The organism is Alkalimarinus alittae (assembly GCF_026016465.1).
Classification (GTDB): Bacteria; Pseudomonadota; Gammaproteobacteria; order Pseudomonadales; family Oleiphilaceae; genus Alkalimarinus; species Alkalimarinus alittae.
Genome location: NZ_CP100390.1, coordinates 288,358 through 749,730, shown reverse-complemented (window position 1 = coordinate 749,730; position 461,373 = coordinate 288,358). Strand labels below are relative to the sequence as shown.

Here is a 461,373-nt window from a genome sequence, read left to right as displayed (position 1 = left end):
GCATTATCAAACCCATAATGGACGGTAATAACGCCGCCAATCGCCTCTAATGCCAAGAATGAAATTGCACCTAATGCGGTATTGGTCACTCTACCGACAGACCACTTTCTTGCGCTTTTGGCGGTAAAGCGTAAAGCGTAATCTTCTAATGTTTGGTTAGCCACCCACCGGTTATAACGGCGACGATGACCGGATACATGCTGCTCACTCATTCTCGCTGACTCCAAGATACAATCTCTAGCGATGTTTAAGTATGATTTTTAGATAACTATCATTAACTTTTAGATAACCATCAGCAATTTTTATACCTACTTATGAGTAATGACAATATTTAGCTATACGTCATATGACGTAGTCTGATGGTGCAATCACCTAATTCTCGCCAACGCTCGACTTCTTCATACTTTCTTCCGACATCTCCATTGTCTAAAAGCATTTGTTTGACCCTGAAATTATAAAGAGGCTATATCATGAGAAAAACGAACAATTCTCGCCTGCCCAGCATTATGCGCAGACGCTTCGTCAAAGGCTTGATGGCATTGCCAGCAGCCATTCTTCTATCCAATATGAGCCTATCTGCATCGGCGGCAGACGTTAATACCACAGGCCTAGCCGTAACAGACGATACGGTGACCGTGGGGATCTTACACTCACTCACCGGCACCATGGCAATTAGTGAAACCGGCGCACAAGAAGCCGAAAAGCTCGCCATCAAACAAATTAACGAATCAGGTGGCATTTTAGGAAGGCAAATTGAAATCATCCAAGAAGATGGTGCGAGTGACTGGCCTACCTTCGCTGAAAAAAGTAAAAAGTTACTTGTAAAAGATAAAGTTGCCGCTGTTTTTGGCGCATGGACATCGGCATCACGAAAAGCGGTATTGCCTGTATTTGAAAAAGAGAACGGGCTTTTATATTACCCGACCTTTTATGAAGGGTTAGAGCAATCGAAGAACGTTATCTACACCGGCCAAGAAGCCACACAGCAGATTTTAGATGGCCTAAACTGGGTTGCCAAAGAAAAACAGGCAAAAACGTTCTATTTAATCGGCTCCGATTACATCTGGCCTAGAACCGCCATGAAGATCGCCCGTAAGCACATTGAAAACGTGTTAGGCGGTAAGGTCGTAGGCGAAGAGTATAAGCCTTTGGGCAACACTCAATTTGGTTCGGTTATCAATAAAATCCGTCTGAAAAAGCCGGATGTTATTTACGCCGCGGTTGTGGGTGGAAGTAACGTCGCTTGGTTCAAACAGCTAAAAGCGGCGGGCATTACCTCTAAGAAACAAACCCTACTCACTATCTCAGTCACTGAAGATGAAGTACTGGGCATTGGCGGCGAGAACCTTGAAGGTTTCTACTCCATCATGAAGTACTTCCAGAGCCAGGATAACGAAAACAACAAAGCCTTTGTTAAAGCCTTTAAAGACATGTGGGGCGAAGACAGTGTCATCGGTGACGTAACACAAGCGGCATACCTAGGGCCTTGGTTGTGGAAAGCCGCCGTCGAAAAAGCCGGTTCTTTTGATATCGATAAAGTCGTTGCAGCATCTGAAAAGGGGGATATCGAGCTAACCACGGCACCAGAAGGCTACGTAAAACTACACCCTAACCATCACTTATGGAGTAAAGCACGGGTGGGCGAGTGGAAGAAAGACGGTCAGGCGACAGTGGTTTATACCTCTGAGTTAATAGAACCAAACCCATTCCCAGCAGGATATCAGTAGGTTTATCTAGCGTTTCAACCACGCAGCATCGTTAAAAAACAGGCACCTTTAAAACTAAAACCGCGAACAAGGACGTTCGCGCCTGCATCCAAAGATTAACGTAGTTACAAAAGTTAAGTCATGCAACCAACAAACGTATCGGCTTAACTTTTTTATCTTTTGGCGAATTTGGGAGATTAATAATGGACGGTTATACAAGTAGCGAATTGGTATCAATATTTGCCATGCAGGGCTTCGCTGGCATTAGTTTGTTCAGCGTTCTCCTGCTAATGGCGCTAGGTTTAGCAATCATCTTCGGTCAAATGGGCGTCATCAATATGGCGCATGGTGAGTTCATGGCTGTCGGGGCGTACACCACGTATTTCATGGCGACACTCACCGAAACTTACTTCCCGGCATTCATGCCTTACTATTTTGTGTTTGCTATTGTGGTCGCCTTTTTCGTCTCAGGAATACTCGGCTACCTCGCGGAATTTGCACTCATACGGCACCTCTACAAACGACCCCTCGACACATTGCTGGCCACGTGGGGACTAAGCCTCATTATGCAGCAGTCGTTTCGCTCGCTATTTGGTGCCAGAGAAGTAAGCCCGACGCTACCTGAATGGTTACTGGGGTCATATCAACCAACAGACATGATAGACATTCCACTTAACGGCATGTTCGTACTGGGCTTAACGGCCGTCGTAACACTTGCAGTTTATTATCTGATGTTCAAGTCGCGATGGGGGCTTCGCGTTAGGGCTACCACTCAAAACCGCGTAATGAGTGATGCCGTAGGGATCAACACTAAAAAGGTCGATCGTTACACCTTTGCATTAGGTTGCGGTATCGCCGGTATCGCTGGTGCCGCATTCACCACGATTGCATCCACAGGCCCCACAACGGGAACCTTATATATTGTCGATACCTTTATGGTGGTTGTTTTCGGTGGCGCAGCAAGCTTATTCGGCACCATCGCCTCAGCGTTTTCTATCGCCCAGGCACAATCAATTTTGGAGTTCTTTATCAGCGGTTCAATGGCAAAGGTTTATACCCTGCTCGCCTTGGTACTCATTTTAATGTTTAAGCCAGAAGGACTATTTGCCAGTAAAGTTCGCCGTTAAGGCGTTCTTTACTCTCAATGTAAAACACGACAGCAGTAAGTCACATAAATACTGACGTAGACTTTAAATGTGTATTGGAGAGAGTTATGAGCTTCGTATATGAAAAAATAATGGGCGGAAAGAAAGGGCTAATAGGCTTTATCATTCTTGCTGCATTAATACTGGTGATATTTCCGCTATTTCTGGATTCATTCCGTCTTAATTTAGTTGGTAAATATCTCACTTATGCCTTCGCTGCGGTCAGCTTAGTGCTGCTGTGGGGCTACGGCGGAATTCTCAGCCTAGGCCAAGGCATATTTTTCGGCCTAGGCGGATACGCCATGGCGATGTTTTTAAAACTTGAAGCATCATCACCTGAGAATACCGCCATACAGTCTACGCCAGGCATCCCTGATTTTATGGACTGGAACCAACTGACTGAACTACCTTGGTTTTGGGAACCCTTCACCAGTTTCACCTTTACTATTTTAGCGATATTAATAGTACCTGCAGCCTTCGCTTACCTGATTGGTTCTGCCATGTTTAAGCGTCGAGTCGGCGGTGTTTATTTTGCCATCATTACGCAAGTAATAGCGGTGATTCTGACCGTACTCATTGTCGGTCAACAAGGCTTAACGGGCGGTATAAACGGTATTACCGATTTGCGAACGCTGAACGGCTGGGATATCACCTCTGATAGCGCAAAAAATATATTCTACTTTATCAACGCGGCCCTATTACTCATGGTCATCTTGGCCTCTAGGGTTGTTCTCACCAGTAAGTTCGGCCGCATTTTGTTAGCGGTTCGCGACAAAGAAGATCGTGTTAGGTTTTCGGGTTATGACGTTGCTAACTTTAAAATATTTGTCTTCTGCTTTGCCGCCATGATCTCTGCTATCGGGGGGGCCATGTTCACCCTACAAGTGGGCTTCATGTCACCCTCATTTGTTGGCATCGTTCCTTCAATTGAAATGGTGATATTTGCAGCCGTCGGTGGTCGTATGTCACTCATTGGTGCGGTCTACGGAACACTACTCATCAACTTTGGTAAAACAACTTTTTCAGAGTCTTTTCCCGAAATGTGGCTGTTCTTAATAGGCGGCTTATTTATCGCCGTGGTCATGCTGTTCCCTAATGGGTTAGCAGGGTTATGGGATGACTATGGCCATCACATCACCAACAAGCTTCGCTTTATAGCTAAAGGGTTTAGCAAGCTGGTACCTCAATCGATGCTGCGAAAAGTAGAGGATGCAAGATAATGAACATGCTCACAAATACTGATTTTACCTTATCGATAGAAGACTTAACGGTTTCATTCGACGGCTTTAAAGCCGTCGACAAGCTGAACTTTTATCTCGATAAAAACGAACTCCACGTCGTTATCGGCCCCAATGGCGCGGGAAAAACAACGGTACTCGACCTGATTTGCGGCAAAACAAAAGCAACATCAGGGAGCATCAAGTTCTTAAACCATGAGCTAACCGGGTTATCGGAGCACGCCATTGTTAGAGCTGGGGTGGGCCGTAAATTTCAGACACCGTCCATTTATGAAAACCTGACCGTGCTTGAGAACCTCGAAGTGTCGTACCCGCTCGGTCGAGGGGTATTTGGCTCACTAATGTTCAAACGTAGCGAGACGGTACTGACTAAGATCCATGAAATTGCGCGGGAAATCATGCTTGAAGATGCCCTCGACACCGAAGCAGGACTGCTCAGTCACGGCCAAAAGCAATGGTTAGAAATCGGCATGCTGCTCATCCAAGACCCACAACTACTCATGCTCGATGAGCCCGTTGCCGGGATGAGCGTAAAAGAGCGAGAACAAACAGCCGTGCTGCTGAACAAGATTAGCCAAGGGCGCTCTGTATTAGTCATTGAGCATGATATGGAATTTGTCGCACGTATTGCCCACAAAGTGACCGTACTTCACCAAGGAAAAATCCTCGCGACGGGCGATATGGAAACCGTTCAAAACGACCCTAAAGTGATTGAGGTGTACCTTGGCCACTAACTTTAATCGGTTTACACGATAGGCCACAGAACTTGAATACAAGGCCTCAGAACCTGAACACCAGGCCTACATTATTGACAGGTGAATATATGTTAAGCGTTTCTAATCTAAATGTGTGTTACGGGCAGAGTGAAGTCATACATGATTTGAATTTCACCGTCCCCAAAAACGAAACATTGGCCATTATGGGCCGAAATGGCATGGGAAAAACCACGTTATTTAAATCCCTAATCGGCATTTTACCTGCAGCGGGCGGAAAAATTGAAGTCGACGGCGTAGACGTCACTCAATGTGAAAGTTATCAGCGGGTTGAAAACGGCATCGCCTACGTTCCGCAAGGTCGTATGATTTTTCCTAACCTCACGGTCAAAGAAAACATTGAAACCGGTATGGAAGTATCAAAGCTAAAAAAGATACCCGACGATATTTATGCGCTATTTCCAGTTCTGAGAGAAATGCGTAACCGCAAAGGCGGCAACCTTTCTGGTGGCCAGCAACAACAATTGGCGATTGCTAGAGCCTTAGTCACCAACCCAAAAGTATTGCTATTAGATGAGCCCACCGAAGGAATACAGCCTTCGATCATTAAAGATATCGCCAAAATACTGAATGAAATTAAACAACTCAGAGACATTACCATCATTGTTTCAGAACAAGTATTGAGTTTCACCATGGCGATCGCCGATCGCATTATCGTGATTGATAAAGGCGAATTCATTCACGAAGACATGCGAGAGAACGTCGACAGTGACCAAATTAAAAAATACCTATCGGTCTAACAAACCGCATGGGGCGATTAAACAACAAAAACTAAACGATGCACGACCAAATCCAAAAACGATTAAACCCAACAGTATCACCCTCGGCTAAATTAGGAGCCTAAAATGACTGAAACCATTATTAAAGTTGACCTAAAAAAATCAGCCTATGAACACGATAATATTCATAACCGGTGGCACCCAGATATCCCGATGGTTGCGATGGTAAAACCCGGTGATGATTTTAAAATTGAGTGTTTAGACTGGACGGGCGGGCAGATCAAAAATAATGATGATGCCTCTGATGTAAGAGATGTCGACCTAACACAAGTTCACTTTTTATCGGGGCCTGTCGGCGTTGAAGGCGCAGAACCTGGCGATCTGCTCGTAGTAGATATCTTAGATATTGGCACGTTCGATGAGAGTCAATGGGGCTTCAATGGCTTCTTCTCTAAACAAAATGGCGGTGGTTTTCTAGACGAGCACTTCCCTGAAGCACAAAAATCGATTTGGGATTTTAACGGCATGTTCACCAGCTCTCGTCACGTACCCGGTGTTGAGTTTGCGGGCCTCATACACCCAGGCCTGATTGGCTGCCTCCCTTCTAAAGAGATGCTTGAAGAGTGGAACACCCGAGAGAAAGAACTGTATGACACCGAGCCAGATCGAGTACCCGCTCTCGCGGCTCTCCCTTATGCTGAAACCGCTCATATGGGCAGAATGAAACCGGATGATGCGAAAGTTGCTGCAGCAGAAGGGGCTAGAACCGTACCACCAAGAGAGCATGGCGGTAACTGTGATATTAAAGATTTATCGCGTGGTTCTAAAGTCTACTTCCCTGTTTATGTTGAAGGCGGTGGCCTTTCTGTAGGCGATCTTCACTTTAGCCAAGGCGATGGCGAAATCACATTCTGCGGTGCCATTGAAATGGCGGGGTGGATTCATTTAAGGGTCAATTTAATCAAAGGCGGCATGGAAAAATACGCGATTAAAAACCCGATATTCAAGCCTAGCCCGATTACCCCCAAATATGATGACTATCTAATTTTTGAAGGGATCTCGGTTGATGAGCATGGCAAGCAGCATTATCTGGATGTAAACGTGGCTTATCGCCAAGCCTGCTTAAATGCTATTGAATATCTAAAGAAATTTGGTTATTCCGGTGCGCAAGCTTATTCGTTGCTCGGTACCGCACCTGTTCAAGGACATATCAGCGGGGTTGTCGATATACCCAACTCCTGTGCCACACTCTGGCTGCCGACCGATATATTTGAATTTGATATCAAGCCGAATGCCGATGGCCCCACCAAGTTCCTCGATGGCAGCGTAACCATGCCTCTAGCGCCAGATATAAAAAAATAAGGAGATAACCCATGCCTGTTTATGACTATAAATGTGCTGAACATGGTTTGTTTTTTGAGCTAGCGAGCATGGACAACCATGCCGAGCCAGCCCCTTGCCCTAAATGTGATGCAATGTCCGCTCGTGTCATCATTATGTCGCCAGGCATTCTGGATATGGCAAAGGAAAAAAAGCAGGCGATTGATCGTAATGAAGCAGCCAAACATGAACCCCAGCACTCTACTGCGGATACGCGTGCAGAAAATGCTGAAAAACTAAAGCATGGCTGCGGCTGTACACATAAAAAACGTCGCTCAAAGCTCATGTATACCGCTGACGGAAGCAAGATGTTTCCGTCCATGCGGCCTTGGATGATTAGCCACTAACGCCTAGTCTTGCCCCGCAGGAGTGTGGGGCTTTTTTACTCAGGTGAACGCCAAACACCGGCACCTAGCCACACGAGCCTAAGTTTCTTTTCGGTTCGCTCGACAAACTCTTGCCGATAACTCGGCGAGGCTTCAGTCAAATCCAGAATATCAATAGTCGTTTCAGCCACCGTCGCTACAATTAACTCTGAAATCATATCTAAATCGAGACGTCCAACATTAGGTAGCATGGATGATTGGCGAATATCTGAAGCGAGTTCATTAGCAAAAAACTTTAACTCATTACGAATCGCGTTGCGTAGCGGGTGTGTGCCACCGGTTCTACTTTGTGACAAAAAATAGAAATGATTAGGATGCTGGATGACAAAATCGACATACACATCAATTGAACTACGAATAAGCCCATCAACCCCTCCGTTGTTCTGGCGAGTCGATCGCATCAGCTTTCTTAATAGCATACCGAGCTCGTCCACTAGACTGAGGCCAAGCTCTTCCATATCGGTAAAGTGTCGATAGAAAGAGGTAGGTACAACCCCCGCATTTTTTGCGACTTCTCGTAGACTAATACTCGAAAAGTTCCCCCCCTTACCGACCAACATCAGAGCAGCATCCATTAATGATCGTCTCGTTTGGCGCTTTTTATCTTCTCTGCTTAGCATTAATAAATTCCGATAATTGTATTCACAAGCCCTAACACTGTATTTACAAGCCCTAACTAAGTGTCTAACCGTACACTAATAAAAAATAGATACACGATCTTTGGACCCTATATTTACACATACTACATTATTTTAATGCCATATAGGGATTAAAATGCCCCTTATGGCCACATACCACTTCGTCAACCTACCGTTTTATATAGCCTCGTATGCTTAAAGTCTCAGTTTATAGATTTTTTAGTGTACAGGTGTTGACTGAGACAACCTTCTACACTACATTAGTGGACACTTGTACACCTATAAGAATTTTAATCAGGACCGTTCTATGCAAAACCCATTATCTAGCGCCTCACACTATATGACTGCTCTTGCAGCCAGGTTTTGGCAACAAGAAGGGACTCTTCAAACATACTTTGATTTTTTGTTAACTGAAATAGACCCTATGTTCAGCATTAAGCGTAATGCCGCTGAAGTCACCAAAATAGTCAATGAAACGGCCGATACCAAGACGTTTATCCTTCGACCTTCAAGCCGATGGTCGGGTTTTAAAGCAGGCCAGTATATTAATGTTGAAGTAGAGATAAACGGTGTCACATTACGCCGCAATTACTCCCTCTCAAATGCGCCAATGATATTCAAAGAACAGCAATTAGTGAGTATCACCGTTAAAAAAGTCGATGGGGGACGTGTATCAACACACTTGCATGAGCGATTAAAGGTGGGTGACATCCTCACTATTGGCAATGCCGCGGGTGACTTTACGTTAAACCACTCAACCACTGTTAGCCCTACTGCTAACCCTTTATTCATTGCAGCAGGCAGCGGCATTACCCCTGTACTCTCGATGCTTAACGAAATAAAAGAAGAAAACCATCAGCAGCCTATTACGCTCATTTACTATAGCAATAATGTGCCATCATTAATTTTTGAAAAACAACTGCACGCACTGGCGTCTAGCATGCCGAACTTGTCATTCTTCCCTCACTTTACTGAATCTGAAGGCTATATCACGGCACAGCAATTATTACTTGATTGCCCTGATATCTCGGCACGCGCTATTTACCTCTGTGGCCCTCACGAATTTATGGAGTCGGTTAAAACACAGAGCAACGACTTGGGTGTTGCCGCTAAGAATATTCTGCAAGAAAGCTTTGGCGTACCTGTTCTATCGAATATCAAATCATCCACTAAAGGCCAAGTAAGCTTTTTAAATTCAGGTAAAAGCATTGCATCCAATGGTGACAAAACACTATTAGAGCTTGCCGAATCTGCTGGCCTAAAACCCAAGTACGGCTGCCGTAGCGGGATTTGCCACGAGTGTAAATGCACTAAAAATACAGGTCGTGCGCTTAACAAGTTAACAGGCGAACTGATACCCAGCGACCAAACCCATATTCAAGCTTGTATATCGATACCTGTAGGCGACTTATCAATCGATAATTTATAAACCATATTGCCAACACAAGCTTTAGAACACCAGAAAGGACACGCTAATGGACATGAAAACAAGTACACTCAACACCCTGACCCACCAAGAGTTTGAAAACTTTGGGAATGAGATCGAACAACTCCGCCAAGAAGTGCTTGCTGATTTAGGTCAGAGAGATGCCGACCATATTCGCAGCATCATTAAAAAACAACGTTACAGCGAAATAGCGGGGCGCACACTGATACAGTTTGGTCTTAACCCTCTTTCATGGGCGGCAGGTGTAGGCTTGTTATCGGTTTCTAAAATTCTAGAAAATATGGAAATCGGCCATAATGTGATGCATGGACAATATGACTGGATGAACGATCCTGAACTCAACTCTCAAAGCTATGAGTGGGATACCGTCTGTGACTCAGAATCATGGCGTAATACCCATAACTTTGAACACCACACCTACACTAATATTTTAGGTAAAGACCGCGACTATGGTTACGCGGTACTGCGATTAACTGACGATGAACCTTGGAAGCCAAGACATTTATTCCAACTGGTTAATTACGGTGTATTAAGTGCTTTTTTCCAATGGGGTGTTGGTCTTCACGAACTAGAAATAGATAGAATTAAAAGCGGCGAAATCAGCTGGAAAGATAAGATCCCTTTTGTTAAGCGTTTTAGCAAAAAAGCCGCAAAGCAAGTGGCAAAAGACTACTTGTTTTTCCCCGCTCTTGCAGGTCCCGGCGCACCTAAAGTGATTGCAGGTAACCTTCTGGCCAACCTCAACAGAAACTTGTGGACATCAACCATTATCTTCTGTGGTCACTTCACAGGCGATGCTCAAACGTTTAGTGAAGAAGAATGTAAAAATGAAACGCGCGGCCAGTGGTATTATCGTCAGCTATTAGGCTCTAGCAACTTTACCGGTGGTAAGTGGCTGCATATTATGAGCGGACACTTAAGCTACCAAATTGAACACCACATGTTCCCTGATATTCCGTCTCACAGATATCCAGAAATGGCGATCAAAGTACAACAACTATGTAAAAAATATGATATACCGTACAACACGGGGTCATTTGGACGTCAGTACAAGTCTGTACTAGCCAGAATTGCACGCTATTCGCTACCCCCTAAAAAGTCAGCGCCACTGTCTGTCAGTTAGCGCCTGATAGTCGGACCTTTTAAGGAGATTAACATGACAACCCTACTCCAACGCTTAGAATTAGCCAAAGATGTTGCACAAACCGCGATTGATAACACGGTTACCGCCGTTGAAAGCGTTCACACGGTTATTGCAGACACCAGCTATAGCATTCTTAATCAAGGCGCTGTAGACGAGAAGCGACTTAATTCGCTTAAAGAAAAGCACGACCTTTCTGCTAGTAAAGTTTACGATGCAATCCGAGACGTAAATCAAAATATTGGCCAACTGGCTTCCGATTATTTTGCTACGCTTGAGGATAGCGCTCATGCCTCGGAAGTCATGACAAAGAACAATCAAAAAGACAATAACCCGTCTTAGAAACAGTTATCTGGAATCAACTTATGGCTAAAAGCACTCTTTCTCCTGAAGACATCGCAAACAACTTGCTAGAGCTTCACATACAGCATGAACTAGCGGCACTCGATAGCGCCACGTTTATCAGCTGGCTTCAGGATGAAACTGAAACCGTTTTTCAGTGGCTACAAACACTCAAGCTTAATCAGCTTGTGACTCAGCAGTCTATCAACGAGACCATTCACTCAAATGTGGTTGAGCGTGAAATTCCAGGCAGCATTGCCGAAATAGCCGGTGAAGCAGCCACAAAATTATTCACCTCTGAGCAGCATAAAAACACGCGGCTTAACGAAATAATCACTAGCCAAGAAGTTGAAGCGTTTGTCGATAAAGCACTTGAACTTCAGGAGCAGCGCACAGAAGGGCTAAATCGTATTATAGATTTACCCATCTATACCGATCTTATTTCAGGCGTGCTCTATCAAGCCATCGTTAACTATATATACGACAACAACATCCTCAGTAAAAAGGTACCCGGTGTATCGTCGATGCTGAAATTTGGCAGCAGTATGATTAGCAAAACAGTGCCGAAACTCGAAGGGGCTGTTGAAGATAACGTCAAAAGTTATATCAGTAATAACCTGGGTTTAATCATCACTGAAAGTAAGTCGTTTCTTGAAAACAACATGACCGACGAAGAGCTTAAAACATCAGCGATGGACCTGTGGGACTTTGTAGAAGGCAAATCGCTTGGCGAGCTTCAAACAGGGATCGACAGCCTTGATCTATCAGAGTTTGTGGTACTTGGTTATGAGTTCTGGTTGCGTTTTCGCAAGTCAGAATACTTCAAGCAGAGTTATGAGCTAATCGTAGAGTATTTCTTTGATAAGTACGGTGACAATACCCTACAAGTACTGTTTGATGACTTTATGATGACACCCGAGCGAATCAAAGAAGAAACTGAGCGATTTGCACCTCAGGTTTTATCGGAATTAAAAGAAAGCGGTCAGCTCGAAGGTCTTTTAAGACGACGTTTAGCGTCATTCTATACTTCTAGCGCCGCTATTGAGTGTTTAACTAAGGGAAGTAAATAGCGGAGGACAATAATAATCCTACCCACTACCGGCGAGGCGACCGCTTTCCCAATAGCGCGGCAAACAGACCAAATAGTCGTTTATTAAAAACAACCCCGCCTTTGAGCGACAACCAAGCCATCAAATAGGCGGGGATCAAGTACTTAATTCGATGTAACATGTTATAAATCGAGATAGTACTGTTTAGTTTAAACCTGAACCACCGACTTTGAGCGCGAGTTTCTTCGCCATGGTTTAGCAGCGGCCGTCCCACACACTGGCTCAACAGCATTGCTGAACTCATGGCCCAGCTACAGCCAATACCCGTTAACGGGTCTGCTGCGAGAAAGGCATCCCCTACAAATACTAGGCCTTTCGAGTTAGGTGATCGATAAAGCGTTGACGTATCTTTCGCGATAAACAGGTCATCTACCTGATCACCTAATTGAATGCCTTTACGTTCGACAAAGTCTTTAACAAATGAATCATAAAATAGCTGATTATCTTTGATCTCTTTAAATTGATGCTCGGGTATATAACAACTCAACAGCATTTTATCGCTGTTTGGAAAGCAGGCGATATAAGCGCGCCCTTTATCGAGCACCCAAACATTACTCGGCACTCTTCTAGAGACCCCTTTGAAGTACGAAAATAACGCGACCCGATGGTTTTTTACGGTATGATTTTCACACTCATCCAGTCTAGCGACACGGGACGCTCTTCCATCTGCAGCAACCACTAAAGAGCAATAAAACGTGAATATATCACCCGTAGAATCTTCTGCAGTCAGCCCGATAACTTGGCGCTTTTCACGCAACAGACTCTTGATGCGAAGGCCATAATTGATCGTAATATTGGGGTGTTCACCCACTCGCTTTCTAAGCGCCGAATCAAGAAGTCGTCGTTCAATATTCGCTGCTTTCGGTTTTTTACTGAATGGATAAAATAGTCGACCCCCCTGACTTTCAACATCCATATAGGTTGCTTGGGCACCGAGTGCGGTTAAGTCATCCCATACACCAAGGTCAGCTAACACTTTGCGGCCTGAAGGATGGATGATATGACTGCACATTTTCTTATAGTGATCAGATGATGGCTGCTTCTCAATAATGGCTACTTTTATGCCTTGTTTTGCAAGCCTCAATGCAGTGCAACACCCTGCAATGCTAGCACCCACAATAACGGCTTTAACATTCACATTCACATTCACATTCATCATATCAAAGCACGCCAAGGCCAAAAAACAGCGCACTAAACAGCCTCGGCGTACTCAGATCTTTGCTGCAGAGATACCAAGGTGTTTGCACAGGACGATAACGCGTTTTATGATAGGCCAGCCCTTTAAAGGCATAAAGCGCGTTCGCTCGCTGATACATCAGCCTAAGCATCCACCGAACACGAGGGTTATCATTATTCTCTGGCTGAATATTATAAAGCGGAGACAGCCCGAGAGATAACACTTTAACCCCTTCAAGCCTAAACTGTTTAATCGCTTCAAGAATAATATAATCCGAAACGCCTGCGTACTCGGCATCCACTAATGATCTTATAATATTAGCGCAGTACCCTTTGATCTTACCGCTTTCGAAATAGGGCTCAAAATAGACAAACCCTAGAAGCTTATGGCCCTCAAAGCAGTAAAATTTTCTGACCAAAGGTTCATCTTCAAATACTGGAGGTTTAGTTAATAGCTTCAACTCTCGACGACTAACCCCTTTATTCGAGCGCCATTCTTCCGATAACCTTATCACTTGCTTGGTGTCTAGCGCTTGCCAAGATAGTTCATCGACACGACACCTATGCCGTTTTGCAAAGTTAGAGGCATGTCGTAACTGTTTTTTATGCTGGCCAACAACATTAAAGGTGTCTATTTCGATGTGACTTTCTACGCCTACTTGGTTAGATCGATAGCCCACTGACGACAATGCCTCAGCAACCGTTTGATCAACACCGACAAACAATGTGGGCTCAGTTTGACTCGCTAAGAACGCGGACAATAAAGAATTTAGGGTGGAGGGTGCGCATACAGGGTTAGCGAAAACAATGTTGGTAGTCCCTAAGAAGCCTTTTTGCGGCGCGTAGCCAATAACACCCTCTGAGGCTAGGCCAAAGTAATTCACACCGTCTTGAAATAAAAACTGGGCACTAGACTGTGAGCCATATAATTGCACAATTAAGCAAGCCTCGTGCTGCTCTAATGGCCCATAGTCATTCTCAGATAACCGCTGATTAGCCGGTACTCTACATACACCCTGGTGGGTTTCCATAACTTTGTACCGTCTGTACGAAGAATTATCAGCGCCTGCAAGTGTTCAGCGATAACATATACCAAGAATATTACCCCAGATATGAGTGATGTAAAGGCGAATAACACCATTCTGTGAACGCTATCATTTATATGTACAATTGAACAATATTCTTTAAAGCGCATTGATTTTCACAGCACACTCTATTAGTTTAGCTATAATTTATATGCTAACTCTTATAATAAATATTCTTCCGCTAGCACCTTAATCACTGCGGAAGCACTCAACCACAGTACGACAAAGGTTAACAAGCTCCCTAATGCTTTTACTTAATGTTCGAAAAACTGTCGGATTTTTCCTTACAGTTTTTGCATTCTATAGCATAGTTATTGGCTCTTCTCTGGCGCAAGAGAGTAACACGGCACCCAAAAGAGAGCTTATTTCTGGGGGATGGTCATACCACTGGGGAGATTTACCTAAAAACCCAGTAACCGGCCAGTGGCGTGATAGTACAGTATTATGGAAGCCCACCACTTCGCCCAGTGATATACCTGGTCGGACCGATGAGAATATTGTTTGGCTTAAAATAGATTTACCCACTAAGGCGTGGCGCGACCCTTACCTATTTATTAATAGCGTTGACCTTACGTTTCAAGCCTTCCAAAACAATCAACAGATTTACCATTTTGGCGAAATCGATGCTGAAGGTAATAGCCAGTTCGAAGGATGGCCGTGGCATATTATCCGCTTACCCGATGACTACCAAGACCACCCTTTATATCTCCGAATATACTCCGATTACCCTTATATTGGTTTATCTGGGGCGGTCGCTATTGGCGACCGATTTAGCTTATTGAATGAAGTCTATACCCGCGGGATCATGGGGTTATCTTTTATCCTTATTGTTCTATTAGTGGGCATCATTAGCACAATAATGGGCTCAATCAAAAAAGACAGCAGTACCGCTATTAGCACTGGACTACTTTCGTTTAATTTGGCCATCATGATGTTTGCCGAAAATGAGCTAAGCCAGGTTGTTTGGTTCAGCCCCTTAAACTGGCGCTATATTGCTGCATTTTGCTATTTTTTAATCCCTGTTTTTCTATCAGGTATCATCATAGCCTGGCTGAAAGATAAAACCCCCAAAGTAGCCTATGGCGTATTAGTGGCATCTAGCCTTTTTGTGTTGGTCGTTGCTGCTCTTTCTGCCTTTACAGAGTTTAACTTCATCAATGCCTACCCTTACTTTGATGTGTTGTTCATTCTATTGGTGTTGGCGTTAGTTATTGGCTGTTATCAGCAATTTAAGACGCTTGACCTGCCAGGCGTTATCATGATTTTTGGCATACTAACGCTTTTTATCTCGCTACTACTCGACATGCTTAGTGCTCACAACCTTATCACTTGGATAGGCCGCTCAGGCCAATGGGGCTTAATCTCCTTTTCACTGGCCTCGCTGGCCATTTACCTTGTGCAAGATTGGAAGCAACAAATAGCACTCGCAGCACTAACAGAACACCTAGAAGCCGAAGTCGAGCACCGAACCAAAGAGCTACATTCAAGCAAAAAGCAGCTTGAGAAATTGGCGCGAGAGGATTTCTTAACCTCACTTTTAAATAGGCGGTCATTTGCAGAGTTAGCCACCACCGAACTTTCAAAAGCTATTCGTTTTAATCGCCCACTATCACTGCTGTTATTCGACATCGATCATTTTAAAGATATCAATGATCAGTACGGGCACAATGTTGGAGATTTGGTACTAAAGGCCATCGCGTCCACCACCAAAGAGACCTGCCGAGAAGGTGAGCTTATTTGTCGCTATGGAGGGGAAGAGTTTGTTATTTTACTGCATGCGACCGATGCTGAGTACGCACACGTTTTAGCCGATCGATTGCGAAACGCTATCAACAACATTGAGATCAAACACAATGATCTTAAGGTGGCCATTACGGCAAGCTTTGGTTTAGTCTGCCTGGATAAGCCTTCTGGTTTTGAAGAGAACGCAGAGCGGCTTCTTGAGAGACTTTTAGCCTCTGCCGACAAATTAATGTACAAAGTTAAAGTCTCAGGTAGAGATGCCGTAATGGTCAGCGACCTAGCGCCCGATACAACATCAGTACGTTAGGTGAACACGCTAAAATAAGCCAACCTCACTAGTTAGATATTTATAAACCGCTTTTTCGTTTTTCAAGGATTACTATGAGCAACCAACAATTCGATCTAATCATATTTGGCGCAACCAGCTTTGTAGGTCAAATATTATGTCGCTATTTAAACGATCAATACGGTGTAGATAGCGATATAAAATGGGCTGCTGCAGGACGCTCACTAAGCAAACTCAAAACCCTTAAAAGTAGTTTAGGTAATACAGCAGATAACTTAACGCTTTTAACCGCAGATGCAGCCGATGAAACGGCTTTAACCCGCTTATGCGAAAAAACCAAGGTCATAATCTCTACCGTTGGTCCTTATGCATTGTTTGGTGAGCCGTTGGTAAAGGTTTGTGCTGAGACAGGCACAGACTACTGCGACTTAACTGGCGAAGTGCAATGGGTTAAACGAATGATCAGCCAATATGAGAAAAAAGCACAGAAAACAGGCGCGCGTATTGTACATTGCTGCGGATTTGACTCGATCCCTTCTGACATGGGGGTGTTTCACCTTCAGCAGCAGTCGCTTAATCAGCTTGGTGCGCCTTGCACATCAATTAGAATGCGCGTTAAAGCCATGCGAGGGGCGGCCTCTGGCGGCACTATTGCAAGCATGATTAATATCACCAAAGAAGCGGCCAAGAGCAAAGCCTTGCGCAAAGAACTTGCTAACCCCTACTCTATTTGCCCAGATGGCCATCAATTTACCGCACGCCAACACAATGTATCGACACCTGAGCTCGACAGCGAGTCAGGGCAATGGGCAGGCCCATTTATCATGGCAGGAATCAATACCCGCGTAGTGCATCGCAGTAATGCCTTAAGCGGCAACGCTTATGGCTCATCCTTTAAATATGACGAGTCCATGCTCATGGGCAAGGGCACTAAAGGACGTTTAACAGCTAGCGGTTTCGGCGTAGGCCTAGGCTTATTTCTAGTCGGCGCAGCCATCAAGCCCACACGTTGGCTATTGGAAAACTACATACTTCCTAAACCTGGCGAAGGCCCTAGCCCAAGTGATCAGGAAAAAGGCTTTTATGATATTCGTTTTATCGGCAAAACAGATAACGGCGAAACCATAAGAACCAAAGTAACGGGTGACCGTGACCCAGGCTATGGCTCTACCTCTAAAATGTTGGCGCAAGCCGGTATTAGCCTTGTTCAAGATATTAGCAAAGATGAAAAAGCAGGTGGTTTTTGGACCACTGCCACCGTGTTCGATCAACGTTTTATTGACCGTTTAGAGCAAAATGCAGGGCTAACGTTTTCTGTTATCTAACGTTTAATACGCAACACTTAATGTCACCAGTCATGGCGGTGCGTTACAAAAAGCCCGCCGTATCGGCTGCTCAATTTTTGAGCACTTTAACGTTCAATGCACCATTACTAAGCGCCTAGCTGTTTTAAATACTCCCTTGAAAACATCGTGAAAACCCAACCAATAACGTCATCCTATTGATTTTGATGTATTTTATCGACACTTAATCTAATACCTAAAAAGTGGTACAGGTAATGCATTATCTAACATGTAAGAAACATTGGCGTGGGAGCTTTCACTAACCTAGTCGTAATCAAAGCCTCTCCACTCAGTGCTTCTAATTACACGCTTTTCTAAGTAATCAGAAATTTTAAACATCGGAGAGATGATTATGAAACGAGTAAAAGAAGGTAGCCTATTATTCACGCTAACGCATCCTTGTGAAGCAGAATACATGAAAGAAATGGAGGCCTATTTCAGCGCTATGTATTTTGCGAATTAGCCGCATTCAATCAAAAGGAATATACGCTTGAGAGCAATATTTATATTCACCCACCAGCAGCGCCTAGCGCTGCTTTTTTCGTTAGGTTAAGAGCTGAAGTACTAGCCCTCGACTGCTATTCGCTTGTGCCTGTATGGCTATTTGAACCTGATTTTTAATCTGGTTCGCCGCCAAATCAGAGGCTTCTTTGGCAATATCTGCATCAGCAATCCGACTTCTCGCTTCTGCCGTGTTAATACGTGCGTCTTGCAGATTATTGATCGTTGACTCAAACCTGTTAGCGACAGCACCTAGCTCGGCGCTTCTTTCACTGATTGTCGTTAATGAGACGTCCAGTACGCCGATAGCATGTGAAGCAGCATCAGGTGTAGTCAAATCAAGATCAAATAAGTCAGCCTGCTCTAATAGCCCTTGTATATTTTTACCCTCTATTGAAACTACATCAGATACATTAGGCCCTACCTGAAACGGCTGCGTAGTATCGCTATTCAATAACTGCTTACCATTAAAGCTACTGGTTTCAAGTATGTTTTTTGTATCGTCCAATAGTTGGTCGGCTTCTTTCTGTAGTGCCTTTCGATCACTGGCGTTTAACGCACCGTTTCCTGCTTGTACCGAGAGCTCTCTCATTCGCTGAAGATTTGCGTTAACGCTAGTGAGCGCGCCAGTCTCCACTTGCACTAAAGAAATACCATCTCCAGCATTTCGTATAGCCGTATTTAACCCACCTAATTGCGTTGCCATTTTATTAGAAATAGCTAGCCCCGCAGCGTCATCGGCAGCACTGTTAATTCGTTGGCCAGTGCTAATACGGTTATACGGGGTGTTAACATTGCTATTAGATACAGGGTTACTGGTTACGCCCGTAGGACTATTCATTGAAATAGCCATGTTCGCCTCCACACTACATCAACCCTCTTCAATTAGGTGAGAGCCCTACCTATACATACGGTTGCTATCAATTCAGTGCTTTATCCGCAGTTATCTTAAGTGTTGCTCTAAATATAGTTCAACTGATCATTATTTAACCACATCTGTATTTTTTATTCTATCTACGCCTAAACGAACAATCATCACTAAACAGTTGAAAATATGGCGAGCCCCAGATACTATTAACTGATTATTTATACAGTACCGGAGCAAATAATGGCGGTAACCACGTTATATATGTCTGATCGAGATCCTGAAAAGCGCACCTTCACCGACAAAAAAGAAGCTGACGCCTTAGATAAAAAACTCGAGTTCGCTGAAAATCTACGGGTATTCTTAGAGGCTCGCATCGTAGGACTTGATGAAGAAAAGGCCGAACAGATTGGCCTTCTAATCGCAGACTACAAAGATGAAATGATAACAGCCCTCAAAGGTAAACCAGAGATATTGGCAAACATTGATGAAGACAAAGGAAATGTTGAGTCAATTAGCTCGAAAAAGAATACAGCCTAACGCTTTTTTACGTCGATACTGAGAGAAAGCAACTATCCATAGAGTTGCTTTTTCTTACGTTGCACAACCTCATCATCGGTAGCATCCCAATCCTTCATTAATAAGACATTTTCTACGGGTTTAACGTCATCTGATGGCTGATCACCCTTTTCATGGGTATCTTCTTGGGCTTCAAGTAATTGTCTATTTTCACTAATGAGCGCTACACATTCCTGTACGCCCAGCTCAGCTCTCTCAACCCCCGTGTGCTTTTTAAACTCACTCATTTCATTATTGAGATGATGGATGGCTAATCTAAACTCACCTTCATTTGAGGCCTTTTGACTTTGAGCACGATAAAAATCTGTTAAGCATTGCACCGAAAACCAATTAGCTTGGTTTAAAACCTCCATTGCTAGCGCTTTTTCAATTGCGTTAACTCGAAACTGGATTTCAACAAATCGACTAAAATCAGATAAATTGATTTGTGCATCACGCGCTTCAATCGCCGAGTTAATAACCGTTGAGGCTGGTTTGATATAATGTTCTTGTAACGCATCATACATCGTTTGGTTACGTAACAACTTTGTCATTACCAACTGGCTAGTGGGGATCTCTTTTTTTAGCTTATTCAAAAAGAAAATAGCCCGTTCTAACAATAATAATTTAGACTCTCGCGTTAAGTATTGATTCGGTATTTGATGTAAAAAACGCTGGGTAAGACGATAGGCGTGCGTCAGCTGTGCGACTCGACGCATTTTTTCTACTTGTGCATCCTGATAGCGCTTATATAGGTGTAACCCCATAGGCACGATCAGACAAAATAATAATAAGATTCCACCAACACTTAGCGTAGACATATAGTAAACAGCAAGCCTCTATTCGCAGGAACAATGGAGAATAAATGTGCTTACAGCTTAACGTATTTAATTTTCCCATCTACACCAAAACAGCTACAGTTTGTCACTGTTTGTTATTTTGATCGCGCAGCTTTACATGGTCATAAATAGCCGTTACATTTTCAAACCGAAGAATCAGGGTGTGTACCGCATTGGTGTAGGTGTCATGAAGGTGGTACTTGAAACGAGCCTGATTTTCACCTTTAAGGTATTCATCAAACTCTCGACTTAGCGCTCTAACATCGCCACTATCTTCTTTGCTCCATGTCGCGTTAAAGGGGCCCAAAACTGCACCGCCATTAAGGCAAATAGTCACTTCGTGATTGGTAAGCGCATCTTCTGATAGTTGCATAATAGCCTCCTAATCAAACTCACTTATAAATAAGGTACTGATCTAAAGTGTAGTCCAAAGCAAGAGGAGAAATTAATAACCCGGTGTATGTGCATCAATAATTGATGCTATTTCACCTTTTGAACGCATATCTGCGATTTGTCGATTAAAAGTCTTTAATATGTTGCTACCATTTTTATTATATAGGCTCACGGTTATATGAAGCCCTTTTTCGGACAGTGGGTTAGGCAATATTTCTATCTCTTTCAATTTGCTGGGCATATAACTGTGCAGCTCATGCGTGATAACGTTCACATCACCTAACGCAAGATCGGCCCGTCCCTCTAACAAGGTTAGCAATATCTGTATCACATGATTACTTTTAACTTGGTATATGCCAGGGTAAGTCTCAAACTCATCCCCATAGGCGTAGTTATGTACTGTCGCGATCATTAAACCTTCTAAGTCTGCAAGGGATTGGTACGTTATGCCGCTCCCTTTCCGCTTCACAAAGTTAAGTCGATTAGTCATAAACGCATCACTATAGCTATGAAATCGAGCGCGTTCATCAGAGTACCAATATCCCAAAATCACGTCATACACACCCGACTCTACGCCTTCTCTGACATCATCCCAAGAAGCCAGTATCACCACGCTAGTTTCTACACCCGCTTGGCTAAACGCCTGGGTAACGATATCAACCGCCATCCCTTTTTTAGGGAGGTCTTTACCTATGTAAGGCGGCCAACTGGCAGTAGCGAGCTTAAGTGGCTCTGCTGACGCGGCGGGCGTTAACAACAGGCACGCACTGGCTAGAAGCCATGAGCACCATAAACCTGCCCCTCTCTTGGTCACACCTAATCTATTACGTTTGCTTTTGATATTGTTTAGAATCTGCATTTTCACTCCTTATTGAAAAGTCAAAACGGTGACTTTCTATATGATCAACGCAGCGCTGAACAATTCGATCGGGGTTTGGGAATAATTTTGCATCCCCAATCAAGCCAAACTGAACCTGTCCTGCATAACTGATAATACTCAGCCCTAAACCAACACCCCCGGTCTGAGGAACCCAAAACATCTGCTCTTTTATTTTTGCTCCTGCAAAATAACGAGACTCTTTAGCACCCGGAACGTTAGACATTACCGCACTGGTTTTTTTAGCGAAAATATCCATCAGGGGCTTTTGAACTTGCTTCGGCATCAAGCCTGCGGCAAACAATAGCCCAAATGAAACCCCAGGCTGAAACGACTTTTTTAACGCGATCATGTCGTGCTTAAGCTTGTAGACTCTCTCGATAGGGTTTGCTATCCCCACAGGAAGTGGCACAAAAACAGTACCAAAATAGTTGCCTAGTGTATTATGTTCAGAAGCACTTGTTGCTGGGCGAATGTTTACAGGGACGGTAACATGTACGGTATGCCCTTCAACATCATCACCGGACTCCTGCATTTTTTCTCGAAGCGCGCCAGCAACACAAGACATCAACAGGTCATTAATTTTACAACCTAAGCCATTCGCCACATCCTTAATATAATCCAGCGAAACAGGCTCAGACCAAGCACATTTTTTTCTGGCACCCAACGGACCTTTAAGCGATGTTTCAGGGTCAGGCGGTAACAGGGCTAGCTTGCCGACCTCTGATACCATCTTTAAGCAATCATTAGCATATGCCTTTACAACATCAGGATCTCTAAGAAGATGAACACCCTCTTCAGACGCTTTTAGCCCCACTCGGGTATATTTCTCAACCCAATTAACGGCGTTATCAATAAATTGCTGGTAAAGCGGCCACGGATAAATATCGTCGGGGCCCGCTGATTCTTGAGAACGTTCTTGCCCTTCTTGTCCAGTCTCGGTTTCTTTTTGGCTAGAGGCTGTTTGCTTAAACACCTCTTTATCAGATAAAGGAGCTGTATCAGATGCATTAGTACTTTCGCGGCCTAACGTATCCGCACTAGTGACACTCACATCTCCGCCAGTAAAAGGCTTAATATTAGGGCTGCTATCAGTAATTGAGTTAAACACAGAGACTAATGAGATACCGTCAGCGTAGCAATGATGCACTCGCAAAATGGCAGCAACACCATCAATATAGTTTTCAACAAAGTGGATCTGCCATAAAGGCTTTGAAGGATCAAACGCAACGGTTAACTGATCTGCCAAATAAGCTTGTAGTGCGGCTTTATCCGCACGACCGGTTAAAGCCACTTTATGCACATGATTGTCTATGTCAAAATACGGGTCTAACTCCCAGAAATACTGCCCTGCGTGACATACTGGGTGCTTTTTAAATCGGCTAAATGCGAGAAATCGATTTCGTACTGTCGTTTTAAACTCGTCGAAATCAAGTTTATCGATTATCAACATCGAATTAATAATCATTAAATTAGTCGGCGTGTCCATTCTCAACCAAGCAATATCAACGCCGCTTATCGGTTCGCTAGCTTCAGTGCTCATACCGAACTCCTTGTTATTATTCGCTACAAGTATAAACGATTCCCTTGCCAAATATAGGGTTCTAAGTGCAGTTTCATACTTATGGATTGCAATATGAACCTTTACAACTAACAGTTCAACCCTACTCAAGCTGTTTAAATTATGTGCAAGTTTTCAGTAACAAAAAATAACACAACTGTGCAATTTACTGCCCTATAATAATTTCATAGTGTTATGCCGTACTGTTAATGTCTATCCACAAGCACTAAAGCCATTAAAGTGTTACAGCTATCACAAAGTCGTGTTAGAGCCGCTATTCTTATACTAAAGTAATATAAATTAAGGTAGCTTCAATTTAACAGGGCGACTAGAGTATTATGATAATGAGGTATAAATAGTCCTCATTATGGTATAAAACCAACAATAATAAAGAAGTAGCAGATTCGTATTAGCCTAACAGCAAGGGCAAGTAACTACGTTATATGTTGTACAGTCTGTTATCTGAAATTGGGGGAGTAAGCGTATGAAGGCAATTCATGCCCGAAAGCTAATAAAGTCCATAGATCAAACCTATACAGAAATGTTTTCTGGCAAGGTTTACACGGTTGGCAAAGGCGCTGTTTCTATTCGAAACCACAGCGGAAAGGCCGAAAATACCGTTATTGGCGTTCATGGTTTTCTTGAAAACCACTGTTACTTTACCCAATCTTATCAAGATGCAACCACTGAACTCATATTGCTCACCTGCAGTAATTATCACATACCTGTTAGCGGACCATCACCTGAGCCGGCGCCTTGGGAAGTGCCTATAAAGTCACTTGAGGGGACCATCCAGTATGATGCCAAAATTCTGAATCAAGCGATGGAGAACTTACCTACAACTGAAAATGTCAGAGTTCATGGCCATTCACGTGGCGGAGCGGTCGTACTAGAGGCGATTAGACAGCGCCCAGAGCTCTATACTCATGCCGATATCGTATTAGAAGCCTCAGTATTACCACAAGGACAACTACACCCGCTAGTCACAGCACTACTTGAACCTGTGAGTCATGGCATGTGGCCTTGGGTTATACGTTTTATTAACAGTACGCCATCATCCTCATACGGCCAAAGCTTCTTCGGTAAAATGAACGGCCGTAAAAAACAGCTACTTAACAAGCTGTTTACAGCAACCAAAGATCATTTAACCATTGTGCGTAATATTGAAGACATTATGACATGGATGGAAAAAACATCATTTGAGGTTTATGACCATATTACTCATGGCACATTCCTGATTCCGAAAGTAGACAGAATCCTTGACCGTTCTGCGATGCTGTCTAGCGCTGAAAATAGCCCGAACTCGGTTAGGATTATCGAAACAGATGCCTCTAGCCATTTTATTACACTTGATAACCAAAAATGGCTGCCTACGCTTGACGGCTCATCAGAGCCCCGGTTACAAATAGCACAATAACCCTCAAACGCCGACTGGCGGGGCAAATAAAAAGCCCCGCCCGTTTAAATTTGAATAGTTTTACTCTAATTCCTCAAGAAATTTCCTTTATCCACTCTCCTGAATATTCATCAATAGTGTAGAATACGCGCTTCATATTCTAGCCTGCATCTATTAAAGGCTCTGTCTATTCAGGGAACGTCGATGTCTAAGGAAAAGCTAATACACACCAAAGTCAAAAGCGATAATGCTGAAAGACTCAGACAGCTGTTACTCGATTATCATAATTTTCGCTATCGCGACGACCTCTCACTTGACCCCTATATGGCCAAACTCAGCCAGTGGCAAGCCGATCGTTTAAAGGTTACACATCAAGACCTATATCAAGCACCACGCTATCACGAAGGCTTAACGTTTTTACTAAAAGATTTGTACGCACCGAAAGAGTTTACTCAGAGGGATGACGATCTTGAGCGCATATTTCCCGTTGCCGTAAAACTATTGCCCGATAATCTTATTTACACCATCGGTTTACTGGTCGAGCTTAACTTGCTCACACAACAACTCGATATGGCATTAGCAGACGTACTTTTCAACCAACTTAAGGTTAGTGATATTTCTGAAGCATCTTATTGTGAAGCATACCGTCTGTGCAATAACAAATCTCAACGTTTGCACCAAACTCAGCTAATTGCCAACATAGGCAATGACCTCGACGTTTACGTGCGCAGTCGTTTAGTACGCTTCACCCTAAAAATGACTCGATCTCCCGCTGAAATGGCAGGATTAGGCAACCTCCACAGTTTTTTAAGACGAGGTTTTAGTGCATTTCAAGAAATGAATGGGGTTGATGAGCTCCTGACCGTTATCATCAGCAGAGAAAGCGCTATTCTTGAGTCAATCTACAACAATGAAAATACCCCATTCAGTAACCCAACGTCAGAGGCCGTACATCAGGCGAGTACACTCGTTAACAGTCGTCAGGCTTCATAAACAAACAATAACCGATTACAGGATACCCCATGAACGAGCGCGTCACTTTAGAGATTATTGATAACATAGCTGTTGTCACCATGAACCGCCCAGATAAGCTCAATGCTCTTGATATGGCGATGTTTGATGGCCTTGCTAAAACAGCCAAAAAACTCGCAAAGAATCGTGATATTAGAGCGGTTATTTTGCGCGGCGAAGGCAATGCCTTTTGCTCTGGCCTCGATGTCAAAAGCCTCATGAAAAACCCTCTTGGGGCCGCAAAACTGCTCATCAAACCTGGACGTAAAATATCAAACCTTGCCCAAGATGTAGGCTACCTTTGGCGTCAGGTTCCCGTTCCTGTTATTGCCGTTACTCATGGCAAGTGTTGGGGAGGTGGTTTTCAAATTGCACTGGGGGCTGACTTCCGCTACACCACGCCCGATTGTGAATTTTCTATCATGGAAATGAAGTGGGGTCTCATACCCGATATGAGCGGCAGCATTACGTTGAGAGAATTAATCTCGATTGATTTAGCCAAAGAGCTCACCATGACCGCACGTATATTTGAGGGTAACGAAGCAAAAACCATGGGACTGGTAAGCAAAGTGTCTGACACGCCATTTGATGACGCTATCGCCTTCGCTAAAGAGCTCTCTCAACGATCGCCCGATGCCATTGCCAATGCCAAAAAGCTATTTAATAACACTTGGACAGCAACAGAGAAAGTAGCACTTTGGTGGGAAACAAAATTACAGAAGCAACTTTTGGGTCGCTGGAATCAACGAGCAGCCATCAGCCAGAATAACCCAAAAGAAAAAAACCCAATGACCTTTAAAAAGCGCGCGAAGTAATCGCAATTTAAACATTATCTATGGGAGGGTTATCCCTCCCTATTCGTCCGGCTATAGCCAGTTCAGGATGCCGATTTTAAATAGTCCATATTACGACTAACAACCCTTGAACACATTTGGATATAGTCAACCACCACCTCTCGCTCATTGGTGTCGTGCCAGCTGTCAGCAAAATCACTCCCTCGTTCGAAGCTGATCGCTAACGAACGAACGTCATCCTCTTCTCGGTCTAATACTTTTGCGGCAAGTCGATTACCCGTAGAGCTCAAATCAGAACGGCCGACTAAGGTTCCATAAGCATTAAAAAAGCCACCACACTCAGCCAGTAAAATAGTATCTTCCACTGATGCGTATTCCTCAGCAACAACCAAAGAAGACATTCCCAGTAAAGCAACACCTGCTATTAACGCGCTTATACGTTGATTATGTTTCACTCGACACCCCCAACTTGTTCATTACCATGTATTAAATTGACCAAGCGAAAGCATAAGAATGATCATTTCATAGACAAGTTTAGGAACATACGGCCAATAACACCGTTAATAAACGTAAATTTTAGTATCGCGTTAGTAAACAAAGAGACGTAAAAGTATGCTTGGAGGAGAAAACAGTCGTATAACGACCGCTCGCTTGATCAGGAGCGGTCGTTATCATTGGGTCGTGGTTGGGCTGATGCCCATTTACCAGTACGCGTTAGTAGCGGTATTCGCCCGACTCGATATCTTTCTGAATATCGGCGGTTAATGGCACATAAGAGTCAGCTTTTGGTAACCAAACATAAACAGGGTTTTCTTGCTTTGAAAGGTCAAATCCCGCTTCCTTTAATGGTGCTTTTTTATGCTTAAACGTACCCGTGGTTTCCATCCCTTGGCTTAGTCTTAAAAACACAGGCACAGCATAATGAGGTAGCTCTTGCTGTAAATGCTTAAGCAACGACTTAAAGTCAAATTCGGACTCTTCACATTCTAAACGAATGGAAGCCATTCCCGCTCGACCGTTAGTCTCAGGAATTTCCACGCCATAAACCACCGTTTCGCTCACATGGTTACAGCTATCAACAATATGCTCTACCTCTGTGGTAGACACGTTCTCGCCTTTCCATCTAAACGTATCGCCCAAGCGATCTACAAACTGAGCATGTTTAAATCCGAGGTCACGCATTAGATCGCCGGTATTAAACCAAGCATCCCCTTTTTTGAAAACATCCCGTAAAATACACTCTTCTGTTTTCTTTGGGTCTGTATAGCCATGAAAAGGCGTCTTCTCTGTGATTTCACCCACCAACAAGCCTGCTTCACCTTTCTTAACTTTACGCATAAAGCCATTATTATCTCTAACGGGGGCTTCAGCTTCTTTGTCATACTCAACAATGGCATACGGGAAAGGTGAAATACCAACGGTGTTATCGAAATTTAAAACGTTGGTAAAACCAATATTACCTTCACTTGATGCGTAAAGCTCCATCACCCGCTCAATACCGAAGCGCTCTTTAAATGCCTTCCAAATACTCGGACGAAGACCGTTCCCCACGATAACGCGAATATTATTATCAAGATCACTTGCTTTTGCAGGCTGGTCCATCAAGTAACGACATAACTCGCCAACATAACCAAAAGCTGTCGCATCATAACGACGAACGTCATCCCAAAATCGACTAGCACTGAATTTACGCGCAATAATTAGCCCTGACTTACCTGCTAACGTTGACCCCCAGCAAACAGCCATCGCCGTCGCATGATAAAAAGGAAGCGTGACGTAAATGCGGTCAGTCGTATTCAAACGCAGTGCGCCATAACCAAACGCACCGTAAGCCTTCATGAAGCGGCCATGATTAAAAATAACCGCTTTAGGTAAGCCGGTTGTACCGGATGTATAAATATAAAAACAAGGATCTTCACTAAACACCTGCTGTGTTTCTGGCAGGTTGCTCTCAGAAAATCCATGCGTTTCGGTCGCTAGGTTCAACCAACCTTCTGGCGCTGCTCCAGGGTCTTTTAATGTATCTTGGTCAGCAAGGAAGTAATGCCCTTCTGCAGACACCACTAAATCGCTTTTCACCTCATCAAATGCTTCAACCAGCTCTTCACCAACAATGGCAGCTTTAGGTCCAACAAGGTTAATACTATGTGTTAATACTTTTCCTCTCTGAGAGGTGTTAATCAGGGCGTTTATCGCACCAATTTTTGCGCAAGCAGCAACACAAGCAAATAGTTCAGGTCTATTTTCAATCAGGATAGCGACGGTATCGCCTTTTTTAACCCCTTTTTTCAATAGATAGTGTGCAATGCGATTAGCCCAAGCGTTGTACTCACTGTAAGTAATATACGTATCTTGATAAATCAACGCATTACCATGAGGGTTTTCTTTAACCGCCTCTTCAATACAAATCCCCAAGCCAACAGGCTTAGTTTTATCGGTATTATTCCCTAGTTTCACACCCTTAATAGTGCTAGGTAAATTAGCTAGCAAACCCGGTATCCGCGAAAGGAATTGAGGTAGGGTTATTACATCTGAGTGACTCATAACATCTCCGTTCTTTAATTATTATCAGAGGGGTGTAGTCCATCCCTGTTATTCCGATTGAGAATAGTAATTAATCATCGTCATAGCAATGGCTGTTATGACCTGAGTAATCGGTCTCACCGGCAATTTTTTATTTTAAATTACTTACCCTAAACGTTATTTACCTTCTTCTAACATTCCATCCAAATGGCTATGGATCTCTTGCTCAATACGCCCTTTAAAAGGCCGTAGCAAAAACCCTAATTCCATTTTGATATGAATCACTGTCGGCTCTACTGTCAGCTTACCTTTAGCTCCACTGCGCTTGAAAGTCAGCGTATCACCATCCCAAGAATAAGACACATCAAACCGCTCAGATAAACGCTTTGCAAGGTCTTCTGCTGTTGCGATCGCATCGCCGTGATTAAGGGTGTGGTGACGGGTGATATCAATAACAGACATATAGCTCCTTCGATCTAAAACTTTATAATAAGTCTTTATATTAAGTGTTAAGCAAAACATTGCATCAATTTGTAGCCCGAAGCGCCCGCTAGGGTCAGCTACTTGAATGCTATAAAGGCAATACTATACCCAACATAAATAAAATTCTGCGATATTGTATTCCAAAATTGACATAAAAAAAGACATTGCTTGAATGTATCGTTAGAATATACCCCAATTAATAACTTTGATGATGAGAACGCCAACAGAGGCCCTAATGTCTAATACCCCGGTACCTGAAACCCCAGTACTTGATACAACTTCATCTGAATCCCCTGTACCTGAAGCATCTCCATCGACTCAAACTAAGGCTAGTAGCAGTACTCACTTTGGCTATCAGCAGGTAAAAACAGAAGATAAAGTGAACCACGTAGCAGAGGTTTTTCATTCAGTCGCCAGTAAATATGACATGATGAATGACCTTATGTCGATGGGCATTCATCGCCTATGGAAACGCTTTACCATTGAACTCAGTGGCGTTAGAAAAGGCCATAAAGTACTCGATTTAGCCGGAGGTACCGGCGATCTAACAATGAAGTTTTCTGATATCGTTGGCGCTGAAGGTACTGTTGTTTTAGCGGATATTAACGATTCAATGCTCAAAGTTGGCCGTGACCGCCTAATGGATAAAGGCTACTCGTCTAATATCGAAGTGGTTCAGGCTAACGCTGAAGAACTGCCGTTTCCTGACAATTTCTTTAACTGCGTCACTATCGCGTTTGGGTTAAGAAATGTAACCGATAAAGATAAAGCGCTGCGCTCTATCACTCGCGTATTGAAGCCGGGTGGAAAGCTGTTAGTTTTGGAGTTTTCAAAACCTGAAAATCCGCTCTTAACTAAAGCGTATGATCTCTACTCGTTCACCGCCCTCCCGGTAATGGGCAAGCTAATTGCCGGTGACTCTGAGAGCTATAAGTATTTGGCAGAGTCTATCCGTATGCACCCTGACCAAGAAACCCTTAAAGGGATGATGGAAAACGCAGGTTTGGTTAATTGTCGCTACCACAACATGACCGGCGGCATCGTTGCTTTGCACACTGGGGTTAAGCCTTAGCATGCGGATCGACCCTTCACTCGTTACTGCGGCCGTTGCTTCGGCAGAGGTTCTCGTTAATAAAACATTAGCGCTAGACTCTGCTGCCTTACAGAAAGTCGCAGACCTAGAGGGCGCGATTGTTAAGATAGCGCTGACACCTCTTGATTTATCTTTCACGCTTCAAGCTTGCAGCAGTCGCTTAGTGGTATCAGCCAACCCTGAAAAATTCACCGACGAAGAAATCGATGTCACTATCGAAGGCTCACCCTTTTCGTTATCTCGCTTAGTATTCGAAGACGATAAGAATAGCTTGATTCGTTCGGGTGACATTAAACTTTTAGGCGACGCCGAAATAGCGCAGAAGTTTCAATCAATGTTATCAGGATTAAATATAGATTGGGAAAGCGCTCTAGCGGATATTATTGGTGATATACCTGCACATTTTATCGGACAGAAAATTCGCCAAGGCACCTCTTGGAGTAAACAAACTCACCAAAGTTTAACCGCCAATATCGAAGAACATTTGCACGAAGAAAGTCGTTTACTGCCTAACCGCATTGAACTTCAAGAGCAGTTTTCAGAAATTGACCGCCTTCGCCTCTCAACAGAGAGGCTCGCCGCTCGGTTAGCAAAACTGACTTAGCAGCAAACATTATCAACTGACCTGTATCGTCAAACACCAACAAATGAGTAGCCTGTGTCACGCATTCAACGACTAATAAAAATTATCTGGGTTATTGGCAAATATCGGCTTGATGAATTTTTGCCCCTCACGCATTTACCTCTCCCCCTACGACTGCTATTCATGCTCGCCCCATGGCGCTTATTTCCAAAGCCCGAACTACCCCGTGGTGCACGAATTAGATACGCACTCGAAGAGTTAGGCCCAATATTTATTAAGTTCGGACAAATACTATCGACTCGCCGAGACCTATTACCAGACGATATCGCCATCGAATTAAAGTCGTTGCAAGACAATGTTGCCCCCTTCCCCGGTGAGACCGCGCAAATGATCGTTGAGCAAGCGCTAAAGCAATCTACCGACGATATATTTTTATCCTTTGATATCAAGCCGCTGGCATCTGCGTCTATCGCTCAGGTTCATGCCGCACAACTACAAGACGGCACAGAGGTCGTGGTCAAGGTCATTCGTCCCGGCATCACTCGCGTTATTCATCAAGATATCGCCCTCATGTATGTTGTTGCAGGGCTCGCAGAAAAATACTGGGAAGATGGTAAAAGGCTTCACCCTGTCGAGATTGTCAGTGATTATGAAAAAACTATATTTGACGAACTAGATTTGCAGCGAGAAGCCGCGAATGCCTCCCAGTTGCGCCGCAACTTTGAAAATTCCAGCCTGATCTATATGCCAGAGATATTCTGGGATTACACCAATACCGATGTATTGGTTATGGAGAGAGTCTACGGGGTGCCAGTGGCCGATATTGATACACTCAACGCTCACGGCACTAACCTCAAAAAGTTAGCCGAAAAAGGCGTCGATATCTTTTTTACTCAGGTATTTCGCGACAGTTTTTTTCATGCTGACATGCACCCTGGCAATATTTTCGTTAACGTAGACAACCCAGAAGACCCTCAGTATATCGCTATCGACTTTGGCATTGTCGGCAGTTTAACCCCTGACGATCAAAGCTATCTGGCTCGCAACTTATTGGCCTTTTTTAATCGAGACTATAGGCAAGTCGCTGAACTGCATATCTCCTCTGGGTGGGTACCCGAAGACACACCCGTTAACGAGTTTGAATCAGCCATAAGAACCGTGTGCGAACCGATTTTTGAAAAGCCTTTAAAAGACATTTCGTTTGGCCAGGTGTTATTAAGACTATTCCAGACCGCTCGCCGTTTTAATATGGAAGTACAGCCACAGCTTGTGCTACTCCAAAAAACATTGCTCAATATCGAAGGACTAGGCAGGCAGCTTTACCCTGATTTAGATTTATGGACCACCGCGCAGCCCTTTTTAGAAGATTGGATGAAGCAACGCGTGGGTCCACCAGGGCTTTGGAAAAATATCAAGCAGCATATTCCAAGCTGGTTAGAGCAAAGCCCCGAAATCCCTCAGATGGTTTATGATGCTATTAATCAAGTTAAAAACCTTGATAACTTTAGTCATAACCAAGAACGTAGCATCAAAGCACTTAAACAAGAAATGCATAGAAGACAGGGCATCAACAAAGACTATATGTTTGCAGCATTGGCATTTGGCGCTGCGGTATTAAGTCAAAACGCTGAAGCAGTTGATTGGCTACGAGACTTACCAGGACAAAGCTGGTTATTGGCTGGCATTGGATTATATTTCCTAATCAAGCGAAAATAGAAACATGACTGAAAAACAGCTCAACACCTCGACATGGTTAGACAAAATAAAGTGGACCGAAGACGGCTTAGTGCCGGCTATTGCGCAAGATTACAAAACCGGCGAAATATTAATGATGGCTTGGATGAATCGTGATTCACTCAGTCTAACCGTTGCAGAAAAACGTGCGATCTACTGGTCTCGCTCACGGCAGTCACTATGGCGTAAAGGCGAGTCTTCAGGGCATGTTCAGCAACTACATGATATAAGACTCGATTGTGATGCCGATGTTATCTTGCTTAAAGTTGAGCAACTCGGTGATATCGCCTGCCACACAGGTCGCCGCAGTTGTTTTTATCAACAACTTAACGATAACGAATGGCAAGCCGTTGAACCCGTATTGAAAGACCCAGAAGATATTTATAAGCCTTAAAGTAGATAACTCAGCGAAACCACAAGCTACTCAGGCCCGCCCTGAGATACACGACTCTGGATTTTCGGGACTGCATTAACCAAACATCTACAACACTAGCAATTTACGGAATTTAAAGAATGACAGACGTACTGAAAGAACTGGCAAAAGTACTAGAACAGCGCAAACAAGCAGATGCTGATAGTTCTTACGTTTCCAGTCTTCATAAAAAAGGGCTTAATAAAATCCTTGAGAAGGTAGGCGAAGAATGTACCGAAACCATACTCGCGGCTAAAGATGCTGAGCGCTCAGGTGATACAACTGACCTCGTCTATGAAACAGCCGATTTATGGTTTCACAGTTTAGTGATGCTATCTCACCTAGATGTGGGACCAGACGCTATCTTAGCTGAACTTGAACGCAGGTTTGACCTTTCAGGCTTAGAAGAAAAAGCAGCTAGGGGCGATAAGTAACTCACTTTTTTGTCGTATTAGTCGGTACCTAAAGACCTCGCTTGACGGAGGTCATAACGATCCCCTCTTTTCTACGGCAAAATGGCGACGCTTAAGGTACACCAATAACGCTTGAATACTGAACCAGCCGTGATAAAAAAGCTTTTTAGTGAGTCAATTGGTGTACAATAAAACTACTTATAATCCGCGAGAGAAGCGACCTATAGCCTTCAGCGGATCTAGAAAATTGATTGTTTAGGAGAGTAACCTGATGGGCGGCATTAGTATTTGGCAACTGGTAATCGTTTTAGTCATTGTGGTATTACTGTTTGGCACAAAAAAGCTTCGTAATATGGGGTCAGACCTTGGTGGCGCTGTTAAAGGGTTTAAGAAAGCCGTTACTGACGAAGAGAAAAACAAGCCACTTGAAAAAGAGTCTGGCGAAGTGATTGATGCAAAAGCAGAAAAGGTTGAAGAAGAGAAGCCTAAAAGCTAACGCCCATTTTACTCGAGCATCACTATGTTTGATATTGGTTTTCTTGAATTAGTCCTGATAGCCGTACTTGCGCTCCTTGTTTTGGGCCCTGAGCGTTTACCTCATGCCGCCAGAACTGCTGGTAAATGGGTGGGCAAAGCAAAGCGCATGGCGAGCAATTTGACCGAAGAGGTCGATCGGCAACTCAAAGCTGAAGAGCTTCGAGAGCGCATTAAAGACGCCGGTGACGATATCAAGGTTGAAGAAGTTCAAAAAACCATTCGAGAAGCTCTCGATAGAGCTGAAGACTTCAAACACATGGTCAACAAAGACATATCTGCTGAACAGCTCGATATTGCGCCAGTGACAACACCTGTGCAGGCAGCGCCCTCAGATGCTGAAAATACAGGTAAGGCTTCGACCTTAAAAAATTCTTAATTGATTAACTAGAAGACCCTGAAGTAAATGACCAATTCGTCATCTCCTAATACCGGCAAGCAAACACCTCCAAACGAGCCCTCTAACACGGCAAGTGGAACGAACGTGGAGCAACAGCAGCCGCTGATCCAACACTTGATCGAGCTCAGAGATCGTATCCTTCGCTCTGTTCTCGTGGTGCTTGCTGTATTTTTAGGCCTCTATTACTTCGCAAATGATTTTTACCTCGTCATTTCTGAACCACTTCGAGTCTATTTGCCTGAAGGCACCTCGATGATTGCAACTGACGTAGCATCACCTTTTTTAACGCCGTTCAAGCTCACGCTAGTCATGGCCATTTTTCTTTCGATGCCCTTTATCCTGTTTCAATTTTGGCGTTTTGTTGCTCCCGCACTGTATAAACACGAAAAGCAGTTAGCGATCCCCCTGCTTATATCTAGCGTAATGCTGTTTTACATGGGCGTTCTATTTGCCTATTACGTTGTATTCCCTCTGGTGTTCGGTTTCTTTACTAGCGCCGGCCCAGAAGGCGTGACGGTTATGACCGACATTAGTAAATACCTAGACTTTGTCTTAAAGCTATTTTTTGCCTTTGGACTCGCTTTTGAAATCCCTATTGCCACGGTGATTTTAGTGGCAACAGGTGCATCGACCCCCGAAAGTCTCAGCCGAAAACGGCCTTACATCGTGGTGGGCTGCTTTGTGATTGGCATGCTATTAACGCCACCTGACGTGATATCTCAAACACTACTTGCCATCCCCATGTGGCTACTGTTCGAAATTGGCGTGTTTTTTAGCCGAATGGTTGATAAGCGCACACCTCCTGATTACCCAGAAGAGAACGAACAAGGCTAGCCTTTTCGCTAGCCTAACCGCTTCATTATGAATATCGCCCTGCTTTTTGAAGACGACTTTATCGATGACGACACCGCTGTCGTAACCGATCGACGACTCAAGCATTTACAGCAAATTCGAGATATAAAGCTAGGCGACCAGATAGGCGTAGGCCAAGCGGATGGCCTGCTAGGTGATGCGACCGTTGTTGAGCTTGATAGCGAGTCAGCAACATTAAAAATCATCTGGAATAAACAGCCACCCGCCCCACTACCAGTCACCCTCATTATCGCCTTACCTCGCCCTAAAATGGTTAAACGTATCATTCAAACCATTGCCACCATGGGGGTTAAAGAGCTTTATTTTATTAACACTTATAAGGTCGAAAAAAGCTTTTGGCAATCACCTTGGCTAACCGAAGCCAAGTTATTAGAGAATATTATATTAGGCCTCGAGCAAGCCATGGATACGCGGCTACCAAAGATTCACCTCAGAAAACGCTTTAAGCCCTTTGTGGAAGATGAGCTAACGGGCATTTCAAAAGACTCGCTCCGTTTGGTTGCTCACCCGTCTGATAGCCAAGACTGCCCTATTCAGGTAAAACAACAAACAACCCTTGTGATTGGCCCAGAAGGAGGATTTATCCCTTATGAGATCGAAAAACTAGAGGCCTGTGGCTTTACCCCCGTTAGCTTAGGTGATCGTATTCTAAGAACCGAGACTGCAGTCCCTGTTCTTCTTGCTAAACTGTTCTAAACTCCCCCCATGACTATTCGTATCGCCCTAGCCTCAGACTTACACATTGAACTCAGCTATGGCGCTGTTCCCATTCCCGTGCTCCCAACAGATGCTGATGTTATTGTGCTAGCAGGTGATATTACCAATCGCTACCACAAGACCAAGAACCAATTTGACCAGACCTTCGCCGCTTTCAGGCGCCACTTTAAACAACCCATTCTGTTTATACCAGGCAACCATGAGTACTACGGCAGTCACTTTCAAACGCTTAATCAAGAGCTACCTGAAATCTGCGAGCGATATGATATTACATTACTACAAATGGGCTATGCCGACATCAAAGGCGTCCGATTTTTTGGCTGCACGCTATGGAGCGATTTTCTGCTTCATGGCAAAGATGAAATGCCTTGGGCAATACAAGCCGCACAACGGCGGTTAGCAGACTACCGAGCGATCAGTTTCAACGATGAACTCATTCAGTCGGTCGACACTCGGGCACTCTTTAAACAACATTTTAAATGGCTTAATAACGCCCTAAACGAATGCCCACCCACAATGAAAAAAGTGATTTGCACACACTTTGGGCCCGATAAAGAATGTGTCAATCCAGACTATAAGGGAGATGAACTCAACCCTTACTACGTTAATAACCTAAACGACTTTATCACTGAACAACAACCTGACTTATGGCTGTTTGGTCATACACATTTTAATGTCGATTATCTAGTAGGGAAGACCCGCATAGTGTCTAATCAGCTGGGGTATCAGCGTGAACAAACATATTTTAATTCTGAGCTTTGTTTGGAATTAGGGGAATAACGTACGCTGTTATTTTGGATTGACGTATGTAGGCCGTTATAACATTCTGCGGTATTTCGTTTTAAGGCACTTTACCATCAAGCCCCATGGCCTGAGAGACTATCTGGTTCTTCAAGAAACTCCGGCTATTTAGCCAACGCATGCCAGTATTTCTTAATAATCTAACCGCTAATGAGTCTTGCGAGAATAGTTGTTTAAACCCTTCCATTAAGCCCATCATCGCAAGGTTTGGTCCCATTCTTCGGCGCTGGTAGCGCTTTAGCATTAATGAGTCATTTGCAGCTAACCCTTGTACTGAACCTTTGATCAGCTCGTCTGCTAAGACAGCTACATCTTGCAGTCCTAGATTAACCCCCTGCCCTGCTAGCGGGTGAATGGTATGCGCAGCATCACCGACTAAGGCAATATTAGACGTTACGTATTGCTTTGCATGGCGTTGCCGTAATGGGATGCTATACCGTTTAGATACGGCTTCGATGCGTCCTAAGCGATGCTCAAAGCTGCGCCCCAATTCTTGGCAGAATACGTCATCACTTAGCGCCATCAATTCTTTAGCGCGTTCAGGTACAGCTGACCATACAATAGATGAGTAATGAGACGCTGTCGCGTCACAACCTAATGGGTCAGCGGCCAAGGGTAAAAATGCTAATGGCCCTGTATTCATAAAACGTTGCCAAGCCGTTTTTTCGTTATGTTTTTCAGTTTTTACCGTAGCGACAATCGCATGATGCTGGTAATCCCACTCTCTTGTGGGCAACCCTGAAACCTTACGAATAAGCGAGTTAGCGCCATCTGCGGCGACAACCAACGTCGCGCTTATCTGAACGTCACTCTCTAATACTAATACAGGGCGTTCTCCGGTTAATTCAACCTGTCGAATTCGTTCACCCGTCAATAGTGTAATGTTGTCATGGCACTGTAATTGTTCGTATACAGATGTGACGGTAATGCTATTCTCGACAATATGCCCTAATGCCGGTTGATAAAGCTCTGCTGCAGAAAACTCGATACTCGCCGTACCATCGCCGTCCCACACTTTCATTTCTTGATAAGGACTGACGCGCTTTTCAAGCATTCGCGGCCATATTCCCAAGTTATCCAAAAATGTTTGAGATGCGACCGTCAGCGCACTGACTCTTGGGCAGTACTGATCAACGGCTCTTTGTTCAGTCTGCGAGCCAGCTACGTCATTAGGGCTAACACTGCCACCGGCGATTAAACAACCTAATGACTGACCTTCGACCACGGCAACACTATACGCTGTTTTGGCAAGCGCACAGGCCAGAGTAGCGCCGACCATTCCGCCGCCCACAATAACGATATCGTATGAATGCTTTATGCTACTCATGATGAAATTTTTGCCTCTGATCCGCCTAGTCCCATTGCCTGCCTCGCAAATAGTCGCTTGGCCCCCGGCAGTATATCCAACCCTACTAATCCTAAATCTCTAAACAGGCCAATACCTGCGTTCGCATCGCCGAACAATCGCGTAATTTTGTCACTAAACAAGATGGTTTTATCCTGATCAATATGGCGATCATGCTCATATCGTTGCAACATAGATAATGAACCAATATCCTCACCCTTATTAGTCGTCTCTATCACTCGTTCAGCTAGTGCGACAACACCTCTCAACGCAAGGTTATATCCTTGCCCTGCAACAGGGTGCAAGGCATGAGCAGCATTCCCTACAACCACGATACCTGCTCGGACCTGTTCGACTGACTGCGTTAGTTTTAAAGGATAATGAGCCCGTGTCCCCACATGCTCGATCTTGCCTAACCGATAACCAAATCGACTTTGGAGTAGCGCTATAAACTCGACATCAGGCATCGCCATCACGTCAACTATCTGATCTTCAGGTAGAGTCCAAATTAATGCGCAGTCTGAATTAGACCGATTATCAGCGCCCCCTAATGGCAACATCGCAATAGGGCCATCCTCTGTGAAGCGTTCAAAGGCTTCATAATCGTGATGATTTGAAGTGGTTACATTCGTCACTAGCGCATGCTGGCCGTAGGTCTCTGTTCTCATTTCTATACCGAGCTTTTGGCAGGTTTCTGACCGCCCACCATCGGCGATAACCACTAACTTCGCCGTAACAGTTTGCCTTTCTGCTTTGGTATCAAACTGACCCGTCTCTTGGTTTCGTTTGATCAAGGTAATGCAATTAGACATTTCAGTTCGCGCGATATCGTCAACCTTAGCAGGGCAAATAAAGTCGACATTGCTGTTGGCTTTGAGCGCTGCAATAAGCGTTCTACCTATCCACTCATTGGGTGCAACGTAACCTAATGCCTCAACATTATAATCGTTTGCTTTGAGTCGCGTTGCGCCAAAACGCCCTTTGTCTGAAACATGTATTTTCTTGATCGGTGTGACATGCTGAGATAGCGTATCCCAAAGCCCTAACTGCTGATAAATAAGCCTGCTACCCCAAGAAATAGCCGTCGATCTCGAATCATAGCTAGGCTGAAATGATTGACAGCTATCATCATGCTCGACCATTGGAAACGGTTCAATAACAGCAATTTTTAATACTGTATTTCTCAACGCCATTGCCAAGCTTGCGCCAACCATACCGCCACCAATAATCACCACGTCATAATGACTACTCATTAATGCACCCTGCTTTTAGTTCGGTTATTGTTAGGCCCCTTGACCCATCAACGCTTCAATTTCTGCTACTTCTTTTGGTGCGTTTTCAGAAAGTACTCGAGCCCCCTCTTTGGTCACAACAACATCATCTTCAATTCGAATGCCAATGCCGCGCCAGCGAGGCTCTACATCTTCATTACGCGGAGACACGTAGAGGCCAGGTTCAACCGTAATCACCATGCCTGGCTCCAACACTCGCCATTCGCCGCCGACCTTGTATTCACCGACATCGTGCACATCCATCCCTAACCAATGCCCTGTTCGATGCATATAAAAAGGCTTGTAGCTTTCCTCTTCAATTAAGGTGTCTACATCACCTTTTAACAAACCATGTTCGACTAACCCTTCAACCAGGACTCTTACCGCAGCCTCATGAGGGTGGTTCCAATGGCTGCCCGGTTTAACCGCTGCAATAGCCGCTTTTTGAGCATTCAGCACTGTTTCGTAAAGCGCTTGTTGTTCAGCAGAAAAACGACCGTTTACGGGGAATGTACGCGTAATATCAGAGGCATAACAGTCGAGTTCACAGCCTGCATCAATTAATACTAAATCGCCATCTTTAAGGGGTGCGTTGTTTTCAATATAATGCAGAATACAACCATTATCCCCTCCTCCTACAATAGATGGGTAGGCGGCTGAACGGCTTCCCGCATCCATAAAGGTGTGAGTAATTTCGGCTTCAAGTTGGTATTCGTATTTTCCAGGTTGGCAGGTTTGCATCGCACGCTTATGGGCCTCCGCACTAATTTCTGCAGCTTTAGCCATGAGTTTAATTTCAGCTGCACTTTTAAACAATCTCATATCATGTAAATAGTGCTCAAGCGCTACAAATTCACCCGGTGGATGAGCGCCATTTCTGACTTTGCTGCGAATGACGTTAATCCACTCCATTAAGCGTTTATCAAACTGTGCATCAAGCCCCATTGAGTAAAACACTTTTTCAGTACCCTCAATCATACCGGGTAAAATATCGTCTATATCTCCGATGGGAAACGCATCGTCCACACCAAACATCTCGGGTGCGCGCTCTGGGCCCGTAATGACCCCATCCCAAAGCTCTTTTTCGATATCTCTCTCTTTACAGAATAGAACACTTTCACCGTGCTCGCGTCCAGGAATTAAAACCAGCACAGCATCCGGCTCAGGAAACCCCGTTAAGTATTGAAAATCACTATTTTGCCGAAAAATATAATCAACATCTCTATTACGAGATTTCACAGGAGCAGCCGAAAGAATAGCAATGCAATTATCGCCCATCTGCTCTATGAGGTTTTTTCGCCGCTTAGCAAACTCTTTGAGAGAGATACCCATAAATTTGAACACCCTACCGAATAAATTATTTTTAGATTATTTAACGCAATGATTAATGAAGTGTTGTACTTTGCTCAGCCTCAGGATCTTCCTGACCATTAAACTCAGAAAACACAGTGACGACGCCAACTCTGACATACTCAATAATCTCAATGATTTCTTTTTCTGCATCTTCACTATCTTCAGCTTGGTCATCTATTTGAGAAATCGCAACCAGGTCTCTCAAAAGCTCTTGTATATCGGCATCTGCCGTCTTTAACTGCCCTTTTGCTGCCAGAGCCAGCCCTTCAAGAAACCCTCTAACCCACATACCCAAAGCTTCAACTCGCTGGTCGAGCACAAACTCATCATCAGGCAATACCAGACTGAACCCCATGGCCATTTCTTCAAGCTGCTGTAAGTTTGTAGTATATAATTCAATAAGATTAGTAAGCGCACGCTCACTTTTATCGTCTTGCACTAACTGTTCTAGCCCCATGTGCTCAACCACAAGCCTAATCCATTCGTCAGCGTTTAGTCTCTCACCACCCGCTAAACGGCCAATAAGTAAACCATGCAATTCACAAGGATGATTTATAGCGCCCTGGCTTGCGTAGAAATTGGCTAACCAATCAAAGTCAGTCTCTTGCTCAATGTTAAAATCAGTCATAGATAAGTCATTTCCAGTCGAGATGGGTTATCGCTCTATTATACGGGTTGAACAGAATGAAGAAACTAAACTACAGTGATTTGTTTCATTAGAGGTTTTTTTCAACAAAACCGCTATACTCAGACTTAAGTAATTCGGGCATCAAATCAACGTATTGAGCGCTATTTAGAGAAAAAGCGTTAAAAATTAAAAAATATTTGTGGTAAGGCCTCTTGTCGGATTGACCCATGACGAGCGCCAAATTATAGTTTTAACAAACAGGTTTTCGGAAAAGTATTATGGCTGAAGCCAAATTAGAAGTTTTGTCAGATAAAGTAGAACGGCTCATAAAGTATTGTGCGCAATTAGAGAGCGATAACTCTGCCCTTCGGGAATTGCAAGAAGGTTGGCACCAAGAGCGCTCTCAGTTAATGCAGAAGAACGACTTAGCGCGTAATAAAATTGAAGCAATGATTGGCCGTCTTAAAGCGTTGGAGCAACATTAATGTCCGAAAGTAATACCGTAGAAGTTAAAATACTTGATAAAGAGTATTTAATTGCGTGCCCGGATGAAGCTCGTTTACAGCTAGAGCGCGCGGCAAAACATCTGGATAACAAAATGCGTGAAATCCGTAATGGTGGCAAAGTGCATGGCACCGAGCGAATTGCTGTGATGGCTGCACTCAATATCACCCATGACTTGCAACAAGGTTCACAGCTTTCAGAAGATACCAATAAGATCATTCAAGATCTTGATGAGAAACTGGACGCGGCATTATCTAAAGCACAGTAAATAAGCCATTCTTTAGTTTTCTATGTTAAGAATGGTTAATTTTTGCTAAAAATCAAATAACCAGATTTAAACCTTCTCCCGCTTCTATTATACTAAGCATTAGTTTCCTGGTGTGTTAGCGAGTTGGATAAGTCCTCGAGCCGATAAGCGTTTTACCGGTGGCGACTCAGGGTAATGTGTGCAAGTCCCCACGTCTTTTATAGAGGTATTCGTATCTCTTTAAGGATATTAGGGGAAAGCCTAATTTATCACAGCTGCTACCACCTTGAACCATAGGGTTCAAGGCCATATTCGACCGCGGCACATTGGGAAACTTCTATCAACTATGGTCAATCACGTTCCTTCAAAACCCGCTTTCGACAAACCCTCACTTAGACGCCAAATGCGCAAAAAAAGACGATCTCTATCGCCTTTTCAGCAAAAGAACGCCGCACAAAAACTAACGTCTACACTAACCCTAAGCCCTTTTTTTAGCCGAAGTAAGCATGTTGCTATTTACTTAGCCAACGATGGAGAAATAGACCCTTCAGTATTTATAACTAAACTGTGGAAGAGCAACAAGCACTGTTACTTACCTGTTTTGCACCCAACAAAAAAAAATCACCTTTGGTTTTATCGATACAACCAGAAAACACCACTGAAAAAAAATCGATTTGGCATTTTAGAACCTTTGATCAACAATAAATCAAGAATATCGCCGTGGGCACTTAACTTAGTGTTATTCCCGTTGGTCGCTTTTGATAGCCAAGGAGGACGCTTAGGAATGGGCGGAGGTTTTTATGATCGGACGTTTGAATTTACACGAAAGGATAAAGCGAGCGCCTTAGGTAAAAGAACTCAACTTTATGGTTTAGCACATCACTTTCAAGAAGTTGCATCAATTCCACTAGAGCAATGGGATATCCCACTACACGGCATAGCAACCGATAAGCAACTCTTTATCACTCATTGAATAAACAAAGGGCGTTTTACTTAGTCAATAAGAAAGCGCCCGTATTGCTTAAAATTACTTTTCTGCAAGTGTCTGAGTAACCGCCGCCTGACTAAGGCGAGGTTCATCGTCAGACAAAATCGAGGCAAACCCCGTTGCGGCTAATCCTAAGCAAAACAAAAAAACAAGTGCAACCATGCTGTCAGGCTTACGCTTCATAGATCCCCCAAAGATCCATTATTGTTAACGTTTCGTAGATTTGAGGCCGTCCATGCTCTCATTTTTCTTTTTGTGGGCATCCTTGCAGTTAAATACGACTCATAATAAGTGTATTTTGATAATCAATTAGTTGTAGCTGTATTACAAACTGTAACACAGCTAACAACGGTAACCTTAAGATATCCTATATTTCGAATTTGTCCAGTTTTCGAGTAATTTTCGCCCAACTATGGTGCGAATTTATGCTGAACTCCCCAAAAATAGCTTATAAGCAGGGTTATCCGTTTCATCCCAGTATCTAAAACCCACCTTGTCTAGCATTTTATGGAGCTCGGGTAGATCGCTATCATCAACCTGAACACCCATCAGTACACGACTATAAGCTGAGCCATGGTTACGGTAATGAAACATCGATATATTCCAACGCGTACCCAACGACATTAAGAATTTCATTAACGAACCTGGGCGTTCTGGAAACTCAAACCGAAACACCTTTTCGTTATCTGTTGCCGCTGAGTGACCACCGACCATATAACGAATATGTAGCTTTGCCATTTCGTTATCCGTCAAATCAAGCACTGGGTAACCGTCTTCTTTTAGACTCGCCAACAGTTCTTCGCGGTCTTGACCGCCCTGCTGGATTTGAACCCCAACAAACACTTGGGCAGCAGACAAGTCGGAATAGCGATAGTTAAACTCAGTAATGTTACGCTTACTCAACGCTTGTACAAATTGCTTGTAGCTTCCAGGCCGTTCTGGCAACGTCACCGCCAGTATCGCTTCTCGCTTTTCACCTATTTCAGTTCGCTCAGAAATGTAACGTAAGCGATCAAAGTTCACATTGGCACCACTCACGATTGCAGCCAAATTGAGGCCTTCTATGCCTTCGCGATCGACGTATTTCTTTAAGCCTGCAATCGATAAAGCACCCGCAGGCTCAGCAATAGAGCGAGTATCATCAAAGACATCTTTCATCGCTGCACAAATTTCGTCAGCCGTCACTTTAATGACCTCATCAACACAGTCTTTTGCCACTTCAAATGGCAACTTGCCAATCTGCTTAACAGCAACCCCGTCGGCAAAAATACCGACCTCATCAAGGATCACACGTTTATTGGCTTTAAGTGCTTCATATAAACATGCAGACTCATCTGACTCTACACCTATTACCTTTACGTCTGGTCTTACGTACTTAATATACGCTGCCATACCGGCGATCAGTCCGCCACCGCCTACAGGTATAAAAACTGCGTGCAGCGGTGCGGAGTGCTGCCATAACAACTCCATTGCAACCGTTCCTTGCCCGGCAATCACTTCTTCATCGTCGTAAGGAGGGATATACACCATACCCTTTTTCTTGACTAGGTCTTGCGCATAAGCCGACGCTTCATCAAACGCATCACCAATAAGAATCACTTTTGCCCCTCGACTCTTAACCGAATTCACTTTTATTTCAGGGGTTGTTCTCGGCATTACAATAGTCGCTTTTATGCCCAGTTTTTGAGCAGAATACGCTAACCCTTGTGCATGATTTCCGGCAGACGCAGCGATAACACCTTTAGCTTTTTCTTCTTCTGTCAGCTGAAAAACCTTGTTGTATGCGCCCCGAATTTTGAATGAAAAAACCGGCTGCAAGTCTTCTCGCTTAAGCACAATATGGTTTTTAAAACGGGTAGAAAGAAGTCTGGCGTGTGTTAAGGGGGTTTCGATAGCTACGTCATAAACCCGCGCATCGAGTATCTTTTTTATATATCGCTGTGACATGAGATATTTTTCTATCTGTATGAGGGTGGAACGAAGCATTAACGATTTGTTAACGGTACAACGCCTTGAAGAAATTACAGTACTGGATCTTTACTATAACAATATTATCTTATTGATTCGAGATTACTACCCTAACACTGTTTTTTTCGCCACAAAACACGATTAACCTTGAATTAAAAGACGACCGGTCATATATTATGATCATGCCAAGACCTAGACGAAGTGAACAGACGCGCGAAGCGCTAATAGAAAACGGTATCGAACAGCTATCTTTGAATGGCTACCACGGTACTGGAATCAAACAAATACTCGATGCGGTAAACGTACCCAAGGGGTCGTTTTATAATTATTTTGCTAGCAAAGAAGCCTTTGTCGCTGAAATTTTGCGCGAGTATAGCCATCAATATCTGAAGATACTTGATGACTACGTTGCTAACTCTGAAGAGTCCCCCCTCGATAAAATTAAAACCATATATGAATTTATGCTGACTAAATTCTCTAATGAAAACTGCCAACGAGGCTGTTTAGTGGGCAGCATTGCAGCCGAAATAGGTAACCAGAGTGAAGTCTGCCAAGCGGCTATGCTGGAGTCAGTGGCACTATCTAAAGAACGCGTATCCACCCTCATTCAGCAGGCACAAGACAGGCGCGAAATCCGCAATGATTTAACCGCAGACCAAGTGACAAATATTTTTTGGGCAACGTGGGAAGGCAGCCTGCTAAAAATGAAAATGGAAGGAAGTATTGATTCTGCAAAAGACACACTTTACATCATGTTGGATCACCTACTTAAACCCCTAGCCATCAACCAGAATACATAGACGATCCGTCTACCGCACTATTAAAGAGGACAATTTCGTGAATAAAGATATTAACCTGAGCGACTCGTTCACCTTAAAAAACGGCACCGTTATTAAAAATAGGTTATTCAAGTCGGCCATGAGCGAGCAGCTTGGTACTAAAGATCACAACCCAACCAAAGGGCTAGCAACACTTTATAAAACATGGGCCGAAGGAGGCCTAGGGCTGTCTATTACTGGCAATATTATGATAGATCGCACCGCACTGGGCGAACCTAAAAATGTAGTTTTAGATACTCAAAGTGATTTAGAACCATTCAAAAACTGGGCTCAAGCAGGTAGCGTAAACGGTTCTCATATATGGACTCAACTTAACCACCCGGGTAAACAAATACCCAACTTCATTACCAAAGAGCCCGTTGCACCTTCGGCAATCGCTCTTGAAAATGGGCTTGAAAAGGGGTTTAACCAGCCTCGTGCGCTAACAGAAGACGAGATATTCGAGATCATCAACAAGTTCGCCACAGCGGCAGAATTATCGAAGCAAGCAGGCTTCACAGGCGTACAAATTCACGGCGCACACGGCTACCTTGTCAGCCAGTTTTTATCGCCTCGTCACAATCAGCGAGATGATCAGTGGGGCGGCTCTCTTGAAAATAGAATGCGCTTTGTATTGTCGGTCTATCAAGCAATACGTGAAAAAGTAGGCGCCGATTTCCCGATTGGTATAAAACTCAACTCTGCTGATTTTATGCGAGGCGGCTTCACCGAAGAAGATTCGATGGAAGTCGTTAAAGCATTGGCAAACGCGGGGATTGATCTTATTGAAATTTCAGGCGGTACCTACGAAAGCCCGTCAATGGTCGGTCATAAAATGAAACCCACCACGCAAAAACGCGAAGCCTACTTTTTAGAATATGCAGAAAAAGTGCGAAGTCTAATTGATACGCCTCTGGTGGTAACAGGTGGATTCCGGTCTGCTGATGGCATGGTGACAGCCCTTAGAAGCGGCGCAACAGACTTTATTGGTCTTGCTCGCCCACTAGCGGTATATCCAAACTTACCCAACGAGCTCATGGCAAATGCGTCTCACAGCATTGAACTCCGCCCTCTCACCACCGGTGTAAAAATGGTTGACAAGATGGCGATGCTTGATATCACATGGTACGAGTTTCAGCTTGAAAGAATGGCTAAGAAGAAAGCACCAAAGCCTGATATGAGTGAATGGGGTACATTCTTGAAAACGTTACTCGGTGCAGGGGTCTACGCATTTAAGAAACGCCGCGCTTAATCTGTAGCCGCCGATTTTTAATCTTCACAAATTGACCCATTAGAATGGGAGGGCGTCGTCCGCCCATTCTAAATTCAGCCACACTATTAAAGCAATAAACTCCCCGCCTCCCAACACTCTAATAACTCGTCAGCTGGCTTAGGTTTACAATACAGATAACCTTGAGCGAAGTTACACTTCTGATGAAGCAAATAATCTCTATGCGCTATTGTCTCGACCCCCTCAGCTAAGACCGTCAAGCCTAATGATCGCCCCATACCAATAATCGCATTAACAATAGCCTCATCATTGACATCATCCAGAATATCTCGAATAAATGACTGATCAATTTTCAATATATCAATGGGAAAGCGTTTTAAATAGCTCAACGATGAATACCCTGTACCAAAGTCATCAACCGCTAAGGTAATGCCTAACCCCTTTAGACTATGAAGCTGAGCGATCGTGTCTTCTACATCCTCAATAAGAATACTTTCAGTCAATTCAACCGACAAATGCTTAGCCTGCAACCCAGTGGAAGCCAATGAGCTTTTAATCACATCACAAAGATGGTCGCCATGCCTAAACTGGTAAGCCGAGACATTCACTGCCACTTTAACTTCAGGAAACCCTTGCAGTTGTAGTCGTTTATTTTCTTCACAAGCTTTACGAATAACCCAGTCCCCGATCGTACCAATCATCCCCGTTTCTTCTGCTAAAGGGATAAACGTAAGGGGCGATATCATCCCTTGAATGGGGTCAATCCAACGAATCAACGCTTCTAAGCCAATCAACTCCCCGGTTCTTAAATCAACTTGAGGCTGATAATGTAAAACAAAGTGCCCACTTTCAACGGCGTGTCGTAGCTTATTCTCAAGTAGCAACCGCTCTTGAGCCTTCGTGTTCATTTCTTCTTTGTAGAATTGGAAGTTATGCTTCCCTTCTGCTTTAGCATGATACATAGCCATATCAGCATTACGCATCAGTGTATCTCGGTCACTTGCATCTTGCGGGTATACTGAAATACCGATACTAGAACTGATGATGACCTGGTTACCCATTAGCTCAATAGGCTTAGCCAATGTCTCAATAAACTGCGACGCAATATCCGTAATTTTCTCAACACTAGGAATGCCCCTCAAAATAATAGTGAACTCATCTCCACCTAAGCGTGAGACAGTGTCTTCTTCCCGAACCAGCTCCAGAAAACTCTTCGCCACATGTTGTAACAGCATATCGCCGTACTTATGCCCTAATGAGTCATTGATCCGCTTAAAATTATCAAGATCAAACAACATCACCGCCACCATTTGATGGGGGTAGCGTTTAACGCTGGCAATAGCTTGATCTAGCCGATCGGCTAATAGCCTTCGATTTGGAAGATTCGTTAAGGGGTCATAAAAAGCGAGTTTTTTAATCGTCTCCTGAGCCTCATGTAGCTCAGTGTTATCTTCCTGAGTTGAAAGATAATGAGTAACATTGCCCTGCTCATCTTTAATGGGCGAGATGGACTGCAACGACCAATAAAGGCTTCCATCTTTCTTTTTGTTTTGAAGTTCACCATTCCACTCTTCGCCCGCCAATAAGGTTTCCCAGATTTCTTGGCTAATCGCATGAGGGGTGCTTTCGCTTTTAAACACCTTAGGTTTTTTACCGGCAACTTCAGCTAACGTATAACCAGTTAGCTTAATAAATGAACGATTTACATACTCAATATCGCCGTCAGCATTGGTAATAATGATCGCGTTTGCGCTTTGTTCTACCGCCTGCGATAGCTGTCTCAGTTTACCCTCGGCGATTACTCTCTGCTCTTCATGATCAAGGTGCAATATGGCGGCACTAAGATCATCACTCAGAGTGGTCAACAAATTAAACATCTCATGACCAAAAACATTAGGGAGCTCTGAGTAAATTGTAAATATAGCAAACACCTGGCCTTCAGCTTTAAGGGGCACCGCTGCAATAGCCTGAAACCCTCTTGATACCGCGGCATCACGCCAAAGCTCAAAATCTGGATCAATGGTCACGTCATCCACACAATACACTTTTGCGAGTTTTGCCGCTTTTCCTACAGGCCCATTTGACCATTCCGACTGGTCCGCTCTCATTTTCAGGCCTTTTAAATAACCACCTTCATCACCCGCAAATTGGCTCGGCACCACATTGATACCATCGATTAAGCCGACCCATGCCATTTTAAAGCCGCCCTTCTGAATCGTAATATCACAAATACGCTGAAACAAATCCTCTCGATTAGTCGCTAACAAAATCGCCTTATTTGTATGACTCAGTACCGTATAAAGCCGATTTAGGCGGGTAAACTTCTCTTCAGCTTGCTTGCGTAGGGTAATATTTCGCCGCACATGCACCATGCCTGCGAGCTTATTTCTAAAGTGTATGTTTGATAATGAAACTTCGAACCACTGCTCATCGTCTGGATTAAAAAACTCGAAACACCGCAACTGTTTTTGGTTAACAATTGCCTGACATATCTCACACGCCGCCATATCCGTACTTGCCGGGTGGAGTATCTCATGGCAATGAATACCTATAAGATCAGAAGAAGATAGTTGAGTAACGTCTCTGACCGCCTCGTTAACTTGCCTAACCACACCACGACCATCAATCACAACCGTTTCATCAGGGATCGCATCGTAAGTGTTCGCTTCACGCGAAAGGTTTCTAAAAGGTTCCTTTAATGAAGACTCGATTAACGCGACATAAATTGCCCAAAATGAAATTAGCTTGAGTAGGTGTCCGACCATCAACATCACGCCGTCTAGATCACTGTACAGTGTAAAAGAAAGCTCAGCCGCTATTGTGAATATGATTGATGTGTACATTAGACGTAATACGTAAGTATCAATTCTCTTACGCTCACGCCACAACGCAAAGAATGCTAACGCCAGCATAGCAATAATAATATATTCGCTTATGACCTTTATCGCTTGCAGACCGTCACCCGCAAGATACATAACGGGAACCCAATGATTAATAACCGCCCAAAGCCCTAAAACCGCAAACATGGCACAGTAAAAAAATGCCATAAATCGATTGAGTGTCCGGTAAATAAAGATGGGCGCAGCGAGCAGAACAAATGCCTCAAAAAACCTCGAGATAACCCATATTTGTAATGTCGGGTTTGCATCTTCTATCGAAAAGAAAGGTAACCCCAAGAACGTAAGCATATGAAAAAGGTCGAGTGTACCGACCCAAAAATAACCTACGCCCAAAAACATCAAATAGTTATTACGTGAGAGTGCATAGGTATTCCATGCAACAACGAATGTTATCATTGCAATGGTAACGGCAAATAACTCAGACAGCGTATGGAAAAGTAAAGGGCTAAATAAATTCACCGGAATCAACCCGGCCACAAACAAGACCGGCGCCCACCAATTAGAGGCAACGGACTCTAACGTTTTTGCCATACCTGTATTCTTTAGCTGAGTATTAATAAGTCCTCACACATATTTTCTATCAAACGCGTTCTAACGATGTATCGGCAAACTTACTGAATGTCGATGCCAAAAACCTATTGGCTATAGTCTATGCACGGCGGTTTATGCATACTGATATTTAATAATAGAAGATATTCTGAAAACCAACATTAAAATCGAGAAAAAACACATTATTAGCCTGTCCTCTTCCAACAATATATCGCAAGAACAACAACAAATAGCAACGGCACACAAATAACCAGCAAAGCCTGCCAACCCAATGTATATAGCACCCAGCCAGACGACAAAGAAGCAACAGCTTGAAGCCCAAAAACAAAAAACTCATTAAATCCCTGCGCTTTAAATTGCTCCCCTTCACGATAACTTTGTGGCAACAGTGCCGTGCCACCGACAAACAAAAAATTCCAACCTATCCCTAATAATACGAGTGACGCCCAGTAGTTCATCAGCGATTGATCGACAAAACCAATAATAATGCAAAGCACGAAGGTAAAAACGCCCGCCAACATAATATTGCTACTACCAAACCTTCCAACCAGCCAACCGCTAAAAAAAGAAGGTAAAAACATCGCCATAATATGACTCTGAATAACCCACTTGGTATCTTCTAGCGAATGCCCCATTTGAGTGTGCATACTGAGCGGCGTCGCCGTCATAATAAAACTCATAACGGCATACCCAACCGCCGCAGATAGAACGGCAGCCCAGAATAACGGCTGCGCTGCAATAACAGATAATCCGCGTCCTTTGTTTTTGTGTTCAGCCACCGGTATGGGATTAGGCTTATACAATAGAATCAAAGCACTGCCCCCTAAATACAGGACAGCCAAAATCACAAACCCGCCCGCATAAGGCGTGGCGAGAACATCTTTACTCGCGAGCGAAATCTCAGGCCCAACATACGCGGCGATTAACCCACCCAGCAGCACCCTGGCAGCCGCACTCGCCATTTTATTCGGCTCAACACTTTCCATAGCTGCAAAACGATATTGCTGAACAAAAGCTAGACCCGCACCTAAAAAAAAGATGCCGCCACAAAAGCCCCAAAAGCTCTGAGTTGAAATAGAGAACGCCGATAAAAGCGCCCCACAGGTGCTAATAAAACTGCCTAATAAAAACGCACGTTTTCGCCCTATGCGCTGCATAAGAAAAGCAACAGGAATAACCGCAACAGCAGTGCCCACCACCAATATCGCAACAGGCAATGTAGCTAATGAGCTACTAGGTGCTAACGCTGCACCAATAAAACCACCAGTAAAAACCACCATTGGGGCAGCGGTCATGGCTATTGACCCGACAACCATCAATAACCATACGTTAAATGGCAGTGTTTTCATCTAGCACCCTCAATTAGCCCCATTCTTTTAATAAGAAATAAAGGCACACAAAACAATATAGACCATCACCTCTGACAGCTGCTGTGCAGCCCCCAAGCAATCACCGGTATAACCGCCAATTTTACCAACGAGATAACGACTCAAGATTATATGCATCACAAATAAGACCGATAAAAGACTCATCACTGTGATTAGATTGAGTAACATCAGTACAGCAACAACACTCAAACCCGCAAACAACACACCATTGTTCGATAAATGGCTAGCCAACGGCCTCACTTTGCTCTGATCGATATCCTGCACATATTCCAAGCTATGAATAAAAGATATAGAGAAGAGTCGGCTAAGGGGGTGTGCGACCAAAAATGCAACAACAACGGCACTTGAATAGTCGCCATTTAATAACGGCAAGCTTGCTTGTACTCCCGCAGCAGTTGATACAGACACATCAGGCGACATAAGCGCGAGCGTAAGTAACGCCATAAATTTGATCGCTATAACCAAAAATAACCCCACCGAACCATACGTGCCTAGCCGGGAGTCTTTCATGATGTGTAGAATCTGATCTTTTTTCCAGCCGCCCCCAAACCCGTCACACATATCGGCTAAACCATCCTCATGAAATGCTCCGGTCACCCATATAGTCAGAGCCATAGACAATATTATGGCTAGCAGCGGGCCTAACAGTATAGACAAAAGTGCATAGGCTACAGCAGCAATCACGCCGACCACTAACCCAACTAAAGGAAAGTAGCGAGCAGATTCATTGAGGTAGCGTTCTTCAAACTTCACCCACTTAGGAGACGGGATGCGTGTCAAAAACATCAATGCAGTAAAAAATAGGTCTAACTCTTCACGCCAATTTATATTTTTCATAAGGATTTTAATTACAGAAAGTAGATAACAGGACGTTGGCCCGTGATAATGAAAAAAGCGCTACGGAGTGTCTGCGAATCTTGCCTAAACGTCAACAGAAGATAGTGTATAAACCTAATCAGCGCTATAATGGTTGTATCATTTGTACCCCTAGATTATTAACGTACTGACTACACCTGAGACGCACTTACGTTCCAGCAATCATGGAGATATCATGAACCAAGATCAGCTTAAAGAATCGGTAGCAAAAGCAGCCCTAGATTATATTCAACCTAAGCTATCAGAAGACAGCGTCATCGGTGTTGGTACAGGTTCAACCGCCAATTATTTTATTGATGCCCTTGCTACCATTAAAACCTCATTTGACGGGGCTGTCGCAAGCTCTGAAGCGACGGCTGAGCGGCTAAAAGCACACGGTATTCCCGTCTATGAGCTTAACTCGGTTTCATATCTTGAGTTTTATGTAGACGGTGCAGATGAAACCAACGATCAACTTGAGCTCATCAAGGGCGGTGGCGGTGCGCTCACCCGAGAAAAAATTGTAGCGGCGGTTGCCAACGAGTTTGTCTGTATTATCGACGATTCTAAAATGGTGAACATTTTGGGTGAATTTCCGCTACCAATTGAAGTACTGCCAATGGCCCGCAGTTTTGTTGCGAGAGAAATAGTCAAAATCGGCGGAGACCCGGTCTACCGTGAAGGGTTTGTCACCGATAACGGCAATATTATTTTAGATGTTCACAACATGGACCTTTCGGCCCCCATTACTGTTGAGCAGCGCATCAACCAAATTACCGGTGTTGTCACGAACGGCCTTTTTGCCTATCGCCCAGCAGATGTTGTCTTAATGGGGACTGCAGAAGGTGTTAAAACACTCAAGGCTAAATAGTCTTATAAACTAGCACTTAGAAACTCGCGAGTGCCTACCCTCGAACACCGTAATTGTACCTTGTTGTCATCCTCGCATAGGCGGGGATGTCTGTTGTTTCTGGATGGACACTCGTCAGACGGCGACACCTAGCGTGGCTGTCGTTTAATTTAAGTCAGCCGCGTAGCTTTTTAAAACATCCAACGGAATAATCTCAAGTGCTTTTATATGTGTACGAGACAAATGAACTCGTGGCGCCATCCCCTGCTCGTGCGCTTCTAACCATCGAGCCGCACATAAACACCAACGATCACCCGCTTTTAAACCCGGGAAACCATAATCTGGCATCGGGGTCGAAAGATCATTGCCTTTAAAGCGTGAAAATTCCAAAAACGTTTGAGAGGTCTCGATACATACCGTATGAGAGCCTAAGTCCTGATCGTTAGTGTTGCAGCAGCCATCTCTAAAAAAACCGGTTACAGGGTCTTCACTACAGCTAATCAATGGCTCCCCAAATACATTAACGGACTCATCCATCTCAAGCTCACTCATAATACCTCCTTAGATTACGCAACTATGTCATTTAGAAGCGCTTATTATCATCTTTTCTAAATGCCTCAAACGCGGCTAACTCCCATGGTCTCATGGCAATCATGATACTACTACCGAATCGCTCGGTTAGCGGTAACTCTTGATCCTCTTCATTGAACTGGCGAAACTCCTGAGCCAGTCGCTCCATTTTTCGAATCAATATCTCATTTGAGGCGCGCGAAAGCATGCCCGACGCAAATATTCTGGCCTCACCAGGCCCATTAAAGCGCGACTTAAAGAAGTTAGATTGTACCTCTTCATCAAAAAACCGGCTAATTGGGCCGTTTGGGATCCAACTAAAATCGGTCGACATCAGTAGTTTGACCCTATTATTAGGTTGTAACTCAATTAGCTTTAATTTGTCCAGCGCCGCGAGCATCTTAATAAGCTCATGCTCTGTCAATTTATAGGCATTCAGAATATCTTCAAACGTCCACCTATTGGCGACACAAATCGCCACTAACAATGTTTTATGGTCACTCACCAACCAGGCTTCTTGCTCTAATGTCAGCTGACTAATCAAACGCTTTTCCTGATCCATTTTTTGTAACAGCTCAGATATCTCCATATGCATTAGCTGACATATTTGATCAAGCCGCTTTAACGAAAAGTCTTTATCTGCAAACAAACGCTTGACGCTCGACTCAGCAATACCCAATGCTTCGCCAACATCTCGGTAGGTTAACCCATGAGATTTTAACGCTCGCTTTAATGCACTCACTATGCTGCCCGTTTCCGCCAACCTGCTCTCTCCTTTCGGCACATTCAAACTCATAAAGTATCACTATACGATACTTATAGTTCAGTAAACATAGACTTCAAGCATAAAGGTTGTTTATTTAAGCCTTCATCTCTAAATTTCACTCATCAACTGAACACACATACACAGTCCTATCGACATAAGCAGTCGATTAACACAAACAACACGATTCAGGAGAATCAACATGATGATTGATGAAGTGCAAAGTAATAGTCAAAGCTGGTTGTTTTTCGTTAAAGCATCTTTTGCCATCTCACTCCTCGCAATGGCTGTCGGTATTGTCATGATTCCTGCCGACATGATGGTTAAAGGGTATTTAGGAATATGCGCACTATTTGTCGTGAGCTCAACGATCACGATGTCTAAAACGCTTCGAGACAATCACGAAAGCCAGCGACTAATTAACAAGCTATCTGAAGCGAAGACACAACAAATTATTAAAGAATATTCAGATGCTTAAGTCGTTAATAATGAGCAAATTTTAGGAGAGTTAAGATGAACATCATGAGAAAAATTTCGACCGCACTTCGTGGTTCCGTTAGAGAAAGCGCAGAAGTAGTTATTGATGCCAATGCAATTCGTATATTTGAACAGGAAATACTCGATGCAGAACAAGGTATCGCACGATCAAAGCAACAGCTGGCTCATGTAATGGCAGAACGCGTTCAACTAGAGCGCGCTAATACCGCCCTAAAAGAGCAAATAATCAATCGTGAACAACAAGCGGCTAAAGCGTGGAACATAAATGATGAACAACTAGCAACCGAGCTGGCTGAAGATATTTTTGATAAAGAGCAGACCGTAAACGAACAACAATTGGCGGCACAAAACCTCACCACACGAGAAAGGAATCTCACCCGAAAAATTCAAGCAGCAGCACAACAAATAAAAACCTTTCGCCGAGAGCTTAGCATCGCCAAAGCAACCGCCTGCGCACAAAAGGCATCAAATTTGGCAGGCTCACACTCTCAGTCTGTCGATACCCATATCATCGACCTGAATGCATCATTACAGCGTATCAAACAAAAACAGCAACGAGTTGACGATACATCTGAGGCCATCTCGACCATTGAGAGTGAAATTGGTGAGGGCTCGCTAGATAAAAAAGTTGAAGAGGCAGGGCTAGGTACTCGAAAAGCGGATATTCAATCAATTTTAGACCGAGTGAAGAAGGTATAGACCAACACTGAAAACAGGATCGCGGCGGAGAGCAGCGTCTACAATGAGAAAATCATCTATTTATATACGATGACGCCAACATTGTAGAAGCGCCACTTTGCCGCGATATCTTGACCTAATACCATTAAGAACTACCCTAAGAGTCGCCATCCTAAATACATCAGGGAATACACCAGATGAAACTCTTAGACCTAGCCGGTAGCATTTTATTTAACAACACATTGCCCGCAACCCCTTCTAGCCAAAAAAACAAAGTAATACTCAACCCCAAAATCGAGAATTATGATCACCTCGATAAGACATCAAGGGCGTTGATAAAAAAGACTATCGCGTTTTTTGAAGCGCGAGGGAAAGCGACACTTAAAGAAGATGATCATGAGCGCACATGGTATGCAGACTTTTTAGCGTTTCAAAAAAAAGAGAAGCTTTTTGCTACTTTTTTAACACCCGAAGGCTATGGCACTAAAGACCAGCGATGGGATACCGCCAGAAACTGCGCACTTAACGAAGTATTAGGCTTTTATGGCTTAGCCTATTGGTACACCTGGCAGGTGACTATTCTCGGATTAGGCGCCATTTGGATCAGTCAAAACGAAGCCGTTAAAAAACGTGCCGCCAAACTATTAAAAGAAGGTGGTATCTTTGCTTTTGGCTTATCTGAAAAAGAACATGGAGCAGACATCTACTCAAGCGATATGCTTTTAGCCCGCCAAGAAGACGGCACCTATGTGGCTAATGGTAGCAAGTATTATATTGGTAATGGGAACAAAGCCGCGCTGGTATCGACGTTTGGCAAACTCACCGACACCGATGAATACGTTTTCTTTGTGGTCGATTCACAACACGATAACTATGAGCTAGTGCAAAACGTCGTAAATTCGCAAAACTATGTCTCCGAATACACACTTAACAACTACCCCGTTCGCGAAGAAGATATCTTAGCTAAAGGCCGCGATGCTTGGGACATGGCGCTTAACACAGTTAACGTGGGCAAGTTTAACTTAGGTTGGGGGTCCATTGGTATCTGCTCTCATGCGTATTATGAAGCGATTAATCATGCCTCTAGCCGCCGCCTATTTGATCACTATGTAACGGACTTCGTCCATATTCAGCAGCTCTTTACAGAAGCTTACGCACGCCTAACAGCAATGAAACTATTTGCGCTAAGAGGTGCCGATTACATGCGGTTTGCCAGTGCTGAAGACCGTCGCTATCTGTTATTTACTCCAATGGTTAAAATGAAGGTGACGACACAAGGCGAAGAGGTGATAAACCAACTTTGGGACGTCATCGCCGCGAAGGGGTTTGAAAAAAATATGTACTTTGAAATGGCCGTGAGAGACATTCGCGCACTACCTAAGCTTGAAGGCACGGTACATGTCAATATGGCGTTAATTTTGAAGTTTATGGCCAACTACTTTTTCAAACCCGCTAAGTTTCCTGACGTTCCGACAATGAACGAAACCACTAATGATGACTTCTTATTTAATCAGGGGGAAACAAAAGGGTTAGGTAAGACACGATTCCATGATTATCGTAAAGTGTACGACAGCGTTGACCTGCCTAACGTCAACATATTCAAAAAACAAATACGCCTGCTTAAAATGCTACTGGTGGCAGGCAAGCCCAGCAAGGAGCAAAGCAAAGATTTCGATTTCTTGTTGATTCTTGGCGAACTGTTCACCTTAGTTGTCTACGGCCAGTTAATTTTAGAAAACGCCAAAATTAAAGACATTGAAGATGACTTAGTCGATCAGATCTTTGATTTTATCATTCGTGATTTTTCAAAATTTGCACTGCAGCTAAGTCAAAAAGGGTGCTCGACGCTGGTCCAGCAAACCTTCTGTAACCAGATGATCAAACGCCCAAACGTTGATGACGCGCGCCAAATTCGCGTCTGGGAAAATTACGCCTATGACATGAAAAACCAGTACGAGATGACCCCATAAATTAGCCTAGCTAGTAAACATACTGAAACACCGTAACTGTACCTCCTGTCACCCTTGCTAATGCGAGAATGACATTTGTTTTAGGGTAGAGGCTAGCTAATTTATCGTCGAGCAGACGTTAAGTCGAGTCTGCTCGACTCTCTCATTCATTCGTTATAACGTCATTTATCATTGTTTGTCCTAGATTAAACTAAACGCTTATTGATAATCTGTCATTGTCCCTCTATATTCCATCCTCCCGAAACCAAAATCAAAGCCGTTTAACATGACAACTCCCGATCAATCGCTCTTATCTTCACAGCCGTCCCAGCCGGTAACGATTGCTAATAGTTTTAAAATGACGCTCCCTGTTTTATTCGGCTACGTTCCCATGGGAATGGCCTTTGGTTTATTGCTAGCAGACCAAGGATATGCTTGGTACTGGGCAACCATCATGGGGGTGGTTATTTTTGCTGGCGCCGCTCAATTTATGGCCATCGGGTTACTTGCAGCAAGTGCGGGGATGTTTGAAGTCGCCATGACAACGCTATTACTGAACTCTCGCCACGTATTTTATGGCTTGTCACTTATTCACCACCTCAAAGCAACCGGCTGGCGCAAGCTATATATTATTTTTGGACTCACCGATGAGACGTATTCACTACTCACGGCTCACCATGCGCTGAAGCATCAAAGCCATACAGAAAAAACACCGCTCGAAAACCAAGAGGAGGGTAAATTTCAATTTATCATTGCCGCGCTTAATCAAAGCTACTGGGTATTAGGCTGCACCATTGGCGCATTGCTGGGTGGCGCAATAACCTTCGACACAACAGGACTCGACTTTACATTGCCGGCACTATTTATGGTGTTGGTTATCGAGCAATATAAAGCGACACGAAAACTATTCCCCTTTGTGATTGCCTTGATCTGCGCGATCGCCTCGTTAACGCTCTTTGACTCCGATAGCATGCTACTCATATCCATCACGATGACATTGGCACTTCTACTGGGTAAACAACAATTAGACATTCGGGGATTAAATAGTAGAAGGAGCGCGAAGTAATGGATAATATCTTTTATCTTATTAGCTTTATTTTAACCATGAGCCTTGCAACATTTGTCACGCGGGCCGCCCCTTTTATTTTGTTTCACAAACAAGGCGAGCATCCCCTATTAGTCTTTTTAGGCCGCTATTTACCGCCCGCTATTATGCTTTTATTGCTTATCTATTGCGTTAAAGATATCAACTGGTTTGTCGATAAGGGCGGCGTCAATGAGCTAATTGCATTAAGCGTTGTGACGGCTGCTCACCTAATGCTTCGTAACCCATTGATTAGTATTTTGTGCGGGACGGGGCTTTATATGTTCCTACAGCAAAGTGCTTAAGCGTGCTATCTTGCCATCAAGCCATCATCAGCAATAACCTTAGAGGCCTTTAAATTAGCATATGATCGGTTAAACCCGTTCAGGATAGTTTCATAATGAGGGTTTGTACGATTTATCCACGCAACGACAGGGATCGTTTTTAATGGGTAAAAGTAGTAAGGAGACTCTTTATTATCTGAGTATTCGCGGAGCAACGGACCTGTTTCACTAGAGCTCCACAAAAAGTCCCCCCTTCCCTTACCAAACATTTTTAACGTCAAACGAGCCGTTCTTGCCTCAATGACTCTCGTCGCATGATTACTTTCGAGTTCTTTTAGATCTTTGAATACTAAATGAGGAAGTTCAAATCCCAACGGTATAACCAATGAGCGCCCTTTCAAGAGCGATGAGTCTATCTCAGTCTCTATCTTCTCTCTTGAATAAATCCCCCCAACCCATTGATATGACCAGTCACTCACAATGCAGCATTCATTAAAACGAGGAATTTTACCGGTAAGCAGTATATCTATATCACCATCTTCAAGCTGTTTATATGTTCGCGCAGCACTGATCGCAGTAAACTTACAACTGATACCTTGCTGCTGACACATTTTTTTAAACACATCAACAAACTCTCCTTCGACTTGATCGCGTTCATTTAAGTGATACAGCGGAGGATAATCATACCCCGCTATTTTTAACGTCAATGACTCGGCGGCCCATAAATCTAAAGATATCACCGACATTAACAAACAGTTAAAAAGCAGCTTCACTACAATGTTCCTATTAATAATCACTCAACCATACTTGGCGACTAGATAGTTTCAGTATGGATAAATATTCAGATAGCACAAACTTTTACAACATTCTGCGCCTACTATAGCGACTTATTTTTAGCTTAACGGTGTCGCTGCTGGGTAACAAAGCTGCTTTATTTTTGACTTTAAGTGCTCGGGTTTAAACGGTTTTCCAAGGTAATCGTTCATGCCTACCTCGTAAGCTTCTGCAACAAACTCATCAGTTGTGGTAGCCGTTAATGCAATAATGGGCAAAGGCGCTCCTTTCATCAAGCTGCGAATAGCCAACGTAGCCTGAAAACCATCCATCACTGGCATTTGTATATCCATTAAGATCAGGTCGTACTGCTTTTCATTAATTTTCTGTACGGCTTCTTGGCCATTTTTAGCAATATCAAATTCAACGCCCCATTTACTTAACCACTTTTGAATAACCATCACGTTTACGGGGTTATCTTCAGCAACCAAAATAGAAAGACCGTCAAGCCCCACATCGCTCTGCACATGATATCGGCTATTCATGTATTTAGACGGCCTGGATAAAAGTGCTTCGGGCGTTTTTTGCATCGCCAAAATAAAAGAAAAGCGCGTGCCTTTACCTTCTTCACTTTCAACTTGTATCTCAGAACCAAAAGCGTCCAAAAGGCCTTTGGTGATGGAAAGTCCTAACCCACTACCGCCGTAATGTCGGGTGATAGTATTGTCAGCCTGAGAGAACTGCTCAAAAATATACTCTAGCTTATCTTTCGCTATACCAATACCTGAATCCGACACCTTAAACTCAATATCCGCACTATCGTGTTCGTCTTTAATTACGTTCACCTCTAATGATACCTGCCCCTCCTTGGTGAACTTGATAGCGTTACTGGTCAAGTTAAGAAGAATTTGAGTCAAACGTACAGGGTCGCCTTGGTAGTTTTGGGCTAATTGGTCATCTAATTGAACAGAAAACTTGATACCTTTTTCAAACGCTAAATATTTAGAGCTGCTCTTAATGCTGTGAATTAACTCAGCAAGACAAAAAGGAACCGTCTCAAGGGTAATTCGGCCTGCATCAATTTTACTAAAGTCCAGCACATCATTAATAAGCGCTAGCAGGTTTTCACCCGCGAATTTAAGTATATTCAGGCTCTCAATTTGTTCTGGTTTTGGATTATCTTCTAACAGCAATTGAGCCATACCAATCACGCCATTAAGCGGAGTTCGGATCTCATGGCTCATTGTCGCCAAAAAGTTAGACTTCACCTTAGCGGCTTCTTCAGCATTATCTTTAGCTTCTATTAATGCAAGCTCGGTTAGTTTCTGTTGAGTAATATCTTTTGCCGTTGCAGCCACACCAACCGACTGCCCACTTTCATCAGTCACCACAAACTGCGTTAACAGCGCAGTAAATTGGCAACCATTCGATTTCCTAAGCGCGATTTCACCTCGCCAATTCGTTTGCTTAGATTTGGCCTCCTCAATCAAAGGTGGCTTTAATGCGTCACTATCTTGGGTGGTAACATATAAAGACTCTAATTTTCGACCAATAAGCTCGGCCTGATCATACCCATAAAGCTTTTCTGCCGCCTGGTTTGCAAACGTTATCTGGCCATCCATACCACAAAATAAAACCGCATCCAGGTCATTGTTCAGTATTTGCTTGCTGACGACTAGCTGCTCAAATCGTCGTTGTGCAGCGTCACTCTCATGTCGAAAGAAAAGAATAAACACCACAGAGCATGAGAGAGCACCTAACACAGTTGAGATTTGGATACACCCAAGCGCCTCAGCCGACAACAGGTAAACCGCAAGTGGTTCCACATTAAAAACTAAATCAAGCACAATAAAGAACACCGCGGAAGTCAAGCAGATCGCTTGCAAACGATATTCTCGATAACGAAACAGCATAACAGCCGCCGGCAACCCTACAATTAAGTAGAGATAAACAAAGCTTTCTTGCCCCAATAACGCTGAATTAAGAAACCCTAAGCTGTAATTCACCATCACAAATGAAATACGGGTAAAGCGGATATACCCTAGCTTGTTTAGATATGGGATAGAAAAATTGAACAGAACAAGCATCAGAACAGTTGAAAAAACGCGATGAAGCTCGTAATGCCAATAAATAAAGAGGTATGGAACAAGCCCTAAACCTAGGGTGATAGCAGAAGCATTACAAAGCCGTATGCACTTTTTTAAGCTCGAGGCTATATCTGGGATTACCCCCCAATCAATTAACTTTTTTATTGAAATTGCCATTTGCGAATACTACTTTCCATTTAATACCGCTAATCAAACCTAAAGCACTGGATTCGTCTCACTTGATACGTGCCAAGCAATTATTAGTGTACTTTAGCGTTAGCGTTACCCTACATTCCTAAAAGTATACTTAACACTTAGAACTAGTTCTTACTCAGTATTCACATAACGGGCATTAAAACCACATTTAGACATAAATACCTGACAGAAACGGTCACACAAGGGGCTTAACTCAAACACCCCGTCAAGCGGAATATTAATACACTCGAAAATAAACCAAGCGTTTGCTTGGTTTATTGAACTCATTCATACTCAGCCTTACTATAAAAACAATATTTAATAGGTGAGCTCTATGGATAAAAAAGGCAATTACTTTAACGATACCCATAAAATGGTACGTGAAAGCGTCAGTCAATTTGTTTCCCGCCACATATTGCCCAATATTAATAATTGGGAAGAACAAGGCAGCTTTCCCCGAGAACTTTATCAACTGGCAGGAGATGCTGGCATTCTTGGCATCGGATTTTCTGAAGAATTCGGAGGCAACGGACAGAAAGACACCTTTATGCAAGTGGCTGCCAGTGAAGAATTAATGAGATCAACATCCGGCGGTTTAGTTGCCAGTTTGGGGTCGTTAAATATTGCGCTGCCCCCTATTGCGCTCTGGGGTAGTCAGTCTCTCAAAGAAAAAGTCATCCCTCCTGTATTAAGAGGTGAAAAAATTGCAGCACTAGCGATAACAGAGCCCGGTGCAGGCTCAGATGTCGCAGGTATTTCTACAAAAGCCGTCAAAGAAGGAGACCACTACAGGGTTAATGGCAGCAAAATATTTATCACCAGTGGCGTACGTGCCGACTTTTATACCGTCGCCGTTAGAACCGGCGACCAGGGTCACGCAGGTATTAGTATGCTAATGATAGAGAGAGAAACGCCAGGCTTCAGCATAGGGAAAAACCTCAAAAAGATGGGATGGTGGGCCAGCGATACAGCAGAACTGTTTTTTGATGACTGTATGGTGCCCGTTGAACATTTAATTGGCGTCGAGAATAGCGGTTTTATCTGCATTATGACGAACTTTATCAAAGAGCGGCTATCGTTATCGATCATGGCTTACATGACCGCTCAACTAGCACTAGAAGAAAGCCTTAAATACATCAAAGAACGTGAAGCATTTGGCCGCCCTATTGGTAAATTCCAGGTAACCAAGCATAAGTTGGTAGACATGGCGACCCAAGTTGAGATTGCTAGAGAATATACCTATCGCGTCGCGGCACTAATGGACGCTGGCAAAAACCCTATAAAAGAAGTCTCTATGGCCAAAAACTTCTCTACTGAGATTTGCGAAAATGTGACGAATCACGCAGTACAACTATTTGGAGGCATGGGTTACATGCGTGAATCAGTGGTTGAAAGACTATACCGTGATAGCCGAATTCTACCCATTGGAGGGGGGACCACTGAGATAATGAAAGAACTAATTGCGAAGCAGATGGGGCTATAAGTCGACACTAATTGTATGGTTTGTGAACTTTTTAGCCCTAACTGTTGGTTTGGTGAGCAGGAACGATTATAATTCGCGCCTTTATAATTCAGGAAAACGGACAAAGGTACTTCCATGAACTTTGACAATATCCCAGCAGGCGAAAACGCTCCAGAAGACATTTATGTCGCGATTGAAATCCCTGCAAACAGCAGCCCAATCAAATATGAAATTGACAAAGATATGGGCGCACTAATGGTTGACCGCTTTATGGCAACCCCTATGTTCTACCCTGCAAACTACGGCTACATCCCTAATACCCTAGCAGACGATGGCGATGCACTTGACGTGCTAGTGGTTACACCTTACCCAGTCGTACCTGGTTCTGTGATTCGCTGCCGTCCTGTAGGCGTATTAAACATGGAAGACGAAGCTGGTGAAGATGCTAAGTTAATCGCAGTCCCTCACGAAAAAATCACGCGTCTATACGATGATGTTAAAGAAGCGACTGATTTACCACAACTACTTCGCGAGCAGATCAAACACTTCTTCGAGAACTACAAAGATCTTGAAAAAGGTAAATGGGTTAAAGTACAAGGTTGGGGAGACGCAGCTGCTGCAAAACAAGCGATCGTTGACTCTATTGCAGCCTATAACAACGATAAGTAGTGCTAACATGTTAATCTGTTAATCTGTTAATCTGTTAAGCCTATTGTTGTAAAAAAGAGTCGCTTTAAACCGACTCTTTTTTTATGTCCGATATAACAATATATTCCTCTCACCCAATCAAACATCGACCACTTCAGCATCGCTGAATACGCCACTGCGCCTACTCTGTCCGCCTTTCACAACACCACACCTACAATCAAGTTGACCAACATCAATTTTAGTTTTTTGTTTGGGAGTATAGTTGCCTCTTATATGCGACATTGTGTCGCACCTGATTTACGGAGTAAGCATGAGAAAACTGATACATAGCCTTTGTTTTGCGGCTTTTGTCGCATTTGTCTATCTGTCAGCCCCCTCGCTCTCACAGGCTGCGGATAAAACACTGCCTGCTGACTTAACAGAGCGCGTTCTTGATCAATACGAAGGCGCAGACAGCTTAGGTAAATTTGATGAAGCACTTAATGTATGGCCTGTCATGGCGGGAGATACCGTTCTAGGTTATGCCTTTGAAACCGATGACCAAGTCAGCATTCCTGCGTATTCTGGCAAACCCGTCAATGTTTTAGTTTCATTCGATGTAAACGGTATATTTAAAAACTCATGGGTACTTGAACATCACGAGCCTATCTTATTAGTCGGTATTCCAGCACATAAATTATGGGATTTCGCAGCTCAGTATATTGGCAAAGAAATCACCGACAAGATTCGAGTTGGTTTTAGCTCTGACCCTGAGGCGTTAACGGTTGATGCAGTAACAGGTGCTACCGTAACCGTTATAGTGGTTAACGATACCATTATGAAATCAGCTCACAAGGTCGCTGAAAAAATAGGCCTTATTGAACCGACTACGGGCGGTACAATACTACCTGCCACCGTTAAGAAAGATGTATTTAAAGAAGCCGACTGGACAACCCTCACCGGAGACGGCTCCATTCGCCGCTTACACCTTGACCGCGCTCAGGTTGACAAAGCCTTTATTGGTTCAACAGGCGAAGGGATAGAAGAAGCATCGGCAGATGAAAAACAAGATACCTTCATCGACATGTATTACACCTACCTCAACGCACCTACAGTGGGTAAAAACCTATTAGGTGATCGTGAGTATGATTGGTTAATGGGTGAACTTAAAGAAGGCGAACACGCAATCGCAGTGCTCGGCACAGGCCCCTACTCATTTAAGGGGAATGGCTATGTGCGTGGCGGTATATTTGATCGTATGCAACTCAACCAAGGTGACGATACCGTTAGCTTTAGAGATGTAGACCATCACCGTTTAACCGACGTATATACTGCGAATACGCCTGACTTTAAAGAGATGGATATTTTTATTATTCGTCCTCAATTTGAGTTTGACCCTGGCACGCCTTGGGATATAGAACTACTTGTACGTCGCCAGACGGGTCCGCTAGATAGTGTTTTTGTTAGCTTTGTGGGTGGGTACCAAACACCAGAAGCTTACATCGATCGCCCTATCCAACCCGTCGCAGAAGAAGAACTGCCGATATGGGTGACTATATGGCAGCAGAAAGCCTTTTCGATCTCGGTGTTAGTAGTTAGTTTAGTATTCCTAAGTGCTGTTATCTTTATGCAAGATATTTTAGTGCGCTACCCTCGCCTACTGCACAACCTTCGTAGAGGCTTCCTCATCTATACTGTATTATTTATTGGTTGGTACACCCTCGGACAACTGTCCGTCGTCAACGTGCTGACCTTTACACATGCCGTTATGGGAGACTTCCGCTGGGAGCTGTTCTTAATGGACCCCATCATATTCATTTTATGGGGCTTCACGGCTGCATCAATTTTGCTTTGGGGTCGAGGTATATTCTGCGGTTGGCTGTGCCCATTCGGAGCGCTGCAGGAACTTATTAACGAACTATCCAGAAAGCTCAAAATCAAGCAGTTCGAACTCCCTTTTGCCGTCCACGAGCGCCTATGGGCAGTAAAATATATCATCTTGCTAGCACTTTTCGGTATCTCACTAGAGTCAATGTCTACAGCTGAGCGCTTTGCAGAGGTTGAGCCGTTTAAAACAACGATCTTACTGGCATTCCAACGTGAGTGGTGGTTTGTGACTTACGCTGTAACGTTGCTCTTTATCTCTATTTTCACACGCAAAGTTTATTGCCGCTATATATGCCCTCTTGGCGCAGCGTTGGCTATTCCAACCAAACTTAGATTATTTGATTGGTTGAAGCGCCGTAAAGAATGCGGTCAGCCTTGTCAGCTTTGCGCGGTTGAGTGTGAGATTCAAGCGATTCACCCAGACGGCACCATCAATGCGAACGAGTGTCACCACTGCCTTGATTGCCAAATGACATATCACAACGAGAATAAGTGCCCACCTTTGGTGAATAAAGCCAAAAAAGCACGAAAGAATAAACCCGCGCCTAATCTGAAGCCCATTGACGCGATCAATGTCGGATAAGCCGCGCGATAAACGCAACAATTTAAACACAGTTTAAAATTAGTAAACCTAAGATAAACACGGGATATGAGTTAAATGTGTTGTCTCGTACCCCAATAAAACCCGACTAAAGCGGAGTAAAACGATGGAAGACAAGAAGAACGAAAACGAAAATCAGCCATCCATAAGCCGACGTGGCTTTTTGGGCGCATCGGCAGCTGCAAGTGCTGCGGGTGTTGCAGGCGTTGCCGGTTTAGCCGGTACAGTCATGACGCGTGAGTCATTTGCTCAAGCAGCAAAAGATTCAATGTCAAAAGCACAGGTTCACCCTGGCGAACTTGATGAGTACTACGGTTTTTGGAGTGGTGGTCAGTCAGGCGAAGTACGTATCATGGGTCTTCCGTCAATGCGTGAGTTGATGCGTATCCCTGTATTCAATGTTGACTCTGCAACAGGTTGGGGTATCACCAACGAAAGTAAGCTGATTCGTGGCAAGTCTGACAAACACCTATGCGGTGATGCTCACCACCCTCACATGTCTATGACTGACGGCCGATACGATGGTAAATACGTATTTATCAACGACAAACTAAACACACGCGTAGCTCGTATTCGTTGCGACATCATGAAGTGTGACAAAATTCTTGATGTACCTAACGTTCAGGCTGTTCACGGCTTGCGAGTACAAAAAGTACCTCACACTAAATATGTATTCTGTAATGGCGAGTTCCGTATCCCTCAGCCAAATGATGGTCGTGACCTAAACGATCCATCAAAATACTACACCATGTACAACGCCATTGATGCTGAAACAATGGAAATGGCATTCCAGGTTATTGTTGATGGCAACCTTGATAACACAGATGCTGACTACACGGGCCGCTTTGCTGCATCGACCTGTTACAACTCTGAAAATGGTGTAACACTAGCCGAGTCAATGCGTAACGAGCGTGACTGGACAGTTGTATTTGATATTCATGCGGTTGAGAAAGCAGTTAAAGAAGGCAAGTACACAACCATTGGCGACTCTAAAGTGCCAGTAGTTGATGGCCGTAAAGCCGCTAACAGCCCTTTCACGCGCTATATCCCTGTACCAAAGTCACCACACGGCTTAAACACGTCCCCAGATGGTAAATACTTTGTTGCCAACGGTAAGCTATCACCAACGGTTACGATCATAGCTATCGACAAACTACCTGCTTTATTTGATGGTAAGATCGAAGAGCGTGATACTGTTGTAGCAGAGCCAGAATTAGGCTTAGGGCCATTGCACACCGCATTTGATGGTCGCGGTAACGCATACACCACACTATTTATTGATAGCCAAATCGCCAAGTGGAATGTTGAAGATGCAATCAAAGCTTACAATGGTGAAAAGGTTAACTACATCAAGCAAAAGCTAGATGTTCACTACCAGCCTGGTCATAACCATACTTCAATGGGTGAAACCCGTGATGCCGATGGTAAATACTTGGTTTCTCTTTGTAAGTTCTCGAAAGACCGGTTCTTACCTGTTGGACCACTTCGCCCTGAGAACGATCAATTGATCGATATTTCTGGTGAAGAAATGAAGCTTATTCACGATGGCCCTGCATTCGCAGAACCTCATGACTGCATCATTGTTCACCGTTCACAATTAAAGCCTAAGAAGCTTTGGACGCGTGACGATCCGTTCTTCGCAGAAACTGTGGCTCAAGCGAAAAAAGACGGCGTTACTCTTGAATCAGAGAGCAAAGTTATTCGTGATGGCAAGAAGGTTCGTGTTTACATGACCTCTGTTGCGCCTAGCTTTGGCATGACCGACTTCACCGTTAAGCAAGGTGATGAAGTCACCGTAATTGTCACTAACCTTGATACCATTGAAGATGTAACACATGGTTTCTCAATGACAAACCACGGCGTGGCGATGGAGATCGGGCCTCAGGCAACGTCTTCAGTAACATTTACTGCAGACCAACCAGGTGTTTTCTGGTACTACTGTCAGTGGTTCTGTCATGCACTACACATGGAAATGCGTGGTCGCATGTTGGTAGAAAAAGCTTAATAAGCGCTTTAGACACGTGATCGCTTGATAACGTGCCTTAATTAGCTCAGCCTCTACTCGGAGGTTGAGCTAACTCAAGTTATCCCCTTCTTGTTTACCCTAAAATACTTAATCATATTAAATGTAATTTCATTTACAGATTCAGCCCATCAGCCTGCTAATTAGCCTATTATCTGCTGTCTGTTTTTAACGATTTGAATGAGTAGCCGTGATGTCACAAAAACCTTCAGTCCTTCACATTGGTGCCTTAATCACTTACTCCGTATTAACGGTCTTGTTTTCAGCTAACCTTGATGCCAATGAACAGCTTAGTAGTGCAGAAAATAGCGCAGAAATCAGCGACAATACAACGCGCAACATAACCGTTGTAAGCCCCACAAACACGTTACAAAAGCTGATTGATGAGGCTCAGAATGGTGACACACTCCAACTGAGACCCGGCCGCTATATTGGCAGCCTTTTAATCGACAAACCACTAACCCTCAACTGTGAACCCGGCACAAATTTAGACGCTAATAAGACCAAAGATGCCATTCGTATCACCGCCCCCAACGTCACTGTTAAGGGGTGTAATATTCTTAATTGGGGGGATGACCTCACCGCGATGGACGCGGGTATTATTGTTAAGAAGACAGCTGAAAATGCCGTGATCAAAAACAACTATTTAAAGGGCGTTGCGTTTGGCATATTTTTAGATTCAAGCGTCAACACCCAAGTGCTATCAAACCGTGTTGAAGGCTCACTAGAAACCCGCTCTCAAGACCGGGGAAACGGCATCCATCTTTACGGCTCTACAGGTGCAGACGTTGCGTTTAATGAAGTATGGCACACACGAGATGGCATCTATATCGATACTAGCCACAAAAATTCGATCCGCAATAATGAATTTCACCACCTTCGTTATGGCGTGCATTACATGTATTCATATAGCAATTTAGTCGAGAACAACTACACCCATCACACTCGTACCGGCTATGCATTAATGCAGTCCAAGTACCTACAGATTCTTAACAATCGTTCAGAGTGGAATGAGAACTACGGTATTCTACTCAACTATATCACCGACTCCACCATCAAGAATAACCATGTATCTAATACTCGACAAGGTAGCAACTATATCGGTGACAGCTCAGCACAAGGGGCCGAGGGAAAGGCTTTATTTATCTATAATTCTTTTTACAATAAGCTCGTCGGTAACACCTTTAGAGAAGGTGATTTGGGAATCCATATTACGGCAGGTTCAGAAGACAATATCATTATTGGTAATAACTTCATCGGCAATAAACAGCAGGTGAAATATGTATCCACCCGCACGCAGGAATGGTCAAACGAAGGTGCGGGCAATTTTTGGAGTGACTACCTCGGTTGGGATAGAGACAGCAATGGCGTGGGTGATATACCCTACGAACCCAACGATGGTGTCGACAAAATGCTGTGGAAATACCCCTCTGCAAAAGTACTCATGAATAGCCCAGCGGTTGAAACACTGAGATGGATTCAGCGTGAGTTTCCGGTATTAAAGTCTCCCGGTGTAACCGATAGCTATCCACTTATGCGCCCTACTGAAAGTAACAACATCCTCAGCCCTCAACTTTCAAATAAAAACCAAACAACAGGAGCCGCCTCATGAGCGTAGTCCAGCTCAATCAAGTTAAAAAATACTTTGATGGAATTGCGGCAATTAAAGAATTATCGCTCAATATCGAAGAAGGCGAAGTTTTAGGTCTGTTTGGTCACAATGGCGCCGGTAAAACCACCACCATGAAACTAATCCTTGGTTTATTAAAACCAACAGAGGGTACTGTTTCTGTTTTTGGTCATGCACCCACCTCGCCACATTTCAGCGACCATCGATACAGGCTTGGTTTTTTGCCAGAGAACGTCTCGTTCTACCAGCAGTTAACCGGCAAAGAAGTCCTTGCCTATTTTGCAAAGCTAAAAAAGGTCCATAAAAATCGAGTCGAGCAACTACTAGAAGAAGTCGGCTTAAACCACGCGGCCAATCGTAAGGTTAAAACTTATTCAAAAGGCATGAAGCAAAGGCTCGGCCTTGCTCAAGCGTTATTAACAGCGCCTAAACTATTATTACTTGATGAACCCACGGTTGGACTAGACCCCATTGCCACACAAGATTTTTACGCCATGGTTGATCAACTTAAAAAATCGGGCTGCTCTGTGGTGCTTTGCTCACATGTATTACCCGGCGTTGAAAAACATATTGATCGAGCGGCCATTTTGGGTGCCGGTCAACTACAGGCACTTGGTACCTTAACTGAACTCCGAGAGCAAGCCCAGCTACCCACAACCATTCGCGCTTATGGCGAGATCAACCGAGATATTTTACGCTCAGAGCTAGAAGGTCACGCGGTTGATATCAGTACCGCTAGCGATAACGCAATGGAGATTCAAACGTCACACGCTTATAAAACCCAAGTGTTACGAGAAATAATGAAGCACCCTGGCGTATCAGACATTGATCTTCAAACACCCTCGCTAGAGCAAATCTACCGTCATTATGTTGAAGCTAGTGCCAGCCATAATCACGACACCCCACCGCCACATATGACCAATTCAATCACAAAAGACAAAGAGGGGGTTCAATAATGCATGCGATTTGGTGTGTAGCACAAAAAGAACTGAAAGACGGCCTTCGCAATCGTTGGATTATTGCCATCACGCTTGTGTTTGCACTGCTTTCAATCGGAATATCTTGGTTTGGTGCTGCGGCGTCAGGCGTAGTAGGGTTTACCTCTATCCCTAATACCATTATCAGTTTGGCTAGCCTGGCAGTATTTCTTATCCCCTTAATTGCACTTCTGCTTTCCTATGACGCTATTGTCGGGGAAGATGAAGACGGTACCTTACTACTACTTCTCACCTACCCTTTAACAAAAGCACAGCTATTACTGGGCAAATTATTAGGTCACGGTCTGATCATGGGTATTTCGACGGCGCTTGGGTTTGGTTCGTCTGCAGTAATTATTGCGATATTTGCCAGCGGGGTAGACATTCCTGCGCTTTCAATTGCGTTCACTCGCTTTATTATTTCAGCCACGTTACTCGGTGTAATATTTGTCGCCGCCGCCTATTTTATCAGTGCGCTGGTCTCTGAAAAATCAAAAGCAGCGGGTATGGCATTAATTTTTTGGTTTCTGTTTGTACTGGTGTTTGATCTCGCGTTACTGGGACTATTGGTAGCAACTGATGGACAATTTAACCCTGAGCTGTTTCCTTATTTACTATTATTAAACCCCACAGATGTGTTCAGGTTAATAAACCTAGTCGGATTCGAAGGCAGCGGAGGCGGCTTACTAGTGATGGCTAGTGAAGTAGAGTTTGGGTTTATGACATTATTCGCTGTACTGATTGGCTGGCTGCTATTACCTCTCAGTGCCGCTTACTGGGCTTTTTCGCGCAGAAAAATCTAACCCTATACCGATCATTAAATAATCAGGAGTACTGACCATTAACATTCTTAATGCTGACCGATTCAAAATAATAACAGCCGCCATTGCGATGCTTTTTATCACGGCCTGTAGCAATGAAGACACTACACAACACACTAAGAACCTTCCTGTTGCGATTGAATCAGGAGATGAATGCCATTTGTGCGGTATGGTCATTAGCGAATTTCCAGGCCCTAAAGGCGAGCTCTTTGAAGGCCGTCAAAATAGTGTAAGAAAATTCTGCTCTACCCGCGACTTGATGAGTTGGTACTTACAGCCTGAAAACAAGCCTAACAGTAAAGACATCTATGTTCATGATATGAGCCGTAGTGACTGGAACTCTCCCAATGATGAGCACATGATTAACGCTAAAGATGCTTGGTTTGTTGTTGGCTCAAGTATGAAAGGTGCCATGGGGCCTACTTTAGGCTCTTTTGCAGAGAAAGCGGCTGCAGAGGCATTTGTAACGAAACATGGCGGTACTGTGCTGGGGTTCAATGAGATTACGATGGATATATTGAATACGGGTTCTGTAAGTAATATGGGGTCGATGCATCATTAGAATGGATCCCCGCCTGCGCGGGGATGAGGTATTTGTCATCCCCTCGTTTATGTCAGGCGGAGACCCACTGCGATTGGTCTTTTGCTTTATATCTACCCTTGTTGCAGCAAGTTTCTTAATTCAATAATTGCCGCATTAGCACGAGAAATGTAAGACGTCATAGTAATCGAGTGATTTGCAGTCATTCCAAACCCACTACCATTTAGAATCATCGGGCTCCAAACCGTTTCTTGAGTGGCTTCTAACTCAATAATAATCTGTTTTAAGCTCACTAAGGCATTCTTATCTCTAAGCACTTTATCAAAATCCACTTCAATCGCCTTTAAGATGTGTATCAACGCCCAAGTGGTTCCTCTTGCTTCATAGAAAATATTATCAATTTCTAACCAAGGTGTTTTCTTAACAATCAACTTTGTCGTGGCTGTTGACTGCTGAGCTGAAGGGTCGCCTGCTAAGCCCATATCCAACTGGTTACGACCGACGCTTTCGCTCAATCGCTGAGAAAGGCTGCCGAGACGGTTTTCTATGTCAGACAACCAGTTTCTTAAGTTATCAGCACGCGCATAAAATTGAGCGTCTTGCTTATTATCGTCAGATAAACGCCCAAGGTATCGGTTTAATGCCGCAATACCACGACGATATTCTCTCTCTGTAGACGGGATAGCCCAGCTTCGGCTATCAAAGTTAAATTGCGGTTCAGCGATCGCCAAGTCAGGGTCTTCTGTCGACTGACTTTGTACTCGGCTCAAGTCTTTACGCAGGGCTCTTGCTAAATCTCTTACCTGTACCAATACTCCAAACTCCCAACTTGACATATTATCAAGCCAAATTCCTGGGGGAAAAATATCATTATGAATATAGCCGCCAGGCTTATCGAGTATCGTTTCAGCCAAGATAATCAGTGTCGCCGTTGTAGTAGAACCGACAACCACTTTATGGCCTTCTGCACTCGCCCTTACCGCTGCAGCCGGTGCAACGTCAAAGGTTTCAGGCTCGCTACTCCAGAACATACCCAGCACCACAGAGATAATTAAATAGAGCCCGAGCCCACCCATTAGCACTTTGGGTAACAGCCCGCCGCCCATATAATCCTGCAGGTCTTCCCAGCGATCATTTACGAAATCTTTAACCCTTTGAAATGCCATTCTATAACCCTATTTACTTTCTATAATTACGTTATATTATTTTACTTAACGATATCTTATCAATTCGTTTTCGCTTGCCCTATGCTGCCTAGGTATATTTTACTTCAACTACCTTAGGCGTCATCCAATACACGCTACTCAATCTTCGCTTGCGGTCTACAGAGATAATACCCCATCGCGCCATCGATGCCGAGTGGCTCTATAGAATCCCACTCATCTTCAAACTCAACACCCACGGCAATAACCTGAATATCCTGCCCATGAGCAATCTGCAACACTGTCCGCAAGAAAAACTGATTATCACGACTATGTTGTATATCACGAATAAAGCTATGATCAACCTTAATATAATGAATCGACAAATGCTGTAAATAGGCAAATGGAACCGCCGCTACGCCAAACTTATCAATCGATATTTCATACCCTAGCGTTGAGCTTGCCGTTACGATTTTTTCAAGCGCCTCATTTGCTAGTTGCAGGCTATATTCAGAGACTTCAAAAATAAACCATCTAGCCGCATCAGGGTGCTCTGTCATTTTATTCAAAAACCACTCAACAAACATTTCGTCTGTCAGTGAGTGAACCGATAAATTAATGCAGTAACGTCTTGTAACTGTATCGCTCTCTGCCAGCCGGACCATTTTATCCACTACCAAGCGATCAAAGTCCGCCAGCATCGAAAAACGTTCAGCCATCGGAATGAATTTACCCGCTTCGATCAACTCGCCGTTAACCTCGATACGCGATAATACCTGATGATGCAAAATAGTTTTCCGGTCACCGCTATACACGGGTTGAAAGTGAAAAATAATATTCTTTTCCGCCAGCGTATCAACCAGTATTTTCTGCCACTCATTAGCCTGTCTAACCGACTCTCCGGGGGTTGAAAAGTTGCTATCACCAACATAACGCTGCCATCCGTTTGGCCCAATAGCCTGAGCATTACGTAGCGCCATATCCGCTTCAGATAAAAAGACAGGCAGCGGTAAATTAGTCAGCGTAGATGCAATACCAATATGCAAAATATCATTTCGACAGATTTGCTTAACTAAATGCAGTCCCGACAGTTTATGTAGCAAATCATTAGCAAACTTATCGGCCTGCTCATCAATCACGCCGGGCAAAAATATTGAAAAATCTGACCCCGAACGGCGAGCAACAAAAGCGCCAGCAATTGGCACAATGCTCGCTTTAATCGTATTTGCCAGCTCAATCAATAAATCATCACCTGAACGGCGGCCATTTTTTTGGTTATAACTCGCAAAGTCACTTAGCTGAATTAAACACAAACTGCCTACTGCAGTACTTTGCTCAGACTCAAGTTCCGCTTTCAGCCGTCCATCAAATTCAGCACGGTTACCGAGTCCGGTAATAGGGTCATGAAATGACTCTGTACGCAAATGTTCAATAAGTGATAGTTGCTCGCCAAACATCTTTCCAAGCCGATCTGACATGCTATTCATCGCAACCGCAACCCGTTTTAATTCACGCGTCTTCGGCAACGGTGGTCGAAAGCTAAAATCCCTATCTCTAATCGCTTTCGCCTGTTTCTCTATTCTTGTTAACGGAAGCAATATGGTCGTGATAACAAACTGCATGACTAAAAATGCCACTGCAGCAATTAATGTGAACCAAATCAGCTCAACCTTAAGGCTGTCCCATAGTTTGATATAGGCAAACCCAGGATGACTCACCACAGAAACACTGCCCAACTGGCTCCACCCACTCATAACCTGTGCTGTCCCCTCTGGCGCTTGCAAATCTATTTGATCAACAAACCAGCTGGGAACCCCTTCAATTTTCATTGTCGAGTGACGTAATACTTTAGCCTGGCCATCAACATCGTAATAGATAATGTGTCGATAGTAGCCACGATCAAACATGGCATCTATCAGTGATTCAGCACTCACTAAATCATTCGCATCAATTACGGTCGAAAGCAGCAAACCAAGCGACGTAGCCGCGTCCTCTGAGTGAGAGCTTAGTTGTTGTTGCATATACGCTTTAGAGCTACTAACATTTAGTAAGAAATTAATAACCAGTAGCGATGCCATCAGTAGGCCTGTAAACCACAGCAGCACCTGTTTTAACGTAACACTACGAGGTTCTTTATTGTTCATGTTAACTACCTCATGTTAATAAACTCATAATTCAATAGTAATCAATTTCACAGTTTTAATATGATCACAATTTGAATTATTACAAATAGTTACACACTATGACATTAAAGGACTATATTAAACACTATAGTCCGGTACAGAATCTCTACAATAATAGTTATACATTTTAGACAAAAAGCTTAATAAATATAAAAAAGCAGCCAATACCGTGAGCGCTAACCGATAAAGCCGCCACAATTTATAACGGCTTTAGTTACACATTTCGGAAACAACGCTTCACGACCGAAGGAACAGTTAATGTCATCAGAAGATCAGCGGGATAAACTAAAGCAACACTTCTCTAAGCGAGTAACCAGTCAGGCTAGAATCGTGCTTGATAACTGGCAGAAACTTAAAGACTCCGATTGGGCCGACATGCAATGGCTAAATGACCTGAAAGAATCGGCTGAAAAACTAGGCAAATTTGCTTCTCGCTTTGAGATGAACCAACACCTGCTTGTCGCAAAAGATTTAACCAATGTATTAGATTCAATACAGTCAGATGAAACCCAACTGGACGACCTCAAAAAAGAAAAAATAAACAAAGCAATTACCGCGCTAAGCGAATGCACTCAACGCAAAAGCGATTGTGATGCTAGTGCGGCCCCTCGCACGTTTCTTCGAACCCCTATTTATATTGCGATCAATCACAAGGAAAACGCTCAGCGAATTATCAAACAGCTAGAGTTTTTCGGTTTTAGAGCAATCAGTTTTGATACGAGCGATGAACTGATAAAAGCAGCCCAACACAACAAACCCGAAACAATCGTCATTGATGTTGATTTTAACGGTGATAAATTTGCCGGCATCGAAACTATTAAATCAATACAGTCAAACCACGAGACACCAATCCCTATCATTTATACTAGCGAAGATGATGATGGCATCGAGATCCGTTTAATGGCGTCAAGAAGCGGCGGTGAAGAGTTTTTCCATAAAGTGGTGGATCTAGGTCAGCTGATTGAAAAAATAGAAGAGTACACCAATGCAAGCCCACTCGATCCATATAAGGTATTAGTCGTTGACGACTCTCGGGCTCAAGCACGCTATATTGAAAATGTTCTAACAAAAGCAGGCATGACCACCTGTGTTATTACAGACCCCATGCAAGTACTTATCGCGCTTAATGATTTTTCGCCTGAAATTGTCATCATGGATATGTACATGCCGGGATGTACTGGGATGGAGCTCGCACGTGTTATTCGTCAGCAAGACAAATTTCACAGCGTCCCTATTATCTACTTATCTGCAGAAGATGATATCAACAAACAGCTTCATGCGATGAGCCTAGGTGGAGATGACTTTTTAACAAAACCCATCAATCCTAAGCACCTAGCCTCAACCATACATAACCGAGGCCGGCGCGCACGCTCTTTATTAGCGCTCATGATCAGAGACAGCCTTACAGGGCTCTACAATCACACCCATACGCTTTATTTATTAGAAAATGAAATTGCTAAGGCTCACCAGAATGGGACCAAGCTAACATTTGCGATGCTGGACATCGATTTCTTCAAAAAAATCAATGATAGCTACGGCCACCCTATCGGTGACAGAGTATTAAAAAGCCTTTCCCTGTTTTTAAAACAGCGACTAAGAAAAACCGATCATATTGGTCGTTATGGTGGTGAGGAGTTTGCCATCGTGCTGCCTAACACCAGCGAAAACGACGCAAAGATCATACTCAATGAAATTCGCGAGAAATTCGCAGAACTGCAACAACCCGCCGGCAACTCTGAATTCCATGTCACATTCAGTTGTGGCGTTGCCTCAGGAACCCATGAAAATGCACAACTTATTTGCGAGCGTGCAGATAACGCCCTATACGATGCGAAGCGAGCAGGTCGCAACGCAGTTCGCAGTTATCGCGAACCCTCTTCTCAATAGAGAAATTAATTCTAACTAAATACAAGTTTGCCGAATTTTCTTGAAAATATAGGGAAAAGACGGCAAACTTCGTAGAAATCGCAACTAAGTTACCTACACCTCTCTACAATCAACCTCAATATTATCGGGAAAGGACACTCCGCTATGGCGACAATACTTGTTCTTCATGGTCCTAACTTGAATATGCTAGGCAGCCGAGAACCAGAGATTTACGGCTCTGAAACCCTCAGCGATATCAATCATAGGCTTCAAAACTCAGCCACTGAACTCGGTCATCACCTGCAAACACTTCAAAGTAATGCAGAGTATGAATTAATTGACCGCATTCACGATGCAAAACAGGAAGGGGTCGACTTTATCATTATCAACCCTGCGGCTTTTACACATACCAGTGTCGCTCTTAGGGATGCCCTGCTTGCAGTAGAGATACCTTTTATTGAAGTACATTTATCGAATGTACATGCACGGGAAACATTCAGGCATCACTCTTATTTTTCAGATGTGGCTGTCGGAGTTATCTGTGGTCTAGGCAGCCAAGGCTATGACTTAGCCTTACAAGCCGCCATTAAACAATTGAACTAATTAATCAGTGTCAGTCAGCTTAGATTAAACAATGATCAGAACTTAAATATGACTGCACACTAACAAGACCTTAACTACAACCACGCCGAGCGAGTATATATTCAGGCTATTTACGGCGAAAAGAGATATAAACATGGATATTCGTAAAATAAAAAAACTGATTGAGTTAATTGAAGAATCTGATATTGAAGAAATTGAGATTAAAGAAGGTGAAGACGCTGTACGTATTAGTCGACGCAAACAAGTGAGCGCCGCAGCCCCTCAGCCTACTTACGTTGCAGCGGCGCCCTCAGTGTCTACTGAACCGACTGACACCTCATCTGACCAAGCGCCATCAGCACCCGAGCTAAATGGTCACGCGGTTCGCTCTCCGATGGTCGGCACTTTTTATCGTGCAGCCTCTCCTAGTGCACCGTCATTTATTGAAGTAGGTCAAAACATTAAAGCCGGCGATATCATTTGTATTGTTGAAGCAATGAAAATGATGAACCAGATTGAAGCAGATAAAACCGGTACCGTTTCAGAAATCCTCATCGAAAATGGGCAGCCTGTCGAATTCGATCAACCCCTTATTACTATTGTTTGATTGAGTAAGCAGAATGATTGAAAAAGTATTAATCGCCAATCGAGGAGAAATCGCACTCCGTATTTTGCGTGCATGCAAAGCGCTAGGCATTCAAACGGTAGCCGTTCACTCTCGAGTAGATCGAGATCTAATGCACGTTCGGATGGCTGACGAGTCTGTCTGCATAGGCCCCGATAGCCCAACGGATAGCTACCTAAATATACCCGCAATTATCGCAGCGGCAGAAGTCACCGAGGCAGTAGCCATCCACCCAGGGTACGGATTTTTGGCAGAGAATGCCGACTTTGCAGAACAGGTCGAAAAAAGTGGATTTGCTTTTATCGGCCCATCTCATGATGTAATTCGCTTAATGGGCAACAAAGTATCAGCTATTCAAGCGATGGCAAAAGCAGGTGTGCCGACAGTGCCAGGCTCAGACGGACCGGTGACCAACAATGATGATCGCACACTCGCCATCGCACATAAAATTGGCTACCCGATCATGATTAAAGCGGCTTCCGGTGGCGGAGGACGAGGTATGAAGGCTGTTTATTCTGAAGACCAGCTTCTCAGCAGCATTCAACTTACAAAGAGTGAAGCAAAAGCCGCATTTGGGGATGACACCGTTTACCTCGAAAAATTTCTTGATCGACCACGTCATGTCGAAGTCCAAGTGCTCGCAGATGGCCAAGGTCATGCAATCCATCTTGGTGATCGGGACTGCTCGTTACAAAGACGCCACCAAAAAGTAATTGAAGAGGCCCCAGCCCCCAATATTAATGAAGCCGCAAGAGCTGCTGTCTTTAAAGCCTGCACTAAAGCTTGCATCGATATTGGCTATAAAGGCGCGGGAACCTTTGAGTTTCTTTATCAGGATGATCAATTCTACTTTATTGAGATGAACACTCGAATTCAAGTAGAGCACCCTGTTTCTGAAATGATCAGCGGCGTTGATATTGTTAAAGAGCAACTGCGAATTGCCAGCGGCCTACCGCTTTCTGTCTCCCAAGACGATATTGTCTTTAGCGGGCATGCCATAGAGTGCCGCATTAATGCTGAAGACCCTAAAACGTTCATCCCAAGCCCCGGTAAAGTGAATCATTTTCACGCCCCAGGTGGTTATGGTGTCAGAGTCGACTCTCACTTGTTCAGCGGGTACAACGTTCCGCCTTTTTATGACTCACTGATTGGTAAACTCATTACCCATGGTGAAGATAGAGAAAGTGCATTAAATCGCATGTCGGTTGCCCTTAATGAACTCGTCATCGACGGCATAAAAACCAACGTCCCGTTACACCAAAGATTGGTCCAGGATCAAAGCTTCCGCCAAGGCGACTTTACTATCCACTATTTAGAGAAACTGATTAAAAAATAGCACACTTGCTACGCCCGAGTTCTCCAGAAAAAAGCATCATCAACTGTTAAGTTTTTATTATTAAGGTCAAGCCATGCCGTGGATACAAGTTAAAATCGATATACACCCCGCTCAGATTGATAGCATAGAAGAGCTTTTGCTAACGTCTGGCGCTTGCGCGGTGACCATGGAAGATGGCAAAGATCAGCCAATTTATGAGCCAGAACGCGGCACAACACCGCTTTGGAAGCACACCCAACTAACGGGGCTGTTTGATGCTGCGGCTGATATGCAATCAATTATTCCAAAAATTGAAGCGCGTTATCAGGCACTAAGCGGGAGCCCTCTACCCGCTCACAGGGTCGAGATCTTAGAAGATAAAGACTGGGAACGTGCCTGGATGGACAATTTCCACCCCATGCAATTTGGCACCCGACTGTGGATCTGCCCTAGTTGGCGAGAGCCAGAAGACCCAAATGGCATTAACTTAATGCTTGACCCTGGCTTAGCATTCGGTACTGGGACTCACCCAACAACAGCACTCTGCTTGGCTTGGCTTGATGCACAGGACCTCAAAGATAAAGTCGTCGTCGATTATGGCTGTGGTTCAGGAATTTTAGGTATCGCTGCACTATTATTAGGCGCTAAGCGCGTGATAGGCGTCGATAATGACCCTCAAGCACTCGAAGCCTCAAGAGAGAATACTCGCCGCAATAATATAGAAGAAGATCGGTTTGAGATTTACCTCCCTGGTGAGGCGCCAGACATTGAAGCTGATGTCATGATTGCAAATATACTGGCACAACCGCTTATCAGCCTATCGCCCACCTTAGCAAACATGACAAAAAAAGATGGTTTATTAGTTCTGTCAGGCATATTAGAACAGCAAGCCAGCGATGTTAGTGAGTGCTATAGCGAATGGTTTGAAATGAACCCGCCCGAGCAAAAAGAAGAATGGATTAGGCTGAGCGGAAGCAAGCGATAAAACGGTTAGCCAAAATAGGCGGTGGCTAAAAGTCACCGCTATTCAGAACCCATAAAAGTCGCTACACTTAATATCATTATACTAAATACTAAGTCAGATTTTTTTCAAAGGATGCAAAAGGACGCGATGAGTAACACTCACTTAACTCAATGCCCTCACTGTCAAGCGACCTTCAAAGTACAAGACCAGCATCTTAACGCTGCAGGTGGAAAAGTCCGCTGTGGATCTTGCCTAGAAGTATTTAATGCACTAGAAAATCTGACGCAGTCTGCGCAGCCTAAACCCGCTCCGACTAGCCAGCCACAAGCACCTCAAAAACCGCTTACCGAAACCTCTGATACCCATTCACCAGAGACCTCAGAACCACAAAAAACAGCAGATGAAAACGACGACGATGAGTTTGTCTTTGCAGACAACCCCGATGAAGATAGCGAAGATGAAGGCTATACCGGCCCAGGTACATTCTCTTCTGAACTCAGCGACAGTTTTCTCGAATTAGGCGAAGGCGGTTCTAGCCATTTTTCTGACCATAAATTAGACGATGACCTTAACGAAGATCTAACTAATAAAAAAGCAGGTTCTGACGAGAGTTGGGCCGAGAAAATGCTGGAAGATATAGAAACCAATAAAAGCGATCACTCAGCGAAAAAGCCGACGGCCGAAGAATCAGACTCGTTTTCTGCAGAGTTCGCCGCACTCGACCAAGAAAACAGCCAAGAAGAAATAGCCATCCGCGCTCCCCAAGTCGAGCCACCGACTCATGACGACGCTAATGTCACACAAGCAAACCACACACCCCCTATTAAAGCAGAGCAATCACAACGCTACGCCAGTACAGATTTATCACACCAATACCAGAACCTTCAGGTTGACCCTCTCGACCTTCCTAATGCTTCGGGTCGTTCTATTATTGGCACATTTATTTGGTCCACATTAAACATTCTATTACTGGTTACACTCCTGGCACAGTTATCTTGGTTTCATTATGACAAGTTGGCGCAGTTTGAACAATTAAGACCCTTCTATGAAAAAGGCTGCCAACTTGTAGGTTGCCAATTACCCGATCTTGTCGATACCACTAAGATCAAAAGCCAGAATTTAGTAGTGCGGAGCCATCCGACTGCGCGCAAAGCACTTATTATCGATACGGTGATTGTTAATCAAGCACCTTACGATCAGCCTTTTCCAAACCTTGCGCTTTATTTTTCAGACCTGAACAATAACGTGATTGCACAGCGCCTATTTGAGCCATCAGATTACCTCTCAGGTGAAATCAAAAACTGGCCTGCAATGCCGAAAAATACGCCTATTCATATCTCGATAGAAATACTCGACCCAGGAAAAAACGCAGTCAATTATAAGATTGACTTTTTTAAGCACACAGCCCAAAACTAAACTTTATCGCCACTAAAAGCGCTTTTGACTAATAAACTGCAAAAAAGCGCTCAATTGTCAACCAATTTGAATGAAAAATAATCTATTTTTCCTTCAAATGCCTCTTTAATGACAAGCCTCTGACGAGTATCATTACCCCCCCTGATTAGACCGGAAACAGAACATCATTTCGGTTGTCCCCCAATCGTGTCTTATGATTTTTTTGGGGGTGTTATGTGCATGCATTTAATAACCTTTCGATGAGATCAGCTGTGATTCAAATTGGCCCTTACAAATTGAAAAATCAACTGATTCTTGCACCTATGGCAGGTGTAACTGATCGGCCGTTCAGACTTCTTTGTCGAAGAATGGGCGCCGCAATGGCGGTTTCAGAAATGGTGATTGCTGACCCTAAGTTTTGGGGCACACGAAAATCTAAACATCGTCTCGATCACACCGGTGAACCAGACCCGCGCTCAGTTCAAATAGCGGGTGGTGAGCCTGAGATGTTAGCGCTAGCCGCAAAAATGAACCAAGAGCAAGGTGCCCAGATTATTGATATCAATATGGGGTGCCCTGCCAAAAAAGTATGCAATCGCGCCGCAGGCTCTGCGCTACTTAAAGATGAGCCGCTAGTTGCCAGTATTCTCAAAGCTGTAGTCGATGCAGTCGATATTCCGGTCACGCTAAAAATCCGGACGGGCTGGGATACGGATCATAAAAATGCTATTACGATTGCCCGTATGGCAGAAGACCTCGGCATTCAGGCGTTGGCTATTCATGGTCGAACCCGAACCTGCGGATACAGCGGAGACGCTGAATACGACACGATTGCTGAAGTGAAGCAACATATCAGCATCCCCGTTTTTGCTAACGGGGATATTAACACGCCGGAAAAAGCCCAATTTGTCTTAAACCATACCCAAGCGGACGGTTTACTGATTGGGCGAGCGGCTCAAGGTCGCCCCTGGATTTTTCGGGAAATGGATCATTTCCTAAAAACGGGTGAGCACCTTAACCCCCCTAGCGCTTCTGAGGTAGGAGAAATACTGCTTTCTCACCTTCACGAATTGCATCATTTTTATGGTGAGCTTATGGGGACTCGTATTGCCCGCAAGCACGTTGGCTGGTATCTGAAATCACACAAGGATGGCAGTGACTTCCGTCAAAACTTTAATAAGTTAGACTCAGCACAACAACAAATTGCAACTATAACTAAGTATTTTGAGCGTTTAAGTAATGGAGAGGACATCGCCGCATGACAACTGAAGCATTTGCAGAACCCGCCACTGCAATCCCAGTTTCTTTACCTGAAAACCAGACCGAAGTTGGTTTACCCTTTGGTGCCGAAGGTAACGTAACGCTGCGTGATAGCGTTGAGAAGTCGCTAATTAACTATTTTGCACAGTTAGATGGCACACCGGCTACAGAAGTGTATCAACTAGTACTTTCCGAAGTTGAAGCACCGCTGCTAGAGCAGGTAATGAAGTACACTCGTAACAATCAAACCAAAGCGTCTGTTTTATTGGGTTTGAACCGTGGAACTTTACGCAAAAAGCTAAAGCAATACGGTCTGCTATAATATCTACAGCAGTGAACCTGCGACAAGAGAAAGTCAGCATTAGGAGAGATCCTGCGCATGACAGCCTTAAATCCAGGCCATCGGTAAACTACATACTCTGCCCGTAAAAGGCGTAGTTTACCCGCCTCAATTTTTATCAACTTGCTCACGATTATAAACCATGACTGAAATGCAATCAGGTATCCGTATACGCCGCGCTCTAATCAGCGTATCTGACAAAACTGGCATCGTAGAATTTGCTCAAGCCCTCGAAAAAATGGGTGTTGAAATCCTTTCTACTGGTGGCACATTCAAGTTGTTAACTGATAGCGGCGTTGCTGCTGTTGAAGTTTCCGACTATACAGGCTTTCCTGAAATGATGGATGGCCGCGTAAAAACACTTCACCCTAAAATTCATGGCGGTATATTAGGGCGACGGGGTATTGATGACGATGTGATGAATACTCACGACATCAATCCTATCGACATGGTTGTGGTTAATCTATACCCGTTCGAAGCCACTATCGCAAAACCTGATTGTGACTTACCGATGGCGATCGAAAATATCGATATCGGTGGACCCACGATGGTTCGCTCTGCAGCCAAAAACCACAAAGACGTCGCGATTGTCGTTAATGCACCCGACTATGATGCAGTATTAGCTGAAATGAACAGCGCAGAAGGCGCCCTTTCACTTAATACTCGATTCGATCTAGCGGTTAAGGCATTTGAGCACACTGCAGCTTACGACGGCATGATTGCAAACTACTTGGGCACCAAAACAGAAGACAATAACTCTGACTTGTTTCCTCGTACATTCAATACCCAGTTTGTTAAAGCACAAGATATGCGTTATGGCGAGAACCCGCATCAGCAAGCTGCATTTTATGTCGAAAGAAACCCTGCAGAAGCCTGCATTAGTACCGCTAAACAGCTTCAGGGTAAAGCGCTTTCATTTAATAATGTTGCCGACACAGACGCAGCCCTTGAATGTGTTAAGCCATTTGCCGATCCCGCTTGTGTGATTGTAAAGCACGCAAACCCTTGCGGCGTTGCGATTGGTGCTGACATTAAACAAGCGTACGATCTTGCTTATGCAACCGACCCTACATCTGCTTTTGGCGGCATCATTGCGTTCAACAGAGAGTTAGACGAAGTCACTGCAAAAGAGATCATCGACCGTCAATTTGTTGAAGTCATTATTGCGCCAACCGTATCGCAGGGTGCTATTGATGTAGTGTCAGCCAAACAAAACGTTCGCTTATTAGCTTGTGGCGAGTTTGGTGACACACGCGTACCTAGCTTTGACTATAAGCGCGTTAATGGCGGGCTGTTAGTTCAAGATCGCGATTTGGGTATGGTTAATCACGACGAACTCAAGATGGTGACTGAACGTTCTCCGTCTGAGCAAGAGTTGAACGACCTATTGTTTGCTTGGGAAGTCGCCAAGTTTGTTAAATCAAACGCTATTGTTTACGCCAAAAACGGGCGTACCATTGGTGTCGGCGCAGGTCAGATGAGCCGTGTTTATAGCGCAAAAATTGCGGGTATAAAAGCAGCCGACGAAGGCCTTGAAGTGAAAGGTTCAGTGATGTCTTCTGATGCATTTTTCCCATTCAGAGACGGAATCGACGCCGCTGCTAAAGCCGGTATTACAGCGGTCATTCAGCCAGGTGGCTCAATGCGCGATCAAGAAGTTATTGATGCGGCAAACGAGCATGGCATTGCGATGGTCTTTACCGGCATGCGTCACTTTAAACACTAAGCACTGCTTAGAGGTTAGCCTTTTATAGATATCCTCTGATGCCAGATAACCCTAATCGATAGGGCTGTCTGGCAGACAATACAGGACAAACAAAAAATGAAAGTACTCCTTATCGGAAGTGGTGGCCGCGAACATGCGTTGGCATGGAAAGCAGCACAAGCTGACTATGTAGACACCGTTTATGTAGCACCCGGCAATGCCGGTACTGCACTAGAGCCTAAGCTAGAAAACGTCAATATCGATGTCATGGACCTTGAAGGTCTGGCTAAATTTGCAGAAGAGCAGCAAGTAGGTCTGACGATTGTAGGTCCTGAAGCACCGTTAGTTGCCGGGGTTGTAGATCTGTTTAATGAACGTGGCCTGCGTATCTTTGGCCCTTCAGCAGGCGCTGCACAATTAGAAGGTTCAAAAGCCTTCACTAAAGACTTTTTAGCTCGCCATAATATTCCATCAGGTGAATACCAAAACTTCACCGATATGGAACAAGCACTTGGCTACGTACGTGAAAAAGGTGCACCGATTGTTGTTAAGGCTGATGGCCTTGCGGCAGGTAAAGGTGTCATCGTTGCTCTGACCCTTGAAGAAGCAGAAGACGCCATCAAAGATATGCTTGCCGGCAATAAGTTTGGCGATGCAGGTCACCGTGTCGTAATTGAAGAGTTTCTTGAAGGTGAAGAAGCCAGCTTTATCGTGATGGTTGACGGCAAAAATGTATTGCCTATGGCCACCAGTCAAGATCACAAACGTGTAGGTGATGGCGATACAGGGCCTAACACTGGTGGCATGGGTGCATACTCTCCTGCACCCGTCGTAACAGCTGAAATTCACCAGCGCATTATGAATGAAGTTATTTACCCTACCGTTAACGGTATGGCGGCTGAAGGCAATGACTATACGGGCTTTCTTTATGCCGGCTTGATGATTGCTGCAGATGGGACCCCAAAGGTAATTGAGTATAATTGCCGATTTGGAGACCCTGAAACACAGCCAATTATGCTTCGAATGAAATCTGACCTCGTTGACCTTTGCCAGGCAGCCGTTGATGGCAAGCTAAATGAGAAGTGTTCAGACTGGGACGAGCGCGCATCGGTGGGCGTTGTTCTTGCTGCAGGCGGTTACCCTGAAAGCTATAACAAAGGCGATGTTATTTCAGGCATTCCAGATACAGAAGTCAGTGGTGAAAAAGTGTTCCACGCAGGGACTAAAGAAATAGACGGCAACGTCACCACCAATGGTGGTCGGGTACTGTGTGCCAGTGCCTTAGGCGATACCGTTACTGAAGCGCAGCAACGTGCTTATGCCCTAACCAAAAAGATCAGCTGGAAAGGTGCATTCTACCGTAATGATATTGCTTATCGCGCCATTGCACGTGAGACAGGTAATAAGTAGAAGTAAAAAAATCGCGGCTAAGAGCAGCCCCTACACAAGAAACAACTAAGTAGGGGCGCCACTTTGGCGCGAGTTTTTGTTTTCAAGCAGCCACTGCTGCTGTTTTAGTATTAGTGACCTTTAAACCGAGCCTTTCGACTCAACTCTATTACGACCATTTTCTTTCGCTTGATAAAGCGCTTCATCCGCAAAAGTTAAAAATTCATTCCCTTGATCCGCAGATGTAGGCACGGCGGCATATACGCCAACACTAACGCTCGTTTCAAGCTCAATGTCGCCTGCGTTCACCACACAAGCATGTACCTTTTCACACACCCTTTCAGCAACAGTGACAGCCCCTTCTAAGCCAGTTACAGGCAAAACCATACAAAACTCTTCACCGCCATACCGTGCAACAAGGTCCGTCGGCCAACGCATCTGACCACTTATTCGTTTAGCCACTTCTTGCAAGCACTCATCCCCCACTAAATGACCATAAGTATCATTGACGCTTTTAAAGTGGTCAATATCAATCAACAGTACGGCAACACCATGCTTATATCGAGCTCCTCGTGCAATTTCTTTATCAATATATTGATTCAAGTAACGTCTATTTTTCAACCCTGTCAGTTGGTCTGTATCACTCAACGTTTGCAGTTTCTTGTTTGCGTCTTGAAGCTCAATCGTGCGGGCAGCAACACGTTCTTCAAGCTCCTCATTTGCCTGTTTCTGAATTAACAGCGCCTCTTTCTGAGCTGCAAATCGTAACGTTTTTTCTTTACTAATGCGTTCTGCCATAGCAAATGACAATAACAAAACCTCTATTAACGAGCCTATTTGTGCTGCGTAATCGGTATAAATGTTTCGGGGGAAAACATGGAATTTATTTAGCGCTAAAACCACGCCGCCAATTAAAAGCCAAGACCATGCCGCCACATAGATACCTGCAGACTGCCGCCCTTGCCTCCAAGCAATAACGCCTGCAACTAACGCCCAAAAGCAACCGAAGACGGCATAAATAATAATGATGCGTATACCGATGCTGTAAGGAATAACCATAAATACAAAAAACAAAGCGACACAAATGATCACTATTGTTTTAGCGAATACCCACAACGGTCGTGATGATGGGTTAAACGCTAAAAAGCGATGAGTAAACAATAGCCCAAATAAAACAACCAAGTCTAATGACAGCAAAATAACCATGTCATTCCAATCAACACTGTAGGGCCATAAGAACTGGAAAGCCCAACCGTTTAGGCTGGCCATAAAGACCACCATCGACAAGACATAACTTACATAATATAAATAGGTACGCTCTCTTAAAGCGAAATAAATGAGTAAATTATAAATGGCAATTATGATGAGGCCGCCATAGTACAACCCCTGGATAGCGGTATGGCCTATATCGGCAGCGTTAAAAGCACGCTTATTCCAGACAGTAATCGGCACTTGTACCGAGCTACTTGAGACCACTCTAATATATACAGTCACTGACTCTGATTGAGGAATCGTCATCGGCACCGTGAAGTAACGATGCACAATGGGTCTAGCGTTAAATGGCAGTTTGTCACCCATAATACTTTTAGAGACCTGGCCATTGCGATCGACGATAAAAACATCCACATAATCCAAAACCGCATAGGATATTTCTAGAAGCCAATCTGAATTGCTATTTTGATTATCGATGGTGAAATTTAACCACCACGCAGACGTGTTGTAGCCTTTATTGAAGGTTTCGTTTTCATTAATACGCCACTCACCTTTAAGCGAACGAATATCGTCAAGGCTTAAAGATCTTTCTTTATCTTCAATAAAATTGATGCCGCTGAGTAAATAGTTTTGGTCTTGTGAGGTAAGCACTAACGTCGCTGCTTGAGCAGCGACAGATATAAAGAATAGAATGCCTATGAAGCTAAGTAATACGCTAATTTGTCGTATTAGTCTCACTATAAGCCCTTTTTTCTGGAGGGAACTCAGTTAAGCATAGACCATTGCAGCAGAATTAAACGTTTTATCTACCTCCTTTTTATTTCACCTAAAGGGGGAGCAGCGCCCCCTTTATGCCACCCCTTTAGTCATAAATTATCCAGCTGCAAGCATGGCTCCGGTAGCCGCTACTACTCCACCAAATACAACGCCGTAACGCTTGTCCATTTTATGTATAAGCGCACCCAACCCGCGACCGGCAAGGGTGAGCGCTAACGTTGCGACCGTAAACCCAGCAAGGTAAGACATTAATGCTGCACCTGTCGGCATTTCAGCGCCATGAGCAAACCCATGAAACACCATGAATATAGCTACCAGTGAACCACCCACTGCCGTCGGTAAGGTTGTCATCGCAGCGACCAAAACACCCGCAAGTATAACGGATAAAGTAATACCGTTTTCTACTGCTGGAAGGCTAAAGCCACCCCAGGCAATGACAGCGCCGAGAATCATGCCACCCACAACAAACAACGGTGTGCTGTTTTTCAAAGTAGCTGTTTGTCGCACACTCCAAAATCCAATGGCCACCATCGCCAATAGGTGATCCAACCCGAGCATCGGGTGCAATAAGCCGCTCGTAAAGCTATCACTCGCGTCATGACCTGAGTGAGCAGAGGCAGCTGTTGCGCTGATCATCAGACCACCGGCTATTAATAGTCGAGTAATTGTTGTCATGATATTTCTCCTAATATTTTAACGTTCTGTTCGTCGACCTCTAGGCAGTCTCGACAAGTTTATTATTACGCCTTTCTGGCAACATACCTCGCTCCAGAATAAAGCTAATGATCGTTTCCAGTCCTACGCCATCGTAGAGGTTGGTAAAGACAAAAGGCCGCTCACCTCGCATTTTCTTTGAGTCTCGCTCCATCACGTCAAGCGACGCATGAACTTGCTCCGCAATATCGATTTTGTTGATTATCAGCAGGTCAGACTTTGTGATGCCTGGGCCGCCCTTACGAGGAATTTTGTCGCCAGCAGAGACATCAATAACATATAACGTGAGGTCAGACAATTCTGGGCTGAACGTCGCCGATAAATTGTCGCCTCCCGATTCAACCATCACTAGCTCCAAGTTCGGATGGCGACTTTGCAGGTCATCAATAGCCGCTAAATTCATAGATGCATCTTCGCGAATGGCGGTATGAGGGCAGCCCCCCGTTTCGACACCGAGTATTCGATCGGCAGGCAGTGCGTCGTGCTTGAGCAGAAAGTCGGCATCTTCACGAGTGTAAATATCGTTGGTCACAACCGCTATGTCATAGTGATCTTTTAGCGCCTTGCATAACTGCCGCAACAAGGCTGTTTTGCCAGAACCAACCGGCCCGCCGACACCGACTCTCAAACAATGTTTCATGATATATTCTCCTAATTCTGTTTGCTATTTAGCTTCTAAAAAGACGCGAATATTGTGTTTCATGTAAGGCACTCCCGAGGGCTAGACCCGGCAATATTGGGCCCAATTCTTGATCGTCTCTCTGAAGCGCGGCCTCTACTGCTGTTACCAGTCGAGAGCGCATATGCTCAGTGATACGTTGAGCCGCGGTATGACCTAAAGGTAACGCTTTGCAGGCAACCACTAGCTGATTTTCTAACCAAGCCCAGGCAAAGCCGAGTAACGTCTGGCGTACAGGTACATTTCGATGATGAGCCACCCAAGCAAACATCGTGATGTAACCAGGCTCATCGGGGATAAGACGAGCATCGGGCAGCAACTCAAGGCTGCGTAAAAGGGTCACAAGGGCTGCGCCAAGGCGCGCATCTTCGTTACTTAATTCGGACGTTTCACGCGTCGCTTGTAGCCAGCTATTCCATTCTGCAATCAACGCTGTATCTTCAGCGGCCCATGCACTCTGCAAACGTGCGAGTAAAGGCAGTTCGCAGCGACTCAGACCATCCTCAAGAACGCCCTCTAACCACGACTGCAGGCCCGCTTCATTCTCCACCCAACCGAGTTCAAAGGCGCTTTCTAACCCTTGGGACCATGCAAACGCACCAATAGGCAGTCCAGGGCTCACCAACTGCATCAGCCCTAGCAGGGCTAAGTCGCCTGCAGCTGATGATGTTTGAGCGGCTGTAGCTTGGGTATTAATGGGCATGAGCATGATGGTGCCCGTGCTCATGGGTGTGATGACGCTTACCATGGCTATTATCGCGCTGTCCCGCTTGAGCATAAGCACCAGGTTCAGGATCAAAAAGCGCCGCATGATGAATCGTCTTCGCACCTAAGCGCACCGCCAATTCTTCTAACACGTGATCAGGCGGAAAACGCACCCAGCTACCCTGCTCATCTTCACCTATTGCAAGAGAGACATGGCGGTTACCCAGGTGATAGCAAAGACGCGCCAGCGCTAAACCAGCGTTAATCCGCGCAGTTACGACCGGCTCTTCAGCAGCCTTAATTCGAATAATTTCGCCCGTCTTGGCTTGTAGCAAATCGCCATCCCTTAATACTGGCCCCCGATCGAGAAATAACCCCACTTCTTGACCGGTTTCAGTGATCGATCGAAGTCGACCACGAATGCGAAGCTCATAAGGCAGCGTCAAACTATCGTGTATTTCAGAATCTACGTGATTGATGCGTTTAATTAATTCCAACATATAGGTCTCCGGTTTATGGCTCAGAACAAGTGATAGCGCTGGGCCAACGGTAATTCAGAAGCCGGCTCACAGGTCAGCAGTTCGCCATCTGCATGCACTTCATAGGTTTGAGGGTCTACCGTAATATTCGGGCAGACGTCATTCAGTTTCATATCGCGCTTGCGGACTTGTCTTACCCCAGTGCAGGCCGAGAGCGGGCTATCTAGCCCTAATTCTTTGCCAATATCGGCGTCGAGCGCAGCCTTACTAACAAAGGTCAGACGGGTGGCACTGGCGGCTTTACCAAAAGCGCCGAACATCATGCGATAGTGCACCGGCTGAGGTGTGGGTATCGATGCATTAGGGTCTCCCATAGGGGCCGCCGCGATCATACCGCCTTTAATAATGCAGGCAGGCTTCACACCAAAAAATGCTGGATTCCATAGCACCAAGTCAGCCAACTTACCCACCTCTACAGACCCCACATCGTGGGCGATACCATGGGTAATAGCAGAGTTAATGGTATATTTAGCGATGTATCGTTTGGCTCTAAAGTTATCAGCGCCTAAGCTTTCATCTTCGGGTAGCAAGCCGCGCTGAACTTTCATCTTGTGTGCGGTTTGCCAGGTACGGCAAATCACCTCACCCACCCGCCCCATGGCTTGTGAGTCCGATGAAATCATCGAAATCACCCCCATATCGTGCAAAATATCTTCGGCAGCAATCGTTTCTCGGCGAATACGTGAATCAGCAAAGGCGACATCTTCTGGGATATTAGGGTCCAAATGATGGCACACCATCAGCATATCTAAATGCTCATCGACCGTGTTTATCGTATAGGGTCGCGTAGGGTTGGTGGAAGACGGCAACACATAATCTTTAGAGCACGCGGTGATAATATCCGGTGCATGCCCACCTCCAGCGCCCTCAGTATGAAAGGTGTGAATGCATCGCCCCTTGAACGCAGCCAAGGTATCTTCTACAAAGCCAGATTCGTTTAGCGTATCGGTATGGATCGCAACCTGCACATCATATTGATCTGCGACCGTGAGACAGTTATCGATACTCGCTGGCGACGTCCCCCAATCTTCATGTAATTTTAGGCCGATAGCCCCTGCTTTTATCTGCACCTCTAAGGCCTCAGGGAGACTCGCGTTTCCTTTACCTAAAAAACCAATGTTCATCGGCAGTTCATCCACTGCCTGAAGCATTTTACCCATGTGCCAAGCACCCGGTGTGCAGGTCGTTGCATTGGTGCCAGTAGCAGGACCCGTGCCGCCACCCAACATGGTGGTAATACCACTCATCAGGGCTTCTTCCACTTGCTGAGGACAAATAAAGTGGATATGGGGGTCAACGCCACCCGCGGTCAGAATTTTACCTTCCCCTGCGATGATTTCTGTACCCGGGCCAATCACAATGTCTACGTCTGGCTGAATATCTGGATTACCAGATTTGCCAATACCCGCGATACGCCCTTGTTGAATGCCAACGTCCGCTTTTACGATGCCCCACCAATCTAAAATTAAGGCGTTAGTGATGACTGTATCCATAACAGAATCATCCGCGCGCTGACTCTGACCCATCCCATCGCGGATCACTTTACCGCCGCCAAATTTAACCTCATCACCATAGTGAGTCGCATCGCTTTCGACTTCAATCCACAGTTCGGTATCACCGAGTCTTACCCGGTCGCCAGTCGTGGGGCCGTACATATCAGCATAGGCTTGTCTTGAGATTTTCATTCTTTGTCCTCTAGTTTGCCCATTACCTCGCCTCGAAAACCATATATCTCACGATGGCCCACAAAAGGAATTAACGTAATCTGACGAAACTGACCCGGCTCAAAACGAATCGCCGTGCCTGCGGCCACATCGAGTCGATAACCTCTTGCCAGCTCGCGATCAAACGTCAGCGCAGGGTTTGCTTCGGCAAAGTGATAATGCGAGCCTATTTGAATCGGTCGATCGCCAGTATTGCCGACCTCTAACGTAATGCGTTCGCGGCCAACGCAGAGTTCGATATCACCGTCTTTAAGCTGGTACTCTCCGGGAATCATAGCGTGCCCCTCATACTATTGGATTATGAACGGTGACAAGCTTGGTGCCATCCGGAAATGTAGCCTCCACCTGTACTTCGGGGATCATCTCTGCAATACCCTCCATCACATCGTCACGAGTCAGAATTTCTGCCCCGCTGCTCATCAACTCTGCAACGGACCGCCCTTCCCTAGCACCTTCCATCACCTCTGTAGTGATCAGCGCAATGGCTTCTGGATAGTTCAATTTAAGGCCTTTGGCTTTGCGGCGTTCAGCTAATAAACCGGCTGTAAACAGCAGCAACTTGTCTTTGTCTCTCGGTGTTAATTCCACGTTGTTTTACTCCGCTATTCGTATATTTTTCAGGTCAGCCAGATTCGGGGAACACTGGCAGGCTGTCCAATCAGTTGTGGTCTGAGTAGCGCCCAGGCTTGCTGGCAAAGCGCCCAAGCTTCGTTTCTTTCCTGCCCTAAATAGCGCAGTAGCAACACACCTCGGCGGCGGGTGACAGCCCATCGAGAGTTATCTGGCAGGACTTCCCGCAATGCTTCAATAGCGCTACTTTCATCCTCTAGACCGACAACCCAAAGGGTCGCCTGAACCGTTGCGCCACCTTGCCCCCAATGGCCGTTATAACGGGGGTGTGAGGGCTCCATCAGTTGACGCTCAAGCCACAAAGGACGGCCGTCCACCGACAGGCGAAAGCGTTGTTCCAAATGCCCAGAAACAAACGGCAATTTGCTAGCAGGTCGACCGAGGGCAAGAACTTCCCAACCGATACACTTGGCGCCGCTTTCAAGACTGATAGTCGTCGTCTGTTCGCCGCGGGAACCGTCAAAGGCAAGGGTTTCCTGAGGCAAGTATTCGAGAATGCCGTTGCTAGCGACCTGTAGGTCAGTATGCTGCCCCCAAGCAACACCGTGACTATCCGCTTTATAGAGTTTGGCCGCCGCAGGGGTGGTTAGCAGTACATGGGCACCCTCACCGACAGATGCCTCAATACGAAGCTCGTCTCCACTGACTAATCCACCAGGAGGGTGTAACAGATAAACGTGGCAGCAGCCGTGTCGGCCTTCTGGATAAAATGGCCGCTGCACTCTTAGAGGGCCATGATGTTTACGGCGCACCAAACGAGTGACCACGCCCTCATCACCATCGGCTTTTGATTCAAAGCCAAGCGATAACCCAGCAGCCCAACGCCGTTCTAAATCAAACCGGTGGCCTGAGTGCTTAACGAGCATTCGTGAGGGTTTAACGTGCAAGAAGGCCGTCATACCGTCAACAGTTTGATCTGATTTGGGCGCTTAAACACATCAAGACGTCGGTTTAATTTAGAGAGTTTTTTGATGCTCATCTTTCATCCTTTGCATGGGCAGTAGGGCTTATTTTCATCAACATCCCATACAAAGCATGATTCAATCCACCTGCCAAAAAAACACTTATATTTCAGTGAATTAACATTCATTTATGTGCGCAAACAGATATGCGTTAACCTAAGAACTCCCCAAAATAGTTCAAACGAAAGCTGGACGCCTTATTATGGTGCAGAGAGACCAGAAAGGATGGCGCTTATTAGTGCAGTGTGTAATTTAGGTAGGCGACAAATACGCTAAAAGAAGGCGAGAATCCTAATAGAATCCTCTATAAGATTCTCTAATTTCGTTAGACTAGATTAGGGCTTAATAATCAGAATCTATAAACTAACTAGTACAGTCTGTTCGCTCAGAATTAAACTTCTGTGCAAAGCTCGACACGGTCACCCGTCGTACCATCAGGCCTATGGCGGAAAAGAGCGCCTTCAGATTGAGGTCCCGAACCCTTTGTCCACCACTCTAACTCACCGCCAACATAACGAGCCCCACTAGCCGAGACCGCTATTTTCATAGGGTAATCACTCCCCTTGTACTGAACCGTTACAGCGTCGTCGCTCGTATAAGTTGCAACAATCGCAGCACCGCTCTCACACTGAAAACGATGCATTGCGACGGGCGACAGTTTGACCGTATGGGCTTGATTATCTAACTCAACCTGGGGGGAACTTGTACAGGCAGAAATAAACAGAGTAGATGCAAGTGTCAAAGGGGTGATAAATTTCATGTGAGCCTTCGTGCTATTTAAAGTATGCCAATTTTTTATAGCGGGTCTTAACCCGACCCGCCTAATAGTTGTTATTCCTAACTTTCTGGATGGGTAAAACCCGAAAACCTTACGCCAGATAATAATGCCATCTCTCGATGCCACGTAGCTAGATCATCATGATTAAATAAACTTAACGAATCATGTCCACATGCCCTCGCCATCACTTGCATAAGTTCAACAGATGCTACAAAGAAGTTCTTGAGTTGCGTTGCTGATTTATCGACGTTTAGTCGTTGTCGTAAATCCGCTTTTTGAGTCGCAATACCTGCTGGGCAATTATTTGTATTACACATGCGAGCCGCAACACAACCGATTGATTGCATAGCACTATTTGCGACAGCCACACCATCCGCGCCTAATGCTAACGCTTTTACAAAATCGATTGGTGTGCGCAGGCCACCGGTAATAATAAGGGTTACTTGACCGCTCACGCCCTGTTGATCAAGGTAACGACGTGCACGTGCTAACGCAGGTATAGTGGGTACACTTATGTGGTCACGAAACATTTCGGGTGCTGCCCCTGTTCCCCCTCCGCGCCCATCTAGGATGATATAATCTGCACCGGCATCTAATGCAAACTGAATATCTTTTTCGATATGGTTCGCGCTCAATTTAAACCCAATAGGAATACCGCCCGTGACTTCGCGCACACGGTCAGAAAATGCCTTACAATCATCCACTGAGTGTAGGTTTTTAAAGGTAGGGGGTGAAATTGCAGGTTCACCTTCAGGAATACCCCGTACCGCTGAAATTTTACCCACATTTTTATTGCCCGGCAGGTGGCCGCCGGTACCTGTTTTTGCGCCCTGCCCACCTTTAAAGTGGAAAGCCTGAACACCTTTTAGCTTAGTTTCATCGTATCCAAATTGCGCACTCGCTAATTCATAAAAATAGCGAGAATTGGCCATCTGCTCTTCTGGCAGCCCCCCCCCCCCTTCACCAGAACAAATGCCTGTACCGGCCAATTCAGCGCCTTTTGCTAAAGCAAGCTTTGCTTCTTCTGAGAGTGCGCCAAAACTCATATCTGACACAAATAGAGGGATCTTCAATTTCAGCGGCTTATTAGCCTTTGGCCCAATAACAAGCTCGGTACTAACAGCCACATCTTCGAGCAAAGGCTTAGTCGCCATTTGCGCCGTCATAACTTGAATGTCATCCCAAGATGTCGAGGTACCCCCATAGACGTCATAGGGCCGTGATGCCCCATCTTCGATAAGCCATCTCTAGCCAACTGATGTATAAACTCAACGGTAGGTTCTTCTGCCGTAGCGCTAGCAACAGGCGTATTACCTGATCGTGGTTGAATACCCGGCCCTTCTTTTCCTATTGCCCCATCATCAAACTGTTTGTGGCTACCATCGCAATAAGGCAAATTTGCCGAGTGCTTACATTGGCATAAAAAAGCCTCACCCGACTTTTCGGCGGTAAAGGACATTGGTTTAAAATCGGTTCCTACATGAGAACCATCACAAAAAGGCTGGTTATTTGAACGTCCACAAGTACAAAATTAATACGCATCACCCTCAGTTAAATCGACTTTGACGGGCTTATTATTGGCTACTGTCGGCTTCATTTATTGGCTCCATACTTGTGATCTATAATGTTTTAGCTACACACCCGATACCCTCAGATGAAAGCTATACGCATATTAGAGAAATCGGTAGACTTACCCATACTCTAGCTTATGGATTATTCTCATGCCAATGCTTATTGCCGTCACTGTTTTGTGGGCATTTTCGTTTAGTTTGATCGGGGTCTATCTTGCTGGACAGGTAGATGCTTGGTTTTCTGTATTGGTCAGAGTAGCCCTCGCTACGTTGGTGTTTTTACCGTTTTTAAAACCGCGCCAAATCAACCCCAAAATAGCTTTACAGCTGATGATGTGTGGTGCGATTCAACTCGGCATCATGTATGGGTTTTATTACCAATCCTTTTTATACCTTTCTGTGCCCGAGGTATTATTGTTCACCGTTATGACCCCTATTTACATTACGGTGCTTAACGGTCTGCTTGATCGCCGACTAAATATTGGCTTTACCATCAGCGCATTGTTAGCCGTTATCGGCGCCATTACCATTCGCTATCAAGGCGTAGATGAAGGCTTTTTAAAGGGATTATTAATCGTGCAGGGGGCCAATTTTTGTTTCGCGGCAGGACAAGTCGCGTATAAACGCATTATTGCAAAAGAACGAATAGATTTACCTCAGCACACCGTGTTTGGTTGGTTTTTTATGGGCGCATTAGCGGTTGTTATTCCTTGTTTTCTACTCCTCGGCAATCCAGATAAGCTGCCCACCACCACACTACAGTGGTCTATTTTAATTTATCTAGGCGTTGTAGCTTCTGGCATTGGGTATTTTGCATGGAACAATGGGGCCACACAGGTAAGCGTCGGAACCCTGGCGGTCGCCAATAACCTATTAATACCTGCGGGCATATTGGTCAACGTATTGTTCTGGAATCGTGATGCGGATATTTTACGTCTATCAATCGGTGGCGGGATTATTTTATTCGCGCTTATGGTGAATGATAAATTCAATCAAAAAACTTACTAAGCGACACGGCTTACTACTCACTCGCTAAACACATCGTATATAGTAAAACCACAACACTCTATTTATAGGCGCTTTTGGGGACAAAAAAAGCCCCGATTCACATCGAGGCTTTATCGCTATAACCTGTTGGCTATTAAGACTTCTTTCTTCTAGTCAGACCAAGACCCGCAAGTCCAAGACCGAAAAGTGCAAGACTCGCTGGCTCTGGTACTGCTGAAGCAGCGCCTTCATCTGAGATGGTTAGCTTAGAATAATCTAAGGTCCATCCATCTCCGCCATCTCTATATACATCAATAGTCAGTTCATTTGCGCCATCAAGTAACGATGAATAAGACGATAAATCGAATACATCCAACCAAGCATAGTTATACCCAGGGCCAGCATCATCGCCATCCGTTAGGTAGCCTATAAACGTACCATCAATAGACAGAGATGTAAGACCATACAACCCCTGACCGCCCGAGAAAATCTCTAAAGAAGCAGACGTAATAGTGCCAAGCCCTGACACATCATAAGTATGGGAAATAGTCGTATCACCCGTTATCCAGCTATCCGTTCCATCCCCGTCACCAGAAGAGCTAACTGCACTCCAGTCAAACGATGCCCCATGAGTTGCCCCAATACCAAAGCCATCTGCATCACCAATCTGGTCAACAATCACTGTTGCAGAAGCAACGCCTGATATAGATGAAAGCAAAGCGCCTAATAATAAATATTTTTTCATTTTTACTCATTCCTTGATGTAGTCGATCTTTAATCAATAATAGAGAAATAGTTATTAGCAATAATTAATCCATAAAAAAACAACTAACGGCAGAACAAAGCACTAAATTTTTACCCCCCTACTGACGAATAACAATCTGTAAATTATCCCGACGGTATTTTCGGCGCCCCTTAATATTTATAGCTAGACGTTTACTCGATTACGGTTGGCGGTAAATATATTGTGAACTCATTAATGGGTTCAATTAAAACACTATAAGGTAAGAGTTGTTCTGACTCTTGAACAAGGCCAAGGTCTGATAGGAGCTTAAATTTTGCTGACTTCAACTGCGCAGGTTTCACCTCTAGCTTTTTATGCCAAACTCTATAGGTGCCCAATTTTCCATCTCTGCGATGATAAAACCCAGCAAGGGGATGCGTAAGATACACAAGCGCAGACTGTGTATCTGGAAAACCTGGGAAATCAAACACGTCGCGCGATGATTGAACTAGCTCAACAGACGCGTCTGCCCACGTGGATCGAGTGTCCATTATGTACTTATCATACAGCTTTGTAGATTCATTAAAATGACAATCAAAATTAATTTTTCCTGAATGCCAAGGAAGACTCCAACAATATCTGGGGACAACTACAGTCCAAGAGTCGAGCGTTGTACCTAAAAACCATACGCAGCGTTCATTTGTTTCTTTGTCGACAATATATATACGGTAGTTTGTTTGCCCCATTGTAAACTTGGGGAAAGGAAAAACAGCTGAGGTAAAATCCACATCAATAAAGGGTACAACTGAAACAAGGCCCATTGTTTGGCCTTTAACTTCAATAGTGTCTAACTGGAATCGCTCAGGAAATACCCCCTTAAAACGATCAACAGGTACGGCATAAGTAATAATCGCAAAGTGCTTTAAACCACAAAGCACGTCTATGCCCTTTGGCTTTGGACGCACAGTTAGGTAATCTTCTATTTTTCGTAACTCTTGCACGGTTCATCCTTGATAATTTAGCACATCGTAAAAATATGCCTTACTTTAGCAGACACAAAGCGCTACTTATTCCATAATTTTAATCAAACCACTGCTGATGCAGTTTTTCAATCTCGCCATTTTTTATAAGCTTTTTGAGCGCCTTATTCAATACGTTCAATGTTTCAGCATTGCCCTTCTTAACAGCCATGCCAACGGGGCTTCTTTGCTCGAATACATCGATAATATTCACGTCCATATTAAGCGCTTTCGCTAGGTAAATTCCGACCTCTTTCGGTGCAATAACGGCCACCACCTCACCGCTCTTTAGTAGTCTCATAGACTCTTCTTTAGAACCCGTTTGTCTTAAACGAATTAAATTTCCCACGCCTTTAAGCTCTAGACTTTTCTCTAATTCTGAATGTCTATCTCCAGCGACTTTTCTGCCCATTAAGTCAGTTAAGCTTTTGATATGAGTATTAGTAGATAAGACAAAAACAACTGTGTAACGATAATAATACGGAACGGTAAAGTCAAAGTACCTTGCTCTAACCTCCGTTATCTCCATACCAACGGCACAATCTAATTTACGTGTATGAACCAAGTCGCTAACGACGCTATCCCAGTTAGCTTGGTAAAAACTAAATTGATTGCTTTCTGAGTTTGAAATAAGTTTCAAAACATCTGCATCGAAACCATCAACGTCCCCCTGCGCACTTTTAAACTGATAAGGAGGGAATCCATCAGAGATGCCACAAACATATTGATTAACGTCGGCATACGCCAACTTATTAGATATAAGCAATAGTATAAAACTGAGTCGAATTAGTATTTTTGACATACAACTCCTCGTCACCACAATATTAGGATAGACGATAAGTGGCATTTTAAACACCCTAATGCTTAATCGCGAGACATGCATCTAGCACATCCCCCTTCTACAAAGACTACCACCCCCACCAACGCTCAACCTTGAGAATGCCCCGCCAGATACGCCCAAGAATAGATGGAAACAGTTGCGGGAGTAGCAACGCCAATACCGCAAACACAGCAATGCAGCTGATCAAGTAAATACTATCGATAAACCCACCCCAAAATGCGAGCTCTTTGTTGACCCCGAGCCAAATAAAAGCGGCGGTAGGTACCGAGAAAAATAGAGATGCAAACAGGCCCATCAACCTTGATTCAATAGGACCACCTTGGCCACGATTCCTTGCCATTATAATTTACGCCTTGTGTGTAATGCTTTTCGTATAGCATGCTCGAATTTTACCCCCCCCCCTAGAAACCACCGCCCATCATAGGCAGTGCAAGGAAGATTTTTAGAATTAATGCATTTGCGATATCAATAAAGAAAGCACCGACCAATGGAACCACCAAAAATGCTTTTGGTGAGGGACCAAATCGATTGGTGATGGCGTTCATATTACCGATCGCGACTGGGGTAGCGCCTAAGCCTAGACCAGCGAAACCGGACGCCATAACAGCGGCATCATAGTCACGCCCCATCACCCTAAAAACCACCCACATTGTAAACAACGTAATAACGGTTACTTGTGTGCACATGACGATTACCGCTAACAGCACATCATCTGAAAGAGCAGCAAACTGCATGGAGATAAGACTCATCACGAGAAATATCTGTAAACTTACGTTATTAGCCACACTGACAGCCCGTTCGCTAATCTTGAATTTTGCAACATCAGCGCTATTGGTTATGGTGATAGCCATCAACATGGCAGTTAAGAATCCAGGGAGCAGCATGCCAGTATTAAATAAAAAACGGTTTACTAAATCACCTGTTTGAATACAAACCGCAATCACCAAAGTGGTTTTAAGAATATCTTCAAGCGTTGTAGGATGATAGCGCTCTTTGACCTCTGATACGGTGGTTATAATATCAATCTCGCCCTTAGGTTTAAGCCCATTGGCTTTTATTAGCCGCCCTGCAATCGGGCCACCAATAATACCCCCCATAATTAAACCAAACGTAGCAAAAGTGATGCCTAGCGCTTCGGCATCTTCTAAACCAGCCTTTGCCGCTTCTGCACCCCAAGCGATGGCAGTGCCATGCCCGCCAGCTAGAGAGATACTGCCTACAAATAAACCATACGCTGGCTCACTGCCAAAAGAAGTCATGATGAACACGCCTGCGGCATTCTGCAGAATAAGAAACACCATTGATATCGACAGCAAGATAACTAACGCCTTTCCGCCCGCCATTAACAGCCTAAATTTAGCAGTTAAGCCGATGGTGGTAAAAAAGATCAGTAATAAAATATCGCGAAGCCGCATATCAAAGTCGAGAGTCAAATCCCATTGGCTACTCACGACGCCAATAACGATGCTAAATAGCAACCCACCGGTCACAGCTTCGGGTATATTGTTTCTTTTGAGAAGGGGGATAACGCGGTTAATGTAACCACCCGCAAATACAGCGATGATGCTGAGAATCAGAAAATCGGTTCCTTCGACAGCGTAGTTCATGGTTATTCCATTCATGAAAACAAAAAGACGGCACTAGATTACCAGTACCGTCTAACGACAACAAGAATACTCAGATCGTTTATCAGCCTATTGAAGTTAGGCGCCAGGGCCGCAATCTAGGCAACCCTTAATAACATCAGGCCCGATATTAAGGTTACTATTGAGATCTCTCAACGCTGTTCGTACCCCTTCTTCAATAACAGGGTGGTAAAATGGCATATCTAGCATTTCAGATACCGTCATACGTTTCTGTACCGCCCAAGATAAAAGGTGGGCAATATGCTCGGCTGCAGGCCCAAACATTTCAGCCCCTAAAAACAACCCTGTACCTTGCTCGCCATAGACTTTCAAAAGCCCTTTGTTTTTGCCCATTACTCGGCTTCTACCCTGATTCTCAAAAGATACTTTGCCCGTTGCATAACAGGTATGGCAACGCGCTTTAACCTGATCTAGCGTTAAGCCCACCGCTGCAATTTGAGGATCAGTAAATACGACCGCAAGGGGTGCTCGCCTATGGCCTGCTAGGACTCTGGGGTAACCACCTGCATTTCCCCCTGCAATTCGCCCTTCATCTGCGGCTTCGTGCAACAGTGGAATGTCGTTACTGGCATCCCCTGCAATAAAGATATGGCTACTGGTGTGAGCGCCACCTGTATTTTCTAGTTTCGTTTGCAACGTGTAACGATCAAATACAGGCACACCTCTGTCATCAAGTTTCAATGACGTATTTTCTAACCCCAAGTTATCGACATTCGGTTTGCGACCTGTCGCAGCAAGCACATAATCAAAGCACTCGGTAATCTCGCCTTTTTCTCTATGAATATACGTCACTGAAACCTGTGTTTTATCATCGCCGTCAACTCGCTCCATGCCTTTTACTTCGGCATCGGGGTCCAGATAAAACGCTTCGTTAAAAGCGTGTTTAGCATATTCTCTAATTTCAGGGTCACGTGTTGCACCGAGGCCGCCTCCCAAACCAAATACTCGAATATCCACACCTAACCGACTCAAAGACTGCCCTATCTCTAAACCGATAACGCCCGGCCCGAATACAGCAACCGATTCAGGCAAGCTTTCTAGTTCAAAAACCGAGTCGTTAATTAAGAGTCTATCGCCTAAAGCTTCAAAGGTAGGAGGATAAGTCGGACGACTGCCGGTAGCAATCACCACACGCTCAGCATATAGCGCTGTTTCGCCGCCCGCTTCAAGCGAGATGTTTAACCGGTGATCATCTACAAACGTGGCATAACCTCGAATACGCTTTGATTCTGGGATCTCTTCAACAGACTCAACAACAAAGCCGGCAAATCGGTCTCTTTCAGAGCGAACTCGCTGCATAACGGCTTTCCCATCAACGGATACTGGGCCTGCACTTACTCCAAATATAGGCGCTTTCTCTATTGCATGAGCGGCTTCTGCTGCGGCAATTAACAACTTACTCGGCATACACCCCACTCGAGCACAGGTCGTACCATAGGGGCCTCCTTCAATTAATACGACACTATCAGTATGCTTACTAACCTCTCGGTAAGCCCCTAGGCCTGCCGTACCGGCCCCGATAATGACAACATCAACGTTTTGTATTCTATTGTCTAACTGATCTGACTGCATTATTGCCTCTTGCCTCGCATGAATAGAGAGAGCATCCTTACTCAGAATGAACCGGATAACATCGTGCATGAGTCGTGAGCCCTACCGACCGGCAAAGCTCGCGCTCTTTGGACTACTGACCTAAGTAGGCTTCCAACTCATCTGCCCCACCGATCAAAGCACCATCAACAAATACTTGAGGCGTAGTTCCTTTACCGGTAACGGCCTGCAATGAGCTGTAACTAACACCGCCTTGACCCAGTTCGATATCTTCAAATCTAAAGCCTTTCTTATTCAGCAAATCTCTAGCTCTGTGACAGTGTGAGCAACCAGGCTTACTGAATAACGTAATACGTGACGGCAACTTCGCATTCGGGTTGATGTAATTAAGCATCGTATCGGCGTCAGACACTTCAAAAGGGTCGCCTGGCTTTTCTGGCTCAATAAACATCTTCTCGATGACTCCATCTTTTACTAGCATGGAATAACGCCACGAACGCTTACCAAACCCTAAGTCATTTTTATCGACGGCCATTCCCATACCTTCTGAGAAGTCCGCATTTCCATCCGGTAAGAAAGAGATATTCTCGGCCTTTTGGTTTTCTTTCCATGCGTCCATTACAAACGGATCGTTTACAGACAAGCAAATAATGCTATCAACACCATTTTCTTTAAATACACCCGCTAATTCGTTATATCGAGGTAAGTGTGTGCTTGAGCAAGTCGGTGTAAATGCTCCGGGTAATGCAAACAGCACAACAGTCTTACCTGCAAATAGTTCATTCGTGCTGACCTGTTTCCACTCATTATTTTCACGAGTTGGAAAGGTGACCTGTGGTACTGCTTGACCTTCTTTAGATTGCAACATGTACGTCTCCTAGTGCGTAGTGTTTATCTGATAATCATAAGATATCGCAAAGCCTAAAATTAATACAATCAATTGATTCAATCATATTGATAGCTTTTACATATAACTGATGTTTCTTATCTATTATCAGCTCGTCCGTTTATGTTGTTTTAGGCTTAAGACTCTGCGACCATAACCCCCTTAAGTCTAGTCTATCTCAGATGAATCACCGCTAAGTTTCAATACGGTAGGCACTGCACTCTTTTGCTCTTCAACTCATTAGCGCTGATGGCATACCCTTAAGCACGTTCTAAAAAGTAGACAAAAATGACGGTTAAACAAGCGTTACTCTATACCTTTTCACTAGGGGCTATTTGCGTCTTTCTAACTTGGTATTTGGGGCATATATGGGTGTTTATCATGATTGTATCCGCCGCGTTGGTTGGCATTGCGTTCACGGTATCCACTGCATGTCCAAAATCTGATCAAGACCAATCAGAAAATGAAAAAAGATAGCCTCAATTAATCAGCTTCTTTTTTCATCAGCACTTTCAATTAACCAAGCGACTCATACAGCGCGTTAATTGAACGCTCAGTCTGCTCCCAACTCATGCACGCATCAGTGATAGAGACACCGTACTCCATGTCAGCTGAAATATCTTGTCGATGCTCATTTATATGACTTTCAATCATTATGCCCATAATAGCGCTATTACCCGCCTTCACTTGTTCAGCAATGTCTTTCAGTACAAGGGGTTGTTTGAGGTGGTCTTTGCCTGAATTCTCGTGACTGCAGTCAATCATAATGCGCTGATTCAAACCGGCATCTCGAAGTGCATGCTGGCAACGCGCTATATTGAGCGCATCATAATTCGGTTGTCCGTTTCCACCTCTGAGTACGATATGGCCATTAGGGTTTCCGGCGGTACGAACGATTCCTATCTCACCATTCTCAGACACCCCCATAAACACATGAGGATTTGCCGCTGACTTCATGGAATTAATCGCTGCCGTAAAACCTCCATCTGTCGCGTTCTTAAATCCTACGGCAGCAGACAATCCACTCGCCATTTCTCTATGAGGCTGAGATTCAGTTGTTCTTGCACCGATAGCAACCCAGCTAATAAGGTCATCAAAGTAGCTAATGGCTAATGGGCTAAGTGCTTCTGTCGCCAATGGCAGCCCCATACCGGCAAGTTCAAGTAATAGAGTACGAGATAATCTCACGCCCCGTTCCATGTCATCGCTGCCATCTAATAACGGGTCATGTAACAGCCCCTTCCACCCGACGGTTGTTCTTGGTTTTTCAAAGTAGCAACGCATGACTAAGCACAAACGGTCACTCACTTTAGAAGATAAATGCGCAAGGCGTCGCCCGTAATCGATAGCCGATGCGGTGTCATGTATTGAGCAAGGCCCTGTCACCACCATCATGCGAGGATCTGCACCACTGACAATGCGATTAATCATTTGCTGTTGTTGCTGAACCTGCAATCGTAAAGCGCCAGCCGCTTGTAACTGCTGTTTAATCACTAGTGATGAAGGCAAAACATCCACAGAGGTGGAAGATGTCTCAGCTTCAGCCTGATGATCTAAACCTATGCTAGTTGAGTTAGTCATAGATGAATCCTTATATTCCTTACTTAGTTAAAGCCCTAAAACGAAAAAACCCCGATTAGCCAAAGCCTTTCGGGGTTTTATAAAACTTGTCCGGAAGGCTGTTTTGTTAAACTCACCTTCCTGATACATTGTCGTACTTAACGAGTATCCAGGGTTCGCTTAACCGTCTTACTAAAATAGTAAAACCAATACTGCCAACCAGAAAAATTGTTAGATGAAACAACACCGTTATTGCCATTTTTATCGACAGACACGGCAGAACACGGCTTCGTCAACGCGACAAAGAGGTCAAATGCAGTGATGTGTAGGCGTGTGTTTTTCATATTCATGAAAGAATCTTAACCCAATTAAACTCGCTTGCAAACCCACTCAGGCTAAACTTATCAATATTCATTGTTTAGTCTGCCGCATAAAGGTCTAAACTGAAAGGCTGCTACGTTAGCGTTTTAATGCTACATTTTTTGTGTAGGGTGTAACGCTATTTAAACTTATATCTTTGCGCAGATTAAGGATTAAACATGAGATTCAGTTGGGTTTTAACGCCGAGTTTAGCCGCTATTAAAATAAGCATACTGTTCTTACTATTAAGCGTGAGTCAGGCAGTATTTGCACAAAATATTGAGGTAATCTCAGTTCAATACCGAGCAGCAGAAGATATAGCAAGCCAAATAAAAGCACTCTACCCTGAACAGCAAGTGCGAGTGGTCGGAAGGGGTCAGCAATTAACCATTAGGGCTGACGGGTCAACCTTAGAAGAGATCAAACAACTGGTAACCTCTTTAGATGTTGCACCTAACCAGTTCCTGATCAGCGTATCTAGCGATGCCAACGCCCAACAAAACAATAAAGGAATATCAGGCTCGATATCAACATCCACAAACACCATGAACAATGGCAGCATAAACATTCAAGCGCATAAAAAATCGTACAAAACCCGTGGAACAGGCAGTCAAGCCGTTAGAGTATTAGAAGGCCATTCTGCATTCGTTAGCGCAGGCCAAAAACACCCCGTACGTGAGCGACAATTAATAAACGGCCAGTGGGTTAACGGAGTAGATTATATTGATATGACAAGCGGGTTTTATATTGAACCTAGACTAATGGGTAGCGATCAGGTTGAACTAAAAATACGTACCCAGCAAAATCAAGCTAGCAAACGCCAACCCAATACAATCAATACCGCCACGATTGAGTCAGTTCAAGTCGTTAGATTGGGTGAGTGGGCGACGATTGGAGGCACCCGCCAAGATTCTCAACGTAGCACGAGCGGCATTGGCTACTCTACTGAACGACATTCGATTGATAACCAAAGCATGACCATTAAAGTTGACCTTGTAGGCGACTAAACAATGCCCGGTTATGCCATGCTGTGGCTTCATTAATAGCCGTTTAAGCATTCATATTATTTAACAACACGTCTTTCGCAGTATTCACCTGTGCTGCTAAAAAGTTACTTCCACCGCGGTCTGGGTGCAATTTCTGCATCAGTTTTCGGTGTGCATCTAGTATTTCTTTTTTAGTGGCCCCCTCTGTTAACCCCAGAATCTGCAATGCTTGAGACTCGTCCATGTCAGAATGGAAGGTAGGCGCATTCAGTTCATCAAACTGATACCCACACTGTTCAGCTTTTTTACGCCACGCTTGCCCTATATGCCGCTGTAGAAAGGCATCAAAGACAGGAACTGAGTCTGCATATTGTTCGGATGCTAATTGATAGAGTTGATAAAGCTGTGCAGGATTCAACTGCGATAAGCGCTGGCCTTTAAGCTCACCCTGCAAGATTTCACCGTCCATTTTTCCGCTTGTGTGCGTCAGTGACATCGTAAGTAAAGAGGTTTCAACAACCGTGACGCCATCTGGACCAACAGGCGTCGAGCCCCCCACCCATTGCTTTAAATAGCGCACAATGGGTATATATTTCAACAATGCGGGTATTTTTTTAGCAAATGGGATAATCGCTGCGACTATAGCCGCAACAAAGTGAATTCTGCCGGTTATCAGTAGCAATAGTAAAACCGCGCCCGCCAATCCAACGGCCACGATATAAACCAGTTTACGTCGCTGCTTCGGGCTACTATTGATGCCATAGCGAATTAGCGTAAACACGAGTAGAGCGGCTAAAAAACCAATGAGAAGGTGCATAAGTAAACTCTTAACGGTTGATATGTCTTAACCATACGTTAGCTATCTCGATAAAATCAACCTGCAATCGGGTTAAACGCACCTCCCAGCATGATCACACAAGAAAATGCGTCGCTATAAGCCTATTATAGAATATGTTAAATTAGCTATTCGTAATCTTCGCGAGTGACCACAACCCGTTTAAGGAGCAACGATTTGATCGTTTATCAAGGCGTAGAAGGTGCCTATTCTCACCTAGCCTGTCAGCATGTATTCCCTCAACGAGAGGCTTCAGCTTGCGATACTTTTTTAGAGGCTATGCAAGCGGTTGAACAGGGTCGCGCTAACCTTGCGATGATACCTGTCGAAAACTCTACTGCCGGACGAGTCGAAGAGATTTATCGACTGATTCCCAAGATGAGTTTACACATCGTTGGTGAACATTATGAGCCAGTGAACCACTGCTTACTCGGGTTACCAAACGCCTCGCTAGAGACGATTCGAACGGTTGGCTCTCACCCACAAGCACTCGCTCAATGTAATAACCATATCGCCCAGTTGAAGTTAACCGAACTGGCCAAACTCGATACCGCAGGCGCGGCCCGAGAAGTCAGCCAGAGTAATGATCTAAGCAAAGCGGCTATCGCATCCTCTTTAGCCGCAGAACTCTACGGGTTAAAAATACTGAAAGAAAACTTTCAAGACGAACAAGGCAATACCACTCGATTTATTATTTTATCTCATACCGAGCAACTACCTAAGTTTGACCCCCAAAAAGCTTATATTACATCGCTTATTTTTCGCGTTCGAAATATCCCCGCATCGCTATATAAAGCGTTAGGCGGGTTTGCCACTAATGGTGTTAACTTGGTCAAGCTTGAGAGCTATATGCCTGGCGGTCGTTTAAACGCAAGTCAGTTTCATGCTGATATCGAGGGGCACTTAAGTATGCGGTCTATGGCGCTCGCTATTGAGGAATTAAACTTTTTTGCTGAAGAAGTTCGAGTATTAGGGACTTATGAAGCAAACGCATTTCGTACCACTGCGAACTTCCATGAATAGATATTTACATTTCGGTTTTTACGTATCTATAATTTCGAAGAACTGTTTATAATAAATCGGTTACGATACAGCAACAGCTTTATATGACCCATGCCTCACACATTACGATACTAGAATATTCTTCTTATTCACTCGCATTAAGATCGGGTGTTATAACTAATTAAGAAAAAATCTGACGGAGAAACACCCATGCTAAAGCGCATGACTATAATGGTTTTAATTCTCGCTATCATTTTCGGTGGCATGTTTTGGTTTTTGGGGTATTTTAAACCCAAAATGGTCAATCAATACTTTGCTAACTTCCAACCCCCCCCTGCAACTGTTTCGTCAGCAACTGCAACCGTAAACTCACGCATTCCATTTCTTGAATCAACCGGCAGCATTGTGGCGGTACAAGAAGTCGTAGTGACTAGTGAAGTAGCAGGCCCCATTCAATCTATTAACTTTCAATCAGGTCAGGATGTTGAAGCAGGCACCCTACTCGTTAAGCTCGATACCTCCGTCGATCAAGCTGAACTTAAAGGCCTTATTGCGTCAGGAAAACTAGCAGAAGCGAACTTTAAACGAGATAAGCAACTCATAGCACGCAAAGCGGTTAGCTCACTCGATTATGAAACCAGTGTTGCAGGGCTACGCAACGCTGAAGCAAGCATCGAAAGCCAAAAAGCTACTATTAGCAAAAAGTCTATTCGCGCACCGTTTGGTGGCAAACTAGGTATTCGCAAGATTAACCTAGGCGAATACCTACAAGCCGGCACCCCCATTGTCTCATTGCAGGCATTAGATAAGGTATATGTTGATTTTCACTTACCTGAGCAAAACTTTAGCCAAGTCAAAATTGGGCAAACTGCGCTTATTAAAGTAGCCGCATGGCCTGACAGAGAGTTTAGCGGCGAAGTCACTGCGGTTGATGCTCGAATCAGTGAAGCCTCTCGAAACTTCACGGTTCAAGCGACTATCGACAACCCAGACCACGCATTACTACCTGGCATGTTCTCAGAAGTAAGACTTGTAACCGGGCAACCTAGAGAATTAGTCACGGTACCTGAGCAGGCCGTTGAGCGAAAACTGTATGGCACCTCTGTATTCGTCATCTCTGAAACCACCCCAGAATCTTCTGGCGCAGAAGGCGAGAAAGTCGAGAAAGTACTAACCGTCGATCGACGCTATGTGCAAACCGGTCAAAGTATTGGTGGCCACATTGAAATAACCTCTGGCCTAAAAAGCGGAGAGCAAGTCGTCGTTGCTGGGCAATTAAAACTACAAAACGGCTCACGTGTTGTGATTAATAACATCGTCGAACTTAACTAAGGAGTCGGTATGCGCTTTACTGATTTATTTATACGCCGGCCGGTTCTTGCCTCAGTTGTCAGCTTGGTTATTCTGCTGCTCGGTTTAAATGCATTAAAAGAACTGCAGGTCCGCCAGTACCCAGAATTAGAAAACTCAATAATATCAATTGTGACGGCGTACCCTGGTGCGAGTTCCGACTTGGTAGCAGGGTTTATAACAAGCCCCATTCAACAAGCGGTAGCCAGTGCTGAAGGGATTGACTACCTAAAGTCGACGAGTTCTCAGGGGGTTAGCTTAATCGAGGCTCACTTAAAACTTGGCCAAAATGCTAACTCAGCAATGACTGAAGTGTTAGCAAAAGTCTCTGAAGCCCGAAAAGAGCTTCCGGCGGACGCCGAAGAACCCGTGGTCTCCAAATCAACTGGGGGCACGACCTCACTCCTCTATTTGAGTTTTTTCAGTACAGAAATGGAAGAAACTCAAATTACCGACTACCTCAAACGTGTTGTTCAGCCACAACTTGAAACCCTCGACGGCGTTGCAAGTGCAAAAATTCTTGGTGATAAGTCATTTGCGATGCGTGTATGGTTAAACCCTAGCAAGCTAGCCGCTTACGAATTAACACCCCAAGACGTTGCGGCATCCCTCAATAGCAATAGCTTTTTATCGGCGGCGGGACAAACCAAAGGACAATATGTCGCGATCAACGTGACGGTAGACACAGACCTAAAAAGCATTGAAGAATTTCAAGACCTCGTAGTTAAACGTGATGAAGGGGCTTTAGTTAGACTTCGTGATGTAGCGACAGTAGAACTAGGCGCCAAAAATGATGACTCAGCGGTCTACTTTAACGGCAAACGTGCCGTTTTTATTGCAATCGATGCACAACCATCCGCAAACCCACTCACGGTTATTGATGGCGTTTATGCAAAACTTCCAGACATCGAACGTCAACTACCGAGCGCCCTCGAAGCAAAAATAAACTATGACGCAACACGCTTTATTCGTGACTCAATTACAGAAGTTGTGATAACCGTTGGTGAAGCAACCGTCATTGTTATCTTCGTTATCTTCATGTTTTTGGGCAGTGGTCGTGCCGTATTGATTCCAGTCGTCACTATTCCACTTTCGTTGATTGGCGTCTGCTTTTTCATGCTTGCCATGGGCTACTCACTAAACTTACTGACACTTCTTGCAATGGTACTTGCTATCGGTCTGGTGGTAGATGATGCTATCGTCGTAGTAGAAAACATCCACCGGCATATTGATGAGGGCCTATCACCCTTTAAAGCCTCCATTGAAGGTGCGCGCGAGATCGCAGGCCCTGTTATATCAATGACCCTGACCCTTGCAGCCGTATATGCCCCTATTGGATTTATGGGCGGACTCACAGGCGGGTTATTCAAAGAGTTTGCCTTTGCGCTGGCTGGCGCCGTGATTATATCGGGCATTATTGCACTAACGCTTTCCCCGATGATGTGCTCTAAACTACTAACAGAGACCAACAGCCCAATGGCTAAACGTCTCGACAAACTCTTTGATAAAATAAGAGTCAGTTATCAGAACCGGTTACACAATACCTTGAACTATAGACCTGTCACGATGGTGATGGTCGTCACTATGTTGATAAGCTGCGTATTTTTATATCAGTTTTCGAAAAAAGAACTCGCTCGAAGTGAAGACCAAGGCATTATATTCAGCCTTTCAACTGCACCCGAAAGTGCTACCCATGACTATGTTGACGCCTATACCGGTGAGCTGCTGAAAGCCATTGATTCATTTGAAGAAAAAGAAGGTTCATTTGTTGTAGCAGGGATGAACAGCGTCAACTCTGTTTTCTCAGGAATGCTGTTAAAGCCTTTTAGTGAGCGCGAAGCCACTCAAATGGAGCTCGTACCTGTTATGCAGCAAAAGCTAGCGGGCATTGCAGGCTTTAGGTCTGTTTCTTTTAACCTGCCAACATTGCCCGGTGCAAGCGGACTGCCGATTCAATTTGTAATCACTTCAGCGCAAGACCATGAAGTGCTATACGAGTTGGGCCAAGACCTACTGGGTCAGGCCATGCAAAGTGGTAAGTTCATTTTTCTCGATACTGACCTGAAGTTCAATAAACCTAAGGCCGATATCAGCATTGATCGTAGCAAAGCGGCTGAAATGGGTATTAGCATGAAAGACATTGGCTCAGCCCTCAGCACGATGTTAAGTGGAGGCACCGTTAACCGCTTCAATGTTGATGGCAGAAGCTATGACATTATTCCACAAGTGGAGCAAGATTATAGGCGGACCTCTCAACAGCTTGATGATTACTATATTCGAACGGCTGCAGGATCCTTAATTCCACTATCGACCATTGCCAAAATAACCGAAGACGTCGAGCCCAATAAACGGGGCCAATTCCAGCAGCTCAATTCTTTAGTGATTGAAGGCGTCATGAGACCTGGTGTTAGTCTTGGGGATGCACTCAGCTATCTTGAGTCTACCGCGCGTGAGACCTTTCCTAAAGGCGTTGGCATTGATTACGCTGGGCAATCACGCCAATTTATTCAAGAAGGTAGCGCACTAATCTTTACCTTCTTCTTCGCACTCATCATGATTTATTTGGTTCTAGCAGCACAGTTTGAAAGCTTCCGGGACCCCTTCATTATTTTGATCAGTGTCCCTATGTCGTTACTCGGCGCGTTACTACCTATTGCCTTCGGTGTTACCTCGATCAATATATATACTCAAGTGGGTCTAGTAACACTTATTGGCCTTATTAGTAAGCACGGCATATTGATGGTTGAGTTTGCCAACAAACTTCAAGTCGAAGAAGGGCTAGGTAAACGGGAAGCCATAGAAAAAGCAGCAGGTATTCGCCTAAGAGCTATTTTGATGACGACATCCGCTATGGTTGTTGGCGTGTTTCCGTTAATTCTAGCATCTGGAGCAGGCGCAGCAAGCCGGTTTGATATTGGTTTAGTGGTAGCCTCAGGGCTTTCTGTTGGAACTATCTTCACGTTATTCGTAGTACCTGCAGTGTACGTCATAATAGCTAAAGACCGCAGTTCAGAAGGCCAACAGCAAGATCGTGATAACCCTCACAACTTAGGGCAGGCGAACGTAACACCACCGACTACGAGCACTTGAAACACCTACTGCTAACACCTAACTAGCGTCCACCTCCTCCATCCAATACGGGCTAAGTGCCCGTATTGCCTTTTACTTTAAAAGTCCTAGTAGCCGTGATGAAGCGTAGCGGAACCAAGGGGAAAATAGCCACCAATAGACATGAGTGACATCCTGCATGTATGCTATTCAAGCTTATTGATAATATCATCATGGATACCTTATGAAAAAAGTAGCATCCTCAAAATTACTTATCTCACTCCCTTTACTTGCTTCAATAATCTCAGGTTGTAGCTTTGTTCAACTCAAGCCAAACGCAGACACAGTAAAAACGTTAACGGCAGAGCAAGTAGCCAACTGTAAGTCGGTAGGAACAGTCACCACTAAGGTGATTGACGAGGTAATGTTCATATCACGCAATGAAGAAAAAATGGCTTCAGAGCTTGAAGTACTCGCTCGTAACGAAGCAATAAAATCAGACGCTAACGCCATTGTGCCGATTAGCGAGATAGAAGAAGGCCAACGTACTTTCAGAGTATACCTTTGTCCATAAGCTCAGCATAGCGCTGGTCTTAAAACCAAAAAAACCCGATAGTTTTCACTACCGGGTTTTCTCTTAAAGCTAAATTAAGTAATCATTACTTCTTAGCTTTTCTTTCCTTCTCTTCTGCAATAACAACTTCAGCTACTGAGTTTGGACAAGGCATGTAGTGTGAGAACTCCATAGAGAACTGACCACGACCAGAAGTCATTGTACGAAGACTTCCGATATAACCAAACATTTCAGAAAGAGGAACGTCTGCTTTAACACGAACACCAGTAACACCGGCTTCTTGATCTTTGATCATGCCACGACGACGGTTCAAGTCACCAATAACATCACCAACGTGATCTTCAGGCGTGAACACATCAACTTTCATGATAGGTTCAATCAACTGAGGACCCGCTTTTGGAATCGACTGACGGAATGCGCCTTTAGCTGCGATTTCAAACGCGACTGCAGATGAATCCACCGCGTGGAAACCACCATCAAACAATTCAACTTCAACGTCTAATACAGGGAATCCTGCAAGAACACCTTCAGTCATCATTGATTTGAAACCCTTCTCAACAGCTGGGAAGAATTCCTTCGGTACGTTACCACCAACAACCGTTGAAGTGAATACGAAACCAGAACCAGGCTCACCTGGCTTGATGCGGTAATCAATCTTACCAAACTGACCAGAACCACCAGACTGCTTCTTGTGCGTGTAGCTGTCTTCAATTTCTTGAGTGATCGTTTCACGGTATGCAACTTGTGGCTCACCTACCTCAAGCTCAACGCCGTAAGTACGCTTCAAGATATCAACTTTGATATCCAAGTGAAGCTCACCCATCCCTTTCAGGATAGTTTCACCAGAATCTTCGTCAGTCTCAACGCGGAATGATGGATCTTCAGCAACCATTTTACCAATAGCAACACCCATCTTCTCTGATCCACCCTTATCTTTAGGTGCAACAGCGATAGAGATTACTGGCTCTGGGAATACCATCGCTTCAAGTGTACATTCGTGCTTAGGATCACATAGTGTGTGACCCGTCTGTACGTTCTTCATACCTACAACCGCGATGATGTCACCTGCTTGTGCAGAATCGATCTCGTTACGGTCATCAGCCTGCATCTCAACCATTCGGCCGATACGCTCAGTCTTACCCGTGAAGCTGTTAAGAACAGTATCACCTTTGTTTAGCTTACCTGAGTAAACACGGATAAATGTCAGAGCGCCAAAGCGGTCATCCATTATCTTAAATGCTAACGCACGTAATGGCTCGTCTGCAGATACGATCGCTTTCTCGCCTGTTGGGTTACCTTCTTCATCAGTAAGGTCTTGTGGATCTACTTCTGTTGGGCTTGGTAAGTATGCAACAACAGCATCTAGAACCAACTGCATGCCTTTGTTCTTAAACGCAGAACCACAGTACGTTGGGAAGAATGCAAGATCACGAGTACCCTTACGGATACAACGGTTAAGGTCTTCTACAGAAGGCTCTTCGCCATCCATATAAGCCATCATCACGTCATCATCCATTTCAACAGCTGTTTCAATTAGCTGCTCACGGTACATTTCTACGTCATCAACCATATCAGCTGGAACGTCTTGTACAGAATAGTTTTCTGGCAAGCCAGTCTCATCCCATACATATGCTTTACGTGTAATTAGGTCTACAACACCAACAAACTCATCTTCAGTACCGATAGGTAAAACCATCACAAGAGGCTTAGCACCCAAAACTTTAGTGATCTGGTCGGTAACACGGAAGAAATCAGCACCCATACGGTCTAATTTGTTCACGAAGATAATACGAGCAACACCTGACTCGTTAGCGTAACGCCAGTTAGTTTCTGACTGTGGTTCAACACCACCAGAACCACAAAATACACCAATACCACCATCAAGTACTTTTAGTGAACGGTAAACTTCTACTGTGAAGTCAACGTGTCCAGGTGTATCGATAACATTAAAGCGGTGATCTTTCCAGAAACAGCTAACGGCTGCAGACTGGATAGTAATACCTCGCTCGGCTTCCTGCTCCATGAAGTCAGTCGTTGACTCACCTTCATGAGTTTCTCCAAGCTTATGGATCTTACCGGTAAGCTTCAAAATTCGTTCTGTAGTGGTGGTTTTACCCGCATCAACGTGCGCGAAAATACCGATATTTCTATATTTGGATAAATCTGTCATTACGTTACTCGATAAGTCAGGGCGAAAATTGCGCGTAAGTATACAGGATTTCAAAAATATGTTCGAAAAAAACTGTAACTTTACGCATAAAAATCGCACAAATATTCAAATTAAGAAAATTCATTCGATTTTTAGTTTAAATGCTGTCTATAAAATAGGAGGCAATAATAGGCTAAAAAGGGTTCTCCTCGCTACATTTAATTCGATAAGAATAGTTTAATAAGATGAATCACTCAAATTGCTAGCACGTCCAAATAGGCCAAAGAGTGCATCTTTTTCATCTTGATTAACCGATGAGTTGTCGATTTTTTCTTCCACAGGGGCAATACACACCCTGTTTCGGCCGCTTTCTTTGGCCTTATAAAGGTAGCCGTCAGCCCTTTTTACCATTTCTTCAGCACACCCCCTCTCTACCCCAGTAAAAATATCAACGCCAAAGCTAGCGGTTAGCATAATTTCATTTCCATCAAACTCAAGCGGCGTTGACGCAATGAGCTCTCGAGCCCTTTCGGCGACCAATATTGAATGCTGACGGTCTGTAGAGGGTAAAATAATCGCAAATTCTTCTCCTCCATAGCGACAGGGTGCGTCCATTTTTCTAACACTGGCTTTAATAAGACTTGAAGCTAATATAAGCGCCTTATTTCCAACATCATGCCCCCATTCATCATTAACCTTCTTGAAATAGTCTAGGTCTACCATGATCAGACCTGTTGCATGCCCGGTTCTTCGGGTGCGCTCCATCTCTTGCTCTAGCGCCTGCATAAAATAACGAAAATTAGAAAGACCGGTTAACGTGTCGGTGTGAACAAGCTCTGAAAGCTCCGACACTTGCTCTCGTAAACCAACAAGCTCTGTAATAATGTCGCAAGACGCCTCTTGTAAGGGGCATGATGGGGAAATTTGAGGCATAGGAGCAGGTCAATCCAGTGGCTTGAATATAATTATGTATCGATACCTCTTAGTCTAAGCCACTCAACATCGCTGTCAATGCTTCGCTAATTTTTTAAACCCAAACGCTCTATATATTGACGTCTATTGTCTAAGCAGTCAGCCTTTAATGAACGAGTATACTTGAGGATACATTTACATCATCAGACGCGTCACTCGTCAAATTAAACGCCCCCCTTATGCGGCTATATTGATCTGCCAACAGTACAGCCGAATGCTCCAATTCATTTGTTTTGTAATGCGATAACAATGCCATATATGTTCTATTGAGCTCCGACAACGCGACTGACCTTAGCGCCGTTGGGAAACGCCCATCCCGAACGATATCAACCAGCTTCTGGTGGGCCATTTCAAGATAATACGTTTGCGATACACGAACCCCATACCTTGCCCATATATCCGCCAAATTGTGATGTGACACCACGACCATTGAGACCATAGCCAAGCTGTTATCGACTGTTTTAACCTTCTCACAAAGAGGAATGCGAAACAGCTTTAACAACCTATCTGACTCAGTGATCGCCTGACTATAAAAATCTCGAGCATCACTATTGCATCGCCTTTTTAGTGCCTTATTCCCTTCGGTTGTCAGTCTTTTCCATTTATGATTGAACAACACCGTTCTCCCTTTATAGTTTTATAAACAAAATTAGATATTGGCAGCAGGTAAACTTATGACTGCGACCGCAATCAAAGGAATTGCGACCAAAACAGGAGAAATAGCCACCCAGTATTTATCAAGCCATTTTCCAACACTATAACGACGAGCCATTATCATTTTGAAACCGCCTTTGTTTTTGAATGAGGGTTACACTTAAAGCATTAAATGATAATGATTCTCATTTATGTTTTTGTCAAGAAAAATATCTAGGGGGTGAGAATTTAATCGCGAAGAATATTATTAATATCGATAGGCACACAAACTTAAAGACAAAAGTTGCGAGCGATGAAAAAAGAGGTGTAAAGAACGGAGGTGAAAGAAAAAGAAGAATAAACAAGATTGGAGGAAAGGGAAACACTCGTAGTGAACGCATTAAGCGGCTACTCTCCGTAAGCCCCGCCTTCTATATAAACACCCTCACTCATAGCATTCAGATAACCCTGTAGTTCACCAGAGTCTTTGAGCACCTTCAACCCTCGATTAAATATATCAAGGCGTCTTTTGCTCTCTTCGTTATTACGAGGAAATATCAAATGTAGCGACTGCGTATGAATAGGGTTTGGGTTGTGCGTGATCAACTGACGCTCTTCTTCTGGAAACAGACGTCGAATCATTGCATAGCCAACTTCTTTATCCTGAGGAAATACATGAGTACGACCTTTCATCAGAACGACAAAATTAGTTTCATCACTCACAATCCGTTGAACCTTAAATAGGTTGTCTCGCTCCGCTTTTTCGAATTCTTCGCCATAAAAGTATCCCAGCGTCCCCCCCACATTGAGTCCTTTAAGATCATCAATACTGCGCCACTTAAAGGGAAAGTCTTTGCGATGAAAATAAACCAACTGGCCACTGACTATAGGGTCACTGCAATAAAAAAGTTTCTCTCTTTCAGCCGAGCAGTAATAAGGCATTGTGGCATCTACACCACCATCGCTGGACATTTTATAACCCCTAGTCCAAGGAAAATAACCAAACTTCACGCCAATCCCTTCAGCTTGATATATTTTTTCAATGACATGGCCGATCGCCCCGTTATGGCGATAATCCTTAGATACATAGGGAGCCCACTCCCCAGTAGCAATTCGAATCGTCTCAGCCCCGACTGCCACTGACGATGACAATATCAGCAGGATAAAGATGTGTTTTAAATACAAAGTCAACTTTGTCAACGCTATGCAGCCTTACAGTTTGGATTACTAATTATACTAACAGAGAAATTAAGAGTCACAACCTATACGAGTAGACCTTTTGATAAAAATGCCCATTGTTCGTTCCAACCTTCTAGAGGTGCTTGCTTAAACTCTGTCCTTACAAACTGATGAATTCGCCCTTCTACAATCGCAACCAATAGGTTTGATGCCTTGCTGGCTACTAACGCTGAGCGCTTTCCTTCTCTAATTGCAGCCTCGCGAAGTATTCTTTTAATCTGGGATTCGAGCCGCTCAAAAAACTGAGATACACGGGTACGTAAACGCTCTTTTTCGCCTGCCAATGCATCGCCCATTAAAATTCGACAAATACCTGGGTTTTTTTCAGCAAACGTGAGTACGAGAGTGAGAATCGCTTCAATTTTTGCTTCCGCATTAGCGCCTTCTTGCATGACTCGATTAACGCGACTAAAAATACTTTCTTCTACAAACTCAATAAGGCCTTCAAACATCTTACCCTTACTAGGAAAGTGACGATAAAGCGCCGCCTCAGTGACCCCAACTTCTTTTGCTAATTTTGCAGTGGTAATACGAGCACCAGGGCTTTGTTCTAGCATTCTGGCTAATGACTCCAGAATCTGCTGACGACGATTGTTTCGATCTTTTTTCGGTGGAGCAGCCATCGCCATTTCCTACTAGTAATATCTGATATGTTTGATAAAAAGTTGTTCTATGATGGGTAAAAGGTACTTACCTATTTAAAAGAAAGTACCATCAATCGGTGACGAAGCAGATGCATATAACTTTCTTGGCATTCGGCCTGCCAAAAAGGCATCACGACCACACTCTACAGCGCCCTTCATAGCTCGCGCCATCAAGATAGGATTCTGTGCGGCAGCAATAGCTGTATTCATCAGTACGCCATCACACCCTAACTCCATCGCAATGGTCGCATCTGACGCGGTACCTACACCAGCATCAACCAAGATAGGCACCGTCGCATTCTCTAGAATCATACGAATATTGTACGGGTTTCTGATACCTAAACCCGAACCAATTGGGGCACCTAGCGGCATCACAGCAACGCAACCCATTTCTTCTAAACGCTTAGCAATGATAGGGTCATCGGTCGTATACACCATGACTTTAAAGCCATCTTTAATTAGCTCTTCTGCTGCGACCAATGTCTCAGTAATATCAGGGTAAAGCGTCTTCTGATCACCCAATACTTCTAATTTAACGAGGTCATGCCCGCCTAGCAACTCTCTAGCTAATCGACAGGTTCTTACGGCATCTTTAGCCGTATAACAACCAGCGGTATTAGGCAAAATAGTATAGCGGTCTGGCGATATGACATCGAGTAAATTAGGCTCACCAGGGTTTTGCCCTATATTTGTTCGCCTAACTGCAACTGTCACAATCTCAGCGCCACTGGCTGCAATTGCTTCACGGGTTTCATCAAGATTTTTGTATTTACCGGTTCCGACCAACAACCTTGACTGGTATGTTTTTCCGTCAATTATTAAGGGTTTATCAGTAGCGTTGTCCACGGTGTTAGTTGTCATTTTCTTACCTGATTAATAAGTTGTCTTGTGTTGTTTTATTCAAAAGGCTATCCGCCCCCTATTGCATGTACTACCTCAAGGTTGTCGCCCTGCTTTAATACCGTAGAGGCATGCTCACTTCGAGGTACAATTTCCATGTTTAGCTCAACCGCAATTCGCTTGCCTTCAAGCGCAAGAACATGAATCAGGTCTGCAACAGTGGCACCCACTTCAAGCGTTTTCTCGTCGCCATTTACAATAACGTTCAATATCATCTCCCGCTAATACGTATTCAATTTACCGTTTGGCCAGGCTAGTTGAGCACGCACTCAACGCAATCATGAGCCAACCCACAAGAAAGCAGAAACCTCCCACGGGCGTAATCATCCCGAGTTTACTCATCCCTGTAAATGCATATAAATATAAGCTACCCGAAAATAATAAAATACCTAACAAAAAGCTGACGACCGCGACTTTTAGATATTTTTCATTGATCGACAGGGGCAGCGCCAACATTACACCGACTACTAACAATGCGATGCTGTGATAAAACTGATATTCCACTGCAGTCTCATAAACACTAAACAACTTCTCGCTTAGCAGCGGCCTTGCACCATGAGCCCCAAAGGCGCCGGCAGTAACACTGCAAAAAGACAACACCGCCCCCAACGCAATAATAATATGGCGCTGAGGTTTCATATGAATGTTATTGGTCACTGATTATCCTTCGATGCTCGCTCATCAAAATTACAAGCGCAGCTTGTTCTTTCCCACGTTTCAAGGTTTACAGCGGTTAGCTTTCCGCCCCAAACACATCCGGTATCAACAGCCACCATCTGAGGGTTAGACACTCGCCCTTCGAGCGCGGCCCAATGACCAAAAATTATTTTTGAACTGCCATTACGGGTGAATGCGTACCAAGGCTTATAACCTGGCGGTGCGTTCAGAGGCCCAAGCTTGCTATCAAAGTCCAATACGCCGCCTTCATCAATAAAGCGCATGCGAGTGAAATAGTTAGTAATGACTCTTAATCGCTCCATGCCGGCTAACGATTCGCACCACATTTTAGGGGTATTGCCATACATTTCTTTAAGAAACGCATCGCAATCATCACTTTTCAGAACCGTTTCTATTTCCTTGGCATAACGCTTAGCTTGTTTGATTTTCCAGATATGAGGAACACCCGCATGGGTCATGACGATTTTACGTGTTTTGTCTCTAACCATCAGTTTTTGATGTCGTAGCCAGTCCATTAACTCATCGACATCAGGAGCATCAAGAATATCGCCAAAGGTATCCTTCCGTTTACGGCTTTGCGCACCTCGTGCAACCGCTAACAAATGCAAGTCGTGATTCCCTAACACCACTCGAGCAGACTTACCCAATGATTTAATATGGCGTACCGTTTTAAGCGAATCAGGCCCTCGATTAACTAAATCCCCTGCGACCCAAAGTGTATCATTCGATGAATCAAATTTTATTTCATCTAACAGGCAACAGAAGTTTTCATAACACCCCTGAATATCGCCTACTGCATAAATTGCCAAAACAGCCCCCTTTAAGTGCTTAAAACTACTCAGTCTGATCCGTAATGGAATCGCTTATCTTTACATACTCGGCAAGCGATAAGTTCTCAGGGCGAAGCGCACTATTTATACCAAGCGCCTCTAACTGTTCTGGGCTTACCAACGTCGACAATGCATTTCTGAGTGTTTTACGACGCATAGTAAAAGCCGTTCTGACAACCCTTTCCAACGTTTTAATATCCTTGGCAGGATGAGGTAGTTTTTTATGCGGCGTTAGCCTGACGATCGCCGAGTCAACTTTAGGACGAGGGTCAAATGCTTCAGGTGGAACAATAAATAACGGCTGTATTTGGCAGTAATATTGGGCCATGATACCCAACCGCCCATAGTTATTTTCACTTGGTCCTGCCGCTAAACGATCAACCACTTCTTTCTGCAACATAAAGTGCATGTCACGCATATTATCGACATGCTTTAGTAGATGAAAAATAAGCGGTGTTGAAATATTATAAGGTAAGTTTCCGACCATTCTCAGGGGTTGCCCAGGTGAAGCCAGCTGATTAAAGTCAAACTTCAATGCATCGGCTTCATGAATGACAAAGTCAGGATAATTAAAAAACTTCGTTCTAAGAATAGGAATGAGGTCTCGATCCAGCTCAACCACATTTAACTTACCATCAGTTGCAGCCAGCAACTCTTCAGTTATAGCACCAAGACCCGGCCCAATTTCCACCATACACTCTTCAGGCTTAGGGTGAATACTGCGGATAATTTGATCGATTACACCATGATCTTGTAAAAAGTTCTGACCAAATCGTTTTCTAGCCTGATGTCCTATATTGGACGATTGCTTTGCCATCTACTTTTTCTCTATTTTGATGGGGTTTCTTGAATTGAGTACAGCGAGTTACGGGCCTTATGACGTAAAGCTGGCAAGCCCCGCCATCAAAGCCGCTGATTTAATAGCTTGCTGAAGACTGCCAATATCGGCCTTACCTGTACCCACCAGATCCAATGCTGTGCCATGATCTACAGAGGTGCGAATAATAGGCAACCCCAGAGTAATATTCACAGCGGACCCGAAACTTTGATATTTTAACACCGGTAGGCCTTGATCATGATACATCGCTAGTACGGCGTCTGCGCCATCAAGCCAGCGTGGCGTAAACAATGTATCGGCAGGGAGAGGCCCTACAAGATTGACCCCTTTTTCACGAAACTCATCGAGCACCGGTGAAATAACCTCTATTTCTTCCATTCCCATATGCCCGCCTTCTCCTGCGTGTGGGTTAAGCCCTGCAACCAAAATCTTAGGTTGAGCTATACCAAACTTAACCGTTAAGTCATGATTAAGAATATTAATAATCTGTCTTAATAACGGCTTAGTAATGGCGCTTGAAACACTGGCCAGCGGTAAGTGTGTCGTAACCAATGCCACACGCATTTTCTCAGAAGCGAGCATCATCACAACCCGATCAACGCCGCAAAGCGCCTGAAGAAACTCCGTATGGCCGGTGAAATCGATACCCGCATCATTAATGATGCCTTTGTGTACAGGTGCAGTGACCATGCCTGAAAACACACCATTCATACAGCCTTCGGCCGCAACCGTAAGGGTTTTCAATACATAGTGGGCATTCTTAGCAGACAGCACACCCGCATCGACAGAGGCATCAAGTGAAACAGGGTAAACAAACACCTGTCCGGGCTTGCTATCGAGTCTATCGCCAGGCTCCCAAAGATGTACATCTAAAGGCAAACCTAATGCGTCGGCTCGTTCTTTAAGCAGAGTCGGCGCACAGACAATAACAACAGGGTCTGAAAACCCTTTCTGGGCAAGTTGGATGCATAAGTCTGGTCCGATGCCGGCTGGCTCTCCAGCAGTAATTGCAAGTGGTAGCATTTGGCTAGCCTTTTATACAACAGATTGACAATGGCCGCTCCAATTAAACAACCAAAGCGATGATTAACCCAAGTAACGATTAACGCTAGCTAGGACCCGTTTTATTTTTTCAGGTCTTCTGATTGGTCATCTTCAGAGGCAGTACGATCTTTAAATTCAACATACGCTTCTTCACGAATTTCTCGCAGCCATAAGCTTAACTCTTCTTCATATTTTCGGCGATGAATAACCTGCCGCGCTTGATTCGCCTGAATTCGATTACCTAAGTCCTCCATTCGTGTGTCTTGAACTTGCAAAATGTGCCAACCAAAGTCTGATAAAAATGGCTGACTCACCTCACCCACGGTACTATTCTGCATAATATCATCAAAGGCCGGAACCATTTCTCCTGGGCTTACCCAGTCAAGACTACCACCACTAATAGCCGAAATAGGATCTTCAGAGTGAGCCTTTGCAATGGCTGCAAAATCATCGCCGCTAATGATTCGTTCACGCAACTGCTCAATATTCTCTTTCGCTTCACGCTCTGTTTTTACTTCACTAGGCTTAATTAAAATATGACGCACATTATACTGTTTAACGAGCTGCTCTGTTCCCCCGCGCTTATCAAGCACGGCGATAATGTGAAAACCACCCGATGTTCTAAGAAGCTCAGAAGGCTCACCTACCTTCAATGTTTGAACAATATCAGCGGCAATTGATGGCACTTCATTCTCTTTACGCCACCCGATAATGCCGCCTTGCAGTGCATTACGCCCATCCGACTTTGCCACAGCGGTCTGTTTAAAGTCTTCCCCACTTTTAAGCTCTGCAATAATAGCCTCCGCACGCTTTCTTGCTTTTTCGACAACGACAGGGTTGGCAGGGTCTGTAATAGAGACCAAGATATGGCCTAAATAGTACTCAGTCGCCGTTCGGCTTTTACCTTCAGAAGACGCAAGAAACGTTTCGATTTCGTTATCGGTAACCCGAACCTTTCGATCAACTTGCCGCTGTTGAACTCGGCTTAATAACAAGTCTCGACGGATCTGCTCTCGGGCTTCTCGGTATGTGACGCCTTCGGACTTTATCGCTTCCTGAAAGTCATCCAATGTCATGCCGTTTCTTTTGGCAATATTCTGCATGGTTTCGTTAAGCTGGTTATCATCTACTCTTAATCCATTTCGCTCAGCCATCTGTAGCTGTATGCTTTCAAGAATCAACTGATCTAACACTCTCTCTGCCATAAGATCAGCAGGTGGAAGCCCTGTACCCTGGGCTTTTAGTCTGGCCGTGATGGTACGAATACGCGCCTCAAGCTCAGATGCCATAACAATATCGTCATCAACAATGACCAATACATGGTCTAACGGCTTTACCTTTCCATAAACTGTAGAAATAGATAACAAAAGCAATATAGACAATGTTAACAAACGAAACAGAGTGTTCTTCAACAACATAAATCAGCACTACCTAATAATATAAAATTCAAGACTAAGCGCATGGCCAGTCTCTAAACAAATTACGTGTTAGTTATATAAACTTTCTCGCCCCAAATAACCAGGCACCTGTTCATCAAGCTCTTCACCACTTTCACCAAAGCCTGCTAAGCCTTTTAACTCAACTCGAAACATAATCGTGTGAGACAGTTCAGCATCATCTGTCAGGTAGCTGCTCGATAAGACCTGCGCTCGCCAGCAGCAACTACGATACTCTAAACCCGCTAATGTACCCGCCGTACGTTTATCATTAAGGTCATACAACCAACGGCCAAAAACACTCACTTTTTTAGTCACAGGGAATATAGTGGAGATATTAGCTTGCTCTAAGGGAGAGCTGTCATCTTTATAGTAGTGACCTAGGTTCAGCACATATCCATAGTCTTTTGTATGAAGACTTAGCGTGCTGTTACCTTCCACTGTCTCATTCTCACTATCATCCCACAACCCTGTTACTTTCAAATCCATGCCTTGAATCGGGGTTAAAATAAACTCACCCGCATAAGGCGACTCACTTTCAGCATACTCACCGACGCCACTTAGGTTAATGCGTTGATCTTCAAAATAATAGATTTTACCAATGCTAAAAACGGCACTATCGATACCGCTAGAAAGCTGCGTGAAGCGGGAGGTTAAACCTAATGTAACACGATTATTATCACCCACCCTATCACCACCAACAAATCGATCATCCGAAAACAGCTGTGAATAGCTGAATGTTTTTACAGACGTGTCGAAGTCAGGAATATCATCCTGCTTGACCTCTGGTGAATGCACATAAAACACTCGAGGCTCTAGTGTTTGGTTATAATCCTGGGTACCAAACTGAAAAGGACGATCAAAATAAAGACCCGCATCAAGAGTTGCAAACGGTACAGTACGACTAATGTCATCATCCCCTAAGCCGTTATCTTCAAGCGCATAGTTACTTTGGTCAATCTTTAGTGATGGTGTGATATAGCCCCATAGTTGCTCCATGGGTAATGATACCTCTGGCTTTATCCTTAAACGACTACCCTGCACCTTGTCATTACCGGTTAGTAGCTCGTTATCGCGGAAGAAGTAGGTATATTGAGATCCAACAGTCCAGTCAAACACTTCATTATCCCAACTGCCAACCAGATTAAGCTCCGGTAGCCTGGAATAAGGTTTGTTGGCTTCGGTGATATTTGAGTCAACGGTTTGGTAACCATGGACCGCGCCATCAAACTGCCAAACATCACCGACATAGCTGATCTTACCGACCCGATCGATATGTGTATCATTGTTTATGCTAAGCGTCCGCGCTAAGTCTTCAAGATAATCGTCATCGCTAACCACATTATAATCAATGCTGGATGACCAGCCTGCAGCAAGTTTCGATTCATTTTCAAAACTGAGCCCCCAGCGTTCGCCATCGCTCCACGGGTACTCTTCGATGTATTCTTCATCATCATTAATATAGCCGAGGTTTATCTTCGACAGCCCGAAGGTATTTAAATGACGACCTTCTAGCTCCGTATAAATCCCTCTACCATGAACATACTGAGGCGTTAACGTCGCATCATAATCAGGGGCTAAATTAAAATAATACGGAGCTGAAAGCGCCAACCCTCTCCCTACATTGGAGCTTCCAATGGACGGGTACAAGAAACCACTTTTTCGGTCATCATTAATCGGGAACGTCACCCAAGGAAAGTAGAAAATAGGTACATCTTGAACTCTAAAGCGAAAATGCTTGGCATACCCCACACCTTCTTCTTGATCAAGCGTGATTTCACTGGCTGCTATCGACCATGCTTTATCATCAGGGTCGCAACGGGTGATGGTACCCTTTTCAATTACGACCAAGTTTTCTGAGGGTCGCTTTACGGTCGCAGACTGACCACGAAACCCTTGCTCATGTGCAAGGTATGAGGCACCTTCAATATCAAATGCCCCCGTTGAAATATCATAATTAACAGTGTCGCCGGTTAAGAACATCTCAGGGCTTCTTAGTTGTATACCCCCTTTAACCGTCACCTGCTGGGTGCTTTGATTTAATTTAGCTGTGCTACCCGTCAAAAAATAGGGCGACTGGGTAATTTCAACCCCCCCCTCGACATAAGCATTTTGCTCGGCATCAAACGAAGCGCTATCTGCCAAAACGCGCATCGGTGTTTCTGAAGGGTCGCCAGATGAGCTAACACTGCCTTCTGGCAAGTATGAGGGGACCACATAGCCGCCCTTACACACCGCGGATAACTTACTGCGTTCTGCTTCAGTCATCTGGTCAATAGGGCGCCAATCAATTTCTGCTGCCGTTTTAGCCCGGCCAGTCTCTGAATTCAGCTCGTCAGCCAATGATTGAGCGGAACCAATAATCAGCGGCAGCACTAATATATGTGCAAATCGATAAACCGTTTTAGTCATTTTATGCTGACTACTCCGCAAATGGGTGCATGTAAATAGTGACAAATAAACCCGCAATGATAAACGGTTATGGCAATAGTCTCCATAGCTTTAACCCAATCGTCACGTTGAATTAACATGTCAACAGCTTACGGTTCCATCAAAGGCCATTGCGGGGCATAATATTGCGCAACTAACATGAGTAAATAGCGTTATGGATCTAAGACTACAACAACTACACAAGTGGTTGGAGCAACAATTTAAGGGTGACACGTTTACGATCGCCCCAGTTTCTGGCGATGCGAGCTTCCGCCGATACTTTAGAGTTGAGCAACAACAGAAGGGCGCCCCATCGTTAACGCATCAATGGATTGCCATGGATGCGCCGCCAGAAAAAGAAGACAGCCGCCCTTTTGTCGCTATTGCACGCCACTGGGAGTCACTAGCCATTCAAGTGCCTCATATTAAAGCCTTCGATTTAGCTCAAGGCTTTATGCTACTCAGCGATTTTGGCAATACGCTATTATTGGACACCACCATCACAGCGCCCAATAAAACAGAATCACTTTATAGGTCTGCTTTAAATACGTTAACGCACATTCAATCTTGCAGCTCACCTGAAGATCACGCCCTGCCGCCATACGATAGCACGCTACTTGCACGTGAAATGGAACTATTTCGCGAATGGCTCGTATCAAAAAAGCTCGGCATTGAACTAAGCCCAGAAGACCATGATCAACTCAACAAGTCATTTCAGTTTCTGATAGATGAAGCGCTAGCCCAACCGATTGTGTGCGTGCACAGAGACTATCATTCTCGAAACCTAATGGCCTTGAGTGACGGTTCTATTGGCGTTATCGATTTCCAAGATGCCGTCATGGGCCCCATCACCTACGATGCAGTATCTCTATTACGTGACTGTTATATCGTATTACCCGCTTCATTTATTGAACAACAACTGCAAGCATTTCATCAAGCCACCCTTGACGCAGGGTTGCATAACGCAGACTATTCACAGTTTCAGCGTTGGTTTGATCTTATGGGCGTACAACGGCACCTGAAAGCGGCCGGGATTTTTGCAAGGCTATCCCTAAGAGATGGTAAGCACGACTATCTAAACGATATACCGAGAACCGTTAACTATATCGAACGTGTTTCGTCTAACTACACGCAATTAAATGACTTTAATCACTGGTTAAAAGCCGTCGTAATACCCGCAATTAATCACCAGCTACCACCACCGGCAACCCACTCTCAACCAGAAGCCGCGGCCAGCCAAGGGTTGTAGTATAGTGAAAGCAATGATTTTAGCCGCAGGCCTTGGCACTCGAATGCGGCCACTGACCGACCACACCCCCAAACCTCTGCTCAAGGCTGCAGGAAAACCTTTAATTCAATATCATCTGGATAGATTAGCGGCATCCGGCATCAAGGATGTGGTTATCAATACATCATGGTTAGGTCATCAAATTTCAGACTATATCGACAGCATTCTGACCAGCGACACGGCGTCATCTAGCTGCTCGATTCAAGTCATACATGAAGCGTCACCCCTTGAAACCGCAGGCGGCATCATCAATGCACTACCTCTGCTATCTAATAAGGATGAGCCCTTTTTTATTGTGGTCAACGGTGATGTCTGGTCAGACTTTGATTACGCAGAACTGCTTAATATAGCAACCAACCTACCAGACTCAACGCTCGCTCACTTAGTCATGGTAGACAACCCATCCCAACACCCCAGCGGTGACTTTCATCTATTTGAGAATGGAGCAATATCAGAAGATAACTCAGATAACATCAAGCATAGCGAAAAACTCACCTTTAGCGGCATCAGCCTGTTGAGTGCAAAACTTTTTGATCACTGTACACCAGGTAAACACCCTCTCGCGCCATTATTAAAAGACGCGATGAGAAATCAGCAGGTCAGTGGCCACAAAACAAACTGTACTTGGATGGATATTGGCACACCAGAACGCTTAGAACAGCTTAACCAATATATTTTATCAGGTGAACCGTCTAGTTAGTCTTCTTTACCGCTGTCTGCATGCCTGGTGCATTAACCTTAAGCCAACTACGAATCCGTTGCGTTAATGTACTTACCTCCATCGACCCCATATCAGCAATTGGCAATTTAACGAGAGAGTAACCGGTATAGCTATTTCGTTTCGCTTGCCCTGATCGCCTTTTACCTTCAGCAACCCCTGTACGGGAGGATGAATCAACCACATCCAATATTTTTAGCGGAAACGAATCCCCTCCTAACTTGCCAAAATCTAACTGCTGAGTCTCGGTTAACTGAGCATCAACCCAAATAACCGACACCCCCTCTTCAGGTAAAAAACCTTTATTCTTCGATAAGTACGTCAACACACCTTGGGCGCCTTGTTGATAGCCAACTAACACAATATTTTGATAACTTTTTTTGGCAACATAGTCCAGCGCTGACTTGAGCCTCATTTGTACTTTTTCTTCAAAAGGTATGGCCGTAGGAACAACCTCTTTCTCATTGGCGGAAATATCAATAACATCTTCACCTGAATCTTCTGCCGCTAAATCAGCAGCCGTTTCAGTGGGCTCCGCTTCATCATCTACACTGGTTTCAGCACTATTTAAATCATTCTCGCCATCTACATTTTCTGCAGCATCGCCCCCTACCTCTTCACCGCCCTCTTTTTTAGCTATGTCGAACTTGGCGTACCGCCCTGAAAACCGAGGTGCAGTGTCCGATGCCTCAACCGTCTCATTGACTTTTGCCTGCAAATCTCGAGCAGGCACTGAGGCGGAGTCCTTATAAGGCAGCATGATCGATAACGTGTACCACCCATCATCCGTCAATAGCGTTCTGAGTGGTTTGATTACGTTAGGCCAATTGAGATGCTGCTCAGCTCCATGAATAAGAATGACCGCCCCCTGAGACTCCGCTGAATTTTCATAAAGCTCCAGTGCAAGAAAAGCGCTCTCGCCTTCTGAACGCTCTGAGCTTTGAAGCCAAACAATTTGACTCTTAACTGATTCGTCAGCAAGGGCCGCCTGTTTCATAGACTCGGGGGATAAGTGGACTCTTTTTGCCGTCTCAAGTGGTGCAATTTTCCCCTCATCACTCGCGTCACCGCCATCACTAACGCCTGTGGTATTGTTACCTTCATCAGCCGTATTCTCCTCTCCACTGACCGCTAATGGCAAAGACAAACCAAGCACCAAGAACACACAGCCAGCGCGAAAAAAACGAGCTAACGTTAACACTATATTTTTTACGCACAATATTTTTTTTACGGTCATAAAATTATTGATTAGCCACTGTAAAAGGTGCATTGAGGATTACTATTTCGACTCATTCAGTTAGAATATCGCAAATTTCATCGGTAATGGGAAGCAGGCCAACACGACCTGAGTAATTCCTTCATTATTAGTACGTTCAAAATTAGTGCTTTCAACACCACTCAACAAAAGAGACGCTCATGCCTGACTTTAAAATTGCACCTTCTATTTTATCGGCTGATTTTGCAAAACTTGGAGAAGAAGTTGACACCGTACTGAGCTCCGGTGCTGATATCGTTCACTTTGACGTAATGGATAACCATTATGTCCCCAACTTGACGATCGGCCCAATGGTCTGCGAAGCATTAAGAAAGCATGGCGTGACAGCGCCTATCGATGCCCACCTAATGGTTAAACCAGTTGATGACATGATCCGCTCTTTTATTGATGCGGGCGCGACATATATCACGTTTCACCCTGAAGCCTCTGACCATATCGACCGCTCATTACAACTGATTCGTGATGGCGGCTGTAAAGCAGGTTTAGTGTTTAACCCTGCCACCCCGCTGCATTATATGGATTATGTCATGGACAAACTCGACATGGTCCTTCTAATGTCGGTGAACCCAGGCTTTGGCGGTCAAAAGTTCATTCCTGGCACTCTCGACAAGCTTCGTATCGCACGAGAAAAAATCGATCAAAGTGGGCGTGCAATCCGACTTGAAATTGATGGTGGCGTAACCGTTGATAATATTCGTGAAATCGCAGAGGCAGGTGCTGATACTTTTGTCGCCGGCTCCGCCATTTTCAAAACCGATAATTATAAAGAAACGATTGATGCGATGAGAGCACAACTGGCATTGGCCGACAGTACTCAAGCTTAAGATCATCACGAAGCGAGGCGTATCACCGCCTCCGCCATTCTCTCTGTCGCGATAGTGGCGGAGATTATACCTATAAAGGTGAGGCACTCACTAACACTCATCAGGATATATAAATGACCGTACTCGATTCTTTGTTTCCTAATTCATCACCTAAACTGGTTATGTTTGACTTGGATGGAACCTTAGTTGATAGCGTTCCAGACTTAGCAACCGCCATCGACCAAATGCTGCATCACTTAGACCGCCCAGCAGCAGGGGAAGACAAAGTTCGCGTGTGGGTAGGAAACGGTGCAGCGACACTGGTGAAACGAGCCTTGGCAGATAGCATGGGAACCCAAGATCTTGAAAGTATCCCAGCGGATATCTATGAAGAAGGGTTCCGCCACTTCATGATTCAGTATCACAAAGTAAATGGTGATAAAAGCACCCTTTACCCTGGTGTTATCGAGGTCATGAAAAAACTGGCGGCAGATGAGTGCATCTTAGCTATCGTGACCAATAAACCTGGGCGATTCACCGATCAACTACTCTGCAAACTAGGCATTCATTTCAACTATGTTATTAGTGGCGATACGTTGGAAAATAAAAAACCAGCGCCGGATCAGCTAATATACTGTATGCAACAAGCTAACTGTACTGCGGCAGAAACGGTGATGATTGGCGACTCAATTAGCGATGTAACGGCCGCCAAAGCGATAAATGTACCAGTGGTCTGTGTGAGTTATGGCTATAATCATGGTGAAAGTATTCACGATGCCTCACCCGATGCAGTTATTGATTCACTCATTGAGCTACTGTAATCTAGAGACTCTTGGCTAAGTGCCAGATAAAAGACTTAAAAGATCTATTTTTTGGAGTATTCCGACGTGCAGAACACAACAAATAACAACTTTAATTGGCTTGGCGACGAGATTATCGCCCGATGGCGCAGATAACACACCACATTTCAAACGCCAGAACACCGTTAAAGTTCGATATTTAAGCGGCGCAAATAGCCCCGCAGTGACTGTAGAACACGAAAGGATACAACAATGACACCAGAACAGTTTGATCGCCTCGCAGAAGAGGGATTTAATCGCATACCTGTTACTCGAGAAGTCTTAGCCGACCTCGACACCCCCTTAAGCAGCTACATGAAGCTTGCCAGCGGCCCGTACTCGTACCTCCTTGAGTCAGTTCAGGGCGGAGAAAAATGGGGCCGGTATTCTATCATCGGCTTGCCCTGCCGAAAGATACTCAAGGTCAGCGGTCATCAAGTCACCATCACCCAAGATGGGAATATCGTTGAGACTTGCGAAGTTGAAGACCCCCTTGCGTTTATCGAAGTATTTCAAACACGCTATCGTGCTGCGGACTTGCCAGACCTCCCCCGTTTTAATGGCGGGCTGGTCGGTTATTTTGGCTATGACACAGTGCGCTATATTGAGCCCAGACTATCTGGAAAAGCGCCTCAAGACCCGTTGGGAACACCCGACATATTGTTGATGGTCTCAGAAGAAGTCGTAGTGTTTGATAATCTTAGCGGCAAACTTATATTGATTCACCATGCCGACCCTGCTGAGCCCCATGCTTACGGAAATGCGCAAAAAGCGCTCGACCAACTAGTACACAAACTACGTACCGTATCGACCTCGTCGTTTGAAAAGCAAATATCACCAACCGAAGTCACCGAAAGTGACTTTGTTTCTGGTTTCACACAAGAGCGATTTGAAGCCTCTGTCGACAAGATTAAAGAGTACATTCTCTCGGGTGACGTTATGCAAACGGTCATCGCGCAACGAATGTCTATCCCCTTTGAAGCAGAGCCGTTGGATTTATACCGCGCCCTTCGCTGCTTGAATCCTTCGCCGTATATGTACTTTTTAAACCTCGAAGACTTCTATATTGTCGGTTCATCACCCGAAATTTTAGCCCGTGTTGAAGACAACGAAGTCACCGTCAGACCCATCGCAGGGACTCGTAAACGAGGGGCGACAGAAGAACAAGATTTAGCCTTAGAAAAAGAACTATTAGCCGACCCTAAAGAAATTGCAGAACACCTAATGCTCATCGACCTAGGTCGAAACGATGCAGGCCGAGTGAGCAAAATAGGCACGGTAAGGCTCACCGACAAGATGGTTGTAGAGCGTTACTCTCATGTGATGCATATCGTATCAAACGTCAAAGGTCAGCTAAAAGAAGGGGTTTCTCCCATTGATGTACTCAAAGCAACGCTACCTGCCGGAACGCTCAGCGGCGCACCAAAAATCAGAGCGATGGAAATCATCGACGAGCTAGAACCCGTTAAACGGGGGGTATATGGTGGCGCTGTAGGCTATCTATCTTGGAATGGTAATATGGATACCGCGATTGCTATTCGAACGGCGGTCATTAAAGACAAAAAGCTGCATATTCAAGCGGGTGCTGGCGTAGTTGCGGATTCTATACCGAGGCTCGAATGGAAAGAAACCATGAATAAAGGCCGGGCCATTTTTAAAGCCGTTGCCATGGCCACTAAAGGGCTAGACGGCTAACAACTGGGTGGGCAAAACACACCCTAGTTGATTAAAATATGTGCTGTTGATACTTGTTCTATTGAAACTTATTGCTACTGGAGCAATTTATGCTTCTTATGATCGACAATTATGACTCATTCACCTACAACGTCGTCCAGTATTTGGGCGAACTAGGGGCGGATGTGCAGGTTCATCGTAATGATGAAATCACTATCGAACAGATAAAAGCGCTCAACCCAGAGAAAATTGTGATTTCTCCCGGCCCTTGTACACCCAACGAAGCAGGTATTTCCATGAAGGTAATTGAAACCTTCGCCGGCAAACTACCTATATTGGGCATCTGCCTTGGACATCAGAGCATTGGCCAAGTTTTTGGTGCCAAAGTCGTTCGGGCGGGCCAAGTGATGCACGGCAAAACATCGATGATTAAACATGCTGATGCCGGTGTATTTAAGGGGCTCACAAACCCTTTTGAAGCGACCCGTTATCACTCATTAGTCATCTGTAAAAATCATCTTCCAGACTGCCTAGAAGTGACGGCTTGGACAGAAAACCAAGACGGCAGCATGGAAGAAATTATGGGCGTGCGCCATAAAACACTGGATATCGAAGGGGTTCAATTTCACCCTGAGTCGATTCTCACCCAGCACGGCCATGATCTATTGAAAAATTTTTTAGATAAATAATGTCTAAAACAACACAAGAATTAAAAAAAGAATAGATAAAGGAACCTCTATGGATATCAAAGCTGCACTTAAAGCGGTTGTCGATCGCAGAGACCTCTCAACTGAAGAGATGCAGACTGTCATGCGCGAAATCATGACAGGGCAAACAACAGACTCACAAATAGGCGGCTTTTTAGTCGGCCTTCGCATGAAAGGCGAAAGTATCGACGAAATAACCGGCGCAGCTCAAGTCATGAGAGAGCTTGCCACCCAAGTTGATATTAAAGGCGAATACCTTGTTGATACCTGCGGAACAGGCGGGGATGGCTCTAACTTATTTAACGTATCAACCGCTAGTGCCTTTGTTGTTGCGGCCGCCGGCGCGCAAGTCGCTAAACATGGTAACCGCGGCGTTAGCAGCAGCACTGGCAGTGCCGATGTGCTTGAAGCCGCAGGTATTAATCTTAATATTACCGCTGAGCAAGTGGCGCGTTGTGTCGATGAAATTGGACTTGGCTTTATGTTCGCACCCGGCCACCACAGCGCAATGAAGCATGCTATCGGTCCGCGTAAAGAAATGGGTTTAAGAACTATTTTCAATATGCTTGGCCCAATGACAAACCCCGCAGGCGTTAAAAACCAGGTCATTGGCGTGTTTAGTCAAGCGCTTTGCCGCCCTATGGCTGAAGTGCTTAAGCGCTTAGGCAGCGAGCATGTGCTAATTGTTCATTCAGCCGACGGGCTTGATGAAATCAGTATTGCCAATAAAACCTATATAGCCGAACTGAAAAATGGCGACATTACTGAATATACAATTACACCAGAAGACTTTGATATTCAAAGTAAAAGCCTTATTGGATTAACCGTTGAAAACGCGCAAGAGAGCCTCGCGCTAATCAAAGCGGCGTTAGGCAAAGACCATTCAGACAAAGCCAACAATGCGCGTGATATCATCACACTCAATGCGGGTGCAGCCATTTATGTATCAGATCTAGCAGACACGCTAGAAGACGGCATCGCCATGGCGGCAGACGCCATTGGAAGTGGCCTAGCACTGGCAAAAATTAATGACTTAGCAAGTTTCACCACACTGCTAAAAGACTAAAGAGCTTAATTCTGTCATGAACACCACTGATACGATACCCGCCTCTACGCCAACAATTTTGAAAACCATCGTTGAGCGTAAATGGCAAGAAGTTGGAGAACGCCAGAAGATTCTATCACTGGCAAACTGCAAGGCAATGGCGTTTGATCAACCTCCAACACGAGGTTTCGTAGAGGCTATCGCTACCAAAATAAGCGCGGGCAAGCCTGCCGTTATTGCAGAAATAAAAAAAGCCTCACCGAGCAAAGGGGTGATTCGCGAAAATTTCATCCCCGCTGAGATTGCGGTAAGCTATGAGACAGCAGGCGCTGCGTGCTTATCGGTGCTCACCGATCATGATTTTTTTCAGGGGCATGAAGACTACCTCAAGCAAGCGCGCAATGCCTGCTCTCTCCCGGTGATTCGAAAAGACTTTATGGTTGACCCATACCAGATTTTTGAAAGCAGAGTCATTGGCGGTGATTGCATTCTATTAATTGCAGCTTGCCTCAGCACTGGTCAAATGCAAGACCTCGCAGGCCTTGCCAAAGAGGTCGGTCTCGATGTATTAGTTGAAGTGCACAACGCCCAAGAGCTCGAAAGTGCTTTAACCCTCAATACCAAACTACTCGGCATCAATAATCGAGACTTACACTCTTTTGACGTGTCACTGAATACCACGTTCGAATTACTAAAAAGCATCCCAGAAAACCGTATTGTAGTGACAGAAAGCGGCATTAATAGCGCTTTAGATGTTCAACAAATGCAGCAACATCATGTCAACAGTTTTTTAGTAGGCGAGTCATTTATGCGCGCCGATGACCCAGGGCAAAAGCTATCTGAACTTTTCTTCTAGTTTTCGTTCTCTGTTAATTACTTAGACCCTACTGCTACCCGTTTGGTAGTGCTAGGGTTTTTCTTTCAAACCCTACATATTTCCCCTTCAATGTTTGTATTTTGAACTATAGTTATATATAGATAGCGCTCAAAACACCATCACATTCATATAACTTATATGTGGTTTCTCGATTGCCAAAGCACAGGGTAAATAAAAGCTTATCAATAACGCTTAAAATCGTTTTGATGGCTTCTACTATACTTGCGTTAGCTGTCTCATTGTCAGACTGGCTAGTTTACAAAAACGCAAAGGAACTATTACTAAGCTCTACTTTAAGTAAGATGGAGGGCACTTTATCGCTTGAAATTGAGAGAATCACAGGGGAAATAGACCAAGCCCGAGAGCAAGCAGAGCAACTTGCAGACGCTGCAATTGTACAGGGCTTTTTATTCACGCTCGCCCCTCCTAAAGGTAACGATAATCAAGCCACAACAAACACTAAATTAGTCGAAATAGAGGGCTGGAGGCGTTACTTAGAAGAACAGTTCACTCGGTTGATTCAATCCAAAAACTACTTGCAAGTTCGACTTATAAACGCAGAAAACGGCATGGAGCTTGTTAGGGTAAATCGCGATCGCGAAGCGTTTATGCCAGAACGGGTAAGAGGCGATGAACTGCAAAACAAAAGTAATAGAGACTATTTTAAGAAGGGCCGATCTCTAAAAAACGGTGAGATTTATATTTCAGATATCACCTTAAATCGTGAAAATGGTCAAATAGTCACCCCCTACCAACCGACGCAGAGAATCGTATCCCCCGTTTATTTTGATGCCAATAAATTTTCCTCAGGTAGCAATACAGAGGTATTAGAGCTAGCCGAACAATTGCGCCGTTTCGATCAAATCCGAACACTCACCTCGATGCGAATAGCACAGTCAGGCAACCTAGCTTGGCACAACCGCTACAGCCAAACAATCTCAAATTTGAACGACTTCCTCAGCCAAATGGATCAATTCACTGCAGTTGAAGACGCGGTAACCCTTAATGAACTTAAGTTGACGCATACCGATCTACAACAGTCTGAGAGCTTGGTTATTGATTATGTTCGCCGCGGATTACTGATTGACGCAACCCAACGAATTATCAGCAAGCAGTACTGGCAACAAAAAAGGCATTTTAAAAACACGCTTGAAGAACTGATATCAATGCTAGAAAGCAGGCACCAAGCCACAAGCTTTAGACACACACCTAAAGCGTTAATTGTCATCAATACAGATGCCTCAACGTTACTCAGTACATTAAATAATACAGGTTCAGACAAAACCTTACTGGTTAACAGCCAAGGTCAATATATTCATCATCCAGATAAACGTAGACGTTGGGCATTTGAACGCAACCCAGACACTCAAGATGTAAAAATCGATGAGCCTTGGGTTTGGCAAGCCTTATCAGAAACTCAGAAGCCTAAACCCTCATTTGATCAGCACAGTGAACTACACATCACAGGGAAAATTCTTTATGCCAATGATGACCCGCATCGGTTCCTAGGCTTGGTTATTACGCAACCAGAAGAAGCCGTACTAAAACCTATTCAGGCTTTCAAAACCCAATCTATCTATGTGTCGATTCTAGCGATACTGCTATCGGGCCTCGCCATTGCATTATTCACACGCCGCCAACTTAAGCCAATATCTATTCTTACTCGGCAAGCCAAGCTGATTACCGCAGGCTACGACCGCTCAACATTAAAAATACCTAATGCAAAAGGCGAAGTTAAAACCATGGTTGACGCCTTTGAGTCACTCATTGAGAAACTACAACACCAAACTCAAGAAGCAAATGAAAATGCACGTGCAGTATCTCAGCTTGCAGAAACATTAGAGCAACGGGTTAAAAGCCGAACAGCAGAGCTCGCTGAATCGATGTATAAAGCCGAAGCGGCGTCTATCGCTAAAAGTCAGTTTATGGCAACCATGAGTCATGAAATCCGTACACCAATGAATGGTGTTTTAGGTATGGCACAGCTATTAGATAATAGTGAGCTAACCGAACAACAGCGATACTACCTCCGCACTATCAACCAATCAGGTCAGGCGCTACTCGGCATTATTAACGATATTCTCGACTTCTCTAAGATTGAGTCTGGAAAATTGGAGTTAGAGCCCATCGAGTTTGACTTAGAGCATATCGCCCATGATGCATTGCATCTGTTGGTTGCCACCGCAGAGCAAAAAGGGCTGGAGTTAATATTTAACTACGATATTCATTGTCCTCGTCATTTCAAAGGTGACCCAGGGCGTATCCGTCAGGTTTTAATCAATCTAATTGGCAACGCCATAAAGTTCACTGAAGAAGGCTACATTCAACTTAATATTCGCTACGATGATAGCCAGCACCTGCCCCTTAGCATTGAAATAATTGACTCAGGCATTGGTATATCTAAAGAGCAACAAGAAAGTTTGTTTGAGGCGTTCACGCAAGCCGACGCATCAACCACCCGCCGTTATGGCGGAACAGGGTTAGGATTAACCATTAGTAAGCGTATCATAACGTTAATGAACGGCACTATTGGTGTTAATAGCGAAGCAGGTCAAGGCACTACATTTTGGTTTAAGTTACCCCTCCCCCCCAGCCAAAGCCCTTCACAATTTACACGCGCTAATATAGATAATGTTAAGGTATTAATCATTGACGACAACCATATTAATTGCGTGATTCTAGAAGACCTACTTCAATACTGGGGGCTTATTACCGTTACTGCCACCAACCGCCAACAGTCGATAGCCGCATTAGAACACGCCATTAAAATTAAAGACCCCTTTCAGTTAGTGCTGCTTGATTACATGATGCCAGACTGTGATGGATTAACACTCGGCAAAGAAATTAACGATAACTACAAACTCCCCCAAATCATGCTTACGTCAGCAACAGACGAAAACAGCCCAAAGGCGCTACATAAAGCAGGCATTTCAATTTGCCTAAGCAAGCCATACAGCTCAAAAACACTTAAGAACGCACTCGAAATTGCACTTGATAAAAACAACGAAACGTTATTGCTCAAACCCCGTTCGCAATATGAAGTCAATAACCATCGGGGTTGTTCAACTGTTGATATTAAACTCAATGGAAAAGTCCTACTAGTTGAAGATAACCTCGTCAACCAAGAGGTCGCCAAAGGCTTTTTGAATCAACTGGGGCTTGAAGTGGATGTTGCTGAAAATGGTTTAGTTGCCATAGACCGACATAAAACAAGTTTCTATGACTTAATTTTGATGGACTGTTTAATGCCAATCATGGATGGCTTTGAAGCGACGCGAAAAATCAGGTTGCAAGAGACCGGCAACAGGCACACACCTATCATTGCCCTAACAGCCAATGTGATGGCAAGCGATCAACAAAGCTGTAAAGAAGCCGGTATGGATGATTTTGTGGGTAAACCTATTGAACAAGATGAGCTAGTTAGGAAGCTCAGCCACTGGCTAGGCCAAGAAATAGAACCTTCGGAATCGCCCTCCCATTTAACGCCTAAAATCGAGGAAAACACAGTGGAAGATAAAGGCTTAATGGTTTCGGAAGAGCGATTTAATAAGATGCGGGCTCAGCTTAAAACACATTTTCAGTCCATTTTTTCTGCTTATTTGATGGAAAGCGATGCACTAATAGTAGGCTTAAAAGAAGCAGGCGAGAAAGGCGATATAGACACGATGATCATCGCCGTTCACAGCCTTAAGTCGAGTAGTGCCGCATTAGGCGCAGAACAGCTTTCATCTCTTGCAGAATCCCTTGAATCCCTTTACGAAAAAGGTAACACCCAAAACTGGAAAGCTGACGCCGACAACCTCTCTGATATTTTTCAAAAGACCAAGCAAGAGATGGAAACACTTAACGAGGCGAATTTAAAAAATTGAAGTATTTATTGCATCTACGTACCCAAAAAACCGCAGCTAAGAGCAGCGCCTACAATAAAATACCTAGCAGGGTCTGACACGTTAGTGCGATTTTTTATTCAATCACATTCCGTTAAATTTAATTCTGGTTAACGATGGAAGATAATAGTAACGGCCTTAATCATCCTCTCCCTTATCTCGTCGTCCTTCCCCTTTCTTCATGCGTTTTTCCATCATCCGCTGCATTTTCTGTTTTTGCTCATCGGTTAAGATGGCATAAATCTCTTTTCTAACCTCCGCTGACTTCAGTATTTTAGTTTTCAACTGCGCAGCAGCAGCATCGGCATGTTTTTCAGCTTTAGCATGGTATTCTGGGTCATCAGGAGTTATCGACAACATCTCCTGACGCATCCCCCGACGAGCCATCTTATTCGTTTTACCGTCCTCTTTAGCGCGCGTTAAAATCGCCTTCAGTTGGGTTTCCTGCTCGTCCGTCATATCCAGCTTATCTGATAGACGCTCCATTTTTTTCTCATATTTTTCACTGCATTCGTGCTTATCTTTTCCAAACCATCCCGATTCAGCATTTGCAGTGCCTATAGTAAACAAACCCGCCGCGATGATTGTAGGTACAACGAGCGCCATTCGAGTTCTTTTATTGGTCATCAGTGTTTTCATATGTAATTCCTACCTTATTTATCTCTATTGTTTGTCACATGCGAAGCGCTTGTCGCTTCGAACGCTTAACTATGAACACAAGGCGAGTTTACCAAGCAGGATGTAAAGCAACGTTTGGGAGGTGTAAAGAAGATGTAAAGATAGCGAGTAACCACCTTTACAGATTTATCTCTATGCTAGAATCAAGCGTGTGTTTATCCATAAAAGATTAAAAGCATGGCCTCCGTATTCCCGAGGATGACGAGACCAAACAATTATTACGTGATGAAATTATAATGAACTCACCGCACCTATTATTGGTTGAAGATGATTCAGAAATCAGTGAACTATTAGTGACGTTATTATCTAAAGAAGGTTTTAATATCACCTGCGCCTTTGATGGTAATGATGGCTTAGATAAAGCGCAGCTACAGACGTTTGACTTACTGATACTCGATATCATGTTACCTGGGCGAGACGGTCTAGAGGTGCTGCGTGAGCTTCGTAAATCCAAAAACACCCCTGTATTAATGCTGACCGCTAGAGGTGATGATATAGACCGAATTGTGGGGTTTGAAATGGGCGCAGATGACTACCTGCCTAAACCCTTTAACCCGCGTGAATTGATCGCACGTATTAAAGCGATTCTAAGACGTGTAGGGTTAGACCACGAAGCGTCTAAGCATGATACACCCGCCTCATTAACAACCCAAGATATAGAAGTGAAACCTCAGAGTAGACAAGTCTTTCTCAACTCAAAAGAAGTTGAACTCACCAATGCCGAATATAATATCTTAGTTGAACTATTAAGCCATCAAGGTGAGGTTATTGATAAAGCAGCGCTCACTCAACGCGCGCTAGGAAGAAAACTAACCCTGTATGACCGTGCTATTGATATGCATGTTAGTAATCTCAGGAAAAAGCTCGGCGATACACCTGAAGGGCAGCCTCGTATTAAAACCATTCGAGGTGTCGGTTATTTATTCCAGGTTACTGAAAAGGTATCGCGTTAAATGAATAATCACCCCACCAACAGACCCTCAACTAAAAACCGTTATACACTCTTTTTAAAGATTATGGGGGTCTTTTGGGCCACGCTCTTATTAACCACCATTGCCAATATCACCATCACCTCCCAAATTAGCAATATCGAACATAAAGCCGAAAAGGTTCAAAGCAAAATTGAAAGTCTCGCAAACGACGGCGTAACGGTTTACGAAACCTCAGGCGAAAAAGCGCTCAACAAATGGTATAAGCGTATCTATGAGGACGATGAAATAAGGGCTGTGCTTTACCTTGTCAGTAGTGATGATAGAGTACTTAAACGCGAAAAATTAGGCAGACCGGTTGCAAGTAGTCGGCACCGGGACAAAGATGTCAAAGATGTCAAAGATGTCAAAGATGATAATGACCACCAAAAGGATGATCATTACCGCACAAACAAGTACCTTGAAAAACGCGGGGATCGTAAACACTTTGACGTGCCCCTCCTTCCAATCAAGACTCGCATCTCAGTCATATCGCACAATGGAGCGCATTACCAACTAAAGGTATTGCCATCCCCCTATATTCACAAAGAGCTGAGGTCTCCCAAAGAGTACCGCTGGCTACGCCTATTAATCACCCTTGGCATTATTCTTATTGCATCACTGTGGTTAAGTCGGCATGTGGTCAAACCCGTGATTACCCTCAAGCAGGCAAGCCAAAAAATGGCTGCGGGGGAACTATCTACCCGCGTCGGCAGTAGTATCGGCAATCGAAAAGATGAACTTGGCCAGCTCGCTACATCATTTGATGAAATGGCTAAACAATTAGAAAAAACCATCACCGGACAAAAGCAGTTACTTAGAGATATTTCTCATGAAATTAGAACACCCTTAACTCGACAGCGTATCGCCATTGATCTCGTCAGAACGCTTGTGGAAGACAACCCCTCTTCTGCCAGTCTGCTTGATAAAATTGAATCACAAAACAATAAACTTAACGAACTTATTGAGAACCTGCTGACACTTAATCGGTTAAACGACGGAGCAAGTCAGCTATCTATCGAGCCCGTTGATTTAACGCCCTTAATTAGAGAACTACTTGAAGATGCAGAAATCGAAGCCAGCATCAAAAAGATCACGCTAATGCAGCAAGGGCTAGAGTCTGTAGTGGTTAATGGTAACCGGACACTGCTGGCGAGAGCATTTGAGAATATCGTCGGCAACACCCTTAAATACAGCCCCGAAAATGCCATTGTCTCAGTGGATATTTCAACGGCAGACAACGGCGTCATTGTCGAAATTACCGACCAAGGACCAGGGCTTAGTGAAGAAGAAATACGGCAAGTATTTACCCCCTTTTACAGAGCCGATAACTCGCGTACTCAGTCAACCGGAGGTTATGGGCTAGGGCTCTCGATTGTGAAGCAGGTGGTTGATCTACACGATGGTAAAGTGAAGCTTTACTCTCCTGAAGAGGGAGGACTTTGTGTGAGGGTTTATCTTCCCTTGCCAAGTTAAGCGGGAATCCACAATTTTATTGAGAATAATAGCGCCTCGCATACGCGAGGATGACAATAGGTATAGTCACGAAGGCGTCTATAATAAGGGACTTTGGAAAATTAATTACCTAGTGATCAAACACGTACCCGACTGAACGTCTACTTTTAAAATATTCAGGATGTTTAGGATCGTCTTCGAAATATTTACGAAAGCGAGCAACAAAGTTATCGACTGTTCGAGTGGTCAAACTTTTTGAGAAACCCCATGCAATTTCAAGTATCTCGCCACGCGAGAGCACCACACCACGATTGGCAATAAACATTCTGAGCAGCCGTAGCTCTTGCTCAGTTAACGAGACTTCTTGGCCTTTGCAAAAAGCGACCGCATGCTTAAAGTCGATGTTATTACCACCAAAAGTATAGCTATCAAGCGCTTCAACAGACGTAGTAGCTGATTCAGGCTTTAACCAGCTATCTCGCGTTAATAGGCGGTCTATGCGCAATAAGAATTCATCTAGATTAAACGGCTTTGAAAGGTAATCATCAACGCCATTAGCTAACCCTTTAACTCGATCTTCTGCCGAACTTTTTGCAGATAAAATCAGTATTGGCAAACGCTCATCTTCGAGTCGAATGCTCTTCAACACCGAGATACCATCAATACCTGGCAACATAATGTCTAGCACCACTAAGTCAGGCTGCCAGTGCTTCCAATCACTCAACCCCGTAGGGCCCGTCTCGGAAATTTTAACATCATAGCCTTGCAGCTGGAGATTAACCCTAATACCTTCAGCAATGTGTCGTTCGTCTTCAACTACTAAGATACGTTTACGCTGGGCTGGCTTATCCATTATTTTTAACTCTCTCTCGTACTTTACAAGAAGGTAACGTCACCACAAATGTCGACCCCCGCCCTTTGCCTTCACTTCGAGCCTTTATCTTGCCACTATGAGCTGCAACAATATTCTGAACAAGATAAAGCCCTAACCCACTGCCTTTAGCCGACATAAGATTAGAATCGCCTACTTGGTAGAACTTCTTAAAGATTTTCTGGCTTTGTGATCGATCAATACCAATACCGTTATCTGTAAACGTTATAACAATATTTTGTGCATTTCTTTCAAACCGAACACTGAGTGATGGCTCATCAGACTCATTATATTTAAACGCATTGGTCGCCAAATTAATCAGTAGCATTTCAAACAAGGGCGCATTAAGTGCAATGTTATAGCGCCCTTCTTTCGGGGGCTCAACCGCCACAACACCCGTTTGAAATAAGTGGGCATTATGCTCATAAAAAGAAGTAATAAATGAAACCGCGTCATGCTCAACAAACGTGCCCTTAAAATGTTTACTCTCAATACTGCCAAGGTCTAATATATTGGTGATATTCTCAGATAAACGATGAACATCCTGCAACATGTAACGTATATATTTTTGCTGATCCTCTTTACTGAGATCATGCCGTTGAAAAGTTTCCAAGTAGAGTTTCAACGACGTGACGGGGGTTTTCAATTCATGAGTAAAATTATTGATAAAGTTATTTTGCAGACGGTATAACTGCTGCATTTTTTGATTATAAACAAAACTCATCGACAAGCCGGTTAGAATTAAGCCCACCAGCAAAGACAACACCACAATGACTAACGCAGTCTGAGACTCAAAGACTTGCCGAGGATCTATACCGAACTTTAAAACAGCCTCTTCTAACCCACTGCTTATTTCAATATACCAATAAATATAAAGAACAAATGAAGACACCAGTGCGACAATGGAGAATATGAAAATAAAAACCCCATTAGGCATTTGTTTATTTTGCTTCACTGCTGTTTCTTCCCTTCAAATATAACAACTTATGTAAAAGTTTTGTAAAAGCAACGCTAATACAGCACTTGATCAAGTAGTTCTACTGGTATTGAAACACAATAGCACCACAATATAGCTCAACGACAAATAATGCATAACTGAGCTGTTTATAGCTTTTAAACAGTGCAGTGATAATAACACGGGTTACTGGAGAGAGACTTCACAGTGGTAAAATCTCAAGAAGCATTTAATTTTTACTCGCACCTAGCCGGCATGATTGCATCGGTAATCGGTACATTATTTTTACTCAACCTAGCCACCGGCTCTGCGTCGATGGTCGTTACAGCGTTGGTCTACGGGCTTTCGATTACGTTTTTGTTCTCGGCAAGTTCGCTTTATCACATGTTCAAGAAACAAGAGAATGAACTCTCTTTTTGGCGCAAGATGGACCGTTTAGCCATCTTCTTTATGATTGCTGGCTCTTACACGCCTGTTTGTTACTTCTTTTTAGATAATGACTGGCGTCTACCGATGATTGCTATTCAGTGGGGGTTAGTCGCCTTTGGCGTTTGCTCGCAGCTATTTTTCCCTCGCGCGCCTAGAATGATCTATGCAGTCATCTTCTTAATTATGGGTTGGATGCTGGTATTCCCAATGAAACATATTCTGAGTGTCATGACACCGCTACAAGAGACTCTGCTCTTTGCAGGTGGCATTGCCTACACCATCGGCGCGATTGTCTACGCCATTAAAAAGCCTCTGATGATGCCTGGTATATTCAGTTTTCATGAGCTATTTCATGTCATGGTGTTGATTGGTTGGGCTTGTCACTATGCGCTTATCTATACCGCGTTTTTAACCGCCAGCATCGCCTAATGAATAGCCACTTTACTAGCACAGCCAAGGCCAAGTCACTACCACTATTATGCCAACAACGACTGGATGATGAGCGTCAGCTTTTTGCGTCTGATTACCAAAAATACTACCTTGAAGGTGAAACTAAAGCCCAACACATCGGCGAACCTTACCTTCTGCACAACCCTGGCTCAACGCGAGGAGTATTGCTCATACATGGTTTAATGGCCGCCCCCGAAGAAGTAAGAGAGTGGGCGGATTTTTTATTCTCTAAAGGTTTTACCGTTTATGCCCCTAGAATGGCAGGCCACGGAACCTCTGCCGATGATCTCGCACAACGCAAAAGGGGTGAATGGATTGAGTCTGTCAACCGAGGACATGAAATTCTAAAAATGTGCTGTGACCGCATCACGGTAGCAGGTTTTTCAACCGGCGGCGCTATCGCGCTTCATCAAGCCATTAGCAAACCCAACACGTTCGAAGCACTCATTAGCATCAGCGCCCCTCTTAAATTCAAAACGTTTTCAGCGCATTTCGCCCGTCCTGTAAACCTTTGGAATTCAGCGTTACGCACATTCGATAGCCTTATGCCCAGCATCGTTAATACCGCTCTTCTCCGCAAAGAGTTTGCAACCAATCATGCTGATAACCCTCATATCAATTATCTACGCTGCCCCGTCAGTAGTATTGCTGAGATTCAACGGTTGATGAAAGGTGTTGAGAAAAACATAGCCACCTTGTCGATACCTACGCTTATTATCCACGGAACACATGACCCAAAAGTCGATGTGGAAAGTGCGCGAGAGTTGTTTAAAAAATTACCCGATGGGGAGAAGTATTACAAAGAGATCGACTTTCATTTGCATGGAATTATTAGAGGGTATATTGCTCAGACGGTGTTTCGTGAGGTCGATAACTTTTTGAATAGCCCGCGTCAAACTACCAAGCGCGGGTTCAACAGAGAAACCTGACCGTCAAAAAGCTTAGAACCTTCTCATTGAGCCTTCTTCGCCACCAATAAAGCATCTGACTTACTCGTATCGCTTAGCATTTCTTCTGATACAAAAATCTTTTCAACGTCTCGTATTAGCTGGGGCTCGCCAGTTCCTAGTTTATGCTGATAGATGGCATCAAAGGCTAAAACATTTTTCACATATCGTCGAGTTTCATCATAGGGGATCGTTTCGACCCAGACATCAATCGGCAGTCCGGCTGATGATTCTACCCATTTTTTAACTCTATGAGGGCCTGCGTTATATGCAGCGGTGGCTAGTGCTCGGTTATTGTTAAAGCGCTGATACATATCGGCTAAGTAAGCAGAACCTAAGGTAATATTGTATTGCGGGTCATAAAGGGAGTTTTTAGAGGGTTTTAAACCTATTTTTTTAGCCGTTTGTCGTGCTGTTGCGGGCATGAGTTGCATCAAACCTCTAGCACCCGCCCCTGATCGTGCCTTTTCTGAGAATGCGCTTTCTTGCCTTGCAATCGCAAACAACCAAGATGACTCAATGTTAACTTGAGCCGCAGCCGCCATAAATGTTTCTTTATGAGGCGTTGGAAAGCGTATAGAGAGGTCATTCCAGTGATCTGCTGCAATTACCGCGGTAATTGCACGGTTATGCCAGCCCCACTGATAGGCAAGTTTAGCTAATGACATCAAGCCTGCTTGGTTGTCTTTATTACGCGCTAAATATTGCCACTCTCGCATCGCTGTTTTGGTTTGCCCTAGGTTCAGGAATTCTTTTGCACGATCAATCTCAGGCAGACGCTCAAAGGCTTGGTAAGTATCTAATTCAACCGGCAGGGGCATATTGGTTAGCGTGAGCGGCCTCCCCAAAAACTCGGCTGCCATAAAGCCATAATAGCTGCGCGTATCGGCTAATTTTTCAAGCTGTACTTGGTCTAATCGAGGCACATCCATTTTGAGTGCGATATAGGCTTTATGTTTCCAGTAGTGCCACTTTTGTTTCATGCCGTCTGTTTTTTCAAGCACTTGAATCCATTTAAGTACTGAACCCCAGTCGCGATTGCGGAGACTGACACGAATCTGCCATTCAAGTACTTCTCGAGAGTGACTGGCGACTGCAGAACTACCTTCTTCAGGCAGAGAAGCCAAGAGGCTCGATGCTGACTCATCATATTGCCGAGCAAGCCCCAAATAAATTCTTTTTTCTAATGCAACAACGTCAGATGGCGCAAATTCAAATCGGTCGCGATGCGTATTCCAGTACTTTAAGGCTAAGTCAGGGCGGCGTCGAATTCGTCTTTTGATACCGTGCTCAACCACCTCTTTCATGTAAGGGTTGCTCGTTGGAAATAGCTTAACACTAGCAAGAATGTCTGGCTTTTTATGAACCCATATCATGGTCGCAGCCGCTTTATGCTGGTCCCCCTTAAGAAAATTGCTCGCATAACTTGCAAGCGAAGTATGACCTCTATTAAGTGCGAGCTTGACCCTCTCGTATGCATAATCTGGTTTAAAGTAGGCCGATTTGAGCCAGATTCTAAACAATGGGTCGCAGGCTTTTGGCGATGAACCGCTCACCGTCCATGCCTCCGCAGTGCGCTCTAATGCTTTTTGTTTCTCTCCTGAGCGATAAAGGGCTCTAAGGTAGTAACAGTTCAGCGTGCGCGATTGCAGGGTGCCATCATAATTTTCAAGAAAAGCACCCCACTCTCCCCGTTTCGGTAGGCTTAACAACCATTCGTACTTGAGTCGGTTGCTAATAGACTGGTCTGGGTATTGATCTAAAAATAATTTAATCGCCTGAGTATCGTTGTATTTTCCATGTCGGATACGTTCATACTCTAAATAGGGGCTTAACACGTAGTCCGAAATTGATTCACTCAGCGATGTAAACGTGTCGACTTTTCCTTCGCTCAGCGCATCAAGCGCGGCAAGGTAAGTTTGTTGAGTCGTATTGAGCTGTGCCGCTAACTGAAGCGGCAGCAATAGAATCATTATGGTCAGTAAAACACGATATTGGATCATAGCATCCCTAAGGTAGCGTTCGTCCTCTTACTAACCCCATAAAAATATTGTTGAGTGTCTGCACTCAAATAAAATGGGTTCGAGAAATACCGGTTAACGACGAGTAGGACATAAAAAAGTAATATCTAAAGACTACTACTAATTTTTTGAATAACAAGGGGGAAAGCCACTAAAATAGAATATTAACAGAGATGTAATCCAACTAGGCCACACCTGGTGCGGCCTAGTCTCTAAATAGCTACGTTTATCAGAACTACAGCCGATTATGAGGCGCGCTAAAGTCTTCATCTGGCCCTAAAGGAATAACACCTGTTGGGTTGATGGTTTTGTGGCTACCGTAATAGTGTATTTTGGTATATTCCAGATCTATGGTCTCTTTCACGCCAGGCACCTGATACAGTTCTCTTAAATAATGACTAATATTAGAAAACTCATTTAGCTTCTGCCGGTTACACTTAAAGTGGCCGTGGTACACCGCATCAAAGCGGATCAAGGTCGTAAACAAACGCCAATCAGCCTCAGTGATACTATCGCCCACTAAATAACGCTGTTTACTTAACCGCTCTTCAAGCCAATCTAAGCTTTCAAATAGCGCAATATAGGCATCTTCATAGGCTGCTTGCGTGGTGGCAAAACCTGCCCGATAAACGCCATTATTAATGGTTTCATAGATACGCTCATTGATGCTATCTATTTCGCCTCTCATTGCCTCGGGATAATAGTCAACATGGTTACCCGTCATATCATTAAAGGCAGTATTTAAAATCCTGATAATCTCGGCAGACTCATTATTGACGATCGTTTCTGTTTTTTTATCCCAAAGCACTGGCACAGTTACTCGGCCCTGGTAGTCGGGTGCAGCCTTTAAATAGAGCTGATACATAAATTGAAGGCCGTATAATGAATCACCTTGTTCACCAAACTCCCAACCGTTTTCTAGCATTTTTGGCTCTACAATACTGACCGTTATAATGTCTTCGAGTTGTTTAATCTTACGGAAAATAAGGGTGCGGTGAGCCCATGGGCATGCCAATGATACATAAAGGTGGTAGCGCCCTTTTTCTGGTTGGTAAGTCGCACCGTCTTCTGATGATATAGTGTTTCTAAAGCGGCTTTCCTGACGGATAAATTCACCCTCAGTTTCTTCTGTTGGATACCACTCGTCTACCCATTCACCCTTTACAATTAAACCCATAATATCTTCTCCATGTGCTCGTTAGTTTCTTTAAGCTCAACTCGCTTAAAGACATTAACACTATAATACACCAATATTTGTGATCAATTATCCCACTTAGCAAACCAAATCAATCAACTATATAGATAGTTAAGACCTTTCTGCAGTGTTTTACCTTAGTTTAAAAACTAACCTCCGTAAACTTTGCATGAGGCGTGAGCACGCGCATCGACGACAATGCCATGAGTTCAATTTCTTCCGTATTGCCATTCTCACAGTCAAAGATCAATACTTCGTACTTACAGGAGCCCTTCGACTTCGCAATAGTTGTTTGGGGAATGCCGGTGTATTTGCCCCCTGATTTTAAAACGAGTGTCACTCGGTACTGATATAGGCAGGCTATTTCTAAATAATCATGTAAGTCGCAGTTTAAAATATTACTCATATTTATCCCCTCCAAACAGCACTATAGCTAACCTCGTAGAGACCTAACATTTGTACCACAAATAGCTAAGTGTTAAATCACCCGCTGTTGTGATAACCATTTTTTCAACTGCGCCATGGGTACTGCACCCGCTAAACGAGCAACCTCTTTACCTTGGCGAAACAGTATTAACGTGGGTATTGATTGAATCTTCCAACGCCCCGCCAATGGCTGCTGCGCTTCAGTATTAAGCTTTGCCAGCCGTATACGCGGCTCCAACTCTTTTGCGGCTTGTTCAAATACCGGCGCAAAGCTTTTACAGGGGCCACACCAAGGTGCCCAACAGTCGACCAACACGGGGATTTCATTGTGATTGAGAACCGCAGCAACATTGGCGCTCGTTAGCTCCATAGGCCTACCAATAAAGAGTGGTTTTTTACATTTCCCACAGTTCGGTTTATCGGTTAAGCGCTCATTCGGCAATCGATTCGTCGCATTACATTTTGGGCAGGTTACATTTGTTGTAGACATAGGATTGTTTCTTTATAACTGATGAGAATGTGATGGTTATATTGAGGTTAGCAAGCACACATCCCTCATGCAACGCGATTAGAAAGTATAGACAGGTTAAATATGGTTAATATCTTGTCTATGAAGGCTTTAGGGCTTTGTCTGACTTCGTTTACATGCTATTTTGTATTGACTAATATCGATTAATTTATACAGTTAACGGTACCTTCAATGCTTCGATACTTCACTATCCGACAAGCCATTGGCGTTATTTTGGTTTTCGTCTTTTTATTTGCAAGTGCCAGCATTACGGCCTACCTCGTTTACGACCGTTATACGTTCAGCAAGCAACAGCTTAAAAGCCACATCATCCAAACGGTTCGAACGGGTGCTCAACAGCAATTTGCTATTTACTACTCTGATACCGACGTTTTACAACAAAGTCTTGATGAACTCCTTGAGTACCCTACTATTGAGTATGCCGTCGTTTATGACCGTTTGGGGCGCATGATTACCAGTCGAACCCAAGACAAAAATCAACAGCTACCCGCTGATTTTGTACAAAATCGCACCAACGGTTCTACTTTAGATATCACTCAAATTGAGCGAAAAAGCCCTCTTTCAACTAGCACAGTCCTAGAAATTTCAGCACCAGTGTTCTCTTTGGTAAACCCTTACCAAAAAAACATCAGTCGCAAAGCGTTTGGCGAGCAGTTAGCACAAGCACGCAACCAAGGGGCTCAAAATATTCTCGGTTACTACGTTGTAGGTGTAAACCTTAAACAGCTACGGCAGACACTTTACGGCTATAGCGCTAAAGTCGCAGCCACTTGTCTACTGCTATGCCTTATCGCCCTTTACCTAACACTTATGTTGGCCCATCGCATTACCGCCCCACTGGCGAGTTTGGCTCAACTAGCGGATGATATTGCCGATGGGAAACTCGACAACACTTTCCGCACTCAAGGGTCAGGAGAAGCCCGCCGAATCGCAGATATGCTCAACCTCGTACTATCAGACCTAAGCTCTCACAAAGCTAAAATGGATGTAGAAAGTCATCTACTCAACATGAAAGTTGACGAGCGAACAGAGCAGCTCTCGCGCCGCAACCAAGAGCTTAATCAAGCCGTTCAACAGGTAACACAAGCTAAAGATCGTATGCGCCAACTGGCGTATTACGATAGTTTAACGTCATTACCTAACCGCCAGTTGTTTACAGAACAACTGGAGCTTCTGCTTAAAATATCCAGACGGGAACAGTCTAATATCGCGTTACTCTTTTTGGATTTAGATAATTTCAAACGTATCAACGACTCTCTTGGTCATACCGCGGGCGACATGCTGCTACGCGAAGTTGGTGCCCGACTGTCTGACTGCGTAAGAGAAAGTGATCTTATTTCTCAGTGCTTTGACGGCGAATCAAAAATCGATGTTTCAAGGCTCGGCGGCGACGAATTTACCGTCGTTCTCAACAAATTGGACGAAGCCAAGACCGCCGGAATTGTTGCAGAGCGATTACTTGAGTCACTACAAACCCCCATGCTAATTGATGGGCATGAAATCGTGATTACACCAAGTATTGGGATAGCCATCGCACCTCAAGATGCAAACTCGGTAAAAGACCTTCTTAAGCGTGCAGATACAGCGATGTACCATGCGAAAACCACAGGAAAAAACAATTATAGCTTCTACTCGAGCGCAATGAAGGAAACCTCAGTAGGCCGCTTAAAGCTTGAAGCTGACTTGCGTCGCGCCGTAGAGCGTCAAGAAATGACACTTTATTTTCAACCTCAGGTCAACATCAAAACAGGTGAAATCAGCGGGGCTGAAGCCTTAATTCGCTGGAACCACCCTGAGCATGGATTAGTCTCCCCTGCCCGCTTTATACCCTTGGCTGAAGAGATGGGGCTTATTGTTCAGATAGGCGCTTGGACGCTGCTTGAAGCCTGCCGCCAGTGCAAAGCATTTCACGAACAAGGGCTTAAATTACCCAAGGTTGCCGTTAACGTCTCAAGCTTACAATTTAACGCTGCGTTTATAGAGCTGGTTAAGCAAGTACTGATTGAAACCCAACTAGAGCCCAAATTGCTTGAGCTTGAGCTGACTGAAGGGGTTATCATGAGTAATGCTAAGTCTTCAGTACAAGCGTTGCATGAACTTAAAAAGCTTGGCTGCACTCTGTCTGTAGATGATTTCGGAACGGGCTACTCATCGCTCAGCTACCTTAGCCGTTTTCCGCTAGATGAACTTAAAATCGATCGAAGTTTTGTAATCGATTACGACAAAAGTGAGAATAGCGCGAGCTTGGTGAGTGCAATTATCGCGATGGGCAAGAGCCTAAATTTGAGAATGGTCGCAGAAGGGGTGGACGATATAGCGCAGTTTCACTTTTTGCGAAAGCAGGGTATACAGATCATTCAAGGCTATCTTTTCAGCCAGCCTTTACCCAGCGAAGAGTTTGCAATACTTCTCGCTGATTCGCCGTTTGAACAACAAATTGAAGAGATGATTCGGACTTAAACCAAGCGACTTAACGCATTTAAGCCTCCCTGCCAGGCAATCTAATCAGGCAATCCACACTTAGTCTAGCTCATTCAATAGCTCTTTGTGGTAATCGTCTGTGTTAATCGTTAAACCCAAATCAGCTATCTTTCGATCTAATGCTTTAATCTCTAACTTCAGATCACTCAAGGTCAGGTCATTGTCATCCAACTCATAAAGCTGAGCACAAGCCTTTAGATTATAATTCATGATTGTTAACGCTTTTAGATTATTCGTTTCAGCTGCAGCTTTAATTTTAGCTGATTTTCGGTAAATACGATTTAACTCTTGTTTTAACTGCCAAACATACAACACTTCTGTCATATAAGGGTGCATTCTGAAACGGCGCAAAGCCCCACCAACAACAATGGCACCCATGACAACCCCCATTAGGTTAAGTGTAAAATTAGAACCACCAGGCTCACCAAACAACTGAATGAGTAAGGTAGAAACCCCCAACGAAAGCACCATTAATACAATAATAACGGCGGCAATAACTCGGTTTAAGCGTTTTCGATAAAGTGCTTTATCAATTGTTTTTAACTGCATAAAATAAGGGTCTATAGACGAATTAGCGGCCTATTATACTCTCTGCCACGTACTATAACCAACCAAGGACTAAGCCTTTTGTTGATTAACATGCTGTAAAATTAAACCTCGGATAACGCCCAAATTGATAGCTCGCCATATATGACGACCCTGCCCGTAAAGATGAAAACTCATAGCATTTGTGGGGTAAGGTTATTTCAGCATCATAATCGCCTAGAATACACGTTTCAAAAACCTGAATTCGCGTCAGCATCAACACATCATACTGCTCAATAGCGTTAATATTAGGCAGTTGTATAGTCGCTAAATTCGCCTCAAGCATAGAGCTGTTTTCATTAAAGACAGCCGCCCCCATTAGCTTGCCCACCGTTGAAGCCTTCAACGTCAGCAGAGTACCTAGCGGGTATCTCAACCCATACTTAATAAATGCTTCATCCGCTACAAACCCAACGCAATTATACTGCTCTTTTTCATCTTCCCAGTGAGCTAAGCACAGCTGCACTTCTATTTTTTGAGGAATGAAAATACCGTTTTTACAAAGCTGCGGAGCAAGATTAGCGGTAGCCGCTACTTGAGGCTCTTGCTCTAATGCCTTTTGCATAACTTCAGCAATAATAATATGCAAATGCTCGTCATGCTGATAGACGCAGGCATCGCCTTGAATAAGGGTGACCTGATGGTCAAGCAGGTCCAATGTTGTTAGCAACACATTGACACTGTCTAAAGACTGCTGATGTATATCTAAAAGATATATATCGAGCTCTCTCGACTTAACCTTCACCAACAACGGCAGAAGCAAGGTCGCAAAAGGCCCACAGCCGGCATATAAAATCTTTAATCGCGCTGCCGGAAAACGCTTTTTTGCCGCATCAATGGCACTATCAACGCCGCGAATAAACATCACGCTTCGCTGATAGTCCTTAATGCAAAAAGCTGCTGCTTGAGGGTTGATCGCTACGCCGCTTTCTAAAAAGGAGTCATCAGCCCACGCATCAAACGTAGCATCCGGTGTTATCGCGGTAATCTCGCTGCATAATGAGGCAAAGTCATCCAACACAGCATGAAGCGATTCGATTGAGCGATTAGTATCAAGAATTGCATCAGTGATATCAGAGAGTCGGTGTTTATAGTGCTGAGTGGAGAGCATGTTGATCTCGTTTAATAATCAGTTTTTAAAGCCCACACCCCGTATGTTTCCATACACCGAGTGTTAAGCCAACACATCTTATAATTTTAGATTGTTTGACAATCTAAAATTAAGCACTATCTTGATTAATAAGTGTACAAACACCAACCGGTTCTCAGAGCCAATATACCCCTTGGCTGTTGTTGATAACCTATCTAAAATTTTATATGGGAATATAAAAATGAAAGATAAGTACTGGTTAATGGGCCCCATCTACGACGCACTCAGTTACCTATTCGCAGGAAACTCACTTCTTAAATGCAAATGCTCCATGCTCACACCCGACAACCTAAAGCCTGGCGATAAAGTCCTGTTTGCAGGCGTCGGGCATGGTAAAGAAGCCATACTCGCTGCGGAACAGGGAGCCGAGGTCACCGTTGTTGATTTGTCAGAAGCGATGCTAACGAAGTTTAAAGAAGGTGTCGCCAAATCTAAACAAGATCTCAACATCACCATTATTCACAGCGATATTATGGCGTTCGAAAACGTTAATCATTACGACATGGTTGTGGCTAATTTTTTCCTGAATTCATTTGATGAGCCTTTTATGAACGCTGTTTTTAAACACCTGATAAAACAAGGCAAACCAGGCGCTAATATTGTCGTTGGCGATTTCGCATACCCAGAGGGCAATATATTCGCCAGAGTCACAAAACGAGTCTACTGGTATAGCGCAATTATTATATTTTGGCTTACCACCGGCGCAGCGGTTCACCCCGTTTATAATCATGTAGCCCAGATGAAAAAAATGGGCTTAAAATTCATAGATAAAAAACACAGCACCTTGTTAGGCATGAATACGTATACGTCTTATTTAGGGAGGAAGGTGCGATAGTTTAAAAACTCAAGGCAAAAGCATAAAAGCCCAATACTATTCGCGATTAAATAGTGTTGGGCTCATGTTCGCTAGTTAAAACGGGTTATATAAATAGTTAAGAATACTCTCAGATTGAATTTCAATCATTCGAATAACCTGCACTAAATCAATAGATTTACCGGTAAAAATAGCCGCTAAACCACTTGCTCCGAATATCAGTGGAGTTTCACTAAAATCACCCACTGGCTTGAGTTTAACAAAAAAGAATTCACTCGGTTTTAAACTCCTCATGCTTGGCAGTGTTGCTGAAAGCTGTAGCTGTGCTGATGACGTGGCTTGTATCAAGTGTTCTACTTCAGCATTAAACACACGCCCAGGGTACATACTTAAAGCAAAATGCACTTTATCGCCTGTTCGCACCCACTGTGCAGCCCGCTGGTCAATAGCGGCTAGCAAATAGAGCTCTTCGGTGCTTACGAAGCTAGCTACCTGCTGTTTAATGCGAATAAATGCACCTGGCCGTAAAACAAAATCAACTAAGTAGCCGTCTTCTGGTGCCACAACCGTAGCATGCTCTAAGTTATAATTTGCTTCATCGAGCGCAGCTTTTAGCCCACTAAACGTGTTATCCAAGGCTGCAATTTGTGCGGTAACGTCATCGACTGCATCCTGACGTAACGGCAATTCACGAGCAGCCATTACTTTTTTGGCCACCAAGCTTTTAGCCTCTTTTAGCTTTAATCTGGCTTCAGCTAATTTTGCCTCTAGTGATTTCTTTTGATTACCTGCGGCTGACATTGCTGCTTGTGCTTGGTCACGTTTATCTTGCCAAGTTTGCTTGTCCATTGTGAAAAGTGGATCACCTTTCTTAATTGGAACATTCGCGCTTGCATGCACTTCAGTAACTAACCCTCCAAACTCAGGGGCAACCGGAATAACGTAACGCTCGACGACCATTTCTTTAGAGTATGGCGTCGTCTGCCCTAATAAAACCACCTCAGATAACGCTGCACCAATATATATCCCAAATACAACAAATTTCCAGAACAACGAGAAACGTAACCACTCGAACTTAAAAAAGACTATCCATACAAAACAGAAATAGGCGATCGTAACTAATAATTCCATGATTAAGCCTCACCCTGCTCGTTAGTTGATGCTAATATCTGTGAGCTTTCAGCTACAGTGTGTTCTTTTTCTGGTTCTAGTTCTTTAGCTCGAGGAGTAAGCTCGCCATCAACAACGGCAACCGACACTGTAAATGGTTTTAGGTAAGACCAAACAAGCGCAGCCATCCATAACGGAAAAACCAGCAGGCCTAATAATGAGGTTATTTCAATCGCTTTAGCTTGAGGGTTGCCACGCTTTTCAGCAATTTTCCCAGGCATCGTATGCACAAAAACTATAAACAACGTAATAACAATAACGCAGCTTAAGATAAGCCCTAACGAAACCCAGAATAGCGTTGTTGATCCACCTTCCATACCCTTCTCCCTCAAAATTTATAAGAAGAATAGTATACCCGTATCGAAATTCCAAAAAAGCATTAAATTGAGTACAGCGTAAAAAGTAAGACCCTTGTCGCTTATCAGGGGCGTGAGTCGATGTAAAGCAACTAACATTTCTTCTGACTATACTCGTAAACAATAAGACTAAATGATTAGAGAGCCATAACCGAAAAGGCAATATACTTTTTAAATACGTATCAAAATAAGAGTCAGCGAAATTTAACTTATTAGAAATGTGACGCCATCAGGTAAAAAAATGACCCAAAATAACAACATATTCGAACAGTCCCTTGATCAAAATGCTGCAAATTATGCGGCACTTAGCCCTATTTCTTTTTTAGAGCGATCTGCATTTGTTTACCCCCACAAAACAGCAACAGTAAATGGAAACATCCGCAAAAACTGGGCAGAGGTCTATGATCGATGCCGTCAATTAGCCAGTGCATTGAATAAACGCGGAATCACCAAGGGGCAAACTGTATCGATTATTGCGCCAAACATTAGCGAGCACTTTGAAGCTCACTTTGGCATCCCCATGAGTGGCGCGGTTCTTAACTCCATTAATACTCGACTTGATGCTGAGGCCATCTCGTTTATTCTCCAGCACGCTGAAACCAAAGTATTATTGGTCGATAGAGAGTTTTCTGAAGTCGCTGAAAAAGCACTAAAAATGGTACCTAATAAACCATTGATTATTGATATTGACGACCCTAACTATGTTGGTGGACACCTGATAGGCGAGTTAACCTATGATGCATTTCTTGAAGAAGGCGATGCGGACTACACTTGGTCAGTTCCCGATAACGAATGGGATGCCATTTCACTTAACTACACATCAGGTACCACTGGCGATCCAAAAGGGGTGGTATATCATTACCGCGGGGCATATCTTAATGCGGTAAGCAATGTGATGTCTTGGAATATGGTCAACCACCCGGTTTATCTCTGGACACTCCCCATGTTTCACTGCAATGGTTGGTGTTTTCCTTGGACTATTGCAGCGACATCAGGCACCAGTGTTAGCCTTCGCCAAGTGCGACCCGAGCTGATTTATGACCTAATAAAAACTGAGAAAGTGGGCTATTTCTGTGGTGCACCGATCGTTCTCAACATGCTTAATAGCGCCTCTCAAGAACTAAAAGCAGGTATTAACCATGAAGTTAAAGTAATGACTGCCGGCGCAGCACCACCCGCGGCAGTCATACAAGGCATGGAGGAAATGGGTTTTAAAGTTACGCATGTTTATGGCCTCACCGAAACCTACGGCCCATCAGTAGTCTGTGCATGGCACGATAAATGGGATGATGAGAACGAAGCGCAAAAAGCAAAACTAAAATCCCGACAAGGTGTTAGAGCACCAATGCTTGATGAACTAATGATCGCAGATCCCTCGACATTAATACCCGTACCCAAAGATGGAAAAAGCATCGGTGAAATTTTTATGCGAGGAAACCTCATAATGAAAGGCTATTTAAAGAATACCTCCACCACAAACGCTGCATTTAAAGGGGGCTGGTTCCACTCTGGCGATTTAGCAGTCTGGCATGAAGATGGCTACATTGAAATTAAAGACCGCTCAAAAGATGTCATTATTTCGGGGGGCGAAAATATCTCAAGCATCGAGATCGAAGATATTTTATATCGACACCCCAAAATACAAGAAGCAGCCGTGGTTGCTAAACATGATGACAAGTGGGGAGAAACCCCTTGTGCGTTTATCACCTTAGCACCCGATGCAGAGCTTACAGAGCAAGAGGTCATCAACTCTTGCAAAGACAACATGGCAAACTTTAAGGCACCTAAAACGGTGATATTCGGCGAATTGCCAAAAACATCCACCGGAAAAATCCAAAAATTTGTCTTACGTGAACAAGCGAATGATGCTGATCGCCTTTAGCGTTTGCTCCCGCTCATAACGACTAATGGTCGAAACTACTTCGGCCATTAGTCGTTATGAGCATCATTATTTATTGGCGACCTTATTAGCCAACCACATACCCGCTAACATGCTAGGCACAAATAAAAAGCTAGCTACGTTTAATGATGCCAAAGATGAAATCCCCGGCCCTGGGCAGTAGCCATAAAGTCCCCAACCTACACCGAAAATTGCAGCCCCCACGATTAAAGGCTTATCTAAATAGGTTTTGAGCGGCAAACTAAAACGCTCATTAAAAATAGGTTTTTGTCTACGCATAATAAGCCTAAATGCAGGCACAGTAACGATTAACGCACTCCCCATTACAAACATTAATGAGGGGTCCCATTCGCCAAAAAGATCCAAGAAACCAATCACTTTTTCAGGGTCCATCATTCCCGATACAAGTAAGCCAGCACCAAAAATAATACCTGCGATCAATGCAATAAAAATACTCATCTCCCCCTCCAACTACAAAGCATTAACGATAGCGACGGTCAGAATGCCCGCAGCCATAAACGTCACCGTGGCGACAATCGATCGAGAAGAAAACCGTCCAATGCCACAAATACCGTGGCCGCTAGTACAGCCAGAGCCCAACTGAGTACCAGCCCCAACCAATAATCCTGAGACGATAATAAGCCAAACATTATCACTCTGAGGAGCCGGAAACTCCCAACCCAACAAGAAATGAACCAACAATGGGCCAATAATTAGGCCAACAATAAACGCAGGCCGCCAGAGTCTACCCGGCTCAGCACTATCAAACTTAATGCTTTGCCATATAATGCCGCTTATCCCCGTCACTTTGCCTAACAAGCTCATCATAATAATCACAGAGAAGGCAATCATTACGCCACCTATCGTGGCATTTATAAAGTCAGGGTTCATACTACCCTCCAGGTTAAAAATTCAGAGAGAGATTAACATTTTTATGGGCGTTTCGTAGTAAATATTTGGCGAGTCAATAAGCGTTGAACTCACTAATGTCAACGGTAATTTAAAATTGACCCACCCTTAGCGGTTTTGTCGTTAAGTATCAAATCTTATTTTGAGTTGATACCGGCACTATGCCTGCGGCTTTCTTTGCCTTTAAACGATAACTCTCTCCTGATATTTGTTCGATGTGGGCATGATGTAAAAGTCGGTCTAGTAATGCAGCTGTCAGCGTTTGATCATCTGCAAACACTGTTGACCATTGCGAGAAGGGTAAATTGCTCGTCACAATCACACTGTCTTGTTCATAGCGTTTAGCAATGTCATTAAAAATAGATTGGCTTTTTCTCATATCTTAAAGGGGTCATATTAAAGGGGTCAAAGCCCTTTTTGTCTGCTTACTTGGACGGCCACGCCTATCTTGCCCTACTTTCTTTACCAATGTGTTTTCTATGATTTCCCTAAAGTAATCATTACCTAATGGAGTCCCTGTTAACCACGCGTCTGATATTTTTTTCATTGAGTCTTTACCTAAATGGCTCTTGAACAGTGCTTGATATGCTTTAGTACGACTTACCTTATCTACACCTAATAACTCATAAATTGAGTGACTATCAATTAGTTTTATATTTTGACCCCCCGTATTATGACAACAACTAGACCAGCGATAATGCGATGGCGACTCAACCATATTTGCCCTAACCGGGTTCAACTCTATATACACCATCACAGAAAGAAAGTAGGTATCCTCTTGAACTAAGCAGGCCTTATAACGTCCTTCCCAAATTGAACCGCTCTTACCATATTTATGATTGATATAAGGCACATAACGTCGCCCTATATATTGCATAAACAAGCTAACATCCTCGCCGAGCTTTGGTGTGACAAGTAGGTGTACATGGTTCGTCATTAAAACAAAAGCATGTATCGATAAACTGTATTTTTCCGCGGCCTTCTTTAGCCAGTACAAATAGGTTGAATAATCTTGATCTTCAAAGAAAACCGCTGAGCGTGAGTGTCCTCGATGCACTATATGCACAGGGACGTTTGGTAAGTAAAACCTAGGTTTACGTGGCATGAATTTCATCCTTGAAATTAAAATTGCTATACGTCTGCTAAATGTAACCTTGTACCCTCTCTAAATCAAACTTGCCTAAAAGGGCTTTGACCCCTTTAATCCCGAAATCGTTACGACCCTTTAACTTTTAAGTTAAATAATTAGCCCCTTGATGCGGGGCTAATTATTTTATATGGCGATCTTCTTCATTTCGGCACTAGAATAATATTCAACCTTTGAATCAGGTATTTCTGACCTCAGCATTATACAAATATCAAGACCCTCGCTATCTAAGCTGGCAACTTCTGACTCGTCTTCATACTGTGAATAATGCGCATCCTCGTAACAACTCAGCCAATATGTAATCTTATTTTTTAAATCGTCCGATATATTCAATTCTTCCAACTTCAGGTATCCACCCTCAACTGAATCTCGAATACCTGTACCTGAAAACATCCCATCTACTGTTAAATAAATCATAGTTAATTATTCGGCCTAAAGAAACGATGGTCTATTACCCCATCTTTTGTGACACCTATTTCGAAAACTCCCTCTTTAACTTGCTGACTTAGAGCACCAGTTTTCGGATCAGTAATTTAAGGGGTCAAAGCCCTTTTTTGCCTCTAGGATCAGTAATTTAAGGGGTCAAAGCCCTTTTTTGCCTCTAAATCAAACTTATCTATAAGGGCTTTGACCCCTTTAATTTTTGACCCCTTTAATTTGGAATGCCCACTGGACAAAGTCTAGATAATCTTGGCATGGTTGCTTCCTTGTAACCAAATTAGATTGTGGATTTGCTAGCTGTTCATAAAGGGTTAAATGTTACTCTGACCCCAATTATTTACAATTATTTATAGCGCGGGCTTTTACTAATTATCATTCCTTATCCATTAACGACCGGTAAGACTTAAATTGCTCTATTGCAGAAGGATCCTCTTCGACAAGCCTTTCATAGAACGACGAGTCGCTGGCCCATTTATCAAATACTAAAGAAGACTCCTGCACTGACAATCTCCAATGTGATGACAAACACCCATCCGTAGTTTTAAACAACTCAGCCGGATACGCTGTTGGGCTTTCATCATCCTCATCTAAACATAAGTAATACCACGGAGAGTTTTCCCTGAAGACAATGCCGTAAACACAGTACTCTTTATTTTTCTCGAAATTAAGCTGACCATCTGAAAGATGAATATATTTCTTAATTCGGTCAACTACAGAGCTGTCGTTCAGCTCCAAGATATTGTTGATTTCACATACAACTTTCATTCAACTACTTTCCTATAAAGGATCAATTCTTCTCATATCTATGGATATAGTCAGTACAGACTCTCCAATTACTAGCAGGCGCATTAAACCCCACATAGGGATTTTCAAACTTATCGTTATCACTTACATTAATCATCCGGCTACCAAAACTACAACCCGTTAAAAATGTGCAGACCAACATAGTTAAAAAGATGTCTTTTATCATCGAGTTCATCATTAAGGTTCTCCACATTTTGCATTGTAATACTCACTGCAGCCATATGTACTATGCGGTGAGTCCTTTCCGAACAGGTCAACAACCTCTAATAACTGTAATTTTTCATAATATGAATCTTTGACTTGCTCGTTTTCACCTTTGTTACCACCGATACCTTCGCCGACATAGTCCCCATCATGAGTGAACATTCCTTGATACTTAAAACCACTATCTTGTTCTACCATTTTTTTCATAACTTCAGTATTCACGGGCGAACCAAAACCAGCCCATGTAGGGATACCTTCTCCTTGTTTCTCAATACTAGTCTTACTTTCATCAATAAAATAACCCCTCGATTTAAACCCTCCCTCTTCATAATCGCCTTTGCTGTTAATGTAGTCTAACCCTACTCGATTTAAGATATTACCTTGGGAGTGGTTATTAAAATTAGAGCCCTCTTTGCCTCTGGCAGTGGTCACATCACGGATGAAACCACCGGTTTGCTTTGCTATTCCCGTCGTCCAAAAGCCAGAGTTATCTAGCCCAGACTCCAGCGCATCCGATAGAAAACCGTGCGTGGGATTGTAGTTTAATGTAAAGGCAACATCACCTACGACTTCATTGTCTTTGTTCGTTTTACTAGTCTGTTGCATAGCGTTAATAATAGCGAGCCCCTCATCGTTCATCATACCGTTAGTAGCATTCTGATAGGTCGCATTCTCTGCATTAATTCGTACGTCAACTTTGGTAATGTAATAGTTTTTACCTTCAAGTAGTTTTTGTTTATCTTTGGGGAGTTTTAGATAGAGTTCACTGTCTTCAATTGACTGAAAATCATCTTCACGCCCTTTCATGTATTTTGAGCCATCGGTGACAACTTGAATTTGTTTATTATTGATATCACCTTGCCCAATGAGTATTGGCAACTCTGCAAGCAACCCTCCCGTATTTTCGGTTAGGAGGTTTAGGGCGTAGTAAAGTCCGTTGCCCTCATCATTTTCTATTCTAGCTACTTTAACAAAATCACTACCTGTTTCTTGAGTCAATTCTCCGGTCTTATCAAAGTCATTAGCAATGCTTTCATGCCCTTCCTCACTAAACAACCGATGATCAACCGTCACACTCGCATTCAGCCCTCCAATTTCAATATCCTGAGTAACCTCCTGCGCGTTGCTAATATCTCGATTCAGGCCTGCAATATCAGTTTGGGTTTCTCCCCCAGCAGTGATCTTTCCATTACCAACCGTCGCGTAAGTAGTCTGGTTTTTTTCATGCCCGTTATAATGCCCACCGATGGTCGTTTGGCCGGTTTGTGGGCCGGCGCTATCATTGGCGGGTTTGTCTGTATTAGAAGCTTGACCATCAATATTGACACTGACACTGAGGTTAAACCCTTCTGATTTTGCAGTATCGGTGTCATATAGATGATTAGCGGTTAGGGTGTCGGTATTGAGTGTCAGGTTGCCTTGATCGACCCATTGACCCTGTTCATCGTATGTCGCATTGGCGATAAGAGCGCCGGTTAGTGTGGTATCTTTGGCGCTGATAACAACCGATTCGCTGCCGATGATTTGAGTTTGGTCATCGACCCAACGTCGTTCGCTTTCGCTGTCAGACTTTTCTAGGCCTGCATTAATAGAGGTTAAGCCGCTACTACCAAACCCTGCACCGGCATTCGCGCCTCTGGTTTGACTGTTGCTGCGGTCGTAGTTTTGTAGGCTTTCTACCACTAACGTGTCGGTGGCTATATTGATATGGTCTGCCTGTAGCGCTGCGCCTGAAACGGTTAATGTGTCGCTGTGACTGCTTAGATTGGTGGCGACAATTTGGCTATTTCGATAATGCAGGCTTTCGCTGTCTGCGTCGCTATTTTTGAACCCTGCTTGTATATTTCCGCTTAGGCCTTTGGCGCCATAACTCACGCTAATGCTTTGGTTATCTGAGTGAGTTTCGCTTTTGCTTGATGCGGTGCTCTCTCCGGCATTGATGAGGATGTTTTGACTGCTGAGGTCTGCATTGCCGCCAACCCATAGGTCTGACCCCGTCAATGCGAGCTGTTGACCACTCGAGAGGGCTGCATTTCCGCCTGCGATCACCTGGCTGCCATTCCACTCACCGGTTTGGGTTTGTGTAGCGGTTTCTGTTTTTTCTCGTACGGCACTTCCGCTAACATAAAAGCCTGCGGTTGCGGTGGTGCCTGCTGCGGTTGCGCCACTTAAACCTAACGCGATGACGGCCTGACCTAAGTTAGCCGTGGCTGCCGCGAGATTTATTTCATAGTATTTGATGTCTTTTTCTCTTAGCTTGCCGTCTTTAACTTTTTGTTTGGCTTCGCTTAGTGATTTTCGGGCTGTTGACACCCCTTTTTCGGCCTCAGCCACGGCATCAACCGCGAAGCCAACATCAACATAGGCGTTTCGAACAGCGGCGGTAATGGTTTGCGTTTCTTTGCTGTATTTATCGGTAACCGCGTGTTGATTTTGCTTGCCTGTCACCGTGAGATTGTCACCGGCGTTGATATCAAGGTCTTGCTCAGTTGTGATTTGAGATGCGGTAATATCGACATTTCTATCTGCATTCAGGCTGATATTGCCTGCACTGAGTTGGCTTCCCTTCCAAGTGGTGGTGCTAACTAATTGGCTTTCTTTTTCTTTTGCGATCTCAATACCGCCTAGCGATACTTCATCTTTCTTTAACGCCATGCCCAGGCTTTTTATAGACTCTGTCGTTGATGATTGATAGTGCTCACGGGTGTCGGCCACGGCATCAATTTGAATGTCGCCTGAGTTTACGATTAGGTTTTCAGTGACATTGACCTCTGCTCCGGCAAGGCGAGTAAGCCCTTCACTTTCAATAGATAGATTCTCGGCCGCGATGTATGAGCCGTTTTGGATCGTCTGCTGGGTTCTTAATTCTTGGCTACTCGCAACCTCCATTGCAGGTGCATCAACCACGCCCCCCATCATCGCAGCAAAGCCAATAGATGCCACCTTAATAAGCTCTTTAACCGGCCCTTTAAAGCCTTTACTTTTTTCGTGCCATTGCTCATTAGTGAGTTCGATGGTATCTACAATAACGTTCTCTGCTCCGGTGGTAGCGATACTCGCTTGAGATGCTTTTGTAAGGGCGCTGCCCCCGATGATCATATCGCCTTCTGCCTGCAACTCAGAACCTAATAGGTGTATGTTCCCTACGGTGTTTACAGTTAAATCGCCACCACTATTAATGCTCGATGAAATGGCGTTTTGTTGTTGATACCCGTGAGACTCATTACTGTACTTTACGGCGTTTTCTTTTTTCTCCTGATAGGCGTAGTTTTCTTGGTCAACAGCCGCGATCAGCTTAATATTCTCAGCAGCATCGATAGTTACATTACCCACTGCCTGAACCGTTGAGCCATAAGCTAGAAGGTTTTGACCGCTACTCAGTGTTAAGTCAGCACCCGAAATAAGCGCAGTGCTTTGATGATTAACCGCACTAGACTCTGATGACGTGCGTTTATCTGAGCTACCATAACTGCCTTTTCGGCTGTAGCTAAATGACTCATCTCGGGTATTCGCTACGGCCAGTAAATTGATATTGTCAGCCGCATTTACAACTAAGTTATTTGCCGCATTTACAGACGCACCTTGTAGCAGAATATTACCACCAGAGGCGACCGTTAAATCGCCTCCACTTTGCAGTTCGCTAGTTAAATGATCTCGACGATCTAAGGTTTGATAGTGAGACCCTCCACCGAATTGGTAACCGGTAACCTGCTCTTGAGATTCAACCCGTACTTCCTCACCGGCGCTGAGTGTTAATGCGTCCCCTGCAGTGATCAATCCGGCTTTGTCAGTGATATTCTTACCTGCAGTCAACTCAAGTGTCTGCTCTGCACTCAAGCTTGCACGCGCGCCTTGGTGACTAAACGCTAGCTCTTTAATACTGCCTACGTTTTCAATCAGTGTTTCGTTAATAATGCTATCGCCAGCAGCAAGGCTTAATGTCTTACCCTCTATACGCGCACTCAAATTACTGATATTTTTTGCCGCATCTACCTGTAACAAATTACCCGCCACTAAGGTGCCTTGGCGATTAGTAATGCTACCTGTAACACTTGAGACTGACAGCGTGTCTAAGGCTTCAATTACACCTGTATTAACTACATCTGAGTTACCTAAAATCGCGACATTTTTACCGGCAATGAGAGCACCATCTTCTGCTTTTAGCTCTCGATTAGACGAAAGGTAGACCACCGGAACAAGCACTTTTACACCATCTACAATGCGTGTTTCCATCCAGATCATACTGCGAGTGAGTCGATTAACCTGGTCTTTACTCAGTGCAACGCCGACACTGAGGTCTAGGTCTTCCGTTGTTTGAACGGCGTTATCCATTAACTGTTCAAACATCTCTGCACCGGCCAGCCCATCTAGATAACGGCTTCCCGTTTGAGCCTGTAGACTATTTTCGATTAATGTTTGCTCGTAGAAGCCGTCGCCTATTCGACGCAGATATTCATCACCACTCCAGTCCAGACGGTCAAGCAAATAGTCAGAACTGGTAAAGTTGTTGTAGTTGGTAAGTAAAGGGTTAGTCTCTATCAAGTAAGGGTGATCTGGGTTTGTATTAATGGTAAACAAACCATGACTGCCCGGCAGCTTAAACCCTGGAATCAACAATGGATCTAGCACCATTAAGCTATTTCCGGTAACCGTAGAAATCACAACAGTATTCAGAACCGTTCCCAACCCTGCAACACTGCCGGCAGTGTAAAGCGGAGAAAGCGTGTCTGTTTGTGTGGAAGCGCTCGGTGCATCGATTGAACCACCAAGGTTACTAGCAGTCGGAGCCGTTAGTGTCACAGTTCCGCTGCCCTTGACACTATTTTGGTGAGAGGAAACTGTCGTGACCGCGACTGATCGAGTATTTTTGGTAACCGTTCCGTTATTGATCACACTAGAAAAATGTAAGGCGACATTACCAAGAGATTCAATAATTGAAGCGGCAATGGATACAGTACCCACAGTGTTAACGATTACTGCGGCTGATGTTCTACGGTAATTTTTATGGCTTTTCCACTTTTTAGGCCTTTTCTTTATCCACCATGCCGCTTCAGTCACTGTTTTAATATATTCTGCGCCAGTCCCTTCATGGTTATTAAAGGTAGAGCCTGATAATTGAATACTTCCTTTTGCGCCGATGTAACTCACATCGTTGACGAAGGTGTCTGCATGGGCATTTAAAGACCCACCAGAAACAACCATCGCCATTTGTTGATTAATCGCGGTGGGTGTCTCGCGTGTAATCGTTGTTTTAGTGTTTCTCACCCCCTCATCGATATGCCCGATGGTCACATTGAACGCATTCTTCCCATGTGAGTAAACTGGCGCCTCAATGACGATATTTGAAGGACCCGCCTCGTAACTACCCACATTAAAAAAGACTTTGTATTAAATCTTAGATTGCCTTCAGATTGAATCAAACCATGATTGTTAGTGATTTCATGCGACTTATTTAATGCTGAATCTTTTGCCAGAGTCATATCACCGAAAGTAAAAATATCACCCCGGTCATTATATAAACTATTGCTATATATATTCAGACTGCTTTGCCCGAATAGTAACCCTGTATTGTAGAGTGAGCCCACATTAAGCTCGGTAGTTAGCCCACCAAAGTCACCATAGTTATCGAATTTATTGGCTACAACAGGCAATGCTTGATTTGAACTCACTCGGTTATAGTTAGAAAAATTATTACTTATCGCGATATTACCCTGAGACGCACCAGCCAAAATGCCAGAATTACCTACCGTCATATCACGTGCAATTAGCTCATAATTTCTACCTGTGTTTATCTCACCATTCAAGACTAAATGCCCTGCAGCACGCAACGTCAGTTGACCTGCAGTATTCCATAACTGCCCTGCGGCAATGTTAATTTCGTTATGACTAGATACATCGATATACCCAGCATCTATTTGGCCTTGATAGTTGAAATGATCAGCTAAAATACTCAACTGGTTATTTGCCAATATCTGGCCATTTTGGTTTTTTAACGTCGCGAGGTTCGAGATAGATAAGCTAGAAACCGCCTGAACCATGCCTGATAATGTGTTGTCTAGCAGGCGATTGCCCAGTGAGAAAATAAGGCTTATAGAGCCTCCAGCGGCTACCTCACCCTTCTGGTTATTTATTTCTGAGGCGTTTATCGTAAGGTCAGAAACAGACGATACTAGGCCTGACCGATTATCAAGCACGCCCTTCTGGTTCAGCGTTAACATACCATTACTTTTTATTGCGCCGCTGTTATTGTTAGTACCCGCATTGATGCTCGCCATGCCTATGCCATGGTGTGAAATACTTCCTCCCACCGTATTATTAAGCTGAGTCGATTCAATTACCCAGTTGTTTGCATTACTAGCAAGAGAACCTTCTCTATTATCAATTTGGTTAATATCTAGCTTCTGATCAGACGAAGAGAGTGATAACAACGACCCTTTGCGGTTATCCAGTGAAGTAGCATTAACGTCTAACGTCGTGGCAGACTCGATTTTTCCGAGTTGATTTTGGATACCTGCAGCACTTAACCTCTGCGCTTGTTGTGAGGATATTTTACCGCGGTTGTTATTGATAATTGACGCGGTTATATCAAGCAAACCGCCTGATTCAAATAACCCTGAGTTATTCTGAACATCACCCGTTGTAACCAATAGCTGCAGATTTTTAACTGCTGTTATCTGGCCATCATTATTGTTTACACGCCTGTCTTCAGTGATATCAAGCAGGCCGTTGCTACTAATAATACCGTTCTGGTTATTTAATTCAGAACCTCTAATAACCGTACTCTGATCACCAAAGTGGGTTATTTTTCCGCCTGCAGAGTTGTCTAAGTAAGAGACGTCTAAGGTTAAGTGTTTAGCATTCGTTTCAAACTCACCATTTCGGTTATCTAATGTTGTTAATGTCACCTCCTGATCGGCATCTGATAGAACCAATACAGAGCCATTTTGATTTTCTAACTTGTCAGCCGTCAGCTGAAGGGTGCTGCCTGTTTGTAGTTGACCAAATGCATTGATAATCGTATTTGCAACAAGGTTGACCCCGTTGCCGCCGACGAGTACACCTTGGCTGTTATCTAAAACATTACCGATATATGACAACACCGTGCCTGCTTGAAGCTCACCTGCATCATTGGTGAGTGTTGCCGTCTTAAGGGTTAGCGCTTTTTGGCCCACCAACAACCCATTGTCATTCATCAGATGATCTGAGCTTAGCGATATAGATTGGTTGGATGTCATTTCACCGTATTGGTTAATCACATTTTGAGCAATAACATTCAGCGATAGCTCCGCCTCAACCTTGCCATCGCTGTTGTTCACGTCGCCTGATGCAACCGATAACGCTATGCTCTTGATAGCTGATATATCGCCTTTGCTATTATCAATCAGATGACGCTCATTGATATCTATCTGGCCGTTGCTTTGAATATCTCCCAACTGATTGTTAAGGGTATCGCCTAAGAACTGGAGAGTCTGATCCCCATAGTGGCTGATTTTCCCGCCTTCAGAGTTGTCGATACGCTCAACATTGAGCGTTAGGTTACTTGCATTAGTCTCAATAAGACCGCCACGATTATCTAACGTTTTAAGGTTAAGTCGCAGGTCTTCCCCTGCCAACACTAGCAGTTCACCATCGCTGTTTTTTAGATGGTTACTCACTACGCCGAGTATTGCTTCGCTTTGTATTTTTCCTGACTCATTGCTAATGCTATCGGCATTCAGAAAAACCCCCTTTGCAGACCTCATCGAACCGCGACGGTTATCAATTAAGTTACCGGTCACTGAAAGCAGTTCATTGCTTTGAATCGTTCCATCTAAGTTAGTCGTGTCTAAAGCGCTTATATCAACAGCGCCTACACCGACTATTTCCCCTGATGTATTGTTGAGGGTATTTGCGTCAACCGATAGATTTTTTAGACTGTGGATTTTTCCAGCGTCATTTACAATAGTCGCCACATCAATAGAGATACCTTTTTCACCTAAAAGAGTGCCTTGAGTATTATCTAATTGATCTCCATTTAGCTTAACAATTGACTCGCTAATTAATCGCCCATTTTGATTGGTAATGTCTACTGCATCGACCTGTAAGTCACCACGACTCACTACCGTGCCATCGCTATTATCATAATCAGCGGTATTGATCGAAAGTTGCTTTGTGGCCGACAAGGTTCCGCTATTTCGCACAAGGGAATCAGCAATGATGCTTACGTCTCCGTTACCCACTTGAGCGACAGAACCCTCATTTTCAAGCTGCTGTGCTATCACGCTAATATCTTGCGCAACAACGGAGCCATTATTCAGCATTGCACTGGTTTTAATATCTAACTTGCCCTCACCTCTCTGCAACCCAGCATCATCATAGCCTGCCGAAAGCGATCCACTATTTTCAATGATTAACCGATTGCTCGACACAGTCACGGTATCTTGAGCGCCAACTGCGCCGTCGATTTTGATGTCATTCCCTGCGGCTAACGATATTTTTTGCTCGCTAAAATGATCACCTACTAACTCAATACTGCCTGACGTTGAGGTAAGCAATGAGGCGCTCTCAGAGTGAGTGTTTTTGAGTTTTATATCGCCTTCGGCTGTGAGTATTAAGCCTCCCTTAGCTGCCCCTATAACGCCCTCACTATTAACGCCGACCCCTTTCTCCGTTCCAACCATAAAGATACGGTTGGCGTACATTCCACCTAGAGCAGAAACATCCAGTGAAAGTGAAGGCGTGTCTCCTACCCCTTCAATGGTTGTTGTAGAAAGGTCGCTATAATCAACACGATTAGTGCCTGTGATTGCATTGATTTGTTGCCCATGAATGTCTGCATTAACTTCAATGGCGCGAGCTAAAAGATCTAGCTGATTAATATTTGAAGCATTAAGACCCCGCCCATTAACCTGAAGTACGCCTTGGTTTATGCGAATATTATTAACCGCACCTGCACTATCTAATTCAACGGTGCCTGTGGTTAGTACGCCTCGGTTGGTATTGATAAAGCCACAACCATTACAGGTGATGCCCCCTGGGTTTGCGATAATGACATCTGCTTGCTGACCTGCCACTTCGGCATAGCCATTAAGCGCTGACGGCAAACCACCATTAATCTGGTTGACGATTATTCTGGCCCCATTGCTGGTCGCCAAGTTCGAATTACCTTCTATGTAGCCACTCAACTGAGTTTTTATAATTTGTTGGCTATTGTTGAGAATCAACCCGTTATTATTAATATTGAATTGGTTGTATTTATTCAAAGAAACGCCTGATGCTGAGGGCGCCGTAATCTGAACAATGGGCACGCCATTACCTGCCGCATCGATGGTAGGCTGATGAGCCGATGATGCGTTGGCATCGACCGTCAACCCACCGGCCAATGCAAGTGAGCTGTAAAGGGGGGAGAAAACCAATTGGAATATGAGTAAAAGGCTAACCGTTTGACGGGTGCGGCTATTACGATAAGCGTGTTGCATAGTGTACTTCCTTCCTTGGTTTTACAGCCCTATCTCTTTTAGATCAGGGCACTATTTTATCCATACTTACGGCACACGCGATTAAATGCATGTACGTTATTCAACTAATTAAAGCGTGTTATAAGCGAGTTTTAATCCGAATTCAGGGCTGTCTGGCTCACCTATCAGGCTTGACGACGAAGCAATCGTTCTGCCCACCATTAGCTCTAGCGAAAAGCCGTACCCCTGAGCAATAAACGCAAGCTCTGTGGCGGTTGCGTTACCATAATTAAAAGGCTGCAATGAGCTATGAGGCACCCACCCCTTCATCAATGAAACACGACTTCCCAGAACAACAGCAGATGTGTCGGAGCGAAAGAAGTAAGGGCTATTGACGTCAAAACGAAGCCACCCCCCAGTGTTCCCTGTAAGGTTAAGAGGTCCATAACCTGTTATTTGAGATGAACTTGCGACCAATAACTTCTCAGACGAAGGTAATATATCGTCTGTATGTTGGTACTGTCCTGATGCGCCCAGCCGCCAAGCTCCTAGCAGTTCAGAGTGCAGAGGCTTAGAAACGCTAGTAAGAAAACCGTACTTAACAAATTGCGCCTTATCAGGATAAATATTCTGACCGTCATCATCTGCGCCTAAAATATCTAAGCCTGCATCAATACTCAGATTAAAAAAAGCGGTCATATCTTTCCAAAGATATTGTTTATGTTTTGTCTCTAAACGAAAAATTGAAAGGCGACGACTAGACACATCAATACGAGTGTCTTCTATGAAGTTATTAATGTCTTTTGTCGTCAAACTACTCGCCACGTCTAATTTAATACTGCGAGTTCTATAAAGCGTATGGTTTGCTTCCAAACTAAAAACAGTATTGTCACCAGACACTTCAAAAACCTGATTCGCGCCGTTAACAATATTCTCGTATTCAAAACGGTTGCCACTCATTGAGAACAGGCTGTAGTGCCAGGGGAATGAATAGTCAAAACCCAAGCCTTTTGATAGTGAGCGGCTCGATTCAGCTAATGATTGGTTATAGTTAACAATCAGTTGATCATTAATGCCGATGAGATCATCAGCAAAAAAATCTGCGCGAGCACGATAGTCATCACCTTGTTGAATGCTCGTTCCATCAACACCTAGCCGAGCATAAAAGCGGTCATTCTTAATGTTATTTACCTGAATAATAGACTGACCTGGCAAATCACCCGGAATCAATTTAATCGTTGACTGGTTAGAGCCAAGTCGATTAATTTGGTCTAAGCCTTGCTCTATATCACGAAGATTCAGTAACTCATCTGACTCAACAGGAAAAGCCCAAGATAGGTTTCTAGAGGTGAGCGTATTTGATTCAATTGCTTGAACTTTGCCAACAATCACTCGAATAAGCAGTTCACCTTTTTTTAACGACTGCTCAGGTAAAAATGCGCGAGTGGTAACCAACCCGTGGTCTAAAAAATATTGATTGATCTGGCTTACAATTTATGACATTTCTGCCAAGTACAAACACCGACCAACAAACGCTTGAGCCATTTCAGTTATGTCAATAAGTGTACTTTTTGGCAGGCCACTTAGCCCGGCAAACAATACCGTTTCAATAACAAAACACTGCCCGTCAGCGGACTTAATCAAGGGTTCTTTTATACGAGGGGATAGCTGTTTAAAATCATTATCAAGCTCACGCTGTCGCTTTTCTTGCTGTAGCGTTTCCTGCTCTTTTTTAATATCCAACTGCTGCTTTTGGATAGTTTGGCCAATACCTTGAAGGGTTTGGGCGGGAGCAACGGTAGGAAGCAAAGATGCCAGTAGAAATGCAGATAAAATTAAGAAATAGGTCCTACGACCCGTTAGAAATACGTCCATGTCTACTACCTTAAAAACAACAAATTACCGAAGAAAGATATCAGCTGCTAATGAGCTAGAGTCTCAGTTCGTCAATTAATTTCAGGATTCTAACAGCCGCGTTAACGCGACTAAGCCAGCATCGATTTATACTTTTTCCATAAAATAAAACAGCAATCGAGTCTGACACTTTTCAAGCGGGTGAATTATACACAAATAATTGATCAGTTTGTGTAAATAACACTCAAACTGATCAATTTAAAATCATTACGACCCCTTTAGTTGTCTAACCCAAATACTAAAGATTAAACTGATCCAAAATATTGTCCATCGCGACTGAGTTAAATTCATAACCCGTCCACTCGGTAACCGCGCCTATTGGTGTGAATTCGCCTGCTCTGAGGTATCCATCTATCACAGTGAAAAATACTTCTGTTTGTCCGAAATCATACCAACCGTCTAACTTCTTCATTTTGGCGGGAATTTGAATAGCGACAATAGTAATGCCCGGTGATGCGTCTCTTATTTCCCACGTTGAGTTAATAGAAGACGATGAGCTGTTGTTAAGGCTTATTTTTGCAGTGCCGCGCTGGCTGCCGGCATTCTCTCGATTTAGAGTGACCGCATATTTACTGGCGTGAATTTCTTTATCATTAGTATTAGAGAAAAGCGCTTCAAGTGTCAGTAATTCTTCTCGCGGATCACCTGAGGTTACGTTATTACAGTTGGTTGTTTCATCTATCCATGGGATGGTTGTTCCAACACATGAGTCGAAGTCATTATCCAAGCTGACTTGATAAATATCGGCACTAGCCATGACTGAGGATAAGTAAGCTTTAGCTCCTGAACCAAAAGCAGCATTAGAGCCGGCGACTTCTCTAACAATATCTTCTGATATGTTGAGGTTTTTACTACTGGCTAAAAAAGGAACAATTTTTTTATCGGTAATATCCAGTTGGATATATGAGATGACTTCTAGAGGCATAAGTGCGACTTGGTTAGATGCAACCTCGGTTTGCTTTGAGCCAGTCTTTTTAGCGTCATGATAAGCCCACTCACCATCAACCAAGATGTCAGAACGGTCCCAGTGATAGTTAGTTGTTGGTACTGGTGACCACGCACCCGACTGATAAGCCTTTTGAGTGTGCTCCCAGTCATACGTCAGGTCGTCATTGACGCTGAGCGTGATGGTATCGTTCTCATAGGTACAGTCTTTATCACAGTCATACTTATCGATACTAGATAATCCACCCTCCTTTTCAAAAACATTCTTTATGTCAAAGTTTGTGGTTGCCGCGTTAACTTCAGTTTCTTTTTCCAATCGGTTTTTAATGTTAGTGGTATTCAATTCAACGTCTAAAGCAGCCAGTTCGACTTCAGTAAAGGCGCTATTATCCACTTTAGCTGCTGCAATCGCCTTAATGCTCACCAACTGAGAGAATACATGCTGTACCAGTAAATTATGAACAGCCACTGACTGCTCATCAGCATCCAAACCGTCACGCTGAACCGCTTCATTAAATGATTGATGATTTTGCCCCAAAATATAAGCGGCTATTTGTGCGATTTTATGAAGCTGTTGATAAGGTGCTTCATTAGCGGCCTTTATATAATCTTTAAACAAACTAATGTCTGGGCGATCAAAAACCATGTTTTGCTTCACTACCTGTTCGGCGTCACTTTCGGTCGTTTTTAACATGTCCATAGTAGTGTGAACTAAGGTAGAAAGAGGGCTGACGAATGCATATTTACCGGGAGGGCTTGTTAATACATAGCTTTTGCCTACGGCACTACCCGTGTCTTCATCAATGGTCGTGGCGCTAACTTCGACCACCACGCCATGCTTTTCGGCATCTTCAGCATTAACATTTAGCAGCGTATATTGGCCATTATTACCCGAAGTAGCGGTTGGTTCGCCTTGATCACAAAGCTTATTATCGTTCATATCAAGACAAACAGTGGCACCATAAAGGTAGCCGTCAGCGACCGCTCCTGAAATAGAAGCGTCTGATTTGTCTGAGCTTTTTGCAGTCGATGGGGAAGCACTTCCGCCTGAGCCGCCACCACAACCGGTCACTGCTAGACTTAAAATAGAGGAAATTAGAATAGTTTTTGCGTTTACATCCATGTTGGTTCACCATTTACAGCTTAAAAACAGTTGGGCATGAACCTTTCTAATATCGCATCCATGCCTTAGAAATATAAAAGATTTGATGTTTTCAGAGTCATCAAACTTATGGCGCGCACTATACGCTAAATCGTTTTTTAAAACCCGAACAAAATGTCATATTTTGCAACATCTCAGAATATGACTACAATTTTTTTGAAGTCTCGAAGATGCTTTTGAATGCGGTAGAATGAAAAACGGGCCATTAAAGGCCCGTTAATTTTGTTATCAAATCATCTCTATCGAGCGTTTATATATGCCTTCTCTGACACCTCATGATACTGAATAACACTGTCGCGGAATTCCTTGTATGAGTCATACACTTTTGCAATGGCAGGGTCACTATCAGCTATTTCTTTAACGACACTTTCAGAAACCACCTGTAACTTCTCCAATACGTCCTTAGGGAACTTACGAATTTCAACATTGTGCTTAGTTATAAGATCCACCAGAGCTGAGTTGTTGCGGGCAGTATATTCGTCAAGCATATCCTGGTTAGCCACTCGAGCGGCATTTTCAACAATCGCTTGCAAGTCAGCAGGCAGCTTTTCAAACGCTTTTTTGTTGACCGTTATTTCTAACCCTGTGCCTGGCTCATGCCAGCCGGGGAAGTAATAGTATTTAGCGGCTTTGTGGAGTCCAAAGGCTAAATCGTTGTAAGGCCCGACCCATTCAGTTGCATCAATTGTACCGGTTTGTAGTGCCGTAAAAATCTCACCACCAGGCAAGTTAACCGGTGTTCCGCCTGCTCTTTCCAGCACTTCGCCACCTAAGCCTGGAATACGCATTTTCAAACCTTTAAGGTCTTCTAAAGAGTTTATCTCTTTATTAAACCAACCGCCCATTTGCACACCTGTGTTACCACCTGCAAACGGTATAACGCCAAACGGCTCATAAGTTTCACGCCACAGTTCAAGCCCTCCACCGTAGTGAATCCAGCTATTAAACTCTTGAGCATTTAGACCAAACGGGACAGTTGAGAAAAACTGAGCAGCAGGAATTTTGCCTTTCCAATAGTAAGCGGCACTGTGCCCAACTTCTGCAGTGCCTTGGGATACCGCATCAAACACCTCCAATGCAGGCACCAACTCACCACCACCATATACTTTGATCGTTAAACGACCGTTACTCATGCGATCGACTTCTTTTGCAAAACGTTCAGGCGCTTCACCTAACCCTGGAAAATTCTTAGGCCAAGAGGTTACTAGCTTCCACTTAAACGTTTCCTGTGCGTGTGCTGCTTTGGTGTTTTCATGGCTATCGACTGCTTTATCAGAGGGTGTACAAGCCGCCAAAGCCGCCCCCATCACACCTACGCCTATCACTGAAATAAAATGTCGTCTTTTCATGCTTACTCCTATTATTATTTATTATTGTTCCTAATGAATTTTTTCTACCTTAAACCCGTTTAAACCTTACCGCCTACACTTATAACGCTTCCAGTTTGGCATACGATAATACCAACCACTTACTCCCTTCGCTAAGGAAATTCACTTGAATTCTGGCATGAGGACCTTGGCCTTCGTAGTTTAGAACAGTGCCTTCACCAAAGATGGGGTGGCTCACCAGCTGTCCTAACTGGAATGCGGCTTCACTTGATGCCGCAGTCGCCCAACTTTCTTCGTTGGCGCGTTGAAAACTAACGGGTCGTGTGACAGTATTTTTTAATCGCACTTCTTGAATTAAGGAGGCGGGTATTTCTCGGATAAACGGCGATATTGCATGAAACTTTTCTTGGCCGTATAGCCGTCTAGTTTCGGCATGCGTCATCACTAGCTTTTGCATGGCTCGGGTAATGCCCACATAACATAGTCGGCGCTCTTCTTCTATTCGTCCGGGTTCTTCGGCTGATCGACTATGCGGGAACAAGCCCTCTTCCATTCCGACCATAAATACCAATGGATATTCGAGTCCTTTAGCCGAGTGTAGCGTCATCATTTGTACGCTATCTTCATGTTCTTCAGCCTGATTTTCACCTGCATCTAATGCGGCTTGTGCAATAAACGCTGATAACGGCTCCATCTCTTCATCTTCTGCTTCAAAATCACGCGTCGCGTTGATTAGTTCATTCAAGTTCTCGACTCGAGCCTGGCCTTTCTCACCTTTCTCGCTGCCATGAAACTCTTTTAACAGGCTTTCATTTATAACGTTTTCGACCAATGTGTGCAGCGGTAAATCTGTCGCGCCTTCAGCCAAGCCTTCAATTACGTCTATAAATTTTTGTATCGCGTTAGCAGCCCGCCCTTTCAAACTACCCAGTTCGATCATTTCATTGCACGCCTGCCATAATGTGACAGACTGCATTCGAGCATGTTCGCGAATATCTGAAATCGTTTTGTTGCCGATACCTCTTGGGGGGACGTTAATCACTCGCTCTACGGCAGCATCATCATGGCGATAATGAACCAGCCGGATATAGGCAAGGGCATTTCTGATTTCCATGCGATCATAAAACCTAAGCCCGCCGTAGACTCGATACGGGACTTGCTGCCGTATAAAGGCATCTTCAATAACTCGCGACTGTGCATTCGAGCGATAAAGTATCGCCACATCAGAACGAAGATTACCCTTTTTCACCCAGTCATGAATGCAGTCTGCCACATAGTTTGCTTCATCTTGCTCATTAAATGCTGAGTATAAATCTATGGGCTCGCCTTCGTTTTCTTCGGTCCATAACTGCTTACCTAATCGACTTCCATTGTTGGCGATAAGGCCGTTCGCGGCATCAAGGATGGTACTGGTCGAGCGGTAGTTTCGTTCAAGTTTTACTTGCATCGAGTCTACAAAGTCATTTTGAAAGTGTTGAATATTCTCTATTTTTGCGCCTCGCCACCCGTAGATTGACTGGTCATCATCCCCTACCACTGTCAATGGAATACGGTTACCCGCGAGTACTCTTAACCACGCATACTGGATGGTATTGGTATCTTGAAACTCGTCAACCAGTATATGCCTGAATCTGTCTTGATAATGCGCAAGCAGTTGAGGGTTATTAAGCCAAACCTCATGTGAACGAAGTAATAATTCTCCGAAGTCGACCATACCTGATCGCTGGCACTGTTCTTCATAGCCTTTATAGACCATTGCCATAGTGCGCATATAAAGGTCGCTTGAGGTTTCTATATATTCGGCGCGAATACCTTCATCTTTTTGGGAATTAATAAATGATTGAGCCTGTCGTGGAGGCCACTTTGTTTCATCTAACTGATGATCTCTCATGACTCGTTTGATTACTCTGAGCTGATCATCAGAGTCAATAATTTGAAAATTCTCAGGTAAGTTAGCATCTCGCCAATGGGCTCTTAGTAATCGATGAGCGATACCGTGAAAAGTACCAAACCAAAGCCCTCTTGGTGGCAGGTCTAATAGCTTTTCGATTCGCCCCCGCATCTCTTTGGCCGCCTTGTTAGTAAACGTAACCGCCATAATACTGGTCGGTGTTAGGCGCTCGATTTCCATTAGCCATGCAATACGATGTACTAATACGCGCGTTTTTCCGCTTCCCGCTCCCGCTAAAACCAACAGATTTCGCGTAGGGGCTGCTACAGCCTGTCGCTGCTCATCATTAAGGGAGTCAAGAATATGGGAAACATCCATTCAGTTAACCTGTCAAAAAAAGTAAAATCTAGAGAATAGTGTATTATCATAACAACATATCAATAAGTTATGAGTAACTAATCACAGTTTATTAACACATATCAAGCAGTATATAGGTCAAGAAGTTAGAATGCTGCGTAACACGACTGACAACCTTCAGTAGTGTTCATCTAACTTATAGTTTTATCCCAAACTTATAGCATTATCCCAAACGCAGTCGTTAACATCGATAGCATTCGGTTAAAAAGGGAATTATAACAAGATGGCAGGGCCAACTGAGCGCCACTCCTCACCAGAACTACGTTTAATGGCAGAATTTTCTGCACCTAAACGTTCAGCTATTTTGCTGCACCAAATTAAAGCAAGCTATCATGAGAGCCTGCCGCTGTTTATCGCCTCCATTTGCTGTGCAATTTTAGTCACACTTTTTCTCTGGGATGAACAGGTTTCGCACACGCTACTGCTTGGCTGGCTAGCGTCCACCTGTTTAGTTTCACTACTTCAGATCGGCATCCATACTCGTTTCAAAACACGATCAAAACAAACATTTTCATACGATTCATGGCATAACTTGCTGCTGATAGGCTCGCTGCTTAACGGTGCGCACTGGGGTTTTGCTGCTCTAACGATGCTGCCTGAAAATGTAGGCGTGACACAGCTTATTGCGTTATCCTCAGTTGCAGCATTGATGGTTTTTGCCACAACGGCATTTACGATGAATATAAAAGCATTTTTATGTTTCGCCCTTCCCCCGTTTCTGAGCCTAACAATACATACCCTGTTATCGTTTGACCGCTATGGCTTCGCATTTATTTTTGTCGTTATCATGTTCGCAGGCTTTGTTACATACAGCGCATATCGCCATTATAAAAACCGAGAACGCATGCTGATTAAAGAGCTCGAAAATGATGCTTTGATTAACTACCTTGATAATGGTCGCAGAGTTGCCGAAGAGCTTAATGAGCAACTAACCAATGAAATTATTAGTCGTGAAGAGGCCGAACGCCAACTCCTGTCATCACAAAAAACACTTGAGTTAAACGTCCAACAAAGAACCCAAGACCTCACACTCACCAATGAGCGCCTTAATCAGCAGGTCGCCTTACGAAAAAGCATTAGTGATGCCCTCGTTAAAAGCCAAACACGTCTATCTCAAGCCATTGAAGCCTCTCAACTTGGTCTTTGGGACTGGGACCTTACATCTGGCACGGTCTATCAATCTGCCTTTCATGAAGCCTTTAAACAGCGAGAACTCAGCTCTGTCGACTTTATTGGCAATCTAAAAAAAGTCATTCACCCACAAGACTACCCTAGCGCTAAACAAGCGCTGAGCGAATACCTAAAGCGCGAAAGCGATTCCTACCAAGTTCAATATCGCATCAAACAAGGGGATAACTGGCTATGGGTAGAAGAGAGCGGGAAAGCGGTAAAATTTGATAATAGCGGGGACCCCATCAGAATGCTGGGAACTCGTCGTAATATCAACGCAGAGAAGAAACGAGATGAGCAAGTCAGACTGGCAAAATCAGTTTTCGATCATACCTCAGAAGGCGTATTTGTTCTTGATGCTAACTTTTGCTTTATCTCAGTTAACGCAGCATTTTGCGAAATTACCGGCTATTCAAAGCAAGACTTAGAAGGCCGCTACTTTATTGACTTAAGTAGCACCCCGAAGAAATTCAAAGTGTTTAATCAGGCAAAAGACGAGATAAGTCATACAGGCCAATGGCAAGCGGAGATATTCGAAAAGCGCAAAGACGGTAACTACTTCCCTGCATGGATTCAAATCAATAGCATTACCAATGGCTATGACGAAGTCGAATATTATGCGGGCCTGCTATCCGACATCTCTGCCCGTAAAGACGCCGATGAAAAACTAACATACTTGCTTAATTATGATGACCTTACAGGGCTCGCCAACCGTTCCTTATTTAAAGATCGTCTTCATAACGCCATCACTAAAGCGCGAAAAGCCGGAAAGAAATACTGTTTAATCATGGTGGATATTGATCGATTTAAACAGATTAATGACAGTCTCGGGCATGAGATCGGCGACTACCTGTTAAAGGAGGTGTCTCAACGAATATCTAACGCCATTAGAAATGCTGACACTATCGCACGCTTATCGAGTGACGAGTTCGCTATTTTAATTGAGTACGACACCAAAGAAGACGTGCACGAAAAAGCAAAAGATATACTAAAATCACTTTCGGCTCCTTTTTTCGTAGATGTAAACGAGTTATTAATATCCTGCAGCATAGGCATATCGAAACTACCAAAAGATTCACTAGAACTACAGCCACTAATGCAGCAGGCGGCAATGGCAACACAGCAAGCCAAGTACCTCGGCGGGAATAACATTCAGTTTTATAATGTCGCGCTTCAAAATCAAACTCAATACCATATGGAAATTGAGGGCGACTTACGCAAAGCGATGCAAAATCACGAACTAGAAGTGTTTTTCCAGCCAAAGGTTAATGTACACACAAAGCGTATCGAGTCTGCTGAAGCTCTTGTTCGCTGGAGACACCCTTCTAGAGGCCTTATTTCTCCTTCTGAGTTTATCCATATTGCCGAAGACAGTGGCCTCATTGCAGAGATCGGCAAGTTTGTCTTACTCAAGTCATGCCAACAAGCTAAAAAATGGGCTGATGACGATATAGCAACCATTACTGTGTCAGTAAACGTATCGGCACATCAACTACGCCACGAGAACCTCCCTCAAGCCGTTGGTGATGTGTTGAAAAGAACCAAACTTCCAGAAAACCAACTAGAGTTAGAGCTCACCGAAAGCGCGCTGATGGAAAACCTGAGTGCAGCAACCGCCCTTTTGACAAAGTTATGCGCCCTAGGTGTGAGTATCTCTCTTGATGACTTTGGTACAGGGTACTCGTCCCTTAGCCACTTAAAACTGTTCCCTGTTGATGCACTAAAAATAGATAGAAGCTTTATTCGAGACATCACGTCGAAACAGGAAGATGAAGCCATTGTTAATGCCATTATCGTGTTAGGTCATAGCCTCAACCTAAAAGTCATTGCCGAAGGGGTTGAGAACATTAAACAACTAGAGCTTCTTGAGCGACTAGGTTGTGATGAGATCCAAGGCTACTTCATCGCAAAACCTCTTTCAGCAGCTGATATGACCCACATGCTTAAACAGCAAACTGAGTTTACCTCGCTCGATTTATAAGCCTTTTATGTGATACACCTCTCAACAAACCCCGAAACTGTTAACTCGATCACTTTAATTTCATGTCATTCCTATAACGTAGTGCCCGATCCACAAAAATAAGAAATTGTTCGCCTCCAAAGGAGAAATGAGCGCATGAATAACAACAATAATGCCGTTGTCCAGTCGACCAAAACACAATTGGTAGAACTATTTATGGACCTAAATAAGCTTGATACGAAGGCAAAACCAAAAGCTAAAACTAAAGAAAAATCTTCCCCTCAACAAAAACTAGCTGCAAGACGAGCAATAGAACAACATCTTGAGAAAAAACGGCTAGAGCATGATTTAGAAGATTACTGGTTCGATAGTTAACATACACACGAGTACTGTTGGCATTCGTCGCGTCTCGATTACGCTGCTATCGTGTTAAGAGTCAATATTTGGATTATATATTTAATCCATTGACTCTTAACTCACTGACTGGCGGTTTCTTATAAGCTGAATCGCTTGGTCGATTACACCTGTAACAGCAGGTCGTTCAACTACTTTTTGGTTGTCAGCAATAATCTGATTCCAGCTCATTACCGCTTCTGTTCGGTTAACAAATGTTGCAGAACGTGCACCACAATTAAAGCAGCATACATTCCAGTTACGAGACCCTATAGCGCCCGGCTCACAAACCGGCTCACTGCCGCAGGTACAGTTTACTAATACAGCCATTATATACTCTCCCTAATTTCACAGTATTGTCTTAACTACTTTCGCTGAATCCATTCAACATATTATTTTGAGTACCTATCAAGTGCAGTTAATCAGGAAATACGCCATTCAAAAGCTATTAACTGATTAAAAGCATCGTCATTCTATGGCCGACATACTAGAGTCCACAACCTAATTAAGCCTTAATCTTAATCAATTAGACCAAAACACGCTCAATCGCTACCGCTACATGCTTGTGATACGGCGTTTTGGCAATGGGATCACAGTGCCCCGCTGAGGTTAATTCGTTTATCGCGGGGCCGTTTTGTAGTAGTTCCCCTTTATCATTCGAATACAACATGCCGTAGCCATGAGGTAGTGTCACCATACCCGGTTGAACAGTATCATCTTGCATTAATAACACGTCTATCTGCCCTGTTTCAGAGCGACATAGCGCTTTATCTTTATCTTGAAGCCCTAACTTACTTAAATCATCTGAATGAATTCTCATCGCCCCTTCTTTATCTGTTTTGCGCCAGTCGGGGGTTCTGAAAATCTGGTTCGCGTTATACGAGCGACGCTCTCCTGCCATCAAAATAAAGGGGTACTCATTTTCACCCTCAATACTGCTAGCAAGGGTCGCCTCTTCTGCCAGATCATCAAGCGCTGAAAACATCTCTTCGATATGTAACGCCACTTTTTTATCGCGTGTTTTCATCAGCTTCCACGTATCGCTATAAGCAAAGGTCGCAAGTGCTACCGGAAGATCAGACGCCAATGTACGGTTAAACAATGCATTACCTTGTGCGTAGCCTTTACCTGGCGTACCGGCATTAGCTACTTGGCGACTGTATTTAGCCGCATAAAACTGACAAACCCCCCACAAACTAGCCGCTGACGCCATGTTTTCTGGTAACGCTTTACCTAAAGTTGCGTATAAGATAACTGGGGCATATTGCACCCAACTGGGATTGGCTTTAAACGCGGCGGCTAAAGCCAAAGGGTACAGTCGACCTGCAGGGAACTTTCTATCAAGCTTTGCAATCCTCTCTAGTTTAGGAAACCGATCAGGTATTGCCCCCATTGCAACCAGCAAGCGCCTATAAATTTCGGGCTCAGGTAGCGTATCACCTAGAGGCTCTACAACAGGCTTACGTAAATGAAAGTACGCCGTTGGGAAGCCAAAGGTGAAAAACGTACATTCTGTTTTTTCGAATTGAGACGAGGCAGGCAAAACATAGTCTGCGAGCCTTGCGGTTTCTGTTAAAGCCACATCAATAACAACCGACAACTCTAGGTTTTTAAACGCTTCTCTATATGCGCCCGTATCGGCACCTGATAACACCGGGTTGGCACTATCAACCACCAACGCCCTCAATCGCTCAGGGTGATCGGTATTGATTTCTTGTGGCAAGATATTCGGTGGGAACAATTTACTAATGCCTTTCATCCCCGTTACACGCGTAACCGGACCGCCTTCTTCAGGCTCTTTTGAATGACCAATAATCGGCGCAAAAAGGGCAATAAGATGGTTTCCACCCTGTTTATTAAAGTTACCTGTAATCAAAAATAACAATTTTTCAAGATAGGAATTAAGTGTACTATGAAGACTTTGTTGGATACCCAAATCTGCTCTAACGGTGGCCGTTTTAGCGCTAGCAAAACCCACTGCAACGTCACGCACGGTCGCTAAATCAAGACCCGCAACCTCTACATACTTTTCAACAGGCACTTTTAAAAACTGCGCTTTGATACGTTCGAAGCCATTGGTGTGCTCCGCGATAAATGCCTGATCTTCAAGTCCTTCTTGGAGGATAATGGCAATGATGGCCGACAACAGAAAGGCGTCTGTACCTGGCTTAACCGCGAGATGAATATCGGCCATTTTTGCAGACTCGGTTAAACGAGGGTCTATCACTACCATAGTGCGGTTGGGGTCTTTCTTATACGCCTTTAGCAAGTCGCGGGTTTTAGGCACACCATGGGCGTCCCATGGATTAGCCCCCAGAACAATTGAGTAGTCCGCGTGCTCCATCCCCTCTACGGCAAAACAATTCTGTCGTCCAAACAGCTTACCGTTGATCCAAAAATCACCGGTCTTTTCTTGTGCCAATGCCGTGTAAATATAAGGTGTACCCAATGCTGCATTGAGTGCGGAGCTATAAGCGCCGCCTAGGTGATTACCTTGACCTCCACCACCATAGTAGGCAAAAGAGTGTCCGCCATGCGCTTCACGAATAGCGACCATTTTTTCCGCTATTTCTTTAATCGCAACATCCCACTCTACTTCCTCTAAATTCCCATCGGCACCCCTGCGTAATGGCTTGACCAGACGCTCACTATGGTTTTGATAATGATCTAAACGAGCCGCCTTTTGACAAATATACCCTTCAGAAGCGGCTGATTTTTTATCGCCTCTAATTTTTGTGAGATGCTGCCCTGCAACCTGCACTTCAATGCCACAACCAATACTACAAAGCATACAGGCCGTTGATGTCCAGTTTTCATTGTTAGCGTTAGTCTTCTGAAGCTCAGCCATTTAACATCTCTCTTGAATAATTAGTCAGTTCTATTTTGAAACTTTTGATTATAGTAAGTTCCAAAATAGAACTTGTAAAGCTATAATCAACCGTAAAATATGGACATCACAACGCTGGACGACTCACAAGGTAATCAACGTCTATGAAATGGGATAATATTCAAGAAATGCCCTGCTCCATTGCGCGAGCGCTATCAATAGTAGGCGACCGTTGGACACTGCTGATTCTTCGCGACTGCTTTATGGGCACTAAACGATTCGATCAATTTCAAAAACAGATAGGTCTAAGCAGGCACCGCCTCACCGATCGTTTAAATAAACTGGTCGAGCATGAAATTCTGGTTAAGTCGCCCTATCAAGAAAAGCCGCTACGCCATGAGTATCACCTAACCCGAAGAGGGTCAGCGCTATACCCTGTTCTGATGACATTAGCTCAATGGGGAGACAATTGGATGGCAGGCAAAGATGGCCCACCGTTCGAGTATATTCATACCACTTGCGGGCACAAGACCTCCGTTGAGCTTAGCTGCTCGGAGTGCGGTGAAACGATTAGTTCACAAGACATCGCCCCTAAAGCGGGACCAGGCTTTAAAAAATCGTATTTATAGCGAGCGCTATTCTTCAGTGAGCTGTTCTAGCACAGTGCTCCCACTCATGCCCTCGCTCAACAGTTTATCTAAAACGGGGAGCGCTATTTCCATATCCGCTTTAAGCGTATAAGGAGGGTTCACGACAACCATACCGCTGCCGGTCATACCGCTTTCCACATCGGGTAAAATACAGTGCTCTATCCGCAACATATTAGGGATACCTGCACTCGCCAATCGGTCTATAAACTGTTCTGTTGCCTTACGCTCAAGCACCGGATACCAGATAGCAAATATGCCCGAAGAGAAACGTTTATGGGCTTGCTGAAGTGCAGAAACAATGGTTTTGTAGTCCTGTTTAACTTCATAAGATGGGTCAATTAGCACTAGACCTCGTTTTTCAGCAGGTGGCAATAATGACTTCAACCCTTGCCATGCATCCTGCTGATATACTTTTACTTTTTTTGATTTACCGACCAACGACTGTAAGTGCGAGTAGTCCGCTGGGTGAAGCTCTGTTAATTGCATTCTATCAGTAGGTCGTCGAGCCAAGAGTGTAATCTGAGGCGACCCTGGGTAGTTATTTAATCTTCCAGTAGGGTTTAGGGTACCGATAAGATCAATATAGTGGTCAATAATACCCACTCCCGTACGACGCCCAAACAGCTTACCAATACCGCTCTGGTATTCTCCGTTTTTCTGCATTTCTGCAGAGTACACTGTATAAACCCCCGCACCACTATGCGTATCGTGATAGCAAAAGGGTTTATCCTTTCGTTTCAAGTATTCAATAATCGCGAGTTGAGTGCAGTGTTTAAGAACATCTGCAAAATTGCCCGCGTGATAACTGTGCCGATAACTGAGCATACCAACCAAACCTATAATACTGATGAGTGTCCGCGACAATGCCTTCAATACAGGCGAAAATCAATAAAAAATCAGTCTTTCCTAAATTACTCGTTAGCTCACAGCAAATTCAATGGCTTTCGCAGCGTGAATGTTGGTGGTGTCATATAACGGAGTATCAGTATCTGACTCGCTCACCAACATACCTATTTCAGTACAACCTAAGATAACAGCTTCTGCACCCGACGATTTTAGCCCATTAATAATCCGCACATATTCAGCTTTTGATGATGCCTTAACAACCCCCAAGCAGAGCTCTTGATATATAACGTCATGAACGACCTTTCTATCTGATGGGTTTGGCACGATAACATCTAAACCGTACTTATCGATCAATCGTCCTTTGTAAAAGTTCTGCTCCATCGTGAACCCAGTGCCGAGTAACCCTACTCGCTTTACACCGTTGCTAAGTAATGACTCCGCGGTCGCATCTGCGATATGTAACAATGGAATAGAGACTGCATTAGCCACTTGATCGGCTACTTTGTGCATCGTATTGGTACAAATAAGAACACACTCTGCCCCGGCTAACTCGACCTTGCGTGCAGCATCTGCAAGCAATTCACCACTCGTCTGCCAATCACCTTGCTGCTGAAGTTTTTCTATAGGGTCAAAGTCGACGCTGACCAGCGCTATTTTGGCAGAATGTAAACCACCCAACGCCTCTTTAACCCCTTGATTGATCGCCCTGTAATAACCTACCGTGCTTTCCCAACTCATACCGCCAATGAGTCCAATCGTTTTCATATTGATTCCTTTTAAATTAATTCCATTTATTGCTTATAGAGCGCATCTTTTCCAAATCGAAGCTCTAGCCCTTCCCGCTGAAGTTTTTTCAGACCTTTCACAACAAGCCCATAAGAGTGATCGATCATTCGCTCTATCTCACTCGCTGGAATAGACCCATTCAAAATGACCGTATTCCAGTGTTTTTTGTTCATATGATACCCCGGAATAACGGCATCAAAAATATCTCTTAGCGCCAACGCTTCATTGGGATCACACTTAAGATTTAACTGAGCAGTACCTTCATTCACACCTAAAATGGCAAACACTTTATTGCACACTTTAAACACAGGAATGTCCACACCAAAAGGTTCACTTTCTTGAGCCTCTGGCTTACTTAAAAGGTATTGTTTCGAGGTATTATAATCCATCAATATAACCTACTAATATTGAGTTCTGTTTCTGCTACAAAACAAGTTAGCACATGATTCCTCCGATCGCATTTCTGCCCCAAAAGCCCAACAACATAAAACACCCTGTATACGACTAAAGTCTAATAGGTTTTTGCCTCAACTGTGTTTAGCTAAACACTGTCACTTTTCTGTAACTTATCGTTGTTAGTTTGAGATGGAATTTACGAATGGGTCGTCCAATGTTCTTGCTGTAATCCACGTCTAACAACTAGTTTGAACGAAGAATCCGGCAATACAAATATAACAAGAACCGCTTCGGCACTTAATACGTCTAACCAAGATAGGTATTGAAATGAAAGGTTTACTGAATCTCAAAGCACTAGGGTTAATGACCGCAACGGCTACGTTTATCGCAGCCCCTATTCAAGCAGAAACACTACGCTTACTAACTTGGGGCGGCTACGCGCCTAAAGAAGTCATTAGCGACTTCGAAAAAGAAACCGGCATATCGGTTAAAGTGACTAAATCTAATAACGAAGATATGATTTCCAAACTGCGCGCAACGCGAGGCGCAGGCTTTGACCTAGCTCAGCCTAGCCAAGACCGCATCACCAGCGCACAAGCCGACTTCGATATTTATAAGCCCATAGACTTAAGCAAAATCAACGCGGACCAAATCATAGGGTCTATGCTTGAAGCCACCAAAAAGAGCACCATGCATAACGGTAAAGTATATGGCGTACCTCACGTGTGGGGCACCAGTGGTTTGATTGTTAATCGAAAAACCGCCGGTCAGGTTGCTGACTATACCGACCTATGTGATACCCGCTTAAATGGAGCGGTTTCTTATCGTCTAAAACGCCCAACCATTATTGGTTTTGCATTCGCGATGGGTGAAGACCCCTTTGGCGCTTATGGTGATAAAGGTCAGTATCAGGCCATCCTCAATAAAGTTGAAAGCAAGCTAATTGAGTGTAAGAGCAACGTTAAAGCTTACTGGAGTGGCGGCGATGCATTACTAAATCTCATGCGTTCTGGCGAAGTCAATGCAGCTATGGCATGGGATGCTGGCGGCTGGAAGCTTAACAAAGAAAACAAAGATATCACCTTTATTGCGCCAAAATCGGGGGCATTAGGCTGGATCGATACCTTTGCACTCCCCCGCAAGAGCAAAGCAGAAAATGCAGCTTACCAGTGGATTAACTACGTCATGCGCCCCGACGTTGCAGCTAAAATAACAGAAGCAGCCGGCAACTTTACAGCGGCTAAAGGCAGCGATGATTATGTTAATGACACGCTCAAAGCGCAGTTTAAAGAAAGCTTCTCACAAGAGGCTATTGATAATATCAAGTGGTATCCACCTGTACCTGCTGGCTTAGAAGAGATGGAAGGTAAAGTGCTTGATCGTGTGAAAGCCGCAAGTTAAGACATGCAGATGCGCTTGTTTTAACCTTTGCTCATCGCCGTTAACGCAGAAATCGGGTGCTATTTGATACGTCATAGTACTGGTTTTCTGCCTTAACGGTAATGACATCAAGTAGCAAGTACCTTGTTATAGCCTATTCAATATAACCACCACTGAGATCATATTTAATGCCGGCAGATGACCATTTAACCCCACTCTCATTCGACTTAGAGTGTCGTAATCTTAGCAAAGCGTTTGGCGACTTTGTGGCTGTAGATGATGTGTCTTTTAAGATTCCTCAAGGCTCATTTTTCTCGATCCTTGGGCCTTCTGGCTGCGGTAAAACAACGTTACTCAGAATGCTTGCAGGGTTTCAGCAACCCAGTTCGGGCGATATATTTATTAAGAATAAATCAGTTCTGAATACCCCCCCCAACAAACGCCCTGTCAATATGGTGTTTCAGCACTTGGCGCTCTTTCCCACTATGACAGTGGCTGAGAATATTGCTTATGGACTAAAGCGAAGAGGCATCAGTAAAAGTGAACAGCAACCGCTAATTAAAGATGTGCTTGAACGCATCGACCTACCCGACGCAGGTAATAAACGCATTGACCAACTGTCAGGCGGACAAAAACAGCGTATTGCCATTGCTCGCTGTTTAGTATTAAAGCCCGATGTACTGCTGTTAGATGAGCCGTTAGGGGCTCTCGATTTAAAACTGCGCGAGCAAATGAAGATAGAGTTAAAGCATTTACAACAAGTATTCGGCACCACCTTTATTTATATCACGCATGATCAGTCAGAAGCACTGGTCATGAGTGATCAGGTTGCCGTCATGAATAACGGCCGTTTTGAACAAGTCGGTACACCTCAAGAACTGTATTACCAACCAGAAACCCCTTTTGTTGCCAGCTTTGTTGGTGACAGCAATCGCTGGTATGGGAAGGTTAGTAGTCAAGACGAAGACTTAATATCGCTGACTACGGAGCAAGGGCTTAAGCTTAATGGGTTGTCAGCGCCAGGTCAGCAACTCAACAAACATGACGCTGTAACCGCCTACATTCGACCTGAAGCCATTTCGATTGTGCCAGACGCAACCACGGCGCCGACAATAAATAACCCTGAAGACATTAATCAATGCCAAGGGCGTATCGTCAACGTACTGTTTGATGGCGCTCGTAGTCAGGTTTTAGTCGATACCAGCAGCGGTGAACCCATGCACGTTTCTCTCCCCCAAACAGGTCAGCATTCTCATTTGTCGAAAGGTGATAATGTGACGCTACAATGGAGCAAAAAACAGTGTTTATGCTTTCGTGCTCCGCAACACCCCCCCCAGAACTAAGAGAGCACCGCTCATGTCACCAGCCCATTCAGCATCGCTTTCTAGTACTAGTAAAATCGGTTTATGGTTGTTGCTCGCCCCTATTTTGCTGTGGCTTTCTTTACTGATTATTTTGCCCCATGTCGATATGGTGCTTATTTCGTTGCAAGAACGCATATCCTCTCGCAACTATAGTTTTAGCGTTAGCAATTACACTGCGTTTTTTACCGAACCACTGTATTGGAACACCTTTGTACGAACCGCTGTGATGTCGATTATTGCGACCGCATTGACGTTACTGATCGCCTTTCCGATTTCGTATTATATCGCCAAGATGCTCACAGGCCGTTTAAAGACCGCTCTCTTTGTGCTCTGCCTTATTCCTTTCTGGGTCAGTGAATTGGTGCGCACCTACGGCTGGATGATTATTCTTAGAGAAACAGGTCTAATCAGTACATTTCTTCAATGGGCAGGGTTAGCCGACCAGCCTATCGAGATGCTATATAACGATGCCGCCATTATGGTCGGTCTAATCTATACCTCGATGTTGTTTATGGTGGTGCCACTGGTATCAACACTCGATAGCCTTGATAACAGCTTAATAGAAGCCGGTTACGATCTTGGGGGTAACAGCTGGAATGTGCTTAAAGACATTATTATCCCTCATGCTATGCCGGGCATTGTCAGCGGTTGTATCGTGGTATTTATGCTCACACTGGGCAACTACCTGACCCCTACACTTCTGGGGGGAAAAGATAGCCTTTGGTTTACTGAGCAAATTTATACGCAGTTCATCACCCGCTTTAATTGGGAGCAAGGGGCTGCCTTTGGCATGCTGTTATTGTTTCTCTCTTCGCTCATCGTTTGGGCCGGGCTTAAACTGTCTAAACAGTCATTTTCGAAGGTGATGTCATGATCCCCACTATCGCCAGCAGTCGTTTTTTTCGCTTCTCGTATATTTTTTATGTGGCCTGTTTTTTCATCTTTTTAATGGCGCCATTAGTGGTCGTCGCTGTATTTTCATTTAATGATTCAATGTTCCCTTCTCTCCCGTGGAATGGAGGGACGCTCGACTGGTATTTTAATGACACAGAACCCAAGCTCGGTATCTTTCATGATTCGGAATTACTAGAAAGCATTTGGACCAGCGTTAGCATTGCCATCGCAACGACTATCGCCAGCCTCGCCTTGGCCACCTGTAACGCCTTTTTATTTGAGCGAGAGCAGTTCCCCGGTAAAAACTTGCTGTATATCTTAATGCTCACGCCACTGGTGATACCTGGTGTTATTCTTGGAGTGTCGATACTGGTATTTAGCAGCTCCATTGCTAATTGGGTAGAGATGCAGTTTGGCTATGATATAGAAGCCCTAAGGCCAGGATTAACACTGGTTATTATCGGGCAATTTGCATTTATCACGACCATCTCGACGCTGGTAATCTCGGCGCGCTTACGTAAGTTTGATTCCACACTAGAAGAAGCGGCAATGAACCTCGGCGCTAACCGTATGACCGCTATCGCTACCGTCACGCTCCCTTACCTGAAGCCTGCGCTGATTGGGGCGGGTATCGTGAGTTTTCTCATGTCATTTGAGAACTTCAACACTACGTTAATGTTAGTCGGCTCAGATGCGCCATTAACCATCGCAATGTTTGATCGACTCAAAGAAGGCTCGACACCGGTATTAAACGCGGTGTCGGTGATATTGATGACAGGCTCTGCTTGTTTAGCCTTGCTGTCGTTGTTTGTACAACGAAAAGAGGCCTAGACCTCTACTCAGGCGATATGACAGGTTGATTGAAAAAGTTAACAATCCATTGGGCAATGACGAGATGATCGGTATCATCAAACAACGTTGCCTGTGCTTTTTCAATCACTTCTTCAGGAATAGTATCCTTACGCATTTCCATGAGTTTTCGGCTGTAGCCTCTATTAAATTCAGGATGCCCTTGAAACCCCAAGACATTGTCGCCTAACTGAAAAGCCGCATTCGGACAGTAATCACTACTGGCAATCACTATGGCGCTAGATGGCAATTGCACCACTTGGTCTTGGTGACTCACAAGCAACGAGAACGACGCCATAGCGGGCTGCATCCATTCAGGTGTCGCCAAGACATTACTCGACTTTACGCCTAACCCCCAGCCGTTTTCGCTTTTCTGGGTGATGCCACCCAAAACATGCGCTAACAGTTGGTGACCAAAGCAAATACCCACCATTTTTTTATTTTGACTGGCGAGCGTCCTTACATAGTTACGCAACGCTCCAATCCACTCATCATTATCGTATGCGCTGCTTTTGCTACCGGTAATAATATAACCATCACACTCATCAACATCCTCAGGGTAAACCCCTTCAATAACAGGATAAACTGAAAAGTTGATAGACGGCGCCACCTGCATAAATAACGTCTGCATCATATGCGCATAAGAGGCATACAAAGGTCGCAACGACTCGTGTAGAACGTCGCAATCGAGAATGCCCAGTTTTAACTGTTGATCGGTCATACTACAAATCCTATTCCTGCTACGGCAGTACTAAAGAGAATACCGTAATCTTCAGCGGTTAAAGGGATCGGATTACCGCCGGCAGACGGATCAACTGCGGCCATCTCGCCGACCAACTCACTCCGCTCTGCGGTGATTCCTATCTCTGATAACGCATGGGGTATCTTGAGCGTCTTACGAAGGTCTATGACCCACGCCATAAAACCATCAAATGTTTTGTCTTCAAGCCCGATACACGTGGCCACATGCTCAATTCTGGATTCAATCGCTAAGCGATTACGAACCAGCACATAAGGCAAGATGATGGCGTTGAGTAAGCCATGATGCGCATCGAATAGCGCGCCTAATGGATGAGCTAGCGCATGCACGCCGCCTAACCCTTTTTGAAATGCCGTAGCCCCCATTGATGAAGCCACCATCATATGGCTGCGCGCCGTGAGGTTGCTACCGTCTTCTACGGCAGGCACTAACCACTCTTTTATCAGCCTCATGCCCTCTAAGGCTATACCGTCGGCCATGGGGTGATACCCTGGGGCACAATAAGCTTCGAGGCAATGAACCAGTGCGTCTACCCCGGTAGCCGCAGTTAAATGGGCCGGTAACCCTACCACTAATTCAGGGTCAGCCAAGACCACCTGCGGCATCATTTTGGGGTGAAAGATAATTTTCTTTACGTGATTCTCTTCATCTAAAATAACCGACGCTCGACCCACTTCAGACCCTGTACCTGATGTGGTCGGTATGGCCACTATCGGCGCAATGCCATCGGGATCTGCCCGCAGCCAGTTGGTTCCCACGTCTTCAAGCGCCCAAATTGAATGTGTTTGCCCACTCATCAGTGCAATGGCTTTGCCTGCATCAAGCGCACTACCGCCCCCTAATGCGATCACACCGTCATGATTACCGGCCTTATAAGTAGCAACACCGGCCTCGATATTTGCACCCGTAGGGTTAGGCTTAATGTCGCTAAACAGCCCTATGTTTGAACCCTCCGCTTGAACATACGCCATGGCTCTTACAACAAAAGGTTGCGCTACGAGCCCTGCATCTGTGACCAATAAAGGGTTGCGAATACCTAATGATTTACACACAAATGGAAGCTCACTCAACCTGCCACTGCCCATACGTATAGTGGTGGGATAATTCCAGTTGCCCTGAATGTCATCTGGTGTTGTAAGGTCTAACCGCTGTTCCATAAATACTCTCACTTATTGCCTGTTCTTATTATCTTTCAAGTATTGATTAAATACGTCTTAAATGGAATGACTTAGGACGCGTTAGCTGCTGATAACCTAATGCAGACAATGCACAACCTCGACCAGACTGCTTAACGCCCGACCAAGGTAAGGCAGGGTCAAGATAGTCACAACGGTTCATAAACACCGTGCCGGTTTCAAGCTGATCACCTATCACTAAGGCTTGCTCTTCATCTTCAGTCCAAATAGAGGCGGTTAATCCATACTGACTATCATTCATCAGCCTGATCGCTTCCTCATCATTCGCGACAGACATCACACCAATAACCGGCCCAAAACTCTCCTCGGTCATCACCCTCATTTGGTGATTAACATGCGTCAGTATTTGAGGTGGCATATATGCTGCCCCGTCTTCAGGTCGTTCAAAATAATGCTGGTCAATCCCCGCGATCGCGCCTTGGGCAATCGCATCTTCAATTTGCTGTTGTACGGCTTCGGCTGCAGCTGCACTGACCATCGGGCCTAGAGTGGTTTCTTGTACGAGCGGGTTACCTAGCGTGTGTTCATAAACTTGGTTAATCGCACCGGTTACAAATCGCTCATAGAGCGACGCATGTACATACACGCGTTCGATACCGCAGCAAGATTGGCCTGAGTTAAAAAAGGCGCCATCCAGCACCCCTTCTATCGCATGAGCAAGGTTTGCATCTTCTCTAATATAAGCAGGGTCTTTACCACCGAGCTCTAATGCCAAGCCCTTGAAAGAACCCGCCAGACTTTTCTCGATTTTTTTACCTCCAGAGACTGATCCAGTAAACGACACAAAATCAACACCCTCATGGTTGATCAGCGCTGAAGTGCTTTCATGATCTAAATGAAGATATTGAAATACCCCCTCAGGCAGCCCGGCATACTGGAACGCTTCAGCAAACCTCTCGGCACACAAAAAGGTTTGATTAGAGTGTTTAAGCACCACAGTGTTTCCCGCCATAATAGCCGGAATAATAGAGTTAACTGCCGTCAAATAGGGGTAGTTCCAAGGCGCAATGGTGACGACAACACCTAATGGTTCGTGACGAATAAATCGATTAAAGCTGTTATTCTCTTCGACTAATTGATCGGCTAAAGCAAATTCCGCAACATCAATCATATAGCGGCCACGCTCTTCAACGCCCTTTACCTCTCCAGCAGCATACTGAATAGGCCGCCCCATCTGAAGCGTGATTTCGTGCGCAATACTCTCTTGGTTCTGTATAAAGTAATCAATGGCTTTATGACAGATTTCAGCCCGTTCGCTTAGCGCCACTCGCTTCCATCTCTGCTGTGCGCTAGTCGCCTGATCGACCGCTGCTGAGATTTGTTCAGCCGATGCTAATGTTCGTTCAGCAACCTCGCGGCCATCAATGGGAGAATGCAATGTGATATTCATATGCTCATCCTGTCTTGTAGCGGTCTAAATAATTTCAAAATAGCGATCTAACTCCCAATCGGAAATATGCTTTCTAAACTCTCGTTCTTCCCACTCTCGGGTGGCAGAAAAGTGTTCAACAAACACATCACCAAAATAGTGTCGTGCTATCTGTGATTTTTTAAGCCTTTGCGCTGCATCCCATAAGGTGTAAGGGAGTTGTAAGTAATTTGGAAAGCGATGTTCGTAAGCACTCCCCTCGACTAAAGGCTCAGGTTCTGCTCGATTTTCAACCCCCCACAAGCCGGACGCAATAACCGCGGCTTGAATAATATAAGGGTTGGCATCAGCGGCACCTATACGGTATTCAATACGCTGAGCATGCTCAGACCCAGTAATAAGACGAATAGCGCACGTTCGATTATCAACGCCTGCACTCGCTTCAGTCGGGGCCCAAAAACCAGGAATTAAACGTCGATAGGCATTAATAGTCGGGGCGATCATGGCTAACAATTCAGGCATCAATTTTTGCTGGCCAGCATAAAAATGTCGCATGGTGTCGCTAATATTGTCGGGCTTATTCTCGTCATAAAACATCGGCGCACCGCTTAGGTCTCTCACCGATAGGTGAATATGACCACTCTGCCCCGGGTAATCTGGCGACCACTTAGCCATAAAGGTCGCCATTTTGCCTTCTTTTTGCATGGCAATTTTAGTGTATGTTTTAAACAGTGCGGCTTTATCGGCAGAGGCTAAGGCATCATCGTGGGCAAGCGCAGCTTCGAGTACGCCGGGCCCTGTTTCTTCGTGCAAACCTTCAATCGGCATATCCATCTGCTCGCAAAGCTGAAGTAAGTTCTCATAGGTTTGAGATTCAACACTGTTACGGATCATCGAATAGCCAAACTCTGCTGGCCCAAGAGGTTTAAGTGATTGATAACGTTTTTCGCGGATACTTTCAGGGGTTTCGTTGAAAACAAAAAACTCATACTCAAAGCCCGTTTCTATTTGCATCCCCAAGGCTTTGGCTTTTTTAATCACATTTCGCAGAACCCCGCGAGGGCATATCGCTTCCGCTTCGCCTACGAACTCGGCAAGAAATAATAAACCGTTATTTTCCAGTGGCAGATCACGGCAACTGTCGGGGATAATTCTAACGGTTGCGTCAGGGTAACCCGTATGCCAACCGGTGTATTTTACATTGTCATAAAGCTGGTCACAGACATCCCAACCTAACACCACATCGCAAAACCCAAAGCCACGCTCTAAAGACGATAGAAACTTTTCTTTCGACATATATTTGCCGCGCATCACGCCATCAATATCGAACACACCGACCTTGATGTGACTCAACCCTCGCTCTTCAATTAACTCGCGCGCATCTTCGATGTTATGAACATCTTTCGCTTCCATGATTTTCCTCGTCTTAATTTAATTCTTATTTTTGTATTTTTAAGCGTTCGTCACATCATCTAAGCCTAGTCATAAACTGCCTATCGTGCATGGTTAGCGATCAATCAACAGTAATAAAAGCGACACGGTCATCATCCAGATAAAAAAACTCGCTTCTGCGAACCGCTGAACCAGCCCTCTAATGCGATAAAATGACGGTAGTATTAGCATCATAAGACTCAACAGTATCACCGAACCACTTAGGATTAAATAGAGGTTCATCTGAGGCAACATAACCGGTTGCTCTGGCGATACCCCCATCAAGATCAACCCTAAACCTGCCCCCAAATACTCCAATACGCCTGCTGTATTATGCAGTTTATTACTCGCCGTACCGCCTATGGGTGAACCTGGATCACAAGGGAACAAGGCTGCCACTAAGTACCCCACCCCCACTAACCCCAATAAGGCCCACGCCAAATAGCTTTGCGTAAGAAACGTGACCGTAGCCTGGCTCAGTACCAAAAATAAAATTATGGCGACGCCCAACGGCAAAAAATAATAACGCGATACCGCTTTCTGATACCGACTGCCGGTTGCACCTAGCTCGCTCAGCGTGTTCAGGCGTGTCGAGTAGCCATCACTTTTTTTTGCATAGTAAACCGGCGCAATAAATGCAAAAAGGGAGATCACAACACCTAATAATCCGAGCAGTTCTGTCACTAAGCCATACCTTTTTTATTGGTGATTAGTCAGTAGGCGGATGTCATTACCAGTCGGAGATTCGTGAGCTCTTAATCCAAAAATAGGAATAATGGCTAAGATGTGATCAAAAATATCCGATTGAATATCCTCATAATGATTCCAGTTTGTCGTGTTGGTGAACGCATATATTTGAATAGGCAAGCCATTACTGCTCGGTTCAAGCTGCCTGACGATTAATGTCATACCTTGATGAATATGAGGGTGCTGTTTTAACAGTGACACTAAGTACTGCCTAAAAGTACCCACATTTGTCAGTCTGCGCCCATTCAGCATCACGCTCATATCGGTCTTTTTCTCAGTGTTTTCTTTATTAATAGCCGATAATTTACGGCTAATGTAGTCGCTTAAAAGGTCTGCTTTTTGAAGCTCTGCAAGCTGCTGCTCATTCAAAAAGCAAACACTGTTCATTTCTAAGTGAATACTGCGTTTTATTCTACGCCCTCCAGACTCTGACATCCCTCGCCAGTTTTTAAATGAGTCAGAGATAAGTGCGTAGGTAGGTATGGTGGTAATTGTCTTATCCCAATTTCTAACTTTAACCGTCGTAAGGGCAATATCAATTACATCGCCATCGGCACCATACTTGGGCATTTCAAGCCAATCACCGACCGATAGCATATTGTTTGCCGATAACTGAATACCCGCCACTAAGCCTAAAATAGGGTCTTTAAATACCAACAATAAAACGGCAGACAACGCACCTAAACCGCTGAGTAAAATAAGTGGTGATTTACCCATAAGCAGTGATATAGCAAGAATCCCGGTTAACACACTCGCTGACAATTTAACGGTTTGTATCAGCCCCCTTAATGGGAAATGAGCCCGGTTAGAACGCCTATCAGAGGCCGCTTGGAAGATATCCAGCAACGTAAATAACGAAAGTAACGCAAACAGAATGATCCATTGATTAGCCACTAACTCAAGGACATACAAGAAGGTGGATCCTTCACCTACCCAGAGGTGAGACTGAATAACCACCACTACCCCCTGCAAGACATATGACAACCGTTTAACCAGTCGCTCACCGAGTACGGCTGCTATATTCTCTTGATGCTGATTGCGAGGTGAAAAAAAACGGCCTTTAAGAAACCTCTTAGCAACCATTCGAACGACAAAGTGCAATACAAAACCGAATACCCCTATCCAAAGCAGTACAAGAATGTCATACCACAAAAAAACACTACCGGGCATATGTTGCCCAAACCAGCTTAATAAAAAGTCTCTCAGCTGTGCTCTCAGTTCCGTCATGACTTATCTACCTTTGAATACACGTGTCGTTTCTTCATAAATATTCCTAGTAACAGTAAATGTCAGCACGACTAAAGTATAGTCTGTTCTTTTTAGCTAAAGCATTTAGCTCATCAACATTTCAAGCTAGACTGAGGCATCATTCATTGGCCGTATAGCACCGGTGTTTCATTCCCGTTTAGTCAATATAGAGGTTTAAAATGACTCAAGCGAATTCAGATCAATTTAAAGCATTAGTTCTTCGTCAAGAAGACGGAAAAACCCTCAGTGCTGTCGAGCAACTCAGCATTGCCGACCTACCAGAAGGCGATGTTTTGTTATCGGTTGATTACTCTAGCGTAAACTATAAAGATAGCATGGCCGTTACAGGCACTGGCAAAATAGTACGGACTTGGCCGATGGTTCCGGGTATAGATCTAACAGGTACCGTCATTGAATCACAAGCTGATAGCTATAAGCCTGGCGACAAAGTGCTGCTAACGGGCTGGAGTGTCGGCGAACAATATTGGGGTGGCTATTCGCAAATTCAGCGAGTCCAATCCAAATGGCTGATTCCGCTACCCAACGGAATTGACAGCAAAATAGCCATGGCTATCGGTACTGCTGGTTTAACCGCCATGCTGTGTGTGATGGCATTAGAAGACGCGTTTATCACCCCCGGTAAAGGCCCTATTGTGGTCACTGGCGCTGGCGGCGGCGTAGGCAGTATCGCAGTCGCAATCCTCAATAAACTGGGTTATTCCGTTACAGCCGTTTCAGGACGTAGCTCAACGCACGACTATTTAAAAAGCCTCGGCGCTAACGACATTATCCCTCGAGAGGATATGCTAAAGCCATCCAGACCGCTAGAAGCACAGCGTTGGGCTGGCGCCGTCGATACAGCAGGTGACGCTATTCTTGCTCGTGTTTTAGCTGAAACAGACTATAACGGCGCGGTTGCCGCTTGTGGCCTTGCAGCGGGTTATAAATTACCCACTACGGTGATGCCATTTATCCTCAGAAACGTGCGTTTACAGGGCGTCGACTCAGTGATGTGCCCAAATGAACGACGACAAGTTGCGTGGAAGCGACTCGCTCAAGACCTGCCTGAAACAGCACTCACAGAAATTAATAGAGTAGTGTCTCTCGAGGAGATTAAGCAGGTAGCAGAGGATATGATGGCGGGTAAAATCCAAGGCCGAACAGTTGTTGATTTAAACGCCTAAAAAACAATGTTAAGAATCAATAAAACTCGCGTGTATGAGCAAGCAAACTACACTAAAAAGTCTATTAAATAAGGACGCAGCAACCTTCCCTGCCTCCTTATTCAGATTGATTTAGTCTAAACGAATCAACACAATTAACTTATAGGGTAATGCATTGAAAGCGTTTGTTTATTTTGTGTGCTTTATCGTTTCGCCCGCTCTTTACGCTGAAGAAGTGAAAATGGCTTTTGGAGAAGCTATCCCTCCGTTTTCATTCCCTGAGTCTGACTCAGGCATTGAGATAGAGGTTATTGGTGAAGCCTTGGCCTTTCACAACCACACATTACACCCTAAGTACTTCCCTCTCGCCCGTACCCCCTATGTTTTTAAACAACGATACGTTGATGCCACCATGACAGATCTTGGCCATGATATGTCCTTAATTGGGGCTTTCTATGGGAACTCAGCCGTAGTCTACGACAATGTATTTATTTCTCTCAAAAGTAGGAACCTTAAACTTGAGTCGCCTTCAGATCTGAAAGGGCTTTCAATTATTTCATTTCAGGGGGCGAGCAAACGTTATCCCAAATGGCTAAAAGCCCCCTATGAGGCAAAGTTAGTAACGGAGCAAAATAAGCAGCTTACGCAAGTGTTGATGCTTAACGCAGGCAAAGTAGACGTTGCTTTAAGCGACAGGAATATTTTTCAATACTATTCTAGTCAAGCTGAAATACTTGGGACGACCATTAAAGACGTAACCTTTCACCCCTTTACAGACGTAAACCCTAATAATTATCGCCCTGTTTTTTGGGACAAGAAAATCAGAGATGACTTTAACGAAGGGCTAGAGCACCTTAAAAAGACAGGTCGTTATCAAGCCATCTTTGATAAGTATTTAAACACTGAAAAAGAATGACTAACACCGCTAAACGTAGCCTTTGTGCATGTAACGAATAGCGTCAAATCACGCCTGATGAGGGGACATATTCATAGCCCAACTCCTCTGCGACAGGTCGACAAGTCACGTGGCCTTTATAAATATTTAACCCATTTCGGAGGTGATGATCTTCTGACAATGCTCGCTGAAAACCTTTATTGGCAAGGGCAATAACAAAAGGTAATGTTGAGTTAGTTAACGCGAAGGTTGCCGTTCTCGCCACTCCGCCTGGCATATTGGCGACACAATAGTGTACGACGCCATCAACACTATAGGTGGGGTCTTGATGCGTAGTGGGCTTACTGGTCTCAAAGCACCCTCCCTGATCAATAGCCACATCTACCAATACGGCACCGCTTCTCATGTTGACTAATGTTTCTCGTTTAACGAGCTTAGGCGCTGCAGCACCTGGCACCAATACCGCGCCGATAATTAAGTCTGCATCACACACAGAAGTTTCAACAGATTCAACCGTTGAATAGAGGGTTTTTAATTGTGGGCCGTACAGGTTGTCGAGCGTTTTTAAGCGATCAATAGAGCGGTCAAGCACCAGAACATCTGCCCCCAACCCCATCGCCATTCTGGCGGCATTTTCGCCCACCACACCGCCGCCGATAACCACTACCTTTCCGGGGCTTACCCCTGGCACACCGCCCAACAGTGTGCCGTTACCACCTTGCGCTTTTTCAAGTGTATGTGCACCGGCTTGTATTGCCATGCGTCCAGCCACTTCACTCATGGGGGCTAATAGCGGCAAAGCACCATGATCATCTGTCACGGTTTCATAAGCAATCGCCACGGCGTTTGAATCGATTAGCCGTTTTGTCTGTTCAGGGTCTGGAGCAAGGTGAAGATACGTAAAAATAACCTGCTCAGGCCGTAACATCGCACACTCTTCAGCTTGCGGCTCTTTAACTTTTACGATCATATCAGCCGCCGCAAAAATCTCTTCTGCGGTATTGGTCAACCTTGCCCCTGCCGCCCTATACTGGTCATTCGTTAATCCGATCGACGCACCGCCATCACGCTGAACCAATACCTGATGCCCGAGGCATACTAGCTCTCTAACACCGGCAGGTGTCATTCCAATACGGTATTCATGATTCTTAATTTCTTTAGGTACACCGATAATCATGTCAGGACTCCCACAAAAACATTTGGCTATTTCAGTATAGTAAGAGATATCGATTATTGGTTTTATATGGTTATTTAAGTGATTTATTTAGAGAAAAGCTGAAGTATTCTTTATGAGGTTACGCAACTCGCCCATACTTCGCAGTCAACAAGTCGCATCAATACTGCTATAATCCTCTCATTCACAAACCGTTTGATGACTGTTTATTTCGGAACCCGATACCCTATGACAAATATTGAAACTCCAACCTATTTACAAGATGCCGCCCAATTGCTGTCAGCCGATGGATTTAAATTAACAGGCACTTGGTACCACGGCACCTCATCAGATTTAACCGATAGCATTATGGATAAAGGGTTAATCGGCTCAGGGGATGCAGAGCTTAATAAGATGGCAAAACAAACAATGGCGGCCATAGGCAATAGCTACACCGAACGAAAAGAGCCTATATTTTTAACACAAAGCAAAGAGCTGGCTTACTATTGGGCAAATGAAAAAGCAGAGCTGCGTAAAACTCGCTTTGGTAGTGATGCAACACCCGTTGTTGTCGAGCTTACGCTGCCTGAAGATCTTGCTAGCAAGGTTAAAACAGATGTAGGCGCTGCGACGATGCTACTGACTGGTAACGACCCGTACATCGAGTATATCCAAGCACTCTACACTCAAAACAAAATACTGTTACCTAAACTTGACCCTACCAGTATTGATCGAATGGCTTATCTTAACGTACTCGGATTGGCTTATTTAAGCGTTGATGTACCAGCTGATCACCTTAACCTGTTAACCCGTTAAAGAGCCGCCAGTATCATTAATGCATGCTTTTAAAGCGGCGATAATATCAATATTATCGCCGCTTTATTCATTAAGGTAGCGTGATATATCTACGTGATCAATCTGCTCAGGTTGCAGGTATTTCTCGCCATACACCAGATATATTCCCGACGTTAAAAACAACTCAAACAAGTCAGCATCGATATGATTATTGTTCTTCATATGCCCCATTATCTCAATTGCCTGGCTAAGGGTTTTAGGCCTTTTATACGGTCGATCTGATGCCGTTAATGCCTCAAATATATCCGCTATGGCCATCATACGAGCACTCATAGGCATATCGTCTCGCTTAAGCCGCTTTGGGTAGCCAGTACCGTCCATCTTTTCATGATGGCCACCTGCAATTTCGGGTACCGCACTCATCTGCTTTGGAAACGGCAATTTGTTCAGCATTATAATTGTTTGAGTGATGTGATTATTGATAATAAAGCGCTCTTCAGCTGTTAGAGTACCTCGCTCTACAGATAGGTTGTAAAGCTCGCCTTTATTAAATTTATTTTCTGGCACATCAAGCCTAAAGCCCCACGGGTTATCGGGGTCATCATACTGACTCGGCTCGCGCGCTATAATATGATCGTCACGGTCAGCCAATATTGTTTCTTGAACCGGAAGCATTGAGACTGGCGACCTGTCTTTGCGCTGCAACTCTTCCCACGACAAACCAATACGATCATCGAGTGTGCGCGTCCACGTTGTTTTCGCAATTTGTCTCAGCCTGCTTAGCTTCTCTGGCGCCATAAACTCTCCACCTTGATTACACTCCGCAATAAATACAAAGTCTTCATCCAACTGGGCAAGTGCTCGCTCAAGAGCTGGCTTTAAGGCTTGTTCGTTGCCGCCACGGGCTATGGCTTTCCAATAACTGAGTTCAGCTTCTCGTTTAGCCACCTCAAAGCGCATTCTGATTTCATGAATTCGATCATATATTGTTTCGAGCTTAGTCGACTTATCGATCACATATTCAGGCGTGGTCACCTTGCCGCAGTCATGAAGCCAACTAGCAATATGAAGCTCCTCCCATTGCGCCTTCTTTAGTTTGAACCCAGAAAAGCGTTCATCATCACTCGTACTCGCGGCTTGAGCAAGCATGTGGGTTAACTCAGGTACCCGCTGACAATGCCCGCCGGTATAGGGGGATTTTTCATCAATAGCCCCAGCAATTAACTTAATAAATGCATCCAATAAATTTTTCTGCGCTTCTACCATTTGGCTACTTTCAATCGTCAACGCACTAAAACCAGCAACCGCCTGTACAAAGTCGAGTTTATCGGCAGATGCTTCACTGTTTGTCAGAGGGTCAAACAGCAAGCAAATCATTCCAATATGATCGAGCTGCCTGTTTCTCAACGGGAATACCACCACCTTAAGCTCATTGACCCCCATTGCATCTAACACTTCAATCGCACTTATTCGGTTTGCGTTCATGTTTTCTGGTTTTTCATGCCGATCTACTGTAAACGCTTCACTCTGGTGGCTTTTAATTGCCTTGTGCAATAACGTGTCACCTTCACTATTCACCGCCGTTAACCGCGTCTTAACAATACCCTCTGGCGTCATAAAACAAGAAGGGTTCAACATCGTTTCATCTTCCGAAAGGAGGTAAACAATCGCCCCTGAAGCAGAGCTGACGTGCATGGTGTCACTGGTTATTTTCTCTAATAGTCGTTCAAAATCTTTTTCGCCAGCAACCGCATTTATCATTTCGATAAAGTTGTGAATCGTATCTTGCATCAGCTGTATTGAACGACTCAAATCGCTAATTTCAAGAATAAAGGATTTAACCTGAGTAGGCTTACTAAAATCAAATCGGCGTACACGGGATGACTGTTCTGCAAGCATTTTTAATGGGTTAGCGATCTTTGTGGCGATCAGCAGTGCAACAGGAATCGACAGAAAAATAACCAAAATGGTAATCAAAACGGACTGATGTCTGACCTCGATAGCCTCAAACAACAGCTCTTCTGTTGGCACAAGAATGACTAATCGTAGATTAAAATCATCAATTAAATCAACATCTCGCACAGCCACTAGCCATTTATCTTCTTTTAGCTGAAAAAAGTCACCACTGTCATAATGTGATGCACCTCGGCTAATCACTTTATTCAACAATGTGTTATTAAGCTCTTTAACCGATTTAAGCTGAGTGTCATCAAGCGAGCTACTGAGTACAAAGTCACCACCTTCTGAACTTGCTAACAAACGGTCTTCTTTATCAATAAGATAAAGCAGTGATCCTTGCGTTATTTGGCTTTGTTTTAATGTCTTAGATAGGTTATTAATCGAGATATCAGCCGCTACTACCGCGTCATTGGCCGTATTGTATTTCGCAACCGTAATGCCCACCAAACCAGAAAAAAAGAACATGTACGGTTCAGTGGCAATGGTTGAGTCACTACTCAAAGCCCGTTTATACCAACTCCTTGCTAGAGGGTCGTAGGTGGTCTGCCCTAATGACCTTACCCCTAACTGCACTAATTCAGTACTGTAATAATACCGCGTTAAAATACCAACGCCTGAGTCTGTTTCAATATTATCGACAACATAGGCCGTATCTACTGCCGCGCCATATTGGTTTCGCTCGGATTCATTATTGATGCGGCGAACAATCAGTGCCTCGCTATTAGCATACCCCACTAGCATGTTGAGAAGTTCAGGTTTAGTACGAAGCACGCTAGTTAAAGGCTCAAGATATTCGGCTCGCTGCTCAAAGCTTGAAGCCTTCAAAAGACCTGAAAAGGAAAGTAAATCAACAGTAGTCGCTACAGGATGATAGGCTGACTCAAACTTTAATAAGACGTCTTTTGCGATACGATCAAAGGTCACTTCAGCATCATCAATGATCAAGGTCGTAATCTTCTGATAATGAAAAACACCTAACGCCACACCGAGCAAAACAACAAAAGAAACAATGGCAACAAAAAGGTGTATTCGAATAGGAAAGCTATACGGCGATGACGCTGGCTTATCATTTACGTTCAAAATATTCTCGCTTTTTTTATTATTGAACTACAATAACCCGATAATTCGACAGGGCTCTGGTACGCCACACATAAGCATAGTCCAAACTTAGGGCGTGTCTGCTTTATTTTCGAAATCGAGTACTTAACCAGGCATACGGTTAGACAACTTACGTTTCTCGCTTTGTAGGTTAATATAATTACCTAAAAACATAATGCAACCACCAACAAGCACAGCCCAGTCAAGTGGTTCGCTATACAACAAAAAACCGACCAACGCGATTAGTGGCAAGCGCATAAAGTCCATTGGAACAACCACTGAGGCATCGACCAATTGCATAGCTCTTGCGATACAGTAATGAGCCGTTAAAGCAGAGATGGCAACAACTGTAATCAGCAGCCACTCACCTAACGATGGCATGCTAAACTCATGCAGTATGGGTAATAGCCCCAAAGGCAGCTGAATAATAGTCATATAAAACAGAATAGAAAGCGGGCTATCGGTACCCACCAACGACTTAGTTTTGATATAAGCCAGACTGTAGCAAATCGCTCCTAGAAGAACGGCATAAGACGCAGGTTGTATAGACGCTATCCCAGGCCTCAAAATAACTAGCATGCCTGTAAAGCCCATCAATATCGCGATACTACGTCCTTTTGTCATTCGTTCACCCAACATAATGACAGCAAACATCGCTGTCCATATCGGGACTGTAAACTCGATTGCAAACACATCAGATAGGGGAAGATAAGCCAACCCTAGAAACCAACCGAATTGCCCTCCAAAGTGAGCAACATTTCTCACAACGTGAGTCGATAGTTTATGAGTTCGAATTAATACCCAACCTTTATAGTTGATAAGCACACTCAAAACCAACAGCCCCACAATACTTCTAAAGAAGAGTATTTCAAAGGTGCTTAAGGTATAAGATAACTCTCTTCCTGCAATCGCCATCAGCGTAAATGATGACAGCGTACCTAACATCCAAATAATCGCTACGGTCGCAGGGTTCAGTCTATTCATGTAGTCATTTCTCCATAAAGGCCACATTAGCTACAATAATGGCTATCTCCTTCTATACTCAAGATAGCTGTTTCATTATTGCCAGAGAACTATAGACCCGTGACCAAAATAATAACGAAACTATTTTTACTGATGGCCTGCACTTATATCAGTAATACGTTCAGTGAAGAGGTGAATTATCTTATCGTTGAGGGTAAGTCTCCCCCTTTTCAGATAACACATGAAGGCAAAAGTAATGGGGGTATTATTACCGATATAGTGAAGGAAGTATTTAATGGCTCCCCATACACTGTAAAATATCATGTATTGCCGCTAAACCGGCTATATAAAATAGTGGAATCCGGACAGTTAGACAACTGGATAGCCTATGATGCAAAAGCTTGGAACTCATTAAGCCAGTGGGGAGACTTTGTTTCTGAACCCTTATTTTCTGTTAATCACACCTATTTAACGTGCAAAAAGAACCCTCCCGCTCAAATTAAGTCTGTGAGCGAGCTAAGTCATCAAAACATCGCAATCATAAGAGACTTTATTCACCCTGAACTCAATGAACTTGAAGACAGTCACCTACTCAACCTTGTCCCCGTCGAAAATTACTCACAAGGTATAAACCTAGCGGCCCTTAACAGAGTCGATGGTTTTGTTGAAATGGAGCTGAGAATTCGCTTCAATATTAAAAATGAATTAACCAACAACTCATGCTTTCAGTTTGTCTACATGGGCGACATTATTCCAACTTACTCGATCTACTTTAGTACAGATAAACGTAACACTGATATTAATACGTTTGTAAATAAACGAATAAAAGCACTTAAAAAGGCAAACGAAATAGATAAGATTATGAGCCGCTACACCCAAACCGGGGCCAATAGATTGGCCACTAAAAAAACAGCACCATAACCTGAAAATGTTGAGTTTTTAGGCTCCCGTCTAGAATCCAACAAAAAATCCTGTAAAAACCATTTTTCTCTTCTGCATCCAGTATGTTTTTATTACACTTAAAATTGATCAGTATGACTTTAGCTATTTTTCATGTTAGAGTAATTGCTCTACAAAAGACGTTTGCACGACTTTAAGGGCGCAGCAAAGACTAGGTATTGTGTCATTAGTTAGACACAGGGATTCAATAAAAGGGTTATTAACGATGCTATTTTCACTTCAAGTTAAAGGTTATCAGGGTTTAATGGGGGCGATGAAATTCGCAGCGAAAGTCGTCCCAATGCCTAAGCCAACATTATTCACGGGTGTAGACTCTTCTCTCGATCTTTGTGACGCAATTAGTCAGATGGGTACTAAAAAAGTACTGATTGTTACTGATGCGATGTTAATAAAGCTCGGTGTGCTCGATAAAATTCAAGCGCGATTAACTAAAAACAACATTGAATTTGCGATCTACGACGGCGTACTTCCTGATCCAACATACGACCAAGTCGAAACAGGCCTTAACATTTATAACAAGCATAAATGTGAAGCTATTTTAGCGGTAGGCGGCGGCTCTCCTATTGATGCAGCTAAAGTAATCGCAGCACGTGCAACCAACAATCGTGAAATTAAGAAATTGGCAGGAATGTTTAAAGTCTGGACGGCTCCGGCACCGCTTTTTGCTATCCCTACTACAGCAGGAACAGGTTCAGAAGTCACCATTGCAGCGGTTGTATCTGACCCAATTACTCACCAGAAAACGCCTTTAATTGATCCTAAATTAGTACCAATGATGGCCGCACTAGACGCGGGACTTATGACAGGTCTACCAGCACCTGTAACGTCTGCAACCGGTATGGATGCGTTAACACATGCTGTAGAAGCGTATATTTCTAAGAATGCGTCTAGCGACACAGATGGTTATGCCATTGCCGCGACTCGCCTTATTATGGAAAACCTGTCTACTGCAGTTAAAAAAGGCAGCGACCTTGAAGCACGTCAGAACATGGCACTGGCATCATACTACGCAGGCCTAGCATTTACTAAAGCTAGCTTGGGTTATGTTCATGCCATCTCCCACAACTTTGGCGCTAAGTACTCAACACCTCACGGTTTAGGTAATGCCATAGTATTACCATATGTGTTGGATTACTCAAAAGAAGAGATCAATGATCGTCTAGCTGAACTCGCTATCGTTAGTGGTCTTAAAACCGGTAAAGAAAGCAATTCTGAGCTAGCTCAGAAATTTATCGACAAGATTCGAGCAATGCTTAAAGAGTTTAATATTCCTGAGAAACTAGAAGCCTTAAAGCCTGAAGATATCCCAGAAATCGCAAGATTGGCGCTAAAAGAAGCTCATTACAACTATCCTGTTCCTAAGTATATGGATCAAGAAACATGTGAAACCTTTATCAAGCAGATGGTTGCTTAATAAACGTAACTCATAAAACTAAAAAAGGCGCGTTGATTCAAACGCGCCTTTTTTGTTGCGCCACACAGTTGTTATAACCCAAACATTCCCCCCCCGCATAAAGCTCGCTACCTTTTACAATTTTTTAAATGACTCTATGCAAAATATAGGTAAGATACGGCAAGCAATACGTTAATTGAGATATATTTTCTGTGGTAAATAAAGACTTCACAATCAAACACTTTAACCCTGACGGGTTTACACTCATTGAGCTTGTCATCGTTATTCTCATACTGGCCATATTGGCCGCATTCGCTTTGCCTCGTTTTTCCAATATTGGGGAGGATGCTCAGCGAGCATCTGTTGAAGCCACTGCCGCGGCCTTTAATGTAGGTGTTAAAAATGTACACCTGCAATGGAATGCCGCAGGTAGCCCTGGCGCTGTACTGAACTTCGTTAAGATAAACGACCCCATCGTTGCCGGTGACTTAAGCGTAAATGCAGCAGGCTGGCCCGCCGATACACGCGGTGTAAGCTTAACGCTAAATAGCCAAGATGATTGCCTTGATGTATGGCGTGCAGTGCTAGCTACAAACTCTGAGCAAGTAGGCAGTTCAGGTGCTAGCGACTACCTTGCGGTCTATAATGGGTCTAACCGCTGTACCTACACGTATCAAGAGAACACCGCTTTCACCATACGCTATGACTCAAATACCGGTGAAGTTATACCGAACACATAGCGTACCTCACCCTCTAAACATGTTTTTTGTAGGCGCCGCTCTTAACTGCGATTCTCTTAACCTTAAAACAAACGCTATTCTCCTCCCCCCAGAACGCCTTAGCCAAGCCAGATTTTACATTCGTTTGCATTAGATTTTTATTAAATACGTTATGCTAGTTCACATATTAACTATTTTATTAAAGCATAAAACGAGATCCACTTATGAAGAAAGTATCCTCAGTATTATCAGCTGCCGCGGCTGTAGTTCTTAGCTCAACTGTTAACGCGAGCCTGATCACTCTTGATAGCAGAAGTATTGATGTCGCTATCGATAATACTGATTTTGTATCTTCATGGACCAATCAAACGTCAGCCATTACTCATACTGATATCGATACATTCGACCTATATCGCTCAGGCAACAATACCATCAACCTAATGACCATTGATTTCGATATGGTGTCTATGGGTTCCTGGGGGTTTGATTTAGGTTTAGATGCCGGTTACGGTGCCGCGTTTTACTTAGACAATACACTAGTCAGCAGCAGAACAGATAATCTTTGGTGGGCATACAACTGGAATAACAGTGACGTAATGCATGTACTTGATAACACCTTGACGGCAGGTGCACATACGCTAGAGATTTACTGGGCAGAAAACTGTTGCAATGGCGCAAGCAGTGCAAAATTCACAACAGACGGTATTAACTGGCAAGCGCTTTCAAGCGAAAACATTGCAAAAGCTGCATCAGTGACTGAACCAGCGACTATTGCACTATTTAGCTTAGGTCTTGTGGGCTTATCGCTGACTCGTATAAAGAAAAAAAGCTAATTATAGTGAACACCTACCTGCTCTAAGATTGCAGGTAGGTGTTTATGTTATCCCGCCTCGTATTACCCTCTCGGCTTCTGAGATTCTGATTCTAGCTTAATGCCGCTAATAGCAAACCTAACCCACTTTTGTAGTCCTTTACCAAACAACGCGTCGATAAATTGACTAAACAATGCGTATTTCGCTCGGGTATAAGGGTACCAGTTAGCTTCTATTTTAGCGCTTTGGGTGTCCACTAGAATCGCTTTTGACTGAGTCATGCCTAGCAACCCCTCTGCCCCTTTGACTCGACCAAAACCACTCTGCTTTGTCCCACCAAAAGGTAGTGCCGGATTACCCTCTGTTAGCATTACGTTGTTGATAGAAACCGCCCCCACCTCTAACGCTCTGGCGACTCGATCACCACGCTTCAGGTCTTTACTCCAGACACTGGCACTTAAACCAAACTCCGTATTGTTTGACTCAGCTATCACCTCTTGCTCAGAGCTAAACGCGGATATAGTGATGACCGGACCAAATGTCTCCTGGCTCAAGACGGTCATATCTGTTGTTGCGTCTTCGATGATAGTTGGCAGATAAAAGGGCATATCATCAGATAACATTTCGCCGCCAGCAATAATCTTTGCGCCCGCCGCTTTTGCTTCATCAACCTGCTTACGAATAATATCTAGCTGAAAGTCTGCGGTGATACCGCCAATATCTGCATCCCCATCATCACCCGAATTAACCACTAACTTGGCGCACTCTTCTTTGAGTTTCTCAACAAAGGGGTGGTAGATGCTCTGGTGAACATATACGCGCTCAACAGAAGTACAGGATTGACCGGCATTAGTCATAGCCCCCCACAAACAACCCGCTACAGTGCGCTCGATATTAACGTCATCAAACACGATCATTTGATCTTTTCCACCCAGCTCAAGTTCAACTGGAATCAAATAATTCGCCGCTTGACTGAGTATCTTTTTGCCCGTGCGCGCACTCCCCGTAAAGAATATTTTTGCAGGTCGCTGATCAATCAATCGTTGCGCTGTTAAGCCTGTGCCATAGACAACATTCACGCACTGCCTAAATAGAGGCGCAGCCGAAATAACCTCTTCTATAAGGCCATTCAGCGGTGTTATTTCAGACGGTTTAAACACCACTGAATTACCGGCAGCCAAAGCGGTTAAAATAGACACCATCGCGATATTAAATGGATAGTTCCAAGGCGCGATGATTAACACCACACCTAAGGCTTCATGATATATTTTTGATTTTTTGCCCAATAACGCTATCGGTGTATGCGCTTTTTCATCTGCTAAAATCTTAGGTGCATTGGCAATCAGCCAGTCGGCATAATCCAGCACACCCATCGCCTCTGAGACTAAGGCATCCGTTCGGCTTTTGCCGGTTTCAAGTATCACTTTATCAACGATTGTTTCACGGCGTTCGTAGATCGCATCTCGAACTTTTTTAAGTGCTTCGACTCGCTCTTTAACCGTAGTCTTTTTTAAGTCCTGAAAGCCTTGCCGTGCAGCTTGATAGACGGCTTGCACTTGTTCTTCAGAGGTTTCACTGATTTCGTAAAGCGTTTCTAAGGTCACACTGTTTTTTACTACAATGGCATTCATTGCCCTGCACTCCCATTTGACTCATCCATCTCGCAATTCACCTGATAGCCAATCGCCTCATGTACTAAAGGGCCTTGGTAAAACTCACTGGTTTTATTCGAATAATAAAGACTGAACACCACGCCTTTGACCCCCACATTAAGTAATCTAAGCAATCCGCCTATCGGCTCAGGAAAAGCAGATTCTTTATCCATCAACCTTAAAAGACCTTTAAGCAGAGCATTCGGCGCAACACTAAACACCTTCATTAATAATTTAAAATCTTTCACATCTGCGGCAGGTGTAGGCGCCATCACTTCATCCACATGGTCAATACAACCGGTTTCTGAAAAAGACGGAAAACCATAACCACCCGGAATGACTAGGTCACCTACTTTGATTAACCCACGAATTTCGCGTTGAGATAAAAACAGAGACATTAGGGCTGTACCTCCACAACAGGTGATTTACTTTTTATTTTGGCCGTTGACGATACTCCACACTCAGCAAGAATGTGCTCGCTAGCTTTATGTGCCAATGCCATAATGCTCAGTGATGGGTTTATACCCGGGGCTGATGGAAATATCGATGAATCTGCAATAAATACGTTAGGATGATCATGCACTTGAAAATGCTCATTAACGACTGAGTTGCGACCATCTTTACCCAACGTACACCCCCCCATTAGGTGTAAGCCTATTTTAATGGGCGATTTCATGACGTCTCTGGCACCAAGGGAATTAAACAACGTTTCAACCACTCGTATCCCAGCGTTAGCGCGCTGCCAATCGGCATCAGCCATCGTCTTTTTAATTTTTAATCGTCCTGACTTATCAATATTGATCGTTCCAGCGGTTGCGTCTCTTATCGCTACTTCTATGCAGGCCATATTGCGGTATTTCTGCATAAAGCGTTGATGATCAAGACCAAACCCTGGCTTCAATAACGAAACGGCAATAGGGCCAGCAAAGACATTTTCTAATTTAAAGCCTTGTTGGCGAAAGCGCGGATCTTGGGATTTAACAGATTGAAATGCCCCTTTGTGAGCGTCAACGATCTCATCAAACAGTGCGATATTCATAAACTGAGGGTGACAGGTGAAGTTGCTTCCTAACCCAGGCAACTTATCTTTAAAACCCGATTTCAACAGCATTTGAGTGGAGCCTAACGCGCCGCCCGCCACAATACATCGCCGCCCATATACTTGCCGCGCGGCGCCATACTGATCACCGTACACAGTAACGAGATTGGTGCCATGAATAATCTGCGATACATTAAATTCGGTTTCTATTTCAAGTCCATGCTGTTGCGCTTTCTTAATAAACGTGACCAATGAACTTTGTTTGGAATCTCGTGGGCAACCCCCTAGGCATACCACACAGTCGTTTCCTTGGCCGCAATTACTTTGGCCTCGGCGCAAGGGTGCCCACTCCATACCACACTTATCAAACCCTTCGACATACAACTCTGCGTTACGGTTCCAGTCGCATTTCTCCATAGTGTGAAGCGCCAAGTGCGACTCTACTTCATCATAGTGTCGTGACATCGTGCTGCTAGAATAGAAATCAACACCCGTGCGGGCGCGCCAATCATCAAATGCGTTATCGTCAAAACGATCTAGCAAACACTGGTTAATAATACTACCGCCACCTAACACTTTACCTCGAAGAAACAATAGCCCGGCATCGGTCGAGGTATCCATTCCGCCACTCCACATTAATGAGGCATTGGCAGTCATTTCATTTCGCGGGAAGGTTTTAGCTGAATGCGCCTTACCCGCTTCCAGCATTAAAACCCGTGCACCGGCTTTACATAAGTTATATGCCAACACGCCGCCCGACGGGCCTGAGCCTATAATCACGAAATCATAAATATCTGCCACTTGTTATCCCTCTCTTATTATGAAGTTTATGCTTAGATAAATGATTTTCCATGACCACGATAGGTCAGGCATTTATCTACCACTTCACCATTTTTTATCAACAGCAACTCATTAAAACGCTCACAAAGCTCGCCAGCTTTACTGTGCCTAAATAAAACAGGGTCACCGTGTGCTAACGCACTTGTTATATTTTGGGATTGTTTCTTAGGTGCTCGCTTTAACGGCGTCTGAACTTCTCCTGCACCTTCGTTTTCGTCTAACACAAACCCTTCTGGTAAGTACGGCTTGGGGGCTTTCTCAATACCGACGCCCCCCGATGCAATATAGCCACCACCACTACAAGTGACATAGCCATCCCCTGAATTTCGCGAGACTTCTAATGCAAAACCTGCCGCCGGCAGATAATTAAAATCGTTATAGTAATCAAATAAATGAGGGCTATAGAAACCTGACCCGACGGCCAATTCGGTAACCGATGGATCAAGCTGTGTGGAGTCAATACTGCCTGTACCCCCACCATTTACAAACCGAAGGCAGGCACCCGCTTGTTCTAAGGCGCGTACAACCGAAACTCTACGTCGCGTCAGTATAGGAATCGAGATTCGCTTTAACCAAGGTACTGCTTTATTTTGTAGTTCCTTGCCAGGTGTCTTTTCACCCACCCCTGCTATTTGTGCTTCATACCCCATCACCCCATCTAGTTTAACCGAGGCGTTTTTTGTAATCGTACGGTACAGTTTAACGGCTTTATCGGGGGTAGTAATCGGCGAGCGACGAACACCAAAATAGATCCCCGGAAAGCTCGTAGACATATCTACGTCCATACAAACCGGTTGCACCACACCTAGCTGCTTGGCTATTCTCGCAATTAACTCAACATGCTCAGGCGAGTCCACCATTAATACGATGGTTTTGCCACTGAGGGTCGCCTTACAGGCCGACTCAATGGCGCTAGCTTGCATTGATGGATACGCTACCAACAAGTCATCCAACCCTTGCTCGGCCAAAAACGCAGCCTCATCTGGATGAAAACACATCACCCCTTGAAAACGAGGTGAGAAGCTTAATAAGCGCTTGATAATATCTACGCTGCGCAGTGATTTAGACACTACTCTAACGGGCATATCGCCCGCGCGATCAAGTATCGCACGGGCATTTTTCTCTAGATAATCAAGGTTGACATAGGCAAGGGGTAACGTCTGCCCTTGCAATGTATTTTTATAGCCCAGATAGTTCATTATGCTCCTAAATGTAACTGACTAAATAAGTGTTGGCGCTGAAATGCTACTCACCAAACGTCCACCTTAAACCCACAGCTAAGGACGTGTATTGAGTTTCAACATTACTCTGATTGGTAGCCGCATCACCAAATATTGACGCATCGCCTTCGCTGACATCTCGGTCAAATGCAAACGTGTGCTGCAAGCCTGCATCAACGACAATAGTCTCGTTAAGTTCATAACTAAACCCGACTGAAAGCGCTTTATAATCATCAAACGCAAATCCTATAGAGGCTGTCTGATCAGGAATTGGGGTTTTCTCATACGCAATACCAGCACGCAAGGTCCACTCGGGGTTTAGCTTGAATCCGCCACCAATAGCCACGCGCCATGAGTCATTCCAATATTGTGGTGTGCTAAGTACATCACCGGTATCTGCCAACTCAACATCAATCGACTTAAAACGGCTCCAATTAGTCCAGTTGGCATCCGCCTGAACATGCCAGCGTTCATTGATTTGATGGAACCCACTCAATGACAACATTTCTGGTGTCACTAGTTCCACGGTGCCTGATGTTGAATGCGTGGTTAAATTAGGGTCAAGCGCGGATAAAATAGCCTCTGCATTTGCAGGAATTGTGAAATTGGCGCTGCCTTCAAGAGTATGCTCTATTTTACTTCTGAAGTTCATCCCTACCCGCGTACCTTCGCTAAACTCGTAAAGTACACCAGCAGTGAAGCCGTACTCGATATCATGGCCTTTAACTTTAAAATACCCATCACTACTATTGCTGCCTGGGGCGCCTATCCCAATCCCTGCGCAACTGTTGCCGCCAGTCAGACCTAAACTCTGTGCACCACTACAATAGCCTGCAACGTTGATCGCCTGCTCAATGCTGGCAGAAATGCGCTGCATATTAATGCCGCCCCCCAAAGACAGCTGATCATTTACCTTTAAGCTAGCCATAAAACCTATATTGATGCCGGTAATTTCGGACTCTAGCGAAAAGTAACGGCCAACAGTATTTCGGCCAAAATCTGACCCGCTTGCATAAGGTGCATTAATAGAAAGGCCAAACGCAAGTTGCTCATACTGAGGGAGAGCAAGATAGATACTGGGCAAAGCAAACACGTCACTAACTGATGGCGATCCATCACCTTGCAAAGGGGCTGTGGTATAAGTGCTTAGACTCGTCATTTGGTCTAGGCTAGCGCCGGTCGACTTAACATCGGTATCAGTCGACAATAGGCTCAAGTTAACCACTAGCTCTGATTGTTTAATACGGGATAACCCCGCAGGATTATAAAAAGCCGTTGATGCATCTTCAGCTTCAGCCGCGCCACCTGAAAAAGCATCACCTAGTCGTTTTGCACTTTGCTCGTCAACATAATACCCCTGTGCAGCCAGTGGGCCACTCATCATTAAAGCGCTTATCGCTAGCACTTTCGGAGAGACCGTCACATTCTTGACCCGCCCTCGGTTAAAATTTACCCCTGAAAAACAAGCTCGTTCTAATGTGTTATTCTTATTCATGGCTTACTCCCAATACGTCATCACAATAATTTTTATTATTAAATAACCTAGTTAAAGCCCGATTATTCGAGTGCGGTAAACCTTATTTCAGTGTCGCACGCTCTCTTAAATAGGCTTTCACCATCAGTTTTAATTCTGACAATAACTTTTCTGCCTGTGCCTCATCCATCGTCATAGATAGTCGCAATATCGCCCCACAGGTGCGTGGCAGCATCACACAGATAAGCCAAATACGATCATCGTCGAGCCCTATAAATGTTGACTTAGCTTTTACTGATAAGCTATCGGCATTGTCATAAAGCTCCCCAAGATCAAGTTCTTGCAACTCTGGCATCGACTCCACCCCAGACCATATTTCTTTATACCCAGGCTCTGATCGGTAAAATTTAGCATATACATCGATCAAGTGATCAAAGCCCTCATCCAGATCAAAGTCGAGCATAAAGGCTTGTAAGATGCCATTTAGCTTTTCTATATGCAGCTGCGCAATGGCTTTAATAATTGCCGCTTTATTAGGGAAGTAACGGTAGAGAGATGGCAACGAAATACCCGCTCGGCGAGCAACCTCTGATGTTTTTAACCCCTGAACACCGACTTCTTTGATTAACTCAACCGTGCAACTAAGAATAGTATTGACCCGCTCGCGACTACGCCCTTGAACCGGCTTTCTCCGTGGTTCAACGTCTGTTGGCGCTACTTGAGCATCTTTTGGACTTTCTATGTTCATTAATCAGCCTCTTGATTTAATTAGAGTCTAGCCTTGAATCTAAAAGATGACAACATATCACGTTTTAGATTTTGCGTATTTTGTGAACAGGTATGCAACCTCGATTATTCGAGAGACATATCTAACAGGTCAAAAGAAAGGGTTGTTAGCTTAAGATAAAGGAGATAGAGGCTAAAGAAGATAGAGGCACTAACATCAAGACAGAACCAATGATCAGCCTGAGTCTAGAGCCTCTAGTAAAAGAGCGTTGGAGTCTTAGTGGCGAGGATTAACCCCTATAAACCAATACATTATCAAAGCCTTCACCTTTCAGGTGACTGGCGTGCAGCTGGCTCATTGTGCCCTTTTCGCAGTAAAGCAAATAGCGTTTTGAAAGGTCTATGTCTTGGGTTTTACTCATCAACTCGAAAAACGGGATGCTTATTATTTTATTATTGGTTAAATGCAACGGCTTGCGTTCGGCCTCATCAGGGTGGCGAATATCCACAATTACATCGTCAATAGAAGGCGTTGAAACAATCTCAACATCATCAACAGTGACGATTGAGTCCAATACTTGGTCGATAGTGACCCAGACCTGATCCTCTACGGCTTTATCCAGAACAGCGAAATCAAAGCGTTCTTCTTCTCTTTCAATTTTCTCAATTTTTGCCCGTGTTGTTGGACGATCAGAGATGACGCCACAGTACTCCGGCATGGTTTTGGCAAAATCTTCTGTGCCAATCTCAGCGGAAATTCGAATAATTTCTGGTTTATCCATCGTGATAAGCGGCCTTAAGACCAAGGTATCAGTTACTTTGTCGATCACCGATAAGTTAGTAAGTGTTTGGCTCGACACCTGAGCAACACTTTCTCCGGTCACCAACGCTTGCACACTCATCTGCTCTGCTACTTGCGAGGCAGCTCTAAGCATCATCCGTTTCAGTACAACCCCCATTTGCGAATGATGTACACTCTTTAGGATTTCAGCAACAACCTCTTCAAAAGGAACCGTCACAAACTTTACTTTATGTGATGACCCATACTGTTCCCACAAATGAAGAGACACTTGCTTAACGCCTATTTCATGCGCTGATCCGCCTAAGTTAAAAAAGCAAAAATGCGTTCTTAGGCCTCGTCTCATGGTCAGGAAACTAGAGACGGTTGAGTCAAAGCCACCCGAGATTAATGACAATACGCTATCTAGACAGCCGATTGGAAAACCGCCTAGCCCTTGGTATCGCTTCTCGATGATGTAGAGTTTTTCATCCCTAATTTCAAGTTTAACGACGACTTCAGGATTGTGTAGGTCAACCGATTTACCTTCGGTAAATTTAAGCAGGCCCCCACCTACATATCGTTCAACATCTGTAGACCTAAACTCATGCTTACCCGCCCTTTTCACTCGCACAACAAAGCTTTTACCTGCAATCATCGGCGCATAGGTGACACGCGTCTTTTCAAGTATATCGTCAAAGTCACTGTACTCATGCTCGGTAACCTGCAATATATTTGCAATACCGGGTATACGCTGTAACGCATCAATCACGTCAGTTGATATATCTGTCAACTCGACTGGCAAATCTACTTCAATTTTATCCCACTGCCCTGCCACCTCAATACGCTCGTCCACTCGCTTAAGAATTTTTCTAATGTTTCTCTTAAGCTGTTTTACAAACTGCTTACGTACGGGCTTGCTTTTAATGGTGATTTCGGGGAATAGTTTGACGATAAATTTCATTTTTTTGCCTGTAAAACGGGATCTTTAAATAACTAGATGAGGGCGTAATCGACTATTTTACCTGTTGTCACCCAGATTTCATAACACTGATGCACGCTCATTAATAAGCGTTTATAAAACATAACGCTACAGACCTTTCTGAAATCTACTAGACTTATTAATATACAGCAGACATAAACCCGACAGACGCCCAACACAATCACCACTGCGCACTTGCGTTAAGCGGTAACTATTATTGATAGAGGCAACATGACCAACCCAGGAATTAACGCACGAATCACCCCTGAAGGATCACTAGAAGTGCTATCTCGGTACGAAGTAAGCCTTCTTAAAGATAAAAGTAAAAAAGGACTATATGATATTTTTCGCCAATGCGCGTTGGCCGTTCTAAACTGCGGCAATGAAAGTGATGACTGCAAAGCGATTATGGAACGATACAAAGAATTTGACATAAAGCTAGTCAACCAGCCTAGAGGTATAAAACTGGAACTGACCAATGCCCCTGCCAGCGCATTCGTTGATGGCGAGATGATAAAGGGCATTAAAGAGCACTTATTCTCAGCTTTACGCGACATTGTTCATGCTAAAAGTGTTTTAGCAAAAAGCGCTGAACTTAACCTCGACTCATCCAGCGGCATAACAAATGTTATTTTTCATCAACTACGTAATGCTCAATTTTTTACTGCAGGGGCACTGCCTAACATTGTTGTATGTTGGGGAGGGCATTCTATTAGCCGTCAGGAGTATGATTTTACCAAAAAAGTCGGCCATGAGTTGGGGTTAAGAGGCCTCAACATTTGCACCGGTTGCGGCCCTGGCGCGATGAAAGGCCCGATGAAAGGTGCCACCATTGCCCACGCTAAGCAACGGATTCATAACGGTCGCTATATTGGTATCAGTGAGCCCGGCATCATCGCAGCAGAGTCACCGAACCCTATTGTGAACGAACTCACTATTCTGCCTGACATTGAAAAACGGTTAGAAGCCTTCGTTCGGATAGGCCATGGAATCATCGTTTTCCCTGGTGGAGTTGGAACAGCAGAGGAAATTCTATATTTACTAGGTGTACTGCTTCACCCGGCCAACAAAAAACTACCATTCCCCGTATTTTTCGTCGGGTCAAAAGAAAATGCGTCTTACTTTAAAATGATTGACACCTTTATTGGTGGCGCATTAGGTGAAGAGGCTCAAAAGCGGTATAAAATCATCATTGACGACCCTATTAGAGTCGCCAAAGAAATTAAAAAAGGGATAGATGAAGTAGCCCATTATCGAAGAGTCCACCGTGATGCTTACTACTTTAATTGGCTCCTAAAAATTGACCCTCTATTCCAGCAGCCGTTTCAACCCACTCATGAGAATATGGCTAATTTACAACTACATCGAGACCAACCCGTTCACTTATTAGCGGCCAATCTACGAAGAGCCTTCTCAGGCATTGTTGCAGGCAATGTTAAGGATGAAGGGGTTCGACGAGTAGAGAAGTTCGGCCCGTTTGAGATTCATGGCGATAAAACCATTCTTGACCCACTAGAAGGGCTGTTAGAATCATTTATCAAAGAAAATAGAATGAAATTACCCGGGAAAGTGTATACACCAAGTTATCGTATAATTAATTAGTGCCTTAAAACCTAAAATAAAACCCGCAATCTACCGATAAAAAAACAGCGACCTAATGGTCGCTGTTTTTTCAACCGTAATAAACGGTTAAGCTTATCTGCTGCTAAGTTGAAATTACTTCAAGCTAGCGTAATAAGCAGCTAAGTTAGCGATATCTGCATCACTTAATGCAGCCGCTTGGCCTTGCATGATAGGCGCTTGACCACCAGTACGCTGTTTAGCTTTGTATGCTTTAAGAGCACTTACAAGGTATTGCTCTTGCTGACCCGCCAAGTTAGGGTAAATTGGAATCATTGCAACACCCGCTGGGCCGTGACATGCAGCACAAACACCTGACTTTGCTTTTCCTGCAGCAACATCACCACCGGCAGTCGCCATCATAGGTGCTGAAACAGCTAATGTGGCCGCGATAGCCAATACAGAATTTTTCAATGCTCTCATATGTTGATCCTCTCAAATCGTAGTAGTATTTTTTCTTAAATCTAATTATCAGCTACCACCGCTCGCGTCTACTACAAACAATACAACAACATAATAACAGCGGGGGCAGCAGACTAAATGTCAGCGTTTATAAAACACACTATTTAATCAATACTACTGCTAATTGAAAATGATATCCATCAAGGATGAGAATGTTTAATGATGCATTTGATGATCACCGTGGGACATTTCCATGTCGGGCTCACCTTCTGGAGGGTGCGAAACCATCAATTTCATATCGACAGCCCCATGATTCTCAAAAACGAGCGTTATTGGCACCATACTGCCTACATTTAATGGTTGTTTTAAATTTATCAGCATAATGTGATAGCCCGCGGGTTCAAACATTACAAGGCCTTTAGCAGGTACAGTTAAACCTTGTAACTTGGTCATTCTCATAATGCCGTTATTCATGTCTGTTGCATGCATTTCTACTTTTTCTGCTACCGGTGACTCGATTGCAATCAACCGGTCATCTTGCTGACTGTAGTTGTGTAGCATCATATAAGCTGCTGTAGTGTTCGCAACGGGAGGCACAGCCCTCACCCATGTCATATGCGCCTGAATATCTGACTTTTTAGGGTGCGTCATCTCTGCCGCAGCCGTGAGAGCCGTTAGACTCACTATTAACATTAAACAGGTTGTTGCTAAGTATTGCTGCCATCGCATCATTAACTCTCCTAGAGCGTTTAAACTTTTTGCTATTTTAACGACTATTAAGTCAATATACCGAGTGATTTCTGCGTCATTTTGTCGCACCAGACCGCGCCCTTTCAGAGATAATAGGTTATATCGGCCGTATGGCTTGCCAACACTCCTTTCGGTCGATAATCTTACACCCACCAATAATCTAGCGCCTATTGAGCTAGAGCAATGTATCGCAAGTATGTAATGAAGATAATTAATTACCCCCCATTTTTAACAACGAGATAAGCATGAACCCAAGTGTCGACAGCAAAAAAGCCGTTCTTTTGGTCAATCTTGGCACACCTGATGAGCCCACAGCCCCCGCCATTCGTCGTTATCTCAAAGAGTTTTTGAGTGACCCCCGTGTTATTGAAACACCAAGGGTCATTTGGTGGTTTATACTCAACCTTATTATCTTAAGGTTCCGCCCTTCCAAGCTTGTAGAGCCCTACAGCGGTATCTGGCAAGATGGCGAGTCACCCATTCGTCGTATCACCAATCAGCAAGTGGCTAAATTACAGCAACGGTTAAATCGGAACATTCAGACGCAACACGTTAAAGTGGCGGCCGCCATGACCTATGGAAATCCTTCTTTTCAAACGGTTCTAAAAGAACTGCAAGTAGACGGCTATGACGACATTTTGGTATTGCCGCTTTATCCACAATACTCAGCTACCACAACTGCTGCTTCATGGGATGCGTTGAGCCGCGCAATCAAAAAGATGCGTAATATTCCTCAGGTGCACTTTATTAAGCGTTACTGCCAACATCCTTTATATATAGAGGCCTTGGCCACAACTGTACGCAACCACTGGGAGTCAACCGGGCGACAAGCAAAACTATTTTTCTCATTTCATGGCATTCCTAAGTCATATATTGATAAAGGCGACCCTTATCAATCAGAGTGTATTACAACAGCCAACTTGGTTGCTGAAGCTTTACAGCTTTCTGACGATCAGTGGCAACTTTGCTATCAATCACGAGTTGGGGCTGCCGAGTGGCTTAAGCCATACACAGACGAAACAATGAAAGCCTTAGGTAACACTAAACTCAAAGGGTTGGATGTAATCTGCCCTGGGTTTTCGGCTGACTGTTTAGAAACAATCGAAGAGATTGATGAAGAAAATCGTGGGTACTTTGAAGCAGCTGGTGGCTCAGATTTCCATTACATTCCAGCACTTAATGATCAAGATATCCACATCGACCTGTTAGAAGCATTAGTTAAAGAAAACTTATAACGCTATCGGTAACGTACTTTCTTGTACTCGGTCGGTGACATGCCTATTACTTTTTTAAATAACCTTGAAAAATAATAGGCATCATCGTAACCGAGCTCTCGTGCAATTTCATTGATATGCTGTGTAGACACATCCAACAGATAGCAGGCGTGCTCCATTTTTAAATGAATGAAATGCTGAATCGGCGAGCGCCCAGTGAGATCTTTATATTTTTTTGAAAAGTAGTATTTAGACAAATTAGCCTTTACCGCTAGCGAATCCAGGTCTAGATGCTCATGAATATGGTGCTGCATGATGCCGTGTATTTCATCTAAATTGAGTGATTTACTTTCTCCAGCCTTCACTGTGGGTATCAAAATCGCAATATAAGTCATCAATTGTTTAAGGTGGTTTGCGATATGGATATACACTTTTTGCCCAAATCCTGAGGCACTAATGGCCAGCAATGATTCGAACCCTGCCACTAACCGAGGCATTACGCCTAGTGGAATAATGGGCGTTTCAAAACTGTAATTCAGGTTATCAAGATAGGCTTGACTAAGCGCCCCCTCAAAGTGGATCCAAAATATCGTCCAAGGGTTATCCTCATTAGCCTTATACGAATGCAGGCTGTCTTTTGGTAACACCACTAAATTGCCTTTTCTCACATGGTGATGTCGCCCCTCCACCACTAACTCAGCCTCACCATCAATACAGTAGATCAACAAATGATCATCATGATGATCTCGCTGCATATTATGCCCCCTCGCTTTAGGGTAATAGCCAAAGCGAAGCGGGTAAAGGTCTTTGCAAAGCACACTTTCTGTGAACAGCGTCACAATAAAATCAGGAACAAAAAAACGAATTCCCTCAACCGGAAGAGGCCAATCTGAAGTCAATGACATTATAAGCAACTGTATTTAATTGGTAATTTAGTGAATATAGGTTCAACTCTTTCACACTGAAAAGCAATATAGTCCATCAATGCAGCAATTTAGTCAATCCAGAACCTGACCTTATTCGGTTTACAATCATTTCATCGCTGCTAATCAGGGTTCGATCAGGAAAACGAATTTGCCCAATGTATTGGTCTATATATGGACCCACTACTTGAGCTAAGTTGCACACAGGCAATCAAATAAAAACAATAGCTATCGTGCAAAAAGTAATATTAAAAAAATAAATAAAAATTGAATAAAAATAATAACGATGCGGAAGGATGGAATCGTTACTGATTAGCAGTCTTGTTCTTTCTTTGGCTTTTTAGCCAATGACGATGAGTCATCGTTCTTAATGGGTCGTCATTCTAATTGGCTGCTCTGGCGTTTCCTGCTCCATAAAATTCAACGCACCATCCTCCTTTATCAATCATTAGCGCATTTCGCAATATATAACCAGTCATAACCGCACTCTTCTGACGTTAGACTGACTATACTGATAAACAGCCGCTCTCTATATTTTATCGGCCATAAAGGACAAATCCATGCATAACAATATCCCTATGTACATTGATGGCGAATTTATTCAAAGCCAAAGCACTCGCGCCATACCTGTTACCAACCCTGCGACCCAGCTTGTTTTAACCAATGCACCTTGCGCTACTCAAGATGAAGTAGCGTTCGCCATAGCCAGCGCCAAAACAGCCTTTGAGAGCTGGAAAGAAACCCCCTCTCCTGAGCGCGCACGCCTTATGATGCGTTATCAGCAGCTGTTAAAAGAGCACCATGATGAACTAGCAGAAATACTCAGTCAGGAAACCGGTAAAATTTTTGCCGATGCTAAAGGTGATGTATGGAGAGGCATTGAAGTCGTAGAGCAAGCCTGTAATATTTCTTCATTGATGATGGGAGAAACAGCAGAGAACGTCGCCAGAAATATCGACACCTATAGTTATATTCAACCCCTTGGTGTTTGCGCAGGCGTAACCCCATTTAACTTCCCCGCGATGATTCCCTTATGGATGTTTCCGTTGGCGATTGCTTGCGGTAATACCTTTATTTTGAAACCTTCAGAACAAGACCCTATGACCCCCATGCGACTGGCTGAGCTTTTTCATGAAGCGGGTTTTCCTAAAGGGCTACTACAGGTGATTCATGGCGATAAAGAACAAGTTGACCAAATTATCAACCACCCTGATGTAAGAGCAATCTCATTTGTTGGTTCAGCACATGTTGGGCAACACATCTATCGTACAGGCACACATAACCTAAAGCGTGTTCAATGCATGACCGGCGCTAAGAACCATATGGTCATCATGCCTGATGCAAACAAGTCACAGGTGATTAACAATATCGTGGGGGCTTCAGTTGGCGCAGCGGGTCAGCGCTGCATGGCAATTAGTGTGGCGGTATTTGTCGGCGCGAGTAAAGACTGGATTCCTGAAATAAAAGAAGCCATTGCCAGTGTAAGACCCGGGCTTTGGAATGATGAAGACGCGGGCTTCGGCCCGGTAATAAGCCCCCAAGCTAGAACCCGTATTCTCAGTTTAATCGAGCAAGGCAAGCAAGAAGGCGCTAACTGTGAACTCGATGGATCGACCTTTACGCTTCCTGAATATCCCGAAGGGAACTGGGTCGGCCCAACGCTATTTTCTGGCGTCACACCTGACATGACCATCTACAAAGAAGAAATATTCGGCCCGGTATTATTAACGATGGAATCGGAGTCACTCGAGCAAGCCGTAGAACTTATCAATAACAATGCCTTTGGTAACGGAACCTCAATTTTCACAGAGTCAGGGTCGGCTGCCCGCTATTTTCAGCACAACATCGAAGTGGGTCAAGTGGGGATTAATGTGCCTATCCCTGTACCGCTTCCCTTCTTCTCATTTACCGGTTGGAAAAACTCTTTCTATGGCGATCATCACGCCTATGGGAAACAAGGTGTTCGCTTTTATACCGAAACGAAAACCATCACGTCTCGCTGGTTTGATGAAGAAGCGCTTCACGGCCCTAATATGACAATTACACTAAAATAAACAAAAAGAGACCATGAGTTAAGCATATGGACTTTACCCTAAGCGATGAACAAAAAGCCTACCAACAATCTGCTGCAGCATTTGCAGGGAAAGAGTTGGCACCCCATGCAGCCAAGTGGGATGAAGAGTCGATTTTTCCGATTGACGTCATTAAACGTGCAGGCCTAACCGGGTTTTGCAGCCTCTACACACCGGCCGAACTGGGGGGAATGGGGCTGGGTCGCTTAGATGCAAGCTTGATACTAGAAGAGCTTGCTAAGGGCTGCACCTCAACCACCGCCTATATCACCATTCATAATATGGCCACTTGGATGATTGCCAGTTACGGCAGCGAAGCGTTGCAACAAGACTGGTGCCCTAAACTGGTAACCGGTGAGCTGTTAGCGTCATACTGTTTAACAGAGCCCAACGCAGGCTCTGATGCAGCCTCTCTCAAGACAACGGCTAAGTTAGAGGGTGACCATTACATTATTAACGGTAGCAAAATGTTTATCTCAGGTGCTGGCTCAACGGATGTATTAGTGTTGATGGCGCGCACGGGTGAATCGGGTGCTAAAGGCATATCAAGCTTTGTGATTCCTGCGAACTCAGAAGGCATTAGCTACGGCAGAAAAGAAAGCAAGATGGGCTGGAATAGTCAGCCAACTCGAGCCATTACGCTGCAAGACGTAAAAGTACCCGTCGGCAACTTGATTGGCAAAGAGGGTGAGGGATTCAAAATCGCAATGAAAGGGCTTGATGGCGGTCGAATAAACATTGCGACCTGTTCATTAGGCACAGCTCAAGCGGCGCTCGAACAAGCCCAAAGCTACCTTCATGAACGACAGCAGTTTGGCCGGTCGCTAGCCAGTTTCCAAGCATTGCAATTTAAACTTGCAGACATGGCAACCGAACTCGTAGCAGCACGACAAATGGTTCACTTAGCGGCATGGAAACTCGACCAAAACGACCCTGAAGCAAGCGTTTACAGCGCTATGGCTAAACGCTTTGCAACCGATGTCGGTTTTAATGTTTGTAATGAAGCCCTACAAATACATGGCGGTTATGGCTACATTCGTGACTACCCACTAGAGCGTCACGTTAGGGATAGTCGAGTACATCAAATTCTGGAAGGCACCAACGAAATCATGCGCGTTATTATCGCTCGCAGACTTTTGATGGAAGGCGCGATTGATATTATCAAATAACCACTATACTCATCTTTAAAATTAAACTAATTAAACAAAAGCAGGCTGTACGCACATGACGACTGATACATCAAAACTACTGCTTGAGGTCATCGATCACACTGCAGTTATCACCATTAACAATCCACCCGCAAATACCTGGGACGAGGAAAGCCTTACGGCACTCAAAGCCCTCGTGCTCGAGCTTAATGACGCTCATAACATCTACTGTTTGGTCATTACAGGGCAAGGAGATAAGTTCTTCTCTGCTGGCGCCGACCTTAATCTGTTTGCTGATGGCGATAAAGCCGTGGCTCAAAAAATGGCTCAGACGTTCGGCGAAGCATTTGAAACACTCAGTCATTTTAGAGGTGTATCCATTGCTGCCATTAACGGGTTTGCCATGGGGGGCGGACTTGAATGCGCCCTAGCATGCGACATTCGAATAGCAGAAACCCAAGCCAAAATGGCGTTACCTGAAGCGACTGTTGGCCTACTCCCTTGCGCCGGTGGTACACAGAACCTACCTTGGCTTGTCGGTGAAGGCTGGGCTAAGCGAATGATTCTGTGTGGTGAGCGTGTTGATGCGGCTAAAGCACTATCGATTGGTTTGGTAGAAGAAGTGGTCGAAACAGGCGATGCATTACAGGCCGCATTGGCGCTTGCCAAAAATGTTGCAAAGCAAAGTCCTTCATCTGTTTCTGCATGTAAAACACTCGTTCAAGCAGCCAGAAGTAATCCGATGCAACAAGCGCTACCAGCTGAGCGAGCACTATTTGTCGGGCTTTTTGATACAGAAGACCAAAGCGAAGGCGTAAATGCGTTTCTTGAAAAACGTAAACCGGCTTGGAAAAACAGATAAAGCAAAAGATCAACAAAACAGGAAAGCACACACTTATCATGAGCCCAACATCACCTGTTACTTTTGAAGAGCAACAAGCACTCAATGGTTATTTCATTGGCGTAGCGACGCTTAATTCAGAAAAGACACTTAATGCGTTAACCCTCGACATGATAGACCTGCTCACTCATCAACTGATGCAGTGGTCTATCAACGATAAATTAGCATGCGTAATACTCCAAGGCACTGGCGATAAAGCATTCTGCGCCGGTGGCGATATTATTAAACTATATGAGTCAATGAAGCAAAGCCCAAACGGTCCAAACCCCTATGCTGAAAATTTTTTCACTCGGGAATATCGTTTGGACTATTTAATTCACACCTTCTCAAAGCCGATTATCTGCCTCGGTCAAGGCATCGTCATGGGTGGTGGTTTAGGGCTATTTGCTGGCGCAAGCCACCGCGTGGTCACTGAACATGCCCGCATTGCAATGCCCGAAATTACCATTGGTTTATTCCCTGACGTTGGCGGCACATGGTTTCTTAATAAGATGCCTGATAACTGTGGCCTTTACTTAGGACTTACAGGGGCCTCTATCAACGCAACTGATGCGCTGTATCTGAACTTAGCCACTCACTTTATACCCTCTGATAACCGAAGCGCTCTGCTACAGCAATTAAAAAGTGCAGACTGGAGTGTGGCCACACAAAGCAAAGACAGCGTAGTTGACAGTATTCTCGATAAGCTTGCAGATAACACCGAGTCAATTAGGCCTCACGCTCAAGTCGAAGCACACCAAGAACTTATTAACAGCGTCACCTCCCACTCGACATTACCCGATATTGTCTCGGCTATTACTGACCTAAAAACCGACGATAAATGGCTCAATCGGGGGATTTCAGCACTTAGAAAGGGGTGCCCTACTACGGCCAAAATTGTCTATCACCAGATCACCCAAGGCCACAGACTCTCATTAAAAGAGGTGTTCAAAAGCGAACTGATAATAGCCATACAATGTACAAGACATCCTGATTTTCCCGAAGGAGTGCGAGCGCTATTAATCGATAAAGACAACGCACCCAACTGGTTTTTTAAAGACGTTGATAGCGTTACCGAAGCATGGTTAAACCAGCATTTAACGCCTCCGTGGCCGGACAACCATCACCCACTTAAAAACTTATAAGCATTCTCATATATTACATATTGATAAAACCCTAAAGGGACGATAATAATGAAAAAAGTTGGTTTTATTGGCTTAGGCCATATGGGTGCGCCCATGGCTCTTAATTTACTTAAGGCAGGATACGACTTAAAGGTTTTTGACTTAAACCCCACTGCACTTAAAGCGTTAGCAGACGCCGGAGCAGCAACAACAGCATCCGCGATGGATGCAGCCAATGACGTTGACGTGCTCATCACTATGCTGCCCTCGAGCCCTCATGTTAAACAGCTATATATTGGTGAAGGTGCGTTATTACAAAACATCTCGGGCCAACCACTCATTATTGACTGCAGCACTATTGCACCTGATGCGGCAAAAGAAGTAGCCGCGGCAGCCCGTCGAAGAGGGCTAGATATGCTTGACGCACCTGTATCGGGAGGCGTCGCAGGAGCAGAAGCGGGGACGCTGACATTTATTGTAGGAGGCGAAGCAAGCGCGCTAAAAAAGGGTACGCCACTGTTTAATGTCATGGGTAAAAATGTCTTTCACGCAGGAGACAATGGAGCCGGCCAAGTTGCGAAAATATGCAACAACATGCTGCTTGGCATTCAAATGATTAGTACCGCAGAGGCGCTTCAACTGGGTGTAAATAATGGCCTAGATCCCGCAGTGTTATCCGGCATTATGAATAAGAGCTCAGGTAATAATTGGGCACTGGAGGTTTATAACCCCTACCCTGGCGTGATGGATAATGTACCCGCGTCAAGAGAGTATGAGGGGGGGTTCTTGGTTGACTTAATGAGTAAAGACTTAGGATTAGCAACAGAAGCCATGTTGTCGTCTAAGTCTTCAACGCCAATGGGCTCTCTGGCAAAAAGCTTGTATGCACTGCATGCATCTAAAGGCAATGGTGATCTGGACTTCTCGAGCATTCAAAAGCTGTTTCAACCTTAGGCTTAGTCAGCAGTAATATTGGCCCTAAACGCAAAAAGGCGCTGCAATCCTTGCAGCGCCTTATTTGTTTGATGCTTCCTTTACCATTCCTTAGGTAACCTGCCATCCTGTTTACTTCCTTGTCCGCATCCCTACGTTGCGATGTCGTCCTGATGAAATACATAGTACTGACTTAGCTGTTTGAGATATATAGCCAATGTCTCAAAGTCGTGTGCGAGATCTCTTACATTTGTAGAGCAAAGGCTCTAACAACATTCAACAAGAACAGAATAGGCAGCATAAAATAGCTATAAATATTATCTATAATCAGTGGCTTACATTGAAATTAGCGGATACTAGCTCATCCCCTCGGCTAGTAGAGACCTTTACTCGCCAATCACCCGTCATATATTGATCGATAAACTTACTTGATGACGCTGACGTTTCATTGCTACGCACATTGATTTTAACCCGCGCCATTTTCTTCCCTGACAAGTACCAGTCGTGGTAAAGGGTTTCACCTTTAAGCCCTTTTAAGCCCGTAAATAAATATACTTTTATTAACTTATCACCCTTCATTGAAACAGAATCACCTAACCGACCAACCGGCTCATTTTTGTTGACTGTATGTGTCAACTGGGCTTTTACAATACGGTTAGACTTAATCTCAATAGGGTCAACAAAGGCGGGTGCAATAGAGGGTGTGGGGGCAGCGGTAACCTTTACCGGTGTTACCGCATTTTCAGCGGCTTTTTTTAGAGACGCTGCATCCGTTTTAGCGGGTGGGGGTACATCCGGCACCTTAACTTCAGGCTCAACCTTAGCGAGCACCCGAAGATTCTCTTGCTCTTTCTTAACTAACGGTGCCGTTTCATCCGAGACTTTCTCAGGTGTTGCCTCAACAAATAGTGGCGGTTCATGAGTCATCGTTTCTGCAGTAAAAAAATACCAAAAGCCTGAAATCAATAGGGCAAGCAACAAAAGGGCGGCGATCGATACTGAGATAACGCGATCCCACCGAATAGACGTTTCTTCTGTTACATCATAATCGTCGCTTGCTTCAATACTTTGGGGGTTATTAATACGAATAACGAAGTTCTTTGACATAGTTTGTGTTCAGCTTTTTGTTCAAATAAAAAGAAGTGTTGATCATCTTGCGGCATTATACGGACGAATAATACGAAGGGATATACGTCTGTGAGCGCCCGATAGGAGAGCGCCGGACGTTTTACCCTATTACGTAAAACATCCGGTTAAAATCTAAGAGGTTGCGCCAGACTGGACCAATAACATTTCAAGATCAGCCAAGTTATTTTCTTGTGCTATTTTTAACGCAGTCATACCGCTCTCATCGGCAAAGTTAACATCTGCACCTGCGGCAATAATAACCTGCGCCAATAATAGATCGTTGTTTTTAACGATGCGCATCAGAAGTGACTGACCTTCTGGTGTCACATTCACATCAGCACCGGCCTTTAACAGCGTTTTTACTGTCGTTAAGTGCCCCTTATAGCTTGCAAAAGAAATGGCTGACTCACCTTGGGCATCAGCATAATTGACTTCAGCTCCAGCGGCTAATAACGCTTTAACTACACGGTTATCTGCACGCTCGGACGCTATCATTAGTAGAGACGGTTCACCCTGCTCAAACCCCTTATTCGGGTTTGCCCCCCGACTCATAAGGTAAAGCGCGGAATTTTTCTGATTGCTTGTTAAAGCATAGGTCAGTGCAGTACCTTCGGGGGTTTCGGTATTAACATTATCACCGTTAGCTACCAGGTCTTGCATCTCAGAAATATCGCCTTCAGCGGCAGCAAGCATCAATGCTGTTGGCTTGTCAGCCGTAGCAGGGGCACGATTGGCGTTGGCCAACGCGGCTTCTGTTAAGTTAGCTTGATTTGTTTCTTCTTCGCCGCCCGAAATCGTTCCACACCCTGTAAAAGTGGTCACTAGTGCGACAGCCAACAATACGTTTGTTATTTTAATGGTCATATTTCTCATCCTTGATGATGATAGTGGTCGTCTGGCACCATTCTTCCCGAATTTAACTAAATGGTAAAGTCTGTTGATCACAGTTCTGAGTTTTTCTACGTTATATTGCCGTTGTTCTGACCCGTCCACGCAATTCTGACGTACAATACTCACTCATGACCCATTAAGACGGGTTAATATAAAAACTTTCATTTACAAACCACATGAGACCAAACGTTACATGCAACTGACTAATGAGCAAGAGGCCATCATACAAGCAGGCTTCGAACATTGCGTTATTACAGCGGTTGCCGGTAGTGGTAAAACAACGACCCTTGCACACCGAATAAAATACCTATTAGATGAGGGCCACGACCCTCAGCGTCTGCTTATTTTAATGTTCAACCGCAGCGCTCGTGAAGATTTCACAAAGAAGCTAAGCCGAGTGATTGGCAGCCAATCATTAAGACTTCCTGAGGTTAGAACCTATCACTCAATGGGCTACCGTCTCTATAGACGCTTTATCAACGAAGGTTACCTTACTCCCATTCAGCCCGATGTATTGCAAGAGCATGAAATTCATTATCAAGTCTGGCGGTTAATCACTCAGCTAGCACCGCAATCACTACAAGACGAAATTAAGCGCAGTAAAAAAGAGCACGTAGAGACCGCCTCTAATTTTATTGATCTCGTTAAATCTACACTCTCGTCTCCCGAGATGGTGTTCGAAGAACTAGAGATCGCCGAGAAGTATCGCTATCTACTCGAACTTTTCGACCGCTTTGAGCAATGGCGCAAGCAGGAGCGTCGAATTACTTATGCCGATATGCTCTACGAACCGGTGATGGCCATTCACCAAAACCCAGCATTACAAAAGCTGGTCAGCAACAAAATGGATATTATTCTGGTGGACGAATATCAGGATACCAATGAAATCCAGCACTTATTGCTTAAATATATCGCAGGCACCCGCGCACGAGTAACCGTTGTCGGAGACCCAGATCAAACCATCTATGAATTTAGGGGGGCAAGACCCGAATTTATCCTGAATCGTTTTGCTGAAGAATTCGAGAGTCCAAACGAATTAACACTCTCTTATACCTTTCGTTATGGCCACAAAGTTGCACTGCTGGCGAATCACCTCATCAGCTTTAACAAAGGTCGAAAAGACGTCATTTGTCACGCTCACCCCAGCACCCCAGATACGACTATCAAACAGCATATATCTAAAGACGATGCCCGTTTTATTGCTGATTTTGCCAAAAACTTTGCCGAGGAAGGAGGCAACTTAAACGATGTTGCGGTGCTTTTTCGCGTATGGAGTCAAAGCGTGCAGATCGAGCTTCAACTGCTCGAGCAACAAGTCCCCTATAAAATAGACCGCGCTCGAGGCGCACTATTCACACGCGAAGTGCAAACCCTAAGTGCAATACTAGAGCTGGCTGCGGGTCGTTTTTCTACCCTTCCTGCTTCGGCTAGGCAGCAGCGTTTTGAACAAATTTTGCGCTTCCCGCATATTGGTTTAAAAGAATTTCAGCTACGACAACTCTGCCAAGTACTCGCAGAACAGCCAACGGGCTGGGGAACGCTGCTTGAGCAGATGAAACTACCAGACCTGAAAAAAATTCAATCTATCAAGATCGAACGTACAGCCAAGTTATTTCGGCGTCTTGAAGGCAAGCAGGGTACCGCTGCAAATATCGCTCGTTTTTATGTACAGGAATCTGACCTATACGAAGGCATTCGTAGCCTAGCCATGACCCATGAGTCGGCAGAAGAGCGCATTGGTACTGTCAAAGGCGTTATTCGCTATTTACACTCACTTAATCTCCCGCCTGAAGAAACCCTCGTTCACCTCGACGAATTACGCGCAAGAGCGGGTAAACAAAACAATGAAGCGGGATTATTGCTGTCCACTATGCACCGCACCAAAGGCCTTGAATGGCCCACGGTTATAATCCCAGGGATGATGGATAAATTTTTACCCTACACTCTGCGTACCAACAACGATATGCAATCGTTAATGGAGAGTGAGCGCCGCCTACTTTATGTTGCGATGACCCGAACCATTCACCAACTGCATTTGTTGGTTCCCCCCACCATGGAGCAAGGGGGATCAGCGACCAGCGAATTGATGCCCAGTCGATTTGTTAAAGAAATGCGTTTTGATCTATGCGATGAACTAGGCGAGCAGCTACAGCCGACAGACCACCCATCAGAATTAACGCTCATTCATGCGCCAACTAAGATCGCTCATCGCTATGCTGAGTTGAAAAACACTGTCCTCACGCAGCTCGAGAGACAAAAAATAAATCTCAGCGATGAATCCCCAACTTGGCACCAAGACGCGATAAGTCATGCCATTTTTGGTGATGGTAATGTAATAGGTGAAGATGACCGTTCATTTAAGGTACGCTTTGAGGACGGCAAAGAAATGGATTTCAGTAAAAAAAGTGCGCACCTCTATTTTAGTAAGCGCTAAAACAAAAAATGACTACGAGTGACCCTAAAACGTGAATAAGCATTGTCACTACCACCCGACATCACCGGCCAAATGGTACTGCCAGGAATGCATGATCTTTTACTGCAAAACCTGTATGCCTGATGCTAACGAAGCTAAACAGCAAGGGCTTTGTCCTAAGTGCTGCAAAAACCTACGTTATCAAGGCGCTGCTAACGATGTAGAGCCTTTTTGGAACCGTATCGGGGCATTCTTTAAGTACCCTATTGCTGTTGACCCGATGATGTTGATAGCGGTGTGCACTTTTGTGCCTATATTTTTAGGTCAAAACCTCTTCGGCTTACTGGGCGCATTCTTACTTTTCTGCATCTTAACCAAGTACGTCTACAGCATTGTTGAACACACCTCAGAAGGGCGTATGACGCCACCTACCTTCGCCTCAGCATTCACTGGGGATGGTATGGGAATAATTTTCCAACAAATAGGCGTATTTATTCTAATGGGTCTAATTATCGCAGGTGCTGGGCACTTAGGAGGGCCGGTACTCGCGATTATTGTCTCAGGTTTTTTGCTATTGAGCTTCCCTGCTAGAGTCATCATTCTCGCCCTAGAGAAAAACATAGCCGACGCCATTAACCCCTTACGTCAACTGGCTTTAATGGGGGCTATTGGCTGGCCCTATATGGTGCTATATGCGCACTTAGTCTTGTTGTTTTTTGCGTTGTCGGCAGTACAAGACTTTGTAATGCAACATTTACCGATCATGATTGCCAACCCCATTTCAGGCTTTCTATTCAGCTACTTTATGCTAATAATCTTTCACCTTTTAGGCTACATACTATTCCAGTATCAAGATAAATTAGGCTACGCCGCTGACGTTCAGGATGACCAACCAGGCCCACCATCGATGGTGCATAATCGCAATTTAAGAATAGATGCTGATATTGATATTAATTTAAAGGATGGCCGTTACGATGCCGTGCTAAGCATTCTTGAGGATCAACTCAAGAAGAATCCGAATCATATTATTAGAAGGGAACAGCTTTTCAAACTACTGTGGGCTAGCCAAAACTTACAGAAACTAAGTCGATACGCCCAACCTATTTTAAGGTTATTTGTCAGTAACAATACACCCGAAAGGTCGGCTCAGCTACTGAAAGCCTTACTCAAGCATGACCCCGAATTTAAGCTGCAAGACCCTGAGCTGATTTTTCAGTTATCTCAGCAACTCTATCACCAGTGTGAATATCGACTTATTCTGGTATTGGTGAAAGACATGCACAAGCGATTCGATCAATTCGACAAACTCCCCGACACCTACCTTGTTGTAGCCAGAACGCTAGCAAACGGCTTACAGCAGTGGGATAAAGCAACCAAATACCTGGTATTTATTCAGCAAAAGTTTACTGATCACCCCTCGCAATCTAGGTTGCCAGAATATTTGATGGCTGTTTCAGAGCAAAAACGAATAGAGTTTTGATAACCCTTTTAAGGGCTATCTTGTAAATTAAGCTTCTTCAAGCGCTTTACTTCGTGTATGCACTTGTGGCTTTTGCTCGCTGGCTGATGAATAAAATTTGAGATTAGGATCTTCTACAGGCCCGTCCCTCATTAATTTTATATCCACATTATAATCCATCGCGACTAACCAAGGCGCGTCCTTTCCTTGCCGTGGTATTTTACTCAATGCTCGCTGCACATAACCTGCCCCAAAATCTAACAACGGACGCGTTGGCATATTCGGTGAAGGTAACTCAGGACAGCAGATCGATTTATCATGGCGATCCATATACCTCATGATGCGGCAAAGGTGCTCGCACAGAAGCCCTATTTTAAGCGTCCATGACGCATTCGTGTAACCAATCGCAAATGCAAAATTTGGAATACCGCTCAGCATCATACCCTTGTAGGCGACCTTTTCAGGCATTTCAACCGTTTTGCCATCAACTATCATGTTAATGCCACCAAACGCTTGTAGGTTCAATCCCGTTGCCGTAACAATAATGTCTGCTTCCAGTTCTTGGCCAGACTTTAGGCGCACACCTTTTTCTGTAAAGGTATCGATATGGTCCGTGACCACCGAAGCCTTTTCTTCTGAAATAGCATTAAATAAATCCCCATCGGGAACCACACATAAGCGCTGATCCCATGGGTTATAAGGCGGATTAAAGTGCTCATCCACCGGATAGCCTTTAGGTAACGATCTTTTATTACTAAAACGAATCACTCTGCGCGCCAGCTTGGGAAAGCGCTGACAAAAACGCCATACCGCACGCGACATCGCTATATTCTTCCGTCTTGTTAACCTATACGCCAGAGCGCTAGGTAATAGCTTTCGTAATACATTTGCAATCACGTCTGCACTTGGCAAACTCATTATATAGCTCGGTGTACGCTGTAACATGGTGACATGCTTAGCTTTATCCGTCATCGCTGGCACCAGGGTCACCGCGGTAGCACCGCTGCCGATGACCAGTACTCGCTTGCCTTGATAATCAAGGTCTTCAGGCCATTTTTGCGGATGTATTAGCTGGCCATTGAATTTATCGACACCTTCAAACTCAGGCGTGTACCCTTGATCATAGCGATAGTAACCTGCCGCGGAAAATAACCAGTTACACGTCATGCTAAATCGTTCGCCCGTATCCATACGCTCAATTTCAACATGCCAACACGCCTCATCGGTTGACCAAGCAGCACTGCACACGCTGTGTTGAAAGCGAATATGGCGATTAATATCATTCTCTATTGCCGCTTCGCGCAAATAGTCGAGTATCTTGTCTGCGTTAGCAATCGCTTTGTTATCAACCCAAGGTTTAAACTCATAGCCGAAGGTATGCAAGTCTGAGTCAGATCGAATGCCCGGGTACTTAAATAAGTCCCAAGTACCGCCCGTTACCTCTCTTGCTTCTAATAGAACAAACGATTTTGTAGGGTGCTCTTTTTTCAAATAATAGGCCGCACCAATACCTGATAGACCTGCACCTATGATGAGGGTATCAGTATGCTCTAGGGTGTTTTTTTGTTTACTGGGCATGACGGTGCTCCTTTTATTATTTTATTTTGACCGCTCGGCCTGTTAAGACACTAATTAATTTTAATAATCGGCAATGTTTCTTTGAGCTTTCGCTTTATCAGTTCGGGCACTTTGAGCGGCACAATCGCTTTCAACACCTTCACAAGATAACGAATAAGATTCGCTCGCTTAAACCAAAGTAGCTTACGTATTTTTGCCTTCATAGGGTGATAACCTTCCATCACCAGCGCCTCAATACGGTCTGAGTTATCTGACCGACTGTAACCATTAAGGTCAAGTGAGATAACAATGTCTGCACGTTTCAATTGGTCCCGAGTTTTTAGATCCATACAAATATCGATCGCATTTCCTAGCACGTCAATCATGCCACTTGGCTCGGGATAATGCTTAACACCATTAAGATCAACACCAATAACAATACCTGCACCGAGACCTTCAACTAATGAAACCGGAACATTTTCAACAAGGCCGCCATCGACCAATTTTCGCCCATCTATTTCAACAGGCGTAAAAAGACCGGGTACCGCCACAGATGCACAAATGGCATCCGCTAAACTGCCTTTCTCAAAAATGACTTGCTCGCCGGTCACAATATCGGTAGTACAAATAGCAAGAGGAATAATGGCATCTTCTATTTTTACATCACCAATATCATCCAGAATCATCTCTTTTATCGCATCTGTGGTGAAAAAACCGCCCTTCTTCAACAAGCTAAAACTAGTCATACGTTTGAAGCTAAGCGCTTCACCCACTGTCAGCATCTCATCTGCAGTTTTACCAAACGCATAATAACCTGCGACCAACGCACCAATGCTCGTGCCAGACAGGTAGGAAATTTCAACCCCCTCTTCTTCGAATGCCTTTAATATTCCGATATGGGCAATACCTTTGGCTGCACCACCTCCTAATGCAAGGCCAACGGAGGTGTTAAATGGGTTCCATTTCATAAATATTTCTCATACCAATTCAGTATTTCAATTTCTAAAATAAATATTGCCTCAAACGGCACTTTAAGCGCTTATAGTGAGCGAGGATACAACACCTACATCACCATTATCTATTAAATGCCTTGTACTTATCGGGCATTGCTTTACCCTGAATCAACTAAGTTACGTCATTTATCTCAGATTCTTGACCTGACACCGCTCGATGATATGGATCAATAATGACATCTCCACTACGCGTTCGCTACCAAACGGTTGAATTTGGCTCTACTGATATTCACGTCTGCACATTACGTGATAAACAAGAATTCAGCGACCCTAAAGGCATTGCTCATGACCTAGGCATTTCTGATGCACAATGGCCATTATTTGGGGTGATCTGGCCTTCAAGTTTAGTCCTTGCGCACCATATGTCTGACTACCCAACAGAGGGTAAAAGAATATTGGAAATCGGCTGTGGGATGGCTCTGTCTAGCTTATTACTGAATAAGCAAAATGCGGATATTACTGCAACGGATTACCACCCAGAAGTAGAGGCGTTCTTAGAACGAAATGCCAAGCTAAACAATGGGGAGACTATCGCCTACGAAAGAGTCGACTGGAAAAGTGGAACCGATACACTCAAACGCTTTGACTTAATTATTGGTAGTGACCTGTTATATGAAGACCAACATATAGAACAGCTAACAGACTTCATTGAGGCCCACGCAAAGCCTTCATGCGAAGTCATTGTTGTAGACCCAGGGCGCGGTCGAAAAAACAAGCTAAGTCGACTCATGGAAAAACTAGGCTATACCCATGATCACATTCAGCCTAGCTCTACTGACTACTTAGATTTGCCTTTTAAAGGTCATATACTGAGGTTTTCACGCACGGTTTAATACTAGAAAGCCTGCTTCTAGGCTAGCAGTTGTTAGCCTGGCTCAGCCATCGAGCAATCATCTGACGATGACTTCTTCAGATATACCTCAACAAGAATAAACGCCAACGGTATCAGTGAGGCAAAGAATACCGGTAGCCAGATTTTCAACGACCAGTTCTCTTTATTAGCCACCATAAAAGAAAAGAGAACATAAAACATTAATAACACGCCATGCGTCATACCTATTTGAAACACGTATTCTCGGCTAAGTATACCTGCCGTAACACTCAAAATGGTTAAGTAAGATAAGCCTTCCAAAATACTAATGGCGCGAAATGCGTTTAGCACATTTAAACCCTCATAAATTTAAAGATAACAGAAAATGACACAACCACCGCACACGGGTCAATTTAAAATCGTAAGACCATGTAACGGTTTAAGATGTAACGGAAAGGTTTGGTAAAAAAGGAGGAATAGCTAGCTTCAAATTTGAAGCCAGCTATCAGCATTGGTTTTTACGGTACGTAATATCACCAATAACGCAGTATGATTATACTGCGCCTTGCTCAATCATCGCTTCTGCTACACGCTTGAAGCCCGCAATGTTGGCACCTAAAACTAGGTTTCCTGGCTGCCCATATTCAATAGCCGTATCGTTAGCTGCATTGAAGATGTTCTTCATGATTTCCTTAAGCCTGTTATCGACCTGCTCAAAGGTCCAGCTTTGCATGCTTGCATTTTGAGCCATTTCTAGCTGACTCGTCGCAACACCACCCGCATTAGCCGCTTTACCTGGACCATACGCTATTTTCGCTGCGATAAAAGCATCTACAGCCGCTTGAGTTGAAGGCATGTTTGCGCCTTCGCTGACTACGGTGCAACCATTAGCTAATAGCGCCTGAGCGTCTTCGCCAGATAGCTCGTTTTGTGTAGCGCAAGGGAATGCAGCATCGGCTTTAAGCCGCCAAACAGCATTACCGTCTGCGGGGTAGTCACTTACAGGGATATATTGCGCATCACTGTGAGTCTGCAAATACTCTTCCAAACTTTTGCGGCGTACTTCTTTTAATTCTTTCAACAGGTCTAAGTCTATGCCTTTTTCGTGATAAATCGTGCCACGTGAGTCTGAGCAGCTAACAGGTATTGCCCCAAGCTGATACAGTTTTTCCATAGCATAAATAGCAACGTTACCCGCGCCAGAAATAAGGCATTTTTTGCCTTTTAAGGTTTCATTACGCGCTTCTAGCATATACTCAGCAAAATATACTGCACCATAACCCGTAGCCTCTTTACGGACTAATGAACCGCCCCACAACAAGCTTTTACCTGTTAATACACCTTCGTATCGGCCCGTTAAACGCTTGTATTGACCAAACATATAGCCAATTTCACGCGCGCCTACACCAATATCACCGGCAGGTACGTCTGTATTTGGACCAATATGACGATACAACTCTGTCATGAATGACTGACAGAATCGCATTATCTCACCATCAGAGCGGCCCTTAGGGTTAAAGTTAGCACCGCCTTTACCACCTCCGATTGGGAGCCCTGTTAATGCATTTTTGAATATCTGCTCAAAACCTAAGAATTTAATGATGCTGGCATTAACACTCGGGTGAAAGCGTAACCCCCCCTTATAAGGCCCTAGCGCAGAATTAAACTCAATACGATAGCCTTTATTTACTTGAATACGTCCATTGTCATCAACCCATGGCACCCGAAACATAATTTGACGTTCAGGTTCAACAATACGTTGAATAATAGATTCTTGCTGGTAACGATCAGATGTTTCAAGTACAGGCTCCAGCGAATCTAAAACTTCTTCTACTGCTTGGTAAAACTCGCTTTGAGCTGGGCTTGAATGCTTTAGATCGGTAATAGTTTGATGGATATAAGTCATAAGGTATTAGGCCTTGGTTAACAATTAGGGCATTGCCTTTATCTGATTAATAATCAATTCATATAAGTTTGGGCGAGCATTATATGTTTTTTTGCGTCTTTTTGGTGCTTTTTTTAAAAACGTGCACCAAAATAAACCTTTTTTGGACGTTCAGCTTAAATTAAACGCTAAAATTAATCTCAGATTCATTAGAACTAAAGTTGAGTCATCATTCTTTGATATTGGTTAATCTTCATGGTTTGCTGCCGTTTTTTAAAATCCTGAATTAGCACCTGACATGCCTCTTTGAGCACTTCTGGTGATATATCAGGGTGCTGTTTAAGGTTCTCAAATGCACGTTCAGCTTCTTTTACTGCGTCATTTCTTAAGCAAGCATAGAGTACTTTGTTGTGATAATCCGCTTCTAGCTGGCTGGCTGGCCCAACTCGCTTCAGGTAATCTTTATAGGTCTCTAGCATTAATGAAAAAAAGTTCTTTTTAAGCGAGTCATCAATCAGTTGCCTGGTATGTTGATGATAACGGTCGTCTTTATCGTCGAGCTTTTCCAAATGATATAAGTGCTCTAGCATTCCGATATTGTCTGGGTATTGCTCATATAAAGCCGCAAATCGTGCTTTCGCTTTTGTAAACTCCATTTGAGACACTAACGATAAAGCGTTAGCGTAACGTTTTCTAAACTCATCATCCTGCTCGGTTTCTTCAGGCTCGTAGAATTCTTCTTTAATTTGCAGCCAACTTTTGCCTAATAGCCAAACCATCCCTGCGCCTGCAATCAGTCCACCTGCATGAGCCATATACGCAACACGCGAGGCTTCGCCCAACCAATAATCATAGATTTCTTTGCCTATCCAAACCGGTAAGATCGCTAATGCAGGTGCCTTAAAGTAATTAAAGTAGACACCTACAAAATAGAAAAACCGTATTTTTTGTAAGCCAAAAATCGCCACATACATGCCCATCAAACCCGAAATAGAGCCAGAGGCTCCCACTAGAGGCACCAGACTTTCATGATCAAAAGCCGCAAAAAACAACCCTGACAATACGCCACATAATAAGTAGGCAATTAAAAACTTACTTCTTCCTAATGCTCGTTCAACCGTAAACCCCAGTAAAAACAAGAAAATCATGTTACCGAGCAAGTGCCCTATTCCACCATGAAGAAATTGATACCCCACTAAATCAGACAGCTGAATATCTGCGGGTATCAGCCCAACTCGCCTTGAACTGATCTTAGAAATATAGTTTTCTACAATTTTTGACCTGACGTCTTGCCACGCAAAGTAAGTGTCGTTTTGCCAAAATAAAGTACCTTCTTTAACGAGCATGGCATAGAAACCAGGGTCAAGCAGTATCACATACGCAAGCCATTCAGCGTCTCTTTCTTCAATGGCTTCCGCGACTGTGCTCGCTAATTCCATGCGGTCATCTTGTTTTAGCCTTATTCCTCGCTCTAAATAGTCAAGGTAAACAGGCGCCTCTAACTGTGCAAGATCAGCGTCTAAATACTCATCTACCGCCCTCTCCAACAATTCAGTATCTTGAGACTGATACAGAAAAAACACCAGCACATTAATTAAAATAATGGCTAGCGTCATAAAAGGAGGGTTACGCCAATTTAGCGGCCGTTCAACAGGGATGATAAGCATTTAACAAGAGACCTTAGGGTTAATTTCTTCATATTCTAAAGGATTTCAGTAGCGACAAAGGGTAACGTTAATATAGAGGCGTCTTTTATAACACTAAATTATTCGCTTTAAAATTTCGGCGTTGCCACATTTCATCACATTAGATTATGTTTTTGCCATTTCATCCCCACTCACCTGCCACATACGTTTAGTTTAATGATCATCAAGGCGCTAACGAGGCGCTAGATTGATAACCACTATCAATCCCTTAAAACACTCAGGAGCCATTGATATGAACAATACAACCCAATACAAATCTATACGCGCAACTCGCTTTAAGTTAAAGCCTTTATTAATCGCTATTCCCTTATCAGTATTAGCGGCATGCGCCAACAACCAATCGCCAACAGTCTCAGAAAATACGCCAGCACCAACAACAGAACTCAGTCAAACGTTAGAAACAGGCAGCAGCCACACACTTAGCGATAACAACGCAGCAAACCATGACAGCTTAGCAGGCCATCAAATTGAAACAGGCCCAGACCTCACAAGTACCACCATAAACAGTGAAACCGCACCGGAACCGCTAAACAACAGTAGTGATCGTTTAATTGAGCACACACAACAAGGAAACGACCCCATGACAGTACTTGTAATCGAAAACCCTGAAATACTATCCAAGCTGGCTAGCGAAAACCTTAAATCGGTTGTCCCAATGCCTGAAAACACTGTGACGGAGTCACTTAATCGCCCTGGAAAGCGTGTATTTCACTTTGGGTTTAATCAATCAAACCTCAGCGAAGAGGATCTTGAATTGGTAGAACAGCATGCGGAATACCTAAAATCCAACCCTGCATTACAGGTGACCATTCATGGGCATACTGATGCGCAAGGTGACTCAAATTACAATTTAAAGCTATCTCAGCAAAGAGCCGCCATGATGGTGTCTGAACTCATTAAGCAAGGTGTTAGCAAAAACAGAATTAAAACAATTGGTTGGGGAGGCGGCTACCCTCTCGTTAATAGTCAGCATTTTGCAGAGAATCGCCGTATAGAGATCGAATACTCTACCGTTCACTACGCAGCAAATCAGTAATACTTTCACACTTTCAGTAATACGCCCCTCCATCAGTAATACGACCCTACCTTAACGCCCCACTTTCCACCTCGCAACGAGGTGGTTTTTTTGCCTTTAGTTAATGAACAACCCGTCATAAATAGTGCGCTAACCGACTGATTTAGTGAACAATTCAAATATTCTTCATACTTAGGTCTTAATTTCAAAAAATTCTCTATAAATTGATGGCACATTCGTCCAATCTAGGCTAAATAGATAGGTGACATTAAGAATAATAAAATCCAACGGATGATCAACGTGCACTTAATTAGCCAAATGGAATCCAATGTTGTTATGAAGGATATACAGTTAACCCATACGGGTGTATTTCATCTTGAGCAATTGGAAGACCTTATTTACGAAAGGTACCACGAAGAGTTCAATATTGAAGATGATGAATCTCTACGAGACCTCGTTCGTTTTGCTTCAAGATTGCAAGACACCGACATTCAACGCGAGTTCTTACTTTTCTTTCTCAACTGTGGCCCAGAAATGCAAGCAAAATTGAAGTCGGGTGACGAAGTTGATAGTAATAACTATATCCGGCGCAACGAATCTTGGTAGTAACACAGCGAATAAAAAAATAAGACAATCTGTAACATTTTTATCATTTTAGTGGTTTCAACCATATACAGCATTTCTTTCGCATTCTAAGCGTCTTTTTGCTTTGTCAATTCTTACATTTTTTTTATTGCACACTATAATTGCCGACCACTTTTCATAAACCCTGATTTAAACGCTCTAGTTTTTAAATTCAGGGTTTGAAGTCTTCTTCGTTCATTTTTTTTGCAGGTTGTTGTGTGATCGTTTTTACCATTACCAATAATGAGTCCGACCGTGTTTTTGTGGCATCTAGCCGTAACGCTCCTGAAGATAGATGGGAGCAATTAATTACCCAAGCGAACGAAGGTTCTGAGGGTGAAATATTCGACGAAATCAGAAACCACAGCACAGATGTTTTTAGTGTTGAAGAGTGGGGGTTTGGAGAAGACCCAAAAGAAATAAGGCAGCTGATGCGAGAAGCACAGCATGACCTAGATGCCACCGTAGTTAATACCGGTAAGGTAGACGCATTGCCGTCTGCCAAACGTAAAAAACTAACGGATCGAGAAGCGTCTAAATTACTTGAAGATATCGAGAGATCGTTAGCCAACGATAGCGCTGACGATTTAATTCCAACACCTTCAAGGCATTCAGCTGAAGAAACAGAATCCGACGATGATATGTTTTCATCTGAAGACACGCCTTCTGCAGATCGCTCATCCGCTTCAGGTGAAACTAAAGCAACAGCAACCGAGGCAACATCGTTTGCTAATAAGACTGCGCCTGCCAAGCCAGCAAAGGCCGACAGAACAGAGTCTTTAATCGAGCAACTGGCTCGAAAAGTTGAACGCGAAAAGAATGCAGCCAACGCACAAAAGCTGACAAGCAAAAAAGCGGCGCCTCAAACAAAAACGACAGCTAGCATCAAAACCACTAATGATAAGTTAGTGAAAGAAAAGCTACCGACAGGCCGTACCTCCTCTCGCCTCAAAGAACAGCAAATCAGAGAGCGGATTGACAAGGAACGTGAAGAAAGGGCTCAGGCTAAGCAAGCGGCAGAGCGTCGTGAAGCGGTTCAGATGAACAAAGTCATCGCCTCTATTGAGCTTCGCCGAAAAACACAGAAGCCGGTTAAAGCAAAAGCGAAACCCGCCACGAAAACCGGCACATTAACAAAAGCAGCAAAAACAGAGCAGCCTGCCAAAACAACACTCACACCAGCGGCATCGGCAAAAAAAGCGGTTATTGCCGACCCTGAGAAGCTAACGCAGGCACTCATCAAAACAGGGTTTATTGAAAAAAATGAACCCGTTGAGAAGCCAGTAGAGCCGCTATTTGATCGCTCAATGGCGATAAAGTCTGCAAAAGCACTTAATGAGATTATCCGGGCTAAGCGGGCGCAGCAGTATGCGCCGAAAGCGCCAACGGTCGTAAAAAAGACGGAGTCAATTTCAAATGTACAGGATAAACGCCTGCAGCGAATGATTGAAAAAGAGAAAGCAATGCTCGAAGCCAAGCAGCAAGCGATGAGTTCTTCATCCGCGGGTGAGATGGCTGAGATAGTCGCTAGAATTGACTCCCGCACTCAAGAAACTAGCAGGACACTTAGAAGGCGCTAACAGTATTTAGCCTGTCTTAATTACGCAGGCGCTATTCTTCCGTTCTGTCTATTCCGTTCTGACCAAAATAAGGGGGTGGTGTTCATCCACTCCCTTTTAATCCCTTAATAATGCCTTGATAGCGCCTGAAACCGACACTATTTCCAGAATGGTTTTTCCGCTTCTTTTAATGCATCCGCTCGCGTTACACCAATATCTTTCAGCAAATAATCAGGTAGTTGAGCCAACTGTCTACGCTGATAAGCATTTTGCCGATATTCAATAAGTTTTTTAATCAGCGCTCTTAAGCGATCTAACAATGAAGGGCTATCGCGCTCACTTTTTAGCAGCACTACATGGTAGCGGCCAAATCGAACAATTGATGTCATTTCTCTCTCCTTAACCGTTTATGAGCGGTGTTATCTACAATGAGATAATGATAGAGAAAAACATTGAACCGAAACAGATTCAAAACTAAACTATTTAAACCATAACAGTTTACTTATCCCTTATCTGTTATGGTACCTTTAGCCATTATCTGTACCGGTCATTGATTATTGGCGTTAACACTTGAGCATTCCGTCTTCTTTATAGGTATTCAATATGGAACAGCATCTTTACAGCCGAATAGCCAACCAGATGCAGCAGCATATTAGAGAGGGTATCTATAAGGCCGAGGATAAACTCCCCTCAGTCCGAGCACTTGCTAAACAACAACAAGCCAGCGTTTCAACCATTCTTGCGGCGTACGGCTTATTAGAAGATTGGGGGGTCATTGAAGTTCGCCCCAAGTCAGGTTATTACGTTCGCCGAAACTTGAGTAAAGCACCTGAAGCCCCTTCAATTATTCAAACAACCAATACGCCAGAAGAGGTCTCTACTCCCGACCTTGTTATGGAGGTGATTCGAGACTCAAGCTCTCCGGATTTGATTAGTTTTGGCGCGGCGGTTCCCGCAGACGACTTCCCGGTCATCAACCAACTCAAGCGAATATTCTCTCAAAAAGTTCGCACTGAACCATTTATCGGCATTGGTTATGACTCAGGCAAAGGAAGTGATCCTTTAAGGCGTCAATTAGCCAGACGAGCTATTGATGCAGGCATATTAGTGTCACCCGAAGACATTGTGATATCTGAAGGGTGTCAGGCAGCAGTAGGGCTTTGCCTAAGGGCGCTTAGCAAACCAGGCGATATAGTGGCCGTTGAGACGCCGAGCTACTATGGTTTGCTGCAACTCATAGAGGCGCTAGGACTTAAAGCCATTGAGATTCCTTCTAACGCCGAGCATGGGATGAGCATTGAGGCACTAAAGCTAGCCTTTGAACAATGGCCGATTAACATTGTGCTGAGTATCCCCTGCTTTAGTAATCCGGTTGGCGCGCTGATGCCCGACGAAAACAAACAAGCGTTACTCGATCTCATCTACCAATATGATGTACCCCTCATAGAAGATGATATTTATGGCGATCTTGGTTATGGCTCGCAACGCCCAAAAGCACTTAAAGCATTCGACTCTAAAGGCCAAGTATTGCTCTGTTCGTCTGTGTCTAAAACCTTGGAGCCGCAACTAGGCATTGGCTGGGTCATGCCGGGGAAATACTTCAAACTCATTGAGTATCAGAAATTCCTCAGCAGCACCGGCAGTTTCCGTTTACCTCAAATGGCTGTCGCAGAATTTTTGGCCGGCGGCGGATATGATCGCCACCTTAGGTTAGCGCGAGAAGCTTACCGCCAGCGGCGTGATCGACTCGCAGACCTCATTTCGCTTCACTTCCCTGAGGGGACTCGCATGTCATCGCCTCAAGGGGGGTTTGTCGCCTGGATCCAACTCCCAAAAGGTATCGCATCCACCAAACTCTACAAGCAAGCGCGTGAGCATCACATCTTAATCGCGCCGGGTGAAATATTTTCATCGGACCCGAAAAAATACCCTCATTCTATCCGGATCAGTTATGCCAACAGTTGGACAACTGAGCGAGAAGATGCGATTCAAACCCTAGGGCAGTTGGCAAAACAGCAGATAACGATGAGCTCGCCCTAATATCCCCCTACGCTAGACAGCTTCATTAGCCGTGACCACATAGCGCAACGGCCCTCCCGCTTGAATCGCATCAAACGGGTAGCAGGTCACAAGCATCAACTGTGGCGAGGCTTGTGTATCCTCTGTGAGATCGATCATGTGTGTTTCAGTATTTATAATGTCGATCTCAGAGACCGTATAAACGCGCCACACACCATTGGTGTCTTGCACAGATATTTCATCACCTATTTTTAGTGTTTTAAGCGAACTAAAATGTGTATCTCGATGTCCAGCCAAGACCGTCAAGCCTTTGTGCTCTGTTCCCCCTGTGCCTGGCACTCGGCCTGGTCCAAATGCCAATGCCTGCCCACTCACACTATCAAGGACTATCATCGAGTCAGCGGAGCCTAGCTGTAACTTACCAACAGGCCATATATCAGCCCAAGGCCATGGTTTCTGTCGTTGATGGTGATCAAGCGTATTTTGCCAAGCATATTCAAGCATCCATTGTGCGGCAACCGCTTTAAGTTGAATAGCGCCTCCCATCCCAAATAAAAGCCCACCCACAGTCATCAACAGAATCCACTTTTTCATCTTCACTCCCCCTACTGGCTCATCGCACTGGATTGAGCACCCATCATTTGCTTACTAAAAGGCGCTCTAGCGCTATTCAGGAAAATCATTCCCATCCCCAGCATCAAGGTTAAAAAGCCAACCAACATATACAGTTGAGATGAGGTCGCGGTTTGAGGAAAGCGGGCCATTTTCTGCGTGCTTCCTTTAGGTAACAATTGTGGAACAGCCGCTTTGTTTAGCCCTGCCCCCTCTGGACGTGAAATAACCTCTTCAACAGCGACTAAGCTAGTATAAGGACTGACTAAGTGGTGCTTTAGAGCAACTTCAATCACCTGATCTCGCAGACGCACTTTAGCTTGCGCTTGATTATCAGCATCACTGACAAGAGAACCTGAATCCATTAATGATTCAATTTTTTGCCGCCCCCAATAAGTTGCGATACCTTTTGCTTGCTTAGCGCCCTGCAGATTAATAGACTGCGTCCAAAGTGGCGTTTGGCTTTGATACATCCCTACACTGTTAGCCGACAAATTAATCATTGATCCGTTTTTAGTATGCTTAATCACCTGTATCAGTGGTTCGCCCAAATAAAGGTCACTGATTCTATTTGGGTAGCTTTCCGCTGGGTTTGTTTTGCCCGTCGTCGCCACTCCCCCACGATCATCAACAAGGTTCATCGCCAAATTACTCAATACAGGCGCCCTTAATTTATCAAATAGTTTTTTTAACTTAACCTCGACTTCATTTAGGTTACTGATATAGGTAAAGCTACCTCGACCAAACTCAGCGGCCTTCCTCATAAAGTAGCTGTTCGGTGCTGAGCCAATGCCAATCGTGAACAACCTTGAGTCACCCAGTTCGCGCTCAATTTGATTAAAAAGCGCACGTTCATTGCCAACACTACCATCTGTCATAAAAATTACCTGACGAAGATAGCCAGGATAAATAGAACCGGAGAACCCTGCAGTTAAAGCCGAGGCCATTTCAGTTCCCCCGTCGGCTTGTAAGTTTTTAACGTAATTACGCGCCTCATTTATGTTGCTTTGGCTCGCAGGCACCGAATGTTGAAACAATGAATGGGTATAGCTATTAAACTCAATCACATTAAAGCGGTCGCTTGATCTAAGATTCATTAATGCCTTTTCTAGCGATGCTTTTGCTTGTCGAATAGATTCGCCGCCCATAGAGCCAGAGGTATCAATGACAAATACTTGCTCACGCGGCAACACCATTTCTTCTGGTAGTTGTTGCGGCGGCACCACCATTAATAACGAATAGCGCTCGCCTTGCCACTCTTCAGTAAACAACGCGGCTTTGGGTTCTGCGCCAACCTGAGGTTTCCAAGTCAACACAAAATCACGATCCATAGGGCTCTTTCCATCCTTGAGTGCAATCTGATATCCGCTCTTTGCTGGCAGAACCTCAACCTGATGGCTTAAACTACTCACACCGTCGATAGGAAAGCCGGCATCTATTTCTGCGGTTAGTGTGACTTTATGCGTATCAACAGGCATCGACGCTAGAGGAATAGTAAACGGTGAGACCTGATGAGCATCTGCCACCTGAGTCGTCGGTAACGCCCACCCTGTCGATGTATCAATAGCCGTTGAAGGGTTTTGCAGGTTGATATGGTGGGCAATGGTTTCAGCCGACGCTTCATCCATTGATACGTTTTCACGCTGGCCATTTTCGGAAACCGCCACCCCAGGGAAATAACGAGGCGTAGTCGTCAAGGGAAAGCGCAATTCAAATTCACCTTGGTCATAACGAATCACCTGATTGTATTCGAGCATCACTTCGATGGTTTCTCCAGGCGGAATATTGGCTATGTTATTGGTAAATAAGTTGGGCCGGTGCTGCTCCACTAATGCGGCTTTTTTTCCTTCTGCTTTTGCGTTCTGATAGATTTTTTTAGCTTGGGATTTTTCCTTCACTTGGCCTTTGATTAGCCGGTCGCCCACCCTCATTTCCATCTGATAAAGGGCTGCATTTTCAGGTAATGGAAAGACATAAACGGCTTCAAGCCACTCATTGCTATCATTCTTAAAACGCTGCTTTAGCGTAGCCGTTAAGATTAAACCCGACACATTAATCGTCACATCTTCTTCTAGCAGCGTCGCGGGCTTATATCGCATGACGTTCGTTGCCGTATTCGTAGCGCCCGCGTGTAAGTCTTGCACTAGCGGCTTCCATAGCAGACGGCCGCTTTCCACTTGATCTAGGGTTACCTCATTCCCCGTATCCCTCGCGGTAAATGCTTGCGCCGAAAGACTATAGCCCAATAGCAACAGTAATAAAGCGACAACCATAAGCATGTCTTGCAACCTAGCATTCCGCCAATTTGCTACAACATTCGCCTGAATAGCGTCATCTTTGCTACGCTCAACTCCGAATTGATCACCCGTAACGATAAGTCCCATTTTCCAGCCCTCTTATTATGACGTTTTGCTAGTATCCATTCAGAAACGTTTGTCATTGCCCCGAAGACGGGCGTGACAAACCGCTTCATATTTTGATTTGTATTCTTAGGACTCATTACAGCAATCAAAAACGTCGATTCAGCGGATGAAAAGTGAAGATGTTAAGGTGAAATGTGATGAATTATGGCAAACCTTCTCTCGGGGATAGTCGAACAGGCTCAGTCATGCTTTAATAATCATCACCTTAGCAAGCAATTTTTTAGATTAAGCCGCACTTGAAACCAAGAGCCCAATAAACAATGAAACGAAAAATAGCCATCATAGAAGACGAACCCGCGATACGCGCCAACTATTGTGATGCCTTAACAAAGTACGGTTATGACGTGGTGGACTTTGACAATCGATTTGATGCGCTAGCACACTTTGAAAATGCCCTGCCAGATCTTGTTATTATTGACGTTGGGCTCGGTGATGACGTTGAGGGTGGTTTTGAGATATGTCGCCAGCTCAGAGTTAAGTCGCCAGAACTACCGATGATTTTTCTGACAGCAAGGGATAGCGAACTTGATCAAATTCTCGGCCTTAAACTAGGCGCCGATGACTATCTCACTAAAGATATTACGTTACCTCATATGATGGCGCGAATTGTCGCGCTTTTTAGGCGCGTAGAAGCCATGCAAAGCAAGGTACAAAAGCATGAAGAACAGCTTTCTCGAGGCTCATTAGCGGTTAATGTTGACCGCATGAACGTTACCTGGAAATCTCACCTCATTGACCTAACCGTTACAGAGTTTTGGATGCTTCACGCGTTAATAAAGCACCCAGGGCACGTAAAAAATCGGACTCAATTGATGGATGCTGCCAACACGGTATTAGATGACAATACCATTACCTCACATATCAAACGCATTCGTAAAAAATTTACAGCAATTGATAATTCCTTTGATAGTATTCAAACAGCCTACGGCATGGGTTATCGCTGGAAACTCGATGAAGCTTAATTGTTCTATCATCATTAGCGCCATTGTAGACGCCGACACGCCCCCCATGATTAAGGGGGCTTCATCTTGAGATTACGCCATCAACTATTTTTGATTAGCTTACTCACCCTGCTTATCCCTTGGGCCGGCTATCTGTTCATACAGGAGTTGGAGCAAACTTTACGGCAAAACCAGCTAACAAACCTAAGCCAACATGCAAAACTGATTGCCAGACAGTTATCGACAACTACTATTGACGTGCCCGACCACCCGGTAAAAGGCTACCAACCTATTTATGCCTTCAAGTTACCTGCGCCGATTATTTTAGACGGGTATTTCGACGACTGGAGAGCCGCTGCTGAAGATCTAAATCACCTTAACAGCACCAATCAGGACCTATCGGTCAGCTATCAAGCAGGTGTTCACGGACAGCGCTTTTATCTATTTATTAAGGTCGATACCGCGAACACTCGTTACAGAAATCCCGGCAAACGGGATATGCAGAATAGCGATCACTTAATACTAAAATTCTCGACATCTGAAGGCCAAGTAATCGACACCCTTACTAGCCCCATTGCACCAGGGCCCGTTGATTTACTCACGCGCAGCGGGAGCAGAGACTTTATTAAAGATAATGCGTTACGAGGATATTGGCAGGATACTCACAAAGGCTATCAAATCGAGCTTGAGATGCCGTTATCCCGCATTAAAGAAGGGTTTGGTTTTACCATAGCCAAGGCCTCAGACTTATCAACTCAGCCAATTTGGTCTGGCGTTACACCTCCAGAAGAACACAGGAGGCTACCTATCGTGATCCACCGCCTCAACGAATTAGAATCTCTTATTGAGCCCTATCAACGAGCGTTCACCCGCATCAGCTTTGTAGACAAAAATCACTGGATCATCGCGCAAGTTGGGCAAACAAACGAAGAGACCTATAGCGCGCCTTGGCAGCAAGGTGAGTTCGACTCGCTCGCGCGCGAAATATTACTCTCATTGTTTAAAGCCGTCTTAGGCCAGCAAAAGCCAGCAGATGCCGAGCCTCAAACTCGTTCAGGTCAGCGTAATAACCAGGCCATACGGACAGCATTAAAGAATCAGGCTACCACCGACTGGTTTCATGACCCCATTAATCATCAGGCGATTATTGCGGCCGCATACCCTATTACGCTCAACGTGTCAGCCTCAAACCCCACAACCTCAAACCCTATAGCCTCAACCGCTCAGGGCGTCATTCTGGTAGAGCAAACCACTGATGCGATTGCCTCACTCTCAGATAGCGCAATGGTTAAATTAATTGCGATCAGTTTTTCGGTCGTCCTATTAATTGTGTTGGTGTTGTTAGGCTTTTCATCACTACTATCATGGCGAGTCACTCGGCTGCGTAACCAAATTGATACCTCGATCAGTGATGATGGCCGTATCAAGCAGGCATTCTTACCCTCACGCACGCAAGACGAATTAGGCGACCTTTCACGTAGCTTTGCAGCGATGCACCAAGAGGTGACCAACTACACAGAATACCTTGAAAATTTCTCACGCAAGCTCTCTCACGAGCTCAAAACCCCTCTTGCGATCGTTCGTTCCTCAATAGAGAACCTATCAATTAACGAGCAGCTTTTTGTGGCGGATCATTTAGACGAAGTGAGCACCTACTTACAAAGAGCAGATGAAGGCACTAAGCGACTTAGCCTCATCATCCAGTCAATGAGTGAAGCCTCAAGACTCGAAAAAAGTATTGTGAATACTGAACAAGAAACATTTAACCTAACAGATGTCGTGCAAAGCACTGGAGAAGCATTTAAATGCTTGCTCACTCACCACCTAATTGAAATCCAAGTAAGCCCAGAAGCCAGACCCTTATCTGGCGCCCCCGAATTAATTGCCCAGTTAATGGACAAGCTCGTCGATAACGCCAAAGATTTTACCCCGAAGGGTGGCAAGATTTCGATCAGCCTCAACTCTCACCCTCGTTACTACTCGTTATCGGTGAGCAATGAAGGGCCATTACTTCCAGAAAAAATGCAGCGTGAGATTTTCAGTTCATTTATTTCAGTGAGAGGCGACCAAAAAGAAGAAGGTCATATGGGACAAGGATTAGTAATCGTTAAGCTCATTACCGATTATCATGGCGGCAACGTCGAAGCCTATAATCTTGACGATAAAAGTGGCGTTTGTTTTGAGGTTCGCCTGCCGATTCACTAACGATATAGAATAGTGGGCGTTAATCCCCGTAACCGTGACGAAAGGAGAACGTCGGGAATCAGGAAGGTCATCTATATTGCCGATGGCCCCTGATTCCGCTTTGTTGCATCGAGGTGACTAACGCTTCTTGGGTGTCCAGGCCCAAACCATTTCCATCAATACAGGTTCTTTGCCATCTGCATCTGTTACCGTCACTTTAACGGTGGTTTCCCCTTTTTCCTGAGATTGCATCAATTTAACCTGCTCATCCGTTATGGTAGCAACCGCTTTCATATCGCCTTTGGCACGCTTAACGTAATCAGCCTTAATGGTCTTTATTACCACAATAGATGAATCTGGCACATTCATACCCGCTAAATAACCCGTCGCAGACTCAGCGATCAAGATACACGCAACAGCATGAACTGAACCAATATGATTCTGCACAGACTTCTTATTTTTCTGTGTCACCACCGCACGCGTTTCAGTTAATTCTTCAACTTTAATGCCCGTTGTACCCGTGTACTTAACCACTTTGCCAAAAAACGTTGTTAACGCCTTAACTCTTACGAATTCAGGTAGCGCATTAATTTTGGTCACAATCCCATTAAGTTTATTTTTCTTACTCATACTAAATACCCTACCGTATCGTTATCTAAAAATTCGGGCGCTAGGGTAACCCATTTTTAACCAATCACAAAAAGAACATGGTTACTGCAATTATTAGCGGCAATCGAAGACGTTGATCTGAACCGTTCTCATTGACCAGATCAACGCTAGCCTTCGGCAAACAATGCCACTGTCGCAGGTCAGACTATCAGGTTATAATTATGCTGCGTTTACTTATACACGTTTCAAATACATCCATAGACCGTAGGGAATAATAATGAGCGACTTAAAACAACAGTTCGAAGAGTGCGTAAACTATGTTCAAAACGCTGAAGGTGATTTCAAACCTTCAAATGAACTTAAGCTAGAGATGTATGCACTTTTTAAGCAAGCATCTGAAGGTGATGTAAGCGGCAAAAAGCCGGGGATGATGGACTTTGTTAATCGTGCAAAATATACCGCTTGGGAAGCGTGTAAGGGCCAGTCATCTGAAGAAGCAATGCAGAACTACATTAACCGTATTGAAGAGCTAAAGTCTAAAAACGGCTAATACTGCTACGGCGCCAGCGCTCACATTTTATGCAAAAAGAAGGCTTTCTGGCGCCAACATTTTCTCGTACCTAACACTCGCCAATAATCCCACCTAGATTTTTTGCAACTGTCATAGCTTTGTAATAGAATCCGCGCAAAATCTGAATAATTAGAATAAAAACTCAAAAAGGATTACTCGTCATGGATAATGCAGAGGCATTAGATCAGAGCCAATCAGGGTTGTTACAGCAAGTTCGAAAGATCGTTAGAAAGCAACAATTCAATATCCGCACCGAACAAACTTATCAGCACTGGATTACTCAATATATATTCTTTAATGATTTGAAGAACCCTGCATCATTACCAGAGAACAACGTTAAAGAGTTTCTAGGTTATCTCGCTAACCAAATAGGCCTTTCGAGAGCAAAAATAAACCAAGCCAAAGAAGCACTAACCTTTCTATATGAAAAAGTACTAAACCAACCGCTTAATTTCGCTTCTGAGCGAGCCTAATTAGAATATAACGAGTAATTCACGCACAAAAAAGGAGGCATTATAGCCTCCTTTAACGGTTCGCACTTGCTCGCTTTACAACGACTATCGTTCTGTTACATTAGCGTTGAACGTTTCATACACTCTATTGCCCGGTCCTGGGGTTATAGCGTAGTTGTTGCCAAACGTAACACCGGGTACTCGCCGAGCCTCAGAATAATTCACTGTGACAGGAATTTCATACCGACCTAAGTCTGTCTGTCTGTCTCTCGGCTCAAGTAGCGTTCCATCTTCATAGACTGTGACGGGCTGATTAGCCTGACCACCTGAGCTCGTTGGCTCTAGTCCACCCGCTATAACCGCTTCTGACAACTCTTCCGCATCAATTTCTTTCAAGTGAAATGTCTGAAGTGTTGATTTTTCTTTATGCTCAAGTTGATCGATTGATTTCGACTCATCAGCCTGTGAAAGACCAGGTACAGTTGCACAAGCTGCAGCCATTATGGCTACCATACATATTTTATTTTTCATTAACATATTTATTATCATATTAGCACCTCCCTACTACCAGCTTCCTTTGGTTATTTTATAGACAATTCATAACAAAAGAAAAAGTAAACATAAAAAATGTGACATGCAGCCATATTTATTCAGCTGTCTTTACGTAGCAACAACACTTGGTCTAGGTAAATTGTTTCACTAAAACCTAGATTATAGCCAAAAAAACCAAACCCTTCGACCTCACTCAATTTAAGCGTTCGCCCTTTTGGGGCTTGTGAGATTTCATGTAGGTCTATCGTAATGCGATTCCAACCCTTATCCAGTCTGTAGCGCCGGTTAAAGCGATCATCATATACCTGCGCGCCTTCTTGGTGAGTTTTATCATGCACTCTCACTGTAATCGGTAATGACATCATAGGGCTCCACACATCAAACCGTAGTACATCGAACGCTCGCCAATCAACAGGGAAATCTCTAAACGACACACCACTATACCCTGTTGGTAATAATAGCACCTTTAAAGAATAACGCCCTTCGGTTGCTCTATCGGTCGAACGCACTAAACCGCTCTTAACCTTCCAACGACTCAGCTCAGAAGTACTTTCAAAACCAGCTAATAGCGGAAATTGCACACGCGCCAACACTTCATCGTATAACACCATTGCAGGTCTAGAGAGAACAACAGCGCCGAGCCCTATCGCTACGCCAGTAAAAACACACCTCCAAGCAAAGCGCCTAACGAGTGGGTAGTGACCAATAAAAAGCCAAGCCAGTAACGCCCCCCAAATATCAGACGCGACATCAGAAATACTCGCTATGCGACCAATCTTGCCTTGTATAAACTCAGTTGTCACCGCAACCACCAAGATCACACAAAGATAAATACTAAAAAATAACCAATAGGACGTTAACCTCAATATTGATAATAGCTTTATCAATATTAACCCTAAACAAAACATTAGCGGTATATGACCAAGGTCCCACAATAGTTTAACCGGGCGAGCGGAGTAATGATCAGGTCCTCCAATAAAAAGTAGAGGCCCTGCCAACACCAAGCACCCTACCAGCATCCATAATGGAATATTTATAGACGGGGGTTTCTGACCAGGCTCTATCACAGCATGTTCCATATCGGCTTTATAGTTTAAATACCACAGTATATGCGAAAAGGCCTTTACCACAGCAACTTTGTAGCGGCTATTAATGGCACATTACAGTGAGCTTTACAGCCCCTTAACAATCATGTTCATATACGCAATTATTAATACAATTTTTTGAAACAACAACCCACTGATATACCGCCATGAAAACAAATCTAATTACCCGTGAAGGGTACGATGCATTAAGAGCCGAGCTTGACCACCTTTGGCGCGAAGAACGCCCAGAAACAACCAAAAAAGTAACTTGGGCCGCTAGCTTAGGAGACAGAAGTGAAAACGCAGATTATCAATATAACAAAAAACGCCTACGCGAAATCGATCGTCGCATCAGGTACTTGCAAAAACGTTTAGACGACCTTCGTGTCATAGACTACTCCCCAGAACAAGATGGCCGCGCGTTTTTTGGTGCTTGGGTTGAAATTGAAAATGACGAAGGCGAGACAAAACGATTTCGCATCGTCGGTGTTGATGAAATATACGGGCGGCAAGACTATATATCGATTGACTCCCCGATGGCTCGAGCTCTACTCAAAAAAGAAGTCGATGATGAGGTCGTCGTCGAGACTCCTACCGCAAAAGCCTACTGGGCTATCGTTAGCATTTCGTATGCAAATTAATATATCAATACCGAACTAAACGACGATATATAAAAGCTAACGCGGTCTTTTTTTATAGCGCCTAGCACCATACAGCGCGGCCATGACACCCAGTATTTGAGCAACAATTTCGTACCAGAGCGGTATCATTGACTCCCCCCTAAGGATCGCATGTACAAGCATTACAGTCGCAATCATAAATAAAGCGTGCCAATATTCAAGGAACCCTGCGAATTTTGCCGTTAAATAACCTGCCACACCATCAGTTAAAGCGCCAACGGCCATCAATATTAATGCAAAGTAAGACGAGCTTAACGGGTCGCTTAACTGTAACTGAATATCCGCTTCAGCCATGCCTTTTGCCGCCAGAGATGAAGCATAAACAATTAGCACAAAAAAACTCAGCGCAATTGATAGCGCTATGTCAATTAAGGTGCCAAAGATAATGGCGCTCCATTTAAGCTTCATAATGATGACCGTAAGACCCTTGTTCAGCTAACTATATAACAACAAGCATAGATTAGTTTTTAAAACCGAGAGGCTAACAGAATTCAGCCAAGACAAACATAAAAAAGCTCCACCTTTTTAGGGCGGAGCTGAAGTATTCGTTTCTTCGAAGGGAGCAATCACAATAAACAACTAAGTTCTGACAAAACTTAAGTCTAACTATTCCTAACTATTCCTAACTATGCATTCTAATAACGATAAACAGTGTATGGAGAGAGCACTTCATATCTGCTTATTGTTAGAGTAACCAATACATCGTTGCACCAAGCTTTCCTGAATATTACGAAAAATTTAGCCTGTTACAGCCGCGACACTTAAACGCTATTAATGATTTTCATAATTAGGTTGTTTCCCCTATTTTATATCGATAACCTTCAGCATAATTATTTACAATAACGCTTATTTTAAACGCTTCTTACACTAAGCAAAAAATGAGAGTAGCAAGAACACGGTATTTGAGAGGGTAACCTTATGAAAGCAAGTCAGAACATCAACAACTTGATTGAAACAGCACTTAGCGGTTTAGACAACCTTGGTTTCCAGTTAGATGCTATGGGCATTACTAGCCAGGTTAACCGCCACACGCTAATTGGCTATGTTATGGCTGAACAAAAGCATCTTGAAGGTGAGCTTGATAGCATTAAAGCACGCGCAGTATCGGCACAGGTTAAAGTTGAACGCACGATCAGCAGCGTTGAGGCACTTGTAAGCAATAGCGTAGATGTAGCCCTTAAGCCTGCGAAGTCTGTAGCGAGTGCATTAAAAGGCTTTATTGGTAAGTAATTTTTCCAATACTGCAAGATTAAGCTGGTTTTTGATCACTAGTGCATAACCAGCTTAATTACAGTTCGCTTTTAGGCAGCTTAACAGAGACTTTTAATCCTGGGTTTGCATTTGCCAAGTTAATCTCACCTTTATGCATCGCAATCACCGCCAACACTAAACTGAGACCTAAGCCATTACCGGGTAACGAACGGCTTTTTGCTACCCTGTAAAAACGCTGGAATACTTTATCTTTTTCATCTTCAGGGATGCCAATACCTGAGTCTGCAACCTCAAAGCACACACCCTCTTCACTCTCAATTAACTGTAACGAAATCTTACCGCCCTCCGGCGTATATTTGATCGCATTGTCAATTAAGTTACTCATCACCTGAAACAGTAAATCCTTATCGCCAAGCGTGGTCACCCCTGACTGAATGTTCATGGTCATTGTCTGGTTTTTGTCTTCCGCTAAAGCCTCATACAACTCGACGGCATCGCACATCAATTGAGACAAATCTAGCGCTTCAGGCTTGGCAACTTTACCGCCCGTTTCAAGGCGTGCGATCCTTAGTAGTGCATTAAACGTCGATAGTAGTTTGTCCGCTTCCGCAACCGCCGTTGATATTTGCTCTCTATCTTCTTCTTTTTCGGCAGAAATAAGTGCGCTTTCCAGCTGGTTTCTTAATCTAGTTAAAGGCGTTCTTAGGTCGTGCGCAATATTATCGGATACATGCCGAATACCATCCATCAATTGCACAATCCGATCTAGCATCTGATTTAAGTTTTCTGCCAACTGATCAAAGTCATCCCCCGTGCCTCGACCCGGAATTCTTAATGCCAGGTTACCATCCATAATCTTTCGACTAATTTGGTTAATAACCTCAATGCGTTTGGCTGTACTGCGGCTCATCATAATGCCGCCAATCAATGCGAGGGCAAGCGTGATACCCATCCCCCAATTAATGGCTCGCTCAATCAACCGCTTCACCACCATTAAGTCATGAACATCTCGCCCTACTAGAAGACCTAAGCCGCCCTGTACAACAAAGATACGCGCACGAGCAACGTGATCATTGCCCTCCCAACCGACCTGCTCGTCTAGCTGAAAGTTAACCCAACCATCTTGTACTTGTGCGCTGTCAGGCCACTCATCGAGATTACCTGCCAACTTAATGTAGTCTCGAGCGGTAAACAGATAAAGAGACTTCCCATTAGGGTCTCTTGCGACCCGCTCCCGTATAACACTTATCAGCCCATTTACGCCTTGGCGACTATACTGCTCTGCCAAACCAACGATTTCAGCTTCAATGGTTTCATCGGTTTGGTCCGCCATATAACCTGCTGTCGCCCAATATATAAACCCGAGCAAAATAAAAACAGAGGTAGCAAATAGCACCATATAAACCAGCGCCAGCTGAAAAGAAGAAGTACGGAGAAGACTCAAAAATCTCACTTATTTTTCACTCAAAATATACCCAGCACCACGAACTGTCTGCAGTAATGGCTTATCAAATTCTTTATCTATTTTCGATCTGAGGCGGCTGATATGCACGTCAATAACATTAGTTTGTGGGTCAAAGTGATAATCCCAAACCTGCTCTAGCAGCATCGTGCGGGTAACGACTTGCTCAGCATGACGCATTAAATACTCGAGTAAACGAAACTCTCGCGGCTGAAGGTCTATTTTTTGCCCTCCTCGCTTAACCACACGAGATAACAAGTCCATCTCTAGGTCTGCCAAATTTAAACTCGTCACTTGCTCTGCTTGCGAACTTCCGCGTCGCAGTAAAGCATCCATTCGGGCTAAAAGCTCTGTAAACGAAAACGGTTTAGTCAGGTAGTCATCTCCGCCTCCCCTAAGCCCCTCGACGCGGTCATCCACATCACCCAGTGCACTCAAGATTAAGATAGGCGTTCGGTTTCCCGTCGCTCTAACCGTTTTAATAATCGAAAGCCCATCCATACCCGGCAGCATTCGATCAATGATCATGATGTCATACTGTTCACTCGCCGCTAGCAACAAACCATCTTTACCGTCCAAAGTATGATCAACAACATGATCACACTCCTGCAGGCCTTTCACTAAATATGCTGCAACATCTTTGTCGTCTTCAATTACTAATACGCGCATTAATCTTCCAACCTATCCAATCAACAACTAAACCACTCTCGGTAGACGTGTACTATGCCTTTTTCCGGGAGGCCTTTATAACCTCGTAAGCCGCTTTAATTTCTCTGGTTTTTTCTGTGGCTATTTTCATCATTTCTTCTGGTAAGCCTTTTGAAACTAGCTTATCAGGGTGGTGCTGGCTCATCAGACGCCTATATGATTTCTTAACTTCAGCCTCTGTTGCATTGGGCGTAACACCTAATAGTTGATACGCCTCTGTGATCGACTCGCGTTCAACCGGGGCATCGCTACCACTCTCCCGTCTTGAGAACCGCTGCTGTGCCACGACCATGGCCAAGAGCCGCTCAAACTGGCCCCTGGAAATCCCTAAGTGCTCAGCGACAGTCAGTAAAACCGCCTGTTCTGAAGGGTGCAAATCACCATCTGCCAGCGCCGTCGCAATTTGAATCTGTAAAAACATCTGAATCAAGTTAACTCGGCGATGGCACTCTCGCTTTAATTGCTCCAGCACATCAGCAAGAGGAAAGTCATCTTGCTTACCGCTATTGAACAACTCAATTGCCGCTCGACGCTGCTCTTCATCGAGCTGCATGTTGTCCATTGTTTGGCGAGCAAGTTCAATTTCGTCTTCTGTTACTCTGCCATCGGCTTTTGCAAGGTGCCCCATAACGGAAAAGGTCGCTGTAAAAAATGCAGCCTGTACACGCTCTTGCGAGCCCCCTTGCCAAGTTTCACCCGTACCTAATTCTACTCCTGTAAGCCCCTTATCAAAGCCATGCCCTACAGTAGCGCCTAATAATGCGCCTAACGGCCCTCCGAGCATAAAACCAAATGCTCCGCCAATTACTTTTCCCCACCAACTCATTGTGTCGCTCTCATTTATGTAACCTCATTTAAAATCCCTTTCTCAAAACGGGCCACGAGCTTAACTACCCACTAAATAATCAAGTGTGAACTTAAAACGTCGAAATATAATAATGTAGCTTAAGGGACGTGCCACCAAAGGCATAATTAATTGTTTGTAACCTGTATGTCACGTTTAGTTTTATTCGATATCAACGCTAACAACAGGACAAAAAAAAACCGCCTACAGTTGAGTGGCGGTTTTTTATGGGGCGCTAACCTTAACTTTCCATTAGCGCTCTAACTTTTTTCATGGCATTCTTTTCGAGTTGACGAATGCGCTCTGCTGAGACGCCATATTTATCGGCTAAATCATGCAATGTCGCCTTACCTTCCGACAACCAACGCTGAGTTAAGATATCCTGGCTTCGTTCATCAAGCGTACTCATCGCAGTGCTCAGACGAGTATTCGATTCTTCAGTCCAGTCCTCTTGCTCTACACGTGTAGCAGGATCATAGCGATGATCTTCAAGGTAGTTTGCAGGCGACTGGTAAGCCGACTCATCGTCATCATCCATACCGCCATCAAATGCAGCATCATGAGAACTCAAGCGACCTTCCATTTCACGAACGACCTTCGGCTCAACGCCTAGGTCTGCAGCAACAGCTTTTACTTCTTCATGACTAAACCACGCTAAGCGTTTTTTGGCACTTCGAAGGTTAAAAAATAGTTTTCGTTGCGCCTTGGTCGTCGCAACTTTCACGATTCTCCAATTTCGCAAAATAAATTCATGTATCTCTGCTTTGATCCAGTGCACGGCAAAAGAGACCAAGCGTACACCAAACTCAGGGTTAAAGCGTTTTACCGCTTTCATCAGGCCAACATTGCCTTCTTGTATTAAGTCTGCCTGAGCCAAGCCGTAGCCTGAATAGCTCTTTGCGATATACACAACAAAACGAAGATGCGACATAACCAAGTGGCGAGCGGCCTCAAGGTCTTCTTCATTATGCAAGCTACTGGTCAGTTTACGTTCTTCTTCAACTGACAGTACGGGGATGCTGTTAACGGCCTGCATATACGACTCAAGGTTACCCCCTGGTGAAAGCATATCTACTGGCTGTAAGCTAGTACCCATTTAAACCTCCAAAATTAACTAGACGCCGAATATATCATCTTTGGTATATGACTTCTAGTGGCGCAAAAAGTTCCTTTTTGCATACATTAATGTCTATTTTTTATATGTTATATTGATGTTATTGAGTCTAGTCGATATTCAAATAAACCCAATAGGTATTTCCCCTCACAAGGCGTTTATCCATAGAAAAACTATAGCTTTAGCCGTCTAACTGGGTTCTATGGCCCCCAAATGCCGACGCACTGCAACCCATGCTCCGAGCCAGCCTAACAGCATACTCATACTAAGCAGAAAAAAGGTCGCCTCCAGATCGAGCCCAGACAAACTAAACGAACTGTAATAAAGCTGTGCCAACTCGCTAATGGGCGTATTTAACCAAAACAACGTTATTTGGACTAAGCAAAACGCTATTAGCCCGCCTCCTAAGCCATACCATAAGCCGGTGTAAAGAAAAGGCCGACGTACAAACCCATCGGTAGCCCCTACCAACTTAACAACGACAATCTCATCACGACGATTTTCTATTGCCAGCCTGATAGTGTTACCAATCACCAGCAATACTGCGAGTGCCAACAATAACGCTAACGCCCAAACACCTCGTTGAATAAGTTCGGTCATGCTGTGTAAACGCTGAACCCACTGCAGATCTAACTGTGCCTTCTCTACCAGCTTTAAGTCTGAAAGACGTTTTTGGAGTGAGTCTGTCTGCTCAACCGTCGCTAGATTTTTAGCAGGTTTAACAACAATAACGTGAGGCAAAGGGTTTTCATCTAAATAATTCAACACCTCACCAAAGCCGGACAGCGTTTTAAATTCGTCCAACGCGCTATCCCGACTAATAAAATCCGCTTGAGCGACCGTAGCACGAGTAGACAACTCCAATGCTAAATTAGACGCATCTTTATCACTTACATCCATTTTTAAAAACAGTGTAATTTGCGCAGACCCATCCCAACCACTACTTAACTGCTGAACGTTAGCCAATAAAACAGAGAGTCCTACGGGCAGAGATAATGCAATACCAATAACGGCCCAGGTCATCAAGCTAGAAACAGGCTGCTTTATTAACCGTCGAAAGCTCTCTTTTGCAATTTTACGGTGGTTTGCTAGGTAACTATCAAACGACCCTTCTTTTCTGCTGGTTCTCGCGCCTGAGCTTTCTGATTTAGGGGATTCTTTAGGCTTCTTTCTATCTTTGTTACTCGTTTTCGCCTTTAACGTTGCACCACCTTTCGAAGGAGCAGTGGCTGCTTTCGGTGGAGTAGCCCGCATAGGGCTAGCCCCTTTGCTTTTTTTACCAGGCTCCATCGTTTTCTCCAAACTCGTCATTCGAGACGTCATCATGACCCGATGTATTTGCCGACCTGATCCCAGCGTTACTGCGAGGGTTCTCTATTAATTGACCCTCGCTTAACTCAAGCACCCGATATTTAAGGTTGGCGATCAAGGCAAGATCATGACTCGCAATCAATACGGAAACCCCTACTTGGTTAAACTGCTCAAACAAGTTCATGATGTCGGATGAAAGATCAGGGTCAAGGTTACCAGTCGGCTCATCAGCCAATAATAACGAAGGTTTATTAACAACTGCACGCGCAATACCTACACGTTGCTGCTCCCCGCCTGAAAGTTGGATAGGGTTTAGCTTCTCTTTACTGAGTAAACCCACTTTATCGAGTGCTGCCCGTACTCGACGACCAATTTCGCGATGCGGCATCCCTGTGATCTCAAGCGGCAAGGCCACATTATCATATACACTTCGGTCAAAAAGCAGGTGATGGTTTTGAAAAACAACGCCGATATGACGCCTAAAATATGGAATTTGTCTTCGCGGGATCCGGTTTACATTCTGCCCACCCACAATCAATTGACCACGGGTCGGACGCTCCATTAGCATTATCAGCTTCAATAGCGTACTTTTACCGGCCCCGGAATGTCCGGTCAAAAACGCCATATCGCCACGCTTCAGGTGGAAACTAACCTGCGACAGTGCTTCATGCCCGCCTTCATAACGCTTACAAATATTATCAAACTTAATCATCGGCAGGCTTAATCAACTACTTATCAAATAGAGCTTTTACAAACTCTTCGGAATCAAATGGGCGTAAGTCATCAATCTGTTCTCCCACCCCAATAAAACGAATAGGTAACCCTAACTGTTTACCAATCGCAAAAATAATGCCGCCTTTGGCGGTTCCATCTAGCTTGGTGAGCGTGATCCCCGAAACCCCAACGACCTGCTTAAATAGTTGGGCCTGACTCAGCGCATTCTGCCCCGTTCCTGCATCTAGAACCAACATGACCTCATGAGGCGCTGCGCCGTCTAATTTCTGCATAACTCTCACGACTTTTTCTAGTTCTGCCATTAGATTATCTTTGTTTTGAAGCCTTCCTGCGGTATCCGCTATAACAACATCAACGCCTTTTGCTTGGGCTGACTGCACCGCATCAAAAATAACAGACGCACTATCTGCACCGGTATGCTGTGCAACTACCGGTACATTATTTCTTTCGCCCCAAACTTGTAACTGCTCAACAGCTGCAGCACGGAATGTATCACCCGCTGCCAACATCACAGACTTGCCTTCTTGCTGGAATCGTTTCGCCAACTTACCGATAGTGGTGGTTTTACCTACACCATTAACGCCCACCATCAAAATAACAAAAGGTTGGCCATTGTTTTCAATAGACAATGGCTGGCTACTGTTTTCTAATAGCGCCGTAAGCTCTTGCTGCAGCAACTCGTTTAGCGCTGCAGGGTCAGAAAGTTGGTTTCTTTCAACCTTTTCTGTGAGCGACGTTATGATTTGTGTCGTCGCCTCAACACCGACATCAGCAGATAACAGCAATGTTTCAATATCTTCTAGTAAATCGTCATCGATCGTCTTCTGACCTAAAAACAAGCTTGCCATACCGCCAGAAAGCGTCGATCTTGTTCGACTTAGACCTGACTTAATACGAGAGAAAAAGTTAACCGGTTCATCTACCGCTGCATCACCTGCAGTATGAGCAACAGGCTCGGCTGTGGTTCTTTTTGCCGCATCTTGAGCCGCTGCAGTTAAATCAATAGCGGTGGCGGTTTGAGTAACGTTGGCGCTTGGACGCTGCTCGACCTTTTTAGGGGTAGGACGACGGCTTTTAAGCGTGTAAAAATCAATAACCCAAAATAAAACCAGAACTGCCAAAACAGCTAATGCAATGAAATTTACTGTATCCATATTCACTTAATTACCATTATTCGCTTATTTACAATCAATGTTACAGGAATTATGTTCAGCTTACCCTTTCGAAACACACTAAACCAGTGAGAAGCCGCCACTTAAACCTTATACTTTCAATTATTCAAACCTTATCGCGCCGCCTATTCTATTATTGATTTGTAACGAGGCCAAATCCCTTTTAACATGCTCCACAACTTAGACCTCAAAAAACGCAACAAAAACTCTAACCTGGATACGCTTACTTGCTATTATGGCCAACCGAAAACCCAACAAACACAATGCCAAAGGTCGCAAAAACAGCGAAGTTCAAAGCACTCTCAGAATTATTGGGGGACAATGGAGAAGTCGTCGCCTTTCTTTTTCAGCTATCGAAGGACTTAGACCCACCACGGATAGAGTAAGAGAGACGCTGTTTAATTGGGTTTCACCCATTATCCCCGGCGCACGCTGTCTTGACCTATTTACAGGGAGCGGCGCTCTTGGCCTTGAAGCCTTATCAAGAGAAGCCTCATCTGTCACATTCATTGATCAGTCGCCTGTTGCAACCCGCTCGCTAAAGCAAAATCTTCAGCTGCTACAAGCAACCAATGCCGATGTTTTAACAACGGACGCGGTTAAATGGCTTAAAAACACAACACCGGACACGCCATACAATATCGTTTTTGTCGACCCGCCTTTTCGTTGCGGGCTAGTATATGACTGCCTTGAACAACTCAAATCCAAGCCATTTGTCACAACAGGGGCTTATATTTATATTGAGATAGAAAAAGAAGCGGCGCGCCCCCAAACTCCGACTCATTGGCGACTCCATAGAGAGAAAGAAGCAGGTCAGGTTCGTTACATGCTATTTATTTGCGAATAAATAGACACCCCATAGACAGTACAAAAAGGTTAAACCTTGCCAGAACTACCAGAAGTTGAAACCACCCGACGAGGCATACACCCTTACGTCGAACATAACACTATCCGTTCGGTTACCATTAGAGAGCGCCGCTTACGCTGGCCTGTATCTGACGAACTAACCACCCTATCAATGGCATTAGTTCATAAACTAGAACGGCGTGCCAAATACTTGATACTGCACCTACCTAAGGGATACATCATCATTCATTTAGGGATGTCGGGAAACCTTCGAGTGGTTGAGAATAACACCCCTATTGGCAAGCATGATCATGTTGACCTAAACATGAATGATGGCAAAATCATCAGATATAACGACCCTAGGCGCTTTGGGTCTGTGCTGTGGGTCAAGGACTGGGAAAGTCATTCTCTATTTTCAAAACTAGGGCCCGAGCCACTAGAGGCATCATTTAATGCCGACTATTTACATAAACAAGCAAAGGATAAAACAACCGGGATAAAGCAATTTATTATGGATAACAAAAACGTGGTCGGCGTCGGTAATATCTATGCTAATGAGGCTTTATTTCTCAGCGGTATCCACCCCAAACGCCCTGCGGGTAAACTATCCAAAAAACGCATATCGAAGTTTGTCGATCATATAAAGAAAACCCTTGAGACTGCGATCACCCAAGGAGGGACGACATTAAAGGACTTCGTAGGTGGTGATGGTAAGCCAGGGTATTTTCAGCAGCAATTAAAGGTTTATGGTAGAGGCGGTCAGCCTTGCACTGAGTGCAAGACCACATTAAAAGAAATTCGCCTAGGGCAACGGTCAACCGTTTATTGCCCTAAGTGTCAGCATTGAAGTCATCAAAACGCCCGCAGACTGAAACGTCGTCCTACACAATCAAACAACACATTCAACAAGAAAGTAATACGTTCCGTAATCTTATGTTAGAGATTCGTAAAAACTGCTCTTAAAACAGGCAATAGCAAGATAATTCTCAACTATTTTTTTAGACAGTTGGAATATACCTGTTATAGTTAAGACAATTACAACTTTAAACTGCGTTCAACCTCATTTCGGGAGAAGTTTTGATGCGATCCAAACTCGTACGCACTTTGTTAGCCATAGTTGCGACATTAAGCCTAACATTGCCTGCTGTAAGCTCAGCAAACACCATTCAAGAAACACCATCTGCACTGGCTATGACGGGCGATGCACTCGTGGCAAGACCCGTTTTGTTAGCAATGACCGCTGTAAGCACCGTTATTTATGTTGTATCACTTCCATTTTCGGCTCTGGGCGGTAATGCAGGGGAAGCAGCAGAAGTTATGGTTGTTGGTCCTGCCAAAGCAACGTTTGTTCGCTGCCTTGGCTGTAGCATGAGCGGCCGAAAGTTAGAAAAAGTGTCTGAGCAATAAACTAATTCTCAGGTGCTAAGCCATCACGGCCTATATTTATGTCACCCTTGCTGATGCGAGGGTGACAGTAGCAAACCACCGTTTATTAACGTAGCAACGCCCCTTCTACTAACGCCTTCCAGTCATATGATCCATCTGCTACCGCATGGAAATACGGGTTTAGCAACGAATCTTTACGATTACACTCTAATTTATTAAATTGATCATCATACATAACGCCACCTGCAGCTTCTAATACCGCCTGAGCAGCTGCAGTATCCCACTCAGACGTTAGTGCTAGCCTTGGATACCAGTCAGCACTCCCGTCGGCTAGCATGCAAATTTTTAATGAGCTTCCCATACTCACTCGCTCAACGCCGCCAAAAACACGCTCTGCTTCAGACATCATTTTTTCAGCAGCTTCTGCGCCATGTCTCCGACTTGCCACGATTTTAATAGTGTCAGCGGCGCTAACACTACGGGCAGCAATCAATGATTCCCCTGTAGGCGTTTTTTTCCAACTTCCCTGCCCTTTCACGCCATAGTAAAAAATATTTTTCACAGGGACATAAACCACCCCCAATACCGGCTGATGGTTATCTATTAATGCAATATTAACGGTGTACTCGCCATTTCGACTAATAAACTCTTTAGTCCCATCCAAAGGATCAATGAGCCAATACCGCTCCCAACTAGCGCGTTCTTCAAAAGGGGGAATATCGCCCTCCTCAGAGAGCAGCGGTATTTCAGGCGCCAAGCGTCTCAAGCCTGTCGCTATAACCTTATGTGCAGCATAATCAGCTTTAGTCACTGGGGAGTCATCGTCTTTTATTGAAAACGCAACATCCGCGCCTTCTGATGATTCATCTTCAGAAACATTGTAGACTTTCAATATTGCTTCGCCCGCCTCCTCTGCAATGCTTAAAAGCTTAGGCAACATAGCCATCAAGTGCCGATTGTCTTTATTCATGATATACGTCCCACAGGTCCATCCCCTCAAAAATTATCCATTAATATAACAGCCTAGTTAGCATCAGTCACAACACTGACTATTGATTAAAACTAACGTAAAATAAGCTCACTCCCTCACATACACATTAGGTAGCCTTCACATGATCAAATGGAACGACATTGACTCCGTATTTCTCGACATGGACGGCACGTTACTTGATCTGCATTTTGATACTTACTTCTGGTTGACCCATTTACCTGAAAGGTACGCGGATATCAAAGGTGTAGCACCCGCTGAGGCTAGTGAAACCTTGCTACAACTCATCAAAAAAGAAGAAGGCACATTGAACTGGTACTGCCTTGATTTCTGGTCAGACAATTTAGGTGTCAATATCATGCAATTAAAACAAGAAATACAGCACTTAATTGCATTCAGACCACACGTCAAAACCTTCCTACAAGAACTGCAAGATACTCATCACCGCGTTGTATTGGTAACGAATGCGCATAATCACAGTTTAAACCTAAAGCTTAGCATTACAGGATTAGACCATTACGTAGACGCTATTGTTTGTTCCCACGACCTTAAACTGCCTAAAGAGAACCCTGAGTTCTGGGACAAGCTTCAATCGATAGAGGCTTTTGACAAGCGGCGCACTATGCTCATCGATGACAGCTTAGCCGTACTAAAATCGGCACAAACATATGGAATTCAGCATATATACTCGATTGCGCAGCCCGACAGCCAGAAACCACCTAGACATAATGAAGAATTCCCTTCAATCGATCGCTTTGACCGTCACTCAGCTAAAAATAGTTAGCACATTTACCTACAAACTGGCTTCGATTTTCATCAATGAAAACTGCTACAATACGTCTTATTGATAATAATCATTTACCTCTTTTCACTGACCGTAAACATTAACATGGCAAAAAACGAAGAATCTACAAAAGTTAGGTTAGATAAGTGGCTCTGGGCTGCTCGTTTTTATAAAACTCGGGCTATTGCTAAAGACGCAGTAGAGGGCGGCAAGGTTCACTACAATGGCGCACGAGCAAAACCAGGTAAAGCCATAGAACTAGACGCCCACCTCAACATACGCCAAGGTTTTGTTGAAAAAGAGGTCGTGGTGCTTGCTATAACGGACAAACGTCGAGGCGCCCCCGAAGCCGTATTACTCTATGCTGAAACAACCGAAAGCGTAGCCAAACGCGAAAAAGCTGCGTCAGACCGTAAACATATGATGGCAGGTCAACTACCTCCAGCAAGGCGACCCAACAAAAAGCAGAGACGTCAAATACATCGATTCGAGAACATTAATAACGTTGATGAAAGCTAACACCGAACCACCACCCGTTATAAAAAGAACTCAGCACATTTAACGTGCACACACAGCATTGATATCCAGAAATAGGCTTAAAAGCATGAAACATAGCGATACCTTCCAACGTTTTTTATTTGACAACCACCAAATAAGAGGAGAGCTGGTTCGACTCAATAAAAGCTTCAAGGACGTTAAACAGCGCAAAGAGTACCCTGCGCCATTACAGACATTAATAGGTGAAGCCCTAGCAGCATCGGTACTCATGAGTGGCACGTTAAAATTTGAAGGCATACTTTCAGTTCAAGCTAGAGGAGACGGTGCAGTAAAGCTATTAATGGCTGAATGCACCCATGACAAAAAGGTTAGAGCCATCGGTCAATGGGAAGGCGATATACCGAGTGAGTCATTAACCGCCCAACTAGGGGCTGCACAAATTGCCATTACAATTGACCCCACCAAGGGTCAGCGCTATCAAGGAATCGTCCCACTTGAAAAAAACACCCTCGCAGACTGTTTAATACAATACTTTGAACAATCTGAGCAGCTGAGCACCCTTATCCTGCTTTTTTGCGACCAGGAGTCTGCATCGGGGCTATTTTTACAGCAACTCCCTGCACGAAACAACGAAGCAAAAGATAGTGACGCCTGGAATAGACTCACTCAATTAGCGAGCACTCTAACTGCTGATGAAATTCATAAACTAGATGGCGAGTCTCTCCTCAAGCGGTTGTATCATGAAGAGGAAGTAACAATTTATCCTGAAGAGCCTGTGCAGTTTGAATGCAGCTGTAGCAAACAACGCACGGCAAGCACCATCATTTCTCTTGGACAAGATGAAATATATGACATTTTAGCGGAGCAAAAGGCAATAGAAATCAGCTGCCAGTTCTGCAACGAATTATACCGATACGAAAAATCAGAGATTGACCAATTATTTGGCAATAATAGTTTTCATTAATACGATTATTACAGACTATAACAGGTCTTAATAACGGCATTAGTGAATTCAGTTTTATCTTGATTTATCAAAGAATTACTAATTTTTTGCGTTAACATAATCACCAAAAGCGTCAATCAAAATCACAAATAGTCGTTTTTTATTCCACATTTTGGCATAATGGCGCCCCAGAATTTATTAGGTCACTATTTATACGCCGTTTTAAGCGCCTAAATAGTGATAAAACACCAGCAAAGGGTGAGGTACAAGTGAGTAACACTTATATTGATCTAAGCACCGCTCAACTTGTTGAGCAAGCGCTTGAACGTAAGGAAGGCCAACTGGCCGATAACGGATCTCTGGTTATTAATACCGGAAAAAGAACAGGGCGCTCGCCACTAGATCGATTTATCATTGAAGAGCCGAGCACTTCAGATCTGATCCATTGGGGACCGATTAACCGTCCTTTCGACGCCGATAAATTCGACGCTCTTTGGGATCGTGTCGAAGCGTACCTTGCAGAGAAAGATAGCTTTGTTTCTCACCTGCATGTTGGCGCAGATCCTGATCATTATCTTGCCGTAAAAGTGTCTACTGAAACGGCTTGGCAGAACCTATTTGGGCGCAACCTATTTATTCGCCCTACCGAGTATAACCCTGCAGATAAGCAAGAATGGCAAATACTAAACGTTGCTAGCTTTGTATGCGACCCAGAAAGAGATGGCACAAACAGCGATGGCACGGTAATGATTAACTTTGCTCAACGCAAAGTATTACTTGCAGGCATGAGTTACGCTGGCGAAATGAAAAAAGCCATGTTCTCTGTTCAAAACTTCCTGCTTCCAGAAAAAGACGTACTACCAATGCACTGCTCTGCAAACGTAGGCGACGACGGTGAGACCTGTCTATTCTTTGGCCTTTCAGGCACTGGAAAAACCACCCTGTCTGCAGACGAATCACGCTTTCTAATTGGCGACGATGAGCATGGTTGGGGTAAAGGTACCGTATTTAATATCGAAGGCGGTTGCTACGCAAAATGTATCGACCTAAGCCAGAAAAATGAGCCTATTATTTGGGATGCAATCCGTTTTGGTGCTATCGTTGAAAACGTAGTGGTTGACCCTGAAACTCGTGTTCCAGACTATAACGACGTATCACTCACTGAAAATACCCGTTGCGCCTATCCATTAGAGCACGTTGAAAAGCGTGTTATTGAAAACCTAGCAGGCGAACCTAAAGCAATCGTATTTTTGACTTGTGATATGACAGGCGTTTTACCTCCTGTATCTATCTTGTCAAAAGAAGCAGCAGCCTATCACTTCTTAAGTGGCTACACAGCGCTTGTTGGCTCAACTGAAATGGGATCAGACTCAAAACTTAAGTCTACCTTCTCTACTTGCTTCGGTGCACCTTTCTTCCCTCGTCCTGCGGGCGAATATGCTGAACTGTTAATGAAGCGTATGGAAGAGTTTGGTAGTCGCGTATATCTTGTTAACACCGGCTGGACAGGTGGTTCACACGGCGTTGGAACTCGCTTTAGCATTCCAACTACTCGTGCAATCATTAGCGCTATCCAGAACGGCGAGATTAGCGATACTGAAACTGAACACCTCGACAATCTTAATCTTGAAGTACCTAAGCAAATCCCTGGTGTTGATTCTGGGTTACTTAACCCAAGAAACACATGGGATGATAAAGCAGCTTATGATGCAAAAGAGCAAGACTTGATCAGCCAGTTTGTTGAAAACTTCAAGAAGTTTGACGTGTCTGATGTAATTGTTAACGCCGGCCCTAAGCTGGGTTAAGCGATTAGCTTTGTAGCGCGCCTATTAAGGCGCGCTACAAAAAATAAAAAGCCCCGACTGATTTATCAGCCGGGGCTTTTTATTGCGTGATAAATCTATATCTTCATTTCAAAACTAGACCTGCTCTTGTAACCGTGATGAAGCAAAGCGGGATCAAGGCGACAAGAGCAAAAAATCACTCAGTTTTTTCAACACATTCAGCATTTGACGGCGCCTGTGAGCAACGAACTTTACGCATAAGTGTTAGCATTTTAGGGCTATAAACACCCTCGTTTCTCAGACCAATACGTACATTTCTAAACATTTCACCATAGCCGGCAACTTCTGATGCCTTTGGAGAAACCCAAAGATCACTATTGATAGTGGCTTCAGCATCAGCAATCATCTTAAATGCTTCATCGTACTTTGATGCAGCATACGTTCTAAAGTTTTGCCCAAAGCCTTCTGGGAACTTCTCAGAATCAATGACAACTTGGAAGGTAAGCTGAGCAACCTTATAACTAAAGACCCCTCCGTTTTCACCAATACCTTTATAGAGCTCAAGGGGCTCATACGCAACTGCTGGAGCATAAGCAATATCTACGCTGCCATTATTAAACTTACCCGCAAAGTTAGCCGTGCTTGACCCGACGATTGACGCACCCACATGGCGAACCATATGCATAGCAGCTGAATCGTAATCAAATGTCGCTATTTTTTTACCTTGTAGCTCTCCAACAGTATCAATTGTGCGGTCACGCGCAAAAAGATAAACTGCACCTGCAGGTAAAATTCCCGCAATCTCATACTTACCATTCTTAAGTAACTTGGCCGCTTTAGGTTGGCTCAACGTATCAAGAACCATTCGCATTTCTTTCTTACTTTGAATCGCACCCAATGCACCAATAGATCCTGAGAAAGTATTGTAGTCTCGCACCCTTACATCAGTAATCAGCACGGCGTCACACTGCCCTGCTTTAAAGTCTTCTGATGCTATTTTCTCGTCAGTATAAGCGCGCAACTCGAGGTCAACACCCCATTTCATGGCGGCGGTTTTAGACGATTTCATCAAGTTATAAAGCGGTCCATTTGCTCCAACTGCATCCCATACACAAAATGAACGCTTAACCATTTCTGCCTGTACAGGTGCAGATGAAATCATTATGCCAGCCGCCAATGCTACGGCAGCTTTAACCGGACCAATAGATTTGAATTTATTTTTAATTGTTTCCATGAAAACTCCATTCGACGTTTATTGTTTTAAGCGCTAGATTCAAGCGTTTATCTAAGTTGTTACGTGCGCCAGTTATCGCCTCATTTTGACCGCACTCCCCACCAAGCAATCATTACAGAATCGATAAAACAATACTGTGAACACCTACTTGATTACGCAATGTTACATTCTAATATTTTGACATATCCCCCTTTCTTATAGATATAAAAAAAGGGCAAGCTTTCGCTCACCCTTTTTCATAAATAAATAATATTTAATTAGTATTAATAACCAACCGCTAGAGGTACGAACGCGACAAGCACTAACGCAATACCCATTACAATAAGAGGCATGATGATACGTTCATGACGTTGATAGAAAGTATCTCCTTCCTGCAATGCTAGCTCAACCTCTTCTTGCCCAACCACCTGCCGAGTCAACAAATGGTTCAAAGCAACAGGTGGACTTAGATAACCTAATTCAAAGGCCACTAGCGTCACCATCCAGAAGTGAACAGGATCTATTCCACTTTGATACGCAATCGTCGCAATCGTCGCACTGACCAAGATAACCGCACCAAAGGCGTCCATAATCATACCTAGTATTACAAGCACAATAACCAGTAGAGCCATAGCCCCCCAAGGACTATCAAATGAATGTGGGAACATTTCCATCATACCCGAACGCTCAATAACGCCTCCGATACTCACAGAGCAACCTATTAGCAGTAGCAATGCACCAATCTCAGAGGTCGTTTCATTGGTAGCAGTACGGATACTTTTTTCTAACCCTTGATGATTGATTTCACCTGAAACACTTTTCTTACCACCTTTCAGTGTAATGTGCTCATAAAGCAGAATACCGAGAAGTAAAACAGGTAATACCCTTGGCGCTGAAAACTCATCCATACGAACTTCGAGTGCAAACCGATAAAAAAGAACAATACCCGCCACAACAAGAATGTAAGGCACAAGATGCTTGAACTCTCTGATCATAGCCGGAAAAGCCTCGCCTGCAGGGGCTAGCTGAATCTTGCTCTGGCGATTGACACTCATACTAACAACCATAAACAAACCAGCCGTCAACAAGAACACCCAAATACCCCAGCCAAACAGCTGATCTGTAGTGACTTCTCTATTGAGGTAAGCAATAACCACAACTAATAAGCATGGCCTTAAGACCACACCCAAACTACCCGACATAGCGGTTGCCGCTAAAGCAAGCTGCCGTCTAGCACCTGCATTTCTAAGCTCATGATAGATAACTGCACCTGCTGCAATTACAAAGATACCTGAAGCCCCCGTATATGCAGTAGGAACCGCTGCCGCTATTACCGCAACAACAGCCAGCATTTCTGGGGGCATTTTCCAAGGCTTAAAGACATTAAAAACAAGAGAGGCTAGGCGGGTTTCTTTTAGCATCATCCCCACCCATACATACAGACCAACATTCAAGAACATGTCAGATAGGTCCATCATTTTATCCAGGTAAATGCCTATGCCTGCAACATGCCCAGCCAAGGCAAAGTATGTACCTGCAATGAGACACATAGTGGTGTAGAGCGGAACCGAAAGCAGTGCATGACTTAACTTTCCGCCAGGTTTAATATCTGCTGGAACCCGGAATAACTTAACGGCACTTATAATAGTTAATAATCCAAAACCAGCGATCCACAGGTCATGTAGAATTTCTTTTGAAAGCTCTACCTCTGCTCCACCTGAGTGGGATAACGCTCTAAACGATAAGGTCGAAACAAGTAACATGCTGTTTGCAACAAACTGCAACGTAAATGAAACCGTATGATCAAGTTGAGTCTGCATCGATCTCATAGCAATATGATGACGCGTCATCGTAGCCGTGGCGGCACAAAGTAGAACCAAGAGTGCTAAAATAAAACGCTGTGATGTCAGGCCAAAGGCAACAAGGTCTGACACAAACAACTCAACCGCTCGAAATGCCTTTACCCCTGGGGTGATGCGATCTTTTAATTGCTCAAACTCTGTATACTTAGCAGAGCAGTCAGCTTTGGCATTTTCTAACGAACTACGCAAAATAGCAGGATCAATAGGATCATCTGCAAATAGATCCATATCATCATCTGGCTTATTTTTCTCTGCCAGCAACTGTTCCTGCACCCGCTGCTCAACATTGAAGTTGGCGTCACAAGTTGGAAGCTGAGGATCCATGCGAAGCTTATAGTAGCCTCCCCATACCTGCTCACCCATTTTAAGCATTTGGTTGTGGATATCACTGCCCGTGCTAAAAATAACAACGGCTAACAACAAAATACAGGCAGGAAATGAGGAAACCCACTCCCTGACAGAACGATTAGCGATTCCACGCGTTTCCATGGATTAACAGCCTCCAAAGCTTATAATAAATATTCTAGTCATGTTTAATTATTTCAATGAGTTACAGAAACCCAAGCAAGTATTAGCAATCAGAAAAACAAGAATCGCCAATGTAGGCGATCCTTATTTAAATACCCTTTATGCCATGATCAATATTAACGCCCTAACCCATCACTCTCTTTTTTCTGAGCACTCAGAGTTTGTTGGGTTATTTTTGCATCGAACCTTTCTCATCAAACGTAGTGCTTTTGCGTCATAAACGCCTTCGTCACGTAAGGAGATACGCACTTCTCGTAGCATCTTAGAGTAACCTTCTAGCTGCTCAGCCGTAGGCCTCATCCAATACTCTTTCTTGATTTCAGCCTCTGCAGTCTCAACTATTTTGTAGGCTTCTTCGTATCGAGTTGACGTGTAATCTCGTACTTTTTGACCATAACCTTCTGGAAAGCGATCTGTTCGAGCAATGATCTGGAAGTTCATCTGAGCTAACGCAAAGTCAAAGACCCCGCCGTTTTCCCCTAAGCCCTTGTATAATTCCAACGGGGTATAAGCAACCGCAGGCGCATATGCAACATCAACACTACCGTTATTAAACTTACCGGCAAAATTTGCAGTACTTGCCCCCACGACAGAAGCCCCCACATGACGCACCATCGTCATAGAAGCCTGATCATAATCTAGCGTCGCTACTTTCTTACCCTGAAGTTCTTCAACCGTATTGATCGCTCGATCACGGGTATAAAGGTAAATGGCACCAGCAGGTAGAATACCCGCTACCTCATACTCACCGTTTACCATTAACTGCGCAGCCTTAGGCTGAGTAAGCGTTTGCAGAATCATTTTCATTTCTTCGCTACTAGGAATCGCTCCCATAGCCTCTAATGAGCCGGTGAATTTATTAAATTCTCTAGCCCGAGTACCGGTCAAAAGTACCGAGTCACATTGCCCAGCCTTAAAATCTTCAGCGGCAATCTTCTCGTCGGTATACGCTTTCAGCTCAAGATTAATGCCCCACTTCATTGCGCTAGGCTTAGCAGACTTCATAACATTAAATAATGGCCCGTTAGCACCTATGGGATCCCAAACACAAAACGACCTTTCTATCATTTCTGCCTGAACGACTCCACTCATAGCGGTTGTGGATACTACTGCTGCAACAGATAACGCCTTGATGTTTTTTAATAGCTTCACTAACTTGCCCTTATTTTCTGTTATTTATATATAATCTGGAGTGCTAATTATTGTCTGATCCCCGTTGTTATAAGAGGTCATCCAGATCCATTACTTCTACATTAGACTCTTTCTTGTCATCCCAAAAAGTACCTAGACCACCCATAGGTGTTCTATGTCCTGTATTTTCTGTCCACAATCTATCTGACAATGCTTGTAGCTGTATTGTCGCTGTAGTATCGATAAGCGCATAATCAGGGTTCGCTGGGTGTCTTTTAACTTGATCGGCATGACGGCGAATAATATCTTTTACTAACTCGTCTTTTCCGTTGGTAAATGCTGCCATCGCATACAATACATTTGGCAATCTAACGCGAGCCGCTTCACCTTTAGCTTGCGCTGTCTCTAGTCGCTCCCATGCATTCTCGCCATGCGGTAACGCCCCAGGCAGCATTGCCCATACTGCAGCCTTCATTGCCATAGGTACGCCCCACCACTGATCATCGTCAATACAGCTTGTTCCACGCTCCACTTTTGACGCTATATTCTTAGGCACGCCAATGCTCGATGTTGATTGAAGTTCGTTATTCAGCGCTTGTAACCCAGACAACATACCCGCCATCCAAATAAACTGATCAAAGTCATCATCTAAATCTGGACATTCTCCACCAGGCTCTCCGTAGTAGCTCACAAGATGGTTATAAGCCGTAAACTGACGCTTAGACGCGCTCACTAAATGTCGTTTTTGAGTAATCAATGCATCTTCAGCCTCATCTGGCCGTAAATCACGCATCGCTCTTAAGTAGCGTAATTCGTTATCCCATGCTCTTTGCTCTTCACATGCACCGGCAGAAAGACCTAACATTACACCGAGTTGATCAGGGTTTGATGTCACTCGACCAAATGCCATTAACAGTGGCGACAATGCTTCACTCATAGCGCAGCTAACCGCCACGTCTTCGGTTCCAAGCATATACGGTACGGTATGCTCTTTTGCTAGGCTTTGCATAATGTCTCCAGCCGGGGCATAAACCACTTTATCTTTAAACGTTTGGCACCCAACGAGCTGAACTGAAACAACTGCTAGCAGTAAGCTATTTTTAAGTAAGCTTTTTATTTCCCCGAAGTTTTTCACCTGTATCTCCTGTTACAACACTTAGTTTCTGTTGTTTTATTTTTATCGGCTTATATTTTAAGGTCGTGAATTTTGAGCTAGCAGATTATGAACGAGATACAAAAGCAATTGTGAGATCAATTACACAAAGCAGAAAAAAAACAGGAACAAATGTTCAACTTCTGTTAAATAATGCTTAAAGATAAGCCACTTAAACCCTTTCAAATCACCAATCTAGCGAATATTTCGTATTATTTTGAAAATCAGCATTCAATTCGTCAAATCGCTTTGACAGTTGCCAGAAACTCGCTATACATATAGTGAGAGTATTATTAGCTCGACACAATTTTAATAAAATCAGGAGAGTTTTATGCGTAAACCCGAATTGGCTGCTGCAATTGCAGAACAAGCAGAATTAACCAAGGACAAAGCCAACGAAGTAATTAATGCCATTACTGACGAAATTACTAACGCATTATCCCGCAATGAAGCCGTCACATTAATTGGCTTTGGCACCTTCAGCCAAAGGGAAAGAAGCGCAAGAACGGGAAAGAACCCTCAAACTGGCGCCACCATTCAAATAGCCGCTAGCAAATCAGTTGGTTTTAAGCCAGGCAAGTCACTTAAAGATTCCGTCAACCAGTAATACTGGTAACTACTTATACTAAAACATAAGTAAAGCACATAAAAAAGGAGGTCATTGCGACCTCCTTTTTTATGCCTAAACACACGCATACCTAACCCGCATATATCTTAGCCTGTTGCGATAAGGGGCTTTAGCTCGTTAAACATATCGTCTGAGACCCCTTGGACCTGCTTTACATCATCCACAGAGTCATAAGGACGACTATCAATAATACGTTGCGCCAACGCTTTACCAATACGAGGTAGCTGCATTATGTCTTTTAAACTGGCATTATTTATATTCACAAGGGATGACTGAGCGACCGCATTAGAAACAGCCGGAGCCGCCGTTAGTTTATCCGCTAAGACCTCTAACTTTTTTTCTAACGACACCAACTCATACTGAATAGCCGTCTGTTTATCGAGTACATCTCCCGTATTCTTACAAATATTCCACAACAACCAAACGGCAGCACACATTAAAAGAAACATTAGAAAAAGCATATTTGACTCCTCAAGGTAAAATCCATTCGCAGCGACCTATTAACGATAACCTACAGTAAACATAGATCATATATGCGCAGGTGCAAACCAGATTCTATATCCCTTGTGGGTGTAGCATCTCCTGCACAATCGGTGTTAAGCCACTAAAGAAGAACTCAACAGCAATAACCATCACAATAAGCCCCATAATTCTCATCATGACCTTATTCCCGCTATCACCCAAAAAGCCTAACAAACGACTTGCGCCGATCAAGCCAAGATAATTGATCGCAATAACAGCCGCAATAGCTCCCAAAAGGATCAGCTTGTGTAGCAATGTCTCACCATCATGCATAAAAATAATGACATTAGCGATGGCCCCTGGACCACAGAGAATAGGAATAGCCAGCGGCGTTATCGCAATATCATTACTATAACCCTCTATGTCATCAATCTGATCGGTTTTCATGCGAGACAACTTCGCTTGCAACAACTCGTAGCCAAGCAAAAAGAAAATGACGCCGCCCACAATACGTAAGCTATTTACCGACACTGAGAAAAAGTCGAAGATAAACTTGCCGACTAAAGCAAAAATAACCAGTATCACAAACGCCGTCAACGATGCTTTAAGAGCAACTTGCCGAGACTGCTGATGTGTCATATGAGTCGTCATTGGCTGAAACACCGGTGCTACACCAAATGGATTAATCATGGCAAATAGCGAAGTGAAACAGAGCAATGCAAACTCAGACAACTCATGCATAGACAATACAGCCGTCAACCAATGTTGCCTTCACAAGCCCTTGCAGCTCTTCACCCTTCCAAGGCGTGCTTTTACCGGATGATTTAATGGTTTCATCATTCACCACCCATTGCTTATTCGGGTCAAAAATGCAGATATCCGCATTTTGTCCTTCCGCCAAAGAGCCTCCCTGCACCCCCAGCACATTCGCAGCACCGACTGAAAGGCTGCGAATAAGTACATCCATTGACAGAGTAGCCGCTCGCTCTAACCCTAATAATAACGGCAAAACAGTTTCTATTGATGAGATACCTGGCTCAGACTCAGCAAATGGCGCCTGCTTAGCGGCGGCTTCGTGAGGTTGGTGTTGGCTGCAAATTGCATCTATAACGCCACTGTTCACCCCCTCAATCAAAGCCAGTCTATCCGCTTCAGTTCGAAAGGGTGGCAAACAATGAAACCGGCTATCAAATCCACTAACCGATACATCTGTTAGTAATAGGTGCTGCGCTGAAACATCTGCAGTAATGCGGATCCCGCGCTTTTTGGCATCCGCCACTAACTCAACTGATTTTGCAGCCGTTAGTTGCGACATATGAAGATGTGCCCCCGTCTCTTCTGCAAGCAAGATAAGCTGAGATACTGCAACAGTTTCAGCTAACGCAGGTATACCTGGCAACCCCAACCGAGTCGCAACGGCACCTTCATGCACACAACCATCAGACGCTAGGGAAACATCTTCAGGTCGAACAAACACACTCATATCATGTGTTTTGGCATACTCACAGCATCGTTTCATGACATTCAGGTCAGCCACAGGACGCCCGCTATTGCCCACACCGACACAACCGGCTCGCTTCAACGAGTAGACTTCACTGAGCTGCTGCCCCTTTAGCCCTTTAGTTAGCGCACCAATCGGATACACTTTTGAAAACCCAGCCCTTCGTGCTAAATCAAGTATCAGATGCGTCACAGCTTCCGAATCATTGACCGGCAATGTTTGTGGAGGACAACAAACGGCGGTAAACCCACCTTTAGCCGCAGCAAACGTCTCAGAAGCAACGGTGCCTTTGTACTCATACCCAGGTTCACGTAAGTACGCGCATAAATCTATAAAACCGGGCGATACAACACAACCGGAAGCATCGACAACCTGATCAGCTAAAAATCCCTCAGGCGCTTTGCCAATCGCGACTATTTTTCCTTCTGATACATATAAAGACTGAATTTCGTCTTTTCCATTAACGGGATCTACAATCCGGCCCGACTTTATTTCTATGTTCATTTACCCACCAACACTCAATCAGTACTCGTTATTCAGAAGCTGCAGCAGAAATAGCCGCTGTCTGCCCACTCATCGCCATAGACATAACAGCCATGCGGACAGCAATACCATTAGTGACCTGATTCAGAATCACTGACTGAGGACCATCAGCAACGGCAGACTCAATTTCTACCCCTCGATTAATTGGGCCAGGGTGCATCACGATCGCATCTGGTTTTGCATATTTTAGCTTTTCAGTTGTCAGCCCATACAACTCGTAAAATTCATGTTCACTCGGCAACAGGGCACCTTCCATACGCTCCTTTTGAAGTCGCAGCATAATCACCACATCAACCCCGTCAAGACCTTGCTTCATCGTGCTATAAACGGTCGCGCCAAGGCTTTCAATATCTACCGGTAACAAGGTGTTAGGCGCGATTACTCGAACCTCTGAAACCCCTAACGTGTTTAGTGCTCTAATCTGTGATCTGGCAACCCGAGAGTGAAGAATATCACCAACAATCGCGACCTTAAGGCCTTCAAAAGAGCCTTTATGTTGGCGTATAGTCAGCATATCTAACATCGCTTGAGTGGGGTGTGCATGCCGACCGTCACCGGCATTAATTATTGAGACATTAGGTGTGACCGACTCGGCAATAAAATGAGGCGCGCCGCTCTGGGAATGCCTCACAACAAACATGTCGCTGGCCATCGCCTCAAGGTTTTGCAAGGTATCAGAAAGCGATTCACCTTTAGATGTTGCGGAGGTACTGATATTTAAATTTAAGACATCTGCCGACAATCGTTTTGCGGCTAATTCAAAAGTGCTTCTTGTTCGCGTACTGGCTTCGAAAAAAAGATTTACGACCGTTTTGCCTCGCAGGAGCGGCACATTCTTGATCGATCTTTTTCCCACTTCTATAAAAGAATCTGCGGTATCCAGAATCTCAGTCAATGTCGCCCTATCCAAACCGTCTAAGGTTAAAAAATGCCTCAATCGCCCCTGACTGTTCAACTGAAGGTGGTCAGGCTCTTTTGATTGCGTCATAACGTATTTTCCAGTCTAAAATCAAATTTCTGAACGTACTAAAATCAATAGTTCTATAATTCCAAAAAAACGCCCCTAAACAGAGACTATTTTTCTGTCACCTCTAACTCTAATTTTTCGGGGCCTTTTAACTTAATCTGCTGATTGTCATTGAGCGTCATTTTCTGTCCAACAATATCAGGCTGTATCGGTAGCTCTCGCCCATTTAAATCAATCAATGAAACCAACGTAATACTCGCTGGGCGGCCATAATCAAAAAGCTCATTCATTGCCGCCCTTATGGTTCGCCCAGACATAACAACATCATCAATCAAGACAATATCTCGCCCTTCCGTTTCAAAAGGTAAGCTAGAAGGTTTAACCGTTGGGTTCAAACCGATACGAGTAAAATCATCACGATAAAATGAAATATCTAGTTCACCAAAAGGCTCACTCAAGCCGAGCTTTTTGTGGATATGATCTGCGAGCCAAACGCCGCCAGTGCGTATGCCGATAACACATGGGGAATCAATATGATTAAGGGCCAGATGCTCGCTTAAATCAGCACAAATATTGACTAGCAGGCTCTCAACATCTAGTAACGCAGTCATAGTATTATCTCGGATAATTTATTATCTACACCCAACAGTGATTATACATCATGGCCTCTGCTAGGCACTATTTAGGTTTTGTGCAAACCAACTCTCTAAAATCAGTACGGCAGCAATGCCATCTACTGAATTTCGACCAAAATCACGGTCGCCGCCTCGCTCAATGACATACCCTTTAGCTTCATGGCTAGAGAGCCGTTCATCCATCATAAAGTAGGGTTTATTAAACCGCCCCTGAAGCCGTTTACCGAACTTAGTAGCTCGGCGAGACATTTCACTATCGGTGCCATCCATATTTAATGGTAGACCCACTACGAAACCATCAGGCTTCCACTCTGATACTATTCTTTCAATCTCAGCCCAATCAGGAATACCATCACGAGCCGCTAAAGGTTCAAGTGGAGACGCCGTCCCTAATAAACTGCGACCGACAGCAACACCTATTCGGCGAGTACCAAAATCAAAACCAAGGCATGTATTTACATCTGTAGACAACGAGGTATTCCTGAATAATTTGTCAAAAAATCTTAGCCTGAATGTCTTTGGACGCACTTTCCGCCCCAGACGCTAGGCATGTCCTGTTTGATCGCTTAACTGGCTTGGGTCGAAGCCTAACAGCGAAATGGCGGCCTCAAATTTTTTATCGTGAGCGGTTCTAAAAAGAATAGCCGCATCTGAAGGGCAAGTCAGCCAGCAGTTTTCTGCAATTTCTTGCTCTAACTGCCCTGCGCCCCAGCCCGCATAACCAAGCGCTACTAAGTTTTCAGCAGGCCCTTGGTCTGTCGCTAACGCTTCTAATATATCCCTAGACGTGGTTAAGCATATACCTTCAGATATTTTTAACGATGACTGCCACTCCCCTTGAGGGGTATGCAAAACAAACCCGCGCTCCATTTGAACAGGGCCGCCAGCATATATAAGACTGTCTATATCCTCGCCACCAAAATCAAGTTGCGCTAGAACCTCACCTAATGTCATATCCATTGGGCGATTAATCACAATACCCATTGCACCATGCTCATTGTGATCGCAAATATAGGTCACCGCCCCATCAAAATTAGGGTCTTTCATTCGTGGCATAGCAATCAAAAAATGATCGCGCAGTGATGTCATTTGTTCGCTCATACGTTAAGTATCTGCCCCACTGACTGATTTAACAAGAATTAAGGCTTGAGTTATTTGCAACAGCAACGCTTACCCGCCTTTGAATTGCAGTGTTCGAATAATTTCTAACTCATCGCGTTCTTTTCGAACTTCCTCTGGAAAAGGGGGAAACGGCGCGGCCATTCTAACTATTTTTAACGCCTTATCATCCAAAACATTATTCCCAGAAGACTCCAATACATTAATATCCCTAAGGGTTCCGTCTGACCGTATCGCAATTAACAACCGTGGCCGACCATAAAGCTTCGATCGAGCCTCTTCAGGAAAATTTAACGCACCAATCCGCTCGATTTTATTTTTAACGAGCGCCATATACTGAGCATCGACAGCCTTCATAGCTGAAGCTGCATTAAAGCGCGTAACCTTAGGTCGCTTTGAATACTCTTTCTGCTGCCGCTGTAATTCAGCCTCCAAGCTCGCAATCTCTAGACTTCTAGCCAATAAAGACTTTTTGGGTTGCTTTGTAGGGTCTGTTTTTTCAGTTTTCTTATTTTCTACAACGGGGGCTTTTTTCTTGGCATTTGACTCCGTCGCCACCAGCGTTTTCTTCTTAACAATAGGTTCAGGTCGACTAGCCGCTTCTTGCTGAATCTCTTCTACTTCCCTAATAACCTTATCATTTTGTTTAGCCTTAACCGGTGTACTTATTTTTGACACCTCTTCTACCGTCCCACTACCCTGTTGGTTAGCTTGCGCTAAGAAGTCAGCATCTTCTGGCTTTTCACCATCATCATACTGAGCGAGCGTAATCTCCATTGTATGCGGCGCAGGTTTAGGGTCTTCTAGGCCAAACGTTACACCCAACACAATAATGGCATGAAGCGCCAACGCTAAAAAAATTGTAAAACTTAACCTATCGACCGCACCTGCGGCTACCACTGCTGCTGACATTAACTATATGCGCCCATTAGTAAAAACCTTCAATTAAATCACAAATTTACCGCGTTCAAAAACTAACGTCGATGTGCGGAATAGTCTGACCGCACGCCTTTATTTTGTCCAGCATGTTAATGCCTGCGAACACATTAATGCTTCGCGTTTAGCTTCTCTTCGACCTTGTCCATTAACTGGCCTGCGATATCTAATCCGAAATCGCGATCAAGCTCACGAATACAGGTCGGACTGGTAACATTAATCTCGGTAAGATAATCACCAATTACATCAATCCCTACAAACAACAACCCTTTAGCTTTTAATGTGGGTCCAACCTGCTCACAAATCCAGCGATCTCGATCGGTTAAGGGCCTTCCTTCACCTCGTCCACCAGCCGCTAAATTGCCACGATTCTCACCCTTAGCAGGTATTCGAGCTAACCCATAGGGCACCGGTTCACCGTCAATTAATAAAATACGCTTGTCGCCCTCTGTAATGGCGGGTATAAACTTCTGAGCCATCGCTTGCTGCGTTCCATGCTGAGTAAGCGTCTCGATGATTACGCCGATGTTAGCATCACCTTCTTTCACTCTAAATATATTGGCCCCACCCATGCCGTCAAGAGGCTTAAAAATAACATCTTTATGCTCGGTAAAAAATGTTTTTAGTCGTGCAGGGTCCCTAGATACCAACACATCGGGACAGCACTGAGGAAACTGCGTAGCAAATAATTTTTCATTGCAATCTCGAAGTCCCTGCTGATTATTCACCATCAACACGCCACTCTCTTCAGCTCGACTCAAGATTAAGGTCGCGTACAAGAACTCACTATCAAACGGAGGATCCTTACGCATTAATATTGTATCTAGCATGCTCAATGTCTGGTCTTCTCTTGAAGATAGCTCATACCACCCAGCAGGGTCTTCTTTTACCGTTAACCGCCTTAATGAAGCTTTAGCCGTGCCTTGCTCAAGGTAAAGATCCTTAAGCTCCATATAGTAAAGTTCCCACCCCCGCTTCTGCGCCGCAAGCAACATGGCGAATGAACTGTCTTTAACAATGTTAATGTCGCCAATAGGGTCCATCACAATTCCGAGCTTTATCGTCATAAAATACCTATTAACCTACCAAGTTATTTATTTTGTACTAACCTTAAATCAGAACCGAAATGAAAGGGTTTGCACCGAGCTGTAGACTTTATCAAAGTACTGAATATGGAGCTACTTATCATTCGGTTAATGATTTGTGACAATAATATACAAACAATTTCTTTATAAAGATTCTCAAATAAACTATAAATAATAAATGTTTATAGAATGCTTTAGAATTCTGTGTTAAAAATGCACGTTAACATATTGGCCGTCACAGACTTTAGCAGGCCGCCCCACAGGCCACAAAAAAATATAATACGACCTTCTAAACGCTTAGGGCAGTTGGATAATGGAAGACAATTTTGAGAACCTGAAAATCATGGTGATTGATGACAGTAAGACAATTCGTCGTACTGCAGAAACACTATTAAAGAAGGTTGGATGCACAGTAATAACCGCGACCGATGGCTTTGATGCCCTCGCAAAAATAGCGGACACACACCCAGACATCATTTTCGTAGATATTATGATGCCTCGGTTAGATGGCTATCAAACCTGTGCTCTGATTAAAAACAACAGTGCGTTTAAATCTACGCCCGTCATCATGCTGTCAAGTAAAGACGGCCTTTTTGACAAGGCAAAAGGACGCATAGTCGGTTCGGATCAATATTTGACCAAGCCGTTTAGTAAGGATGAATTGCTAGGTACCATACGGACATACATACCTGCCAGTTAATTAGCTATTGCCTGCTTAGATTTACAGACAATAGCTAAGAGATTGATTGAACAGTTTTTTGAGCTTAACATTGCTTAAAAATATTTTATTTGTAGCCAGGAGATTCACCCGGGGGAATTATGGCTCGCATTTTAATTGTTGATGACTCGCCAACTGAAGTCAGAAAAATTTCAACTATATTAGAAAAGCACAAGCACGAAATTATTACCGCAGACAATGGCGCTGACGGCGTCGCAACAGCCAGAGCAGAAAAGCCTGATTTAGTTCTAATGGATGTTGTCATGCCAGGTTTGAACGGTTTTCAGGCAACACGCCAACTGACTCGAGCGGCTGAAACTGCAGACATCCCAGTTATTATCGTGACAACTAAAGATCAAGAGACCGATCGCGTTTGGGGTACGAGACAAGGTGCAAAAGGCTACCTTGTTAAACCAGTTGACGAGGACGACTTGATTAGCACCATTAATCAACTTCTCTCATAATTGATCGAGTACTGCTAACCATGTCTGCAAAGATAGCCCCTTTTGCCGCTCTCTCAGATATCGCTTCGAGAAGTAAATCGTTCGCAGAAGGTCTTCCTGCACAGGAAGAAGCGGTCGAACTCTGGAGTGGCATTGGATTTACACTCGGGGGGGAGCATTTTGTTGCCCCCATGGGTGAAGTCACTGAGATTCTTCATATCCCTCGTTATACACAAATCCCAGGCGTAAAGAGCTGGATGCAAGGCTTAGCCAATGTTCGTGGTCGGCTATTGCCTATCATGGATTTAGGTCACTTCTTTGAGCTCCCCAAAACACCTATCTCGAGCAGAGACAGGCGCGTGCTTGTCGTTGAGCACGGGGAAGTACTGAGCGGCCTTATCGTAGATAGTGTGTTAGGGATGCAGTACTTTGCTGTTGATGGATTTAAAGACACAGTTGAAAACGTTACACGATCAATGGCGCCGTTTATTAACGGGGCTTACTTGAAAAATGATGAGGTTTGGAAGGTTTTTAGTGCGTCTACATTTACTGAAGACCCTAAATTTCTCACCGTGTCACAGTGGTAAAAGATTTATTCGCAACTGCCAGCAGTATAAAGGCAGTTAGAATTTAAATGCGGTAACGGTGTATTAAAATAATTCACCATCACTCGAAAACAACAACTTAGAACATAAGAGGCCGGGAGCCAGAAAATGAAAAGTAAATCTGGAAAGTTTAATTCAGGCCAGGGCAACAACTCGCTCCTCCTTGGATTAGGTGGAGTGTTGGTCGCCCTGCTACTCTTTCTTGCGTATGTATCATTCGTCATCGTAAGAGATAGTAACCACGACAAAGAATATGCCGGCCATGCAGGTGACCTCCGAGTACTATCTCAGGAAATAGCCAAAAACGCATCGGAAGCATCGAGTGGTAAAGCTGAGGCATTTGATCAACTTAAACGGTCTCGTGATGACTTTGAGCGCAAGCTAAACCTACTCGTTCAAGGTAACGCCGAAACAAACCTTCCGCCTAACGACCTAGCCTCAGAAACAGGCGTGGTAAAACGTTGGAACGAAGTAAAAAACAACACCGACCAAATCCTGGCGAACCAAGACACGGTACTATCTTTGCATCTGGTTGCCGAAACACTTAACGAGACCATTCCTCAGCTGCAGGTTGAGTATGATGACGTTGTTCAAATTCTATTAGAAGGTGACGCACCGGCAGATCAGATCGCGGTTGCACAGCGCCAGTCACTGCTTGCAGAACGTATTGTACGAAGTGTTAACAACGTACTTTCGGGCGATGAAGATGCGGTAATCGCCGCTGACCGATTTGGCCGTGACGCAAAGCTGTTTGGTCGAGTACTTAACGGCATGGTTGAAGGTAACAACGTCATGGGCATTAGCCGAGTTGACGATGAAGATGCGATATATGGCCTAGAGGCTATCGCAGAAATGTTTGAATTTGTCAGCGAAAACGTAGATGCGATTCTAGAAACATCACCAGAACTATTTAAGGTTCGTACCGCTGCAAACAACATCTTCCAAGATTCTCAGGCACTACTTAAAGAAACAACATCACTATCTACCCAGTTTCAAACACAGGCAGAATCACGATCTATCAGCCCTACGCTTGCATACATTATTTTGGGTGGTGTAATACTTGTTATCGTTCTAATTGGTTTATCTCTATTCCGTGAAAGCCAAGCTCGACTTCAAACAACCACAGAGCAAAATGAGCAAAACCAAAACGCAATCTTGCGACTACTTGATGAACTAGCTGACCTGGCTGATGGTGATTTGACAACAGAAGCCACGGTAACAGAAGATTTCACAGGCGCCATCGCTGACTCTATCAACTTCGCAATCGACCAAATGCGTGGTCTTGTTAAGGCTATTCGAGATACCGCCGTACAGGTTGCTTCTGCAGCACAAGAAACGCAAGCAACAGCGATGCATCTTGCAGACGCATCTGAGCACCAGGCTCAAGAAATTGCAGGAGCATCAGCCGCTGTAAACGAAATGGCTGTTTCTATCGACCAAGTATCTTCAAACGCAGGTGAATCATCAGCGGTTGCGGAACGATCGGTTGCGATCGCGAAAAAAGGTGCCGAAGTGGTACAAAACACCATTCGAGGCATGGACACGATTCGAGAGCAGATTCAAGAAACATCAAAGCGTATCAAACGACTAGGTGAATCTTCACAAGAAATCGGTGATATCGTATCTCTAATCAACGACATTGCCGACCAAACCAACATCCTATCATTGAACGCCGCAATCCAGGCATCGATGGCCGGTGATGCGGGTCGAGGCTTCGCGGTTGTTGCCGACGAAGTACAGCGTCTTGCAGAACGCTCATCTGCCGCAACAAAACAGATTGAAGCACTGGTTAAAACAATCCAAACCGATACTAACGAAGCCGTTATATCGATGGAACACACCACTGCAGAAGTGGTTCGCGGAGCTCGATTGGCACAAGATGCGGGTGTTGCACTGGAAGAAATCGAGAACGTATCGATGAACCTTGCAGACTTGATCCAGAATATATCTAACGCAGCACGTCAGCAGTCTTCATCTGCTGGCCACATCTCCAACACGATGAACGTTATCCAGGAGATCACATCGCAGACATCTGCAGGTACCAACGCAACTGCGAAATCGATCGGTAATCTTGCAGAAATGGCAAACCAACTTCGAAGCTCTGTAGCAGGCTTCAATCTACCAGAAGAAGGCGAGTCAGAGACTGCAGCATAGCGTAGTTGGTAAGGTTTTAATTCTCTGTTGTGAATATGATGACTGACTACAATAACAAGGCTCAACCTACTCGGTGGGCCTTGAAACCATTACCAGAAATGGATAATGACCAGTTTCGAAAGTGGCAAGAGCTACTGGAGAGCCGAACAGGTATGAGCTTGCCAATAGGCCGAAAGGTCTTTTTGCAAACTAGCCTAGGCACACGAATGCGTGAAATTGGTTGCAGTGGTTATCAAGAGTATTTTGAAAAGGTAATTAACGGCCCAACCGGAATCATCGAGTGGACTACGTTAGTTGATCGGCTTACGGTGCAAGAGACACGTTTCTATAGAGATATAGACGCTTGTAACCTAGTAACAGACTATGTTCTTACACGACCGATCGATAACCTTAAAAAATCAACACTCGAAGTTTGGAGTGTTGGCTGCTCAACAGGTGAAGAACCTTATACGTTAGCAATGCTGCTCAGTGAAAGTATGAATACGCTAGGGCTCAAGCATTATTACGGTGTTACTGGTACCGATATAAGCACTCCAGCCCTAGAAAAAGCGCGAGCCGGGATATATACCGAGCGTAAACTGGTAACAGTTGCAGATACGCAGCGGGAAAAATATTTCAACAAACACAATGATGGCCGGTATGAAGTAATCCCAGCCATTAAAGATCGTGTTTGTTTTGCAAGAGTTAACATTTTAGATCTCGGCAACGCACCCATGCATGGGATGAATATAATTTTTTGCCAAAATGTACTGATTTATTTTCGTCGTTGGAGACGTAAAGAAATTCTAAGCAGATTGGTAGAAAGACTGGTACCAGGTGGATTACTTGTACTAGGACAAGGTGAAATGGTCGACTGGGAACACCCTGATTTAGAACGGGTTCCAAGCGACAATACTCTTGCGTTCATCCGACGCCCAGAAAAGAATTAGAAATACTGGAGAAGTTATGGGTAATAGCCATGACTATGTAGCACTCGACTGGGTTCGAGGCGAAATAGATGACACACTAAATCAGGCAAGACAGGCACTGGAAGCCTACGTCGACAATACAGAAGACACTTCTCGTATGCGATTCTGCCTGAACTACATCCATCAAGTGCATGGCACATTGCAGATGGTCGAGTTCTATGGCGCCGCATTACTTGCGGAAGAAATGGAAAAACTCGCTCAAGCATTGCTTAACCAAGCCGTTCCTGACCTTCAGGAAGCGGTAGAAGTCTTGATGCAAGCGGTGTTGCAGCTCCCTAGCTATTTAGAGCATTTACATGCAGGTCGTAAAGACTTGCCATTAGTGATTCTTCCGATTCTCAATGACCTCAGAGCATCTAGAGGCGAGTCACTGCTTTCTGACACCTCTCTATTCACCCCTGACCTATCCGCAGCACGTATAGCAACACCTGCAGGCGCAGTACAACGTTTACAAGATCCAAAAGTAGTGGCCAGCCTTCGTAAATTACGCCAGATGTTTCAGTTTTCTTTGGCGGGCGTTATTCGAGGCAACGAAGTTAAGGCTAATACAGCCTACATGGTTAAAGTATTAACACGAGTGGAGCGTCTCTGCCAAAACACAGCACTAGGCCAATTATGGTCTGTTGCTATCGCATTTATTGATGTATTTGACGACAACGAACTTGAACTTACGTCGGCCACAAAAACACTGCTACGTGATTTAGATCACCAGATTAAGCGCTTAATTGATGAAAGCGTCGATGTACTGTTGCAACCCGTGCCTGAAGACCTTTTAAAGCACCTTCTTTACTATGTTGCAAAATCAAGTACCGATACTGAACACGTCAACAAGGTTCGCGAGCGATTCCACCTGAACCAGTCACTTCCTAAAGATAAAGAAGTCGACGAAGAACGTCAGCGAATGCAAGGGCCAGATAAAGAAGCAATTGCATCCGTAGTTGCAGCGCTGAATGAAGAGCTTGCAAGAATAAAAGACCAGTTAGATTTATTTGTGCGCGGTGAGTTTAGAGACAACGCCGACCTTGAGGAGCTATTACCGGGCCTTAAGCAAGTGGCCAATACAATGGCAGTACTTGGCCTAGGTATTCCGAGAAAGGTTATTCTAGAACAAGTAGACGTTATTGAAACATTAATAGAAGAGCGCGGTGAAGCTGAAGATATCACCTTAATGGACATTGCTGGCGCACTACTTTATGTCGAAGCGACGCTATCAGGTATGACCGAAGAGCATGCCTCGCCTTTTTCTGCCAATACTGAGTCAGATATACCTGCAGAACAAATCGGTAATGCTCATGATGCTGTGCTTAGAGAAACCAGAAACGGATTGGAACAAGCGAAAACCTGTATCGTTAACTTTATTGCTTCGCAATGGGACCACGCTGAAATTGAAAACGTGCCTGCTATTCTTGACGGACTTCGTGGCGGCTTACAGATAATTCCGCTGACTAAAGCAGCAGAGCTGATCAACTCCTGTAATCAATATATACAACAAGCACTACTTTCTAACAAAACAGTACCTGACTGGAAGCAGCTAGACACATTAGCTGACGCTATCACGAGCATTGAATACTATATCGAACGACTCACTGAAGGCGCTCAAGATAATGAGCTTATTCTTCAAGTCGCAGAAGAAAGCGTAACTGAGCTAGGCTTTCCGCCAGGCGAAATACCGACTTACAACGAAGCCCATTCGAACAAAGAAGACTCCGCTGAAACAACGCTTTCGGATTTATCACCTGATGCGCCTAGCAAAGAGTCTGATGCAGAACTTATTGATGATGAAATAATTGAAATTTTCATCGAGGAAGCAGAAGAAGTTCTCGCGACCATTGCAGAGTTTTACCCTAAATTTGTCAAAGATCATCAACACAAAGATGCCATTGTTGAGCTCAGACGCGCATATCACACACTTAAGGGAAGTGGTCGCTTAGTTGGCGCAGCAACACTGGGTGAACTTGCTTGGTCAATAGAGAACATGCTCAACCGTGTTCTTGATAATACCATCTCGGTTACAGCATCATTATTCCCATTGCTCGAAGCGGTTAACCAAAAGCTTCCTCAATTGGTTAACGATTTCAAAGAAAAACAACCGTCAGAAGATGTTAGCGACTTAATAGATCAAGCTAATGTACTAGCAGGCGTGCCGCGCTCAGGTGCAAACAAGGTAGCGAATACCGAAGAATCAGAACCTGCAATTGAGCTATCTGAAGCGCCAAGCACTACTGAGGCCGTTGATGAGGGCAAAGCCCCTGATGAAACTGAACAAGACACAGTAGAATCGAATACTGCCAATGAAGTCAGTAGCCCTTCTGCACCTCCTCGTTTTGATGAAGAAGACCTTATTGATGATGAGATCATTGAAATCTTCATAGAAGAAGCAGAAGAAGTACTTGAGACGATTGCTGAGTACTTGCCAACCTATATCAATCAACATGACAACAGTGAAGCACTCACTGAGTTGCGAAGAGCTTTCCACACCCTAAAAGGCAGTGGCAGAATGGTCAACGCAACGACTGTAGGTGAGTTATCTTGGGCTGCTGAAGACATGATGAACCGAATCATCGATGGCTCGATTGTAATGAGCCACGAAATCGGTGAAACATTAAGTAATGCTACAGAGCTGCTTCCTGACTTAATCGAAGACTTTAAGCTGCAACAAGCGCCAAGACACGATGTAACAGCACTTATTGAGCGCGCCAATTTACTTGCTCAAGGCGAATCAGCACTGGCTGCGGAAAGCAGCACAACTACGAATGATTCAAGCCTCGAGAATGAACTAGACACGGATAGCGGCGTAGACCCTGTACTGTTAGATATTTTCCGCAGCGAAACAGACACTCACCTTGAGACCATCAATGAGTTTGTAGAGGCCGCAGAAGCAGAAGGTGAAATACCATTTACCGATGCTATTTCTCGAGCCCTTCACACATTAAAAGGCAGTGCGAACACTGCAGGCATTAGTCCAATAGCGGCTATCATTGTCCCGGTAGAGAAGTTTGTTAAAGATGCCCGAGCCGTTAATATTCCTGCCAACCCAGCCGTTTCGAATATGTTACGGCAAGCTGCTGTTTATGTAAGGCAAGGGATAGAGCAATTATACAACGATCCTCAGCATCATATTGACGGTACAGAAGAGTTTCTCACGCATTTAAATGAGCTAAGTGAATTATCCTTTGCCGATGTTAGCGATATTGAACAAGCTCAAAGCACAACCACCGACCCACAACTCATCAGCATCTTCCTCACTGAGGGTGTTGATATACTGCTTGACGCCGAATCAATTCTTGATAACTGGCGCAATAACCCTGTACCCGGTGAAGAGCTCGAAAAACTAGTCGGCGAACTAAAAACCCTAAGCCAAGGTGCTCAAGTTGCCGGTTTAGAAGATATTTGTGAGTTTGCAGAACTACTTGAAAGTGCTTATGAGTTAATTGAGTCTGGTGATGTTGTCGCTAATGACAAATTCCTAGACACGATTGCACACGGACACGAAGCGTTATTGAGTCTGATGGATCAAGTAGCCGCAGGCTTAGCTACCCAACCCAACAACAAGCTCATTGCTGAAATTAAAGAACTTATTTTAAATATTCAAGCAGACAACGCCGTAACCGAAAACGAAGCTAGAGAAAAAGCGGCAGCTGAAGCAGAGGCAGCAGAAGAGCAAACCCAGCTAGAGCAAGACGCACTCAAAGAGCTGGATGAGGAACTTGAAATTGAAATCCCAACACTTTCAGGCTTTGAAATCGATGAAGAAATTCCTACATTAGATATTGAGGAACCCGCATCTGCACTACCTCAATTGACAGCAGAAGACAGCGCCTCATTACTAGACCCTGAGTTGGTTGAAATTTTCCTCGAAGAAGCTAATGACATTGTTAATAACACGGGTGAGTTACTTCAGCAGTGGTCTGAAGATACTACAAACCCTGACCTCCTCATTGAGCTTCAGCGTGAACTTCATACCTTAAAAGGCGGTGCACGCTTAGCTGATATTTCATCGATAGGCGACCTATCTCATGAACTAGAAACGCTATTCGAAGGCTTGACTGAGCAGCGCCTTGTAGCGGCCCCGTCTTTAGTCACGTTGCTATTTAGTTGTCATGATAGGTTAGCGACTATCATTGATGACGTTTCATCTGGCAACAGCGGCAAACCTGCTGTCGACTTGATTGAACAAATTCAGCAAGTTATTTCTACCGCAGGTGAGCCTGTGGCAACAAATCAAGTTGAAGAAACAACCGATGAACAGGAAGCCACAACGCCTACTTCATCTGCAGAGTCTGAGCCACTTGACGATACAGTTTCTGCTGAAGATAGTCAGCAAGCGCCGATGGACCTTGATCCAGAGTTGATAGAGATATTCCTAGAAGAAGCCAATGACATCATTGAAAACTCAGGAAACCTGATTCAACAATGGCAAGAAGATCCTTCTCAACATCAAACAGTTAATGAACTTCAACGAGAGCTCCATACGCTTAAGGGCGGCGCTCGTATGGCCGAAATTTCAGCCATCGGTGATTTAGCTCATGAACTTGAAAGCCTCTTCGAAAGAATTGTTGATGGTCAAATTAACACCGACAATCATATTATTGACTTATCACTTAGCGTTCATGATCGCTTGGCTACGATGGTCGACGATATCGGAGCAGGACGAATTAGTCAGCCTGCCCCTGAGTTAATCGGACAAATAACCGCCATAATCGACGGCGAACCTTCTACGACTGCCGCAGATGAGTCTCTAGCTGAATTATCGTTGGAAGAGTCAACCGATCTCTCAGAAGAGACGGCAGAGCAATTTATTGACGCCGTAAATGAAGAAGTTGATGCAGAAGACGCGTTAAGTCAGCTACCGACGCTGGAACTAGAAGAGGATGAAACAGACGAACCTAATGAACTTGAAATAGCGCTACCAGACGTTGAAGCAGCCACCGAAGAAGATACACCAGCAGAGCTCGAAGCCGAAACATTAGACGTCGAACCTATTCTGTCTGAGTCGTTAGACCCTGAGTTAGTCGAAATATTCCTTGAAGAAGCGAATGAAATTATCGACAACACAGGCGAATTACTCCAGTCATGGCTTGAAGATATTAATGACAGCAGTCACGTTAAAGAACTGCAACGCGAGCTTCACACCTTAAAAGGTGGCGCTCGAATGGCCGAAATAGGTCCGTTAGGTGACTTAGCCCACGAGCTTGAAACCCTTTTCGAAGGTATTGTTGATAACGGCCTAGTCGTCGACAGCTCAATCTCTGATCTCATGCTAGCCTGTCATGACAAACTAGCGACCATGGTCGATCAAATAGGAAGCGGCTCAGCCATTTACCCTGCTCTCGACTTAATTGCGGCAGTGGTTGCATTAACCAATGGTGACCCAGTACCTACACCGTCCTCAAAGTCTGAAACAAGTGCAACAGAAGAACAACCTGTTGTTGAAGCTGAAGAAACGACGACTGAACCAGAAGATGAAAGTGCACTTGAACTAGAAGCCCCCACCTTAGATGAGGAGTCGCAGTCTTCAGAGCAAACGCCTGTAGAAGATGAAGTGCCCTCTTATGAAATATCGACCGACGACACTAGCGAGCAAGATTTTGCTGATGACTTGATGTCGATATTCCTAGATGAAGCCCGTGAGATATGTGACGCTATTATTGATAGCTTAGATCACTGGAGCGAAGCACCTGAAAGCCTGAACGGCGTAGTTGAACTACAACGTGAATTGCACACGTTGAAAGGCGGTGCGCGTCTGGCTGATATAGATAATATCGGAGATTTAGCAGACGCTTTATACGATAAGCTTGAGGCTGCTATCGGCCAAAATGCAACGAATAACCCTGAACTTATTAAGATCACAAGCCGCAGTACAGAGCAGCTTAACACGATGCTTAATGAGCTTGAAAGTACCGGTAAATCGTCTTCTGCTACCGACTGTATCAGCGCTATAAACGCTATAACTATTGAGGCAGATAAGAGCGTTGAACTAGAAGCAGCAGCAAGAGATGATGCTGACGATGCAGAAATTCTCGAGATATTCCTTGAAGAAGCCAATGAAATACTCGAAGAACTCGACACGCAACTCTCAGACTGGTCTACCGATTCAAGTAATGATGACTTCAATCGTGAGATACAGCGCTTACTGCACACGCTAAAAGGCGGTGCTCGTCTAGCAGGACTGAAAGAGCTAGGCAATGTCAGTCATGAACTCGAAAGTAAGCTCATTGAAGCACTTGAAAAAGGCGATGGACTTAACAACGACCTCCATACCATGGTTAACCAGTATCAAGACAAGCTAAACTCACTGGTCACCGAAGTTAATCATCGCTTTATAGCACTCTCTGCTGAACAGGCAACACCTGATGAGCACAAGAAGCCAGCATTAGAGCAGCCAATATCTGAAAACAGCACCGACGCAGAACAACCAGAAACCGCGCAAGGTGCTACTGATACACAGGCAGCATCAGTGCCTTCTACAGCCGTTTCGCCTTCAACCGATCAACAAGATCGCGTTACAACAACCGCGAAGAAGCCTGCAAGCCAAGCTAAACAAGCTGCGAAAGCTAGACCCGCACAACAAGAAACAGTACGAGTATCGGCTTCTCTTATCGATGATCTCGTAAACCTTGCAGGTGAAACCAGTATTACACGTGGTCGACTAGAACAGCAGATCAGTGACTTTAGTTTCAACCTTGATGAGATGGTATCTACTATCGAGCGTCTTCGTGAACAGCTTCGAAGAATGGACATGGAAACAGAAGCACAAGTACTGTTCCGCACCGAAAAAGAAGGTGTGGGCCCAGACTATGCTGACTTTGATCCACTGGAAATGGATCGATATTCATCCATACAACAGTTATCACGAGCACTGACAGAAAGTACCTTCGATCTATTGGATCTAAGAGAAACCCTTGCAGATAAAGCAAGAGATGCAGAAACACTGTTACTTCAGCAGTCCAGAATCCATACAGAGCTGCAAGAAGGTCTGATGAAAACCCGCATGATTCCGTTCTCTTCAATGGTTCCAAGATTGAGAAGAATCGTTCGGCAGATCAGTGGAGAACTTGGCAAAAAAGCAGAGTTCGACGTACAAAATGCAGAAGGCGAAATGGATCGTACCGTTCTCGAAAGAATGGTTGCACCGCTAGAGCACATGCTCAGAAACGCGCTGGATCACGGTATCGAATCTATCGAAAAACGTAAAGCAGCAGGAAAGCCCGAAGCCGGTAATATTAGCCTCTCTCTAAACCGAGAAGGCGGAGATATCGTGCTACGAATGAAAGATGATGGTGGCGGCATTAGCGTAGACGTCATTCGCGAGAAAGCCATTAAACAGGGCCTAATGAAAAAAGGCGCGCCACTGTCTAATCATGATATTTTACAGTTCATCATGAAAGCAGGCTTTAGTACCGCTGAACAAGTGACACAAATTTCTGGCCGTGGGGTCGGCATGGATGTTGTCGCGAGTGAAATCAAAATGCTAGGCGGTAACATCAGCATTGACTCGAGAGAAGGTGCAGGTACTACATTTACGGTAAGGCTACCGTTTACGGTATCGGTTAACCGAGCCCTCATGGTTAATACTGGTGAAGATTTTTACGCGATACCATTGAATACGATTGAAGGTATCGTAAGAGTAAGCCCATACGAACTTGAAGAATATTACAAGCCTGACGCGCCACTCTATGAGTATGCAGGTCAACAATACCGCCTGCAGTATCTTGGCAACGTACTTCACAGCGATCACAAACCTAAGCTACAAGGGCAACCGTTACCCCTTCCCGTCATACTCGTACGTGGAACGGACCACCCTATCGCGTTACAAGTTGACAGCTTAATGGGTAGCCGTGAGATTGTAGTTAAGAGTCTTGGCGCTCAATTTAGTAAGGTTCCTGGTGTATCCGGTGCCACAATACTCGGTGATGGTAGCGTGGTAGTCATCCTTGACTTACCTGCGCTTATACGTGCCGATGATGGTCGTGCCCTAAGCAATATAGAACATGAGGTCGAAACACCAGCAGCCGTTGAACAGCGACCAACATTGGTCATGGTCGTTGATGACTCCGTCACCGTAAGAAAGGTAACCACTCGCTTACTCGAGCGAAATGGAATGGATGTCATCACCGCCAAAGACGGTGTCGATGCGATAGCTCAGCTGCAGGACAATAAACCTGACGTCATGCTGCTCGATATTGAAATGCCTCGAATGGATGGCTTTGAAGTAGCCAGTCTGGTTCGCCACGATGAAAATCTGAAAGATGTTCCCATCTGTATGATTACCTCTCGTACAGGCCAGAAACACCGAGAGCGAGCAATGTCCATCGGCGTTAACGAATACCTTGGAAAGCCCTTCCAAGAGAAAGAACTACTCAGCACCATTGAGAAGCTAATTAACCTCTCATGAGCGTAAATGAGCGCCCCAAGATAGGGATTCTTTCAGACAGCCCACTGCAACGCCACATGCTCCAACACGCAATTTCAAGCTGTGGGCTTGAAATTGCCATTAGTTGCGATCCAGTGCGATTTGAGTCAGCTCAAGAAAGTGAGCTAGAGAGCATCGGCTGCTGGATTTTAGAGTTGGAAAATGAAGAAGAATTTCCTGATTTAATCGATAGCCTACTAGATTCCACCGAAGCAGGTGTACTGTTTGGTTTAGGAAAAGCACCCGAGCGACAAAGCGATGAATATCCCCGATGGGAAAGAAGGCTATTCTCAAAGCTAAGGGATGAGATTGGAACTCTCGAACTACTAGACTCAGAAGCCTCTTTAGATCAGCTCGATAGTGAAACCGATCAACAAAAAGGCCCGTTACCACTACCTAGCATTCTTTCTAATGCGATCCAATCTAACACCTCAGGCAATGGCGTCGCTGACCATATCTGGATACTTGCGGCCTCGTTAGGCGGCCCTGCAGCCGTCAAAGAATTCTTAGACCAGTTACCCGCAGGCCTACCCGTTTCATTTATTTATGCGCAGCACATTGATGCAAATTTTTCGTCAGTATTATCAAAAGTATTAGCTCGACACTCCAGCTTTGAGCTTAAGCAAGCTCAAGAAGGCGATACTCTCGCTAATGGGCAGGTATTAATGGTACCTGTTGAACGTGAAATGGTGCTCGACGAACAAGGTAAAATCCAATTTAAAGACACGGCTTGGCCAGGCCCTTACGGACCATCGATAGATCAAGTCATGTTAAATGTGGCCAATCATTACGGCGCTAAGTGCAACGTAATGGTCTTTAGTGGCATGGGGAACGATGGCGCAATTGCGGCTCCCCTCTTAAAGGCTTATGGCTGCAAAATATGGGTTCAAAGTGCAGATAGCTGTGCAAATAGTTCTATGCCTGATTCCGTAGAAGCCACCGGCTGTAGTTCTTTTATAGGTAGCCCCACTCAACTGGCCGCCAACCTAATAAGAACCATTGAACAAGAAACCATTTTGTCAGGCTCAGGAAAAAGATCCGCGCCGGGACACTAGAAATTTATGCTGAGGAGCTGAAAAGTGGAAGAGTCCATAAGTATTTTATCCAGTCTTTATCTACCCGTCGTCGGCGGAAGTTTATTGCTGCCTAACGTTTCAGTCGCAGAAATCGTCGATTACCAATCACCCGATGCTGTATCAGATGCACCAGAATGGTTCCTTGGCAATATCAAATGGCGCGGGGTAACACTGCCTGTTATCTCTTATGAGCGGCTAAATGATACCCCTCTGCCCGATCATTTGAGTAATACAAGGATTGCGGTAATCAATACCATCGGTACAAAACATGAGGCATTGCCATTTTTTGCAATTACCACGCAAGGCATCCCGCGTCAGACTAAAATAGACCAAGAAAACATCAAAGAAGTTGAAGAGGCCTCGCTAGGCCCTGCTGACTTAATGAAGGTGGTCGTGATGGGTGATGAGGCTATTATCCCGAACTTGGAATATATTGAGAAAATGGTTCTTGAAAGCAACCCAGCTTAATTGACTTGCTCGCGAAGCACGCTTCGCGAGCCTATTCCTATCAACCTGAGTTAAGGTCGATGTAGATTTAGTGTTTAGCTTTTAGCTTCTTGTTCACTGTTTTTAGATTCTTTTTCATTCGCATTAAACCCAGCATGACAATCCCTACAGCAACCGGCACAAAAAGCCCGGTTACCAAGGTACTGTTACTGATCATACCTATGGTTTTAGCCCCTTCTGCAGCATACTTAAATAGACCAACCAGGTAGTAACTGATCGCCGCAACCGAAAGCCCTTCTACTGCTTGCTGCATTCTTAATTGCAACTTACTTCGTCGATCCATAGACTGCAGTAGATCCTGATTTTGCTCTTCTATCGTTAAATTAACGCGTGTTCGAAGCAACTCGCTCGCTCGATCAATTCTGCCCGATAAATCATCCAGGTCTACTCGTATCGTTTCACACGTTCGATAAGCAGGCGTTAGACGACGTCCTAAAAACTCACTAAACGTCTGCAAGCCTTGTACTTCTTCTTCTCGCAGCTCCTCTAATCGACTCATAGATAGCCGATAGTACGCTTCAGTTGCAGAAAAGCGGTAATTCGTATCAGAGATGATTTGCTCGATCTTCGCTGATAGCGTAGTCAGTTCACCTAACAAACGTCGCTCATCATCAAGACTTTCGATATCCGTGATCTGCTGAATAATGGTTGCTAGTTGCTGATCCATTTCGCGAACATTAGGCGCTATCTGCCGCGCAATAGGAAACGATAATAGTGCGACCATTCGATACGTTTCCAATTCAAGAATTCGCCTAACCAATCGACCTGTCTGACAAGGGTTAAGGCCATTATTGTAGACTAGAAAACGCCCCATGTTGTCGCTATGAATGCGATAAGCCGTCCAAATCTGAGCGCCTTTATCGTTAGCATAACAGCTCAATAAACGATGTCCTTCAAAATTAACGCGTTGAGACTCGACCGTTGGAGGCTGTTCTGGCATATTTTCTATTTCAAGGTGCAAACCACTGATCACCTTCCCAGGAATAGCACTCAGCCACTCTTCTGGGAGCAACGAAAGCGCGGTTCTCTGAAAGACACCTGACTCAAGCTTATGTAAAAAGGTGTACGTTGAAAACTCAGTATGGCGCTCCCATCTAAATTCAAAACCACCAAAGTCTTGATAGTAACAAGATGCTTCTGGCGCAGGCGGGTTTACGCTATACCGTGCACATAAAGCACCTATATGCTGAAACTCTTCAAGACGATTACCCGCCAGCCCAACCTCTTCAGGTAAATGCAACACGGCAAGCTGTGAAATTCGGGATTGTGAGTCAATAACCGGGAAAGGCCGGGTATGAAGCTCATTAAAAAGTTCATCTCTTTGATCATGGAAATTAAAGACCATGGATGAAATTTTGGGAGCCTGCTCTGTCATAACTAAATACCTACAGCCTAAAAAGGCGCACACTTTAACACACTTTAAAATTGTGCAACAAAATCAAACTATACAAGAATTAGGCCCATTATTGATTAATCATCATCAAGTTACGTCTCTATATAACGATTACGTTAATGAATCTAATATTAATGTTATAATCTGCTACCGTGACATTTAGCAGGCGATAGCGGCCAAACATGATGATGAGCAATATTTTGATGCAGGATATTCAATGACATTACTGGTAGAAGCTCAGCATATTTGTGTTCAATACAATGATCATACCGCCGTAAATGATGTTTCACTCAGTATCAATAAAGGTGAAATTGTCACGCTTATTGGGCCAAACGGCGCAGGTAAGACCACCTTGGTGCGTGCTATTCTAGGGTTAGCGCCTATCTCCTCAGGTCTATTAACCAAAAAACCAGCACTATCGATTGGTTACATGCCCCAAAAGCTACAGATTGACTCCACGCTCCCGGTGACCGTTAACCGGTTTCTTGCATTAGCGAGTCGGCATGGCAGCAATATTGAAGATGCATTAGCACTGGTTGGTATTGCGCACCTTAGCAAAAAGCCCATTCAAGCCATCTCTGGAGGTGAGTTACAGCGCGTGTTATTGGCTAGAGCGATTCTTCGCCAGCCAGAACTGTTAGTGCTCGATGAGCCTGCACAAGGCGTTGATATTACCGGGCAAACCGAACTCTATGCCCTTATAAAACAAATTCGTGATCAATTAGGGTGCGGGGTTTTAATGATCTCTCACGACCTCCACCTTGTGATGGCAGCCACCGATAATGTGATATGCCTTAATCAGCATGTATGCTGCTCAGGTCACCCTGAAACCGTGTCCAATGACCCAGCCTATCAAGAATTATTTGGCCGAACCGGTGCCGAACAAATTGCCGTTTACCATCACCACCATAACCACGAACACACGATTGATGGTGAAGTGGTTGCCTGTAAACATGACCACGATATACCTTCCAACAACCCCAAAGAGAGTAATTAAACGAGCCTGTTATGCCTGACTTTATGATTTACGCGCTCCTAGGTGGTTTAGGCGTCGCTGCAATATCTGGCCCTTTGGGGTGCTTTGTGGTCTGGCGCCGCATGGCTTACTTTGGTGATACGCTGGCCCATTCAGCGCTCATGGGGATTGCGCTAGGGCTGTTACTTGATATCAATTTGAACATTGCGATTACGGCAGTGTGTATTTTTATCGCCACCGCACTGGTCATATTACTTAAGCAACGACAATTAGCTTCCGATACGCTTCTCGGCATTCTCGCGCACTCAAGCTTATCAATCGGGCTGGTCGTCGTCAGCTTTATTGAAGAAGTGAGAATCGATTTAACCGGCTACTTATTTGGCGACTTACTCGCCATCTCACTGACAGATCTAGCCTGGATTTACGGTGGGTCGATAGCCGTAGGGCTTGTCTTAGCGATACTTTGGAAGCCCTTATTAATGATGACAATTCATGAAGAGTTAGCCAAAGTTGAAGGCTTACCGGTTGACTGGCTTAGACTTGTTCTTATGCTACTATTTTCTATCGTTATCGCTGTGGCCATGAAAATTGTTGGCGTACTGCTAATTACTGCCATGTTGATAATTCCTGCTGCAACAGCAAGAAGAATAAGCAATACACCCGAGTCGATGGCACTGAATGCAAGCCTGTTAGGCATGCTATCTGTCGCCCTTGGCCTTACGCTGTCTTATTTTTCTGACACACCTGCAGGCCCTTCTGTCGTTGTAAGCGCATTTTCATTATTTATTTTCTTTTATTTGGCTAGACCGCAAAAAAGCTAAGCAAAGAGTAGATTAAATTTTGCGCAACTTAAGCGCATCCTGCTATGCTTTGGTGTGACTAATACGCATTTTAGAGGTCGCCACAAACAGGATCCGAGCCATGGAAACAGTCTATTCAGAAGATTCAGGCATACATAAGTCACTACAGTATCTGGCACCTCGATTTTTTATATTAGCCTTTGGTGTATTACTCTCTGTCAGTTGTTTTTTTTACCTAACAGAACTTGATAGTCAAAAAGCACTTAATCAAATTGAAAGCCAAAATAAACAACGCGCACTCGCCATTGCCTCGAATGCAAACGATCGCATGGTGGTACTACGGTCACTACGAAGCTACATCCAAACGAAAGAGACATTTACTGAACACGATTTTTCACAACAGGCCTCTCTCTTTCTCGATCACTACCCTGATATTCTTGCCATTGAATGGGCACCTCGTATCCCTGACGCTTTACGTGCTGACTTTGAGCGATCTATGCCAGCCACAGGAGCAGAACCGTATCAAATACGTCAATACCACTCAGCGACTGGCATTAAACCCAGCGACATACGACAGCACTACCTACCTATTCAGTTTGTAGAGCCCGCCTCAGAGCGCGATGCAGCCCTTGGATTAGATCTATTCAGCGTGGTCCATTGGCGTGATCAACTACAAAAAGCACAAAATGAAAATACTACCGTAGCAACTGCGGTTACCACTCTCGTTCAACAAAATAATACGCAAACAAGTGTCCGCATTTTTTATCCCGTTTTTGATGATGAGCATTTAATAAAAGGCTTTCTTACAATGGTAATCGAGTTGGATTCTTTTATTCGAAATACGCTTCATGGGTATGGGCTTAGCACTATCAGTACTGAACTATTCGATCTCAACCAGCAATCAAAAAACCCCATTTATACCTGGTTCGGCGAGCAATCAGGGCTAACCTTGAGCGCATCACATAACAGCCGCTCTCGAGTAACGATTCCTTTTGCCGATCGCCAGTGGCTTGTCATGAGTACGCCCACTCAGCGCTTCCTCAACAGCCAACGATCAAACGCTCCTCGAAACCTATTACTGAGCGGACTATTATTGACGGCGCTAGCGTATATTTGCCTTCATTGGAGTTATCGGGCTAGGTTAAAACTGGCCACTAATCTAGCCAAACTTGAAGAGAAACAAGATATTGAAAGCCGAGCGCTACAGAATAAACTGATTGAAAAAGAGGTATTATCACAAGCCTTAAGCGACAGTGAAAAACGCTGTCGAGATGTAATCGCTCTATCAAGAGATTACACATGGGAGACCGATATCAATAATGAATATACCTTCCTTTCACCTCAAGCAGCTCAAATCAAGGGTGTTCCACCAAAGCAATTAGCAGGCAGTAATTTTTTTGATTGCTTAGCCCCTGAAGACCGCGTTAAAGCGGAAGAGGCGTTGCGATCATCGCAAAAAAACCAGTCTAATATTGAGTTAGCATTAAACTTTCTAAGCCCTTCTGGTGAAAAAACAAAAGAACTGATCAGAGCAGTCCCTTTAACGGATGCGTTGGGTCGTTGGGATGGGTTTCGTGGAACGGGACATTTACTCGATATTCAAGACTGATTAAACCAACGGTGTTTCTTCATCCAAGCGGTCAATCGTCTGCTTCATTTTATTCCAACACTCATCCATTAAGCGATCTGTGTCTTTAACCGTCATACCGTTGGTATTAATAGGGTCAAGCACCTGAATGTTAACGGTACCACTGACGAGTTTGTTAAATTTCAAGCGCCCCGAGTAGCTACTTACGCAAATAGGCACAATAGGAACACCCGCTTCTATCGCCATACGAAACGCACCCTTTTTGAAGGGAAGCATATTTTTCCCTTGGTTTCGAGTGCCTTCAGGAAACACCCAGATTGAGCGATTACCTTTGGTCAGTGCCTCTGTTGTAACATTTAGCTTAGCTTTTGAATTTTTGCTATTGCCGCGATCAATAAGTACATTACCCGCTAGCCAATACAACAAACCAAACCCTGGTATATACAGTAAACTTTTTTTACCAACAGATACGGTTCTTTTAGGTATCGCCCCACCACAAATATACAGGTCTAAGTTATCCTGATGGTTCGCTATTACCACTGAAGGGGGCATATCAACAGTACCTTCCACCCCCTTAATGTTTAGTTTTATCCCCAGAATTCGAGTGCCACCCCAAGAGTAAATTCGAGCAAATATGCGCGTATTGTCAGGATCAAATGGGCGAAAGAGTGACAGAAAACAACCAACAACAGCGACTGCGACAAAATAAAATAAGGCAAGAAGTATACGAATAAAAGACAACATAAAGATTTCATTCTCCAATAATCTGTTCAGCGTACACCTGTATTATTATTTTTTCAACAATAGAGATCTCAATTATTAATCCTTAGGAAGGGCTTGCCGAGTTTATTTAACCGCTCAGAAAGATAACTGTAGTCGTCACTACAGTTATCCGTTGATAGCCACAAGTGGTCTGACCACTTTAAGGTCAATATGGCACAAGCCTATTTACGCCAATAATTGTTTGCAGCCGCTACTGTCTGAAAATTAGTCGCGATGACGTGCGAGGCTGCAGTCAATCCATCTGCTGAATTAGCATATTCAGGTCTAAGTTTTTTCAATACATCTACGTCTGGCTGGGTGTACTTAACACCTCGGCGGCTTAATGTAATCGCTAACTCGTAACCTTCTTGAGGGGTGTCTGTCTCTAATGAGTTGAGCCATGTATCCGACATTTTTATTATCTCCAGTATTAATATTTATGGGTCACTGCCCCACAGGTCTATTTTAACGAACACTTACATTCTAGGTAGGTTTATTGCGTGGTCAACTTGCAATAGATACTAGATCGCTTACTAAGGCGATAACACCAATCATTTATTATGTATGCTGCACCGAATCAGCGCCAAAAAGCCTACTCTGTAGCCCTACTTTTCTGCTCTCTATAGGCCGTCGGTGATAACCCATTCCATACTTTAAATGCATGATTAAAAGAGCTTTGCTCTTGATAACCAACAAGAAAAGCAATTTCACTCATAGAGACGCGAGCCTCAGTCAGATAAAACTCTGCAAGCTGCTTTCTAACATCATCCAATAACTGTTTATAACTACAACCTCTTTCCTTTAACTTACGCTGCAGTGTTCGAGCGCTCATATTCAACGCCCCAGCAATCTCTTCTACTCGATAGGCTTGTTTACGCAGCGCTTCAGGAAGAGCGCTTTTTAGCTGCCAAATCAAATCTCGCTGCCCTTCTCTTCCGTTAAGCAATTTTTCTGCATGAGCGGTTAGCGCATCAAATGATGCGGCATCGCCGTTTAAAACAGGCCATGACAATATATCGCTATTAACAATCATGGCATTCGCCGGCTGATTGTATTGAATCTCCGCGCCAAAGAATGATTTATATAAACGCGAGTTTTTGGGCTCTGCAGCCATAAAACAGATTTTCTTTATCGGAAAGTGCTGGTTAATAAGCCATGGCGCAAACGTTCGAACACCTGCAAATACACTTACGACCACATTAAAACTCACCCCCCCTTTAGGGTCAGGGAAATAAAGTGGATTAGGGGCCCAACAATAAGCACTCTCTTCACGCCTAATATCTAAGCGAGAAATACCTAGGTCATGATTGAGGCTTTCATATCGAACAACCTGCTCAAGCACTTGTTTAAGGCTTTGGCAACTCAGTAATGTCATACCTAGTATCGGGTATGACCCAGGTGTCACCGACCGCCCAACCTCTAAGCCAAAATCATCGCAAGCTGCTAACCCTAACTTCATCACTTCTATATACTGCGCTACCAAAATAGCTGCATTTGGCCCCTCTGGCGGCACTTTCTCTTCAGACGACAAGAGATGAGCCTCTTCCCGCGCTAAGATGCGTCTAATTTTCTCAGGGTCAACGCCTTCACGCTCTGCCACACGTACTAAAGTTTGCCAGTACGACAGTGCGACTTCACCATGATATGGCGTTGCTGTCGTTGAGTAACAAGTTGCTGTCATAGTTCCACAAGCCAGTTGAGATGAGATGCATTATCTTCAGAGCATAGATTATTTTAAGCATACGACAAAAACCAACGGTATCACAGCCGCCAACCGTTAGTGATACCGCTGGTTTTAGAGATGAGTATATGGAAGCGTTATTAAATAGTTGGATAGCACTCTATCAAGCACCAATGTTTTTATTATTCCCAGTGATGACGCTAGCGTTAAGCGTTGGGTCATTTTTGCTGTTCGCTCTTCCATGGACACTGCTTGCGTGGATTGATCCAAAATGGGCAAAACCTTATAAAATCCAACAAAAGCCGTTTCAGGTAGGCAAATATTTCTTACCGAACCTTGCGCGTATCACCCTTAATTCGAGCATGATGCTATTAGTGCTCATTATTGCTTGGCCCTTATTACGCTTAAGCAATGTCCACCTCGGTGAGGTTCCGCCATGGTATATATGGGTCATCCAGATCACGCTGTTCTTAATTGTAGATGATTTTCTGTTCTACTGGATGCATCGGTATATGCATGAAAACAAGTGGGTATTAAAGCATATTCACTCAGTGCATCACCGGATCAAAAACACCTGTGCACTTGATGGCAACTACTTTCACTGGGTAGAGTTTGTATTGATTGGCTCATTAGCAATGCTAGGCCCTGTAGCGCTAGGGAGCCACCTTTATGTAATTTATGCGTGGATTATTATTCGAAATCTTGAGGCTGCTGATGGTCATGCAGGTTATGATTTTCCTTGGAACCCATTACGGTTTTTACCTCTCTATGATGGGCCGGTCTATCACGATTTTCATCACGCTCGATTTAAAGGCAACTATGCAGGCGCGCTACATTATGTAGATCGCTATTTTGGTACGTATATTAAAGAGTATTTGGCATACAAAAAAACCCACTCATATCATCTCCCTCACCGTAATCAGTCACTCCCTTCAAAAAAAACGGTATAAAATTACAACGTTTTTTCATTTTTTGCAGGCGTTTTTAGAATCCCAGTCTAAACTTTAATCATAACTCAGAAAATCCCGACGACCCTCAAGGGGTTGACTATCAACAATCAGTAAAACACTAGCCGTAAGCACATAACGCCAACCGCACATCATTTGCAGGCAAATATGAGCCATATGCAATACAAGGTACCGGTTGTCTGAATATTCACTAACGTTTGGCTCAAGACCGTCTGCTCTCGGCCGATAAGAAAAAGAGCACTAAGAGTTACTATTATTGAGGGTAGTATTCTCGTTGTCATCAATCACATGAAGTGTTGATGCAAAGAGCATTGGCCTATCGCAATTGATAAAAATGCTACTAACTTACTTTGTCCTCCTGCGCAGTTTCTACTTATACTGCTGTAGGCGCGACGCTTGAAAAAACAAATAATGAATAACAGGTATCATTATGTTTGGATTTGGTAAAGACTCACTCAAAGAAAATGAAGTAGCGGTAGATAAACAAGATCTGAGTGAATTAGAGCGTAAAGCATCAATTCTTGATCAACTACTAACCGATAACCCGATGCATTCTGCAAAAAACATTGTGGATAATGCACAGCGTGTGCACGCATCGTCTGCCAGAAGATTAAATGGTATTCAAGAAAGTCACCGAAGCCTAGAGTCTTTTGTTGATCAAATACAACACATTCAAAATAACGCCCAAGAGTCTGAAGAATCCGCTAAGCATACTGTTGATATGACAGGCCAGTGTTATAACGACATGAACCAGTTATCCAATAACATTGAAGCATCTTCCCGTGATATTACTGAGTTTACAACACTGCTTGAAAGCCTTGACGAGAGTAACAAAACCATTAGTAAGTTACTCGAATCCATTAAAGCAATCGCAGATCAAACTAACTTACTTGCACTCAACGCGGCCATTGAAGCCGCTCGCGCAGGTGAGCATGGACGAGGGTTTGCCGTTGTTGCCGATGAAGTTCGTCAACTGGCCAACACCTCTAATGAGTCTGCGGAAGAAATTCAGCGAGAAATTACTAAAATAACTGAAATTTCGAACTCCGTTATCAGTAAGCAGCAAGAAGTGGCCGAAATCATTAACAGCAGCGTCACCATTGCCAAAGAGACAATGACCAATTTATCAGGGCTTAAAGAGGTTGCCAATACCAGCGCCGAAGCCGTGCAGGACGTTCTTCAAAATATTTCTCACCAACTTCAAGATGCAGATGCCATTCGCGGTCAAGTGCAGCAGCTAGTTGAAGACACTCAAGACGCCATTTTAGGGTCTGAAGAGAACGTAAACCTAGGACAGCAAATCGTAAACCAGTTATCTTTACTAAATCGTTAAATAAGGAACAGGGCGAACCATTGATACAACCTATGACTCAATTTCAATTGAAGCGGTCTTTACTCGCGCAGCCTATGAAAGCACTGCTCTTAGCCTTTTCATTCATAGCCTTTTTAATGGCAAGCGGCCATAGCGTTGCAGAAGCTGAAGAAGGGGACGCAAAAAAAATCGATGTTCAATATGTTGATTTAAAGCCTGCGTTTGTCGCTAACTTTGGCGGAGCAACCCCTAAATTAAAATTTGTTAAAACCGACATGTCAGTAAGAACTCACTCGGTTGAAGATGCCAAACTCATCAGGCAACACATGCCATTAATTAGAAACGAGGTTGTATTACTTCTAAGCGCACAAACAGAAGATGATATCAGCACAATGGAAGGGCAAGAGAAATTAAGGTTAGCACTTTTAGATAAAATAAAGAGTGTACTTAAAGAAGAAACAGGCTCACCGACCGCAGAAGACCTTCTGTTTACCAGTTTTGTTTTGCAACGCTAGAAAAGATTAATAACCAGAATAGGCTCAATACAACATAAGATTAAAGGCTTGATTTCACTTAGGGTGAGCTCAAGCCTTTAAACCGTATATAGATAATGATTATGCAATCTTATGGACCGGAGCCTTAAGTTCGCATGATTCATACCCATCTTCCCAGCCTGCTTCCCATGCTGCCGATATGACCTCTCCGTTGTAAGGACATTTCTGGCGAGTCATCCCCATCAGTCCGGCCATATAACCTTGCTGGTATGCTTTATTGAGGGATTCAAGATCCCATCCTAATGAAAAGTCTTTGGCCATGAGGCCGCTCCTTTCGTTTTCCACTCATATTCAGTTAGTTAGAAAGCATCAAAAAAATATTCACTCAACACTTTCGCAGAATTCGTTATGCTGTAATAGCACTCTGTCTACTTGGTTCGGCCCTATAGACAACGAACTCTCTGCCCCGAATACTTTGTGGTAGCCCTACCCTATCGTGGCGTTTGATCCACAGTTTATTATTATGATTTTACAATAGCGCAACATCATGAAACATGAAGCGCTTATTCAGATCATTTTGTTACCAAATGTAAGCAAGAAACCCTGCTACGTAAATAAAGTTAACACAGCTTACATGTTGCAACAATAAAATAGGTTGTTTTTTGTGCGGCAGATAACGTTTAAGATAGATACTGCGTCATATATTCTGAGAACCCACTTAAATCAGCGGCCTTAAGCTGCTGTTCTTTAAGGAAAGACTCCCTGGCCATTGCGCTGTATTTTTCGGTAATTGACGCGCTATCAGACTGACTCTGCGACGCCTGTTGATGTTTGAATGATAACTCACCCACAATTTCTAACCATGAGAGTGATTCAGATCGCATAACTGAAAGAATGTTTGCTGAAGGGGTTAATTCTGGCTGATTTATTTTGTGCCGCTGTTCAGTAATAGCGGATTGGTATTTACTTGAAGAAAGCGCTTTATCTTGAGCGCCTGCATCCGAGGATTTAGCATAAACCTCATCAAACATAGCCCCAACTCGCTCAATTTTATCAAGCAAATTTAAACCTATGTCGTTAAGCGGCGCCTCTCCGTCGGCAGTTTTGAGCTTTAGACCAGGTTCGCGCCCTCTGTTAACGACGGTTTCAAAATTCCAATCTAGCGCCTGACATTCAGCTTCAGAAACAACGGGACTGTCTGAAACCAGACAATAAACTAAAAACGCATCCATAAATCGAGCCTGCTGAGCATTTATTCCCAACGGCAGATAAGGGTTCAAATCAAGACAACGAACTTCTATATACTCAACCCCTCGCGCCTTAAGCGCATGAATCGGTTTCTCACCTGACCCTGCGTTTCGCTTTGGTCTAATGGCACTATAGTATTCGTTCTCTATCTGCAGAATATTGGTATTTAACTGAATGTACTCGCCATCTTTTTGAGTACCGATAAGCTCATAAGCGGGATAAGGCTTATGTATCGCTTCTTCTAATGTGTGCGTAAAGTTACTCAAACTGTTGAAACAGATTGCCAATGATGACTGAGCACTACTTTGATACCCTAGGTCGCCCATACGAAGCGATGTCGCATAAGGCAAGAACCATGTACCTTTTTCATCAAATGGCTGTAGAGGGTGTCTGATACCCGACAAAAAGCTCTGATCAACCGCAGGCGATGCACCAAACAAATACATTAACAACCAAGAATGACGACGAAAGTTTCTAATAAGTGAAAAATACTGCTCAGACTTAAAATCCTGAAGCGTCTGTTTATCGCCTAGTACTACCTGCCACTCTTTCCAAAATGCATCAGGCAATGAAAAGTTATAATGCAATCCTGCAATACTCTGCATCACTCGCCCGTAACGAACATCTAACCCCTTTCGGTAAACATGCTTAAGCTTACCCAGATTTGAGTCTCCGAACTCCGCTATTCGTATGCTTTCGTTACCATCTATTTTACAGGGCATGCTGCCTGACCATAGCACTTCATCGCCCAGGTTTTTTTGTACAAAATGATGCACATCACCTAGATCTTTCATTAACGCATCAATACCTTGAGATACCGGCGTAATCAACTCCATTAATGCTTCAGAGTAATCCGTGGTGATTTGCGGGTGCGTGAGCGTATGACCTAAGACCTTCGGGTGATTGGTTTGCGAAATAAAATGACTTGAATCGGCTCGCAGCCCTTCTTTTTCGATGCCATGTGAAATATTTAACAGTTCACGCTGGGCTGATTCGGAGAGTAGTTCCAGTCGAGCTTCAAGAGCATTAATCATGGGCAACCTTTAGGCCATAGTTTGAATGTGAGTCTAAATGGGGGCGTTTTTCTAAAACTCAAGTGAGCACCCCCTATCGCAGCCGTGATGAAGGGAGGTACGACTGGAATCAAGAAAACCCTGCCCCTTGATTCCGCTTCGCTTCATCACGCCTACGGTATTGTCTACTATATTATTGCTTATTCTTTTTTGCTGAGTTCATTGCCAAAGCGAGCGCACCCGCCATAGCACTTGGCGTACTGCTACCGCTGCTTTGCTGACGATTGCGATCACCTTGCTTTGGCTCTGTCCTTCTTGAACCTGCCCCCCGAGCAGCCACATCTTTTTTAGGGTCAACCCCCGGCTCATCACTCAACCGCATAGACAAGCCAATACGGTTTCGTGGCACATCCAACTCCATCACCTTCACTTTCACGATGTCTCCCGCTTTAACCACTTCTCGCGGGTCTTTTACAAAGGTATTAGATAATGCAGAAATATGGACTAAGCCATCTTGATGAACACCCACATCAACAAACGCACCAAAATTCGTGACGTTGGTCACTGCCCCTTCCAATATCATGCCAGGCTTAAGGTCGGTAATTTTTTCGACACCTTCCTGAAACGCAGCAAAACGGAATTCAGGCCTAGGGTCACGCCCAGGCTTATCTAACTCTGAAATAATATCTTTAATAGTCGGGATACCGAACTTATCACTCACATAATCTTGCGCTTTAACGTCTTTCAAAAATGCAGAATCGCCAATAATAGCATCCACTTTACGGCTATTCTTTTCGGCAATCTGTTTAACCAAATCATAAGCTTCGGGGTGAACCGAAGACGCATCGAGTGGATTTTTACCATTCATCACCTTTAAAAATCCGGCGGCTTGCTCAAATGTTTTTTCACCGAGGCGAGGTACTTTTTTCAGCTCGCGCCTACCTGTAAAGGCGCCATTCGCATTACGGTATTCAACAATATTGTTGGCAATCACAGGGTTCAAGCCCGATACGCGAGTGAGCAGCGGGGCAGATGCAGTATTTAAGTCTACCCCCACCGCGTTTACACAGTCCTCGACTACCGCATCAAGGCTTCGCGCCATTTGAGCCTGACTTACATCATGCTGATATTGACCCACACCAATAGATTTTGGGTCAATCTTTACTAGCTCAGCCAATGGGTCTTGTAAACGGCGTGCAATCGATACCGCACCTCGAATAGTCACATCTAAATCAGGGAACTCTTTTGCAGCATATTCAGACGCAGAATAAACAGAAGCGCCTGCCTCACTGACAGTAATACGCGTTAATTTCAATTCTGGGTGCTGAGTCATCAGCTCTGCGGCTAACTTATCGGTTTCACGAGAAGCCGTACCGTTACCAATACTAATCAACTCTACGTTATGCTTTGCACAAAGCGTCGCCAGAATATCGAGAGATTGCTGCCACTTTTTCTGCGGTGCATGTGGATAAATAGCACAGTGGTCAAGCACCTTTCCTGTTGCGTCAACCACGGCAACTTTAACACCCGTCCGTAAACCTGGATCAAGACCTAGCGTCGCCTTTGGACCCGCAGGCGCGGCTAGCAATAGGTCTTTTAGGTTGCTGGCAAAGACCTTGATTGCATCTTCTTCAGCACGCTCTCTGATTTGTCCCATTAGTTCAGTTTCGAGGTGGGTGCTTAACTTAATACGCCATGTCCATCGAACCACTTCGTTTAACCATTTGTCGGCTGCACGGCCTTTGTTTTTAATACTCCAATGCTCCGCCACCATTGACTCACAAGGGTGCGAAACTTTGCGGTTAGCATCGCTATCTCCGACTACGATACTGTAGTTTAAGAAACCTTCATTACGTCCTCTAAAAATCGCTAACGCGCGATGCGAAGGCATCTTTTTAAGCGCTTCACGGTGCTCAAAGTAATCTCGAAACTTGGCACCTTCTAGCTCTTTGCCTTCAACCACGGATACCTGAACTTCGCCTTCTTGCCAAAGAAATGAGCGCAATCGTCCCAGTAACGCGGCATCTTCACTGAACCGTTCCATCAAGATAAATTTAGCACCATCCAGTGCAGCTTTGACATCAACTATGCCGGCATCCACATTTAAAAAGGCTTCTGCCTCTTTCTCTGGATCAAGTTCGGGATTGTCGATAATTTTATCTGCTAACGGCTCTAATCCGGCTTCTCGAGCAACTTGGCCTTTTGTTCGTCGTTTCTTCTTATATGGTAAATAAAGGTCTTCGAGTATGGTTTTTGTCTCTGCAGCCAGAATATTCTGCTCGAGCGCAGTTGTTAACTTGTCTTGCTCTCTAATGCTATTAAGGATGCTTTCCCTGCGCCCTTCAAGCTCTCTCAAATAACGCAAACGCTCCTCTACTTGACGCATCTGAGTATCGTCTAACGACCCCGTCACCTCTTTACGATAACGAGAAATAAATGGCACTGTTGCACCTTCATCTAGTAAGCCAACCGCTGCCGTAATTTGTTGGACTTTTACGCCGATCTCATCAGCAATGCGTTGAGAAATTTTATCCATGAGGGAACCTTGTAACGGAGAGAGTCTTCAAAGAGAGAGTTAAATATTCAGAGGGCAAGCATTATAGCGCTTAACCATGGGGAAAAAGTAGCCCTGATTGCGGTTTAGACATGGATTCAGCGCTAGCGCCCAGCAATCTCAAGCCGAGCTGCTTTTGCTGCACAAAGATAAGTCAAAAAAGTATCAAAATCTACCGCCCGACTATACAGAAACCCTTGCGCCTCATCACAGTGGTGTCGCTTCAAAAAGGCTAACTGCGCCTCTGTCTCAACACCTTCAGCGACGACATTAATTTGTAGATTATGGGCTAGGCTGATAATCGCTCTCACGATCACTTCATCATCAGCACTGGTCGTAACATTTTCAATAAATGATTTATCTATTTTTATTGTCGAAACGGGGAGTTGTTGTATATTAGCAAACGATGAATAGCCCGTACCAAAATCATCCAGTGAAAAGCTAACCCCTAACTGAGTCAACTGTTTCAGACATTTTTGTGTATATTCTTGGTCATACATCATGGCTGATTCTGTTAGCTCAAACTCTAAATTACCCGTATTGATATTAGCGTTATAGATAATACGGAAGACCGTTTCGCTTAGTTTTTTATCGTAAAACTGGCGAAATGATAAGTTTACCGCACAAATCAGTTCGTCATAGCCAAGTTCCTGCAATCGCGCTAAGTCTCGACATGCCTGCTCAACAACCCAATAACCCATCGGTACAATCATGCCGCTGCGCTCTGCTGAAGGTATAAACTCATCTGGCATTAGTAGCCCTCTCGTGGGGTGCTGCCAGCGAATCAAGCTCTCATAGCCAATCACTTGACCCGTCGCAATGCATACCCTTGGTTGATAGAACAACCTCAACTGCCCATGTCTCAAAGCACTTCGGAACTCAGCTTCTAACGCCAGTTCTCGCTCAATCGCCACACTCATTTTATGATGGTAATAGTCATAACTATTACCTTGCCGTAGCTTGGCATCTTGCATCGCACGATTAGCATTTTTAAGGATACTATCAGAATCTGAGCCCGCTTCTGGGAAGGCCGCAATTCCAGCACTGAGCGTTACTAATAATTGATGGTGAGCAAGATCAAAAGGCGCTTCAAATAATTCTAGTAGTTTAGCTACCACGTAGCTTGCATCAGTGGCACTGTCTAAGTTTTCAAGGATAACCGCAAACTCATCCCCTCCAATGCGCGCTAAACTATCACTCTTTCGAAGCCCTTGCCTCAGCCTTGAAGACACTCGCTTGATCAGTTGGTCGCCCGCCTTGTAGCCAAACCTATCATTTACACTCGTAAAGTCATCTACATTTAACAGCACCAACCCAACAACGTTTTCATGACGATCTGCTCGCAAAATTGATTGATGAAACCGATCTAAAAAAACGCGGCGATTAACCACGCCAGTGAGAGAATCAATATGACTTTTAGTATCTTTTTGCCTCTCGGCAAGATGTCGCAATGTTGCGTTTCGGAGGGATCGCTCTAGCAAATGAGACGTTAATGTAGGCTTAGAAATATAGTCAGCCCCACCTGCCTGAAAAATAACCTTAGACAGGCTCTCGTCTGACTCAGAGCTGATACACACGACAGGCGTTTGGTCACTATCAAATGAAAGAAACCCTAAAAAAACAAACGGGTCTTCATCGCGATAGCTACAATCCCATAGAATCACATCAAACGTTTCTTGACTGAGAACCTCATGCAGATGACTTAGATCGAAACACCACTGCAACTCGCACTGGAAGCCTTTCATGTTTTTTATGAAATATTGAAACCACAGAAACTCTGTATGCTCACGGGTGAGTAAAAGCACTTTCCGCACGTCTAAATGACTCGCATATGACAGCATTTTAGTATTACCGAATACTATCTCGGACATTCCTTCTCCTGGCATTTTCCTGCCATTACCCCTTAAGCCTTGTTTCATCAACGTTTTCTTGAACCTACTACTAAAAACCAAGTAAATAAGCCATTTTCATACAGGTGGAATTATTACCAAATAGGTATATTTCAAGGTAGCCTAATTCCCTAAAGAAGCAAGGGAATTAGAGCATGATAAGGCTGCCAAAAAACACTCATTTAGAATTTAAACTCTCAAGCCATCCACTTCTCTGTTAAAATAGCCTGTTCGAATATTCCCATCTATCCATTGATTTAAAGGTTCAATTCTGTGTCACGACTTAACCCCAGACAACGCGAGGCAGTGCATTATGTCAATGGCCCGCTATTGGTTCTTGCAGGTGCCGGCAGTGGTAAAACCAGTGTAATCACCAGCAAAATTGTCTACCTAGTCGAGCAGTGCGGCATTAAAGCCCGAAACATAGCAGCACTAACCTTTACCAATAAAGCCGCTCGAGAAATGAAAGAACGCGTTGGTAAACTGCTAAAAGGCAAAGATGCCAAAGGGCTTACAGTATCGACCTTTCATAACCTAGGCTTAAATATCATACGGCAAGAGCACAAAATCCTCGGCTATAAGTCAGGTTTTACCATTTTTGATGCCGAAGATGCCAAAGCACTTATCCGCGACCTGATGATGAAAGACCATGCTGACTCAGGTGAAGATGTGTCCGATGTTCAAATGGCGATTTCGAACTGGAAAAACGACATGCTGTGCCCAGACAGAGCCGCTAGTCACGCAAAAGACGAGCGTGAGCAAATGATGGCGCAGGTCTACAAACTTTATAATCGCTATTTAAAAGCCTATAACGCCGTTGATTTTGATGATCTTATTCTTCTGCCAGTCACACTCTTCCAAAATAGCCCTGAAACATTGGATAAATGGCAAAATAAGCTTCGCTACCTATTGGTAGATGAGTATCAAGACACCAACATTACTCAGTATGAACTGGTTAAGATGTTAGTCGGTGTCCGCTCGACATTTACTGTAGTAGGAGACGATGACCAATCCATCTATTCATGGCGAGGCGCACGACCTGAGAATCTAGTCAAACTGAAAGAGGACTTCCCTAACCTCAATTTGATTAAATTAGAACAAAACTACCGCTCCACACGATTAATTCTGAATGCGGCAAACAAAGTCATCGACAACAACCCCCATGTTTTTGAGAAAGCACTTTGGAGCGACTTTGCAGTGGGCGACCCTATACGCATTATAGAGTGCCGCAACGAAGATGCTGAAGCTGAACGTATCGCCGGTGAAATCCTTAATTTTAAACTCAAAAATAAAGTCGATTTCAAAGACTTCGCGATTCTCTATCGCGGCAACCACCAATCAAGACTACTTGAGATAAAACTACAGGCGTTTCAAATTCCTTATCAACTTTCAGGCGGCACCTCCTTTTTTGCGAGAAGCGAAATTAAAGACGCCATGGCTTACTTGCGTCTGCTGATTAACCCCACAGACGATGCCGCGTTTTTACGTATCATCAACGTACCGCGCCGAGAAATAGGCCCTAGTACCATCGAAAAGTTGGGTAACTATGCCACCGAACGAGACTGTGGCTTATATCAGGCCGTCGACGAAATGGGTCTAGAGCAACACTTAACAGGTAAAGGCCTTGAAAAAGTACGCCGATTCACACACTGGCTGAGAAATACCACCCGCCGATGCAGTCAAGAAGACCCAGTAACCGTTATCAAGCAAATGTTTACCGACATCGAATATGAAGAGTGGCTACACGAAAACAGTAACTCACCTCTTCAAGCCGAACGTAGAATGGCAAACGTCTGGTACCTGATCGACTCGCTACAGAAAATGCTCGATAAAGACAAAGGCACCGCCGATGAAATAGGTATCGATGAAGCCGTGACCAAGCTTGTTTTAAGAGATATGCTAGAGCAACAGCAAGAGGAAGAAGAAACCGACAAAGTCCACTTAATGACACTGCACGCGTCAAAAGGTTTGGAGTTTCCTCATGTATTCATCATGGGGTTAGAAGAAGAAATCTTACCTCACCGAGCCAGCATCGAAGAAAATAATATCGAAGAAGAACGTCGATTAATGTATGTAGGCATCACCCGCGCAAAGAAAACGCTAGCACTTACTTACGCCGGAACCCGTAAACAATATGGCGAGAAAATAGAAACCATCCCAAGTCGGTTTTTAGATGAACTACCTGAAGATGATGTTGTATGGGAAGGGGGCGGTAAGAATGACAAAGCCGTTAACCAAGAAAAAGGAAAAGCAACCCTCGCCAGTTTGAAGGATCTAATGGGGGGGTAATTCTTTCCTTGATTCCGCTTCGCTGCATCACGGCTACAAAGTCAGTGCAGGCATTTGGTTTTGTAGCCTTGATGAAAGGAGGCACGACTGGAATCAGGGTTTTGTTGACTTGGCTTACGCCTGCTGGCTTTCTGTTTCTAGGGCTTGCCTCGCTTCTGGCTTATAAACTTCTTTGATTAGGTTCATTACTTTACGACTTTCTAACACGCCGATCATGGCACAGGTGCTCATGACGCCACCCATTAATGCGCCGCCGACACCGGCAGTCACTATGTCGGCACCGGTTAGGTATAGGTTTTTAATCGGTGTTATGGGATGCAGCCAGTTCTGTTGAAAGCGGTCTACGGTATGATCGATGCCGTAAATTTCACCTTCTTTATTCCACTGGAACCACTGAGTGGATAGTGGTGTTGAAAGCTCTACGTAGTCTATCGCGCCACGTAGCTGAGGCATATGCTTGTATAGCGTCTCAAGCAATGAGTTTTGAATTTCTTCTTTTAACTCGTGGTAGCCTTCTCCCCGCTTATTCCAAGTAGTGCCTTGCCATTGCTGAAACCACTTGTGATTGGTCGGAGCGACAATCTCGACCGTTGATTTACCAGGGAATCGATCATTCCAAGCAGGATCTTTGGCGGATGGGAATGAGATATACGTTAATGGGAAGTCATCGGTGCCATCAGACGCCAAGAATCGGTCGACGTTTTCATCGTGGTTGGCATCTGGGTAGACCCAATAATTAGTTTTGGGGATATTGAGTTCTTCTGCCGAGCCTTTAAAGCCTGCATAGATACAAACATGAGAGGCAGACAGGTCAACCTTTTTCAGGTTTTTCAATAAGCCGTTTTTCTTGGCGACTTTCTCAGGCAATAAATCCTGATAAGTGGGGTAAATACCGGCATTACTGACGACTTGATCGGCAAATATTTCGTGTCCGCCTTTCTTTAAACGAACGCCATACGCTCGATTATTCTTCACCAGTATTTCGTCTACACCGGCATAGGTAAATACATTACCGCCGCTTTGCTTAATCACCGGAATAATCGTCTCGGCGATACGAGAAGACCCACCTACCGGGTAATTACCGCCTGCAATATAGTGTTTAGCGACCATAGCATGCATCATGAACGATGATTTTTTCGGAGTCAGGCCATAGTCGCCCCATTGCGCAGTCAACACGCCAATAAGTTCTTCGTTTTTAGTCAGGCCTTCTAATACTTCACGAGTACTCTTAAAAAAGTAGTCGGGCAGCATATAGTGGCGAGCTTTGTTATAAACAACGGCAGCTAACTTAGGCAGCGCTTGACCGGCAAAATAACGAGGGACTAACTTACTCACATTGCCCAGTAACTCAACATACTGATCAATCGCCTCACCTTCTGTCGGGAAGTACTCCTTCATTTGCTTCTTGAACGGCTCTTTACCCGCAAGGTAATCGTAGGTTTTATCACCAATCACAATACGGTCATAGAGTTGATCCATATAGGCCCACTCTAACTGGCTGTCTGAAATAACATCGAACACTCGACGTATCATTGAGAAAGGCTTGTGCACCTCTCCGACATAATGAACGCCCACATCCCACTCATAACCATTTCGCTCGTAGGTGTGACTATAACCACCGGCTGTGTAGTGCTGTTCTAATACACACACTTTTTTACCTAATTTAGACAGTAGTGCCGCGTTGCACAAACCACCCGGCCCAGAGCCAATAACGATCACATCATAATGCGTGTCTGCCCTATCTTTACGAAAACGAGTTCCTGTGCGCTTCACTATTCACCTCTGCCATTATTGTTATGTTGTTGATTTAATCTTTATGCAACTATTTGCATATTAGAGGATATGCAGATTAATATGCAACTTTTTTCATATACTTTGTTATCATTAAATCCATTATCGTTATAAGAAGCATTTCGTCATGTCATTAAAGCACGCCATTTTAGTTTTACTAGAAACCCAGCCAAGCAGTGGTTATGAGCTAGTAAAACATTTTAAGCAAAGCCTCGGGTACTTCTGGAACGCGAAGCACCAGCAAGTGTATCAGCAGCTTAAAAAGTTAACGGAAGATAAGCAGGTTACGTTTCAAGCCCACTTTCAGGATGACAAACCTGATAAAAAAGTCTATCAGATTACGGATCTCGGACGAGAAACATTAAGACGTTGGATCAACCAACCGGTAAAGCCCAATAAAATTAATGATGCATTATTGGTCAAGCTCTATGGCGGGCACCTTGCTAGCAAAGAAGACTTATTGGCCGAACTCGAAAGCCATATCGATAGCCACCAAAAAACATTAGATAATCTGATAAGTATTGAGAATACATATCTCACGATGGGCGATGAACAGAAAGCACACTACCTTCTACCTTACATGACGCTTAGGAGAGGGATTATTGGGGAAAGGGCGTGGCTAGAATGGGCTGAAGAGGTAATGCAAACATTGCGTGTCTAAGTGACAAGATTATAGCCGTATTAATCTTGTCACTTATATTTAACTTATTACTTACTACCTTCAACCATATATTCAACAGCTGCTGCAATCTCATCATCAGAACATGAAGCACAGGTTCCGCGTGGAGGCATAGCATTTAGGCCGTTGATGGCATGAGAAAGCAATGTATCCATGCCCTGCTCTGCACGAGGCCCCCAGTGGCTGGCATTACCTAGCATTGGAGCACCCGCTGCGCCTGTACCATGACATGCAAAACAAGAAGCGTTATAAACGTCTTCACCTGAACGTGCACCGCCAGTGGCTGCTTCAGGGGCTGCCGCTGCGGCAGAACCACAATCTTGCCCTTCTACACATACGTCACCAATGGGCTTTATACGATCAAGGATCGCATCTTCGTCTGTTGCTGCTTGAACTGAACCAGCCAATACCGCACCCAATCCAAAAACTGCTAATGCTCTCATCACTTTATTCACACTTCACCTCGTGGGATATTATTTAGTGCTATTGCTAGCTACATAATTATTGGTGACAAGATCCAAGACCCCGCCCGAAAAATTAGTGGCGTCATTATAGCGGTAAAGAATAACGATAAAAAGCCTGCCCTTTAACACTCATGTATACTATTGACCCTAAATTGCCTTTTGAGAGCTATAAACGCATGCATAAGCACCATAAACTTTCACTCATTGTCGAATTTACCGCCTTATTTGTACTCATTACTTCAATGGTTTGGATTGGGCAAATCAAGCAAGCAGGCGCAGCTCTTGTCACCTGGCAACTCGCTCTCCCGGTTGTTGCCAGTTTTTTTGTATTAGCCGGCTTTCTTAGTAATATGTATTTCCGTTGGATCGACAGCGCAGGCGGTAAATCATCCCTCACGCAGCGAAACCAAATATTCTTCTGGTTACTGGCGCTTTCGTTGTTGTCTGTATGGTGCTTCGCGGTTATTAAAACATTTTGGAATACAACACTAGACACCATCTAACAGCCTGCGTATTATAGCCGCCTGATCTAGTTGCCTTTTTCAAGGCAGTCGATTGAAGACAATGTCCGCCCGTAGCTCAGCTGGATAGAGTAGGTGGCTTCGAACCACTTGGTCGGGAGTTCGAATCTCTCCGGGCGGGCCATTTCTTCAACTTAACAACATTCCCCCTTGCTTAAAGCCTCGTAATTTCAGATGTGACCTACTTATCATTCCTGAATTATTTTACCCCCCCCCTACGCCACAACTTTCTCTTAATCCCTAGTCATTACCTCTACTATCAACGATCAGTTCACTCAAATGACAGAATTACTCGGCAGTTCGGCAATATTATTTACTACTCCATCTTTTAGCCTGACACCTGCTGAGCTTACATGTGTTAGTTAAATTAATGCATAATTACTCGTAAGCGCTTTAAAACAATTAAAACAGACAAAGCAAGGAGAGACTCATGTCTCGTTTACATTCACACTCCGCAACGGTGCTCTTAGCCATTACAGCTAGCGCAGCAAACGCGACCATAGACCTGTCAGGCTTGCCTGGTGATTTTCCTCATCAAGAAGAAATATGTTCAACAGATTTCACTCGCGAAGCGATGCGTGCTGACTCAGCAGCGCAAAGTTTATCCGCGCCTAATATCGACATCATACGCATTAATGGCGATGTTGAATGGACGCGTATGGGCACCCAAACACCTGTATTTAAACCTGGAGATATCGTCACGCTTGAAGGGTCAAACTTTGGTCAAGGGGTTGATATCGACTTTAGCAAGATCATGCTGGGAAACACTCGCGTTCTTGAAGCTGACTTACAAATGTTCGACCAAAAGCTGGCGATTTCTGATCAAGTTAACTATGAGACTGATGAGCAAGTAGATTCTTGGCCGAAAAACATTGTCGCGTGGGATGATAGCAGCATTCAGTTCCGAGTGCCTGGTCACACGAGTAGCGGCCCTTTAATAGTACAAGTTCAAAAAAGAGTGGGCTATAACGAATCGCTTCGTCAGCCCGGAGAAGCACACAACGTTATAGATGCTCAAACCTCTCGTATTATCAGTGATACCTTCCAGCATGAGTGCGATGTTGTTTCAACGCTAAGTAATGCTGTTGCCAGTGCACCGATTGATATCGAAGTAGATAACCCGAACTTCCCTTCATTAGTCGACGAAGGCCGCAAAATTTTCTGGTCTTATGATTTTAACATTGGCGTTGCTCACGCGGTTAGAAATCTAGACTGGAAGGCCATTTTTAACTATCGTGCTTTCGACCCTATTGCGGGCGGCTACGCAGATCCTAGAGCGTTATTTGGCGCTTACAAAACAGTAAGAGGCCAAGTGCCAGATGAAGCCATCGATGACGTCTATTTTGCACCGTATCCTATGCCGACGCCTATTCCTGGATTTTTGACGTTAGGCTCAGCCAAGTTTGAAGGTAACACAAAAGACACGGGCTGGACGGGTTACCGCTATGCAGAAGGTAATCACCCCTATACCGGGCCAGGGGAGTTTGTGGGTTTTAACTGTGCGTCATGCCACGGCTATCAAATCACCTATCAAAACCCAAATGGAGAGGATGAGACACGGGTTTTCCCAGGTTTACCTAACCCTGAGTGGACCATGAAGTGGACAGTCTTACAAACAGCCTTAAAGACCTTTAAAGGTATTTATGAAAATGAACCAGGCCCTGACTGGGCCCCTAAAGAAGAGCGTATCGCCAAAGATATGCTGATCTATCACATGCCTCCAGGAACCGGCGAGCATAATATGGTACGCATCAATGGCGAAGGTAGTCATACTGACAATGACTATCAATTTTCGCCAATTGCGATCCCTAACGTAACCCACTACATGCCCATACGGCGCTCACTCTCTCATACCGAGTCCTACGTCGGATTTGAAGGTTCTTACATACACTCTGAAGAGCCTGATGGCGCACAGGGAGCGATGAAAAAAGCACCGCTACAAGCGCTAACAGCCTATATGACCCAGCTAGATCAAAGCGATGGTTTATTGCGCAATATTGGCATGTACCGCTGGTTAAAACAGAAAGATTTACTGGTAGCACAAACTGACACGGGGACGATCACTGAAACCTATACAGAAATGGTCCCACAACCACCAAAGCGGCTCTGGTTTGGCATCAAAATCCCCCAACCCGACAAAGAAGTAACGAGAACCCGTGAAGTACCCGCCTTACAAGAAGGCGACTTTATTGGCCAAACTTGGCAGTCATTTCCTAAAATAGCGTCAGCCGTAAGCAAAGGACAAGAAACCTTTAATCGTGATTGTGGCAGCTGTCATAGTGATGGCCTTGGTGCCAACACTAATGAGAAAATGCTGCGATTAGATGAAGTAGGCAGGTTCTTCTCACCTACCATCTACCAAAAAGAAGTTGAGTCGATCAGGGCTACATTCTTACGTGATATGTACTGGGTACAAAACCGAGGGTTGCTATCAGACGGACACGTTCGTAATATGACTGACTTGGTATCTCCCGCCCGTTGTGACACATCTTCTGATTTGTATAAGCAGTACTACACACTTCATGCCCCCGTTCGCCCAGCGCTAGGTTCCGTTGATCAGCCGTTAACCACACCTGATTTAAACCGCCGAGGCGATGTGTTTCGTGTGCCAAAGTCTAATTACATCACCAAGCTAGATAGAGGTTACAAACGCAATCTCTTTATTGAGAAGCATAAGTACTTTTCTGAAGTGTCTTGGGATGATGATCACTACTATTGGGACTATCAAAAAATGCGCGCAGAATTTGGGCCTGATGAAATGGGTACACCAAACCCTATAGGGCTGCCTGCAACGCCGCACCCTTGGTGTGCATCCAATGATAATGAGGTTAATGACTTAGTTCAGTACATCATGACGCTATAGCACTAACATCGCCCTGCTTTAATGAGGCAGGGCGACCCCTTTCTTATAACCCCCTTACAATTCAGCGTTAGCAACAAACAGTACCCCTGTTAATTTATTATTTTGTTTATCGATAGCGTGATATTTTTGATACTATAATTAAGATATTAAATGGTTTTCTCTTCGAGGGACTCACTCAGCAATGACTGATAAAGCATCCGAATCCGACAATAACAAATCACCTGAATCACACTGGTGGAAACCCGAGAGCGACAAGCTGTCGGAAGAAGAAGCATTAGGTTTTTTACAAGCGAACAAAGAACGTCTCGAAAAAACACTGGCGTCTATCAATGAACACCATTTAATTTATCGCACGACAAATCGCATATTTTCACTATTCTCATTTTTAGCTAGTATCATCGATAGAGTCAAAAACTATATCACCTTGCTCCTATTAAAAATCCCTGCACCTAAAAGCCTCAAACAAGGCATTGCTACCCTCATGGGGATATTTGATTTTAAGGCCACGGTAGAGTTCTTTCGTACCAAGCTATACTCGTTAAAAAAAGCACCTCACAACGTAAAAGCCGTTCAATTAATCGACGATGTTATCGCCTCTGCATCATCTCACGGCTTGGATATTAAAAAGCACTTTCCTGATATCGCGAAAAAATTTAGCGCTCGAAAGAATCAGTTTTTGCAGCATAGTTTTTTTAAGGAATTCAGTAAGAGCAGTCTGGAGCGTTTGTTAGCCATCCCCTTTTCATTCAATCGTTCTATTTCACCTGTTTTAGCCGATACCGCGATGTGGCATCGTTTTTATGCCTTCCTTGAAAAGAAAAACATTAAAGACATTATTTTAGTGGGTGAAGCGGATCAAAAGGTATCGTTAAAAAATGACAGCCAACACGCTATCGCTACCTCTCAGGTCGTTCGTACGTTATATGAAGCATCCGTATTGAAAGCAACCGGTCATAGAATATTTATCATTGGGCATCATGAGGGTTATTTAGGCCCATACTTTGTAAGAAGCGTGCTTAGACAGCTAGGTTTTGATAACTTGGCCGCTAACTGCAATACCGTTGTAGGTCCTCGCATGTTCTCTAACATTGTTCTGAAAAGTGGGGCGAGCAATGTAGGCAACCTATTTCTCACCCTCCCGTCTCAAAAAACAACACAAGTAAGAGAAAAAGAACTCGCCACAGCCTTGATGAAAAGTGCTCGACGAACTCAATTTTTGATCAAAATGCCCGATGCAGGTTTAAAGCTTATCGAAAAAATGAACTACTCGGAGTTTATGAATAACATCGTGCATGATCATGAAGGGCAATTTACAGGCGTTGCCCCTCAACTGGATACAGCCGAGCAAGAAGAGCTTGACCAATATATGGATGCAGCAAGGGAAAGCAAGGCACTTGATGAGCTAGATGCAGCAGACTATTACTTGTTTAAAAGTCTAATGCACGAGCCCTTTCTGATCTTTCCTGAAGGCTCTAGGTCATACAACGAGGAAAACGGCGACATCACAATGAAGTACGTCAACCCTCGCTTTATGCAGGCATATCTACGCCCGGGTGATGTAATTCTGCCGATTAATATTGTTGGCGGCTCAGACATTACAAACGGTTGGAGGCTAAGCCCTGCGACACTCGGTGTATCGGTTGCCAAACCTTACAGCGTAACGGCTGAAATGATAGAACACTACGAGACCGAAGGCCTTAATGTGATGCGAACGATTGCGGCATTACCCAACATCAAGAACGTTCATTTTGATGAGGACGTACAATCTCGAAAAAGGCGGCTTTAATATCTTCGCTAATGCTTATTTTAGTAAACGTTATGAGGATGACGATACTTATCATCAAACGGCCTAAGTGCGTCAATACATGCTTGGTAGCACTGTTTGATGTCAGCAATATCGTTTTGTTCAGATAGCGCCTTATCACTGGCGCTGATAATCATATCAGCCTGACGCTTCACGGCGTCATACTGTTCTTTATTGGCTACTTGCTCGGCAATACGCGTTAACGTTTCCATTAAGCGAACTGAAACCGCCACACTACTCACACCATACTGCCTAATCTGATCAAATGCTGAATTGGCAATACCTAAAAAAGTCACCGGTTTGGTAATGAGTCTAATATTACCGGCGTCATCATAAACACTGGCTGGTGGAAAGCCCCGTCTCGTTAATCGACAAAGCGCTGCCCCTAAGCGATCAATACAAGCAAGCGCAGTAAAAGGGTCGTTAATTCCTGGGGAAAGCGCACGTACTGCAATTTCTACTAGCTGATTAATCGTGAACTCTACATCTTGCTCAGGCGTTCGCTGCCCACCTAAGATTAATGTATTAAAAACCAGCCTGCAGCGCTCGTCGCTTATCTCTTCTTTATCGTTACTCATGACCGTAACTAAGCAACCTCCGATAGTGACAAAACAACCAGCACGATATGGCAGACGAATCACCCAATCGTTATTTTCAGCAATTTCTAACAGCGCTATCTCATCTACAGCCTGCAAATACCCGCTATGTGGACTACAAACGTCATAGCCATGAAGATGGCTTAAATCCAATGATGAAACTAAAGGCTTATTCGCATACTGCTCTTTACTGCGATCTAACTGTTTATCATCTAACGTATCAGGGAAAAATAAGTCTATATGAGATTCCAACTCTTGATACACCGATGCAACAACCTGCTCAGCTTGAATAGACGATGAAATATGGTGAATAAAATAAATTAATACGCCCACGTTAAAAAGTGCTGCTACCAGAGAGAACGACACTGAAAGATGAGGTACAAAATCTTGTTCGCCCGATGTGTGTACCGCTCTAATCACTAATAAACAATAGATAAACGTCGAAATAAACGTGCCAAGAACAACCTGATTACCGGTGTCTTTCATAAAGTTCCGAAGCATACGAGGGCCAAATTGAGACGATGCAAGCGTCAAGGCAACGATGGTAATAGAGAAAGCCACCCCCGCTACTGTAATCATGGAGTTAGCAATAGTAGACAGCACAAGCCGAGCGCCCTCAGGCCCTACCTCATAAAAAAAACCAAAGATATGATGGGTGCTTAATTGAAAACGCTTATCGATATAAATAAGCAAAAATGATAACGCCACAGTGCTACACACCATCAAAGCGGGTACAAACCAAAAGCTAGTTCGGAGAGTCTCCCAAAAATTGAGTAATCGTGTTTTCATATGCTGAGCTTAACCCCCATAGACCTAAGTGTTCATGATTGTACTTGACCTACCAATGAGGGTAGGCACCAAATGCAATCTAGGCAAATAGTTGAAGATGACGCCAGTGGCACCTATTCTTACTTAGGTTCCCCCTAAGCCTAACAGGACGCAATGATGGAAAAGCAACCACCTTCAACCAGCGAAAGCATACAGTTAATGTGGGGGACATTAGTTGATATCTGGCGCGACGTATTAAGCCATATACCGTTATTAATCATTGGCTTCGTTATATTATTTTTGACTTGGCTAGCATCCAAGCTAGTGAATATTGTTTTACATAAAACATTAAAAGGTAAACGAATTAAGCGTGGCCTTGCAGACTTAACGCGCCAACTTATTACCGTCCTCATTTGGTTATTTGGCATCACCGTCACTGCAGTGGTGATATTTCCAGGCATGACCCCAGCAAAAGTACTTGCAGGCTTGGGGATTGGCTCAGTCGCTTTAGGATTCGCCTTCAAAGACATTGTTGAAAACTTTTTAGCGGGTATATTAATTCTATGGAAGTTTCCGTTTGACCCAGGTGACTTTATCATTGTCGACGGTACGGTCGGAAGAATTGAAGAAGTCTCCGTGCGTATGACGATTCTTCGTAAAACCACAGGCGAACTGGTTGTCATACCCAATGCACGATTATTTAAAGGGCAAGTTGAAGTATTAACCTCCACACCTATTCGCCGTATCACCGTCATTTGCGGTATAGCCTATAGTGAAGACATTGATGAAGCTCGGAGCGTTATTGATCGCGCGGTTAATAGCTGTGAGTCAGTATCTCAACAGAGACCTACAGAGGTATTTGCTCAAGAGTTTGCCGACTCGAGCATTAATTTTGAAATCACTTGGTGGTGTGGTTCAACCCCCTTAGACGTTCGAAAATCTAAAGATCAAGTCGTGGCTGCAGTCAAAAAAGCCCTCGATAACGCTTCAATTGAAATACCGTTCCCTCATCGCACCCTCACATTCCCACAACCGCGAATATTACAACGTGAAGAAGAGATCAATACAGGAGAAGAAGGTTAGACACTCTGGGGACGCCAAGTAGCAAACAGTATCGACGGGGTATAGAACAAGAAGGCATTGCATTGAACAATACGACACCTTCTCGATCAGTTTACTGGCAACGTGAAGCTGCTAGTAACCTATGACGGTATAACGTTAGTAGCACAAGGGCCTTTCTGACCTTGTCCTTCTTCGTACTCTACCTGCTGACCATCATTAAGTGTTGCATACCCTGATGTTTTGATTTCTGAGTGGTGAACAAAAAGGTCTTTACCGCCGTCTTCTGGCGTAATGAAACCGAAACCTTTATCTGCATTAAACCACTTTACCGTACCCTTACTCATAACTAATGCTCCTGATTTTTATTAAACTTATTCCATTACTGCACATTGCATCGTAAGGATAAGTACATAACAACCATAGCACTGTACTGGCGTTCTGCAAATTCAAAGTGGTTATTTATTATACACCCACTTTTAAAAGACGAGCTACCGTTTCAGCTACGCTTATCATCCGCTGCAGGCATCCAAAATAGCAACTCATGCTTGCCTCCAATCCAATAATTAAACAGGCGCTCAAGTGTTTTATTTTGTGCCTTCATGTTGATCCAATTACGCATAAATAACTCAAAGCCCCTATCTGACGGGCTGATCGGAAAGGCCATCGATAACGGCGGCTGAACAGGCTTTGGCACCACTACGGTATAGCTTGGGTTTAATAACGTCCAAGCAGAGGCCGAAGGTGCTCCAAATAGCATAGCATCAATATGTTTATATTCATCACGAAAAAACAATCGAGGTGTTGCGATCTCCCAAGCCTTGCCTCGCGTGAAATGACGTTTTATCGCGTCCCTATAATAAAATGCTTCAGGTATACCAATAATTAAGTCTTCACGCTTAGTGATGTCAGCCCAATTAATAAATTCCGCCCGCCGAGTATCCTTAACGATTAACGCAATAGATTGTGTACTATAAGGCGTTGTTAATGTGTAGGTTTTCATATTATCGGGGATAACAGGAAAGCCAGTAGTGATATCTAAGTAGCCTGATTTAAGCAGTGGTGCTGCTTGCTTTCGGAAAATCTTAACGAACTCTACGGCGACACCTAGATCTGCCGCGAGTTGGTTCATTATTTCAATATCAAACCCAACCAACTTACCTTTATCGTTGTGGAATGAATACGGTAAGTCATCACGAAAGTAACCCACACGAATAAAGCCTCGCTGTTTAATTCGTGTCAATACATTTGCAGACACAGGCCGAGTAGGCCCTTGCTCGCTAGCCTGATCAAGATACGTGGTTTTTACATCACCATATATAAAATCACGTTCTATAAATTTAGTATAACCTTCGTATTGATGACTAATGGCATCGAACGTAAACCTCAATAAGACAAATGTAGCAACCGACAGAAGAGGAATAATGACAAGATAGCGGCTAAATTTTCGCCACTTAAAGGTTGTTTTTTTAACCATACTGGTCGCGATCATTAATGGCAGGCAAGTGGCAAATACGACTGATAACACTGCAGCCAAACGCGCAACAATTAAGTTTTCTGACACGATAAAAAAGTCAAACATGCCGCCTGAAACATTAAAAAGCTCTAACAAATTAGGCATCGCTATGGTCGGCGTAGCAAAGAGCTGAGGTATACCTGCTAGCAATAAGTTGGCATAGTCATTTAGCGAAATATACGCACCTGAAAACCAGGCTGCGAACAATGTAAACACTAACGCTAGTAGCTTCCCTCCCACAGGTAAGCTAAACGATATAGGCACAACAATACCTGAAACTTTATCTGCATTTTGGCCAGGTGGGTTAATCTCTGCAATAAGCGCTTTTGTTTTTTCGACAATAACAGGAATAACCACAAAGAAGCTCCCTGTCGCAAAAGCGGTAATCATCGCTTCACGAGAGGCTTTGAGTATTTGCCGATAACCAAAAGGCGTCACCACCGCAACAATGCCGGGCAGCACCATAAAAGAGAGCAATAAAACTAATACGGCAACAGTAACCACATACACCACAAGGCCATCAACTTGAGAAGACTCAATAGTGGCGGCCGCTCGAAGCGCAATACAAAAAACACCCAAAGGCGCAAAACGCATAACAATATTATTTACATTAGCCACTGCACTCTTAAAGTTATCTAAAAGCAATAATGTGCGTGCTTTATAGGCCACGCCCATTAACCCCACCCCCAAAAACACACTAAATAAAACAACAGAGGGTATTATCGCGTTCGCAAACGCATTAAATGGGTTAGCAGGAATAAATAAACTAACCAGGTCAAACTCGACACTGGCTTTGATTGTATTGGCGCTATAAAACTCAGCATTCTCCCAGTCAGGGAATGCAATAGGCGCTAACAGAATAAAACCCACAACCGTTAGCGTTAACGCCAACAACACAACAAGACTTTGCCTAAAGGTACTACGCGCTTCCAGAGGCGACAAACTACCAATGCCAACAACAAGAGACAGCGATATATAAGGAAGCGCCGTCATCTGTAATAACATTACAAAGGCATCTGCGAGCGCACTCACGCCGGTATAAACGTTTGAGCTATAAGCCCCTACCGCAAACCCGAAAAGCATAGCAATCAGGATGCGGATAGATAATGGGATTTTGTTTAATAGCATCATTATTTGTCTCAATTTTTAGTTCTTCCCTGTTTGTTCATATAATCGCTATACAACCACTCTGCAAAACGAACAACACCATTGAGTACATGCCCACTTCTGACTGATGGAAACACATCAAACGCATGTTGCGCTCCAGAAATCTCGGAATATACCACAGGGCTGCTAGAAACCCGTTTTAAGCTTTCAACAAAATAGCGCGTCTCATCAGTTGAGACCAAGGTATCTTTATCGCCTTGAATAACCATAAAAGGCGGTGCCTCTTTATGGATATGATTGATCGGTGAAGCCTGACGGTACAAGTCTGGATTGGCTTGTTTTGATGATTTAAGTATCGACTTGGCTAATATACCTTCCAGCCCTTTATGGTACTGCAATCCGCCTTCATCCAAAAAGTCATAAATGCCATAAAACGGCACACAACCATTCACTCGGGTATCTTCATTTTCAAACCCCGGCTGAAAGTCGGCGTTATTTTCGGTTAACGAAAGCAACGAACTAAGATGACCTCCGGCGGAGCCCCCTGTGACCAATATAAAGTCAGGGTTGCCGCCATACTCTGCAATATGCTTTTTCACCCAGACAAGCGCTTTTTTACAATCAATAATATGGTCAGGAAATGTTGCTTTGGGGCTAAGGCGATAACTAATGGCGACACACACCCAACCCATCTCGGCTAGCCGATTCATCAGCGGTATGCCCTGTTCGTTCTTGCTGCCCATTTTATGGGTCCATGCGCCACCATGAATCTGAAATAACACAGGTGCATTCTCGACGGGTGATTTACCACGTCTAATATCCAGTTTTAAGTTTAGCCCGTCGACCTGCTCAAATATGATGTCTTTGAGTATCTCAACGTTTGTTGAGTGCAGTGATTTAAACGGTCTCGCTAGCTGTTTTTTGCTGGGTAAAATATCACCCTGATAATGTATATCGTTTCTGATTGCTAGGCGATAATTTCCCCCCAGCCCTTTAACCAAACTCGTTTCTACCTCTTCTTCCGCTAAATTAGCTTGCAGGTGATACATGATCATCCCCCACCAAGAGACGAGCAAAACAAGCAATCCCAACGACCCCCAAAAGCCTTCGACCACGCCTCCTGCCACAAATAGTAATGTGATGGCGACCTGAGTTACTAAGTGGTGCCATACCAATTCGCCGACCAACCAACCAGAGACAAAGCTGATGACCGCGCCCTGAGGATATTTGTATAAAGGGTGGTATAAGTTATAGGTAAACCATGCACTTAGCATAGCTAATATGAGAAAAAGAATAGTCATTGATTATTCCTAACGATGTTTAATACATTGCCAATTTTATGCACCTTACTATAGGCTTTTTTGAGTTGCAGGCAATACCCAACGACACACCCCGCTTTTTAAGACTATACTCGATAGCATACAGCGGGGGGTTATTATGACTCATAGTGTGCTCGATTTATTCTCTATTGGCATTGGACCATCTAGCTCTCATACCGTTGGTCCTATGCGAGCGGCTCACCTATTTGCTAACGCTCTAAAATCAGAAAATATTAAGCGTATAACGTGTGAGCTATACGGCTCACTCGCATTAACGGGTAGAGGGCATGGGACACAAAATGCGGTCATTTTTGGTCTATCAGGTTTTCGGCCTGAACATATTTCTTCGCAAGAGCAAGCGTTAACCTTAACCATGGCTCATCAACAGCAAGTATTAAATCTTAATCAGCAAACACCTCTCACGTTTAACCCAGAAGAAGATGTGATTTTTTTAACGACGCAGTTGATGCCTAAGCACTCTAATGGGATGAAGTTTAATGCGTACAATCATCAAAATGAGATTATTCATAGCCAAGGCTACTATTCCGTCGGCGGTGGGTTTATCTGCCTTGACGACGGAACCCCTGTTACGCCAGTTTCAAATGCTGATACGTGCCCTTTCCCCTTTAACTCTGCCGCTGAGCTTATCAGCGCATGCAAACATAAGCAGTGCTCTATTAGCCAGTTAATGTGGGAAAATGAACGTTGCTGGCGAACCGAAGCCACGCTTAAACAAGACCTGCTAACCCTTTGGCTGGTCATGAATGACAGCATAGAGTCGGGTCTGCAAACTGAAGGCGTATTACCTGGTGGGCTTAATGTGCCGCGCAGAGCCCCCAAGCTATATGCCGCACTGATGTCACCCAGCACACCTCATAATAGTAAAACGGATATTCTCGACTGGCTAAGCGTTTACGCCATGGCCGTTAATGAAGAAAACGCCGCCGGTGGCAGGGTGGTTACCGCCCCCACCAACGGTGCTGCGGGCATTATTCCCGCTGTGCTCAAATATTATATTGAGCACTTAGGTTCATTTAACGAACACGTCATTATTGATTATCTATTAACGGCCGGCGCTATTGGCATTCTCTATAAAGAAGGTGCGTCTCTTTCTGCCGCAGAAGTCGGCTGCCAAGGAGAAGTTGGCGTTGCCTGCTCAATGGCTGCAGGGGCGTTAGCCGCCATTCAAGGCGGGTCTATCTGGCAAGTAGAAAACGCAGCAGAAATTGGCATGGAGCATAACCTTGGCTTAACCTGTGACCCAATCGGCGGGTTGGTGCAGATCCCTTGTATTGAACGCAATACCATGGGGGCGGTAAAAGCGGTGAATGCAGCAAGATTAGCGCTAAACTCAGATGGTCATCATGTCGTATCGTTAGATAAAGTGATTGCCACCATGATGCGCACAGGTAAAGATATGCAGCATCAGTATAAAGAGACCTCGCTAGGCGGTTTGGCCATTCAAGTCAATATGCCGGAGTGCTAGCAAACCGATACAAAACCCACCTAGCAACAAAAGATCGCATTATGCGATCTTTTGTTGTAATCTGAGCATATATGCTAACTAAGAGTGGTACTCAACCATGGCAAAATCAGTGCGTTTAAGTGATGAACTAGTCAATACTGCAAGCCAAGAAGGTCGGTTTTTAAAACGGTCTGCGGCAGGCCAAATCGAGTATTGGGCTGAGATTGGTAAGCTGGTTGAGCAAACGGGGTGTTTTAGCCTATCGCGTATTCGCAGTTTTCAGGAAGGCCATGTGTCGATTGATGATCTGACCCCTGACGAGCGTATAGCCGCATCTCGAAGTCTATTTGAGCAGCTGGCAGAAGCGCCGAATCGTGACAGTGTCATTAATGAATTGAATAGCTCAGCACACCCTTATTATTCTGCGAGCAATGGACAGATTAGCGCATCAAAAGAGGATTAATCATCAACACTAAACCAGTCCTATGGGTTATCGTAGGAGGTAATGGCGCGGGTAAAACCACGTTTTATCGTCATAACATTGCTCACCTTAAAATCCCATTTATTAACGCGGATCTTATTGCGGCTGAACAACACCCTGAAAACCCCGAGATCTTCTCGTATCAGGCGGCAAGACAGGCCGACACGTTGCGAGAGCAGTATATTAAAGAACGTCGTTCGTTTTGTTTTGAAACGGTATTTTCACATATTTCAAAAGTGGAATTTTTAACCGCAGCAAAGCAAGCCGGTTATGAGATCACTCTGGTGTTTATTCATGTTGAGCTCGCTGAACTCAACAAGCGACGCGTTGAGCACAGAGTAAAACATGGCGGGCACAATGTACCTGATGATAAAATTCTATCTCGAATACCCCGCACCATTGAGAATGTCAAAGCGGCACGTAATATTGTCGACTTTCTTTATGTGTTTGATAACTCTAGCTCAGATGTGCCGCACCGGTTTTTGCTAAAGTGTGAATATGGCCACCTGACTCAGCAGCATACGTTACCCAAGTGGGCTGCAGAAATTTTTACCTCATAAACACTTTCGAGAGAGCCTCAAGGATGATCCAACGCACGCTTACCTATATTGCCGCAGTGTTTTTTATTACCCAGCTTTCAGCCTGCGCAACCACGAGAATTGACCGAGATATCTATAGCGCTACCCCGCCTGATCATGGCACGCCTAAGGTTTCGGTATGGGGTGAGCGAAACGTTGCTTGGCTTGAGCGAGGTAACCCAAAAGGCTTCCCGGTGTTCTATGCTCACGGTAACCCAGGTTCACGGCTTGAACTGCTTTTTCTTGACCAAAAAGCGAAAGAATATGACGTTCGCCTAATTGCCATCGATCGACCAGGATTAGGCCAATCAGACTATGTTGCTGACTATGACTTATTAGATTTCGCCAGCGACATTGAGCGACTAGCAGATGAACAAGGCATCCAACAATTTGGCCTATTAGGTTGGTCAAGCGGTGGGCCTCCTGTTCTGGCTGTCGCTCACCACCTACCTAAGCGAGCAAAGTTTGCCATATCAGTCTCGGGCTACACCAACTTTGGTGAACTTGATAACGCCCGTGAATTAATGAAGCGTTATGACCTTCGTGGGCCCGAAATGTCTAAAGAGCGCCCTAAACTGTTTAATCAAGCCGTTAAGCTGATTCGCTGGACCGACATTACATTACCCAATTTCTATATGAAAATGGCCGAAGCTGAAATGGCCGACTATGACCGTAATATCTTGGAAGACAAGCACGTCGCAGATATTTTCATGCGAAACCAAGAAGAAGCGCTTCAGCAAGGTATCAAAGGGACGATTCAGGACCTTGAAGTGCAATGGGCGCCTTGGGGGTTTAGCCTAACCGATATCAATGTTCCGGTTTATATCTTCCAAGGACAAAAAGACACCTTCGTACCTTGGAAATTTGCCGAACATATGGCTAAAACCATCCCCAACGCAGAACTTCACCTCAAGCCAGACGCAGGGCATTTAATACCCCTCGACCCAGTTCACCAAGATGAAATATTCAGCATTATTTTAAAGCATGCTGAATAACGCGTTTTAAATAAGACCTAAACCAAGGTAAAGTAGTCGCCAATAGCGTAAAATAACCCATACGATTCAGGCGACTATGACCGCATTTCTCAAGATATTATTCGGGGCAGCCTTTGCCGCCTACATTGCGTTTATTACTTGGGGTAGCTTATCTCTCCCACAAAAGCACTGGGTTTTTGATAAGTTAGGTGTTGAATTTGACCGAACCATTCCAGCTACCCGCGCGCACCCTGAAGAAGATGACCTACTCTCTAGCATCAACCAAGATATCAGCCCCCCTACTAGCAATAGGCCTTTAGGCATACCTCAATCAATTCAACGAAATTTTGAGCAACATACGACACCTTCACTTTGCTTAAAAACCCCCACTCGCTCAATCAACACCGTTGATAAAACCAGCATCTACCGTTGGACAGACGAAAACGGACAAGTGCACTTTTCAGATAATAAGCCCAATAAGCAAGTTAGCCGTGAAGTGACTGAACAATATGCACACGACAAACAGTACTTCCGAATGAACTTGTCTAGCCCAGAAAGAGGTTTGCCAACGCTTTTGGGTGAGCAACTTCAGCGCGATGTTAACGCTATATATAGCTATCTTTCAGACCGTATGGAGGCCGATCATCTAAGGCAAGTTGACCTTAATCTCAAGGTATTTAATACCGCTAACGGCTTTGAGCAATACCGGCAAATACACGCACCGTCACTCCGCTCTATTGCGGGTTTCTACACCTCCCTCAATAACGAAGCGGTCGTCATGCAGCAGCACACCGACCCACAAACTCGTGCAGTCGCTCGTCACGAAGCCACCCATGTTATAAACGCTGGGCTGTTTGGTCGATCGCCCATCTGGTTTAACGAGGGCATTGCAGGGTATTTTGAGCAATATGACTATGCCAACCTTAAGTCAGGCGCGACACACGCTAGCCAATACCACCTAAGCTATCTAGCATCTGAGTTTAAAAAAAACCAATTACCGTCATTAAGAGACTATTTGCAGCTTTCCGAGTCTGAGTGGCGCGCTAACGACCAGAGAACTATGTACGCGATGGCCTGGTCGATTATCTACCTACTCCAAAGCCATCATGAGGGAGAGCAATTTACCCGTAGATTATTCTCCCATATGGCCGAAAACCCTTGCGTTACTTTGGACCCAATACCGTTTTGGCGCGAGCACTACCCAGGCGGTCTAACTAAATTTAATCAACGTTGGCAAGAAATGTTGCTACGCGCTTTTTAATAACGTTAAATCAGACTGATTACTGAATCTCACTCCAATAATGGGCGACACTTAAGATTAGGACTATGTCATGACAATAATGCAAACCGTCTATTGGCTGATTGCCAGCGTGGGTAACTTTTCAGCCTATTATTACTGGAGTCAGTCAGACAGCCTGTTAAGCGTAATCTTATTTATCGCGTCTTTAAGCTATACCGCTATTGGCTTTTATGACCTAAAACTAAGCCCTCACAGCCTTAACAGGCTCTACCCTGTGGTCGCGTATGTCAGGTACTTTCTAGAATCCTACCGAGTAGAAATTCAACAATATTTTATTGCCAACGATACAGAGGAGCGCCCGTTTAACAGGGAGCAGCGATCATTAGTCTACCAACGAGCAAAGAATGTACGTGATACCATCGCATTCGGCACTCAGCACAACCTCATGGAAGACAACTACCTCAGTCTTTGGCATTCGATGTCACCTCAAGTCATTGCCGGTGAGGCAAAACGAGTCACCATCGGGGGCCCGAATTGCACTCAACCCTACGAGGCATCTTACCTAAATATATCAGCGATGAGTTTTGGCTCATTAAGCTCTCGCGCCATAGAAGCACTCAATCTTGGGGCTAAAAAGGCAGGTTGTTATCACAATACTGGAGAAGGCGGCGTCAGCCCATACCACCTGAGGCATGGTGGCGATATCGTTTGGCAAATAGGCACGGGGCTATTTGGCTGTAGAGATGACGCGGGGAACTTTAACCCCGCTCTTTTTGAAAAAACGGCCTCACTACCACAAATTAAAATGATTGAGATTAAGATATCGCAAGGTGCAAAGCCAGGACATGGCGGCGTTTTACCCAAAGCCAAAATTACCCGCGAGATCGCCAATATTCGACATATCCCGATGGAGCAAGACTGTATTTCTCCGGTGGCTAACCCCGAATGTACGACGCCTATTCGGTTATTATCATTCGTGAAAACACTGCGAACACTCAGCGGCGGCAAACCTGTAGGCTTTAAGCTCTGCGTCGGAAACCCTGCTGAGTTTCTTGGTTTATGCAAAGCGATGTTAGAAACAGGGATTACACCAGACTTTATAACCGTAGACGGTGCAGAGGGTGGAACTGGCGCCGCCCCCGTAGAGTTTAGCAACCGCCTTGGCATGACCTGCATGGAAGGCGTTTATATTGTTAACAATGCATTAGTGGGGGTTGGGCTAAGAGACAAAATTCGGATTATTGCCTCCGGTAAGACCGCATCCAGCTTTGATTTACTTTCAAAGATTGCAGTAGGCGCAGACCTTGTGAATGCCGCTCGTACCATGATGATGGCACTAGGCTGTATTCAATCTCGCACCTGCAATAGTAATAATTGCCCTACCGGTATCGCGACACAAGACCCAGCAAGAACAAAAGCCATCGACGTCAGTCAAAAAAGTGATCGCGTTAAAAATTTCCAACACAATACATTGAAAAATTTCTTTGAGTTGGTGGGTAGCATGGGGCTAGATGACCCGGCAAAACTAAAACCTCACATGGTCAAAAGACGCACCCCTAATGGCTTGCTTATGCCGGTCGGCACGTTAATAATCCCACTAAAACCCAATGCGCTATTAAGTGATGAACATGCAGGTAAACCATGGCAAGAATGGTGGGAGCGAAGCCGCTCAGATCAATTTTATGTTGAAGATGATTACTTTATGATGCCTGAACATTTGCAATAACCATAAGTGCATAACGTCAAAGTGCCGCTCTTCGAATTAGAGCGGCACTTTGACGCAACTCTTTCAGCTACGCAATCCCCAAAGCCCGTAATATAAATATTCCCGCACTGACCGTTAATAATGAAAGTACCGTCGATAATGCAATAATAGTGGCCGCCAACTCTGCATTACCTCGCATCGCTTTTGCCATCACAAAACTGGCTGTTGCTGTAGGGCTTGCAAACATCAGGAACAGAGTCCCCAGCAACAAACCTTTAAACCCGATTAAAAACGCACCTAGCGTAAACAGGAATGGCAGGCCGACTAATTTAAGCAAGGTAGCCCCCAAGGCAAGGCCACTACTCTCTTTAAGCGCCTTAAGGTTAATTGAGCCGCCGACACACAATAACGCTAAGGGTAGCGTCATATTCGAGAAATACTCACCTGTTTTCATAATCACAGCCGGCGGTGTGAATTGCATAAACTTGAGTAACAACGCGGCTAAAATAGCGATAATCAATGGGTTCTTCGCCATATCTTTACTCATAACCCAGCCATTAAAGCGTTGGTCGGAATGAAATGGCTGCGTCAGCGCAAAAACAGATAACACATTATAAAGCAGCGTTAAAAATGCCAGCAAAATAGACCCCACCGCTAACCCCTCATCGCCATACATATTCATACAAAGCGCAAGCCCGACAATCCCCATATTGCCTCGAAACGCACCTTGTACAAAAACACCTCGATTCTCAGGTAGCAGTTTCATCCTTCCACTAACCCACCATGTAAAAATAAACCCGAACACGGTAATCAGCAGCGCATAGACAACTTGCCGGGTATCAAAAACTGAGGATAAGTCAGACGCAGTGATCTTAGTAAATAACAGTGCAGGCAGTGCAATATTGAAGACTAATTTAGAACCCGCATGAATAAAGTCATCAGTAAGCCAATCGGAACGACGCAAAAACCAACCTAAAAACACAATGATAAAAATAGGTAAGGTTATATTGGAGGTGAACAATAACAGGTCGATAAATGAAGACAATGGAGCCTCGCAATGGGGGGGAGATCAAACGCTTAAAAACAATCGCGGCAAAGTGCCGCCCCTACAAAGGATAGTGTACCCGTATTCCACCTGCAGGCATGCCACTTTAGCGGGATTCTCTACAAAAAACCTGTTAGTGCGTCTTGAGATAATAACTTAAGCAACTCACTTTGTGCCGCCACCGTTTGCTCGATGGTGCTGCCAGCGGGGGCATTTTTTGAAAACTGCCCAGCAGATACTACTTTTCGGTTTTTATCAAACCATGCCCAAGTAGCTTCAAGGCGAGCCTGTCCGTTCAAACGAGCATCAAACCTTAGTATATCAACCCTGAGACTGTAGGTACCCATCGAACTTGCTAAGCCGGAATACTGTACATAGGTTTTGTCAGCGCTTAAAGAAGATAGGTTTTTAAGCAGCGCCAGTTGAACCTCACCCTCTAAGCTTCCTCCCCATTGGTCCAACTTAGAGATATCAAAGTGATTTTCAGTTCGTGAGGTTACGATAGACGATCGTTTAAGGTAGTCTGCGATCGTAATAGGACCGACAACAATCAGGTCTGAATTTAAGTCAATCTGACGTTGAGGCAGGGGCGGCGAAGACAGCAGATAAAACTCACTTTCCGCAGAAGGTTTGAACGCGGCGCAGCCCGTCATTAGTAATACTAGCGTAAACACCCAAACGAATTTCAGTTGTTTCATCATGCTCTCCATATGCTCTCCATATTACGGGCCTTTTTAAACCTTCACTCGCTTAAGAGGCTAGCGCTGCTTACCGGTTAGTATAGATTCTGGATTACGCTGGAGCGTTTCTGCCAGCTGCCTCACTTGTTCAGATGCACGCTCAAATGATTGCAGCGTTTGTACTAACGTCAAGCTCAGTTCAGAGCCTGGCTGCACCAGCTTTTCATAAGTCGATAAGGTCTTGCTTGATTGAGCCAACAGTTGGTCTAATTTTTTAAGCGAGCCAGCCGCTCCGACAAATAATGGCTGACTTTTATCTGCTGCTGCGGCCACAGAGTCAGCCATCCCTCTCACAGCACGGGTTGCCGCCATAAGCTCATCTGTAATAACCCCTTTGTCTTGATCAAGTTGGCCTAAAAGGCTATTCAGGTGTGCCAAACTACTAGAAAGATTTCCGAGTGATTTTTTAACATCTGACGAGTTCACCATATTATTCATTCCCTCAGCTACAGCAGCCAAGTTATTGGCGATATCCTTAATCGGCAAGCCATCAAGCTGGCCCACTAATTTAGTCAACGTTTCGCCTAATATTTCTATTTCACTCGGTACAGTGGGGATTACAATAAAACCAGACTGACTGGGTGGCGCGTATCCAGGTTGGTCTTCAAAAAACTCCAACTGAATTTGTAGCCGGCCTGTCACAAGATTTTCTTGTACCAATTGCGCTCGAACACCCTGTTTGATAAGGGTTGTATAAATTACATTTCTATCAGTGCTAAACTTGAATAAACTACCATCCTCCTGCTGTTGGACAATAACCCCAACCACTCTGATGTTAATATTATTCTCCCCTTCGTAAAGGCTGATATTAATAGACTCTACTTCACCTATGCGCACACCGCGGTAGGTGATCGATGACCCAACACTCAGCCCTTTGACCGAGCCCGAAAACACCATTTCGATACGATCTTGCTGCTTAAATAAGTCACCATTGCCAAACAGCAATATACCTATGACCGCACTAAGCGCTGCACCAATAGTAAATAAGCCAATCGCCCTTGCACTCATTTTTTGAGACATAAGATACCTTTCTGCTGAATGACCGGATGATTGTTTGGAAGTCTACGCATTAGCGGCCTCACCTCGTCGCAAAAACTGCTGTACTTTAGCGTCATCACAACTCGCTAATAGTTGATTTGGATTACCGGTTGCAAGCATTGTTTGAGTGTCAGCATCTAAAAATACAGCATTAGAACCAATTGAAAAAATACTCGCTAGCTCGTGAGTCACAATCACAATAGTAGACTTCATACTCTCTCTTAACTCTAAAATAAGGTCATCTAGCAACCTCGCACTGATGGGGTCTAAGCCTGCCGATGGCTCATCAAAAAAAAGGATTTCAGGGTCCAGGGCAATGGCTCTCGCTAGCGCGGCTCGTTTTATCATCCCTCCACTAATTTCAGACGGGTAATACCCCTCAAAACCGGCCAAACCAACCATTGAAAGTTTTAAGCTCGCAAGCTCCGCTACTTCTTTGGGTGAGAGCTCAGTATAAAGCTCTAATGGCATACCCACATTTTCTGCTAGCGTCAAAGAACTAATCAATGCACCTGCCTGATAGGAAACCCCAAAATTCTTCATCATCGCCCGTCGCTGAAGATCAGAAACGTCCCACAAACTATTATCGTCAACCCAAACCTGCCCTTCTGCAGGTCGGTATAGCCCCATCATATGCTTTAATAAAGTGCTTTTACCGCACCCGCTGCCACCCATAATAATAAAGATGTCATTTTTATTAACATCAAACGTCAGGTCTTGTTGGATCAGTTTGCTGCCGTATTTTAACGTTAAGTCCCGAACGCGAATATGTGCTTGTGCTTGCTCTTGGCTCATGGTTTAAACCCCAAACACAGTGGTTACAATGGTCACTAACGAATCGAAGACAATAATCAACACAATTCCCATCACCACCGCACGAGTGGTTGCTTGGCCCACTGCACTCGCACTACGGCCTGAGTTCATCCCCATGTAGCAGCCGGACAATGCCACCATCACACCAAAAATAAGACTTTTAACCAACCCGATATAAAAGTTCGTGAGCGGAACTGTCGCGATCATTTGCTCAATATACATCGACCAAGTAAGGTCGAGCATAACAATACTCACGATTGCCCCACCCATAACCCCCATCATATTGGCGTATATCGTTAATAGCGGCATCATTAATATCAGCGCGAGCAAACGCGGTAAAACCAAATAATCGACAGGAGACACCCCCATTGTTTTTAATGCATCAATCTCTTCATTAACCTGCATACTGCCGAGCTGAGCTGCATACGCGGCTCCGGTTCTACCCGCCATAATAATCGCCGTCATCATCGGAGCCATTTCTCTAGCCATAGCCAGCCCCACGAGACTTGCAACATAAATACTGGCACCAAACTTTTCGAGCTGAACAGCCCCTACAAACGCTAAGATCATGCCAATAAGCACGCTAATCAGCGTCACAATGCCTAGCGATGATGGACCCGCGTCGGTTAAGAATATTAGCAAGTCCTGACGCCTGAAAACCGCTTTAGCCTTAGCTAAACGACCGAGTGCCAGTAATGCTTCTCCTAAAAAGGTAATAAACGCATTAAATTGACTAAATGACTGAAGTACAGTCTGCCCAAGTTGCTCAACTGCATTCTCTTTAACCGGCTGTTTTGCAACCCCTTCCCTTTCTGGAACCGCTTTAGCCAACGCAATCAACCGAACGAGTCCTTCGGGGAGCCCAGTATAATCAACCGTTATCTGCTGCTTAATTGAAATCGCATTAATCATCACTAAATAGCTGACGAGAGAACTATCCCACTGTCCTAGTTGGGTAGCATCTAATACGACATATTGAGTGTCTGGAACGGTTTTGAGATGGGATAAAAAGTCTTCGGGGTTTTGCAGACCAAAGGAGATACTCCAATCCCCTTTGATCAGCACCCGAAGTGTATCTTTTTTATGACGATGAAAAGTGACGACTTCCTCTGTCACATAACCCTCCAGGGCTTATTATGTGTCTAAAAATCGAGTAGCAGTCACTTTATAGCGATCTTCTGCTTGCGGTTCAAACGTTACGGTGTATTGGTAAAGTCTCTTACAGACTAACACTGTCCATATTTCAGTATTTAGATCTCGTTGGTCTGGCAGTTTTTGAGTGATGTCAATCTCGCACTGTTGGTCATCACCTCGCTGTAAATGACGGATCGCTTTTATACCACCTGCTTGCTTATCAGACAACGCAACAATAATCGATTCAGAGTGTGAAATTGAGCTGCATGCACTCAAAACGGTCAACGCCAATAGACCTGCTAAAAAAACGAGTTTATATCTCACTGAATGCATCTCCTTGCTCAATCTCACTATTTATTGAATTCGATAACCCACTAAAACGCATAACCAAAGCTCACACCAAATACATAGAGCGTTGTATCAGAGTTCATTTTAACGGACTTACCAATTTTTGTACCATTGATACTGGCCAATTGCGCTATTTGTGCGTCTCCTAAAAACTCCAATGAGGCATAGCCATGAATATTGAATTGCTCATTGACTTGGTAGATAGCCCCAAATGCTGTTTTAAAGATATCATCTACGGGGATGTCAGCCATTCTATCGCCATCATCCACAGGTGATTCATCATAACTAAACCCTAGTTGCAACGTCGTTTTTTCATCAAGTCCATATTCAGCACCTAACGCATAACGGTTTGCATCTTTGAAATTTCGATCAATTTTAAATGTATGATAACCATCGATACGTAAGTCCGTGCTTTTGAAAGAACCGAAAAAAACACGCTCTATATCCCAATAAAGATTCAAGTCATTATTAATTCGGTGAGAGCCACTCATCACCAGTCGCTCGGGCATATCCCATGTTAAGCTAGTATGTTGTTTTTGGTAAGTCTCACTCGATAACAACTGACCTGTGATAGTGGCGGTTCCTTCGAACGTAAAATCTGTTAAATAGTGATACGCCATCCCCAATCGTTGACCAGGAAGAAACTCAAACGTAGTACCTAATGTAAGCTCTGCTCCAATATCATCACCTTCTAGATCAACGGTTGTACCTGATGCACCGTTAACGTAGCTCTTTAAACTATCGATATTTGCAGCGGTTGAAACTGGGTCGACCCCTGCATCGTCAGCAGCTGTTTGTATACAAGCAACTTTAGCCGCAGGCCTTACAAGATCTCCACATGCTCTATCAGCCACTAAGCCAGCAAATGCAACCGCATTAGTAAGGTCATCGAGTGCCGTATCATTGATAGACGGCATATCTTGCTTTTGTACAAATGAACCGTGTAAAACCCCAACGCCTACCCCAAAGGTCCACTTTTCATCCATTCGCCATGAAATAGAATTCATGAGTTCAACAACCTGAAGTTTATTCTCGGTGATAATAGGCCTGGTTTTAAATCGTAAGCCATAATCGAGCCCAGCTCCAGCTATCGCACCTAGCCCCACCCCCCACGTAAACTCATTATCCATCGGTCTTATCAGCCCTATAGTGGATATAGCGGCTATCGGCGCAACATTACTTCGGGCGCAATTACCTTCGGCTGCACAATCCCATTCTTCATTGACAGTCCAGTCAGGCACCAACAAGCTAAAGTTACCGCCAATTTGTTTTTTATGCATTAACGACATGGCTGCAGGGTTGTTACTAATAGCGGCGGTACTGTGATCGTAAACCGTAGACCCTGCATTAGCGATGCCGGTTGCATGAGACGTTGGGTTAATCATAAAGCCAACAGCCATTGCATTCTGGGCTATCCAAAAAGATGAAATTGATAGCAGTAAACGTTTTTTGGACATAACAATCGAGGGCGCTAGCATAGCATTGATCCTTTTTTTTTATTTTTAATAATACTATTGAATATTTTTGCAAGTATAGACTATATTTTTATTGCAGTTCTACGTAACCCTTTAATTAAGTTTAAAAATTGCTGTCAATTTAATATCGCCATTCACTCTAATTGATAGCGTATGCTCACCAGGATAATGCTTGCGAGTACTCATCTGCTTAAAAGAATGTTTACGTTGAAATGAAATTTCACGCTGCGTGTAGTCTGACTCTGATGATTTGAATACCTTAGGAGAACGACGACCATTGGCTTTAACATACTCGATAATATATTCGATTCGTAGTCTGCGTAACGCACCTTGACTGGTCGTGACCCCAAAGCTAAACAGTAAGTCATCACCTATATTTAACACTGGGTTCTTGATGTCTAAACTAGAAACCATTATTGATGAACTTTCAGCATAACCAAATAGCGCTAACGCTTCTTTATTAGCTTGTTTTAATAACGTTCTGCATCCATGCTTAATAATCCAATCGGTATCGGGGTGTTGTCCTATATTCGCGCTACACCAGTCAAGCACTGACTGAGGGTTATCTTTAGCAATATCATTTAGATTATTAGCCACAGAACGCCTGACATAGAGTGAGCCATCCTGCTTTAGTCGGTTCAAGATAGGAAAAATCAACCGAGGGTCTTTTTTGAATTCTGGTAATGCCATTGCCCAAGGGAGCCTAGGCCTGCAACCTTCACTGGCAAGTCGACGAACATGCTCATTTTGATGAGACGCCCAGCTCATCATCACCTTCATCATTTTAGTCGGGTCTCGGATGATCATCGGCCTCACGGCAAACTCTGAGCTGGAATATTGGGTGAGTGTTTCTAACGCAGTAACTGATAGCGCCCAATCATCAGCACCAAACTGCTCAATATAATCGGGAAAAAACAACCCTTCATATCCTCCGAACGATTTACCTGCTTCCAGCAATATTTCAACAACTTGGTCAAATGACAGTGGCAAGCACTTATGTAGCGTCATTGAAATATGCTTCATTCGCGCCTTTAGTTCTTTAGACTCCCACTGCTCATCCATGACCATAGATACAAATTTAGATTGATCAAAGTTGGGCCAAGACAATTTAATGCTCGTCGCTAGGCGCTCTAAATAAGTTTGGTTATATGAATTTTTTAGCGGTTCTGGCATTATCCGTCCTTCGTTTAACGACCCATTACATTGAGTAAGCTAATTCAGCTAACCTTAACGCTAACTGTCAGACGGCACAATTCGGGGCGCCATTAGTGAAAAGAAAAACAAAACATCTCCCACCCAGAAAGCTTTCATTATTGGGAGACTTTACCGGTAAACGCTGGCTAAAAATAGCGTTAAGAACACTGCATATTTTTAGTGTTGTAGGTGTAGGTGGTGCCATTTTATTTAATGTTCCATTTAGTCAATGGGTATGGTACTGGTACGCGGCTGTCGTAACGGGCGTATTGATGGCGGCTATTGACGCGCTGTCTAATTTTTTATGGTTGGTGCAGATCCGAGGTATCGTTATATTCTTAAAACTAGGGTTGTTGATGCTATTAGGCGGCAGTATGCTAGTGAACCACCTAGTACTCATCTGCATTATTGTCATGTCGGCAGTAATCTCCCATGCACCTGGCGACATACGCTACTATTCCGTTGTCCACCGCCGCCGCATTAATTCATTTCACGATATTAAAGGCTAAGAACCCTATGCACTCGAGCCTGATAGAGCAGTATGTATCTGAGTTAGAAGATTGTGCCCGTCAAGGTCACATTATTGATGTTGCTTGTGGGGAAGGACGAAACGGGCTGTTTTTAACTAGCAGAGACCTACCGGTTACCTTTGCCGACAAGTCTGCGACTTCTCTAGCTTATGTTTCTAGCGCATTAAACAAGAATAAAAATGATAGCAATATCTGGCCAATCGACCTTGAACAGCCAGATCAAAATCCGTTTAAGAATAAAACCTTTTCAGCCGCGCTAGTTTTCCGTTATCTTCATCGCCCTTTAATACCGCACTTATTAAATGCGGTTATTCCGGGTGGAATCATTATTTATGAAACCTTCACATTAGATAATAAGCAATTTGGTCGCCCCAATAACCCTGAGTTTTTACTTCAACCAAACGAATTAAAAAATTGGTTTAACGATTGGGAGACACTACACTACTTTGAAGGTATTTTATCAGCACCCGATAGAGCCGTTGCTCAGATTGTCTGCCGGAAACCTAACGACGTCATCAGTAATCGCAGCCGCAATACAAATACAACAAACAACAGTAACAAGAGAGCAAATGGCCACTTCTTGTAAGCGATGCAGGCTGATTAGAAGCCTCGTATCAATAGTCATAATGATAACAATTTTAATATTGACGAACCTAGACTCATTTGGAAGCTAGAACCCCACGTCAACAAAAGGAGAGTAACGTGAAGATCGCACTAATACAGATAAATTTCATCCTGCTGTGTTCAATAGCACTGTTTATTTCAGGCTGTGGAAATAAACTTCAAATTGAGACAGAGTATAGTAAAGCCACTCATTTTGATGAGTTTAAATACTATCGCTGGCACCAAGGCAATACCCCTCAAGACAAAAAACAAGCACAGGCTACAGGTAATAAAGCAGCTAAAAAAGAAAAGGAAATCGACCCTCTTCTTGATAGCAATATCCGTTTTATGATTGAGCAACAACTGGCAAAAAAGGGCTTGGTTAAACGAGAAGAAGGCGTGGTAGATTTTCTAGTTAATTACAGTATTTCTACCCATAATCAGGTCGATGTAGAAACTCAAAAAGTATATGACGGGTATTCAACAACGTATCAATCGGTAGGCGGTTATGGTTATGGCTACGCAGGCGGATATTACCGTGGAGTTGCAGTAACTATGGATGTTCAACCCGTCAACGAAACCTTGGTTGAGCGTTATGTTCAAGGGTCAATGACATTAGACTTTATCGAACCAGATGATAATAAGCTCATTTGGAGAGCAACAGGCGATAAACGTTTACCCTATGACCATCCAGATCAGCAAGAGCGTGATGCGCTAATTAATAAGGTTATTGGTAAATTACTGGCAAAGTTTCCCCCTAAGTAATGCCAACTCTAGCAAAGCTCTAAAACGATAATCATCAACCGCACCAACCAATATCAACCTTTGTCAGTGCAGGTGTATTGATTCTCGCCCTCGTCGCTGAGACATGCCCTTGGCACTCAAACCTGGGGCTAATGCGCCGTGGTCGACGAGCACCGGCGAGGCTATTCTCATATATTCCATACAAGACATTCGAATCAATTCTGACCAGCTACCGGCATTAAATGCGATGTCTGAATCTCGATGAAATGCTGTACTCATGCAGACATCGACATGCCAAAGCTCCCCAAAAGGAGGGATTGCGCCCAACTCACAGCCAGGGAAGTTTGATTTAAATTCTGCCTCTGATGCAATATCAACTTGATGAACCCCTATCTCTGCCGCCAATGCTTCGCAAGTAACATGATAATGCGAAGGCACCACAACTAATGAGAACTTGTTATCGATCTTAACTACAACCACCTTGGCCATGTTTATGCCTTGAATATGGACTCGCTCAGCAACCTCCGAGGCAGTATAAGCAGGTGAATGTACTTCAATCGAATACTTTGCGTGATGACTATTTAAATAATCTAATAACCGCTGAAAAGGCATGACCGTTCCCCCTTTTTCGTTGTCTAACTCATCAATTCCGGCGTCTTTAAAACCGAAAGCCATTTTACCCATAGCATTTAGTTTGACCCAAAGACCTCTCTTTTATACTCGTACGCATTTTTGTACTGTTTACCTCCGTGCCAGCCCTTTGAGTCATGCATTTTAGTGTTAGCTTTCTGAGGGCCGTGCCCCATATCCGATAAACCTCCTGCCGCTGTTGGCTCAATTGTTTCGGTCAAAATAGCACGTTCTAATTCAGCCTCTTGGTTACCCCAGCTTTCAACAGGCGTATCTGCTTTTTTATCTGCTAGCGAATCGCCGCTTACCATTGTAGGCAATAACAAAATCACCAACATAGATGCCGTAGTCAAGATATGTCTAATTAACATTTTCATCCTTCCGCCCTTTTCCTGAATTAAAATCACTGTCTCCACAAGGTCAGACCATTTAATTTAAGCAACGTTCTACAACATTTTTGAAGAAGGGATAATGTTTTAAGACGGTATAGAAATAATAGAATTGTAAAAGCGTAAAATGAGGGGCCTTCAATTAGCTTTACGCGTTAGATATCCAACATTGAATGTCTGGTTCAAGATAGAGTTGGTCATACAGGTCTTCTGCCCAGCTTTCGTGATCAATCAATCTTTTGAGCACCCGAACAGCAACCACTTGAACGGCTGGTGTTGTTGACCAAACCGCTGACGTTAAGCAATGCCAATGATTGGTATCCATTAATTTTGGATTCTCAATCTGCTCATAACAAACACCACAAATAAATACTATTTTATCGATGTCTGGCACAGGAGGTACCGGTAGTACCTCATACGCACGTAAACTGACACCCATTGCACTGCAGAGCTCGCACCTTGAGTGCGCTCGACGAGCTAGATCCTTACCGAGCATCATTAATTCGTTCGCACGTTTCTGATGTTTTTCTTGTCCTTTAGACATCACAAACTCTCTATTTAAGGTCTCTGACGTTTCGCCTTTTTACCGAAATAATAGCGGTAAAAATGAAATTTCCCAACGTTTGGGCGCCGAAAAACTTACATTTAAATAGGCAGATCAAAAAGTAGGTGCCACGCATAGAAATTATCGCCAAAGCGATACCCTACGCCCACACGATCAATCGATAGGAATGAGTATCCTAATTTCTTTTCGGACTTCAAGGTCAAACCCAACTCATAGCTATTACTCACCGACACATCACGCCCACCAGGCGCATCAAACTCCAACGCTAAAAAGTACCAATACGTGGTGGCAAACATGGTAGGCTGAATCGACAACCCTGCAAGATTGAACGTATAGGGAAGCCCTACATCAATACCCGTTTGAAACGCCGCATACTCTTCCCTTTTCGCTGTATCATCAGTGTAGTGCCCCGCATAGTACATTCGATTCACCCACAATGGGTCATACTCCCCTCCGTCTAGCTTGTAGTATAAAGAAATGCCTGATGAGTAGATGGCCGTGTCAGTCTGATTCGAGAGATTTCTCGCTGCCCCCAGATCAAAGTATGGCGTGACGTTAATGCGGTTATTAATCGGATAATCGAATTCAATGCCAGGCACAAATGAAATAGTATCTATAGATTCTGGTACAGCCCCATCAGGAATGCCAGAAACATCAAAATCAAAAAAGCCCACAGAAACAGGTAAACGCACTCGAAACGGGATGCCAGACTCACTTTCAAGTTGATATGAAAAAGGTATATTAAACACCGAGGCTTGCTGACCTGATGTATGATAAAGACCGCTGCCCAAGTAGTTAGAAAATGCGTAATTAGCAGGTTCTGTATCAATTTTAGTATCCGAAGCAAGGCTATCTAACGAATATAACACCAATGCCGCTACTACCAGCGCTAAACGTAGATGATATTTATAAAAAAAAGTAAGTAATTTCAAATATTTCCCTGACCGTTATAAAGCTATTGCTATACTCTTAATAATACTTGAATTTTTTGGGTTCGAGCAAAGTTTAAAAGGAATAAAAGGACGTAATTCCCTTCATGCCAAAATCAGTACTCATTCTCTTAACGTTTATTATTTCAAGCGTCAGTGTTCAGCAGGTTTTTGCCGCTTCAAATAAGCCCTTAACAGGGGCTGACGACAGTCTGCAAGTCGACGATGCTTCCGTCAAACTTAATCAGCCTGAGCCTACAGACAACACTGAAGTAGACGCTGATCAAAAAACCCTCGATTCAATAGACCCCAATTTAAACTCAGCCACATTCGAATGGATCGAAACTCAACAGATAACCTGGTCTCAAAACATTTCAGCGATTGGCGGGTATCTTGATAGCTTTATGGGCGATAACACCGGCTATCAGGATATAAACAAGAGTTTTATTAAGCTATATTTTGATTTAGATACCTCTAAATACGATGGTGTTTCTTTCGAACCCAAAATTAAGGTCAGCCTAGATCTTCCCGTCACCAAAGAAAAGCTGAGACTGGTCATCGAAAACGACCCCGATCAAGAACTAGGGATTAAAGAACGAAACCTTTCTGACTTACCTAGCACAAATAGAGAAGCTAACGATGGATTTTATGGCGCCATACGCTATTTATTCGAGTCTAAGAAGTGGAGCCGATTGTCTCTCGACTGGGGTGTAAAGGCTCGCTGGCCACCAGACCCTTTTGCACGTTTTAGAGCCGTGAGAGGCTGGGACCTTAACGAAAACTGGGGCATGGTTTATTCGCAAGAAGTGTTTATCTTCGAAAGCAAGGGCTTTGGCGCATACTCTCAGTTCGACTTTAACCGAAGGCTGTCTGAAAAACTCCTCTTTCGTGTCACCAGCGTAGTAGACTGGCATGAGCGAACAGAGCAGTTCGATTTTCTAGAACAAATTTCATTATTTCAGGACATCAACAATAAAAGAGCAATACAGTACGCAGCAGGTATTGTGGCTGAAGAAAAGAGCGGCAGCCGAATTACAAATTACTACACCAAAGCAGCCTATCGACGGAGGCTATATAAAGACTGGCTGTTTTATGAAATGACACCGGGTATAGAATTTCAACGAATTGAGAACTTTGACCCCAATCCGTTCGTATCTTTCAGGCTAGAAATGTTGTTCGCTAAAGACGCTAGCCGCAAGCTCACGACACGTCTGTATTAATATATTAAGGCAGACACAAAAAAGCCACCCTATGCAACATAGGGTGGCAGAATAACAGCTGACAACGTGCTAATTAAATTCTTTAATCTATCAATGATAACCATGTTCATTATGAGAGGCACTAATTACTGACGTCGGTAAGAACTATTCTTACCGAAGAACTAGCAGTAATAAATCTCGCTAAGGTAAGCGACCAATGCATCCATATTTTGTTGTTCTATATCTGAATGAGGTACAAAAATTTCTAATTCCATGTCCGTTCTCTCTTAGCTTCAATAAGTTAAATCTTGCCGATACCCTAAGCATCTTGCGTTGAGCTATCGGGCTGTTTGTTAATTACAGCTCTATAGTAACCAGTAGACAGAAGGGGCGCTTGACAGTATGGGTCGATTATTTGACCGCTTGTTGCAACTTTCAAACAAACACTATTAAAGCAGACAACAAGGCTACATTATTAACGATATTCAAAGGAATAGATTACGTCTAACGAGCTATTAAAGCCTCCTGCCGCTTCAAGAAACAGGTTTGGCCTTAATCGATAACGCATAGTAACTGTTTTTGCTTCATCATAAAGACTCGCACCATATTTTAGATATATATCAGGCGATATATAGCCACTCACTTCAAGGCTGGTACCCTCATCATCAGACTGGGTACTTATTTGCAGGTCAGTAACCCCCACTTTATTAGCCCACTTTTCAGTTAATTCGCTAGAACCAAAAATACCGGCTGATAGCATCATATTATTTAATAGGTCTGCATTATTCGATTTTTGATCCGGCGCCCGACCTGTGAGCAGGTAGTGAATCACACTGGTTTCATTCATGACCGGCTGAGAGTAAAACAGAATTTCTGGTTCATTGGCAGGGCCTGTCACTTTAACTCCAACGTTAACGGTGCTTCCTGGTATGTCTCGCGTGGCATCAAGTTGAAGGTCGGGCCGATCAACAGGACCGTTAAAAATAAAACGACCTTCTTTGACGGTTAATCGCTGTCCAAATATGGTGTAAAAGCCATTATCGGTGTTAATTTCACCCTTGCCTCCAAGTTCTCCGCCCGATTGCTGACGCAATAACAACCGACCTGTGAGATAGGTGTTCACACCAAAACCTCTGAAATGAACATCATTACCTAACACCAGCTCAATTTTGGCCTTATAGCGCCACTGATTATCAGCAGAGACCTTATCCTCGCCTATAATCCGAGCATCTGTAGACACCGATGTCGCACTCTCAGGTAATGCATCAATTTTTATCCGCGCATGCGGTATTTCAAAGGTGCCTGAAACGTCTGCAAAGCCCTCTGTTAACAGTAACGTTATTTCTGGTTTAATCGTTAAGCTAACGCCCGATCTTGGCGTAATATCGAAGGCTTCAGAACTCAAGGATGTATTCAATATCCAATCATCTTGCCAGTTTAAATGACCGTCAAGCGATGCACGCCCTCCTTGAGAGCTAAACCCACCCTCATAACTTAACTGATATTGACTAAATACCCCATCAACCACGATTTGATCAATAGTTTCAGGAAGGTAGCCACTCTTAAATGCCCCGTCAGAGAAACTAAAGCGGCCTGATAACTCCGGCTTTTTAAGTGTACCCGACACCATCACTTGGCTAGAAAACAAACCCGACATTCGCTCTACTGAAGGCAGTATATCCTGCAGAAAAGCGATATCTAATTGATTCAAGTTTATGTCACCACTTAACAAACGCTGCTTAACGATATCCGTTAATGTCAGTTGACTCGTTACATCTCCAAGTTGAGGCGATGAGAAATGAGCGTTAACGGTCAGGTTTTCATCCCGTAATACGGACGTTAAGGAAAGCGGTTCAAAGGCTATATGCAAAGGAACAGCCTCATCTTCTTTTAAAGGGTTCTTCGACGCACTATCGCCTACAGGCTTTTTGCTTTTACCTAGCCATACATCAAGTAAAGGTATATTTATCGCGACGTCAGCATCAACAGGGTTACCCGGTTTTTGGCTTATTTTAGCGACCCCATTAAGGTCGCCTTGCAGCGCTAGATGTGTCAACTGGTCAGCTTCTTTTGCTTCTTTATTCCATCGGTCAAGTAGCGGCATAACCGGTACATTGTTGGTTGTGACCCACAATGAGTAGCCATTAACTGGGTCCCAGAGAGCATCCTGATGGTTGCAAATTTCAGTATCTTCATCCGCTAAACAAAAGGGTTTGACCACCAAAGAACGCTCATCAATATTCCAATTAATAGCAATAGGCTGAGTATTACGAGGCGTAAATAATGAGTAAGGGAATACCTCAGATTGCCAACTTAACGCGCCACACACACTCTCAATATCCCCTTTTATAGTCGCTGCTGTAGGCGTCTCAGGCATTAAGACATCCCATGACACATGACAATCCACTGTCGCTTTACCCATCTCAGGTAAAACCACATCCCCCTTAACGGCACTACCTTTCAGGTCCCCTCTAAGCTGCCAATCAGAAGATGTTATGTGCGTATTGCCCACACGTAAGTCTTCGGCGCTAAGGGTTAACCTACTTTCAGCAATGCCTGATTGGGCTATATCAAACACGGTTTCTATTGAGCCCACCGATAGATCTCCGTATCTCAGTTTTTCAGTGGTCAGTTCACCGTGTATGTCTAACTTATCAATCAATCCATCAACGCTAATAGCCCCCTCTAGGCTACCACTCAAGTCCGATAACCACTGCTGAGGTTCAGGCAGTGAAAAGTGCATTTCAATATTATCGAAACGGTCACCCGCTGCACTCAAAGCCCCACTAGCACTCAGTTGATTAACGCCTGAAGAGACCATCAACTCATTAACTCGCAGCATGCCGCCGTCTCGGTCACGCGTATAGTTAAATACGGCCGCCCCCGCTAAAGGGTATTGGTTAACGCGCCCCTTAAGCCGCTCCAAATTAAACGTAATATCTATGGCACTCCCCCCCGCATTCCCCTTAATGAACCAATCACTATCGATGATGGCGGGGTACGGTAATATTGGCTTGGCCTCTTTAGCGTTTGGCAGCATGACCTGATGAAGTGCCAATTGTTGGGTGCTTATTTTAAGGTTGAACGGCATCGGCGCTGTATGGGTGAACGCCCCCTGAAGGCTCACATTGCCCTCTTTTGAGTTTAGTTGCATTTGTTTGAATATCAGGCGATCTTTCAGCCATTGCCCATCGATGAGCAGGTCAAGTTCACTCCAATAGGCAGTCTTTAACTTACTTTTTGCCTGCACAGTTAAATCCCTTAACCCTATATTGGCAGTAAACTGTTTAATGTCTATTTGGGGCGCTTTTACGTTAGTTTGCGCACTTTCTACGGGTAGCTGCCATGAAGTCGGCGCTTCAAACTTTAGCGTCAGCGGAAAGCGTGGGTCGTCAAACGAGAGCGTCGACGAAAGTTGTACTGGCCACTCTCCCGTTAATGCCCCTTTTATATCAAACGCTAATTGAACGCCGCTTAACTCAAAATCAAATTTTAACGGTTGCTGACTAACGGTGCTGGGCAAGTCATAGACGGCGATGCCTTTAAACTGGCTTACCCAAGGGGTCGAAAAGTCCATCTCCCCTTCACCATCAAGGCTTAACCCTTCATAGTTTGCCGCTACTTTAGGTAATGCTAATAAACTGTCGACCCACTGCCCTGTGAATTGCAGGTCTGTGATGGTGTGCGTTTGCCCCGAAAGCCTTAAATGAAATGTTTGGATATCTGCCCTGTCGGTAATAATACCCACCGGCATGACGATTGAGGGCAACGAACCATCGCTCGTTTCTTCTTCAGCCTCAGTTACAGGCAATAAATTAACAACCAATTCATCGGCAGATAGTTGATCTAAACAAATGTTCTGTTGCAGTAAGCACAAGGGGCCCCAATTAACACTCACATTATGAGCGGAGACTTCTACCGCTGATTGGTTCCACTGAAGTTCATCTACTGTTAACTCACCTAGCACATAACCATCAACCCCTACTAAATGCAGTTCGGCCAACTGATTGCTTGCCAAATTGGCGATGAATTGAGTTCCCTCTTTTGTCGCTAACAACCAAGCTATAATAATGAATGTGAGCACCAGCGGAACGAATATTAATAACCGCATAACGCGCCATATAATATGCAATACATAACACATCATAATGGCGGGCCCATTGAAATATGCAGTTTAACCGGCGTGTCGTCATCGTCGAGAGGGTGTGCTAAATCGATTCTGACTTCGCCTATAATGGACAACCAGCGAGCACCAATACCGATACTACTAGAAAAGGCTTCGTCAGGGTCTTCATAAGCACGGCCTGTGTCTGTGAAAATAGCCCCCCGCCACTGTGGCGCGATTCTACCGCTTAGCTCCACACTCCCAACATTAAGAAACTTACCGCCAACCAATTCACCATTTTCATCACGCGAAGCCACTCGATGATAGCCATACCCTCTAATGGTTTGGTCTCCCCCTGTGTAAAATCGGCGGGAAACAGGTACTTGCTGCAGGTCGTCGGTCGCAATCCCACCCAATTCGAGCCTTGTCAGCAATCGAAAATTAGTGTTTCCTATTGGTGTTAACCATCGCGCACCTGCATGCACCTTAAAGAAACTGGCATCTGCACCGATTTCAGTTGAACTACCCGAAAACCGTAACCACAACCGGTAGCCCTTACTGGGGTTAGCATCTTGATCAAAGCCACTTCTCATCCAGCCTATATGTGGTACCAAATAGAAAACATCAACCCAGTCTTCATCCGCTTGACGATACTCTTCGTAGTCTGCACTTACACCATACCTGAGCTGCCAGTTATTCTCTTTTAAATTCAGTTTTGATATGCCGACATTAAAAAGGCTTGATTCAGTTGTCTCTATTTCCTGATGAATATAGCCGGTATCAAACAGTAGAAAGTTCGTGAGAGGTTGGGCTAGCGGTATACGGTAAGTGGCACTTATTTCCTGCTCAGGTTTTGACACTTCTATTGAGGAGTTCCATGTATGCCCACGTGTACCAATGACAGGCATATCCCAATTAAAGCGAACCCTTGGGCCATTATCTGTATCGAAACCAAACCCAACCTCAAATTGATGTTGGCTGGCATCTTCTGTAATAACACTTAAGCTTACCTGTTTCATTCCATCTTCAATAATGCGTTGAGTGTCAATGGTTACAGAAGAAAAATACCCTGTCTCATATAGTTTTCTTCGGAATGAGGATAATAACTTTCGCTCATAAGGGTCGTGCCTTTTGAACGGCACGATAGACTGTAAAAACCCTTCACCCAGCTGACTCCCCTCAAAACTCACTTCACCGAACTGATAGCGGTCACCACTCTCCATGATCAAGTTAATCTGTGCGGTGTTATTTTGCACATCAACCAATAACTCGCTTTCGCGATATTCCGCATCAAAAAAGCCTAATCCTTGCGCTTTCTGCATAAGCTCTTTTTTTAATCGGTCATACTTGGAGTGGTCTAACTGCTCACCGGCCACGAGCGCATTGCTTTTGATGATGTCGCGAAAGGCCGGCATGTCTATCGCGGGGCCGATAAGCTGAATATTAGGCTGAGCTAACATCACGGGTGGGCCAGGGTTCAATGCCACGACAACGTTATCGGAGGCTAGATCAAGGCTCCACTCACTCTGATAATACCCTAAGCCTTGTACTGCCTCGGTAATCAGATTATTCAGTCGTCGTTCTAATATTCGCGGGTTGCGAAATTCTGCGGCCTCAATTTGACCAATATGCGCTTTTACGTTTCCGGTTAAGGTACTATTTGCACCTGTAACAACAATATCAACGCTAGCTAAAGCGGGGGAGACAACAAAAATAGCGAGAATAATAAATAACAGTCTATTCAAGACGCTATTGTGAGCCAATACTCCACTTAAATAGTGATCGCTATTTTGATTTTTCAAAAAACACCTGACAGCCCGTTTCTACAGACATATAAACCAAGTAGTGAAATTAATGTAGCGGTTATCGTACCATGAATAAAGCTTAGCACTCACTATCTGTCGCATCTCAACCTGTATATATTCACGCACTAGGTGCTTTGCATTTATGTTAAAACCTGAAATACTCAGTATTCGCGAATCCGTATTTGAGCATCACTTGAATAACGCGTAAATATGAGGATCTTTAGCTGTGGCAAGTTCTGAAAACATACAAGAACAAGACAATGGCGTTACCGTCAATGCTTCATCGGCAAAAGCACTAACTGATTATCTTTTAAGTAAAGGTTGCGCCAAACAAATACTTGAAGAAAAAACCGGCCTTCTACTAAGTAAGTTAGACCAACCAGACCACCGCATCCCCCTGAGTGCCTTTCATGCCCTCTGGTACGTAGCTGAAACCTTTACTCAAGACCCCGCTATTGGTCTTCATATTGGCGAAAAATCTAACGTTGATGAAATGGGGGTTATCGGGCATATATTTTTCAATAACGCCACTTTGGGCGATGCATTAACGCAGTTTGAACGCCTCTATAAACTCGTTAACGCGGGCATGCGGGTAGAGTTTAATATAGATGATGATCTTGCTTATCTCAATTACATTTGTGAGAGCCCAGACTATTACTCCCGAGCGAATATGGATCGCACCATGGCGATTTCGATTGTCAGAGCTCGATCTTTAATTCACGCCACGTTAAAAGTCGAGTATGTCTCATTTGCACACCCCAAGCCTGACTATGCTGAAGAATACGAACGTATATTCCAATGCCCGATTAAGTTTGACCAGGCTCATTGCACTATAGCCTTAAAAAAGCAGTTTCTAACGTTTGAGCTCCCCAAACGAAACCCCTACCTACACAAGGTATTAACCCGTCATGTTGAAACCTTGCTAAATAAAATAAGACCTAAAAAATCATTGTCCGATCAGGTTAAAAGAATCGTATCAAAACAACTGGCAAAAGGAGATGTTGATGCTGAAATGGTAGCAGCCAAACTCTGCATGAGCCGCCACACACTTTATCGAAAACTCAAAACCGAAGGTCACGCATTCCAAGCGCTCATAGAGTCGGTCCGAAAAGAAAAAGCCATTCGCTATATTAAAGAGAAGCGCTACTCTCTCAGTGAAATTGCCTTTTTATTGGGATTTTCTGAATTAAGCGCGTTTAGCAGAGCATTTAAGCGCTGGACAGGCACGTCTCCGGCTAAGTATGGGAAGTAGCAACGTCTGGCACGAGCCCAGACTAAACAATCTTAACCCCTATTACTCACGCCCGCCTTCTCAAACAATCGATTCTTATAACATGTCGGTCTAACTATTCAGTTCAATAATTAATCAATTCATTACTATACTTGAGTTAATAACGTAACGCCGCACACGCGTGCTAAGCCTTTAAGTGCAGCAGAACAACGATGCACTCATAATAAGTCAGCGTGAGCAGTGAGTGGGGATAGTAAAATGAATAGAACCTATGATTTTTCAGTTAACGCAACGCAATTTATTGCGGACGATGGCAGCCTGATTAAACCACTCCCTAGTACGGTCGACGAGACAATACTGCTACAGGCTTATCAAGAGATGGTGCTGATTAGAATCTTTGATCAAAAAGCGATCGCACTGCAACGCACAGGTAAATTAGGTACCTACCCATCATCACTTGGTCAAGAATCGATCGGTATCGCGATTGGCTTGGCAATGCAAGCCTGTGATGTATTCGTACCCTATTACCGAGATCAGGCAACCCAATACCTCAGAGGCGTTTCGCTCACCGAAATGCTGCAATATTGGGGGGGTGATGAGCGTGGTAGCCACTATCAAAACTGCACACAGGATATGCCGATCTGCGTACCTATCGCAACCCAATTTTGCCACGCAGCGGGTATCGCAACTGCCTTTAAGATTCGTGGTGAAAAGCGTGTTTCCGTTGTTACCGGAGGGGATGGTTCAACCTCAAAAGGAGACTTTCTAGAAAGCCTAAACCTAAGCGGTGTATGGCAGCTACCTATGGTCATGGTGATCAACAATAATCAATGGGCTATCTCAACTCGACGAGAGGTGCAGTCTCATAGCGAAACCCTTGCTCAAAAAGCCATTAGCGCTGGTATTCCGGGTGTTCAGGTTGACGGTAACGACTTTGTTTCACTATACGATGCAATGTTAACCGCGCTAAAGCGCGCACGCGCTGGCAAAGGCCCAACGCTGATTGAAGCCATTAGCTACCGATTGAGTGACCATACCACCGCCGACGACGCCACCCGTTATCGCAGTCATGACGAACTTAAAAAGGGTTGGGACAGGGAGCCTATTAAGCGGCTACGCGATTACCTTCTCAGTCTGAATCTTTGGGACCCAGACAAAGAAAATCAACTGCAAGAAAAGGTCAAAGAGCAAGTCGATAATGCAGTGACGGCATATTTAGCTATTCAACCCGAACCGGCGACAGCCATGTTTGACCACCTATTCAAAAAGCTACCTGCGCCCATGCAAGCGCAGTACGATGAGGTTAAGCGCCTTCATCTGTCGTAAGCGATTGTTATTGAGGTAATCGTTATGAATACTAAGGTAAATATACGCCAAGCAGATACTGCAGATATTAAAGAAGCGCCTACCCCCGTGAATCAAACCATGGTGGAAGCCATTAACTTGGCACTAGCGCACGCTATGGAAGAAGATGAAAACGTAGTGATGTTAGGGGAAGATGTAGGCGCCAACGGAGGTGTCTTCAGAGCCACCGTAGACCTTAGACAAGAGTTTGGCCTTAAACGAGTCATGGACACTCCTCTCGCAGAAACACTGATCAGCGGAATCACGATTGGCATGGCCAGTCAGGGCCTTAAACCTATCGCAGAAATTCAATTCATGGGGTTTATTTATGCGGCAATGGAGCAAATCGTTAGCCACGCCTCAAGACTACGCAACCGCACTCGTGGCCGTATTAGCTGCCCAATGGTGATAAGGGCTCCGTTTGGAGGCGGCATTCATGCCCCCGAGCATCATTCAGAAAGTACCGAGGCATTATTTGCCCATATCCCCGGCATTAGGGTGGTAGTACCCAGTTCGCCATTACGTGCCTATGGCCTATTACTTTCTGCCATCCGCGACCCTGACCCAGTGCTATTTTTAGAACCCAAACGCATTTACCGCGCTGTTGCACAGCCAGTATTAGATGACGGCAAAGCGCTTCCACTCGACACCTGTTTCACCTTACGTGAAGGTAGCGATCTAACGCTTATTTCATGGGGGGCGATGATTCAAGAAACCCTTCAAGCCGCCAACACATTAAGTGAAAAAGGCGTTAGTTGCGAGGTCATCGATGTTGCATCAATTAGCCCTCTGGATACGAATACCCTTGAGTGCTCTGCCGTCAAAACAGGGCGTTGTATTATCATACATGAAGCGGCTCATAGCGGAGGTGTCGGGGCTGAAATTGCAGCCCACCTTGCAGAACACTGTTTACTCGACTTGAAAGCGCCAATAAAACGCGTGACAGGGTTCGATACTATCATGCCGTACCTACGAAACGAGGGGTACTATCTGCCGAGTGTCGAACGGATTGTTGATGCCGCTAATGAAGTAATGGATTTTTGAGGAATCGTTATGAAATACTTCAAACTCCCTGATCTTGGGGAAGGCTTACCAGAAGCAGAAATAGTCCGTTGGCATATTAAAGTGGGCGATACCGTTAAGACCGACCAACTGATGGTAGAAGTCGAGACAGCCAAAGCCATCGTAGAGATCCCTTGCCCTCAAGATGGCACCATTATGGCGCTCTTTGGCGAAGACGGCGATATCATTCACACCGGCGAACCCTTAGTTGAGTTCCAGAGCGACCAAGCAGATGATGGCGGTACGGTAGTCGGCAAGTTAGAAACGGCTGAAACACAGTCCGAAGATGCAACCGCTGACCACTTTATCATTGGCGCGGCGCCCTCAAGCCAGCAAGCCCATCACACAAAAACAACCCCAGCCGTTCGTGCGTTAGCAAAACACTTACATGTCGACCTTGAGCAACTCACTCCGGCGCCCGGAAAACAGGTCATTAGTGCCACCGATGTAGAAAAAGCCGCAGAATTACAACAAACCCACGGAGAAGCACAGAAATTAAGAGGTGTAAGGCGCACGATGGCTAAAACCATGGCGCTATCGCACGCCCAAGTGGTACCGGTTACACTGATGGATGACGCCGACATTAATGGCTGGAAAAAAGACACAGACCTGACCATGAGGCTTGTTCAAGCCATCACACAAGCTTGTCAAAAGTCCCCCAATATAAACGCATGGTTTGACGGCAATAGCTTAAGCCTAAGACGACTAAACGACATTAATATAGGCATTGCCGTTGATTCTGCTGAGGGCCTCTTTGTACCGGTGCTTAACAATGTCGCCTCACGCCCTCTCAAAGACCTACGAAAGGGGCTTGATCAAATGCGCGCAGACATTAAAAAGCGGTCTATTCCTGCAGCCCAAATGCAGGGTGCCACCATCACGTTAACTAACTTTGGTACGATTGCTGGGCGTTATGCCAACCCTGTAGTAGTGCCGCCTCAAGTTGCGATAATCGGCTGTGGGGTAGCACGGGATGAAGTCGTCGCACGCGCAGGTAAAATGGTGATTCGAAAGATACTACCGTTATCCATAACCTTCGACCACCGCGCGGCAACAGGAGGTGAGGCGGCTCGGTTTATGGCCGCATTGATCGACGATTTGCAACGCGCTTAGCGGTTAATGTCATATCAAATAGTGGTTTATTCTACCCCATCAGCCACCACAAACCCGCCTATCCAAGCGGGTAAAGACTTAAGCTCTGACCGTTCAACCCGAGTTAAGGCCTGCGCACAGCGCTGAGCACGATCTATTGACACACGTTCATGCAGCCACCATCCGCCCGTCTCAACTTCATCCGTGACGGCAACAATAGACAGCTCGTTTGGTTCTGCCCAACGCTGAGCAAGAGGTTCTGCGACAACTGCGACAAGAACATCTTTGTGCAACAACGCACTAACAGAGCCCACATGATTGCCCACAAAATAAAAATTATTAGTGGTTTCATCGACCCCGGCTTTATTTAATAACGCTATCGGCAAGCGGTAGCCTGTCCATGAGTCCTTCCCAACAAACGATATCCACTCCCCTTTTAGGTGTTTTAAATCACTAATACCACGCGCCGCATACACCAAAATCGCGCCTTTTACCGTCAATGCCCCTTCCAACGTTTTAGCTCTTGCAATCAAACGATAACCAGGCCGCTGCACTGCCACGGTAGATACCGGAGCGGAGTCAAAGATAAGCAGAGGCGTCTGTTCTTCTGACCCTGGGTACGAAAGTGCATCACAGCCTTCACGCGCTAACGCATCAAGTAGTTTTTGGCCATGCCTCTTACTGATTTTGCCACCATCATCATGATTGATTTCAACGATGATATCGCTATCACTGCCAGAAACGTCGCTAGCCAAAGAGAAAGGGGACAAAACAACAAGGACAAGAACACTTAAGAAAACACTCATGAAGTATCACCTGTAAAGTAGTTTAAACATTCACTAACGACAGTAGCATAATGAAAGTTGATGTGGCAGCATTAGGTGAGTCATACAGTAGAGAGCAACTAACTATGCCAGGATCACGTAATCATCGTCATTCATCAGCCTATATTCATTCAATCCCTGCATATCTGATATTACTACTATTACTGTTATCTGTCGCCAACGTCACCCATGCAATCTCAAGAGATATTGTCAGCGGTCGTTCTATTTGCGATCAAACCGAAACCGCATGTATTGACGGCTCGATTACTTGGCTAAAAAATAGAAAAATGATTACGATTGAGGGCCGGCTCAAGAGAGCTATTGAACCAGGAAAACTTATCTTTTTGTTTTCAGGTTTTTTATCCTCAGGTGAACAAGTATTTCACTCTAAAGAAATTGAAATACGCGGCAAGCGAGGTGAAATTCTTGACGAGCGATTTAAACCGCCCTATTCAAATCAGACTATCTGGTCACTTTATAGATTTACTTATCAACCCACCCAACCCGCCGACTAACCAACTGAATCGAGAGTTCAACCAACGAACATGATCTAGAGTCTGCTTGATAACAGGCAAAGCGCCTCTTTTTAGCATAGACTTAACAGCAATCAATAATCGATACAGTCGTTATTAAACATCAACCCTTTAATATCTGTTACTGTCCAACACCACCTGAGTATTGAACCGGGATAAAGAATGGATTTTAGCTTAATTGCCAGCCTGTTATCATTTGTCTATTTTTTGGCCTTGCTGTGCATCTATCATGTGTTGAAAAACTTTCGTACTGCGCAAGCGGCCATTGCTTGGATTATCGGCTTAATATCGTTCCCCTACATTACTGTTTTACTCTATTTTTTCTTTGGCAGAAGTCGATTTGAAGGCTATGTTGAGGCTCGGCGAATAGGCGATAAAGCCCTGTCTCATATTCCCGAATCATTATCGTCATATTCAAAGTCATGTACCTGTCCTCCGCCCACCCAAAGCCGGGAGCATGATGTCATTACCAAGCTAATCACCATGCCTTTTACTCAAAATAATCACGCCCAACTATTAATAGACGGTTTAGAAACATACACCAGTATGTTTAACGCTATTAAAGAGGCAAAAGAATATATCCTCATTGAGTTTTACATTGTCAGAAATGACAGCACTGGCGCTAAATTAAGCTCTCTATTACTAGAAAAAATTTCACAAAATGTACGTGTCTATTTTTTATATGACGACATAGGCAGCGCTAACCTATCAAATCGTTATATTGAGACACTCATCGCCGCTGGCGCTCATATTCGCTCTTTTAATACGACCAGTAAGCGCCGAAAGCGATTTCAGATAAACTTCAGAAATCATCGAAAAATAGTCGTTATTGACGGCCATACGGGCTTTGTTGGCGGGTTGAATATAGGGGATGAATATCTTGGCCTTCATCCAAAACTCTCACCTTGGCGAGACACTCATTTAAAACTGACTGGGCCATCTGTTCTGGCACTTCAAATCACATTTGTTGAAGACTGGTATTGGTCTGCCAACACCGTGCCAGAACTCAACTGGGTACCGACAACTGGCCGCCCTGTGCAATCTAAATTAGAAGACTCTTCCGTACTGATCATCCCCACCAGTGCCGCTGACGAGTTCGACACCTGTGAGCTTTTTTTCCTTAACTGTATAAACCATGCAACCGATAAACTTTGGATAGCCAGCCCTTACTTTGTACCCAGCATGCAAATCATGAGCGCCTTGCAACTCGCGGCACTCAGGGGCGTTGATGTGCGGATCATGATCCCTGATAACCCAGACCAGATACTGGTCTATTATGCAGCATTCTCTTATCTCGAAACGGCAGACCTCAGCGGCATTAAAATTTTCCGTTATAAAACCGGGTTTATGCACCAAAAAGTGATGTTGGTAGATGATCGATATGCCTGCGTAGGAACCGCAAACCTTGATAACCGCTCGATGCGTCTCAATTTTGAAGTCACGGCACTGGTTTGTAATCCAACATTCGTGGGTGACGTTGATGCAATGCTCGCCAAAGACTTTGGTCATTGCATCCAATCAGTCGCACAAGACTACCGCCAACGGTCATGGGCATTTAGAGTCCTCTGTAGAGGCGCTCGGTTATTTGCGCCAATACTTTAACAGAAGTCGCGAGAGAAATTGCCTTGAGCACTCAAGGCAGATAATATGCTCACGTATTCATATTCATTAAAACCAATAACAAGCGGATGAAAGATGCAGTTTAAGCCCAAAGAAACCCTCACTGAGCAGGTAGCCACACATATAGAAAACCTGATTGCATTTAATCAGTTAAAGGGTGGGCAGCGCATTTATGAAGGGCCAATGGCAAAGGAACTCTCGGTTAGCCACGGTTCTGTAAGAGAGGCTCTACTATTACTTGAAAAGAAACACTTAGTCAGAAGCATCCCTCGCAAAGGGACCTTTGTCACAGAGCTCGATGAGCACTTTGTAAAAAGCCTGTATGAAGCCATTTTAATGTACCTAACCAACACAAGCCTCAAACTGGTCAGGCAATGGAAACAAGAGGATATCGACCAAATGGAAAGCCTCTACACTCAAATGAGTGAGTGCTTTCAAAAAGGTCAATTAATAGCGTTTCTTGATTTAGGCATAGAGTACACACAGGCCTCATTGGCTTATGCTGATAACTACTTCATTGTCAGTGCAATTCAAGACCTATGGCCTTCGGCTAAGCGGTGCGCCTTTGTTGCGCTGCAACAAGGAACGCCAGTGTTAAAAGAAAACCTAGAGCACATGCGCCATTCTCTTGATACGATTAAAGAACGAGATGAAAACGAACTGGTAAAAATTCTAAAAGATTATGCAGACCAACAATGCAGGCAGGTATTACAATGCATTACTTAAGCTTACTCCGCACATAAAGATAGGACCTACCTCTGGCTATGTTGATAGCAAATACACTTAAACATTTCCTTTCGGCACGACTGCTTCGCTCAACACTGCTAATACTCTTTCTAGCATTGCTCGGTGGTTGCAGCACCCATTCAATGCAAGAAGAGCCCGCCCCCCAAGAAAAAACGGCCACAACAAGCAGCCCGTTGGTTAAAGAGGTCAATCAACAAGACCCTGTCGACTCGCGCCCTCAGTCTTTATGCGTATATGAAACAACCAAAGGCATTGCCGAAGTGACGCAAGTCACTGAAGAAACCGTCACGTTTAAGTTTTACCCGGGTGATAAACATTTTAACCTCACAATAAATGAAGTTGCGTGGACAAACATAACACCTGGACAAGAACTTAAAGCCATAGCAAGAACACCTATATCGGGTCCCTGCTTAGACGATGAATTTGAGCTATTAACTACCGTTAAATAATACCATCAGAACATCGTAAATAAGTCTTGCCCAATGGTGATATAAATCGCTTGATTATCGCTATCCGCGTAGCTAGCCGCAATCGTAACCGGACCTAACGGAGTGTCACTCCCAGCGAACAAGGTATATGAGTCTAGCATTCCACCCCAAGAGGCTTCATCAATATTATCCCAGACATTACCAACCTCATACGAAAAACCTAGCATGTAAGGAATGAATGGGCCTCCGAACTCACGATAAACCATTGCATTCAAAAAGCTAGAGTCTGGCCCGGCAAACTGGTTGCGGCCATACCCTGATAAGTTAAATAACCCGCCTAAGGTGACAAAATCACTAATACCTGCGCTGTTTTTTGTCACCGACGAAACACTGGCGCGCCCCGTAAAAGTATAGCGTTTCATCGAATAGGCACCACCTACAAGCAATGAAGCTCTATCAAAATCGCGGCTAGCTCCAACGTCTTTTCTAGAGGCTTTCCACTCTGCTCGCGCAATCACTCCATCATGGGGAAGAAATAAATTATCTAAGGTGTCATACGTATAGTTCGCGATAAAACTCCCTAAGTCTTCATCTATTTTATCTGTCAGCTCTTTGCCAATTTCTAATTCAGCGTCCACTTTGCCTATTTGATAAGAAAACCGAAGTTCAGAAGTATTACCAAATTCTCTACCGAGACCAATATCCGCATGCGCATTATTGACACTCCACTCTGACAGCTTGTATCCGTTTTCATAAATATTTAAATCTTGCTCTTTAAATTCGCCTTTTAACGATAAAAAATAGGTGGACTCATACGTCAATGGTTGAAAAAACTCAGTACGTATAAAGGGCTCACTACCAATACGCATTGAACTCTGCCACTCGGCACCTAAGTGATTAATGGCAGTCTGATCATAGTGAAAGGTCAGACTAAAACGAGTATCGTCTTGAAAGTTGTCTTCAAACTGCAAACCAAAGCGCAAATAATCTGGGCCCCATGATTTTTCTACCGCATTTATTTTAAGAACGTTTTGATCGCCCTTACTAACAATATCGTAAGTTACGAGCTCAAAATACCCCAAGCCATATATCTGATCTAGATCCCGCTCTAGCTCTTTAACATTTAGCGCCTCACCTACCTTTTGTTTAATCCGAGAAGAAATAAACTTATCGGCAACAGCTGACGTGTTGGCAATTTCTATTCGGTCTACCGGCTGAGTAAGCCTGATGTTACGACCCCGCTTTTGTTGATACGCAACCCAGGTTTTATCATCTACTCTTAGCCTATCAAGTCGCACAGCATGGTTTCTTGCTGCAGTAGCGCCCATCTCAACTAATTCATCACCGCGTTCGAAATCGCCGGAACCGACCCCTTCCAAATTCGGTGTAATCAATATATCTTTGGGCGTTAGCGAGGCGATTTGAGCCTCTACATTTCTACGGGTTAACAAGTTTGTTAGCTGCTCAACGACACCAATCAAGCTATTAACGTCATCCTCTTCCAGTAGCGGAGAACTAATATCTACTGCGATAATAACCTCAGCACCTAACTCCCTAGCAACATCTACTGGCAAGTTATTTGAAATACCGCCATCGACCAGTAAGTGGCCTTCATATTCAACGGGAGGAAATGCTCCCGGAATAGACATACTGGCGCGCATCGCTAACGCAAGGTTTCCTTTATCTATTGCCACCGCCTCACCGGTTGTTATATCCGAAGCGACTGCTCGATATCGAATAGGAAACTGATCATAATCTTCAACGTGGGCTGATTTTAGAGTAAGGTCACTTAAAATGGTCAGTAGCTGCTGTCCCTGAATTAGACCTTTACGAAATTTGATGCCGTCCGCGCCTAACCCTAGCGTTAAATCGGTCGCAAAGTCATAGTCGTCTTGCTTACGTCTAAACGCTTTTTCATCTCGTGGTGGCTCATCTCTGAGCCCTTTATCCCAATCCATGACATGGAACCGATATTCGATTTCGTCAAGCGGCATGCCCATCGCATAAACCCCTGCAACCGATGCGCCCGCACTGGTGCCAACAATGATATCAATGGGTATTTTCATTTCTTCGAGTACTTTTAAAACACCCACGTGGGCAATACCTTTGGCGCCACCACCACTCAGCACCAAACCAATCACCGGTCGGGGTTCTTTAGATAACTCAAATAAGGTATTGTGGCGGGGAAAGTGCTCATCCTCGGGGGATGGTTCAGCGAATGCATTAAATGAGAAAAGAGCCGCTGCAAATACAACGGCGCTATAAAAAAGACCAACCATGGCGTATATCCCCTACCCCTAAACATAAGCGATATAACGCTTAATATCTTAAAAAGAGGCTATCTTATTGATTATCAGGCAGGTCGTCCAGCTTAAGGTGTGAGAGGTCCGGGATCTCTATTTTTTCATCTTTTTTGATCTGTCCCATGTCACTCCCTGCGGGCGCAATAGAGATACTGCTAACATCTGGCACAATCGGTGGAATCTCTTCCACTGGGTCAACTAGGTCACTGCCTGTTGGGGCTATAGAGAGGCTATCGATTTCAGAAAAAACAGGTGCCTCTACTTCGTGATGCTCCGATAACCTCACACCTTCTGGATCAAGATTTAAATGACTTTTTTGCAGAATGTTATCGACGCCTTCTCCGGCCAGATTAATGCCCACTGAATGGCTTTCGCTATGATCTCCAGATTCTGAAACGCCAGAAGATAGCGGCAACACTGTTAGCTCATCGGCAGAATGAGCAATAGCCGGCGATACAGTCTCTGCACCTTTAGTAGGTGTTGAACCTTGATCTGAAGATGACTGCTGCGCGGGTGCTGATGGTTTAGATCTGGGTGCTGATGGCTTAGGTTCAGCCTCTTTTTGCCCCATTATATCAGCCTCACACACCAAACCGTTCTTCCGCATGGCGGCAACATATTTATCAGCCGTCGCTTTATCCAGCTTGTTGCGAATCACCACCCTGCCACCGCCAAACATCTTATCGACCTGCGCAGTAGTGGCCTTAAACAACCTTGTAACATTGTTTTTAGCTGTTTCTAGGCTTACTCCATCAACTAGCCGCCCATAAAACGCTAACTCGTAAAGAGGTTCTGTCATTACAACCCATCATCCTGTCATTAAATTGTCGTTCGATGAAAATATTACACTTCATTATCTAACTATAGCTAATTTAATGAGATTTTCGCTGCAAAGACGCAGATAAACACGCTCCCCCCATTCATAAATGTGCTTATACACCATTAAAAAGATTTCAAAACATTACATTTGTCTAACAGATGAAACTCAAAAGCACCGCCTATAATGTACGCAACCGTGTATAACAGTAAGTGCACTCAACGGACTAATACTGCCCCTAGGGTGGTTGTAATAATAAAAGATATGCCATGAGTTCTTCACAGTTTGCCTTTAAAGATATTGAAATTTTAGAGCTGCTATCGCGCCACGGGGAAACTTGTGCCTGGCGGGCTTACGACCTTAATAACGATCAAGCTATCATCATTAAATCGGCACATAGCGATACACCGCCGTTATTTTTAATGGAACGGCTTCGCCACGAATATGAAATAGGCCGGCACTTTTCACACCCGCATATCATCAGCTATAAAGGCTTGCTTCAGCATCATCATCGTTTGGCCATTGTTACAGAAGATTTTAACGGTAAACCGTTAGCAGACTGCATTCCAGATCAAGGGTTTCCAATTGGAACCTTTCTTGATATTGCCTTACAAATTGTTAAAGCGCTGATCGAAGTACACACACAACACGTTATTCATAAAGACATAAACCCATACAACATTGTTTACAATGCCAGCAAGCGGCTCGCTAAAATCATTGACTTTGGTATGGCCTCAAAGCTGTCTCAAGAGGCGCCAGCCTATTTAAAAACAACATTATTGGGTGGCAACTTGCCCTATGTAGCGCCTGAACAAACAGGCCGTCTAAACCGCATTGTTGACTATCGAACCGATTTCTACGGCCTAGGTGTAACGCTTTACGAAATGCTCTGCGGTCAACGTCCCTTTAATTCAAACGACCCTTTAGAATTAGTACACGCACACCTCACGCAACCTGCGCCCCAGCTTTCTGCTTGGCGTAAAGACATCCCGCCTTTGTTTGATGATATATTAGCTAAATTACTGGCTAAGCAGTCTGAAGACCGTTATCAATCAGCTAAAGGTATCAAACATGACTTAGAAAAATGCCTACAGCAGTGGCAAAAAAAACAGCAATTTGAGCCATTTGAAATAGGCACATATGACAGGAGTGAGCAACTTTCGATTCCTCAAAAGCTGTATGGCCGAGAGGGAGAAATTGAAACGCTAACCAAAGCCTTTGAAACCGCAAACACTGGGCTGACTGAATTAGTTTTAGTCAGCGGTTTCTCTGGTATGGGTAAAACGGCACTGGTTAACGAGATACGCAAGCCTCTCATTAACCGCAAAGGGTATTTTATATCGGGAAAATTTGAACCTCGAAAAAAGAATGTTCCGCTAAGTGCCATTATTCAAAGTTTAAAAGACCTCATTCAACAATTGCTTACAGAACCTGAAGTCCGTATAGCTGAATATCGACAGCAGATCATTACAGCGCTTGGCGACAGGGCGAGCATGCTAATTGAGCAGATACCCGAACTTGAGTCTATTATCGGGCCTCAGCCAGCCGTACCTGACATGGACAGCAGCACTCGAAAACAGGTTTTTCTCCGGCTCTTACAACGTTTTATTAAAGTCATTGCAATAAAAAACCACCCTTTGGTGATGTTTATTGATGATTTGCAGTGGGCAGACCCTATTAGTTTGGACTTTTTAAAGTCATTACTTACCGAACTGCACGACTGTCACTTTCTATTAATAGGATCATATCGGGACAGCGAAATATATGGTGGACACCCACTACTAGACACACTCAATCATATTCACCAACACACACCTCATGTAAAACAAATACACCTTGAACCGCTCAATGGCAGCGACGTCACACGTCTGGTGTGTGACACTTTACAGTACTCAAACCAACAAGCCGCCAAGCTATCACGTTATATTTTTGGGCGGACCCAGGGAAACCCCTTTTATGTTACACAATTACTAAAAACGCTCAATCAAGACGGCAACCTATATTTTGATGCTGAACATCGCGAATGGCGCTACAAACTTTCGAATACTGTAAAAAAAGTTACTGACCATCAACTCGTTGATATGGTTGTAAGCCGAATTAACCGACTTCCACCTTCAAGCAAAAGCCTACTACAGTTTGCGGCCTGTATCGGCAGTCGATTTAATATCCAGACCTTAACCAGCATCATGGGTTCAGCAGAGTCGGACGTCACTCAAGCAGAAATTAAAAAACGCCTAGCGCCAGCGCTAGAGTCAGGCTTAATTATTTCAAAGAGCCAATGGTCTGATTATGACCAGCAAACAACAACCCCTATTTTTAACTATGAATTTCTCCATGATAGGGTTCAACAGGCAGCTTATGACCTAGCGCCAACACTGTTACAACAACAAAACCATCTCAAAATTGCTTATTACTTGCACTCACAGCTAAGCAACGATCAACAAGATCAGCTATTTGAAATAGCCAATCAACTGAATTCTGGCTTAGAACAACTACCTGACGATAGGCAACTCATGGCCGCTGAAGTTTGCTTACGTGCAGCACAAAAAGCTCGCTCGGCAACCGCATTCGAGTCTGCCGTTTTTTATGTTGAATTAAGCATTCGCCTACTAGGCAGTGATAAAGGATGGGAAAGCCACCACCCACTAAGGTTTGAACAAGGCTTAGTGCTAGCCGAGTGTGAAGGGCTCTGCCGCCGGTTCTCGCAATCAGAACAACTCATTAACGAGCTTCACCTACACGCACAAACCGTTGAAGATAAAATACAGTTACTATTGATTCAGATGAACTTGGTTGAGTTACGGGGCCACTATCATGAGTCTATTGAGGTATTACTCAACGGCCTTGAACTGCTTAATGTCGACATTCCGCGAAATGAGCAACAACAAGAGCGCGAGTTAGCTCAATTGCTACAAGAACTCCCTTCACGATTTGAAGATATAAACGCACAGAGCCTGATTGATACCAACCAAACAGAAAACCCACACCACCTACTGGTGATGAAACTGCTTATGCGTTTGTGGACTCCATGTTACATCACGGCTCAACGCAAGTTGCTTGCATTAGTCTCTATTTATCTAGTCAATTACAGTCTTAAGCATGGTCGAAACGAGATAACCCCCTTTGCCTACTGCGCATTTGCACTCGTATATAGTTTTCTAAAAAAGGATCATTGTCTAGCCTATCAATTCGGACTTGCCGGCGCGGAACTAGCAAAAGAGTGCGATAATTTAGTGATTCGCAACCGTAGTTTCTTTCTGTTCTCTATCTCGATCAACAACTGGCAAAACCCCGTCAGCAATAGCCGGCACTGGCTTAATAGTGCATTTGAGTGCGCCATCGAAGCAGGTGATCAAGTGTATGCGAGTTATGCCGCCTATTACCTAATGACCGATGGCTTTATTCAAGGTCGAGCGCTAACCGAAGTCGCGGCCGACTGTCGAAAGTATCTAGCATTTCTAGAAAAAGAAAGTACGCCTCTATTTAACATTGCCCTGTCATTCTGCCGCACTATTGAAAAAACCTGTGATGAAGATGTGGGTTATACATTTAATCAAACTGAGTTTCTCAAAAACCATCACCATATTCCAGCATTTATGGCCGGTTATGACTTTGGTTCTCTTTGTAGTCAGTTTTGGAGCGGTCAATACGAAGCGCTTGCGACCACAGCCCAAGACACACTCATTAGCGTACCCCGCAATTTACACGGTACCTTGAAAATACCAGAAACATTATTTTTAAGCGCTATCAGTTTGCTGCAATGTCATTCGAAGCACCCGTTAGAAAATTGGTCTGAGCTACAACCCCTTATTCTTGAAAATCAAAAACAATTAAAATTATATACAGACAACTGCACCAGCAATTATTTACATAAATACCTATTGGTTAAAGCAGAGCTCGCCGCCCTCGACAACCAGCCGCTCGAAGCCATGGACTTATTCGAAGCTGCAATAGAAACAGCGGGTGAAAGCCATGTAATTCACATCGAAGCGTTAGCAAACGAACGATACGCTCACTTCTGGATGTCACAAAATCGCACGCAGGTTGCCGCTATTTATATCAAGCGTGCACATTATTTGTATTTTCACTGGGGCAATCGAGCAAAAACACAAGCGTTAGAATCAGAGCACAAAGAGCTGCTTGAGAATCCTAGCTATTCACCGTTTAGCAGTCATAGTAGTCCTGATTCACAGAATAACCAAACCACAGAAATAAATGAAAGCGCCACCCATACGAACCTCGACCAAAAACTCGATTGGCTTTCAGCACTTAAAGCTAGTCAGGCTATTATGGAAAATATTCAGTCTGAAAATCTAGCACACGAACTTGTAAAAATAATGGCTGAGAACACCGGCGCTAGCAAGGCAATGCTGCTCCTCCAAGAAGATAATAATTTAGTTGTGAGTGCGGTTTACCCAGAAGAAGGCAACCGTAAGTGTTTGCAAAAGCCCATCAATCGTTGCAATGATTTTACCCTGTCGCAGTCACTCATCAACTATGTCAAAAGAATCAGAAGCCCGCAATTAATAGCCGATGTGCGAGCTGAACAGCGGTTTTTCCCCATTGAGTATCTACGCAATACCAAAGTAAAGTCAGCCATGGCTATACCGCTGTCAGATGCAGGCACTCAAGTTGGCTTAGTTTATTTTGAAAATAATCAAATGGCTCATGCGTTCACTCAAGATCGCATGAGCCTAGTCGAGATGTTAGGGTCTCAAGTCATTACAGCACTGCGTAATTCACGCTTATATGACGAACTCAGAACCAGTGAACAACGCTTTAGGGATCTTGTTGAAGGCTCTAATCAAGGGGTTGTGATTCACCGTGAGTATACCCCCATATTTATCAACCAAGCTTTCGCAGATATGACGGGGTATAAAGTAGACGAATTACTCTCAATGCGGTCATTACTAGAACTTGTGCCTCAAACTGGAGTCGGGCAATTAAAACACCTAAATGCCTTTATTGATGCGGGTGAAAAACCGCCTGCACATTATGACCTAGAGATTGAAACCCGAGATGGAAGTAAGCTCATTTTAGATAATATGAGTCGAACAATTCAGTGGGATAATCAACCCGCGATACAAAGTACACTCATTGATATCACGTCCAGAAGAGAGTATGAAAATCAAATTGAGCATATGGCTAGCCATGATGCTCTCAGCCATTTACCTAACCGAATGTTATTTCAAGACCGGCTGCATCAATCCCTTGCCCAGTGCGAGCGACACCAAACTCAAGGCGCGCTATTATTACTCGATCTTGACCGATTCAAAGAAATTAACGACACCCTCGGTCACGCCATGGGCGACGAATTGATTAAAGGTGTTGCACGACGCCTACAAACCCACATTAAAGATAGCGACACGGTCGCACGGCTTGGGGGCGATGAGTTCGCAGTCATACTAGAAGATGTAGGGGGCCCTGATAACATTATTACGGCTGCACAGCGGATACTCGACTCGCTCTCAGAGCCCTTTAGTTTTGAGGAAAATGAAATATTTACCTCAGCCAGTATCGGTATCACACTCTACCCTGAAGATAGCCACGACAGCCAAGAGCTCGTTCGTTTTGCAGATATGGCGATGTACAATGCCAAAAACAAAAAAGGCAATCAGTTTAGTTTTTTCCAACAAGATATGAACGAAAAGCTACATCGCCAAAAAGAAATATCAAACGATATACGCAACGCATTAGAAAGCGATGACTTCCACCTCGTATTTCAACCTCAAGTGAATGCAAAATCCCTTCGAATCTCAGGTTTAGAAGCCCTGATTCGCTGGAGGAACAAAGGTGAATTAGTACCACCACAAGACTTTTTGCCCATCGCTGAGCAAAACGGTCTAATGCCATTAATCGGTGAGTGGGCCCTTAAAAGTGCCTGTCTCAACGCTTTAACATGGACTGACAACGAGCACCCTATCACGCTAGCCGTAAACGTTTCGCCCGCTCAGTTTCATCAATCAGACCTAACTGCCAGCGTTCGCAAAGTATTAGAGGAAACTAATTTTCCACCTGAACGATTAGAACTTGAGATTACAGAAAGCCTATTAATGCAAAACCTAGACTCGGCGGTACAAACAATGAATCAGCTGAACCAGCTAGGCGTTAAGCTTTCAATTGATGATTTCGGCACAGGGTATTCTTCATTAAGCTATCTTAAGCGCTTCCCAGTACAAAAAATTAAAATCGATCAATCGTTTGTTAAGGACCTTGAGAGAAATGAAGACGATGCCGCCATCGCGCTAGCCATCATTCAGCTAAGTCATACGCTCGGGATGACAGTCGTTGCCGAAGGGGTCGAATCTGAAGATCAGTTAAAAATGTTGCAAAAAATGGGCTGCGACATTATCCAAGGGTACTATTTTAGTCGGCCTATCGAGCAAGCAAATGTAGCAAACTGGATACAGGACGCGGCTATTGACGTAGACCCAGAAATCATAATGGTTTAAGCATTCGCCCCCGCCTCCTGTTTTACTGGCAAGATTGCATAGCATGACCATTTTCGTTTAGAATCGCCGCTGAAGACGGTTCTCTTACCTGAGATTAAAAAGGGAACACGGTTAAAGACCGTGGCTGCCCCCGCAACTGTTAGCAGAAAGTATTGGCGCTTATACCACTGGGTAACCGGGAAGGTGCGCTAAATACGATGACCTGCAAGCCAGGAGACCTGCCGTTAGCATCGTCACCTACCATCAAGCGGGGAGCTTGTTTGGGCGGATTCCGTAATGGTGGCAATAACATCGATTATTGTTGCTGGAAATGAATCTGTAAAAGGTATCTCTTTTTCCTATTCCTGCTTCTATATTATCCATCTGCTCAGTAAGTTATTCGCTGACAGTATGCATAATAGAGATGTATCTCCAGCTCCATGTTTTTTTATTAAGGAGCGTAAATGCTGTACCTCAATACCTTCAAGACGTCTATTTTAGCATCGGCTATCACATCTCTTGCTCTCTCTTCTGGCGCTCATGCTGAAGCACCGGTAGACAATTCGGGCACCATACAACCAACTGAGGCTAGAGAAATCGTCATCAGTGCCTCTCGAATCGAAATGGCTCGTGAAGCCTCTGGTAGCGCGGTTACTGTTTTAGACTCAGACTACCTTGAACAAAATCAGGTTCGCGTTATTTCTGACGTCCTGAGAGATATCCCCGGCGTATCAGTGAGTCGAGGGGGCGGTTTAGGGTCGCCAACCAGTGTTCGTATCCGTGGTGCAGAAGCAAATCAAACCCTAGTACTGATAGACGGCATCGAAGTCAATGATGTGGCGCTTGACGGCGAGTTTAATTTCGGCAATCTGCTTAACCTTGAAGTTGAGCGAGTAGAAGTACTGCGTGGTGCCCAGAGTGCTCTTTGGGGAAGTGACGCCATGGGCGGTGTGATAAACATCGTGACGAAAAAAGGCAGTGGTGCGTTAAATGGTAAAGCGACAATAGAAGGCGGCAGTTACGACACGCATCAAGAAACGCTGAGCATTAATGCAGGCACAGAGAATTACAACTATGCGTTAAGCGGCACCCTGCTAAATAGCAATGGCATATCAACGGCTAACGAAGAACGGGGCAATACAGAAAAAGATGGCTACGAAAACGCAACCATCAACTTTAAAGGGGGCATTCAGGTCTTAGACAATCTTTCTGTAGACCTCGTTTTACGTTATCTAGACGCAGATGTAGAGACCGACGCCTTTATGGGCGGTGTAGGCGCTGTCGATAGCGCTGAAAACTCAGAAACCACCCAACAGACTGGCAAGCTATCAGCAAAGCTAGACTTACTGGACGAGCAGTGGGTCCATACATTAGGTTTTTCTGCGAATGACACCGACAATAAGATGTTTAACACTGGGTCACTCAACTACAAAACGGAAGGTTACAAGGAGAAAATCGAATATCAGACTGACTTATTCCTTAACAGCAGCCTCGTCGAAAAAGACGACTTAGCTCACCGATTGACCTTCACAGCTGAGCATGAAAAAGAAGAGTTCAAAAACGAGGATTTAGTTTATGTATCAGCTGTTGACCAAGAAATGGACATGTCAGGGTTCGTATTCGAATACGGCGCCAGCATTAATGACCAGTATTATGTTACCGTCGCCGGCAGACGTGACCTGAACAGTCAGTTTCAGAACGCCAATACCTACCGCTTAACTTTCGCCGGTTGGATTGTCGATAATGTGCGTGTTCACACAAGCAAAGGCACGGGTATTAAAAACCCAACGTTTTATGAATTATACGGTAGCTCTTCGACTTATACCGGTAACGCATATCTTAACCCTGAAAAAAGTTCGACATGGGATGTCGGGTCAGAGTATCACTTTGATGCAGTGGATGGTTATGTCGACCTAACCTACTTTCATACGGATGTTGATAACCTAATTGTCGCCTCTTGGACGACCACGACCAATATGCCCTCTGATTCAACCATTCAAGGCGTAGAGCTCAGTATGGTGTTAAACCCCACCAACAACTTTCGCCTTGATGGCAGCTTCACCTATACCGATACTGATGACGGGAATGGCAACGAGCTAGTAAGGCGACCTAAGCACTCAGGCAGCATTAATGGTAGTTACTTGCTCCCCGACATTCAGACTCGCATCACCGCAGGCGCTCAATATGTCGGAAAACAAGACGACTTTGCTTATGACGCCATGTGGAATAGGTCACAAATCACACTTTCAGAATACACATTAGTCAACATAGCGCTATCCCATCAATTCAATGAACATATTGAATTATTTGGCCGCGTAGATAACTTACTTGACGAAGAGTACGAAGAAGTCTTTAGCTATGGCACCATGGGCATCAATGCGATGGTAGGCATCTCGATTAAGGGCAGTTTATAAGGCTCTCAGCATTCATGTTTAGACTATCCAGCCATCATATACTTATTCTCTCGGCCTTGCTGCTAAGTGGGTTTATCTATGGGAAGCTGGATATTCATGCTGAAATATTCAACGACAGTTCATTTCGTTCGACCATCATTAAAGGCGATGAATTCCCCAAAATTTTGGTCGATGCTATTGGTGAAGAATACTCACTTAATCAACCACCCCAACGCATCGTCTCGGCCACGCTAGGAACAGACGAAATTCTATCTGCATTAATCAGTACCGATCGTATTTCAGGCGTAACGTACTTGGCCGACAACACGAGCATGTCAAACATACCCGGCTGGTACCCCGAACAGATTCAAAGAGTTCAAGGAGAAGTAGAAGAAATACTCTCTTTAGAGCCTGATCTCGTCTTTGTGGCCGGTTACACGCGCGCTGAAACCGTCAGACTGCTACTCAGGTCAAATATCCCTGTGGTACGACTCAGCCATTACGACTCGTTCAGTGATGTTGAAAACAACATTATGCTAGTAGCCAATATTACCGGCGCCGAAAAAAAAGCCGCTACAATGCTAAACAAATTGCACAGAGACGCTCAAGTAATAAAGAAAAAAGTACAGGGCCTACGCAGACCCAGAGTGCTGTATTATAGTCTCGACGGTTATACCGTAGGCACCGGCACCAAAATAAATGAAATGATTAAAATGGCCGGTGGTTATAACGTCATGAATGACACCCACATTACCGGCGCTCAAAAAATTAGTGAAGAGATGGCTCTAGGGCTAGAGCCTGATATCATTTTAGTGAATGGTTGGGCATCTGAAAAACCGTCTCCTGCTGAGCTGCTAGCCACTCGTATCGCATGGCAAAATACCCCCGCGGTACTTAACAAACAGGTTCATGACTTACACGGGGTATGGTTGCTTTCGGTCTCTCAATACAGTTGGAATGGCATAGAGGAAATAGCTAGACTCATACACCCTGAGGTATTTGAATGATTTTTTGGGCAAAGCCGATTTATACGATTTTCTGGATGCTGTTGATACTATCTGTGCTAATGGTCATCGCTATTTTTCAGGGGCCATCGAGTATCACGTTAGATAACGCACTCACCATACTCTCTAACACGTGGGGCTGGTCGAATACTCTTGAGGGTGTACGCCCTTGGATGCAAAATGTACTGATCGATGTACGCATGCCTCGCGTTCTCGTGGGCGCTCTTGCTGGGGCCTGCCTTGCGATTAGTGGTGCCGTAATGCAAGGAATGTTTCGTAACCCTTTGGCCTCACCTTCCGTACTTGGCGTTTCATCTGGCGCATCATTAGGGGCCGTTTTAGCCCTTTATCTAGGGCTCGCCGCAGTGTCTGTTTGGGCATTACCTCTGTTTGCATTTATCGGTGCAGGATTAACGCTTTTTTTGGTCTATCGCATTGCCAGTCAACGCGGCCAAACCGCAACCGGGACCCTACTGCTCTCCGGTGTTGCCATAGGGGCGTTAACCACCGCACTATCGTCATTGATTCTGGCACTATCCCTCAATAATTGGGAAGTTGGACGCATGATCATCTACTGGACGATGGGCGGTTTGGATGGCCGAACCTGGGACCATGTATGGTTGCTATTACCTTTTGCCAGCTTAGGCATTGGCATGTTGCTGTTTTTCTCCAGAAGTCTTGATGCATTATTACTCGGCGAAGTTCATGCCGCCTCAATCGGCGTAGATGTTCTCAATACTCGACGATGGTTATTAGTAATCACTGCATTTATGGTTGGCGCAACCGTTTCAGTTTGCGGCTCAATTGGTTTTATCGGCTTAGTAGTGCCTCATATTCTAAGGCTAATAATGGGCCCTCATCACCGGTATTTATTGCCCGCCTCAGCAATCGGGGGCGCTATTACCCTAGTGGGCGCAGACTTGTTATTACGCACGTTTACACCTGAGAAAGCGATTCCCCTTGGCGTTGCAACGGCAACATTAGGTGCACCCTTTTTCTTATTTCTTTTGATCAAAAAACGTTGGTCGATTCAAATATAAAATGTATAGCATTCCATGAAAACACCCCCCTTCAGACGCCAAGGAAACTAAGTGATGACAACACAATTAGCATGCTCTAATTTAGGCTTTTCCTATGGAAAGCAGCCGGTCATTAAAAATATTAGCTTAAGCTTCAACAAAGGGGAGTTTGTCGGCCTTATTGGGCCCAACGGAGCCGGTAAATCAACGCTACTCAACCTATTAATGGGGCTAATAAAGCCAACCAGCGGAGAAGTTGAGCTCGCAGGGCAACCGCTAAAACAGTATAAACAACGAAGCATCGCCCGCCATATATCACTGGTGCCTCAAGACGTCTCGATTAACTACGCGTTTAGTGTAAGAGAAATTGTGGCAATGGGCAGAAACCCGCACTTAGGTGCTTTTCAGCCTGAAGCGAACAGAGACCGTAAGCTCATTCACTTAGCAATGGAAAAAACCGACTTATTGCGGATGGCAGACCGTAGCGTGAACCAACTTTCTGGCGGCGAGCGACAGCGAGTTTTCATTGCCAGAGCCATCGCTCAAGAAGCCCCCATATTGTTAATGGATGAGCCGACCGCCAGTTTAGACCTTTGCCATCAGTTAGAGGTATTAAGCCTAATAAAAACTTTAACTAAAGACGGTCACTTAGCCGTTTCTGCCATTCACGATGTGGAATTAGCATCCCGCTTTTGTGACCGGTTAATACTCATTAATGACGGAAAAGTCGCCGCACAAGGTACGCCAATAGACGTGCTTACAAAAGAGAATCTTTATCGACATTTTTCTATCGAAGCAGACGTTGAGCCATATGATCAGGAAGGACAAAGTGTTCGGGTGACTGCGATTCGCTCATGTGGTAACGATAAAAAATAATTAGCACGCTTTACGCAATAAGACGAACCAATGTCGAGTCTCACTCAAGCACAAACCTAAACAGGTACAACTGAGTCGATGCAATAGGGATGCCGTCTTGCATCGCAGGAATAAACCGCTCTTCTTCGGCAAATCGAAACACCGACTGATCTAACAACGCATACCCACTGCTTTCTATTAATTCGATATTATCTACATAGCCGCGCTTATCCACTATAAAGCTTACTTTCACCCTGCCCTGCTGATTACGCATAATCGCTCTTCTAGGGTAATTAGGGCTATTAGCAGATAACGGTTTCGCTATCGCGACAGCGCCCTTAGGCTTTGTTGGTGTGCTAGACTCTGAAGATAACATTTTGGGTAAGGTTTCAGACTTCTCGATAATCCTCGCCGCTGGCCTGTCTAGATAAATAGGTTTTACTGGTTTTGCGTTGGTTACGTTTACCTTAACGTCAGCAGGTTTAATTGAAGTGTTTTGAAATGGCTGTTTTTTCTGCAATGCAGGTTGCGCGTTTTGCACAGATGGCGCTTTTGTTATGATTTTTTTTATCGCTTCACTAGCATTGGTATTGGTCGTCTTTAGAGGTGAAGCCTGAACTACATCAAGCGCTACTGGGTTTGCCCTTGGCTCAGCAATCGCCTGATTTTCACCGACCTGTTTAAGCGTCAGAGAAACGGCCTGATGGCCTGAATGAAGGCGAAGCTGCATCGGCTGGAATGTCGGCGCCCGACTCATTAACAGTAAGGCATGTAGCCCTATAGCTAATAAAATCCAGACAGCATAGCGATTTACAAGTTTCAGCATATTTACGTCTTAAGTACCCCCCCCCCCGCTCATTTAAGCGATTTACTCTGGCGGGGCTGCACTGGATTCTCACCGATTACCCTGTTTTACTCAACTTCAGTCAGGTGATTATAAATAGCTCATATACACAGGGCAATTTAATACAACCGATTATTTAAATCAGAAAAAGTACCTATCACATTAAACAGCACTATAGCACGCTCAGCCGCCATTAACCTGTTTGTAAACGATTGCAAAATGCGCCTGTTATGCCCGTTACAAACCGTTACTTTCTGCAACTTTGTGCGATAATTGCTATATCAGATTTAATATATTGAAGCGTAAGGAGTTTTCTATGAAAACACGTAGTCTATTGCAAACAGTTGTTACATCGCTATTGAAATTGAACATACATAAACTACTTTCGCATACGCTTATTTTGAGTTCTTTTACACTCACTGCTCACGCTGATGATCTAGAAAAAGTACTCAGTGATGCCTTCCCTGCACAATCTCCTATTGCCTTCGTTAAACACGCAAGTGTTGTTCATACATCTGCAGACAATCAGCATGCTGAAAAATATATGGTATTAGATTTTAAAGTAGATAATGACATATTGATTAAGCAGCAGCTGCAAGCCAGCATTCATTCGATATGTAGCACCGTGCTCACTGACTATTCGCTGATTGAGCAGCTATCCAATAACGGCTATGACATGATTTCTGTATCGTTTGACGCCAACAATCAGTACGACTGTCTTTAAGCAGGGTTAGGGTTAGGGTTAACGGTAACCAACCATTCTCGCTTCAAAGTTTTCTAAAAGACGCTGTATTTCATCCAAGTCGAATGCTTCAGCCGCCGCTTTTAAGTCCGCGGCATAAATCTCAAGACTCGCTAGACCTCTTGCTTGCGAGTATGCATGTAACGATTCAGCAAACGTGTTTGTTGCCGAGATATCCCCGCTACCATTAACCGACGACCATTCCACCATAAACTGCTCGCTAATAGCGCTTTGGACGTCGGCATCGTATGAAAAAGGTAAATCTTGATGCTCTTCCTGATCTCGCAGGGTACTGCTGCCTCTGGTATATGGACGCTCTAGCGCCGCATTATCATCAGTTGTTACGCGACTATTATTCAGCACAAGATGAGGTAGAAACGCTGCGATGCCGGCAAATAGTTCACTTCCACTCACAGGCTTTTTAAGATACCCATCAAAGCCAGCCTCTTTAATTCTATGTTCATCTTTGCTCATCACTGAAGCTGTCAAGGCTACAATAGGAATATGCTGAGTGGACGCATTTCGTTTCATCGTATAAGTGGCTTCATAACCATCCATCACAGGCATCCGTATATCCATTAAAATAAGATCCGGATTCCACCGCTCTGCAATTACAATTGCTTTCTTACCGTCCTCCGCTTCTTTTATAACAAAATCGGTATCTTCAAGAAGGTCTTTAACTAACTGACGATTTAACTCGACGTCGTCCGCCACCAAAATTTTTGCGGGGTTAAACCGGTATTGCGATGCGTCAGGCAAGTCGCTTTCAATCAACTGATCTTCATTCGCAACATCTACATTACAAATCTTAACCGTGAAACAAGAGCCTTTTCCCACCTCACTTTTGAGGGATAACGCGCCCCCCATCATTTCAACCAGTTTTTTACTAATCGCTAATCCTAAACCGGTCCCGCCATACTCTCGCGTACTTTGTCCTGCTTGTTGCTCAAACGCTCTAAAGATTCTTTCTTGCTGATCATGAGGAATACCGATGCCGGTATCTTCAACCTCTATAGTTAAATCAACCTTACCAGACTCAACTGACGGAACAGCATTAGCCCTAACATCAATGGCGCCACTATGAGTAAACTTAATCGCATTTCCCACAAGATTAAAAAGCACCTGCCTTACCCGCGCTTCGTCTAGCATTACCACATTAGGAACCGTCTCAGATAACTCAATTACAAACCGTAGCTTTTTGCTCTCTATTTTAGCCAAAAATATCTTCTCAAGTTCGTCAAATAGTGGGCTAAGCGAGGTGGGGCGATATTCTATATGAAGCTTACCAGCTTCCACTTTTGACAAATCTAGGATATCGTTAATAAGGGTTAACAGCGCTCTACTGCCAGCACTAATTGAGCTCAAATAGCTTTTTTGTTTTTTATCTTTCACTGTTGCTGATAAAAGCTCAGCATACCCCATAACGGCATTCATCGGAGTGCGTATTTCGTGTGACATATTGGCCAAAAAAATACTTTTTGCTTGGTTCGCTTCATCCGCTTTTCGAGCTAGCCGCTCGGCTTCATGAGACGCTTTACGCAACTGCTCTTCACTGGCTCTTAAAGCGTTTTCAGATGCTATCCTATCACTCACTTCTTTTGAGAGTTTTCGATTCCAATACCAAAATATGCCGATGACAAAAATAGAAATTAACGCAATACGACGGACAATTCGGTAGTCTACTTGAGCATTCATATCTTTAAACACCCAATCTTTATAGATATCATCAAGCGCTTGCTGAGGAATACTGGCAATCGCCTTATTAATAATGGGCACCAGCTCGGGGTAATCTACGTTGACGCCTATGCGTAAGTCGTAAACATAGGGGGTAATGCTCGTTAGCCGTACATTGTATAAACCTAGCGATTTAATTAAGTGACTTACCGAAGGGATATTGCTCACAAATACGTCAAGCTCTCCGTCGGATAGCATTCTTAAGCCTTCTGTTACACTATTTACTCCTTGTATATTAAGCTCCGGATGATTGATGATTAAGTAGTCATATGAGGCATAACCTTTCACAACCCCTACTCGCTCATTCTTCAACTCACGAAGGTCAGTGATAAACCCCATCCCCTCTCTAATCACCAAAACAATGGGAAAAGAAAAATAAGGCTCTGAGAATAGCATCAACTCTTCGCGCTGTGGTGTTTTAGCGATTGCCGTAATGCCCCCGATTTCACGATCCACTAAGCTTTCAAGTGTTTCATTCCAATTGTCTTTATGATCAATATCAAAACGGTAATCTAAGCGCGATTCTATTAGTTTTATAATATCGCTAACCATACCGGCATAGTTCCCATCATCATCAATAAACTCAAATGGTGGCCAGAAAATATCACCCGATAGCACAATATCTGGATGGTTTTGTAACCATAGCCGTTCTTCTGGCGTCAAAGAAACAGGTGAAGTCGGTAGCGTTACTTGAGAGGATGGTTGAGTGCCTTCGTACTGAGCATCAGTGAGCGTTTTGATATTGTCTGCAAAAACGTAAGAAGGCGAAAGCACAACAAATAAGGAGAGCAATAATACCGGTAACCATTTCGACACTTAATTTGAATCCTATATTTCACTACTATTATCTGAAATTTCAACACGGTTTCGGCCATTCTCTTTCGCTTTATAGAGGGCTTTATCTGCCAGCTCAAATATCTCTGCTGGAGAATCTTTATCCTGAAAAGCGGCTATGCCAAACGACATGGTAATCTGCACATTTTCATCCCTAAAATGAAAGGGTAATCGAGAGATCATTTCTCGCGTCTTTTCCATCACAGGAATGGCATCTTCCAAGGTTGTTTCAGGCATAATAATCACAAACTCTTCACCCCCGTAACGAGCAACAAAGTCCGTTTTTCGTATCCGATTAGAGAGTTCTTTAGCAATTATCTGAATAACTTTATCGCCGGCTAAGTGACCATAATCATCATTTACCCGTTTGAAAAAATCTATATCTGCAACCACTATTGCAGCAGGCTGCCGATAGCGCTGCCAACGCTCAAACTCCATCTGCAAGCGTTCTTCATACGCTTCTCGGTTAGCCAGACCCGTGAGTATATCGGTCAACGCTTTAGCTCTTTCGACTTGCAATCGAGACCTTATCTCGCCCGCTTCGGTTTCCATTGTTTGCAAGCGATGCTGCATAGCCTCCATTTGTTTATTCATCTCGTCAATACGCGTATCTTCGGAGGCGACGAAATTATCCATTGATGCAATGATTGTTTCAATATGAGAGGTCACGGACACCTTGAGATGATCTATATCGTTAGCATCAAGGACTTCTTGAGAGATGGTCTTAACTTGGTCTCGTACTGTACGATCAAGGTCACTGGTCGAGCCCTGCCAATCGAGTTGTTGGCTCTTACTTGCCGCTAAAAAGCTCTGCAACGTCGCTAAACGGTCATCTAAATTTTGTAAGAACAACTCGAAATCTTTTTGTCCCTTGCCAACAGAAGAAATAACCAGATTTGCAACATCGTCAATGGTAGGCCCTAACTCGTACCAATTTAAACCATTTTGAATCGTCGTCTGAATTTTTTCAGCGGTAGACTCAACATTTTCAGGTATGCTCAACTGGGTAATTAAGTTACTAAGCGCAATACTCACATGCTTTGATACAGCTGAAAAACCGGGCGTGAGTTCTACATCATCTCCATTTTCTGCGAGATCAAGTTCTGTAGCATCCTCATCCAATAGCGTTTGTTTATCCTCAGAGTCCGCCGTAGTTAAAGTGGCTGAGTCTGTTTGAATCGCCTCCCCATTTGAATTGTTCGTGCCAAATATTCGCTGCAATATACCGTTTTTGTTTTCTTGCCCGATCATTGAAAACTGATGTTTCAAGGCGTCCTCTTGCAAGTGAGCATATTGCATCAGCAGATTTGGGTATTCCCGTAATCCATTTTTTTTACCGCGGATGTCTTTAGATAATTGCTTGAGTTGTTTTCTTTGCTTTCGCTCAAGCGCTAGTTCTAGCAATTGATCTACCAAACTTTGTAACGCTTCAAGCACCTTACTGGTTCGCTCTGACTTTTGCTCGTCGAGTGCAAGAACCGCTTTCTCAATTTTACTCAACCGACTCGATAACTCTGTTTTGCTTGCAGTTCCTTTTCTTAGTTGGTCTCGCAATGAGGCTAGCTCTGTGTCTAACGCTTCATTTAAGCCATCTGCAGCCAAACTCACTCTTACTAAAAGCCTCTGTAAAAGATCAGTGTGATCTTCGAAGGATTTTTCTTGCTGTTCCAATTCTTCGGCTTGCGCGAAGCATTTTTCCTTCCATCGCTTTAAATCACTGCTAGCCGTTCCTGATCCTGACATGAGCACCCAGTTCCTATTGTTTTTATTTGCTGAAGATGGTTTATCTCACCAAGTATAGACTATTTAATCAGGCTGTTTTCAATCTGCCCTATCAATTTTGGTATCTCGGTCAAACAGTTAGCCACTTTACCTGGCGCAGCGTCATGCCCTTCTACTAAGTCACTATCCCAGGGAGTTTCATCAAAATTTACCCAAATAGTATGCAACCCTGCACCGTGCGCCCCCATGATATCTTGCTCTGGGTGGTCTCCTATATGAATAACTTCAGCAGCCTCCACTTCAGCCTTTTCTAGCGCCGCTAAAAACATATCAGGGTGAGGCTTTTGCTTGCCAATCTCCTCAGCGGTTAATGCAAAATCAAAATAGCGATCTAGCCCTATAATCGACACATCGGCGTTTCCATTGGTCAATGCAGCCAATTGATACTGTAAACTCAGGCTTTTTAGCAAATGCTCGGCATGCTCAAACAACGTAACCTGTTGTCTTGCCGCATGAAACACCTGAAATGCCTGTTTAGCCTGTTGTTCCGCTGCATCTGAAGCATATCCCACATCAAGCAAGGCTATTCTCAGCACTTCTAGCCGTAGCGCGCTAACCCGGTGTAACAACGCCGGATTATCATTAGCGATAGCGGCTTTATAATCACGAATTGCCTCAACACTGAAACGAGAGGCTAATTCGGGGCAGTTTTTTTCTAGCCATGAATATAGAACAGTCTCTGCCTTTGCCAATACAGGGTCGGAATTCCACAAGGTGTTATCGAGGTCAAAAGTGATAAGTTTGATCATAATATGTACGCCACTGTAGTAATAGACGACCTGCTACTGGCTCGGAAAAGCCTTAACCGCAGAAAATAGGTCATTTAATTGAACTTTACAAAGCTTTGGGATAATAAGAAAGAATAGTGTAAAAAAAGAAGAAGGTATTGAGAGCCTGAAACAGACCCTTTCAGTTTAAAAGGGCCCTTTTTTGAGTGTGATCGTGGGTTAGTCTAGCAACGACGCAACACTCTCAGCCTTTGAACCCATTTTTTCGCTCTGCAGTAATGGCGGTAATAAGCGGCTCAATGTATCGCTGATATACGTTAAAAATAAGGACCCCATACCGCTTTCAAAATAATCTTGGCCTTTACTGCCTAGACTGAACATCCCTAAGACATCAGTCCCACGCAACGGTATCACTGCAGCCGACGCTACGTCGTCACTCGCTTCAGGAAATAAACACTGCAACTGATCATCCGTAAATCGCCCACACACCGCTCGCCTACTTTCAATTAGCGTGCCTAAAACTGATTCTGCTTCAATTTGCGAGATCATTTGAACATTGCTAACCGGGTACTCATCTCGGTCACCAAACAGTAACATGCTACAAAACGCCAAACCGAAATCATTCTGAACACTTTCTTGTACGACAATCATCACTTCATCCAAGCTTTGTGCTTCAAGCAGATTCATCAGTAGGCGCTTGCTCTTATCAAAAAACTGATCGTTCTGCTTAGCAATCTCAATCAGGTCTGCAAGCTCTCGCTGAAGATCGTCTCGCTGCTCTCTAAACAAATGCACTTGTCGTTCAGCTAATGATATTGCCTTACCACTCTGGTGAGGTAACTTTATCTCTTTAAGCAAGTACTCATTATCTATAAAAAATGCTGAGTGCGTTCTGAGATACTCAACCACTTGCTGCTCTGTGAGCGTTTGTTGGTTCTCAGAAGTGACTACGTTATCTGTCATCGAAACTCCAATACCTTATTCTTTTTAGTTATTGTGAGGCTAGGCTAAACGCGAACCTGTCCTTCAAACACCTTGGTTGCAGGGCCTTTCATCATCACGGGATGACCTTCGCCCAACCACTCAATTTGTAAGTTACCGCCTGGTAGTTTTACCTCAACGCTCGAGTCTAATAGACCTCTTAACTGTCCCGCTACAACCGCAGCACAGGCACCTGTTCCGCAGGCCATTGTCTCACCTACACCACGTTCATATACGCGCAAATGCACAAAGCGTCGGTGAATAATTTCCATGAAGCCGACATTCACTTTATTAGGAAAACGCTCATGGCTTTCAAGCAACGGGCCTAACGTCTCAACCGGTGCGGTCTTAATGTCATCTGTTAATAGTACACAATGCGGATTACCCATCGAGATAGCACTAATAATAACCTTCTCTTGGGTTTCGGTAGCCTTTGACGCGACACTTAATTCGTATTCTGCTAATGGGCTATCGGCCACAAAAGGGATTTCAGCCGGTATTAATATAGGCGCTCCCATATCAACCAACACTCTGCCATCAGGAGTTACCTCAAGCTCAATAATGCCATTACAGGTTTCAACTCGAATACGGTTTTTGGTGGTAAGCTTGTTATCAATCACGTAACGGGCGAAACAGCGAGCACCATTGCCGCACTGCTCCACTTCACTGCCGTCAGCATTGAAAATGCGATATCGAAAATCAACATCCGGACGTCCAGGGGGCTCTACTAGTAGCAACTGGTCAAACCCAATCCCAAAATTTCGGTCTGAGAGTTTTTTAATCTGCTCGGTTCTCAAGTGCGCATGCTGACTAATCATGTCGACTACCATGAAGTCATTTCCGAGGCCGTGCATTTTAGTAAATTTAATTAACATCTCTAAACCTTTAATGTACTAACAGATCACTATTCAGCTATTATTTTTTCTAATGCGATCTGGTCTGCGATCGTTTCGCGACGTCGAATTAAGTGCACATTATCGCCATCAACCATCACTTCTGCAGGGCGATTTCGGCTATTATAATTTGAACTCATAGCAAACCCGTAAGCGCCCGCTGATCGAACGGCTAGTAAATCGCCAGCCTCTAATATTAGTTCTCTATCTTTACCTAAGAAATCCCCTGTTTCACATACAGGTCCAACTAAGTCATAGTGTCGTTTCTCGCCCGTGGCTCTGGGTACAGCTGGAATAATATCTTGCCATGCAGAATACAGCGCAGGTCTTAACAAGTCGTTCATTGCACCGTCTATAACTGCAAAATCACGGTGCTCCGTACACTTCAAAAATTCAACACGGGTCAACATAATACCCGCGTTGGCTGCAATTGAGCGCCCAGGTTCCATAATCAGTGTCAGTGTTCTACCTTTAAGTTTAGCAATGATCTCACTGGCGTATTCGCTTGGTTCTGGCGGTGTTTCTTGATTGTAGCGAACACCTAAACCGCCGCCTAGATCAAGGTGATTTAACTCAATACCCTTTTCTTTAAGACTGTCGACTAATACTAACACTCGGTCTAGTGCATCTAAGAACGGACGCACTTCTGTCAATTGAGAGCCGATATGACAATCAACACCCTTTATTGCCAAATTCTTAAGCCCTTTGGCTAGCGCATAAACATCAGGCGCTCGTTGAATATCGATACCGAATTTATTCTCTTTAAGCCCTGTTGAAATATACGGATGAGTCCCTGCATCAACATCAGGGTTAACTCGTAATGAAATGGGTGCAATTAGCCCCATTTCAGCGGCGACATCGTTCAATCGATATAACTCAGCTTCAGACTCAACATTAAAACAATGCACGCCAACTTCTAGTGCTCGGCGCATCTCATGTGCTTGCTTGCCTACGCCCGAAAATACAACCTTAGAAGGTTCTCCACCGGCCGCAAGCACTCGCTCTAACTCGCCGATAGACACAATATCAAAACCAGAACCCAGTTTTGCCAATACATTTAACACCGCTATATTCGAGTTGGCTTTTACTGCATAGCAAATTAAATGAGGGTGATCGCCTAGTGCATTGTCATAGGCCTTATAGTGACGCTCAAATGTCGCTCTTGAGTAAACATAACAAGGGGTACCAAATTCAGCTGCTATTCTTTCTACAGGTACGTTTTCGGCAAACAGTTGGCCATCTAAATAATTAAAATAATCCATGATTCTCTCTAGAGCTAACGTCGACTCTAAGCCTTTGAGCTTAGGTATCGTGTGTCAAAATTAATAACCGCAAAGCAGTTTAATCCGCGGTGGAGCTGTCGCCTTGAGTAACCTTAGTCGCTTGGTCTACCTCTGTAGCATTTTCCGTTTGTTGACTCACCTGAACGGTTGAGAGTTCTGTCGGTTCGTTTTCAACAGGCAGATAAAGAGGGCCCTTTTGACCACAGCCCACTAACATACTTGAGCCTAATAAAGTCACACCTAATATCTGAGTCAAAATGGAAAAACGTTTCAGCATAGCGATCCACCATTAAAAATAATTCGGCCAGTATACCCGCTAGCCGGCTGAAACTCTATTCTATGCAACGTAATAAACTGCGGTAATGTGCAGCACAAAAGCCAAGCAAGAATTAACCCGCTAGCAACTGCAAAGCTTCATTCAACTTATCTTCTAAAGCTTTTTTATACTGTAAATATTGAACCGTCTGAAGACCCACCTGATAATCGCCTTGATCTAACCGTTGAGGCAATCCTAAATCTGTCAAATAGCAAGGGTAAGGCTCCCCGAGCGTTCGCTTTGAATGTATGTAATGGGCAACAGCAGGTATCAGCTGATCACCATACTCCAACACTGAAAACTCTTGCTCATCACAATAGATGTCAAATAATAATTCACCCACCCCGTCATAATTACCAATGGCCTGTACATCAACAAAAAAAGCGGTTGCATCAGTAAACAGCTGCTTTTTTTCCACCCGGTATTCTCTTTCGCCCTTACCCGCCTTAATCTCACAAAACTCCAGCACCAAATCTGCAAAAAAAGCATCGATGGATTGATGCATTTGCCGCCGTTCAAGTATTGATGTCAAGAAACGATAAAGCGGAATTAAAAGCGATTGATGACTATGATATGGTGTTGAGTAAGAAAACAACGAACCATATTCATCCACAATATAGAGATCGGCCTCCGTTTTTCTCACATAGAAAAATACTTGTATCGTGCCAGACCTTGATTTCTCAAAAACCAATTTCAGCTTTGGTTGATCAAGCAAGGCATACCGATCAACCACGATAGGGGCATAAGATGATTGAGGCTGCTCAAGATAGCGCATTAACAACGCCAAGTTATCATACCCTGTTAACCGAGGCTGTTGATTAACGAACTGAACCACAAAAAAACGATGGTCCATTTCGATGATATAGCGCACAGGTAAAATGCCCTTAGCACTAAAAAATGCATCAACAACATCTGTAAAAAGTATTTTAACTCGCTTCGCGATCGCTACAGCCCTATTAGGGCAGAAGCAACGCACGTCGAATCTGGGCATTGGGTGATCCCCTACTTCAACCAAGCTAGCCAGATAATGCTTAAGACACTGAATCAAGGTGTCACCCAACTCATACCGCTGAACAGATAGTTCGTGCCAACTATTGAGGCTGATTTGGTCTAATGTCGTCACCAAATTTTCCCGGAAAGCGCTATACCCTAGAGAATCATTTCGGTCACTCAACTTATGCACACCGCGAGCACTATGCTCCGCCATCGGGTCAACACCAACGTTTACAAACAACAGCGTATGAAGAGGAAAGTGATTCTGACGAAACTGCACCTGCGGAACCGGTGGTAATGGGTACGGTGTCAGCTGATTAAACGTATTAATAATATTCTGCAGCTCAAACATCGTCATTGTACTTTTGCCAGACACTAGACTCAGCCGCGTACCTTTACTGACAATACCATTGAAGTAACACCACGCAATCAGCTCAACAATACTCGTTGAGCGCTTTAAGACCGGATGAAACGCAACATCCGCAGCAGAGTCAAGCTCTCGGTAAAGTAGCCAACCATTAGCATCAGCAGACAGTGGCTGACTACTCTGATGATGAAATGCCAAATGATCTTCATGCAATGTAGGCGCTATACCTGAATTTATCAGTTCGACTTTACCCGCTTTTCGTTGAAAAACGGCATATAATTTACGCCCAAGAATAGCCATATCATCAGCATTAATATGTGCTTTTAGATGATGTGTTCTGGCAAACTGCGATAGAAACCGGTAGCTGTGAGTCAACTCGCTCACCACCGCTTTTCTTTCTTTAATAACTTGCGGAACACCCCATGTATTACGGTGATCTAACGTTTTTAACAGCGCCTCTGGCCACTGCCAGTCTTTCACCAACCGGGCCATGACATTCCGCTGCCATGAGGCATTTTTCGTTGCCGAATTGCGCGTTAAATTATTCCCGACCTTAAGATAAAAACTTCGGCGAATTAACTCTAATCGCTCCTGTTCGTCGCGCGACTTTAAATAACGCTCCAGTCGGCGATAGAGCATGACATAAGGGTCAAGATCATCAGCATCTAATTCATCATTATAAATGGCCTGCTTATACTCCAAGCTCAGGTTTAATTTGTCAGGCAGTTCTTGTGCATAAAGCTCTGTTAGTAACAGTTTAATCACCGATTTATATGGTGCATCAATACCTTTATATAGTTGCCACATGCCCGCACCCACAAACTCCTCTTTAGGGATATGAGCCAAACCACCAAAATCAATAACATCTGTTTCACGAATAAAGCGCTTTTGAGTTAGCAACTCAGCGAATTTGTCGTATTCATTTTCATCGCAAACCGGAATCAGCCACCACAGGGGGTAACAGCCTGCTAACAATACGCTAGTTCGATAAAACTCATCCAGTAGCAAAAAGTGCTGCGCCGAGCCGCTACTTTCCTTATCAACCCCTCCCAGTTGGCGCTGCCTAAAATGATTGGCATCCATTAAAAAGAAATGAATTTCTAAGCCCAGCTCATCCGCCCACTCAGTAATCAGGTCGGCTTTTCGTCTTAGTAATGCAAACTCATTTTTATTGAGCCCTGAACGATGACACAACCAGATATCAATATCACTGCCCTCTGACTGAGCAATGGTACCAATACTACCCATCATAAAAAGCGAGAGGATATCAGGCCGCAACCGTTTTTCAGCTTTATATTTAAAGGTTTTACTAAACCCCTGCGCTGCTCGCAAAATAAGCTTATCGGGTACATAATTAGCGACGCTGCGCGGCGTATCTCGCGAGACATATCCAGGGAGCAACGGGTGATTAACTTGAAAAAAAAGCGGCAGAAGATCCAGCGTCGCTTGATGCCTAAGAGGAAGCGCTTGCTGAGTTCGCTCAAGTCGACGTTGATTAATTAATAAAAAACGGTCTCGAATTATATTCAGCAGTTTACGATCCACACCCTCTCGATAATCGGGCTGAATAACCTTTTTTAGACCCATTGAGTTTTCATTTCCCGTTTGGCGTGATCGCCACAAATAAGACGATTAACGTTTTAACACCCTGCAATAGATACCATCGTCTAAACAATGAACTTTAGCGTAACATCTGGTATAAATAGCACCCAATAAAAATATTCGCAAATCATCATAGACAACCATCTCTTAGAGTATGGCTAAACCCATTAAAGATACGTATTAATGACAGACTACTGAGAGACTGCTCACAAAACGATCAAATATTCGAGAATTAACAGTGACGCCGCGTTGTTAAGCGTCTTTACTTTACCATGAGTTGTGCTTTTGGATAGGCAAGCAGATATGAATACAATGAAGAAGTATGAGATCAGCCGTATTCGTAACGATGATGATCTTGATGTTAGCGTAACCGAAGGCGATCAATCGGCCTCAGTTATTATTGATAACGGCAATAATATTGTACAAGTTTGCGCTCTCGCAGAGCGTTGGTTCGGCTATAAAAACCAAGACCTTGTTGGCGAGCACTTCAAAACGCTTGCAGCCTCAACCTTTGACTACCCAAAGCCTATTCAACAAGAAGAGATGATTCAGAACGAAAGGACTATCAGGGTAACCTTTCGACATAAAACAGGGTATTTCTTTCCCGGCACCATCACCATTAAAGACCTCGCTAACGATAATCAAGAGCTTTTTCAACACCCGATCACCCCTTGGTCTCACACCAATACTGAAGCGGCACAACACTTGTTGGGCGACACGTCGTTATCTGAACAATTTGAACTGGCGGGGAAGATGGGCGGCTGGCAACTTGATGTCGTCACCAACCAGGTCAGCTGGACTGATGGCGTATATTCCATCTTCGCTATCGATAAAAATGAAGCAATCACGCCAGAACACATTCTTTATTATTTTCACGATGAGCAACCTCGAATTCGAGCCGCGTTTCAACAGTGCTTAACTTCTGGCGAACCTTTTTCAATTGAAGCCTCGATGCTTAACGCCGAACAGCAAACCATCTGGGTTAAACTAACCGGCAAAGCTCACACCGTTAAAGACCAAATAACGCATCTTTCAGGCTCAATCCAAGATATCTCTGAATTGTACAACGCAAAAGCCAAACAAAATCAGTTAGGTGATTATTTAGCGGGTGTATTGGATAGCACCGAAGATTTAGTCTTGGCGCTTGATAACCAGTTAAACGTTATTACATTCAATAATGCCTATCAAAAACAGTTTAAAAGTATATTCGGTTTTTCAATTGCGGTTGGCGACGCCCTACCCGAGATACTCGAGGCCTACCCCAATGAACGTCGAATTTATCAACGCCTCTGGGAAAGAGCACTCGAAAGAGATCACTTTTGCGTAGAAATGCCTCTTGCACAACGAGAAGAGGATATTCCCATCTACGAGATGCGCTTCAGCCGTATCAACAACGCTCAGGGTGAGCGCCTAGGGGCTGCTCATATCGCACGAAATATTAACGACCGCATTAAAGACCAAGAAAAACTCAACTACCTAGCCAAGCACGACCCTTTAACGGGTACATTTAATCGCCGAGAGTTTCAAGTTCGACTCGCTCGGTGTTTAACCAATGCACAACAACGTGAGTCTACACACGCACTGCTGTATATGGAACTTGACCAGTTTAAGGAAGTAAGCGACCGTTGCGGGCATAGCGCAGGAGACGAGTTACTTCGCCAAATTAGCCGAATTATCAATGATAAAATACGACAGCGTGACGCTTTTGCTCGCATTGGGGGCGATGAGTTCGCCGCCATTCTTGAAAATTGCTCAACTCCAGAAGCTCACCGCGTAGCAGAAAATGTCCGCGATGCTATCGCCGCTTATATATTTGAATATGAAGAGCAACGCTTTAATGTCGGTGTTAGCATTGGCCTTGTTCCCATCACCGGCGAAAGCGAAAGTACAGAAGAACTCATAAGAATTGCCGATAGCACCCGCTATGCGGCAAAAGTGGCGGGTCGTAATCGCGTTCATAGCTACAATACTCACCGAGAACTCCGCAGAGTAGAGCTAAAGCAGTCAAAACAACAAATTCAGATGATCCAAAAAGCCGTTCGTGGCGGTGACAGCCTACAACTCAGCTACCAGCAAATAAGACCTGTTAACAGTGCTGTCTGGGGTGATTATTTTGAAGTACTCGCGCGCATCCAAGATACTGAAGGCAATCTAATTATGCCGGCTCAGTTCATCCATATTGCACAGCGATTCGATATCATAACAGCCTTTGATCAGGCGGTTATCTATAAGGTAATGCAGTGGTTGGCCCAACACAATGAGCTAGAACATAGACGAAAACTTTGCTCGATTAATATCGCCATTGAAAGCATGCTCGACCCTAAGTTACCTATATTTATCAAGCGACAACTGAATCAGTTTGGCGTTGAAGCCGAGACACTGTGCTTTGAACTCGATGAGCAATTTGTAGTGGAGCATTTCGCAGAAGCGAAAGCCTTTGCCGAAGCCATCAACGAACTGGGCTGTAAAACAGCGATAGATAACGTAGGTAAAACCAGCATCGGCTATCAATATTTAGCAGATATCCCTGCAAGCTATATTAAAATTGATGGTGCGCTCATTAAGTCAATGCATGACGACCCAGTCAAACAGGTCATCGTTGAAAGCATCCAAAAGATTGCCAACCTAACCGGCAAGCAAACCATCGCAGGTAACGTAGAAGACCACGGTACTTTAGGCGACATCCGCCGAATGGGGATTCACTTCGGACAAGGCTTTGGTATCTCTAAACCTAAGCCTTTAGATGAAATGGTAGCATAATTTTTGTGTAGGTCGGTCACCCCAACCTACACAAAAAGGCGCTTAGCGAGCCGCTAACATCTCTTTTGCCGCAGCAACTGCTTTTCGGACTTGTGCTGGAGCGGTTCCACCAATATGATTTCGGGCATTAACGGAACCTTCCAATGTCAGCACGTCAAACACATCATCAGCAATCACATCAGAGAATTTTTTCAGCTCTGCTAAACTCATTTCTGATAAATCTTTTTCATGCTCAACGCCATAAGCAACCGCTTTTCCGACCACCTCATGAGCGTCACGGAAAGGCATACCTTTAACAACTAAGTAATCGGCAAGGTCAGTCGCTGTAGAAAAGCCTCTACGAGCTGCTTCTTCCATGCTTTCCGCTTTAACTTGAATAGCCGGAACCATATCACCATACGCTTTTAAGCAACCTTTTAACGTATCGATTACATCAAACAGTGGCTCTTTGTCTTCTTGGTTGTCTTTGTTGTACGCCAAAGGTTGAGATTTCATCAACATCAATAACGAGATCAAATGCCCCGTTACACGGCCACTTTTACCGCGAACCAGCTCAGGAACATCCGGGTTTTTCTTCTGCGGCATAATGGATGAGCCCGTACAGAAACGATCGGGTAAATCAATAAAGTTAAACTGAGCAGACGCCCACAAGATCAATTCTTCTGAACTACGAGAAAGGTGACTCATCACCAAGCTCGCAAACGCACAGAACTCAATCGCAAAGTCACGGTCACTGACCGAATCAAGCGAGTTATTAGTCGGGCGCTCAAAACCAAGCAACTCTGCCGTTAAGTGGCGATCAATCGGGTAAGTGGTACCCGCCAAAGCTGCAGCCCCTAAAGGCATGATATTAACGCGCTTGCGACAATCCATTAAGCGTTCATAATCACGACTCATCATTTCAAACCACGCCATAATATGATGCCCAAAGGTAACAGGCTGAGCCGTTTGAAGGTGAGTAAAGCCAGGCATAATCGTATCTGCTTCACGCTCGGCCAACGCCAACATACCCTGCTGTAGGCGGGTAATTTCTAACGCGATGATATCAATTTCGTCTCTTAGATAAAGGCGAATATCTGTTGCGACCTGATCGTTACGCGAGCGACCGGTATGAAGTTTTTTACCGGTAATACCGATTTTATCAGTTAAGCGTGCTTCAATATTCATATGAACATCTTCAAGCGCTACTGACCACTCAAAGCGACCCTGCTCGATATCTTCTTGAACTTCTTTCAAGCCTTGAAGGATTGTATCGCGCTCTTGTTCGGTTAACACACCGACTTTTGCAAGCATCGTTGCGTGAGCAATTGAGCCCTGAATGTCGTGATAATAGAGCCGCTGATCAAAGTCTACAGAAGCGGTAAAGCGCTCTACAAATGCATCGGTCGGCTCGGTAAATCGTCCGCCCCAAGGTTTTTCAGTTGTCTGATTTTCGTTACTCATGCCTACTCTCTTTAATCGATGCCCGAAACACTGACGACCCACAAAACCTAACTGCAGACAAGGCGTGAACCTAGAGGCCTACAGGAAGAGTGAGTTGTGCTAAACTTTTAATGTTCGCAATATAAAATTTTAAAGGCTCGCAGTATACCACTTCGATTCTGTAACGGATAATCAGAACAACCTCAAATGAAAAACACCCCTATCGATAAACCCCACAATATTGAAAAAAACCAACTGAAAGAGGTGATAGAAGACCCCAATTCTGATTTCTTTCTACCCGACCTTTGTCGCGTTCAAGCGGTATTCTCGTTACTGATTGTCACCGAACTAGTCGCCTTATTATTTACCTTAGCCCACCCTAGCGCCAAGCTGATGGACTGGAACTATCTTGGGTTAATTTCGTTGTTTGGTCACTGGACGGTTCTTACCAGTGCCGCCGTGTTGTGTACAGCTAGGCCGATACTCGCAAAGCTTTCAATCAATGTTGCGGCAACCACTGCATTTATCATTATTCTCTTCATTACCATTATTTACAGTTTAGTGGCCGATCATTTTTTACGTCCGCAAAGCGACGGAGTAGTTGATACGTTATTCCTACTCAAAAACGTAGTTATAAGCGCGATTATTGGCGGCATCACACTGCGTTATTTTTATTTACAGCAGCAGTGGAAAAACCAACGACAAGCAGAACTACAGGCTCGTCTTGAAGCCCTTCAAGCACGAATTCGCCCCCACTTTTTGTTCAATAGTATGAATACCATCGCCAGTTTAATCGCGTCTAACCCCGATATAGCCGAAGAGGCCGTACTCGACTTATCTGAATTATTCAGAGCCACCCTCAACAACAAAAAGATGCTCATACCCTTGAGTGAAGAACTGGCGCTTTGCAAGCGATACCTTCATATTGAAGGCTTGAGGTTAAGCGGCAGGATGACCGTAGACTGGAAACTATCAAACTATGACGGTTCAGTCTTAATACCGCCATTAAGCTTACAACCCTTAGTGGAAAACGCCATTTATCATGGCATTCAGCCGAGAACCGATGGCGGAACGATCACCATTGAAAGTTATCGCAAAAAAAATACCGTTTATATTCTTGTTAGCAACCCATTTGATAGCGAGTTATCAGAATCTCATAAAAAAGGGAATAAGATTGCACTTGATAATATCCGTAGTCGCTTTGAGGCAATTTACGAGCAACAAGCGATCATGAAGACCAGCCAAATTGACGGCATATTTACAGTTACGCTGCGATTTCCAGTCCACCAGCATACACATTAATATTTATAGCTAAAGTTGAACCCACCAAACACGGCATAGGAATACAATAGGTGAAAGACAAAATACGGGTTTTAGTCGTCGATGATGAAGAGCTTGCCAGAGAGCGCTTGATTCGCTTAGTCAACGCCACAGACAACTATCAAGTTTGTGCTGAAGCCAGTAACGGTGAAGAAGCACTTACTGCCATACAGCAGTCTGACCCTGCGATTGTATTAATGGATATCCGCATGCCTGGTATGGATGGCTTAGCCGCTGCAGAACAAGTGGCGACGCTCGCAACACCGCCCGCTATTATTTTCTGCACCGCTTACGACGAGTACGCAATTTCAGCCTTTAAAGTGCAGGCAACGGACTATTTACTTAAACCGGTTAGGAAAGAAGCATTAGAAAAAGCATTGCAGCAAGCAGGAAAGCTCAATAAAGTTCAACTCAGTGAAGGGAGCCCTATTAGCCGCAACAACCAAACCACCCCCTACTTAGTTGCCAAAACATGGAAAGGCAGAGAGCTTATCGACCTGACCCATATATATTATTTTATGGCTGACCAAAAATATGTAACCGTTCACCACCAAAACGGTGAAACCGTTATAGATAACACCTTAAAAGAACTTGAAGCAGACTATGCTCCCCGCTTTCTTCGGACTCATAGAAACTCACTGGTCAATACCGTCTATATTGAGGCGCTCATTAGAGATAACGCCGGTCATTATAATGTGCGCTTAAAGAATAATGCCGGAGAAATACCCGTCAGCCGACGCCATACCGTCGATGTTAAAGCATGGATTGAATCTCAGATGTAAACATTCATACTTTCTTTTCAAGCCATTGCCATATATCAAGACATTTCGTACCAAAAAAGGTAGGCTTTTACACCAATACAGTTTATCCGTACTTTAAAGAACAACCCTTAAATATAAAGAAGCTAGTAATGACCATTTCTAAACTACGAATTGCAACCCGAAGAAGTGCGCTAGCCATGTGGCAGGCGGAACATATCAAAGCTCGTCTTGAAGAGCTTTACCCACAGCTAGAAGTCGAGTTACTGGGTATCGCGACTAAGGGTGATAAAATACTGGATGTGCCGTTAGCAAAAGTCGGAGGCAAAGGGCTGTTTGTAAAAGAGCTTGAAGCCGCCATGTTAGAAAACCTCGCAGACATTGCCGTTCACTCCATGAAAGACGTTCCTATGGAGTTCCCTGAGGGCTTAGGACTTGCGGTCATTACCGAGCGTGAAGACCCTACCGACGCATTTGTAAGTAACAAATACGCGAATATTGATGAGCTGCCTCAAGGCGCTATCGTGGGTACCTCTAGTCTTAGACGTCGCTGCCAAATTGGCGAACTTAGACCTGACCTTGAAATCAACTGGCTCAGGGGAAATGTTAATACGCGCTTAGCCAAGCTCGATAACGGTGAATATGATGCCATTATCCTAGCCTCATCAGGCCTTAAGCGCCTTGGCTTTAACGACCGAATCAAAAGCACGATTCCTGATACCGTCAGCTTACCCGCAGCTGGCCAAGGAGCATTAGGCATAGAGTGCCGTTTAGCAGACAAAGAAGTGATTGCGTTACTTCAGCCACTTATTCACAAGCCTAGCCAGACCTGTGTAGCGGCTGAGAGAGCGATGAACCGACGTCTCGAAGGCGGCTGCCAAGTACCCATTGGTGGCTATGCCACACTTGAAGGTGATCAACTGTTCGTTCGAGGTTTAGTCGGAGAGCCTGATGGCAGCCGAATTCTTCGAAGCGAAGTGAGAGGTCCAGCCGATCAAGCTGAACAACTAGGTATTGAACTCGCTGAAGCCTTGCTTGCTCAAGGGGCGGGAAAAATACTGGAGTCGGTCCACAACAGTGAGCAGTAAGACAAACCTTACTAATAGTAAAAAGAACACGCGCACCACCTTAAAAGGAGTGCGCGTTCTGATCGCCCGCCCACATGACCAGGGCAAAGCATTAACATCACAGCTCAAACAATTAGGCGCAGAGGTCATTCAATTCCCCACGATTGCAGTCGAATCCTCGCCTAGCAGCCAACCCCTTAAAAACTGTTTTTTAAACCTTGATCAATACAGCCACGTGATTGCTATCAGCGTTCATGCCGTTCGCTATGGCCTAGAATGGATTAACCAGTATTGGCCCCAGCTACCATTAAATATTCAATGGTATGGCGTCGGTGAAAAAACAGCTCAGGCGTTGAAAGACGCTGATATACCCGCTATTGCATCCGAGACAGGCTACGACAGCGAATCACTGCTAAACTTACCAGAACTAACAGAATTAGCGCATCAAAAAATACTGATTCTCAGAGGTGAAGGCGGACGCGAATTGTTAAAACAACAATTCGAGCAGCAAGGTGCCAAAGTAGACTATGCAAACTTATACCAGCGCAGCTGCCCAACCTATAGCGTTTCTGAAATAAACAACGCGCTAATAACATTTTCACCTGACATACTGATTACTTTGAGTGGCGAAACATTGCATAACCTTATAAAGATAAGCCAAAATAAGGATATAGCAATAGAGCAGCGTAATAGAATAATGGATAAATATGTTCTGGTGCCAAGCCAGCGTGTCGCCGATCAGGCTCGCTCATTAGGGTTCAGTAAGGTTTGGGTCCCTAAAGCACTAAATGAACAAGCACTTGTAGAATGCATTGAATCAAACTATGTTGCATTAAACGACATGTCATAAATCTAAAGCCATGTCATAGCCTCAAAAGCCAATAAAAATAGGATATGTAGTGACAAACGAAACCCAATCCCCGTTACCGGCCCCGGCTACCACTCCGGCTACCGCTCCAAAAAAAGTGAGGATGTGGCCTCTTTGGTTTGTCATCATCATTCTAATTGCAGCATTGGTCGGCTTATCGGCTTATGGTTGGGTGAGTATCAAAGAAGTCGACCAACTTAAATTTCAACTGTCACACATCGCAAAAGATGATGGCTCTCAGAGCCTAGCGCTAGAGCGCCTGCAAACGCAGACCAATAAGCACGGCACCGACCTGCTAACTCAAAGCAGAGCCGTTACCGATCAGATGGCTACCCTTCGCAGACAAATCGAACACAACGCACGCCAGCTCACTCAAGTAGGCGGCCAAAGCCGAACTGACTGGCTACTGGCTGAAGCAGAATATTTACTACGTCTAGCTAATCAGCGCCTTAATATGGAAAGAGACGCTGCTGGCGCCGAAGCCATTCTTAATGCAGCAAACACAGTATTAGCTGAATCAGATGACCCTGGCTTGTATGTTATTCGCCAACAATTGAGCAAAGATATCCTATCGCTACAGCGAGTATCGAAAGTTGACCGTGAAGGAATATACCTAAAACTCGAAGCGCTGATAGACCTTATCAACAAGCTCGATCAAAGCCATTACCAAACACTTCACAATAATGAAGTCGACGCCGACCTTGCCAGTACAGAAGAAGAGACTGAGCTCGCCACAAGTGATGGCCAATTTACTCGCATGCTAAAGCAAGCACTTAATGAACTAAAACAACTGGTTATTATCCGCCGCCTTGACGAACCCGTTCAACCCTTGCTGGCGCCAGACCAAATCTACTACCTACAGCAAAACTTGCGCCTAATGATTGAGCAAGCCGAACTGGCGTTATTAGATCGTAATCAGCCTATGTTTATCCAGAGTCTGACAAAAGCCGAAGAATGGATTACTACTTATTTTTCTCAAAACAAAGATGACACAACGTTACTACTGAGCACGCTAAGCAGCCTTAAAGAGCAGCCAATAGACCCTGAACTACCGGATGTATCTCAATCGCTTCAGCTACTAAAAAAACGTGTTGCCCTACTCTATCGCCAACATCAATTACCGTCAGCGAACACCGAAAATACTGATGGAGCCACAGCCCAATGAGAATGCTCTTTCTGTTAATACTCATAATGCTTGCAGCGTCTGTTGCGCTTACGACAATGGTATCGATAGACGCGGGTTACGTACGCATCAGCTGGGGCAATTACTTGCTAGAAACGAGCGTCTGGGTTGCATTAGCCGCTATTATTTTGTTAATAACCGCGCTAAGTGTTGTATCTAGAAGCTGGCGCGGGGTTAAGTCATCTACCGGAGGCGTGAGCAATTGGTTTTTGTCCTCAAGCAGCCAGCGAGCAAGAAAAAAGACCACACGCGGCCTTTTAGAATTAGCCGAAGGCAACTGGAAACGGGCTCAAAAGCATCTATCAGCAGCAGCACCGAAGGCAGAAACACCGCTCATCAATTACCTCGCCGCTGCACAAGCCGCATTTGAGCAAGGCAACGAGAAAGACACCGAAGAACTGCTAAGAAAAGCCTATGAAAGCACCCCCGGTTCTGACCTAGCAGTAGGCATTACACAGGCACAACTTCAGCTAGGTAGCCATCAACTGGAACAATGCCTTGCGACACTGTTACGCCTTAGAAAACAAGCACCTCAGCACCCATTTATTCTTAAATTACTAAAGAATGTCTATTTTAAGCTAGAAGACTGGCACCAGTTAAGCGTTTTGATTCCCGAGCTACGCCGTCAGCGAATAGCCGAAACGCATGAACTCGATGTACTAGAGAGAGAAACTTGGGTTAACTTACTCGCCCATACCGCCGATGAAATTCGCAGACAGTCGGGGAGCAGTCAGAACATCGAACAACTCAACCAACACTGGGATAGATTGCCAGGCTCTATGCGTCGAGATGAAACCATTATCCATGCTTATGCAGAGCATCTATCTAACTTAGGCCAACAGGCTCAAGCAGAGACACTTCTACGTAAAGTTTTAAGAAATCATTGGAGTGACTTGCTGATTGACCTATACGGAAGAGTCTGTGGAAACAGCCCAGAAGAACAGCTTTTAATCGCCGAAAACTGGCTAAAAGAACGCCCTAATAATGAAACATTGCTGCTCGCGCTTGGAAGACTAAGCTTACGTAATCAGCTATGGGGAAAGGCAAAAGAGTATTTCAAAGCCAGTCACCGCATCAAGAAAACCCCTCAAACTTACGGGGAGCTATGCAGGTTAACCGCCCACCTCGAAGAGCACCAGCTCAGCAGTGAGTATTTTGTACAAGGCATAATGGAATTAGTGGGACTACCTGAATTACCTCAACCCGAGAAACGATAGCGGTTATTCGTTCGGTAGCACCCTAGCCTTGATGAAAGAAGGTACGACTGGAATCAGGGGTGGTTGAGCTATCGAGGTGCATACTCCAGTACATCTGAATGAAAGTTTTCTGCAGGCATCCCTTTTTCCAGAAACGCATCCATCGTCGCATACACCATGCCTGGTGAACCACTGGCAAATACTTGGCATTCTTTCAAATCATGGCCATCTTTTAGCACGGTATTAAATAGCTGCTCATGGTGACCCGGCCACTCATTATCTTCAGTGTCTCCGCTAATAGTACGGCAGCTGAAGTTAGCATACGTTTTTTTCCACTCTTCAGGCTTATCTAGCATGTAGATATCATTTGCCTGTCGCCCACCCCAGTACAATGATATTTTCTGCTCAGGGTTTACCGAAAGCGCTTGCTCAATGATGCTTTGCATCTGGGCAAACCCTGTTCCAGCGGCAATAAGTAGTAACGGCTGATCAACTGGTTCAACTAAACAAGCCTTACCAAAAGGCAACTGAACCTTAACCACCGAGTGTGTTTTTATGAAATTAATAACCGCAGACGCAGACTCCCACCCTTCCGCAGCCTGAACATGCAGTTCAATATTCCTGTTTGCTGGCTCATCAGGTTGTGTAGGCACACTGGCAATTGAGAAAAATGAAGGGTCTCTTCCATCCATTAAAACAGATAAGTATTGCCCGGCATAAAATTCAACTCGCTTGCCTGCTGGCGGCCTAAGCACGACACGATAAACATCGTGATTTAACTCTTCAATTGCTTCAACCTGACAGGCAAATGTTTTCAATGCAATTTCTCCTGGCTTTAACACACCATTAATTTCTATATCACAATCAGTTTCAGGAACTGCCTTGCAAAGCATTAATTCTTTATTGACGGCCTCGACCTTAATGCCATTAGGCAATGCACATCGACCCAATAAAAGCGTACCCTGACAGATGTGGCAAACACCGTTTTCACAACTCACAGGAAAGCGAATGCCCTGCCTAAATGCAGCATCAAAAACAGTTTCTCCCGTTAAACACTCAAACTCAATATCACGGGGCAACAACCTAACTAAAGACATAAAATACAATCTAACAAATAGAAGAGGCGGGATTAAGCGTCAATTTATGCGCATTTTAACAGAAACCTATATACCCGACAATTTTAGTCGGGTATATAGCGTATTGTTACTCACTTATACCTAAAATCGACCACATCTCATCAACACGCTGCTTAACAGCGGCATCCATTTCAATCGGCTCACCCCACTCTCTGGTTGTTTCGCCAGGCCATTTATTGGTTGCATCAAGCCCCATTTTTGAGCCTAAGCCCGACACAGGCGATGCAAAATCAAGATAATCAATCGGTGTATTTTCGATCAACGTCGTATCACGAGCTGGGTCCATTCTGGTGGTGATAGCCCAAATAACATCATTCCAGTCTCGGGCATTCACATCATCATCAGTAACAATAACGAACTTGGTGTACATAAATTGACGAAGAAATGACCAAACCCCCATCATCACACGCTTGGCATGTCCTGGGTATTGCTTCTTCATCGTCACAACCGCCATTCGGTAAGAGCAACCTTCGGGCGGTAAATAAAAGTCGACTATTTCAGGAAACTGTTTTTGTAATATCGGTATAAACACCTCATTCAGTGCGACACCTAATATTGCTGGCTCATCAGGTGGCCGACCCGTATAGGTACTATGGTATATCGGGTTCTTACGGTGAGTGATTTTTTCCACCGTAAAGACCGGAAACTCTTCAACCTCATTGTAATAACCCGTATGGTCACCAAATGGGCCTTCTGGCGCGAGCTCACCGGGATATATAAAGCCTTCAAGAATAATTTCCGCACTTGCCGGCACCTGCAAATCACTTAACTTAGCGGATACCACTTCGGTTTTTGAGCCTCGCAAAAGACCAGCAAACGCATACTCTGAAAGCGTATCGGGAACTGGCGTAACCGCCCCTAAAATAGTTGCGGGGTCTGCACCCAGCGCTACCGCCACAGGAAACGGTTTATCAGGTGTTGCTTGTACCCACTCTCGATAATCCAAAGCCCCGCCACGGTGAGAAAGCCAGCGCATAATAAGCTTATTTCTACCGATTAATTGTTGTCGATAGATACCCAAGTTCTGCCGTTCTTTTTCAGGTCCGCGAGTAATCACTAATGGCCAAGTTACTAGCGGGCCTGCATCTCCAGGCCAGCAGGTTTGAATCGGTATTTTATAAAGGTCTACGTCATCCTTCTCTATCACCACTTGCTGACAGGCTGCCGAACGGACTTCTTTAGGGCCCATATTCAGCACCTGCTTAAAAGCCGGTAGCTTTTGCCAGACATCTTTAAAACCCTTTGGTGGTTCAGGCTCTTTTAGAAACGCCAGCAATTTACCCACTTCGCGCAGTGCAGTAACGTCATTCTCCCCCATACCCATTGCCACACGCTTGGGCGTACCAAACAGATTGCCTAGCACTGGCATATCAAACCCTTTGGGGTTTTCAAATAACAGTGCAGGCCCACCTTGTCGCAAGGTACGGTCGCAAATTTCTGTCATTTCTAGGTAAGGGTCAACTTCCACCGTAATACGCTTGAGCTCACCTTCTTTTTCAAGCTTATTAATAAAGTCACGTAGGTCGCTATATTTCATCAGTTCTACCCGCGTCTAACGGTTTTAGGTTATTAAGCATCGCTAAGATGGCACATTTATAAAAAATTGTATTCTAAAGCTAACACCAGCCCATGAAAAAGGCCGGTGTTTGAAGCTGATTCCTATTTAATAACCATTAGGATTCAGGCAATAAACAACCAGCCTTTTCACGTTATGTCTTTGCCAGACGCTTGCGTCTTAGCGCTTCTTCATAGACAAAAAGAATTCTTCGTTAGTCTTGGTTTCTTTCAACTTATCTAATAAGAATTCAATCGCGCCTACATCATCATCCATTGAGTGTAATAGCTTACGAAGAATCCAGACACGTTGAAGGTCACCTTCTGTCATCAACAAGTCTTCACGGCGAGTACCTGATCGACGAATATTAATCGCTGGGTAAACACGTTTTTCTGCGGCCTTTCGATCCAAGTGAATCTCTTGGTTACCGGTTCCTTTAAATTCTTCAAAGATAACTTCGTCCATCTTTGAGCCGGTATCAACGAGAGTGGTCGCTAAAATCGTTAAACTTCCACCTTCTTCAACATTACGAGCAGCACCAAAGAAACGTTTTGGACGCTCTAGTGCGTGAGCATCAACACCACCGGTCAACACTTTACCAGAAGAAGGAATAATCGTGTTGTATGCACGTGCTAGACGAGTAATCGAATCTAGCAAGATAATGACATCTTTTTTGTGCTCAACCAAGCGCTTAGCTTTTTCGATAACCATTTCAGCCACTTGAACGTGACGTGACGGTGGCTCATCAAAAGTACTCGCGATTACTTCACCTCTAACAGAGCGCTGCATTTCGGTTACTTCTTCTGGTCGCTCATCAATCAGCAGTACCATCAGATGGCATTCAGGGTTATTACGCACAATAGACTGCGCAATATTCTGCATCATCAGTGTTTTACCTGCTTTTGGAGGCGATACGATCAGTCCGCGTTGCCCCTTACCAATAGGCGCTACCAAATCAACGACGCGTGAAGAAAGATCTTCTGTACTGCCGTTACCGACTTCTAAAACCAGTCGGTCAGTAGGGAATAATGGGGTAAGGTTTTCAAAAAGGATTTTATTACGGGAGTTTTCAGGCTTATCGAGGTTTATTTCACTGACTTTTAGTAGCGCAAAATAGCGCTCGCCGTCTTTGGGTGGTCTGATTTTACCTGCTACGGTATCACCCGTTCGAAGGTTAAACCGGCGGATTTGGCTGGGTGACACATAAATGTCATCAGGCCCTGCTAAGTAGGAGCCCTCTGCTGATCGCAGAAAACCAAACCCATCTTGAAGAATTTCTAAGACGCCATCGCCATAGATATCTTCGCCGCCCTTGGCATGTCGTTTAAGTATAGTGAAAATTACATCTTGTTTACGGGACCTTGCTAGGTTGTCGAGCCCCATTTCAGCAGCGATGTTTAAAAGCTCAGGTACGGGTTTTTTCTTAAGTTCGGAAAGATTCATAGTTTAGTAGGCTATAGAGATAGAAGAGAGTTTGATTTGAAGGAATTTCAGATAATTTTTTCGATTTATTTATAATTACTTTCATCTGAGATGAAGGAAGAAAGCTGTAACCCCAATGGGTTTTAGCTAAAGATAGACCGAATTATAACAATAATCCAGAAAATTACTATTTTTTATTGCCTGAGTACTCATTATCGTTTATGTCCAGACCCTATATTCACATGTTCAATAAACCTTAACACATTCATATAAGGGTAATTACTACGGTTTGCTATGTAAAACTACGACTATTTATCTACCGTCTCTCCTAAGATAATTTCAATCAAGCAGTGTATAAATAGGAGTAACGCCATGCACGTCAACAGCTCAAATTTTGCGAGGACTTACCAGTCAATCAAACAAACTCAGCAAATCAATGAAAAACTCACCGCTCTAACAACCGAACAAAAAAGCAAACAACACCTTGTACAAAGTGAACCTACACAGAACAAAAGTGCCGTTATAGTCAATATCGTTGACTATAAGCAAACTCAGCACAATCTTGATACTTATATTCAGTCATATCAAAATGCAGCTAACACGAATAGCAACACTCACGCTAGCGAGCCCTCCTATCAGGAAATTCAAGATATCAATCAAACTATATCACGCCATAACGCCGCGAGTAGTCGCCAATTACGTGATTTAATCGAACAAGTCCAGGCATTACCAATACCAACACCTTATTACCAAGTTGAGCCAAAAAATCTTATTCAAACAGGGTCAATGATTAACACGTTCGCATAAAATACAAGAGGTATTCCTGTCAAAAGCTAACAAGCGTAAGTAGAAACAGTCAAACTATTGATGCAAGTAAGCTTGCGGCACTATCAGGGAATGATAATATGAACGGCATCGCGTTTAATCTTAGGAATACAACTTGCTATGAGTGCTGCCACCGATTTTATTTCACTAAACATTGCCGTATTAACCGTCTCTGATACTCGTAACTATGATAATGACACTTCAGGGCAAGCATTAGTCGATGCGCTTGAAGAAACGGGCCATCAACTTATTGACCGTAATCTAATTCCTGATGATATTTACCAAATGCGCGCCGTTGTATCTCAATGGATTGCCAACCCAGATGTTCAGGCGGTCATTGTCACCGGTGGTACGGGGTTTACTGAGCGAGACAGCACACCTGAAGCGCTTACCCCTCTATTCGACAAAGAAGTTAAAGGCTTTGGCGAGTTATTCCGCCAAGTATCCTATGATGAAATTGGTTCATCTACGATTCAATCACGTGCGTTGGCCGGCTTAGCTAACAAAACAGTCATCTTTTGCCTACCAGGCTCAACCGGCGCTTGCCGTACAGGTTGGACTAAAATTATTAAAGCGCAACTCGATAGCACGCATCGTCCATGTAATTTCGTTGGCTTATTAATGGGTCGTCAGCATAAACCTACTGAGGTTGTGAAACCTTACTGCGGCCCCCGCAACTAATAGAATGCAAGCACATGCGAACCAAGTATTTTTGAGGATAAATAATGAGTTGTTGTGACCGTGGCCAACTTCGCTCTGTCGACGCTATGCTCGATGAACTACTGAACAAAGCCAAGCCAGTAAAGGACCGTATAGATGTACCTATTGTAGATGCGCTGGGCAGAGTGCTGGCAGAAGATATTATCTCTAGCATCGACGTCCCCCCTCACAACAATAGCGCAGTGGATGGCTATGCCGTTATTGTTGCTAACTGCACAGGCAAATCACCCACCACGCTAACAATATCTCAACGAGTACCCGCAGGGTCTGTCCCTGTAGCACTTCAAGAAGCGACAGCCGCACGTATATTTACCGGGGCAACGGTTCCTGACAACGCAAACGCAGTCATTATGCAAGAAGACTGCAATGTACAAGACGGCCACGTTACGCTACCAACAGGCATTTCGCTGAACCAAAATATCCGTCCACAAGGACAAGATATCCAGACTGGCCAGATCATTTTAAAAAAGGGCCACCGTATCCGCGCACAAGATATGGGGCTTATGGCCTCCATTGGAGTGGCAAGCATCAAGGTCTACCGCCCACTAAAAGTGGCGATATTATCAACTGGCGACGAATTAATTGAGCCGGGCATGCTAGCTAAAGAAGGGCAAATTTATAACTCTAACCGCTACACACTTAAAGGTTTACTCGACGGTTTTAACGCTGACATCGTTGACCTTGGCATTGTTGAAGATACGCTTAGCGCTACATTAGCGGCGCTTACAAAAGCGGCTGAATCAGCAGATATTATTATTACTAGCGGTGGCGTTTCGGTAGGCGAAGAAGACCACGTAAAAACCGCCATTAATGAACTGGGCGAACTCAATTTATGGAAACTCGCAATAAAACCTGGCAAACCCTTTGCTTTCGGCCACGTTAATAACACCTCTGTTATTGGCCTGCCCGGCAACCCAGGAGCTGTATTTGTTACGTTTTGCATTTTAGCTCGCCCTTTCTTGCTTAAATGCCAGGGCGCCGAGCACACTAACGCCCACTCATTTAAACTACCGATTAGCTTTAGTTTAAAAAAGCCAGGAAAACGTCGGGAGTATCTAAGAACTCGACTTAACTACGAGCATGGCGTCGCAACAATTGAAAACCACCCAAATCAAAGCTCAGGAGTTTTAAGTTCAGCGTCTTGGGCAGATGGTTTTGCTATCATTCCAGAACATACTGCACCTCAAAAAGGGGATTTAGTAGAATTCTATCCATTCTCCGAACTTTTCGGTAATGGTTAGCATTAATGACCGCAGCAAAACGAACAGTGAGCCCAGTTATGAAAATACTATTTTTTGCCAGTTTAAGAGAACGTTTACAGTGTGAGCAGGAGCAGTGGACAGATTTATCAGGCATAACCTCAGCACAAGATATTTTAAATAGACTTATTGACCGCGGCTCACCATGGGATGCGGCACTACAAAATGGAAAGTTGCTCGTGTCAATCAACCAAGAAATAGCGAGTTTAACAAGCAAAGTCAATCCAGATGACGAAGTTGCGTTTTTCCCACCCGTTACAGGCGGGTAAAGCCAATGCACTATTGTAAGGTTGAAATGTTATGATCCGAATTCAAGAAGCTGACTTCAATGTTCAAGATGAGCTAGACGCTTTTAGGCAAGACTGCCCTAAAATTGGGGCTATTTGTAGTTTTACTGGCCTTGTTAGGGAATTTGGTGATCGTACAGACCTTACCGGCATGTACCTTGAACACTATCCAGGCATGACGGAAAAAGCACTGCAAAAGATTATTGATGAAGCGTATAAACGTTGGCCCATTGAAAAAGTTAGGGTTGTCCATCGTGTGGGCGAGCTAAATTTAAGCGATCAGATCGTTTTTGTCGGCGTCAGTAGCGCCCATCGAGAAGCCTCTTTTTCAGCCTGCGAATTTATAATGGACTACTTAAAAGTCGACGCCCCCTTCTGGAAAAAAGAACGCACCACCTCCGGTGAGAATTGGGTAGAAGAAAAAAACACAGACACATTACGAGCAGAGCGGTGGAAAGAGGATCGTTAATCAGCAACCTTTCTGAGTCAACAATAGCTGCATTTCTTTTGGCGTATTGACATTCAAAAAACCATCGGGTTGATCTGAAAAATCACAGCACACTAAATTATTCTGCTTCAACCACTTCATCATTCGCCGCTCACCGTTCGCCAAATACTCCGTTATACTATCAGCCAAGGATACAGGCACCAACAAATGAAGCGGGTGCAAACGCACCCCATCATCTACCGCGATGGTTGCGCCAGGATGACTCTCAAGGCAGGCAAACATTCTTTCTGCATAATCCTCGGGGAGCGCAGGCGTATCGCAAGGTGACACCAGAAGATAATCAGCATTTGACGCCAACATCAACGACCTCAGGCCAGCTAAAGGCCCATTAAATGCCTCGTCACCATCACTGACGACCAAATCAGCCAACGGCCAATAATGCTGACTATTACGATTACAATTTATGACTAACTTACGCGTATGAGGCCGTAAACGATTAACAATGTGCAGCGCAAACTCTGCGCCATCCCATTCAAGCAACCCTTTATCAGCTCCATCTAAGCGAGAGCCCATCCCGCCAGCAATAATGCCAGCATCTATCACTAATGCATTCTCACTCATTTACGTCTCATTACCTGCTTACCCACCCATAGAAAATAACCATACAGCAAGCCTTCATGAATAACTGCCATTAAACCAAGTATTCGGCCAGCTTATTTCAAGTTATTTTCCATCGCCCATATCGCAGCTTCTACTCTAGATCTCATTTTTAACTTCTTAAGCAAGTTTTTGACATGAACTTTCACAGTCCCTTCTGCAATATCTAATTTAGCAGCAATCATCTTATTGCTCATGCCTGCAGAGATCTGTTTAAGTATTTGACGCTCGCGCTGAGTTAATCCATCAACAGAACGCCCTTTACTGCCTTTTCGATTGCCTATCTCTGAGGCCAATACCGCTGCTAACTTATCACTAATGGCCATAGTACCCGTAGCGGCCTGCCGGATATACGATACTAGCTCTTCTGGTTCGGTCTCTTTTAAGACATAACCGTCAGCACCGGCTTTTAAAGCGGCAATGACATCGTCATGGTCGTCTGACACTGTAAACATAACAATGCGGGAGTAAATGTCTTTATCCCTCATCGCCTTTAAAGTTTGAATGCCGTCCATCCCTTTCATATTGAGGTCTAGCAAAATAAGATCAGGCTCCAGTTTTTCCGCAATATCTATCGCCTCTTGACCTGAGTTCGCCTCACCAATGGCGTCTAGCCCTGCCTCTAACTCTAGCAACTGCTTAACGCCCTTGCGTAACATTGGGTGATCATCGACGATCAGTATATTTAATTGCTCTTTCTCACTTACCATGATTTCCCCATCACTTATCGTGAACAATAGTCTCGCCAGTACGTTTTATTTTATTCATTTCACAATCGATGCGAACCGTTACACCGCCATCCGAATTATTATTGATCGCTATCGTTGCATCAAGGCTTTGTGCACGTTCATTCATGATACTCATGCCATGATGCATCGGACCTGTCTCCCCCGAGCTCAACCCAACACCGTTGTCTGAAACCGTTACAACTAAATTATCGTCTTGCTCTAGATAAAAAAGTATATCCGCGTGCGTCGCCTTGGCATGACGAACCACATTTGAAAGCGCCTCTCTAACAATTTGCAGCAAGTGTATCTCAGCATTCGGCCTTAACGCTACCTCACCTAATCGATAGTCTAGCGCAATAGTTAGCGCGCCTCGCTCACGATACTCAGCTACGGTCGCCTTCAGTGCAGACTCCAACCCCGGCTCATCTAACTTTAACCTAAACGTCGTTAATAACTCCCGCAACTGACCATACGCAGCATTAAGCCCTTCTCTAATTTCTACCGTAATACCGGCTAATTGTTGCTTACTAGCCCCTCTGTCACTCAGCGTCTGCCAACGACTTACCTGCATTTTTAGATATGATAGGGCCTGTGCTAGTGAATCATGCAACTCTCTCGCAATAGTAGCTCGCTCCTCTACCAACAAAAGTCGCCACGTTTGCTCCATCCTCCAATCACGACTAAACGCAGATGCCATAAGATCACAAACAGCAGCAATTAGCTGCTCATGCTCTTTAAACGCCTGCTGAGAATCTATATGCCATAAAAGACAGCCATAATTATGCTTCTTAACAGAAATAGAAAAGTATTTTACCTCCTCTTTTCTTTCCGCTATTTCTTCATGACACCGCTCAAATCGGCCAAACCCTTCGGCGGAATCTACATAAACCAATGCCTGCGGCGTTAAACATAATTCAAACACCCCATCGCCAACCGTTAACTTTAAACTATCGAGAATTGACCTCATAGCACTTGCATGAGTCGTCCCTTTATTAATCAGGCGAGATGTTTCATATAACAGCTCTAAAGATTCCGTCTGAGCTCTTAGCTCCTGGGTTTTTTTCGCCACCCGCGACTCCAACTCTACGTATGTCTCTCCTAGACTAGAAGCCATGTGGTTAAATGTGTTGCCTAGTACACCTAACTCATCATTTTTTAAATAGCTAACTCTAGCGCTTAAATCACCATTTTTGGCCTTATTAGCGGCGCTCACTAGCGCTCTAAGGGGAAGAATTACGGTTTTATAGAGGTCAATAAGCGCAAAAAAAGCAATGAGTATAACCAACGAGATACTCACCCCATGAATGTAGCGAAGCTGCTCAATTTTTAAATCCGTTTGCGATTGAAAAAGCCCCACCATATCGTCTATTTTGATGGTGAACTGATCAATATCCTTAAGCAGTGACAACTCATCAGCCAACGAATGCTTAATCAAACGTGCTTTTAGGTCACGCCACTCAAGCAAAACAGACTCTAATGCTAGCCTATCGGGGCGACCTTCACCTAGATCTAACAGTTCAGTTAAAATCGGCGTTTTAAGCCGACTATCAAAATCTACCAACTCATCTAAGAGCTCACGTTCAGTCTTCTCTACCCCATGATTAACGCGCAAAAGAATCTGCGAAATTCGATAGGCCTGCATCCTCAATGAACCCGACACATTAATTCGTTCCGCATCCCCATCTGTAGATTGCGTAATAATCAGCGAAGCAGCCATGCTCATCAGTACTAAAAGAATAATGCTAGCCCAACCCCATAGAGCCTTCTTGACCAGTGAACCTTTTGATATATTTTTGGCTAAAAAACGCACACACACTCCAAATTACCCATATATAGGCATAAAAATAATAACATTATTCAAATACAACAAAATATAAACATATATTATATTAAATCAGTATCTTATAAACTTTTTACAAATACATAAAAGGTAATATGGCTGATTTTATGTAACATTATTTATCTAATAAAATTGACCACTATCATGGTTATTTCTCATCATCAGTCTACGCTTAACGCAATGTAATCTTTACCGTATAAATGCTGTTCAAGCATTTTGGAACAATAAGTTACGCGAATCAAAGAGTGCGGAACAGTATTTACAAAATCAAGGAACGGTATATTTATATAATGTCTAGAGAAGTAGACCTTGGGCGAAGGTCGTTATTTAAAGGTCAATATACGCCAGCAACCTCAATGTTATTACCCCCGTGGTCAGTTGATCAAGCCAGTTTTTTAGATCTCTGTACTCGATGTGGTGATTGCGTAACCGAATGCCCTGAAAACGTCCTAACACCAGGGTCTGGAGGCTTTCCTACCACGAATTTCAAACACAACGAATGCACATTTTGTGGGGACTGCGTCAGCGCCTGCCAAGCTGGCGCGTTAATGAGATTAGTCGATCGAGGTTTACAGTCAGGCCAGACCAGCAATCAAGATACACCTTGGCACCAAGCACCGACAATCAATGACCGATGTTTAGCCTTACAAGGCGTCGTTTGTCGAAGTTGCGGTGAAGCCTGCGAGCCTGAGGCCATTGTGTTTGACTGGGGAAGCTTAACCGATAACCGAAAAGGGGTAGCAACCCCAACAGTAAACAATGATTTATGTAATGGCTGTGGCGCATGTATTAGTATTTGCCCTAACGACGCACTAACGATGCAGCCTTTACCCAATACGTCTAACAGACAAACTATTAAAACAGGCTGACCAGCGAATGAAAAAAGCACCTCGCTACTCGAATCAAGATTACAGCGTAGCCGGCATTGTCGTCCACGCCAGACCTGAAAACCGAAACGATGTAGCCGAACGCCTAAAACTACTGCACGGCGTTGAAGTTCACGCAATAAACGATGATGGTAAGTTGGTCGTTACCGTAGAAGAAGAACCAGGCGAACGATTCATCATCGACCGAATTACGGAGATTAATAATACTCAAGGGGTTATTAACGCTGCGCTGGTATTCTCTCAATCAGAACAATCAGATCCTTTAGTACCTACTGACAACATAGACCTTACAAACAGTAACGTCGCTACAAACCTCGACTTGGAGGAGCAACAATGAAATTATCCAGAAGAACATTTATTAAAAACAATGCTGTGGCCGCAACTGCGGCAGCCGCGGGTGTGGCAGTTCCCGTTTCAGCCTCTAACTTGATTACCAAATCAAGTGACTCGGCTATTAAGTGGGACAAAGCCCCTTGTCGCTTCTGTGGCACTGGCTGTAGCGTGCTTGTCGGAACCCAGGAAGGTCGAGTTGTTGCGACCCAAGGCGATCCAGAAGCTCCTGTAAATAAAGGCCTTAACTGCATTAAGGGCTACTTTTTATCCAAAATAATGTACGGCGAAGACCGCCTCACCACCCCCTTATTAAGAATGACCGACGGGGTATACGATAAAGAAGGTCAATTCACGCCCGTATCTTGGGATAAAGCCTTTGATATCATGGAAGAAAAATTCAAAGATAGCCTGAAGAAAAAAGGCCCCACGTCTGTCGGCATGTTTGGCTCTGGTCAGTGGACTGTCATGGAAGGCTATGCGGCCTCCAAGTTAATGAAAGCAGGCTTCCGAACCAATAACATCGATCCAAACGCACGTCACTGTATGGCATCTGCTGTGGGTGGTTTTATGCGTACCTTCGGCATTGATGAACCGATGGGTTGCTACGATGACCTAGAAGCGGCCGATGCATTCGTGCTTTGGGGCTCCAATATGGCAGAGATGCACCCTATATTGTGGACTCGCCTAACCGATCGCCGCTTAAGTGCACCTCATGTTCGTGTACACGTGCTCTCAACTTTCAAGCACCGTAGTTTTGAGTTAGCCGATAACCCCATGATCTTCACGCCACAAACAGACATGGTCATCCTTAACTATATCGCCAACTACATCATTGAAAATGATGCGGTAAACAAAGATTTTGTAAATAAACATACACGCTTTAAAGAAGGCGTGACGGACATCGGTTATGGTCTTCGCCCTGAGAACCCTTTGCAGAAAAACGCGAAGAATCCAGACAGCGGGGCGTCAAAAGACATTACCTTTGCAGAATATGCCAAGTTCGTCTCAACCTATACGCTAGATTATGCGCATGAAATGTCAGGCGTTCCTAAAGAGAACCTAGAGAAATTAGCCAAGCTTTACGCAGACCCTAAAGCCAAAGTCGTTTCATACTGGACCATGGGGTTCAACCAGCACACACGTGGTGTCTGGACCAATAACCTGATGTATAACGTACACCTACTAACCGGTAAGATATCAACCGAAGGGAGTGGTCCGTTCTCCCTTACTGGTCAGCCGTCTGCCTGTGGTACTGCGCGCGAAGTCGGAACATTCTCGCATCGCTTACCTGCCGACATGGTGGTGACGAACAAAAAGCACCGAGACATGGCTGAGAAAATCTGGAAATTACCAGAAGGCACTATTCCACCGAAGCCTGGCTATCATGCGGTAGAGCAAAACCGTATGCTGAAAGATGGCAAGCTAAATGCGTATTGGGTAATGTGTAACAACAATATGCAAACCGGCCCAAATATTAATGAAGAAGGTTTACCTGGTTACCGTAACCCAGAAAACTTCATTGTGGTATCAGACCCTTACCCGACTGTAACGGCTCAAGCCGCTGACCTTATACTCCCAACCTCTATGTGGGTTGAGAAGGAAGGCGCCTACGGTAATGCTGAGCGTCGTACTCAGTCTTGGTATCAGCAGGTTAAAGGCCCTGGCGATTCAAAGTCAGACTTATGGCAACTAATGGAGTTCTCTAAGCGCTTTAAGGTTGAAGAGGTCTGGCCTGAAGATCTCATAGCCAAAATGCCTGAAGTCCGTGGAAAGACACTGTTTGATATTCTTTATAAGAATGGCAATGTTGATAAATTCCCGTTGAGCGAAGTGCCAGAAGAACGTCTGAATGATGATGCTCGTCACGCAGGCTTCTATGTACAAAAAGGACTGTTCGAAGAGTACGCAACTTTTGGCCGTGGAAAAGCTCACGATCTAGCCGATTATGAAACATACCACAAAGTTCGCGGCTTAAGGTGGCCGGTGGTGAATGGCAAAGAAACCCAATGGCGCTTTAGAGAAGGTCACGACCCTTATGTTCCAAAAGGAGAAGGCGTTCGCTTCTATGGTAAACCCGATGGCAAGGCTTGGATTTACGCCTTACCGTATGAGCCACCAGCAGAAGTACCCGATCAAGAGTATGACCTATGGCTAAGTACTGGCCGAGTACTCGAGCACTGGCACAGCGGCACGATGACCCGTCGAGTTCCTGAACTATACCGTGCGTTCCCTGATGCTGTTCTGTTTATGCACCCTGATGATGCACAAGCTCGTAACCTACGTCGTGGCGATGAAGTTAGCATCGTATCTAGACGTGGCGAAGTACGATCTCGTATTGAAACTCGTGGTCGAAATAGACCACCTGCAGGCCTAGTCTTTATGCCATTCTTCGATGCTGCACAGCTCACCAACAAATTAACGTTGGATGCTACCGATCCGCTATCAAAACAAACGGATTATAAGAAGTGTGCAGTTAAAGTAGTCAAAGTCTAAAGCGAGCGAGATTTGCCAACAAGGCGGAGAAATAATCATGAAAAAACAATTTACCATCGTTGCCTTTGTCAGCTTGCTGGCTAGCATTACAATTATTAGCACAGCGTGGGCTGATATTGGCGGAGTTCAGTCACTTAGAGGCTCGGTAGAGCTCGAGGCATTAAACAAAGCTGAAGAGTTAAAACGAGTCCCTAGGGACTTGGAACCTTATGCAAGAGATTACTTGCACCAGCCACCGCTCATTCCGCATCAGATCCGTGGCTATAAGATCGATCTTAATAGTAACAAGTGCTTATCTTGCCATAGCTGGCAGAATTACAAGAAGTCAGGTGCGACCAAGATAAGCATGACCCACTTCGATACCCGTGACGGGCAACAGTTATCAGATGTATCGCCTCGTCGCTACTTTTGTAACCAGTGCCATGTTCCTCAAGCCGATGCTAAACCACTTGTTGGTAACACCTTCAATTCAGTGAAGCCGCTCGCTAAGTAGAGTCGAAGATTAGAGAAAGTGGAGTGTTAAAATATGGCAAATCATAAAAAAGGGATACTGGGGCGCTACTGGTCGCTATTGTCGCGCCCAAGCCGCATCGCCATGGGCATCATACTTGCCCTTGGTTTTGTCGCAGGTGTTATCTTCTGGGGTGGTTTCAACACCGCTCTCGAGCTGACGAATACCGAAGAGTTCTGTATTAGCTGTCACGAGATGGAAGCGAACGTCTACCAAGAGTACCGAGAGACTATTCACTACAGCAACCGTTCAGGCGTTAGGGCTACATGTCCTGACTGCCACGTACCCAAAGACTGGACCCATAAAATCATCCGTAAAATTGCCGCGAGTAAAGAGGTATGGGGCAAAATTACAGGGCTGATCAATACGCGAGAAAAATTTGTTGACCACCGTAAGAGTATGGCGCTACGCGAATGGCAACGTATGAAAGAAAACGATTCGCGCGAATGTCGTAACTGTCACAATTTTGAGTTTATGGACTTCAGCGAACAGGGTCGTCGGTCTGTAACGATGCACTCAACCGCACTGGCTACGGGTGAAAAAACCTGTATCGACTGCCACAAAGGTATTGCTCACCAGCTACCCGATATGGAAGGCGTGGAAGGTTGGCACTAGCAATAGTGCCTGCTCTAGACTTCACTCGATTAGGAGATAAAAGATGAGCCCCTTAGAATCAATGATCTGGACTATTCTAGGTTACGCTGCCATGCCGACAATTTTTATCGTCGGGTTTGCAGTTACTGCAGCAGTGGCCTGCTTTTTACTGGATATCACAGGGAATGGTGAAAAAGAGTAGAAGCAAAGACAATTAAACGAAAAAAGGCGAGCTAATGCAGCTCGCCTTTTTTCGTTTATCTATCGCGTCATTCCCGCCTGCGCGGGGATGACTAAATGGTGATTTGATAATGACTAAGAAGATGATTCAGCATCCGCCATTTCAAGCACCAGCAGATTAGATATTGCTATCTAGAAATGCAGTCAACTGGGACTTAGACAATGCGCCTACTTTAGTTGCATCCACATTACCGTTTTTAAACAGCATTAATGTTGGAATACCACGAATATTGAATTTTGGTGGAGTCTGCTCGTTCTCATCGATATTCAACTTACAGATTTTAAGACGCCCTTCATACTCATCGGCAATCTCTTCCAGAACAGGCGCTATCATTTTACAAGGACCACACCACTCAGCCCAGTAGTCAACCAATACTGCAGTATCGGCATTCAAGACTTCTTCTTCAAAAGAGGCATCGGTTACATTAACAATTTTGTCGCTCATTCTGGTTTCCTGATGTTGTCAGTCAATAAATTTAATAAAACATCGGGCAAATCGTCTACTAAAGGCAGAAATAAACACTACCCTGTGAGTGACCTTAATCAAAAATCACTTACGCTAAGTGTCATATTATCCACCTTTGGCTTATTATTGCCTTAGATGGTTTCTAATATATAGGTTCAACAGAGGATTTCAAGGCACGTGACGTCATTGCACTCTGATAATATTGTATTAAAGAATGAAATACCTGAAACGCTTGCATCTATCGATCTGGGCTCAAACAGCTTTCACATGGTCGTTGGACGCACTGTTTACGGTGAAATCCGCACGCTTGATAAACTAGGCGAAAAAATTCAACTCGCTGCAGGTTTAGATGAAAATAATTATCTCTCTGAAGAGGCGCAAGAAAGAGGCCTTGAATGTTTAAAACGTTTTGCCCAACGACTACAAGGTATTCCTTCCAATGCTATACAGGTGGTGGGCACCAACGCACTTCGTGTTGCCAAAAACTCTAGAGACTTCACCCGTAAAGCAGAAGCGATATTAGGTGCGCCGGTAGAAATTATAGCCGGGCGCGAAGAAGCACGGTTAATTTACCTGGGCGTTGCACACACTCTGGCAGATGATGCAGGGCGTAAGCTTGTTATTGATATCGGTGGAGGCAGTACCGAGTTTATTATTGGTGAGCGTTTTGAAACTCAAGCACTTGAAAGCCTGCATATGGGCTGCGTATCATTCCGTGAACGCTATTTTCGAGATGGCGAGATCACCGAACAAGGTATGCAGGCAGCAATCGCTCATGCATCCAGAGAACTGCTTAATATTCGGTATCGCTTTCAGGCATTAGGCTGGCAGACCAGTATTGGCTCTTCCGGCTCAATTAAAGCCATCGCTCTATTAATAGCAAGTCTCGGCTACTCTAAAGATGGCATTACCGCTCAATCCCTCAACCAGTTAAAAGCGTATGTTATCTCGCTCGGTCATATCGATAAGTTACAAGATATTGGCGTAAAAAAAGACAGGTTAACGATTTTCCCTTCAGGGTTAGCGATTCTGTGCGCCTGCTTTGACGTTTTATCAATCGATATCATGACCTTTGCTGACGGCGCACTAAGAGAAGGTCTGCTCTACGATATGATTGGCCGCATTCAACATGAAGACGTCAGAGAACGCACCATATCGGCACTTCAAGAGCGCTACTTAGTCGATACCCCGCACGCCCAAGATGTTGAACGCACTGCCATGTACGCATTTAGGCAAGTACAACACTACTGGGGGCTAAACGCTGATTTTTTCGCCGATTTATTGCGTTGGTCTTGTAGACTGCACGAAATAGGCCTTGCGATATCCCACACGCAATACCATAAGCATGGCGCCTACCTCATTAAATACTCCGATTTATCCGGTTTCTCAAATCCGTTACAACAAGCAATCGCAACACTCATCCGCTGCCACCGTCGAAAATTAAACACTGATATTTTTTCTAGTTATTCAGAGGAACAAGCAAAACCTCTGATTAGACTCGCTATTTTGCTTAGATTGGCCGTTGCACTCAATAGAAGTCGTGACAGTAGCCAATCACCCACGTTCAAAATTGACGCGAATATCGATGCACTAAGTGTAGAGTTTGAACCGGGTTGGTTAGAACAACATCCTCTCACTAGAGATGACCTAGAAAGTGAAGCCGACCAATTAAAAGCCGTAGGGTATGCGTTAAAAATATCTTAGCTGAGAGGCAAAATCGCCGAGACTATTGCTCTTACTTGTTTGGTTTAACAGGCAAGTAGACAGGCTCGGCATCAGAAACCCAAGGCTTATATTTTTCCATTATTCGGTTAAATAAAGTGGATGCTAACAGCAGATCTAGCCACGTTTGCAGGGCGGCATATTGAGTTTGCCGAAACCAAGCCATGTCAACATGCGCAAACTGGCGAATAAACGGCATAATAGCGATATCGGCCACTGACAGCTGTTCGCCCAGCAAGTATTGGCTAGTTTGAAGCCTTGCGTCTAACTCCGCTAGAAACAATTCGCCCTGTGATCTGTAATGCGCTTCTGGATGCTCAGGGTACCGGTCTGCATATTTATAGCGATCTAAATAGCCTTTAAATTCACCATCATTCTGATCAATCAGGCTAATCGCCTCTTTATATAGCACGCTATTTAGCGCTGGCATCCAATTATCAGGATCGTTCTGAGCTAACGCCCACAACATAATATCCCTGCTTTCATCAATCACTTGACCGTCAGGTAGAATCAATACGGGGACCGTACCTTTGGCTGAAGCGGTTAGCAATTCAAGCGGCTTATTCTTTAATTCAATCTCTCGAAGCGCAACCTTTACACCACTGTAACTTAGCGCCATTCGCGCACGCATGGCATAGGGGCAGCGGCGAAAGGAGTACAGAACGGGCATTGGGCTCACTCTAACTCTTCCGCCTGAAGGGTTTCGATTTGCTCGCTGACATCACACCAACTGAGTTCAACTTCTTCAAGTTCAGTTTTGCTTTCAGCCTGCTGTTGTAACACCTGCTTTAAACGGTCTTTTTGGCTGTCTGAATAAATATCAGGGTCAGCCAATAGTCCTTCTATTTCTTCCAGCACCTGATGTAACCGATCAATTGATTTTTCATCTTTTTCCAGCTGTTTACGAAGCGGGCTAATACGTTTTCGATTTTCAGCGGCTAAACGCTTTCGTTCTTTTTTATCGTCTGACGACTCATTATCTGAATTGCTGACAGTTTTTTCTGTGGATTGGTCTGATTGTTTTTGATAATCCAGCAGCCACTTTTCATAGGCCGGCAAGTCGCCATCAAAAACATCTACTTTGCCATCGACGACCAATAAAAACTCTTCAACGGTATTTTTCAATAAATGACGATCGTGTGAAACAACGATGACCGCGCCCTCAAAGCTCTGTAATGCCATGGTCAGGGCGTGGCGCATTTCTAAGTCAAGGTGGTTGGTCGGCTCATCGAGCAATAATAGGTTGGGTTTCTGCCACGCAATGATAGCGAGTGCCAAGCGTGCTTTTTCACCGCCGGAAAACGTAGTGATATCGCCAAATGCTTCATCACCATGAAAGCCAAAACCACCCAGAAAGTTACGAATAGATTGCTCAGACTCTTTCGGTGAGAGTCGTTGAATATGGGTCGCAGGAGACGCTTTAGGGTCTAGTGCTTCAAGCTGATGCTGAGCAAAGTAACCGATGGCTAAATGCTCACCACAGACACGCTCACCCGCCAGTGGAGGCAAGTCATTCACAAACGCTTTGATCAGAGTCGACTTACCCGCGCCATTCGGTCCAAGTAGACCTACTCGCGTACCTGGGTGAATGCTAAGAGTGACATCACTCAAAATAGTTTTATCGCCATAACCTACTGAGATTTTCTTCAGGTTTAATAGCGGATCTGACATTTTTTCTGAACACGGGAACTCAAAATGAAACGGCGAGTCGATATGCGCTGCTGCTATTTTTTCCATCCGTTCTAGTTCTTTTAAGCGACTCTGAGCCTGCTTGGCTTTAGTGGCTTTGGCCCGAAAACGGCGAACAAAATCTTCTATTTCTGAAATACGTTGCTGCTGCTTTTCAAAGTTAGCTTGCTGCTGAGCAAGTCGCTCGGCTCTTTGTTTTTCAAAGTCTGAATAACTGCCGGTATAGTAATTGAGCTTTTTGTTTTCGAAATGCAGTACATGGCTCGCAACACTATCAATAAAATCACGGTCATGTGAAATAAACAGTAAGGTTCCCTGATACTGCTTTAACCATCGCTCAAGCCAAAGCGTTGCATCAAGGTCCAAGTGGTTAGTCGGCTCATCGAGCAATAGCAGGTCTGACGGACACATTAGCGCCTGAGCAAGGTTTAATCGGATTCGCCAACCACCAGAAAAGTCACTGACTGGGCGATGCATATCGTGTTGAGAAAAACTAAGCCCATGTAGTAATTGTTCTGCACTAACATTGACGTTGTAACCATCGATGGCGTCAAGCTGACCGTGTATCTGGGCCATTTTTCCGTGGTCATCTGCGGCTTCTGCTTGCGCCAATGCCGCTTCTAATTTGCGAAGCTCCTTATGACCATCAATCACATGCTCTATGGCAGTACGATCAATATTATCGACTTCCTGCTGCATATGCGCGATACGGCACTGGCCGGGCAGCGTTAGCTCACCTTCATCCGCCTGCAGCTCACCGAGAATCAACTTAAACAGGCTGGTTTTGCCCGAACCGTTGGCACCCACAATCGCCACACGACGCCCAGTATGGATAGTAACTTCAACTTGGTCTAGCAGCGTATTACCGCCACGTAGTAGACTTAACGCTTCAATATTTAACATGGGCGGCATTCTACCTCGACCGCAGGATAAACAAAACCATGCCAGACCAAAGAAACGACAATACTGTTAACAATACTGCCATCACACTACCAATAGCCCTGTCACTACCAATAGCCCTGTCACTAGAATCGCCGTTTTGGAATTTTTCATTATCGCTATGGAAGCACCCTGAGGTTCAGGTTTCGCTACTCGCACTACAAGACCAATATGGACTAAAGGTTAACCGCCTGCTGCTCTGTTGCTGGCTTGGACTTGAGCAAAAAGAACTATTAGCCGACAAACTTGCGGATGATCGTCTTCTAGACCTGTGGAGCGACCAAACTGTGACACCGCTTCGCAATATACGCAAGCAGCTAAAACACATTGCGCCACACCACCCCGAGCTCAAGGCGACTGTTCAACGTGCAGAGTTACAGGCAGAACAGATCGAGCAGGCACTACTATTCCAGCGAGTTGACCATATTGCTAAGCTCTCGGCAAAACAGAACACAATACAAACCGTATCTTTAAACCTATTGAGCTATTCCGAGCAAGCACTGACGCGTAATCCGCAGACATCGCTCGAAGTAATCATGCCTTACTTAGTGTCGGTCGTGCACGCGACGCTTCCAAACTATGACCGTGCATTCATTAAAGCTTATTTGTCAGAAATTAAGAGCAATCGTTAAAAGCCGCTATATTTATAGTTAGTGCACTCCTTAAATGAATAAGAGAAAAATAAAAATATGAAGTGGATATACCGAATAGTTACCGCCATCATTTTGATTGGCGCAATAACGATTCCATTTATGATGAAAAACAAGCAAGGCGAGCCCATGATGAGTTTGCCGAATATCGACGATTTATCGCCTAGCGAAATAATATCAAATGTACCTAGCCTACCTTCAGACCGTACCGTTTATAAGTGGAAAGATGCAACTGGGGTTTGGCATTATGGCGACCAACCACCTGAAGGCGTTAAATTCAGCACATTAGTGGTCAACGACCAAACCAATATAATCCAGTCTACGCCCATTCTTGAAGTAACAGCGCCCCTGCCCAAGACAGCAACTGACTCAGATAGGGGTAATACCCCCACATATACGCCCCCTCAAAGTAACGAGGACACACTGACATTAGACAGAGCACTTAACATTGTTGACGATGCCCACGCCGTTAGAGACATGATGGAACAACGCAATAAACAGCTAGAGGCACTAACCCGCAATACTGAGAAAAAGTAGCCTAATCTAAAAAAAACAAGTAAGTTAATACACAACACAATCTTGGCACTAATAACAAACTAGCGTCTTGATTTATTTATTAAAATAACCCTTTTCAATTAAGGAACCATCTCCAATGAAAAAAACGCTCATGGCTGCGGCACTGTTAAGTGCGTCAACGTTAACCCTAGCTGCCGATCCGGTTAAACCACTTGAAACCGACGAGCAAAAAGTCAGCTATAGTTTTGGCCTTATCTTTGGTAAGCGCATGACAAATGACTTACCTAACCTCGACCTAAACGTATTTATAGACGGTGTGAAAGATGGTTTCTCAGGCGACACCGCGAAACTAACGGATGCTCAAATTGAAGACGTTCTAAAAAAATTCCAAGACAGCCAACGCAAAGAGCAACTCCAAGCGTTTGAGCAAATAGCTGAGAAAAACAAAATCAAAGGCGAGACTTTTCTTGCTGACAACAAAAACAAAGAAGGTGTTGTCACCGTTGCAAGCGGCCTGCAATATAAAGTCATCAACGCTGGGGCAGGCGCAAAACCAACAGCAGACAGTGTAGTTAAAGTACATTATAGCGGTAGCTTAATAGATGGCACTGTATTCGACAGTTCAATCGAGCGAGGCGAGCCAGTTAGCTTTCCTGTACAAGGGGTGATACCTGGATGGACAGAAGCACTGCAACTGATGTCAGTGGGCAGCAAATGGAACCTATATATTCCGTCTGATTTAGCTTATGGCCCTGGTGGAAACCGCAATATCGGTCCTAATGAAACACTATTGTTTGAAGTTGAGCTGCTAGAAATACAAAAGTAAGGCCGCTTATCTACAGACATTCGGTATTCCCGCTTTTGCGGGTATACCCTGTGTTTAATGCTACGGTTCAAACGCTTGCAGCATTCCATCTGACATTAACGCAATTACACCGCCAGGTTTCTGAGAAAAAACTGCAGCAACCACAGCCTTACTTGAAGCCCCTCCATATGCCTTTCGTGGGCTAGCCTGCCAAGTTGACTCGACTGACCCAGAAGGAAGTGTCATGATAGAAAGTACCCCCTGAAAGGTTCCTAGTAGTAATTTGCTTTCATCTTCCGAAAACTGTGCCGCTGTGAAGTTGGTATAACGGTTTGGTAATTTAAGAACAGACTCACCGGTTTTTAAATCCCAGATAATAGAGTCCTCTCTTTGAGATGTGGTAAAGCCGTATTTTCCCTTGCCAGAAATAGCGACCGTTTTTATCTGGTTTCGATGATTAAACTGGTGCAACAGGTCACCGTTTTGCAAATCCCACACTTTTGCCGTTAAATCATCCGCTCCCGTAATCCCCAACAGACCATCATCAGATAAGTCGACTGAGCGAACCTCCGCATTATGCTCAAAGGTAAATACTCGGCTACCTGCATTCATATCAAAATACATGGCTTGATGATTGATCATGCCTAATAACGCGTAACGTCCATCCCATGATAACTTGAGTGCGGATATTCTAGCAGGCGCCTTCCAGAAGGCGACAGACTTCCCTGTAGCCGTTTCCCAAAGCACCACATTATCTTCAACGGTTGTTGCCGCAAGTGTACCATCACCTGAAATCGAGACATGCCTAATCAAGCTTTTCTCGCCTGCAGCGTGATTCCAATCAAACATTCTCTCTTTCTTGGCAACATCCCACAAACTGCCACCATGATGAATAGAACCCACTACGGCATAACGGCCATCTCGTGATATGTCGCCACTAAGGAAACCTTGCACCGCTAGCTCCGTTTTTGACTCAGGACCTTTTTCGCCACAGCCCACTATGGTCAGTACAATTAACGATAATGCCAGTAGTTTTAGAGCTCGCGCGTATAGGCAGAGAGTTGACTGTATCATGTTCATCAATCGAAAAAACTCCAAGTAAATACAAAAACCTCAGTGGGTAATACCTATCAGTTTAGACAAAGATAAGATTAAAAAAGGAGAAGTTGATGAAAAAAGCAAAAAGAAAGGTATTAAGCAGGGCCTCAGTAATGAACCCCGCTTAATAAGTGACCACCTTCAATAAGAGGTGTACACCTATATTCGGCATTGGCTGACACGACTCAATGAATAACGTTTAATTACGCGTCTATACCACCTGGTCTGCGTGAGCGTTATGTAGCGCTTCAAGCATTGCATCTTCAAGTTCAAACCGGTCTGCAAGCACTTCACCGAGCCTGGACATTTCGCTGACTAATGAACCTAAGCCATCATCAACTTTATGAACGTTATCAAATTGATCGTTAAACTTTAAGGCTATTTCAGTTGTCTGTTCAATTTGAGGGATAATCTTTTTAGCCAATTCCAATCCACCGTCATCAAACTCTTTGGCTTCTTGAATTAGCTGCTCGTACACTTCAAAGTGCCCCGCTGAAACATAGTCTACAAGCAGTTGGCAGAAATGCTGATATCGAGTAACCAACGCTTCCGTCGACTCGCCTTCCGTCGATGTAATATCGCAATAAAGAACAATAAGGTCTTGTCGTTCTTTTAACCATTTATCGACGATATCACTCACGCCTCCCCAACGCTCTTTTGCATTACGGCAATTCTCGAGCATAACAGTCCCCTTAACCTACGTCTTTTTCGCAAGAACATTCGATGCTGACTTGATTCAGAAAATCGCTCTGAAAATATAAAGTCGAATAATCGCTGCATCCTGATTTATTGTTTTCTTTCAGCCCCTACCGGCTCAACTCATACTGTATGCGAGCCTTGAAACTGAAGCAAGCATTGAACTTAAACAAAATGTGAAACCACCGCAAGAGGCAATCGATTAATTAAGGCTATATGCCTGATAAATAATACGGTTTTGATAAAAATGAGCACTTTCAGTCATTTTAAATTACTGCGATTTTCTGAATAATTGAAACAGCCCCAACAACGCAATCGAGATAAATACAATAAGTGTCCAGCCTGGAATACTTAAACCCAGAAAAACCCATTGCACTTCTGCACAATCTCCAGTACCACTTAGCATCATGGTTAACACTTCCTGCAAGGGAAAGTATTCCATATTATCGACGATATAACTCAAGCCAGGTCCGCACGCTGGAATCTCATCTTCGGGTAAACTTTGCAGCCAAAGCTGTCTAGTTGATAATGCTGCACCGATGGCAGCAACCACTACCAGTAGAGCGCCATACACTTTAGTGCCAATTTTTGCGGGGTTATGGATGGCCGAGATAAGGGCAAGTATGCCGATGGTGATCACAACAATTCGCTGAGACATACAAAGCGGACAAGGCTCAAGCCCCTTCATGTGCTCAAGAAAGAATGCAAATACCATCAATGAAGTGCAGACTAAAAACAACAGCAGGTTAAGCAGGCGAGGAGTAGGTAACGTCATCTAGTTCTCCAGTAGAACGGTTCGGTATTGAGCTAGTTAATACCTTCCCAGAAACACCGAAACGCCACCTTTTGTCATCCTCGCGAAGGCGCGGATTCATTGTCTTGGCGTAATTTCACGTTATGGATTCCCGCCTTCGCGGGAATGACTGTCGTTTCTGGATAGGCTTAGTTAGTCATAAGCCTATAAAAAGTAGGCATAAGTAAGTATGCCGAACATAATAACTCGTTCTTAATGATGCAAGTTAAATATAGTTAAAAATATCCGAAGCCATCACAATAAGTCCTGCAGACCGTTAAACATCAACTATCTGCCGGAATTCAAGATATGTGCTCAAAACCCGCTGAGGCGTTTCAATATGCGGGTAATGCCCAACCCCCTCCAAACGAACAACATCGCCATTTTCAATAAGTACTTCATAACGGTCAGCCATTTCAAGGCCTGAAGCAGGGTCAGCGATACCATTGATAAAACGCATCGGTACGTCGGCTTTCTGTAATGCTTCAACCCAACGATTGCGATGGCATCGCCGCTCATCGATATAGCGGGCTAAGCGGTGTAACAGTCCTAGCCCGTTATTGTATTCAACCACCGTCCAGAAACTCTCCAATAATTCCGGGTCTGGCTGACTTGCAGCCCCAAACAAGCGGCAGAGTGATTTCTCATAAGTACTTTTGGTAATAAAGCGACTAACAATGCCACCTATAGAGCTACTTAATAAGCGCTGAACAAAAACAGACTGATGAGCTTCCGGAAAAAGCCCACCGTTTAAGAAGCAGACGCTCGTTATCTCGCAGTCGTGCTCCCCCTTTAATTGGCGCGCCAATAATTCCTGAGCTACATTCACGCCATAATCATGGCAAAGAAGGTCACAACGCTGTACGCCTAATTCCCTTAAAAAACCAGAGAGCAAGTCAGCTTGATCGACAATATTATAATCATAGTCAATTGGCTTATCTGAAAACCCAAAACCAATCATATCTATCGCAATCACAAAGTATCGCTCAGTTAGACCCGGCCAAAGTGCATGCCAATCCCATGATGAAGTGGGAAAGCCGTGTATAAGCACTAACGGCTCACCCTTCCCTTCTATACGACAAAAAATAGAGTGGTCCCGATACGTAAACCACTTCCCTCCTTGTTGCCAGCCATCCAAGTTTGCTGATGTATCCATAATTGCCTCTAAATGACAGTTTTTTGCCCTTATATGTAAAGGTTTCTTTACAGTTATTATTTTTACTGTAAAAGGGCTAATCCAAAACAACCTGAACTCATAATATTTGCTTAATTCTCACTGAGCAAAGCAAAAGGTAAGTGTTTGACTACATTGATCTATTTTTATCTTTCTAGGCATAAAGCTCAACCTGTAAACAAATATTTTTGTATTGCTTAGCTTTCCAGACAGTATGGCAGGTAATTTGCGTATGAATACTAAGTAATGTACGAATTGAACCGTTTCCGACAATAAAACAGCATATATGGCCTTTTAGAATTTTATAGCAGTGCTAAAAGGGGATAAAACAATAGCCTTTTGCTCATGAAAACAGACAATCGGTCGATAGCTATTATGTAAATCACCAGATATGTATTCGGTGATAGGAGGTTTGGGTTATGCAGTACCAACAAAATGATTATTTCGAAAGACTCACTAGACTACACAGTCTCAAATTACAGCAAGCAGACAGGGCCAAAATAAGCCCTAATAGTTTAATGTATATGGTACTAAAAGCTGAGGCTGATGCTATTTCTCAAGAGCTAAAGAGCCTTCAAAACTAATCCATAAAAAGCATTACGTTGCTGACCTGAGTATTTTCAGGCCAGCGATAAGCTATAGCCATCAATAATGCCGACCGAATAGCCAACATAACCCTTCTCATGTTACATTCCAATTTTCCTTCAATACCTATATTATTGATAATCAATAAACACTAGGTTAAAACCTAAAATATCAGATTTATTTACAGCTTTTCTGGGGTTAGTCCATGCAAGATATTCTTGAGTCAAGTTTCCGCCAGGTTATAGGGGCGGTAGGTGAAGACATTAAACGAGAGGGTTTAATCGACACACCTAAACGCGCAGCAAAAGCAATGCAGTTTTTGACTCAGGGTTACCGGCAAAATTTAGATGACATTATTAATAATGCCATTTTCGAGTCTGACAACGATGAAATGGTCATCGTCAAAGACATCGAGCTTTACTCCCTTTGTGAACATCACATGCTGCCCTTTATTGGTAAATGCCATATCGCTTATATCCCAAACGGCAAGGTGCTCGGTTTATCTAAGTTCGCACGTATCATTGATATGTTTGCTAGGCGTCTTCAGATTCAAGAAAATCTAACACGTCAAATAGCTGAAGCTGTGCAGGAAGTCACCGGGGCTAAAGGTGTAGGTGTAGTCATCGAAGCCAAACACATGTGTATGATGATGCGTGGCGTTGAGAAGCAAAACTCAGTCATGAGCTCGTCAATGATGCTCGGAACAATGAGAGAGTCTCAAGCCGCTCGGTCTGAGTTCTTAACCCTTATTAGCCGACGATAAGCTACAGATTAATCGATAATTTATTGCGATTTTGGTGAAACAATTATGTCTTCTGTTGCAACAATAAATATTAAAAATCTGCGATTAAGAACATTTATCGGTATCAAAGATGAAGAAATTAATAACCAACAAGATGTGTTAATCAACGCGTCAATTCGTTACGACGCCAGCAAAGCTATCAGTGAGAATTGTATTGAAGCCGCGCTAAACTATCGCACCATCACCAAGCAGATTATCAAGCTGGTTGAAGATAATCGCTTTGCCCTGCTAGAAAGAATGACGCATGAAATATTGAGCATTATTATGGACTATCAAGACGTGGTGGATGCGACTGTCGAAATAGATAAACCTTATGCCCTTCGTTATGCCGACTCGGTATCCGTTACACTGACTGCCACCAGAAAGGTGATCTAATGAGCTATAGCGATCCACATACAGACCAGCAAATCAGCGACATCCTACATAGCGTTAAAACCATTGCATTAGTGGGCGCAAGCAACAAAGAAGACCGTCCGAGCTACCGGGTTATGAAATTCCTTCAAGAGAAAGGGTTTAAGATAATCCCAGTAAGCCCACGCTTGGCGGGTGAAACGTTGCTGGGTGAAACCGTTTACGACAGCCTTGAATCTATCCCTTCTGCTATTGATATGGTCGACTTATTTGTAAATTCAGAAAGAGTAGCCCCTATGATTAATAGCGCCATCGCACTCTCACCTAAAGTGATATGGATGCAAATTGGCGTTGTAAACACAGACGCTGCAGACATCGTAAAAAAAGAAGGCATCGATGTCGTAATGGATCGCTGCCCGAAGCAAGAAATCGAACGAATGGGTTTGTTTAGCTAAAGATAACGTTTTAACGCTCGTGCCATCTTATCAACTGCTTTTGCTACCGCCTACGAACTGTATTGGTAGTAGCAAAAGTGAAATAAGACCGCGCCCATTGGGCTCAACAAGAACGTTGCACCCGGTTCAATAACTGCAAAAAAACCCTGGTCAATCACATAGCCTTTTGTCTCCTCTGAAACCTGCCGATAAACCAACGCCCCCTCAGAAACAACGACCTGAACCCAACAGTCTGTATTATTGGTCTGAGACCCCGCATACTGATCAATAAGCACTTGCTGATCAAAGAGTTCAGACACTCGTGTCAACTGACTGTTAGTGGGCAATAACGGCATATTGCACTTTAAACAATCCAGCGTCTCGCCTAAAGATTTGTCACGCCCTTCTTGTTCCAAAACCCACGGGCGGTTAATCCAAGGGGGGTTATGCCTAACGTGCTGAGCATGCCCACATTCCAAATCTGCAACCCAATCACCCTGATCGTCTACATGAAAGCCTATAATTTTTTTATCCACACACCACCAGCCTTTAAAGCTTCACGTACTTATCGTTGAATCAGAGGTAATGATATACTCCTTGTGATACATAACAAAACAGCCGTATTTTATTCAGGCCTTCACACAGACCACAAAAGTTAGCGTTATGACGTTGCAAAACAAGCCTACAAAAGACGAATCTGAGTGGTGGGTATATCTAATAATCACCGAATCCGAGCGTATATATACCGGTATTGCCACCGACACAGATCGTCGCTTTCAAGAACATTTGGCCACTTATGAAGGCCGTGGCAAAAAAGGCGCTAAATTCTTTAGAGGCCATAAACCCCTGAACATTATTTACCAAGAACCCGCACTGAGTCGTGCCGAAGCAACTCGCCGAGAGATGGATATAAAGAAACTGCCAAGAACAAAAAAGTGGGCGCTTGCATACCCAGAATCCTAGGTAGATATGAGCACTCGTAAAAAATCGCGGCAAAATACCGCGATTGATTCTTACATTAATGCTTATGCGAATCTTTAAATTTATCTAACTGCTCTGCTGTTGCTTCTTGCTGATATTTCTCTTTCCAATCAGCGTATGGCTCTCCATATACACGTTCTCTTGCAGCATCATAATCAACATCAACTCCGCGCGCTTCGGCTTCAGCCATGTACCATTTTGATAAGCAGTTTCTACAGAAACCTGCGAGGTTCATCAGATCTATATTCTGCGCATCTTTACGCTCGTCAAGGTGTTTCAATAAACGACGAAATACTGCTGCTTCAATGTCTGTGACAGTTTCGTGTTCGTTAGTGGTTAGGTCTGTCTTACTCTCTGTCATAACGCCCTCAAGTACTTTGCTAGTGCAACTGAATTCACACTAGGTTAAATCGTTAATATCAAAATGTTCCGTGATATAAAGCATGATCTCTTCTGCCTGATCATCATTTAGCAGGCCCAGCCCAATATGAGCGTCTACATAGGCGATCAAAAAGTTTAGCTCGTAATGGACTTTCGAGGCTTCATCGACTTCAAAGCCTGCCGCCACTCGCTTCGCAGAAAACTGATATAAGCTTTTCTGTTTTTCTTTGTCTTTAATGCCTCGATTCAGGCTACACAAAGCTGCGCCATATTTAAAGAGATAGCTCTTCTGCTCGGCATTAGGTTCAGGCTGCTCACCTTTTAGCAGCATCCAGGCAACACCTAAAGCGCTTTTTGCTTCCTCTGCCCACTCTGAAACTTCACTGGGTGTTTTTTTCATTTTTGCACTCGTTTTTCAATATGGCTATTAACAGCGCTCAGTCTAGGTAATAAAAAAGGCTTTATTATGGCTTATTTGCATCGATAAACAAAAACCACTTTACGCGTTTTTCCTGTTTTCAGAATACCTCAATACGACTAATGTCCCGCTATTTTTTTACTATGGGTTGTCGTATGCTAACTATCGAGTCGTTGACGTAACACTCAACGGAATTCTTATGTCACCTTTTTATACAGTAAGACTCATTCTTTGCACATAGTTAAGATTAACAACGCAAGATAAAGAGATGATTAAATAGGCTTTTAAAGTGGTAGGGATTGTTAATTGCAGATAACAATCAGATGTATTCCAACAAGTTAAGGGGAATAACCATGACCGATACTATGAATTCATTTTTAAAAATAACTGTCGCAATGCTCATTTATTTTGCGCTTTCGAGTTTATCTGAGGCTGTCGTTTTCATCTAAACCTTAATGGCAGTTACGGCCATTATACCGGCGAGGCCTTTCTGATAAATAGCCCTATTTTCTGAATGGCCTGTCGCCCTTCAGGTAAGATACTGGCCGCAAACTGCCAGACATGAAACATTCCAGGCCACACCTGTAACTCAACCATAGAACCTAATTTGTTAGCCCTTCTAGTAAATAGCTTGCATTCCGGTAACAATATTTCATCCCCACCTACTTGAATCAGCATCGGCGGTAGATTATCTAGCTCCCCAAAAAAGGGTGATAATCCAGGCTGAGTTCGGTCATTAATGCCCGCATAATGCTTGGCAAAAAAACGGATCCGTTTAGGGGTTATAAGCGGATCATTCTTTAAGGTTTTAGCCAGTGATGAGATCGAGCAACTCAGATCAAGCCAAGGCGATAGGCAAACAGCGGCTGCTGGCATCGGTATTTTTTTATTACGTAATGTTTGCAATAACGCAACGGCCAACCCGCCCCCTGCGGAATCACCCGCGATGATGATTTTTTCAGGTGAAACCCGCTCACCCAATAAATACTGATAGGCCTTCAATGCATCATTCAACCCCGCCGGATAAGGATGTTCTGGTGCTAACCGATACTCCACCATTAGCATCTGAGACTTTGCAGCACGAGCAATTCTTGACGCTAACTCAAGGTGAGTTCGGTTTGAGCCAATGCTATAACCGCCGCCATGAAGGTATAAAATGACGCGTGAACTACACTCTGTTTTATGATTCACCCATAAAACAGGTATATCTCCAATTTGAGTCGCATCGACTTGAAAGCCTTTCGGTGCCCGCCCCAGAAAATGCCCACCTCCAGAGAAAAACCGGTAAGCAGGAAGCTCGTTAGGTACAAAGCGCATACCAACACGTATCAACGATTTAACTACAGCGGCTCGGTTCATAGGCGACCTATAAGTAAAAGCACACACCCAAGAATATAGCGGCACTATTTTTATGAGCTATACCTTATTTTATAGTCCAGAAAGCCAATCTGTTCAAATTATAAACAGACAAGGCTATATTTATGGAAAGAAAAAGTACAACTACCACTTTTACATTTCTTTTACATACACAGAAATATCACCACTGACGGCTGTAACCCTTTATTAAAATAGAGATAAATTAATCCTTTTCTCAGCCAGAACGATGAAAGCAAGATATGGGTACTGTTGAGCACATTGCACTACAAACCACCCCAACGCTAACATGTATACTCTTAATTAAATTGACTATTATGTGAGCACATTATGGCATCACAATCCGTCCTACCAACAACAGACAGTCAAGGCACTCAAACGTGCTCATACTCTGCAGCTGAAGAACTTGCAAACAGTCTTTCCCATGGTGTTGGCGCTATACTGAGCGTTGTTGGACTCATACTACTGATCGTGTACTCAAGCCCTATGAACGACCCGTGGAAAGTCATCAGCTTTAGCATCTACGGTACTAGCCTAGTGTCGCTATACCTAGCGTCTACGCTTTATCATAGCGCTAAATGCCCAAAGCGCAGGGCAAAATATATGACCTTTGATCACTGCGCGATCTACCTTCTAATTGCGGGGTCTTATACACCTTTCTTACTGGTTAATATGCGAGAGAGCGTTGGCTGGCCGATGTTTGCAGCCGTTTGGGGAATTGCAATTGCTGGGATTATTCTCAAAATTGCATTTGGCCACCGGTTTCATAATCTACGATTGGCAACCTACCTCGTAATGGGTTGGTTAGTGGTTTTAGCAGGCACTGATTTGGTTGAATCTCTTGCAGCAGGCGGTTTGACGTTACTTATAATCGGGGGGCTAACCTATACTCTTGGGGTTATTTTTTATGTAGGTGAAAGAATTCCCTTCAACCATGCAATTTGGCATCTGTTTGTACTCGGCGGTAGTATCTGCCACTACTTTGCAGTCTATTATTATGTATTACCCGCCGCATAATAATACCCAGTACGAATTTTCATTCTCACAATCAGAAAAACGCCATAAAAAAGGGGTTTTAATAAGCCCCTTTTCTTTTTAGTTCATCCTTCCTTATTTTATGACCCTATCACCACCGGTGATTCGGCTTAATAACAAATCCCCCCAATGATAAATAACGAGCCCTAAAACGACACAGCTTGCTCCCACTACTAACGGCCAACCTATCACTTCATTGTTAAACCAAGCCCCCAGCAAAATAGCAAAGACAGGTGTAATCAATGTCACCAATGCAACCGTGCTCGGAGACAGATTTTGCAACACATAAAAGTAAGAAACAAAACCGATCAATGAACCAAATAAAGCCAGATAGGTGATGGACATGAGTGACCTAATGCCCCACTCAGATACCGATACAGGCGAATCTAGTAATAACATACTGACCGCGTAGAGAGGCAGTGATAACAGTAACGCGCCTACGGTAGTGGCAAACGGATGCAGGTTTACACTACTGCGTTTTACCAACACGGCGCTGCTGCTAAAGAGGAATACCGCCATCAAAATAAACACAATACCACTCCAGCCGTTACCTTTGACCGCTAGGTCATTCATGCAAACAATCACCAACCCTATGACGGCAATAAACGTTGCTAACCAACGCATTTTAGTAAACGTTGAGTCACCTAAAATACGTTGCGCCAATAAACCCGATATAAGTGGAGAAAACCCATACACCACTGAAATCAATCCAGACGGTATCGACCTAGCCGCAAGGTAAGTACATAACATCGCACCAAAAACGCCCAATACAGAACAGCTGTATACGTGCACTGCCTGTTTGTTCCACGGAAGAGGAATACGTCGCCACTTAATGATAATGAACCCAATAAAAGCGGCAATAGCCATGCGCAAAAAAGCAGCCATCACAGGCGGCACTGACTCACTACTCCACACGATTCCTAGCGGGGTGGTAGACCAAACAATAACGACAGCAGCATACGCTGCAGGAATAGACATTTCTTTCTCCTTTAACAAAAATAGTACTCCTTACTTAGCGAAGCAATGTTCTTTGGCTATTTCTGAATTTAGAAAGAAAAAGGCCGCAGAACTTGAAATTGCGGCCTTTAGGAATGTTGGTTTAGAAATTGTAACGTTGTATAAACAACTACTCAGTACAATAACACCTCATAACACGTCCAGCACACAGCAACCAGCAGGCTCGTCGACAAATGAGCCGCCATGGCATAATGAGTTGGCAATATTTCGACGTGTAATTCATCATTTATATAATCAATATTAACTGAGTGTGACTGAACGACTTATAGTAGTGGAGTTCTACGAATCAAGTCAATTAAGAGAACCGTATATTTTTTCTGCACTGCCATTTCGATACATCTGAGTCACTGTTTTTTGCAATTGCTTGACTATAGAGGGATCCACATTGAGGTTGCAAGCCATCGCTCTAATCGTAGTAAAAAACACTATTTCCGGTTCAGTAATAGGTAGCCGCTCGCTATTAATCAAATACTTTGCCGATTTAATATCTGACACCCACAAGTCAACTCGGCTTTTAAGTAACTTACGAGCACTCAATTCATTTCGCGTAGCATACTCAACATTAAACCCTAAATTTTCAAGATACTCCCCGACCCCACTTCCCAAGTAACTTCCTAGTTTATAAGGCTTTGCATCCTCTAAGGTTTTTATGCTGATGGGTTTTCCAGGCGCACTAAATAATCCGTGACGTGAAATAACTATAGGGCTAACCCATTTAAATAGCGCTTCCCTTTCTTGACTACGCTCAATCGGAAAAACACAGTACCCATCAGCTTCTGCCGTCGTAAACAGCGCCCTTTTCGGAGGCATCAGCCTTAGGTTATATTCAATATTAGCTTGCCGAAAAATCTCCTTTACCACATCCACCACAACTCCAACGGGCTCGCCACCTTTTTGATAAATAAGTGGCTTTTCGATAAACGTGACGACATTAAGTGGCTTTGCGTGTATTGAAACAGAAACTGCGAGCAACCCCCAACATAGCAATACTACCAACCCTTTAAACCTATCTCTATTGCCAAGCACGGATGGCCTCCTCATAACTTGAGGTTTGCCCTTTGGGCTGTTCGTCTCGCTTCGCTTTAGGAGCACCTTCACGCTTCAACCAAACGTCTTCAGGTTCAACTTCATTTAAAATAGGCTTACATAGCAAATCTGAATCCTCTGCTATTTGCTTCATTTCATCATCTATCGCCTCAGCCATTTCATGCATAGCCGCCTCGACAGTTTTTTTACCCTCAACCGCAAGTGAAACAAATTGCCACCAGTAGTTTGAAAGTCTTGCATAGTCGGGTACGTTTGTACCTGTGGGCGTCCACACATTACGCCCTTTACTACGGTAAAACTCAACTAACCCGCCCAGATAAGGCGCTCTCTCTGTCATCACAGAAGACTCAATATCAGATGCTCTAATAGGCGTCAGCCCGACCAATGTCTTTTTGAGTGATACCGTTTTTGACACAACAAACTGTGCATAGAGCCACGCCGCGTCTCGACGTTTGGCCGGTGTATTTTTAAGCAGTGTCCAGGAGCCTGCGTCCTGATAGCCAAGCTTCATGCCAGGTTCCCAATAAGCACCCTGAGGTGAAGGAGCCATACGCCATTTTGGAGTACCATCATCATTTACAACCGAAAGACCCGGCTTTGTCAGCGAGGTTGTAAAGCCTGTATACCAAAAAATTTGTTGTGCGATATTGCCTTTCGCAACCCATGTGCCCGCTTCAGTAAAGTTTAAGTTTTTCGCTTCTGGTGGTGCATACTTATCAAGCCATTCAGTAAACTTAGTTACCGCATACACAGCGGCAGGGCCATCAAGCGCACCGCCTCGCTTAACCGAGGCACCCACCGGCTGACAACCAATAACCCTAATACCCCATTCATCAACGGGATACCCATTCGGGAGCCCCTTATCGCCTGCACCTGCCATGGATAACCATGCATCAGACATACGCCAGCCTAATGAAGGGTCAGTTTTGGCATAATCCATATGACCCCAAACCCGCTCACCATCAATCTCTTTTATGTGGACGGTAAAAAATTCAGCAATATCTTCGTAAGCACTCCAATTTCTCGGGACGCCTAATTCGTAACCGTAAAGTTGTTTAAATTTAGCCTGTAAGTCTGGGCGAGAGAACCAATCGTGGCGATACCAGTATAAATTAGCAAATTGTTGATCAGGCAACTGGTACAATCGCCCATCCGGCCCTTCGGTAAATGAAATACCTATAAAATCATCTATATCCAGTGTAGGTAACGTGACATCCTTTCCCTCTTGCACCATATAATCGCTCAACACGACCGTTTCACCAGATCGATAATGATAACCAATCAAGTCACTATCATTGATATAAGCATCATAAAGATTAACGCCGGTTTGAATCTGGGTTTGGATTTTTTTAACGACATCATCTTCACCCGTCAACTCATGCACTACGTTAATACCCGTGATCTCGCTAAACGCACGCGTTAGTACGTTAGATTCATACGTGTGAGTATCAATCCGCTCTGATACTACTCGAATAGTCATTCCTCGAAATGGCGCTGCCGCGCTAGTAAACCAGCGCATCTCTTTCATTTGTTGCTCAGAGGTGAGCGTGGAAAGTGTAAATTCGTCCTTTAGCCATTTCTTCGCGGCAAGTTCATACCCACTATGGCCATTACTTTCAATAGCAACCGTTTCGCTGATCCAGCCTGCCACCAACAAGCCTACGATTAAATACCTTATCATTTATTTCAGACCACACCCTGTATTTTCGCAGCGTCCATTTCATCAGTGATTTAATCGATAATTAACCTAAATAGTTCATCTATTTAAAGCAATACTCACTTTCGTCACTCACCATTGTGTAGAGTATAGCCTCATTCGATATATTGGGCAGAAATTTCAACCAACCCAAATCATTCTGATTTATAATAACGTTAATCTACATACTTATTCATTAGAGAGCATTACCGCAGTGATTACCTCAATACTCGCGCCCTTCTTGTTAATATTTGCGGCTGAATTTGGCGACAAAAGTCAGCTTGCCTGTATGCTTTTAGCTAGCCGTCACCGAGGATTACCCGTTTTCTTGGGTGCTATATCAGCGTTCGCAATTTTGAACCTGCTCGCGGTAACCGTGGGCGTCACCATTGCCCGATTTATTCCTGAATTATGGCTAGCTGTTTTGGTCGCAGTGCTATTCTTAGGCTTTGGTATAAAATCGTTATTCGAAAACGAAGAGGACGATGACGACCCCTTCAGCGAAAAGCCTGGCCGCACAGTATTCATTACCACCTTCCTAATGATATTTGTAGCTGAATTGGGTGATAAAACGCAACTCACCATCGCTGCGTTAGGCGCATCTTCTTCCGCCAAAACTGTTTACATTGCTGCCACCCTAGCGCTGGCTTGTACAACACTGATTGGGGTTTTATGCGGTCGTTGGGTGACTCAATATATTAGCACCGTAACGCTTAATCGTATTAGTGGCGTGTTATTTATAATGTTTTCAGCTTGGACGATATACGGAATTATTTAATCGACTGAAAAGAAATTACACCAAAACTTGACCTGAGAGTTACTCATAGGTTCTAAACTGTCTATTATTGTCCACCTATAATCTATTAAGGGTTTAAAGTGAGGTCAAATGCAGGTCAGTCAACTCGCTAAAAAAGCTGATGTGTCCCCCGACACCGTGCGTTTTTACACCAAGGAAGGCCTTCTTCGTCCACAAAAGAATCCTGAAAACGGTTATCAGCAATACAGTCAAGATGACTTGCAACGTTTAGTGTTTACCCGTAAAGCTCGGCAACTAGGATTTAGCCTTAAAGAAATCCAAGAAATCCTTTCTCAAGCAGATGATCGACATAGCCCCTGTCCGATGGTTCGTGGTTTGTTTGAAAAGCACCTACTACAAGTTGAAAAACAAATCGACGAACTGCAATCATTACAACAGCGCATGCTAGATGCGATGAATGTTTGGCAAAAAATGCCCGACGGCGTACCTGATGGCCAAACGATCTGCCAGCTTATAGAAAACTGGGATCAATGCCTGCCAGATGGCTCCGAAGCCAACGTGGCTACAAATAAAAAAGGGAGCAGTCATGACAAACAATGAAAATATAAGACTGGCGATTACTGGTGCCAAGTGTGCTGGCTGCGTGAAGAAAATTGAAGCAGCCTTGCAGTCTGTTGAAGGCTCAACAATGGCTGAGATGAACTTTGCTGAACGAACCGCAGAAATATCAGGTTCAATGTCCCCTTCTCAATTAATAGAGGCTATAGAAAAAGCAGGGTTCGGTGCCACCGTCATTGAAGATGAAGAAAAGGCCCAACAACAACGGGAAGCACAAGACCTAGCACATTATAAAAAGTTAATACGCGATATGGCTATTGCACTAACCATCGCGGTTGCGCTTATGGCGTATGGGTTGATGGGCGGCGCCATGACAGTAGCGTCGACAGGCGACCAAGTGGCGTGGTTTCTGGTCGGCCTAGTCACATTATGGATTCTCTACTTCACCGGTGGTCATTTTTTCACCGGCGCTTGGACCTCCTTTAAGAATCACAGCGCCAACATGGATACGCTGATTGCACTCGGCACAGGTGCGGCATGGAGTTACTCTATGTATGTGGTGTTGCTACCGACCACGCTGCCTGTAGAAGCTCGCCATATCTATTTTGAGGCTGCCGCGATGATTATCGGCCTCATCAACTTAGGTTCGGCACTCGAAATAAGAGCACGAGGTAGAACCTCTCAGGCGATTAAAAGACTACTAGGCCTACAGGCAAAAACCGCCCGCATTATCCGTGACAACAAAGAGCAAGATATCCCCATCGCCAGTGTACAGTTAGGCGATAAAATACGCGTTCGTCCGGGCGAAAAAATTCCGGTAGATGGTCAGGTCATAGAGGGAAGCAGCCTTATTGACGAATCCATGCTTACCGGTGAACCACTACCTGTCGCCAAAAAAGTCGGTGATGAAGTTGCCGCAGGAACCATCAACGGCACCGGTTCACTGATATTTGAAGCCACAAGAGTCGGCCACCAAACCGCGCTCGCACACATTATTTCTCAGGTTAAAAAGGCACAAAATACCAAGCCTGCACTAGGCCGATTGGCCGATACAATCTCGTCGATATTTGTACCCAGCGTATTGATTGTTGCCGTCTTGGCCGCGCTAGCTTGGTATAACTTCGGCCCTGACCCTAAAATTGCTTATATGCTAGTTGTCACCATGAGCGTACTTATTATTGCCTGCCCTTGCGCGCTAGGGTTAGCAACACCAATGGCTGTGATGGTAGGGGTAGGTAAAGCGGCACAATTTGGTGTACTCATCCGTAAAGGCGAAGCACTGCAAAATTCCGGCAAATTAGACACTATAGTTTTAGACAAAACAGGGACCATTACCCAAGGAAAGCCCAGTTTAGTCAAGCACTTTACGGCTGAAGACTCTGACTCAAAGCACGTATTAATGCTAGCCGCAAGCCTTGAACAAGCATCAGAACACCCGTTAGCTCAGGCGGTTATTAATGAAGCCAAGAAAAACAATATCGAGTTGGTAGACTGCCTAGACTTTCATGCCGAAAGTGGGCAAGGCATCAGCGGTCGCATCAACGACCAAACGGTACTGATAGGCAACCAGCGCTGGATGGACACCCATAATATTGATGCCACTCATTTGGTAGAAATCGCCACCGACTGGTCCAAACAAGCCATTACACCTCTTTTTATGGCGATTGATGGCCAAGCCGCGAGCTTAATCGGCGTGTCGGACCCCATCAAAGAAGACTCCAAAGAAGCCATTGAACGACTTCAAGCAAAAGGTCTGAAAGTGATTATGCTTACTGGCGATAAAGAAGACACCGCACTGGCGATAGCCAAACAAGTGGGAATCGCCTCCGTCATTGCAGACGTGCTACCCACCGACAAAGGCGATGCCATCCGCAACTTACAGCAGCAAGGCGCCATAGTCGGTATGGTGGGTGACGGCATTAACGATGCGGCTGCACTGGCGTTGGCCGATGTAGGCTTTGCCATCGGCACCGGCACAGATGTCGCCATCGAAAGTGCTGATATTACCTTGATGCGAGGCTCGTTACATAGCGTTGCTGATGCAATAGAAATCTCAAATGCCACGGTGCGCAACATCAAAGAAAACCTGTTTGGCGCATTCATCTATAACGGTCTGGGGATCCCTGTTGCGGCAGGTATTCTCTATCCATTGATGGGTTTACTGCTTAACCCTATGGTCGCCGGCGCAGCCATGTCACTGTCTTCATTTACCGTGGTCAGTAACGCTAATCGACTACGATTATTCAAGCCATCTAAAACAATTCAACACCCCAAAACAAATACGACAGGAGGCGCCTAATGGACATTCTCGTCAATAGTGGTGGTATCATCATCATAGCCTTTATAGTCTGGTGGTTTTGGCTATAACAACTTTTTATATTCAACATCAAGGAATCCATCATGAAGGTTCAAAACATCAAGGTATTATTATCCGCCACGCTTCTTGCATTAAGCATCGGGCTAACGACTCAGGTACACGCAGAAAGTAGTCAGACTCCAGCAGTATCAGCACTTGCCAGCGCCACCTATAGCGAGATGACGGTCTATAAATCTGCCAGTTGTGGCTGTTGTGGCGACTGGGTGGAGCATATGGAAGAAAATGGTTTTACATTAAAAGTACATGACACCAATAACCTTAACAGCATTAAACAAAAAGCCGGCCTCACCCCAAGCCTAGCCTCTTGCCATACTGCTTTTATTGATGGCTATGTAATTGAAGGCCATGTACCGGCTAATGATGTAAAGCGCTTACTAGCTGAAAAGCCCGCCATAACAGGTCTTGCTGTTCCTGGCATGCCCGCAGGCGCTAACGTACCAGGCATGGAAGTATCGCCTAAAAATGCAGAGTTTGATGTGCTAGGCTTTAAAGAAGACGGCACAGTTCAACGCTGGAATCATTACCAATAAGAATCTATTGCAGCCATTGCCTTATACTTTTGACTAATTGCATGCACCCAGCATGCAATGAAACACTAATAGCAATTTTTGCACAAACCACAACAACGATAAAAATAAGAGAAACAACGTGGCTAACAGTCAAACTCGTTCTAAAAAAACACAATTGATCCGATCGTTGATGGTATTCTTTTTCATATACGGTGGGGTAAGCTACAGCCTTTCTCTATTTGAATACACCTATTTCAACTTATCAGGGCAAGCGCTGTTTGGTGTTAGTAAAAGCATTGACCCGATCACCAAAGATCAACTGATTGAAGAGTTTCATCGCTGCGGCGGTCCTTTATTTGGGGCAAACAGTGTTGAGACAGACAACCTCAATGACCCTATTGTTGTCCGCTGCGGTCGTTTCTGGCCCTTTTATCGCTACTCGATGATTGTTCCTGCCAACGGTTATATTCCCGGTGCGTTAATCAAATATCCAGATGAACCAGTTGAAGTGACCGAGACAAAAAGAAACTTTATACAGAATACAACCGTCATCAATGGCGGTTATATGCTCTTGAGCCTTATTGTCTTTTCCCTGACATTATTAGCGCTATACCACTTTTTCATTAAAAAAGATGAAGAAAAAGGTTACAAATGGGCCTTTCAAGCATTCATCAGCAGCGTACTAATGGCCATCACTTACGTAGGGGTTATGTTTTTTGTTGATCCGGTATTTTCGCTAGGTTGGTAGAATTACACTAAACAACGAGATTCGCGACTACACAGCGAGCGCTAATTTACGTATCATTGCCTCCTCATTCATCTCGCGAAAAGATTACACTACCGCCATGCTAAACATCGATGCACTACAGCAGCTTAAATCGCTCAAGAAAGACATTAAAGACAGCAAAGAAATCGTCCAGGGTATCGTTAAAGGAAGCAACAACCGTTTTGGCTTTGTCACCCTCAGTGACGGTAAAGATATTTATCTTTCGCCAGACGAGATGTTAAAAGTGTTTCCAGGTGATGAAGTAGAGATCGACGTTCAAAAAGACCCTAAAGGCAAAGAGTTTGGCTTAATAGAAAAGCTCGTCAAATCAAACTTAAAGCAGTTTGTCGGTAAGTATGTCATTAAGGGCAAGGCTCACTTTGTTGATGTTGATGTCGCCGGTATGTCTCGCTGGATATTTATTCCGCCAAATAAGCGCGGTAAAGCACAAGAGCACGACCTCTTACACTGTCAGGTTTTACAACACCCTATTAAAAACGGTAAGCCTCAAGCTGAGATTTTAAATGTCATCGGTAGTATTGAGAAACCTGGTATCGAACGTGAATACGTTATCTGTAAACATCAAATCGAAAATGACTGGAATAACGAAACGCTGGCCCAAACCAACAGCCTGACCGAACAAACGATTGTTGATCAACAGCTAGGTCGTCAAGATCTGAGAAACCTATCTTTTGTAACGATTGATGCGGCATCAACGACTGATATGGACGATGCACTGTTTGTCGAGACGACAGAAAACGGCTGGAAGCTTAAAGTTGCTATCGCCGACCCAACAGCGGTTATCGCACAGGGTTCAGCATTAGAACAAACAGCCTATAACCGAATGACCTCTATTTACTTTCCCGATGAGCCTTTGGCCATGCTGCCAGAGAGCATTTCTACTCAGCTCTGTTCACTGCTTCCAAAAGTAGATCGCCTCGCCCTCATTTGTGAGATTGAAATAGACGCAACAGGGGCATTGGGTGACTATAAAATTTACGAAGCCACCATTCATTCCCGTGCCAAACTCAGCTATCAAGAAGTCGCCGCATTCCTTGAAACACCAAATGAAGACCACTCTTTAAAAGTAGATACAGCAGTCGCCTCAGTACTAGAAACGTTATCAACACTGGCCAATGCACTCAAACAATGGCGCGCAGATAATGCGCTAGTCAGTGAAGATCGTCCTGATTATCGCCTGCGCCTAAATGAACAGAAGAAAATCGCAACAATTGATGTACTAGAGCAGAATGCAGCCCACGCCATTGTCGGTGAATGCATGATTGCCGCTAACCGCTGTGCTGCAGACCTCCTTACGCGATCAAACTCGGCAGGGTTGTTCATCACCCATGCAGGCATCCGAAGCGAGCGTCAAAGCAATGTACTCGACGTTGCTCGCAGCCGTTGGGAAGATGCCACACCTGAAAATTTGACTGAAAAAGACAATTACGTAAAGTTGGTGCGCTTAGCGCAGCAAGACACCGCACTACCGCCTATTAAGTCAATTATTGCCAAACAACACGAACGCAGTCTGTTTAGCACCGCCGTCAAACCACATTTTGGTATGGGGTTAGATGCTTACACCACCTTCACCTCTCCCTTAAGAAAAGGGAATGACTTTTACGTACACCGCCTGATTAAAAAGATCATCAACGCTGAACCGGCTAATATATTTACCGACAGCGACCTTGAGCAACTTCAAGAGCAAACATTTGCCGCTCGTCGTGCGGTAAACGAGATGGAGCAATGGCTTAAGTGTCAGTATATAGAGCCACAAAAAGATCAGACATTCAAAGCGACCGTAGTTCGCATGACCTCTGCCGGCTGCCAGGTAAAAATTAACGAAAACGGTATTGAAGGCTTTGTCTCAACTAAAGCGATGCCGGTTAAATATAGCTTTGACCCAAACCTAATGACGCTTACCAGCAAGTCTAAAGATCAATTTATGCTAGACCAAGAAGTTGACGTTTTGTTAGACAGTATTGACTGGAAGCGAAAGCAGATACAGTTCAAAGTAGCAGCCAAGGCTTCATCAGAAGCAACAGCAACTGATAAAGCCGCAGATTAATCTCAAAATAATAAAAAATTTACGCTAGGACATTCTTATGGAAGTACGCGATACACATAGCTATACACAAGATGTAGATACCTTGTTCAAACATTTCAGTGATGCTGAGCAAGTTAAAATAAAACACGAAGCGCTGGGTGCTAGAGCAATAAACCCTGTTAAGTTTGAAGCCACAGACTCTACGCTTGAAGTGGTACTTGAACGTGAAGTTCCTGCCGATGTTCCTCGAGCGATGAAGAAGTTTCTCAGCGATTGGAACCAGGTAAAGCAAATTGAGAGTTGGACGGGTACGCCAGGAGAAGGCTATCGTTGTGATATCTCAATTGAGATACAAGGTGTTCCTGTATCTATTACAGGCACGCTTGAGCTTAAACCAGAAGGCACCGGCTGCACCAACACCGTTTGTTTAGATATTAGCTGTGGCATTCCGTTGGTAGGCAAAAAGTTAGCAGAGCTTGTGGCCAGTCAGTCGAAAACGTCTATGAAAGAAGAATATGAGTATATAAAGTCGGCTCTGGGTTAAATCACGACCCGACCAGTGTTAATCATCACCTCCGCGTCGAGTTACCAAGAGTAGACTCATTAGAGAAACCCGACGCGGAACTATAACTCTGCCCCCCTTAATTCTAAGAATCGTGAACCCAATAGATTAGATGGTCATATCTTTCACACTTTAATGTGAAGGGTTTATTTTTTATGCTAATTTCATGTATAACGTCAACACGTGACGTGATGCCGTAGCATCTGATCAATTAGCGCTTTTATCCCTCTTCAATCGAGGCGATAATAACCGGTTTTCGCAGGGCCAAACTGTTCATACACAAAAACAGAGCCTATAAGCCTTTTTAGACCATTTACACCACTATATTTGTTGCAGCTTATGTTTTTTACCGATAATCGCGAACAGTTTTTCCGTCCCCTCACCAGTAAGTACCGTGAGGTAGTGGTTGAGTGCGTCAGACTTCTATATTTGAGAGTTTACAGCTCTATGGCCGACTACGGCCACTCGCTAAAACGAGAGCAGCTCATCGAGATATTCCAAGAAGCTATCACCAAGGCACCCGAGCTAGAGCATGGCGAAGATGATGATGCTATCGCGACTCGCACAGATAGAGAAAAAGCCAACTGGATTCTAAATATACTATTAGAAAACGGTTGGCTTGAAATTCAATTAGACGAAGTTACATTACAAAGCACCTATCGTTTTAGCCGTATTGGCCGACTTTTTTCACAGCCTTTTGTCGAACTCAAAGGCACTCAGGTGCGAACTCGACATCGAAATACCCGTAATACCCGTAACGCACTCAGTGCGTTTTTAGAGCAAGGTGAGATCCACGATTTACTAGATGCGTTTGAGTATTCAGAACGAATCATTAGCGACTTCACGGATGTCATCGCAGAACTAGAAGACCGAAAGCGTGAACTCGTGAAAGAAATAGACATGCGGGAACTCGTACAAAAAGCCAGTGACGAGTTCTTCGACTTTATGGAGAAACGCTTTCAACCAGACCTGTCTGTGCGGCTTTCAGCGGATAGCGTTGAAAAACATCGTGACGACATGATTAACCTCATTAACAAAATACGAGGTCAATCAAAAGGGTTTAAGACTGAAGCAGAACAAAAGCTTCGCGAGTTTTTACCTGATATGGTGGTCGAAGGGCAATCCCTACTCTGGACAATACTCGATAGCATCGAGCTACGACTGTCGAGCGCCTGTGAAATCATGTTGCCAGCACTGCGAACGGCATTGAGAAACTTCACAAAGCGCGCAGATATCATTATCCGTCAGCTTAACTACCTGGCTAGCCAGCAACACAATGATGTCGTCGATATCTGTCAATCATTAAAAGACCTCGACGAACATGCAGCTAATCAACGACTAGAAAAAGCCGGCGCGCTGATGTCAGGTGTTAAACTTGAATTGGTCGATCCAGGACAAAACATATTACGAGATAACCGTATCCGTCGAGTGGTAGACTCACTGGTGGCAGAAGATCATGCGGTTGATGAATCTGCTCGTAAAGAGCTCTTTATTCAGCACGCGTTGGATCAAGCCTTTAATATAAACCAGCAAGACCTGCGTACTTTTCTCGTTCGTTCACTAAGAGGTGGCGAGAAAATTAACACTAAAAATTTGCAGATATTACAGGCCAGCGACCTACTGGCGGCCACTCATGCCATCGAAATTGCCGCCGCTAATAACCTCTCAAGCGAATACCGTTTTAATGTTGTGCCCACCGGCGAAGTGACCAGTAATGATTACTTACTGGCAGCCGATGATTTCACCATAGAAATCGAAACACTGAATAAAACGGATATTGAAACACAGAACAAAACCCAGGCGATTGGTCAGACCAATGTCCAACCATTAACCAGCTGATAAGTGACTGATACCATGATCGTTACGCAATCTCTTGAAAAAGCACTCAGCCATGAAGGCATCACTCTCACTGAATTTAGTGAGCTTGTTTTACGTCTACTCGACTACAGCGTTATCTGTCGAGAAGAAAGCCAAGTAGAACAAAATCTCTATGACCGTTTTTTAAGAGTTGAAGCGCTGGTGCAAGACTATTTGTCGGTGTTACATATTCGCTTACTGCACGAAAGTCAGTTTCAATACATTCGGGCTTACCCACCTGGCGCAGAAGTTCCCGGTATGCACGATGAGCAATATCAGCCATTCAATAGTGGCTTACGCCAACGTCTTGGGCAGCAAGAAATCGCCGTGATATTAGTCCTTCGCTCACAGTACGATAAGTCATTAAGAGAAGGCGCTGTAGATGACCACGGGCAAGTATTAATCTCTTTAGAAGCCCTAAGTATTGCCATGCACAACTTGCTCGGACGTGCACTGCCTGAGCATATGCTCGATCGTAAAAAACTATTTAGTCGACTCAAGCAACTTCGCCTTATTCAGTTTGGCGCAGAAGACGATGTTGCCAACGGTGATGCTTGGATTCGTATTCGCCCGATGATTGTTAGTTTTGTGAGTGATGAAGCGTTGTCGGTGCTTAAAGAAGAAAGCCAAACAGACACCAAAGACACAGAATTAGAACGTGTAGAAGCGGCTCTAAGCCGCGATTAGTTTAAAAAACTTCGCGCCAAAGTGGCTCCTACAGGTTAGTTACGCGGTTTAGTCGCTAACAGCAATCCAAAATTATACGTTAAGAATCTTATGTTTATAAAAAAATGTATTTATGTAAATTGGGGAAATATCCCTCATCTTGAGTTTGATTTCGGCCCTATCAACTTGCTTTCAGGTGGTAATGGTTCAGGTAAAACAACCTCTGCCGACGCTATTCAAACGGTGATGACCGCGGCATACGATTATCTATTTGCGTATAACCCTGGGCAAGATGAAACCACCCAGCGCGGTAAAGGCGGTAAGCAAGTTCGTACATTGCAATCGTATATCTTAGGTTGTGATGATGGTTCTTATGCACGCCCACAACCGACCGATGGTTACATCGCACTGACGTTCTACCCCACTCAAGGAGAAACCTCAGAGCCTTTCACTGCAGTGGTGTCTGCAAGAGCTTACCTCGACTCTGCCGGTAGCAAGCCTGTTGCCCGTTTAAGTGAGTTGTTTTTTCTGATTATCCCTGGCGAGCAGCTGCAGCTAGACCACTTTATTAAAGAGCAAGAAGACGGTAACAAGCACATTGTTGGGCTAGATAAGATTTATAACTCACTAAAACATGAGTTTGGCCCCGATGCCGTTGAAAAGTATGATGCTAAAAAGCCTTACTTAAAGCGCCTTTATGGCGCCCTAAAAGGTAAGCGTGAGTCGGTATCAGAGCGCGAAGCGATGAACGCCGCGCGCGCCTTTTCTCGCTTTATGGCCTATAAGCCAGTGAAAAGCATTAACGACTTCGTGGCTAATGAAATTCTTGAAAAGAAAGACCTAGGTGAGGCTATTCGCT

General features: G+C 44.3%; 413 protein-coding genes, 1 tRNA gene, 1 other RNA gene, 1 pseudogene and 1 riboswitch (2 of these 417 cut by a window edge). Of the genes and pseudogenes, 206 read left to right on the top strand and 210 right to left on the bottom strand.

The window, feature by feature from the left end; genetic code table 11:
- Positions 1-212, bottom strand: partial view of a hybrid sensor histidine kinase/response regulator gene (locus NKI27_RS03315; protein WP_265048278.1) — the beginning only. 3,184 nt of this gene lie to the left of the window's left edge; the window shows 212 of its 3,396 coding nt (coding positions 1-212); its start codon is at positions 210-212; the stop codon falls past the left edge of the window.
- 258 nt (positions 213-470) lie between these two features.
- On the opposite strand from NKI27_RS03315, the gene urtA reads away from it, so the two are divergent.
- The 7 genes from urtA (at position 471) to NKI27_RS03280 (ending at position 7,308) form a co-directional block, all read left to right on the top strand.
- On the top strand, positions 471-1,727 hold the full coding sequence (urtA, locus tag NKI27_RS03310; protein WP_265048277.1) for an urea ABC transporter substrate-binding protein: 1,257 nt from the start codon (positions 471-473) through the stop codon (positions 1,725-1,727).
- Between the two features lie 182 nt (positions 1,728-1,909).
- Entirely contained in the window at positions 1,910-2,833 is a 924-nt protein-coding gene (gene urtB / locus NKI27_RS03305) for an urea ABC transporter permease subunit UrtB (RefSeq protein WP_265048276.1), read from the top strand.
- 86 nt (positions 2,834-2,919) lie between these two features.
- Complete coding sequence (gene urtC / locus NKI27_RS03300) at positions 2,920-4,071, top strand: urea ABC transporter permease subunit UrtC (protein ID WP_265048275.1); 1,152 nt, start codon at positions 2,920-2,922, stop codon at positions 4,069-4,071.
- Positions 4,071-4,823 (top strand): urea ABC transporter ATP-binding protein UrtD, encoded by a 753-nt coding sequence (gene urtD / locus NKI27_RS03295; protein ID WP_265048274.1) that lies wholly within the window; start codon positions 4,071-4,073, stop codon positions 4,821-4,823. The genes urtC and urtD overlap by 1 nt, the downstream gene beginning before the upstream one ends.
- 89 nt (positions 4,824-4,912) lie before the next feature.
- Entirely contained in the window at positions 4,913-5,602 is a 690-nt protein-coding gene (gene urtE / locus NKI27_RS03290) for an urea ABC transporter ATP-binding subunit UrtE (protein ID WP_265048273.1), read from the top strand.
- Positions 5,603-5,707: 105 nt separating this feature from the next.
- Positions 5,708-6,943, top strand: a complete 1,236-nt coding sequence (fmdA, locus tag NKI27_RS03285) for a formamidase (protein WP_265048272.1) — start codon at positions 5,708-5,710, stop codon at positions 6,941-6,943.
- An 11-nt stretch (positions 6,944-6,954) separates the two neighbouring features.
- Positions 6,955-7,308, top strand: coding sequence for a zinc ribbon domain-containing protein (locus NKI27_RS03280; RefSeq protein WP_265048271.1), 354 nt, complete (start codon positions 6,955-6,957; stop codon positions 7,306-7,308).
- 35 nt (positions 7,309-7,343) lie between these two features.
- Here NKI27_RS03280 and fabR read toward each other — a convergent pair whose 3' ends face one another.
- A complete protein-coding gene (gene fabR / locus NKI27_RS03275) occupies positions 7,344-7,967 on the bottom strand; it encodes an HTH-type transcriptional repressor FabR (RefSeq protein WP_265048270.1) in 624 nt (207 codons plus the stop codon).
- Between the two features lie 325 nt (positions 7,968-8,292).
- On the opposite strand from fabR, the gene NKI27_RS03270 reads away from it, so the two are divergent.
- The 4 genes from NKI27_RS03270 (at position 8,293) to NKI27_RS03255 (ending at position 11,985) form a co-directional block, all read left to right on the top strand.
- Positions 8,293-9,414: a ferredoxin reductase gene (locus NKI27_RS03270; protein WP_265048269.1), complete on the top strand. Its 1,122-nt coding sequence runs from the start codon at positions 8,293-8,295 to the stop codon at positions 9,412-9,414.
- 76 nt (positions 9,415-9,490) lie between these two features.
- Positions 9,491-10,555 carry a fatty acid desaturase family protein gene (locus NKI27_RS03265; protein ID WP_406803124.1) on the top strand — a complete coding sequence of 355 codons (1,065 nt, stop codon included), beginning with the start codon at positions 9,491-9,493 and terminating at the stop codon, positions 10,553-10,555.
- A gap of 33 nt (positions 10,556-10,588) precedes the next feature.
- Entirely contained in the window at positions 10,589-10,915 is a 327-nt protein-coding gene (locus tag NKI27_RS03260; protein ID WP_265048268.1) for a hypothetical protein, read from the top strand.
- Positions 10,916-10,938: 23 nt separating this feature from the next.
- Entirely contained in the window at positions 10,939-11,985 is a 1,047-nt protein-coding gene (locus tag NKI27_RS03255; RefSeq protein WP_265048267.1) for a hypothetical protein, read from the top strand.
- Between the two features lie 25 nt (positions 11,986-12,010).
- On the opposite strand, the gene NKI27_RS03250 is transcribed toward NKI27_RS03255, so the two are convergent.
- Both NKI27_RS03250 and NKI27_RS03245 read right to left on the bottom strand, forming a co-directional pair.
- Positions 12,011-13,183, bottom strand: coding sequence for an FAD-dependent oxidoreductase (locus tag NKI27_RS03250; protein ID WP_265048266.1), 1,173 nt, complete (start codon positions 13,181-13,183; stop codon positions 12,011-12,013).
- A 1-nt stretch (position 13,184) separates the two neighbouring features.
- The gene (locus NKI27_RS03245) at positions 13,185-14,231 is read right to left on the bottom strand and encodes a DUF2156 domain-containing protein (RefSeq protein ID WP_265048265.1); all 1,047 of its coding nucleotides are present in this window, start codon (positions 14,229-14,231) and stop codon (positions 13,185-13,187) included.
- A gap of 298 nt (positions 14,232-14,529) precedes the next feature.
- Between NKI27_RS03245 and NKI27_RS03240 the strand changes: the two genes are divergently transcribed.
- Both NKI27_RS03240 and NKI27_RS03235 read left to right on the top strand, forming a co-directional pair.
- The gene (locus tag NKI27_RS03240) at positions 14,530-16,335 is read left to right on the top strand and encodes a sensor domain-containing diguanylate cyclase (RefSeq protein ID WP_265048264.1); all 1,806 of its coding nucleotides are present in this window, start codon (positions 14,530-14,532) and stop codon (positions 16,333-16,335) included.
- A 74-nt stretch (positions 16,336-16,409) separates the two neighbouring features.
- Positions 16,410-17,639 carry a saccharopine dehydrogenase family protein gene (locus NKI27_RS03235; RefSeq protein WP_265048263.1) on the top strand — a complete coding sequence of 410 codons (1,230 nt, stop codon included), beginning with the start codon at positions 16,410-16,412 and terminating at the stop codon, positions 17,637-17,639.
- A gap of 562 nt (positions 17,640-18,201) precedes the next feature.
- Here the strand turns inward: NKI27_RS03235 and NKI27_RS03230 are convergent.
- Positions 18,202-19,011, bottom strand: a complete 810-nt coding sequence (locus NKI27_RS03230) for a flagellin N-terminal helical domain-containing protein (RefSeq protein ID WP_265048262.1) — start codon at positions 19,009-19,011, stop codon at positions 18,202-18,204.
- 255 nt (positions 19,012-19,266) lie between these two features.
- Between NKI27_RS03230 and NKI27_RS03225 the strand changes: the two genes are divergently transcribed.
- Complete coding sequence (locus tag NKI27_RS03225; protein ID WP_265048261.1) at positions 19,267-19,563, top strand: YebG family protein; 297 nt, start codon at positions 19,267-19,269, stop codon at positions 19,561-19,563.
- Positions 19,564-19,595: 32 nt separating this feature from the next.
- On the opposite strand, the gene NKI27_RS03220 is transcribed toward NKI27_RS03225, so the two are convergent.
- From NKI27_RS03220 to NKI27_RS03205, 4 genes are all read right to left on the bottom strand, one after another.
- Complete coding sequence (locus tag NKI27_RS03220; protein ID WP_265048260.1) at positions 19,596-20,402, bottom strand: hypothetical protein; 807 nt, start codon at positions 20,400-20,402, stop codon at positions 19,596-19,598.
- A 103-nt stretch (positions 20,403-20,505) separates the two neighbouring features.
- Entirely contained in the window at positions 20,506-20,793 is a 288-nt protein-coding gene (locus NKI27_RS03215; protein WP_265048259.1) for a hypothetical protein, read from the bottom strand.
- Between the two features lie 72 nt (positions 20,794-20,865).
- Entirely contained in the window at positions 20,866-21,672 is an 807-nt protein-coding gene (locus NKI27_RS03210; RefSeq protein WP_265048258.1) for a substrate-binding periplasmic protein, read from the bottom strand.
- On the bottom strand, positions 21,638-23,233 hold the full coding sequence (locus NKI27_RS03205; protein WP_265048257.1) for a WS/DGAT domain-containing protein: 1,596 nt from the start codon (positions 23,231-23,233) through the stop codon (positions 21,638-21,640). The genes NKI27_RS03210 and NKI27_RS03205 overlap by 35 nt, the downstream gene beginning before the upstream one ends.
- A gap of 502 nt (positions 23,234-23,735) precedes the next feature.
- On the opposite strand from NKI27_RS03205, the gene NKI27_RS03200 reads away from it, so the two are divergent.
- From NKI27_RS03200 to NKI27_RS03190, 3 genes are all read left to right on the top strand, one after another.
- On the top strand, positions 23,736-24,668 hold the full coding sequence (locus NKI27_RS03200) for an alpha/beta hydrolase (RefSeq protein ID WP_265048256.1): 933 nt from the start codon (positions 23,736-23,738) through the stop codon (positions 24,666-24,668).
- Between the two features lie 183 nt (positions 24,669-24,851).
- Complete coding sequence (locus NKI27_RS03195) at positions 24,852-25,640, top strand: FFLEELY motif protein (protein WP_265048255.1); 789 nt, start codon at positions 24,852-24,854, stop codon at positions 25,638-25,640.
- Positions 25,641-25,669: 29 nt separating this feature from the next.
- Positions 25,670-26,473 carry a crotonase/enoyl-CoA hydratase family protein gene (locus NKI27_RS03190; RefSeq protein WP_265048254.1) on the top strand — a complete coding sequence of 268 codons (804 nt, stop codon included), beginning with the start codon at positions 25,670-25,672 and terminating at the stop codon, positions 26,471-26,473.
- Between the two features lie 62 nt (positions 26,474-26,535).
- Here the strand turns inward: NKI27_RS03190 and NKI27_RS03185 are convergent, their stop codons facing one another.
- The 3 genes from NKI27_RS03185 to NKI27_RS03175 form a co-directional block, all read right to left on the bottom strand.
- Positions 26,536-26,907 (bottom strand): hypothetical protein, encoded by a 372-nt coding sequence (locus NKI27_RS03185; RefSeq protein WP_265048253.1) that lies wholly within the window; start codon positions 26,905-26,907, stop codon positions 26,536-26,538.
- A gap of 259 nt (positions 26,908-27,166) precedes the next feature.
- A complete protein-coding gene (locus NKI27_RS03180; protein WP_265048252.1) occupies positions 27,167-28,996 on the bottom strand; it encodes a long-chain-acyl-CoA synthetase in 1,830 nt (609 codons plus the stop codon).
- Positions 28,997-29,152: 156 nt separating this feature from the next.
- Positions 29,153-29,437 (bottom strand): polyhydroxyalkanoic acid system family protein, encoded by a 285-nt coding sequence (locus NKI27_RS03175; RefSeq protein WP_265048251.1) that lies wholly within the window; start codon positions 29,435-29,437, stop codon positions 29,153-29,155.
- Positions 29,438-29,693: 256 nt separating this feature from the next.
- Here NKI27_RS03175 and ubiE point away from each other — a divergent pair, with 256 nt between their 5' ends.
- The 10 genes from ubiE to NKI27_RS03125 all read left to right on the top strand — a co-directional run bounded on the left by ubiE (position 29,694) and on the right by NKI27_RS03125 (position 36,997).
- Positions 29,694-30,530, top strand: coding sequence for a bifunctional demethylmenaquinone methyltransferase/2-methoxy-6-polyprenyl-1,4-benzoquinol methylase UbiE (gene ubiE, locus NKI27_RS03170; protein ID WP_265048250.1), 837 nt, complete (start codon positions 29,694-29,696; stop codon positions 30,528-30,530).
- Between the two features lies 1 nt (position 30,531).
- Entirely contained in the window at positions 30,532-31,155 is a 624-nt protein-coding gene (locus tag NKI27_RS03165; RefSeq protein WP_265048249.1) for a ubiquinone biosynthesis accessory factor UbiJ, read from the top strand.
- A gap of 54 nt (positions 31,156-31,209) precedes the next feature.
- Positions 31,210-32,850: a ubiquinone biosynthesis regulatory protein kinase UbiB gene (gene ubiB, locus NKI27_RS03160; protein ID WP_265048248.1), complete on the top strand. Its 1,641-nt coding sequence runs from the start codon at positions 31,210-31,212 to the stop codon at positions 32,848-32,850.
- Between the two features lie 4 nt (positions 32,851-32,854).
- A complete protein-coding gene (gene hisI / locus NKI27_RS03155; RefSeq protein WP_265048247.1) occupies positions 32,855-33,262 on the top strand; it encodes a phosphoribosyl-AMP cyclohydrolase in 408 nt (135 codons plus the stop codon).
- A 119-nt stretch (positions 33,263-33,381) separates the two neighbouring features.
- Positions 33,382-33,714 carry a phosphoribosyl-ATP diphosphatase gene (locus NKI27_RS03150; protein ID WP_265048246.1) on the top strand — a complete coding sequence of 111 codons (333 nt, stop codon included), beginning with the start codon at positions 33,382-33,384 and terminating at the stop codon, positions 33,712-33,714.
- Between the two features lie 250 nt (positions 33,715-33,964).
- Positions 33,965-34,189 carry a Sec-independent protein translocase subunit TatA gene (gene tatA, locus NKI27_RS03145; RefSeq protein ID WP_265048245.1) on the top strand — a complete coding sequence of 75 codons (225 nt, stop codon included), beginning with the start codon at positions 33,965-33,967 and terminating at the stop codon, positions 34,187-34,189.
- Between the two features lie 24 nt (positions 34,190-34,213).
- A complete protein-coding gene (gene tatB, locus NKI27_RS03140; RefSeq protein WP_265048244.1) occupies positions 34,214-34,606 on the top strand; it encodes a Sec-independent protein translocase protein TatB in 393 nt (130 codons plus the stop codon).
- A 105-nt stretch (positions 34,607-34,711) separates the two neighbouring features.
- The gene (gene tatC / locus NKI27_RS03135) at positions 34,712-35,461 is read left to right on the top strand and encodes a twin-arginine translocase subunit TatC (protein ID WP_265049465.1); all 750 of its coding nucleotides are present in this window, start codon (positions 34,712-34,714) and stop codon (positions 35,459-35,461) included.
- Positions 35,462-35,488: 27 nt separating this feature from the next.
- The gene (locus tag NKI27_RS03130; protein WP_265048243.1) at positions 35,489-36,196 is read left to right on the top strand and encodes a 16S rRNA (uracil(1498)-N(3))-methyltransferase; all 708 of its coding nucleotides are present in this window, start codon (positions 35,489-35,491) and stop codon (positions 36,194-36,196) included.
- Positions 36,197-36,205: 9 nt separating this feature from the next.
- A complete protein-coding gene (locus tag NKI27_RS03125) occupies positions 36,206-36,997 on the top strand; it encodes a metallophosphoesterase (protein WP_265048242.1) in 792 nt (263 codons plus the stop codon).
- A gap of 61 nt (positions 36,998-37,058) precedes the next feature.
- Here NKI27_RS03125 and NKI27_RS03120 read toward each other — a convergent pair whose 3' ends face one another.
- From NKI27_RS03120 to NKI27_RS03105, 4 genes are read right to left on the bottom strand one after another with little or no spacing between them, the layout of a single operon-like run.
- A complete protein-coding gene (locus NKI27_RS03120) occupies positions 37,059-38,345 on the bottom strand; it encodes a UbiH/UbiF/VisC/COQ6 family ubiquinone biosynthesis hydroxylase (RefSeq protein ID WP_265048241.1) in 1,287 nt (428 codons plus the stop codon).
- A complete protein-coding gene (gene ubiH, locus NKI27_RS03115) occupies positions 38,342-39,616 on the bottom strand; it encodes a 2-octaprenyl-6-methoxyphenyl hydroxylase (RefSeq protein ID WP_265048240.1) in 1,275 nt (424 codons plus the stop codon). Before ubiH ends, NKI27_RS03120 begins: the two co-directional genes overlap by 4 nt.
- A gap of 30 nt (positions 39,617-39,646) precedes the next feature.
- Positions 39,647-40,966, bottom strand: a complete 1,320-nt coding sequence (gene pepP / locus NKI27_RS03110; protein WP_265048239.1) for a Xaa-Pro aminopeptidase — start codon at positions 40,964-40,966, stop codon at positions 39,647-39,649.
- Positions 40,967-41,018: 52 nt separating this feature from the next.
- A complete protein-coding gene (locus NKI27_RS03105) occupies positions 41,019-41,615 on the bottom strand; it encodes a UPF0149 family protein (protein ID WP_265048238.1) in 597 nt (198 codons plus the stop codon).
- A 278-nt stretch (positions 41,616-41,893) separates the two neighbouring features.
- Here NKI27_RS03105 and NKI27_RS03100 point away from each other — a divergent pair, with 278 nt between their 5' ends.
- From NKI27_RS03100 to NKI27_RS03085, 4 genes are all read left to right on the top strand, one after another.
- Positions 41,894-42,100, top strand: coding sequence for a TIGR02449 family protein (locus NKI27_RS03100; protein ID WP_265048237.1), 207 nt, complete (start codon positions 41,894-41,896; stop codon positions 42,098-42,100).
- On the top strand, positions 42,100-42,387 hold the full coding sequence (locus tag NKI27_RS03095) for a cell division protein ZapA (protein ID WP_265048236.1): 288 nt from the start codon (positions 42,100-42,102) through the stop codon (positions 42,385-42,387). Before NKI27_RS03100 ends, NKI27_RS03095 begins: the two co-directional genes overlap by 1 nt.
- Positions 42,388-42,488: 101 nt before the next feature.
- A non-coding RNA gene (gene ssrS / locus NKI27_RS03090) (6S RNA) lies at positions 42,489-42,703 on the top strand.
- A gap of 9 nt (positions 42,704-42,712) precedes the next feature.
- Positions 42,713-43,339 (top strand): 5-formyltetrahydrofolate cyclo-ligase, encoded by a 627-nt coding sequence (locus tag NKI27_RS03085; RefSeq protein ID WP_265048235.1) that lies wholly within the window; start codon positions 42,713-42,715, stop codon positions 43,337-43,339.
- 54 nt (positions 43,340-43,393) lie between these two features.
- Here NKI27_RS03085 and NKI27_RS03080 read toward each other — a convergent pair whose 3' ends face one another.
- A complete protein-coding gene (locus NKI27_RS03080; protein ID WP_265048234.1) occupies positions 43,394-43,537 on the bottom strand; it encodes a hypothetical protein in 144 nt (47 codons plus the stop codon).
- A gap of 240 nt (positions 43,538-43,777) precedes the next feature.
- Positions 43,778-45,301, bottom strand: coding sequence for a threonine ammonia-lyase, biosynthetic (gene ilvA / locus NKI27_RS03075; protein WP_265048233.1), 1,524 nt, complete (start codon positions 45,299-45,301; stop codon positions 43,778-43,780).
- 197 nt (positions 45,302-45,498) lie between these two features.
- On the opposite strand from ilvA, the gene NKI27_RS03070 reads away from it, so the two are divergent.
- Both NKI27_RS03070 and NKI27_RS03065 read left to right on the top strand, forming a co-directional pair.
- The gene (locus NKI27_RS03070; protein ID WP_265048232.1) at positions 45,499-46,122 is read left to right on the top strand and encodes a TetR/AcrR family transcriptional regulator; all 624 of its coding nucleotides are present in this window, start codon (positions 45,499-45,501) and stop codon (positions 46,120-46,122) included.
- Between the two features lie 37 nt (positions 46,123-46,159).
- A complete protein-coding gene (locus NKI27_RS03065) occupies positions 46,160-47,392 on the top strand; it encodes an NADH:flavin oxidoreductase/NADH oxidase family protein (RefSeq protein ID WP_265048231.1) in 1,233 nt (410 codons plus the stop codon).
- 86 nt (positions 47,393-47,478) lie between these two features.
- Here the strand turns inward: NKI27_RS03065 and NKI27_RS03060 are convergent, their stop codons facing one another.
- The 3 genes from NKI27_RS03060 to NKI27_RS03050 form a co-directional block, all read right to left on the bottom strand.
- Positions 47,479-50,802, bottom strand: a complete 3,324-nt coding sequence (locus NKI27_RS03060) for an EAL domain-containing protein (RefSeq protein ID WP_265048230.1) — start codon at positions 50,800-50,802, stop codon at positions 47,479-47,481.
- A gap of 203 nt (positions 50,803-51,005) precedes the next feature.
- Positions 51,006-52,169 carry an MFS transporter gene (locus NKI27_RS03055; RefSeq protein ID WP_265048229.1) on the bottom strand — a complete coding sequence of 388 codons (1,164 nt, stop codon included), beginning with the start codon at positions 52,167-52,169 and terminating at the stop codon, positions 51,006-51,008.
- A gap of 27 nt (positions 52,170-52,196) precedes the next feature.
- A complete protein-coding gene (locus NKI27_RS03050) occupies positions 52,197-53,045 on the bottom strand; it encodes an adenosylcobinamide-GDP ribazoletransferase (protein WP_265048228.1) in 849 nt (282 codons plus the stop codon).
- Between the two features lie 214 nt (positions 53,046-53,259).
- On the opposite strand from NKI27_RS03050, the gene rpiA reads away from it, so the two are divergent.
- A complete protein-coding gene (rpiA, locus tag NKI27_RS03045) occupies positions 53,260-53,934 on the top strand; it encodes a ribose-5-phosphate isomerase RpiA (RefSeq protein ID WP_265048227.1) in 675 nt (224 codons plus the stop codon).
- A 144-nt stretch (positions 53,935-54,078) separates the two neighbouring features.
- On the opposite strand, the gene NKI27_RS03040 is transcribed toward rpiA, so the two are convergent.
- A complete protein-coding gene (locus NKI27_RS03040) occupies positions 54,079-54,465 on the bottom strand; it encodes a DUF2237 family protein (RefSeq protein WP_265048226.1) in 387 nt (128 codons plus the stop codon).
- A 31-nt stretch (positions 54,466-54,496) separates the two neighbouring features.
- Positions 54,497-55,279, bottom strand: coding sequence for a helix-turn-helix domain-containing protein (locus NKI27_RS03035; RefSeq protein ID WP_265048225.1), 783 nt, complete (start codon positions 55,277-55,279; stop codon positions 54,497-54,499).
- A 169-nt stretch (positions 55,280-55,448) separates the two neighbouring features.
- On the opposite strand from NKI27_RS03035, the gene NKI27_RS03030 reads away from it, so the two are divergent.
- The 5 genes from NKI27_RS03030 (at position 55,449) to NKI27_RS03010 (ending at position 59,760) form a co-directional block, all read left to right on the top strand.
- A complete protein-coding gene (locus NKI27_RS03030; protein WP_265048224.1) occupies positions 55,449-55,724 on the top strand; it encodes a YiaA/YiaB family inner membrane protein in 276 nt (91 codons plus the stop codon).
- Positions 55,725-55,759: 35 nt separating this feature from the next.
- Positions 55,760-56,443, top strand: coding sequence for a PspA/IM30 family protein (locus tag NKI27_RS03025; RefSeq protein ID WP_265048223.1), 684 nt, complete (start codon positions 55,760-55,762; stop codon positions 56,441-56,443).
- A 176-nt stretch (positions 56,444-56,619) separates the two neighbouring features.
- Entirely contained in the window at positions 56,620-58,392 is a 1,773-nt protein-coding gene (locus NKI27_RS03020) for an acyl-CoA dehydrogenase (RefSeq protein WP_265048222.1), read from the top strand.
- Positions 58,393-58,657: 265 nt separating this feature from the next.
- Positions 58,658-59,437 carry an AzlC family ABC transporter permease gene (locus NKI27_RS03015; protein ID WP_265048221.1) on the top strand — a complete coding sequence of 260 codons (780 nt, stop codon included), beginning with the start codon at positions 58,658-58,660 and terminating at the stop codon, positions 59,435-59,437.
- Positions 59,437-59,760, top strand: coding sequence for a branched-chain amino acid transporter permease (locus NKI27_RS03010; protein WP_265048220.1), 324 nt, complete (start codon positions 59,437-59,439; stop codon positions 59,758-59,760). The genes NKI27_RS03015 and NKI27_RS03010 overlap by 1 nt, the downstream gene beginning before the upstream one ends.
- 5 nt (positions 59,761-59,765) lie before the next feature.
- On the opposite strand, the gene NKI27_RS03005 is transcribed toward NKI27_RS03010, so the two are convergent.
- The 3 genes from NKI27_RS03005 to NKI27_RS02995 all read right to left on the bottom strand — a co-directional run bounded on the left by NKI27_RS03005 (position 59,766) and on the right by NKI27_RS02995 (position 63,083).
- Positions 59,766-60,512 (bottom strand): transporter substrate-binding domain-containing protein, encoded by a 747-nt coding sequence (locus tag NKI27_RS03005; protein ID WP_265048219.1) that lies wholly within the window; start codon positions 60,510-60,512, stop codon positions 59,766-59,768.
- A gap of 120 nt (positions 60,513-60,632) precedes the next feature.
- Positions 60,633-62,777, bottom strand: coding sequence for a hybrid sensor histidine kinase/response regulator (locus tag NKI27_RS03000; protein WP_265048218.1), 2,145 nt, complete (start codon positions 62,775-62,777; stop codon positions 60,633-60,635).
- A gap of 150 nt (positions 62,778-62,927) precedes the next feature.
- On the bottom strand, positions 62,928-63,083 hold the full coding sequence (locus tag NKI27_RS02995; RefSeq protein ID WP_265048217.1) for a hypothetical protein: 156 nt from the start codon (positions 63,081-63,083) through the stop codon (positions 62,928-62,930).
- Between the two features lie 46 nt (positions 63,084-63,129).
- Here NKI27_RS02995 and NKI27_RS02990 point away from each other — a divergent pair, with 46 nt between their 5' ends.
- Positions 63,130-64,278: an acyl-CoA dehydrogenase family protein gene (locus tag NKI27_RS02990; protein WP_265048216.1), complete on the top strand. Its 1,149-nt coding sequence runs from the start codon at positions 63,130-63,132 to the stop codon at positions 64,276-64,278.
- 114 nt (positions 64,279-64,392) lie between these two features.
- The gene (gene ppa, locus NKI27_RS02985; protein WP_265048215.1) at positions 64,393-64,926 is read left to right on the top strand and encodes an inorganic diphosphatase; all 534 of its coding nucleotides are present in this window, start codon (positions 64,393-64,395) and stop codon (positions 64,924-64,926) included.
- 117 nt (positions 64,927-65,043) lie between these two features.
- On the opposite strand, the gene NKI27_RS02980 is transcribed toward ppa, so the two are convergent.
- Positions 65,044-65,187, bottom strand: coding sequence for a hypothetical protein (locus NKI27_RS02980; RefSeq protein ID WP_265048214.1), 144 nt, complete (start codon positions 65,185-65,187; stop codon positions 65,044-65,046).
- A 28-nt stretch (positions 65,188-65,215) separates the two neighbouring features.
- Between NKI27_RS02980 and nosR the strand changes: the two genes are divergently transcribed.
- From nosR to NKI27_RS02950, 6 genes are all read left to right on the top strand, one after another.
- Complete coding sequence (nosR, locus tag NKI27_RS02975; protein ID WP_265048213.1) at positions 65,216-67,354, top strand: transcriptional regulator NosR; 2,139 nt, start codon at positions 65,216-65,218, stop codon at positions 67,352-67,354.
- Between the two features lie 124 nt (positions 67,355-67,478).
- Positions 67,479-69,377: a TAT-dependent nitrous-oxide reductase gene (gene nosZ / locus NKI27_RS02970; RefSeq protein WP_265048212.1), complete on the top strand. Its 1,899-nt coding sequence runs from the start codon at positions 67,479-67,481 to the stop codon at positions 69,375-69,377.
- 211 nt (positions 69,378-69,588) lie between these two features.
- The gene (locus NKI27_RS02965; RefSeq protein WP_265048211.1) at positions 69,589-71,007 is read left to right on the top strand and encodes a nitrous oxide reductase family maturation protein NosD; all 1,419 of its coding nucleotides are present in this window, start codon (positions 69,589-69,591) and stop codon (positions 71,005-71,007) included.
- Positions 71,004-71,981: an ABC transporter ATP-binding protein gene (locus tag NKI27_RS02960; protein WP_265048210.1), complete on the top strand. Its 978-nt coding sequence runs from the start codon at positions 71,004-71,006 to the stop codon at positions 71,979-71,981. Before NKI27_RS02965 ends, NKI27_RS02960 begins: the two co-directional genes overlap by 4 nt.
- Positions 71,981-72,805 (top strand): ABC transporter permease, encoded by an 825-nt coding sequence (locus NKI27_RS02955; protein ID WP_265048209.1) that lies wholly within the window; start codon positions 71,981-71,983, stop codon positions 72,803-72,805. The genes NKI27_RS02960 and NKI27_RS02955 overlap by 1 nt, the downstream gene beginning before the upstream one ends.
- Before the next feature lie 88 nt (positions 72,806-72,893).
- Positions 72,894-73,385 carry a nitrous oxide reductase accessory protein NosL gene (locus NKI27_RS02950; protein WP_265048208.1) on the top strand — a complete coding sequence of 164 codons (492 nt, stop codon included), beginning with the start codon at positions 72,894-72,896 and terminating at the stop codon, positions 73,383-73,385.
- Between the two features lie 92 nt (positions 73,386-73,477).
- Here the strand turns inward: NKI27_RS02950 and NKI27_RS02945 are convergent, their stop codons facing one another.
- Positions 73,478-74,470 (bottom strand): DUF2333 family protein, encoded by a 993-nt coding sequence (locus NKI27_RS02945; protein WP_265049464.1) that lies wholly within the window; start codon positions 74,468-74,470, stop codon positions 73,478-73,480.
- A gap of 194 nt (positions 74,471-74,664) precedes the next feature.
- Entirely contained in the window at positions 74,665-76,650 is a 1,986-nt protein-coding gene (locus NKI27_RS02940; RefSeq protein ID WP_265048207.1) for an EAL domain-containing protein, read from the bottom strand.
- A gap of 297 nt (positions 76,651-76,947) precedes the next feature.
- Between NKI27_RS02940 and NKI27_RS02935 the strand changes: the two genes are divergently transcribed.
- The 10 genes from NKI27_RS02935 (at position 76,948) to purD (ending at position 88,151) form a co-directional block, all read left to right on the top strand.
- On the top strand, positions 76,948-78,576 hold the full coding sequence (locus NKI27_RS02935; protein WP_265048206.1) for a GGDEF domain-containing response regulator: 1,629 nt from the start codon (positions 76,948-76,950) through the stop codon (positions 78,574-78,576).
- Positions 78,577-78,720: 144 nt separating this feature from the next.
- On the top strand, positions 78,721-79,158 hold the full coding sequence (aroQ, locus tag NKI27_RS02930) for a type II 3-dehydroquinate dehydratase (RefSeq protein WP_265048205.1): 438 nt from the start codon (positions 78,721-78,723) through the stop codon (positions 79,156-79,158).
- A gap of 133 nt (positions 79,159-79,291) precedes the next feature.
- Positions 79,292-79,744: an acetyl-CoA carboxylase biotin carboxyl carrier protein gene (gene accB, locus NKI27_RS02925; protein WP_265048204.1), complete on the top strand. Its 453-nt coding sequence runs from the start codon at positions 79,292-79,294 to the stop codon at positions 79,742-79,744.
- Positions 79,745-79,757: 13 nt separating this feature from the next.
- Positions 79,758-81,098 carry an acetyl-CoA carboxylase biotin carboxylase subunit gene (gene accC, locus NKI27_RS02920; RefSeq protein ID WP_265048203.1) on the top strand — a complete coding sequence of 447 codons (1,341 nt, stop codon included), beginning with the start codon at positions 79,758-79,760 and terminating at the stop codon, positions 81,096-81,098.
- 73 nt (positions 81,099-81,171) lie between these two features.
- The gene (prmA, locus tag NKI27_RS02915) at positions 81,172-82,062 is read left to right on the top strand and encodes a 50S ribosomal protein L11 methyltransferase (RefSeq protein ID WP_265048202.1); all 891 of its coding nucleotides are present in this window, start codon (positions 81,172-81,174) and stop codon (positions 82,060-82,062) included.
- A 126-nt stretch (positions 82,063-82,188) separates the two neighbouring features.
- A complete protein-coding gene (locus tag NKI27_RS02910) occupies positions 82,189-83,457 on the top strand; it encodes a DUF3426 domain-containing protein (RefSeq protein WP_265048201.1) in 1,269 nt (422 codons plus the stop codon).
- Between the two features lie 254 nt (positions 83,458-83,711).
- Positions 83,712-84,698 (top strand): tRNA dihydrouridine synthase DusB, encoded by a 987-nt coding sequence (gene dusB / locus NKI27_RS02905; protein WP_265049463.1) that lies wholly within the window; start codon positions 83,712-83,714, stop codon positions 84,696-84,698.
- The gene (fis, locus tag NKI27_RS02900; protein WP_406802821.1) at positions 84,695-85,018 is read left to right on the top strand and encodes a DNA-binding transcriptional regulator Fis; all 324 of its coding nucleotides are present in this window, start codon (positions 84,695-84,697) and stop codon (positions 85,016-85,018) included. Before dusB ends, fis begins: the two co-directional genes overlap by 4 nt.
- Positions 85,019-85,187: 169 nt before the next feature.
- A complete protein-coding gene (gene purH, locus NKI27_RS02895; protein ID WP_265049462.1) occupies positions 85,188-86,762 on the top strand; it encodes a bifunctional phosphoribosylaminoimidazolecarboxamide formyltransferase/IMP cyclohydrolase in 1,575 nt (524 codons plus the stop codon).
- A gap of 96 nt (positions 86,763-86,858) precedes the next feature.
- Positions 86,859-88,151, top strand: a complete 1,293-nt coding sequence (gene purD / locus NKI27_RS02890) for a phosphoribosylamine--glycine ligase (RefSeq protein WP_265048200.1) — start codon at positions 86,859-86,861, stop codon at positions 88,149-88,151.
- Between the two features lie 120 nt (positions 88,152-88,271).
- Here the strand turns inward: purD and NKI27_RS02885 are convergent, their stop codons facing one another.
- The 11 genes and pseudogenes from NKI27_RS02885 to NKI27_RS02835 form a co-directional block, all read right to left on the bottom strand.
- Positions 88,272-90,080 carry a sensor domain-containing diguanylate cyclase gene (locus NKI27_RS02885; RefSeq protein ID WP_265048199.1) on the bottom strand — a complete coding sequence of 603 codons (1,809 nt, stop codon included), beginning with the start codon at positions 90,078-90,080 and terminating at the stop codon, positions 88,272-88,274.
- A gap of 135 nt (positions 90,081-90,215) precedes the next feature.
- Positions 90,216-90,794 carry a HupE/UreJ family protein gene (locus NKI27_RS02880; protein WP_265048198.1) on the bottom strand — a complete coding sequence of 193 codons (579 nt, stop codon included), beginning with the start codon at positions 90,792-90,794 and terminating at the stop codon, positions 90,216-90,218.
- 40 nt (positions 90,795-90,834) lie between these two features.
- Entirely contained in the window at positions 90,835-91,473 is a 639-nt protein-coding gene (gene ureG / locus NKI27_RS02875; RefSeq protein WP_265048197.1) for an urease accessory protein UreG, read from the bottom strand.
- 28 nt (positions 91,474-91,501) lie between these two features.
- Positions 91,502-92,215 carry an urease accessory protein UreF gene (locus NKI27_RS02870; protein ID WP_265048196.1) on the bottom strand — a complete coding sequence of 238 codons (714 nt, stop codon included), beginning with the start codon at positions 92,213-92,215 and terminating at the stop codon, positions 91,502-91,504.
- Entirely contained in the window at positions 92,205-92,717 is a 513-nt protein-coding gene (gene ureE, locus NKI27_RS02865; RefSeq protein ID WP_265048195.1) for an urease accessory protein UreE, read from the bottom strand. The genes NKI27_RS02870 and ureE overlap by 11 nt, the downstream gene beginning before the upstream one ends.
- A 20-nt stretch (positions 92,718-92,737) precedes the next feature.
- A complete protein-coding gene (gene ureC / locus NKI27_RS02860) occupies positions 92,738-94,441 on the bottom strand; it encodes an urease subunit alpha (RefSeq protein ID WP_265048194.1) in 1,704 nt (567 codons plus the stop codon).
- Entirely contained in the window at positions 94,438-94,755 is a 318-nt protein-coding gene (locus NKI27_RS02855; RefSeq protein WP_265048193.1) for an urease subunit beta, read from the bottom strand. The genes ureC and NKI27_RS02855 overlap by 4 nt, the downstream gene beginning before the upstream one ends.
- A 10-nt stretch (positions 94,756-94,765) precedes the next feature.
- On the bottom strand, positions 94,766-95,068 hold the full coding sequence (ureA, locus tag NKI27_RS02850) for an urease subunit gamma (protein ID WP_265048192.1): 303 nt from the start codon (positions 95,066-95,068) through the stop codon (positions 94,766-94,768).
- Between the two features lie 29 nt (positions 95,069-95,097).
- Positions 95,098-96,009: an urease accessory protein UreD gene (locus NKI27_RS02845; RefSeq protein WP_265048191.1), complete on the bottom strand. Its 912-nt coding sequence runs from the start codon at positions 96,007-96,009 to the stop codon at positions 95,098-95,100.
- 454 nt (positions 96,010-96,463) lie between these two features.
- Positions 96,464-96,832: an MliC family protein gene (locus tag NKI27_RS02840; protein ID WP_265048190.1), complete on the bottom strand. Its 369-nt coding sequence runs from the start codon at positions 96,830-96,832 to the stop codon at positions 96,464-96,466.
- A 77-nt stretch (positions 96,833-96,909) separates the two neighbouring features.
- Positions 96,910-98,447 (bottom strand): annotated as a pseudogene (locus NKI27_RS02835) (glutamate synthase-related protein).
- A gap of 124 nt (positions 98,448-98,571) precedes the next feature.
- Between NKI27_RS02835 and NKI27_RS02830 the strand changes: the two are divergent.
- A complete protein-coding gene (locus NKI27_RS02830; protein WP_265048189.1) occupies positions 98,572-99,429 on the top strand; it encodes a carboxylate/amino acid/amine transporter in 858 nt (285 codons plus the stop codon).
- Positions 99,430-99,562: 133 nt separating this feature from the next.
- On the opposite strand, the gene NKI27_RS02825 is transcribed toward NKI27_RS02830, so the two are convergent.
- The 7 genes from NKI27_RS02825 to NKI27_RS02795 form a co-directional block, all read right to left on the bottom strand.
- Positions 99,563-100,153: a PEP-CTERM sorting domain-containing protein gene (locus NKI27_RS02825; RefSeq protein ID WP_265048188.1), complete on the bottom strand. Its 591-nt coding sequence runs from the start codon at positions 100,151-100,153 to the stop codon at positions 99,563-99,565.
- A gap of 191 nt (positions 100,154-100,344) precedes the next feature.
- Positions 100,345-101,133 carry a DUF2071 domain-containing protein gene (locus tag NKI27_RS02820; protein ID WP_265048187.1) on the bottom strand — a complete coding sequence of 263 codons (789 nt, stop codon included), beginning with the start codon at positions 101,131-101,133 and terminating at the stop codon, positions 100,345-100,347.
- A gap of 79 nt (positions 101,134-101,212) precedes the next feature.
- Positions 101,213-101,953 (bottom strand): transporter substrate-binding domain-containing protein, encoded by a 741-nt coding sequence (locus NKI27_RS02815; RefSeq protein WP_265048186.1) that lies wholly within the window; start codon positions 101,951-101,953, stop codon positions 101,213-101,215.
- 106 nt (positions 101,954-102,059) lie between these two features.
- Positions 102,060-102,332, bottom strand: a complete 273-nt coding sequence (locus NKI27_RS02810) for a hypothetical protein (RefSeq protein ID WP_265048185.1) — start codon at positions 102,330-102,332, stop codon at positions 102,060-102,062.
- Between the two features lie 61 nt (positions 102,333-102,393).
- The gene (gltS, locus tag NKI27_RS02805) at positions 102,394-103,599 is read right to left on the bottom strand and encodes a sodium/glutamate symporter (protein WP_265048184.1); all 1,206 of its coding nucleotides are present in this window, start codon (positions 103,597-103,599) and stop codon (positions 102,394-102,396) included.
- Between the two features lie 96 nt (positions 103,600-103,695).
- Entirely contained in the window at positions 103,696-105,210 is a 1,515-nt protein-coding gene (locus tag NKI27_RS02800; protein ID WP_265049461.1) for a dihydrolipoyl dehydrogenase, read from the bottom strand.
- Between the two features lie 112 nt (positions 105,211-105,322).
- Entirely contained in the window at positions 105,323-106,057 is a 735-nt protein-coding gene (locus NKI27_RS02795; RefSeq protein WP_265048183.1) for a glutathione peroxidase, read from the bottom strand.
- 306 nt (positions 106,058-106,363) lie between these two features.
- Between NKI27_RS02795 and NKI27_RS02790 the strand changes: the two genes are divergently transcribed.
- Positions 106,364-106,552: a hypothetical protein gene (locus NKI27_RS02790; RefSeq protein WP_265048182.1), complete on the top strand. Its 189-nt coding sequence runs from the start codon at positions 106,364-106,366 to the stop codon at positions 106,550-106,552.
- 39 nt (positions 106,553-106,591) lie between these two features.
- Here NKI27_RS02790 and NKI27_RS02785 read toward each other — a convergent pair whose 3' ends face one another.
- The gene (locus NKI27_RS02785) at positions 106,592-107,656 is read right to left on the bottom strand and encodes a 3-deoxy-7-phosphoheptulonate synthase (protein WP_265048181.1); all 1,065 of its coding nucleotides are present in this window, start codon (positions 107,654-107,656) and stop codon (positions 106,592-106,594) included.
- Between the two features lie 137 nt (positions 107,657-107,793).
- On the bottom strand, positions 107,794-107,985 hold the full coding sequence (locus NKI27_RS02780) for a hypothetical protein (protein WP_265048180.1): 192 nt from the start codon (positions 107,983-107,985) through the stop codon (positions 107,794-107,796).
- A gap of 189 nt (positions 107,986-108,174) precedes the next feature.
- Here NKI27_RS02780 and NKI27_RS02775 point away from each other — a divergent pair, with 189 nt between their 5' ends.
- Positions 108,175-109,002: a secretin N-terminal domain-containing protein gene (locus NKI27_RS02775; RefSeq protein ID WP_265048179.1), complete on the top strand. Its 828-nt coding sequence runs from the start codon at positions 108,175-108,177 to the stop codon at positions 109,000-109,002.
- Between the two features lie 43 nt (positions 109,003-109,045).
- Here NKI27_RS02775 and NKI27_RS02770 read toward each other — a convergent pair whose 3' ends face one another.
- Entirely contained in the window at positions 109,046-109,798 is a 753-nt protein-coding gene (locus tag NKI27_RS02770) for a DnaJ domain-containing protein (protein WP_265048178.1), read from the bottom strand.
- 195 nt (positions 109,799-109,993) lie between these two features.
- Here NKI27_RS02770 and NKI27_RS02765 point away from each other — a divergent pair, with 195 nt between their 5' ends.
- From NKI27_RS02765 to NKI27_RS02750, 4 genes are all read left to right on the top strand, one after another.
- Positions 109,994-110,839: a prephenate dehydratase gene (locus tag NKI27_RS02765; RefSeq protein ID WP_265048177.1), complete on the top strand. Its 846-nt coding sequence runs from the start codon at positions 109,994-109,996 to the stop codon at positions 110,837-110,839.
- 189 nt (positions 110,840-111,028) lie between these two features.
- The gene (locus NKI27_RS02760) at positions 111,029-112,150 is read left to right on the top strand and encodes an efflux RND transporter periplasmic adaptor subunit (RefSeq protein WP_265048176.1); all 1,122 of its coding nucleotides are present in this window, start codon (positions 111,029-111,031) and stop codon (positions 112,148-112,150) included.
- A gap of 9 nt (positions 112,151-112,159) precedes the next feature.
- Positions 112,160-115,258: an efflux RND transporter permease subunit gene (locus NKI27_RS02755; protein WP_265048175.1), complete on the top strand. Its 3,099-nt coding sequence runs from the start codon at positions 112,160-112,162 to the stop codon at positions 115,256-115,258.
- Between the two features lie 202 nt (positions 115,259-115,460).
- Complete coding sequence (locus NKI27_RS02750; RefSeq protein WP_265048174.1) at positions 115,461-115,790, top strand: DUF4156 domain-containing protein; 330 nt, start codon at positions 115,461-115,463, stop codon at positions 115,788-115,790.
- Positions 115,791-115,875: 85 nt separating this feature from the next.
- Here the strand turns inward: NKI27_RS02750 and fusA are convergent, their stop codons facing one another.
- The 14 genes from fusA to NKI27_RS02680 all read right to left on the bottom strand — a co-directional run bounded on the left by fusA (position 115,876) and on the right by NKI27_RS02680 (position 129,565).
- Entirely contained in the window at positions 115,876-117,960 is a 2,085-nt protein-coding gene (fusA, locus tag NKI27_RS02745; RefSeq protein ID WP_265048173.1) for an elongation factor G, read from the bottom strand.
- A gap of 216 nt (positions 117,961-118,176) precedes the next feature.
- Positions 118,177-118,872, bottom strand: coding sequence for a GGDEF domain-containing protein (locus NKI27_RS02740; protein WP_265048172.1), 696 nt, complete (start codon positions 118,870-118,872; stop codon positions 118,177-118,179).
- Positions 118,873-119,017: 145 nt separating this feature from the next.
- Positions 119,018-119,527, bottom strand: a complete 510-nt coding sequence (locus NKI27_RS02735) for a DUF2753 domain-containing protein (RefSeq protein ID WP_265048171.1) — start codon at positions 119,525-119,527, stop codon at positions 119,018-119,020.
- Positions 119,528-119,560: 33 nt separating this feature from the next.
- A complete protein-coding gene (locus tag NKI27_RS02730; protein ID WP_265048170.1) occupies positions 119,561-119,689 on the bottom strand; it encodes a hypothetical protein in 129 nt (42 codons plus the stop codon).
- Between the two features lie 263 nt (positions 119,690-119,952).
- Complete coding sequence (locus tag NKI27_RS02725) at positions 119,953-120,744, bottom strand: substrate-binding periplasmic protein (protein WP_265048169.1); 792 nt, start codon at positions 120,742-120,744, stop codon at positions 119,953-119,955.
- A 62-nt stretch (positions 120,745-120,806) separates the two neighbouring features.
- Positions 120,807-121,406, bottom strand: coding sequence for a nucleoid occlusion factor SlmA (slmA, locus tag NKI27_RS02720; protein WP_265048168.1), 600 nt, complete (start codon positions 121,404-121,406; stop codon positions 120,807-120,809).
- Between the two features lie 75 nt (positions 121,407-121,481).
- Positions 121,482-122,288 (bottom strand): thiazole synthase, encoded by an 807-nt coding sequence (locus NKI27_RS02715; RefSeq protein WP_265048167.1) that lies wholly within the window; start codon positions 122,286-122,288, stop codon positions 121,482-121,484.
- 47 nt (positions 122,289-122,335) lie between these two features.
- Positions 122,336-122,536, bottom strand: a complete 201-nt coding sequence (thiS, locus tag NKI27_RS02710; RefSeq protein ID WP_265048166.1) for a sulfur carrier protein ThiS — start codon at positions 122,534-122,536, stop codon at positions 122,336-122,338.
- Between the two features lie 28 nt (positions 122,537-122,564).
- Entirely contained in the window at positions 122,565-122,984 is a 420-nt protein-coding gene (locus NKI27_RS02705) for a DUF423 domain-containing protein (protein ID WP_265048165.1), read from the bottom strand.
- Positions 122,981-123,814, bottom strand: coding sequence for a symmetrical bis(5'-nucleosyl)-tetraphosphatase (locus NKI27_RS02700; RefSeq protein ID WP_265048164.1), 834 nt, complete (start codon positions 123,812-123,814; stop codon positions 122,981-122,983). The genes NKI27_RS02705 and NKI27_RS02700 overlap by 4 nt, the downstream gene beginning before the upstream one ends.
- A gap of 25 nt (positions 123,815-123,839) precedes the next feature.
- The gene (gene rsmA / locus NKI27_RS02695) at positions 123,840-124,652 is read right to left on the bottom strand and encodes a 16S rRNA (adenine(1518)-N(6)/adenine(1519)-N(6))-dimethyltransferase RsmA (protein ID WP_265048163.1); all 813 of its coding nucleotides are present in this window, start codon (positions 124,650-124,652) and stop codon (positions 123,840-123,842) included.
- A 57-nt stretch (positions 124,653-124,709) separates the two neighbouring features.
- Entirely contained in the window at positions 124,710-125,696 is a 987-nt protein-coding gene (gene pdxA / locus NKI27_RS02690) for a 4-hydroxythreonine-4-phosphate dehydrogenase PdxA (protein WP_265048162.1), read from the bottom strand.
- Between the two features lie 101 nt (positions 125,697-125,797).
- Complete coding sequence (locus tag NKI27_RS02685; protein WP_265048161.1) at positions 125,798-127,135, bottom strand: peptidylprolyl isomerase; 1,338 nt, start codon at positions 127,133-127,135, stop codon at positions 125,798-125,800.
- 69 nt (positions 127,136-127,204) lie between these two features.
- Positions 127,205-129,565, bottom strand: a complete 2,361-nt coding sequence (locus NKI27_RS02680) for an LPS-assembly protein LptD (RefSeq protein ID WP_265048160.1) — start codon at positions 129,563-129,565, stop codon at positions 127,205-127,207.
- A gap of 193 nt (positions 129,566-129,758) precedes the next feature.
- Here NKI27_RS02680 and NKI27_RS02675 point away from each other — a divergent pair, with 193 nt between their 5' ends.
- Both NKI27_RS02675 and murU read left to right on the top strand, forming a co-directional pair.
- The gene (locus NKI27_RS02675; protein WP_265048159.1) at positions 129,759-130,832 is read left to right on the top strand and encodes an aminoglycoside phosphotransferase family protein; all 1,074 of its coding nucleotides are present in this window, start codon (positions 129,759-129,761) and stop codon (positions 130,830-130,832) included.
- A gap of 13 nt (positions 130,833-130,845) precedes the next feature.
- Complete coding sequence (gene murU, locus NKI27_RS02670) at positions 130,846-131,571, top strand: N-acetylmuramate alpha-1-phosphate uridylyltransferase MurU (protein ID WP_406803122.1); 726 nt, start codon at positions 130,846-130,848, stop codon at positions 131,569-131,571.
- Here murU and NKI27_RS02665 read toward each other — a convergent pair.
- A complete protein-coding gene (locus NKI27_RS02665; protein WP_265048157.1) occupies positions 131,564-132,736 on the bottom strand; it encodes an alpha/beta hydrolase family protein in 1,173 nt (390 codons plus the stop codon). The two genes, murU and NKI27_RS02665, sit on opposite strands and share 8 nt — an antisense overlap.
- A gap of 269 nt (positions 132,737-133,005) precedes the next feature.
- On the opposite strand from NKI27_RS02665, the gene rpe reads away from it, so the two are divergent.
- The 7 genes from rpe (at position 133,006) to NKI27_RS02630 (ending at position 142,679) form a co-directional block, all read left to right on the top strand.
- On the top strand, positions 133,006-133,689 hold the full coding sequence (gene rpe, locus NKI27_RS02660) for a ribulose-phosphate 3-epimerase (protein WP_265048156.1): 684 nt from the start codon (positions 133,006-133,008) through the stop codon (positions 133,687-133,689).
- A gap of 113 nt (positions 133,690-133,802) precedes the next feature.
- A complete protein-coding gene (locus NKI27_RS02655; protein ID WP_265048155.1) occupies positions 133,803-134,489 on the top strand; it encodes a phosphoglycolate phosphatase in 687 nt (228 codons plus the stop codon).
- Positions 134,490-134,720: 231 nt separating this feature from the next.
- Positions 134,721-136,202 carry an anthranilate synthase component I gene (gene trpE, locus NKI27_RS02650; protein ID WP_265048154.1) on the top strand — a complete coding sequence of 494 codons (1,482 nt, stop codon included), beginning with the start codon at positions 134,721-134,723 and terminating at the stop codon, positions 136,200-136,202.
- Between the two features lie 89 nt (positions 136,203-136,291).
- Entirely contained in the window at positions 136,292-136,870 is a 579-nt protein-coding gene (locus NKI27_RS02645; RefSeq protein WP_265048153.1) for an anthranilate synthase component II, read from the top strand.
- A 49-nt stretch (positions 136,871-136,919) separates the two neighbouring features.
- Entirely contained in the window at positions 136,920-137,954 is a 1,035-nt protein-coding gene (trpD, locus tag NKI27_RS02640; RefSeq protein ID WP_265048152.1) for an anthranilate phosphoribosyltransferase, read from the top strand.
- A 16-nt stretch (positions 137,955-137,970) separates the two neighbouring features.
- Complete coding sequence (gene trpC, locus NKI27_RS02635) at positions 137,971-138,789, top strand: indole-3-glycerol phosphate synthase TrpC (RefSeq protein WP_265048151.1); 819 nt, start codon at positions 137,971-137,973, stop codon at positions 138,787-138,789.
- A gap of 227 nt (positions 138,790-139,016) precedes the next feature.
- Positions 139,017-142,679: a response regulator gene (locus NKI27_RS02630; RefSeq protein ID WP_265048150.1), complete on the top strand. Its 3,663-nt coding sequence runs from the start codon at positions 139,017-139,019 to the stop codon at positions 142,677-142,679.
- 156 nt (positions 142,680-142,835) lie between these two features.
- Here the strand turns inward: NKI27_RS02630 and NKI27_RS02625 are convergent, their stop codons facing one another.
- The gene (locus NKI27_RS02625) at positions 142,836-143,324 is read right to left on the bottom strand and encodes a Spy/CpxP family protein refolding chaperone (protein WP_265048149.1); all 489 of its coding nucleotides are present in this window, start codon (positions 143,322-143,324) and stop codon (positions 142,836-142,838) included.
- Between the two features lie 287 nt (positions 143,325-143,611).
- Between NKI27_RS02625 and NKI27_RS02620 the strand changes: the two genes are divergently transcribed.
- Both NKI27_RS02620 and NKI27_RS02615 read left to right on the top strand, forming a co-directional pair.
- Positions 143,612-144,328, top strand: a complete 717-nt coding sequence (locus tag NKI27_RS02620; RefSeq protein WP_265048148.1) for a response regulator transcription factor — start codon at positions 143,612-143,614, stop codon at positions 144,326-144,328.
- On the top strand, positions 144,329-145,819 hold the full coding sequence (locus tag NKI27_RS02615; RefSeq protein WP_265048147.1) for a HAMP domain-containing sensor histidine kinase: 1,491 nt from the start codon (positions 144,329-144,331) through the stop codon (positions 145,817-145,819). It begins immediately after the preceding gene.
- A 109-nt stretch (positions 145,820-145,928) separates the two neighbouring features.
- Here the strand turns inward: NKI27_RS02615 and NKI27_RS02610 are convergent, their stop codons facing one another.
- Both NKI27_RS02610 and NKI27_RS02605 read right to left on the bottom strand, forming a co-directional pair.
- Positions 145,929-146,651: a response regulator transcription factor gene (locus NKI27_RS02610; protein WP_265048146.1), complete on the bottom strand. Its 723-nt coding sequence runs from the start codon at positions 146,649-146,651 to the stop codon at positions 145,929-145,931.
- Complete coding sequence (locus NKI27_RS02605; RefSeq protein ID WP_265048145.1) at positions 146,644-147,624, bottom strand: sensor histidine kinase; 981 nt, start codon at positions 147,622-147,624, stop codon at positions 146,644-146,646. Before NKI27_RS02605 ends, NKI27_RS02610 begins: the two co-directional genes overlap by 8 nt.
- A 207-nt stretch (positions 147,625-147,831) precedes the next feature.
- Here NKI27_RS02605 and trhA (NKI27_RS02600) point away from each other — a divergent pair, with 207 nt between their 5' ends.
- Entirely contained in the window at positions 147,832-148,482 is a 651-nt protein-coding gene (gene trhA / locus NKI27_RS02600) for a PAQR family membrane homeostasis protein TrhA (protein ID WP_265048144.1), read from the top strand.
- Entirely contained in the window at positions 148,482-149,432 is a 951-nt protein-coding gene (locus NKI27_RS02595) for an alpha/beta hydrolase (RefSeq protein ID WP_265048143.1), read from the top strand. Before trhA (NKI27_RS02600) ends, NKI27_RS02595 begins: the two co-directional genes overlap by 1 nt.
- 23 nt (positions 149,433-149,455) lie before the next feature.
- Here the strand turns inward: NKI27_RS02595 and NKI27_RS02590 are convergent, their stop codons facing one another.
- The 4 genes from NKI27_RS02590 to trxC form a co-directional block, all read right to left on the bottom strand.
- Positions 149,456-151,453, bottom strand: a complete 1,998-nt coding sequence (locus NKI27_RS02590) for a transglycosylase SLT domain-containing protein (protein WP_265048142.1) — start codon at positions 151,451-151,453, stop codon at positions 149,456-149,458.
- A 253-nt stretch (positions 151,454-151,706) separates the two neighbouring features.
- Positions 151,707-152,648 carry a glutathione S-transferase family protein gene (locus NKI27_RS02585; RefSeq protein WP_265048141.1) on the bottom strand — a complete coding sequence of 314 codons (942 nt, stop codon included), beginning with the start codon at positions 152,646-152,648 and terminating at the stop codon, positions 151,707-151,709.
- Between the two features lie 160 nt (positions 152,649-152,808).
- Positions 152,809-153,072, bottom strand: a complete 264-nt coding sequence (locus tag NKI27_RS02580; protein ID WP_265048140.1) for a Rho-binding antiterminator — start codon at positions 153,070-153,072, stop codon at positions 152,809-152,811.
- Between the two features lie 72 nt (positions 153,073-153,144).
- On the bottom strand, positions 153,145-153,582 hold the full coding sequence (gene trxC / locus NKI27_RS02575) for a thioredoxin TrxC (protein ID WP_265048139.1): 438 nt from the start codon (positions 153,580-153,582) through the stop codon (positions 153,145-153,147).
- A 210-nt stretch (positions 153,583-153,792) separates the two neighbouring features.
- Here trxC and NKI27_RS02570 point away from each other — a divergent pair, with 210 nt between their 5' ends.
- Complete coding sequence (locus NKI27_RS02570; protein WP_265048138.1) at positions 153,793-156,081, top strand: EAL domain-containing protein; 2,289 nt, start codon at positions 153,793-153,795, stop codon at positions 156,079-156,081.
- A gap of 60 nt (positions 156,082-156,141) precedes the next feature.
- On the opposite strand, the gene NKI27_RS02565 is transcribed toward NKI27_RS02570, so the two are convergent.
- Together NKI27_RS02565 and NKI27_RS02560 are read right to left on the bottom strand one after the other, a co-directional pair.
- The gene (locus NKI27_RS02565; protein WP_265048137.1) at positions 156,142-156,651 is read right to left on the bottom strand and encodes a DUF3087 domain-containing protein; all 510 of its coding nucleotides are present in this window, start codon (positions 156,649-156,651) and stop codon (positions 156,142-156,144) included.
- Between the two features lie 85 nt (positions 156,652-156,736).
- Positions 156,737-157,798: an SAM-dependent methyltransferase gene (locus tag NKI27_RS02560; protein ID WP_265048136.1), complete on the bottom strand. Its 1,062-nt coding sequence runs from the start codon at positions 157,796-157,798 to the stop codon at positions 156,737-156,739.
- A gap of 220 nt (positions 157,799-158,018) precedes the next feature.
- Between NKI27_RS02560 and NKI27_RS02555 the strand changes: the two genes are divergently transcribed.
- A complete protein-coding gene (locus NKI27_RS02555; RefSeq protein ID WP_265048135.1) occupies positions 158,019-158,672 on the top strand; it encodes a class I SAM-dependent methyltransferase in 654 nt (217 codons plus the stop codon).
- Positions 158,673-158,747: 75 nt separating this feature from the next.
- Here NKI27_RS02555 and NKI27_RS02550 read toward each other — a convergent pair whose 3' ends face one another.
- The gene (locus tag NKI27_RS02550; protein ID WP_265048134.1) at positions 158,748-159,782 is read right to left on the bottom strand and encodes an HlyD family secretion protein; all 1,035 of its coding nucleotides are present in this window, start codon (positions 159,780-159,782) and stop codon (positions 158,748-158,750) included.
- 2 nt (positions 159,783-159,784) lie between these two features.
- Positions 159,785-160,138: a DUF3302 domain-containing protein gene (locus tag NKI27_RS02545; protein WP_265048133.1), complete on the bottom strand. Its 354-nt coding sequence runs from the start codon at positions 160,136-160,138 to the stop codon at positions 159,785-159,787.
- Positions 160,139-160,418: 280 nt separating this feature from the next.
- Here NKI27_RS02545 and NKI27_RS02540 point away from each other — a divergent pair, with 280 nt between their 5' ends.
- A complete protein-coding gene (locus NKI27_RS02540) occupies positions 160,419-162,059 on the top strand; it encodes an acyl-CoA synthetase (protein WP_265048132.1) in 1,641 nt (546 codons plus the stop codon).
- A 66-nt stretch (positions 162,060-162,125) separates the two neighbouring features.
- On the opposite strand, the gene NKI27_RS02535 is transcribed toward NKI27_RS02540, so the two are convergent.
- The 14 genes from NKI27_RS02535 to uvrD all read right to left on the bottom strand — a co-directional run bounded on the left by NKI27_RS02535 (position 162,126) and on the right by uvrD (position 182,637).
- Positions 162,126-162,536, bottom strand: coding sequence for a DUF6691 family protein (locus NKI27_RS02535; protein WP_265048131.1), 411 nt, complete (start codon positions 162,534-162,536; stop codon positions 162,126-162,128).
- 12 nt (positions 162,537-162,548) lie between these two features.
- Positions 162,549-162,968, bottom strand: coding sequence for a YeeE/YedE family protein (locus NKI27_RS02530; RefSeq protein ID WP_265048130.1), 420 nt, complete (start codon positions 162,966-162,968; stop codon positions 162,549-162,551).
- Between the two features lie 148 nt (positions 162,969-163,116).
- Positions 163,117-163,365 (bottom strand): ATP-binding protein, encoded by a 249-nt coding sequence (locus NKI27_RS02525; RefSeq protein ID WP_320109444.1) that lies wholly within the window; start codon positions 163,363-163,365, stop codon positions 163,117-163,119.
- A gap of 12 nt (positions 163,366-163,377) precedes the next feature.
- Positions 163,378-164,091 carry a transposase gene (locus tag NKI27_RS02520; protein ID WP_265048129.1) on the bottom strand — a complete coding sequence of 238 codons (714 nt, stop codon included), beginning with the start codon at positions 164,089-164,091 and terminating at the stop codon, positions 163,378-163,380.
- A gap of 168 nt (positions 164,092-164,259) precedes the next feature.
- Positions 164,260-164,550: a hypothetical protein gene (locus NKI27_RS02515; protein ID WP_265048128.1), complete on the bottom strand. Its 291-nt coding sequence runs from the start codon at positions 164,548-164,550 to the stop codon at positions 164,260-164,262.
- Positions 164,551-164,946: 396 nt separating this feature from the next.
- Positions 164,947-165,339, bottom strand: coding sequence for a hypothetical protein (locus NKI27_RS02510; RefSeq protein WP_265048127.1), 393 nt, complete (start codon positions 165,337-165,339; stop codon positions 164,947-164,949).
- Between the two features lie 22 nt (positions 165,340-165,361).
- Positions 165,362-165,556: a hypothetical protein gene (locus tag NKI27_RS02505; protein ID WP_265048126.1), complete on the bottom strand. Its 195-nt coding sequence runs from the start codon at positions 165,554-165,556 to the stop codon at positions 165,362-165,364.
- Positions 165,556-170,952: a hemagglutinin repeat-containing protein gene (locus NKI27_RS02500; protein ID WP_265048125.1), complete on the bottom strand. Its 5,397-nt coding sequence runs from the start codon at positions 170,950-170,952 to the stop codon at positions 165,556-165,558. Before NKI27_RS02500 ends, NKI27_RS02505 begins: the two co-directional genes overlap by 1 nt.
- Entirely contained in the window at positions 170,871-175,040 is a 4,170-nt protein-coding gene (locus NKI27_RS02495) for a filamentous hemagglutinin N-terminal domain-containing protein (RefSeq protein ID WP_265048124.1), read from the bottom strand. The genes NKI27_RS02500 and NKI27_RS02495 overlap by 82 nt, the downstream gene beginning before the upstream one ends.
- Positions 175,041-175,148: 108 nt before the next feature.
- Positions 175,149-176,501: a ShlB/FhaC/HecB family hemolysin secretion/activation protein gene (locus NKI27_RS02490; protein WP_265049460.1), complete on the bottom strand. Its 1,353-nt coding sequence runs from the start codon at positions 176,499-176,501 to the stop codon at positions 175,149-175,151.
- Between the two features lie 12 nt (positions 176,502-176,513).
- On the bottom strand, positions 176,514-176,894 hold the full coding sequence (locus tag NKI27_RS02485; RefSeq protein ID WP_265048123.1) for a hypothetical protein: 381 nt from the start codon (positions 176,892-176,894) through the stop codon (positions 176,514-176,516).
- Between the two features lie 277 nt (positions 176,895-177,171).
- Positions 177,172-179,001 (bottom strand): hypothetical protein, encoded by a 1,830-nt coding sequence (locus NKI27_RS02480; RefSeq protein WP_265048122.1) that lies wholly within the window; start codon positions 178,999-179,001, stop codon positions 177,172-177,174.
- Positions 179,002-179,279: 278 nt separating this feature from the next.
- Positions 179,280-180,389, bottom strand: coding sequence for a TRAP transporter substrate-binding protein (locus NKI27_RS02475; RefSeq protein WP_265048121.1), 1,110 nt, complete (start codon positions 180,387-180,389; stop codon positions 179,280-179,282).
- Positions 180,390-180,468: 79 nt separating this feature from the next.
- On the bottom strand, positions 180,469-182,637 hold the full coding sequence (uvrD, locus tag NKI27_RS02470) for a DNA helicase II (protein WP_265048120.1): 2,169 nt from the start codon (positions 182,635-182,637) through the stop codon (positions 180,469-180,471).
- Positions 182,638-182,899: 262 nt separating this feature from the next.
- Here uvrD and NKI27_RS02465 point away from each other — a divergent pair, with 262 nt between their 5' ends.
- Positions 182,900-185,827, top strand: coding sequence for a GGDEF domain-containing phosphodiesterase (locus NKI27_RS02465; RefSeq protein ID WP_265048119.1), 2,928 nt, complete (start codon positions 182,900-182,902; stop codon positions 185,825-185,827).
- A gap of 135 nt (positions 185,828-185,962) precedes the next feature.
- The gene (locus tag NKI27_RS02460; protein ID WP_265048118.1) at positions 185,963-186,181 is read left to right on the top strand and encodes a PA3496 family putative envelope integrity protein; all 219 of its coding nucleotides are present in this window, start codon (positions 185,963-185,965) and stop codon (positions 186,179-186,181) included.
- Positions 186,182-186,277: 96 nt separating this feature from the next.
- On the opposite strand, the gene NKI27_RS02455 is transcribed toward NKI27_RS02460, so the two are convergent.
- Both NKI27_RS02455 and NKI27_RS02450 read right to left on the bottom strand, forming a co-directional pair.
- Entirely contained in the window at positions 186,278-186,529 is a 252-nt protein-coding gene (locus tag NKI27_RS02455) for a hypothetical protein (RefSeq protein ID WP_265048117.1), read from the bottom strand.
- A gap of 196 nt (positions 186,530-186,725) precedes the next feature.
- Positions 186,726-189,047: a molybdopterin-dependent oxidoreductase gene (locus tag NKI27_RS02450; protein ID WP_265048116.1), complete on the bottom strand. Its 2,322-nt coding sequence runs from the start codon at positions 189,045-189,047 to the stop codon at positions 186,726-186,728.
- 143 nt (positions 189,048-189,190) lie between these two features.
- Here NKI27_RS02450 and NKI27_RS02445 point away from each other — a divergent pair, with 143 nt between their 5' ends.
- Positions 189,191-189,655, top strand: coding sequence for a winged helix-turn-helix transcriptional regulator (locus NKI27_RS02445; protein ID WP_265048115.1), 465 nt, complete (start codon positions 189,191-189,193; stop codon positions 189,653-189,655).
- 6 nt (positions 189,656-189,661) lie between these two features.
- Here the strand turns inward: NKI27_RS02445 and NKI27_RS02440 are convergent, their stop codons facing one another.
- The 3 genes from NKI27_RS02440 to NKI27_RS02430 form a co-directional block, all read right to left on the bottom strand.
- The gene (locus NKI27_RS02440) at positions 189,662-190,501 is read right to left on the bottom strand and encodes a 23S rRNA (adenine(2030)-N(6))-methyltransferase RlmJ (protein WP_265048114.1); all 840 of its coding nucleotides are present in this window, start codon (positions 190,499-190,501) and stop codon (positions 189,662-189,664) included.
- Positions 190,502-190,594: 93 nt separating this feature from the next.
- Positions 190,595-191,287 (bottom strand): aspartate/glutamate racemase family protein, encoded by a 693-nt coding sequence (locus NKI27_RS02435; protein WP_265048113.1) that lies wholly within the window; start codon positions 191,285-191,287, stop codon positions 190,595-190,597.
- Positions 191,288-191,313: 26 nt separating this feature from the next.
- The gene (locus NKI27_RS02430) at positions 191,314-191,697 is read right to left on the bottom strand and encodes an MmcQ/YjbR family DNA-binding protein (protein ID WP_265048112.1); all 384 of its coding nucleotides are present in this window, start codon (positions 191,695-191,697) and stop codon (positions 191,314-191,316) included.
- Between the two features lie 334 nt (positions 191,698-192,031).
- Between NKI27_RS02430 and NKI27_RS02425 the strand changes: the two genes are divergently transcribed.
- From NKI27_RS02425 to NKI27_RS02410, 4 genes are all read left to right on the top strand, one after another.
- Entirely contained in the window at positions 192,032-193,105 is a 1,074-nt protein-coding gene (locus NKI27_RS02425; protein ID WP_265048111.1) for an extracellular solute-binding protein, read from the top strand.
- A gap of 167 nt (positions 193,106-193,272) precedes the next feature.
- Complete coding sequence (locus NKI27_RS02420) at positions 193,273-194,427, top strand: ABC transporter ATP-binding protein (RefSeq protein ID WP_265048110.1); 1,155 nt, start codon at positions 193,273-193,275, stop codon at positions 194,425-194,427.
- A gap of 13 nt (positions 194,428-194,440) precedes the next feature.
- Entirely contained in the window at positions 194,441-195,322 is an 882-nt protein-coding gene (locus tag NKI27_RS02415; RefSeq protein WP_265048109.1) for an ABC transporter permease, read from the top strand.
- Positions 195,319-196,173: an ABC transporter permease gene (locus NKI27_RS02410; RefSeq protein ID WP_265048108.1), complete on the top strand. Its 855-nt coding sequence runs from the start codon at positions 195,319-195,321 to the stop codon at positions 196,171-196,173. Before NKI27_RS02415 ends, NKI27_RS02410 begins: the two co-directional genes overlap by 4 nt.
- A 4-nt stretch (positions 196,174-196,177) precedes the next feature.
- Here the strand turns inward: NKI27_RS02410 and NKI27_RS02405 are convergent, their stop codons facing one another.
- From NKI27_RS02405 to NKI27_RS02380, 6 genes are all read right to left on the bottom strand, one after another.
- Positions 196,178-196,912, bottom strand: a complete 735-nt coding sequence (locus NKI27_RS02405) for a glutamine amidotransferase-related protein (protein WP_265048107.1) — start codon at positions 196,910-196,912, stop codon at positions 196,178-196,180.
- On the bottom strand, positions 196,909-198,108 hold the full coding sequence (locus NKI27_RS02400) for an iron-containing alcohol dehydrogenase (protein ID WP_265048106.1): 1,200 nt from the start codon (positions 198,106-198,108) through the stop codon (positions 196,909-196,911). Before NKI27_RS02400 ends, NKI27_RS02405 begins: the two co-directional genes overlap by 4 nt.
- Positions 198,109-198,154: 46 nt before the next feature.
- Complete coding sequence (locus tag NKI27_RS02395) at positions 198,155-199,537, bottom strand: aldehyde dehydrogenase family protein (protein WP_265048105.1); 1,383 nt, start codon at positions 199,535-199,537, stop codon at positions 198,155-198,157.
- A 24-nt stretch (positions 199,538-199,561) separates the two neighbouring features.
- Positions 199,562-200,929 carry a glutamine synthetase family protein gene (locus tag NKI27_RS02390; RefSeq protein ID WP_265048104.1) on the bottom strand — a complete coding sequence of 456 codons (1,368 nt, stop codon included), beginning with the start codon at positions 200,927-200,929 and terminating at the stop codon, positions 199,562-199,564.
- A gap of 93 nt (positions 200,930-201,022) precedes the next feature.
- Positions 201,023-201,631, bottom strand: coding sequence for a DUF998 domain-containing protein (locus NKI27_RS02385; RefSeq protein WP_265048103.1), 609 nt, complete (start codon positions 201,629-201,631; stop codon positions 201,023-201,025).
- 15 nt (positions 201,632-201,646) lie between these two features.
- Complete coding sequence (locus tag NKI27_RS02380; RefSeq protein ID WP_265048102.1) at positions 201,647-202,921, bottom strand: mechanosensitive ion channel family protein; 1,275 nt, start codon at positions 202,919-202,921, stop codon at positions 201,647-201,649.
- A 200-nt stretch (positions 202,922-203,121) separates the two neighbouring features.
- Here NKI27_RS02380 and NKI27_RS02375 point away from each other — a divergent pair, with 200 nt between their 5' ends.
- Positions 203,122-204,126, top strand: coding sequence for an MDR family oxidoreductase (locus NKI27_RS02375; protein ID WP_265048101.1), 1,005 nt, complete (start codon positions 203,122-203,124; stop codon positions 204,124-204,126).
- Positions 204,127-204,280: 154 nt separating this feature from the next.
- Positions 204,281-205,021, top strand: coding sequence for a substrate-binding periplasmic protein (locus NKI27_RS02370; RefSeq protein ID WP_265048100.1), 741 nt, complete (start codon positions 204,281-204,283; stop codon positions 205,019-205,021).
- Positions 205,022-205,064: 43 nt separating this feature from the next.
- Here NKI27_RS02370 and ald read toward each other — a convergent pair whose 3' ends face one another.
- Positions 205,065-206,177, bottom strand: coding sequence for an alanine dehydrogenase (ald, locus tag NKI27_RS02365; RefSeq protein WP_265048099.1), 1,113 nt, complete (start codon positions 206,175-206,177; stop codon positions 205,065-205,067).
- Between the two features lie 225 nt (positions 206,178-206,402).
- On the opposite strand from ald, the gene NKI27_RS02360 reads away from it, so the two are divergent.
- Positions 206,403-206,969: a hypothetical protein gene (locus NKI27_RS02360; protein WP_265048098.1), complete on the top strand. Its 567-nt coding sequence runs from the start codon at positions 206,403-206,405 to the stop codon at positions 206,967-206,969.
- Between the two features lie 63 nt (positions 206,970-207,032).
- On the opposite strand, the gene NKI27_RS02355 is transcribed toward NKI27_RS02360, so the two are convergent.
- Together NKI27_RS02355 and NKI27_RS02350 are read right to left on the bottom strand one after the other, a co-directional pair.
- Positions 207,033-209,987, bottom strand: coding sequence for an HD domain-containing phosphohydrolase (locus tag NKI27_RS02355; RefSeq protein ID WP_265048097.1), 2,955 nt, complete (start codon positions 209,985-209,987; stop codon positions 207,033-207,035).
- Between the two features lie 123 nt (positions 209,988-210,110).
- Positions 210,111-210,989 (bottom strand): DMT family transporter, encoded by an 879-nt coding sequence (locus tag NKI27_RS02350; RefSeq protein WP_265048096.1) that lies wholly within the window; start codon positions 210,987-210,989, stop codon positions 210,111-210,113.
- A gap of 99 nt (positions 210,990-211,088) precedes the next feature.
- Between NKI27_RS02350 and NKI27_RS02345 the strand changes: the two genes are divergently transcribed.
- The 4 genes from NKI27_RS02345 to NKI27_RS02330 all read left to right on the top strand — a co-directional run bounded on the left by NKI27_RS02345 (position 211,089) and on the right by NKI27_RS02330 (position 214,873).
- Positions 211,089-211,889 (top strand): substrate-binding periplasmic protein, encoded by an 801-nt coding sequence (locus tag NKI27_RS02345; RefSeq protein ID WP_265048095.1) that lies wholly within the window; start codon positions 211,089-211,091, stop codon positions 211,887-211,889.
- A 244-nt stretch (positions 211,890-212,133) separates the two neighbouring features.
- Positions 212,134-213,342 carry an iron-containing alcohol dehydrogenase gene (locus NKI27_RS02340; protein WP_265048094.1) on the top strand — a complete coding sequence of 403 codons (1,209 nt, stop codon included), beginning with the start codon at positions 212,134-212,136 and terminating at the stop codon, positions 213,340-213,342.
- A 191-nt stretch (positions 213,343-213,533) separates the two neighbouring features.
- Complete coding sequence (locus NKI27_RS19320; RefSeq protein WP_320109443.1) at positions 213,534-214,061, top strand: type II secretion system protein; 528 nt, start codon at positions 213,534-213,536, stop codon at positions 214,059-214,061.
- 203 nt (positions 214,062-214,264) lie between these two features.
- Positions 214,265-214,873: a CCXG family PEP-CTERM protein gene (locus NKI27_RS02330; protein ID WP_265048093.1), complete on the top strand. Its 609-nt coding sequence runs from the start codon at positions 214,265-214,267 to the stop codon at positions 214,871-214,873.
- A 62-nt stretch (positions 214,874-214,935) separates the two neighbouring features.
- On the opposite strand, the gene NKI27_RS02325 is transcribed toward NKI27_RS02330, so the two are convergent.
- The 7 genes from NKI27_RS02325 to thiI all read right to left on the bottom strand — a co-directional run bounded on the left by NKI27_RS02325 (position 214,936) and on the right by thiI (position 223,545).
- Positions 214,936-216,483 (bottom strand): aldehyde dehydrogenase family protein, encoded by a 1,548-nt coding sequence (locus tag NKI27_RS02325; RefSeq protein WP_265048092.1) that lies wholly within the window; start codon positions 216,481-216,483, stop codon positions 214,936-214,938.
- On the bottom strand, positions 216,480-216,902 hold the full coding sequence (locus tag NKI27_RS02320; protein WP_265048091.1) for a hypothetical protein: 423 nt from the start codon (positions 216,900-216,902) through the stop codon (positions 216,480-216,482). Before NKI27_RS02320 ends, NKI27_RS02325 begins: the two co-directional genes overlap by 4 nt.
- Positions 216,902-218,344, bottom strand: coding sequence for a GMC family oxidoreductase N-terminal domain-containing protein (locus tag NKI27_RS02315; protein ID WP_265048090.1), 1,443 nt, complete (start codon positions 218,342-218,344; stop codon positions 216,902-216,904). The genes NKI27_RS02320 and NKI27_RS02315 overlap by 1 nt, the downstream gene beginning before the upstream one ends.
- Before the next feature lie 32 nt (positions 218,345-218,376).
- Positions 218,377-219,582: an amino acid deaminase/aldolase gene (locus tag NKI27_RS02310; RefSeq protein ID WP_265048089.1), complete on the bottom strand. Its 1,206-nt coding sequence runs from the start codon at positions 219,580-219,582 to the stop codon at positions 218,377-218,379.
- Positions 219,583-219,628: 46 nt separating this feature from the next.
- Positions 219,629-221,098, bottom strand: a complete 1,470-nt coding sequence (locus NKI27_RS02305) for an OmpP1/FadL family transporter (RefSeq protein WP_265048088.1) — start codon at positions 221,096-221,098, stop codon at positions 219,629-219,631.
- 82 nt (positions 221,099-221,180) lie between these two features.
- A complete protein-coding gene (locus NKI27_RS02300; protein WP_265048087.1) occupies positions 221,181-221,825 on the bottom strand; it encodes a TetR/AcrR family transcriptional regulator in 645 nt (214 codons plus the stop codon).
- Positions 221,826-222,093: 268 nt separating this feature from the next.
- On the bottom strand, positions 222,094-223,545 hold the full coding sequence (gene thiI / locus NKI27_RS02295; protein ID WP_265048086.1) for a tRNA uracil 4-sulfurtransferase ThiI: 1,452 nt from the start codon (positions 223,543-223,545) through the stop codon (positions 222,094-222,096).
- Between the two features lie 264 nt (positions 223,546-223,809).
- On the opposite strand from thiI, the gene ppnN reads away from it, so the two are divergent.
- Complete coding sequence (gene ppnN, locus NKI27_RS02290) at positions 223,810-225,165, top strand: nucleotide 5'-monophosphate nucleosidase PpnN (RefSeq protein ID WP_265049459.1); 1,356 nt, start codon at positions 223,810-223,812, stop codon at positions 225,163-225,165.
- 114 nt (positions 225,166-225,279) lie between these two features.
- Here ppnN and NKI27_RS02285 read toward each other — a convergent pair whose 3' ends face one another.
- Together NKI27_RS02285 and NKI27_RS02280 are read right to left on the bottom strand one after the other, a co-directional pair.
- Positions 225,280-225,546 (bottom strand): c-type cytochrome, encoded by a 267-nt coding sequence (locus tag NKI27_RS02285; protein ID WP_265049458.1) that lies wholly within the window; start codon positions 225,544-225,546, stop codon positions 225,280-225,282.
- Between the two features lie 255 nt (positions 225,547-225,801).
- Positions 225,802-226,404: a copper chaperone PCu(A)C gene (locus tag NKI27_RS02280; RefSeq protein WP_265048085.1), complete on the bottom strand. Its 603-nt coding sequence runs from the start codon at positions 226,402-226,404 to the stop codon at positions 225,802-225,804.
- Between the two features lie 176 nt (positions 226,405-226,580).
- Here NKI27_RS02280 and hemH point away from each other — a divergent pair, with 176 nt between their 5' ends.
- Entirely contained in the window at positions 226,581-227,570 is a 990-nt protein-coding gene (hemH, locus tag NKI27_RS02275; protein WP_265048084.1) for a ferrochelatase, read from the top strand.
- A 2-nt stretch (positions 227,571-227,572) separates the two neighbouring features.
- Here the strand turns inward: hemH and NKI27_RS02270 are convergent, their stop codons facing one another.
- Entirely contained in the window at positions 227,573-228,454 is an 882-nt protein-coding gene (locus tag NKI27_RS02270) for an AraC family transcriptional regulator (protein WP_265048083.1), read from the bottom strand.
- Between the two features lie 578 nt (positions 228,455-229,032).
- Here NKI27_RS02270 and NKI27_RS02265 point away from each other — a divergent pair.
- From NKI27_RS02265 to mmsB, 5 genes are read left to right on the top strand one after another with little or no spacing between them, the layout of a single operon-like run.
- A complete protein-coding gene (locus NKI27_RS02265; protein ID WP_265048082.1) occupies positions 229,033-230,526 on the top strand; it encodes a CoA-acylating methylmalonate-semialdehyde dehydrogenase in 1,494 nt (497 codons plus the stop codon).
- Between the two features lie 26 nt (positions 230,527-230,552).
- Complete coding sequence (locus NKI27_RS02260) at positions 230,553-231,713, top strand: acyl-CoA dehydrogenase family protein (RefSeq protein ID WP_265048081.1); 1,161 nt, start codon at positions 230,553-230,555, stop codon at positions 231,711-231,713.
- A 55-nt stretch (positions 231,714-231,768) separates the two neighbouring features.
- Positions 231,769-232,554 carry an enoyl-CoA hydratase gene (locus NKI27_RS02255; RefSeq protein ID WP_265048080.1) on the top strand — a complete coding sequence of 262 codons (786 nt, stop codon included), beginning with the start codon at positions 231,769-231,771 and terminating at the stop codon, positions 232,552-232,554.
- 38 nt (positions 232,555-232,592) lie between these two features.
- Positions 232,593-233,717, top strand: coding sequence for an enoyl-CoA hydratase/isomerase family protein (locus tag NKI27_RS02250; protein ID WP_265048079.1), 1,125 nt, complete (start codon positions 232,593-232,595; stop codon positions 233,715-233,717).
- 48 nt (positions 233,718-233,765) lie between these two features.
- The gene (gene mmsB, locus NKI27_RS02245; RefSeq protein WP_265048078.1) at positions 233,766-234,650 is read left to right on the top strand and encodes a 3-hydroxyisobutyrate dehydrogenase; all 885 of its coding nucleotides are present in this window, start codon (positions 233,766-233,768) and stop codon (positions 234,648-234,650) included.
- Positions 234,651-234,956: 306 nt separating this feature from the next.
- Here the strand turns inward: mmsB and NKI27_RS02240 are convergent, their stop codons facing one another.
- Positions 234,957-235,736 carry a DUF2914 domain-containing protein gene (locus tag NKI27_RS02240; RefSeq protein WP_265048077.1) on the bottom strand — a complete coding sequence of 260 codons (780 nt, stop codon included), beginning with the start codon at positions 235,734-235,736 and terminating at the stop codon, positions 234,957-234,959.
- 153 nt (positions 235,737-235,889) lie between these two features.
- Positions 235,890-236,621, bottom strand: coding sequence for an ankyrin repeat domain-containing protein (locus tag NKI27_RS02235; RefSeq protein WP_265048076.1), 732 nt, complete (start codon positions 236,619-236,621; stop codon positions 235,890-235,892).
- A gap of 220 nt (positions 236,622-236,841) precedes the next feature.
- On the opposite strand from NKI27_RS02235, the gene NKI27_RS02230 reads away from it, so the two are divergent.
- Together NKI27_RS02230 and NKI27_RS02225 are read left to right on the top strand one after the other, a co-directional pair.
- On the top strand, positions 236,842-239,082 hold the full coding sequence (locus NKI27_RS02230; RefSeq protein ID WP_265048075.1) for an ATP-dependent helicase: 2,241 nt from the start codon (positions 236,842-236,844) through the stop codon (positions 239,080-239,082).
- Positions 239,083-239,197: 115 nt separating this feature from the next.
- Positions 239,198-240,541 (top strand): hypothetical protein, encoded by a 1,344-nt coding sequence (locus NKI27_RS02225; RefSeq protein ID WP_265048074.1) that lies wholly within the window; start codon positions 239,198-239,200, stop codon positions 240,539-240,541.
- A 27-nt stretch (positions 240,542-240,568) separates the two neighbouring features.
- Here NKI27_RS02225 and NKI27_RS02220 read toward each other — a convergent pair whose 3' ends face one another.
- Together NKI27_RS02220 and NKI27_RS02215 are read right to left on the bottom strand one after the other, a co-directional pair.
- Positions 240,569-242,098, bottom strand: a complete 1,530-nt coding sequence (locus NKI27_RS02220; RefSeq protein WP_265048073.1) for a flavin-containing monooxygenase — start codon at positions 242,096-242,098, stop codon at positions 240,569-240,571.
- A 50-nt stretch (positions 242,099-242,148) separates the two neighbouring features.
- The gene (locus NKI27_RS02215) at positions 242,149-243,045 is read right to left on the bottom strand and encodes a patatin-like phospholipase family protein (RefSeq protein ID WP_265048072.1); all 897 of its coding nucleotides are present in this window, start codon (positions 243,043-243,045) and stop codon (positions 242,149-242,151) included.
- A 218-nt stretch (positions 243,046-243,263) separates the two neighbouring features.
- Between NKI27_RS02215 and NKI27_RS02210 the strand changes: the two genes are divergently transcribed.
- Complete coding sequence (locus tag NKI27_RS02210; protein ID WP_265048071.1) at positions 243,264-243,923, top strand: class I SAM-dependent methyltransferase; 660 nt, start codon at positions 243,264-243,266, stop codon at positions 243,921-243,923.
- Between the two features lie 32 nt (positions 243,924-243,955).
- On the opposite strand, the gene NKI27_RS02205 is transcribed toward NKI27_RS02210, so the two are convergent.
- The 3 genes from NKI27_RS02205 to NKI27_RS02195 form a co-directional block, all read right to left on the bottom strand.
- Positions 243,956-244,252 carry a DUF3817 domain-containing protein gene (locus NKI27_RS02205; protein WP_265048070.1) on the bottom strand — a complete coding sequence of 99 codons (297 nt, stop codon included), beginning with the start codon at positions 244,250-244,252 and terminating at the stop codon, positions 243,956-243,958.
- Between the two features lie 202 nt (positions 244,253-244,454).
- The gene (gene gdhA / locus NKI27_RS02200; RefSeq protein WP_265048069.1) at positions 244,455-245,807 is read right to left on the bottom strand and encodes an NADP-specific glutamate dehydrogenase; all 1,353 of its coding nucleotides are present in this window, start codon (positions 245,805-245,807) and stop codon (positions 244,455-244,457) included.
- 194 nt (positions 245,808-246,001) lie between these two features.
- Positions 246,002-247,453, bottom strand: a complete 1,452-nt coding sequence (locus NKI27_RS02195; protein ID WP_265048068.1) for a rhomboid family intramembrane serine protease — start codon at positions 247,451-247,453, stop codon at positions 246,002-246,004.
- A 271-nt stretch (positions 247,454-247,724) separates the two neighbouring features.
- Between NKI27_RS02195 and NKI27_RS02190 the strand changes: the two genes are divergently transcribed.
- The 3 genes from NKI27_RS02190 to NKI27_RS02180 all read left to right on the top strand — a co-directional run bounded on the left by NKI27_RS02190 (position 247,725) and on the right by NKI27_RS02180 (position 250,711).
- On the top strand, positions 247,725-248,528 hold the full coding sequence (locus NKI27_RS02190) for an OmpA family protein (RefSeq protein ID WP_265048067.1): 804 nt from the start codon (positions 247,725-247,727) through the stop codon (positions 248,526-248,528).
- 315 nt (positions 248,529-248,843) lie between these two features.
- Positions 248,844-249,113, top strand: a complete 270-nt coding sequence (locus NKI27_RS02185; RefSeq protein ID WP_265048066.1) for a hypothetical protein — start codon at positions 248,844-248,846, stop codon at positions 249,111-249,113.
- Positions 249,114-249,349: 236 nt separating this feature from the next.
- A complete protein-coding gene (locus NKI27_RS02180; RefSeq protein ID WP_265048065.1) occupies positions 249,350-250,711 on the top strand; it encodes a hypothetical protein in 1,362 nt (453 codons plus the stop codon).
- Positions 250,712-250,848: 137 nt separating this feature from the next.
- On the opposite strand, the gene NKI27_RS02175 is transcribed toward NKI27_RS02180, so the two are convergent.
- Positions 250,849-251,079 carry a DUF1127 domain-containing protein gene (locus tag NKI27_RS02175; protein WP_265048064.1) on the bottom strand — a complete coding sequence of 77 codons (231 nt, stop codon included), beginning with the start codon at positions 251,077-251,079 and terminating at the stop codon, positions 250,849-250,851.
- A 214-nt stretch (positions 251,080-251,293) separates the two neighbouring features.
- Between NKI27_RS02175 and NKI27_RS02170 the strand changes: the two genes are divergently transcribed.
- Positions 251,294-252,730, top strand: coding sequence for an aminotransferase-like domain-containing protein (locus NKI27_RS02170; RefSeq protein ID WP_265048063.1), 1,437 nt, complete (start codon positions 251,294-251,296; stop codon positions 252,728-252,730).
- Positions 252,731-252,742: 12 nt separating this feature from the next.
- Here NKI27_RS02170 and NKI27_RS02165 read toward each other — a convergent pair whose 3' ends face one another.
- Both NKI27_RS02165 and NKI27_RS02160 read right to left on the bottom strand, forming a co-directional pair.
- Positions 252,743-253,303 (bottom strand): class GN sortase, encoded by a 561-nt coding sequence (locus tag NKI27_RS02165; RefSeq protein WP_265048062.1) that lies wholly within the window; start codon positions 253,301-253,303, stop codon positions 252,743-252,745.
- 11 nt (positions 253,304-253,314) lie between these two features.
- On the bottom strand, positions 253,315-255,705 hold the full coding sequence (locus NKI27_RS02160; RefSeq protein WP_265048061.1) for a marine proteobacterial sortase target protein: 2,391 nt from the start codon (positions 255,703-255,705) through the stop codon (positions 253,315-253,317).
- Between the two features lie 299 nt (positions 255,706-256,004).
- On the opposite strand from NKI27_RS02160, the gene pdsR reads away from it, so the two are divergent.
- Both pdsR and NKI27_RS02150 read left to right on the top strand, forming a co-directional pair.
- Positions 256,005-256,706, top strand: coding sequence for a proteobacterial dedicated sortase system response regulator (gene pdsR, locus NKI27_RS02155; protein ID WP_265048060.1), 702 nt, complete (start codon positions 256,005-256,007; stop codon positions 256,704-256,706).
- A gap of 66 nt (positions 256,707-256,772) precedes the next feature.
- The gene (locus tag NKI27_RS02150) at positions 256,773-258,890 is read left to right on the top strand and encodes an ATP-binding protein (protein WP_265048059.1); all 2,118 of its coding nucleotides are present in this window, start codon (positions 256,773-256,775) and stop codon (positions 258,888-258,890) included.
- A gap of 117 nt (positions 258,891-259,007) precedes the next feature.
- Here NKI27_RS02150 and NKI27_RS02145 read toward each other — a convergent pair whose 3' ends face one another.
- Entirely contained in the window at positions 259,008-259,499 is a 492-nt protein-coding gene (locus tag NKI27_RS02145; RefSeq protein ID WP_265048058.1) for a DUF4442 domain-containing protein, read from the bottom strand.
- Positions 259,500-259,755: 256 nt separating this feature from the next.
- Here NKI27_RS02145 and NKI27_RS02140 point away from each other — a divergent pair, with 256 nt between their 5' ends.
- Together NKI27_RS02140 and NKI27_RS02135 are read left to right on the top strand one after the other, a co-directional pair.
- Entirely contained in the window at positions 259,756-260,028 is a 273-nt protein-coding gene (locus NKI27_RS02140; RefSeq protein ID WP_265048057.1) for an acyl-CoA-binding protein, read from the top strand.
- A gap of 182 nt (positions 260,029-260,210) precedes the next feature.
- Positions 260,211-260,522: a site-specific integrase gene (locus NKI27_RS02135; RefSeq protein WP_265048056.1), complete on the top strand. Its 312-nt coding sequence runs from the start codon at positions 260,211-260,213 to the stop codon at positions 260,520-260,522.
- Positions 260,523-260,606: 84 nt separating this feature from the next.
- Here NKI27_RS02135 and NKI27_RS02130 read toward each other — a convergent pair whose 3' ends face one another.
- Together NKI27_RS02130 and NKI27_RS02125 are read right to left on the bottom strand one after the other, a co-directional pair.
- Complete coding sequence (locus NKI27_RS02130) at positions 260,607-261,050, bottom strand: hypothetical protein (protein ID WP_265048055.1); 444 nt, start codon at positions 261,048-261,050, stop codon at positions 260,607-260,609.
- A 101-nt stretch (positions 261,051-261,151) separates the two neighbouring features.
- Positions 261,152-262,120: a VanZ family protein gene (locus NKI27_RS02125; protein WP_265048054.1), complete on the bottom strand. Its 969-nt coding sequence runs from the start codon at positions 262,118-262,120 to the stop codon at positions 261,152-261,154.
- Positions 262,121-262,305: 185 nt separating this feature from the next.
- Here NKI27_RS02125 and greB point away from each other — a divergent pair, with 185 nt between their 5' ends.
- A complete protein-coding gene (gene greB, locus NKI27_RS02120; protein WP_265048053.1) occupies positions 262,306-262,779 on the top strand; it encodes a transcription elongation factor GreB in 474 nt (157 codons plus the stop codon).
- A gap of 36 nt (positions 262,780-262,815) precedes the next feature.
- On the opposite strand, the gene NKI27_RS02115 is transcribed toward greB, so the two are convergent.
- Entirely contained in the window at positions 262,816-263,226 is a 411-nt protein-coding gene (locus NKI27_RS02115) for a hypothetical protein (protein ID WP_265048052.1), read from the bottom strand.
- A 510-nt stretch (positions 263,227-263,736) separates the two neighbouring features.
- Between NKI27_RS02115 and NKI27_RS02110 the strand changes: the two genes are divergently transcribed.
- Entirely contained in the window at positions 263,737-264,048 is a 312-nt protein-coding gene (locus NKI27_RS02110) for a hypothetical protein (RefSeq protein ID WP_265048051.1), read from the top strand.
- Between the two features lie 58 nt (positions 264,049-264,106).
- On the opposite strand, the gene NKI27_RS02105 is transcribed toward NKI27_RS02110, so the two are convergent.
- The 7 genes from NKI27_RS02105 to ftsY form a co-directional block, all read right to left on the bottom strand.
- Positions 264,107-265,363 carry an ATP-binding protein gene (locus tag NKI27_RS02105; protein ID WP_265048050.1) on the bottom strand — a complete coding sequence of 419 codons (1,257 nt, stop codon included), beginning with the start codon at positions 265,361-265,363 and terminating at the stop codon, positions 264,107-264,109.
- A 120-nt stretch (positions 265,364-265,483) separates the two neighbouring features.
- Entirely contained in the window at positions 265,484-266,161 is a 678-nt protein-coding gene (locus NKI27_RS02100; RefSeq protein ID WP_265048049.1) for a winged helix-turn-helix domain-containing protein, read from the bottom strand.
- A 52-nt stretch (positions 266,162-266,213) separates the two neighbouring features.
- Positions 266,214-267,026 (bottom strand): co-chaperone DjlA, encoded by an 813-nt coding sequence (gene djlA, locus NKI27_RS02095; protein ID WP_265048048.1) that lies wholly within the window; start codon positions 267,024-267,026, stop codon positions 266,214-266,216.
- Positions 267,027-267,285: 259 nt separating this feature from the next.
- The gene (gene rpoH / locus NKI27_RS02090; protein ID WP_265048047.1) at positions 267,286-268,140 is read right to left on the bottom strand and encodes an RNA polymerase sigma factor RpoH; all 855 of its coding nucleotides are present in this window, start codon (positions 268,138-268,140) and stop codon (positions 267,286-267,288) included.
- Between the two features lie 207 nt (positions 268,141-268,347).
- On the bottom strand, positions 268,348-269,448 hold the full coding sequence (ftsX, locus tag NKI27_RS02085; RefSeq protein ID WP_265048046.1) for a permease-like cell division protein FtsX: 1,101 nt from the start codon (positions 269,446-269,448) through the stop codon (positions 268,348-268,350).
- On the bottom strand, positions 269,435-270,181 hold the full coding sequence (gene ftsE / locus NKI27_RS02080) for a cell division ATP-binding protein FtsE (RefSeq protein ID WP_265048045.1): 747 nt from the start codon (positions 270,179-270,181) through the stop codon (positions 269,435-269,437). Before ftsE ends, ftsX begins: the two co-directional genes overlap by 14 nt.
- Positions 270,182-270,197: 16 nt before the next feature.
- Positions 270,198-271,358, bottom strand: coding sequence for a signal recognition particle-docking protein FtsY (gene ftsY / locus NKI27_RS02075; protein ID WP_320109442.1), 1,161 nt, complete (start codon positions 271,356-271,358; stop codon positions 270,198-270,200).
- Positions 271,359-271,611: 253 nt separating this feature from the next.
- On the opposite strand from ftsY, the gene rsmD reads away from it, so the two are divergent.
- From rsmD to NKI27_RS02060, 3 genes are all read left to right on the top strand, one after another.
- Positions 271,612-272,223, top strand: a complete 612-nt coding sequence (gene rsmD, locus NKI27_RS02070; protein ID WP_265048044.1) for a 16S rRNA (guanine(966)-N(2))-methyltransferase RsmD — start codon at positions 271,612-271,614, stop codon at positions 272,221-272,223.
- Between the two features lie 36 nt (positions 272,224-272,259).
- A complete protein-coding gene (gene mutM, locus NKI27_RS02065; protein ID WP_265048043.1) occupies positions 272,260-273,069 on the top strand; it encodes a bifunctional DNA-formamidopyrimidine glycosylase/DNA-(apurinic or apyrimidinic site) lyase in 810 nt (269 codons plus the stop codon).
- 233 nt (positions 273,070-273,302) lie between these two features.
- Positions 273,303-273,629, top strand: coding sequence for a hypothetical protein (locus NKI27_RS02060; protein ID WP_265048042.1), 327 nt, complete (start codon positions 273,303-273,305; stop codon positions 273,627-273,629).
- Between the two features lie 85 nt (positions 273,630-273,714).
- Here NKI27_RS02060 and cysQ read toward each other — a convergent pair whose 3' ends face one another.
- The gene (gene cysQ / locus NKI27_RS02055) at positions 273,715-274,578 is read right to left on the bottom strand and encodes a 3'(2'),5'-bisphosphate nucleotidase CysQ (protein ID WP_265048041.1); all 864 of its coding nucleotides are present in this window, start codon (positions 274,576-274,578) and stop codon (positions 273,715-273,717) included.
- 142 nt (positions 274,579-274,720) lie between these two features.
- On the opposite strand from cysQ, the gene yrfG reads away from it, so the two are divergent.
- From yrfG to NKI27_RS02035, 4 genes are all read left to right on the top strand, one after another.
- Positions 274,721-275,380, top strand: coding sequence for a GMP/IMP nucleotidase (yrfG, locus tag NKI27_RS02050; RefSeq protein WP_265048040.1), 660 nt, complete (start codon positions 274,721-274,723; stop codon positions 275,378-275,380).
- Between the two features lie 105 nt (positions 275,381-275,485).
- Entirely contained in the window at positions 275,486-275,899 is a 414-nt protein-coding gene (hslR, locus tag NKI27_RS02045; protein WP_265048039.1) for a ribosome-associated heat shock protein Hsp15, read from the top strand.
- A gap of 85 nt (positions 275,900-275,984) precedes the next feature.
- A complete protein-coding gene (hslO, locus tag NKI27_RS02040; RefSeq protein WP_265048038.1) occupies positions 275,985-276,842 on the top strand; it encodes an Hsp33 family molecular chaperone HslO in 858 nt (285 codons plus the stop codon).
- A 128-nt stretch (positions 276,843-276,970) separates the two neighbouring features.
- On the top strand, positions 276,971-278,626 hold the full coding sequence (locus NKI27_RS02035; protein ID WP_406803120.1) for a phosphoenolpyruvate carboxykinase: 1,656 nt from the start codon (positions 276,971-276,973) through the stop codon (positions 278,624-278,626).
- 175 nt (positions 278,627-278,801) lie between these two features.
- Here NKI27_RS02035 and NKI27_RS02030 read toward each other — a convergent pair whose 3' ends face one another.
- From NKI27_RS02030 to NKI27_RS02015, 4 genes are all read right to left on the bottom strand, one after another.
- Positions 278,802-279,839, bottom strand: coding sequence for a putative solute-binding protein (locus NKI27_RS02030; RefSeq protein WP_265048037.1), 1,038 nt, complete (start codon positions 279,837-279,839; stop codon positions 278,802-278,804).
- A gap of 263 nt (positions 279,840-280,102) precedes the next feature.
- Positions 280,103-282,169: a TRAP transporter large permease subunit gene (locus tag NKI27_RS02025; RefSeq protein ID WP_265048036.1), complete on the bottom strand. Its 2,067-nt coding sequence runs from the start codon at positions 282,167-282,169 to the stop codon at positions 280,103-280,105.
- Positions 282,170-282,340: 171 nt separating this feature from the next.
- Positions 282,341-283,360, bottom strand: coding sequence for a putative solute-binding protein (locus NKI27_RS02020; protein WP_265048035.1), 1,020 nt, complete (start codon positions 283,358-283,360; stop codon positions 282,341-282,343).
- A 67-nt stretch (positions 283,361-283,427) separates the two neighbouring features.
- Entirely contained in the window at positions 283,428-284,474 is a 1,047-nt protein-coding gene (locus NKI27_RS02015) for a hypothetical protein (protein ID WP_265048034.1), read from the bottom strand.
- Positions 284,475-284,823: 349 nt separating this feature from the next.
- On the opposite strand from NKI27_RS02015, the gene NKI27_RS02010 reads away from it, so the two are divergent.
- Positions 284,824-285,099 (top strand): HU family DNA-binding protein, encoded by a 276-nt coding sequence (locus NKI27_RS02010; protein ID WP_265048033.1) that lies wholly within the window; start codon positions 284,824-284,826, stop codon positions 285,097-285,099.
- A gap of 107 nt (positions 285,100-285,206) precedes the next feature.
- Here NKI27_RS02010 and NKI27_RS02005 read toward each other — a convergent pair whose 3' ends face one another.
- The 9 genes from NKI27_RS02005 to gshB form a co-directional block, all read right to left on the bottom strand.
- A complete protein-coding gene (locus NKI27_RS02005; protein WP_265048032.1) occupies positions 285,207-285,581 on the bottom strand; it encodes a ComEA family DNA-binding protein in 375 nt (124 codons plus the stop codon).
- A 94-nt stretch (positions 285,582-285,675) separates the two neighbouring features.
- Complete coding sequence (locus NKI27_RS02000; RefSeq protein ID WP_265048031.1) at positions 285,676-286,341, bottom strand: MarC family protein; 666 nt, start codon at positions 286,339-286,341, stop codon at positions 285,676-285,678.
- On the bottom strand, positions 286,316-287,587 hold the full coding sequence (locus tag NKI27_RS01995) for a dihydroorotase (RefSeq protein ID WP_265048030.1): 1,272 nt from the start codon (positions 287,585-287,587) through the stop codon (positions 286,316-286,318). Before NKI27_RS01995 ends, NKI27_RS02000 begins: the two co-directional genes overlap by 26 nt.
- Positions 287,588-287,615: 28 nt before the next feature.
- On the bottom strand, positions 287,616-288,614 hold the full coding sequence (locus NKI27_RS01990; protein ID WP_265048029.1) for an aspartate carbamoyltransferase catalytic subunit: 999 nt from the start codon (positions 288,612-288,614) through the stop codon (positions 287,616-287,618).
- An 86-nt stretch (positions 288,615-288,700) separates the two neighbouring features.
- On the bottom strand, positions 288,701-289,204 hold the full coding sequence (gene pyrR, locus NKI27_RS01985; RefSeq protein WP_265048028.1) for a bifunctional pyr operon transcriptional regulator/uracil phosphoribosyltransferase PyrR: 504 nt from the start codon (positions 289,202-289,204) through the stop codon (positions 288,701-288,703).
- Positions 289,205-289,264: 60 nt separating this feature from the next.
- Positions 289,265-289,699, bottom strand: a complete 435-nt coding sequence (gene ruvX / locus NKI27_RS01980; protein WP_265048027.1) for a Holliday junction resolvase RuvX — start codon at positions 289,697-289,699, stop codon at positions 289,265-289,267.
- A 72-nt stretch (positions 289,700-289,771) separates the two neighbouring features.
- Positions 289,772-290,317, bottom strand: coding sequence for a YqgE/AlgH family protein (locus tag NKI27_RS01975; RefSeq protein ID WP_265048026.1), 546 nt, complete (start codon positions 290,315-290,317; stop codon positions 289,772-289,774).
- 81 nt (positions 290,318-290,398) lie between these two features.
- Complete coding sequence (locus tag NKI27_RS01970) at positions 290,399-291,259, bottom strand: TonB family protein (RefSeq protein ID WP_265048025.1); 861 nt, start codon at positions 291,257-291,259, stop codon at positions 290,399-290,401.
- Between the two features lie 134 nt (positions 291,260-291,393).
- Positions 291,394-292,350: a glutathione synthase gene (gene gshB, locus NKI27_RS01965; RefSeq protein WP_265048024.1), complete on the bottom strand. Its 957-nt coding sequence runs from the start codon at positions 292,348-292,350 to the stop codon at positions 291,394-291,396.
- A gap of 331 nt (positions 292,351-292,681) precedes the next feature.
- Between gshB and pilG the strand changes: the two genes are divergently transcribed.
- The 8 genes from pilG (at position 292,682) to NKI27_RS01925 (ending at position 307,213) form a co-directional block, all read left to right on the top strand.
- Positions 292,682-293,068, top strand: a complete 387-nt coding sequence (pilG, locus tag NKI27_RS01960) for a twitching motility response regulator PilG (protein WP_265048023.1) — start codon at positions 292,682-292,684, stop codon at positions 293,066-293,068.
- A gap of 119 nt (positions 293,069-293,187) precedes the next feature.
- Positions 293,188-293,550, top strand: a complete 363-nt coding sequence (pilH, locus tag NKI27_RS01955; RefSeq protein WP_265048022.1) for a twitching motility response regulator PilH — start codon at positions 293,188-293,190, stop codon at positions 293,548-293,550.
- Between the two features lie 20 nt (positions 293,551-293,570).
- Positions 293,571-294,116, top strand: a complete 546-nt coding sequence (locus NKI27_RS01950) for a chemotaxis protein CheW (RefSeq protein ID WP_265048021.1) — start codon at positions 293,571-293,573, stop codon at positions 294,114-294,116.
- A gap of 126 nt (positions 294,117-294,242) precedes the next feature.
- Positions 294,243-296,288 (top strand): methyl-accepting chemotaxis protein, encoded by a 2,046-nt coding sequence (locus NKI27_RS01945; protein ID WP_265048020.1) that lies wholly within the window; start codon positions 294,243-294,245, stop codon positions 296,286-296,288.
- A gap of 35 nt (positions 296,289-296,323) precedes the next feature.
- A complete protein-coding gene (locus NKI27_RS01940; RefSeq protein WP_265048019.1) occupies positions 296,324-297,217 on the top strand; it encodes a CheR family methyltransferase in 894 nt (297 codons plus the stop codon).
- A 16-nt stretch (positions 297,218-297,233) separates the two neighbouring features.
- Entirely contained in the window at positions 297,234-305,651 is an 8,418-nt protein-coding gene (locus NKI27_RS01935; protein ID WP_265048018.1) for an Hpt domain-containing protein, read from the top strand.
- Entirely contained in the window at positions 305,648-306,724 is a 1,077-nt protein-coding gene (locus NKI27_RS01930) for a chemotaxis protein CheB (protein WP_265048017.1), read from the top strand. The genes NKI27_RS01935 and NKI27_RS01930 overlap by 4 nt, the downstream gene beginning before the upstream one ends.
- 24 nt (positions 306,725-306,748) lie before the next feature.
- Positions 306,749-307,213 (top strand): chemotaxis protein CheW, encoded by a 465-nt coding sequence (locus tag NKI27_RS01925; RefSeq protein ID WP_265048016.1) that lies wholly within the window; start codon positions 306,749-306,751, stop codon positions 307,211-307,213.
- 67 nt (positions 307,214-307,280) lie between these two features.
- Here NKI27_RS01925 and NKI27_RS01920 read toward each other — a convergent pair whose 3' ends face one another.
- Positions 307,281-308,627: a DUF3422 family protein gene (locus NKI27_RS01920; RefSeq protein WP_265048015.1), complete on the bottom strand. Its 1,347-nt coding sequence runs from the start codon at positions 308,625-308,627 to the stop codon at positions 307,281-307,283.
- Between the two features lie 235 nt (positions 308,628-308,862).
- Between NKI27_RS01920 and znuC the strand changes: the two genes are divergently transcribed.
- The 3 genes from znuC (at position 308,863) to NKI27_RS01905 (ending at position 312,030) form a co-directional block, all read left to right on the top strand.
- Entirely contained in the window at positions 308,863-309,642 is a 780-nt protein-coding gene (gene znuC / locus NKI27_RS01915; RefSeq protein ID WP_265048014.1) for a zinc ABC transporter ATP-binding protein ZnuC, read from the top strand.
- A gap of 11 nt (positions 309,643-309,653) precedes the next feature.
- Entirely contained in the window at positions 309,654-310,442 is a 789-nt protein-coding gene (gene znuB, locus NKI27_RS01910) for a zinc ABC transporter permease subunit ZnuB (protein ID WP_265048013.1), read from the top strand.
- A 100-nt stretch (positions 310,443-310,542) separates the two neighbouring features.
- Complete coding sequence (locus NKI27_RS01905; protein ID WP_265048012.1) at positions 310,543-312,030, top strand: CHASE domain-containing protein; 1,488 nt, start codon at positions 310,543-310,545, stop codon at positions 312,028-312,030.
- Here NKI27_RS01905 and NKI27_RS01900 read toward each other — a convergent pair whose 3' ends face one another.
- From NKI27_RS01900 to NKI27_RS01890, 3 genes are all read right to left on the bottom strand, one after another.
- Positions 312,031-312,753: a lysophospholipid acyltransferase family protein gene (locus NKI27_RS01900; protein ID WP_265048011.1), complete on the bottom strand. Its 723-nt coding sequence runs from the start codon at positions 312,751-312,753 to the stop codon at positions 312,031-312,033.
- A 200-nt stretch (positions 312,754-312,953) separates the two neighbouring features.
- Positions 312,954-313,184: a hexameric tyrosine-coordinated heme protein gene (locus NKI27_RS01895; protein ID WP_265048010.1), complete on the bottom strand. Its 231-nt coding sequence runs from the start codon at positions 313,182-313,184 to the stop codon at positions 312,954-312,956.
- Positions 313,185-313,363: 179 nt separating this feature from the next.
- On the bottom strand, positions 313,364-314,452 hold the full coding sequence (locus NKI27_RS01890) for an AraC family transcriptional regulator (protein WP_265048009.1): 1,089 nt from the start codon (positions 314,450-314,452) through the stop codon (positions 313,364-313,366).
- A 128-nt stretch (positions 314,453-314,580) separates the two neighbouring features.
- On the opposite strand from NKI27_RS01890, the gene NKI27_RS01885 reads away from it, so the two are divergent.
- From NKI27_RS01885 to NKI27_RS01875, 3 genes are all read left to right on the top strand, one after another.
- The gene (locus NKI27_RS01885; protein ID WP_265048008.1) at positions 314,581-315,402 is read left to right on the top strand and encodes a sterol desaturase family protein; all 822 of its coding nucleotides are present in this window, start codon (positions 314,581-314,583) and stop codon (positions 315,400-315,402) included.
- A gap of 448 nt (positions 315,403-315,850) precedes the next feature.
- The gene (locus tag NKI27_RS01880) at positions 315,851-316,753 is read left to right on the top strand and encodes a methyl-accepting chemotaxis protein (RefSeq protein WP_320109441.1); all 903 of its coding nucleotides are present in this window, start codon (positions 315,851-315,853) and stop codon (positions 316,751-316,753) included.
- A gap of 32 nt (positions 316,754-316,785) precedes the next feature.
- The gene (locus NKI27_RS01875) at positions 316,786-317,247 is read left to right on the top strand and encodes a flagellar basal body-associated FliL family protein (RefSeq protein ID WP_265048007.1); all 462 of its coding nucleotides are present in this window, start codon (positions 316,786-316,788) and stop codon (positions 317,245-317,247) included.
- A gap of 99 nt (positions 317,248-317,346) precedes the next feature.
- Here NKI27_RS01875 and rmf read toward each other — a convergent pair whose 3' ends face one another.
- The 4 genes from rmf to NKI27_RS01855 form a co-directional block, all read right to left on the bottom strand.
- Complete coding sequence (gene rmf, locus NKI27_RS01870) at positions 317,347-317,547, bottom strand: ribosome modulation factor (RefSeq protein ID WP_265048006.1); 201 nt, start codon at positions 317,545-317,547, stop codon at positions 317,347-317,349.
- A gap of 359 nt (positions 317,548-317,906) precedes the next feature.
- Positions 317,907-319,508, bottom strand: coding sequence for a glutamate--cysteine ligase (gshA, locus tag NKI27_RS01865; RefSeq protein ID WP_265048005.1), 1,602 nt, complete (start codon positions 319,506-319,508; stop codon positions 317,907-317,909).
- A gap of 172 nt (positions 319,509-319,680) precedes the next feature.
- A complete protein-coding gene (locus NKI27_RS01860) occupies positions 319,681-322,023 on the bottom strand; it encodes a Tex family protein (protein WP_265048004.1) in 2,343 nt (780 codons plus the stop codon).
- A gap of 122 nt (positions 322,024-322,145) precedes the next feature.
- Positions 322,146-323,912, bottom strand: a complete 1,767-nt coding sequence (locus NKI27_RS01855) for a two-component system response regulator (RefSeq protein WP_265048003.1) — start codon at positions 323,910-323,912, stop codon at positions 322,146-322,148.
- 291 nt (positions 323,913-324,203) lie between these two features.
- Between NKI27_RS01855 and rep the strand changes: the two genes are divergently transcribed.
- Complete coding sequence (gene rep / locus NKI27_RS01850) at positions 324,204-326,219, top strand: DNA helicase Rep (protein WP_265048002.1); 2,016 nt, start codon at positions 324,204-324,206, stop codon at positions 326,217-326,219.
- Positions 326,220-326,333: 114 nt separating this feature from the next.
- Here the strand turns inward: rep and NKI27_RS01845 are convergent, their stop codons facing one another.
- Entirely contained in the window at positions 326,334-327,992 is a 1,659-nt protein-coding gene (locus tag NKI27_RS01845) for a phytoene desaturase family protein (protein ID WP_265048001.1), read from the bottom strand.
- 145 nt (positions 327,993-328,137) lie between these two features.
- On the opposite strand from NKI27_RS01845, the gene NKI27_RS01840 reads away from it, so the two are divergent.
- A complete protein-coding gene (locus NKI27_RS01840; protein WP_265048000.1) occupies positions 328,138-328,671 on the top strand; it encodes a PadR family transcriptional regulator in 534 nt (177 codons plus the stop codon).
- A 47-nt stretch (positions 328,672-328,718) separates the two neighbouring features.
- On the opposite strand, the gene NKI27_RS01835 is transcribed toward NKI27_RS01840, so the two are convergent.
- Positions 328,719-329,132 carry a c-type cytochrome gene (locus NKI27_RS01835; protein WP_406803118.1) on the bottom strand — a complete coding sequence of 138 codons (414 nt, stop codon included), beginning with the start codon at positions 329,130-329,132 and terminating at the stop codon, positions 328,719-328,721.
- Positions 329,133-329,329: 197 nt separating this feature from the next.
- Here NKI27_RS01835 and NKI27_RS01830 point away from each other — a divergent pair, with 197 nt between their 5' ends.
- The 4 genes from NKI27_RS01830 to NKI27_RS01815 all read left to right on the top strand — a co-directional run bounded on the left by NKI27_RS01830 (position 329,330) and on the right by NKI27_RS01815 (position 334,323).
- Complete coding sequence (locus NKI27_RS01830) at positions 329,330-329,656, top strand: hypothetical protein (RefSeq protein WP_265047998.1); 327 nt, start codon at positions 329,330-329,332, stop codon at positions 329,654-329,656.
- 65 nt (positions 329,657-329,721) lie between these two features.
- Positions 329,722-329,798: transfer RNA gene (locus NKI27_RS01825), tRNA-Arg, on the top strand.
- A gap of 306 nt (positions 329,799-330,104) precedes the next feature.
- Positions 330,105-332,537, top strand: a complete 2,433-nt coding sequence (locus NKI27_RS01820; protein WP_265047997.1) for a hypothetical protein — start codon at positions 330,105-330,107, stop codon at positions 332,535-332,537.
- Between the two features lie 181 nt (positions 332,538-332,718).
- Complete coding sequence (locus tag NKI27_RS01815; RefSeq protein WP_265047996.1) at positions 332,719-334,323, top strand: hypothetical protein; 1,605 nt, start codon at positions 332,719-332,721, stop codon at positions 334,321-334,323.
- Between the two features lie 20 nt (positions 334,324-334,343).
- Here NKI27_RS01815 and NKI27_RS01810 read toward each other — a convergent pair whose 3' ends face one another.
- The gene (locus tag NKI27_RS01810; RefSeq protein ID WP_265047995.1) at positions 334,344-335,726 is read right to left on the bottom strand and encodes a DUF2254 domain-containing protein; all 1,383 of its coding nucleotides are present in this window, start codon (positions 335,724-335,726) and stop codon (positions 334,344-334,346) included.
- 153 nt (positions 335,727-335,879) lie between these two features.
- Here NKI27_RS01810 and NKI27_RS01805 point away from each other — a divergent pair, with 153 nt between their 5' ends.
- A complete protein-coding gene (locus tag NKI27_RS01805) occupies positions 335,880-336,788 on the top strand; it encodes a mechanosensitive ion channel family protein (protein ID WP_265047994.1) in 909 nt (302 codons plus the stop codon).
- A 119-nt stretch (positions 336,789-336,907) separates the two neighbouring features.
- Here NKI27_RS01805 and NKI27_RS01800 read toward each other — a convergent pair whose 3' ends face one another.
- The 3 genes from NKI27_RS01800 to NKI27_RS01790 form a co-directional block, all read right to left on the bottom strand.
- Positions 336,908-337,111, bottom strand: coding sequence for a cold-shock protein (locus NKI27_RS01800; protein ID WP_265047993.1), 204 nt, complete (start codon positions 337,109-337,111; stop codon positions 336,908-336,910).
- A 152-nt stretch (positions 337,112-337,263) separates the two neighbouring features.
- Positions 337,264-339,411, bottom strand: coding sequence for a cation:dicarboxylate symporter family transporter (locus tag NKI27_RS01795; RefSeq protein ID WP_265047992.1), 2,148 nt, complete (start codon positions 339,409-339,411; stop codon positions 337,264-337,266).
- An 8-nt stretch (positions 339,412-339,419) separates the two neighbouring features.
- Positions 339,420-340,688: an alpha/beta hydrolase gene (locus tag NKI27_RS01790; RefSeq protein ID WP_265047991.1), complete on the bottom strand. Its 1,269-nt coding sequence runs from the start codon at positions 340,686-340,688 to the stop codon at positions 339,420-339,422.
- A 136-nt stretch (positions 340,689-340,824) separates the two neighbouring features.
- On the opposite strand from NKI27_RS01790, the gene NKI27_RS01785 reads away from it, so the two are divergent.
- The 6 genes from NKI27_RS01785 to NKI27_RS01760 all read left to right on the top strand — a co-directional run bounded on the left by NKI27_RS01785 (position 340,825) and on the right by NKI27_RS01760 (position 347,170).
- Positions 340,825-342,192, top strand: coding sequence for an L-serine ammonia-lyase (locus NKI27_RS01785; protein WP_265047990.1), 1,368 nt, complete (start codon positions 340,825-340,827; stop codon positions 342,190-342,192).
- Between the two features lie 97 nt (positions 342,193-342,289).
- Positions 342,290-342,634, top strand: coding sequence for a ParD-like family protein (locus NKI27_RS01780; protein ID WP_265047989.1), 345 nt, complete (start codon positions 342,290-342,292; stop codon positions 342,632-342,634).
- The gene (locus NKI27_RS01775) at positions 342,619-343,212 is read left to right on the top strand and encodes a zeta toxin family protein (RefSeq protein ID WP_320109451.1); all 594 of its coding nucleotides are present in this window, start codon (positions 342,619-342,621) and stop codon (positions 343,210-343,212) included. Before NKI27_RS01780 ends, NKI27_RS01775 begins: the two co-directional genes overlap by 16 nt.
- 23 nt (positions 343,213-343,235) lie before the next feature.
- Positions 343,236-344,225, top strand: coding sequence for an alpha/beta fold hydrolase (locus NKI27_RS01770; RefSeq protein WP_265047988.1), 990 nt, complete (start codon positions 343,236-343,238; stop codon positions 344,223-344,225).
- Positions 344,226-344,301: 76 nt separating this feature from the next.
- Positions 344,302-345,465 carry a DUF4124 domain-containing protein gene (locus tag NKI27_RS01765; protein WP_265047987.1) on the top strand — a complete coding sequence of 388 codons (1,164 nt, stop codon included), beginning with the start codon at positions 344,302-344,304 and terminating at the stop codon, positions 345,463-345,465.
- A gap of 70 nt (positions 345,466-345,535) precedes the next feature.
- Positions 345,536-347,170 carry an FMN-binding glutamate synthase family protein gene (locus NKI27_RS01760; RefSeq protein WP_265047986.1) on the top strand — a complete coding sequence of 545 codons (1,635 nt, stop codon included), beginning with the start codon at positions 345,536-345,538 and terminating at the stop codon, positions 347,168-347,170.
- A gap of 67 nt (positions 347,171-347,237) precedes the next feature.
- Here NKI27_RS01760 and NKI27_RS01755 read toward each other — a convergent pair whose 3' ends face one another.
- From NKI27_RS01755 to NKI27_RS01720, 8 genes are all read right to left on the bottom strand, one after another.
- The gene (locus NKI27_RS01755) at positions 347,238-348,194 is read right to left on the bottom strand and encodes an AEC family transporter (RefSeq protein WP_265047985.1); all 957 of its coding nucleotides are present in this window, start codon (positions 348,192-348,194) and stop codon (positions 347,238-347,240) included.
- A 119-nt stretch (positions 348,195-348,313) separates the two neighbouring features.
- Positions 348,314-348,904, bottom strand: coding sequence for a PqiC family protein (locus NKI27_RS01750; protein WP_265047984.1), 591 nt, complete (start codon positions 348,902-348,904; stop codon positions 348,314-348,316).
- 48 nt (positions 348,905-348,952) lie between these two features.
- On the bottom strand, positions 348,953-349,954 hold the full coding sequence (locus NKI27_RS01745) for an MlaD family protein (protein WP_265047983.1): 1,002 nt from the start codon (positions 349,952-349,954) through the stop codon (positions 348,953-348,955).
- A gap of 42 nt (positions 349,955-349,996) precedes the next feature.
- Positions 349,997-350,767, bottom strand: coding sequence for an ABC transporter ATP-binding protein (locus NKI27_RS01740; RefSeq protein WP_265047982.1), 771 nt, complete (start codon positions 350,765-350,767; stop codon positions 349,997-349,999).
- 3 nt (positions 350,768-350,770) lie between these two features.
- Complete coding sequence (locus NKI27_RS01735) at positions 350,771-351,901, bottom strand: ABC transporter permease (RefSeq protein WP_265047981.1); 1,131 nt, start codon at positions 351,899-351,901, stop codon at positions 350,771-350,773.
- A gap of 18 nt (positions 351,902-351,919) precedes the next feature.
- Positions 351,920-352,243, bottom strand: a complete 324-nt coding sequence (locus tag NKI27_RS01730) for a hypothetical protein (protein ID WP_265047980.1) — start codon at positions 352,241-352,243, stop codon at positions 351,920-351,922.
- A gap of 50 nt (positions 352,244-352,293) precedes the next feature.
- A complete protein-coding gene (locus tag NKI27_RS01725; protein WP_265047979.1) occupies positions 352,294-353,745 on the bottom strand; it encodes an OmpP1/FadL family transporter in 1,452 nt (483 codons plus the stop codon).
- A gap of 90 nt (positions 353,746-353,835) precedes the next feature.
- Positions 353,836-354,915 (bottom strand): DNA alkylation repair protein, encoded by a 1,080-nt coding sequence (locus tag NKI27_RS01720; protein WP_265047978.1) that lies wholly within the window; start codon positions 354,913-354,915, stop codon positions 353,836-353,838.
- 95 nt (positions 354,916-355,010) lie between these two features.
- Here NKI27_RS01720 and NKI27_RS01715 point away from each other — a divergent pair, with 95 nt between their 5' ends.
- The 3 genes from NKI27_RS01715 to NKI27_RS01705 all read left to right on the top strand — a co-directional run bounded on the left by NKI27_RS01715 (position 355,011) and on the right by NKI27_RS01705 (position 356,834).
- The gene (locus NKI27_RS01715; RefSeq protein WP_265047977.1) at positions 355,011-355,445 is read left to right on the top strand and encodes a hypothetical protein; all 435 of its coding nucleotides are present in this window, start codon (positions 355,011-355,013) and stop codon (positions 355,443-355,445) included.
- Positions 355,446-355,452: 7 nt separating this feature from the next.
- Positions 355,453-356,052 (top strand): hypothetical protein, encoded by a 600-nt coding sequence (locus NKI27_RS01710; RefSeq protein WP_265047976.1) that lies wholly within the window; start codon positions 355,453-355,455, stop codon positions 356,050-356,052.
- 116 nt (positions 356,053-356,168) lie between these two features.
- The gene (locus tag NKI27_RS01705; RefSeq protein WP_265047975.1) at positions 356,169-356,834 is read left to right on the top strand and encodes a DUF4136 domain-containing protein; all 666 of its coding nucleotides are present in this window, start codon (positions 356,169-356,171) and stop codon (positions 356,832-356,834) included.
- Between the two features lie 63 nt (positions 356,835-356,897).
- On the opposite strand, the gene NKI27_RS01700 is transcribed toward NKI27_RS01705, so the two are convergent.
- The 4 genes from NKI27_RS01700 to NKI27_RS01685 all read right to left on the bottom strand — a co-directional run bounded on the left by NKI27_RS01700 (position 356,898) and on the right by NKI27_RS01685 (position 359,329).
- Positions 356,898-357,497: an aminoacyl-tRNA deacylase gene (locus NKI27_RS01700; RefSeq protein ID WP_265047974.1), complete on the bottom strand. Its 600-nt coding sequence runs from the start codon at positions 357,495-357,497 to the stop codon at positions 356,898-356,900.
- Between the two features lie 5 nt (positions 357,498-357,502).
- Entirely contained in the window at positions 357,503-357,814 is a 312-nt protein-coding gene (locus NKI27_RS01695) for a hypothetical protein (protein WP_265047973.1), read from the bottom strand.
- Between the two features lie 166 nt (positions 357,815-357,980).
- A complete protein-coding gene (locus NKI27_RS01690) occupies positions 357,981-358,376 on the bottom strand; it encodes a phnA protein (RefSeq protein ID WP_265047972.1) in 396 nt (131 codons plus the stop codon).
- 101 nt (positions 358,377-358,477) lie between these two features.
- A complete protein-coding gene (locus tag NKI27_RS01685) occupies positions 358,478-359,329 on the bottom strand; it encodes a hypothetical protein (protein ID WP_265047971.1) in 852 nt (283 codons plus the stop codon).
- A 104-nt stretch (positions 359,330-359,433) separates the two neighbouring features.
- Between NKI27_RS01685 and NKI27_RS01680 the strand changes: the two genes are divergently transcribed.
- On the top strand, positions 359,434-360,546 hold the full coding sequence (locus NKI27_RS01680; protein ID WP_265047970.1) for a hypothetical protein: 1,113 nt from the start codon (positions 359,434-359,436) through the stop codon (positions 360,544-360,546).
- A gap of 454 nt (positions 360,547-361,000) precedes the next feature.
- Here NKI27_RS01680 and NKI27_RS01675 read toward each other — a convergent pair whose 3' ends face one another.
- Positions 361,001-364,636, bottom strand: a complete 3,636-nt coding sequence (locus NKI27_RS01675) for a translocation/assembly module TamB domain-containing protein (RefSeq protein WP_265047969.1) — start codon at positions 364,634-364,636, stop codon at positions 361,001-361,003.
- Positions 364,637-364,668: 32 nt separating this feature from the next.
- On the bottom strand, positions 364,669-366,432 hold the full coding sequence (locus tag NKI27_RS01670) for an autotransporter assembly complex protein TamA (protein ID WP_265047968.1): 1,764 nt from the start codon (positions 366,430-366,432) through the stop codon (positions 364,669-364,671).
- Positions 366,433-366,661: 229 nt separating this feature from the next.
- Between NKI27_RS01670 and NKI27_RS01665 the strand changes: the two genes are divergently transcribed.
- From NKI27_RS01665 to NKI27_RS01650, 4 genes are all read left to right on the top strand, one after another.
- Entirely contained in the window at positions 366,662-367,687 is a 1,026-nt protein-coding gene (locus tag NKI27_RS01665) for an AraC family transcriptional regulator (protein WP_265047967.1), read from the top strand.
- 237 nt (positions 367,688-367,924) lie between these two features.
- The gene (gene pdhA / locus NKI27_RS01660) at positions 367,925-368,992 is read left to right on the top strand and encodes a pyruvate dehydrogenase (acetyl-transferring) E1 component subunit alpha (protein WP_265047966.1); all 1,068 of its coding nucleotides are present in this window, start codon (positions 367,925-367,927) and stop codon (positions 368,990-368,992) included.
- 24 nt (positions 368,993-369,016) lie between these two features.
- A complete protein-coding gene (locus NKI27_RS01655) occupies positions 369,017-370,054 on the top strand; it encodes an alpha-ketoacid dehydrogenase subunit beta (RefSeq protein ID WP_265047965.1) in 1,038 nt (345 codons plus the stop codon).
- 9 nt (positions 370,055-370,063) lie between these two features.
- Positions 370,064-371,185, top strand: a complete 1,122-nt coding sequence (locus NKI27_RS01650) for a dihydrolipoamide acetyltransferase family protein (RefSeq protein ID WP_265047964.1) — start codon at positions 370,064-370,066, stop codon at positions 371,183-371,185.
- Between the two features lie 26 nt (positions 371,186-371,211).
- On the opposite strand, the gene NKI27_RS01645 is transcribed toward NKI27_RS01650, so the two are convergent.
- On the bottom strand, positions 371,212-371,970 hold the full coding sequence (locus tag NKI27_RS01645) for a phosphate/phosphite/phosphonate ABC transporter substrate-binding protein (protein WP_265047963.1): 759 nt from the start codon (positions 371,968-371,970) through the stop codon (positions 371,212-371,214).
- A gap of 50 nt (positions 371,971-372,020) precedes the next feature.
- Between NKI27_RS01645 and NKI27_RS01640 the strand changes: the two genes are divergently transcribed.
- The 4 genes from NKI27_RS01640 to NKI27_RS01625 all read left to right on the top strand — a co-directional run bounded on the left by NKI27_RS01640 (position 372,021) and on the right by NKI27_RS01625 (position 375,337).
- Positions 372,021-372,503 (top strand): hypothetical protein, encoded by a 483-nt coding sequence (locus tag NKI27_RS01640; protein WP_265047962.1) that lies wholly within the window; start codon positions 372,021-372,023, stop codon positions 372,501-372,503.
- A 180-nt stretch (positions 372,504-372,683) separates the two neighbouring features.
- Positions 372,684-374,123 carry a cardiolipin synthase gene (cls, locus tag NKI27_RS01635; RefSeq protein ID WP_265047961.1) on the top strand — a complete coding sequence of 480 codons (1,440 nt, stop codon included), beginning with the start codon at positions 372,684-372,686 and terminating at the stop codon, positions 374,121-374,123.
- Positions 374,124-374,216: 93 nt separating this feature from the next.
- Positions 374,217-374,867 (top strand): GntR family transcriptional regulator, encoded by a 651-nt coding sequence (locus tag NKI27_RS01630; protein ID WP_265047960.1) that lies wholly within the window; start codon positions 374,217-374,219, stop codon positions 374,865-374,867.
- A gap of 38 nt (positions 374,868-374,905) precedes the next feature.
- Entirely contained in the window at positions 374,906-375,337 is a 432-nt protein-coding gene (locus NKI27_RS01625; RefSeq protein ID WP_265047959.1) for a hypothetical protein, read from the top strand.
- Between the two features lie 5 nt (positions 375,338-375,342).
- Here NKI27_RS01625 and NKI27_RS01620 read toward each other — a convergent pair whose 3' ends face one another.
- Positions 375,343-377,595 (bottom strand): patatin-like phospholipase family protein, encoded by a 2,253-nt coding sequence (locus NKI27_RS01620; protein WP_265047958.1) that lies wholly within the window; start codon positions 377,593-377,595, stop codon positions 375,343-375,345.
- Between the two features lie 64 nt (positions 377,596-377,659).
- Complete coding sequence (locus NKI27_RS01615) at positions 377,660-378,418, bottom strand: hypothetical protein (RefSeq protein ID WP_265047957.1); 759 nt, start codon at positions 378,416-378,418, stop codon at positions 377,660-377,662.
- Positions 378,419-378,705: 287 nt separating this feature from the next.
- Between NKI27_RS01615 and NKI27_RS01610 the strand changes: the two genes are divergently transcribed.
- The 5 genes from NKI27_RS01610 (at position 378,706) to NKI27_RS01590 (ending at position 390,159) form a co-directional block, all read left to right on the top strand.
- Positions 378,706-384,888, top strand: coding sequence for an EAL domain-containing protein (locus NKI27_RS01610; RefSeq protein ID WP_265047956.1), 6,183 nt, complete (start codon positions 378,706-378,708; stop codon positions 384,886-384,888).
- A 59-nt stretch (positions 384,889-384,947) separates the two neighbouring features.
- Positions 384,948-385,128: riboswitch (cobalamin riboswitch) on the top strand.
- A 203-nt stretch (positions 385,129-385,331) separates the two neighbouring features.
- Complete coding sequence (locus NKI27_RS01605; RefSeq protein ID WP_265047955.1) at positions 385,332-387,281, top strand: TonB-dependent receptor plug domain-containing protein; 1,950 nt, start codon at positions 385,332-385,334, stop codon at positions 387,279-387,281.
- Between the two features lie 14 nt (positions 387,282-387,295).
- Positions 387,296-388,267 carry an ABC transporter substrate-binding protein gene (locus tag NKI27_RS01600; protein ID WP_265047954.1) on the top strand — a complete coding sequence of 324 codons (972 nt, stop codon included), beginning with the start codon at positions 387,296-387,298 and terminating at the stop codon, positions 388,265-388,267.
- Complete coding sequence (locus NKI27_RS01595) at positions 388,264-389,304, top strand: FecCD family ABC transporter permease (RefSeq protein WP_265047953.1); 1,041 nt, start codon at positions 388,264-388,266, stop codon at positions 389,302-389,304. Before NKI27_RS01600 ends, NKI27_RS01595 begins: the two co-directional genes overlap by 4 nt.
- A 54-nt stretch (positions 389,305-389,358) precedes the next feature.
- Positions 389,359-390,159 (top strand): heme ABC transporter ATP-binding protein, encoded by an 801-nt coding sequence (locus NKI27_RS01590; protein WP_265047952.1) that lies wholly within the window; start codon positions 389,359-389,361, stop codon positions 390,157-390,159.
- 40 nt (positions 390,160-390,199) lie between these two features.
- Here the strand turns inward: NKI27_RS01590 and NKI27_RS01585 are convergent, their stop codons facing one another.
- Positions 390,200-390,964: an energy transducer TonB gene (locus NKI27_RS01585; protein ID WP_265047951.1), complete on the bottom strand. Its 765-nt coding sequence runs from the start codon at positions 390,962-390,964 to the stop codon at positions 390,200-390,202.
- Positions 390,965-391,298: 334 nt separating this feature from the next.
- Here NKI27_RS01585 and NKI27_RS01580 point away from each other — a divergent pair, with 334 nt between their 5' ends.
- Positions 391,299-391,706 (top strand): hypothetical protein, encoded by a 408-nt coding sequence (locus tag NKI27_RS01580; protein ID WP_265047950.1) that lies wholly within the window; start codon positions 391,299-391,301, stop codon positions 391,704-391,706.
- 18 nt (positions 391,707-391,724) lie between these two features.
- On the opposite strand, the gene NKI27_RS01575 is transcribed toward NKI27_RS01580, so the two are convergent.
- The 8 genes from NKI27_RS01575 to NKI27_RS01540 form a co-directional block, all read right to left on the bottom strand.
- On the bottom strand, positions 391,725-394,274 hold the full coding sequence (locus tag NKI27_RS01575) for an ATP-binding protein (protein ID WP_265047949.1): 2,550 nt from the start codon (positions 394,272-394,274) through the stop codon (positions 391,725-391,727).
- Positions 394,275-394,286: 12 nt separating this feature from the next.
- The gene (locus NKI27_RS01570; RefSeq protein ID WP_265047948.1) at positions 394,287-396,035 is read right to left on the bottom strand and encodes a GGDEF domain-containing protein; all 1,749 of its coding nucleotides are present in this window, start codon (positions 396,033-396,035) and stop codon (positions 394,287-394,289) included.
- A 59-nt stretch (positions 396,036-396,094) separates the two neighbouring features.
- Complete coding sequence (locus NKI27_RS01565) at positions 396,095-396,823, bottom strand: HAD family hydrolase (RefSeq protein ID WP_265047947.1); 729 nt, start codon at positions 396,821-396,823, stop codon at positions 396,095-396,097.
- A 198-nt stretch (positions 396,824-397,021) separates the two neighbouring features.
- Complete coding sequence (locus NKI27_RS01560; protein WP_265047946.1) at positions 397,022-397,765, bottom strand: DUF484 family protein; 744 nt, start codon at positions 397,763-397,765, stop codon at positions 397,022-397,024.
- A 44-nt stretch (positions 397,766-397,809) separates the two neighbouring features.
- Positions 397,810-398,658 carry a diaminopimelate epimerase gene (gene dapF / locus NKI27_RS01555; RefSeq protein WP_265047945.1) on the bottom strand — a complete coding sequence of 283 codons (849 nt, stop codon included), beginning with the start codon at positions 398,656-398,658 and terminating at the stop codon, positions 397,810-397,812.
- Positions 398,659-398,687: 29 nt separating this feature from the next.
- Positions 398,688-399,938, bottom strand: coding sequence for a diaminopimelate decarboxylase (lysA, locus tag NKI27_RS01550; RefSeq protein ID WP_265047944.1), 1,251 nt, complete (start codon positions 399,936-399,938; stop codon positions 398,688-398,690).
- Positions 399,939-400,017: 79 nt separating this feature from the next.
- Positions 400,018-400,236: an LPS translocon maturation chaperone LptM gene (gene lptM / locus NKI27_RS01545; protein ID WP_265047943.1), complete on the bottom strand. Its 219-nt coding sequence runs from the start codon at positions 400,234-400,236 to the stop codon at positions 400,018-400,020.
- 112 nt (positions 400,237-400,348) lie between these two features.
- A complete protein-coding gene (locus tag NKI27_RS01540; protein ID WP_265047942.1) occupies positions 400,349-403,222 on the bottom strand; it encodes a class I adenylate cyclase in 2,874 nt (957 codons plus the stop codon).
- A 318-nt stretch (positions 403,223-403,540) separates the two neighbouring features.
- Here NKI27_RS01540 and NKI27_RS01535 point away from each other — a divergent pair, with 318 nt between their 5' ends.
- The gene (locus tag NKI27_RS01535) at positions 403,541-405,997 is read left to right on the top strand and encodes an EAL domain-containing protein (RefSeq protein WP_265047941.1); all 2,457 of its coding nucleotides are present in this window, start codon (positions 403,541-403,543) and stop codon (positions 405,995-405,997) included.
- Between the two features lie 42 nt (positions 405,998-406,039).
- Here NKI27_RS01535 and argH read toward each other — a convergent pair whose 3' ends face one another.
- A complete protein-coding gene (argH, locus tag NKI27_RS01530) occupies positions 406,040-407,440 on the bottom strand; it encodes an argininosuccinate lyase (protein WP_265047940.1) in 1,401 nt (466 codons plus the stop codon).
- Positions 407,441-407,626: 186 nt separating this feature from the next.
- On the opposite strand from argH, the gene NKI27_RS01525 reads away from it, so the two are divergent.
- From NKI27_RS01525 to NKI27_RS01500, 6 genes are all read left to right on the top strand, one after another.
- On the top strand, positions 407,627-408,721 hold the full coding sequence (locus NKI27_RS01525; protein WP_265047939.1) for a sensor histidine kinase: 1,095 nt from the start codon (positions 407,627-407,629) through the stop codon (positions 408,719-408,721).
- A 50-nt stretch (positions 408,722-408,771) separates the two neighbouring features.
- The gene (locus tag NKI27_RS01520; protein WP_265047938.1) at positions 408,772-409,521 is read left to right on the top strand and encodes a LytR/AlgR family response regulator transcription factor; all 750 of its coding nucleotides are present in this window, start codon (positions 408,772-408,774) and stop codon (positions 409,519-409,521) included.
- Between the two features lie 128 nt (positions 409,522-409,649).
- A complete protein-coding gene (gene hemC / locus NKI27_RS01515) occupies positions 409,650-410,585 on the top strand; it encodes a hydroxymethylbilane synthase (protein WP_265047937.1) in 936 nt (311 codons plus the stop codon).
- A complete protein-coding gene (locus NKI27_RS01510; RefSeq protein ID WP_265047936.1) occupies positions 410,575-411,414 on the top strand; it encodes a uroporphyrinogen-III synthase in 840 nt (279 codons plus the stop codon). The genes hemC and NKI27_RS01510 overlap by 11 nt, the downstream gene beginning before the upstream one ends.
- A 49-nt stretch (positions 411,415-411,463) precedes the next feature.
- Positions 411,464-412,597: a uroporphyrinogen-III C-methyltransferase gene (locus NKI27_RS01505; RefSeq protein ID WP_265047935.1), complete on the top strand. Its 1,134-nt coding sequence runs from the start codon at positions 411,464-411,466 to the stop codon at positions 412,595-412,597.
- Complete coding sequence (locus NKI27_RS01500; protein ID WP_265047934.1) at positions 412,594-413,832, top strand: heme biosynthesis HemY N-terminal domain-containing protein; 1,239 nt, start codon at positions 412,594-412,596, stop codon at positions 413,830-413,832. The genes NKI27_RS01505 and NKI27_RS01500 overlap by 4 nt, the downstream gene beginning before the upstream one ends.
- Before the next feature lie 68 nt (positions 413,833-413,900).
- Here the strand turns inward: NKI27_RS01500 and NKI27_RS01495 are convergent, their stop codons facing one another.
- The 3 genes from NKI27_RS01495 to rho form a co-directional block, all read right to left on the bottom strand.
- On the bottom strand, positions 413,901-414,908 hold the full coding sequence (locus NKI27_RS01495) for a 2Fe-2S iron-sulfur cluster-binding protein (protein WP_265047933.1): 1,008 nt from the start codon (positions 414,906-414,908) through the stop codon (positions 413,901-413,903).
- Between the two features lie 106 nt (positions 414,909-415,014).
- Positions 415,015-416,484 carry a 4-hydroxy-3-polyprenylbenzoate decarboxylase gene (ubiD, locus tag NKI27_RS01490; protein ID WP_265047932.1) on the bottom strand — a complete coding sequence of 490 codons (1,470 nt, stop codon included), beginning with the start codon at positions 416,482-416,484 and terminating at the stop codon, positions 415,015-415,017.
- Positions 416,485-416,682: 198 nt separating this feature from the next.
- Positions 416,683-417,945: a transcription termination factor Rho gene (gene rho, locus NKI27_RS01485; RefSeq protein WP_265047931.1), complete on the bottom strand. Its 1,263-nt coding sequence runs from the start codon at positions 417,943-417,945 to the stop codon at positions 416,683-416,685.
- Positions 417,946-418,296: 351 nt separating this feature from the next.
- Between rho and NKI27_RS01480 the strand changes: the two genes are divergently transcribed.
- The 5 genes from NKI27_RS01480 (at position 418,297) to moaE (ending at position 421,484) form a co-directional block, all read left to right on the top strand.
- Positions 418,297-418,731, top strand: a complete 435-nt coding sequence (locus NKI27_RS01480) for a hypothetical protein (protein WP_265047930.1) — start codon at positions 418,297-418,299, stop codon at positions 418,729-418,731.
- Between the two features lie 138 nt (positions 418,732-418,869).
- Positions 418,870-419,430, top strand: a complete 561-nt coding sequence (gene moaB / locus NKI27_RS01475) for a molybdenum cofactor biosynthesis protein B (protein ID WP_265047929.1) — start codon at positions 418,870-418,872, stop codon at positions 419,428-419,430.
- A 44-nt stretch (positions 419,431-419,474) separates the two neighbouring features.
- Positions 419,475-420,710: a molybdopterin molybdotransferase MoeA gene (locus NKI27_RS01470; RefSeq protein ID WP_265047928.1), complete on the top strand. Its 1,236-nt coding sequence runs from the start codon at positions 419,475-419,477 to the stop codon at positions 420,708-420,710.
- Between the two features lie 38 nt (positions 420,711-420,748).
- A complete protein-coding gene (locus NKI27_RS01465) occupies positions 420,749-420,997 on the top strand; it encodes a MoaD/ThiS family protein (RefSeq protein WP_265047927.1) in 249 nt (82 codons plus the stop codon).
- 31 nt (positions 420,998-421,028) lie between these two features.
- Positions 421,029-421,484, top strand: a complete 456-nt coding sequence (moaE, locus tag NKI27_RS01460; protein WP_265047926.1) for a molybdopterin synthase catalytic subunit MoaE — start codon at positions 421,029-421,031, stop codon at positions 421,482-421,484.
- On the opposite strand, the gene mobA is transcribed toward moaE, so the two are convergent.
- The 3 genes from mobA to NKI27_RS01445 form a co-directional block, all read right to left on the bottom strand.
- Positions 421,485-422,084: a molybdenum cofactor guanylyltransferase MobA gene (gene mobA, locus NKI27_RS01455; protein ID WP_265047925.1), complete on the bottom strand. Its 600-nt coding sequence runs from the start codon at positions 422,082-422,084 to the stop codon at positions 421,485-421,487.
- 92 nt (positions 422,085-422,176) lie between these two features.
- The gene (gene narL, locus NKI27_RS01450) at positions 422,177-422,830 is read right to left on the bottom strand and encodes a two-component system response regulator NarL (RefSeq protein WP_265047924.1); all 654 of its coding nucleotides are present in this window, start codon (positions 422,828-422,830) and stop codon (positions 422,177-422,179) included.
- A 10-nt stretch (positions 422,831-422,840) separates the two neighbouring features.
- Complete coding sequence (locus NKI27_RS01445; RefSeq protein ID WP_265047923.1) at positions 422,841-424,658, bottom strand: histidine kinase; 1,818 nt, start codon at positions 424,656-424,658, stop codon at positions 422,841-422,843.
- 320 nt (positions 424,659-424,978) lie between these two features.
- On the opposite strand from NKI27_RS01445, the gene napF reads away from it, so the two are divergent.
- Genes napF through NKI27_RS01415 form a run of 6 tightly spaced genes read left to right on the top strand, consistent with a single transcriptional unit; the run spans position 424,979 to position 429,708 of the window.
- The gene (gene napF / locus NKI27_RS01440) at positions 424,979-425,557 is read left to right on the top strand and encodes a ferredoxin-type protein NapF (RefSeq protein WP_265047922.1); all 579 of its coding nucleotides are present in this window, start codon (positions 424,979-424,981) and stop codon (positions 425,555-425,557) included.
- 7 nt (positions 425,558-425,564) lie between these two features.
- A complete protein-coding gene (locus NKI27_RS01435; RefSeq protein WP_265047921.1) occupies positions 425,565-425,912 on the top strand; it encodes a chaperone NapD in 348 nt (115 codons plus the stop codon).
- Complete coding sequence (gene napA, locus NKI27_RS01430) at positions 425,909-428,401, top strand: nitrate reductase catalytic subunit NapA (protein ID WP_265047920.1); 2,493 nt, start codon at positions 425,909-425,911, stop codon at positions 428,399-428,401. The genes NKI27_RS01435 and napA overlap by 4 nt, the downstream gene beginning before the upstream one ends.
- 37 nt (positions 428,402-428,438) lie before the next feature.
- Positions 428,439-428,894 (top strand): nitrate reductase cytochrome c-type subunit, encoded by a 456-nt coding sequence (locus tag NKI27_RS01425; RefSeq protein ID WP_265047919.1) that lies wholly within the window; start codon positions 428,439-428,441, stop codon positions 428,892-428,894.
- Between the two features lie 33 nt (positions 428,895-428,927).
- A complete protein-coding gene (locus NKI27_RS01420) occupies positions 428,928-429,527 on the top strand; it encodes a cytochrome c3 family protein (RefSeq protein WP_265047918.1) in 600 nt (199 codons plus the stop codon).
- Between the two features lie 43 nt (positions 429,528-429,570).
- Positions 429,571-429,708: a TIGR02808 family protein gene (locus NKI27_RS01415; protein ID WP_265047917.1), complete on the top strand. Its 138-nt coding sequence runs from the start codon at positions 429,571-429,573 to the stop codon at positions 429,706-429,708.
- Between the two features lie 156 nt (positions 429,709-429,864).
- Here the strand turns inward: NKI27_RS01415 and trxA are convergent, their stop codons facing one another.
- Entirely contained in the window at positions 429,865-430,191 is a 327-nt protein-coding gene (gene trxA, locus NKI27_RS01410) for a thioredoxin TrxA (protein WP_251810163.1), read from the bottom strand.
- 198 nt (positions 430,192-430,389) lie between these two features.
- Between trxA and ppx the strand changes: the two genes are divergently transcribed.
- A complete protein-coding gene (ppx, locus tag NKI27_RS01405; protein WP_265047916.1) occupies positions 430,390-431,916 on the top strand; it encodes an exopolyphosphatase in 1,527 nt (508 codons plus the stop codon).
- A gap of 31 nt (positions 431,917-431,947) precedes the next feature.
- Here the strand turns inward: ppx and NKI27_RS01400 are convergent, their stop codons facing one another.
- Both NKI27_RS01400 and NKI27_RS01395 read right to left on the bottom strand, forming a co-directional pair.
- Positions 431,948-432,604, bottom strand: a complete 657-nt coding sequence (locus NKI27_RS01400; protein WP_265047915.1) for a glutathione S-transferase — start codon at positions 432,602-432,604, stop codon at positions 431,948-431,950.
- 5 nt (positions 432,605-432,609) lie between these two features.
- Positions 432,610-434,526 carry an ATP-binding cassette domain-containing protein gene (locus tag NKI27_RS01395; protein ID WP_265047914.1) on the bottom strand — a complete coding sequence of 639 codons (1,917 nt, stop codon included), beginning with the start codon at positions 434,524-434,526 and terminating at the stop codon, positions 432,610-432,612.
- A gap of 38 nt (positions 434,527-434,564) precedes the next feature.
- Here NKI27_RS01395 and NKI27_RS01390 point away from each other — a divergent pair, with 38 nt between their 5' ends.
- The 3 genes from NKI27_RS01390 (at position 434,565) to NKI27_RS01380 (ending at position 436,554) form a co-directional block, all read left to right on the top strand.
- Entirely contained in the window at positions 434,565-435,194 is a 630-nt protein-coding gene (locus NKI27_RS01390; RefSeq protein ID WP_265047913.1) for a TIGR02444 family protein, read from the top strand.
- A 57-nt stretch (positions 435,195-435,251) separates the two neighbouring features.
- Complete coding sequence (locus NKI27_RS01385) at positions 435,252-435,749, top strand: DUF4124 domain-containing protein (RefSeq protein WP_265047912.1); 498 nt, start codon at positions 435,252-435,254, stop codon at positions 435,747-435,749.
- Between the two features lie 115 nt (positions 435,750-435,864).
- A complete protein-coding gene (locus tag NKI27_RS01380) occupies positions 435,865-436,554 on the top strand; it encodes an FKBP-type peptidyl-prolyl cis-trans isomerase (RefSeq protein WP_265047911.1) in 690 nt (229 codons plus the stop codon).
- A 60-nt stretch (positions 436,555-436,614) separates the two neighbouring features.
- Here the strand turns inward: NKI27_RS01380 and NKI27_RS01375 are convergent, their stop codons facing one another.
- From NKI27_RS01375 to NKI27_RS01360, 4 genes are all read right to left on the bottom strand, one after another.
- Positions 436,615-437,613: a WD40 repeat domain-containing protein gene (locus NKI27_RS01375; RefSeq protein WP_406803117.1), complete on the bottom strand. Its 999-nt coding sequence runs from the start codon at positions 437,611-437,613 to the stop codon at positions 436,615-436,617.
- A 229-nt stretch (positions 437,614-437,842) separates the two neighbouring features.
- Entirely contained in the window at positions 437,843-438,313 is a 471-nt protein-coding gene (gene rsd / locus NKI27_RS01370; protein ID WP_265047909.1) for a sigma D regulator, read from the bottom strand.
- Positions 438,314-438,598: 285 nt separating this feature from the next.
- Positions 438,599-439,102 carry a disulfide bond formation protein B gene (locus NKI27_RS01365; RefSeq protein ID WP_265047908.1) on the bottom strand — a complete coding sequence of 168 codons (504 nt, stop codon included), beginning with the start codon at positions 439,100-439,102 and terminating at the stop codon, positions 438,599-438,601.
- Between the two features lie 295 nt (positions 439,103-439,397).
- The gene (locus NKI27_RS01360; RefSeq protein WP_265047907.1) at positions 439,398-440,276 is read right to left on the bottom strand and encodes an alpha/beta fold hydrolase; all 879 of its coding nucleotides are present in this window, start codon (positions 440,274-440,276) and stop codon (positions 439,398-439,400) included.
- A 437-nt stretch (positions 440,277-440,713) separates the two neighbouring features.
- Between NKI27_RS01360 and NKI27_RS01355 the strand changes: the two genes are divergently transcribed.
- From NKI27_RS01355 to NKI27_RS01340, 4 genes are all read left to right on the top strand, one after another.
- Positions 440,714-440,878 carry a hypothetical protein gene (locus tag NKI27_RS01355; protein WP_265047906.1) on the top strand — a complete coding sequence of 55 codons (165 nt, stop codon included), beginning with the start codon at positions 440,714-440,716 and terminating at the stop codon, positions 440,876-440,878.
- A 206-nt stretch (positions 440,879-441,084) separates the two neighbouring features.
- Positions 441,085-441,642 (top strand): GTP cyclohydrolase I FolE, encoded by a 558-nt coding sequence (gene folE / locus NKI27_RS01350; protein ID WP_265047905.1) that lies wholly within the window; start codon positions 441,085-441,087, stop codon positions 441,640-441,642.
- 45 nt (positions 441,643-441,687) lie between these two features.
- Positions 441,688-442,056 (top strand): dihydroneopterin triphosphate 2'-epimerase, encoded by a 369-nt coding sequence (folX, locus tag NKI27_RS01345; RefSeq protein ID WP_320109440.1) that lies wholly within the window; start codon positions 441,688-441,690, stop codon positions 442,054-442,056.
- The gene (locus NKI27_RS01340) at positions 442,056-442,487 is read left to right on the top strand and encodes a CoA-binding protein (RefSeq protein ID WP_265047904.1); all 432 of its coding nucleotides are present in this window, start codon (positions 442,056-442,058) and stop codon (positions 442,485-442,487) included. Before folX ends, NKI27_RS01340 begins: the two co-directional genes overlap by 1 nt.
- A gap of 50 nt (positions 442,488-442,537) precedes the next feature.
- Here the strand turns inward: NKI27_RS01340 and NKI27_RS19375 are convergent, their stop codons facing one another.
- Positions 442,538-443,002, bottom strand: a complete 465-nt coding sequence (locus tag NKI27_RS19375; protein WP_406802753.1) for a DUF3565 domain-containing protein — start codon at positions 443,000-443,002, stop codon at positions 442,538-442,540.
- Positions 443,003-443,129: 127 nt separating this feature from the next.
- On the opposite strand from NKI27_RS19375, the gene NKI27_RS01330 reads away from it, so the two are divergent.
- Positions 443,130-443,429, top strand: a complete 300-nt coding sequence (locus tag NKI27_RS01330; protein ID WP_265047903.1) for a GIY-YIG nuclease family protein — start codon at positions 443,130-443,132, stop codon at positions 443,427-443,429.
- 55 nt (positions 443,430-443,484) lie between these two features.
- Here NKI27_RS01330 and NKI27_RS01325 read toward each other — a convergent pair whose 3' ends face one another.
- The 3 genes from NKI27_RS01325 to NKI27_RS01315 form a co-directional block, all read right to left on the bottom strand.
- A complete protein-coding gene (locus tag NKI27_RS01325) occupies positions 443,485-443,808 on the bottom strand; it encodes a DUF1244 domain-containing protein (RefSeq protein WP_265047902.1) in 324 nt (107 codons plus the stop codon).
- 39 nt (positions 443,809-443,847) lie between these two features.
- Positions 443,848-444,228 (bottom strand): hypothetical protein, encoded by a 381-nt coding sequence (locus NKI27_RS01320; RefSeq protein ID WP_265047901.1) that lies wholly within the window; start codon positions 444,226-444,228, stop codon positions 443,848-443,850.
- A gap of 489 nt (positions 444,229-444,717) precedes the next feature.
- Complete coding sequence (locus tag NKI27_RS01315) at positions 444,718-445,605, bottom strand: alpha/beta hydrolase (RefSeq protein ID WP_265047900.1); 888 nt, start codon at positions 445,603-445,605, stop codon at positions 444,718-444,720.
- A gap of 345 nt (positions 445,606-445,950) precedes the next feature.
- Here NKI27_RS01315 and trhA (NKI27_RS01310) point away from each other — a divergent pair, with 345 nt between their 5' ends.
- Complete coding sequence (gene trhA, locus NKI27_RS01310; RefSeq protein ID WP_265047899.1) at positions 445,951-446,637, top strand: PAQR family membrane homeostasis protein TrhA; 687 nt, start codon at positions 445,951-445,953, stop codon at positions 446,635-446,637.
- A 93-nt stretch (positions 446,638-446,730) separates the two neighbouring features.
- Here the strand turns inward: trhA (NKI27_RS01310) and NKI27_RS01305 are convergent, their stop codons facing one another.
- Complete coding sequence (locus tag NKI27_RS01305) at positions 446,731-447,633, bottom strand: DMT family transporter (RefSeq protein ID WP_265047898.1); 903 nt, start codon at positions 447,631-447,633, stop codon at positions 446,731-446,733.
- 52 nt (positions 447,634-447,685) lie between these two features.
- Between NKI27_RS01305 and NKI27_RS01300 the strand changes: the two genes are divergently transcribed.
- Entirely contained in the window at positions 447,686-447,916 is a 231-nt protein-coding gene (locus tag NKI27_RS01300; RefSeq protein ID WP_265047897.1) for a hypothetical protein, read from the top strand.
- A 47-nt stretch (positions 447,917-447,963) separates the two neighbouring features.
- On the opposite strand, the gene NKI27_RS01295 is transcribed toward NKI27_RS01300, so the two are convergent.
- Complete coding sequence (locus NKI27_RS01295) at positions 447,964-448,698, bottom strand: substrate-binding periplasmic protein (protein WP_265047896.1); 735 nt, start codon at positions 448,696-448,698, stop codon at positions 447,964-447,966.
- Entirely contained in the window at positions 448,685-450,400 is a 1,716-nt protein-coding gene (locus NKI27_RS01290; RefSeq protein WP_265047895.1) for an ABC transporter substrate-binding protein, read from the bottom strand. Before NKI27_RS01290 ends, NKI27_RS01295 begins: the two co-directional genes overlap by 14 nt.
- 229 nt (positions 450,401-450,629) lie before the next feature.
- Here NKI27_RS01290 and NKI27_RS01285 point away from each other — a divergent pair, with 229 nt between their 5' ends.
- The 10 genes from NKI27_RS01285 to NKI27_RS01240 all read left to right on the top strand — a co-directional run.
- Positions 450,630-451,193 (top strand): TMEM165/GDT1 family protein, encoded by a 564-nt coding sequence (locus NKI27_RS01285; protein ID WP_265047894.1) that lies wholly within the window; start codon positions 450,630-450,632, stop codon positions 451,191-451,193.
- Between the two features lie 108 nt (positions 451,194-451,301).
- A complete protein-coding gene (locus tag NKI27_RS01280; protein ID WP_265047893.1) occupies positions 451,302-451,772 on the top strand; it encodes a MerR family transcriptional regulator in 471 nt (156 codons plus the stop codon).
- Positions 451,759-454,029 (top strand): heavy metal translocating P-type ATPase, encoded by a 2,271-nt coding sequence (locus NKI27_RS01275; protein WP_265047892.1) that lies wholly within the window; start codon positions 451,759-451,761, stop codon positions 454,027-454,029. Before NKI27_RS01280 ends, NKI27_RS01275 begins: the two co-directional genes overlap by 14 nt.
- 101 nt (positions 454,030-454,130) lie before the next feature.
- Complete coding sequence (locus NKI27_RS01270) at positions 454,131-454,637, top strand: DUF411 domain-containing protein (protein ID WP_265047891.1); 507 nt, start codon at positions 454,131-454,133, stop codon at positions 454,635-454,637.
- A 118-nt stretch (positions 454,638-454,755) separates the two neighbouring features.
- Positions 454,756-455,364, top strand: coding sequence for a hypothetical protein (locus tag NKI27_RS01265; RefSeq protein WP_265047890.1), 609 nt, complete (start codon positions 454,756-454,758; stop codon positions 455,362-455,364).
- A gap of 97 nt (positions 455,365-455,461) precedes the next feature.
- Positions 455,462-457,450: a ribonuclease R family protein gene (locus NKI27_RS01260; RefSeq protein ID WP_265047889.1), complete on the top strand. Its 1,989-nt coding sequence runs from the start codon at positions 455,462-455,464 to the stop codon at positions 457,448-457,450.
- A 37-nt stretch (positions 457,451-457,487) separates the two neighbouring features.
- Positions 457,488-457,973 carry a DUF2505 domain-containing protein gene (locus tag NKI27_RS01255; RefSeq protein WP_265047888.1) on the top strand — a complete coding sequence of 162 codons (486 nt, stop codon included), beginning with the start codon at positions 457,488-457,490 and terminating at the stop codon, positions 457,971-457,973.
- 357 nt (positions 457,974-458,330) lie between these two features.
- On the top strand, positions 458,331-459,830 hold the full coding sequence (locus tag NKI27_RS01250) for a Wadjet anti-phage system protein JetA family protein (protein WP_265047887.1): 1,500 nt from the start codon (positions 458,331-458,333) through the stop codon (positions 459,828-459,830).
- Between the two features lie 15 nt (positions 459,831-459,845).
- Complete coding sequence (locus NKI27_RS01245; RefSeq protein WP_265047886.1) at positions 459,846-460,535, top strand: DUF4194 domain-containing protein; 690 nt, start codon at positions 459,846-459,848, stop codon at positions 460,533-460,535.
- Positions 460,536-460,625: 90 nt separating this feature from the next.
- Positions 460,626-461,373: the start of an ATP-binding protein gene (locus tag NKI27_RS01240; RefSeq protein WP_265047885.1), read on the top strand. 2,894 nt of this gene lie beyond the right edge of the window; the window shows 748 of its 3,642 coding nt (coding positions 1-748); it begins with the start codon at positions 460,626-460,628; its stop codon lies off the right edge, out of view.

Excerpts from the sequence above, each read along its gene's own strand:
- urtA (WP_265048277.1), top strand. The coding sequence starts at position 471 with ATGAGAAAAACGAACAATTCTCGCCTGCCCAGCATTATGCGCAGACGC.
- urtB (WP_265048276.1), top strand. The coding sequence starts at position 1,910 with ATGGACGGTTATACAAGTAGCGAATTGGTATCAATATTTGCCATGCAG.
- urtC (WP_265048275.1), top strand. The coding sequence starts at position 2,920 with ATGAGCTTCGTATATGAAAAAATAATGGGCGGAAAGAAAGGGCTAATA.
- urtD (WP_265048274.1), top strand. The coding sequence starts at position 4,071 with ATGAACATGCTCACAAATACTGATTTTACCTTATCGATAGAAGACTTA.
- urtE (WP_265048273.1), top strand. The coding sequence starts at position 4,913 with ATGTTAAGCGTTTCTAATCTAAATGTGTGTTACGGGCAGAGTGAAGTC.
- fmdA (WP_265048272.1), top strand. The coding sequence starts at position 5,708 with ATGACTGAAACCATTATTAAAGTTGACCTAAAAAAATCAGCCTATGAA.
- NKI27_RS03280 (WP_265048271.1), top strand. The coding sequence starts at position 6,955 with ATGCCTGTTTATGACTATAAATGTGCTGAACATGGTTTGTTTTTTGAG.
- fabR (WP_265048270.1), bottom strand. The coding sequence starts at position 7,967 with ATGCTAAGCAGAGAAGATAAAAAGCGCCAAACGAGACGATCATTAATG.
- NKI27_RS03270 (WP_265048269.1), top strand. The coding sequence starts at position 8,293 with ATGCAAAACCCATTATCTAGCGCCTCACACTATATGACTGCTCTTGCA.
- NKI27_RS03260 (WP_265048268.1), top strand. The coding sequence starts at position 10,589 with ATGACAACCCTACTCCAACGCTTAGAATTAGCCAAAGATGTTGCACAA.
- NKI27_RS03255 (WP_265048267.1), top strand. The coding sequence starts at position 10,939 with ATGGCTAAAAGCACTCTTTCTCCTGAAGACATCGCAAACAACTTGCTA.
- NKI27_RS03250 (WP_265048266.1), bottom strand. The coding sequence starts at position 13,183 with ATGATGAATGTGAATGTGAATGTGAATGTTAAAGCCGTTATTGTGGGT.
- NKI27_RS03245 (WP_265048265.1), bottom strand. The coding sequence starts at position 14,231 with ATGGAAACCCACCAGGGTGTATGTAGAGTACCGGCTAATCAGCGGTTA.
- NKI27_RS03240 (WP_265048264.1), top strand. The coding sequence starts at position 14,530 with ATGCTTTTACTTAATGTTCGAAAAACTGTCGGATTTTTCCTTACAGTT.
- NKI27_RS03235 (WP_265048263.1), top strand. The coding sequence starts at position 16,410 with ATGAGCAACCAACAATTCGATCTAATCATATTTGGCGCAACCAGCTTT.
- NKI27_RS03230 (WP_265048262.1), bottom strand. The coding sequence starts at position 19,011 with ATGGCTATTTCAATGAATAGTCCTACGGGCGTAACCAGTAACCCTGTA.
- NKI27_RS03225 (WP_265048261.1), top strand. The coding sequence starts at position 19,267 with ATGGCGGTAACCACGTTATATATGTCTGATCGAGATCCTGAAAAGCGC.
- NKI27_RS03220 (WP_265048260.1), bottom strand. The coding sequence starts at position 20,402 with ATGTCTACGCTAAGTGTTGGTGGAATCTTATTATTATTTTGTCTGATC.
- NKI27_RS03215 (WP_265048259.1), bottom strand. The coding sequence starts at position 20,793 with ATGCAACTATCAGAAGATGCGCTTACCAATCACGAAGTGACTATTTGC.
- NKI27_RS03210 (WP_265048258.1), bottom strand. The coding sequence starts at position 21,672 with ATGCAGATTCTAAACAATATCAAAAGCAAACGTAATAGATTAGGTGTG.
- NKI27_RS03205 (WP_265048257.1), bottom strand. The coding sequence starts at position 23,233 with ATGAGCACTGAAGCTAGCGAACCGATAAGCGGCGTTGATATTGCTTGG.
- NKI27_RS03200 (WP_265048256.1), top strand. The coding sequence starts at position 23,736 with ATGAAGGCAATTCATGCCCGAAAGCTAATAAAGTCCATAGATCAAACC.
- NKI27_RS03195 (WP_265048255.1), top strand. The coding sequence starts at position 24,852 with ATGTCTAAGGAAAAGCTAATACACACCAAAGTCAAAAGCGATAATGCT.
- NKI27_RS03190 (WP_265048254.1), top strand. The coding sequence starts at position 25,670 with ATGAACGAGCGCGTCACTTTAGAGATTATTGATAACATAGCTGTTGTC.
- NKI27_RS03180 (WP_265048252.1), bottom strand. The coding sequence starts at position 28,996 with ATGAGTCACTCAGATGTAATAACCCTACCTCAATTCCTTTCGCGGATA.
- NKI27_RS03175 (WP_265048251.1), bottom strand. The coding sequence starts at position 29,437 with ATGTCTGTTATTGATATCACCCGTCACCACACCCTTAATCACGGCGAT.
- ubiE (WP_265048250.1), top strand. The coding sequence starts at position 29,694 with ATGTCTAATACCCCGGTACCTGAAACCCCAGTACTTGATACAACTTCA.
- NKI27_RS03165 (WP_265048249.1), top strand. The coding sequence starts at position 30,532 with ATGCGGATCGACCCTTCACTCGTTACTGCGGCCGTTGCTTCGGCAGAG.
- hisI (WP_265048247.1), top strand. The coding sequence starts at position 32,855 with ATGACTGAAAAACAGCTCAACACCTCGACATGGTTAGACAAAATAAAG.
- NKI27_RS03150 (WP_265048246.1), top strand. The coding sequence starts at position 33,382 with ATGACAGACGTACTGAAAGAACTGGCAAAAGTACTAGAACAGCGCAAA.
- tatA (WP_265048245.1), top strand. The coding sequence starts at position 33,965 with ATGGGCGGCATTAGTATTTGGCAACTGGTAATCGTTTTAGTCATTGTG.
- tatB (WP_265048244.1), top strand. The coding sequence starts at position 34,214 with ATGTTTGATATTGGTTTTCTTGAATTAGTCCTGATAGCCGTACTTGCG.
- NKI27_RS03130 (WP_265048243.1), top strand. The coding sequence starts at position 35,489 with ATGAATATCGCCCTGCTTTTTGAAGACGACTTTATCGATGACGACACC.
- NKI27_RS03125 (WP_265048242.1), top strand. The coding sequence starts at position 36,206 with ATGACTATTCGTATCGCCCTAGCCTCAGACTTACACATTGAACTCAGC.
- NKI27_RS03120 (WP_265048241.1), bottom strand. The coding sequence starts at position 38,345 with ATGAGTAGCATAAAGCATTCATACGATATCGTTATTGTGGGCGGCGGA.
- ubiH (WP_265048240.1), bottom strand. The coding sequence starts at position 39,616 with ATGAGTAGTCATTATGACGTGGTGATTATTGGTGGCGGTATGGTTGGC.
- pepP (WP_265048239.1), bottom strand. The coding sequence starts at position 40,966 with ATGGGTATCTCTCTCAAAGAGTTTGCTAAGCGGCGAAAAAACCTCATA.
- NKI27_RS03105 (WP_265048238.1), bottom strand. The coding sequence starts at position 41,615 with ATGACTGATTTTAACATTGAGCAAGAGACTGACTTTGATTGGTTAGCC.
- NKI27_RS03100 (WP_265048237.1), top strand. The coding sequence starts at position 41,894 with ATGGCTGAAGCCAAATTAGAAGTTTTGTCAGATAAAGTAGAACGGCTC.
- NKI27_RS03095 (WP_265048236.1), top strand. The coding sequence starts at position 42,100 with ATGTCCGAAAGTAATACCGTAGAAGTTAAAATACTTGATAAAGAGTAT.
- NKI27_RS03085 (WP_265048235.1), top strand. The coding sequence starts at position 42,713 with ATGGTCAATCACGTTCCTTCAAAACCCGCTTTCGACAAACCCTCACTT.
- NKI27_RS03080 (WP_265048234.1), bottom strand. The coding sequence starts at position 43,537 with ATGAAGCGTAAGCCTGACAGCATGGTTGCACTTGTTTTTTTGTTTTGC.
- ilvA (WP_265048233.1), bottom strand. The coding sequence starts at position 45,301 with ATGTCACAGCGATATATAAAAAAGATACTCGATGCGCGGGTTTATGAC.
- NKI27_RS03070 (WP_265048232.1), top strand. The coding sequence starts at position 45,499 with ATGATCATGCCAAGACCTAGACGAAGTGAACAGACGCGCGAAGCGCTA.
- NKI27_RS03060 (WP_265048230.1), bottom strand. The coding sequence starts at position 50,802 with ATGGCAAAAACGTTAGAGTCCGTTGCCTCTAATTGGTGGGCGCCGGTC.
- NKI27_RS03055 (WP_265048229.1), bottom strand. The coding sequence starts at position 52,169 with ATGAAAACACTGCCATTTAACGTATGGTTATTGATGGTTGTCGGGTCA.
- NKI27_RS03050 (WP_265048228.1), bottom strand. The coding sequence starts at position 53,045 with ATGAAAAATATAAATTGGCGTGAAGAGTTAGACCTATTTTTTACTGCA.
- rpiA (WP_265048227.1), top strand. The coding sequence starts at position 53,260 with ATGAACCAAGATCAGCTTAAAGAATCGGTAGCAAAAGCAGCCCTAGAT.
- NKI27_RS03040 (WP_265048226.1), bottom strand. The coding sequence starts at position 54,465 with ATGAGTGAGCTTGAGATGGATGAGTCCGTTAATGTATTTGGGGAGCCA.
- NKI27_RS03035 (WP_265048225.1), bottom strand. The coding sequence starts at position 55,279 with ATGAGTTTGAATGTGCCGAAAGGAGAGAGCAGGTTGGCGGAAACGGGC.
- NKI27_RS03030 (WP_265048224.1), top strand. The coding sequence starts at position 55,449 with ATGATGATTGATGAAGTGCAAAGTAATAGTCAAAGCTGGTTGTTTTTC.
- NKI27_RS03025 (WP_265048223.1), top strand. The coding sequence starts at position 55,760 with ATGAACATCATGAGAAAAATTTCGACCGCACTTCGTGGTTCCGTTAGA.
- NKI27_RS03020 (WP_265048222.1), top strand. The coding sequence starts at position 56,620 with ATGAAACTCTTAGACCTAGCCGGTAGCATTTTATTTAACAACACATTG.
- NKI27_RS03015 (WP_265048221.1), top strand. The coding sequence starts at position 58,658 with ATGACAACTCCCGATCAATCGCTCTTATCTTCACAGCCGTCCCAGCCG.
- NKI27_RS03010 (WP_265048220.1), top strand. The coding sequence starts at position 59,437 with ATGGATAATATCTTTTATCTTATTAGCTTTATTTTAACCATGAGCCTT.
- NKI27_RS03000 (WP_265048218.1), bottom strand. The coding sequence starts at position 62,777 with ATGGCAATTTCAATAAAAAAGTTAATTGATTGGGGGGTAATCCCAGAT.
- NKI27_RS02995 (WP_265048217.1), bottom strand. The coding sequence starts at position 63,083 with ATGAGTTCAATAAACCAAGCAAACGCTTGGTTTATTTTCGAGTGTATT.
- NKI27_RS02990 (WP_265048216.1), top strand. The coding sequence starts at position 63,130 with ATGGATAAAAAAGGCAATTACTTTAACGATACCCATAAAATGGTACGT.
- ppa (WP_265048215.1), top strand. The coding sequence starts at position 64,393 with ATGAACTTTGACAATATCCCAGCAGGCGAAAACGCTCCAGAAGACATT.
- NKI27_RS02980 (WP_265048214.1), bottom strand. The coding sequence starts at position 65,187 with ATGTCGCATATAAGAGGCAACTATACTCCCAAACAAAAAACTAAAATT.
- nosR (WP_265048213.1), top strand. The coding sequence starts at position 65,216 with ATGAGAAAACTGATACATAGCCTTTGTTTTGCGGCTTTTGTCGCATTT.
- nosZ (WP_265048212.1), top strand. The coding sequence starts at position 67,479 with ATGGAAGACAAGAAGAACGAAAACGAAAATCAGCCATCCATAAGCCGA.
- NKI27_RS02965 (WP_265048211.1), top strand. The coding sequence starts at position 69,589 with ATGTCACAAAAACCTTCAGTCCTTCACATTGGTGCCTTAATCACTTAC.
- NKI27_RS02960 (WP_265048210.1), top strand. The coding sequence starts at position 71,004 with ATGAGCGTAGTCCAGCTCAATCAAGTTAAAAAATACTTTGATGGAATT.
- NKI27_RS02955 (WP_265048209.1), top strand. The coding sequence starts at position 71,981 with ATGCATGCGATTTGGTGTGTAGCACAAAAAGAACTGAAAGACGGCCTT.
- NKI27_RS02950 (WP_265048208.1), top strand. The coding sequence starts at position 72,894 with ATGCTTTTTATCACGGCCTGTAGCAATGAAGACACTACACAACACACT.
- NKI27_RS02945 (WP_265049464.1), bottom strand. The coding sequence starts at position 74,470 with ATGGGCGGCGGGCTGTTACCCAAAGTGCTAATGGGTGGGCTCGGGCTC.
- NKI27_RS02940 (WP_265048207.1), bottom strand. The coding sequence starts at position 76,650 with ATGAACAATAAAGAACCTCGTAGTGTTACGTTAAAACAGGTGCTGCTG.
- NKI27_RS02935 (WP_265048206.1), top strand. The coding sequence starts at position 76,948 with ATGTCATCAGAAGATCAGCGGGATAAACTAAAGCAACACTTCTCTAAG.
- aroQ (WP_265048205.1), top strand. The coding sequence starts at position 78,721 with ATGGCGACAATACTTGTTCTTCATGGTCCTAACTTGAATATGCTAGGC.
- accB (WP_265048204.1), top strand. The coding sequence starts at position 79,292 with ATGGATATTCGTAAAATAAAAAAACTGATTGAGTTAATTGAAGAATCT.
- accC (WP_265048203.1), top strand. The coding sequence starts at position 79,758 with ATGATTGAAAAAGTATTAATCGCCAATCGAGGAGAAATCGCACTCCGT.
- prmA (WP_265048202.1), top strand. The coding sequence starts at position 81,172 with ATGCCGTGGATACAAGTTAAAATCGATATACACCCCGCTCAGATTGAT.
- NKI27_RS02910 (WP_265048201.1), top strand. The coding sequence starts at position 82,189 with ATGAGTAACACTCACTTAACTCAATGCCCTCACTGTCAAGCGACCTTC.
- fis (WP_406802821.1), top strand. The coding sequence starts at position 84,695 with ATGACAACTGAAGCATTTGCAGAACCCGCCACTGCAATCCCAGTTTCT.
- purH (WP_265049462.1), top strand. The coding sequence starts at position 85,188 with ATGCAATCAGGTATCCGTATACGCCGCGCTCTAATCAGCGTATCTGAC.
- purD (WP_265048200.1), top strand. The coding sequence starts at position 86,859 with ATGAAAGTACTCCTTATCGGAAGTGGTGGCCGCGAACATGCGTTGGCA.
- NKI27_RS02880 (WP_265048198.1), bottom strand. The coding sequence starts at position 90,794 with ATGACAACAATTACTCGACTATTAATAGCCGGTGGTCTGATGATCAGC.
- ureG (WP_265048197.1), bottom strand. The coding sequence starts at position 91,473 with ATGAAACATTGTTTGAGAGTCGGTGTCGGCGGGCCGGTTGGTTCTGGC.
- NKI27_RS02870 (WP_265048196.1), bottom strand. The coding sequence starts at position 92,215 with ATGCCCATTAATACCCAAGCTACAGCCGCTCAAACATCATCAGCTGCA.
- ureE (WP_265048195.1), bottom strand. The coding sequence starts at position 92,717 with ATGTTGGAATTAATTAAACGCATCAATCACGTAGATTCTGAAATACAC.
- ureC (WP_265048194.1), bottom strand. The coding sequence starts at position 94,441 with ATGAAAATCTCAAGACAAGCCTATGCTGATATGTACGGCCCCACGACT.
- NKI27_RS02855 (WP_265048193.1), bottom strand. The coding sequence starts at position 94,755 with ATGATTCCCGGAGAGTACCAGCTTAAAGACGGTGATATCGAACTCTGC.
- NKI27_RS02845 (WP_265048191.1), bottom strand. The coding sequence starts at position 96,009 with ATGACGGCCTTCTTGCACGTTAAACCCTCACGAATGCTCGTTAAGCAC.
- NKI27_RS02840 (WP_265048190.1), bottom strand. The coding sequence starts at position 96,832 with ATGAAATTTATCACCCCTTTGACACTTGCATCTACTCTGTTTATTTCT.
- NKI27_RS02830 (WP_265048189.1), top strand. The coding sequence starts at position 98,572 with ATGCCAATGCTTATTGCCGTCACTGTTTTGTGGGCATTTTCGTTTAGT.
- NKI27_RS02825 (WP_265048188.1), bottom strand. The coding sequence starts at position 100,153 with ATGAAAAAATATTTATTATTAGGCGCTTTGCTTTCATCTATATCAGGC.
- NKI27_RS02815 (WP_265048186.1), bottom strand. The coding sequence starts at position 101,953 with ATGTCAAAAATACTAATTCGACTCAGTTTTATACTATTGCTTATATCT.
- NKI27_RS02810 (WP_265048185.1), bottom strand. The coding sequence starts at position 102,332 with ATGGCAAGGAATCGTGGCCAAGGTGGTCCTATTGAATCAAGGTTGATG.
- gltS (WP_265048184.1), bottom strand. The coding sequence starts at position 103,599 with ATGAACTACGCTGTCGAAGGAACCGATTTTCTGATTCTCAGCATCATC.
- NKI27_RS02800 (WP_265049461.1), bottom strand. The coding sequence starts at position 105,210 with ATGCAGTCAGATCAGTTAGACAATAGAATACAAAACGTTGATGTTGTC.
- NKI27_RS02795 (WP_265048183.1), bottom strand. The coding sequence starts at position 106,057 with ATGTTGCAATCTAAAGAAGGTCAAGCAGTACCACAGGTCACCTTTCCA.
- NKI27_RS02790 (WP_265048182.1), top strand. The coding sequence starts at position 106,364 with ATGACGGTTAAACAAGCGTTACTCTATACCTTTTCACTAGGGGCTATT.
- NKI27_RS02785 (WP_265048181.1), bottom strand. The coding sequence starts at position 107,656 with ATGACTAACTCAACTAGCATAGGTTTAGATCATCAGGCTGAAGCTGAG.
- NKI27_RS02780 (WP_265048180.1), bottom strand. The coding sequence starts at position 107,985 with ATGAATATGAAAAACACACGCCTACACATCACTGCATTTGACCTCTTT.
- NKI27_RS02775 (WP_265048179.1), top strand. The coding sequence starts at position 108,175 with ATGAGATTCAGTTGGGTTTTAACGCCGAGTTTAGCCGCTATTAAAATA.
- NKI27_RS02770 (WP_265048178.1), bottom strand. The coding sequence starts at position 109,798 with ATGCACCTTCTCATTGGTTTTTTAGCCGCTCTACTCGTGTTTACGCTA.
- NKI27_RS02760 (WP_265048176.1), top strand. The coding sequence starts at position 111,029 with ATGCTAAAGCGCATGACTATAATGGTTTTAATTCTCGCTATCATTTTC.
- NKI27_RS02755 (WP_265048175.1), top strand. The coding sequence starts at position 112,160 with ATGCGCTTTACTGATTTATTTATACGCCGGCCGGTTCTTGCCTCAGTT.
- NKI27_RS02750 (WP_265048174.1), top strand. The coding sequence starts at position 115,461 with ATGAAAAAAGTAGCATCCTCAAAATTACTTATCTCACTCCCTTTACTT.
- fusA (WP_265048173.1), bottom strand. The coding sequence starts at position 117,960 with ATGACAGATTTATCCAAATATAGAAATATCGGTATTTTCGCGCACGTT.
- NKI27_RS02740 (WP_265048172.1), bottom strand. The coding sequence starts at position 118,872 with ATGCCTCAAATTTCCCCATCATGCCCCTTACAAGAGGCGTCTTGCGAC.
- NKI27_RS02730 (WP_265048170.1), bottom strand. The coding sequence starts at position 119,689 with ATGATAATGGCTCGTCGTTATAGTGTTGGAAAATGGCTTGATAAATAC.
- slmA (WP_265048168.1), bottom strand. The coding sequence starts at position 121,406 with ATGGCTGCTCCACCGAAAAAAGATCGAAACAATCGTCGTCAGCAGATT.
- NKI27_RS02715 (WP_265048167.1), bottom strand. The coding sequence starts at position 122,288 with ATGACAACTAACACCGTGGACAACGCTACTGATAAACCCTTAATAATT.
- rsmA (WP_265048163.1), bottom strand. The coding sequence starts at position 124,652 with ATGGCAAAGCAATCGTCCAATATAGGACATCAGGCTAGAAAACGATTT.
- pdxA (WP_265048162.1), bottom strand. The coding sequence starts at position 125,696 with ATGCTACCACTTGCAATTACTGCTGGAGAGCCAGCCGGCATCGGACCA.
- NKI27_RS02685 (WP_265048161.1), bottom strand. The coding sequence starts at position 127,135 with ATGTTGTTGAAGAACACTCTGTTTCGTTTGTTAACATTGTCTATATTG.
- NKI27_RS02680 (WP_265048160.1), bottom strand. The coding sequence starts at position 129,565 with ATGACTAAAACGGTTTATCGATTTGCACATATATTAGTGCTGCCGCTG.
- NKI27_RS02675 (WP_265048159.1), top strand. The coding sequence starts at position 129,759 with ATGGATCTAAGACTACAACAACTACACAAGTGGTTGGAGCAACAATTT.
- murU (WP_406803122.1), top strand. The coding sequence starts at position 130,846 with ATGATTTTAGCCGCAGGCCTTGGCACTCGAATGCGGCCACTGACCGAC.
- rpe (WP_265048156.1), top strand. The coding sequence starts at position 133,006 with ATGCCTGACTTTAAAATTGCACCTTCTATTTTATCGGCTGATTTTGCA.
- NKI27_RS02655 (WP_265048155.1), top strand. The coding sequence starts at position 133,803 with ATGACCGTACTCGATTCTTTGTTTCCTAATTCATCACCTAAACTGGTT.
- trpE (WP_265048154.1), top strand. The coding sequence starts at position 134,721 with ATGACACCAGAACAGTTTGATCGCCTCGCAGAAGAGGGATTTAATCGC.
- NKI27_RS02645 (WP_265048153.1), top strand. The coding sequence starts at position 136,292 with ATGCTTCTTATGATCGACAATTATGACTCATTCACCTACAACGTCGTC.
- trpD (WP_265048152.1), top strand. The coding sequence starts at position 136,920 with ATGGATATCAAAGCTGCACTTAAAGCGGTTGTCGATCGCAGAGACCTC.
- trpC (WP_265048151.1), top strand. The coding sequence starts at position 137,971 with ATGAACACCACTGATACGATACCCGCCTCTACGCCAACAATTTTGAAA.
- NKI27_RS02630 (WP_265048150.1), top strand. The coding sequence starts at position 139,017 with ATGGCTTCTACTATACTTGCGTTAGCTGTCTCATTGTCAGACTGGCTA.
- NKI27_RS02625 (WP_265048149.1), bottom strand. The coding sequence starts at position 143,324 with ATGACCAATAAAAGAACTCGAATGGCGCTCGTTGTACCTACAATCATC.
- NKI27_RS02620 (WP_265048148.1), top strand. The coding sequence starts at position 143,612 with ATGAACTCACCGCACCTATTATTGGTTGAAGATGATTCAGAAATCAGT.
- NKI27_RS02615 (WP_265048147.1), top strand. The coding sequence starts at position 144,329 with ATGAATAATCACCCCACCAACAGACCCTCAACTAAAAACCGTTATACA.
- NKI27_RS02610 (WP_265048146.1), bottom strand. The coding sequence starts at position 146,651 with ATGGATAAGCCAGCCCAGCGTAAACGTATCTTAGTAGTTGAAGACGAA.
- NKI27_RS02595 (WP_265048143.1), top strand. The coding sequence starts at position 148,482 with ATGAATAGCCACTTTACTAGCACAGCCAAGGCCAAGTCACTACCACTA.
- NKI27_RS02590 (WP_265048142.1), bottom strand. The coding sequence starts at position 151,453 with ATGATCCAATATCGTGTTTTACTGACCATAATGATTCTATTGCTGCCG.
- NKI27_RS02585 (WP_265048141.1), bottom strand. The coding sequence starts at position 152,648 with ATGGGTTTAATTGTAAAGGGTGAATGGGTAGACGAGTGGTATCCAACA.
- NKI27_RS02580 (WP_265048140.1), bottom strand. The coding sequence starts at position 153,072 with ATGAGTAATATTTTAAACTGCGACTTACATGATTATTTAGAAATAGCC.
- trxC (WP_265048139.1), bottom strand. The coding sequence starts at position 153,582 with ATGTCTACAACAAATGTAACCTGCCCAAAATGTAATGCGACGAATCGA.
- NKI27_RS02570 (WP_265048138.1), top strand. The coding sequence starts at position 153,793 with ATGCTTCGATACTTCACTATCCGACAAGCCATTGGCGTTATTTTGGTT.
- NKI27_RS02565 (WP_265048137.1), bottom strand. The coding sequence starts at position 156,651 with ATGCAGTTAAAAACAATTGATAAAGCACTTTATCGAAAACGCTTAAAC.
- NKI27_RS02560 (WP_265048136.1), bottom strand. The coding sequence starts at position 157,798 with ATGCTCTCCACTCAGCACTATAAACACCGACTCTCTGATATCACTGAT.
- NKI27_RS02555 (WP_265048135.1), top strand. The coding sequence starts at position 158,019 with ATGAAAGATAAGTACTGGTTAATGGGCCCCATCTACGACGCACTCAGT.
- NKI27_RS02550 (WP_265048134.1), bottom strand. The coding sequence starts at position 159,782 with ATGGAATTATTAGTTACGATCGCCTATTTCTGTTTTGTATGGATAGTC.
- NKI27_RS02545 (WP_265048133.1), bottom strand. The coding sequence starts at position 160,138 with ATGGAAGGTGGATCAACAACGCTATTCTGGGTTTCGTTAGGGCTTATC.
- NKI27_RS02540 (WP_265048132.1), top strand. The coding sequence starts at position 160,419 with ATGACCCAAAATAACAACATATTCGAACAGTCCCTTGATCAAAATGCT.
- NKI27_RS02535 (WP_265048131.1), bottom strand. The coding sequence starts at position 162,536 with ATGAGTATTTTTATTGCATTGATCGCAGGTATTATTTTTGGTGCTGGC.
- NKI27_RS02530 (WP_265048130.1), bottom strand. The coding sequence starts at position 162,968 with ATGAACCCTGACTTTATAAATGCCACGATAGGTGGCGTAATGATTGCC.
- NKI27_RS02525 (WP_320109444.1), bottom strand. The coding sequence starts at position 163,365 with ATGAGAAAAAGCCAATCTATTTTTAATGACATTGCTAAACGCTATGAA.
- NKI27_RS02520 (WP_265048129.1), bottom strand. The coding sequence starts at position 164,091 with ATGCCACGTAAACCTAGGTTTTACTTACCAAACGTCCCTGTGCATATA.
- NKI27_RS02515 (WP_265048128.1), bottom strand. The coding sequence starts at position 164,550 with ATGATTTATTTAACAGTAGATGGGATGTTTTCAGGTACAGGTATTCGA.
- NKI27_RS02510 (WP_265048127.1), bottom strand. The coding sequence starts at position 165,339 with ATGAAAGTTGTATGTGAAATCAACAATATCTTGGAGCTGAACGACAGC.
- NKI27_RS02505 (WP_265048126.1), bottom strand. The coding sequence starts at position 165,556 with ATGATGAACTCGATGATAAAAGACATCTTTTTAACTATGTTGGTCTGC.
- NKI27_RS02495 (WP_265048124.1), bottom strand. The coding sequence starts at position 175,040 with ATGCAACACGCTTATCGTAATAGCCGCACCCGTCAAACGGTTAGCCTT.
- NKI27_RS02485 (WP_265048123.1), bottom strand. The coding sequence starts at position 176,894 with ATGGACGTATTTCTAACGGGTCGTAGGACCTATTTCTTAATTTTATCT.
- NKI27_RS02480 (WP_265048122.1), bottom strand. The coding sequence starts at position 179,001 with ATGGATGTAAACGCAAAAACTATTCTAATTTCCTCTATTTTAAGTCTA.
- NKI27_RS02475 (WP_265048121.1), bottom strand. The coding sequence starts at position 180,389 with ATGAAAAGACGACATTTTATTTCAGTGATAGGCGTAGGTGTGATGGGG.
- uvrD (WP_265048120.1), bottom strand. The coding sequence starts at position 182,637 with ATGGATGTTTCCCATATTCTTGACTCCCTTAATGATGAGCAGCGACAG.
- NKI27_RS02465 (WP_265048119.1), top strand. The coding sequence starts at position 182,900 with ATGGCAGGGCCAACTGAGCGCCACTCCTCACCAGAACTACGTTTAATG.
- NKI27_RS02460 (WP_265048118.1), top strand. The coding sequence starts at position 185,963 with ATGAATAACAACAATAATGCCGTTGTCCAGTCGACCAAAACACAATTG.
- NKI27_RS02455 (WP_265048117.1), bottom strand. The coding sequence starts at position 186,529 with ATGGCTGTATTAGTAAACTGTACCTGCGGCAGTGAGCCGGTTTGTGAG.
- NKI27_RS02450 (WP_265048116.1), bottom strand. The coding sequence starts at position 189,047 with ATGGCTGAGCTTCAGAAGACTAACGCTAACAATGAAAACTGGACATCA.
- NKI27_RS02445 (WP_265048115.1), top strand. The coding sequence starts at position 189,191 with ATGAAATGGGATAATATTCAAGAAATGCCCTGCTCCATTGCGCGAGCG.
- NKI27_RS02440 (WP_265048114.1), bottom strand. The coding sequence starts at position 190,501 with ATGCTCAGTTATCGGCACAGTTATCACGCGGGCAATTTTGCAGATGTT.
- NKI27_RS02435 (WP_265048113.1), bottom strand. The coding sequence starts at position 191,287 with ATGAAAACGATTGGACTCATTGGCGGTATGAGTTGGGAAAGCACGGTA.
- NKI27_RS02430 (WP_265048112.1), bottom strand. The coding sequence starts at position 191,697 with ATGGATTATAATACCTCGAAACAATACCTTTTAAGTAAGCCAGAGGCT.
- NKI27_RS02425 (WP_265048111.1), top strand. The coding sequence starts at position 192,032 with ATGAAAGGTTTACTGAATCTCAAAGCACTAGGGTTAATGACCGCAACG.
- NKI27_RS02420 (WP_265048110.1), top strand. The coding sequence starts at position 193,273 with ATGCCGGCAGATGACCATTTAACCCCACTCTCATTCGACTTAGAGTGT.
- NKI27_RS02415 (WP_265048109.1), top strand. The coding sequence starts at position 194,441 with ATGTCACCAGCCCATTCAGCATCGCTTTCTAGTACTAGTAAAATCGGT.
- NKI27_RS02410 (WP_265048108.1), top strand. The coding sequence starts at position 195,319 with ATGATCCCCACTATCGCCAGCAGTCGTTTTTTTCGCTTCTCGTATATT.
- NKI27_RS02405 (WP_265048107.1), bottom strand. The coding sequence starts at position 196,912 with ATGACCGATCAACAGTTAAAACTGGGCATTCTCGATTGCGACGTTCTA.
- NKI27_RS02400 (WP_265048106.1), bottom strand. The coding sequence starts at position 198,108 with ATGGAACAGCGGTTAGACCTTACAACACCAGATGACATTCAGGGCAAC.
- NKI27_RS02395 (WP_265048105.1), bottom strand. The coding sequence starts at position 199,537 with ATGAATATCACATTGCATTCTCCCATTGATGGCCGCGAGGTTGCTGAA.
- NKI27_RS02390 (WP_265048104.1), bottom strand. The coding sequence starts at position 200,929 with ATGGAAGCGAAAGATGTTCATAACATCGAAGATGCGCGCGAGTTAATT.
- NKI27_RS02380 (WP_265048102.1), bottom strand. The coding sequence starts at position 202,921 with ATGACGGAACTGAGAGCACAGCTGAGAGACTTTTTATTAAGCTGGTTT.
- NKI27_RS02375 (WP_265048101.1), top strand. The coding sequence starts at position 203,122 with ATGACTCAAGCGAATTCAGATCAATTTAAAGCATTAGTTCTTCGTCAA.
- ald (WP_265048099.1), bottom strand. The coding sequence starts at position 206,177 with ATGATTATCGGTGTACCTAAAGAAATTAAGAATCATGAATACCGTATT.
- NKI27_RS02360 (WP_265048098.1), top strand. The coding sequence starts at position 206,403 with ATGACAAATATTGAAACTCCAACCTATTTACAAGATGCCGCCCAATTG.
- NKI27_RS02350 (WP_265048096.1), bottom strand. The coding sequence starts at position 210,989 with ATGAATAGACTGAACCCTGCGACCGTAGCGATTATTTGGATGTTAGGT.
- NKI27_RS02340 (WP_265048094.1), top strand. The coding sequence starts at position 212,134 with ATGCTATTTTCACTTCAAGTTAAAGGTTATCAGGGTTTAATGGGGGCG.
- NKI27_RS02330 (WP_265048093.1), top strand. The coding sequence starts at position 214,265 with ATGAAGAAAGTATCCTCAGTATTATCAGCTGCCGCGGCTGTAGTTCTT.
- NKI27_RS02325 (WP_265048092.1), bottom strand. The coding sequence starts at position 216,483 with ATGAATGCCATTGTAGTAAAAAACAGTGTGACCTTAGAAACGCTTTAC.
- NKI27_RS02320 (WP_265048091.1), bottom strand. The coding sequence starts at position 216,902 with ATGTCTCTGTTTTTATCTCAACGCGAAATTCGTGGGTTAATCAAAGTA.
- NKI27_RS02310 (WP_265048089.1), bottom strand. The coding sequence starts at position 219,582 with ATGAACTATCTGGGCTATAAAAATACATTGCAAGGGCAGACGTTACCC.
- NKI27_RS02305 (WP_265048088.1), bottom strand. The coding sequence starts at position 221,098 with ATGAATAAGAATAACACATTAGAACGAGCTTGTTTTTCAGGGGTAAAT.
- NKI27_RS02300 (WP_265048087.1), bottom strand. The coding sequence starts at position 221,825 with ATGAACATAGAAAGTCCAAAAGATGCTCAAGTAGCGCCAACAGACGTT.
- thiI (WP_265048086.1), bottom strand. The coding sequence starts at position 223,545 with ATGAAATTTATCGTCAAACTATTCCCCGAAATCACCATTAAAAGCAAG.
- NKI27_RS02285 (WP_265049458.1), bottom strand. The coding sequence starts at position 225,546 with ATGATGGCGACTGCCGGTGGTGATGTTGCTGCAGGAAAAGCAAAGTCA.
- hemH (WP_265048084.1), top strand. The coding sequence starts at position 226,581 with ATGAACCCAAGTGTCGACAGCAAAAAAGCCGTTCTTTTGGTCAATCTT.
- NKI27_RS02270 (WP_265048083.1), bottom strand. The coding sequence starts at position 228,454 with ATGTCATTGACTTCAGATTGGCCTCTTCCGGTTGAGGGAATTCGTTTT.
- NKI27_RS02265 (WP_265048082.1), top strand. The coding sequence starts at position 229,033 with ATGCATAACAATATCCCTATGTACATTGATGGCGAATTTATTCAAAGC.
- NKI27_RS02260 (WP_265048081.1), top strand. The coding sequence starts at position 230,553 with ATGGACTTTACCCTAAGCGATGAACAAAAAGCCTACCAACAATCTGCT.
- NKI27_RS02255 (WP_265048080.1), top strand. The coding sequence starts at position 231,769 with ATGACGACTGATACATCAAAACTACTGCTTGAGGTCATCGATCACACT.
- NKI27_RS02250 (WP_265048079.1), top strand. The coding sequence starts at position 232,593 with ATGAGCCCAACATCACCTGTTACTTTTGAAGAGCAACAAGCACTCAAT.
- mmsB (WP_265048078.1), top strand. The coding sequence starts at position 233,766 with ATGAAAAAAGTTGGTTTTATTGGCTTAGGCCATATGGGTGCGCCCATG.
- NKI27_RS02240 (WP_265048077.1), bottom strand. The coding sequence starts at position 235,736 with ATGTCAAAGAACTTCGTTATTCGTATTAATAACCCCCAAAGTATTGAA.
- NKI27_RS02235 (WP_265048076.1), bottom strand. The coding sequence starts at position 236,621 with ATGACCATTAAAATAACAAACGTATTGTTGGCTGTCGCACTAGTGACC.
- NKI27_RS02230 (WP_265048075.1), top strand. The coding sequence starts at position 236,842 with ATGCAACTGACTAATGAGCAAGAGGCCATCATACAAGCAGGCTTCGAA.
- NKI27_RS02225 (WP_265048074.1), top strand. The coding sequence starts at position 239,198 with ATGCCTGATGCTAACGAAGCTAAACAGCAAGGGCTTTGTCCTAAGTGC.
- NKI27_RS02220 (WP_265048073.1), bottom strand. The coding sequence starts at position 242,098 with ATGCCCAGTAAACAAAAAAACACCCTAGAGCATACTGATACCCTCATC.
- NKI27_RS02215 (WP_265048072.1), bottom strand. The coding sequence starts at position 243,045 with ATGAAATGGAACCCATTTAACACCTCCGTTGGCCTTGCATTAGGAGGT.
- NKI27_RS02210 (WP_265048071.1), top strand. The coding sequence starts at position 243,264 with ATGACATCTCCACTACGCGTTCGCTACCAAACGGTTGAATTTGGCTCT.
- gdhA (WP_265048069.1), bottom strand. The coding sequence starts at position 245,807 with ATGACTTATATCCATCAAACTATTACCGATCTAAAGCATTCAAGCCCA.
- NKI27_RS02195 (WP_265048068.1), bottom strand. The coding sequence starts at position 247,453 with ATGCTTATCATCCCTGTTGAACGGCCGCTAAATTGGCGTAACCCTCCT.
- NKI27_RS02190 (WP_265048067.1), top strand. The coding sequence starts at position 247,725 with ATGAACAATACAACCCAATACAAATCTATACGCGCAACTCGCTTTAAG.
- NKI27_RS02185 (WP_265048066.1), top strand. The coding sequence starts at position 248,844 with ATGAAGGATATACAGTTAACCCATACGGGTGTATTTCATCTTGAGCAA.
- NKI27_RS02175 (WP_265048064.1), bottom strand. The coding sequence starts at position 251,079 with ATGACATCAATTGTTCGATTTGGCCGCTACCATGTAGTGCTGCTAAAA.
- NKI27_RS02170 (WP_265048063.1), top strand. The coding sequence starts at position 251,294 with ATGGAACAGCATCTTTACAGCCGAATAGCCAACCAGATGCAGCAGCAT.
- NKI27_RS02165 (WP_265048062.1), bottom strand. The coding sequence starts at position 253,303 with ATGAAAAAGTGGATTCTGTTGATGACTGTGGGTGGGCTTTTATTTGGG.
- NKI27_RS02160 (WP_265048061.1), bottom strand. The coding sequence starts at position 255,705 with ATGGGACTTATCGTTACGGGTGATCAATTCGGAGTTGAGCGTAGCAAA.
- pdsR (WP_265048060.1), top strand. The coding sequence starts at position 256,005 with ATGAAACGAAAAATAGCCATCATAGAAGACGAACCCGCGATACGCGCC.
- NKI27_RS02145 (WP_265048058.1), bottom strand. The coding sequence starts at position 259,499 with ATGAGTAAGAAAAATAAACTTAATGGGATTGTGACCAAAATTAATGCG.
- NKI27_RS02140 (WP_265048057.1), top strand. The coding sequence starts at position 259,756 with ATGAGCGACTTAAAACAACAGTTCGAAGAGTGCGTAAACTATGTTCAA.
- NKI27_RS02135 (WP_265048056.1), top strand. The coding sequence starts at position 260,211 with ATGGATAATGCAGAGGCATTAGATCAGAGCCAATCAGGGTTGTTACAG.
- NKI27_RS02130 (WP_265048055.1), bottom strand. The coding sequence starts at position 261,050 with ATGATAATAAATATGTTAATGAAAAATAAAATATGTATGGTAGCCATA.
- greB (WP_265048053.1), top strand. The coding sequence starts at position 262,306 with ATGAAAACAAATCTAATTACCCGTGAAGGGTACGATGCATTAAGAGCC.
- NKI27_RS02115 (WP_265048052.1), bottom strand. The coding sequence starts at position 263,226 with ATGAAGCTTAAATGGAGCGCCATTATCTTTGGCACCTTAATTGACATA.
- NKI27_RS02110 (WP_265048051.1), top strand. The coding sequence starts at position 263,737 with ATGAAAGCAAGTCAGAACATCAACAACTTGATTGAAACAGCACTTAGC.
- NKI27_RS02105 (WP_265048050.1), bottom strand. The coding sequence starts at position 265,363 with ATGGCGGACCAAACCGATGAAACCATTGAAGCTGAAATCGTTGGTTTG.
- NKI27_RS02100 (WP_265048049.1), bottom strand. The coding sequence starts at position 266,161 with ATGCGCGTATTAGTAATTGAAGACGACAAAGATGTTGCAGCATATTTA.
- djlA (WP_265048048.1), bottom strand. The coding sequence starts at position 267,026 with ATGAGTTGGTGGGGAAAAGTAATTGGCGGAGCATTTGGTTTTATGCTC.
- rpoH (WP_265048047.1), bottom strand. The coding sequence starts at position 268,140 with ATGGGTACTAGCTTACAGCCAGTAGATATGCTTTCACCAGGGGGTAAC.
- ftsX (WP_265048046.1), bottom strand. The coding sequence starts at position 269,448 with ATGGAGCCTGGTAAAAAAAGCAAAGGGGCTAGCCCTATGCGGGCTACT.
- ftsE (WP_265048045.1), bottom strand. The coding sequence starts at position 270,181 with ATGATTAAGTTTGATAATATTTGTAAGCGTTATGAAGGCGGGCATGAA.
- ftsY (WP_320109442.1), bottom strand. The coding sequence starts at position 271,358 with ATGGATACAGTAAATTTCATTGCATTAGCTGTTTTGGCAGTTCTGGTT.
- rsmD (WP_265048044.1), top strand. The coding sequence starts at position 271,612 with ATGGCCAACCGAAAACCCAACAAACACAATGCCAAAGGTCGCAAAAAC.
- NKI27_RS02060 (WP_265048042.1), top strand. The coding sequence starts at position 273,303 with ATGCGATCCAAACTCGTACGCACTTTGTTAGCCATAGTTGCGACATTA.
- cysQ (WP_265048041.1), bottom strand. The coding sequence starts at position 274,578 with ATGAATAAAGACAATCGGCACTTGATGGCTATGTTGCCTAAGCTTTTA.
- yrfG (WP_265048040.1), top strand. The coding sequence starts at position 274,721 with ATGATCAAATGGAACGACATTGACTCCGTATTTCTCGACATGGACGGC.
- hslR (WP_265048039.1), top strand. The coding sequence starts at position 275,486 with ATGGCAAAAAACGAAGAATCTACAAAAGTTAGGTTAGATAAGTGGCTC.
- hslO (WP_265048038.1), top strand. The coding sequence starts at position 275,985 with ATGAAACATAGCGATACCTTCCAACGTTTTTTATTTGACAACCACCAA.
- NKI27_RS02030 (WP_265048037.1), bottom strand. The coding sequence starts at position 279,839 with ATGGAAACAATTAAAAATAAATTCAAATCTATTGGTCCGGTTAAAGCT.
- NKI27_RS02025 (WP_265048036.1), bottom strand. The coding sequence starts at position 282,169 with ATGGAAACGCGTGGAATCGCTAATCGTTCTGTCAGGGAGTGGGTTTCC.
- NKI27_RS02010 (WP_265048033.1), top strand. The coding sequence starts at position 284,824 with ATGCGTAAACCCGAATTGGCTGCTGCAATTGCAGAACAAGCAGAATTA.
- NKI27_RS02005 (WP_265048032.1), bottom strand. The coding sequence starts at position 285,581 with ATGCTTTTTCTAATGTTTCTTTTAATGTGTGCTGCCGTTTGGTTGTTG.
- NKI27_RS01995 (WP_265048030.1), bottom strand. The coding sequence starts at position 287,587 with ATGAACATAGAAATAAAGTCGGGCCGGATTGTAGATCCCGTTAATGGA.
- NKI27_RS01990 (WP_265048029.1), bottom strand. The coding sequence starts at position 288,614 with ATGACGCAATCAAAAGAGCCTGACCACCTTCAGTTGAACAGTCAGGGG.
- pyrR (WP_265048028.1), bottom strand. The coding sequence starts at position 289,204 with ATGACTGCGTTACTAGATGTTGAGAGCCTGCTAGTCAATATTTGTGCT.
- NKI27_RS01975 (WP_265048026.1), bottom strand. The coding sequence starts at position 290,317 with ATGACATCACTGCGCGATCATTTTTTGATTGCTATGCCACGAATGAAA.
- NKI27_RS01970 (WP_265048025.1), bottom strand. The coding sequence starts at position 291,259 with ATGTCAGCAGCAGTGGTAGCCGCAGGTGCGGTCGATAGGTTAAGTTTT.
- gshB (WP_265048024.1), bottom strand. The coding sequence starts at position 292,350 with ATGACGATAAAGCTCGGAATTGTGATGGACCCTATTGGCGACATTAAC.
- pilG (WP_265048023.1), top strand. The coding sequence starts at position 292,682 with ATGGAAGACAATTTTGAGAACCTGAAAATCATGGTGATTGATGACAGT.
- pilH (WP_265048022.1), top strand. The coding sequence starts at position 293,188 with ATGGCTCGCATTTTAATTGTTGATGACTCGCCAACTGAAGTCAGAAAA.
- NKI27_RS01950 (WP_265048021.1), top strand. The coding sequence starts at position 293,571 with ATGTCTGCAAAGATAGCCCCTTTTGCCGCTCTCTCAGATATCGCTTCG.
- NKI27_RS01945 (WP_265048020.1), top strand. The coding sequence starts at position 294,243 with ATGAAAAGTAAATCTGGAAAGTTTAATTCAGGCCAGGGCAACAACTCG.
- NKI27_RS01940 (WP_265048019.1), top strand. The coding sequence starts at position 296,324 with ATGATGACTGACTACAATAACAAGGCTCAACCTACTCGGTGGGCCTTG.
- NKI27_RS01935 (WP_265048018.1), top strand. The coding sequence starts at position 297,234 with ATGGGTAATAGCCATGACTATGTAGCACTCGACTGGGTTCGAGGCGAA.
- NKI27_RS01930 (WP_265048017.1), top strand. The coding sequence starts at position 305,648 with ATGAGCGTAAATGAGCGCCCCAAGATAGGGATTCTTTCAGACAGCCCA.
- NKI27_RS01920 (WP_265048015.1), bottom strand. The coding sequence starts at position 308,627 with ATGACAGAGCAGGCTCCCAAAATTTCATCCATGGTCTTTAATTTCCAT.
- znuC (WP_265048014.1), top strand. The coding sequence starts at position 308,863 with ATGACATTACTGGTAGAAGCTCAGCATATTTGTGTTCAATACAATGAT.
- znuB (WP_265048013.1), top strand. The coding sequence starts at position 309,654 with ATGCCTGACTTTATGATTTACGCGCTCCTAGGTGGTTTAGGCGTCGCT.
- NKI27_RS01905 (WP_265048012.1), top strand. The coding sequence starts at position 310,543 with ATGGAAACAGTCTATTCAGAAGATTCAGGCATACATAAGTCACTACAG.
- NKI27_RS01900 (WP_265048011.1), bottom strand. The coding sequence starts at position 312,753 with ATGTTGTCTTTTATTCGTATACTTCTTGCCTTATTTTATTTTGTCGCA.
- NKI27_RS01895 (WP_265048010.1), bottom strand. The coding sequence starts at position 313,184 with ATGTCGGATACATGGCTCAACTCATTAGAGACAGACACCCCTCAAGAA.
- NKI27_RS01890 (WP_265048009.1), bottom strand. The coding sequence starts at position 314,452 with ATGACAGCAACTTGTTACTCAACGACAGCAACGCCATATCATGGTGAA.
- NKI27_RS01885 (WP_265048008.1), top strand. The coding sequence starts at position 314,581 with ATGGAAGCGTTATTAAATAGTTGGATAGCACTCTATCAAGCACCAATG.
- NKI27_RS01880 (WP_320109441.1), top strand. The coding sequence starts at position 315,851 with ATGTTTGGATTTGGTAAAGACTCACTCAAAGAAAATGAAGTAGCGGTA.
- NKI27_RS01875 (WP_265048007.1), top strand. The coding sequence starts at position 316,786 with ATGACTCAATTTCAATTGAAGCGGTCTTTACTCGCGCAGCCTATGAAA.
- rmf (WP_265048006.1), bottom strand. The coding sequence starts at position 317,547 with ATGGCCAAAGACTTTTCATTAGGATGGGATCTTGAATCCCTCAATAAA.
- gshA (WP_265048005.1), bottom strand. The coding sequence starts at position 319,508 with ATGATTAATGCTCTTGAAGCTCGACTGGAACTACTCTCCGAATCAGCC.
- NKI27_RS01860 (WP_265048004.1), bottom strand. The coding sequence starts at position 322,023 with ATGGATAAAATTTCTCAACGCATTGCTGATGAGATCGGCGTAAAAGTC.
- NKI27_RS01855 (WP_265048003.1), bottom strand. The coding sequence starts at position 323,912 with ATGTCCGAGATAGTATTCGGTAATACTAAAATGCTGTCATATGCGAGT.
- NKI27_RS01840 (WP_265048000.1), top strand. The coding sequence starts at position 328,138 with ATGTCATTAAAGCACGCCATTTTAGTTTTACTAGAAACCCAGCCAAGC.
- NKI27_RS01835 (WP_406803118.1), bottom strand. The coding sequence starts at position 329,132 with ATGAGAGCATTAGCAGTTTTTGGATTGGGTGCGGTATTGGCTGGTTCA.
- NKI27_RS01830 (WP_265047998.1), top strand. The coding sequence starts at position 329,330 with ATGCATAAGCACCATAAACTTTCACTCATTGTCGAATTTACCGCCTTA.
- NKI27_RS01820 (WP_265047997.1), top strand. The coding sequence starts at position 330,105 with ATGTCTCGTTTACATTCACACTCCGCAACGGTGCTCTTAGCCATTACA.
- NKI27_RS01815 (WP_265047996.1), top strand. The coding sequence starts at position 332,719 with ATGACTGATAAAGCATCCGAATCCGACAATAACAAATCACCTGAATCA.
- NKI27_RS01810 (WP_265047995.1), bottom strand. The coding sequence starts at position 335,726 with ATGAAAACACGATTACTCAATTTTTGGGAGACTCTCCGAACTAGCTTT.
- NKI27_RS01805 (WP_265047994.1), top strand. The coding sequence starts at position 335,880 with ATGATGGAAAAGCAACCACCTTCAACCAGCGAAAGCATACAGTTAATG.
- NKI27_RS01800 (WP_265047993.1), bottom strand. The coding sequence starts at position 337,111 with ATGAGTAAGGGTACGGTAAAGTGGTTTAATGCAGATAAAGGTTTCGGT.
- NKI27_RS01795 (WP_265047992.1), bottom strand. The coding sequence starts at position 339,411 with ATGATGCTATTAAACAAAATCCCATTATCTATCCGCATCCTGATTGCT.
- NKI27_RS01790 (WP_265047991.1), bottom strand. The coding sequence starts at position 340,688 with ATGACTATTCTTTTTCTCATATTAGCTATGCTAAGTGCATGGTTTACC.
- NKI27_RS01785 (WP_265047990.1), top strand. The coding sequence starts at position 340,825 with ATGACTCATAGTGTGCTCGATTTATTCTCTATTGGCATTGGACCATCT.
- NKI27_RS01780 (WP_265047989.1), top strand. The coding sequence starts at position 342,290 with ATGGCAAAATCAGTGCGTTTAAGTGATGAACTAGTCAATACTGCAAGC.
- NKI27_RS01770 (WP_265047988.1), top strand. The coding sequence starts at position 343,236 with ATGATCCAACGCACGCTTACCTATATTGCCGCAGTGTTTTTTATTACC.
- NKI27_RS01765 (WP_265047987.1), top strand. The coding sequence starts at position 344,302 with ATGACCGCATTTCTCAAGATATTATTCGGGGCAGCCTTTGCCGCCTAC.
- NKI27_RS01760 (WP_265047986.1), top strand. The coding sequence starts at position 345,536 with ATGACAATAATGCAAACCGTCTATTGGCTGATTGCCAGCGTGGGTAAC.
- NKI27_RS01750 (WP_265047984.1), bottom strand. The coding sequence starts at position 348,904 with ATGGAGAGCATGATGAAACAACTGAAATTCGTTTGGGTGTTTACGCTA.
- NKI27_RS01745 (WP_265047983.1), bottom strand. The coding sequence starts at position 349,954 with ATGTCTCAAAAAATGAGTGCAAGGGCGATTGGCTTATTTACTATTGGT.
- NKI27_RS01740 (WP_265047982.1), bottom strand. The coding sequence starts at position 350,767 with ATGAGCCAAGAGCAAGCACAAGCACATATTCGCGTTCGGGACTTAACG.
- NKI27_RS01725 (WP_265047979.1), bottom strand. The coding sequence starts at position 353,745 with ATGCTAGCGCCCTCGATTGTTATGTCCAAAAAACGTTTACTGCTATCA.
- NKI27_RS01720 (WP_265047978.1), bottom strand. The coding sequence starts at position 354,915 with ATGCCAGAACCGCTAAAAAATTCATATAACCAAACTTATTTAGAGCGC.
- NKI27_RS01710 (WP_265047976.1), top strand. The coding sequence starts at position 355,453 with ATGCACTCGAGCCTGATAGAGCAGTATGTATCTGAGTTAGAAGATTGT.
- NKI27_RS01700 (WP_265047974.1), bottom strand. The coding sequence starts at position 357,497 with ATGGGTAAAATGGCTTTCGGTTTTAAAGACGCCGGAATTGATGAGTTA.
- NKI27_RS01695 (WP_265047973.1), bottom strand. The coding sequence starts at position 357,814 with ATGTTAATTAGACATATCTTGACTACGGCATCTATGTTGGTGATTTTG.
- NKI27_RS01690 (WP_265047972.1), bottom strand. The coding sequence starts at position 358,376 with ATGTCTAAAGGACAAGAAAAACATCAGAAACGTGCGAACGAATTAATG.
- NKI27_RS01680 (WP_265047970.1), top strand. The coding sequence starts at position 359,434 with ATGCCAAAATCAGTACTCATTCTCTTAACGTTTATTATTTCAAGCGTC.
- NKI27_RS01675 (WP_265047969.1), bottom strand. The coding sequence starts at position 364,636 with ATGCGGTTATTAATATTCGTTCCGCTGGTGCTCACATTCATTATTATA.
- pdhA (WP_265047966.1), top strand. The coding sequence starts at position 367,925 with ATGAATAGAACCTATGATTTTTCAGTTAACGCAACGCAATTTATTGCG.
- NKI27_RS01655 (WP_265047965.1), top strand. The coding sequence starts at position 369,017 with ATGAATACTAAGGTAAATATACGCCAAGCAGATACTGCAGATATTAAA.
- NKI27_RS01650 (WP_265047964.1), top strand. The coding sequence starts at position 370,064 with ATGAAATACTTCAAACTCCCTGATCTTGGGGAAGGCTTACCAGAAGCA.
- NKI27_RS01645 (WP_265047963.1), bottom strand. The coding sequence starts at position 371,970 with ATGAGTGTTTTCTTAAGTGTTCTTGTCCTTGTTGTTTTGTCCCCTTTC.
- NKI27_RS01640 (WP_265047962.1), top strand. The coding sequence starts at position 372,021 with ATGAAAGTTGATGTGGCAGCATTAGGTGAGTCATACAGTAGAGAGCAA.
- cls (WP_265047961.1), top strand. The coding sequence starts at position 372,684 with ATGGATTTTAGCTTAATTGCCAGCCTGTTATCATTTGTCTATTTTTTG.
- NKI27_RS01630 (WP_265047960.1), top strand. The coding sequence starts at position 374,217 with ATGCAGTTTAAGCCCAAAGAAACCCTCACTGAGCAGGTAGCCACACAT.
- NKI27_RS01625 (WP_265047959.1), top strand. The coding sequence starts at position 374,906 with ATGTTGATAGCAAATACACTTAAACATTTCCTTTCGGCACGACTGCTT.
- NKI27_RS01620 (WP_265047958.1), bottom strand. The coding sequence starts at position 377,595 with ATGGTTGGTCTTTTTTATAGCGCCGTTGTATTTGCAGCGGCTCTTTTC.
- NKI27_RS01615 (WP_265047957.1), bottom strand. The coding sequence starts at position 378,418 with ATGACAGAACCTCTTTACGAGTTAGCGTTTTATGGGCGGCTAGTTGAT.
- NKI27_RS01610 (WP_265047956.1), top strand. The coding sequence starts at position 378,706 with ATGAGTTCTTCACAGTTTGCCTTTAAAGATATTGAAATTTTAGAGCTG.
- NKI27_RS01605 (WP_265047955.1), top strand. The coding sequence starts at position 385,332 with ATGCTGTACCTCAATACCTTCAAGACGTCTATTTTAGCATCGGCTATC.
- NKI27_RS01600 (WP_265047954.1), top strand. The coding sequence starts at position 387,296 with ATGTTTAGACTATCCAGCCATCATATACTTATTCTCTCGGCCTTGCTG.
- NKI27_RS01595 (WP_265047953.1), top strand. The coding sequence starts at position 388,264 with ATGATTTTTTGGGCAAAGCCGATTTATACGATTTTCTGGATGCTGTTG.
- NKI27_RS01590 (WP_265047952.1), top strand. The coding sequence starts at position 389,359 with ATGACAACACAATTAGCATGCTCTAATTTAGGCTTTTCCTATGGAAAG.
- NKI27_RS01585 (WP_265047951.1), bottom strand. The coding sequence starts at position 390,964 with ATGCTGAAACTTGTAAATCGCTATGCTGTCTGGATTTTATTAGCTATA.
- NKI27_RS01580 (WP_265047950.1), top strand. The coding sequence starts at position 391,299 with ATGAAAACACGTAGTCTATTGCAAACAGTTGTTACATCGCTATTGAAA.
- NKI27_RS01570 (WP_265047948.1), bottom strand. The coding sequence starts at position 396,035 with ATGTCAGGATCAGGAACGGCTAGCAGTGATTTAAAGCGATGGAAGGAA.
- NKI27_RS01565 (WP_265047947.1), bottom strand. The coding sequence starts at position 396,823 with ATGATCAAACTTATCACTTTTGACCTCGATAACACCTTGTGGAATTCC.
- NKI27_RS01560 (WP_265047946.1), bottom strand. The coding sequence starts at position 397,765 with ATGACAGATAACGTAGTCACTTCTGAGAACCAACAAACGCTCACAGAG.
- dapF (WP_265047945.1), bottom strand. The coding sequence starts at position 398,658 with ATGTTAATTAAATTTACTAAAATGCACGGCCTCGGAAATGACTTCATG.
- lysA (WP_265047944.1), bottom strand. The coding sequence starts at position 399,938 with ATGGATTATTTTAATTATTTAGATGGCCAACTGTTTGCCGAAAACGTA.
- lptM (WP_265047943.1), bottom strand. The coding sequence starts at position 400,236 with ATGCTGAAACGTTTTTCCATTTTGACTCAGATATTAGGTGTGACTTTA.
- NKI27_RS01540 (WP_265047942.1), bottom strand. The coding sequence starts at position 403,222 with ATGGGTCTAAAAAAGGTTATTCAGCCCGATTATCGAGAGGGTGTGGAT.
- NKI27_RS01535 (WP_265047941.1), top strand. The coding sequence starts at position 403,541 with ATGAATACAATGAAGAAGTATGAGATCAGCCGTATTCGTAACGATGAT.
- argH (WP_265047940.1), bottom strand. The coding sequence starts at position 407,440 with ATGAGTAACGAAAATCAGACAACTGAAAAACCTTGGGGCGGACGATTT.
- NKI27_RS01525 (WP_265047939.1), top strand. The coding sequence starts at position 407,627 with ATGAAAAACACCCCTATCGATAAACCCCACAATATTGAAAAAAACCAA.
- hemC (WP_265047937.1), top strand. The coding sequence starts at position 409,650 with ATGACCATTTCTAAACTACGAATTGCAACCCGAAGAAGTGCGCTAGCC.
- NKI27_RS01500 (WP_265047934.1), top strand. The coding sequence starts at position 412,594 with ATGAGAATGCTCTTTCTGTTAATACTCATAATGCTTGCAGCGTCTGTT.
- NKI27_RS01495 (WP_265047933.1), bottom strand. The coding sequence starts at position 414,908 with ATGTCTTTAGTTAGGTTGTTGCCCCGTGATATTGAGTTTGAGTGTTTA.
- ubiD (WP_265047932.1), bottom strand. The coding sequence starts at position 416,484 with ATGAAATATAGCGACCTACGTGACTTTATTAATAAGCTTGAAAAAGAA.
- rho (WP_265047931.1), bottom strand. The coding sequence starts at position 417,945 with ATGAATCTTTCCGAACTTAAGAAAAAACCCGTACCTGAGCTTTTAAAC.
- NKI27_RS01480 (WP_265047930.1), top strand. The coding sequence starts at position 418,297 with ATGCACGTCAACAGCTCAAATTTTGCGAGGACTTACCAGTCAATCAAA.
- moaB (WP_265047929.1), top strand. The coding sequence starts at position 418,870 with ATGAGTGCTGCCACCGATTTTATTTCACTAAACATTGCCGTATTAACC.
- NKI27_RS01470 (WP_265047928.1), top strand. The coding sequence starts at position 419,475 with ATGAGTTGTTGTGACCGTGGCCAACTTCGCTCTGTCGACGCTATGCTC.
- NKI27_RS01465 (WP_265047927.1), top strand. The coding sequence starts at position 420,749 with ATGAAAATACTATTTTTTGCCAGTTTAAGAGAACGTTTACAGTGTGAG.
- moaE (WP_265047926.1), top strand. The coding sequence starts at position 421,029 with ATGATCCGAATTCAAGAAGCTGACTTCAATGTTCAAGATGAGCTAGAC.
- mobA (WP_265047925.1), bottom strand. The coding sequence starts at position 422,084 with ATGAGTGAGAATGCATTAGTGATAGATGCTGGCATTATTGCTGGCGGG.
- narL (WP_265047924.1), bottom strand. The coding sequence starts at position 422,830 with ATGGTAAGTGAGAAAGAGCAATTAAATATACTGATCGTCGATGATCAC.
- napF (WP_265047922.1), top strand. The coding sequence starts at position 424,979 with ATGTCTAGAGAAGTAGACCTTGGGCGAAGGTCGTTATTTAAAGGTCAA.
- NKI27_RS01435 (WP_265047921.1), top strand. The coding sequence starts at position 425,565 with ATGAAAAAAGCACCTCGCTACTCGAATCAAGATTACAGCGTAGCCGGC.
- napA (WP_265047920.1), top strand. The coding sequence starts at position 425,909 with ATGAAATTATCCAGAAGAACATTTATTAAAAACAATGCTGTGGCCGCA.
- NKI27_RS01425 (WP_265047919.1), top strand. The coding sequence starts at position 428,439 with ATGAAAAAACAATTTACCATCGTTGCCTTTGTCAGCTTGCTGGCTAGC.
- NKI27_RS01420 (WP_265047918.1), top strand. The coding sequence starts at position 428,928 with ATGGCAAATCATAAAAAAGGGATACTGGGGCGCTACTGGTCGCTATTG.
- NKI27_RS01415 (WP_265047917.1), top strand. The coding sequence starts at position 429,571 with ATGAGCCCCTTAGAATCAATGATCTGGACTATTCTAGGTTACGCTGCC.
- trxA (WP_251810163.1), bottom strand. The coding sequence starts at position 430,191 with ATGAGCGACAAAATTGTTAATGTAACCGATGCCTCTTTTGAAGAAGAA.
- NKI27_RS01400 (WP_265047915.1), bottom strand. The coding sequence starts at position 432,604 with ATGCCCGTTCTGTACTCCTTTCGCCGCTGCCCCTATGCCATGCGTGCG.
- NKI27_RS01395 (WP_265047914.1), bottom strand. The coding sequence starts at position 434,526 with ATGTTAAATATTGAAGCGTTAAGTCTACTACGTGGCGGTAATACGCTG.
- NKI27_RS01390 (WP_265047913.1), top strand. The coding sequence starts at position 434,565 with ATGCCAGACCAAAGAAACGACAATACTGTTAACAATACTGCCATCACA.
- NKI27_RS01385 (WP_265047912.1), top strand. The coding sequence starts at position 435,252 with ATGAAGTGGATATACCGAATAGTTACCGCCATCATTTTGATTGGCGCA.
- NKI27_RS01380 (WP_265047911.1), top strand. The coding sequence starts at position 435,865 with ATGAAAAAAACGCTCATGGCTGCGGCACTGTTAAGTGCGTCAACGTTA.
- NKI27_RS01375 (WP_406803117.1), bottom strand. The coding sequence starts at position 437,613 with ATGAACATGATACAGTCAACTCTCTGCCTATACGCGCGAGCTCTAAAA.
- rsd (WP_265047909.1), bottom strand. The coding sequence starts at position 438,313 with ATGCTCGAGAATTGCCGTAATGCAAAAGAGCGTTGGGGAGGCGTGAGT.
- NKI27_RS01365 (WP_265047908.1), bottom strand. The coding sequence starts at position 439,102 with ATGACGTTACCTACTCCTCGCCTGCTTAACCTGCTGTTGTTTTTAGTC.
- NKI27_RS01360 (WP_265047907.1), bottom strand. The coding sequence starts at position 440,276 with ATGGATACATCAGCAAACTTGGATGGCTGGCAACAAGGAGGGAAGTGG.
- NKI27_RS01355 (WP_265047906.1), top strand. The coding sequence starts at position 440,714 with ATGCAGTACCAACAAAATGATTATTTCGAAAGACTCACTAGACTACAC.
- folE (WP_265047905.1), top strand. The coding sequence starts at position 441,085 with ATGCAAGATATTCTTGAGTCAAGTTTCCGCCAGGTTATAGGGGCGGTA.
- folX (WP_320109440.1), top strand. The coding sequence starts at position 441,688 with ATGTCTTCTGTTGCAACAATAAATATTAAAAATCTGCGATTAAGAACA.
- NKI27_RS01340 (WP_265047904.1), top strand. The coding sequence starts at position 442,056 with ATGAGCTATAGCGATCCACATACAGACCAGCAAATCAGCGACATCCTA.
- NKI27_RS01330 (WP_265047903.1), top strand. The coding sequence starts at position 443,130 with ATGACGTTGCAAAACAAGCCTACAAAAGACGAATCTGAGTGGTGGGTA.
- NKI27_RS01325 (WP_265047902.1), bottom strand. The coding sequence starts at position 443,808 with ATGACAGAGAGTAAGACAGACCTAACCACTAACGAACACGAAACTGTC.
- NKI27_RS01320 (WP_265047901.1), bottom strand. The coding sequence starts at position 444,228 with ATGAAAAAAACACCCAGTGAAGTTTCAGAGTGGGCAGAGGAAGCAAAA.
- NKI27_RS01315 (WP_265047900.1), bottom strand. The coding sequence starts at position 445,605 with ATGAACCGAGCCGCTGTAGTTAAATCGTTGATACGTGTTGGTATGCGC.
- trhA (WP_265047899.1), top strand. The coding sequence starts at position 445,951 with ATGGCATCACAATCCGTCCTACCAACAACAGACAGTCAAGGCACTCAA.
- NKI27_RS01305 (WP_265047898.1), bottom strand. The coding sequence starts at position 447,633 with ATGTCTATTCCTGCAGCGTATGCTGCTGTCGTTATTGTTTGGTCTACC.
- NKI27_RS01290 (WP_265047895.1), bottom strand. The coding sequence starts at position 450,400 with ATGATAAGGTATTTAATCGTAGGCTTGTTGGTGGCAGGCTGGATCAGC.
- NKI27_RS01280 (WP_265047893.1), top strand. The coding sequence starts at position 451,302 with ATGCAGGTCAGTCAACTCGCTAAAAAAGCTGATGTGTCCCCCGACACC.
- NKI27_RS01275 (WP_265047892.1), top strand. The coding sequence starts at position 451,759 with ATGACAAACAATGAAAATATAAGACTGGCGATTACTGGTGCCAAGTGT.
- NKI27_RS01270 (WP_265047891.1), top strand. The coding sequence starts at position 454,131 with ATGAAGGTTCAAAACATCAAGGTATTATTATCCGCCACGCTTCTTGCA.
- NKI27_RS01260 (WP_265047889.1), top strand. The coding sequence starts at position 455,462 with ATGCTAAACATCGATGCACTACAGCAGCTTAAATCGCTCAAGAAAGAC.
- NKI27_RS01255 (WP_265047888.1), top strand. The coding sequence starts at position 457,488 with ATGGAAGTACGCGATACACATAGCTATACACAAGATGTAGATACCTTG.
- NKI27_RS01250 (WP_265047887.1), top strand. The coding sequence starts at position 458,331 with ATGTTTTTTACCGATAATCGCGAACAGTTTTTCCGTCCCCTCACCAGT.
- NKI27_RS01245 (WP_265047886.1), top strand. The coding sequence starts at position 459,846 with ATGATCGTTACGCAATCTCTTGAAAAAGCACTCAGCCATGAAGGCATC.